Source organism: Bacillus sp. FSL R5-0416, from assembly GCF_037975425.1.
Taxonomy (GTDB): domain Bacteria; phylum Bacillota; class Bacilli; order Bacillales; family Bacillaceae; genus Bacillus; species Bacillus subtilis.
The window spans coordinates 292,844-754,216 of sequence record NZ_CP150252.1; the positions used below are offsets into that span (position 1 = coordinate 292,844).

General features: G+C 44.1%; 431 protein-coding genes, 11 tRNA genes, 3 rRNA genes, 16 pseudogenes and 4 riboswitches (2 of these 465 only partly in view). Of the genes and pseudogenes, 324 read left to right on the forward strand and 137 right to left on the reverse strand.

What is annotated here, in order from left to right; all coding sequences use genetic code 11:
• Positions 1 to 1,301 carry the 3' portion of a YcdB/YcdC domain-containing protein gene (locus NYE20_RS01620; RefSeq protein WP_064672040.1) on the forward strand. Its footprint begins 121 nt before the window's first position, so the window shows 1,301 of its 1,422 coding nt (coding positions 122-1,422); the start codon falls outside the window, past its left edge; the stop codon is at positions 1,299 to 1,301.
• A 186-nt stretch (positions 1,302 to 1,487) separates the two neighbouring features.
• Positions 1,488 to 2,849: a YcdB/YcdC domain-containing protein gene (locus NYE20_RS01625; protein WP_064672084.1), complete on the forward strand. Its 1,362-nt coding sequence runs from the start codon at positions 1,488 to 1,490 to the stop codon at positions 2,847 to 2,849.
• Between the two features lie 7 nt (positions 2,850 to 2,856).
• Here the strand turns inward: NYE20_RS01625 and cwlK are convergent, their stop codons facing one another.
• Complete coding sequence (cwlK, locus tag NYE20_RS01630; RefSeq protein ID WP_064672039.1) at positions 2,857 to 3,360, reverse strand: peptidoglycan L-alanyl-D-glutamate endopeptidase CwlK; 504 nt, start codon at positions 3,358 to 3,360, stop codon at positions 2,857 to 2,859.
• Positions 3,361 to 3,482: 122 nt separating this feature from the next.
• On the opposite strand from cwlK, the gene rapJ reads away from it, so the two are divergent.
• The 6 genes from rapJ (at position 3,483) to znuB (ending at position 9,895) form a co-directional block, all read left to right on the forward strand.
• Entirely contained in the window at positions 3,483 to 4,604 is a 1,122-nt protein-coding gene (gene rapJ / locus NYE20_RS01635; RefSeq protein WP_003234740.1) for a response regulator aspartate phosphatase RapJ, read from the forward strand.
• Positions 4,605 to 4,711: 107 nt separating this feature from the next.
• Positions 4,712 to 5,488: an SDR family oxidoreductase gene (locus NYE20_RS01640; protein WP_003234739.1), complete on the forward strand. Its 777-nt coding sequence runs from the start codon at positions 4,712 to 4,714 to the stop codon at positions 5,486 to 5,488.
• Positions 5,489 to 5,512: 24 nt separating this feature from the next.
• A complete protein-coding gene (locus tag NYE20_RS01645) occupies positions 5,513 to 7,198 on the forward strand; it encodes an alpha-glucosidase (protein ID WP_046160023.1) in 1,686 nt (561 codons plus the stop codon).
• A 187-nt stretch (positions 7,199 to 7,385) separates the two neighbouring features.
• Entirely contained in the window at positions 7,386 to 8,345 is a 960-nt protein-coding gene (locus NYE20_RS01650) for a metal ABC transporter substrate-binding protein (RefSeq protein WP_003234733.1), read from the forward strand.
• 54 nt (positions 8,346 to 8,399) lie between these two features.
• Positions 8,400 to 9,095, forward strand: a complete 696-nt coding sequence (znuC, locus tag NYE20_RS01655; protein WP_014475714.1) for a zinc ABC transporter ATP-binding protein ZnuC — start codon at positions 8,400 to 8,402, stop codon at positions 9,093 to 9,095.
• Positions 9,053 to 9,895, forward strand: coding sequence for a zinc ABC transporter permease ZnuB (gene znuB / locus NYE20_RS01660; RefSeq protein WP_003246340.1), 843 nt, complete (start codon positions 9,053 to 9,055; stop codon positions 9,893 to 9,895). Before znuC ends, znuB begins: the two co-directional genes overlap by 43 nt.
• Before the next feature lie 37 nt (positions 9,896 to 9,932).
• On the opposite strand, the gene NYE20_RS01665 is transcribed toward znuB, so the two are convergent.
• On the reverse strand, positions 9,933 to 10,928 hold the full coding sequence (locus NYE20_RS01665) for an LLM class flavin-dependent oxidoreductase (protein WP_038828536.1): 996 nt from the start codon (positions 10,926 to 10,928) through the stop codon (positions 9,933 to 9,935).
• A gap of 283 nt (positions 10,929 to 11,211) precedes the next feature.
• Here NYE20_RS01665 and NYE20_RS01670 point away from each other — a divergent pair, with 283 nt between their 5' ends.
• The 7 genes from NYE20_RS01670 to niaP all read left to right on the forward strand — a co-directional run bounded on the left by NYE20_RS01670 (position 11,212) and on the right by niaP (position 17,980).
• Positions 11,212 to 11,811: a TerD family protein gene (locus NYE20_RS01670; protein WP_003246350.1), complete on the forward strand. Its 600-nt coding sequence runs from the start codon at positions 11,212 to 11,214 to the stop codon at positions 11,809 to 11,811.
• Positions 11,812 to 11,832: 21 nt separating this feature from the next.
• Positions 11,833 to 12,414: a TerD family protein gene (locus tag NYE20_RS01675; RefSeq protein ID WP_003234723.1), complete on the forward strand. Its 582-nt coding sequence runs from the start codon at positions 11,833 to 11,835 to the stop codon at positions 12,412 to 12,414.
• A 34-nt stretch (positions 12,415 to 12,448) separates the two neighbouring features.
• Entirely contained in the window at positions 12,449 to 13,027 is a 579-nt protein-coding gene (locus NYE20_RS01680; protein WP_003241242.1) for a TerD family protein, read from the forward strand.
• 51 nt (positions 13,028 to 13,078) lie between these two features.
• Positions 13,079 to 13,852 carry a TerC family protein gene (locus NYE20_RS01685; RefSeq protein WP_003246458.1) on the forward strand — a complete coding sequence of 258 codons (774 nt, stop codon included), beginning with the start codon at positions 13,079 to 13,081 and terminating at the stop codon, positions 13,850 to 13,852.
• Positions 13,853 to 13,935: 83 nt separating this feature from the next.
• The gene (locus tag NYE20_RS01690; protein WP_021481855.1) at positions 13,936 to 15,549 is read left to right on the forward strand and encodes a YceG family protein; all 1,614 of its coding nucleotides are present in this window, start codon (positions 13,936 to 13,938) and stop codon (positions 15,547 to 15,549) included.
• A gap of 15 nt (positions 15,550 to 15,564) precedes the next feature.
• Positions 15,565 to 16,656, forward strand: a complete 1,092-nt coding sequence (locus tag NYE20_RS01695) for a toxic anion resistance protein (RefSeq protein ID WP_003234715.1) — start codon at positions 15,565 to 15,567, stop codon at positions 16,654 to 16,656.
• A 121-nt stretch (positions 16,657 to 16,777) separates the two neighbouring features.
• A complete protein-coding gene (gene niaP / locus NYE20_RS01700) occupies positions 16,778 to 17,980 on the forward strand; it encodes a niacin permease NiaP (protein WP_038828532.1) in 1,203 nt (400 codons plus the stop codon).
• A gap of 228 nt (positions 17,981 to 18,208) precedes the next feature.
• On the opposite strand, the gene NYE20_RS01705 is transcribed toward niaP, so the two are convergent.
• Both NYE20_RS01705 and NYE20_RS01710 read right to left on the reverse strand, forming a co-directional pair.
• A complete protein-coding gene (locus tag NYE20_RS01705) occupies positions 18,209 to 19,381 on the reverse strand; it encodes an MFS transporter (RefSeq protein WP_161621326.1) in 1,173 nt (390 codons plus the stop codon).
• A 68-nt stretch (positions 19,382 to 19,449) separates the two neighbouring features.
• The gene (locus NYE20_RS01710) at positions 19,450 to 19,752 is read right to left on the reverse strand and encodes a metalloregulator ArsR/SmtB family transcription factor (protein WP_010886398.1); all 303 of its coding nucleotides are present in this window, start codon (positions 19,750 to 19,752) and stop codon (positions 19,450 to 19,452) included.
• 289 nt (positions 19,753 to 20,041) lie between these two features.
• Between NYE20_RS01710 and opuAA the strand changes: the two genes are divergently transcribed.
• From opuAA to opuAC, 3 genes are read left to right on the forward strand one after another with little or no spacing between them, the layout of a single operon-like run.
• Positions 20,042 to 21,298: a glycine/proline betaine ABC transporter ATP-binding protein OpuAA gene (gene opuAA / locus NYE20_RS01715; protein WP_003246301.1), complete on the forward strand. Its 1,257-nt coding sequence runs from the start codon at positions 20,042 to 20,044 to the stop codon at positions 21,296 to 21,298.
• A gap of 1 nt (position 21,299) precedes the next feature.
• Complete coding sequence (opuAB, locus tag NYE20_RS01720; RefSeq protein WP_003234703.1) at positions 21,300 to 22,148, forward strand: glycine/proline betaine ABC transporter permease subunit OpuAB; 849 nt, start codon at positions 21,300 to 21,302, stop codon at positions 22,146 to 22,148.
• On the forward strand, positions 22,148 to 23,029 hold the full coding sequence (opuAC, locus tag NYE20_RS01725; RefSeq protein ID WP_003246462.1) for a glycine/proline betaine ABC transporter substrate-binding protein OpuAC: 882 nt from the start codon (positions 22,148 to 22,150) through the stop codon (positions 23,027 to 23,029). The genes opuAB and opuAC overlap by 1 nt, the downstream gene beginning before the upstream one ends.
• Before the next feature lie 38 nt (positions 23,030 to 23,067).
• On the opposite strand, the gene NYE20_RS01730 is transcribed toward opuAC, so the two are convergent.
• Positions 23,068 to 24,219, reverse strand: coding sequence for a M20 peptidase aminoacylase family protein (locus tag NYE20_RS01730; protein ID WP_161621327.1), 1,152 nt, complete (start codon positions 24,217 to 24,219; stop codon positions 23,068 to 23,070).
• Between the two features lie 148 nt (positions 24,220 to 24,367).
• On the opposite strand from NYE20_RS01730, the gene NYE20_RS01735 reads away from it, so the two are divergent.
• The 5 genes and pseudogenes from NYE20_RS01735 to NYE20_RS01755 all read left to right on the forward strand — a co-directional run bounded on the left by NYE20_RS01735 (position 24,368) and on the right by NYE20_RS01755 (position 31,446).
• Positions 24,368 to 25,801 carry a YfcC family protein gene (locus NYE20_RS01735; RefSeq protein WP_161621328.1) on the forward strand — a complete coding sequence of 478 codons (1,434 nt, stop codon included), beginning with the start codon at positions 24,368 to 24,370 and terminating at the stop codon, positions 25,799 to 25,801.
• Positions 25,802 to 25,916: 115 nt separating this feature from the next.
• Positions 25,917 to 26,519, forward strand: a pseudogene (locus NYE20_RS01740) (DUF6773 family protein).
• Between the two features lie 148 nt (positions 26,520 to 26,667).
• Positions 26,668 to 28,647, forward strand: a complete 1,980-nt coding sequence (gene amyE, locus NYE20_RS01745; RefSeq protein ID WP_161621329.1) for an alpha-amylase — start codon at positions 26,668 to 26,670, stop codon at positions 28,645 to 28,647.
• 176 nt (positions 28,648 to 28,823) lie between these two features.
• Positions 28,824 to 29,789, forward strand: coding sequence for an L-lactate dehydrogenase (locus NYE20_RS01750; RefSeq protein WP_161621330.1), 966 nt, complete (start codon positions 28,824 to 28,826; stop codon positions 29,787 to 29,789).
• 31 nt (positions 29,790 to 29,820) lie between these two features.
• Positions 29,821 to 31,446 carry an L-lactate permease gene (locus NYE20_RS01755; RefSeq protein ID WP_161621331.1) on the forward strand — a complete coding sequence of 542 codons (1,626 nt, stop codon included), beginning with the start codon at positions 29,821 to 29,823 and terminating at the stop codon, positions 31,444 to 31,446.
• A gap of 43 nt (positions 31,447 to 31,489) precedes the next feature.
• Here NYE20_RS01755 and bmr3 read toward each other — a convergent pair whose 3' ends face one another.
• Complete coding sequence (gene bmr3, locus NYE20_RS01760; RefSeq protein ID WP_077671209.1) at positions 31,490 to 33,028, reverse strand: multidrug efflux MFS transporter Bmr3; 1,539 nt, start codon at positions 33,026 to 33,028, stop codon at positions 31,490 to 31,492.
• A gap of 112 nt (positions 33,029 to 33,140) precedes the next feature.
• On the opposite strand from bmr3, the gene NYE20_RS01765 reads away from it, so the two are divergent.
• The 3 genes from NYE20_RS01765 (at position 33,141) to NYE20_RS01775 (ending at position 35,137) form a co-directional block, all read left to right on the forward strand.
• On the forward strand, positions 33,141 to 33,605 hold the full coding sequence (locus NYE20_RS01765) for a MarR family transcriptional regulator (protein ID WP_003246360.1): 465 nt from the start codon (positions 33,141 to 33,143) through the stop codon (positions 33,603 to 33,605).
• A 71-nt stretch (positions 33,606 to 33,676) separates the two neighbouring features.
• Positions 33,677 to 34,306: a LysE family translocator gene (locus NYE20_RS01770; protein WP_038828521.1), complete on the forward strand. Its 630-nt coding sequence runs from the start codon at positions 33,677 to 33,679 to the stop codon at positions 34,304 to 34,306.
• 69 nt (positions 34,307 to 34,375) lie between these two features.
• Complete coding sequence (locus NYE20_RS01775) at positions 34,376 to 35,137, forward strand: YqcI/YcgG family protein (protein WP_070548499.1); 762 nt, start codon at positions 34,376 to 34,378, stop codon at positions 35,135 to 35,137.
• A gap of 4 nt (positions 35,138 to 35,141) precedes the next feature.
• Here the strand turns inward: NYE20_RS01775 and NYE20_RS01780 are convergent, their stop codons facing one another.
• A complete protein-coding gene (locus NYE20_RS01780; RefSeq protein ID WP_021481846.1) occupies positions 35,142 to 36,482 on the reverse strand; it encodes an amino acid permease in 1,341 nt (446 codons plus the stop codon).
• Positions 36,483 to 36,611: 129 nt separating this feature from the next.
• Between NYE20_RS01780 and NYE20_RS01785 the strand changes: the two genes are divergently transcribed.
• Positions 36,612 to 37,208, forward strand: a complete 597-nt coding sequence (locus NYE20_RS01785) for a DUF1989 domain-containing protein (protein ID WP_003246345.1) — start codon at positions 36,612 to 36,614, stop codon at positions 37,206 to 37,208.
• A gap of 129 nt (positions 37,209 to 37,337) precedes the next feature.
• A complete protein-coding gene (gene nadE / locus NYE20_RS01790) occupies positions 37,338 to 38,156 on the forward strand; it encodes an ammonia-dependent NAD(+) synthetase (RefSeq protein ID WP_003246440.1) in 819 nt (272 codons plus the stop codon).
• 49 nt (positions 38,157 to 38,205) lie between these two features.
• Here nadE and tmrB read toward each other — a convergent pair whose 3' ends face one another.
• Positions 38,206 to 38,799 (reverse strand): tunicamycin resistance ATP-binding TmrB, encoded by a 594-nt coding sequence (gene tmrB / locus NYE20_RS01795; protein WP_041850762.1) that lies wholly within the window; start codon positions 38,797 to 38,799, stop codon positions 38,206 to 38,208.
• Between the two features lie 277 nt (positions 38,800 to 39,076).
• Between tmrB and NYE20_RS01800 the strand changes: the two genes are divergently transcribed.
• Complete coding sequence (locus NYE20_RS01800) at positions 39,077 to 39,637, forward strand: shikimate kinase (RefSeq protein ID WP_003246473.1); 561 nt, start codon at positions 39,077 to 39,079, stop codon at positions 39,635 to 39,637.
• A gap of 27 nt (positions 39,638 to 39,664) precedes the next feature.
• Here the strand turns inward: NYE20_RS01800 and NYE20_RS01805 are convergent, their stop codons facing one another.
• Positions 39,665 to 40,426: a class I SAM-dependent methyltransferase gene (locus NYE20_RS01805; protein ID WP_064672029.1), complete on the reverse strand. Its 762-nt coding sequence runs from the start codon at positions 40,424 to 40,426 to the stop codon at positions 39,665 to 39,667.
• 117 nt (positions 40,427 to 40,543) lie between these two features.
• Here NYE20_RS01805 and NYE20_RS01810 point away from each other — a divergent pair, with 117 nt between their 5' ends.
• From NYE20_RS01810 to putR, 7 genes are all read left to right on the forward strand, one after another.
• Positions 40,544 to 41,518 carry a LysR family transcriptional regulator gene (locus NYE20_RS01810; protein WP_339184334.1) on the forward strand — a complete coding sequence of 325 codons (975 nt, stop codon included), beginning with the start codon at positions 40,544 to 40,546 and terminating at the stop codon, positions 41,516 to 41,518.
• Positions 41,519 to 41,589: 71 nt separating this feature from the next.
• A complete protein-coding gene (gene cah, locus NYE20_RS01815) occupies positions 41,590 to 42,546 on the forward strand; it encodes a cephalosporin C deacetylase (protein ID WP_015715213.1) in 957 nt (318 codons plus the stop codon).
• A gap of 84 nt (positions 42,547 to 42,630) precedes the next feature.
• On the forward strand, positions 42,631 to 43,413 hold the full coding sequence (locus NYE20_RS01820; protein ID WP_031315677.1) for a nucleotidyltransferase domain-containing protein: 783 nt from the start codon (positions 42,631 to 42,633) through the stop codon (positions 43,411 to 43,413).
• 189 nt (positions 43,414 to 43,602) lie between these two features.
• A complete protein-coding gene (gene putB / locus NYE20_RS01825; protein ID WP_003246421.1) occupies positions 43,603 to 44,514 on the forward strand; it encodes a proline dehydrogenase PutB in 912 nt (303 codons plus the stop codon).
• A gap of 16 nt (positions 44,515 to 44,530) precedes the next feature.
• Entirely contained in the window at positions 44,531 to 46,078 is a 1,548-nt protein-coding gene (pruA, locus tag NYE20_RS01830) for an L-glutamate gamma-semialdehyde dehydrogenase (RefSeq protein ID WP_003234655.1), read from the forward strand.
• A gap of 123 nt (positions 46,079 to 46,201) precedes the next feature.
• Complete coding sequence (putP, locus tag NYE20_RS01835; RefSeq protein WP_010886399.1) at positions 46,202 to 47,623, forward strand: sodium/proline symporter PutP; 1,422 nt, start codon at positions 46,202 to 46,204, stop codon at positions 47,621 to 47,623.
• A gap of 152 nt (positions 47,624 to 47,775) precedes the next feature.
• The gene (putR, locus tag NYE20_RS01840; protein ID WP_003234651.1) at positions 47,776 to 49,011 is read left to right on the forward strand and encodes a proline utilization transcriptional regulator PutR; all 1,236 of its coding nucleotides are present in this window, start codon (positions 47,776 to 47,778) and stop codon (positions 49,009 to 49,011) included.
• A gap of 36 nt (positions 49,012 to 49,047) precedes the next feature.
• Here the strand turns inward: putR and NYE20_RS01845 are convergent, their stop codons facing one another.
• The 3 genes from NYE20_RS01845 to NYE20_RS01855 form a co-directional block, all read right to left on the reverse strand.
• On the reverse strand, positions 49,048 to 49,905 hold the full coding sequence (locus NYE20_RS01845; RefSeq protein ID WP_015252860.1) for a TIGR03943 family protein: 858 nt from the start codon (positions 49,903 to 49,905) through the stop codon (positions 49,048 to 49,050).
• 4 nt (positions 49,906 to 49,909) lie between these two features.
• Positions 49,910 to 50,791, reverse strand: a complete 882-nt coding sequence (locus NYE20_RS01850; protein ID WP_080286153.1) for a permease — start codon at positions 50,789 to 50,791, stop codon at positions 49,910 to 49,912.
• Between the two features lie 99 nt (positions 50,792 to 50,890).
• Complete coding sequence (locus tag NYE20_RS01855; protein ID WP_161621334.1) at positions 50,891 to 51,745, reverse strand: alpha/beta hydrolase; 855 nt, start codon at positions 51,743 to 51,745, stop codon at positions 50,891 to 50,893.
• A gap of 160 nt (positions 51,746 to 51,905) precedes the next feature.
• On the opposite strand from NYE20_RS01855, the gene ffoR reads away from it, so the two are divergent.
• A complete protein-coding gene (ffoR, locus tag NYE20_RS01860) occupies positions 51,906 to 52,916 on the forward strand; it encodes a ferredoxin--NADP(+) reductase (RefSeq protein ID WP_161621335.1) in 1,011 nt (336 codons plus the stop codon).
• Between the two features lie 31 nt (positions 52,917 to 52,947).
• On the opposite strand, the gene cobA is transcribed toward ffoR, so the two are convergent.
• The 5 genes from cobA to nasB all read right to left on the reverse strand — a co-directional run bounded on the left by cobA (position 52,948) and on the right by nasB (position 61,804).
• The gene (gene cobA / locus NYE20_RS01865) at positions 52,948 to 54,399 is read right to left on the reverse strand and encodes a uroporphyrinogen-III C-methyltransferase (protein ID WP_103803504.1); all 1,452 of its coding nucleotides are present in this window, start codon (positions 54,397 to 54,399) and stop codon (positions 52,948 to 52,950) included.
• A gap of 60 nt (positions 54,400 to 54,459) precedes the next feature.
• Positions 54,460 to 54,780 (reverse strand): nitrite reductase small subunit NirD, encoded by a 321-nt coding sequence (gene nirD, locus NYE20_RS01870; RefSeq protein ID WP_003246252.1) that lies wholly within the window; start codon positions 54,778 to 54,780, stop codon positions 54,460 to 54,462.
• 31 nt (positions 54,781 to 54,811) lie between these two features.
• Positions 54,812 to 57,229, reverse strand: coding sequence for an NADPH-nitrite reductase (nasD, locus tag NYE20_RS01875; protein ID WP_161621336.1), 2,418 nt, complete (start codon positions 57,227 to 57,229; stop codon positions 54,812 to 54,814).
• A 120-nt stretch (positions 57,230 to 57,349) separates the two neighbouring features.
• Entirely contained in the window at positions 57,350 to 59,482 is a 2,133-nt protein-coding gene (gene nasC, locus NYE20_RS01880) for an assimilatory nitrate reductase catalytic subunit (RefSeq protein ID WP_339184347.1), read from the reverse strand.
• A gap of 6 nt (positions 59,483 to 59,488) precedes the next feature.
• Complete coding sequence (gene nasB, locus NYE20_RS01885) at positions 59,489 to 61,804, reverse strand: assimilatory nitrate reductase electron transfer subunit NasB (protein ID WP_161621338.1); 2,316 nt, start codon at positions 61,802 to 61,804, stop codon at positions 59,489 to 59,491.
• Between the two features lie 179 nt (positions 61,805 to 61,983).
• Here nasB and NYE20_RS01890 point away from each other — a divergent pair, with 179 nt between their 5' ends.
• The 5 genes and pseudogenes from NYE20_RS01890 (at position 61,984) to zinU (ending at position 66,425) form a co-directional block, all read left to right on the forward strand.
• Complete coding sequence (locus tag NYE20_RS01890; RefSeq protein ID WP_015252853.1) at positions 61,984 to 63,189, forward strand: nitrate/nitrite transporter; 1,206 nt, start codon at positions 61,984 to 61,986, stop codon at positions 63,187 to 63,189.
• Between the two features lie 116 nt (positions 63,190 to 63,305).
• Positions 63,306 to 64,220 carry a GTP cyclohydrolase FolE2 gene (gene folE2 / locus NYE20_RS01895; RefSeq protein WP_032724902.1) on the forward strand — a complete coding sequence of 305 codons (915 nt, stop codon included), beginning with the start codon at positions 63,306 to 63,308 and terminating at the stop codon, positions 64,218 to 64,220.
• Positions 64,217 to 64,800 (forward strand): annotated as a pseudogene (locus tag NYE20_RS01900) (L,D-transpeptidase). Before folE2 ends, NYE20_RS01900 begins: the two are co-directional and overlap by 4 nt.
• A 230-nt stretch (positions 64,801 to 65,030) precedes the next feature.
• Positions 65,031 to 65,204 carry a hypothetical protein gene (locus NYE20_RS01905; protein ID WP_249849597.1) on the forward strand — a complete coding sequence of 58 codons (174 nt, stop codon included), beginning with the start codon at positions 65,031 to 65,033 and terminating at the stop codon, positions 65,202 to 65,204.
• A gap of 27 nt (positions 65,205 to 65,231) precedes the next feature.
• Entirely contained in the window at positions 65,232 to 66,425 is a 1,194-nt protein-coding gene (gene zinU / locus NYE20_RS01910; RefSeq protein WP_021481831.1) for a zinc metallochaperone ZinU, read from the forward strand.
• Between the two features lie 47 nt (positions 66,426 to 66,472).
• Here the strand turns inward: zinU and NYE20_RS01915 are convergent, their stop codons facing one another.
• The gene (locus NYE20_RS01915; protein ID WP_003234624.1) at positions 66,473 to 67,153 is read right to left on the reverse strand and encodes an amino acid ABC transporter permease; all 681 of its coding nucleotides are present in this window, start codon (positions 67,151 to 67,153) and stop codon (positions 66,473 to 66,475) included.
• A gap of 9 nt (positions 67,154 to 67,162) precedes the next feature.
• The gene (locus tag NYE20_RS01920; RefSeq protein ID WP_080481234.1) at positions 67,163 to 68,026 is read right to left on the reverse strand and encodes a transporter substrate-binding domain-containing protein; all 864 of its coding nucleotides are present in this window, start codon (positions 68,024 to 68,026) and stop codon (positions 67,163 to 67,165) included.
• 161 nt (positions 68,027 to 68,187) lie between these two features.
• Here NYE20_RS01920 and NYE20_RS01925 point away from each other — a divergent pair.
• The 7 genes and pseudogenes from NYE20_RS01925 to bglC all read left to right on the forward strand — a co-directional run bounded on the left by NYE20_RS01925 (position 68,188) and on the right by bglC (position 72,402).
• Positions 68,188 to 68,384: pseudogene (locus NYE20_RS01925) on the forward strand (hypothetical protein).
• Positions 68,385 to 68,402: 18 nt separating this feature from the next.
• A pseudogene (locus NYE20_RS01930) lies at positions 68,403 to 68,859 on the forward strand (RDD family protein).
• A gap of 80 nt (positions 68,860 to 68,939) precedes the next feature.
• The gene (locus tag NYE20_RS01935; protein ID WP_021481829.1) at positions 68,940 to 69,272 is read left to right on the forward strand and encodes a YckD family protein; all 333 of its coding nucleotides are present in this window, start codon (positions 68,940 to 68,942) and stop codon (positions 69,270 to 69,272) included.
• A gap of 126 nt (positions 69,273 to 69,398) precedes the next feature.
• Positions 69,399 to 69,821 (forward strand): MarR family transcriptional regulator, encoded by a 423-nt coding sequence (locus NYE20_RS01940; protein WP_170939093.1) that lies wholly within the window; start codon positions 69,399 to 69,401, stop codon positions 69,819 to 69,821.
• Positions 69,809 to 70,150, forward strand: a complete 342-nt coding sequence (locus tag NYE20_RS01945) for a DUF3147 family protein (protein WP_032724911.1) — start codon at positions 69,809 to 69,811, stop codon at positions 70,148 to 70,150. The genes NYE20_RS01940 and NYE20_RS01945 overlap by 13 nt, the downstream gene beginning before the upstream one ends.
• An 18-nt stretch (positions 70,151 to 70,168) precedes the next feature.
• Positions 70,169 to 70,897, forward strand: coding sequence for an AAA family ATPase (locus NYE20_RS01950; RefSeq protein WP_021481826.1), 729 nt, complete (start codon positions 70,169 to 70,171; stop codon positions 70,895 to 70,897).
• A gap of 71 nt (positions 70,898 to 70,968) precedes the next feature.
• The gene (bglC, locus tag NYE20_RS01955) at positions 70,969 to 72,402 is read left to right on the forward strand and encodes a 6-phospho-beta-glucosidase (protein ID WP_046160040.1); all 1,434 of its coding nucleotides are present in this window, start codon (positions 70,969 to 70,971) and stop codon (positions 72,400 to 72,402) included.
• A gap of 36 nt (positions 72,403 to 72,438) precedes the next feature.
• On the opposite strand, the gene nin is transcribed toward bglC, so the two are convergent.
• The 5 genes from nin to hxlA all read right to left on the reverse strand — a co-directional run bounded on the left by nin (position 72,439) and on the right by hxlA (position 76,508).
• Positions 72,439 to 72,837: a DNA-entry nuclease inhibitor gene (gene nin / locus NYE20_RS01960; RefSeq protein ID WP_021481824.1), complete on the reverse strand. Its 399-nt coding sequence runs from the start codon at positions 72,835 to 72,837 to the stop codon at positions 72,439 to 72,441.
• 26 nt (positions 72,838 to 72,863) lie between these two features.
• Complete coding sequence (nucA, locus tag NYE20_RS01965) at positions 72,864 to 73,313, reverse strand: DNA-entry nuclease (RefSeq protein ID WP_014475770.1); 450 nt, start codon at positions 73,311 to 73,313, stop codon at positions 72,864 to 72,866.
• A 167-nt stretch (positions 73,314 to 73,480) separates the two neighbouring features.
• The gene (gene tlpC, locus NYE20_RS01970; RefSeq protein WP_161621339.1) at positions 73,481 to 75,202 is read right to left on the reverse strand and encodes a methyl-accepting chemotaxis protein TlpC; all 1,722 of its coding nucleotides are present in this window, start codon (positions 75,200 to 75,202) and stop codon (positions 73,481 to 73,483) included.
• 110 nt (positions 75,203 to 75,312) lie between these two features.
• Positions 75,313 to 75,870: a 6-phospho-3-hexuloisomerase gene (gene hxlB, locus NYE20_RS01975; protein ID WP_021481820.1), complete on the reverse strand. Its 558-nt coding sequence runs from the start codon at positions 75,868 to 75,870 to the stop codon at positions 75,313 to 75,315.
• A gap of 5 nt (positions 75,871 to 75,875) precedes the next feature.
• A complete protein-coding gene (hxlA, locus tag NYE20_RS01980; RefSeq protein ID WP_021481819.1) occupies positions 75,876 to 76,508 on the reverse strand; it encodes a 3-hexulose-6-phosphate synthase in 633 nt (210 codons plus the stop codon).
• Positions 76,509 to 76,739: 231 nt separating this feature from the next.
• Here hxlA and hxlR point away from each other — a divergent pair, with 231 nt between their 5' ends.
• From hxlR to NYE20_RS02020, 8 genes and pseudogenes are all read left to right on the forward strand, one after another.
• The gene (gene hxlR, locus NYE20_RS01985) at positions 76,740 to 77,102 is read left to right on the forward strand and encodes a transcriptional activator HxlR (RefSeq protein WP_003246265.1); all 363 of its coding nucleotides are present in this window, start codon (positions 76,740 to 76,742) and stop codon (positions 77,100 to 77,102) included.
• Between the two features lie 573 nt (positions 77,103 to 77,675).
• Entirely contained in the window at positions 77,676 to 88,439 is a 10,764-nt protein-coding gene (srfAA, locus tag NYE20_RS01990) for a surfactin non-ribosomal peptide synthetase SrfAA (RefSeq protein WP_161621340.1), read from the forward strand.
• A 12-nt stretch (positions 88,440 to 88,451) separates the two neighbouring features.
• Positions 88,452 to 91,544, forward strand: a pseudogene (gene srfAB, locus NYE20_RS01995) (surfactin non-ribosomal peptide synthetase SrfAB); the annotation flags it as partial.
• Positions 91,545 to 91,587: 43 nt separating this feature from the next.
• On the forward strand, positions 91,588 to 91,728 hold the full coding sequence (comS, locus tag NYE20_RS02000) for a competence protein ComS (RefSeq protein WP_010886404.1): 141 nt from the start codon (positions 91,588 to 91,590) through the stop codon (positions 91,726 to 91,728).
• Positions 91,674 to 99,203 (forward strand): annotated as a pseudogene (srfAB, locus tag NYE20_RS02005) (surfactin non-ribosomal peptide synthetase SrfAB); the annotation flags it as partial. The gene comS and the pseudogene srfAB (NYE20_RS02005), both read left to right, overlap by 55 nt.
• A 36-nt stretch (positions 99,204 to 99,239) precedes the next feature.
• Positions 99,240 to 103,067, forward strand: coding sequence for a surfactin non-ribosomal peptide synthetase SrfAC (srfAC, locus tag NYE20_RS02010; protein WP_161621342.1), 3,828 nt, complete (start codon positions 99,240 to 99,242; stop codon positions 103,065 to 103,067).
• Between the two features lie 28 nt (positions 103,068 to 103,095).
• Positions 103,096 to 103,824, forward strand: coding sequence for a surfactin biosynthesis thioesterase SrfAD (srfAD, locus tag NYE20_RS02015; protein ID WP_015715230.1), 729 nt, complete (start codon positions 103,096 to 103,098; stop codon positions 103,822 to 103,824).
• 100 nt (positions 103,825 to 103,924) lie between these two features.
• Positions 103,925 to 105,151 (forward strand): MFS transporter, encoded by a 1,227-nt coding sequence (locus tag NYE20_RS02020; protein ID WP_339184363.1) that lies wholly within the window; start codon positions 103,925 to 103,927, stop codon positions 105,149 to 105,151.
• A gap of 14 nt (positions 105,152 to 105,165) precedes the next feature.
• Here NYE20_RS02020 and NYE20_RS02025 read toward each other — a convergent pair whose 3' ends face one another.
• The gene (locus tag NYE20_RS02025; RefSeq protein WP_064671939.1) at positions 105,166 to 105,723 is read right to left on the reverse strand and encodes a YcxB family protein; all 558 of its coding nucleotides are present in this window, start codon (positions 105,721 to 105,723) and stop codon (positions 105,166 to 105,168) included.
• 53 nt (positions 105,724 to 105,776) lie between these two features.
• Positions 105,777 to 106,715, reverse strand: a complete 939-nt coding sequence (locus tag NYE20_RS02030) for a DMT family transporter (protein WP_041336873.1) — start codon at positions 106,713 to 106,715, stop codon at positions 105,777 to 105,779.
• Between the two features lie 123 nt (positions 106,716 to 106,838).
• Between NYE20_RS02030 and NYE20_RS02035 the strand changes: the two genes are divergently transcribed.
• Positions 106,839 to 108,173 (forward strand): PLP-dependent aminotransferase family protein, encoded by a 1,335-nt coding sequence (locus tag NYE20_RS02035; RefSeq protein ID WP_161621343.1) that lies wholly within the window; start codon positions 106,839 to 106,841, stop codon positions 108,171 to 108,173.
• Here the strand turns inward: NYE20_RS02035 and NYE20_RS02040 are convergent.
• The 6 genes from NYE20_RS02040 to bsdA form a co-directional block, all read right to left on the reverse strand.
• Positions 108,168 to 108,842, reverse strand: a complete 675-nt coding sequence (locus tag NYE20_RS02040) for a 4'-phosphopantetheinyl transferase (protein WP_032726545.1) — start codon at positions 108,840 to 108,842, stop codon at positions 108,168 to 108,170. The genes NYE20_RS02035 and NYE20_RS02040 overlap by 6 nt on opposite strands.
• Before the next feature lie 104 nt (positions 108,843 to 108,946).
• Positions 108,947 to 109,594 carry a YitT family protein gene (locus NYE20_RS02045; protein WP_014475783.1) on the reverse strand — a complete coding sequence of 216 codons (648 nt, stop codon included), beginning with the start codon at positions 109,592 to 109,594 and terminating at the stop codon, positions 108,947 to 108,949.
• 320 nt (positions 109,595 to 109,914) lie between these two features.
• Positions 109,915 to 110,658 carry a cystine ABC transporter ATP-binding protein TcyC gene (gene tcyC / locus NYE20_RS02050; protein ID WP_003234543.1) on the reverse strand — a complete coding sequence of 248 codons (744 nt, stop codon included), beginning with the start codon at positions 110,656 to 110,658 and terminating at the stop codon, positions 109,915 to 109,917.
• A 13-nt stretch (positions 110,659 to 110,671) separates the two neighbouring features.
• Positions 110,672 to 111,376, reverse strand: coding sequence for a cystine ABC transporter permease TcyB (gene tcyB, locus NYE20_RS02055; protein ID WP_003234541.1), 705 nt, complete (start codon positions 111,374 to 111,376; stop codon positions 110,672 to 110,674).
• Positions 111,363 to 112,169: a cystine ABC transporter substrate-binding lipoprotein TcyA gene (tcyA, locus tag NYE20_RS02060; protein WP_032726543.1), complete on the reverse strand. Its 807-nt coding sequence runs from the start codon at positions 112,167 to 112,169 to the stop codon at positions 111,363 to 111,365. Before tcyA ends, tcyB begins: the two co-directional genes overlap by 14 nt.
• A gap of 115 nt (positions 112,170 to 112,284) precedes the next feature.
• On the reverse strand, positions 112,285 to 113,157 hold the full coding sequence (bsdA, locus tag NYE20_RS02065; protein WP_003234533.1) for a transcriptional regulator BsdA: 873 nt from the start codon (positions 113,155 to 113,157) through the stop codon (positions 112,285 to 112,287).
• 89 nt (positions 113,158 to 113,246) lie between these two features.
• On the opposite strand from bsdA, the gene NYE20_RS02070 reads away from it, so the two are divergent.
• The 5 genes from NYE20_RS02070 (at position 113,247) to NYE20_RS02090 (ending at position 116,901) form a co-directional block, all read left to right on the forward strand.
• A complete protein-coding gene (locus NYE20_RS02070) occupies positions 113,247 to 113,861 on the forward strand; it encodes a non-oxidative hydroxyarylic acid decarboxylases subunit B (protein ID WP_153257246.1) in 615 nt (204 codons plus the stop codon).
• A gap of 2 nt (positions 113,862 to 113,863) precedes the next feature.
• Positions 113,864 to 115,285, forward strand: coding sequence for a phenolic acid decarboxylase BsdC (gene bsdC, locus NYE20_RS02075; protein ID WP_153257247.1), 1,422 nt, complete (start codon positions 113,864 to 113,866; stop codon positions 115,283 to 115,285).
• A 16-nt stretch (positions 115,286 to 115,301) separates the two neighbouring features.
• The gene (gene bsdD / locus NYE20_RS02080; RefSeq protein ID WP_010886405.1) at positions 115,302 to 115,529 is read left to right on the forward strand and encodes a phenolic acid decarboxylase subunit BsdD; all 228 of its coding nucleotides are present in this window, start codon (positions 115,302 to 115,304) and stop codon (positions 115,527 to 115,529) included.
• Positions 115,526 to 115,990: a pyridoxamine 5'-phosphate oxidase family protein gene (locus NYE20_RS02085; protein WP_021481766.1), complete on the forward strand. Its 465-nt coding sequence runs from the start codon at positions 115,526 to 115,528 to the stop codon at positions 115,988 to 115,990. The genes bsdD and NYE20_RS02085 overlap by 4 nt, the downstream gene beginning before the upstream one ends.
• A 65-nt stretch (positions 115,991 to 116,055) precedes the next feature.
• Positions 116,056 to 116,901: an alpha/beta hydrolase gene (locus NYE20_RS02090; RefSeq protein WP_070548546.1), complete on the forward strand. Its 846-nt coding sequence runs from the start codon at positions 116,056 to 116,058 to the stop codon at positions 116,899 to 116,901.
• Positions 116,902 to 116,940: 39 nt separating this feature from the next.
• On the opposite strand, the gene NYE20_RS02095 is transcribed toward NYE20_RS02090, so the two are convergent.
• Positions 116,941 to 118,419: a peptide MFS transporter gene (locus tag NYE20_RS02095; protein WP_021481763.1), complete on the reverse strand. Its 1,479-nt coding sequence runs from the start codon at positions 118,417 to 118,419 to the stop codon at positions 116,941 to 116,943.
• 279 nt (positions 118,420 to 118,698) lie between these two features.
• Here NYE20_RS02095 and NYE20_RS02100 point away from each other — a divergent pair, with 279 nt between their 5' ends.
• Complete coding sequence (locus tag NYE20_RS02100) at positions 118,699 to 120,453, forward strand: right-handed parallel beta-helix repeat-containing protein (protein WP_021481762.1); 1,755 nt, start codon at positions 118,699 to 118,701, stop codon at positions 120,451 to 120,453.
• Positions 120,454 to 120,467: 14 nt separating this feature from the next.
• Here NYE20_RS02100 and NYE20_RS02105 read toward each other — a convergent pair whose 3' ends face one another.
• Positions 120,468 to 120,689, reverse strand: coding sequence for a hypothetical protein (locus NYE20_RS02105; protein ID WP_014475793.1), 222 nt, complete (start codon positions 120,687 to 120,689; stop codon positions 120,468 to 120,470).
• A gap of 125 nt (positions 120,690 to 120,814) precedes the next feature.
• On the opposite strand from NYE20_RS02105, the gene gerKA reads away from it, so the two are divergent.
• Genes gerKA through gerKB form a run of 3 tightly spaced genes read left to right on the forward strand, consistent with a single transcriptional unit; the run spans position 120,815 to position 124,808 of the window.
• On the forward strand, positions 120,815 to 122,449 hold the full coding sequence (gene gerKA, locus NYE20_RS02110; RefSeq protein ID WP_161621344.1) for a spore germination protein GerKA: 1,635 nt from the start codon (positions 120,815 to 120,817) through the stop codon (positions 122,447 to 122,449).
• Positions 122,439 to 123,662: a spore germination protein GerKC gene (gene gerKC, locus NYE20_RS02115; RefSeq protein WP_101501865.1), complete on the forward strand. Its 1,224-nt coding sequence runs from the start codon at positions 122,439 to 122,441 to the stop codon at positions 123,660 to 123,662. The genes gerKA and gerKC overlap by 11 nt, the downstream gene beginning before the upstream one ends.
• Positions 123,663 to 123,686: 24 nt before the next feature.
• Positions 123,687 to 124,808, forward strand: coding sequence for a spore germination protein GerKB (gerKB, locus tag NYE20_RS02120; RefSeq protein WP_161621345.1), 1,122 nt, complete (start codon positions 123,687 to 123,689; stop codon positions 124,806 to 124,808).
• Positions 124,809 to 124,911: 103 nt separating this feature from the next.
• Here the strand turns inward: gerKB and NYE20_RS02125 are convergent, their stop codons facing one another.
• Both NYE20_RS02125 and NYE20_RS02130 read right to left on the reverse strand, forming a co-directional pair.
• Positions 124,912 to 125,592: an ABC transporter ATP-binding protein gene (locus NYE20_RS02125; RefSeq protein ID WP_161621346.1), complete on the reverse strand. Its 681-nt coding sequence runs from the start codon at positions 125,590 to 125,592 to the stop codon at positions 124,912 to 124,914.
• Between the two features lie 15 nt (positions 125,593 to 125,607).
• Complete coding sequence (locus tag NYE20_RS02130; RefSeq protein ID WP_072173980.1) at positions 125,608 to 127,065, reverse strand: ABC transporter permease; 1,458 nt, start codon at positions 127,063 to 127,065, stop codon at positions 125,608 to 125,610.
• A 212-nt stretch (positions 127,066 to 127,277) separates the two neighbouring features.
• Here NYE20_RS02130 and yclJ point away from each other — a divergent pair, with 212 nt between their 5' ends.
• From yclJ to phrC, 4 genes are all read left to right on the forward strand, one after another.
• Positions 127,278 to 127,961 carry a two-component system response regulator YclJ gene (gene yclJ, locus NYE20_RS02135; RefSeq protein WP_015482792.1) on the forward strand — a complete coding sequence of 228 codons (684 nt, stop codon included), beginning with the start codon at positions 127,278 to 127,280 and terminating at the stop codon, positions 127,959 to 127,961.
• Positions 127,948 to 129,369, forward strand: coding sequence for a two-component system sensor histidine kinase YclK (gene yclK, locus NYE20_RS02140; RefSeq protein WP_072173981.1), 1,422 nt, complete (start codon positions 127,948 to 127,950; stop codon positions 129,367 to 129,369). The genes yclJ and yclK overlap by 14 nt, the downstream gene beginning before the upstream one ends.
• Before the next feature lie 162 nt (positions 129,370 to 129,531).
• Entirely contained in the window at positions 129,532 to 130,680 is a 1,149-nt protein-coding gene (gene rapC / locus NYE20_RS02145; RefSeq protein ID WP_014475800.1) for a response regulator aspartate phosphatase RapC, read from the forward strand.
• Positions 130,664 to 130,786 carry a phosphatase RapC inhibitor PhrC gene (phrC, locus tag NYE20_RS02150; protein WP_003224994.1) on the forward strand — a complete coding sequence of 41 codons (123 nt, stop codon included), beginning with the start codon at positions 130,664 to 130,666 and terminating at the stop codon, positions 130,784 to 130,786. Before rapC ends, phrC begins: the two co-directional genes overlap by 17 nt.
• A 99-nt stretch (positions 130,787 to 130,885) precedes the next feature.
• Here the strand turns inward: phrC and NYE20_RS02155 are convergent, their stop codons facing one another.
• The 3 genes from NYE20_RS02155 to NYE20_RS02165 form a co-directional block, all read right to left on the reverse strand.
• Positions 130,886 to 130,975 carry a YjcZ family sporulation protein gene (locus NYE20_RS02155; RefSeq protein WP_015482794.1) on the reverse strand — a complete coding sequence of 30 codons (90 nt, stop codon included), beginning with the start codon at positions 130,973 to 130,975 and terminating at the stop codon, positions 130,886 to 130,888.
• Between the two features lie 81 nt (positions 130,976 to 131,056).
• Positions 131,057 to 131,170 carry a YjcZ family sporulation protein gene (locus NYE20_RS02160; protein WP_014478831.1) on the reverse strand — a complete coding sequence of 38 codons (114 nt, stop codon included), beginning with the start codon at positions 131,168 to 131,170 and terminating at the stop codon, positions 131,057 to 131,059.
• 152 nt (positions 131,171 to 131,322) lie between these two features.
• Positions 131,323 to 132,687 carry an aspartate kinase gene (locus NYE20_RS02165; RefSeq protein WP_021481755.1) on the reverse strand — a complete coding sequence of 455 codons (1,365 nt, stop codon included), beginning with the start codon at positions 132,685 to 132,687 and terminating at the stop codon, positions 131,323 to 131,325.
• A 384-nt stretch (positions 132,688 to 133,071) separates the two neighbouring features.
• Between NYE20_RS02165 and yclN the strand changes: the two genes are divergently transcribed.
• From yclN to yclQ, 4 genes are read left to right on the forward strand one after another with little or no spacing between them, the layout of a single operon-like run.
• Positions 133,072 to 134,022, forward strand: a complete 951-nt coding sequence (gene yclN / locus NYE20_RS02170) for a petrobactin ABC transporter permease YclN (RefSeq protein ID WP_014475804.1) — start codon at positions 133,072 to 133,074, stop codon at positions 134,020 to 134,022.
• Entirely contained in the window at positions 134,015 to 134,962 is a 948-nt protein-coding gene (gene yclO, locus NYE20_RS02175; protein WP_125121454.1) for a petrobactin ABC transporter permease YclO, read from the forward strand. Before yclN ends, yclO begins: the two co-directional genes overlap by 8 nt.
• Complete coding sequence (yclP, locus tag NYE20_RS02180) at positions 134,956 to 135,714, forward strand: petrobactin ABC transporter ATP-binding protein YclP (RefSeq protein WP_161621347.1); 759 nt, start codon at positions 134,956 to 134,958, stop codon at positions 135,712 to 135,714. The genes yclO and yclP overlap by 7 nt, the downstream gene beginning before the upstream one ends.
• Before the next feature lie 21 nt (positions 135,715 to 135,735).
• On the forward strand, positions 135,736 to 136,689 hold the full coding sequence (gene yclQ / locus NYE20_RS02185) for a petrobactin ABC transporter substrate-binding protein YclQ (RefSeq protein WP_046160056.1): 954 nt from the start codon (positions 135,736 to 135,738) through the stop codon (positions 136,687 to 136,689).
• Between the two features lie 46 nt (positions 136,690 to 136,735).
• Here yclQ and NYE20_RS02190 read toward each other — a convergent pair whose 3' ends face one another.
• From NYE20_RS02190 to NYE20_RS02205, 4 genes are all read right to left on the reverse strand, one after another.
• Positions 136,736 to 138,154 carry an MDR family MFS transporter gene (locus NYE20_RS02190; protein ID WP_014478836.1) on the reverse strand — a complete coding sequence of 473 codons (1,419 nt, stop codon included), beginning with the start codon at positions 138,152 to 138,154 and terminating at the stop codon, positions 136,736 to 136,738.
• Between the two features lie 19 nt (positions 138,155 to 138,173).
• The gene (locus tag NYE20_RS02195; RefSeq protein ID WP_003246592.1) at positions 138,174 to 139,052 is read right to left on the reverse strand and encodes a TetR/AcrR family transcriptional regulator; all 879 of its coding nucleotides are present in this window, start codon (positions 139,050 to 139,052) and stop codon (positions 138,174 to 138,176) included.
• A 163-nt stretch (positions 139,053 to 139,215) separates the two neighbouring features.
• Complete coding sequence (nfsA, locus tag NYE20_RS02200) at positions 139,216 to 139,965, reverse strand: oxygen-insensitive NADPH nitroreductase (protein WP_003234479.1); 750 nt, start codon at positions 139,963 to 139,965, stop codon at positions 139,216 to 139,218.
• A 16-nt stretch (positions 139,966 to 139,981) separates the two neighbouring features.
• Positions 139,982 to 140,269: a putative quinol monooxygenase gene (locus NYE20_RS02205; RefSeq protein ID WP_003234477.1), complete on the reverse strand. Its 288-nt coding sequence runs from the start codon at positions 140,267 to 140,269 to the stop codon at positions 139,982 to 139,984.
• A 139-nt stretch (positions 140,270 to 140,408) separates the two neighbouring features.
• On the opposite strand from NYE20_RS02205, the gene NYE20_RS02210 reads away from it, so the two are divergent.
• Positions 140,409 to 140,723: a metalloregulator ArsR/SmtB family transcription factor gene (locus NYE20_RS02210; protein ID WP_003234476.1), complete on the forward strand. Its 315-nt coding sequence runs from the start codon at positions 140,409 to 140,411 to the stop codon at positions 140,721 to 140,723.
• A 1-nt stretch (position 140,724) separates the two neighbouring features.
• Here NYE20_RS02210 and gabR read toward each other — a convergent pair whose 3' ends face one another.
• On the reverse strand, positions 140,725 to 142,164 hold the full coding sequence (gene gabR, locus NYE20_RS02215; protein WP_049141370.1) for a transcriptional regulator GabR: 1,440 nt from the start codon (positions 142,162 to 142,164) through the stop codon (positions 140,725 to 140,727).
• 106 nt (positions 142,165 to 142,270) lie between these two features.
• Between gabR and gabT the strand changes: the two genes are divergently transcribed.
• From gabT to gdh, 4 genes are all read left to right on the forward strand, one after another.
• Positions 142,271 to 143,581, forward strand: a complete 1,311-nt coding sequence (gene gabT / locus NYE20_RS02220) for a 4-aminobutyrate--2-oxoglutarate transaminase (RefSeq protein ID WP_085186768.1) — start codon at positions 142,271 to 142,273, stop codon at positions 143,579 to 143,581.
• A gap of 68 nt (positions 143,582 to 143,649) precedes the next feature.
• Complete coding sequence (gene gabD, locus NYE20_RS02225) at positions 143,650 to 145,038, forward strand: succinate-semialdehyde dehydrogenase (RefSeq protein ID WP_014475814.1); 1,389 nt, start codon at positions 143,650 to 143,652, stop codon at positions 145,036 to 145,038.
• Between the two features lie 122 nt (positions 145,039 to 145,160).
• Complete coding sequence (glcU, locus tag NYE20_RS02230) at positions 145,161 to 146,024, forward strand: glucose uptake protein GlcU (protein ID WP_003234455.1); 864 nt, start codon at positions 145,161 to 145,163, stop codon at positions 146,022 to 146,024.
• A gap of 19 nt (positions 146,025 to 146,043) precedes the next feature.
• A complete protein-coding gene (gene gdh, locus NYE20_RS02235; protein ID WP_003246720.1) occupies positions 146,044 to 146,829 on the forward strand; it encodes a glucose 1-dehydrogenase in 786 nt (261 codons plus the stop codon).
• Between the two features lie 43 nt (positions 146,830 to 146,872).
• Here the strand turns inward: gdh and NYE20_RS02240 are convergent, their stop codons facing one another.
• From NYE20_RS02240 to ycnK, 3 genes are read right to left on the reverse strand one after another with little or no spacing between them, the layout of a single operon-like run.
• Entirely contained in the window at positions 146,873 to 147,487 is a 615-nt protein-coding gene (locus NYE20_RS02240; protein WP_038828443.1) for a DUF1775 domain-containing protein, read from the reverse strand.
• Positions 147,488 to 147,499: 12 nt separating this feature from the next.
• Complete coding sequence (gene ycnJ / locus NYE20_RS02245) at positions 147,500 to 149,125, reverse strand: copper transporter YcnJ (protein ID WP_085186770.1); 1,626 nt, start codon at positions 149,123 to 149,125, stop codon at positions 147,500 to 147,502.
• 34 nt (positions 149,126 to 149,159) lie between these two features.
• The gene (gene ycnK / locus NYE20_RS02250; protein ID WP_015252812.1) at positions 149,160 to 149,732 is read right to left on the reverse strand and encodes a copper uptake transcriptional regulator YcnK; all 573 of its coding nucleotides are present in this window, start codon (positions 149,730 to 149,732) and stop codon (positions 149,160 to 149,162) included.
• Positions 149,733 to 149,896: 164 nt separating this feature from the next.
• Here ycnK and NYE20_RS02255 point away from each other — a divergent pair, with 164 nt between their 5' ends.
• The 6 genes from NYE20_RS02255 to lepB all read left to right on the forward strand — a co-directional run bounded on the left by NYE20_RS02255 (position 149,897) and on the right by lepB (position 155,290).
• Positions 149,897 to 150,250: a hypothetical protein gene (locus NYE20_RS02255; protein ID WP_003234445.1), complete on the forward strand. Its 354-nt coding sequence runs from the start codon at positions 149,897 to 149,899 to the stop codon at positions 150,248 to 150,250.
• Positions 150,251 to 150,422: 172 nt separating this feature from the next.
• Positions 150,423 to 151,859, forward strand: a complete 1,437-nt coding sequence (locus NYE20_RS02260) for a PTS mannitol transporter subunit IICB (RefSeq protein ID WP_161621348.1) — start codon at positions 150,423 to 150,425, stop codon at positions 151,857 to 151,859.
• 24 nt (positions 151,860 to 151,883) lie between these two features.
• Entirely contained in the window at positions 151,884 to 152,315 is a 432-nt protein-coding gene (locus NYE20_RS02265) for a PTS sugar transporter subunit IIA (RefSeq protein ID WP_003246714.1), read from the forward strand.
• A gap of 1 nt (position 152,316) precedes the next feature.
• Positions 152,317 to 153,438, forward strand: a complete 1,122-nt coding sequence (locus NYE20_RS02270) for a mannitol-1-phosphate 5-dehydrogenase (protein ID WP_161621349.1) — start codon at positions 152,317 to 152,319, stop codon at positions 153,436 to 153,438.
• Between the two features lie 90 nt (positions 153,439 to 153,528).
• The gene (locus NYE20_RS02275) at positions 153,529 to 154,593 is read left to right on the forward strand and encodes a tartrate dehydrogenase (protein WP_003234436.1); all 1,065 of its coding nucleotides are present in this window, start codon (positions 153,529 to 153,531) and stop codon (positions 154,591 to 154,593) included.
• Positions 154,594 to 154,726: 133 nt separating this feature from the next.
• Positions 154,727 to 155,290 (forward strand): signal peptidase I, encoded by a 564-nt coding sequence (gene lepB / locus NYE20_RS02280; protein WP_046160062.1) that lies wholly within the window; start codon positions 154,727 to 154,729, stop codon positions 155,288 to 155,290.
• A 68-nt stretch (positions 155,291 to 155,358) separates the two neighbouring features.
• Here the strand turns inward: lepB and NYE20_RS02285 are convergent, their stop codons facing one another.
• Positions 155,359 to 155,967, reverse strand: a complete 609-nt coding sequence (locus tag NYE20_RS02285) for a dienelactone hydrolase family protein (RefSeq protein ID WP_339184391.1) — start codon at positions 155,965 to 155,967, stop codon at positions 155,359 to 155,361.
• Between the two features lie 85 nt (positions 155,968 to 156,052).
• Here NYE20_RS02285 and NYE20_RS02290 point away from each other — a divergent pair, with 85 nt between their 5' ends.
• Positions 156,053 to 156,445, forward strand: coding sequence for a 3-hydroxyacyl-ACP dehydratase FabZ family protein (locus NYE20_RS02290; protein WP_161621351.1), 393 nt, complete (start codon positions 156,053 to 156,055; stop codon positions 156,443 to 156,445).
• Positions 156,446 to 156,477: 32 nt separating this feature from the next.
• Here the strand turns inward: NYE20_RS02290 and NYE20_RS02295 are convergent, their stop codons facing one another.
• A complete protein-coding gene (locus NYE20_RS02295) occupies positions 156,478 to 156,642 on the reverse strand; it encodes a hypothetical protein (RefSeq protein ID WP_003234425.1) in 165 nt (54 codons plus the stop codon).
• A 132-nt stretch (positions 156,643 to 156,774) separates the two neighbouring features.
• Here NYE20_RS02295 and NYE20_RS02300 point away from each other — a divergent pair, with 132 nt between their 5' ends.
• The 9 genes from NYE20_RS02300 to NYE20_RS02340 all read left to right on the forward strand — a co-directional run bounded on the left by NYE20_RS02300 (position 156,775) and on the right by NYE20_RS02340 (position 164,197).
• Positions 156,775 to 157,524: a phosphoglycolate phosphatase gene (locus NYE20_RS02300; RefSeq protein WP_003234424.1), complete on the forward strand. Its 750-nt coding sequence runs from the start codon at positions 156,775 to 156,777 to the stop codon at positions 157,522 to 157,524.
• 205 nt (positions 157,525 to 157,729) lie between these two features.
• Entirely contained in the window at positions 157,730 to 158,503 is a 774-nt protein-coding gene (pxpA, locus tag NYE20_RS02305) for a 5-oxoprolinase subunit PpxA (RefSeq protein WP_103803491.1), read from the forward strand.
• A 14-nt stretch (positions 158,504 to 158,517) separates the two neighbouring features.
• Positions 158,518 to 159,732: an NRAMP family divalent metal transporter gene (locus tag NYE20_RS02310; RefSeq protein ID WP_003234422.1), complete on the forward strand. Its 1,215-nt coding sequence runs from the start codon at positions 158,518 to 158,520 to the stop codon at positions 159,730 to 159,732.
• A 23-nt stretch (positions 159,733 to 159,755) separates the two neighbouring features.
• On the forward strand, positions 159,756 to 160,529 hold the full coding sequence (locus NYE20_RS02315; protein WP_103803548.1) for a putative hydro-lyase: 774 nt from the start codon (positions 159,756 to 159,758) through the stop codon (positions 160,527 to 160,529).
• 44 nt (positions 160,530 to 160,573) lie between these two features.
• Positions 160,574 to 161,296 (forward strand): 5-oxoprolinase subunit B, encoded by a 723-nt coding sequence (pxpB, locus tag NYE20_RS02320; protein WP_087614299.1) that lies wholly within the window; start codon positions 160,574 to 160,576, stop codon positions 161,294 to 161,296.
• Between the two features lie 2 nt (positions 161,297 to 161,298).
• The gene (gene pxpC, locus NYE20_RS02325) at positions 161,299 to 162,306 is read left to right on the forward strand and encodes a 5-oxoprolinase subunit PxpC (protein ID WP_161621783.1); all 1,008 of its coding nucleotides are present in this window, start codon (positions 161,299 to 161,301) and stop codon (positions 162,304 to 162,306) included.
• Between the two features lie 15 nt (positions 162,307 to 162,321).
• Positions 162,322 to 163,074 (forward strand): IclR family transcriptional regulator, encoded by a 753-nt coding sequence (locus tag NYE20_RS02330; protein WP_003246517.1) that lies wholly within the window; start codon positions 162,322 to 162,324, stop codon positions 163,072 to 163,074.
• Positions 163,075 to 163,137: 63 nt separating this feature from the next.
• On the forward strand, positions 163,138 to 163,779 hold the full coding sequence (lipC, locus tag NYE20_RS02335; RefSeq protein WP_103803490.1) for a spore germination lipase LipC: 642 nt from the start codon (positions 163,138 to 163,140) through the stop codon (positions 163,777 to 163,779).
• Positions 163,780 to 163,951: 172 nt separating this feature from the next.
• Entirely contained in the window at positions 163,952 to 164,197 is a 246-nt protein-coding gene (locus tag NYE20_RS02340) for a YczI family protein (RefSeq protein WP_003240256.1), read from the forward strand.
• Between the two features lie 5 nt (positions 164,198 to 164,202).
• On the opposite strand, the gene NYE20_RS02345 is transcribed toward NYE20_RS02340, so the two are convergent.
• On the reverse strand, positions 164,203 to 164,490 hold the full coding sequence (locus NYE20_RS02345; RefSeq protein WP_014478859.1) for an antibiotic biosynthesis monooxygenase: 288 nt from the start codon (positions 164,488 to 164,490) through the stop codon (positions 164,203 to 164,205).
• A gap of 150 nt (positions 164,491 to 164,640) precedes the next feature.
• Between NYE20_RS02345 and pbpC the strand changes: the two genes are divergently transcribed.
• The 4 genes from pbpC (at position 164,641) to NYE20_RS02365 (ending at position 171,643) form a co-directional block, all read left to right on the forward strand.
• Positions 164,641 to 166,647: a penicillin-binding protein 3 gene (gene pbpC / locus NYE20_RS02350; RefSeq protein ID WP_103803489.1), complete on the forward strand. Its 2,007-nt coding sequence runs from the start codon at positions 164,641 to 164,643 to the stop codon at positions 166,645 to 166,647.
• A 100-nt stretch (positions 166,648 to 166,747) separates the two neighbouring features.
• Positions 166,748 to 167,650 carry an aldo/keto reductase family oxidoreductase gene (locus NYE20_RS02355; protein ID WP_103803488.1) on the forward strand — a complete coding sequence of 301 codons (903 nt, stop codon included), beginning with the start codon at positions 166,748 to 166,750 and terminating at the stop codon, positions 167,648 to 167,650.
• A gap of 185 nt (positions 167,651 to 167,835) precedes the next feature.
• Complete coding sequence (mtlR, locus tag NYE20_RS02360; protein ID WP_103803487.1) at positions 167,836 to 169,920, forward strand: mannitol operon transcriptional activator MtlR; 2,085 nt, start codon at positions 167,836 to 167,838, stop codon at positions 169,918 to 169,920.
• A 211-nt stretch (positions 169,921 to 170,131) separates the two neighbouring features.
• On the forward strand, positions 170,132 to 171,643 hold the full coding sequence (locus NYE20_RS02365; protein WP_032726504.1) for a class I adenylate-forming enzyme family protein: 1,512 nt from the start codon (positions 170,132 to 170,134) through the stop codon (positions 171,641 to 171,643).
• A 19-nt stretch (positions 171,644 to 171,662) separates the two neighbouring features.
• Here the strand turns inward: NYE20_RS02365 and NYE20_RS02370 are convergent, their stop codons facing one another.
• Complete coding sequence (locus NYE20_RS02370; RefSeq protein WP_172850795.1) at positions 171,663 to 172,259, reverse strand: class I SAM-dependent methyltransferase; 597 nt, start codon at positions 172,257 to 172,259, stop codon at positions 171,663 to 171,665.
• 155 nt (positions 172,260 to 172,414) lie between these two features.
• Here NYE20_RS02370 and NYE20_RS02375 point away from each other — a divergent pair, with 155 nt between their 5' ends.
• From NYE20_RS02375 to amj, 5 genes are all read left to right on the forward strand, one after another.
• Positions 172,415 to 173,275, forward strand: a complete 861-nt coding sequence (locus tag NYE20_RS02375; protein ID WP_032726502.1) for an SDR family oxidoreductase — start codon at positions 172,415 to 172,417, stop codon at positions 173,273 to 173,275.
• 15 nt (positions 173,276 to 173,290) lie between these two features.
• On the forward strand, positions 173,291 to 173,794 hold the full coding sequence (gene lyxE / locus NYE20_RS02380) for a D-lyxose ketol-isomerase (RefSeq protein WP_003234400.1): 504 nt from the start codon (positions 173,291 to 173,293) through the stop codon (positions 173,792 to 173,794).
• A gap of 85 nt (positions 173,795 to 173,879) precedes the next feature.
• Entirely contained in the window at positions 173,880 to 174,431 is a 552-nt protein-coding gene (locus NYE20_RS02385; RefSeq protein ID WP_003234398.1) for a GNAT family protein, read from the forward strand.
• Between the two features lie 77 nt (positions 174,432 to 174,508).
• Complete coding sequence (locus NYE20_RS02390) at positions 174,509 to 174,931, forward strand: pyridoxamine 5'-phosphate oxidase family protein (protein WP_003234396.1); 423 nt, start codon at positions 174,509 to 174,511, stop codon at positions 174,929 to 174,931.
• Positions 174,932 to 175,436: 505 nt separating this feature from the next.
• On the forward strand, positions 175,437 to 176,246 hold the full coding sequence (gene amj, locus NYE20_RS02395) for a lipid II flippase Amj (protein ID WP_003234394.1): 810 nt from the start codon (positions 175,437 to 175,439) through the stop codon (positions 176,244 to 176,246).
• A gap of 44 nt (positions 176,247 to 176,290) precedes the next feature.
• On the opposite strand, the gene NYE20_RS02400 is transcribed toward amj, so the two are convergent.
• Entirely contained in the window at positions 176,291 to 176,581 is a 291-nt protein-coding gene (locus tag NYE20_RS02400) for a DUF3817 domain-containing protein (protein ID WP_014478869.1), read from the reverse strand.
• Between the two features lie 185 nt (positions 176,582 to 176,766).
• Between NYE20_RS02400 and lrpC the strand changes: the two genes are divergently transcribed.
• The 10 genes and pseudogenes from lrpC (at position 176,767) to NYE20_RS02450 (ending at position 191,256) form a co-directional block, all read left to right on the forward strand.
• Positions 176,767 to 177,201, forward strand: coding sequence for a transcriptional regulator LrpC (gene lrpC, locus NYE20_RS02405; RefSeq protein WP_003246585.1), 435 nt, complete (start codon positions 176,767 to 176,769; stop codon positions 177,199 to 177,201).
• A 64-nt stretch (positions 177,202 to 177,265) separates the two neighbouring features.
• Positions 177,266 to 179,449, forward strand: a complete 2,184-nt coding sequence (locus NYE20_RS02410; RefSeq protein ID WP_339184404.1) for a DNA topoisomerase III — start codon at positions 177,266 to 177,268, stop codon at positions 179,447 to 179,449.
• 202 nt (positions 179,450 to 179,651) lie between these two features.
• Positions 179,652 to 180,740, forward strand: coding sequence for a hypothetical protein (locus tag NYE20_RS02415; protein WP_021481724.1), 1,089 nt, complete (start codon positions 179,652 to 179,654; stop codon positions 180,738 to 180,740).
• Complete coding sequence (gene epsK, locus NYE20_RS02420; protein WP_021481723.1) at positions 180,721 to 181,572, forward strand: cyclic-di-GMP receptor EpsK; 852 nt, start codon at positions 180,721 to 180,723, stop codon at positions 181,570 to 181,572. The genes NYE20_RS02415 and epsK overlap by 20 nt, the downstream gene beginning before the upstream one ends.
• Positions 181,573 to 181,582: 10 nt before the next feature.
• Positions 181,583 to 183,292 carry a DUF2334 domain-containing protein gene (locus NYE20_RS02425; RefSeq protein WP_080481300.1) on the forward strand — a complete coding sequence of 570 codons (1,710 nt, stop codon included), beginning with the start codon at positions 181,583 to 181,585 and terminating at the stop codon, positions 183,290 to 183,292.
• Positions 183,285 to 184,547: a glycosyltransferase family 2 protein gene (locus NYE20_RS02430; RefSeq protein WP_014475851.1), complete on the forward strand. Its 1,263-nt coding sequence runs from the start codon at positions 183,285 to 183,287 to the stop codon at positions 184,545 to 184,547. The genes NYE20_RS02425 and NYE20_RS02430 overlap by 8 nt, the downstream gene beginning before the upstream one ends.
• Before the next feature lie 5 nt (positions 184,548 to 184,552).
• Positions 184,553 to 186,664, forward strand: a complete 2,112-nt coding sequence (locus tag NYE20_RS02435) for a cellulose biosynthesis cyclic di-GMP-binding regulatory protein BcsB (protein WP_161621353.1) — start codon at positions 184,553 to 184,555, stop codon at positions 186,662 to 186,664.
• Between the two features lie 135 nt (positions 186,665 to 186,799).
• Positions 186,800 to 186,943, forward strand: a riboswitch (cyclic di-AMP (ydaO/yuaA leader).
• Positions 186,944 to 187,135: 192 nt separating this feature from the next.
• A complete protein-coding gene (kimA, locus tag NYE20_RS02440; protein ID WP_003234374.1) occupies positions 187,136 to 188,959 on the forward strand; it encodes a potassium transporter KimA in 1,824 nt (607 codons plus the stop codon).
• A gap of 57 nt (positions 188,960 to 189,016) precedes the next feature.
• Positions 189,017 to 189,465: pseudogene (mutT, locus tag NYE20_RS02445) on the forward strand (8-oxo-dGTP diphosphatase MutT).
• A gap of 66 nt (positions 189,466 to 189,531) precedes the next feature.
• Positions 189,532 to 191,256: a pyruvate oxidase gene (locus NYE20_RS02450; protein WP_021481718.1), complete on the forward strand. Its 1,725-nt coding sequence runs from the start codon at positions 189,532 to 189,534 to the stop codon at positions 191,254 to 191,256.
• Positions 191,257 to 191,312: 56 nt separating this feature from the next.
• On the opposite strand, the gene NYE20_RS02455 is transcribed toward NYE20_RS02450, so the two are convergent.
• The 5 genes from NYE20_RS02455 to NYE20_RS02475 form a co-directional block, all read right to left on the reverse strand.
• Positions 191,313 to 191,450 carry a hypothetical protein gene (locus NYE20_RS02455; protein ID WP_064671965.1) on the reverse strand — a complete coding sequence of 46 codons (138 nt, stop codon included), beginning with the start codon at positions 191,448 to 191,450 and terminating at the stop codon, positions 191,313 to 191,315.
• A 28-nt stretch (positions 191,451 to 191,478) separates the two neighbouring features.
• The gene (locus NYE20_RS02460) at positions 191,479 to 191,745 is read right to left on the reverse strand and encodes a hypothetical protein (protein WP_038827757.1); all 267 of its coding nucleotides are present in this window, start codon (positions 191,743 to 191,745) and stop codon (positions 191,479 to 191,481) included.
• A gap of 104 nt (positions 191,746 to 191,849) precedes the next feature.
• The gene (locus tag NYE20_RS02465) at positions 191,850 to 193,127 is read right to left on the reverse strand and encodes an Nramp family divalent metal transporter (RefSeq protein ID WP_032680356.1); all 1,278 of its coding nucleotides are present in this window, start codon (positions 193,125 to 193,127) and stop codon (positions 191,850 to 191,852) included.
• A gap of 229 nt (positions 193,128 to 193,356) precedes the next feature.
• Positions 193,357 to 193,614, reverse strand: coding sequence for a GlsB/YeaQ/YmgE family stress response membrane protein (locus NYE20_RS02470; protein ID WP_003246519.1), 258 nt, complete (start codon positions 193,612 to 193,614; stop codon positions 193,357 to 193,359).
• A 77-nt stretch (positions 193,615 to 193,691) separates the two neighbouring features.
• On the reverse strand, positions 193,692 to 194,144 hold the full coding sequence (locus NYE20_RS02475; protein WP_003246574.1) for a DUF2188 domain-containing protein: 453 nt from the start codon (positions 194,142 to 194,144) through the stop codon (positions 193,692 to 193,694).
• Between the two features lie 117 nt (positions 194,145 to 194,261).
• On the opposite strand from NYE20_RS02475, the gene NYE20_RS02480 reads away from it, so the two are divergent.
• From NYE20_RS02480 to NYE20_RS02495, 4 genes are all read left to right on the forward strand, one after another.
• Positions 194,262 to 195,080: an EcsC family protein gene (locus NYE20_RS02480; RefSeq protein WP_015715265.1), complete on the forward strand. Its 819-nt coding sequence runs from the start codon at positions 194,262 to 194,264 to the stop codon at positions 195,078 to 195,080.
• 128 nt (positions 195,081 to 195,208) lie between these two features.
• Positions 195,209 to 195,580, forward strand: coding sequence for a glucose starvation-inducible protein GsiB (gsiB, locus tag NYE20_RS02485; protein WP_003225126.1), 372 nt, complete (start codon positions 195,209 to 195,211; stop codon positions 195,578 to 195,580).
• 130 nt (positions 195,581 to 195,710) lie between these two features.
• Positions 195,711 to 196,043: a cupin domain-containing protein gene (locus tag NYE20_RS02490; RefSeq protein WP_015715266.1), complete on the forward strand. Its 333-nt coding sequence runs from the start codon at positions 195,711 to 195,713 to the stop codon at positions 196,041 to 196,043.
• A gap of 2 nt (positions 196,044 to 196,045) precedes the next feature.
• Entirely contained in the window at positions 196,046 to 196,405 is a 360-nt protein-coding gene (locus NYE20_RS02495) for a YdbC family protein (RefSeq protein WP_015715267.1), read from the forward strand.
• 36 nt (positions 196,406 to 196,441) lie between these two features.
• Here NYE20_RS02495 and NYE20_RS02500 read toward each other — a convergent pair whose 3' ends face one another.
• The gene (locus tag NYE20_RS02500; RefSeq protein ID WP_021481714.1) at positions 196,442 to 197,263 is read right to left on the reverse strand and encodes a manganese catalase family protein; all 822 of its coding nucleotides are present in this window, start codon (positions 197,261 to 197,263) and stop codon (positions 196,442 to 196,444) included.
• 84 nt (positions 197,264 to 197,347) lie between these two features.
• Positions 197,348 to 198,400: a C4-dicarboxylate TRAP transporter substrate-binding protein DctB gene (gene dctB / locus NYE20_RS02505; protein ID WP_021481713.1), complete on the reverse strand. Its 1,053-nt coding sequence runs from the start codon at positions 198,398 to 198,400 to the stop codon at positions 197,348 to 197,350.
• Positions 198,401 to 198,470: 70 nt separating this feature from the next.
• Here dctB and dctS point away from each other — a divergent pair, with 70 nt between their 5' ends.
• From dctS to NYE20_RS02550, 9 genes are all read left to right on the forward strand, one after another.
• Positions 198,471 to 200,078 carry a two-component system sensor histidine kinase DctS gene (dctS, locus tag NYE20_RS02510; RefSeq protein ID WP_021481712.1) on the forward strand — a complete coding sequence of 536 codons (1,608 nt, stop codon included), beginning with the start codon at positions 198,471 to 198,473 and terminating at the stop codon, positions 200,076 to 200,078.
• Positions 200,068 to 200,748, forward strand: coding sequence for a two-component system response regulator DctR (gene dctR, locus NYE20_RS02515; RefSeq protein ID WP_014478888.1), 681 nt, complete (start codon positions 200,068 to 200,070; stop codon positions 200,746 to 200,748). Before dctS ends, dctR begins: the two co-directional genes overlap by 11 nt.
• Before the next feature lie 120 nt (positions 200,749 to 200,868).
• The gene (gene dctP, locus NYE20_RS02520; RefSeq protein ID WP_049141409.1) at positions 200,869 to 202,134 is read left to right on the forward strand and encodes a C4-dicarboxylate transporter DctP; all 1,266 of its coding nucleotides are present in this window, start codon (positions 200,869 to 200,871) and stop codon (positions 202,132 to 202,134) included.
• 147 nt (positions 202,135 to 202,281) lie between these two features.
• Entirely contained in the window at positions 202,282 to 203,334 is a 1,053-nt protein-coding gene (locus tag NYE20_RS02525; protein WP_038827763.1) for an AI-2E family transporter, read from the forward strand.
• Positions 203,335 to 203,448: 114 nt separating this feature from the next.
• Complete coding sequence (locus NYE20_RS02530) at positions 203,449 to 203,613, forward strand: hypothetical protein (protein ID WP_065423465.1); 165 nt, start codon at positions 203,449 to 203,451, stop codon at positions 203,611 to 203,613.
• Positions 203,606 to 204,532, forward strand: coding sequence for an ABC transporter ATP-binding protein (locus tag NYE20_RS02535; RefSeq protein ID WP_003246573.1), 927 nt, complete (start codon positions 203,606 to 203,608; stop codon positions 204,530 to 204,532). The genes NYE20_RS02530 and NYE20_RS02535 overlap by 8 nt, the downstream gene beginning before the upstream one ends.
• Entirely contained in the window at positions 204,525 to 205,292 is a 768-nt protein-coding gene (locus tag NYE20_RS02540; protein ID WP_015715273.1) for an ABC transporter permease, read from the forward strand. The genes NYE20_RS02535 and NYE20_RS02540 overlap by 8 nt, the downstream gene beginning before the upstream one ends.
• A gap of 94 nt (positions 205,293 to 205,386) precedes the next feature.
• Entirely contained in the window at positions 205,387 to 205,722 is a 336-nt protein-coding gene (locus NYE20_RS02545; protein ID WP_003225151.1) for a hypothetical protein, read from the forward strand.
• A 128-nt stretch (positions 205,723 to 205,850) separates the two neighbouring features.
• Complete coding sequence (locus tag NYE20_RS02550) at positions 205,851 to 206,996, forward strand: acyl-CoA dehydrogenase family protein (RefSeq protein WP_015715274.1); 1,146 nt, start codon at positions 205,851 to 205,853, stop codon at positions 206,994 to 206,996.
• Between the two features lie 23 nt (positions 206,997 to 207,019).
• On the opposite strand, the gene fbpB is transcribed toward NYE20_RS02550, so the two are convergent.
• Both fbpB and NYE20_RS02560 read right to left on the reverse strand, forming a co-directional pair.
• Positions 207,020 to 207,199 carry a Fur-regulated basic protein FbpB gene (gene fbpB, locus NYE20_RS02555; RefSeq protein ID WP_277709270.1) on the reverse strand — a complete coding sequence of 60 codons (180 nt, stop codon included), beginning with the start codon at positions 207,197 to 207,199 and terminating at the stop codon, positions 207,020 to 207,022.
• Positions 207,153 to 207,317, reverse strand: coding sequence for a Fur-regulated basic protein FbpA (locus NYE20_RS02560; RefSeq protein ID WP_003225157.1), 165 nt, complete (start codon positions 207,315 to 207,317; stop codon positions 207,153 to 207,155). The genes fbpB and NYE20_RS02560 overlap by 47 nt, the downstream gene beginning before the upstream one ends.
• Positions 207,318 to 207,563: 246 nt before the next feature.
• Here NYE20_RS02560 and NYE20_RS02565 point away from each other — a divergent pair, with 246 nt between their 5' ends.
• Positions 207,564 to 208,436, forward strand: a complete 873-nt coding sequence (locus NYE20_RS02565; protein WP_014475869.1) for a cation diffusion facilitator family transporter — start codon at positions 207,564 to 207,566, stop codon at positions 208,434 to 208,436.
• Positions 208,437 to 208,450: 14 nt separating this feature from the next.
• Here NYE20_RS02565 and NYE20_RS02570 read toward each other — a convergent pair whose 3' ends face one another.
• Entirely contained in the window at positions 208,451 to 208,771 is a 321-nt protein-coding gene (locus tag NYE20_RS02570; RefSeq protein ID WP_003234326.1) for a thioredoxin family protein, read from the reverse strand.
• A gap of 153 nt (positions 208,772 to 208,924) precedes the next feature.
• Between NYE20_RS02570 and NYE20_RS02575 the strand changes: the two genes are divergently transcribed.
• The 5 genes from NYE20_RS02575 to NYE20_RS02595 all read left to right on the forward strand — a co-directional run bounded on the left by NYE20_RS02575 (position 208,925) and on the right by NYE20_RS02595 (position 215,461).
• Positions 208,925 to 210,010, forward strand: coding sequence for a D-alanine--D-alanine ligase (locus NYE20_RS02575; RefSeq protein ID WP_049141410.1), 1,086 nt, complete (start codon positions 208,925 to 208,927; stop codon positions 210,008 to 210,010).
• A 70-nt stretch (positions 210,011 to 210,080) separates the two neighbouring features.
• Complete coding sequence (murF, locus tag NYE20_RS02580; protein ID WP_049141412.1) at positions 210,081 to 211,454, forward strand: UDP-N-acetylmuramoyl-tripeptide--D-alanyl-D-alanine ligase; 1,374 nt, start codon at positions 210,081 to 210,083, stop codon at positions 211,452 to 211,454.
• A gap of 399 nt (positions 211,455 to 211,853) precedes the next feature.
• Entirely contained in the window at positions 211,854 to 213,338 is a 1,485-nt protein-coding gene (gene cshA, locus NYE20_RS02585; protein WP_003246685.1) for an ATP-dependent RNA helicase CshA, read from the forward strand.
• A 172-nt stretch (positions 213,339 to 213,510) separates the two neighbouring features.
• On the forward strand, positions 213,511 to 213,990 hold the full coding sequence (locus NYE20_RS02590; protein ID WP_003234318.1) for a PH domain-containing protein: 480 nt from the start codon (positions 213,511 to 213,513) through the stop codon (positions 213,988 to 213,990).
• Positions 213,980 to 215,461, forward strand: coding sequence for a PH domain-containing protein (locus NYE20_RS02595; protein WP_339184419.1), 1,482 nt, complete (start codon positions 213,980 to 213,982; stop codon positions 215,459 to 215,461). Before NYE20_RS02590 ends, NYE20_RS02595 begins: the two co-directional genes overlap by 11 nt.
• A gap of 251 nt (positions 215,462 to 215,712) precedes the next feature.
• On the opposite strand, the gene NYE20_RS02600 is transcribed toward NYE20_RS02595, so the two are convergent.
• Positions 215,713 to 216,312, reverse strand: coding sequence for a rhomboid family intramembrane serine protease (locus NYE20_RS02600; protein ID WP_003246687.1), 600 nt, complete (start codon positions 216,310 to 216,312; stop codon positions 215,713 to 215,715).
• A gap of 94 nt (positions 216,313 to 216,406) precedes the next feature.
• Here NYE20_RS02600 and acpS point away from each other — a divergent pair, with 94 nt between their 5' ends.
• From acpS to NYE20_RS02670, 14 genes are all read left to right on the forward strand, one after another.
• Positions 216,407 to 216,772: a holo-ACP synthase gene (gene acpS, locus NYE20_RS02605; RefSeq protein ID WP_003234281.1), complete on the forward strand. Its 366-nt coding sequence runs from the start codon at positions 216,407 to 216,409 to the stop codon at positions 216,770 to 216,772.
• Between the two features lie 165 nt (positions 216,773 to 216,937).
• A complete protein-coding gene (locus tag NYE20_RS02610; protein WP_003234282.1) occupies positions 216,938 to 217,954 on the forward strand; it encodes an outer membrane lipoprotein carrier protein LolA in 1,017 nt (338 codons plus the stop codon).
• Positions 217,955 to 218,067: 113 nt separating this feature from the next.
• The gene (alr, locus tag NYE20_RS02615; protein WP_017697002.1) at positions 218,068 to 219,237 is read left to right on the forward strand and encodes an alanine racemase; all 1,170 of its coding nucleotides are present in this window, start codon (positions 218,068 to 218,070) and stop codon (positions 219,235 to 219,237) included.
• A gap of 115 nt (positions 219,238 to 219,352) precedes the next feature.
• Positions 219,353 to 219,634 (forward strand): type II toxin-antitoxin system antitoxin EndoAI, encoded by a 282-nt coding sequence (gene endB / locus NYE20_RS02620; protein ID WP_003225183.1) that lies wholly within the window; start codon positions 219,353 to 219,355, stop codon positions 219,632 to 219,634.
• A 4-nt stretch (positions 219,635 to 219,638) separates the two neighbouring features.
• Entirely contained in the window at positions 219,639 to 219,989 is a 351-nt protein-coding gene (gene ndoA, locus NYE20_RS02625) for a type II toxin-antitoxin system endoribonuclease NdoA (protein WP_003156187.1), read from the forward strand.
• A gap of 114 nt (positions 219,990 to 220,103) precedes the next feature.
• On the forward strand, positions 220,104 to 220,928 hold the full coding sequence (gene rsbRA, locus NYE20_RS02630; RefSeq protein ID WP_009966610.1) for an RsbT co-antagonist protein RsbRA: 825 nt from the start codon (positions 220,104 to 220,106) through the stop codon (positions 220,926 to 220,928).
• A gap of 4 nt (positions 220,929 to 220,932) precedes the next feature.
• The gene (gene rsbS, locus NYE20_RS02635) at positions 220,933 to 221,298 is read left to right on the forward strand and encodes an RsbT antagonist protein RsbS (RefSeq protein WP_003225190.1); all 366 of its coding nucleotides are present in this window, start codon (positions 220,933 to 220,935) and stop codon (positions 221,296 to 221,298) included.
• A gap of 3 nt (positions 221,299 to 221,301) precedes the next feature.
• The gene (rsbT, locus tag NYE20_RS02640; RefSeq protein ID WP_003246640.1) at positions 221,302 to 221,703 is read left to right on the forward strand and encodes a serine/threonine-protein kinase RsbT; all 402 of its coding nucleotides are present in this window, start codon (positions 221,302 to 221,304) and stop codon (positions 221,701 to 221,703) included.
• Positions 221,704 to 221,714: 11 nt separating this feature from the next.
• Complete coding sequence (gene rsbU / locus NYE20_RS02645; RefSeq protein WP_134991884.1) at positions 221,715 to 222,722, forward strand: phosphoserine phosphatase RsbU; 1,008 nt, start codon at positions 221,715 to 221,717, stop codon at positions 222,720 to 222,722.
• 68 nt (positions 222,723 to 222,790) lie between these two features.
• Positions 222,791 to 223,120, forward strand: coding sequence for an anti-sigma factor antagonist RsbV (gene rsbV, locus NYE20_RS02650; protein ID WP_014475877.1), 330 nt, complete (start codon positions 222,791 to 222,793; stop codon positions 223,118 to 223,120).
• Entirely contained in the window at positions 223,117 to 223,599 is a 483-nt protein-coding gene (gene rsbW, locus NYE20_RS02655) for an anti-sigma B factor RsbW (protein ID WP_021481702.1), read from the forward strand. Before rsbV ends, rsbW begins: the two co-directional genes overlap by 4 nt.
• Positions 223,565 to 224,353: an RNA polymerase sigma factor SigB gene (gene sigB / locus NYE20_RS02660; protein WP_003246715.1), complete on the forward strand. Its 789-nt coding sequence runs from the start codon at positions 223,565 to 223,567 to the stop codon at positions 224,351 to 224,353. The genes rsbW and sigB overlap by 35 nt, the downstream gene beginning before the upstream one ends.
• On the forward strand, positions 224,353 to 224,952 hold the full coding sequence (gene rsbX, locus NYE20_RS02665) for a phosphoserine phosphatase RsbX (protein ID WP_021481701.1): 600 nt from the start codon (positions 224,353 to 224,355) through the stop codon (positions 224,950 to 224,952). The genes sigB and rsbX overlap by 1 nt, the downstream gene beginning before the upstream one ends.
• 106 nt (positions 224,953 to 225,058) lie before the next feature.
• Complete coding sequence (locus tag NYE20_RS02670) at positions 225,059 to 227,218, forward strand: Tex family protein (RefSeq protein WP_161621360.1); 2,160 nt, start codon at positions 225,059 to 225,061, stop codon at positions 227,216 to 227,218.
• A 9-nt stretch (positions 227,219 to 227,227) separates the two neighbouring features.
• Here NYE20_RS02670 and cmpA read toward each other — a convergent pair whose 3' ends face one another.
• On the reverse strand, positions 227,228 to 227,341 hold the full coding sequence (gene cmpA / locus NYE20_RS02675) for a cortex morphogenetic protein CmpA (protein WP_003225207.1): 114 nt from the start codon (positions 227,339 to 227,341) through the stop codon (positions 227,228 to 227,230).
• Between the two features lie 103 nt (positions 227,342 to 227,444).
• Between cmpA and NYE20_RS02680 the strand changes: the two genes are divergently transcribed.
• From NYE20_RS02680 to NYE20_RS02715, 8 genes are all read left to right on the forward strand, one after another.
• Positions 227,445 to 227,897: a SprT family protein gene (locus NYE20_RS02680; protein ID WP_003234309.1), complete on the forward strand. Its 453-nt coding sequence runs from the start codon at positions 227,445 to 227,447 to the stop codon at positions 227,895 to 227,897.
• Positions 227,898 to 228,019: 122 nt separating this feature from the next.
• A tRNA-Asn gene (locus NYE20_RS02685) sits at positions 228,020 to 228,094 on the forward strand.
• Between the two features lie 4 nt (positions 228,095 to 228,098).
• A tRNA-Ser gene (locus NYE20_RS02690) sits at positions 228,099 to 228,189 on the forward strand.
• A 29-nt stretch (positions 228,190 to 228,218) separates the two neighbouring features.
• Positions 228,219 to 228,290: transfer RNA gene (locus NYE20_RS02695), tRNA-Glu, on the forward strand.
• Positions 228,291 to 228,301: 11 nt separating this feature from the next.
• A tRNA-Gln gene (locus NYE20_RS02700) sits at positions 228,302 to 228,376 on the forward strand.
• A 26-nt stretch (positions 228,377 to 228,402) separates the two neighbouring features.
• Positions 228,403 to 228,478 (forward strand) — tRNA-Lys (locus NYE20_RS02705).
• Between the two features lie 11 nt (positions 228,479 to 228,489).
• Positions 228,490 to 228,571, forward strand: a tRNA-Leu gene (locus NYE20_RS02710).
• 81 nt (positions 228,572 to 228,652) lie between these two features.
• Positions 228,653 to 228,736: transfer RNA gene (locus NYE20_RS02715), tRNA-Leu, on the forward strand.
• 86 nt (positions 228,737 to 228,822) lie between these two features.
• Here NYE20_RS02715 and NYE20_RS02720 read toward each other — a convergent pair.
• Genes NYE20_RS02720 through immR form a run of 3 tightly spaced genes read right to left on the reverse strand, consistent with a single transcriptional unit; the run spans position 228,823 to position 230,831 of the window.
• Complete coding sequence (locus NYE20_RS02720; protein WP_120027796.1) at positions 228,823 to 229,929, reverse strand: site-specific integrase; 1,107 nt, start codon at positions 229,927 to 229,929, stop codon at positions 228,823 to 228,825.
• A 12-nt stretch (positions 229,930 to 229,941) separates the two neighbouring features.
• Positions 229,942 to 230,451, reverse strand: coding sequence for a metallopeptidase ImmA (immA, locus tag NYE20_RS02725; protein ID WP_339184424.1), 510 nt, complete (start codon positions 230,449 to 230,451; stop codon positions 229,942 to 229,944).
• On the reverse strand, positions 230,448 to 230,831 hold the full coding sequence (gene immR, locus NYE20_RS02730; RefSeq protein ID WP_003240393.1) for a helix-turn-helix transcriptional regulator ImmR: 384 nt from the start codon (positions 230,829 to 230,831) through the stop codon (positions 230,448 to 230,450). The genes immA and immR overlap by 4 nt, the downstream gene beginning before the upstream one ends.
• 273 nt (positions 230,832 to 231,104) lie before the next feature.
• Between immR and xis the strand changes: the two genes are divergently transcribed.
• The 9 genes and pseudogenes from xis to NYE20_RS02775 all read left to right on the forward strand — a co-directional run bounded on the left by xis (position 231,105) and on the right by NYE20_RS02775 (position 237,756).
• A complete protein-coding gene (xis, locus tag NYE20_RS02735; RefSeq protein WP_003240395.1) occupies positions 231,105 to 231,299 on the forward strand; it encodes an ICEBs1 excisionase in 195 nt (64 codons plus the stop codon).
• Positions 231,296 to 231,556: pseudogene (locus tag NYE20_RS02740) on the forward strand (hypothetical protein). The gene xis and the pseudogene NYE20_RS02740 overlap by 4 nt, the downstream one beginning before the upstream one ends.
• A gap of 53 nt (positions 231,557 to 231,609) precedes the next feature.
• Entirely contained in the window at positions 231,610 to 231,870 is a 261-nt protein-coding gene (locus tag NYE20_RS02745) for a hypothetical protein (RefSeq protein ID WP_088680217.1), read from the forward strand.
• 206 nt (positions 231,871 to 232,076) lie between these two features.
• A pseudogene (locus NYE20_RS02750) lies at positions 232,077 to 232,160 on the forward strand (hypothetical protein); the annotation flags it as partial.
• 78 nt (positions 232,161 to 232,238) lie between these two features.
• Entirely contained in the window at positions 232,239 to 232,616 is a 378-nt protein-coding gene (locus tag NYE20_RS02755) for a YdcP family protein (protein WP_182094176.1), read from the forward strand.
• 227 nt (positions 232,617 to 232,843) lie between these two features.
• Positions 232,844 to 234,694 (forward strand): Ig-like domain-containing protein, encoded by a 1,851-nt coding sequence (locus NYE20_RS02760; protein ID WP_339184429.1) that lies wholly within the window; start codon positions 232,844 to 232,846, stop codon positions 234,692 to 234,694.
• A gap of 57 nt (positions 234,695 to 234,751) precedes the next feature.
• Complete coding sequence (gene conQ / locus NYE20_RS02765) at positions 234,752 to 236,173, forward strand: coupling conjugation protein ConQ (protein ID WP_339184431.1); 1,422 nt, start codon at positions 234,752 to 234,754, stop codon at positions 236,171 to 236,173.
• Entirely contained in the window at positions 236,166 to 237,224 is a 1,059-nt protein-coding gene (gene nicK, locus NYE20_RS02770; protein ID WP_339184433.1) for a DNA relaxase NicK, read from the forward strand. The genes conQ and nicK overlap by 8 nt, the downstream gene beginning before the upstream one ends.
• A gap of 265 nt (positions 237,225 to 237,489) precedes the next feature.
• Positions 237,490 to 237,756 carry a hypothetical protein gene (locus NYE20_RS02775; RefSeq protein WP_339184436.1) on the forward strand — a complete coding sequence of 89 codons (267 nt, stop codon included), beginning with the start codon at positions 237,490 to 237,492 and terminating at the stop codon, positions 237,754 to 237,756.
• A 45-nt stretch (positions 237,757 to 237,801) separates the two neighbouring features.
• On the opposite strand, the gene NYE20_RS02780 is transcribed toward NYE20_RS02775, so the two are convergent.
• Positions 237,802 to 238,002: a hypothetical protein gene (locus NYE20_RS02780; RefSeq protein ID WP_339184439.1), complete on the reverse strand. Its 201-nt coding sequence runs from the start codon at positions 238,000 to 238,002 to the stop codon at positions 237,802 to 237,804.
• Positions 238,003 to 238,095: 93 nt separating this feature from the next.
• On the opposite strand from NYE20_RS02780, the gene NYE20_RS02785 reads away from it, so the two are divergent.
• From NYE20_RS02785 to NYE20_RS02840, 12 genes are all read left to right on the forward strand, one after another.
• The gene (locus tag NYE20_RS02785) at positions 238,096 to 238,374 is read left to right on the forward strand and encodes a hypothetical protein (protein ID WP_076457330.1); all 279 of its coding nucleotides are present in this window, start codon (positions 238,096 to 238,098) and stop codon (positions 238,372 to 238,374) included.
• Between the two features lie 147 nt (positions 238,375 to 238,521).
• Entirely contained in the window at positions 238,522 to 238,707 is a 186-nt protein-coding gene (locus tag NYE20_RS02790; RefSeq protein WP_076457331.1) for a hypothetical protein, read from the forward strand.
• 129 nt (positions 238,708 to 238,836) lie between these two features.
• A complete protein-coding gene (locus tag NYE20_RS02795) occupies positions 238,837 to 238,986 on the forward strand; it encodes a hypothetical protein (RefSeq protein ID WP_003328171.1) in 150 nt (49 codons plus the stop codon).
• A 27-nt stretch (positions 238,987 to 239,013) separates the two neighbouring features.
• Complete coding sequence (locus NYE20_RS02800) at positions 239,014 to 240,078, forward strand: conjugal transfer protein (RefSeq protein ID WP_339184442.1); 1,065 nt, start codon at positions 239,014 to 239,016, stop codon at positions 240,076 to 240,078.
• A gap of 11 nt (positions 240,079 to 240,089) precedes the next feature.
• Complete coding sequence (conC, locus tag NYE20_RS02805; protein ID WP_003328173.1) at positions 240,090 to 240,338, forward strand: transposon conjugation system subunit ConC; 249 nt, start codon at positions 240,090 to 240,092, stop codon at positions 240,336 to 240,338.
• A 12-nt stretch (positions 240,339 to 240,350) separates the two neighbouring features.
• The gene (locus NYE20_RS02810) at positions 240,351 to 240,875 is read left to right on the forward strand and encodes a conjugal transfer protein (protein WP_339184445.1); all 525 of its coding nucleotides are present in this window, start codon (positions 240,351 to 240,353) and stop codon (positions 240,873 to 240,875) included.
• Positions 240,763 to 243,258, forward strand: coding sequence for a VirB4-like ATPase ConE (gene conE / locus NYE20_RS02815; RefSeq protein ID WP_339184448.1), 2,496 nt, complete (start codon positions 240,763 to 240,765; stop codon positions 243,256 to 243,258). Before NYE20_RS02810 ends, conE begins: the two co-directional genes overlap by 113 nt.
• Positions 243,259 to 243,275: 17 nt before the next feature.
• Entirely contained in the window at positions 243,276 to 243,602 is a 327-nt protein-coding gene (locus tag NYE20_RS02820) for a YddF family protein (protein WP_033881975.1), read from the forward strand.
• Positions 243,603 to 243,605: 3 nt separating this feature from the next.
• Positions 243,606 to 246,050 (forward strand): hypothetical protein, encoded by a 2,445-nt coding sequence (locus NYE20_RS02825; RefSeq protein ID WP_339184451.1) that lies wholly within the window; start codon positions 243,606 to 243,608, stop codon positions 246,048 to 246,050.
• Positions 246,047 to 247,036: a bifunctional lytic transglycosylase/C40 family peptidase gene (locus NYE20_RS02830; RefSeq protein WP_339184453.1), complete on the forward strand. Its 990-nt coding sequence runs from the start codon at positions 246,047 to 246,049 to the stop codon at positions 247,034 to 247,036. The genes NYE20_RS02825 and NYE20_RS02830 overlap by 4 nt, the downstream gene beginning before the upstream one ends.
• Positions 247,037 to 247,050: 14 nt before the next feature.
• Positions 247,051 to 247,557 (forward strand): hypothetical protein, encoded by a 507-nt coding sequence (locus tag NYE20_RS02835; protein WP_339184456.1) that lies wholly within the window; start codon positions 247,051 to 247,053, stop codon positions 247,555 to 247,557.
• Between the two features lie 62 nt (positions 247,558 to 247,619).
• A complete protein-coding gene (locus NYE20_RS02840) occupies positions 247,620 to 248,000 on the forward strand; it encodes a cystatin-like fold lipoprotein (RefSeq protein ID WP_072174285.1) in 381 nt (126 codons plus the stop codon).
• 9 nt (positions 248,001 to 248,009) lie between these two features.
• Here NYE20_RS02840 and NYE20_RS02845 read toward each other — a convergent pair whose 3' ends face one another.
• On the reverse strand, positions 248,010 to 248,708 hold the full coding sequence (locus NYE20_RS02845) for a DUF4145 domain-containing protein (RefSeq protein ID WP_072174266.1): 699 nt from the start codon (positions 248,706 to 248,708) through the stop codon (positions 248,010 to 248,012).
• Positions 248,709 to 248,961: 253 nt separating this feature from the next.
• On the opposite strand from NYE20_RS02845, the gene rapI reads away from it, so the two are divergent.
• The 3 genes from rapI (at position 248,962) to NYE20_RS02860 (ending at position 251,442) form a co-directional block, all read left to right on the forward strand.
• The gene (gene rapI / locus NYE20_RS02850) at positions 248,962 to 250,137 is read left to right on the forward strand and encodes a response regulator aspartate phosphatase RapI (protein WP_339184461.1); all 1,176 of its coding nucleotides are present in this window, start codon (positions 248,962 to 248,964) and stop codon (positions 250,135 to 250,137) included.
• Entirely contained in the window at positions 250,094 to 250,213 is a 120-nt protein-coding gene (phrI, locus tag NYE20_RS02855; RefSeq protein ID WP_072173573.1) for a phosphatase RapI inhibitor PhrI, read from the forward strand. Before rapI ends, phrI begins: the two co-directional genes overlap by 44 nt.
• 86 nt (positions 250,214 to 250,299) lie before the next feature.
• Positions 250,300 to 251,442, forward strand: coding sequence for an FRG domain-containing protein (locus tag NYE20_RS02860; RefSeq protein WP_339184464.1), 1,143 nt, complete (start codon positions 250,300 to 250,302; stop codon positions 251,440 to 251,442).
• A 487-nt stretch (positions 251,443 to 251,929) separates the two neighbouring features.
• Here the strand turns inward: NYE20_RS02860 and NYE20_RS02865 are convergent, their stop codons facing one another.
• Complete coding sequence (locus NYE20_RS02865; RefSeq protein WP_161621361.1) at positions 251,930 to 252,949, reverse strand: LLM class flavin-dependent oxidoreductase; 1,020 nt, start codon at positions 252,947 to 252,949, stop codon at positions 251,930 to 251,932.
• A 260-nt stretch (positions 252,950 to 253,209) separates the two neighbouring features.
• Between NYE20_RS02865 and lrpA the strand changes: the two genes are divergently transcribed.
• On the forward strand, positions 253,210 to 253,620 hold the full coding sequence (gene lrpA, locus NYE20_RS02870; RefSeq protein ID WP_003246601.1) for a transcriptional regulator LrpA: 411 nt from the start codon (positions 253,210 to 253,212) through the stop codon (positions 253,618 to 253,620).
• Positions 253,621 to 253,742: 122 nt separating this feature from the next.
• Here the strand turns inward: lrpA and lrpB are convergent, their stop codons facing one another.
• Entirely contained in the window at positions 253,743 to 254,192 is a 450-nt protein-coding gene (lrpB, locus tag NYE20_RS02875; RefSeq protein WP_032727157.1) for a transcriptional regulator LrpB, read from the reverse strand.
• A gap of 114 nt (positions 254,193 to 254,306) precedes the next feature.
• Here lrpB and NYE20_RS02880 point away from each other — a divergent pair, with 114 nt between their 5' ends.
• From NYE20_RS02880 to NYE20_RS02890, 3 genes are all read left to right on the forward strand, one after another.
• A complete protein-coding gene (locus tag NYE20_RS02880) occupies positions 254,307 to 254,849 on the forward strand; it encodes a cysteine hydrolase family protein (protein WP_003234256.1) in 543 nt (180 codons plus the stop codon).
• Positions 254,850 to 255,401: 552 nt separating this feature from the next.
• On the forward strand, positions 255,402 to 256,166 hold the full coding sequence (locus NYE20_RS02885) for an MBL fold metallo-hydrolase (RefSeq protein ID WP_003234254.1): 765 nt from the start codon (positions 255,402 to 255,404) through the stop codon (positions 256,164 to 256,166).
• Positions 256,167 to 256,359: 193 nt separating this feature from the next.
• Complete coding sequence (locus tag NYE20_RS02890) at positions 256,360 to 257,670, forward strand: MFS transporter (RefSeq protein WP_120027815.1); 1,311 nt, start codon at positions 256,360 to 256,362, stop codon at positions 257,668 to 257,670.
• A 356-nt stretch (positions 257,671 to 258,026) separates the two neighbouring features.
• On the opposite strand, the gene NYE20_RS02895 is transcribed toward NYE20_RS02890, so the two are convergent.
• From NYE20_RS02895 to NYE20_RS02905, 3 genes are read right to left on the reverse strand one after another with little or no spacing between them, the layout of a single operon-like run.
• Entirely contained in the window at positions 258,027 to 258,485 is a 459-nt protein-coding gene (locus NYE20_RS02895; RefSeq protein WP_161621362.1) for an SMI1/KNR4 family protein, read from the reverse strand.
• Positions 258,486 to 258,493: 8 nt separating this feature from the next.
• Positions 258,494 to 259,012, reverse strand: a complete 519-nt coding sequence (locus NYE20_RS02900) for a hypothetical protein (RefSeq protein WP_014475892.1) — start codon at positions 259,010 to 259,012, stop codon at positions 258,494 to 258,496.
• 10 nt (positions 259,013 to 259,022) lie between these two features.
• On the reverse strand, positions 259,023 to 260,744 hold the full coding sequence (locus tag NYE20_RS02905; protein WP_161621363.1) for a T7SS effector LXG polymorphic toxin: 1,722 nt from the start codon (positions 260,742 to 260,744) through the stop codon (positions 259,023 to 259,025).
• Positions 260,745 to 260,907: 163 nt separating this feature from the next.
• Here NYE20_RS02905 and NYE20_RS02910 point away from each other — a divergent pair, with 163 nt between their 5' ends.
• Positions 260,908 to 261,381 (forward strand): hypothetical protein, encoded by a 474-nt coding sequence (locus NYE20_RS02910; RefSeq protein WP_161621364.1) that lies wholly within the window; start codon positions 260,908 to 260,910, stop codon positions 261,379 to 261,381.
• 486 nt (positions 261,382 to 261,867) lie between these two features.
• On the opposite strand, the gene NYE20_RS02915 is transcribed toward NYE20_RS02910, so the two are convergent.
• On the reverse strand, positions 261,868 to 262,896 hold the full coding sequence (locus NYE20_RS02915) for a fatty acid desaturase (protein WP_161621365.1): 1,029 nt from the start codon (positions 262,894 to 262,896) through the stop codon (positions 261,868 to 261,870).
• Positions 262,897 to 263,603: 707 nt separating this feature from the next.
• Between NYE20_RS02915 and cspC the strand changes: the two genes are divergently transcribed.
• A complete protein-coding gene (gene cspC / locus NYE20_RS02920; protein ID WP_003234247.1) occupies positions 263,604 to 263,804 on the forward strand; it encodes a cold shock protein CspC in 201 nt (66 codons plus the stop codon).
• 689 nt (positions 263,805 to 264,493) lie between these two features.
• Here the strand turns inward: cspC and NYE20_RS02925 are convergent.
• The 3 genes and pseudogenes from NYE20_RS02925 to NYE20_RS02935 form a co-directional block, all read right to left on the reverse strand.
• Positions 264,494 to 264,955: a CarD family transcriptional regulator gene (locus tag NYE20_RS02925; RefSeq protein ID WP_124048497.1), complete on the reverse strand. Its 462-nt coding sequence runs from the start codon at positions 264,953 to 264,955 to the stop codon at positions 264,494 to 264,496.
• 658 nt (positions 264,956 to 265,613) lie between these two features.
• Positions 265,614 to 265,850: pseudogene (locus tag NYE20_RS02930) on the reverse strand (DMT family transporter); the annotation flags it as partial.
• A 76-nt stretch (positions 265,851 to 265,926) separates the two neighbouring features.
• Complete coding sequence (locus tag NYE20_RS02935; protein ID WP_161621366.1) at positions 265,927 to 266,802, reverse strand: AraC family transcriptional regulator; 876 nt, start codon at positions 266,800 to 266,802, stop codon at positions 265,927 to 265,929.
• Positions 266,803 to 266,914: 112 nt separating this feature from the next.
• Here NYE20_RS02935 and NYE20_RS02940 point away from each other — a divergent pair, with 112 nt between their 5' ends.
• The gene (locus NYE20_RS02940; RefSeq protein WP_161621367.1) at positions 266,915 to 267,874 is read left to right on the forward strand and encodes a DMT family transporter; all 960 of its coding nucleotides are present in this window, start codon (positions 266,915 to 266,917) and stop codon (positions 267,872 to 267,874) included.
• Between the two features lie 152 nt (positions 267,875 to 268,026).
• Here the strand turns inward: NYE20_RS02940 and NYE20_RS02945 are convergent, their stop codons facing one another.
• On the reverse strand, positions 268,027 to 268,899 hold the full coding sequence (locus NYE20_RS02945; RefSeq protein WP_070548603.1) for an AraC family transcriptional regulator: 873 nt from the start codon (positions 268,897 to 268,899) through the stop codon (positions 268,027 to 268,029).
• A 226-nt stretch (positions 268,900 to 269,125) separates the two neighbouring features.
• Here NYE20_RS02945 and NYE20_RS02950 point away from each other — a divergent pair, with 226 nt between their 5' ends.
• From NYE20_RS02950 to NYE20_RS02965, 4 genes are all read left to right on the forward strand, one after another.
• Positions 269,126 to 270,514 carry a PLP-dependent aminotransferase family protein gene (locus NYE20_RS02950; protein WP_339184473.1) on the forward strand — a complete coding sequence of 463 codons (1,389 nt, stop codon included), beginning with the start codon at positions 269,126 to 269,128 and terminating at the stop codon, positions 270,512 to 270,514.
• 110 nt (positions 270,515 to 270,624) lie between these two features.
• Positions 270,625 to 271,917, forward strand: a complete 1,293-nt coding sequence (locus NYE20_RS02955) for an MFS transporter (protein ID WP_161621785.1) — start codon at positions 270,625 to 270,627, stop codon at positions 271,915 to 271,917.
• A gap of 230 nt (positions 271,918 to 272,147) precedes the next feature.
• Positions 272,148 to 272,522 (forward strand): hypothetical protein, encoded by a 375-nt coding sequence (locus NYE20_RS02960; RefSeq protein ID WP_032722936.1) that lies wholly within the window; start codon positions 272,148 to 272,150, stop codon positions 272,520 to 272,522.
• 272 nt (positions 272,523 to 272,794) lie between these two features.
• Entirely contained in the window at positions 272,795 to 273,388 is a 594-nt protein-coding gene (locus NYE20_RS02965; RefSeq protein WP_072173562.1) for a YdeI family protein, read from the forward strand.
• 351 nt (positions 273,389 to 273,739) lie between these two features.
• Here the strand turns inward: NYE20_RS02965 and NYE20_RS02970 are convergent, their stop codons facing one another.
• Entirely contained in the window at positions 273,740 to 274,399 is a 660-nt protein-coding gene (locus tag NYE20_RS02970; RefSeq protein WP_128441387.1) for a hypothetical protein, read from the reverse strand.
• 420 nt (positions 274,400 to 274,819) lie between these two features.
• The gene (locus NYE20_RS02975) at positions 274,820 to 275,683 is read right to left on the reverse strand and encodes a DMT family transporter (RefSeq protein WP_161621369.1); all 864 of its coding nucleotides are present in this window, start codon (positions 275,681 to 275,683) and stop codon (positions 274,820 to 274,822) included.
• A gap of 154 nt (positions 275,684 to 275,837) precedes the next feature.
• Here NYE20_RS02975 and NYE20_RS02980 point away from each other — a divergent pair, with 154 nt between their 5' ends.
• Positions 275,838 to 277,229 (forward strand): PLP-dependent aminotransferase family protein, encoded by a 1,392-nt coding sequence (locus tag NYE20_RS02980; protein WP_161621370.1) that lies wholly within the window; start codon positions 275,838 to 275,840, stop codon positions 277,227 to 277,229.
• Positions 277,230 to 277,420: 191 nt separating this feature from the next.
• Positions 277,421 to 277,846 (forward strand): MaoC family dehydratase, encoded by a 426-nt coding sequence (locus NYE20_RS02985; RefSeq protein ID WP_015715295.1) that lies wholly within the window; start codon positions 277,421 to 277,423, stop codon positions 277,844 to 277,846.
• A 52-nt stretch (positions 277,847 to 277,898) separates the two neighbouring features.
• Here the strand turns inward: NYE20_RS02985 and NYE20_RS02990 are convergent, their stop codons facing one another.
• Both NYE20_RS02990 and NYE20_RS02995 read right to left on the reverse strand, forming a co-directional pair.
• On the reverse strand, positions 277,899 to 278,471 hold the full coding sequence (locus NYE20_RS02990; RefSeq protein WP_161621371.1) for an alpha/beta hydrolase: 573 nt from the start codon (positions 278,469 to 278,471) through the stop codon (positions 277,899 to 277,901).
• 82 nt (positions 278,472 to 278,553) lie between these two features.
• Positions 278,554 to 278,883 (reverse strand): winged helix-turn-helix transcriptional regulator, encoded by a 330-nt coding sequence (locus tag NYE20_RS02995; RefSeq protein ID WP_021481668.1) that lies wholly within the window; start codon positions 278,881 to 278,883, stop codon positions 278,554 to 278,556.
• A 254-nt stretch (positions 278,884 to 279,137) separates the two neighbouring features.
• Between NYE20_RS02995 and NYE20_RS03000 the strand changes: the two genes are divergently transcribed.
• The 5 genes and pseudogenes from NYE20_RS03000 (at position 279,138) to NYE20_RS03020 (ending at position 283,513) form a co-directional block, all read left to right on the forward strand.
• Positions 279,138 to 280,010: a YitT family protein gene (locus NYE20_RS03000; RefSeq protein ID WP_049140454.1), complete on the forward strand. Its 873-nt coding sequence runs from the start codon at positions 279,138 to 279,140 to the stop codon at positions 280,008 to 280,010.
• Between the two features lie 555 nt (positions 280,011 to 280,565).
• Entirely contained in the window at positions 280,566 to 280,901 is a 336-nt protein-coding gene (gene aseR, locus NYE20_RS03005) for a metal-responsive transcriptional regulator AseR (protein WP_014478961.1), read from the forward strand.
• A 12-nt stretch (positions 280,902 to 280,913) separates the two neighbouring features.
• Positions 280,914 to 282,221 (forward strand): arsenical efflux pump membrane protein ArsB, encoded by a 1,308-nt coding sequence (locus tag NYE20_RS03010; RefSeq protein WP_014478962.1) that lies wholly within the window; start codon positions 280,914 to 280,916, stop codon positions 282,219 to 282,221.
• A gap of 58 nt (positions 282,222 to 282,279) precedes the next feature.
• Positions 282,280 to 282,525, forward strand: a pseudogene (locus NYE20_RS03015) (hypothetical protein).
• Positions 282,526 to 282,721: 196 nt separating this feature from the next.
• Positions 282,722 to 283,513 (forward strand): GNAT family N-acetyltransferase, encoded by a 792-nt coding sequence (locus NYE20_RS03020; RefSeq protein ID WP_080474523.1) that lies wholly within the window; start codon positions 282,722 to 282,724, stop codon positions 283,511 to 283,513.
• 69 nt (positions 283,514 to 283,582) lie between these two features.
• Here NYE20_RS03020 and NYE20_RS03025 read toward each other — a convergent pair whose 3' ends face one another.
• The 6 genes from NYE20_RS03025 to NYE20_RS03050 form a co-directional block, all read right to left on the reverse strand.
• Positions 283,583 to 284,470, reverse strand: a complete 888-nt coding sequence (locus tag NYE20_RS03025; RefSeq protein ID WP_029878427.1) for an LCP family protein — start codon at positions 284,468 to 284,470, stop codon at positions 283,583 to 283,585.
• A 154-nt stretch (positions 284,471 to 284,624) separates the two neighbouring features.
• Positions 284,625 to 285,452, reverse strand: coding sequence for a polysaccharide deacetylase family protein (locus NYE20_RS03030; RefSeq protein ID WP_031315635.1), 828 nt, complete (start codon positions 285,450 to 285,452; stop codon positions 284,625 to 284,627).
• Between the two features lie 234 nt (positions 285,453 to 285,686).
• Positions 285,687 to 286,826, reverse strand: a complete 1,140-nt coding sequence (locus NYE20_RS03035) for a hypothetical protein (RefSeq protein ID WP_021481660.1) — start codon at positions 286,824 to 286,826, stop codon at positions 285,687 to 285,689.
• Positions 286,823 to 288,271: a HAMP domain-containing sensor histidine kinase gene (locus NYE20_RS03040; RefSeq protein WP_032727142.1), complete on the reverse strand. Its 1,449-nt coding sequence runs from the start codon at positions 288,269 to 288,271 to the stop codon at positions 286,823 to 286,825. Before NYE20_RS03040 ends, NYE20_RS03035 begins: the two co-directional genes overlap by 4 nt.
• A 3-nt stretch (positions 288,272 to 288,274) precedes the next feature.
• Entirely contained in the window at positions 288,275 to 288,976 is a 702-nt protein-coding gene (locus NYE20_RS03045) for a response regulator transcription factor (protein WP_120028580.1), read from the reverse strand.
• A 243-nt stretch (positions 288,977 to 289,219) separates the two neighbouring features.
• Positions 289,220 to 290,122 (reverse strand): EamA family transporter, encoded by a 903-nt coding sequence (locus NYE20_RS03050; RefSeq protein ID WP_339184486.1) that lies wholly within the window; start codon positions 290,120 to 290,122, stop codon positions 289,220 to 289,222.
• A 132-nt stretch (positions 290,123 to 290,254) separates the two neighbouring features.
• Between NYE20_RS03050 and NYE20_RS03055 the strand changes: the two genes are divergently transcribed.
• A complete protein-coding gene (locus NYE20_RS03055) occupies positions 290,255 to 291,703 on the forward strand; it encodes a PLP-dependent aminotransferase family protein (protein WP_064671988.1) in 1,449 nt (482 codons plus the stop codon).
• A gap of 117 nt (positions 291,704 to 291,820) precedes the next feature.
• On the opposite strand, the gene NYE20_RS03060 is transcribed toward NYE20_RS03055, so the two are convergent.
• Entirely contained in the window at positions 291,821 to 292,444 is a 624-nt protein-coding gene (locus NYE20_RS03060) for a flavin reductase family protein (protein WP_124073363.1), read from the reverse strand.
• Between the two features lie 89 nt (positions 292,445 to 292,533).
• On the opposite strand from NYE20_RS03060, the gene NYE20_RS03065 reads away from it, so the two are divergent.
• Complete coding sequence (locus NYE20_RS03065) at positions 292,534 to 293,214, forward strand: winged helix-turn-helix domain-containing protein (protein WP_014478969.1); 681 nt, start codon at positions 292,534 to 292,536, stop codon at positions 293,212 to 293,214.
• A 67-nt stretch (positions 293,215 to 293,281) separates the two neighbouring features.
• Here NYE20_RS03065 and NYE20_RS03070 read toward each other — a convergent pair whose 3' ends face one another.
• The 3 genes from NYE20_RS03070 to NYE20_RS03080 all read right to left on the reverse strand — a co-directional run bounded on the left by NYE20_RS03070 (position 293,282) and on the right by NYE20_RS03080 (position 294,130).
• Positions 293,282 to 293,725 (reverse strand): carboxymuconolactone decarboxylase family protein, encoded by a 444-nt coding sequence (locus NYE20_RS03070; protein WP_014475936.1) that lies wholly within the window; start codon positions 293,723 to 293,725, stop codon positions 293,282 to 293,284.
• Between the two features lie 85 nt (positions 293,726 to 293,810).
• Complete coding sequence (locus tag NYE20_RS03075; RefSeq protein ID WP_010886421.1) at positions 293,811 to 293,990, reverse strand: hypothetical protein; 180 nt, start codon at positions 293,988 to 293,990, stop codon at positions 293,811 to 293,813.
• A complete protein-coding gene (locus NYE20_RS03080; protein WP_014478971.1) occupies positions 293,987 to 294,130 on the reverse strand; it encodes a hypothetical protein in 144 nt (47 codons plus the stop codon). The genes NYE20_RS03075 and NYE20_RS03080 overlap by 4 nt, the downstream gene beginning before the upstream one ends.
• A 267-nt stretch (positions 294,131 to 294,397) precedes the next feature.
• On the opposite strand from NYE20_RS03080, the gene ydfH reads away from it, so the two are divergent.
• From ydfH to NYE20_RS03095, 3 genes are all read left to right on the forward strand, one after another.
• A complete protein-coding gene (gene ydfH, locus NYE20_RS03085; protein ID WP_080474524.1) occupies positions 294,398 to 295,621 on the forward strand; it encodes a two-component system sensor histidine kinase YdfH in 1,224 nt (407 codons plus the stop codon).
• Positions 295,614 to 296,255 (forward strand): two-component system response regulator YdfI, encoded by a 642-nt coding sequence (gene ydfI, locus NYE20_RS03090; protein WP_003244318.1) that lies wholly within the window; start codon positions 295,614 to 295,616, stop codon positions 296,253 to 296,255. Before ydfH ends, ydfI begins: the two co-directional genes overlap by 8 nt.
• A gap of 115 nt (positions 296,256 to 296,370) precedes the next feature.
• The gene (locus NYE20_RS03095) at positions 296,371 to 298,542 is read left to right on the forward strand and encodes an MMPL family transporter (RefSeq protein ID WP_339184492.1); all 2,172 of its coding nucleotides are present in this window, start codon (positions 296,371 to 296,373) and stop codon (positions 298,540 to 298,542) included.
• 57 nt (positions 298,543 to 298,599) lie between these two features.
• Here the strand turns inward: NYE20_RS03095 and NYE20_RS03100 are convergent, their stop codons facing one another.
• The 3 genes from NYE20_RS03100 to mneP form a co-directional block, all read right to left on the reverse strand.
• Positions 298,600 to 299,289 (reverse strand): DUF554 domain-containing protein, encoded by a 690-nt coding sequence (locus NYE20_RS03100; RefSeq protein ID WP_070548617.1) that lies wholly within the window; start codon positions 299,287 to 299,289, stop codon positions 298,600 to 298,602.
• An 89-nt stretch (positions 299,290 to 299,378) separates the two neighbouring features.
• The gene (locus NYE20_RS03105) at positions 299,379 to 300,191 is read right to left on the reverse strand and encodes a MerR family transcriptional regulator (RefSeq protein ID WP_032727134.1); all 813 of its coding nucleotides are present in this window, start codon (positions 300,189 to 300,191) and stop codon (positions 299,379 to 299,381) included.
• Positions 300,192 to 300,304: 113 nt separating this feature from the next.
• On the reverse strand, positions 300,305 to 301,198 hold the full coding sequence (gene mneP, locus NYE20_RS03110; protein WP_014478979.1) for a manganese transporter MneP: 894 nt from the start codon (positions 301,196 to 301,198) through the stop codon (positions 300,305 to 300,307).
• A 475-nt stretch (positions 301,199 to 301,673) separates the two neighbouring features.
• On the opposite strand from mneP, the gene NYE20_RS03115 reads away from it, so the two are divergent.
• From NYE20_RS03115 to NYE20_RS03130, 4 genes are all read left to right on the forward strand, one after another.
• Positions 301,674 to 302,294: a nitroreductase family protein gene (locus NYE20_RS03115; RefSeq protein WP_339184497.1), complete on the forward strand. Its 621-nt coding sequence runs from the start codon at positions 301,674 to 301,676 to the stop codon at positions 302,292 to 302,294.
• 14 nt (positions 302,295 to 302,308) lie between these two features.
• Positions 302,309 to 303,247 (forward strand): ring-cleaving dioxygenase, encoded by a 939-nt coding sequence (locus NYE20_RS03120; protein ID WP_014475945.1) that lies wholly within the window; start codon positions 302,309 to 302,311, stop codon positions 303,245 to 303,247.
• Between the two features lie 98 nt (positions 303,248 to 303,345).
• Entirely contained in the window at positions 303,346 to 303,735 is a 390-nt protein-coding gene (locus tag NYE20_RS03125) for a DoxX family protein (RefSeq protein ID WP_014475946.1), read from the forward strand.
• A 186-nt stretch (positions 303,736 to 303,921) separates the two neighbouring features.
• The gene (locus NYE20_RS03130; RefSeq protein WP_070548620.1) at positions 303,922 to 304,260 is read left to right on the forward strand and encodes a thioredoxin family protein; all 339 of its coding nucleotides are present in this window, start codon (positions 303,922 to 303,924) and stop codon (positions 304,258 to 304,260) included.
• A 51-nt stretch (positions 304,261 to 304,311) separates the two neighbouring features.
• On the opposite strand, the gene NYE20_RS03135 is transcribed toward NYE20_RS03130, so the two are convergent.
• From NYE20_RS03135 to NYE20_RS03150, 4 genes and pseudogenes are all read right to left on the reverse strand, one after another.
• A complete protein-coding gene (locus NYE20_RS03135) occupies positions 304,312 to 304,548 on the reverse strand; it encodes a spore germination protein (protein WP_003244342.1) in 237 nt (78 codons plus the stop codon).
• A 202-nt stretch (positions 304,549 to 304,750) separates the two neighbouring features.
• Positions 304,751 to 305,044: a hypothetical protein gene (locus NYE20_RS03140; protein WP_041517676.1), complete on the reverse strand. Its 294-nt coding sequence runs from the start codon at positions 305,042 to 305,044 to the stop codon at positions 304,751 to 304,753.
• 32 nt (positions 305,045 to 305,076) lie between these two features.
• The gene (locus NYE20_RS03145) at positions 305,077 to 305,307 is read right to left on the reverse strand and encodes a spore germination protein (protein WP_070548621.1); all 231 of its coding nucleotides are present in this window, start codon (positions 305,305 to 305,307) and stop codon (positions 305,077 to 305,079) included.
• 120 nt (positions 305,308 to 305,427) lie between these two features.
• Positions 305,428 to 306,014: pseudogene (locus NYE20_RS03150) on the reverse strand (DUF421 domain-containing protein).
• A gap of 207 nt (positions 306,015 to 306,221) precedes the next feature.
• Here NYE20_RS03150 and NYE20_RS03155 point away from each other — a divergent pair.
• Positions 306,222 to 306,929, forward strand: a complete 708-nt coding sequence (locus NYE20_RS03155) for a DUF421 domain-containing protein (RefSeq protein ID WP_070548622.1) — start codon at positions 306,222 to 306,224, stop codon at positions 306,927 to 306,929.
• Positions 306,930 to 306,942: 13 nt separating this feature from the next.
• Here NYE20_RS03155 and cotP read toward each other — a convergent pair whose 3' ends face one another.
• Genes cotP through NYE20_RS03170 form a run of 3 tightly spaced genes read right to left on the reverse strand, consistent with a single transcriptional unit; the run spans position 306,943 to position 307,915 of the window.
• Positions 306,943 to 307,374: a spore coat protein CotP gene (cotP, locus tag NYE20_RS03160; protein ID WP_046160102.1), complete on the reverse strand. Its 432-nt coding sequence runs from the start codon at positions 307,372 to 307,374 to the stop codon at positions 306,943 to 306,945.
• Positions 307,375 to 307,386: 12 nt separating this feature from the next.
• Positions 307,387 to 307,629: a spore germination protein gene (locus NYE20_RS03165; RefSeq protein ID WP_014475957.1), complete on the reverse strand. Its 243-nt coding sequence runs from the start codon at positions 307,627 to 307,629 to the stop codon at positions 307,387 to 307,389.
• Positions 307,630 to 307,642: 13 nt separating this feature from the next.
• Complete coding sequence (locus NYE20_RS03170) at positions 307,643 to 307,915, reverse strand: spore germination protein (protein WP_021481644.1); 273 nt, start codon at positions 307,913 to 307,915, stop codon at positions 307,643 to 307,645.
• Between the two features lie 356 nt (positions 307,916 to 308,271).
• Here NYE20_RS03170 and NYE20_RS03175 point away from each other — a divergent pair, with 356 nt between their 5' ends.
• The 3 genes from NYE20_RS03175 to NYE20_RS03185 all read left to right on the forward strand — a co-directional run bounded on the left by NYE20_RS03175 (position 308,272) and on the right by NYE20_RS03185 (position 309,848).
• Complete coding sequence (locus NYE20_RS03175; protein ID WP_070548623.1) at positions 308,272 to 308,871, forward strand: TetR/AcrR family transcriptional regulator; 600 nt, start codon at positions 308,272 to 308,274, stop codon at positions 308,869 to 308,871.
• Entirely contained in the window at positions 308,868 to 309,212 is a 345-nt protein-coding gene (locus tag NYE20_RS03180) for a DoxX family protein (protein WP_038827542.1), read from the forward strand. The genes NYE20_RS03175 and NYE20_RS03180 overlap by 4 nt, the downstream gene beginning before the upstream one ends.
• 162 nt (positions 309,213 to 309,374) lie before the next feature.
• Entirely contained in the window at positions 309,375 to 309,848 is a 474-nt protein-coding gene (locus tag NYE20_RS03185; protein WP_070548624.1) for a GNAT family N-acetyltransferase, read from the forward strand.
• 160 nt (positions 309,849 to 310,008) lie between these two features.
• Here the strand turns inward: NYE20_RS03185 and vmlR are convergent, their stop codons facing one another.
• The 3 genes from vmlR to dinB all read right to left on the reverse strand — a co-directional run bounded on the left by vmlR (position 310,009) and on the right by dinB (position 314,041).
• Entirely contained in the window at positions 310,009 to 311,655 is a 1,647-nt protein-coding gene (gene vmlR, locus NYE20_RS03190; RefSeq protein ID WP_070548625.1) for an ABC-F type ribosomal protection protein VmlR, read from the reverse strand.
• Between the two features lie 319 nt (positions 311,656 to 311,974).
• A complete protein-coding gene (locus NYE20_RS03195; protein ID WP_014475969.1) occupies positions 311,975 to 313,351 on the reverse strand; it encodes an amino acid permease in 1,377 nt (458 codons plus the stop codon).
• Positions 313,352 to 313,522: 171 nt separating this feature from the next.
• On the reverse strand, positions 313,523 to 314,041 hold the full coding sequence (dinB, locus tag NYE20_RS03200) for a damage-inducible protein DinB (RefSeq protein ID WP_038828173.1): 519 nt from the start codon (positions 314,039 to 314,041) through the stop codon (positions 313,523 to 313,525).
• A 168-nt stretch (positions 314,042 to 314,209) separates the two neighbouring features.
• Between dinB and NYE20_RS03205 the strand changes: the two genes are divergently transcribed.
• Both NYE20_RS03205 and NYE20_RS03210 read left to right on the forward strand, forming a co-directional pair.
• Entirely contained in the window at positions 314,210 to 314,668 is a 459-nt protein-coding gene (locus NYE20_RS03205) for a MarR family transcriptional regulator (RefSeq protein ID WP_041850755.1), read from the forward strand.
• Positions 314,665 to 317,322, forward strand: a complete 2,658-nt coding sequence (locus NYE20_RS03210; protein WP_163136721.1) for an MMPL family transporter — start codon at positions 314,665 to 314,667, stop codon at positions 317,320 to 317,322. The genes NYE20_RS03205 and NYE20_RS03210 overlap by 4 nt, the downstream gene beginning before the upstream one ends.
• A gap of 146 nt (positions 317,323 to 317,468) precedes the next feature.
• Here the strand turns inward: NYE20_RS03210 and NYE20_RS03215 are convergent, their stop codons facing one another.
• Entirely contained in the window at positions 317,469 to 318,098 is a 630-nt protein-coding gene (locus NYE20_RS03215) for a nitroreductase family protein (protein ID WP_003234135.1), read from the reverse strand.
• A 15-nt stretch (positions 318,099 to 318,113) separates the two neighbouring features.
• The gene (locus tag NYE20_RS03220) at positions 318,114 to 318,608 is read right to left on the reverse strand and encodes a MarR family transcriptional regulator (protein WP_015252703.1); all 495 of its coding nucleotides are present in this window, start codon (positions 318,606 to 318,608) and stop codon (positions 318,114 to 318,116) included.
• A 310-nt stretch (positions 318,609 to 318,918) separates the two neighbouring features.
• On the opposite strand from NYE20_RS03220, the gene NYE20_RS03225 reads away from it, so the two are divergent.
• A complete protein-coding gene (locus NYE20_RS03225; RefSeq protein WP_015382899.1) occupies positions 318,919 to 320,127 on the forward strand; it encodes a Bcr/CflA family efflux MFS transporter in 1,209 nt (402 codons plus the stop codon).
• Positions 320,128 to 320,162: 35 nt separating this feature from the next.
• Here the strand turns inward: NYE20_RS03225 and NYE20_RS03230 are convergent, their stop codons facing one another.
• Positions 320,163 to 320,900, reverse strand: coding sequence for a sulfite exporter TauE/SafE family protein (locus NYE20_RS03230; protein WP_015252701.1), 738 nt, complete (start codon positions 320,898 to 320,900; stop codon positions 320,163 to 320,165).
• A gap of 248 nt (positions 320,901 to 321,148) precedes the next feature.
• Here NYE20_RS03230 and NYE20_RS03235 point away from each other — a divergent pair, with 248 nt between their 5' ends.
• The 3 genes from NYE20_RS03235 (at position 321,149) to NYE20_RS03245 (ending at position 324,560) form a co-directional block, all read left to right on the forward strand.
• Positions 321,149 to 321,823: a GntR family transcriptional regulator gene (locus NYE20_RS03235; RefSeq protein ID WP_021481633.1), complete on the forward strand. Its 675-nt coding sequence runs from the start codon at positions 321,149 to 321,151 to the stop codon at positions 321,821 to 321,823.
• A gap of 126 nt (positions 321,824 to 321,949) precedes the next feature.
• Positions 321,950 to 323,212: a glycoside hydrolase family 18 protein gene (locus NYE20_RS03240; RefSeq protein WP_064672000.1), complete on the forward strand. Its 1,263-nt coding sequence runs from the start codon at positions 321,950 to 321,952 to the stop codon at positions 323,210 to 323,212.
• A 160-nt stretch (positions 323,213 to 323,372) separates the two neighbouring features.
• On the forward strand, positions 323,373 to 324,560 hold the full coding sequence (locus NYE20_RS03245) for a glycosyltransferase (protein WP_003234124.1): 1,188 nt from the start codon (positions 323,373 to 323,375) through the stop codon (positions 324,558 to 324,560).
• A gap of 38 nt (positions 324,561 to 324,598) precedes the next feature.
• Here the strand turns inward: NYE20_RS03245 and NYE20_RS03250 are convergent, their stop codons facing one another.
• Both NYE20_RS03250 and phoB read right to left on the reverse strand, forming a co-directional pair.
• Positions 324,599 to 325,309, reverse strand: a complete 711-nt coding sequence (locus NYE20_RS03250; protein ID WP_024571332.1) for a membrane lipoprotein lipid attachment site-containing protein — start codon at positions 325,307 to 325,309, stop codon at positions 324,599 to 324,601.
• Positions 325,310 to 325,374: 65 nt separating this feature from the next.
• The gene (phoB, locus tag NYE20_RS03255; RefSeq protein ID WP_017695992.1) at positions 325,375 to 326,763 is read right to left on the reverse strand and encodes an alkaline phosphatase PhoB; all 1,389 of its coding nucleotides are present in this window, start codon (positions 326,761 to 326,763) and stop codon (positions 325,375 to 325,377) included.
• A 356-nt stretch (positions 326,764 to 327,119) separates the two neighbouring features.
• Here phoB and fra point away from each other — a divergent pair, with 356 nt between their 5' ends.
• On the forward strand, positions 327,120 to 327,491 hold the full coding sequence (gene fra / locus NYE20_RS03260; protein ID WP_072173543.1) for an iron chaperone frataxin: 372 nt from the start codon (positions 327,120 to 327,122) through the stop codon (positions 327,489 to 327,491).
• 75 nt (positions 327,492 to 327,566) lie between these two features.
• Here fra and NYE20_RS03265 read toward each other — a convergent pair whose 3' ends face one another.
• On the reverse strand, positions 327,567 to 328,064 hold the full coding sequence (locus NYE20_RS03265; protein ID WP_161621386.1) for a YdhH/YoaO family protein: 498 nt from the start codon (positions 328,062 to 328,064) through the stop codon (positions 327,567 to 327,569).
• Between the two features lie 17 nt (positions 328,065 to 328,081).
• A complete protein-coding gene (locus tag NYE20_RS03270) occupies positions 328,082 to 328,564 on the reverse strand; it encodes a GNAT family N-acetyltransferase (protein ID WP_161621387.1) in 483 nt (160 codons plus the stop codon).
• Between the two features lie 82 nt (positions 328,565 to 328,646).
• Between NYE20_RS03270 and NYE20_RS03275 the strand changes: the two genes are divergently transcribed.
• The gene (locus tag NYE20_RS03275) at positions 328,647 to 329,624 is read left to right on the forward strand and encodes an HD domain-containing protein (RefSeq protein ID WP_161621388.1); all 978 of its coding nucleotides are present in this window, start codon (positions 328,647 to 328,649) and stop codon (positions 329,622 to 329,624) included.
• A gap of 133 nt (positions 329,625 to 329,757) precedes the next feature.
• On the forward strand, positions 329,758 to 330,384 hold the full coding sequence (locus NYE20_RS03280; protein WP_077671242.1) for a YdhK family protein: 627 nt from the start codon (positions 329,758 to 329,760) through the stop codon (positions 330,382 to 330,384).
• 15 nt (positions 330,385 to 330,399) lie between these two features.
• Here NYE20_RS03280 and pbuE read toward each other — a convergent pair whose 3' ends face one another.
• A complete protein-coding gene (gene pbuE / locus NYE20_RS03285) occupies positions 330,400 to 331,566 on the reverse strand; it encodes a purine transporter PbuE (protein ID WP_003234105.1) in 1,167 nt (388 codons plus the stop codon).
• A 55-nt stretch (positions 331,567 to 331,621) separates the two neighbouring features.
• Positions 331,622 to 331,721, reverse strand: a riboswitch (purine riboswitch).
• Positions 331,722 to 331,897: 176 nt separating this feature from the next.
• On the opposite strand from pbuE, the gene NYE20_RS03290 reads away from it, so the two are divergent.
• From NYE20_RS03290 to gmuG, 8 genes are all read left to right on the forward strand, one after another.
• Entirely contained in the window at positions 331,898 to 332,209 is a 312-nt protein-coding gene (locus NYE20_RS03290) for a PTS sugar transporter subunit IIB (RefSeq protein WP_014112863.1), read from the forward strand.
• Positions 332,209 to 332,541 carry a PTS lactose/cellobiose transporter subunit IIA gene (locus NYE20_RS03295; protein WP_021481624.1) on the forward strand — a complete coding sequence of 111 codons (333 nt, stop codon included), beginning with the start codon at positions 332,209 to 332,211 and terminating at the stop codon, positions 332,539 to 332,541. The genes NYE20_RS03290 and NYE20_RS03295 overlap by 1 nt, the downstream gene beginning before the upstream one ends.
• Before the next feature lie 18 nt (positions 332,542 to 332,559).
• Positions 332,560 to 333,888, forward strand: coding sequence for a PTS cellobiose transporter subunit IIC (celB, locus tag NYE20_RS03300; protein WP_003244271.1), 1,329 nt, complete (start codon positions 332,560 to 332,562; stop codon positions 333,886 to 333,888).
• Positions 333,889 to 333,905: 17 nt separating this feature from the next.
• Entirely contained in the window at positions 333,906 to 335,303 is a 1,398-nt protein-coding gene (gmuD, locus tag NYE20_RS03305; RefSeq protein ID WP_161621389.1) for a 6-phospho-beta-glucosidase GmuD, read from the forward strand.
• Between the two features lie 148 nt (positions 335,304 to 335,451).
• Positions 335,452 to 336,165: a transcriptional regulator GmuR gene (gene gmuR / locus NYE20_RS03310; RefSeq protein WP_032727116.1), complete on the forward strand. Its 714-nt coding sequence runs from the start codon at positions 335,452 to 335,454 to the stop codon at positions 336,163 to 336,165.
• A 28-nt stretch (positions 336,166 to 336,193) separates the two neighbouring features.
• Positions 336,194 to 337,093, forward strand: coding sequence for a fructokinase GmuE (gmuE, locus tag NYE20_RS03315; RefSeq protein WP_064672007.1), 900 nt, complete (start codon positions 336,194 to 336,196; stop codon positions 337,091 to 337,093).
• On the forward strand, positions 337,090 to 338,037 hold the full coding sequence (gene manA / locus NYE20_RS03320) for a mannose-6-phosphate isomerase, class I (protein WP_064672008.1): 948 nt from the start codon (positions 337,090 to 337,092) through the stop codon (positions 338,035 to 338,037). The genes gmuE and manA overlap by 4 nt, the downstream gene beginning before the upstream one ends.
• Before the next feature lie 18 nt (positions 338,038 to 338,055).
• A complete protein-coding gene (gmuG, locus tag NYE20_RS03325) occupies positions 338,056 to 339,144 on the forward strand; it encodes a mannan endo-1,4-beta-mannosidase (RefSeq protein WP_064672009.1) in 1,089 nt (362 codons plus the stop codon).
• A gap of 58 nt (positions 339,145 to 339,202) precedes the next feature.
• Here the strand turns inward: gmuG and NYE20_RS03330 are convergent, their stop codons facing one another.
• A complete protein-coding gene (locus NYE20_RS03330) occupies positions 339,203 to 340,057 on the reverse strand; it encodes a manganese catalase family protein (protein ID WP_021481617.1) in 855 nt (284 codons plus the stop codon).
• Between the two features lie 327 nt (positions 340,058 to 340,384).
• Here NYE20_RS03330 and NYE20_RS03335 point away from each other — a divergent pair.
• From NYE20_RS03335 to tsaD, 12 genes are all read left to right on the forward strand, one after another.
• A tRNA-Arg gene (locus NYE20_RS03335) sits at positions 340,385 to 340,461 on the forward strand.
• A gap of 14 nt (positions 340,462 to 340,475) precedes the next feature.
• A tRNA-Gly gene (locus tag NYE20_RS03340) sits at positions 340,476 to 340,549 on the forward strand.
• Between the two features lie 160 nt (positions 340,550 to 340,709).
• A 16S ribosomal RNA gene (locus NYE20_RS03345) occupies positions 340,710 to 342,259 on the forward strand.
• Positions 342,260 to 342,429: 170 nt separating this feature from the next.
• Positions 342,430 to 345,357 (forward strand): 23S ribosomal RNA (locus NYE20_RS03350).
• Between the two features lie 54 nt (positions 345,358 to 345,411).
• Positions 345,412 to 345,527, forward strand: a 5S ribosomal RNA gene (rrf, locus tag NYE20_RS03355).
• The 16S, 23S and 5S rRNA genes sit together here with 4 tRNA genes alongside, the layout of an rRNA operon.
• A gap of 14 nt (positions 345,528 to 345,541) precedes the next feature.
• A tRNA-Met gene (locus tag NYE20_RS03360) sits at positions 345,542 to 345,618 on the forward strand.
• Between the two features lie 60 nt (positions 345,619 to 345,678).
• Positions 345,679 to 345,755 (forward strand) — tRNA-Asp (locus NYE20_RS03365).
• A 180-nt stretch (positions 345,756 to 345,935) separates the two neighbouring features.
• On the forward strand, positions 345,936 to 346,913 hold the full coding sequence (gene thiL, locus NYE20_RS03370) for a thiamine-phosphate kinase (protein ID WP_038827695.1): 978 nt from the start codon (positions 345,936 to 345,938) through the stop codon (positions 346,911 to 346,913).
• Between the two features lie 14 nt (positions 346,914 to 346,927).
• Positions 346,928 to 347,404: a tRNA (adenosine(37)-N6)-threonylcarbamoyltransferase complex ATPase subunit type 1 TsaE gene (tsaE, locus tag NYE20_RS03375; protein WP_064671829.1), complete on the forward strand. Its 477-nt coding sequence runs from the start codon at positions 346,928 to 346,930 to the stop codon at positions 347,402 to 347,404.
• Positions 347,385 to 348,074: a tRNA (adenosine(37)-N6)-threonylcarbamoyltransferase complex dimerization subunit type 1 TsaB gene (tsaB, locus tag NYE20_RS03380; protein ID WP_161621390.1), complete on the forward strand. Its 690-nt coding sequence runs from the start codon at positions 347,385 to 347,387 to the stop codon at positions 348,072 to 348,074. The genes tsaE and tsaB overlap by 20 nt, the downstream gene beginning before the upstream one ends.
• Before the next feature lie 9 nt (positions 348,075 to 348,083).
• Positions 348,084 to 348,539 carry a ribosomal protein S18-alanine N-acetyltransferase gene (gene rimI / locus NYE20_RS03385; RefSeq protein ID WP_015252683.1) on the forward strand — a complete coding sequence of 152 codons (456 nt, stop codon included), beginning with the start codon at positions 348,084 to 348,086 and terminating at the stop codon, positions 348,537 to 348,539.
• The gene (gene tsaD / locus NYE20_RS03390; protein WP_161621391.1) at positions 348,532 to 349,572 is read left to right on the forward strand and encodes a tRNA (adenosine(37)-N6)-threonylcarbamoyltransferase complex transferase subunit TsaD; all 1,041 of its coding nucleotides are present in this window, start codon (positions 348,532 to 348,534) and stop codon (positions 349,570 to 349,572) included. The genes rimI and tsaD overlap by 8 nt, the downstream gene beginning before the upstream one ends.
• Before the next feature lie 230 nt (positions 349,573 to 349,802).
• On the opposite strand, the gene NYE20_RS03395 is transcribed toward tsaD, so the two are convergent.
• A complete protein-coding gene (locus NYE20_RS03395) occupies positions 349,803 to 351,731 on the reverse strand; it encodes an ABC-F family ATP-binding cassette domain-containing protein (RefSeq protein ID WP_049140773.1) in 1,929 nt (642 codons plus the stop codon).
• A gap of 125 nt (positions 351,732 to 351,856) precedes the next feature.
• Between NYE20_RS03395 and moaC the strand changes: the two genes are divergently transcribed.
• Genes moaC through tatC form a run of 4 tightly spaced genes read left to right on the forward strand, consistent with a single transcriptional unit; the run spans position 351,857 to position 353,979 of the window.
• Positions 351,857 to 352,369 carry a cyclic pyranopterin monophosphate synthase MoaC gene (gene moaC / locus NYE20_RS03400; RefSeq protein ID WP_003243499.1) on the forward strand — a complete coding sequence of 171 codons (513 nt, stop codon included), beginning with the start codon at positions 351,857 to 351,859 and terminating at the stop codon, positions 352,367 to 352,369.
• On the forward strand, positions 352,366 to 353,013 hold the full coding sequence (locus NYE20_RS03405) for a redox-sensing transcriptional repressor Rex (protein ID WP_003234073.1): 648 nt from the start codon (positions 352,366 to 352,368) through the stop codon (positions 353,011 to 353,013). The genes moaC and NYE20_RS03405 overlap by 4 nt, the downstream gene beginning before the upstream one ends.
• 21 nt (positions 353,014 to 353,034) lie before the next feature.
• Positions 353,035 to 353,208 carry a sec-independent protein translocase protein TatAY gene (tatAY, locus tag NYE20_RS03410; protein ID WP_003234072.1) on the forward strand — a complete coding sequence of 58 codons (174 nt, stop codon included), beginning with the start codon at positions 353,035 to 353,037 and terminating at the stop codon, positions 353,206 to 353,208.
• Positions 353,209 to 353,214: 6 nt separating this feature from the next.
• A complete protein-coding gene (tatC, locus tag NYE20_RS03415) occupies positions 353,215 to 353,979 on the forward strand; it encodes a twin-arginine translocase subunit TatC (protein WP_072174264.1) in 765 nt (254 codons plus the stop codon).
• A gap of 37 nt (positions 353,980 to 354,016) precedes the next feature.
• On the opposite strand, the gene NYE20_RS03420 is transcribed toward tatC, so the two are convergent.
• Complete coding sequence (locus tag NYE20_RS03420; protein ID WP_003225680.1) at positions 354,017 to 354,208, reverse strand: YdiK family protein; 192 nt, start codon at positions 354,206 to 354,208, stop codon at positions 354,017 to 354,019.
• The gene (locus tag NYE20_RS03425; RefSeq protein WP_015252679.1) at positions 354,205 to 354,939 is read right to left on the reverse strand and encodes a type II CAAX endopeptidase family protein; all 735 of its coding nucleotides are present in this window, start codon (positions 354,937 to 354,939) and stop codon (positions 354,205 to 354,207) included. The genes NYE20_RS03420 and NYE20_RS03425 overlap by 4 nt, the downstream gene beginning before the upstream one ends.
• A gap of 238 nt (positions 354,940 to 355,177) precedes the next feature.
• Between NYE20_RS03425 and groES the strand changes: the two genes are divergently transcribed.
• The 4 genes and pseudogenes from groES to NYE20_RS03445 all read left to right on the forward strand — a co-directional run bounded on the left by groES (position 355,178) and on the right by NYE20_RS03445 (position 358,793).
• Positions 355,178 to 355,462 (forward strand): co-chaperone GroES, encoded by a 285-nt coding sequence (groES, locus tag NYE20_RS03430; RefSeq protein ID WP_003155970.1) that lies wholly within the window; start codon positions 355,178 to 355,180, stop codon positions 355,460 to 355,462.
• 46 nt (positions 355,463 to 355,508) lie between these two features.
• Positions 355,509 to 357,140 carry a chaperonin GroEL gene (gene groL, locus NYE20_RS03435; RefSeq protein WP_003234067.1) on the forward strand — a complete coding sequence of 544 codons (1,632 nt, stop codon included), beginning with the start codon at positions 355,509 to 355,511 and terminating at the stop codon, positions 357,138 to 357,140.
• 538 nt (positions 357,141 to 357,678) lie between these two features.
• A pseudogene (locus NYE20_RS03440) lies at positions 357,679 to 357,959 on the forward strand (abhydrolase domain-containing 18); the annotation flags it as partial.
• A gap of 210 nt (positions 357,960 to 358,169) precedes the next feature.
• Positions 358,170 to 358,793, forward strand: a complete 624-nt coding sequence (locus tag NYE20_RS03445) for a YqiA/YcfP family alpha/beta fold hydrolase (protein ID WP_250622376.1) — start codon at positions 358,170 to 358,172, stop codon at positions 358,791 to 358,793.
• A gap of 83 nt (positions 358,794 to 358,876) precedes the next feature.
• On the opposite strand, the gene gutR is transcribed toward NYE20_RS03445, so the two are convergent.
• Positions 358,877 to 361,366: a glucitol operon transcriptional regulator GutR gene (gutR, locus tag NYE20_RS03450; protein ID WP_128740075.1), complete on the reverse strand. Its 2,490-nt coding sequence runs from the start codon at positions 361,364 to 361,366 to the stop codon at positions 358,877 to 358,879.
• Between the two features lie 201 nt (positions 361,367 to 361,567).
• Between gutR and gutB the strand changes: the two genes are divergently transcribed.
• From gutB to NYE20_RS03485, 7 genes are all read left to right on the forward strand, one after another.
• Positions 361,568 to 362,629, forward strand: a complete 1,062-nt coding sequence (gutB, locus tag NYE20_RS03455; protein WP_015715423.1) for a sorbitol dehydrogenase — start codon at positions 361,568 to 361,570, stop codon at positions 362,627 to 362,629.
• 73 nt (positions 362,630 to 362,702) lie between these two features.
• Positions 362,703 to 364,094 (forward strand): MFS transporter, encoded by a 1,392-nt coding sequence (locus tag NYE20_RS03460; protein ID WP_128740076.1) that lies wholly within the window; start codon positions 362,703 to 362,705, stop codon positions 364,092 to 364,094.
• A 94-nt stretch (positions 364,095 to 364,188) separates the two neighbouring features.
• A complete protein-coding gene (locus tag NYE20_RS03465) occupies positions 364,189 to 365,151 on the forward strand; it encodes a carbohydrate kinase (protein ID WP_032726742.1) in 963 nt (320 codons plus the stop codon).
• 195 nt (positions 365,152 to 365,346) lie between these two features.
• A complete protein-coding gene (locus NYE20_RS03470) occupies positions 365,347 to 366,030 on the forward strand; it encodes a PspA/IM30 family protein (protein ID WP_128740077.1) in 684 nt (227 codons plus the stop codon).
• Between the two features lie 65 nt (positions 366,031 to 366,095).
• Positions 366,096 to 367,121, forward strand: coding sequence for a TFIIB-type zinc ribbon-containing protein (locus NYE20_RS03475; protein WP_032726741.1), 1,026 nt, complete (start codon positions 366,096 to 366,098; stop codon positions 367,119 to 367,121).
• A complete protein-coding gene (locus tag NYE20_RS03480; protein ID WP_128740079.1) occupies positions 367,121 to 367,885 on the forward strand; it encodes a YgcG family protein in 765 nt (254 codons plus the stop codon). Before NYE20_RS03475 ends, NYE20_RS03480 begins: the two co-directional genes overlap by 1 nt.
• 30 nt (positions 367,886 to 367,915) lie before the next feature.
• Positions 367,916 to 368,887, forward strand: a complete 972-nt coding sequence (locus NYE20_RS03485) for an SPFH domain-containing protein (protein ID WP_038827710.1) — start codon at positions 367,916 to 367,918, stop codon at positions 368,885 to 368,887.
• Between the two features lie 46 nt (positions 368,888 to 368,933).
• On the opposite strand, the gene NYE20_RS03490 is transcribed toward NYE20_RS03485, so the two are convergent.
• Positions 368,934 to 369,959 carry a potassium channel family protein gene (locus tag NYE20_RS03490; protein ID WP_161621393.1) on the reverse strand — a complete coding sequence of 342 codons (1,026 nt, stop codon included), beginning with the start codon at positions 369,957 to 369,959 and terminating at the stop codon, positions 368,934 to 368,936.
• Positions 369,960 to 370,542: 583 nt separating this feature from the next.
• Between NYE20_RS03490 and iolT the strand changes: the two genes are divergently transcribed.
• Positions 370,543 to 371,964 carry a myo-inositol transporter IolT gene (iolT, locus tag NYE20_RS03495; RefSeq protein ID WP_085186965.1) on the forward strand — a complete coding sequence of 474 codons (1,422 nt, stop codon included), beginning with the start codon at positions 370,543 to 370,545 and terminating at the stop codon, positions 371,962 to 371,964.
• A gap of 47 nt (positions 371,965 to 372,011) precedes the next feature.
• Here iolT and bdhA read toward each other — a convergent pair whose 3' ends face one another.
• Positions 372,012 to 373,052, reverse strand: coding sequence for a (R,R)-butanediol dehydrogenase (bdhA, locus tag NYE20_RS03500; protein WP_003234015.1), 1,041 nt, complete (start codon positions 373,050 to 373,052; stop codon positions 372,012 to 372,014).
• Between the two features lie 437 nt (positions 373,053 to 373,489).
• On the opposite strand from bdhA, the gene walM reads away from it, so the two are divergent.
• The gene (gene walM / locus NYE20_RS03505; RefSeq protein WP_003234013.1) at positions 373,490 to 373,861 is read left to right on the forward strand and encodes a cell wall metabolism protein WalM; all 372 of its coding nucleotides are present in this window, start codon (positions 373,490 to 373,492) and stop codon (positions 373,859 to 373,861) included.
• Between the two features lie 65 nt (positions 373,862 to 373,926).
• Positions 373,927 to 374,973 (forward strand): PD40 domain-containing protein, encoded by a 1,047-nt coding sequence (locus NYE20_RS03510; protein ID WP_032726739.1) that lies wholly within the window; start codon positions 373,927 to 373,929, stop codon positions 374,971 to 374,973.
• A 33-nt stretch (positions 374,974 to 375,006) separates the two neighbouring features.
• Here NYE20_RS03510 and NYE20_RS03515 read toward each other — a convergent pair whose 3' ends face one another.
• The 7 genes from NYE20_RS03515 to NYE20_RS03545 all read right to left on the reverse strand — a co-directional run bounded on the left by NYE20_RS03515 (position 375,007) and on the right by NYE20_RS03545 (position 380,990).
• Positions 375,007 to 375,165, reverse strand: coding sequence for a hypothetical protein (locus NYE20_RS03515; RefSeq protein WP_015382979.1), 159 nt, complete (start codon positions 375,163 to 375,165; stop codon positions 375,007 to 375,009).
• A 189-nt stretch (positions 375,166 to 375,354) separates the two neighbouring features.
• Positions 375,355 to 375,564 (reverse strand): cold-shock protein, encoded by a 210-nt coding sequence (locus NYE20_RS03520; protein WP_003234008.1) that lies wholly within the window; start codon positions 375,562 to 375,564, stop codon positions 375,355 to 375,357.
• An 82-nt stretch (positions 375,565 to 375,646) separates the two neighbouring features.
• Positions 375,647 to 376,462, reverse strand: a complete 816-nt coding sequence (locus tag NYE20_RS03525) for an alpha/beta hydrolase (RefSeq protein WP_041851238.1) — start codon at positions 376,460 to 376,462, stop codon at positions 375,647 to 375,649.
• A gap of 12 nt (positions 376,463 to 376,474) precedes the next feature.
• A complete protein-coding gene (locus tag NYE20_RS03530) occupies positions 376,475 to 377,464 on the reverse strand; it encodes a DUF4003 domain-containing protein (RefSeq protein WP_086344576.1) in 990 nt (329 codons plus the stop codon).
• Between the two features lie 98 nt (positions 377,465 to 377,562).
• Positions 377,563 to 379,104: an outer spore coat copper-dependent laccase CotA gene (cotA, locus tag NYE20_RS03535; RefSeq protein WP_029317398.1), complete on the reverse strand. Its 1,542-nt coding sequence runs from the start codon at positions 379,102 to 379,104 to the stop codon at positions 377,563 to 377,565.
• A gap of 151 nt (positions 379,105 to 379,255) precedes the next feature.
• The gene (gabP, locus tag NYE20_RS03540) at positions 379,256 to 380,665 is read right to left on the reverse strand and encodes a GABA permease (protein WP_003233998.1); all 1,410 of its coding nucleotides are present in this window, start codon (positions 380,663 to 380,665) and stop codon (positions 379,256 to 379,258) included.
• A gap of 37 nt (positions 380,666 to 380,702) precedes the next feature.
• The gene (locus tag NYE20_RS03545) at positions 380,703 to 380,990 is read right to left on the reverse strand and encodes a hypothetical protein (protein WP_032726737.1); all 288 of its coding nucleotides are present in this window, start codon (positions 380,988 to 380,990) and stop codon (positions 380,703 to 380,705) included.
• A 73-nt stretch (positions 380,991 to 381,063) separates the two neighbouring features.
• Between NYE20_RS03545 and mneS the strand changes: the two genes are divergently transcribed.
• The 24 genes from mneS (at position 381,064) to purD (ending at position 407,417) form a co-directional block, all read left to right on the forward strand.
• Positions 381,064 to 381,936, forward strand: coding sequence for a manganese transporter MneS (gene mneS, locus NYE20_RS03550; RefSeq protein WP_070548647.1), 873 nt, complete (start codon positions 381,064 to 381,066; stop codon positions 381,934 to 381,936).
• Positions 381,937 to 382,090: 154 nt separating this feature from the next.
• A complete protein-coding gene (locus NYE20_RS03555) occupies positions 382,091 to 383,053 on the forward strand; it encodes a MoxR family ATPase (RefSeq protein ID WP_069837334.1) in 963 nt (320 codons plus the stop codon).
• Positions 383,053 to 384,249, forward strand: coding sequence for a DUF58 domain-containing protein (locus tag NYE20_RS03560; protein WP_072173425.1), 1,197 nt, complete (start codon positions 383,053 to 383,055; stop codon positions 384,247 to 384,249). Before NYE20_RS03555 ends, NYE20_RS03560 begins: the two co-directional genes overlap by 1 nt.
• Positions 384,250 to 384,270: 21 nt before the next feature.
• Complete coding sequence (locus NYE20_RS03565) at positions 384,271 to 386,484, forward strand: DUF4129 domain-containing transglutaminase family protein (RefSeq protein WP_161621395.1); 2,214 nt, start codon at positions 384,271 to 384,273, stop codon at positions 386,482 to 386,484.
• A 162-nt stretch (positions 386,485 to 386,646) separates the two neighbouring features.
• A complete protein-coding gene (guaA, locus tag NYE20_RS03570) occupies positions 386,647 to 388,188 on the forward strand; it encodes a glutamine-hydrolyzing GMP synthase (protein WP_003233970.1) in 1,542 nt (513 codons plus the stop codon).
• A gap of 110 nt (positions 388,189 to 388,298) precedes the next feature.
• A complete protein-coding gene (locus tag NYE20_RS03575; RefSeq protein ID WP_017695646.1) occupies positions 388,299 to 388,832 on the forward strand; it encodes a sigma-70 family RNA polymerase sigma factor in 534 nt (177 codons plus the stop codon).
• Positions 388,814 to 390,274: a DUF4179 domain-containing protein gene (locus tag NYE20_RS03580; protein WP_161621396.1), complete on the forward strand. Its 1,461-nt coding sequence runs from the start codon at positions 388,814 to 388,816 to the stop codon at positions 390,272 to 390,274. Before NYE20_RS03575 ends, NYE20_RS03580 begins: the two co-directional genes overlap by 19 nt.
• Before the next feature lie 152 nt (positions 390,275 to 390,426).
• A riboswitch (purine riboswitch) is annotated at positions 390,427 to 390,528 on the forward strand.
• Between the two features lie 135 nt (positions 390,529 to 390,663).
• Positions 390,664 to 391,986: a hypoxanthine/guanine permease PbuG gene (pbuG, locus tag NYE20_RS03585; RefSeq protein ID WP_041851234.1), complete on the forward strand. Its 1,323-nt coding sequence runs from the start codon at positions 390,664 to 390,666 to the stop codon at positions 391,984 to 391,986.
• 210 nt (positions 391,987 to 392,196) lie between these two features.
• A complete protein-coding gene (locus tag NYE20_RS03590; protein ID WP_014476025.1) occupies positions 392,197 to 393,000 on the forward strand; it encodes a hypothetical protein in 804 nt (267 codons plus the stop codon).
• A gap of 157 nt (positions 393,001 to 393,157) precedes the next feature.
• Complete coding sequence (locus NYE20_RS03595; RefSeq protein WP_003244066.1) at positions 393,158 to 393,325, forward strand: Fur-regulated basic protein FbpA; 168 nt, start codon at positions 393,158 to 393,160, stop codon at positions 393,323 to 393,325.
• A 213-nt stretch (positions 393,326 to 393,538) separates the two neighbouring features.
• Entirely contained in the window at positions 393,539 to 394,093 is a 555-nt protein-coding gene (locus NYE20_RS03600) for a DUF5698 domain-containing protein (protein WP_015482896.1), read from the forward strand.
• Positions 394,093 to 394,290, forward strand: coding sequence for an NETI motif-containing protein (locus tag NYE20_RS03605; protein ID WP_003219403.1), 198 nt, complete (start codon positions 394,093 to 394,095; stop codon positions 394,288 to 394,290). Before NYE20_RS03600 ends, NYE20_RS03605 begins: the two co-directional genes overlap by 1 nt.
• Positions 394,291 to 394,369: 79 nt before the next feature.
• A riboswitch (purine riboswitch) is annotated at positions 394,370 to 394,471 on the forward strand.
• Between the two features lie 141 nt (positions 394,472 to 394,612).
• The gene (gene purE / locus NYE20_RS03610) at positions 394,613 to 395,101 is read left to right on the forward strand and encodes a 5-(carboxyamino)imidazole ribonucleotide mutase (RefSeq protein ID WP_003244134.1); all 489 of its coding nucleotides are present in this window, start codon (positions 394,613 to 394,615) and stop codon (positions 395,099 to 395,101) included.
• Entirely contained in the window at positions 395,094 to 396,236 is a 1,143-nt protein-coding gene (gene purK / locus NYE20_RS03615) for a 5-(carboxyamino)imidazole ribonucleotide synthase (protein ID WP_072175445.1), read from the forward strand. Before purE ends, purK begins: the two co-directional genes overlap by 8 nt.
• Complete coding sequence (gene purB, locus NYE20_RS03620) at positions 396,233 to 397,528, forward strand: adenylosuccinate lyase (RefSeq protein ID WP_014476028.1); 1,296 nt, start codon at positions 396,233 to 396,235, stop codon at positions 397,526 to 397,528. Before purK ends, purB begins: the two co-directional genes overlap by 4 nt.
• Positions 397,529 to 397,601: 73 nt before the next feature.
• Entirely contained in the window at positions 397,602 to 398,327 is a 726-nt protein-coding gene (gene purC / locus NYE20_RS03625; protein ID WP_021481304.1) for a phosphoribosylaminoimidazolesuccinocarboxamide synthase, read from the forward strand.
• Positions 398,320 to 398,574: a phosphoribosylformylglycinamidine synthase subunit PurS gene (purS, locus tag NYE20_RS03630; RefSeq protein WP_161621397.1), complete on the forward strand. Its 255-nt coding sequence runs from the start codon at positions 398,320 to 398,322 to the stop codon at positions 398,572 to 398,574. Before purC ends, purS begins: the two co-directional genes overlap by 8 nt.
• On the forward strand, positions 398,571 to 399,254 hold the full coding sequence (gene purQ, locus NYE20_RS03635) for a phosphoribosylformylglycinamidine synthase subunit PurQ (RefSeq protein WP_003243954.1): 684 nt from the start codon (positions 398,571 to 398,573) through the stop codon (positions 399,252 to 399,254). Before purS ends, purQ begins: the two co-directional genes overlap by 4 nt.
• Positions 399,238 to 401,466 (forward strand): phosphoribosylformylglycinamidine synthase subunit PurL, encoded by a 2,229-nt coding sequence (gene purL, locus NYE20_RS03640; protein ID WP_161621398.1) that lies wholly within the window; start codon positions 399,238 to 399,240, stop codon positions 401,464 to 401,466. The genes purQ and purL overlap by 17 nt, the downstream gene beginning before the upstream one ends.
• Complete coding sequence (purF, locus tag NYE20_RS03645) at positions 401,442 to 402,872, forward strand: amidophosphoribosyltransferase (protein WP_003233947.1); 1,431 nt, start codon at positions 401,442 to 401,444, stop codon at positions 402,870 to 402,872. Before purL ends, purF begins: the two co-directional genes overlap by 25 nt.
• 101 nt (positions 402,873 to 402,973) lie before the next feature.
• Positions 402,974 to 404,014 carry a phosphoribosylformylglycinamidine cyclo-ligase gene (purM, locus tag NYE20_RS03650; RefSeq protein WP_021481302.1) on the forward strand — a complete coding sequence of 347 codons (1,041 nt, stop codon included), beginning with the start codon at positions 402,974 to 402,976 and terminating at the stop codon, positions 404,012 to 404,014.
• Positions 404,011 to 404,598, forward strand: coding sequence for a phosphoribosylglycinamide formyltransferase (gene purN, locus NYE20_RS03655; protein WP_014476032.1), 588 nt, complete (start codon positions 404,011 to 404,013; stop codon positions 404,596 to 404,598). Before purM ends, purN begins: the two co-directional genes overlap by 4 nt.
• Entirely contained in the window at positions 404,595 to 406,133 is a 1,539-nt protein-coding gene (gene purH / locus NYE20_RS03660; RefSeq protein ID WP_033883868.1) for a bifunctional phosphoribosylaminoimidazolecarboxamide formyltransferase/IMP cyclohydrolase, read from the forward strand. Before purN ends, purH begins: the two co-directional genes overlap by 4 nt.
• 15 nt (positions 406,134 to 406,148) lie before the next feature.
• Positions 406,149 to 407,417 (forward strand): phosphoribosylamine--glycine ligase, encoded by a 1,269-nt coding sequence (purD, locus tag NYE20_RS03665; protein WP_041851230.1) that lies wholly within the window; start codon positions 406,149 to 406,151, stop codon positions 407,415 to 407,417.
• A gap of 40 nt (positions 407,418 to 407,457) precedes the next feature.
• Here purD and NYE20_RS03670 read toward each other — a convergent pair whose 3' ends face one another.
• Positions 407,458 to 407,877: an Lrp/AsnC family transcriptional regulator gene (locus NYE20_RS03670; RefSeq protein ID WP_015252648.1), complete on the reverse strand. Its 420-nt coding sequence runs from the start codon at positions 407,875 to 407,877 to the stop codon at positions 407,458 to 407,460.
• Positions 407,878 to 408,020: 143 nt separating this feature from the next.
• Between NYE20_RS03670 and NYE20_RS03675 the strand changes: the two genes are divergently transcribed.
• Positions 408,021 to 409,295 carry an amino acid permease gene (locus NYE20_RS03675; RefSeq protein WP_161621399.1) on the forward strand — a complete coding sequence of 425 codons (1,275 nt, stop codon included), beginning with the start codon at positions 408,021 to 408,023 and terminating at the stop codon, positions 409,293 to 409,295.
• Between the two features lie 14 nt (positions 409,296 to 409,309).
• On the opposite strand, the gene NYE20_RS03680 is transcribed toward NYE20_RS03675, so the two are convergent.
• On the reverse strand, positions 409,310 to 409,537 hold the full coding sequence (locus tag NYE20_RS03680) for a DUF2892 domain-containing protein (protein WP_003233931.1): 228 nt from the start codon (positions 409,535 to 409,537) through the stop codon (positions 409,310 to 409,312).
• 128 nt (positions 409,538 to 409,665) lie between these two features.
• Here NYE20_RS03680 and NYE20_RS03685 point away from each other — a divergent pair, with 128 nt between their 5' ends.
• Genes NYE20_RS03685 through NYE20_RS03695 form a run of 3 tightly spaced genes read left to right on the forward strand, consistent with a single transcriptional unit; the run spans position 409,666 to position 412,747 of the window.
• Positions 409,666 to 411,408, forward strand: a complete 1,743-nt coding sequence (locus NYE20_RS03685; RefSeq protein ID WP_015383004.1) for an adenine deaminase — start codon at positions 409,666 to 409,668, stop codon at positions 411,406 to 411,408.
• Between the two features lie 26 nt (positions 411,409 to 411,434).
• A complete protein-coding gene (locus tag NYE20_RS03690) occupies positions 411,435 to 412,430 on the forward strand; it encodes a DUF3048 domain-containing protein (protein WP_070548658.1) in 996 nt (331 codons plus the stop codon).
• Positions 412,431 to 412,432: 2 nt separating this feature from the next.
• Positions 412,433 to 412,747 carry a YerC/YecD family TrpR-related protein gene (locus NYE20_RS03695; RefSeq protein ID WP_003219429.1) on the forward strand — a complete coding sequence of 105 codons (315 nt, stop codon included), beginning with the start codon at positions 412,433 to 412,435 and terminating at the stop codon, positions 412,745 to 412,747.
• A gap of 37 nt (positions 412,748 to 412,784) precedes the next feature.
• Here the strand turns inward: NYE20_RS03695 and NYE20_RS03700 are convergent, their stop codons facing one another.
• Positions 412,785 to 414,362 (reverse strand): FMN-binding glutamate synthase family protein, encoded by a 1,578-nt coding sequence (locus tag NYE20_RS03700; RefSeq protein ID WP_161621400.1) that lies wholly within the window; start codon positions 414,360 to 414,362, stop codon positions 412,785 to 412,787.
• A 264-nt stretch (positions 414,363 to 414,626) separates the two neighbouring features.
• Here NYE20_RS03700 and NYE20_RS03705 point away from each other — a divergent pair, with 264 nt between their 5' ends.
• The 5 genes from NYE20_RS03705 (at position 414,627) to NYE20_RS03725 (ending at position 422,002) form a co-directional block, all read left to right on the forward strand.
• Positions 414,627 to 415,313, forward strand: a complete 687-nt coding sequence (locus NYE20_RS03705) for a heptaprenylglyceryl phosphate synthase (protein ID WP_003233922.1) — start codon at positions 414,627 to 414,629, stop codon at positions 415,311 to 415,313.
• Between the two features lie 61 nt (positions 415,314 to 415,374).
• The gene (gene pcrA / locus NYE20_RS03710) at positions 415,375 to 417,594 is read left to right on the forward strand and encodes a DNA helicase PcrA (protein ID WP_161621401.1); all 2,220 of its coding nucleotides are present in this window, start codon (positions 415,375 to 415,377) and stop codon (positions 417,592 to 417,594) included.
• A gap of 23 nt (positions 417,595 to 417,617) precedes the next feature.
• Entirely contained in the window at positions 417,618 to 419,624 is a 2,007-nt protein-coding gene (gene ligA, locus NYE20_RS03715) for an NAD-dependent DNA ligase LigA (RefSeq protein WP_014479075.1), read from the forward strand.
• A 15-nt stretch (positions 419,625 to 419,639) separates the two neighbouring features.
• A complete protein-coding gene (locus NYE20_RS03720; protein ID WP_003242795.1) occupies positions 419,640 to 420,830 on the forward strand; it encodes a CamS family sex pheromone protein in 1,191 nt (396 codons plus the stop codon).
• Positions 420,831 to 420,991: 161 nt separating this feature from the next.
• A complete protein-coding gene (locus NYE20_RS03725) occupies positions 420,992 to 422,002 on the forward strand; it encodes a phosphotransferase enzyme family protein (RefSeq protein WP_085186997.1) in 1,011 nt (336 codons plus the stop codon).
• Positions 422,003 to 422,039: 37 nt separating this feature from the next.
• Here the strand turns inward: NYE20_RS03725 and NYE20_RS03730 are convergent, their stop codons facing one another.
• Both NYE20_RS03730 and opuE read right to left on the reverse strand, forming a co-directional pair.
• Entirely contained in the window at positions 422,040 to 422,738 is a 699-nt protein-coding gene (locus NYE20_RS03730) for an MgtC/SapB family protein (RefSeq protein ID WP_010886431.1), read from the reverse strand.
• A 106-nt stretch (positions 422,739 to 422,844) separates the two neighbouring features.
• A complete protein-coding gene (opuE, locus tag NYE20_RS03735) occupies positions 422,845 to 424,323 on the reverse strand; it encodes a proline transporter OpuE (protein ID WP_003233905.1) in 1,479 nt (492 codons plus the stop codon).
• Between the two features lie 413 nt (positions 424,324 to 424,736).
• Here opuE and gatC point away from each other — a divergent pair, with 413 nt between their 5' ends.
• Genes gatC through gatB form a run of 3 tightly spaced genes read left to right on the forward strand, consistent with a single transcriptional unit; the run spans position 424,737 to position 427,944 of the window.
• The gene (gene gatC, locus NYE20_RS03740) at positions 424,737 to 425,027 is read left to right on the forward strand and encodes an Asp-tRNA(Asn)/Glu-tRNA(Gln) amidotransferase subunit GatC (RefSeq protein WP_003219442.1); all 291 of its coding nucleotides are present in this window, start codon (positions 424,737 to 424,739) and stop codon (positions 425,025 to 425,027) included.
• A 15-nt stretch (positions 425,028 to 425,042) separates the two neighbouring features.
• Entirely contained in the window at positions 425,043 to 426,500 is a 1,458-nt protein-coding gene (gene gatA / locus NYE20_RS03745) for an Asp-tRNA(Asn)/Glu-tRNA(Gln) amidotransferase subunit GatA (RefSeq protein WP_003233901.1), read from the forward strand.
• A gap of 13 nt (positions 426,501 to 426,513) precedes the next feature.
• A complete protein-coding gene (gatB, locus tag NYE20_RS03750; RefSeq protein WP_003219444.1) occupies positions 426,514 to 427,944 on the forward strand; it encodes an Asp-tRNA(Asn)/Glu-tRNA(Gln) amidotransferase subunit GatB in 1,431 nt (476 codons plus the stop codon).
• A 14-nt stretch (positions 427,945 to 427,958) separates the two neighbouring features.
• Here the strand turns inward: gatB and NYE20_RS03755 are convergent.
• Positions 427,959 to 428,829 (reverse strand): annotated as a pseudogene (locus NYE20_RS03755) (TetR/AcrR family transcriptional regulator).
• Positions 428,830 to 428,960: 131 nt separating this feature from the next.
• Here NYE20_RS03755 and srfP point away from each other — a divergent pair.
• From srfP to NYE20_RS03775, 4 genes are all read left to right on the forward strand, one after another.
• Positions 428,961 to 432,119, forward strand: a complete 3,159-nt coding sequence (gene srfP / locus NYE20_RS03760; RefSeq protein ID WP_139020888.1) for a surfactin resistance protein SrfP — start codon at positions 428,961 to 428,963, stop codon at positions 432,117 to 432,119.
• A gap of 150 nt (positions 432,120 to 432,269) precedes the next feature.
• Positions 432,270 to 433,181: a diacylglycerol kinase gene (locus NYE20_RS03765; protein WP_003233894.1), complete on the forward strand. Its 912-nt coding sequence runs from the start codon at positions 432,270 to 432,272 to the stop codon at positions 433,179 to 433,181.
• Between the two features lie 309 nt (positions 433,182 to 433,490).
• Positions 433,491 to 434,870 carry a 23S rRNA (uracil(1939)-C(5))-methyltransferase RlmD gene (rlmD, locus tag NYE20_RS03770; protein ID WP_103803674.1) on the forward strand — a complete coding sequence of 460 codons (1,380 nt, stop codon included), beginning with the start codon at positions 433,491 to 433,493 and terminating at the stop codon, positions 434,868 to 434,870.
• A gap of 95 nt (positions 434,871 to 434,965) precedes the next feature.
• Positions 434,966 to 436,132 (forward strand): hypothetical protein, encoded by a 1,167-nt coding sequence (locus NYE20_RS03775; RefSeq protein WP_103803673.1) that lies wholly within the window; start codon positions 434,966 to 434,968, stop codon positions 436,130 to 436,132.
• 377 nt (positions 436,133 to 436,509) lie between these two features.
• On the opposite strand, the pseudogene NYE20_RS03780 reads toward NYE20_RS03775, so the two are convergent.
• The 3 genes and pseudogenes from NYE20_RS03780 to NYE20_RS03790 form a co-directional block, all read right to left on the reverse strand.
• A pseudogene (locus NYE20_RS03780) lies at positions 436,510 to 436,965 on the reverse strand (antitoxin YezG family protein).
• A 16-nt stretch (positions 436,966 to 436,981) separates the two neighbouring features.
• Positions 436,982 to 437,470 carry an immunity protein YezG family protein gene (locus NYE20_RS03785; RefSeq protein WP_103672140.1) on the reverse strand — a complete coding sequence of 163 codons (489 nt, stop codon included), beginning with the start codon at positions 437,468 to 437,470 and terminating at the stop codon, positions 436,982 to 436,984.
• A 6-nt stretch (positions 437,471 to 437,476) separates the two neighbouring features.
• The gene (locus NYE20_RS03790) at positions 437,477 to 439,486 is read right to left on the reverse strand and encodes a ribonuclease YeeF family protein (protein ID WP_161619313.1); all 2,010 of its coding nucleotides are present in this window, start codon (positions 439,484 to 439,486) and stop codon (positions 437,477 to 437,479) included.
• A 166-nt stretch (positions 439,487 to 439,652) separates the two neighbouring features.
• Between NYE20_RS03790 and NYE20_RS03795 the strand changes: the two genes are divergently transcribed.
• The 26 genes and pseudogenes from NYE20_RS03795 to NYE20_RS03920 all read left to right on the forward strand — a co-directional run.
• Positions 439,653 to 439,991, forward strand: a complete 339-nt coding sequence (locus NYE20_RS03795; RefSeq protein ID WP_021481280.1) for a hypothetical protein — start codon at positions 439,653 to 439,655, stop codon at positions 439,989 to 439,991.
• Positions 439,992 to 440,003: 12 nt separating this feature from the next.
• Entirely contained in the window at positions 440,004 to 440,924 is a 921-nt protein-coding gene (locus tag NYE20_RS03800; protein ID WP_161621406.1) for a DUF5655 domain-containing protein, read from the forward strand.
• A 105-nt stretch (positions 440,925 to 441,029) separates the two neighbouring features.
• Entirely contained in the window at positions 441,030 to 442,037 is a 1,008-nt protein-coding gene (locus NYE20_RS03805; protein WP_161621407.1) for a hypothetical protein, read from the forward strand.
• A 162-nt stretch (positions 442,038 to 442,199) separates the two neighbouring features.
• Positions 442,200 to 443,039 carry a hypothetical protein gene (locus NYE20_RS03810; RefSeq protein WP_223497606.1) on the forward strand — a complete coding sequence of 280 codons (840 nt, stop codon included), beginning with the start codon at positions 442,200 to 442,202 and terminating at the stop codon, positions 443,037 to 443,039.
• 161 nt (positions 443,040 to 443,200) lie between these two features.
• Entirely contained in the window at positions 443,201 to 444,331 is a 1,131-nt protein-coding gene (gene rapH / locus NYE20_RS03815) for a response regulator aspartate phosphatase RapH (RefSeq protein ID WP_161621408.1), read from the forward strand.
• A complete protein-coding gene (gene phrH, locus NYE20_RS03820; RefSeq protein WP_032726704.1) occupies positions 444,321 to 444,494 on the forward strand; it encodes a phosphatase RapH inhibitor PhrH in 174 nt (57 codons plus the stop codon). The genes rapH and phrH overlap by 11 nt, the downstream gene beginning before the upstream one ends.
• Positions 444,495 to 444,653: 159 nt before the next feature.
• Positions 444,654 to 445,373: a YebC/PmpR family DNA-binding transcriptional regulator gene (locus NYE20_RS03825; RefSeq protein WP_003233863.1), complete on the forward strand. Its 720-nt coding sequence runs from the start codon at positions 444,654 to 444,656 to the stop codon at positions 445,371 to 445,373.
• Between the two features lie 132 nt (positions 445,374 to 445,505).
• A complete protein-coding gene (locus tag NYE20_RS03830; RefSeq protein WP_032726703.1) occupies positions 445,506 to 445,934 on the forward strand; it encodes a hypothetical protein in 429 nt (142 codons plus the stop codon).
• Between the two features lie 113 nt (positions 445,935 to 446,047).
• Complete coding sequence (locus tag NYE20_RS03835; protein WP_161621409.1) at positions 446,048 to 446,632, forward strand: TetR/AcrR family transcriptional regulator; 585 nt, start codon at positions 446,048 to 446,050, stop codon at positions 446,630 to 446,632.
• 79 nt (positions 446,633 to 446,711) lie between these two features.
• Entirely contained in the window at positions 446,712 to 447,155 is a 444-nt protein-coding gene (locus tag NYE20_RS03840; protein WP_015715468.1) for a nuclear transport factor 2 family protein, read from the forward strand.
• Positions 447,152 to 448,020 (forward strand): annotated as a pseudogene (locus tag NYE20_RS03845) (NAD-dependent epimerase/dehydratase family protein). Before NYE20_RS03840 ends, NYE20_RS03845 begins: the two are co-directional and overlap by 4 nt.
• Before the next feature lie 126 nt (positions 448,021 to 448,146).
• The gene (gene cotJA / locus NYE20_RS03850; protein WP_003219489.1) at positions 448,147 to 448,395 is read left to right on the forward strand and encodes a spore coat-associated protein CotJA; all 249 of its coding nucleotides are present in this window, start codon (positions 448,147 to 448,149) and stop codon (positions 448,393 to 448,395) included.
• Positions 448,379 to 448,642: a spore coat protein CotJB gene (gene cotJB, locus NYE20_RS03855; protein ID WP_003219491.1), complete on the forward strand. Its 264-nt coding sequence runs from the start codon at positions 448,379 to 448,381 to the stop codon at positions 448,640 to 448,642. Before cotJA ends, cotJB begins: the two co-directional genes overlap by 17 nt.
• Positions 448,643 to 448,656: 14 nt before the next feature.
• A complete protein-coding gene (gene cotJC, locus NYE20_RS03860) occupies positions 448,657 to 449,226 on the forward strand; it encodes a spore coat protein CotJC (protein WP_003233850.1) in 570 nt (189 codons plus the stop codon).
• A 124-nt stretch (positions 449,227 to 449,350) separates the two neighbouring features.
• Entirely contained in the window at positions 449,351 to 449,893 is a 543-nt protein-coding gene (locus NYE20_RS03865) for a GNAT family N-acetyltransferase (protein WP_041851212.1), read from the forward strand.
• 22 nt (positions 449,894 to 449,915) lie between these two features.
• On the forward strand, positions 449,916 to 450,218 hold the full coding sequence (locus NYE20_RS03870) for a YesK-like family protein (protein ID WP_029878379.1): 303 nt from the start codon (positions 449,916 to 449,918) through the stop codon (positions 450,216 to 450,218).
• Between the two features lie 114 nt (positions 450,219 to 450,332).
• A complete protein-coding gene (locus tag NYE20_RS03875; protein WP_019712807.1) occupies positions 450,333 to 450,962 on the forward strand; it encodes a YesL family protein in 630 nt (209 codons plus the stop codon).
• Positions 450,959 to 452,692 (forward strand): two-component system sensor histidine kinase YesM, encoded by a 1,734-nt coding sequence (gene yesM / locus NYE20_RS03880; RefSeq protein WP_019712808.1) that lies wholly within the window; start codon positions 450,959 to 450,961, stop codon positions 452,690 to 452,692. The genes NYE20_RS03875 and yesM overlap by 4 nt, the downstream gene beginning before the upstream one ends.
• Entirely contained in the window at positions 452,692 to 453,798 is a 1,107-nt protein-coding gene (gene yesN / locus NYE20_RS03885; protein ID WP_003233839.1) for a two-component system response regulator YesN, read from the forward strand. Before yesM ends, yesN begins: the two co-directional genes overlap by 1 nt.
• Positions 453,799 to 453,901: 103 nt before the next feature.
• Positions 453,902 to 455,185 carry an ABC transporter substrate-binding protein gene (locus NYE20_RS03890; protein ID WP_160244170.1) on the forward strand — a complete coding sequence of 428 codons (1,284 nt, stop codon included), beginning with the start codon at positions 453,902 to 453,904 and terminating at the stop codon, positions 455,183 to 455,185.
• Positions 455,182 to 456,111 (forward strand): sugar ABC transporter permease, encoded by a 930-nt coding sequence (locus NYE20_RS03895; protein WP_003233835.1) that lies wholly within the window; start codon positions 455,182 to 455,184, stop codon positions 456,109 to 456,111. Before NYE20_RS03890 ends, NYE20_RS03895 begins: the two co-directional genes overlap by 4 nt.
• Before the next feature lie 3 nt (positions 456,112 to 456,114).
• Entirely contained in the window at positions 456,115 to 457,005 is an 891-nt protein-coding gene (locus NYE20_RS03900) for a carbohydrate ABC transporter permease (RefSeq protein ID WP_015252615.1), read from the forward strand.
• A 15-nt stretch (positions 457,006 to 457,020) separates the two neighbouring features.
• The gene (yesR, locus tag NYE20_RS03905) at positions 457,021 to 458,055 is read left to right on the forward strand and encodes a rhamnogalacturonyl hydrolase YesR (protein WP_249851200.1); all 1,035 of its coding nucleotides are present in this window, start codon (positions 457,021 to 457,023) and stop codon (positions 458,053 to 458,055) included.
• Between the two features lie 22 nt (positions 458,056 to 458,077).
• The gene (yesS, locus tag NYE20_RS03910) at positions 458,078 to 460,363 is read left to right on the forward strand and encodes a transcriptional regulator YesS (protein ID WP_339184558.1); all 2,286 of its coding nucleotides are present in this window, start codon (positions 458,078 to 458,080) and stop codon (positions 460,361 to 460,363) included.
• 13 nt (positions 460,364 to 460,376) lie between these two features.
• Positions 460,377 to 461,075, forward strand: coding sequence for a rhamnogalacturonan acetylesterase (gene rhgT, locus NYE20_RS03915; protein WP_339184562.1), 699 nt, complete (start codon positions 460,377 to 460,379; stop codon positions 461,073 to 461,075).
• On the forward strand, positions 461,068 to 461,373 hold the start of the coding sequence (locus NYE20_RS03920; RefSeq protein ID WP_070548679.1) for a YesU family protein. The gene runs 357 nt beyond the window's last position; 306 of the gene's 663 nt are visible here — the first part of the coding sequence; its start codon is at positions 461,068 to 461,070; its stop codon lies off the right edge, out of view. The genes rhgT and NYE20_RS03920 overlap by 8 nt, the downstream gene beginning before the upstream one ends.

The window sequence follows — 461,373 nt, forward strand, 5'->3', positions numbered from 1 at the left end:
GTTTTTGTTGGACAGATCCTCAGGATGAGAATATCGGCATTATCGTGGAACTTGGACCGGACGGGGAGCTGGAATCCCTTTCCCGTGATATTGAGCCTGAAAGCGGAGAAAGGCTGTCTGAGGAGAAACTAGAGGATATCATGCGCCAATTTGTCGAGACTCATCATCCGGGGGCACTCTCTGCCTTTGTTCGTGAAGAAAATGACCGTGCATACGGCGATAAAGTGAGATTTTCATATGTTCAAATGGAGGCTGGGCTTCCTCTCCCCATGAGCGGATTTATGGCTGATGTTTCCTTATCAGGTGAGATCGTTTACTTCCGCTATTACGGCGAAGCGGGCAGCATCATCAAGCCAAAGAGGCTCGCGGATGTTGAAGAGGCACTTGCCTTTATCAAGAAGGACGTGGAGTTCGACCTTTTGTTTGAGGTTCTCCATCGTTCTGTTTACAAAAACGGAGATGATCAGCCGCATTTGGTGTATGAGCCTGAATGTAGGGCCATTACCGTACCTGCGGATTTGGTTCAAGAAGAACAAGGAGGAGTTGATGATGACGATAATTACAGGGAGCCTGAGAGCTTTCCTCTCCCTTTATTCGAGGGCATCCGCGAAAAGGCCGATCCTGACAGCATGATTGGTATTGAAAATGGGTTTGTCAAAGAGCGGGAAGCGGATTTGGGAGATGGGAGAATTGGAATCGTTTGGCGGAATCCGGATGACCCTGTGTATCAGCCGGCGGATAAAAGCATGGACAGCTGGTTTAAGGGACGGACTCATCAAGTGCTGAAAACCATCTATAACAAAGAAACCGGAAAACTCGAAGGCGTCATGTCATTTATGGAGGAAAAAGGGCCGCTGACAGTAACTTTGGCAGAGTGCGAAAAAATCGCGCTTCGCTTTCTGTTTGCTTTATTTCCGAATGCCGATCAATATTTTAGGATCAGATACGATGAAAAGGATGAAGAAGAAAACGCAGTCGCTGGTTTTACATTTGAAGCGCATTGTCACGGGGTTCCGATCCGATTTGGGCAGATCAGAATTTGTGTCAGCCGCCAGACAGGGTATATCACCGTTTATATGGGACCGGATATTGACCCAAATAAGCTGGCAACCATTGATCCTGTGCCGGCTATTTCAGTTGAACAAGCCAAGTCTATCTTTTGGCAGCATTTTAAAGTTGAGCTTGGCTGGGAAAGAGAGTACGGGGATGATGAAGAACACAGCTACCGGCTCGTCTATAAGCCGGTGTATCCGCGTTTTATCGATGCACATACAGGAGAGCCTGTCTTCAGCATATGGTGAAACAGCCAAAAGTCACGCAATTGCCTCAGATATAGAAGAGAGTATGTGATGAAAGTAACAGAAAGAATCTCGAAAAACAATGACAATAATAGAAAAGGACCTTTCTTCACTTTAAAAGAAGAAAGGTCTTTTTATATAATAAACAGGATTCTCTTTGTCGTAGACTCTTTGAAAGGGATGACTTCATTGGTTAATAAACAGCTGAAAAAGAAGGCGCAGGAGATCGGAAATGTACCGACGCATTATGAGCTTGAGATAGAAGATTACGACCAAAAGCAAAAGAAGAACGGGCAGGCATATTTTATCTGGAAGGACCCTAAAGATCCGGAAAAGCACATTACAGTTGAACTTAGAAATGACGGCGCTTTGCTCACCTTTTCAACAACTGTCCGCTCCGAGACAGACAAACAACTTCCAGATGCCGAGCTGAAGCTGACGGCTCTTCAGTTTGCCGCTGCCCATCATTCCGGCACATTTATGAATTTTCATTTTCAAGGCAAGGAAGAACGGGGGGAGCACATCCGGTTTGTCTATACCAAAATGGAGCTGGGGCTTCCGATTCCCAATTCAGGTTTTTTAATTGATATGACACGCAGCGGTCAGATTGTCCACTTTCTATATTACGGAAAAGGGCATAAAGCTGAAGTTCCGACGGAATTTGTAGCAAAAGAGAAGGTTGTGTCCCATTACTTAAACACAATGTCTTTTGAGCTGATGTACGATGTCATTGATGGCGAACAGGAACCAAGGCTTGTTTATGAACCGATTCTCCCGGGATACAGCTATCCCGCAGATGTAGACGAAATTGTGCCCGACCAGCATATCGCAGATGAAAGAATAGAAAACACGGCGCCACTGCCGCCGCTTCAGAACAAGGAAGAAGTTGATATATTTGCCTTGCTGGGTTTTACCTCTGATATGCAGAAAGTCAGTGAAAGAGACTTTGGGGAACAAATTGGAAGCACGTGGCGCAGGGGCGCTGCGCCGGAGCGTAAGGATTTAAGCATAGGAAGCTATTTTGAAACGAGAAATAAAAACACAATCAAAATGAAGACGGATAAAAGAACCGGAAAATTAAAAGCAGCGCTTTCTTTTATGGAGCGGCAGAACAACCGCCAATGCTCCACGGAAGAATGCCAAGAGATAGCGCTTCAATTTTTGTATGCCCTCTATCCGAGAGCGGCTGAGTTTTTCAGGGTGAATCCCGTCCGAATTGATGAAAGAGGGAGAGTCCGCAACCATTTTTCTGTCTGGTATAAAGGAGTGCCGCTGCGGTTCGGCGCTGCCCGCATCATTGTCAATCCGGAAACTGGGTTGATTGACGCTTTTATGGCGCCTGATATTGAACCTGAACAATTGGAAGCGATAAATCACAGGCCGGATGTTTCCGCTGAAGAAGCGAGAGAAGCATTTTTAGCCGCTTTTGATGTGAAGCTGGAATGGCAGCCTGACTTTACTGCAGGCAGTGACCAGCACTACAAACTTGTCTATAAGCCGGTTTACCCTTCCTATATTGATGCGCACATAAGGAAAAAGAAAAGGTTGTGAGGGGTGTCTAGTTAGGAATCATCTCCAAGTGGGGGTAGTCCTTGAATCGTTTCCAATCCCCGCCCCATTCGAAACCGAGTGTCTTAGCGATCTCGACAACCTCCAGCCAATCTGATTTTTCGTTTTGATTGCCGTCATATTCCATATCCCATATGATGCTTCCATCCCTTTTTTGAAGGGCGAAATCAATCGCTAAACCATAGTTATGATACGATTCCCCTCCTCTTGCATAGGTGACAATATTCCCTTTTTTTGTACGTCCCTGTTTATATAATTCATCTTGTTCCTTAAAGGACCTGAATCTTTCAGTAATGACGACGGTAATGCCTTTATTCGCTGCAGCGGCTTTGAGTGCATCGGCATTCTGCTTCACAATCGGATGAAGATCCGAGGGGACAGGCATGTCCTGCAAGGCGTTTTGAGAATGCCATTCATGCCGAATATAACTAAAACAAAGATCTAGAAGAAATAGAATACATAAGATAACAAAGATTTTTGCGGGTAACTTCATATCGGTCTCACTTTCTCAAGATGTGCTGAATGTTAACGCTTTTAAGTGATTGACTCTCTCTAAAAGCGAACAGCTATGATAAAATATAACATAAATAGTAGCAGGAGGAAGGAGGCAGACCGATGAGAGCAAAGATTCCATCAGAAGAAGTAGCAGTAAAGCTGAATGAATGGTACAAGCTCATTCGCGCATTTGAAGCAGATCAAGCAGAAGCGTTAAAGCAGGAGATTGAATACGATTTAGAAGATATGGAAGAGAACCAGGACTTGCTTTTATATTTTTCTTTGATGGAATTCCGGCATCGAATCATGCTTGATAAGCTGATGCCGGTGAAAGACAGCGACACCAAGCCTCCATTCTCTGATATGCTGAACGAAATTGAAAGCAATCAGCAAAAACTCACGGGCTTATTGGAATATTACTTTTATTATTTCAGAGGAATGTACGAATTCAAGCAGAAAAATTTCATATTAGCGATTGACCATTATAAACATGCCGAGGAAAAGCTCGAGTATGTCGAGGATGAGATCGAAAAAGCTGAGTTTCTTTTTAAAGTCGCAGAAGTGTATTATCACATTAAACAAACGTATTTTTCCATGAATTATGCGAGCCAGGCGCTTGATATCTATACGAAATATGAACTGTACGGTCGCCGCCGGGTTCAGTGTGAATTTATCATCGCCGGAAATTTGACCGATGTGTATCATCATGAAAAAGCACTGACCCACTTGTGCAGCGCTTTAGATCATGCCAGGCAGCTTGAAGAAGCGTACATGATCGCCGCTGCCTATTATAATGTCGGACACTGTAAGTACAGTCTGGGTGATTACAAAGAAGCGGAGGGCTATTTCAAAACAGCCGCCGCCATTTTTGAGGAGCACAACTTTCAGCAAGCTGTTCAAGCTGTATTTTCACTGACCCATATCTACTGTAAAGAGGGAAAATACGACAAAGCAGTAGAGGCGTATGACCGCGGGATAAAGAGCGCGGCTGAATGGGAGGATGACATGTACTTGACGAAATTCCGCCTCATTCATGAGCTGTATCTTGGAAACGGTGACCTGAACGTGCTTACAGAATGCTTTGACCTGCTGGAATCCAGGCAGCTTCTTGCAGACGCCGAAGATCTGCTGCATGATACAGCGGAACGTTTCAATCAGCTGGAACATTACGAGTCCGCCGCTTTCTTTTACCGCAGGCTGATGAATATTAAAAAGAAGCTTGCCGAGCAGCGTTTTCAATAGGAAATGGCAGAGAACTACAGATTCTCTGCTTTTTTTGTGCTGTTTTCAACTCGGAAAAACAGGGTATTTTCCACTGCATAGTGAGAAATCAGAGGAGGACATCAAGTATGTACAAAGATTTAACCGGAAAAACAGCGATTGTGACAGGGTCTTCAAAAGGAATCGGGAAAGCCATTGCGGAACGGTTCGGACAGGAGAAAATGAATGTTGTTGTAAACTACCACAGCGACCCGTCTGGAGCCGATGAAACCTTGGAAATCATTAAGCAGAACGGGGGGAAAGCCGTCGCAGTTGAGGCGGACGTGTCAAAAGAAGAGGGGATTCAGGCGCTCTTGGACACAGCATTAGAGCATTTCGGCACGCTCGATGTGATGGTAAACAACTCCGGTTTTAACGGCGTTGAGGCGATGCCGCATGAGATGAGTCTTGAAGATTGGCAGAGAGTGATTGATGTCAATGTTACCGGAACCTTTCTGGGAGCGAAAGCAGCACTTAACCACATGATGAAAAACAATATCAAGGGCAATGTGCTGAATATCTCAAGTGTTCATCAGCAGATTCCGCGCCCTGTCAACGTTCAGTATTCCACATCCAAAGGCGGCATCAAGATGATGACGGAAACGCTGGCGCTCAATTATGCGGATAAGGGAATCCGCGTCAATGCGATAGCGCCCGGCACCATTGCCACAGAATCAAATGTTGATACGAAAAAGGAAGAGAGCAGGCAAAAACAATTGAAAAAAATCCCGATGAAGGCCTTCGGAAAGCCTGAAGAAGTGGCGGCAGCAGCAGCTTGGCTCGTATCTGAGGAAGCAAGCTATGTGACCGGCGCAACACTTTTCGTCGACGGCGGAATGACACTTTATCCATCTCAGCTTGAATAGAAGACAAAACAGGGGGATTGCGGGATGAAAACGGACTGGTGGAAGGATGCAGTGGTGTACCAAATTTACCCGAGAAGCTTTCAGGACAGCAATGGAGACGGAATTGGGGACTTGCGGGGGATTATTTCCCGTCTTGACTACATAAAGGAACTCGGGGCAGATGTAATTTGGATTTGCCCGATCTATCCTTCTCCGAATGTTGATTACGGCTATGATGTGACAAACCATAAGGCGATTATGGATTCTTACGGAACAATGGACGATTTTCACGAGCTGCTGGACCAGGTGCATCAGCGGGGATTAAAGCTGGTGATGGACTTTGTGTTAAATCACACCTCGGTCGAGCATCCGTGGTTTAAAGAAGCGGAGCTGGACAAAAATAGCAAATACCGCAGCTATTATTATTGGCGTCCCGGCACAAAGAACGGCCCGCCGACAGACTGGCTGTCAGACTATGGCTGCCCGGTCTGGCAATACGAGGAGCACACCGGAGAATACTATCTCCATATGAATGCCGTCAAACAAGCTGATTTAAACTGGGAAAATCCCGAAGTTCGCCAGGCGGTGTATGACATGATGAAATTTTGGCTCGATAAAGGGGTCGACGGTTTGCGAATTGATCAGCTCCATCTCATTTCTAAGAAAGAATATCTTCCTTCGTATGAGGACTATATCAATCAGCAGGCAGAGCCGAAGCCCTTTCAGCCAAATGGCGAACGAATCCATGACTATTTAAAAGAAATGACAGATGAAGTGTTTTCTCAATATGATGTCATGTCTGTCGGAGAGGTCGGCAGTGTCACACCGGAAGAAGGCCTGAAATATACGGGAACAGATAAGCATGAGCTGAATATGATTTTTCACTTTCAGCATATGGAGCTTGATCAGCAGCCCGGAAAAGAACATTGGGATTTGAAGCCCCTTGAGCTTTCTGATTTAAAATCGGTTTTGACAAAATGGCAAAAGAAGCTTGAGCATCAAGGCTGGAATACATTGTTTTGGTGCAACCATGACCAGCCCCGGATTGTGTCCAGATTCGGAGACGATGGGGAATACCGCAAAGCATCAGCGAAAATGCTGGCAGCCGTACTTTATTTTATGAAGGGCACGCCGTATATTTATCAGGGAGAAGAAATCGGGATGACAAACGCGCCGTTCACCCGGATTGAAGACTACAAAGATATCCAAACGATCAATATGTATCATAAACGGGTGTTTGAAAAAGGCTATGATCCAAATGATGTGATGAGATCGATCTTAGCCAAAAGCCGGGATCACGCCCGGACCCCGATGCAGTGGAACAGCGGCAAAAATGCCGGATTTACTGACGGCACGCCTTGGCTGAAGGTCAATCCGAACTTCACCGCAATCAATGTGGAGGAAGCGCAGGGAGATCCTGATTCTGTCTTAAACTATTACAAAAAGCTGATCAGCCTGAGAAAGCAGTACGCTGACCTCATGAAAGGGAGCTTTGATCTTTTGCTTCCGGACGATCCGCAGTTGTTTGTATACATGAGAGAAAACAGTAAACAGCAGCTTTTGTCGGTCAATAATTTTTCAAAAGAGCAGGCTGTTTTTCAGTGGCCTAAGAACTGCGGCAAAGCTCAGGCCTCACTGCTTCTCAGCAATTATAACAACGATGATCTTGCTGACGAAATGGTGTTCCGGCCTTATGAGAGCAGGGTCTATCTTCTGGACAAAACAAACTAATGATTGAAGTAGCCCGGCATTCTTAGCCGGGTTTTTTTAGTACATATATTCGCTCTGCAGGCGGGAAGAATAAATGAAAATGAAATTTATTCTTGCAAAACGTAATGACTTCGGTTTATTATGATATAGGATTATAAAATCGTTATCATTTTGATTTAAAGTTACTGAAAAAGAGGGGATATACGATATGTTTAAAAAATGGAGCGGTTTGTTTGTGATTGCAGCGTGCTTTTTATTGGTTGCAGCATGCGGCAACTCATCAACAAAAGGGTCGGCGGATTCAAAGGGTGATAAACTGCACGTTGTCACAACGTTCTATCCGATGTATGAATTCACAAAACAAATTGTAAAAGACAAAGGCGATGTGGATCTGTTAATCCCATCTTCCGTTGAACCGCATGATTGGGAACCGACGCCGAAAGACATTGCTAACATTCAGGATGCTGATTTGTTCGTTTATAATAGTGAATACATGGAGACATGGGTTCCGTCAGCTGAAAAAAGCATGGGCCAAGGCCATGCCGTTTTCGTTAATGCAAGCAAAGGTATTGATTTAATGGAAGGCTCTGAAGAAGAACACGAAGAGCATGATCATGGGGAGCATGAGCACAGTCATGCAATGGATCCTCACGTATGGCTCAGCCCTGTTCTGGCACAGAAGGAAGTTAAAAATATTACGGCGCAAATCGTGAAGCAGGACCCGGATAACAAAGAATACTATGAGAAAAATAGTAAAGAATATATTGCAAAACTGCAGGATCTTGATAAACTATATCGTACAACCGCAAAAAAAGCGGAGAAAAAAGAATTTATCACGCAGCATACAGCTTTTGGCTATCTGGCAAAAGAATACGGCTTGAAGCAGGTTCCGATTGCAGGGCTGTCACCTGACCAAGAACCGAGTGCAGCCAGCTTGGCAAAGCTGAAAACATATGCCAAAGAACATAATGTAAAAGTCATTTACTTTGAAGAAATTGCATCCTCAAAGGTCGCAGATACGCTCGCCAGTGAAATCGGCGCGAAGACAGAAGTGCTGAATACACTGGAAGGCTTGAGCAAAGAAGAACAGGATAAAGGTTTAGGGTATATCGACATTATGAAACAAAACCTCGATGCCCTGAAAGATTCACTATTGGTTAAATCATAAGATAGTGTGCGCCGGAGGGTGCACACTATTTCTTTGTGAGAAAGGAAGATTAACATGAATCTCGTCTCATTGAAAGATATCGTTTTCGGCTATTCCCATACGCCTGTTTTAGATAAAGTATCACTTGATATTGAAAGCGGTGAGTTCGTCGGCATCACTGGACCAAACGGCGCCTCTAAATCGACGCTCATAAAGGTAATGCTCGGCATGCTGAAACCGTGGGAAGGCACAGTGACGATCAGTAAAAGGAATACAGAAGGGAAACGCCTGACCATAGGGTACGTCCCGCAGCAAATTTCTTCATTTAATGCCGGCTTTCCGAGCACGGTGCTGGAGCTTGTTCAGTCAGGCCGCTATACAAAAGGGAAATGGTTTAAACGTTTAAATGAAGAAGATCATCTTGAAGTAGAAAAAGCACTGAAAATGGTGGAAATGTGGGAGCTCCGCCATCGTAAAATCGGTGATTTATCAGGCGGACAGAAACAGAAAATCTGTATCGCCAGAATGCTCGCCAGCAACCCGGATCTGCTGATGCTGGACGAACCGACGACAGCTGTTGATTACGACAGCAGAAAAGGATTTTACGAATTTATGCATCACCTTGTGAAAAATCACAATCGCACAGTTGTGATGGTTACTCACGAACAAAACGAAGTACAGCAATTTTTAGATAAAGTGATTCGATTAGAGAGAGGAGAAAAAGGCGGATGGAAATGTTTGACTTGGAATTCATGCGACGAGCTTTTCTAGCAGGCGGCATGATCGCCGTCATGGCTCCGATACTAGGAGTGTATCTCGTTCTCAGAAGACAGGCCTTAATGGCTGACACACTTTCACATATCTCATTGTCAGGTGTTGCCATCGGCTTTTTTCTCAGCACCAATATAACCGCAGCAAGCATAGTCGTCGTGACCATCGGCGCGATCGGAATTGAATACATGCGGCGGGCGTATCGGACTTATTCAGAAGTGTCCATTGCCATCTTAATGGCAGCTGGTTTGTCCTTCGCGATGTTTTTAATCAGCCTTTCCAAAGGCACAGCCAATATGAGCATCGATCAATACCTATTTGGATCGCTTGTGACAGTAAACCAGCAGCAGGTCTATATTATCAGTATTATCACACTGCTGATCCTGCTTTATTTTATCGTACTGAGAAGGCCGCTCTACCTGCTGACGTTTGATGAAGCAACAGCCAAAACATCGGGAATCAATACAAACGTTCTCTCGTTGTCATTCAGTATTGTCACAGGCCTTGCGATTTCAGTCATTATTCCGATCATCGGGGTCCTTCTTGTATCGGCCCTGCTCGTATTGCCGGCAGCCTTCGCCATCAGAATTGCAAAAGGCTTTAACATGGTTTTCATTACAGCCATACTCATTTCATTATTCAGCGTATTTACGGGACTGACATCATCCTATCAGCTCGGGACGCCGCCAGGTCCGTCTATTACCCTGCTTTTGATCGTTTTGCTATTAATCGGATTTGCAGTTCAGGGAGTTTGGACGTTTATCAAAAAAGAAGCTCAGCGCAAAAAAAGAAGCCGATAACATGAAAAGCAGTTTTCCCTAGGGAAAACTGCTTTTTTTATAGAAACAATCCGGCAAGGCGCTCATACGATTCTTTTTTCGCCTCAAAATCAAACACATTGCACAGAACCATGATTTCATTTGTTTCGTAGCGGCCTGTGAGGTCTAACAGCTGTTGTTTGACAGTGGTTGGAGAACCGATCACCATCCGCTTTCTGTTTTCTTCTATGAGTTTTTTATCGGACGCTGTATAGGGATGAGCTTTCGCTTCCTCGATGCTTGGCACGCGGCTGTCCAAGCCTTTTCCGACGCGAAGAAGCCACAAATCCTGGCTTAATGCGAGTTCTTCTGCCTCTTCATCTGTTTTTGCGCAAATGACAAAAATCGTAAACAGTGCGGATGGATTAGAAAAATGGGCTGAGGGCCGAAAGCTTTCCCGGTAGATGCGGAATGCATTTTCTCCTCGCTCGGGATTAATGAAATGCCCAAATACATATCCAATCCCCTGGTGCGCCGCGCGTCTTGCGCTGTTTTCACCAAGACCGAGCACCCATAGCTCGGGTGCCGTACCAATAAGGGGCGCCGCTTTGATTCCGGCATACGGATGGTCGGGAGGAAGGGAATCTGTTAGAAAATAAGAGACATCCTGCAGCTGTCTGTTAAATTCGGTTAAGCTTTTTTTCACCCCGTCCGTTAATGCAAGCCTGGTTTTTGTCGTGCCGCCGGGGGAACGACCGACGCCGAGGTCAATCCGGTTTGGATACAGGGCCTCAAGCTGGCGAAAGGTTTCAGCCACTTTAAATGGGCTGTATTGGGGCAGAAGCACGCCGCCTGATCCGACACGAATGGTGTTTGTCTGTGCTGCGATGCGGGCGATCATGATTTCAGGCGCTGTGCTTGCCAGTCCTTTCGTGCTGTGATGCTCGGCAAACCAATAACGCTTATAGCCCCACTCTTCGCTAAATCGAGCAAGCTCAACCGAATGCTGAAGAGTTGTCACAGGGCTCTCTCCTTTAGAAACAGGTGCCTGATCAAGTATGCTTAAATGAATCAAAAGGCCGCTTCCTTTCTGTCTGTTTTTAGATGGTGACACCAGAATAGGCAAAATGACTTGCCCGCGTCAAATGGTTTGTTTAAGAAGCGCACTTTATAGCATTTGCAAATCATATATCAAATATGGAAGTTTTTTTTCGAGGTTTTTCGTCAATTATTCTTAACTTTTACGAAACTTTGATATAATAACAAACGTATATATTAGTAATTTACGGCTTATTTTCCTTGTGAGCGTAAAAATAAATGTGACTATCTTCACATTTCGATGAGTAGGAGTGAATCGTGTGGCAATTTCTTTAGAAAAAGGTCAACGAATTGATTTAACAAAAGGAAAAGCCGGTCTGTCAAAATTGATGGTCGGTCTCGGCTGGGACCCAGTGTCCTCAGGCGGAGGATTCTTCAGCAAACTGCTTGGCGGAGGCGGTCCGAATATCGACTGTGACGCTTCAGTGCTGATGCTGGAAAACGGAAAATTCACCGATAAGAAAAACCTGATTTATTTCGGCAACCTGAAAAGCCGCTGCGGCGGTGTACAGCATACAGGCGACAACCTGACGGGTGACGGTGCGGGCGATGACGAGCAAATTATGATAGATTTAGATAAAGTGCCTGGAAACATCGATAAGCTTGTATTTGTAGTGAACATTTACGATTGTGTCAGAAGAAAACAAGATTTCGGCATGATTCAAAATGCGTTTATCCGCGTAGTTGATCAATCTAATCACGAGGAAATGCTCAAGTACAATTTGAGAGACAATTACGCCGGCAGAACAAGCCTGATTACAGCAGAAATCTACCGCAGCGGCAGTGAGTGGAAGTTTGCGGCGGTCGGTGAAGGCACAAACGATACGAGATTAGAAGATATTATCAGCCGATACGTATAAAAGAAAAGGAGTGGATGAAACATGACAATTTCATTGGCAAAAGGACAAAAAGTAGATTTAACAAAAACAAATCCGGGTCTTTCAAAGGTTGTTGTCGGTTTAGGCTGGGATACGAACAAGTATGACGGCGGGCACGACTTTGATCTTGACTCAAGTGTGTTTCTGTTAGACGCCGCAGGCAAATGCGCGTCACCAAACGACTTTATTTTCTACAACCAGCTTGAAGGCGGCAACGGTTCAGTCGTTCATTCAGGCGACAACCTGACTGGTGCTGGCGAAGGCGACGATGAGAATGTAAAAGTAAATCTCAGCGCTGTACCGGCAAACATTGATAAAATCTCATTTGTTATTACCATTCACGATGCAGAAGCGCGCAGCCAAAACTTTGGACAAGTATCAAACGCGTTTGTCCGCATCGTAAATGAAGAAACAAATGAAGAGCTCATCCGTTACGATCTTGCAGAAGATTTCTCTATTGAAACGGCAATCATTGCAGGGGAGCTTTACAGACATAACGGCGAGTGGAAATTCTCCGCAATCGGCTCAGGCTACCAAGGCGGCCTTGCCCGCATTGCAACAGACTACGGTTTGCAAGTCGGTTAAGACAAATACGAAGAGCAGAAAGGAGAGAGGCAGTATGGCCATTCAATTATCAAAAGGACAGCGCATTGATTTAACAAAAACAAATCCGGGACTGACAAAAGCGGTGATCGGCTTAGGCTGGGATACAAACAAGTACTCCGGCGGACACGATTTTGACCTGGATGCTTCGGCCTTTTTAGTTGATGCGCATGATAACTGCGTAAATGATCTCGATTTCGTCTTCTATAATAACCTTGAACATCCGAGCGGCGGTGTCATCCATACGGGTGACAACCGCACGGGTGAGGGCGACGGAGATGATGAGCAGATTATCGTTGATTTCTCAAAAATCCCGGCTCACATTGAGAAAATCGGCATCACAGTGACCATTCACGACGCTGAAGCACGCAGCCAAAACTTTGGACAAGTTTCCAATGCATTTGTCCGCGTTGTGGATGAAGAAACGCAGAATGAGCTTCTTCGCTTCGATTTGGGAGAAGACTTCTCCATTGAAACAGCTGTTGTCGTTTGTGAGCTTTACAGACACGGCGGCGAGTGGAAATTCAATGCGATCGGCAGCGGATTTTCCGGCGGGCTGGCTGCATTGTGCCGGAATTACGGTTTGCAAGTGTAAGCGAGTGACAAATAGAGAAGTCACCGTTTCAAATTAATAGGAGGAAAAAACTTGGACTTTTTACATCATATTTTGTCTACGTATGCTTCATTTTTCGATTGGAAAATGTGGGGGGAAGTTCTGACTGATCCTGTTTCCTGGGGTTTGATCGGTTCCCTTGTTGTTCTGGAAGGCCTTTTATCGGCCGATAACGCGCTTGTTCTTGCGGTCATGGTTAAACACCTGCCGGAAAAACAGCGGAAAAAAGCGTTAACGTATGGTTTGTTTGGAGCTTATATTTTCAGGTTTATTTTCATCGGGCTCGGTATGCTTCTCATTAAATTCTGGTGGATCAAGGTGCTTGGCGCGCTTTACCTGGCTTGGCTCGTCATTAAGCACTTCTGGATTGGCGAAAAAGAAGAGGAAGCGGACGGCATGAAGAAAAACTCTTGGATGGTCCGTACGTTCGGGATCTTCTGGGCGACTGTCATTTCAGTAGAATTAATGGATCTTGCCTTCTCTGTGGACAGCATCCTGGCCGCGTTTGCAGTATCTGAAAAAGTATGGGTGCTTCTGATCGGCGGTATGCTTGGTATTTTAATGATGCGTACAGTGGCAAAAGTGTTCCTTGTGCTGATTGATAAAATTCCTGAGCTGGAAAACACAGCATTCGTGTTAATCGGCATTATCGCGCTGAAAATGGCGGGGAGTGCTTTCCATTACGAAATGCCGCACTCTGTATTCTTCATTATCATTATCGCTGCATTTGCGGTAACATTGATCATTCACTACATCAATAAACAAAAGCAGGTGCGCGAACAAACAGCCGCTTCAAAAGAAGAATAAAACAAAACAAGGAGGGAGGTTCAATGTCCTTCCTTTTTTGTTACCGAAATATCGTTCAATGACAAACCGGAAAGGAGGATATGATGAGACAAGAAGAACTAACCATTCATAAAGCACTTCCGGCTGATGGCGATTGGAAAAGCCTGCTGTTTCAGCCATTGCCGGAGCGGGATCACTATGAAACTGCACAAGGCCTTTCTTTTTCTCGTCTTGCCGGTCAGATATTGGGCACGCCTATTGATGAGACGGACTACTATAACGAGCTATATGAGCTGTCTGTAAACGACCGCATAACGATTTTGAGTGAAACGCTCGATAAAACAATCGAACCGGAAACATTTCAAAAGCTTCAGCATATTCATTCCATCAATCAGAAAGAAAAAGGGCTGTCAGTCAGCCGCTTTGTAGCCTTTCTGGACGGGGAAAAGCTGATTGCGAAGCACTCAAATCCCCTGATGCACCGCCATTTAAGAAAAGCGCTGATGACGCTTTTACATACCTTTGCGGACAGTCATGAAAAGGGGCTGAATCATCCTGATTTTCGCAGAGTGCTGCTTGATGTCTCGAAGTTTTCCTTAAACCATCTGAATCCTTGGCTGGAAAAAACCGATATAGAGCGGGAGATGCCGAAGATTGTTTGGTATGGAGATGCGACGAAAAGCCAGCTCTATTTCTTATATTATCTGATGCTGGTCGGCTGTGATGTACTGCTGTTCCATCCGGCGGGAACGGATCAGCTGGCGCTTGTCGACCCGAAGCAGGAGCTCGGTTTTACGGAAAAGCTCCCGGATGTTTCGGAGCTTCAGCCGTTTCCGAAAGAAAAACCAGACCGGAAATCAACAGTGGCTTACCGCTCAACAAAGGAAATTGAACATGTGCTGAATCACGAGGAATCCATGCTGTATAAGCCGTGGCAGTTCAGAGATCACACACCGGTGTCCGTTACGCTGAAAACGACCTATGATGAATTGTTTTTAATCACGAAAGAACGCGCCTTTATTCGGCCGAATTTCAAAGCTGATAAACATTCAATTGAGATTCCGAATGTATTCGCCAAAATTATGGGCGTGTCGAAAGACAATAAGGAATATTGGAACAGGCTTCATACTCTAGCGGATTATCAGGAAACCGAAATGGTCAGAAGCTTTCCATTTACAGAAGAAATAAAGTCGAACTATCAATTTCACTACAGCCACGCACTTGATCAAGAAGGGAACATTGATCCGGACAAGCTGATGGCAAGCAATGTGTGGCAGTACAAACAGCTGCCGGCGGGCGTTCAGACTGCCATTGCCAAAACGATTTCGAGAATGTGCAGGCACCCGCGGCTTAAAGCTTTGCATCAGGAACAAGTCAAGGATGTTCAAATCTATTTGTTTAAACAAACAACAAACCTGCCTGCTAATCTGCTGAAATTGATTCAAATGTTCGACTATGCGCAAACCGTTCCGAAACTCGTTTTATATCATACGGAAATGAGCGGCGGACTCACGCGTTCGGATGCTGCCGCCCTGCTGTTCCTGAATGAAATCGGAATCGATATCATCATTTATAATCCGCCCGGACACCAGGATATTGAGCAGTTTATTGAAGAGGATCAGTATGATATCCACTGGCTGGATGACATGGTGTTTCAGCAGGACTACAAAGAGCCTTCGCTTGTGAAAAGGCTCTTCAGAACCATTACCCAAAAATAAGGAGAGAAGAAAAGCATGACAACAGAAAATCAAAATCCGCTTGTTCTCGATAAAAATGAAGAGATTTCCCAGCAAAAAGCTGACGATATCCGTCTTCAGCTCCGTCAGGAACCAGAAGTGAAGCGGCTTGCTCAACAAATTGACGTCAAAAACCAAATGGAGCTGCTTGAGTACGGCAAGGAGCCGGCCGTTGAAATATCCAAGTTCTCTGACCGCATCTTGGGGATGATGAAAACAACAAGCGTGACAGACTCCGGCACAATGCTGACTCAGCTTGGGAAAATCATGGACCGCTTCGACAAAAATGATTTTGATGAGCCAAAGGGATTAATGGCGAAAATTTTCAAACGCGGCGGCAGCATGATTGAAAAAATCTTTAAAAAGTATCAGACGCTTGGCGGAGAGATTGAAAAAATCCACGTTGAGATTTCAAAATACAAAGATGAGATGACGAAGACGAACTACACGCTCGATGAAATGTATGAAAACAATATCAAATACTATATGGAGCTTGAAAAATACGTCGTTGCCGGGCAGATGAAACTGGAAGAGATGCAGTCGATCCTTCCTTCATATGAGGAAAAAGCGGCAAGCGGGAACCAGCTGGCGCAAATGCAGCTCGATACGTTGCGCAACGGCATTCAGGCGCTTGAGGAACGGGTGTATGATCTGGACATGGCACGGATGGTGGCGCTTCAAACCGCACCTCAAATCCGTCTCCTGCAGCGAGGAAATGCAAAGCTAATCGGAAAAATCAACTCCGCGTTTATCATTACCATTCCGATTTTCAAAAACGGCATTATTCAGGCTGTTACGGTAAAGCGGCAAAAGCTTGTGGCTGATTCCATGAGCGAGCTTGACCGCCGGACAAACGAGATGCTGAAACGAAATGCTGAAAACATCTCGAGCCAAAGTGTTGAAATTGCCAGAATGGCCGGCAGACCGAGCATAGATATTGAAACGATCGAATCGTCTTGGAACACGATTGTCAGCGGCATGCAGGAAACAAAACAAATCGAAGAAGAAAACAAGCGCCTCCGCGAAGACGGTGCGAGACGAATTGCACAGCTTCAGGATAATATTAAAAAAGCAGCATTGCAGCAATAATAAAAACCCCGCTTGTGGAACATAAGCGGGGTTTTTCAATTACATCATTTAGTTAATGACAATGTGTAAAGACAGGTGTAAACTTAAACGGTAATCATTTTGCATATCAGAGGTGTTGGCAATGGGAAAACAACAGCCTATATCCCAGCGTAAACTGCTGGGCGTCGCCGGTTTGGGGTGGCTGTTTGATGCAATGGATGTCGGAATATTATCGTTTATTATCGCCGCGCTCCATGTAGAGTGGAATCTGTCGCCCGAAGAAATGAAATGGATCGGAAGCGTCAATTCCATCGGCATGGCTGCGGGTGCGTTTTTGTTTGGTTTGCTTGCTGATCGAATCGGCCGCAAAAAAGTGTTCATCATCACCCTTTTATGCTTTTCCATTGGAAGCGGCATTTCCGCTTTGGTGACGAGCTTATCGGCATTTCTAATCCTTCGTTTCGTGATTGGTATGGGACTTGGCGGCGAGCTTCCAGTCGCTTCAACACTCGTTTCGGAAGCGGTTGTGCCTGAAAAGCGGGGCAGAGTGATTGTGCTTTTGGAAAGCTTTTGGGCCGTTGGCTGGCTCGCAGCGGCCTTGATTTCTTACTTTGTGATACCAAGCTTCGGCTGGCAGGCTGCCCTTCTGTTAACTGCGCTGACTGCTTTTTATGCGCTGTACCTGCGGACGAGTCTGCCTGATTCGCCGAAATATGAATCGCTTTCTGCCAAAAAGAGGTCGGTGTGGGAGAATGTAAAAAGCGTCTGGGCAAGACAGTATATACGGCCGACGGTGATGCTGTCGATCGTTTGGTTCTGTGTGGTGTTTTCTTATTACGGCATGTTCCTATGGCTCCCGAGTGTCATGCTGCTGAAAGGCTTCAGCATGATTCAAAGCTTTGAATATGTCCTGCTGATGACGCTTGCTCAGCTACCTGGCTATTTCTCTGCCGCATGGCTGATTGAAAAAGCGGGCCGGAAGTGGATACTCGTCGTTTACTTGATTGGCACAGCAGGAAGCGCCTATTTCTTCGGAACGGCGGATTCCTTAAGTCTTCTGCTTACGGCTGGAATGCTGTTATCGTTTTTCAATCTCGGTGCATGGGGCGTGTTGTATGCTTATACCCCGGAGCAATACCCGACTGCGATTCGAGCAACAGGTTCAGGAACGACAGCAGCGTTTGGAAGAATCGGCGGCATCTTCGGGCCTTTGCTCGTCGGAACGCTCGCAGCCCGTCATATTTCGTTTTCGGTCATCTTTTCAATCTTTTGCATTGCAATCTTACTCGCGGTTGCTTGTATTTTGATTATGGGGAAAGAAACGAAACAAACTGAGCTAGAATAGGAAAAGCACCTCTTTTAAGAGGTGCTTTCAGCGTGTCGACAAACCCTCGCATTCGTTGTCAGGACTGCGCTTCGGTGCTCAATGCGAAGTGGATCAACGGCTAAATTCTCAGGCGTCCTGCCTAAACGCCGTCGTCATCACATCCTGTGAATGTCCGCTCCTATGCTCGTCCTTCCTAGACTTCAAGGGTTTTCAATCTGAGGCACCTCTTGAATGAGGTGCTTTTTTTTACATTTGCGCCCGGGCTGCGGATTGGCGTTTCCCGGTTTTACTAATTGTCTGGTAGAGCGTCATAGAAAGTATGAACAGAATGGCAGTAAATCCTGTGACAGCTCCGAAATGCTGTGTGCTTTGATATAAAAAACCTGCAATACTTGTACCGACAGTGGTTCCGGCATACATAGCGGCATTGGAAAGGGAAGCGATGGTTCCTCGCGCATTTACTGCAATGGATTGAAAGACACCCATCATTAACGGAAAGATGATGCCAGCTGTAAAAAACGTGAGAAAAAAGCTGGCTTCTACTAAAAACAAGTTTGGAAAGAACGGAAGAGCGAAATAGGGAGCGCCCATTAGCAGCATCCCGCTGATCAGTGTTTTAAACATGCCCAGCTTTTCTGAAACCCGGCTGCCGATAAGGCTCCCGAGCATATTTCCCAGTCCGAGTACAAGCATAGCTGCGCCAATTTGTGACACGGTTAAATGATAATCCGCGGAAAGCCAAGCACCCAGAAAGCTGAACGAAGCGAAGTTTCCGGTTTGAAACAGAAAATAGGCAAGCAGAATGACCGATGTTTTCGGCAATGAAAAAAGCTCCCGATAGGGGTTGACAATTGATGGTCGCGCCAATGGTTCAGAAGGCCGGATATCAGGCATGACCGCCGCCAGGATCAATAGTAGAATAAGCGAGCATGTTGACAAAACGAAAAATGGCGTATGCCATGTAAAGGAAGCGAGAAACCCTCCAATAGGAAGTCCGAGCATTTGTGAAGCGGCCAAACCTGCTGTCGCAATCCCCATGCCTTTTATGATCTGAGAAGGCCGGACAATGACTGGGATGGACGCCCAAATTTGAGGCGTCACAAACGCAGCGCTAACGCCTGCGGCAAAACGGAACAGGCACATGGCGGCAAAAGAGGGAGCGATGCCGCATAAAAACGTGGATACGATAAAGCCTGCAAGTCCCCACAGCATGACTGTTTTCCTGTTCAGCCGGTCTGAGATTGGGCCTGCAATGAAAGCGAAGAGCGCATAACCGAGTGCATAAGCACTGACCATCCAGCCTGACAAATCAGTAGAGACATGAAACTGATTCTGTAAAAGGGGGAGAAGCGGCGAAAGCAAAAAGGTATCCGTGCCAATGACAAACATGACACTGAAGAAAAGCCAAATGCGATTCAAATTTTATCACTCCTATTGTTTTATAACTTTGAAACTATGAAACAGATATGTATAGAGAAAACCCTTTGTTAGAGGGTTTCCAAAAAGCCAGGCAGGTATGTTTGAAATGTGTCTTCACGCAGACTGACGTATTTTGTCCGCGAATCTTTCCGGGTTGCCGTCAATCCCGCTTCACGCAGCGTTTTAAAATGATAAGATGCCGTGGTTTTGACAATATTGCACTTTTCACCTACTTCACCGCAGCTGAGTTCTTTTCCGCTGACATAAAGCGTACGAATAATGGCAAGCCTTGATTCATCAGACAGTGCTTTAAAAATTTGTGCTCTGATTTGATCATCTGATTGTTTCATAGTCATGAAACTATAATACATAATGGGTGTTGGAAAAGCAACTTATTTTTCCAGTAAAGGAGCAGGAAGTCATAAGAGGAAGGAGGAATTCAATTCCAATAAAAGCGTTTTCAACTAAAGATAGGAGAAAAATCACCCGTAAAATACAATCATATAGGAGGATTACAGAGCATTTAGAAGCATAAATAAGATCATGTGGTCACATGGATGTTTATAAAGAAATGGTACAGAATAAAAGAGAATATGCTGTTTGTGTGGGAAGTTACATAAATGTTACGGTAATAAAGATTGCTTAATATGGAGGGAAAATATGAGTGTAGATGAGAAACCAATTAAGATAAAAGTCGAGAAAGTCTCTAAGATTTTTGGGAAACAAACAAAGAAGGCAGTTCAAATGCTTGCCAACGGAAAGACAAAAAAAGAGATCCTGAAAGCAACCGGATCAACCGTTGGTGTTAATCAGGCAGATTTTGAAGTATATGATGGTGAGATATTTGTCATCATGGGTCTATCAGGGAGCGGTAAATCAACTTTAGTACGGATGTTAAACCGGCTTATTGAACCGACTGCCGGAAATATTTACATTGATGGTGACATGATAACAAATATGTCTAAAGACCAGCTCCGGGAAGTCCGCCGGAAGAAAATCAGCATGGTCTTCCAAAAGTTCGCTCTGTTCCCGCACAGAACGATACTTGAAAACACAGAATACGGACTGGAGCTTCAAGGTGTAGACAAACAAGAGCGGCAGCAAAAAGCGCTTGAGTCTCTTAAGCTCGTTGGACTGGAAGGATTTGAACACCAATATCCAGACCAGCTTTCCGGCGGGATGCAGCAGCGTGTCGGCCTTGCCCGCGCGTTGACAAATGATCCGGACATCCTTCTGATGGACGAAGCGTTCAGTGCGCTCGATCCACTGATTCGTAAAGATATGCAGGATGAGCTTCTTGATCTTCACGATAATGTCGGAAAAACAATTATCTTTATTACGCATGACTTGGACGAAGCGTTGCGGATCGGCGACAGAATTGTCCTAATGAAGGACGGCAACATCGTTCAAATCGGCACGCCTGAAGAAATCCTGATGAATCCATCTAACGAATATGTTGAGAAATTCGTCGAAGATGTTGATTTGTCTAAAGTCCTCACAGCAGGCCACATTATGAAACGCGCTGAAACAGTGCGGATTGATAAAGGGCCTCGCGTAGCATTGACACTGATGAAAAACCTTGGAATTTCTTCAATTTATGCAGTGGATAAACAAAAGAAATTATTAGGTGTTATCTATGCGTCTGATGCGAAAAAAGCGGCTGAGTCTGATTTGTCACTTCAAGACATCTTGAATACAGAATTTACGACTGTACCAGAGAATACGTATCTGACTGAGATTTTTGACGTTGTGTCCGATGCGAATATTCCAATTGCGGTTGTGGATGAGAAGCAAAGAATGAAAGGAATTGTCGTAAGAGGCGCGCTGATTGGCGCACTTGCCGGCAATAACGAGTATATCAATGCTGAAGGCACTAACGAACAAACACAAGATCCTTCTGCACAGGAGGTGAAATAAGATGGATAGACTGCCTAGAATACCTTTAGCAGATATTATTGACCGTTTTGTTGACTGGATTACGATGACGTTTGGCGGATTCTTCGACGGAATCGCTAACGGATTGGCCGCTTTTGTAAATGGAATTGTCACCGGTCTTGGATTTATTCCATCTATTTTGTTAACGATTATTTTCGCCGCACTTGCGTGGTGGATCAGTACAAGGGGAATTGCGTTATTTACGTTGATTGGATTCCTCCTGATCGATTATTTAGGATATTGGGACCCAATGCTGCAAACATTGGCGCTTGTTTTGACATCTGTGATTATTTCGATTGTGGTCGGGGTTCCGATCGGAATTTGGGCGTCTCAGAAAGAAACGGTTCGCCGTATTGTAACGCCAATTCTTGATTTAATGCAGACAATGCCTGCTTTCGTATATCTATTGCCGGCGATTTTCTTCTTTAACATCGGTGTTGTGCCGGGTGTTGTTGCATCTGTTATCTTCGCGATGCCGCCGACAATCCGCATGACTGTTCTCGGTATTAAACAAGTGCCGGCGGATTTGATTGAAGCGACTGAGGCATTCGGTTCTACAACAGCTCAGCGTTTGTTTAAAGTTCAGCTTCCGCTTGCGACAAAAACGATTTTGGCCGGAATTAACCAGAGCATCATGCTTGCGTTATCAATGGTTGTTATCGCCGCAATGGTCGGTGCACCGGGACTTGGTTCTGAAGTATACAGTGCCGTTACACAGCTGAAAACCGGGGTCGGAGTAGAGGCCGGTATCGCCATCGTTATCGTTGCCATTACCCTGGACCGTATTACTCAAAATATTAAAGTGAAGAAGAAAAGCAGGGGGAATGCCTGATGCTTAAAAAAATCATCGGCATCGGCGTTTCCGCCATGCTGGCGCTCTCACTTGCGGCTTGCGGTTCAGAAAACGATGAAAATGCATCCGCAGCAGAACAAGTGAATAAGACCATCATCGGGATTGACCCCGGTTCAGGGATTATGTCCCTGACTGACAAAGCGATGAAGGATTATGACCTGAATGACTGGACATTGATTTCAGCGTCAAGTGCTGCGATGACCGCTACGCTTAAAAAGTCATACGACCGTAAGAAACCGATTATCATTACAGGATGGACACCGCACTGGATGTTCTCCAGATATAAGCTGAAATATCTCGATGATCCGAAACAATCTTATGGCAGCGCAGAGGAAATCCATACGATCACACGCAAAGGCTTCAGCAAAGAGCAGCCGAATGCCGCAAAGCTTCTGAGCCAGTTTAAATGGACGCAGGACGAAATGGGCGAAATCATGATCAAGGTGGAAGAAGGCGAGAAACCTGCCAAAGTTGCTGCTGAGTACGTCAATAAACACAAGGATCAGATTGCCGAATGGACAAAAGGCGTTCAAAAGGTGAAGGGAGACAAAATCAACCTTGCCTATGTGGCGTGGGACAGTGAGATTGCAAGTACAAACGTCATAGGCAAAGTCTTAGAAGACTTGGGCTATGAGGTAACACTTACTCAGGTAGAGGCTGGGCCGATGTGGACTGCAATTGCGACGGGAAGTGCGGATGCATCCCTTTCCGCATGGCTGCCGAATACCCATAAAGCATACGCCGCTAAATATAAAGGCAAATATGATGATATTGGCACCAGTATGACTGGTGTGAAGATGGGGCTTGTTGTTCCTCAATATATGAAAAATGTCAACTCAATTGAAGATTTGAAGAAGTAATGAAGAAAGCAGCCTGTAGCCAGGCTGCTTTTTTTGCGTTAAGAAGCGTTAGCGGCAGCAAGTGATTCCGCCTTCTGAAATGTTTTGAGCACGGCGTTCGCTAAAATATGAATGCCGGTAAACATCGCGTTTCTGTCAAAGGTCATGTGCGGATGATGGAGCCCCGGCTGGAGCCCGCAGCCTAGTCCGAGCATCGTTGTTTTCAGATTCGGCACCTTCACGGCGTAAAAATGGAAATCCTCTCCGCCGGTGGTGACAAGCGGGTCATCAAGCCGCTCAGCCCCGATGATATCTGTAATGGCTTCTGCCATGATCGCTTCAGCTTCTTTGTTTTGTGTTGCCGCAGGAAGGCTGTGTTCTTTTTGCAGCTCGATTTTTGCGCCGAATGCAGCGGCGGCCGCTTCACAGGCTCTTTCTGTTTCGGCGATTAACGCCTCCATGGCTTCATTGGTCTGTGCGCGCAAATCAAGGCTGAACGATGCTTTTCCTGGAATGATGTTAGAGCTTTCACCGCCGGCTTGAAGTTTTGTCATTTTGACGGTATGCGGGATTTGCGGGTCAATATGAATGAGTCCGAGCTTATGTACAAGAAATGCCGCAATTTCAATGCTGTTTTTCCCGAGGTGCGGACGGGCGCCATGAGCCTCTTCCCCGATGATCGTTCCCTCAATGTGCTGGCTTGATCCGTGCAGAATAGACGGAGCGCAGCGGCCGTTCTGTGTTTCCTGGATCGGACGGACGTGAACGCCATACAAATAGTCGATATCATCAATCACGCCTTCTTCTATCATTTTCAAGGCGCCGCCGCCTTTTTCTTCTGCCGGCTGAAAGATAAAACGGATTGTGCCCTTCGGAAGCTCAGGTTGTTTTTTGAGCAGCATTAACGTGCCCAATGCCATTGTCATATGTGAATCGTGTCCGCAGGAATGGTTGGCGCGAAATGTGCCGTTAACCTCCTGCCACAGCGCGTCAATATCAGCGCGTACCGCTACAACAGGTGAGCCTGAGCCGATTTCGCCGACAACCCCGGTGCAGTCTGAAAACGTGCGCGTCCGGCACCCTAAATCCTCAAGCTTTTGTTTCAAAAATGAAGTTGTCTCATATTCCTTCCAGCTGACTTCAGGGTTCGCGTGCAGATGCTCGAAGATGTCCATAATGGTTTGTTTCATGTCTTCTGAAAGCTTTTGCATGGTTAGAAATACCTCCTTCTATCAGAATGAATTTTTACCTTCTTTACTTTATTTATATTGAAACAGGAAGATAGGCTGTATATAATATAGCACATATTGCTACTTTTCAGAATAATTAATATATTCAAACAGAGGGGATGGATCGAACATGAGTATGCCAGCAGCCGAAACACAGCCTAAGAAAAAACGAACGACATTTAAAATGCCTGACGCCTATGTCCTCTTATTTATCATTGCTTTCATTTGCGCCGTTGCTTCATATGTTGTGCCGGCGGGAGAATTTGACCGCGTAACAAAGGGAGATATTACGACTGCGGTGCCGGGAAGCTATCATTCAATTGAACAGTCTCCGGTCAGCTTGATCAGCTTTTTTACTTCTCTACAGGATGGAATGGTTGGATCAGCGCCAATCATCTTTCTGATTTTATTCACAGGCGGCACCATTGCCATTTTAGAAAAAACGGGAGCCATCAACGGACTGATTTACAATGTCATCAGCAAGTTCCGCACAAAGCAATTATTATTTATTTGTATTGTCGGCGCATTGTTCTCCATTCTCGGAACAACCGGGATTGTCGTGAATTCAGTTATCGGTTTTATCCCCATCGGCCTCATTGTGGCACGATCCTTAAAATGGGACGCAGTCGCGGGAGCCGCTGTTATTTACATCGGCTGCTACGCTGGATTTAACTCCACCATATTATCACCGTCACCGCTCGGTTTATCACAATCAATCGCGGAGCTCCCTCTTTTCTCAGGAATCGGCCTGCGAGTTGTGATATACATATGCTTTTTGCTGTCTTCTATTATTTATATCTATTTGTATACGAGAAAATTAAAAAAATCAAAAGATGCCAGTGTGTTAGGAACAGATTGGTTCCCTGCGGCAGGAATGGGCGAAGCCGGTAAAGAAGAAGATCAGTCAGTGCCGTTTACCGTTCGCCATAAGCTGATTTTGGCTGTGGCGGGACTCTCACTTGTCGGATTTTTATACGGCGCTTTGAAGCTTGGCTGGTCAGATTCCCAAATGGCTGCGACATTTATTTTTATTTCTGTCCTTGCCGGTTTAATAGGCGGACTTGCGGCGAACGATATTGCCAAAACCTTCATTACGGGCTGCCAAAGTCTTGTATACGGGGCGCTGATTGTCGGGATGGCACGAAGCATTTCCGTTATCCTTGAAAATGGAAAGCTTCTCGATACTGTCGTCAATGCTTTGGCTTCACTTTTGGACGGATTCAGCCCGATTGTCGGGGCAATCGGCATGTATATCGCCAGTGCGCTGCTTCATTTTCTCATCTCTTCAGGGTCTGGCGAAGCCGTTGTATTTATTCCAATCCTGGCGCCGCTCGCTGATTTGATGGGAATCACGAGACAGGTTGCGGTTGAGGCGGTTATGCTTGGAGAAGGGGTCGTCAACTGTGTGAACCCGACATCCGGCGTTCTCATGGCGGTGCTTGCCGCCAGCGGTATTCCGTATGTCAAGTGGCTGCGGTTTATGGTGCCGCTTGCTCTGATTTGGTTCTTGATCGGGCTTGTCTTTATCGTGATCGGCGTCATGATCAATTGGGGGCCGTTTTAACGATTGCTGCCCGCCGGCTTGTACGGCGGGCTTTTGAGTTATTCATTGCAGAAGCGCAGGCTGTTATTGTAACATGTAAGCCATAAGCCATTCGTAAAAGTGCGGGAGGAAGGTCATGAATAATCTGCGTAATAGACTTTCAGGCGTGAATGGGAAAAATAAGAGAGTAAAAGAAAAAGAACAAAAAATCTGGTCGGAGATTGGGATGATAGCGGGAGCATTTGCGCTGCTTGATGTGATCATCCGCGGCATTATGTTTGAATTTCCGTTTAAAGAATGGGCTGCAAGCCTTGTGTTTTTGTTCATCATTATCTTATATTACTGCATCAGGGCTGCGGCATCCGGAATGCTCATGCCGAGAATAGACACCAAAGAAGAACTGCAAAAACGGGTGAAGCAGCAGCGAATAGAATCAATTGCCGTCGCCTTTGCGGTAGTGGTGCTTACGATGTACGACAGGGGGATTCCCCATACATTCTTCGCTTGGCTGAAAATGATTCTTCTTTTTATCGTCTGCGGCGGCGTTCTGTTTCTGCTTCGGTATGTGATTGTGAAGCTGGCTTACAGAAGAGCTGTAAAAGAAGAAGTAAAAAAGAAATCATCTTGAAAAATAGATGGTTTCTTTTTTTTGTTTGGAAAGCGAGGGAAGCGTTCACAGTTTCGGGCAGCTTTTTTTATAGGAACATTGATTTGTATTCACTCTGCCAAGTTGTTTTGATAGAGTGATTGTGATAATTTAAAATGTAAGCGTTAACAAAATTATCCAGTCTTCACATCAGTTTGAAAGGAGGAAGCGGAAGAATGAAGTAAGAGGGATTTTTGACTCCGAAGTAAGTCTTCAAAAAATCAAATAAGGAGTGTCAAGAATGTTTGCAAAACGATTCAAAACCTCTTTACTGCCGTTATTCGCTGGATTTTTATTGCTGTTTCATTTGGTTCTGGCAGGACCGGCGGCTGCGAGTGCTGAAACGGCGAACAAATCGAATGAGCTGACAGCACCGTCGATCAAAAGCGGAACCATTCTTCATGCATGGAATTGGTCGTTCAATACGTTAAAACATAATATGAAGGATATTCATGATGCAGGATATACAGCCATTCAGACATCTCCGATTAACCAAGTCAAGGAAGGGAACCAAGGAAATAAAAGCATGTCGAACTGGTACTGGCTCTATCAGCCGACATCGTACCAAATTGGCAACCGTTACTTAGGAACTGAACAAGAATTTAAAGAAATGTGTGCAGCCGCTGAAGAATATGGCATAAAGGTCATTGTTGACGCTGTCATCAATCATACCACCAGTGACTATGCCGCGATTTCCAATGAGATTAAGAGTATTCCAAACTGGACACATGGAAACACACAAATTAAAAACTGGTCGGATCGATGGGATGTCACGCAGAATTCATTGCTCGGGCTGTATGACTGGAATACACAAAATACACAAGTACAGTCCTATTTGAAACGGTTCTTAGAAAGAGCATTGAATGACGGGGCAGATGGATTTCGATTTGATGCCGCCAAACATATAGAGCTTCCGGATGATGGCAGTTACGGCAGTCAATTTTGGCCGAATATCACAAATACATCTGCAGAGTTCCAATACGGAGAAATCCTGCAGGATAGTGCCTCCAGAGATGCTTCATATGCGAATTATATGAATGTGACAGCGTCTAACTATGGGCATTCCATAAGGTCCGCTTTAAAGAATCGTAATCTGGGCGTGTCGAATATCTCCCACTATGCATCTGATGTGTCTGCGGACAAGCTAGTGACATGGGTAGAGTCGCATGATACGTATGCCAATGATGATGAAGAGTCGACATGGATGAGCGATGATGATATCCGTTTAGGCTGGGCGGTGATAGCTTCTCGTTCAGGCAGTACGCCTCTTTTCTTTTCCAGACCTGAGGGAGGCGGAAATGGTGTGAGATTCCCGGGGAAAAGCCAAATAGGCGATCGCGGGAGTGCTTTATTTGAAGATCAGGCTATCACTGCGGTCAATAGATTTCACAATGTGATGGCTGGACAGCCTGAGGAGCTCTCGAACCCAAATGGAAACAACCAGATATTTATGAATCAGCGCGGCTCACATGGCGTTGTGCTGGCAAATGCAGGTTCATCCTCTGTTTCTATCAATACGCCAACAAAATTGCCTGATGGCAGGTATGACAATAAAGCTGGGGCAGGTTCATTTCAAGTGAATGATGGTAAACTGACAGGCACGATCAATGCCAGGTCTGTGGCTGTGCTTTATCCTGATGATATTGCAAAAGCGCCTCATGTTTTCCTTGAGAATTACAAAACAGGTGTAACACATTCTTTCAATGATCAACTGACGATTACCTTGCGTGCAGATGCGAATACAACAAAAGCCGTTTATCAAATCAATAATGGACCAGAGACGGCGTTTAAGGATGGAGATCAATTCACAATCGGAAAAGGAGATCCATTTGGCAAAACATACACCATCATGTTAAAAGGAACGAACAGTGATGGTGTAACGAGGACCGAGGAATACAGTTTTGTTAAAAGAGATCCAGCTTCGGCCAAAACCATCGGCTATCAAAATCCGAATCATTGGAGCCAGGTAAATGCTTATATCTATAAACATGATGGGGGCGGGGCAATTGAATTGACCGGATCTTGGCCTGGAAAACCAATGACTAAAAATGCAGACGGAATTTACACGCTGACGCTGCCTGCGGACACGGATACAACCAACGCAAAAGTGATTTTTAATAATGGCAGCGCCCAAGTGCCCGGTCAGAATCAGCCTGGCTTTGATTACGTGCTAAATGGTTTATATAATGACTCGGGCTTAAGCGGTTCTCTTCCTCATTGAGGGCAATGCTAGACGGGACTTACCGAAAGAAACCATCAATGATGGTTTCTTTTTTGTTCATAAATCAGACAAAACTTTTCTCTTGCAAAAGTTTGTGAAATGTTGCACAATATAAATGTGAAATACTTCACAAACAAAAAGACATCAAAGAGAAACATACCCTGGAAGGATGATTAATGATGAACAAACATGTAAATAAAGTAGCTTTAATCGGAGCGGGTTTTGTTGGAAGCAGTTATGCATTTGCGTTAATTAACCAAGGGATCACAGATGAGCTTGTGGTCATTGATGTAAATAAAGAAAAAGCAATGGGCGATGTGATGGATTTAAACCACGGAAAGGCGTTTGCGCCACAACCGGTCAAAACATCTTACGGAACATATGAAGACTGCAAGGATGCTGATATTGTCTGCATTTGCGCAGGAGCAAACCAAAAACCTGGTGAGACACGCCTTGAATTAGTAGAAAAGAACTTGAAGATTTTCAAAGGCATCGTTAGTGAAGTCATGGCGAGCGGATTTGACGGCATTTTCTTAGTCGCGACAAATCCGGTTGATATCCTGACTTACGCAACATGGAAATTCAGCGGCCTGCCAAAAGAGCGGGTGATCGGAAGCGGCACAACACTAGATTCTGCGAGATTCCGTTTCATGCTGAGTGAATACTTTGGCGCAGCGCCTCAAAACGTGCACGCGCATATTATCGGAGAGCACGGCGACACAGAGCTTCCTGTTTGGAGCCACGCGAATGTCGGCGGTGTGCCGGTCAGTGAACTCGTTGAGAAAAACGATGCGTACAAACAAGAGGAGCTGGACCAAATTGTAGATGATGTGAAAAACGCAGCTTACCATATCATTGAGAAAAAAGGCGCGACTTATTATGGGGTTGCGATGAGTCTTGCTCGCATTACAAAAGCCATTCTTCATAATGAAAACAGCATATTAACTGTCAGCACATATTTGGACGGGCAATACGGTGCAGATGACGTGTACATCGGTGTGCCGGCTGTCGTGAACCGCGGAGGGATCGCAGGTATCACTGAGCTGAACTTAAATGAGAAAGAAAAAGAACAGTTCCTTCACAGCGCCGCCGTCCTTAAAAACATTTTAAAACCTCATTTTGCAGAACAAAAAGTCAACTAACCGCAACTTTAGAGTAAAGGGCTGATTGTCAATGTGGGAGCAGTTGTATGATCCGTTTGGAAACGAGTATGTGAGCGCACTTGTGGCGCTCACTCCGATTCTCTTTTTTCTTTTGGCTTTAACTGTTTTGAAAATGAAAGGCATTCTTGCGGCATTTCTTACCCTAGCCGTCAGTTTCTTCGTCTCCGTTTTGGCATTTCATATGCCGGTTGAAAAAGCGATTTCTTCTGTTTTGTTAGGAATCGGGAGCGGGCTGTGGCCTATTGGCTACATCGTCCTGATGGCGGTGTGGCTGTATAAAATTGCAGTGAAAACCGGGAAATTTACCATTATTCGGTCCAGCATTGCCGGCATTTCGCCTGACCAACGATTACAGCTATTATTAATTGGTTTTTGTTTTAACGCGTTTTTAGAAGGCGCGGCCGGTTTTGGTGTTCCGATTGCGATTAGTGCGGCGCTGCTCGTCGAACTTGGTTTTAAACCGTTAAAAGCGGCGGCGCTCTGCTTGATTGCAAACGCCGCCTCCGGAGCCTTTGGGGCGATCGGGATTCCTGTCATCACAGGGGCGCAGATTGGTGATTTGTCTGCTCTTGAGCTGTCACGGACATTAATGTGGACACTGCCGATGATCTCATTTTTAATACCATTCCTGCTTGTATTCTTATTAGACCGAATGAAAGGAATCAGACAGACATGGCCCGCTCTTCTGGTTGTGAGCGGTGGGTATACAGCGGTTCAGACACTGACAATGGCGGTGCTCGGGCCGGAATTAGCAAACATTTTGGCGGCCTTATTCAGCATGGGCGGGCTTGCCCTCTTCCTCCGCAAATGGCAGCCGAAAGAGATTTACCGCGAGGAAGGGGCCGGCGATGTTGGTGAGAAAAAGGCATACCGTGCCGCTGACATTGCGAAAGCGTGGTCTCCTTTCTACATTTTAACTGCGGCGATCACCATCTGGAGCCTTCCTGCCTTCAAAGCGCTTTTCCAAGAAGGCGGGCTGTTATATCAATCAACGCTCCTGTTCAAAATGCCTTTTCTGCATCAGCAAATTATGAAAATGCCGCCGATTGCGCCATCTGCCATGCCGTTAGATGCAGTCTTTAAAGTTGATCTGCTGTCAGCGACTGGTACAGCGATTTTAGCGGCGGTCATCGTGACAGGGCTGTTCAGCAAAAAGTTCTCCTCCCGGGATGCCTTTGCTTCCCTGAAGGAGACAGGAAAAGAGCTGTGGGTGCCGATTATGACGATCTGCTTCGTGATGGGGTTTGCCAATCTGGCCAACTTCGCAGGGCTCAGCTCTTCAATTGGGTTAGCATTGGCGAAAACAGGAGACCTGTTCCCGTTTGTCAGTCCTGTTCTTGGCTGGATTGGCGTGTTCATCACCGGTTCTGTTGTCAGCAATAATGCTTTGTTCGGCCATTTGCAGGTTGTCACCGGAGCGCAGATCGGTGCGAGTTCAGACTTGCTGTTAGCCGCAAATACGGCGGGCGGTGTCATGGCGAAACTTGTTTCTCCTCAATCTATCGCCATCGCTGCCGCAGCGGTAGGCCAAACAGGCAAGGAATCTAAACTGTTTAAAAGGACAGTGGCGTACAGCCTGATTCTGTTATTGATCATTTGTATATGGACGTTTATTCTTGCAAGATTTGGAGTGTAATAGAAAAAAGCAGTACATGCCCAGCATGTACTGCTTTTTTAAGTTAATTTGCTTTCTTTGTCATTTCGGCTGTTGTTTTCACTCTGGCTTTCCCCATAAATAAAATGGTAACCGCCGCGAGGACAATTGGAATCAAAGCGAGCAAAAAGACATACGTAATACTTGATGACATCGCGTCAATAATGCGATTCAGGATCGCATCAGGAATCTGGGAACGTGTTCCCGCTTGGAATATCTCCTGCGGGTCGCCTATATTTTGCGCAGCGCCTGATCCCGCTGAGCCTTTCATCCCGCTGAAGGCGTCGGTCAGCTTGTTCGTGAATACGTTTGTTTGCACCGTTCCGAAAATGGTGACGCCTAAGGTCATGCCAAATGATCGCAAAAATGAATTTGTAGAGTTTGCCGTTCCCCGAAAGCGAGGTTCAAGATCATTCATCGATGCCGCCGGCAGCAGGGAGAAGTTAAAGCCTACACCAAAGCCTGAAATCATCATAAAGACTGTCAGCCATACCCTTGCTGTGTCAGGCGTCATATTGGAAAGAAGCAGCATACCGATAAAGAAAGCTATAACAGATATCAGCATCAAATTGCGGAAGCTTGCCTTCGTTTGGAAGATTCCGCCGATCATGCTTCCGATGACTGATCCAATCATCATCGGCGTCAGAATGAAGCCCGCGCTTGTCGCCGAGCTGCCGTAGACCGCCTGAACGAAAATCGGAATAAATACCGCTAAAATAATAAATGTTCCGCCATACAAAAAAGCGAGAATCTGCGCTGTGGCAAACAAGCGGTTCTTAAACATCCAGAAAGAAATAATCGGCTCTTCTGCTTTTCTCTCCACAATAAAAAAGGCAATGAAGAAAACGGCGAATACAATAAACAGCCCGATGATCTGAATGGAGTTCCAATCGTATGTTTTGCCGCCAAGCTCAAGGGCGAACATCAGGCATACAATGGATACGACTAAGGTAATCGCGCCGCCCCAGTCTATTTTCTGCTTTCTGTGCTCCAGAGATTCTTTGTAGTAGCGAATAATGAAAAACAATGACAATGCGCCGATCGGCACATTGATGTAAAACACCCAGTGCCAGCTGATCGAATCTGTAATGATCGCCCCTAAGAGCGGACCAAGAACACTGGATAATCCAAATACAGCACCGAACATGCCGGACATTTTTCCGCGTTTTTCCGGCGGAAACAAATCAAAGATAATGGTAAAGGCAATCGGCAGGAGCGCGCCGCCTCCGATCCCTTGAATGGCCCGGAAGATGATCAGTTGATTCATCGTCTGGGCAATACCGCATAAAGCCGAACCGATTAAGAAAAAAATAAGTCCAAACAGGAAAAAACGTTTTCGGCCGTACATATCGGAAAGCTTGCCGTAAATCGGCATGCCAGCCATAACCGCCACCATATAGGATGCCGTCACCCAGGCAAATTTATCGAAGCTTCCAAGATCGGCTACGATATTGCCCATCGCGGTGGCAACAATCGTATTGTCCATTGCAGACATCAAGATGCCCAGCAGGAGACCGAGGACCACAAATTTGGTGGAAGCCTGTTTTTCTGTTGTTGTGTCCATTTGTTCTACCTCCTCTTACTTTTCTATGTAAGTTCTGATATCATGATAATAGTTTGATCATTGAATATCTCGATTATCAAGATAAACTCGATTTTATAGGGAGGACTGTCAGTTGTCAACAAGAAATTCCAGAAGTGAGTTGGAAAAGACTGCTGTTCAGCTTTTTCGAAAACTGGGCACAAGAACGGTTCTGTTTCATCAGGCAGCCGCTCAAGCTCTCGGTCTGTTTCCTACCGATTTGAAATCAGCTGACATTTTAAATGAAGCAGGTCCGATGACGGCCGGAGAGCTGGGGAAAAAAACCGGCCTCAGCACGGGTTCCGTCACGGCGCTTGTTGACCGGCTGGAAAAAGCGGGGTATGTGGCTCGTGAAAAGGACCCGAACGATCGCAGGAGAGTCGTAATCGTCCCTTTGACTGCTTCGAAAAAACATATAAAGGATTTGTTCCGTCCTCTGTCTGAGTCAACGATGGATTTGTGCCGCGAATATACGGAAGAGGAGCTGGAACTCATTTTTAGTTTTGTAGGCAAAGCCGCCGATATTATGGAGGAAGAGCTTGAACGTCTGAAACAGTAAGTGAATTTGTGCATAGCTTGGCCCGTTCCCGAATAAATTGTACAAGATACATAAGAAGGGAGTACGGGCCGGTGAACATTTTTTTGAGCTATATTGTGCTGGGACTGTCCTTGTCTGCGCCTGTGGGGCCAGTGAATGCGGCGCAAATAGACAAAGGAATTAAAAACGGTTTTTGGCATGCATGGATTTTCGGTTTAGGCGCCATGACAGCGGATGGGCTGTACATGCTTTTTATCTATTTCGGGCTGTCACAGTTCTTGACCGCTCCATTTGTAAAAACGTTTTTGTGGCTGTTCGGCTTTTTTGTCCTGACCTATACCGGAATTGAAACGCTGAAAAACGTCAGAGAACCGATGGATGTGCGAAGCTCGCGGGGGAAACCGTCATACAGGAAAACATTCGCATCGGGTTTTCTCATTTCCTTGTCAAACCCATTGAGCATCCTTTTTTGGCTTGGAATTTACGGAAGCATTCTTGCGAAAACAGCAGAGTCCTACAATATGAATCAGCTTCTAATCTATAGCTCCGGCATCATGATCGGCATTTTAATCTGGGATTTCTGCATGGCTATCACAGCCAGTACGTTCAGAAACCTGCTTCATGAAAAGCTATTGAGAGGATTGACCGGAATCGCCGGTGTATCCCTCCTTGTGTTTGGCTTTTACTTTGGTTATCAGGGCATCAAACAGTTATTGGGCTGATTCATGAAGGACAGTCACCTGCCGCTTCCAGTTTTAATATAGTATCCAGATGATACTGGAGGTGGATCAATGGTGAATGGGATTTACACCAAAAGTTTTCTGGAACGTATTCAGGAAGAGCTTCCTGAATGGCAAAGAATCGCTTTTGAACTGCTGGCAGAAACTCTGGCGGACGATGCGGATACGTTTCCATGCATTCCCGGACGCCAGGCGTTTCTGACTGATCAGCTTCGGATTGCTTTTGCCGGAGATCCGCGGGAAAACCGCACAGCGGAGGAACTGGCTCCGTTGCTTGCGGAGTACGGCAAGATATCGCGGGACACGGGAAAATACGCATCCCTCGTTGTGTTGTTTGATACACCGGAAGATTTGGCGGAGCATTATTCGATTGAAGCGTATGAAGAGCTGTTTTGGCGCTTTTTAAATAGACTGAGTCATCAAGACGAAAAAGAATGGCCGGAAGATATTCCGGCCGATCCTGAGCATTATAAATGGGAGTTTTGTTTTGACGGCGAGCCGTATTTCATTCTGTGCGCTACACCGGGGCACGAGGCAAGAAGAAGCCGGAGCTTTCCTTTTTTTATGGTCACGTTTCAGCCAAGGTGGGTGTTTGATGACCTAAATGGATCAACTGCATTTGGCCGTAACATGAGCAGGCTGATCCGATCTCGTTTAGAGGCCTATGATCAGGCTCCGATTCACCCGCAATTAGGCTGGTACGGAGGAAAGGATAATCGTGAATGGAAGCAGTATTTCCTCCGTGATGACGAAAAACAGGTATCGAAGTGCCCGTTTTCTTATTTAAAGAACATGTTCAACAAAATGAAATAAATAATCAAGGACTGGCAGGGCGATCTTTATGACCCTGCTTTTTTTGATAGATCATGGTAACGATGGCGATAATCACGAGAAAACCTATGCTGACGAAAAAACCGGGCCGGCTTGATTTTTCAAACAATGTACCGGACACAGCTGCAGCAATCAGAACCATCGCTAAATAAATTTGCGTTTTTCCCATGCCCTCGGGATCAGTCAGCTTTTTGCTGGAGAACAGGATAAACAGCCAAGTGTATAAAAGCATAAGCCCCGCAGCTGTTGTCATATGCTCATAAATGTTTTTAGGCAGCACTAACGACAGAATAATGGAGAGGACAAGCCCCGCAAACGTCAGCCCAAGTGCCGGCCAGCATATTTTTTTGCCTTCCTTTAGAGTAAAGCATTTCGGCGCGTCGCCGTCATCAGCCATTGTACAAAGCAATGTCGTAACCGCAAATAGCGAAGCGACAAGGGTCGAGAACCCTGCGATGATGAAAATCCCGTTAAATATATCAAGGATGATCTCAAGGTTATATCCTTTTAATGACGTAATGAACGGACTGTCCTGTTCAGTAAACGCGTGTAACGGAACCAAAAGCAGAGCAAGCCCGATTGAAATGATATAAATAATCGCCAGCGTCGCCAGCATCAGTTTCCCTGATTTTGACGCTTCCTCAGGTTTTTTTAAGTGAACCGCCATCAGCCCCATGACCTCAATTCCGCCAAAAGCGTAAAACGCGTAGATTAAACCTGTCCACAGCCCCATGGCGCCGTATGGGAAAAACTCACTCGTCTTATTTGGAACATGTATGCCATGATTTCCGCCGGACAGGATACCGCATAAAGCCAGGATGGCAATGACAATAAACATAAAAATAGCAGCTGTTTTAATGACTGCCAGCACGTTTTCTGTTTTTTCAAAGACGGACAGGCCGGTGAAAATAATAAGGAGCCCCAGTACTGCGTAGATTGAGGCAAACACCCATAGCGGCACTTGAGGAAACCAATGCTTCGTAAAGAGCGAAATGGCTGTCAGCTGGCTTCCGGTAATCAGCATTTCTGATGACCAGTACACCCAGCCGTTGCTGAAGCCTGCCCATTTGCCGAATGCTTTTCGGGCATACGCACAAAACGAACCTTTTTCCGGCTGCTTCGCCGACAGCTTGGCGAGCTGTTCAAAGACAAAATACGTACCGATCCCTGCGATCAGAAATGAAAGGAGAACGGAAAAACCGCTTTTTACAATTGCGATGCTGGAACCGAGAAAGAAGCCTGTTCCAATCGTGCAGCCGACTCCGATCAGTGACAGCTGCCACCAAGCCAGATTCCCTTTTGGCTGGTCTTTTTTTGTTTGGCTCATTATTTATTCAACCCCTTTTATCTAAGGTTAGATTGTGATCTGTCCGAAGCTTATATACATCGGATTTTTGCCTCTTTTTACATGGAGAAGGAAGCGGACGCTCATACTAATGAAAAAAGGAGCAAACCAATGACACAGCAATATATTGTGGAGCCGAAAAAAGGGCTTGGGCTGAAGCTGAAAAAGGGGCAGATTTTAAAGGTGGTTGATGTAGAAGGGCAGCAGGTGGCTGATTTTGTCGCATACCATGCCAAGGATTTTTATGAACACCTTGATCAGGGAGCGACGATAGACGCCAATCACTCCATTCATGTGAAGGTCAACGACCATCTCTACTCCAACCTGTATAAGCCGATGTTAACCCTGATTGAAGATACGGTCGGCAAGCATGATCTGCTGCTGCCCGCCTGCCGTCCTGATATGAACAGGCTCTTATATGGGAAGCAAAAGGATGAGTTCCAGGATACGTGCTATGACAATATGAACCGTGCGCTTGAGCAGTTTGGCGTACCGAAGCCTCACATGCATTACCCATTTGCGATTTTTATGAATACTGTCCTTGATGAGAAAGGGAATCTGTCTGTGGAAACGCCGCTTTCGAATGCCGGAGATTATGTAAGGCTCAGGGCGGAGATGGATTTAATTGTCGCGTTTTCTTCCTGCCCGATTGAAAAAGGGAAATGCAATGGCGACAGTGTGACATCCATACGGGTTGAAGTCAGCTGATCTCTCTTGTTCACTGTGAATGAAGACCTGTGCTATATTTAATAGGGATACATAACAGTCATGATTCATTTTCATTGATTTGGGGAAATGATCAGTAACAAGGGAAAATGTACAGGAGGAATGATTGGGATGAGCATGCAGGAAAAGATTATGCGTGAGTTACATGTGAAGCCCTCAATTGATCCAAAGCAAGAAATTGAGGACCGAGTCAATTTTTTAAAACAATATGTAAAGAAAACCGGTGCTAAAGGCTTTGTATTGGGAATCAGCGGCGGCCAGGATTCAACACTTGCGGGAAGACTCGCTCAGCTTGCGGTGGAGAGCATTCGCGAGGAGGGCGGAGACGCTCAATTTATCGCTGTCCGTCTTCCGCATGGCACACAGCAGGATGAAGACGATGCCCAGCTTGCTTTGAAGTTTATTAAGCCGGATAAATCATGGAAGTTTGATATTAAATCAACAGTCAGCGCTTTTTCTGATCAGTATCAGCAGGAAACAGGCGATCAGCTGACGGACTTTAATAAAGGAAACGTAAAAGCAAGAACAAGAATGATCGCGCAATACGCGATCGGCGGCCAGGAAGGCCTTCTTGTGTTAGGAACAGACCATGCTGCTGAAGCAGTGACTGGTTTCTTTACGAAGTACGGTGACGGCGGAGCAGACCTCCTGCCGCTGACAGGCTTGACGAAGCGCCAGGGAAGAACCCTGCTGAAAGAGCTGGGTGCACCGGAACGCTTATACTTAAAAGAACCGACTGCCGATCTGCTCGACGAAAAACCGCAGCAGTCGGATGAAACAGAGCTTGGCATTTCCTACGACGAGATTGACGATTATCTCGAAGGAAAAGAAGTATCAGCGAAAGTATCAGAAGCGCTGGAAAAACGCTACAGCATGACTGAACATAAACGCCAGGTTCCGGCGTCTATGTTTGATGACTGGTGGAAATAAGTTGAAGAAAGCCCGCTCTCGGAGCGGGCTTTTGTCGTGTACAGGAGCTTTATTTGATGCGGATATGATTCAGCTTTACCATTAATCTGTCGGTGAACCTTCGGAGGCTGCCTCTCGTATCAGGATCTAATGGGAGTTCGGCTCTCGCGGCAATGTTCTCTGCCACATCCTGAATCGACAGGTTGTCTGTTTGAATGTGGTCCTCAAAAATGGGTGATGATAAACCTTCAACGCAGCGGTCAATTTGTTTGGCGGCCCATGAGTTTTTTCCTTCTGCTCTGGTGCGCAGCCTTTTTAACAAGGTTTCCTTTGAAGCCATTAATGTAAAGTGGTGAACGATCCTTCCTTCATGTCTGAGCCTGCCGATGATCTCATTGAAGTATTCAGGATGTACAATCGTCATAGGCACAATAATGATGCCGCGGTATGTATCTGTCAGAGAAGCTAGCAAACTGTAATTGAACGCCCGCCATAAAGGATAGCTTTGAAAATCGTCCTTTGCGATCTCCTGCGGCACCATGGAGCGCAGCGCAAAACCCATTTTCTCGGGATCATACACGTAAGATGGGTTCAGCCTTCTGTGCAGTTCGAAGGCTGTTTGTGTTTTTCCGGAACCGAATGCCCCGTTTATCCAAATGATCATCGCCATTTCTCCCTTCCTATTCATCATACAGAAAAAGACCCTTCCATCGAAGAGTCAGCTGGAAAAACAATAAAGGCAGAAGGTTTTAACGCTTTTTTGCGTCGAAGTATTAAAATACCTGCAGAAATGTTGTACAATGAATGTCATTCAGGCAAAAATGGCTAAACAACAAAGCGCACTATAAGCTTGACCGGTAAAGCCGGTATCTATATAAATATTCGCTAAATAAGCATATAATGAATATAAAATTTCATTCCTTAGGAGGATTTCGCCGAAGATGAACGCTAAACGAGCCATCCCAGTAAGAGAAAGAAATATCGTCCTGATCGGATTCATGGGTGTAGGAAAAACAACAATCGGCCAATTGGTCGCTAAAAAATTATATAGAGATTTTATTGATATTGACCAGCAGATCGAAAAGGATTTCAATATGTCAATTCCTGAGATATTTGAGAAAAAGGGAGAAGACTTTTTCCGGAAAACGGAGAAGGAATATATTTTAGACATCTGCCATCATAAACGATTCAAAATCGTATCTCTGGGCGGGGGATCTTTTAAACAAGAAGAAATCAGGAATTGCTGTCTGGAAAACTGTCTCGTGCTTCATCTGGACCTGTCATGGGAGAACTGGAAGCAGCGCGCGGATTTATTGATCGAAAGCCGCCCTGTACTGCATAACCGTTCAATGGATGAAATGGAACAGCTGTTTAACGAAAGAAAAGTCATTTATGACAAGCACAATTCAAAAGTGGCAACAGACAACCTTTCCCCGGAAGAGGTTGCCGATTACATTGTTGAGACATTAAAAATTGGCTGGGATCTTTATCAGCCGATGTAAAAAGCCGTGCGCAGCGCACGGCTTTTTTTATCGTTTTATCCCTTGTATCAAAATCGCTTTTAAACAAAAGGAGATGGGCTGTCCGTTTTGGTTCAATGTAATACAGAACGTGTCGCGTGCTTCGTCTGATGCGTGATTCAAGTGGGTAATGATTTGTTTTTCTCGGTCAGCGGGGGTTCCGCCTCGTTTGATCCAGCTATCGTATTGAATCGGCAAATTCCACTTTTGGATGTCTTGATAGGCCAGTTGATTGGCGCTGAACATCGCCTGCCATTCTGATAATGAGCTTTCTCGAACATGGGAAGGGTCTCGAAGCCGGTTCAAATGATTGACAAACTCATCAAGAACGGGATCTTCAGGCGCGTAATGATCAACTAAGAGAAAACGTCCGTCCTGTTTTAGTACGCGTGCAACCTCTCTGACAGCTTTGCGGACATCTGAAAAATGGTGGGCTGCGTATCGGCAGGTGATGATGTCAAATGAATCGTCGGGGAAGGGGAGTGACTCTGCCGTTCCTTGCTGAAAGCGTACGTTTTCAGATCCTTTTTCTTGCGCGAAGGAGGACGCAACCTCAACCATCTCTTTCGTTGCATCAACACCGATGCACTCCTGTACATAAGGAGAAAATGCCAGGGCCGTATGGCCGGCGCCCGCTCCGATATCCAGCACCCGATGCTCTGCCCGGCATTCCGCTGTTTTGATCATCAACCCCAAATCTTCCCCCTCGGCAAATACCTTTTCATCCCGATACATCTCGGCGTTTTTAGAAAACGGTGTTTCATTTGTCATTTGAACCAGCTCCTTCTTTTCGTAAATGATGATATGGATTATGTTAGCAATTTCTGTTATGATTCGTCCAAGATATAAAAATGATGAAAACGATAGGTTCAACCTATGGAGGCTGAAATGGATATTAAAGTGATGGAATATGCAGCGGAAATTGCCCGGCGCCAAAGCTTTACAAAGGCGGCGGAACATCTTCATATCGCACAGCCGTCTCTCAGCCAGCAAATCAAAAAGCTTGAGGCTGAGCTGGAGCTTACCCTTTTTCACAGATCCCATGGCTCTGTTACATTGACACCCCACGGCAGGCGTTTCATTGAAAAAGCCGAGGACATCATTCGTTCCAGAGATGATTTGCTTCGGGAAATGCAGGAGCGATCACAGGGAATCGGTCATAAATTATCCATCGGGATTCCTGCTGTAACAGGGAGATATCTCTTTCCTCCGCTGCTGAAGCAGTTTTTGGCGCGCTATCCTCATGTGGAGGTTCAGCTTGTTGAAAAAGATCCGGTTTCATTAGAGGAGATGACGGCAAAGGGAGAAGTTGACCTTTCTGTTTTATCCTTGCCGATCGAGGATGAGCGGCTCTCCATTATACCCTTGCTCACGGAACCGATTGTTCTCGCGGTGCCGAAGGAAAAACAAAGGTGGATGCCGCCGGAAATGGTCGCGCTGATTGAGAAAGCGCTGGAAGGTAAGGAGGGACACCAGCCGTGTGTGCCGCTTGACATGGTAAGGAACGTGCCATTTATTCTGTTAAAAGAAGGCTTCGGCTTTCGCAGGACAGTTCTCGATCTCTGTGCGGAAAGCGGCTTTAAGCCGAATGCCGCCTTTAAGACAAGCCATATTGAAACCGCCCAATCTCTTGTGGCTAACGGATTAGGTGTGACAATGGCGCCGAATATGGTCAGAAGGGATAAAGATCCGGGTGTGATCTATTTATCGATTCAATCCGCGCCATCACGAACCCTCGTCTTCGTCTTTTTAAAGAACCGCTATGTCAGTCTGACCGCCCGGGCCTTTATGGAACTAAGCCGGGAAAGTCTTAAACAAACGTTTGATGAAGGCTGTCTGGGAAACAATGATGAAAATATTTAGAAAACAAAGCCGAAACGTGGTAGTATAGGAATACAAACTATATCTTATAAAACAAAGGGGAATAATCGGAAATGCAACTATTCGATCTGCCGCTCGACCAATTGCAAACATATAAGCCTGAAAAAACAGCACCGAAAGATTTTTCTGAGTTTTGGAAATTGTCTTTGGAGGAACTTGCAAAAGTCCAAGCAGAACCTGATTTACAGCCGGTTGACTATCCTGCTGACGGAGTAAAAGTATACCGTCTCACATATAAAAGTTTCGGAAACGCCCGCATTACCGGATGGTACGCGGTGCCTGACAAGGAAGGCCCGCATCCGGCGATCGTGAAATATCATGGCTACAATGCAAGCTATGATGGTGAAATTCATGAAATGGTAAACTGGGCACTCCATGGCTACGCCGCATTCGGCATGCTTGTCCGCGGCCAGCAGAGCAGCGAGGATACGAGTATTTCACCGCACGGTCACGCTTTGGGCTGGATGACGAAAGGAATTCTGGATAAAGATACATACTATTACCGCGGTGTTTATTTGGACGCCGTCCGCGCGCTTGAGGTCATCAGCAGCTTTGACGAGGTTGATGAAACAAGGATCGGTGTGACAGGAGGAAGCCAAGGCGGAGGTTTAACCATTGCCGCAGCAGCGCTGTCAGACATTCCAAAAGCCGCGGTTGCCGATTATCCTTATTTAAGCAACTTCGAACGGGCCATTGATGTGGCGCTTGAACAGCCGTACCTTGAAATCAATTCCTTCTTCAGAAGAAATGGCAGCCCGGAAACAGAAGTGCAGGCGATGAAGACACTTTCATATTTCGATATTATGAATCTCGCTGACCGAGTGAAGGTGCCTGTCCTGATGTCAATCGGCCTGATTGACAAGGTCACGCCGCCGTCCACCGTGTTTGCCGCCTACAATCATTTGGAAACAGAGAAAGAGCTGAAGGTGTACCGCTACTTCGGACATGAGTATATCCCTGCTTTTCAAACGGAAAAACTTGCTTTCTTTAAGCAGCATCTTAAAGGCTGATAAAATGTGAAAAGCCGCCGCATATCATCAGGCGGTTTTTTTCTGCAAACTGCCGGAATGAGAACAGACTGGAGACGAATAGATATGAAACAAAGAATCATTGATGAATTAAAACGGATCGAGCAGTCATACGGAGTCAAAATCGTGTATGCCGTCGAGTCAGGAAGCCGCGCATGGGGATTTCCCTCGCAGGATAGTGATTACGACGTCCGCTTTATTTATGTGCCGAAAAAGGAGTGGTACTTTTCAATTGAGCAGGAGCGTGATGTCATTGAGGAACCGATTCACGATTTGCTGGATATCAGCGGCTGGGAGCTGAGAAAAACGCTTCGGCTTTTCAAAAAGTCAAACCCTCCGCTCCTTGAATGGCTGTCCTCAGACATTGTGTATTATGAAGCATTTACGACCGCAGAGCAGTTAAGAAAACTGCGCACGGAGGCATTTAAGCCTGAAGCAAGCGTGTATCACTATATCAATATGGCGAGAAGGAACGTCAAGGATTATCTACAAGGACAAGAGGTCAAAATTAAAAAGTACTTCTACGTTCTTCGGCCTATTTTGGCCTGCCAATGGATTGAAAAGCACGGAACCATACCGCCAATGGACTTTACTGTTTTGATGAATGAACTTGTTGCTGAACCCGAACTGAAGGCTGAAATGGAAACCTTGCTTGAACGGAAAAGAAGAGGGGAAGAGCTTGACCTCGAAGCAAGAATCGATGTTATTCACCAATTCATTGAAACGGAAATCGAAAGAATCATGGAAGCGGCAAAAGAACTGAAGGCAGAGAAAAAAGATATGACACCTGAGTTGAACCGTTTGCTTTTGAATACGGTTGAAGAAGTGTGGAAGGATGGAGGAAGCTGATGTTTTTTGTCGCTTCCTTTTCTGCTTTATTCGACAGAATCCCCCCCGACTTTCTAACTATCTGATTGTGGCAAATCCACAAAAATAATCAGAATCTTTGTATTTTGAGAATATTGTGAACGCCTGTTTTGTCCATTTACAATAAACTCATACAAATACTTCTTAGATTGCGGGGTGTTGAGGTTGGAAGTGATCACAAGAGATTTTTTCTTATTTTTATCCAAAAGCGGCTTTCTCAATAAAATGGCGAGGAACTGGGGAAGCCGGGTAGCAGCGGGTAAAATTATCGGCGGGAATGACTTTAACAGTTCAATCCCGACCATTCGACAGCTTAACAGCCAAGGCCTGTCAGTTACTGTCGATCATTTAGGCGAGTTTGTGAACAGCGCCGAGGTCGCACGGGAGCGTACGGAAGAGTGCATTCAAACCATTGCGACCATCGCGGATCAGGAGCTGAACTCACACGTTTCTTTAAAAATGACGTCTTTAGGTTTGGATATAGATATGGATTTGGTGTATGAAAATATGACAAAAATCCTTCAGACGGCCGAGAAACATAAAATCATGGTCACCATTGACATGGAGGACGAAGTCAGATGCCAGAAAACGCTTGATATTTTCAAAGATTTCAGAAAGAAATACGAGCATGTGAGCACAGTGCTGCAAGCCTATCTGTACCGGACGGAAAAAGACATTGACGATTTGGATTCTTTAAACCCGTTCCTTCGCCTTGTAAAAGGAGCTTATAAAGAATCAGAAAAAGTAGCTTTCCCGGAGAAAAGCGATGTCGATGAAAATTACAAAAAAATCATCCGAAAGCAGCTCTTAAACGGTCACTATACAGCGATTGCCACACATGACGACAAAATGATCGACTTTACAAAGCAGCTTGCCAAGGAACATGGCATTGCCAATGACAAGTTTGAATTTCAGATGCTGTACGGCATGCGGTCGCAAACCCAGCTCAGCCTCGTAAAAGAAGGTTATAACATGAGAGTCTACCTGCCATACGGCGAGGATTGGTACGGCTACTTTATGAGACGCCTTGCAGAACGTCCGTCAAACATTGCATTTGCTTTCAAAGGAATGACAAAGAAGTAAAAAAGGAGAGATTATCATGACAACACCTTACAAACACGAGCCATTCACAAATTTCCAAGATCAAAACAACGTGGAAGCGTTTAAAAAAGCGCTTGCGACAGTAAGCGAATATTTAGGAAAAGACTATCCGCTTGTCATTAACGGCGAGAGAGTGGAAACGGAAGCGAAAATCGTTTCAATCAACCCGGCTGATAAAGAAGAAGTCGTCGGCCGAGTGTCAAAAGCTTCTCAAGAGCACGCTGAGCAAGCGATTCAAGCGGCTGCAAAAGCATTTGAAGAGTGGAGATACACGTCTCCTGAAGAGAGAGCGGCTGTCCTGTTCCGCGCTGCTGCCAAAGTCCGCAGAAGAAAACATGAATTCTCAGCTTTGCTTGTGAAAGAAGCAGGAAAGCCTTGGAACGAGGCGGATGCCGATACGGCTGAAGCAATTGACTTCATGGAGTATTATGCACGACAAATGATCGAACTGGCAAAAGGCAAACCGGTCAACAGCCGTGAAGGCGAGAAAAACCAATATGTATACACGCCGACTGGAGTGACAGTCGTTATCCCGCCTTGGAACTTCTTGTTTGCGATCATGGCAGGCACAACAGTGGCGCCGATCGTTACTGGAAACACAGTGGTTCTGAAACCTGCGAGTGCTACACCTGTTATTGCAGCAAAATTTGTTGAGGTGCTTGAAGAGTCCGGATTGCCAAAAGGCGTAGTCAACTTTGTTCCGGGAAGCGGAGCGGAAGTAGGCGACTATCTTGTTGACCATCCGAAAACAAGCCTTATCACATTTACGGGATCAAGAGAAGTTGGTACGAGAATTTTCGAACGCGCGGCGAAGGTTCAGCCAGGCCAGCAGCACTTAAAGCGTGTCATCGCTGAAATGGGCGGTAAAGATACGGTTGTTGTCGATGAGGATGCGGACATTGAATTAGCGGCTCAATCGATCTTTACTTCAGCATTCGGCTTTGCGGGACAAAAATGCTCTGCAGGTTCACGTGCAGTAGTTCATGAAAAAGTGTATGATCAAGTATTAGAGCGTGTCATTGAAATTACGGAATCAAAAGTAACAGCTAAACCTGACAGTGCAGATGTTTATATGGGACCTGTCATTGACCAAGGTTCTTATGATAAAATTATGAGCTATATTGAGATCGGAAAACAGGAAGGGCGTTTAGTAAGCGGCGGTACTGGTGATGATTCGAAAGGATACTTCATCAAACCGACGATCTTCGCTGACCTTGATCCGAAAGCAAGACTCATGCAGGAAGAAATTTTCGGACCTGTCGTTGCATTTTGTAAAGTGTCAGACTTTGATGAAGCTTTAGAAGTGGCAAACAATACTGAATATGGTTTGACAGGCGCGGTTATCACAAACAACCGCAAGCACATCGAGCGTGCGAAACAGGAATTCCATGTCGGAAACCTATACTTCAACCGCAACTGTACAGGTGCTATCGTCGGCTACCATCCGTTTGGCGGCTTCAAAATGTCGGGAACGGATTCAAAAGCAGGCGGGCCGGATTACTTGGCTCTGCATATGCAAGCAAAAACAATCAGTGAAATGTTCTAAGCGGGACTAAATGGGCATCCTCCCTGCGGGGGTGTCCATTTCATCCATATACTATAAAAAAGAGGAGGAAGTGCCATAGAAAACACACAGCTGATTATTTCGATTTGTATTTATATGGCGGGAATGCTGCTAATCGGCTACTTTGCTTACAAGCGTACGTCGAATCTGACGGATTACATGCTGGGAGGACGCTCTTTGGGTCCGGCAGTAACTGCTCTCAGTGCCGGCGCTGCCGATATGAGCGGCTGGCTGCTAATGGGGCTTCCGGGCGCCATGTTTTCTACTGGTCTGAGCGGCGCTTGGATCGTCATCGGACTTTGCCTTGGAGCGTGGGCGAACTGGCTTTACGTCGCACCGCGGCTGAGAACCTATACTGAAAAAGCGGGGAATTCCATTACAATTCCCGGATTCCTGGAAAATCGCTTCGGAGATCAAACAAAGCTTCTCAGACTGTTTTCAGGAATTGTCATTTTAGTCTTTTTCACGTTTTATGTATCGTCCGGAATGGTGTCCGGCGGCGTCTTATTCAACAGCATCTTGGGGATGGATTATCACACCGGCCTGTGGATTGTGACGGGTGTTGTTGTGGCATATACCCTGTTTGGCGGCTTTTTGGCAGTCAGCTGGACAGATTTTGTTCAGGGGATCATTATGTTTGCCGCACTCATTCTTGTGCCGATCGTTACGTTTTTCCACACGGGAGGAGCAGGTGATACAGTTGCTGAAATCCGCTCTGTAGATCCTGATATGTTTAATATTTTCAAAGGAACGAGCGTCCTTGGCATTATTTCTTTGTTTGCCTGGGGGCTGGGATACTTTGGCCAGCCGCATATTATTGTGCGTTTTATGGCGATCACGTCTGTCAAAGAGATCAAAAGAGCGCGCAGAATCGGGATGGGCTGGATGATTTTGTCTGCAGTAGGCGCAGTGCTGACCGGTTTGGGCGGAATCGCTTATTACCATCAGCGCGGCATGACACTGAAGGACCCAGAGACGATTTTTATTCAATTAGGGAATATCTTGTTTCATCCGATTATCACGGGTTTTCTGATTTCAGCGATTTTGGCTGCGATTATGAGTACCATTTCTTCTCAGCTGCTTGTGACATCAAGCTCTCTGGTAGAAGATTTGTATAAGTCGATGTTCAGACGCTCAGCTTCAGATAAAGAGCTGGTGTTTTTAGGCCGTCTGGCTGTTCTGGCTGTTTCAATTGTCGCGTTGGTTCTGGCTTGGGAGAAAAATAACACTATCCTTGGATTGGTCAGCTACGCGTGGGCGGGCTTCGGTGCATCATTCGGGCCGGTTGTACTGCTCAGTCTGTTTTGGAAACGAATGACCAAATGGGGGGCACTCGCCGGCATGATTGTGGGAGCAGCGACTGTAATCATTTGGGCGAATGCCGGTCTTTCGGACTTTCTGTATGAAATGATACCTGGTTTTGCTGCGAGTCTATTATCTGTCTTTTTTGTCAGCATATTGACGCAGGCTCCGTCACAAGCTGTCACAGACCAGTTCAACGACTACCAAGATACAATGTCACAATAAAGATCGAAAGGAGGAGGAAGGGGCTGTCCCTTTTTCCTCTTTTCTCCTTTTAAGCGGCCATTTTTTTCTTTTGGAAACAAACGTATTTTTTTCTATACAAAAAGACCCCGTATGGATATGATTAAAGTAAAAAAAGTATAGGAGAAAAAGGTATGGAAGAGCTTTTAGAGAGAGTTTTTTCATTTTCAGATGTTGATAAGCTGATTGATTTTATTAGCTATGAGCTGCAAAAGCCAGTGATACTGGAAAGCGCGGATTTCTTTTTGTTAGCCTATAATTCTTACTATATTAACCATTTTGATTCTGCCAACCAGCAGACTATTTTTTCGAAAAAGTGTCCGGTCCAGATTTTTGAGAGGTTTCTGAAGGACGGAATTATTGAAAAATTGAAAACTGAGCCTGAGCCTTTTCGCGTCAATAAAATTGAAAGCATTGGGTTAAACCAGAGGGTGGTCGTGAGTGCAAAGCACAAAGGGGAAGTCATGGGCTACATCTGGATTCAGGAGCTGGACCAAAATCTGACGGATGAAGAGCTCGACTTTTTGTACGAGACCTCCTTCCATGTCGGGAAAATCATTTATAAAACGAATAAATTGAAACAGGAAAAGGAAGAAAAAGCAGAGGATCTCATCAAACGGGCGATCTACCAGCAATTTACCTCTGAGAAGGAACTCAGACGGGAAGCTGAAAGGATCAACACCGTGCTGCCTTCCATGTTTTCAGTTGTGATCCTGCACGCCGCAAATGGGGATGGGGAAGCGGTAGAGGATTTAAAGGAAAATATCAGGTCGTACCTGAATTTACGGGATAAGGTCAGTCATGTCTTAACGATCGAATCAAATATTGTCATCGTCGTAGCGAGTTTTTCCCAAAAAAGCTCCGTCTCCTCAGCAGCTTCTGAGTTTATTAACAAGCTGTTAACACATTTTCACTTTCAAAAAATACCTACCCCTATTTATATCGGTATCGGAAACGAATATAATCACCTATTAAAACTTGGCAAGAGCTACACAGAAGCACTTGAAGTCATCAAAGCCGCAGAAATCACCGGCAATCAGGAAAACATTCCATATGAATATGCCAAACTCGGCATTTACCGCTATTTAGAAAGCATCGAACAGAAAAATGAATTTTTAGAATACGAGAATAAAGATTTAGCTTTATTAAAAGCGAAAGATGAAGAAAGCAGCACTGAGCTGCTCAAAACCTTGGAAATCTATCTCCTCAACAACTGCAAAACAAAACCAGCGGCAGAACAGCTCTTTATTCACCAAAATACATTGAATTACCGCATCAAACAGATTACTGAGATGACGTCGATCGATTTAAGCGATTTCAGAACGCGGTGCCAGCTCTATCTCGATTTGATGCTGATGAAAAAGAAATAAAAAAGAAACCAGTACTTGTACTGGTTTCGTCTTCACTTAAAATCCTCTGTAAACATACGGATCATCAGGTTTTTTAATGGTATTCCAGTCAGTTACTTTGACGACAGGGAGAGTTGACTTGAATGGCTGGTAATACTCTGAGGCCAGAGTGCCCTTAATGTGAATCCATTCATCATCCTTAATGTCCATGTCCTTCGGAAATTCCACAAGCATCCCGTACACGCCGGAATCAGCGATACAGTGAATGATGCCAAACCTTAATACGAACAACTGATTTTTGTTAATTGCGTTTCCTTTGTAAGCAAATCCATGGAATTCTATCGTCCGTCCGAGAAATTCACCCGGATAGTTATAGATGGTTTCCATTCCTTTTAGGAAATCGTCATCGGTCAGAGAAATCTCTTTTTTGCTGGAATACTTATTAAACAGCTGTTTCATTTGTTTGTCATAGCTGTCTTGCGCGTAATAAAGGCTGGCATCAGGCCGCAAATACTGTGTTTGGGAGTAGTGATCTCCGCTCTCCATCGCCTTAAACGAGAACCCTTTTGTTTTGACAATGGATGAGTCAAGCGTTGCAATCGGGAAGAAGATGCCTGACACCAAAGGAAAAAGAAAAACAACATAAATCAAATAACGCTGATAAAATGGCTTGTTTTGTTCATGGTCATGCTCGTGATCATGGCCGCACCCGCAATCATGGTCATGGTGATGCCCGCTTTTTTCAGGCGACTTGATAAATAGGTACGCTTGAACGGCTGTCAAAATGGCCAGCAGGAAGATCGCAATAAAGGAAAGATAGGAATATTTCATATTGATATATTTTGTTAGATTTCCTGAGGCATGCAGATGATAAAAGAAAAACGTAAATCCCATCAGCACCAATAGACGAAACACCCAATCACCCCTTTACCAGTAGTGATCCCGCTAAAACAATCACGACAATGTATGTAATCAGCAGGAAAACAAATCGTTTTTTGAAGGCCGCAAGCATCATCAATAGATTCTTAATATCCACCATTGCGCCAAAGACGAGAAAGGCGATTAACGATCCTAATGAAAATGTGCTGCTGAAGGAAGACGCGATGAACGCATCAACTTCTGAACAAAGCGACAGGACAAACGCCAGACCCATCATCACGAGGGAAGAGGATACATCATTCTGCCCGATCGCAAGCAGAGTGGATGTTTTGACATACGTCTGCATAGCGGCTGCGATAAAGGCGCCGATGATTAAATATTTCCCCACGGAGAAAAATTCATCAATGGCATGCTGCAAGGTCCCGCCCAGTTTTTGGAGCAAGGTGCCGTGATGATGATGGTGCCCGGGTTCATCAGGCTTTAAAAGCTGGTTATCCTTAAATTGATAGGATAAGATGACCCCGATGATCAGCGAAACGGCGAGAGCCAGTCCGCCTCTGTAAAAGACAACGCTCCATCTATTCCCGAACGCAATATAAGTAGAAAATAAAACGATAGGATTAATGATAGGCGCGGTCAGCATGAAAGCAACCCCCGCATGCAGAGGAACTCCCTTTAACAGAAGCCGCCTCGTAATCGGGATGATGCCGCATTCGCAGGCGGGAAATAAAACGCCGGCCAGCGCACCGAATAAAACGGCGAGAAAACGGTTTTTCGGCATGATTCTTGCAATCATTTCTTCAGAAACAAACATTTGAATGATTCCGGAAAGTATGACGCCAATCAGAATAAACGGAATGGCTTCTATTAAAATGCTGATAAAAATAGAATTCAGCTGAAGAAAAGATGATTGTGCTGTCACAATAAAACCTCCGCTCATGTTAAGCTGCCTTTCTTATGATACCAGAAAAAAAGGCACTGCTTGTTTGACGGAGGAGGGGAAAGGATCGTTTCACTTTGGTTAGGATTCCAAAAAGCCGAGTAGGATACTGTCTGTTTCTGCAGCTTCTTTTCCGAGCCAAATCAGGTGTCCCCATGAGTGAAGCAAACAGAGAGCAGCGCCACGAATGTGCTCTTTTGCATGATGTGCATGTGACAAGTCAACCAATCCATCATAAACACTTTGCATAATCAGCACGGGACATATGATGGCTTGCAGGTCTTTTAAAGAGACAGCGGCGGTTTGTGACAAGTCAAGCAGAAATCCTTCACCCGAGCGCTGCCGGCTGTTCATTTTCCGAAATGCTTCTATGTCTTTTTCATCCATCAAGGACTTGATTCGCTGAAACGGAAGCGTGCTGAATTGGGGGCTCATAGCTCGAAACATCAAACGCGGGAAAGCGTTATTCAAAGAAGAAATCAGCTTCCATATCCACTTTTCCACCGGCGGGCGGAAGAGAATTCTCCCCAATTTATATTCAGTGTCTTTTGGGGTGAGCCACTCTTTGGTGACCGCGGATTGCAGGGTCAATGTATTTACTCTTTCTGGATAATGTGAGGCAAAGCATATGCCGCTCGGCCCTCCTGCTGAGATGGCGATCACATGGACACTGTCGATTTGTAAATGATCTAATAATTTCACATAGAAACGGCAGGCGTTGGCAAGACTTTTTCCAATTTCTTTTGACGTTCGTCCATAGCCGGGCCTTGAAGGCGTAATGATGGAATACCCTTGTTCAATCAACGCTGTGTATCCGAATTCCTCGTAACAATTTGAATGCCCGCCATGCATGACAAGGATCGGAGTTCCCTTGCCTGTCACAGAATATTCTAGTGTACTGCCATCGAAGGTGATCGTTTCGACTCGTCTTTTCATCTGTTACTCCCATTTGTTTTTTGCCTATTATAGGGTTTTCAACAATTGATCACAAGGTGAAGAAATGAATAAACACAGGCTCGTGAAATATGATATACTTTGTATTGATATTCATTCTCAATTAAAACTTTGATATAGATGTGAACGGGAGGCAGGACGGATGGCTGAGAATCAAGAGGTATATGACGTTACGATTATAGGCGGGGGGCCGATTGGGCTGTTTACTGCTTTTTACTGCGGGATGCGGGAGCTGAAAACAAAGGTAATCGAATTTTTGCCGAAGCTCGGAGGGAAGGTGTCTTTATTCTTTCCTGAGAAAATCATTCGCGATATCGGCGGCATACCGGGGATTGCGGGAAAGCAGCTGATCGAGCAGCTGAAGGAGCAGGCGGCAACGTTTGATCCTGATATCGTATTGAATCAGCGTGTGACCGGGTTTGAACGCCTGGGTGACGGCACCATTGTACTGACGGGTTCTGAAGGGGAAAAGCACTATACAAGAACTGTAATTTTGGCTTGCGGCATGGGTACGCTTGAGGTCAATGAGTTTGACAGCGAGGATGCGGCCCGATATGCGGGCAAAAATCTTCATTATGGAGTGGAGAAGCTCGATGCGTTTAAAGGGAAACGCGTGGTGATATCAGGCGGCGGAGATACTGCAGTCGACTGGGCTAATGAGCTTGAACCGATTGCGGCGTCTGTGACTGTCGTTCATCGGCGTGAGGAATTCGGCGGAATGGAAAGCAGCGTGACGAAAATGAAGCAATCATCGGTGCGGGTGCTTACTCCTTATCGGCTGGAGCAGTTGAACGGAGATGAAGAGCGCATCAAAAGCGTGACCGTTTGTCATACTGAGTCTAGCCAGAGGGAAGACATAGAAATTGATGAGCTGATCATCAATCATGGGTTCAAAATTGGTCTCGGGCCGATGAAGGAGTGGGGACTGGAGATTGAAGAAGGCAGGGTGAAAGCTGACAGACATATGCGAACGAATCTTCCGGGCGTGTTTGTGGCGGGCGACGCGGCTTTTTATGAAAGCAAGCTGAGATTGATTGCCGGCGGCTTTACCGAAGGCCCGACAGCAGTCAACAGCGCTAAGGCTTATTTGGATCCTAAGGCTGAGAATATGGCGATGTATTCCACCCATCACAAAAAATTGGTACATAAATAAAACAGCCCTTGGGGGAAAGGGCTGCCAGCCATCAGCTGTGAAGGAGCTTTTTCTGCGTCTGTTGATTCTGAATGAAAGCTAGCAATTCATCCTGTTCTTGTACGGCTGTGAATCCATAAGCCCCGGCAGCTGAGTCATCGCCTATACAGACGATAGGAGGCCGGCTTGCTGACAATTCCGGCGAAATGCCAATTTGTTCGCCACCATTGATCAATTGCTGAACGGACAGCTTGTTCGGGCAAATGACCATGTGCAGCGGGGATTCACTGATGGTACGCTGAATCATGTGGGTGAACCGGTCATCTATGACGTTTTCATGAGTGATATAAAACGAACAGGATTCATGCTTTTGCATGAATTCCACTGCATGGCGGCTCCCGACAACAAGACATTTCTCTGAATCAGGCTGAATGGCGGTGACAAGAAACCCCCGTTTTTCAAGCTCCGTCTTTGCATGTTCAGATGCTGCACTCAGTTTGGCTGTCAGCTGGCGGATGTCGATTTTCTGAGAAGCCAGTGCTCTGAAAAATTCACAAACTGCCCGGCGCGATGTGAAAAAAACGTCTTCAAAGGTGCCAATCTTTCGAAGAATGTCTTCATTGACAGGCATGTTTTCGGTCCGCCATTTCGGCCACTCGATGACATCGGCGCCGGAATCGCGCAGCTTGTCTGCAAGCGGGTCTTCATCTTCGCCATGAGTCACAACCATCAAATGCCGTCCGATGAGCGGTTTGCTTTCAAACCAGCTGTGTGTTTGAAAGTTGACGATGTCTCCGATGACGATAATCGCAGGGTTTGTAATCTGGTGTTCCTGCACTTTTTGCTGGATGTTCTCAAGCGTTCCTTTCACACTCCGCTGGCGGCCCCACGTTCCCCATTGGATGACAATGACAGGGACAGAAGGTGATTTCCCGTATGAAATAAGCTGCTGGCAAATATAAGACAAGTTCTTGACACCCATGTAAAAAACAAGGGTTTGTACGCTTCGTGCAAGCCCTTCCCAGTCAAGGTTCGGCGTGCCTTTTAATGATTTATCATGCGCTGTAATCATGGCAAAAGACGATGCGAAATCCCGATGCGTGACGGGGATGCCCGCATATAGCGGCGCTGCAATTCCAGAGGTGATTCCCGGCACCATTTCATAGCGAATGCCGTGCTCATGAAGAGCATCTGCTTCCTCGCCGACTCTGCCGAATACGCTCGGATCTCCGCCCTTCAAGCGAACGACGGTTAACCCATTTAATGCTTTTTCAACCAGCAGGGCGTTAATTTCTTTTTGTTTCATAAAATGGCGGTTTGGCAGTTTTCCGCAATAAATAAACTGGCAGTCCGGTGATGCAAATTCGAGCAGCTTCGGGTTGGCGAGCCGGTCATATAAAATCACATCTGCTTCCTCGAGCGCCTGTTTTCCTTTGATGGTGAGCAGGCCTGGGTCGCCGGGTCCGGCTCCCACGAAATATACGATTCCGTTCTTCATGATCATGTCATCCTTCCGTCACTGTAAAAAATGAAGGACCACTAGAAAAGTGATCCGGTCTTTTGATCAATATACGAGATAAACATGTTCTCCTTCGATCAGCGTTTCATATGTTTTGACGCATCCGTGGTCAGGTTCTTGGACGATTCCGTCTTCTAAGGAAATTTTCCAGTCGTGCATCGGGCAGAAAACATATTGACCGCTGACGATGCCTTCTGCCAGGACGCCGCCCTTATGCGGACAGCGGTTTTCGATGGCGCGGATGCTTCCGTCTGAAAGCTTGAAAACCGCGAGCTCCTTATCTTCAATATACACTGTTTTACCTAATTGTTCAGGCAATTCTTCAATTTTTCCGATACATACTTTTGTTACGTCTTTGTTTACCATGTCCATTCCTCCTCAATGATTGTTTTTGTCATTATGATGTGGTCACGACATTTTCAAATAATTCTTTCGAGGTTTGTTTATCCTCTAAAAAGTCTTTCCACGGATCCTTGTGGACAGAGAGTGTTTCATTCATTCGGTCGTTCAGCTCCTGCCGCTTTTCCGGATCGTTTAACACGGATTGGACATGGGATAAACCGACGCGCTCAAGCCATGCGGACGTACGCTCCAGATAGTTTGCGGTTTCTCTGTAATATTGCAGGTAAGCGCCTGCGTATTCCAAGACTTCTTCATTTGTTTTCACCTTCATCAGCAAATCGCCGGCACGCAAGTGGGTTCCGCCGTTTCCGCCGACATAAAGCTCCCAGCCTCCGTCGATGCCGACAACGCCAAGGTCCTTAATGCCGGATTCCGCACAGTTTCGCGGGCATGCAGACACGGCCATTTTGACTTTGTGCGGCGTGTTCAGCCCTTCGAATTTTTTCTCAAGCGCAATGCCCAGTGCCATGGAGTCTTGTGTGCCGAAGCGGCAGAATTGCTCGCCTACACATGTTTTCACTGTGCGGAGTGTTTTTCCGTACGCGTAGCCCGACGGCATATCAAGATCTTCCCATACCTTCGGAAGGTCTTCTTTTTTCACGCCGATAAGATCAATTCGCTGGCCGCCTGTCATTTTCACGAGCGGGATCTCATATTTGTCAACGACATCGGCGATCTTGCGCAAGTCTGTGGAGTTGGTCACGCCGCCGTACATCCGAGGAACGACTGAGTATGTTCCGTCTTTTTGAATATTGGCGTGCATTCGTTCATTAACAAAGCGGGATGTCCGGTCATCCTCGTATTTGGTTGGATTGATCATGCCTAAGTAGTAGTTCAGAGCCGGCCGGCATTTGGAACAGCCTTCTGGCGTTTTCCAGCCGAGCACATTCATGATTTCTCTTGTATGTGACAGCCCTTTGGCTTTGATTTCTTCTACGACTTCATCTCTTGACAATGTGGTGCAGCCGCAAATGGCTTCTTTTTGCGCTGACGCATCAAAGTCTGATCCGAGCGTATGCTGGAGGATTTCTTCTACGAGTGGCTTACAGCCTCCGCATGAGCGGGATGCGCCAGTGCATGCTTTGATCTCGTCCGTTGACGAGCAGCCCTTTTCCTGTATGGCTTGAATAATCGCACCTTTTGACACGCCATTACAGCCGCAGATGATTTCATCGTCGCTCATCGCTGCGGTTATGCTTGTGCCTGCTTGTTGGTCGAGAGGCTGTAAGATTGATATTTTTGAGGTTTCAGAGATATCGGCTTCTTTTTGAATCATAGAAAACAGGCGATTGCCTTCGCTGCTGTCGCCGAATAAAACAGCACCGACTATTTGATTGCCTCTCAGGACGATTTTTTTATAGATGCCGTCCTGCTCATCGAAGACTTTAATCGCTTTTTTCTCTTCTGATTCGTTAAAGTCACCGGCAGAGAAAACCTCGACGCCTGATACCTTTAACTGTGTGGAGAGAACGGAGCCCTCATACGGTTTTGTTTCGATGCCGCAAATATGCTTCGCCAGCACTTTTGCCTGTTCATAGAGCGGTGCCACAAGCCCGTAGGCGATTCCTCGGTGCTCGGCACATTCGCCGACCGCGTAAATGTGCGGGATTTCAGTCTGCATATAATCGTTGACGATGATGCCGCGGTTAACCGGAATGCCGCTCTCGGCGCCGAGTGTTGTATTCGGACGGATGCCGACAGCCATGACGACTAAATCAGCTTCAATGCTTGTGCCATCTTTGAAGCGAAGGCCTTCGACACGGTCATCACCGACAATTTCTTCTGTTTGCTTTTCAAGTAAAAAGGTCATACCTTGTTTTTCTAACTCGTTTTGCAGCAGGCGTCCTGCCGTTGCATCAAGCTGGCGCTCCATCAGGAATGGGGCAAGGTGGATGACGGACACGTCCATGCCAAGATTCAGCAGTCCGCGAGCTGCTTCCAAACCAAGAAGTCCTCCGCCGATGACGGCAGCTTTTTTATATTGTTTTGACGCGGCGAGCATTGTGTCTGTATCTTTTATGTCCCGGAAAGCTGTGACGCCTTTTTTGTCTGCGCCCGGAATCGGAAGGATAAAAGGGACCGAGCCTGTCGCCAAGATCAATTCATCGTAAGGCTGGATTCTGTCTGCATCTGTGATGACTGTTTTGTTTTCCGTGTCCACTTTGATGACTGTTTCATTTGTATACAATTGAATGTTGTTTTCTTCGTACCAGTCCCAATCGTTTAACGTAATATCTTTAATATCTGTATCGCCTTGAAGCACTTTTGACAAAAGGATTCGGTTGTAATTGGGATGCGGTTCGGCACCAAAAATTGTGATCTGAAACTCGTCTTTAGCAACACTCAGTATCTCTTCAATGGCCCTTACCCCGGCCATTCCATTACCAACAAGAACTAGCTGTTTTTTTCCCATCAGATGATCCGCTCCTTATCAATGTTTTTTCCAGCGTAGCACAGCAAAAAGGAATATTTAAGATACATGTTATAAAATGTAACAAAATATACGAAAAGTTCTAAAAATTTTATGAAAAATTTAAATGGGTCTGATTCGGACGGCACATACCTTAAAACCGGGCATTTTACAGGCTGGATCTAAGGCTTCCCCGATTAAATCATTCACATTTTGAGCGTCTGCCCAATGGATGGGAACAAAAACAGTATCTTTTCTGATTTGTTCTGATAATTTGCTGCGGACGGTGATGCTTCCCCGCGGCGATTCTATTTTTACCAGTACACGGTCCTCGATATTGTAGGTCGCTGCTGTTTGCGGATGGATTTCCATAAACGATTCAAAATGTCTCGCGGCAAGGGCGGCGCTTTTTCTTGTTTGGACGCCTGTTAAGTAGTGAGACATGACTCTGCCTGTCGTTAAATAAAGCGGATAATCGGCTGTCGGCTTCTCTTTTGGAACAGGTGGTTCGTTTGGAATCACACTTAATGCCGCTTTTTGATCCGGATGAGCAAATGATTCTGTAAACAAGCGCCCAGTTCCGGGATGATCAGATTCCGGACACGGCCAATGAATGCCGCCTTCACGTCTGAGCCTGTCGTATGAGATGCCTGAATAATCGGCAATCCCGCCTCGGCTCGCTTCTCTCAATTCATTAAAAATATCCTCCGCTGACGTATAAGAAAAGTAGCGGCCCTTGCCGAGAGCGGATGCGAGATCACAAATGATCTGCCAATCATGCTTTGCTTCGCCGGGGCATGGTCGGCTTGCTTCTCTTAATGTCACGCGTCCTTCTACATTTGTCATGGTGCCTTCATCTTCTAAGTAAGAGGAGGCAGGTAAAATCACATCTGCGTATTTCGCAGTCTCAGAAATAAACAAATCGATTGCAACAAAGAATGCCAGTTTACGTAAAGCCTTTTTCACGAGATTCGCATTTGGGCTGGAGACAGCAGGATTGGAGCACATGAGGAACAATCCTTTGATGTCGCCGTCGTTGATTTTTTCCATCATTTCATAGGCTGAGACACCTTTTCGCGGCAGATCATCCTGATGGATTCCCCACACTTTCGCAACATGTGCCCGGTGTTGTTCGTTTTCAATAGATCGATAGCCCGGAAGCTGATCGGCTTTTTGGCCATGCTCTCTTGCACCTTGCCCGTTGCCTTGTCCGGTGATCGCCCCGTAACCTGAGTAAGGCTTGCCGATTTTTCCTGTGATCAGCACCATGTTTAAGAAGCCTTTCACAGCCGCTGTGCCATCGGTTTGCTGTTCAATCCCGCGGGCTGTAAACAGCATGCCGGACGTTTCCTTGGCAAACTTTACAGCCGCTTTTCTTATATCCACCAGCGGGACACTCGTCTGTTCGGCGATGTCATTCAGGTTCAACGAGTCAGTATGCTGCTTCAGCTCCTCGAATCCATTTGTTCGTGATTGAATAAAATCTTCGTTTGCGAGCTGTTCGTCGATGATGATTTTGACGAGACCGTTGGCAAGAGCGGCGTCTGTGCCGGGTCTGATTTTCAAATGAAGATCGGCGATTTTTGTTGTCGCTGTTTCACGCGGATCAATGGCAATGATGTAAGCTCCGTTTTCTTTCGCTTTTTCAAAATATGGCATAATCGTAGGCTGGCACTCCGCGATATTGGTGCCGGCCAGAATGATCACACGGGTGTGGGGAATGTCTGATAAGGGATTCGTTAAGCCTCTGTCCGCGCCGAATGTTTGGTTGGCTGCGGTTGCTGCGGCGGACATACAAAGCCTCCCGTTGTAGTCGATGTATTTTGTCTGTAAGCCCACCCGTGCGAATTTCCCTAACAAATACGCCTCTTCATTTGTAATCGAGGCGCTTCCGTATACCGCCATAGCGTCATGGCCGTGTTCTGCTTGGATCATTGTCACTTGGTCTTTAATGTAATTCAGTGCTTCTTCCCAGGAAACAGGCATAAACTCGCCGTTTTTCTTCAGCAGCGGCCGGGTGATGCGGGAGGAGTTCAGGGCATGCTGGTGGGCGTTCATGCCCTTCATGCATAGCCGACCCTGTGTTGTAGGATTATCAATCCCGATCGCAGTGTACTTTTTGCGCGTGACGATGGTTTGTTCCACGAGCTGCATTTTGCACTGCATGCTACAAAACGGGCATTGAGTGTCATATGTTTTTTCTGATTGGACGTCTTGCTGTTTATCACGGAAATATCTAAGCAGTCGTTCAGTCAAAATGCCTCATCCTTTCTTATATGCACCCGTCTCTACAGTCGGGTTTTGAATCAGTGACAGATCTGTTTGGAGGCTTTCCAGCAGCTGTGCCCTTAGGTCTTCTTCGAATAGCACTTCTCTGATATGAACGATCCCGAGACGGTCTATCCACTGATGAACAGCTTCTAAGTAATGAGCCGTTTCCCGATAATACTGGATCAGTCCTTTGATCATGCCGGCAGTGCTGTCTTCGTTCTCAGTCACGCAAAACAGAGCTCCTGAACGGGCATGAGTTCCCCGGACGCCTCCGATGTAAATGTCCCAGCCAGCTTGTGTCCGAATTGCGCCGACATCTTGCAGGGCGGCATCGGTGCAGTCTGTTTCACATGATAAGCTGATAGAAATGGGAGCGGGTAAGGGAAGCGTCTCAAGTTGTCTTTCGATTTGGGCTGCCAGCTGCTGAATCGATCGATTTTGCCCGCATGTACATGCTTTGATGCTTTGCAGCGCGTGTCGGTGTTCATTAGTGTAAACGGGCATCTTCAGGTCTTTTTTTATGTTCGGGAGATCCGCAGGCTTGATCCCGGAAAGCTTCAGCCTTTGGCCGTGAGTGATGGATACGTCGGGAATGCTGTATGCCTCAATGATGTTGGCGATGGTTCTTAGCTGCTCCGCGTTTGTCCGCCCGCCGTACATTTGCGGAATCAGGATGCATGTCTCTTCAGTGGCTGGCTCAGGCTGGACAAACCCGGGGTACAGCATTTCCAGATAGTATTGAATCGCAGGAACACAAGTACTGCATCCTTTTTTTGTTCTCCAGTCAAGCTGGTCCATCACTTCTGCCGGATTAGTGAATGGCCTGCGCTGAAGCTCAGCGATGATGTCGTCTTCTGTAAAATCAGTACAGCTGCAAAACGAAGGTGTGCCGGCGGGCTTCGTATATTCGCTGTTGGTCATGTATCTCAAAAGGTCTTCAACGAGCGGTTTGCATCCTCCGCAGGACCCAGTGGCTTTGGTGCAGTGCTTGACTTCCTCAACAGTTGTTAAGCTATTCGTGTGCACCGCGTCTTCAATCGCGCCTTTCGTCACTGTGTTGCATTGGCAAATCGTTTCACTGGAAGGCATGGATTCTAATAAAGGGCCGCTTGTCTCCGGTTCGATGATCTGCTTTTTGACAATGGAGATGTCTCGTTGTTTAAGCAGGCTGTCGAGAAGCCGCTGCTTGTCACGGGTGTCTCCGAATAAAATAACACCGGCCAGTTTGTCATCTACAAAAAGCGCTTTTTTATAAACGCCTGCTTGTTCGTCGTAGATTTTGATGCTCGTCGTGCGTTCATCCTCTTGGATCTTTCCTGCTGACCACACATCGATTCCAGCTATTTTTAAAGCCGCAGATGGTGCTGAGCCTTGATATTCCTCACATGGAACGCCGCAAATATGACTGGCGAGAGCTTTTCCCTGCTCATAAAGCGGTGCCACCAATCCGTACACCGTTCCGTTATGTTCGGCGCATTCACCAACGGCGTAGATATTCGGTTCGCTTGTCTGCATGAAGTCATTCACGATGATCCCGCGGTTCACTTTGATTCCAGCGGATACAGCTAATTCAATATTCGGTCTGACGCCGGCCGCCATCACAATCAAGTCTGCTTTTAATGAAGAGCCATCTTTAAAATGGATTCGGTCTGCCTTGGTGGCGCCGGAAATGGAGACGGTGTCTTTCTCCAGAAGAAAGGTTAGGCCTTTTTGTTCCAGCTCTGTTTGCAGCAGCCGCGCCGCTGTTTGATCGAGCTGTTTTTGCATAATGACGGCGGAGTGGTGAATGACGCTGACATCCATACCGAGATGCTGTAAACCGACTGCAGCTTCCAGTCCTAATAAGCCGGCTCCGATTACCGCAGCCTTTTGAAAGTGCTGAGCCATCTTCATCAGCGCTTGGCAGTCTTCTATTGTCCGAAATCCATAGACACCTTTTTTGTCTGCCCCGGGGATAGGGAGAATATGAGGGGAGGAACCTGTTGCCACTATTAATTTGTCATACGACAGAGTGCGTTTCCGATCTGTGATGACCTGCTGCTGATCTGTATCAATCTGAATAACCGTTTCGCCTGTGTAAAGCGTGATCCCGTGCTTGTCGTACCAATCCTTGCTGTTCAGTGTAATATCATCGAGTGACGCTTCACCCTGCAATACAGAGGATAAGAGAATGCGATTGTAATTGGGATGCGGCTCGGTTCCGAAAATGACAATCTCAAACATGTGATGATTCAGCTTTAATACTTCTTCAATACAGCGGATTCCGGCCATGCCGTTTCCCGCTAACACCAATCTTTGTTTCTTCATGTATCAGACCTCCTTTGGCGAAGCTCGTAAGTTTTCTCCTATTAAAAATTATGTCACAATGCACTGTTAACGCATTAAACGTGTCACAAAAACTTACACATGTCTTTTCCAGAAAATAATGGTCCTATATCCTTGATTCAGAAAATGTAAAATAATGAGGGTCTAGAAAGGGGAATCTTATGAAGCTGTCGGAACTGAAAACTAGCGGTCATCCACTCACTTTGCTCTGTTCCTTTTTATACTTTGATGTCAGTTTTATGATATGGGTTATGCTAGGGGCGCTGGGTGTTTATATTTCTCAGGATTTTGGCCTGTCTCCTTTTGAGAAAGGGCTTGTCGTAGCTGTGCCGATTTTATCTGGATCAGTGTTTCGTATCATTCTTGGTATTTTAACGGACAGAATCGGACCGAAAAAAACGGCAGTGATCGGGATGCTGGTGACGATGATTCCGCTGCTTTGGGGGACATTCGGCGGCCGTTCCCTGACTGAGCTGTATGCCATCGGGATTCTGCTTGGCGTGGCGGGGGCAAGCTTTGCTGTAGCGCTGCCTATGGCCAGCCGCTGGTATCCGCCTCATTTGCAGGGACTTGCGATGGGGATTGCCGGAGCGGGGAACAGCGGCACGTTGTTTGCAACCCTGTTTGGCCCTCGTCTGGCAGAGCAGTTCGGCTGGCACATTGTCATGGGAATTGCGCTAATTCCATTATTGATCGTCTTTATTCTTTTTGTATCCATGGCAAAGGATTCTCCTGCACAGCCGGCTCCGCAGCCGCTCAAAAGCTATCTGCATGTGTTCGGGCAAAAGGAAACATGGTTTTTCTGCCTGCTGTACAGCGTCACATTTGGCGGATTTGTCGGGCTCTCAAGCTTTTTATCTATTTTCTTTGTTGATCAATACCAGCTGTCAAAAATTCACGCGGGCGACTTCGTTACATTATGTGTAGCGGCGGGGAGCTTTTTCCGGCCTGTCGGGGGCTTGATTTCGGATCGTGTCGGCGGCACGAAAGTTCTTTCTGTACTGTTTGTCATCGTGGCACTGTGTATGGCCGGAGTCAGCAGCCTGCCATCTCTCTCAATGGTTATTGTTCTATTGTTTGTCGGAATGATGGGGCTCGGAATGGGTAACGGCGCAGTATTCCAGCTCGTGCCGCAGCGTTTTCGCAAAGAAATTGGCATGGTGACGGGAATCGTCGGTGCGGCCGGAGGAATCGGAGGGTTTTTCCTGCCGAACATCTTAGGATCTCTCAAACAGATGACAGGCACATATGCTATCGGTTTTATCACGTTTTCCTGTATCGCGCTGCTGGCGTTTGCACTTGTGCTTGCCGCAGGCTATTACTGGCGGAAAAGCTGGAGCGCGGAAAGCAGTCCGGCGGATGTTTAGGATTTTGACGGACACGCGTTTGTGCGTGTCTTTTTTATTTTCTCTTGATTTTCAACAGTGAACCGATCAAAATAAATAGTAATTATTACGATTTGTTAGCGAGAGGAGTTTTCTGAATGAATCAACATACGCTGCTCCCGAAAAAAACGGAGCGTCTTCAATACTTTGGATCGGTCAGTCCGATCAAAGGCGAGAAACCAGTGGAAAAAGAGAAAATGACGGACCTGCAAAATATCAGGAAGGATTATTTTTTTGACATTCAGCATGTAGGTGTCGCTAATGTGTCCCATCCAGTGACAATCACTTCTGCCATGATGCCTGCCGAGCAAACAACGGCTGCGAACTTTACAATGACTTGTGATTTGCCGAGAAATCAGAAGGGGATTAATATGAGCCGGTTAACAGAGCTGTTGCAAGTCTATCATCAAAACGGCTGGGTTCTCTCATTTTCCTCTCTTCAGCAATTTACGAAAGAGCTTGCAGAAAACATGGACACATCATCTGCCTCAGTTGAAGTGAGGTTTCCGTGGTTTTTCGAACGGAAAAGCCCGAAGCTTGAGAAAGCGGGTTTGATGCATGCTGATATATTCATGTCTGTCACCTATCGCAAAGATCAGCCGTTTAAACAGCGTGCCGGCATCTCAGCAAAAGTAACGACTCTGTGCCCTTGCTCCAAGGAAATCAGCGAATATAGTGCCCATAATCAGAGGGGAACGGTCAGCGTTTGGGCGGATATTCATCCGGCCGCATCGCTGCCAAGTGATGTTAAAGCTGATTTGCTTCACGCCGCAGAATCAAATGCTTCTGCGAGACTGCATCCGGTATTGAAGCGGCCTGATGAAAAAGCCGTGACAGAAACGGCCTATGAAAATCCGAGGTTTGTTGAGGATCTCGCTCGGCTGATTGCTGCAGATTTGTTTGAGCTTGAATGGGTGTCAGCCTTTGAGATTGAATGCCGCAATGAAGAATCGATCCATCCCCACGATGCCTATGCGAAGCTGTGTTTTTCGAAGGAAGTGGATAAAATATGAAACTCTCATTATTCATTGTTGCAGTTCTTATGCCAGTCAGCCTGCTGTCAGCCTGCTCCGATCATGCAGAAGAACACGCAAGTATCAATTTAAAGAAAACGGTCGAAAACATAACGGACGTTCGAAAAACAGCAAAAACAAGCATTGATTGGACGAAGCCTTCGGGCGGAGAATATCCGGATATTAAACAGAAGCATGTCTGGATTGATGTGAATGTGAAGGAGCAGAAGGCTTACATCAAGGAAGGAAGCAACACCATCTATACAATGATAATCTCTTCTGGTCTTGATCAAACAAAAGATGATGCTACGCCAAAGGGCACCTTTTATGTAGAGCCTGAACGGGGAGAATGGTTTTTTCCGAAGGATACCGGGAAGGCGCAGAATACTGGGTATCATGGAAAAATCACGGTGAATTTCTATTTCATAGTGTGCCAATGACAAAGGATCAAAAAGTCATCAAAACGGAAGCAGAAAAACTAGGAACAAAAGCATCTCACGGTTGTATCAGGCTGACCATTCCAGATGCGAAATGGATATATGAAAATATCCCTGAACATACAAAAGTGGTGATCAGCTGAATTGAAAACCGTTGACAAAAAGGAAAAAAGACCATACAATTTAAATCGTAACAATTACGTTTTGAGATAAATGGCTTATCATTGTCTGTATCTGTGAAAAGCGGAAAGGCTAAGGATCTTGCTGTCATTGATCCCCATGAAGCGTCTCTTGAAAACTGGAGACGATACACAAGCCGCATTCTGATGAGATATTTGCGCTCTCCATCGGTTCAGCATTTCAAGTAGAGCAATTGCTTTATGCAAGCTGCGGTTTTCCGAATGTCGGCAAGGATTTGCGATGGGGAAAAGGATTAAACGCGGTTGGAGCCTTTACTGATTTAGAAATCGGGCGGCAGCGAGAAATAAGCGCGAATAGCTGCTCTACACCATTGTACATACGGCGAAGTATTCAATTTAAATCGTAATCATTCTATTTTAATGGAGGCACTATTATGAAAAAAATTCCGGTTACCGTACTGAGCGGTTATCTAGGTGCGGGAAAAACAACATTGCTGAACAGCATTCTGCAAAATCGCGAAGGCTTGAAAATAGCGGTTATCGTAAACGATATGAGCGAGGTGAACATTGACGCGGGCTTGGTTAAGCAGGAAGGGGGCCTTTCCAGAACAGATGAAAAGCTTGTGGAAATGTCAAACGGCTGCATTTGCTGCACGCTTCGCGAAGACTTATTAATTGAAGTTGAGAAGCTGGCAAAAGACGGACGGTTTGATTATATCGTCATCGAATCGACAGGAATCAGCGAACCGATCCCGGTGGCCCAGACTTTCTCTTATATCGATGAAGAGATGGGAATCGATCTTACAAAATTTTGTCAGCTGGATACGATGGTGACGGTGGTTGATGCCAACCGTTTTTGGCATGATTATCAGTCAGGCGAAAGCCTTCTGGACCGCAAAGAAGCATTGGGGGAAGAGGATGAAAGAGAAATCGCCGACCTCTTGATCGATCAAATTGAGTTTTGCGATGTACTGATCTTAAATAAATGTGATTTGGTCAGCGAGCAAGAGCTCGAACAGCTTGAAAACGTTCTTCGTAAACTGCAGCCAAGAGCCAGGTTCATTCGTTCCGTCAAAGGAAATGTAAAACCGCAGGAGATTTTGCATACAGGGTTATTTAACTTCGAGGAAGCGAGCGGATCGGCCGGCTGGATTCAAGAGCTGACGGCAGGCCATGCGGAACACATCCCGGAAACAGAAGAATACGGTATCTCTTCATTTGTATATAAGAGACGTTTGCCGTTTCATTCTACACGATTTTACCGTTGGTTGGATCAAATGCCAAAGAACGTGGTACGTGCCAAAGGAATCGTCTGGTGCGCATCTCATAACAACCTTGCTTTGCTGATGTCGCAAGCAGGTCCGTCGGTTACGATTGAGCCTGTATCTTATTGGGTGGCGGCGCTGCCGAAGCTTGAGCAGGAGCAAGTCAAACAGCAAGAGCCGGAAATCCTGGAGGAGTGGGACCCGGAGTTCGGCGACCGCCTAACGCAGCTAGTTTTTATCGGAACTGACCTGGATGAAGAAACGATTACGAAAGAGCTTGATCAATGCCTGCTGACTGAATATGAATTTGATTCCGACTGGTCGCTGTTTGAGGACCCGTTTAAATGGAAGCTGAATCAATAGAAAAAAAGCCGTCCCCTGGGGGCGGCTTTTTTTAATGAAACGTTTGTTTAAACATAATGAGCGTATTTTTTCTCAAGGATATTCTGAAAGACCGCGGCAATGGAGCAGATGGCCCAATAAATGAGAGCGGTCAGAATATACATGGTCATATAATCAAACTCTCTGCCCCCGATGATTTTCGCATGCTGGAGCAATTCCGGCACTGTAATCATCGCAGCGAGAGATGATGCCTTGATTAAGTCGAGCAACACATTGGCAAGCGGAGGCAGCGCAATACGTATCGATTGCGGCAAAATGATGCCCCTCATCGTCTGCCAATAGGAAAGACCCAGCGAGGATGCGGCTTCCCACTGTCCTTTTTCGACGGATGAAATGGCTGAACGGTTAATTTCCGCAATGTAGGCGGCGCTGTTTAGGCTAAAGCCGATTAAAGCAGCCGTGACAGCGGAAAATTCAATGCCGATATAAGGAAACCCGAAATAAAGGATAAACAAAATCACCAAAATTGGAACGCCCCGCATAAATGAGATATAGAGCTTCGCCGGCCATCTTAACAAAGCAAGCTTAGACATTCTGGCGAGTGATATGAACAGGCCGATCACAGTTCCCGCAAACATGCTTACAAAAGAGATGAGCAGTGTATACCCAATGCCTTTTATGACATAAGGGAACGATTCAATAGCCAGCTTTGTGTTGAAAATATATTCCCATTGAATGCTATTGATCATGGCGTCCGATTACAAATCAACGTCCTGAACGTCGGCATCAATTTTTTTTGATACATCTGCTTTATTGAAGAATTGTTTCGACAGTTTAGTCAAAGAACCATCCTTGCCCATCTCTTTCAATGCTTCGTTCATCTTTTTCTGAAGTGCCGCATTGCTTTTTTTCATGACAAGGGCCTGTTTGTTCGGCATGTACTTGATGTCAGGATGAATTGTAATGTTGAGATCCGGGAATGCCGCGAGCGCAAGTGTCTGCAGGTAATAGTCGTTTAAAATGACGTCAGTGCGTCCGTTGGCAACATCTTTTAAATATTGCTCATTCGTCGCATTATCATAAATCACTTCTTTGGCGCCGTATTTTCTCGCGACCTCCATGTAGACGGTTGTAGCCGCGCCAGCCGCTTTCTTCCCTTTTAAATCCTTAAGCGTTTTAATCCCGGATAAATCGTCTTTACGGACGATTGCCGTGCCGTATGAATATTTATATGGAGTAGAAAATGCGAACTTCTTCTCGCGGTCCTTCGTCACATCGATGTCATTCGCGGCTGCGTCAACCTGTCCGCTGTTCACCGCTGTCAGCATCCCGTCAATGCCCATCTCCTTGAACTCAACCTTCAATCCCAGGCGTTTTGCCGCTTCACGAACGACTTCAACCTCGTAGCCTGTCAGCTTATCGGAGCCAGAGTCGGTATCATGATAAGAAGTGGGATAAAGCGTGCCTGATGTAGCGACTACGATTTTCCCTTTATCCTTAATCTGCTCCCAGCCTGTATCCTTGGAATCGGCTTCATTTTTGCCGGAACAGGCTGCCAATATAAGAAAGAAAGCCATTGTGAAACTGAATATAACGGCTTTGGAATGCATGAATGATTTCACCTATAGTTCCCCCAATCTGTTAATCAACTAAAAAGATAGCATTGAACATAAGGGGTTGCAATATGTTGATCGCGTTTTCAAAAAGTTCGAATTGTGTATACAAAAGACATGGGTGGGTGTTTAAAAGCGTCTATGAAGGGAAGAGGTGATGAAAAAAGGAATTGTCCAAGGATGAATGCCAGACGTACCAAGGAAACACATGTGAAAGTGAAGGATGCAGCAGACCCGTCACTCATCTATGCCAATACCGGAAGAAATGGTCAAGAGACATGAAACCGATCATCAGAATAATTTAAGTCTTGCTGATGCCCCTAAGGCATATGATATATTCGATGAGAAAGAAAATGGAAACATTTAAACCATAATGGGGAGTCAAATGAACATTTACAAACCAGCCGGATATTGGATCAGACTTGGAGCTGCATTGTTAGACTACATTATAGTCTCCGTGCCTCTTTTGCTGATCTATTGGCTGATTACAGGAAAAGACCCGAATGACAGCATGTTCATCAGTTTGGTTGTTCTGCTGTACTCTATTTTGCTGCCGGTGTTTTGGCGCGGCTACCTTATCGGAAAAAGAATCTGCGGAATCAGAATCGTAAAAAAAAGACGGATCACAAGTCAGCTTGTTAACAATGTTTTTACGGGTTATTGTAGCCGGCCTGGTTTACGTTATAACCTTCGGACTCGGCTTGATCGCCAGCCTGATTCTAATTGCCGTACGAGAAGACAAACGGACCCTGCATGATTTAATCGCGGGAACGTATGTCACTTATGCGACGCCAGGTGAAGAAGAACTTAATGCTGACGAAGAGATTAGAAAGAGCGAATAATGGTTCGCTCTTTTTATTTTTATGCATAAAAAATACAAGGCAGCAAAACATATGAAAAATAGATTGGAGGAATAAACTGGATGAAACGAATAACCATCAACATCATCACAATGTTCATTGCAGCGGCTGTCATTTCTCTGACCGGTACAGCTGAGGCCGCTGAAAAACAGCAGCAGCCTCCCGCAAATGTTACACTGACAGATCAGCAAAAGAAAGAGATTGAACAACTGGAAGCAGAGATTCTTAAAAAGCGCAAAGACGTGATCTCAAAGTATGTACAATATGGTGTCCTGCCTAAAGAAAGAGGAGAACACATCAAAAATCACTTGGACAAACACTTTGAAATGATGAAACAAAACGGCTTTGTTCCAAAGCACCATCCTCATCCGCATAAATTTGAAAAAAGACATTAAAATGGTAAGCATCCAATGGGAATTGGGTGCTTTTTTATTGTTAAAAGTTACTGAATGAATTTTCCAAAAAATATATCGCTTTTGTTGATTATATCTTATAATAAGATACAAATGGGGTGTATAATGATGGAGATGGATTTAATCTCTAAACTTAATCAGCAGTGGACAGATATTTATTATTTATTACATTATCAACATAAAGATAATATTTCTCACCAGGCAATACGGATTATGCAGCATATTGAAAAGCAAGGTGAGGCGACAATAGGAGCTTTGGCTGAATACTTGTCTGTCTCTCACAATACAGCGTCAGAGCATACTAAACGTTTGATTCAAAAGGGATTTATAGCTAAACGGCGAAGTCAACAGGATGAACGAAAAGTTTTAGTTTTCTTAACACAAGAAGGAAGATCTGTTCTTGAACAGCATACACAGCTAGATAAAGAGAAATTAAAAGAAATAATTGAACGAATGAGCACATCAGAAAAGAAATTACTTGAACAGGCATTTGAACTTTTAAGTAGGGAAGCTAAACAATGGCAGTTTTAAGTAAAGTAATCATCTCTGCGTTGATTATCGGTTTTGTTACTGAAATATCAAAAAGACATCCGACCTATGGCGGCATCATTGCTGCTTTGCCCTTGGTCAGTTTATTAAGCCTTTTTTGGATGCAAATACAAGGTGAAAAAACAGCTCAATTAAGTCAATTTGCATCTGGTGTGCTTACAGGAATCCCAGCTACAGTTTGTTTACTAGCTATTTTGGCTTTTTTGCTGAAAATTCATGTGCCGTTTTGGTTTGCATTATGTGTTGGAATACTAGGATGGGCTATGTTTTTATGGATGCAGAAGATCTTTCTCAATATATTATTTAACTGAGTATAGAAAGGAGATGCTATGTTTTTAAAAAAGGTTACTCTTCTTCGAGATAAGATTTTGGACTTTGACAGATTTCCTTTTACTATCCCGGCTATAAGTCAATTAAATGACATCTTATTTACTAGCCAAGTGACTTTTTTTGTGGGGGAAAATGGATCTGGAAAATCTACTTTGCTTGAAGCGATAGCAGATAAGTGTGAATTCAATACAGCGGGCGGAAGCCGAAATAATGTCTATGAATTACGGGAGTCAGATTCCCATTTAGGAGATTATATACGTTTATCTTGGCTTCCAAAGGTAACAAATGGCTTCTTCTTAAGGGCTGAATCGTTTTATCATCTTTCTCTTCATCTGGATGAGATGGAACTAGATGCTCCTCAGCCATACCGTTCCTATGGAGGGAGGCCGCTACACAATCAATCACATGGAGAGTCCTTTATGTCTCTATTCCGTCATCGTTTTAAAGAGAAAGCGATTTACCTTTTAGATGAGCCAGAAGCAGCACTTTCTCCAGCTAGACAATTAGCTTTTTTGAGAGTTATACATGATTTGGTGAAGGGCGGAAATGTACAGATGATCATTGCGACTCACTCCCCAATCCTACTGGGCTATCCCAATGCTAATATTTTAAGCTTTGATGGTGGAAGAATACATCATATTGAATATGAGAATACAGAGCATGTTCAATTAACACGATATTTTCTTGGACAAAGAGAAAAAATATTAGCTGAGCTGTTCCGCGACTAACATCGAGTTGATCTGAAACGCGTTTCATAGCCTATGATAGGTTTATCAATAATTCAGGAGTGATAAACACTATGATCCACCAGCATCCAGAATCTTTTCCGAAACATTTTTTGTGGGGCTCTGCTTCTGCAGCGTACCAGATTGAAGGCGCTTGGAATGAAGATGGCAAAGGCCCTTCTGTTTGGGATGTGTTTACGAAAATACCGGGCAAAACGTTTAAAGGAACCAATGGCGACATTGCGGTTGACCATTATCACCGATTTAAAGAAGATGTCGCTCTGATGGCTGAGATGGGGTTAAAAGCGTATCGATTTTCCGTCAGCTGGCCACGGATTTTTCCAAAAGGAAAAGGAGAGATCAATGAAGCAGGTCTAGCGTTTTACGATAGACTGATTGATGAATTGCTTTCTCATCACATCGAGCCGGTTCTGACTTTATATCACTGGGATTTGCCTCAAGCGCTTATGGACGAATACGGCGGGTTTGAATCCAGAAACATCATAGAGGATTTTAATCACTACTGTATTACTCTTTATAAACGTTTTGGAGACAGGGTGAAATATTGGGTTACGTTAAACGAACAGAACTACAATTTTAATCACGGATTTATTACAGCCATGCATCCGCCTGGAGTGAAAGACAGAAAACGATTTTACGAAGCAAACCATATTGCGTTTCTGGCTAATGCAAAAGCCATCGAATCATTTAGAGAATATGTGCCTGAAGGCAAAATAGGTCCTAGCTTTGCTTATTCTCCGGCTTACCCTTTATCAAGCCATCCAGAGGATATACTGGCATTTGAAAACGCCGAAGAATTTACGAACAATTGGTGGCTTGACATGTATTGCTGGGGAACCTACCCGCAAATTCCATTCCGCTACTTGGAAAAACAGGGATGGGCGCCGACAATTGAACCAGGAGATATGGACCTGCTCGCCAAAGGGAAGCCTGATTTTGTAGGTGTCAATTATTATCAGACGATCACCTATGAACGAAATCCGCTTGATGGTGTGTCAGAAGGGAAAATGAATACGACAGGCCAAAAAGGAACCAATCAGGAGACGGGGATACCCGGAGTGTTCAAAACGAAAAAAAATCCGCATCTGACAACGAGCAACTGGGATTGGACAATTGACCCAATTGGGCTGCGTATCGGTCTTCGCCGAATTACAAGCCGCTATCAGCTTCCAGTGTTTATAACAGAGAACGGTTTGGGTGAATTTGATAAAGTTGAAGACGGCACTGTACAGGATGATTATCGAATTGATTATTTGCGTTCGCATCTTGAGCAATGCAGACAAGCCATCAGTGACGGTGTCGATTTAATCGGCTATTGCAGCTGGTCGTTTACTGATCTGTTAAGCTGGCTGAACGGCTACCAAAAAAGATACGGATTTGTATATGTCAATCGTGATGAAGAAAGCACATCCGATTTAAAACGCTTGAAGAAAAAAAGCTTTTATTGGTATCAAGATGTCATCAAGACAAACGGAGAAAGTTTATAAAGAGTCCCTGAGAGTTATTCTCTCAGGGGTTTTTCATTACACAGAAACAGCATCAATAATATAAGTGTCGGCGTGCAAATCTGACATTTCAGCCGGCACAGTCCAGCATGTCAATTGATAGTCTCCTTTAGGCAGATCAAAGGACAGTCTTTTAGACATGATGCTTTCAATATGAATTCCGTTTTCTGTGACATGAAAAGGAACAGTCACTTTTTTTTCGTAGGAGTTTACTGTTTCTGAACTGTTCAGGCGCAAAAGAATAAAGGCCTTTGTATTTCGCTGTGCCTCAAAGGAAATGGCTCCGTCTGCCGCAGCATATCCTTTTTCAATCGCTTCGTCAGTCCAATCCATTACAGGAGGTGTAGAATCCTTTTGAAATACAGTAAATTGATGATATGAAATCGAAAGTTCTTGCGGCTTCCATGATTTGATCAATGTGCTGTTCCTCCTCTATGTACTGTTTACTGAATTGTGAATAAAACCTTTGTGCCGTCTGGGTAATCGGTAAGCTGATGCCCGACCCAAGAGCCTGCTCCGCGGTTGTCAGCGGGAGAAATGTATTCTACAGAAGCTCCCTCACCGCCTTCTTTGCACATGGCCATTGGCCATTCATCTCTGTCATACCCCTTTTTGGAAGGTACGTCCTTTAATGATTGCTCGCGGCGTTCCTCAGCTCCGTCTCTGTCGATAGTGCACACCTCTGAGTGCCCCTCATTTATCGCATCCTTAATATGCTTGGCCGTTTCGGGATAACGGTCAGAAGGGAAGGCGATTGTTTCATCATATTCTTTCGTTTGAGACGTTTTTTGATCAGCTGAGAAAAAGTCTCCTTTTATCAGGCCGACAGCTGCAGCTGCTATGATGACGATGACGAGAAGTATTGTTTTTATGATGTCCGTCGTGATGTTCACCTCCCGCTTTTAAAACTGACACAAGAGTAATCCAGAAAGCATTTGGTGTAAAGGTTTAAATTTTATGTTTTACGCTCAGTTTATTGCAGAAATCGTAATTTTAGCAGATCGAAATATTTGTTTTAAGCAAAATACGATTGCCAATTTACAATAATGATAGTAAGTCATCAGCCGTTTGCGGCTTGATTAATCATTTTAAATTGGCTTATGATACCGGTAAGCTCTTCAGCTAATTGAGAAAGTGTTTCAGAAGCTGCGGTAATCTCCTCCATTGCAGCAAACTGCTCCTCTGTTAATGCAGCCGCTTGCCGGGTATTTTTAGTAGATTCTTTAATGTCGGCCGTATTGGCTGCAAAGGAATCATTTATATGATGTGCACTGGCTGAAATGTTTGTTACAGATGCTGATAAATCACTAATCTCGGCGCTGATTTCACCTGTTGCAGCTGCAATTTCCTTAAATGCATCTCTGGTGCGCTGGATCATGGTGACTCCTTCTGCAGCTTCTGTTTTCACATGCTCAACAGATCTTGCAGACCGATTCATATCCTTTTGTATTTCTATGATCAGTTTTGAAATCTGTCCCGCAGACTGTTGAGACTCTTCCGCTAATTTACGTACTTCATCAGCAACAACAGCAAAGCCTTTTCCTTGTTCACCGGCTCTGGCAGCTTCAATTGCTGCATTCAGCGCAAGCAGGTTTGTCTGATCGGCAATTTGGGTGATGACCGATAAAATTTGCTCAATTTGTTTAGAGCGGCCGTCTAACTGGTGTATGATTTCTCCGCTTTTCTGAATTGACTGGTGAATCGCATCCATTTGCGCCTGTACATTTGCAATTTCCTTTTGTCCAATGTCTGCTTTTGATTGCGCGAGCTGCCCTTTGTCAGCGATAGCGGCAGTATTTGCAGAAATATCCCGGATGTCTGCTGAAGCTTGTTTTAAAGAGCTTTCACTGTTTTCAATTCGGGTGATCTGATCTTGGGCTCCATTTGCAATCTGCTGTACAGCTTCTGTGATTTTTTCTGAAGCTTGATTTGTTTCCTCTGCTCCGGCTGAGAGTTGCTGAGAGGCTGACGCAAGCTGAAGGGCTGATTGTTGTACGGTTTGTATGGTATCGTTCAGCTTCATTCTCATCTTATTATAATAGACGCTTAGTTCTGAAAGCTCGTCACCGGTTTTGTCTGACACCTCTATTGTCATATCTCCGTTTCCGGCACTTTCAAAGGCGCTTTTTAAAGCGTTCAGCCGCTTGTTGATTTTTCTGGTGAAAACCAAAACAAGGATGACTGATACTATAATGACGATAACAAGAACGATAGCGAATTGAGTGAAAAGTGATTGTGTAAGTGATGCTAAAATACTTTGATTAGCTCCGGTATACAGCATGCCGATGATGTTCCCATTTTGATCTTTTAACGGCATGTATGCAGTCTGATAAGAAGAACCTGCTACATCTGCTTGTCCGTAAAAACGCTTTCCTTTCTTTAAAACAGCGGCGATAACTTCAGAAGAAGCCTGGGTGTCGACAGCTCTTTCGCCATTCTTCATGACATTGGTTGCAACACGAGTATCGCCTTGGAAAATGGTAATGGTATCACCTGTTTTTTCACCAAGCAGATCAACAATATCTTCATTTCCATTGATTTGTGTTTGCCCTTTATAGAGCTTATTGTTTTTCACCTGCCAGTCGCCTGACATGACATCATCAATATATGTGCTGCTTAAAGCGAGATCACCTTTCGCTTTTTCAGTTGCCATTTGTTTCATGCTTTCTGTAATTTCTTTAAGCATCACAGTGCCAACTGATGCCGAAAACAAAAGAATCACCACGAAAACGAGGCAAAGAATTTTAGTTCCTAGCTTCATCTTAAATCGTTTTATCAACATAATTCCTCCTTTTATGATTTATAGGTCATATTACTTATCGGGTTTTTGGGTTTAAAGTTTTATTTTTAAAAAAATAAAACCGGCCTGATTTTCAGGCCGGTTGTGTGATGCTATTCAAGGTTTGCGTGGTGAGTGAACATAGTTTCAGAATCGAGTGCTTTTTTCTCCATGAGTTTTAAAATCACTGCATCATAGAAGAGCAGCAAAGTTTGTTCAAATAATGATCCCATTGGCTGAATGGTTTTATAGCTTCCGTTTGACTGGTCTTTAGGAGAACCAGGCATTCTGATGATGAGGTCCGCTTGTTTTCCGATGCTTGATTCCGGATTGATGGTTAAAGCGGCAACAATTCCGTGTAAGCTTTTTGCTTTTGCTGCGGTATGAATCAAGCTCTTTGTCTCGCCTGATCCTGAGCCGATAATAACTAGATCTCCTTCGGCGAGCGGCGGAGTGAGAATCTCACCTACTATATGGGCGTTGAAGCCCATGTGCATCAATCTCATCGCGAAGGATTTTGCCATCAGGCCAGACCGCCCCGCACCCGCAGTGAAAATTTGGTGGGATGAAAGAATGTGATCGGCAAGCTGGTCAGCCTCTTCATTAGAAATATAAGCTGCTGAACGGTGTAACTCATTGAGAATTTCCGCTACGTATTCAGTCGTTTTCATCGGAGTTATCCTTGGGCAATCAGCTGCTTCATTTTTGAAGCTGTTTCCGCCTTATCAGCTGCGCTTGTAATTCCGCCCCCGACAATGACAAGGTCAGGCTTTTGCTGGATCACTTCTGGCAGTGTATCAAGTTTGATGCCGCCCGCGATTGCGGTTTTTGCGTTTTTTACGGTGTTTTTGATTGTCGTTAATTCTTCGAAAGAGTTCTTGCCCTCTGCTTGAAGATCATAGCCAGTGTGGACGCAGATGTAGTCAACACCGAGTGCGTCAATTTCTTGCGCACGGGACTCGATATCTTTCACGTTAATCATGTCCACTAAGATTTTCTTCTTTTGTTTTTTGGCTTCTTCTACTGCGCCTTTAATCGTTGCGTCGTCTGTAGCCCCTAAAACGGTGATGATGTCAGCGCCTGCTTCCGACGCTTTCATAATTTCGTAGCCTCCGGCATCCATGATTTTCAGGTCTGCAAGAACCTTCAATTGAGGAAATGCTTCTTTTATTTCTTTAACGGCTCTTAGGCCTTCATTAATGACGACCGGTGTTCCGATTTCAACTACGTCGATGTATTGTTCTACCTCTTTGACAAGCTCAATGGCTTCTGGAATGTTGACGAGGTCTAATGCAAGCTGTAATTCCATTGTTGATCCACTCCCTTTTTCGAATTATTGTTCATTCTATAGGTTCCCTCTTTTGTTGAGAAGTAGGCACTTTGAAGTCAACAAGTTACTTGGAGGATACTGTGAGGAGAGGCAATCAGATTTCTTTCGCTTGATTTTATGAGTGAGTATAATGAAAAAAGAGTCTGCAAAAAAGTAAGTAAGTGATGATACGTATTTAACATACAAAAAGGTTACTAAGGGGGGATTCTATTGAGCCGGATGGACGACAAAAGGTTTAATTGTGAGAAGGAATTAACGCTTGCAGTGATTGGAGGTAAATGGAAAATGCTCATTTTATGGCATTTAGGAAAAGAAGGCACAAAACGGTTCAATGAATTAAAAACATTGATTCCTGATATTACGCAGAAGATCCTCGTGAATCAGCTGAGAGAGCTTGAGCAGGATATGATTGTTCACAGGGAAGTGTATCCGGTTGTCCCGCCGAAGGTTGAATATTCTCTGACCCCGCACGGAGAAAGCCTCATGCCTATTCTTGAAGCCATGTATGAGTGGGGGAAAGGCTATATGGAATTGATTGATATCGACAAAAATGTCATGAAAGAATCGTTGTAAGACGCTCTTCGCAAGGGTGTCTTTTTTTTGCCTTTTTTTCGGTTTTTGTGCGGTACACATAGTCATGTAAAGATTGTAAATTGCAGTCAGCAATAAAAAGAATTGAACGCAGCAGTTTGGTTTAAAAATTTTTATTTTTCTGTAAATAATGTTTAGTGGAAATGATTGCGGTATCCCGCAAAAATATCCCTGTAAATAAACTGGAATCTTTCGGCATCCCGCATGAAACTTTTCACCCATTTTTCGGTGATAAAAACATTTTTTTCATTTAAAGTGAACGGTAGTAAGATAAAAAATATTGAAAACAATGAATAAATAGCCAAAATTGTTTCCTGTTAGGATAGGGGATCTTGCGGTCTTTATCCGCTTATGTTAAACGCCGCAATGCTGACTGACGGCTGCCCGTTTTTATAGCGGCAATCTGTTTTTTGTTTGGAAGCTCTGCTTTTTAAGTGTAGTACTTTGGGCTATTTCGGCTGTTAGTTCATAAGAATTAAAAGCTGATATGGATAAGAAAGAGAAAATGCGTTGCACATGTTCACTGCTTATAAAGATTAGGGGAGGTATGACAATATGGAAATAACTTTTTACCCTTTAACGGATGCACAAAAACGAATTTGGTATACAGAAAAATTTTATCCTCACACGAGCATTTCAAATCTTGCGGGGATTGGTAAGCTGGTTTCAGCTGATGCGATTGATTATGTGCTTGTTGAGCAGGCGATTCAAGAGTTTATTCGCAGAAATGACGCCATGCGCCTTCGGTTGCGGCTAGATGAAAACGGGGAGCCTGTTCAATATATTAGCGAGTATCGGCCTGTTGATATAAAACATACTGACACTACTGAAGATCCGAATGCGATAGAGTTTATTTCACAATGGAGCCGGGAGGAAACGAAAAAACCGTTGCCGTTGTACGATTGTGATTTGTTCCGTTTTTCCTTGTTCACCATAAAGGAAAATGAAGTGTGGTTTTACGCAAATGTTCATCACGTGATTTCTGATGGTATCTCCATGAATATTCTCGGGAATGCGATCATGCACATTTATTTAGAATTAGCCAGCGGCTCAGAGACAAAAGAAGGAATCTCGCATTCATTTATCGATCATGTTTTATCTGAACAGGAATATGCTCAATCGAAGCGGTTTGAAAAGGACAAGGCGTTTTGGAACAAGCAATTTGAATCGGTGCCTGAACTTGTTTCCCTGAAACGGAATGCATCCGCAGGGGGAAGTTTAGATGCTGAGAGGTTCTCTAAAGATGTGCCTGAAGCGCTTCATCAGCAGATTCTGTCGTTTTGTGAGGCGAATAAAGTCAGTGTTCTTTCGGTATTTCAATCGCTGCTCGCCGCCTATTTGTACAGGGTCAGCGGCCAGAATGATGTTGTGACGGGAACCTTTATGGGCAACCGGACAAATGCGAAAGAGAAGCAGATGCTTGGCATGTTTGTTTCTACGGTTCCGCTTCGGACAAACATTGACGGCGGGCAGGCGTTTTCAGAATTTGTCAAAGACCGGATGAAGGATCTCATGAAGACACTCCGCCACCAAAAGTACCCGTATAATCTCCTGATCAACGATTTGCGTGAAACAAAGAGCTCTCTGACCAAGCTGTTTACTGTTTCTCTTGAATATCAGGTGATGCAATGGCAAAAAGAAGAGGACCTTGCCTTTTTGACTGAGCCGATTTTCAGCGGCAGCGGATTAAATGATGTTTCGATCCATGTGAAGGATCGATGGGATACTGGGAAACTCACCATAGATTTTGATTACCGCACTGATTTATTTTCACGTGAAGAAATCAACATGATTTGTGAGCGCATGATTACGATGCTGGAGAACGCGTTAACGCATCCAGAACATACAATTGATGAATTAACGATGATTTCTGATGCGGAGAAAGAGAAGCTGCTTGCGAGGGCCGGCGGTGAATCTGTGAGCTACCGTAAGGACATGACGATCCCGGAACTGTTCCAAGAAAAGGCTGAGCAGCTTTCAGATCATCCAGCGGTTGTATTTGAAGGTCGTACATTGTCCTATCGAACGTTACATGAACAATCCGCACGCATCGCCAATGTGCTGAAACAAAAAGGGGTTGGCCCGGACAGTCCTGTCGCGGTTTTGATTGAACGTTCTGAACGGATGATTACAGCTATAATGGGGATTTTAAAAGCCGGCGGAGCCTATGTGCCGATTGATCCGGGTTTTCCTGCTGAGCGCATTCAATATATTTTGGAGGATTGCGGGGCGGACTTCATCCTGACTGAATCGAAGGTTGCGGCGCCTGAAGCCGATGCTGAGCTGATTGACTTAGATCAGGCGATTGCGGAAGGTGCAGAAGAAAGCCTGAATGCAGATGTGAACGCACGGAACCTTGCCTACATTATTTACACATCGGGGACAACCGGACGCCCGAAAGGCGTTATGATCGAGCATCGCCAGGTTCATCATTTGGTTGAATCTCTGCAGCAGACGATTTATCAAAGCGGCAGCCAAACCCTGCGGATGGCATTGCTTGCGCCGTTCCACTTTGATGCGTCAGTGAAGCAGATCTTCGCGTCGCTTCTTTTGGGACAAACCCTTTATATCGTACCGAAGAAAACAGTGACGAACGGGGCCGCCCTTACTGCATATTATCGGAAGAACAGCATTGAGGCGACGGACGGAACACCGGCTCATTTGCAAATGCTGGCAGCAGCAGGCGATTTTGAAGGCCTAAAACTGAAGCACATGCTGATCGGAGGAGAAGGCCTGTCATCTGTTGTTGCGGACAAGCTGCTGAAGCTGTTTAAAGAAGCAGGCACAGCGCCGCGTTTGACCAATGTATACGGGCCGACTGAAACGTGCGTTGACGCGTCTGTTCATCCGGTTATCCCTGAGAGTGCAGTTCAATCAGCGTATGTGCCGATCGGGAAAGCGCTGGGGAACAATCGCTTATATATTTTGGATCAAAAAGGCCGGCTACAGCCTGAAGGCGTGGCGGGCGAGCTTTATATCGCGGGAGACGGTGTGGGCCGAGGCTATTTGCATTTGCCTGAATTAACGGAAGAAAAGTTTTTACAAGATCCATTCGTGCCGGGCGATCGCATGTACCGGACCGGGGATGTGGTGCGCTGGCTTCCAGATGGAACAATCGAATATTTAGGCAGAGAGGACGACCAGGTCAAAGTCCGCGGATACCGGATTGAGCTTGGGGAAATTGAAGCCGTGATTCAGCAGGCGCCAGACGTTGCAAAAGCCGTTGTTTTGGCACGCCCTGACGAACAGGGAAATCTTGAGGTTTGCGCATATGTTGTGCAGAAGCCTGGAAGCGAATTTGCGCCAGCCGGTTTGAGGGAGCATGCGGCCAGACAGCTTCCTGACTATATGGTGCCGGCTTACTTTACAGAAGTGACAGAAATTCCGCTTACGCCAAGCGGCAAAGTCGACCGCCGCAAGCTGTTTGCACTAGAGGTGAAGGCTGTCAGCGGCACTGCCTATACAGCGCCGCGAAATGAGACTGAAAAAGCAATCGCAGCCATTTGGCAGGACGTGCTGAACGTTGAGAAGGCGGGGATTTTTGACAATTTCTTTGAAACGGGCGGGCATTCATTGAAGGCCATGACCCTTTTAACAAAGATTCATAAGGAAACAGGCATCGAGATTCCGCTTCAATTTTTGTTTGAGCATCCGACGATTGCGGCTCTTGCAGAGGAAGCTGATCACAGAGAAAGCAAAGCTTTTGCGGTGATTGAACCTGCTGAAAAACAGGAGCATTACCCGCTTTCCCTGGCACAGCAGCGAACTTATATCGTCAGCCAGTTCGAGGATGCGGGAGTCGGCTACAACATGCCGGCAGCAGCAATTCTGGAAGGGCCTTTAGATATTCAAAAGCTGGAGCGCGCATTTCAGGGATTAATCCGACGCCACGAGTCATTGAGAACATCATTTGTTCTTGAAAACAGCACGCCGAGACAGAACATTCACGATAGCGTTGATTTCAACATCGAAATGATTGAAAGAGGCGGCCGCTCAGATGAGGCAATTATGGCTTCATTCGTTCGGACATTTGATTTGGCGAAAGCTCCGCTGTTCAGAATCGGTTTGCTGGGGCTTGAAGAGAACCGTCATATGCTGCTGTTTGACATGCACCATTTGATTTCTGACGGTGTATCCATTGGCATTATGCTGGAGGAGTTAGCACGCATTTATAAAGGCGAACAGCTTCCTGAGCTTCGTCTCCAGTATAAGGACTACGCTGTATGGCAAAGCAGACAGGCTGCTGAAGGGTACAAGAAGGATCAGGTTTATTGGAAGGAAGTCTTTGCAGGCGAGATACCGGTGCTTCAGCTTCTGTCCGATTATCCAAGACCGCCTGTCCAAAGCTTTGAAGGGGATCGGGTGTCAATCAAGCTGGATGCGGGGGTAAAGGATCGCCTCAATCGTTTGGCTGAACAAAACGGCGCCACTTTGTATATGGTGATGCTTTCCGCTTACTATACGCTTTTGTCAAAGTATACGGGACAGGATGACATCATTGTCGGGACGCCGTCAGCGGGCAGAAATCACTCCGATACAGAGGGCATTATCGGGATGTTCGTCAATACGCTTGCGCTTCGCAGTGAGGTGAAGCAGGATGAGACGTTTACCCAATTGATCTCGCGTGTCCGCAAACGGGTGCTGAATGCCTTTTCTCATCAGGACTATCCGTTTGAGTGGCTTGTTGAAGAATTGAACATCCCGCGTGATGTTAGCAGGCATCCGCTGTTTGACACGATGTTCAGCCTTCAAAACGCGACAGAGGGCATTCCGGCTGTCGGCGATCTGTCCTTGTCTGTTCATGAGACCAATTTCAAGATTGCCAAATTTGATTTGACGGTGCAGGCGAGAGAAACCGATGAAGGCATTGAGCTTGATTTGGATTACAGCACGAAGCTGTTTAAACAAAGCACGGCAGACAGGCTGCTTACGCATTTTGCGCGTTTGCTTGAAGATGCTGCGGCTGATCCAGAGAAGCCGATTTCTGAGTATAAGCTTCTTTCTGAAGAGGAGGCCGCTTCGCAAATTCAGCAGTTTAACCCGGGCAGAACACCTTATCCGAAAGATAAAACAATTGTTCAGCTGTTTGAGGAGCAAGCGGCGAATACGCCAGACCACACTGCGCTTCAATATGAAGGCGAATCACTCACTTATCGTGAACTGAATGAACGGGCCAATCGTTTAGCCCGCGGCATTCTTTCTCTTGGAGCTGGCGAAGGCAGAACTGCGGCTGTCTTATGCGAGCGGTCAATGGATATGATTGTGTCGATCTTGGCAGTATTAAAATCAGGTTCGGCTTATGTTCCGATCGATCCGGAACATCCGATTCAGCGGATGCAGCATTTCTTCCGTGACAGCGGAGCAAAGGTGCTTCTCACTCAGAGGAAATTAAAGGCTTTGGCGGAAGAAGCGGAATTTAAGGGCGTTATCGTGCTAGCCGATGAGGAAGAAAGCTATCATGCCGATGCGCGAAATCTCGCACTGCCTCTTGATTCTGCAGCAATGGCCAACCTGACGTATACTTCCGGAACGACTGGAACACCTAAGGGGAATATCGTGACACATGCCAATATCCTCCGCACGGTGAAGGAAACGAATTATCTCAGCATTACAGAACAGGATACGATTCTCGGTCTTTCCAATTACGTGTTTGACGCGTTTATGTTCGATATGTTCGGCTCTTTGTTAAACGGAGCCAAGCTGGTGCTGATACCGAAGGAAACCGTTTTGGACATGGCTCGCCTGTCCCGCGTCATTGAACGGGAGAACATCAGCATTCTCATGATTACAACCGCTTTGTTCCACTTGCTTGTGGACTTGAATCCGGCATGCTTGTCAACGCTTCGCAAGATTATGTTTGGCGGGGAACGGGCCTCGGTTGAGCATGTCAGAAAAGCTTTGCAAACGGTTGGAAAGGGCAAGCTCCTTCACATGTATGGACCGTCTGAAAGCACGGTTTTCGCGACGTATCATCCGGTTGATGAATTGGAGGAGCACACGCTGTCTGTTCCGATTGGAAAACCGGTCAGCAATACGGAAGTATACATTCTTGACCGTACGGGACACGTGCAGCCTGCCGGGATTGCCGGAGAGCTTTGCGTCAGCGGCGAAGGACTCGTGAAAGGCTATTACAACCGTCCAGAACTGACTGAGGAGAAATTTGTTCCCCATCCGTTTACATCCGGCGAACGCATGTATAAAACGGGAGACCTTGCGAGATGGCTGCCGAATGGCGACATCGAATTTATCGGGCGAATCGACCATCAGGTGAAGATTCGCGGACAGCGCATCGAGCTTGGAGAAATCGAACATCAGCTGCAAACCCATGATCGTGTTCAGGAGAGTGTTGTGCTTGCCGTTGATCAAGGAGCGGGAGATAAACTGTTGTGTGCTTACTATGTCGGAGAGGGAGACATCTCATCACAAGAGATGAGAGAGCATGCTGCGAAGGATTTGCCGGCATATATGGTTCCTGCGGTATTTATCCAAATGGACGAGCTGCCGCTGACAGGGAACGGAAAAATTGACCGGAGAGCGCTGCCGATTCCTGATGCCAACGTTTCAAGAGGTGTTTCATATGTTGCGCCACGCAATGGAACGGAACAAAAAGTCGCAGACATTTGGGCACAGGTACTTCAGGCAGAACAAGTCGGCGTTTATGACCACTTCTTTGACATTGGCGGACATTCATTAGCAGGCATGAAGATGCTTGCCTTGGTTCATCAGGAACTGGGCGTTGAGCTGTCACTCAAGGATCTCTTCCAATCACCGACGGTTGAGGGCTTGGCACAGGTGATTGCCTCTGCTGAAAAAGGGACAGCCGCAAGTATCAGCCCGGCAGAGAAACAAGATACGTATCCTGTTTCTTCACCGCAAAAACGGATGTACGTGCTTCAGCAGCTTGAGGATGCGCAAACGAGCTATAACATGCCGGCGGTTCTGCGCCTGACAGGTGAGCTTGATGTTGAAAGGCTTAACAGCGTCATGCAGCAGTTAATGCAGCGTCATGAAGCCTTGAGAACCACGTTTGAAATAAAAGATGGAGAAACGGTGCAGCGGATCTGGGAAGAGGCTGAGTGCGAGATAGCCTATTTCGAAGCCCCGGAAGAAGAGACAGAGCGGATCGTTTCTGAGTTTATTAAGCCTTTCAAAATCGACCAACTTCCACTGTTCAGAATAGGGCTTATCAAGCATTCAGACACTGAGCATGTGCTGCTGTTCGATATGCATCATATTATTTCTGATGGTGCATCTGTCGGTGTGCTGATTGAGGAGCTTTCAAAGCTGTACGACGGAGAAACCCTTGAGCCGCTCCGTATTCAATATAAGGATTATGCCGTGTGGCAGCAGCAGTTCATTCAGTCTGAGCTTTACAAGAAGCAAGAAGAGCATTGGCTGAAGGAGCTGGACGGAGAGCTGCCGGTGCTGACGCTTCCGACTGATTACAGTCGGCCTGCCGTTCAAACATTTGAGGGAGACCGCATTGCATTTTCATTAGAAGCAGGCAAAGCTGATGCTCTGCGCAGGCTTGCAAAAGAAACGGATTCCACGCTTTACATGGTGCTTCTGGCTTCATACAGTGCATTTTTATCAAAACTTAGCGGGCAAGACGATATCATCGTCGGTTCACCTGTGGCCGGACGATCTCAAGCGGACGTCAGCCGCGTCATCGGAATGTTCGTCAATACATTGGCGCTTCGCACGTATCCGAAGGGTGAAAAGACCTTTGCTGACTATCTTAACGAAGTGAAAGAAACGGCACTCAGCGCTTTTGATGCGCAGGATTACCCGCTTGAGGATTTGATCGGAAATGTTCAAGTTCAGCGTGACACAAGCAGAAACCCGTTATTCGATGCAGTTTTTTCAATGCAAAATGCGAATATAAAGGATTTAACAATGAAAGGGATTCAGCTTGAGCCGCATCCGTTTGAACGGAAAACAGCCAAGTTTGACCTCACGCTGACGGTTGACGAAACCGACGGAGGGCTTACATTCGTACTCGAATACAATACAGCTCTGTTTAAGCAGGAAACGATTGAACGATGGAAGCAATATTGGATGGAGCTTTTAGATGCAGTTACTGGGAACCCGAACCAGCCACTTTCCAGCCTGTCACTGGTCACCGAGACAGAAAAGCAAGCGCTTCTTGAGGCATGGAAGGGTAAAGCGCTGCCTGTGCCGACAGACAAAACGGTTCATCAGCTATTCGAAGAGACTGTCCAGCGCCACAAAGACCGCCCGGCTGTCACATACAACGGCCAGTCTTGGACGTACGGCGAGCTGAATGCGAAGGCAAACCGTCTTGCACGGATTTTGATGGACTGCGGCATCAGCCCGGATGACCGCGTCGGCGTTCTCACGAAGCCGTCGCTTGAAATGTCCGCCGCGGTGCTCGGCGTCTTGAAAGCCGGAGCGGCGTTTGTGCCGATTGATCCTGACTACCCGGATCAGCGGATTGAGTATATTTTACAGGACAGCGGCGCGAAGCTCCTCTTGAAACAGGAAGGCATTTCAGTGCCGGACAGCTATACGGGAGATGTCATTCTTCTCGACGGAAGCCGCACGATTCTAAGCCTGCCACTTGATGAAAACGACGAGGGAAATCCAGAGACGGCTGTAACCGCGGAGAACTTGGCGTACATGATTTACACGTCTGGAACGACCGGACAGCCGAAGGGTGTCATGGTCGAGCACCATGCGCTTGTGAACCTGTGCTTCTGGCACCACGACGCGTTCAGCATGACAGCGGAGGACCGCAGTGCGAAGTACGCGGGCTTTGGATTCGACGCTTCCATTTGGGAGATGTTCCCGACTTGGACGATCGGCGCTGAGCTTCACGTCATTGATGAAGCGATCCGCCTCGATATCGTCCGCCTGAACAATTACTTCGAAACGAACGGCGTAACGATCACGTTCCTGCCGACACAGCTTGCGGAACAGTTCATGGAGCTTGAGAACACATCACTTCGCGTCCTCTTGACCGGAGGAGACAAGCTGAAGCGCGCAGTGAAAAAGCCGTACACACTCGTCAACAACTACGGACCGACAGAAAACACGGTCGTTGCCACAAGCGCAGAAATCCATCCGGAGGAAGGCTCGCTTTCCATCGGACGGGCGATCGCCAATACGAGAGTATACATCCTCGGCGAGGGCAATCAGGTGCAGCCGGAAGGCGTAGCCGGAGAGCTTTGCGTGGCGGGGCGCGGACTGGCACGAGGCTATCTGAATCGAGAAGACGAAACCGCGAAGCGGTTTGTCGCTGATCCGTTTGTGCCGGGTGAGCGCATGTACCGCACCGGCGATTTGGTGAAATGGACGGGCGGCGGCATCGAATACATCGGCCGGATCGACCAGCAGGTCAAGGTTCGCGGCTACCGGATCGAGCTCTCAGAAATTGAAGTCCAGCTCGCCCAGCTTTCTGAGGTACAGGATGCGGCAGTGACGGCTGTCAAAGATAAAGGCGGCAACACAGCGATCGCGGCGTATGTCACACCGGAAACAGCTGACATAGAAGCACTGAAATCAGCACTGAAGGAAACCCTGCCGGATTACATGATCCCGGCGTTCTGGGTGACGCTGAACGAGCTTCCGGTTACGGCAAACGGCAAAGTGGACCGCAAAGCCTTGCCTGAGCCGGACATCGAAGTGGGAAGCGGAGAATACAAAGCGCCGACGACCGACATGGAAGAGCTGCTTGCCGGCATCTGGCAGGACGTGCTTGGAATGTCTGAAGTCGGTGTCACCGACAATTTCTTCTCGCTTGGCGGAGATTCCATCAAAGGAATTCAAATGGCGAGCCGCTTGAACCAGCACGGCTGGAAGCTGGAAATGAAAGATCTCTTCCAGCACCCGACGATCGAGGCGCTTACCCAATATGTAGAGCGTGCCGAAGGCAAACAGGCAGACCAAGGCCCGGTGGAGGGCGAAGTCATCCTGACGCCGATCCAGCGCTGGTTTTTTGAAAAGAACTTCACGAACAAGCACCACTGGAACCAATCGGTGATGCTTCACGCCAAGAAGGGATTTGATCCTGAACGGGTGGAGAAAACATTGCAGGCGCTGATCGAGCATCATGACGCGCTCCGTATGGTCTACCGTGAGGGACAGGAAGACGTCATTCAATACAACAGAGGTCTTGAAGCTGCTTCAGCTCAATTGGAGGTCATCCAGATTGAGGGCCAAGCTGCAGATTACGAAGACCGTATAGAGAGAGAAGCGGAGCGTTTACAAAGCAGCATCGACTTGCAGGAAGGCGGCTTGTTAAAAGCAGGCTTGTTCCAAGCGGAAGACGGAGACCACTTGCTTCTTGCCATTCACCACTTAGTGGTTGACGGCGTGTCGTGGCGGGTTTTACTGGAGGATTTCGCCGCGGTATATACACAGCTTGAGCAAGGCAATGAACCGGTTCTCCCGCAGAAAACACATTCATTTGCAGAATATGCAGAGAGATTGCAAGACTTCGCGAACTCCAAAGCCTTTTTGAAAGAAAAAGAGTATTGGAGACAGCTTGAAGAACAAGCAGTCGCGGCAAAGCTTCCGAAAGACCGCGAATCTGGTGATCAGCGAATGAAACATACAAAGACAATTGAATTCTCGCTGACTGCTGAAGAGACAGAACAGCTCACCACAAAGGTGCATGAGGCATATCACACAGAAATGAATGATATTTTGCTGACGGCATTCGGATTGGCAATGAAGGAGTGGACGGGTCAGGATCGAGTAAATGTTCATTTAGAGGGGCACGGACGTGAAGAAATCATAGAAGACCTGACCATTTCCCGCACAGTCGGCTGGTTTACAAGTATGTACCCAATGGTGCTCGATATGAAGCATGCGGATGATCTGGGCTACCAGCTGAAGCAAATGAAAGAAGATATCAGACATGTGCCGAATAAGGGAGTCGGATACGGCATTCTGCGCTATCTGACGGCACCGGAACATAAAGAAGATGTGGCGTTCTCGATTCAGCCGGATGTCAGCTTCAATTATTTAGGTCAGTTTGACGAAATGTCGGATGCAGGTTTGTTTACGAGATCAGAGCTGCCATCAGGACAGTCATTAAGCCCTGAAACAGAAAAACCGAATGCGCTGGATGTTGTCGGATATATCGAAAACGGAAAACTGACGATGTCACTGGCCTATCATTCTCTTGAATTTCATGAAAAAACAGTACAAACATTCAGTGACAGCTTTAAAGCGCATCTTCTCAGAATCATTGAACATTGCCTATCTCAAGACGGTACGGAACTGACCCCGAGTGATCTTGGTGACGACGATTTGACGCTGGATGAGCTGGATAAATTAATGGAAATTTTCTAATAGAGGTGGCATATGAGCAAAAAATCGATTCAAAAGGTGTACGCACTGACACCAATGCAGGAGGGAATGCTGTATCATGCGATGCTTGATCCGCATTCTTCCTCGTACTTCACACAATTAGAGCTTGGGATTCACGGCGCTTTTGATCTTGAAATCTTTGAGAAAAGCGTCAATGAACTGATTCGGTCATACGATATTCTCCGTACGGTATTTGTGCATCAGCAGCTGCAAAAACCGCGTCAGGTCGTGTTAGCGGAACGCAAAACAAAGGTGCATTATGAGGATATCAGTCATGCAGACGAGAACCGCCAGAAGGAGCATATTGAGCGTTACAAACAAGACGTTCAGCGCCAAGGCTTTAACCTGGCAAAAGACATATTGTTCAAGGTAGCGGTTTTCCGCCTTGATGCAGATCAGCTGTATCTTGTCTGGAGCAATCATCATATTATGATGGACGGCTGGAGCATGGGCGTCCTCATGAAAAGCCTGTTCCAAAACTATGAAGCGCTCAGAGCAGGAAGGACACCTGCAAACGGTCAAGGCAAGCCTTACTCCGACTACATCAAATGGCTTGGAAAACAGGACAATGAAGAAGCGGAGAGCTACTGGAGCGAGCGCTTGGCGGGTTTTGAACAGCCAAGCGTGCTCCCGGGCCACCTGCCTGTGAAAAAAGACGAATACGTCAATAAAGAATATTCCTTTACATGGGACGAAACATTGGTTGCCCGTATTCAGCAAACCGCAAATCTCCATCAAGTGACAGGGCCTAACCTATTTCAGGCCGTTTGGGGCATTGTTCTCAGCAAATACAACTTTACGGATGATGTTGTCTTCGGAACGGTCGTCTCAGGAAGGCCGTCTGAAATCAACGGAATTGAAACGATGGCGGGGCTGTTTATCAACACCATTCCGGTGCGGGTGAAAGTTGAAGGAGATGCTGCATTCGCTGATATTTTCACAGCTGTTCAGCAGCATGCAGTAGAGGCAGAGCGTTACGATTACGTGCCGCTCTATGAGATTCAAAAACGCTCAGCCCTTGATGGCAATCTCTTAAACCATCTGGTCGCGTTTGAAAATTATCCGCTTGATCAAGAGCTTGAAAACGGCAGCATGGAAGACCGCCTCGGGTTTTCGATTAAGGTAGAAAGCGCATTTGAACAAACGAGCTTCGATTTCAACCTGATTGTGTATCCAGGCAAAACATGGACCGTCAAAATTAAATATAACGGAGCCGCCTTTGATTCCGCTTTTATCGAACGGACAGCGGAGCACCTTACCCGCATGATGGAAGCAGCTGTCGATCAGCCGGCCGCTTTTGTGCGTGAGTACGGGCTTGTGGGAGACGAAGAGCACCGTCAAATTGTCGAGGTGTTTAACAGCACGAAAGCCGAACTCCCTGAAGGAATGGCTATTCATCAGGTGTTTGAAGAGCAAGCAAAACGGACGCCGGCGAGTACTGCCGTCGTATATGAAGGAGTCGAGCTGACGTACCGTGAGCTGAATAGAGCGGCTAACCGTTTGGCTAGAAAGCTTGTGGAACAAGGTCTTCAAAAAGGGGAAACAGCAGCGATTATGAACGATCGCTCAGTAGAAACCGTTGTCGGCATGCTGGCTGTGTTAAAAGCAGGTGCCGCATATGTGCCGCTTGATCCAGCGCTTCCGGGGGATCGTCTTCGTTTCATGGCAGAGGACAGCTCCGTTCGAATGGTTTTGACCGGAAATTCTTATACAGGGCAGGCACATCAGCTGCAAGTGCCGGTTCTTACACTGGACATAGGCTTTGAAGAGAGTGAAGCGGCTGACAATCTCAACCTGCCATCCGCCCCGTCTGATTTGGCGTACATCATGTACACATCCGGTTCAACGGGCAAACCGAAAGGCGTCATGATCGAACATAAAAGCATTCTGCGCCTCGTCAAAAATGCCGGGTACGTTCCTGTTACTGAAGAGGACCGCATGGCGCAAACGGGAGCTGTCAGCTTTGATGCCGGAACGTTTGAGGTATTCGGCGCACTGCTGAATGGCGCAGCGCTTTATCCAGTCAAAAAAGAAACGCTGCTTGATGCAAAACAATTTGCTGCATTCCTGCGTGAGCAAAGCATCACAACCATGTGGCTGACATCACCTTTATTCAACCAGCTTGCTGCAAAGGATGCGGGTATGTTCGGCACACTGCGCCATTTAATCATCGGCGGAGATGCCCTTGTCCCGCATATTGTCAGCAAAGTAAAACAGGCATCGCCGTCGCTTTCATTGTGGAACGGATACGGCCCGACAGAAAACACGACATTTTCAACCAGTTTTCTGATCGACCGCGAGTATGGCGGCTCTATCCCAATCGGGAAGCCGATCGGTAATTCCACTGCCTACATCCTGGATGAGCAGCAATGCCTGCAGCCAATCGGCGCGCCTGGTGAGCTTTGCGTAGGCGGAATCGGTGTAGCGCGTGGGTATGTCAATCTCCCTGAGCTGACAGAGAAGCAATTTCTCGAAGATCCATTCAGACCGGGTGAGAGAATTTATCGCACTGGTGACTTGGCAAGATGGCTGCCGGACGGCAATATCGAATTTTTAGGAAGAATCGATAATCAAGTGAAGGTGCGCGGCTTCCGAATTGAGCTTGGCGAAATTGAAACAAAACTGAACATGGCTGAGCATGTGACAGAGGCTGCGGTGATCATCCGCAAGAACAAAGCGGATGAAAATGAAATTTGCGCGTACTTTACGGCGGACCGTGAAGTGGCTGTGAGCGAGCTGAGAAAAACACTGTCTCAGTCTTTGCCTGACTATATGGTCCCTGCCCACCTGATTCAAATGGACAGTCTGCCGCTCACGCCAAACGGGAAAATCAACAAAAAAGAACTGCCTGCACCGCAATCAGAAGCCGTGCAGCCGGAATACGCAGCACCAGAAACAGAGAGTGAAAAGAAATTAGCGGAGATCTGGGAAGGAATACTCGGCGTCAGAGCAGGCGTTACCGATAACTTCTTTATGATCGGCGGCCATTCTTTGAAAGCGATGATGATGACGGCGAAAATTCAAGAGCATTTTCATAAGGAAGTTCCGATAAAAGTGCTTTTTGAAAAGCCGACTATTCAAGAACTGGCACTGTATTTGGAAGAGAACGAAAGCAAGGAGGAGCAGACGTTTGAACCGATCAGGCAAGCATCTTATCAGCAGCATTATCCTGTATCCCCGGCCCAGCGGAGAATGTATATCCTCAATCAGCTTGGACAAGCAAACACAAGCTACAACGTCCCCGCTGTACTTCTGCTGGAGGGAGAAGTAGATAAAGCCCGGCTTGAAAACGCGATTCAGCAATTAATCAACCGGCACGAAATCCTCCGTACATCGTTTGACATGATCGACGGAGAGGTTGTGCAAACCGTTCATAAAAACATATCGTTCCAGCTGGAGGCTGCCAAGGGACGGGAAGAAGACGCGGAAGAGATAATCAAAGCATTTGTTCAGCCGTTTGAATTAAACCGCGCGCCGCTCGTCCGTTCGAAGCTTGTCCAGCTGGAAGAAAAACGCCACCTGCTGCTCATTGATATGCATCATATTATTACTGACGGAAGTTCAACAGGCATTCTAATCGGTGATCTTGCCAAAATATATCAAGGCGCAGATCTGGAACTGCCACAAATTCACTATAAAGATTACGCAGTTTGGCACAAAGAACAAACTAATTATCAAAAAGATGAGGAATACTGGCTCGATGTCTTTAAAGGCGAACTGCCAATACTGGATCTTCCCGCGGATTTCGAGCGGCCAGCTGAACGGAGCTTTGCGGGAGAGCGCGTGATGTTTGGGCTTGATAAGCAAATCACGGCTCAAATCAAATCGCTCATGGCAGAAACAGATACGACAATGTACATGTTTTTGCTGGCGGCGTTCAATGTACTCCTTTCCAAGTACGCGTCACAGGATGATATCATTGTTGGCTCGCCGACAGCTGGCAGAACACATCCTGATCTGCAAGGTGTGCCGGGTATGTTTGTCAACACGGTGGCACTCAGAACGGCACCAGCGGGAGATAAAACCTTCGCGCAATTTCTTGAAGAGGTCAAAACAGCCAGCCTTCAGGCATTCGAGCACCAGAGCTATCCGCTTGAGGAGTTGATTGAAAAGCTTCCGCTTACAAGGGATACAAGCAGAAGTCCGCTGTTCAGCGTGATGTTCAACATGCAGAATATGGAGATTCCTTCATTAAGATTAGGAGATTTGAAGATTTCCTCGTATTCCATGCTTCATCATGTTGCGAAATTTGATCTTTCCTTGGAGGCGGTCGAGCGTGAAGAGGATATCGGCCTAAGCTTTGACTATGCGACTGCCTTGTTTAAGGACGAGACGATCCGCCGCTGGAGCCGCCACTTTGTCAATATCATCAAAGCGGCCGCGGCTAATCCGAACGTTCGGCTGTCTGATGTAGATCTGCTTTCATCTGCAGAAACGGCTGCTTTGCTAGAAGAAAGACATATGACTCAAATTACCGAAGCAACCTTTGCCGCTCTTTTTGAAAAACAGGCCCAGCAAACACCTGACCATCCTGCGGTGAAGGCTGGCGGAAATCTGCTGACCTATCGCGAGCTTGATGAACAGGCGAACCAGCTGGCGCATCATCTTCGTGCCCAAGGGGCCGGAAATGAAGACATTGTCGCGATTGTTATGGACCGGTCAGCTGAAGTCATGGTATCGATTCTCGGTGTCATGAAGGCGGGGGCAGCTTTCCTTCCGATTGATCCTGATACACCTGAAGAACGAATCCGTTATTCATTAGAGGACAGCGGAGCAAAAATTGCGGTCGTGAATGAAAGAAACATGACGGCTATTGGGCAATATGAAGGGACAATCGTCAGCCTTGATGACGGTAAATGGAGAAATGAAAGCAAGGAGCGCCCATCATCCATTTCCGGGTCTCGCAATCTTGCATACGTCATTTATACGTCCGGTACGACCGGAAAGCCAAAGGGCGTGCAGATTGAGCATCGTAATCTGACAAACTATGTCTCTTGGTTTAGTGAAGAGGCGAGCCTGACGGAAAATGATAAGACTGTATTGCTTTCATCTTACGCATTTGACCTTGGCTATACGAGCATGTTCCCCGTACTTCTGGGCGGGGGCGAGCTCCATATCGTCCAGAAGGAAACCTATACGGCGCCAGATGAAATAGCGCACTATATCAAGGAGCATGGGATCACATATATCAAGCTGACACCGTCTCTGTTCCATACAATAGTGAACACCGCCAGTTTTGCAAAAGATGCGAACTTTGAATCCTTGCGCTTGATCGTCTTGGGAGGAGAAAAAATCATCCCGACTGATGTTCTCGCCTTCCGTAAGATGTATGGACATACCGAATTTATCAATCACTACGGCCCGACAGAAGCAACGATCGGCGCCATCGCCGGGCGGGTTGATCTGTCTGAGCCGGATGCATTTGCGAAACGCCCGACAATCGGACGCCCGATTGCGAATGCCGGCGCGCTTGTCTTAAATGAAGCATTGAAGCTTGTGCCGCCGGGAGCGAGCGGACAGCTCTATATCACGGGACAGGGGCTTGCGAGAGGGTATCTCAACAGGCCTCAGCTGACAGCCGAGAGATTTGTAGAAAATCCATATTTGCCGGGAAGCCTCATGTACAAAACCGGAGATGTCGTACGAAGACTTTCTGACGGTACGCTTGCATTTATCGGCCGGGCTGATGATCAGGTGAAAATCCGCGGCTACCGCATTGAGCCGAAAGAAATTGAAACGGTCATGCTCAGCCTCAGCGGAATTCAAGAAGCGGTTGTATTAGCGGTTTCCGAGGGCGGTCTTCAAGAGCTTTGCGCGTATTATACGTCGGATCAAGCTATTGAAAAAGCAGAGCTCCGGAAGCAGCTTTCCCTAACACTGCCGTCTCATATGATTCCTGCTTTCTTTGTGCAGGTTGACGCGATTCCGCTGACGGCAAACGGAAAAACCGACAGAAACGCTTTGCCGAAGCCGAACGCGGCACAATCAGGAGGCAAAGCCTTGGCCGCACCGGAGACAGCGCTCGAAGAAAGCTTATGCCGCATTTGGCAGAAAACGCTTGGCATAGAAGCCATCGGCATTGATGACAATTTTTTCGATTTAGGCGGCCATTCATTAAAAGGGATGATGCTGATTGCCAACATTCAGGCGGCATTGGAGAAAAGCGTACCGCTTAAAGCACTGTTCGAGCAGCCGACTGTTCGCCAGCTGGCGGCTTATATGGAGGCGTCTGCCGTTTCAGGCGGCCATCAAGTCCTCAAACCGGCTGACAAGCAGGCTATGTATCCATTGTCATCCGCCCAGAAACGGATGTACGTGCTCAATCAGCTTGACCGCCAGACGATAAGCTACAACATGCCATCTGTTCTTCTAATGGAAGGAGAGCTTGATATTTCGCGCCTGCGTTACTCACTCAATCAGCTTGTGAACCGTCACGAATCATTGCGGACATCATTTATGGAAGCTAATGGTGAGCCTGTTCAGCGCATCATTGAGAAGGCGGAGGTTGATCTTCATGTGTTTGAAGCCAAAGAAGACGAAGCGGACCAAAAGATTAAGGAATTTATCCGGCCATTCGACTTAAACGACGCACCGCTCATTCGCGCAGCTTTGCTTCGAATAGAAGCAAAAAAACATTTGCTGCTTTTAGATATGCATCACATCATCGCAGACGGCGTCTCAAGAGGCATTTTTGTAAAAGAATTGGCGCTGCTTTACAAAGGAGAACAGCTTCCGGAGCCGGCGCTTCATTATAAAGATTTCGCCGTTTGGCAAAATGAAGCTGAGCAAAAAGAACGGATGAAGGAGCATGAGGCGTATTGGATGTCGGTTCTTTCTGGCGAGCTGCCAGAGCTTGATCTCCCGCTCGATTATGCCCGTCCGCCTGTGCAAAGCTTTAAAGGAGATACGATCCGTTTCCGTACGGGAAGTGAGACGGCAAAGGCGGTAGAAAAACTGCTTGCGGAAACCGGAACGACCTTGCACATGGTGCTCCATGCTGTTTTCCACGTCTTTTTAAGCAAAATTTCCGGACAGCGGGATATCGTCATCGGCTCCGTTACTGCCGGCCGGACGAATGCTGATGTTCAGGACATGCCGGGAATGTTCGTCAATACACTTGCCCTGAGAATGGAAGCGAAAGAACAGCAAACATTTGCGGAGCTTTTGGAGCAAGCAAAGCAGACGAGCCTGTCAGCGCTTGAGCATCAGGAGTATCCGTTTGAAGATCTCGTTAATCAGCTTGATCTCCCTCGGGATATGAGCCGAAACCCATTGTTTAATGTGATGGTGACGACAGAAAACCCTGATAAAGAACAGCTTACATTGCAAAATCTGAGCATTTCACCTTATGAGGCTCATCAGGGAACTTCTAAGTTTGATCTGACACTGGGCGGATTTACTGATGAAAATGGCATTGGCTTGCAGCTCGAATATGCGACAGATCTGTTCGCGAAAGAAACAGCTGAAAAATGGAGCGAATACGTTCTGCGGCTACTAAAGGCTGTTGCGGATAACCCGAACCAGCCGCTTTCCAGCCTGTCACTGGTCACCGAGACAGAAAAGCAAGCGCTTCTTGAGGCATGGAAGGGCAAAGCGCTGCCTGTGCCGACAGACAAAACGGTTCATCAGCTATTCGAAGAGACTGTCCAGCGCCACAAAGACTGTCCGGCTGTCACATACAACGGCCAGTCTTGGACGTACGGCGAGCTGAATGCGAAGGCAAACCGTCTCGCGCGGATTCTGATGGACTGCGGCATCAGCCCGGATGACCGCGTCGGCATTCTCACGAAGCCGTCGCTTGAAATGTCCGCCGCGGTGCTCGGCGTCTTGAAAGCCGGAGCGGCGTTTGTGCCGATTGATCCTGACTACCCGGATCAGCGGATTGAGTATATTTTACAGGACAGCGGCGCGAAGCTTCTCTTGAAGCAAGAGGGGATTTCAGTGCCGGACAGCTATACGGGAGATGTCATACTTCTCGACGGAAGCCGCACGATTCTAAGCCTGCCGCTTGATGAAAACGACGAGGGAAATCCAGAGACGGCTGTAACTGCGGAGAACTTGGCGTACATGATTTACACGTCTGGAACGACCGGACAGCCGAAGGGTGTCATGGTCGAGCACCATGCGCTTGTGAACCTGTGCTTCTGGCACCACGACGCGTTCAGCATGACAGCGGAGGACCGCAGTGCGAAGTACGCAGGCTTTGGGTTCGACGCTTCCATTTGGGAGATGTTCCCGACCTGGACGATCGGTGCTGAACTTCACGTCATTGATGAAGCGATCCGCCTCGATATCGTCCGCCTGAACAATTACTTCGAAACGAACGGCGTAACGATCACGTTCCTGCCGACACAGCTTGCGGAACAGTTCATGGAGCTTGAGAACACATCACTTCGCGTCCTCTTGACCGGAGGAGACAAGCTGAAGCGCGCAGTGAAAAAGCCGTACACACTCGTCAACAACTACGGACCGACAGAAAACACGGTCGTTGCCACAAGCGCAGAAATCCATCCGGAGGAAGGCTCGCTTTCCATCGGACGGGCGATCGCCAATACGAGAGTATACATCCTCGGCGAGGGCAATCAGGTGCAGCCGGAAGGCGTAGCCGGAGAGCTTTGCGTGGCGGGGCGCGGACTGGCACGAGGCTATCTGAATCGAGAAGACGAAACCGCGAAGCGGTTTGTCGCTGATCCGTTTGTGCCGGGTGAGCGCATGTACCGCACCGGCGATTTGGTGAAATGGACGGGCGGCGGCATCGAATACATCGGCCGGATCGACCAGCAGGTCAAGGTTCGCGGCTACCGGATCGAGCTCTCAGAAATTGAAGTCCAGCTCGCCCAGCTTTCTGAGGTGCAGGATGCGGCAGTGACGGCTGTCAAAGATAAAGGCGGCAACACAGCGATCGCGGCGTATGTCACACCGGAAACAGCTGACATAGAAGCACTGAAATCAGCACTAAAGGAAACCCTGCCGGATTACATGATCCCGGCGTTCTGGGTGACGCTGAACGAGCTTCCGGTTACGGCAAACGGCAAAGTGGACCGCAAAGCCTTGCCTGAGCCGGACATCGAAGCGGGAAGCGGAGAATACAAAGCGCCGACGACCGACATGGAAGAGCTGCTTGCCGGCATCTGGCAGGACGTGCTTGGAATGTCTGAAGTCGGTGTCACCGACAATTTCTTCTCGCTTGGCGGAGATTCCATCAAAGGAATTCAAATGGCGAGCCGCTTGAATCAGCACGGCTGGAAGCTGGAAATGAAAGATCTCTTCCAGCATCCGACGATCGAAGAGCTCACCCAGTACGTAGAGCGTGCCGAAGGCAAACAGGCAGACCAAGGCCCGGTGGAGGGCGAAGTCATCCTGACGCCGATCCAGCGCTGGTTCTTTGAAAAGAACTTCACGAACAAGCACCACTGGAACCAATCGGTGATGCTTCACGCCAAGAAGGGCTTTGATCCTGAACGAGTGGAGAAAACATTGCAGGCGCTGATCGAGCATCATGACGCGCTCCGTATGGTCTTTCGTGAGGAAAACGGGCACATCGTTCAGGCGTATCAACCGATCGGTGAGAGCGAGGTCAGCTTCGAAATCGTGGATCTGTACGGCTCCGATGAAGAGATGCTGAGAAGCCAGATTAAAATTCTCGCGAACAAGCTGCAGAGCAGTCTCGATCTGCAAAACGGGCCGCTTCTAAAGGCGGAGCAATATCGCACAGAAGCTGGGGATCACCTGCTCATTGCTGTACACCATCTCGTGGTCGACGGTGTGTCATGGCGGATTTTGCTTGAAGATTTTGCTTCAGGCTACATGCAGGCTGAGAATGAAGAGAGCCTTGTCTTCCCGCAAAAAACAAACTCCTTCAAGGACTGGGCGGAAGAACTGGCGGCATTCAGCCAATCAGCGCATCTTTTACAGCAGGCTGAATACTGGTCGCAAATTGCCGCTGAACAGGTTTCTCCTTTACCGAAGGATTGTAAAACAGAGCAGCGGATCGTCAAGGATACATCATCCGTCCTATGTGAATTAACGGAAGAAGACACGAAGCATCTTTTAACAGATGTTCATCAGCCATATGGAACTGAAATCAACGATATTCTTCTCAGCGCGCTCGGTTTGACAATGAAAGAATGGACAAAGGGGGCCAAAATTGGCATTAACCTTGAGGGACACGGCCGGGAGGACATTATCCCGAATGTGAATATCTCCAGAACGGTCGGCTGGTTTACGGCACAATACCCTGTTGTGCTCGACATATCTGACGCAGATGCCTCGGCTGTGATCAAAACAGTCAAAGAAAACCTGCGCCGCATTCCGGACAAAGGTGTTGGCTACGGCATTCTTCGTTATTTCACAGAAACAGCGGAAACAAAGGGCTTCACACCGGAGATCAGCTTCAACTATTTGGGCCAATTCGACAGTGAAGTCAAAACCGATTTCTTTGAACCGTCCGCTTTCGATATGGGGCGCCAAGTAAGCGGAGAATCAGAGGCGCTGTACGCTTTAAGCTTCAGCGGCATGATCAGAAATGGCCGGTTTGTGCTTTCCTGCTCCTACAATGAAAAGGAGTTTGAAAGAGCCACGATTGAAGAGCGAATGGAACGGTTTAAAGAAAACCTCCTGATGTTAATCCGCCATTGCACGGAAAAAGAAGACAAGGAATTCACACCAAGCGACTTTAGCGCTGAAGACCTTGAAATGGACGAGATGGGAGATATCTTTGACATGCTTGAGGAGAATTTAAAATAAAACGCAAGGGAATTACAGAAGGCGGGAGCGAAACATATGAGTCAATTTAGCAAGGATCAGGTTCAAGATATGTATTACCTATCGCCGATGCAGGAAGGGATGCTTTTTCATGCCATCCTGAATCCCGGCCAAAGCTTTTACCTTGAACAAATCACGATGAAAGTAAAAGGCAGCTTGAATATCAAATGTCTTGAAGAAAGCATGAATGTGATCATGGACCGGTACGATGTATTTCGTACCGTGTTCATTCACGAAAAAGTAAAAAGACCTGTCCAAGTCGTATTGAAAAAACGGCAGTTCCATATAGAAGAAATCGATCTGACACACTTAACGGGCAGCGAGCAAACAGCCAAAATCAATGAGTACAAAGAACAGGATAAGATCAGGGGTTTTGATTTGACGCGGGATATTCCGATGCGGGCAGCCATTTTCAAGAAAGCTGAAGAAAGCTTTGAATGGGTGTGGAGCTACCACCACATTATTTTGGACGGATGGTGCTTCGGCATCGTCGTACAGGATCTATTTAAGGTATACAATGCTCTGCGCGAACAAAAGCCGTACAGCCTGCCGCCCGTCAAACCGTATAAAGACTACATCAAGTGGCTTGAAAAGCAGGATAAACAAGCATCACTGCGTTACTGGCGCGAGTATTTAGAGGACTTTGAAGGACAAACGACGTTTGCGGAGCAAAGAAAGAAACAAAAGGACAGCTATGAGCCGAAAGAGCTGCTCTTTTCACTCCCGGAGGCGGAAACAAAGGCCTTTACCGAGCTTGCAAAATCGCAGCATACCACTTTGAGTACGGCACTGCAGGCAGTCTGGAGCGTATTGATCAGCCGCTATCAGCAGTCTGGCGATTTGGCCTTCGGTACAGTTGTTTCAGGGCGTCCCGCGGAAATCAAAGGCGTTGAACATATGGTCGGGCTGTTTATCAACGTTGTCCCGAGACGTGTGAAGCTGTCTGAGGGTATCACATTTAACGGCTTGCTCAAGCAGCTGCAGGAGCAATCGCTGCAGTCTGAGCCGCATCAATATGTGCCGCTTTATGACATCCAAAGCCAGGCCGATCAGCCGAAACTGATTGACCACATCATTGTTTTTGAGAACTATCCGCTTCAGGATGCGAAAAATGAAGAAAGCAGTGAAAACGGCTTTGATATGGTGGATGTTCATGTTTTTGAGAAGTCGAATTATGATCTCAACCTGATGGCTTCCCCGGGAGATGAGATGCTGATTAAGCTTGCTTATAACGAGAATGTGTTTGATGAGGCGTTTATCCTGCGCTTGAAATCTCAGCTTCTCACAGCAATTCAGCAGCTCATCCAGAATCCGGATCAGCCTGTCAGCACGATCAACCTCGTTGACGACAGGGAGAGAGAATTTTTGCTAACCGGCTTAAACCCGCCGGCTCAAGCTCATGAAACAAAGCCTCTGACGGATTGGTTCAAGGAAGCAGTGAACGTCAATCCGGATGCACCGGCGCTTACGTATGCCGGCCAGACCCTGTCTTATCGCGAATTAGATGAGGAAGCGAACCGCCTTGCACGCCGGCTGCAAAAACAAGGTGCGGGCAAAGGCTCTGTTGTAGCGCTGTACACGAAGCGCTCACTTGAACTGGTGATCGGCATTCTCGGTGTATTAAAGGCGGGAGCAGCCTATCTGCCGGTTGATCCGAAGCTGCCAGAGGACCGAATCTCGTATATGCTGGCTGACAGTGCGGCAGCCTGTCTTCTGACGCATCAGGAGATAAAAGAACAAGCGGCTGAGCTGCCGTATACAGGCACAACGCTCTTCATTGATGATCAAACACGGTTTGAAGAACAGGCAAGCGATCCTGCAACCGCGATTGATCCTAATGATCCGGCATATATCATGTACACGTCCGGCACAACCGGAAAGCCAAAAGGCAATATCACCACTCATGCCAATATTCAAGGATTGGTCAAGCATGTAGACTACATGGCATTTTCTGATCAGGATACGTTCTTGTCTGTTTCGAATTACGCCTTTGATGCATTTACCTTTGATTTCTATGCTTCTATGCTGAATGCGGCACGGCTCATTATCGCAGATGAACATACGCTGCTTGATACAGAACGGCTCACAGATCTGATCCTGCAAGAGAATGTCAATGTCATGTTTGCGACAACCGCACTATTTAATCTTCTCACAGATGCGGGAGAGGATTGGATGAAGGGGCTTCGCTGTATATTATTCGGCGGAGAGCGCGCGTCAGTGCCTCATGTCAGAAAAGCGCTGCGGGTCATGGGGCCGGGCAAGCTGATTAACTGCTACGGGCCGACTGAGGGAACAGTGTTTGCGACAGCTCACGTCGTGCATGATATACCGGATTCCATCTCCTCATTGCCGATTGGAAAGCCGATCAGCAATGCCAGTGTTTATATTCTGAACGAGCAAAGCCAGCTCCAGCCATTCGGGGCGATCGGTGAACTGTGCATCAGCGGAATGGGCGTGTCAAAAGGGTATGTAAATCGTGCTGACCTCACGAAGGAAAAGTTTATCAAGAACCCGTTCAAGCCGGGAGAGACGCTTTACCGCACAGGGGATTTAGCGCGCTGGCTGCCGGATGGAACGATTGAATACGCCGGCCGTATTGACGACCAGGTCAAAATACGCGGACACCGGATTGAGCTTGAAGAAATCGAAAAGCAGCTGCAGGAATACCCAGGTGTGAAAGATGCGGTCGTTGTGGCGGACCGCCATGAGTCTGGCGATGCATCAATCAATGCCTACCTCGTGAACCGGACGCAGCTTTCAGCTGAGGACGTGAAGGCGCACCTGAAAAAACAGCTTCCTGCTTACATGGTGCCGCAAACCTTTACCTTCTTGGATGAGCTTCCTTTAACGACGAACGGGAAAGTCAATAAACGGCTGCTCCCAAAACCTGATCAGAATCAGCTGGCGGTTGAATGGATTGGACCGCGGAACGAGATGGAGGAAACAATCGCACAAATCTGGTCTGAGGTTCTCGGCAGAAAGCAAATTGGCATTCATGACGATTTCTTTGCGCTCGGAGGGCATTCCTTGAAGGCAATGACCGCCGCTTCCCGCATCAAGAAAGAGCTCGGGATTGATCTTCCAGTAAAGCTTTTGTTTGAAGCGCCGACGATCGCCGGCATTTCAGCGTATTTGAAAAACGGGGGCTCTGATGGCTTGCAGGATGTAACGATAATGAATCAGGATCAGGAGCAGATCATTTTCGCATTTCCGCCGGTTCTGGGCTATGGCCTTATGTACCAAAATCTGTCCAGCCGCTTGCCGTCATACAAGCTATGCGCCTTTGATTTTATTGAGGAGGAAGACCGGCTTGACCGCTATGCGGATTTGATCCAGAAGCTGCAGCCGGAAGGGCCTTTAACATTGTTTGGATATTCAGCGGGATGCAGCCTGGCGTTTGAAGCTGCGAAAAAGCTTGAGGAACAAGGCCGTATTGTTCAGCGGATCATCATGGTGGATTCCTATAAAAAACAAGGTGTCAGTGATCTGGACGGACGCACGGTTGAAAGTGATGTCGAAGCGTTGATGAATGTCAATCGGGACAATGAAGCGCTCAACAGCGAAGCCGTTAAACAAGGCCTCAAGCAAAAAACACATGCTTTTTACTCATACTACGTCAACCTGATCAGCACAGGCCAGGTGAAAGCAGATATTGATCTGTTGACTTCCGGCACTGATTTTGACATGCCGGAATGGCTTGCATCATGGGAAGAAGCTACAACAGGTGCTTACCGTATGAAAAGAGGCTTCGGAACACACGCAGAAATGCTGCAGGGCGAAACGCTAGATAGGAATGCCAGGATTTTGCTCGAATTTCTTAATACACAAACCGTAACGGTTTCATAAATGAAGTGATGAAAGGAGGAGACAGCCAATGAGCCAACTCTTCAAATCATTTGATGCGTCGGAAAAAACGCAGCTCATCTGTTTTCCGTTTGCCGGCGGCTACTCGGCGTCGTTTCGCCCTCTCCATGCTTTTTTGCAGGGGGAGTGCGAGATGCTCGCTGCCGAGCCGCCGGGACACGGCACGAATCAAACGTCAGCTATTGAGGATCTTGAAGAGCTGACGGATTTGTACAAGCAAGAACTGAACCTTCGCCCTGATCGGCCGTTTGTGCTGTTCGGACACAGTATGGGCGGAATGATCACCTTCAGGCTGGCGCAAAAGCTTGAGCGTGAAGGCGTCTTTCCGCAGGCGGTTATCATTTCTGCAATCCAGCCGCCTCATATTCAGCGGAAGAAAGTGTCCCACCTGCCTGATGATCAGTTTCTCGATCATATTATCCAATTAGGCGGAATGCCCGCAGAGCTTGTTGAAAATAAGGAGGTCATGTCCTTTTTCCTGCCTTCTTTCCGATCAGATTACCGGGCTCTTGAACAATTTGAGCTTTACGATCTGGCCCAGATTCAGTCGCCTGTTCATGTCTTTAACGGGCTTGATGATAAAAAATGCATACGAGATGCGGAAGGCTGGAAGAAGTGGGCAAAAGACATCACATTCCATCAATTTGACGGCGGGCACATGTTCCTGCTGTCACAAACGGAAGAAGTCGCAGAACGGATTTTTGCGATCTTGAATCAGCATCCGATCATTCAACCGTGATCAAAAGCGGACAGCTTCGGCTGTTCCGCTTTTTTTGTGTAGAATGCCAACTTTTGCATGGTATAATAGTCGAAATACTCAAACAAAGGCAGGTCGAAACATGCGCACGTCTCCCAGGATGAAATGGTTTGTATTGCTGTTTACGTTTGTTTTCGCCATCGGAATGAACTCATTCAGAAATTCCTTTCAATTTTTTATGCTGCCAATGGCAGACGCCTTCCATGCCGACAGGTCGCTGATTTCGGTTTCTGTCAGCATTTTTATGATCACAACCGGCATCGTCCAGTTTTTTGTCGGTTTTTTTATCGACCGTTTCAGTGTCAGAAAAATTATGGCGCTTGGAGCTGTCTGCATCAGCGCAAGCTTTTTGGTGCTTCCTTATTCACCGAATGTTCATGTGTTTTCCGCCATTTACGGTGTGCTTGGCGGAATCGGCTATTCCTGCGCGGTCGGCGTGACGACCCAGTATTTCATCAGCCGTTGGTTTGACACACACAAAGGTCTGGCGCTTGCTATTTTGACCAATGCCAACTCTGCGGGCCTGCTGCTTCTCTCACCCATTTGGGCTGCGGCTCCGTATCATGCCGGCTGGCAGAGCACCTATACCATTTTGGGAATCGTCATGGCGGCTGTTCTGCTGCCGCTCCTCGTCTTTGGGATGAAGCACCCGCCGCATGCGCAAGCGGAGTCTGTGAAAAAATCTTATGATTGGCGGGGGTTTTGGAACGTGATGAAGCAATCCCGCCTCATTCATATCCTGTACTTCGGCGTGTTTACTTGCGGATTTACAATGGGAATTATTGATGCTCACCTCGTCCCGATACTGAAGGATGCGCATGTCTCTCATGTCAACGGAATGATGGCCGCGTTCGGGGCATTTATCATCATTGGCGGATTATTGGCGGGCTGGCTGTCAGATCTCCTCGGCAGCAGAAGCATCATGCTATCCATCTTATTTTTCATTCGGCTGCTCAGCCTCATTTGCCTGCTCATTCCCATTCTCGGAATTCATCAAAGCGACCTTTGGTACTTCGGGTTTATCCTGTTATTCGGGCTCAGTTACACAGGCGTGATCCCGCTGACCGCGGCGTCAATTTCGGAAAGCTATCAAACAGGATTGATCGGATCGCTGTTAGGCATCAATTTCTTTATCCATCAGGTTGCTGGAGCTCTCAGCGTGTATGCGGGCGGTTTGTTTTTTGACATGACTCATGGTTATTTGCTGATTGTCGCTGTGTGCATTGTGTTTGTGGGTTTATCGGCTGTAATAGAGCTGGTGCCGTTTTTAGATAAACAGAAGGCAAAAGAAACCCACCATTCAATATAAAAGGATCAGCACTGTCAATGCTGATCCTTTTTAAATTTGAGTTTTTTTGTTTCGGTATTTTTAAGGATAATCTCCTTGAATCTGTTCATCTCCACTTCGGAATGAAAAAAATGTTTTGGGATCGCAATATATTGGCTGCTGGATGTATTGATGCGGAAGATATTCTTATATTCGAAAACAGCTGTGATTTCATTCCAATTGAAAATGAGGTCATATTTTTTAGAACATATACGAATTCCTTCTTGGTTCAGAGTATATGTTCTTTTAGATTTCATCCGTTCGTTCTTCTTGTATGCTCTGGAAAACTTCACATATAGAAGAAGGAGGAGCAGCAGTGTAAACAGAACTGACATCACGATAATCAACATACTGTTCATAAACAAGTTAAGCGCGTCACTGCCATAAACGATACGGGGCCATCCATTAATGAAGTTAACTGCAGCAAATATGGCGCAAAACAACAGAAAGTAAAAGCATGATATTTTTGCGATTTGATAAAAAAAGATTTCTCTTACATCCTTAAAAGCGATTTCTCCTGGAAGATTGATACTTTCACTAGCATATTGAATCATACGGTAAACCTACACCTCTAACCATGTTTTTCCTTTCAGTCTAACATAATTTCTCATTTTTTTGCAGGCATACCAGGGCGCTTTGTTTTTTTCTCCAGATTGATATTGCTCCCCACCACGCCAATCATAATACAAACAGCCCCGGCAAGATGATACCAGGCCAGGCTTTCGTTGAGAATCACAACTCCTGCAATCATCGTCACAATGGTAGATACATGATTAAAAGCGCTCATTTTAAACGCCTCAATTCGCGACAGCGTATAGTTAGACAGAAACGAAGTGACAAGTGAAGACAGCACGCCCAAATACACAATGGCGAGAACGAAGCCGGGCTCCCGGAACGGCAGAAAATAAGTGCCGACTGTTCCCGCCGCTCCGTGACGCACAAGGGCGATGGCGTTGAAGACGACAAAGCCGATGGCTGACATGATGTAGGTGAGCTCTGTCAGCTTGAACCGCTGCGTCATTTTTCTGGCAGCAGTATTGTACATCGCTGAAGACAAAGCGGACAAAAGGATCAGCAAAGACCCTTTTAAGCTGGCTGATTCCACGTCAACGCCTTTCATCACAAAAATAAACATGACGCCGGCAACGGATAAAACCGTGAACCCCTTTTGCGTCCACGTTGGGCGTTCCTTTAAAACATAAGCGGCAAAGACCATCGTGAAAATCGGAATGGCTGCCTGAATAATTCCCGCTTCAGAGGAGGACGAGTACACAAGGCCGAATGCCTGAAAGCTGAAAAATAACGCGGGATACAGCAGGGCGAGCGGCAAAATGGCAATGACGTCCTTTACGCGGATTGATAGCTTTACCCAGCCGAATAAGATCGGTACAGTGGCCGCAGCAAACGCAATGGTGAACCGATGCGCCAAAATATCAAACGGCTCTGCTGTTTGCAGTGCGATTTTTACGAATAGAAAGGATAAACCGATAATGAACGAATATAAAATAGCCGCTATATAAGCGGGGGCTTGCTGATGTTTAACCATAATGGGAAGGGCTCCTTTACCTGAATTGCAGCGCCGGTCGCTCCCTTTATTGTATGGCCGCGGTCAGAACGGTACAATGAGAAAAACAATGAACTGTACCGGTACAAAACAGGGGGAGAAGGCATGGAGAAATATATGAGTCTAGTAACGAGGATAGAGGAGATGATGCAAAGCACCGCCTATCAAGAAGGAGACAGGCTTCCATCTATCCGTCAGCTGTCCGCCCGCTACCAAGTCAGCAAAAGCACAGTGATCCGCGCGCTGCAGGAGCTGGAAAAGCGCCACCTTATCTATTCTGTTCCGAAAAGCGGCTATTATATTGTGAAAAAGACAGGGAAATCAAAAAGCGGGCAACCTGGCCCCATCGACTTTGCCACATCTGCGCCGGATCCAGATGTGTTTCCGTATCTTGATTTTCAGCACTGTATCAACAAAGCGATTGATACATACAAAAACGATTTGTTTATTTATGGGACGCCAAAGGGGCTTCCATCACTCATCCGCGTACTCCGAAAGCTCTTGGCCACTCAACAGGTATTTGCGGATGAACGGCATATTTTTATTACATCAGGTGTCCAGCAGGCGTTATCCTTGCTTTGTGCCATGCCGTTCCCAAATGGGAAAGAGAAGATCGCCATTGAACAGCCGGGCTACCATTTGATGGTCGAACAGCTTGAGACGGTCGGGATTCCCGCCATCGGAGTGAAACGAACGGAAGAAGGGCTTGATATAGCCGAGGTTGAGCGGTTATTTCAAACAGAATCGATTAAATTTTTTTATACGATGCCGCGCTTCCATAACCCGCTTGGCTGCTCATTGTCAGAGCGTGATAAACAGGAGCTTGTGAGACTGGCAGAAGCGTATGATGTCTATCTCGTTGAGGATGATTACCTCGGTGATCTGGAGGAAAATAAAAAGGCAGATCCGCTGTACGCATATGATCTGTCCTCACATGTCATCTATTTGAAAAGCTTCTCGAAAATGATGTTCCCCGGCCTCCGCGTGGGGGCGGCTGTTTTGCCCGAAGCGCTGACTGACACGTTCTATGCGTACAAAAAACTGAACGACATCGACTGTTCAATGATTTCTCAAGCAGCATTGGAGATTTACCTGAAAAGCGGTATGTACGGCAGGCATAAGGAGAAAATCAGAGATTCTTATAAAGAGCGGTCGCTGAGGCTACATCAAGCCATTCGAACTCACAGGCAGCTGGGAAGCGGACGCTTTACGTTCTCCAGCGGGCAGGCACCCTGTATGCACACCCATCTGGTGCTTCCTCAGGATCTGCCCGCCTCAAGAGTGATTCATAGACTGAAAAAACAAGGGGTTCTCCTTGAGGCGATAGACCGTCATTATTTATCAGATTATCCGAAAGAAAATCTATTAAAAATCAATATTTCCAATGTGAAAACGGAAGATATTGAGCGCGGTGTCAAGCTGTTGATGAGCCATTTATAAAAGCTCTTCGTACGAGACCATTGTGATATCCTCAGGGAAATCAGGGTGTGCGGCGCATACAGCCATTTTGTAGCCGGGATCGACCTCATACGTTTTGATATAGCATGGGGAATGGCTGTCCGGAAGCTCAATGGATACTTGTCCGTCCTGGTGCAGGCGCACTGAAAAGGAATCAAGCGGAAGCGATAAGCCTTTGCCTTCCTGTTTGATAAAGCTTTCTTTCATTGACCATAGATGATAAAAATAGTCTGTCTGCTCGTCCTTGTCTTTTGCTAAAAGGTCGCTGTACTCTGTTTTTGAAAAGAAGCGCTTGGCGATCTCAAGGCTGATCGGTTTCGTTTTTTCGATATCTATGCCGATCGGCTGTGAATCAAACGCACCAATGACCCAGCGGCCGGAGTGAGAAATGTTGAAATGAGCGTCGGGAAGATCAGGGATGCACGGCTTCCCGTATTCCTGTGTGCTAAAGCGGATATCGGATTTGTCCAACTGATACTGCCTGCTTATGACTGAGCGAACGAGCACATCTCCCAGCAGGGTGCGGTGAGCATCTTCTTTATGATAAAATCTCCGGCATTTCTCCCGTTTTTCAGGTGATATGAAAGACATGAACCGTTCATTTTCTTCCTGTGAAAGCGGGCGGTCCATATAAATTCCGTAAATCTTCATTCTAGATCCTCCGTCTGCAAAAGATTGTCAAAACCATCCTATCATACTTCCACAAGACTCATATAGAGGAGAAAATAAAAAAACAAAGCCAAGGCGGCTTTGTTTTAGTGTACAGGCGGAGATGCTTTCACAGCGGCGGTCCGCCTTGCCACAGCATAATTCAGCAACTGGATTGACTGGGGCAATGAAAAGCGCAAAATAAGTCCGGTGAGGATGGCGGTCAAAATGGTGCCAAAACCGATCGGCCCGCCCATGCCCCATGCCGCAAACAAAATGGTTATTTCCATGCCGTTCCGCACCCATTGCACATTCCAGCCGGTTTTTTCTGTAATCAGCATCATCAGTGAATCACGCGGCCCCGCGCCAAGGCCTGCTGATACATAAACACCGACGCCGTAACCGATCAGCACCACGCCTAGAGAGAAGACGATGATCGAGCCTGTGTAGGTCGAGGGGGCAGGCAGAATGAAATTGAAAAAATCTATAAATACACCAATGAGCACCATATTCAGGAGGGCACCAATTTTCGGCCAAGCTCTCGTAAACAATGACGTGAATCCGACGATGAGCGCTCCAATAATGATGGACCACTGGCCGACGGTAAGCCCGAAGTGCTGAAACAGGCTGTAATGAAATGCATCCCACGGACTAATGCCGAGTGCTTTTCCTTCTATCGTCAGGGATACACCAAAAGCCAAAATGATCAAACCGGCAAAATAAAATGTCCAGCGCAGAACAAGTTCTTGCTTCACGTGAGGTCCCTTCTTTCGTAAAAATCAGTCGATTGTCATTGTAGCACATCTGACAGAAGGGCGGAATAGGCGAAAGGGGCTCAACAAAAAAACAGGGCCGCCGCAGGCGCCCTGTTTCAGCGTGTTGGCAAACCCTTGCATTCGTTGTCAGGCCTGTGCTTCGGTGCTCACGAATTTAACATTCGCTGTGCTCCAATGCTCGCCCTTCCTAGACTTCAAAGGTTTTCAATCACGCTGAAAATCACAAAATCCTAAAACGAAAATCGTTTTAGGATTTTGTCAATAATCTGAAACAGGGCGCTGGCGCCCTGTTTTTCTTATTACAGCGGGTTCAAAATCCGGTTCAAGAACCGCTGTGTCCGTTCTTCTTTTGGTGCAGAGAAAATTTGCTCCGGCGGTCCTTGCTCCACGATAACGCCGCCGTCGATGAAGATGACTTCATCCGCAACTTCCTGCGCGAACTTGATTTCGTGGGTCACGACGACCATGGTCCAGCCTTCATTGGCCAAGTCCTTGATAACCTTCAGCACCTCTCCGACAAGCTCGGGATCAAGCGCTGAGGTCGGTTCGTCAAACAGCATGAGCTCAGGCTGAATCGCCAGTGCGCGGGCGATGCCGACGCGCTGCTGCTGGCCGCCGGAAAGCTGGAACGGATATAAATCCATTTTGTCCTTCAATCCGACTTTATCAAGAAGCTGAATCGCTTCTTTTCTGACTTCCTCTTTGTTCCGTTTTTGCACCTGAATAGGGCCCTCCATCACGTTTTCGAGGGCTGTGCGGTGCGGGAACAGGTGATACGCCTGAAACACCATTCCGGATTTTCGGCGAAGCTTTAGGATATCCGCCTGTTTCACCTTTTTAGAGAAATCGATGGAGAAATCATCAAATGCAAGCTCTCCGCGATTCGGGATCTCCAGAGCGTTCAGGCAGCGAAGCAGCGTCGTTTTCCCTGAACCTGAAGGCCCAAGTATGGCGATGACTTTTCCTTTTTCAATCTTCATATCTATCTTTTTTAAAATTTCATTTTCACCGAATGATTTGTTTAATCCTTTAACGGTAAGCATACTCGGAACCTCCTTATTTGGCCACGTAGCGGTCAAGACGCCGTTCGATGACATGCTGGACGAGTGAGAGCAGGAAGCAGATAATCCAATAAATAAAGGCTGCTTCAATATAGATCACTAAAATTTGATCAAGATTCCGCGCGCCGATTTCCTGGGCTTTTCTGAACAGCTCAGCGACCAGAATTTGAGAGGCGAGGGATGTATCTTTAATCAGGCTGATAAAGGTATTGGATAATGGCGGGATCGACACACGAAACGCCTGCGGCAAAATGACGCGGAACAGCGTTTTTTGATGTGTCATGCCAATTGTGTAGCCGGCTTCCCATTGCCCTTTCGGCACGGATAAAATAGATGCCCGAATGATTTCAGATGCATAGGCGCCGACGTTTAAAGAAAAGGCGATAACTGCGCTTGGAAATGGATCTAATGTGACGTTAAAGGCCGGGAACAGATAGAAAATGATGAACAATTGAACGAGAAGAGGAGTGCCGCGTATTGCGGATACGTATACGCTGAACACCCATCTCAAAGGTCTCACTTTCGACATTCTGGCAAGCGCCGTAATCAGCGCCAGGATCATTCCGAATATAAAGGAAAGAATCGTAAGGGGAATCGTATAGTAGATTCCCCCTGAAAGTATCGGCCAGAATGACTGCTGCACCAGATCCCACGGGATCGCCGTGCCAAGCGTCAATGCCGGCAGATTATTTAGAAACATCTTCGCCGAACCATTTTTTAGAAATTTTAGAAAGAGTCCCGTCCTCTTTCATTTCTTTTAATGCTTTGTTGACTTGATCAACAACCTCGCCGCTTCCTTTACGGAACGTGAAATATGTTGACTGAGGATCACCTGTTTCAAACGCGATTTTCACGTTTTTATTGCCAGATGTTTTTAAGTAGTTCAATACGGCAAGCTTATCGTTGTATGTCATATCGACGCGGCCTTGCTGGATCATTTGAAGGGCCTGCGCCATACCTTCAACGCCTTCTACTTTAGCGCCGGCATTTGTAGCTAATTTGTTGTAGTTGCTTGTCAGTGATTGAGCTGACGTTTTTCCTTTTACGTCTTTTTCAGACTTAATATCGTTGTTGTCTTTTTTCGTTACGACAACAGCTCTTGATGTTGTGTATTTATCTGAGAAATCATATTTGTCTTCACGATCTGTTTTTCCGACTTGGTTGGCAACAACGTCAAACCGTTTGGAATTCAGGCCGGCAAACATACTGTCCCACTGTGTTTCCTTAAAGTCGACTTTAAGCCCGAGGCGTTTTGCGACTTCTGTGATAACTTCGACATCATAGCCAGTCAGTTTATCAGTGTCTTTGTCGTGGTAAGTGAACGGCTCATATGTTCCTTCCGTTCCGACTGTGAGCACACCTTTTTTCTTAATTGAAGCCCAAAGATCGCCATCTTTGGCATTATCTTTTGACTGATTGTCATTTCCTGCTCCGCAAGCTGCAAGAGCTGCAATACTTACGACCATGAATAAAGCCAATAATGCTTTTTTCATCTTATTCCCCACTTTTCTGGTTGATTTTATTGAAATAAAAAAATAGCTTACAAATCTAAAGGATAACTTTTTTTTAGTATGAGTCAAGTAATTGGTTTTCATAAGGCAAATTCTTTTAAAATAAATCCAAAAATTGCTGTGCCGGTTTAGGCAAATAACTGTCCGTTCTCCACATGACAGCCGGTGTCATAATGAAGGGATTATTTTCGATATGGACGGTGTGAACGTGATTTCTCATATGAACGGGAATCATTGTGACGGGCAAAATAGACGCGCCGAATCCGGATGACACGAGGCTGAGCAAAGTTGCAGAGTCGTGGCATTCACAAACAATGCGCGGCTCCAGATTCAAACGATGAAATTCATTCATGACCTGATTATAGACGCCTTTTCCGTTGACAGGCCGCAGCAGGATCAGCGGAAATGAAGGAATGTCCTCCATCTTAATGGTGTCTCCGCACGGATATCCGGCTTCATCTGAAAGCACGAGCACACATGGAATGTCATCAAGCTGCTTGAATTGTACCGTGTCACTTTTGATCAGTGTTGTCGTGACCGCCGCATCGATTTGCCGGCTTTCCAGCAGTTCCAACAGTGTCGCGGGTTCATTTTCCCAAATATTAAAGGTGAGATGGGGGTATCTCTCTTTGATCTGTGTTACTTTTTCAAGCATCAAAGCCGCGCAATAAATCGTTGATCCCACGGCAAGTGTGCCGGCTACTTCCTCCTTCAGCTCCTGTACCTCAATGACTGCATCTTCAAACCTATGCAGAATCTCTTTTGCTCTTTTTAGAAAAACAGCTCCTTCATATGTAAGAGTCATTTGTTTTTTCTTGTTCCGGTCAAACAGGACAACACCAAGTTCGTCCTCCAGCTGTTTGAGCTGCCTGCTTAAAGGCGGCTGCGCCATGTGAAGCTTTTTGGCTGCGGACGTGATTTTCTGTTCTTGGGCAATGGTAATGAAGTATCGAAGCTGGCGAATATCCAAAAGAAAGCGCCTCCTTATCATACCTTTTAGGTATTAAATATAGATTTAATAGATATTTTTCATATGGATATATCAGGAGTATGATTGAAATGAAAGCAGAATTCAAGCGTAAAGGAGGGGGCAAAGTGAAACTCGTTGTCGGAATGACAGGGGCAACAGGGGCCATTTTCGGGGTCAGGCTGCTGCAGTGGCTGAAGGCCGCCGGAGTGGAAACCCATCTCGTTGTGTCTCCTTGGGCAAACGTCACGATCAAACACGAAACAGGCTATACCTTACAAGAAGTAGAACAACTGGCCACATACACTTACTCACATAAGGATCAGGCGGCAGCCATTTCAAGCGGGTCGTTTGATACCGATGGAATGATCGTTGCGCCGTGCAGCATGAAATCTCTCGCAAGCATTCGCACCGGAATGGCGGATAATCTGCTGACACGTGCGGCGGATGTCATGCTCAAGGAGAGAAAAAAACTCGTCCTCTTAACGAGAGAGACGCCTTTGAACCAAATACATCTCGAAAATATGCTAGCGCTTACGAAAATGGGCACCATCATTCTTCCTCCGATGCCGGCATTTTATAATCAGCCGAGCAGCTTAGAGGAAATGGTTGACCATATTGTATTCAGAACGTTGGACCAATTCGGCATTTGGCTTCCTGAAGCGAAGCGCTGGAATGGGATTGAAAAACAAAAAGGAGGAGCTTGATCATGGCTTATCAAGATTTCAGAGAATTTCTCGCTGCCCTTGAAAAAGAAGGACAGCTGCTTACAGTGAATGAAGAGGTAAAGCCGGAACCGGATTTAGGGGCCGCCGCACGGGCAGCCAGCAATCTTGGCGATAAAAGCCCCGCGCTCTTATTTAACAACATTTACGGCTATAATAACGCGCGAATTGCGATGAATGTCATCGGCTCTTGGCCAAACCATGCAATGATGCTGGGCATGCCGAAAGACACACCGGTAAAAGAACAGTTTTTTGAATTCGCAAAGCGTTATGACCAATTTCCGATGCCGGTCAAACGTGAGGAAACAGCGCCATTTCATGAAAATGAAATCACAGAAGATATCAATTTGTTCGATATACTGCCTCTTTTCAGAATAAACCAAGGAGACGGAGGCTACTATCTAGACAAAGCGTGTGTTATTTCCCGTGATCTAGAGGACCCTGACAACTTCGGCAAACAAAATGTCGGCATTTACAGAATGCAGGTCAAAGGAAAAGACCGCCTTGGCATTCAGCCTGTCCCGCAGCACGATATTGCAATCCATCTGCGCCAAGCTGAAGAACGCGGCATCAATCTTCCGGTCACCATTGCGCTCGGCTGTGAGCCGGTCATTACAACGGCGGCATCGACTCCGCTTCTCTATGATCAATCAGAATACGAAATGGCAGGCGCTATTCAAGGCGAACCATATCGCATCGTCAAATCAAAGCTGTCTGATCTTGATGTTCCGTGGGGTGCTGAAGTGGTGCTTGAAGGTGAGATTATTGCCGGAGAGCGCGAATATGAAGGGCCGTTTGGTGAATTCACAGGCCATTATTCCGGCGGACGCAGCATGCCGATTATCAAAATTAAACGCGTCTATCACAGAAACAATCCGATCTTTGAACATTTATACTTAGGCATGCCTTGGACAGAATGCGATTACATGATCGGCATTAACACATGCGTGCCGCTTTATCAGCAGTTAAAAGAAGCGTATCCGAACGAAATTGTGGCAGTGAACGCCATGTACACACATGGTTTAATCGCGATTGTTTCCACAAAAACCCGCTATGGCGGATTTGCGAAAGCGGTCGGCATGCGCGCACTCACAACGCCGCACGGACTCGGCTACTGCAAAATGGTCATTGTCGTTGATGAGGATGTCGATCCATTCAACCTTCCGCAGGTCATGTGGGCGCTTTCGACCAAAATGCATCCGAAACACGATGCGGTCATCATTCCGGACTTATCTGTCCTGCCGCTTGATCCGGGATCCAATCCATCAGGAATCACTCACAAAATGATTCTCGACGCCACTACACCGGTTGCGCCGGAAACAAGAGGCCATTATTCACAGCCGCTTGATTCTCCGCTAACAACGAAAGAATGGGAACAAAAACTAATGGACTTAATGAATAAATAAGGAAAGGATGTTCGAAATGCATACATGTCCTCGATGCGACTCAAAAAAGGGAGAAGTCATGAGCAAATCGCCTGTAGAAGGCGCATGGGAAGTTTATCAGTGCCAAACATGCTTTTTTACATGGAGATCCTGTGAACCGGAAAGCATTACAAATCCCGAAAAATACAATCCAGCGTTTAAAATTGATCCAAAGGAAACAGAAACAGCAATTGAAGTTCCGGCGGTGCCGGAACGAAAGGCTTGATCCGCGTGAACTGTATGTCAGACCGTCTCTTTGAGCTGCTTGACGGGAGCTGCCTGAATGAGAAGCAGCATGAGGCCTTCGTTCTGCAAACAGTATCAGAGGATGGCTGGCCGCATGCCGCTATGATCAGTGCAGGTGAAATCATCGCGCTGAGCCGAACTGATATCCGAATCGCTCTGTGGAAAAACACAATGACTTCGGCCAACATCCTTCGCACAGGAAAAGCACAGTTCACGGCGTGGTGGAAGGGAGCGGCCTATTATGTAAAGCTTGAATGCGCGCCTTTACCGCCTTTGAAAGATGCCGAATATGAAAGAGACCGTTTTTCCTGCCGCATCGTTTCAGTGAAGGAGGACGTTGCGAAATACGCTGATTTGACTTCAGGTGTCCGTATACAGCTTCACAGCGCTGAAGAGGTGCTGAGCAGATGGGAAAAGACCCTGGAAGATTTAAAGCGGTAATATCGATAGCCTGACGCCATGCGTCAGGCTTTTTTTATATAATGAAAACAAAGGGGGCGTGAGAAATGGAACGTGCGGGGATCTGTCACTCGGACGGCTTTGATTTAGCTTATCGAATTGAGGGCGAGGGCGCACCCATCCTTGTGATCGGGAGTGCGGTTTACTATCCGCGCCTTTTTTCCTCAGATATCAAACAGAAATATCAATGGGTCTTTATCGACCATAGGGGATTTGCTAAGCCTAAGCGGGAGCTTCGTGCGGAGGATTCGAGGCTTGATGCCGTCTTGGCTGATATCGAAAGGATGAGAACATTTCTTCAGCTTGAGGATGTTACTATCCTGGGACATTCCGGGCACGCTTTTATGGCTTTAGAGTATGCCAGGACATATCCCAAACAAGTTCGGAAGGTGGCGCTCTTCAATACTGCGCCTGATAACAGTGAAGAAAGACAGCGAAAAAGCGAATCATTTTTCATGGAAACAGCCAGCCTTGAGAGAAAGAAACGCTTTGAAAAAGACATCGCGAATTTGCCGCAGGACATCGACAAAGATCCTGAAAGGCGCTTTGTGCACATGTGTATTCGCGCTGAAGCGAAAAGCTTTTATCAAGAGCGGCCGCATGCAGCTGCCTTATGGGATGGTGTATTCACGAATATGCCGATCATTGATGAATTATGGGGCAATACATTTGCCCAGATTGATCTTATTCAGCGGTTAGCTGATGTTCGTATGCCGGTGTATATCGGATTAGGGAGATATGATTATTTGGTTGCGCCCGTTTCGCTATGGGATGCTGTTGACGGTTTATATCCCCATGTTGATAAGGTTATTTTTGAAAAGAGCGGCCATCAGCCGATGCTGGAAGAACCGGAAGCCTTTGATCAAAGCTTCAGGAAATGGCTTGATCAATAAAAAACAGCCCGCAGATCAACATCCGCGGGCTGTTTCTGATTATAAGACCCCTTTCATCGCGCGTTTGATCACCGGCGAGAGCAGCAGGAGAATGCCGCCAAGAACGATAGAAATCAAACCGATGGTGCCGAAGTACATTGTTTCAGGAATTTTATCAAACAATCCGGCTACTTGGGCATTGATCGCTTGGGCTGCTGCGTTCGTCAGAAACCACATACTCATTGTCTGTGCAGAGAAGGCAGCTGGTGCCAGTTTCGTTGTCACGGATAAACCGACTGGAGACAGGCACAGCTCTCCAAGCACGACAAGCAGGAAGCTGAGAACGAGCCAAAGCGGGCTTACGAGTGCTTCTTTTCCTTGCATAGCAGGGAATACCATAATGATAAATGACAATCCGGCCAAAATAATTCCGATTGAGAATTTAACTGGTGTAGACGGCTGGCGTTTGCCAAGCTTCATCCAGAGCCATGCGAATATTGGTGCAAAAATGACGACAAACAATGGATTTAATGATTGGAACCATGATGACTGAAGTTCGAATCCGCCCAATGAAAGTCTTATTCGTTCATCAGCGTATACCGCAAGAATGGTCGCTCCCTGTTCCTGAATGGCCCAGAACATGACAGCACCGATAAACAAAGGAATGTAAGCGGCAAGACGGGATTTTTCTGTGCTGTCCGCTTTTTTGCTTGTAAACATGATGATGAAATAAATGACAGGAATCAAAATACCGAGAATACTTACAAGGTCGATAAAACGATTGATCGTCAGCACGCCTGTTTGTACAGAGATCATCACTGCGATCGCCACGATGATAACACCGATTCCGGTGCCAATCGCAGATTTTTTAGACAGCGGATTCGGCACATTGGAACCTGCAAGCCCGAGGTTTTTCTTTCTTGTCAAAGCAAAAACGATAAGTCCGAGAAGCATTCCGACCGCGGCAGCTCCGAAGCCGAGATGATAGTTGTACTTCTGTCCGAGTGTTCCGACAATTAACGGCGCAAGTAAACCACCGAGGTTAATCCCCATGTAGAAAATACTGAAACCTGAGTCGCGGCGCGGGTCTTCTTTCGTGTAAAGATCCCCAACCACGCTTGAAACGTTTGGTTTTAATAAGCCTGTTCCGACAATAATAAGCACCATGCTGATATAGAATGCAATCGCGCTGCCCGGATAGGCGAGTGCAATGTGGCCGAACATAATGAATATGCCGCCGTAAAACACGGTGTTTGCGGTACCGAATACCCGGTCAGCGAGCCATCCGCCAATAATGGTGGACATGTATACGAGTGATCCGTAAATCGACATAATGGCAACCGCAGTGCCCTTATCAAAGCCGAGCCCTCCGTTTACCGTCTCTGTATACAAATAGTAAAGTAAGATTGCTCTCATTCCATAGTAAGAGAAACGTTCCCAAAATTCGGTGAAAAATAGTGTAAATAGTCCTCGCGGGTGACCAAAGAACCCTTTTTGCGGGACGCTTTTAATGATACTTTCGTTATCAATCGAAGCCATGTCAGCCAAACCCTTTCTAAAAAAAGTGTATTATAAAAATCATATTCTTATATAATACTTGTGTCAATATAATTTATACTCATTTCAAATAGTTCCATAATGGAAAAATTATAAATACCTAAAAATAGTGATTTTCTCCTAATTTTTATACTCTTTATCGTGAGATTTTCTTACACAACTATCCCTTTATATTTTTTTAATAAAATTTTAGAGAAATGTACAAGCAGATCGGGCCTTTGTGAGTAACATGATAGTAATCATAGAGAAGGAGGCTCGCAATTGGCTGAATTCATATTAAATGCAGCGGATTTCGGTGTTCCTGGAGATGGTAAAACGGATTCGACAGAACGGATTAATCAGTGCCTTAGTACAGCTGTTTCGAAAGGCTATCATACTGTCTGGTTTCCAAAGGGAACATATTTAATAGACGCAACGCTTGGCGGAGATCTTAATCAGAGGTTTCGAAACGCGGGGATCATTGTTCCCGGCAACCTTGAGATTATGATGGACCCCGAATGTATCATGAAAGTGATACCGAATAGTTCGTGGGGTTATTCCGCATTTTATGTAGGCAAGCAAGAGAATATAACCATTTCCGGGGGACAAATTATCGGCGAACGGGATGAGCATACGTATGCCTCGGCAGGGATAAGGTCAACCCATGAATGGGGCTTTGGCATATGTATTGAAGGATGCTCGAATGTTGTCATTGATGATGTGAAAATTTCCGATTTTACCGGCGATGGGATCATAGTCAGCCCAAGGGGATTAAAGACCAATCAAGATTATCGAACGTCAGAGCAAATTATCATCCGCCGCTGTGAGGTTCGGCGGTCGAGGAGAAATAACATTTCCATTACCGGATGTGACATGGTCACGGTGGAGGAATGCTTGATTGAAGATGCCGGAACGGGGAATGGAACAGCGCCGAAATTCGGAATTGACATTGAAGGATATGGCGAAGGTGATGTTGATTATGAGGAACCGATTAATGTATCAATTCGCAATAACCACTTTGTTGGAAACGTTTCAAGTTCTGTGACCAATTTTAACGGGTATGGCATTTTAATAGAAGGAAATCACTCAGACAATACAATCAGCTACGGATATGGGACGCAAACAGTGATCAAGGGAAATATACTGAGGCGCCCTGAAGACGCGGCGGCTGCGCCAAGAGTCGGGATAACCGGACTCGGTGTATCACAAGGAAAAGAGACCAGTGATGCAGTGATCGCTGGCAACCTCATTACCGGATTTTCAACAGGAATTGATGTCAGGGGAAAGAGCGTTCTTGTGACGAACAACAAAATCAGCAACTTTGAAAACACAGGGATATTGGTTTATCAGTCCTCCGACGTAAAGGTAGACGGAAACCAAATTCAAAACGGACTGTCTGAAACAAGGCGCAGCATCGGTCTTCGCGCAGTGCTGTCAGATGACACCGCTTTTCTGAATAACTGTCTCATTCAAGTCGTTGACGGTGTGAGCGTTTCCGGCGGAAACATGATCATTAAAGATAATCTCCTGAGAAAATTCAGCCGAGGCATTTGGATTGCTCAAGGGAACGCGGTGATTGAAGGGAATACACTGAATCCTGGCGCGTTTGAAGCAGTACCGGAATCATATTCTGTTTCCGTTACAAACAATGCCGGCGCTATCATCAAAAACAATACATTTAAAGAGTTTAAAAATTACCCCATTTACTGCTCCACAAGTGCAAAAACCTCAATTATCGGCAACCACTTAGAGAGATCTCCGCTTTTGGTCACCATCTATATCAGCGCCGGTGTGCATGAGATTTTTGATAATACCATTTCAGTCAACAGAACAGCCGGGAATCCGATTGTGATTTATCTCAATGGCTCTGCAGGCTCTATCATCTCAGGAAACACCATCAATAACCTCTCCGCGGGCACTGCGACAGCTATTCAAACAAACACGTCAACCAATTCCAAAATCATCGGCAACCGCATTTTTAAAGGGACTATCAACAAACACAGCAGTGATGCAATAGACGGCAATATTATCGTCTGAAAAAAGCGCCCCCTCTAGGGGTTCTTTTTTTTCGATTTATAGATCACGTACATTTCTCTCACAAGTACTAACACAAAAAATAAAAGCACGACCCATTCCGCAAATGTTGTCATCTTAAAGCTGGACATATTGTTATAAATGGCTTTTGTTAAACTGAACCCTTGAAGCATGTCCATCAATACAGAAATAGCTAATAAACAAATTAATATGACTCCTGTCACGCCCAATATCTTCATGCTTCATCATCCTCCGCTTTTAGTGTCTATCGTTGGCGGAGAAGTTATACCGCATCTAAACCTAATGCATAATCTCAATTTTAAAAGGAAGAATATGAGAAAACGACAAGGAAAGGTATTTGTGTATGCCTTTATTTTCTAAGCGAAAGAACAATACAAGTTCGAAAGACAAGCGCAATACAGAAGAAAAGAATCAGGAACAGAAGCAAGAAAAAGAAAGGCCGGTTCTCATTTCTCCAAGTTTGGCCAAGAATATAGCGGAAACGAAAAAGGAAGTCGGAAGCAGCTCTGACGTCATCATTCGCGAGATTAAAATCGGGGAGCAGGATCATGTCCACCTGGCTGTTATCTATATTGCTGGGCTGGTAGATAATAACACGATCCATGAGTCGTTAATTGACCCATTGGTACAGGATGAGTCTATCCAGAATTCCCATGCGATCCAGCAAATTCTTGAAAAAACGCTCCCGCTGGGCGGGGTGAAAGCGGAAAAGAGCTGGGACAAGCTTTTTTCCGAGTTAATGCTTGGCAATGCGCTCATTTTTGCTGATGGCTATGATGAAGCTTTGATTTGCAGCACTCAAGGGGGAGAGCAGCGCTCCATCCAAGAGCCGAGCACCCAGGTGTCATTCCGCGGCCCGCGCCAAGGGTTTACAGAGTCTCTGCAAACCAATATTTCCATGATCCGGCGATACATTAAAAATCCGAATTTATGGGTTGAAAAAATGAAAAAAGGTTCTGTTACGAATACGGATATCGCCCTCATGTACATTCAAGGAATATGTGATGAAAAGGTGCTGAAGGAAGTGAAGCAGCGCCTGGAAAAAATAGATATTGACAGTATTTTGGAATCTGGATATATTGAGCAGCTGATTGAAGATGAAACCTTTACGACGTTTCCGACTATGTATCATACAGAACGCCCTGATGTTGTAGCGGGAAATCTGTTAGAAGGAAGATTCGCGATTATTGTGGACGGAACACCGTTTGTGCTTATTGCCCCGGCCTTATTTGTCCAATTTTTTCAGTCTGTTGAGGATTATTATTCGCGTTTTGACATTGCGACAAGCATAAGGATTCTTCGTGTTTTAGTCTTTTTCATTTCGCTTGTGGCTCCGGCTGTATACGTGGCAGCCACGACGTTTCATCAAGAAATGATACCGACTCAGCTGTTAGTGGTCATTGCAGCCCAGCGGGAAATTGTCCCGTTTCCGGCTGTTGTGGAGGCGCTGACGATGGAGGTTGCTTTTGAGATTCTGAGGGAAGCGGGAGTCAGGCTGCCCCGGGTTGTCGGCTCGGCAGTGTCAATCGTAGGCGCGCTCGTAATCGGCCAGGCTGCCGTACAGGCTGGTATCGTCTCTCCGGCAATGGTGATTATCGTGGCACTCACCGCGATTGCGAGTTTCGCAACACCGGCGTTTGCAATGGCGATTTCAGCCCGGCTTATTCGGTTTATTTTTATTATTGCCTCAGCTGTTATGGGTTTTTACGGGCTGATTTTAGGGATCATTATGATGTTTGTCCACTTATGCAGTCTTCGTTCATTCGGCGTTCCATATATGTCGCCGCTTGCACCCTTTTCTTCACAAGGTGTAAAGGACGCGCTTTTCCGGATTCCGTGGTGGGCTGATGAAAAAAGGCCGGAATCGATCAGTAAGGAAGATAAGGTGCGGCAGGGGAAGGATCAACGCCCAGAGCCGGCCGCTTCACGAGGAATGGTGAACAAAGACTTGGAAGAAGGGGATCAGAATGGTACGTAAATGTCTATTAGCCGTTCTTATGCTTTTGAGCGTCATTGTGCTGCCCGGCTGCTGGGATAAGCGTGAACTGACAGATCTTGCGATTATCTCGGCGATTGGCATCGATCGGACAAACGAAGGCAACTACGTGCTGCATCTTCAAATTATCAATCCCGGAAATGTCGCCGGCGGGCTTCAGGGAGGCGGTGCTGGGGACAGGCCGCCTGTATCTGTCTATTCAATTGAAGGCGACAATTTGACGGAAGCACTCAGAAAAGCCTCCATGAAGGTATCTCGGCGGCTTTATTTTGCCCATACCAACCTAGTCGTAATCAGCGAAAAGCTGGCGAAAGAGGAAGGGCTGGATTTTGTATTAGACAATCTTGACCGGGACACGGAATTCAGGACAACGGCGACCTTCGTCGTTGCCCATAAAACAAAAGCAGAAAACATCGTGAAAATCCTGACGCCTATTGATAAAATTCCGTCAAACAAAGTCAATAAAACCCTCGATTTCACGGAGGCGCAATACGGTCGGGTGGTCAAAACCAATATTCAGGACGTTTTGAAAACACTTGCCAGCGACACAAGGGCACCGATTATTCCGGGTTATTTGATGATTGGCGATGATAAAAAAGGAGTCAGCATGGAAAACACGCAGGCAACTGACCCGAAAGCCATTCTTCAGGCAGACGGCTTGGCGGTTTTTGATAAGGCTGGGTATTTAAAGTATTGGATTGAAGATGATGAAAGCGTGGGGGCAGTCTGGCTTATGAATAAGGTCCAGCATACGTTTATTAATGCTGATTGGGGCAAGACGAAAGATGCGGTCAGCTTGCAGGTTACCCATCAAGATACAAAGCTGGTACCTGATATGCGGAACGGACGTCCGCACATCCATGTGAAAGTGACGGTTGAAGGAATTATAGATGCTGTCAAATACCCTTTCCAATTGTCTAATCCGAAGGTGCTGGCCGCTATTGAAAAATCGCTCAACAAAGAGCTTGAAAAGGAAATCAGCCATACTGTGAAAATGATCAAGAAGAATAAGATAGATTTTGTCGGTTTTGGTGACACGATATATAGAAAGTATCCGGAGCAGTGGGAGAAAATGAAGGACACATGGGACAAAGAATATTTGCCCGAACTGCCCATCGATGTGAAGGCCGAGACGTATATCAGAAGGACGGGATTGCGGAACAATCCGATCAAACACCAGTTTAAAGATGATTAGGTCTGAAGAAAGGAGAAGTGACAGATGGAAAAAGCCAGAATAAGCATAAGGCAGCTGTTTGTCATGATTATCATTTTTGAGCTGGGCAGCTCCTTATTGATTACACCCGGATCAATGGCGGGCAGGGATGCTTGGATCGCAGTTCTGTTGGGGTGTGCGGCCGGTTTGTTTCTTTTCTATTTGTATCAAGGAATTTATCAATGTTACCCCAATTCTTCTCCGAAAGAATATATGGATGATATGCTGGGAACCAAGCTGAGCTGGCTGTTTTCATTTCTCTATATTTTGTACTTTGCCTATATTGCCGCAAGGGTCCTGCGTGACTTTGGAGAAATGCTGCTGACATTTGCTTATCATGATACACCTATCATTATTGTAAATGGTTTATTAGTGATAGTTAGCATATACGCTGTAAGAAAAGGAATCGAAGTGCTCGCCCGCGCGGCTGAGCTACTTTTCGGAGCCATGTATTTACTGGGCGCGATCGGCCTCGTGCTGATTGTTGTCTCAGGTTCTATAGACCCGAATAACTTAAAACCGGTTTTGGCAGACGGCATTTCTCCTGTCCTTTACTCAGTTTTCACTCAGACCATGTACGTTCCGTTTGGCGAAGTCGTTTTATTTGTGATGATTTTCCCTAACCTGAATGACAGAAAAGATGTGAAAAAAATGGGGATGATTGCCATAGCTATTAGCGGATTGGTTGTGGCGCTCACCGTGGCGATTAATATCAGCGTGCTTGATGTTGATCTTACACTCAGATCCCAGTTCCCGCTTTTAAGTACGATTCAGACAATCAAGGTCGAAGAATTTTTAGACCGGCTCGATGTCTTTTTTATGCTGGCGCTGATCATCGGCGGCTTCTTTAAGGTTAGCCTCTACTTATATGCCACTGTGGTTGGGACATCTACGCTCTTTAAGGAAAAGAACCCCTCTCAATTGGCTTATCCGATGGGATTGGGCATCTTAATCCTTTCTATAACGATCGCGACTAACTTTTCAGAGCACTTGAACGAAGGCTTGAAAGTGGTGCCGCTGTATATTCATTTGCCTTTTCAATTATTGTTTCCGCTCTTTCTGTTTATTGTGGCTGTTTGGAAAAAGAAACGAAGAGAGAAGTCAAAAGGGACAGGAGCAAAAAAATGATAAAAAGAGCGGGGGATGCAGCCGCCGCTCTTTTTATGTTCACTTCTATATAAAAGGGGGATATAGGGTGCGCCCCTGTCTGCACTGGCAGAGGCGCGTTTTGTTATACGACTGCGATGTTTTCCTTCACAGTAAAGCTTCCTCTTGAAAGTCTGATATTGATGTCTGATACTTTTGCAATTTGTTCATCGTGCGTCACCATGATGACACATTTATTTTCCTTGTGTGCCAGATCCTGAAAGAGCCGTACGATCTCTTTTGATGTGTCCTCATCAAGGTTTCCGGTCGGTTCATCGGCTACGATAAGATTCGTGTCACAGCAGAAAGCCCTTGTAATTGATATCCGCTGCTGCTGTCCGCCGCTCAGTGTGAGCACTTTTTGCCGGGCTTGTTTTTCGTTGATGCCAACCTTCTGCAGCATGTCAAGCGCATATGATTCTTTGTTTTTTTCTTTAGAACCTGTGATTTCCATAGCGGTTGTGACGTTCTGCAAAGCCGTCATATACGGGAGCAGGTTGTACGCCTGAAAGACGATTGATACATATTGATTTCTGAAATTGGTTAAGCCGATTTTAGAAACCGCTTTTCCGCCGTAAAGGATGTTTCCTTCTTTTGGTGCGTCAAGTCCGCCTGCCAGAGACAGGAAAGTGGTTTTCCCCGTCCCTGATGTTCCGACGATTGTGTAGAATTTGCCTTTTTGAAAGCTGATGTTAATATCCTGAAACAATGGCTGGCTTTTGTCTTTATACCAGTAGCCGACTTGTTGAAATTCTAATAAGCTCATAGGTTCCGCCTCTTTCTATTCCTGTTTTGTCAATATCGTTTTCGGATGAAGCCGCAGTACTGAAATTGACGGCAGCAATGTTGCAATGATTGCGATTAGGATGCCGATCCCGCCAAGTATAAGCATGTCGTTCATAGAAACCGCGACGTTCAGTGAATCGATAACGTCCACGTTGGATGAACTGTGGCCGAACATTTTGCCGCCCATGCCACCGCCGCCGGGCATTTGTCCGCTTGCGGTTTGCGTTGAATCGGTTGATGAACTGATTTGCTGGGATAAAAGCTGATTTCCAAGCTGATTCGCGACGAGATTTCCCGTCACAGATGCAAGGCCGATAGCGATAACGGCCACAATCAGAATCTCAGTCAAGAACTGTCCAATCAATTTCCATCGTTTTTCACCGATAGCCATTAACACGCCCATTTCGTATTTGCGCTCCCTGATTGACATCATGACAATCAGGCCAAGAATGACGGCGCCTGCCACTGATACAAGATACACCACGTTTTTAGAGAAAGAAGCCACATTTTCAATCGGTCCGACCATTTGCTGGTAAAGCTGATCGTTTGTATTCAGTGTGTACGTATCGAAGTCAATTGATGTTTTCTTCGCTGCTTTTACGAAAGCATCCATATTTTTCGCGTCGTCCATATAGTAAACAGCTGAGTCAATCGTATTTTTATAGTCGTCGCCTTTCAGCGCCGCTGTTGCTGTGTAAGGCGTATAAAGCTTGTTATAAGGATTTAAGAAAGAGAAATTTTGGGCTTGGTCATCACCAGAAGATGTTGTTTTATAAATACCGACAATCTTCAGCTTTACCGTCGTATCTTCATCTGTTGCTGATTCAATTGTGATCGAATCGCCAACGCTCAAATCATTTTCTTCCGCTAATGTTTCGTTGATCACTGTTACTTTTTTGCCGACATCTGATTTTGTAATCGCGCGTCCGTCAGTGATTTTTGAATCCCCGTCAGAGAAATCATCAACTAATGCTGTGCTGATGACACCTTCAATCGAAAGATCAGCTTGAACCATTTGCGGTCCACCTTGTCCGCCGCCTTGACTGTTTTTAGCGTTTGAGCTTGAACTGCTGGAGCTGGAATCACTTGAACTAGAGCTTTCAATCGCATCAAAGTTTCCCGCGTTGGCTGAAGCTGATGTGGTGTAATTGTAGCTCTTCACATGATCAAGCGCTGCAAGCTTATTCGCATCAGACACTTTGATCGGTGTGGATTCGAAGCTGCGCTTTTCACCGCTGTCCTGCTGTTTTTCCATTTGCTTTTGGCGGTCAACCTGAAGTGTCACGCTTCCGCCGAGTTCCTGTCTGGCCAGTTCGCTTGACTTTTGTGCTGCCGACTGGATGGTGAGGCCTGATAGAACAAAGACACATATGACTGTAAACACAAATAATTGCAATAACGTTTTTCCCTTTTTAGCCTTCATATTCCAAAAGGCCCGTTTGATAAAGTTCATTTATGTTCCTCCGCATTGGTATTTTTATTGATAAGACCGCCTCTGGGGCGCGTCCCCTTGCTGATAAATTAATAGTAGTCCAAAGGTATGAAAAAAATATGAACAATCTATTTCTAGTTGATGAAATAAAAACTAACAATTGTGAAACGCAAAACCTTCTGTTTAAAATGGTGCTATTATATAAAAAAGCATCAAAACAACCGGAGGATATAATGAAAATATTAATGATAGAAGATAATGTTAGTGTATGTACGATGACGGAGATGTTCTTTTTTAAAGAAGGTTTTGAAGCGGAATTCGTTCATGACGGGTTAGAAGGGTACCAGCGTTTTACGGAAGAAAATTGGGATCTGATCATTTTGGATATCATGCTTCCATCTATGGACGGCGTGACCATCTGCAGAAAAATAAGAGAGACAAGCACGGTGCCGATTATCATGCTGACTGCCAAGGACACTGAATCAGATCAGGTCATCGGGTTTGAGATGGGGGCGGACGATTATGTCACAAAGCCGTTCAGCCCGCTGACATTGGTTGCCCGCATCAAAGCCGTCATCAGAAGATACAAGGCGACAGGCAAAGCGGTTATTGATGAAGATATGATCGAATCAGAATGCTTTACCATTAATAAGAAGACGAGAGAAGTATTATTAAACGGAGAGCCTGTAGAAAATCTCACGCCGAAGGAATTCGATCTGCTTTATTACCTTGTCCAAAATCCGCGGCAGGTGTTCTCCAGAGAACAGCTGCTCGAGCAGGTATGGGGCTATCAGTTTTATGGAGATGAACGAACGGTTGACGTTCATATCAAACGGCTGCGTAAAAAGCTTGCCAGCGAGGACAAGCCTTTCCTGTATACTGTGTGGGGAGTAGGGTATAAATTTGATGAAGATTAAATATTTATATCAGCTGCTGCTAAGCCATATCAGCATTTTGATTTTAGCGTTTGTCATTATCATTTCTCTGTTTTCCCACTTTGTGAAGGAATTTGCCTATCAGAACAAAGTAGAGGAATTGACGTCATATGCGGTGCAGATTGCAAATGAATTCCAAGCCGGCCAGGTGGACATGCGCAGGCTCTATCCTTATCAGGACATGTTAAGCACAAGAAAGACGCAGTTTATCATCTTTAATGAAGAGCAGCAGCCCTATTTTCTTCCTGAAGGCTTTCATCACCCACCAAGGGAACAGCTGAAGAAATCAGAATGGAATAAACTAAAAAAAGGGCAGACTGTCATGATCAGGGCAGATGGCCGTTTTGATGATGAAGTGTCACTTGTGGCGCAGCCTATATTTGTTCAGAACGAATTTAAAGGCGCCGTTCTGCTGATTTCTCCGATCAGCGGTGTTGAACAGATGGTCAATCAGGTCAACCTCTATATGTTTTACGCTGTGATCAGCACGCTTGTGATTACGATTCTCGTGAGTTGGCTTCTGTCCAAATTCCATGTCAAGCGGATTCAAAAGCTGAGAGAAGCGACAGATAAAGTGGCTTCCGGCGATTATGACATCCATTTGGAAAACAGCTACGGGGACGAAATCGGCGTACTGGCGTCTGACTTTAATATCATGGCGAAAAAACTAAAGCAGTCAAGGGATGAAATCGAGCGCCTTGAGAAGCGGAGAAGGCAGTTTATCGCTGACGTGTCACATGAATTAAAAACACCGCTGACGACGATCAACGGTTTGGTTGAAGGGTTGAACAGCCATACGATTCCTGAGGATAAAAAGGATAAATGCTTCTCGCTGATCAGTGAGGAAACGAAGCGCATGCTGCGGCTCGTAAAAGAAAATCTGGATTATGAAAAAATCAGATCCCAGCAAATTACCTTGAACAAGCTAGACGTTCCTCTGATCGAGGTGTTTGAAATCGTGAAAGAGCACTTGCAGCAGCAGGCGGAAGAAAAACAAAACAAGCTGATGATCCAAGTAGAGGATCACGTCATCGTACATGCCGATTATGACCGGTTCATTCAAATTCTCGTCAACATTACGAAAAACAGCATCCAATTTACGCAAAACGGTGACATTTGGCTGCGCGGAATGGAAGGTTATAAAGAGACGATTATTGAAATTGAAGACACGGGTATCGGCATTCCAAAAGAGGATATTGAGCATATTTGGGAGCGATTCTATAAAGCAGATATTTCAAGAACGAACACAGCATACGGTGAATACGGACTCGGTCTCTCGATCGTCAGGCAGCTCGTTGAAATGCACCAGGGCACAGTAGAAATCAAGAGTGAAGAAGGGAAAGGCACAAAGTTCATCATCCGCCTTCCTTTAACGGCAAAACAGCAATAGCATACAGGGCGGCGCATCAACTGATGCATCCGCCTTTTTTGCACACCGCTTCGGTTTATTGCGTTCTCCCGAAAACAAAGATTGCGTGTTTTTCGGGTTGGGACGGTCTATAAACATGATAAAATATGACATAAACAGTTTTTGATGGGAGAGGGTGAAGGAATGAAGAGCGGGGTAATTCCTTCTTCAGCGGTCGGTCAAAAAATTAACGAGTGGTACAGATATATCCGGACATTCAGCGTGCCGGATGCCGAAGTGTTAAAAGCTGAAATCCAGCAGGAACTGAAACACATGCAGCATGATTCCAACTTGCTGCTTTATTATTCACTAATGGAATTCCGGCACCAGCTTATGCTGGATTATCTTGAGCCGTTAGAGAAATTAAATATCGAAGACCAGCCAAGCCTGTCTGAATTATCAAGAAACATTGACAGCAACCAGGCAGATCTCAAAGGGCTGCTCGACTATTACGTGAATTTTTTTCGCGGGATGTATGAATTTGATAAGCGGGAATTTATTTCTGCCATTACATACTATAAACAGGCGGAGAAAAAGCTCTCCTTTGTCGCAGACCATATTGAACGGGCTGAATTTTATTTTAAAATCGCGGAAGCTTATTATTATATGAAGCAAACGTATTTTTCATTGATTAATATAAAAAACGCCTATGAAATTTACGTGGAGCAGGAAACCTATAATGTGAGAATCATTCAATGCCATTTCGTCTTCGGGGTCAACCTGATGGATGAAAGAAATTTCGAACAAGCCGCACGCCATTTCAAATTAGCGCTCAATATGGCCCAAGCGGAACAAAAAGCCCAGCTGGTTGGAAGAGCATACTACAATCTCGGGTTATGCTATTACAATCAAGACCTTCTAGACCCTGCCATTGATTACTTTGAAAAAGCGGTCTCCACATTTGAAAGCAGCAGGATCGTCAATTCTCTCCCGCAAGCCTATTTTTTAATCACCCTGATTTATTATAAACAGGGAAAACATGATAAAGCTTCGGAATATCACAAGCGGGGCTATGAATATGCTAAAGAAACAGACGATGCAGACTATGCCGTAAAATTCGAGTTTTTGCAATCCCTATATCAGGATCAGCCCAATGAAGAAGGAATCGAACGATGTTTCCAGTACTTAAAAAATAAAAATATGTACGCTGATATAGAGGATTTAGCCCTAGAAGTAGCAAAATATTACTATGAACAGAAATGGTTTAAACTGTCTGCTTCCTACTTTCTACAAGTTGAAGAGGCAAGAAAACAAATACAAAGGAGTGAAGGTTTGTATGAAATTGAAATCTAAGTTGTTTGTTATTTGTTTGGCCGCAGCCGCGATTTTTACAGCGGCTGGCGTTTCTGCTAATGCGGAAGCACTCGACTTTCATGTGACAGAAAGAGGAATGACGTAAGAGCAAGCCCCTTCTCATTAGCGAGAAGGGGTTTTTCTTTTCAAAAAAACACCGCAGGACATAGTCTTGCGGTGCCGCCTTCATGGAGATTACGTTTATTTAGTAGCCTCCTACAAATGCAGTTCCCACAATGATCAAGAGGATAAATAACACAACAATCAAAGCGAAAGAAGTTCCGTAACCTGACATTTTGTGCACCTCCTTGCGAGATTGCTTCAGCATATACTGCAAAACTGTGGCGGACAGGGTTCCGCAGAGACGGTCAGCAGCTTAGTAGCCGCCAACAAACGCAGTCCCTACGATAATTAAAAGAATAAACAATACAACGATTAAAGCGAAAGAACTGATGCCGCCGTAACCGCCGCCGTTAGAGTATCCTGACATAAGGTTTCACCTCCCTATGAAGGATACTATAAGATATGCTGAACCGATCCATTTGGCAGGGATAATAGTGGACAAGAGAAAAAATGAAGAATTCGGCTATATGAAGGTGATATAAAAAATAGCGGGCGCTGCCGCCCGCTATGTATGTACGATTAAGAGATCAGCACGCCCGCGAAAAATTCCCGGTATAACGCTTGGACGGCTTTTCTTTCTTCGGCTTCTTTTACGCCAAACATCATGCTCACTTCAGAAGATCCCTGATTGATCATTTCGATATTCACCTGTGCCTCTGATAATGCTTTGGCGGCTCTTGCTGTTGTACCGACATTGTGGCGCATCGCTTCCCCTACAACCATAATCAGGGCGAGATGATGCTCGACGATGACTTCATCGGCATGCAAATCCTCTTCGATCCGTTTGATGACGCTGCGTTCAGTGGCGGCATCCATTTGCCCCTGCCGTAAAATGATTGTCATGTCATCGATTCCCGATGGAACATGCTCATACGTCAAACCATGCTCCTCCAGGATGTGAAGGGCTCTGCGGCCAAAACCGATTTCTCTGTTCATGAGATACTTGCTGATATAAATGCTGCAAAAACCGGTGTCGCTGGCAATGCCGACGACAGGCCCGTTTGTGTTATCCCGCTTGCTGACGACGCGGGTGCCTTCGGCTGAGGGGTTGTTCGTATTTTTGATCTGAACAGGAATCCCCGCTCTGAATGCCGGAATGAGCGCTTCATCATGAAACACTGAAAAACCCGCGTAGGACAGCTCCCGCATCTCTCTATATGTCAGCTCGCTGATTTCCTTTGGATTCTCAACGAAGGACGGATTGACAGAATACACAGCGTCTACGTCTGTAAAGTTTTCGTACAAATCGGCTTGTAGTCCGTTGGCAAGAATCGAACCGGTAATATCAGAACCGCTCCGTGAGAATGTGATCACATCGCCATCCTTGCTGAATCCGAAAAAACCGGGAAAAATGATGAGTCCGTCACGTTCCCGAAGACGATAGAGGTTTTGATAGGATTCAGGAAGAACTTGCGCGTTGCCGGGTTCATTTGTCACAAAGAGGCCGGCATCCTTCGGGTTTACATATTCCGCTTTGACGCCTTTATAACGGAAGTAAGCGGCGATCAGCTTGGCATTGTTATCCTCTCCGCTGGCCTTGACCGCGTCAAGGTATTGCTCGGGATTGCTTTTATCTCCTTCTAAAAGCGTAAACAGATCATTTCTGATTTTTTCGATAATGCTTTGCCCCAGCTGAAGCTCATTGGCGATGAGAGCGTACCGTTCCACAACTGCTTCCGCCAGTTCAGGTGCGCTGCCTGTTGCCAAATATTGTTCTGCACATGCGATTAAGAGATCAGTCACTTTCGTATCCTCGGCATAGCGTTTTCCCGGAGCTGAAACGACTACAGCTTTCCGTGCCGGATCTGAGGTAACGATGTGAAACACCTTGTCAAGCTGGGCGCCTGAAGCAAGTGAGCTGCCTCCGAATTTAACGACCTTCATGTTTACATCTCCTAATGTTAAAAATTTTCACACAAATTTAGTATTTATTATCTCTCTTTCAGTACTGTAAATCAAGGGGGGATTTCTTTCTGAGGAGAACATTTGTATTTTTCACGAGGAATAATGTCAGGTTTGCTGACCGTATACCTGCGTTATAAAGATAAATATGGTAAACAGCCTAACGTTTTGGGATGGAAAATGGTTAGAATGATTAGTAAAATGGATAAATGACTAGGTTAATATTTTTAAAGAATATTGACTAACCCTAGAAAAATGGTAATATGTAAATGATAATGATAATCAATTACTATATGGCCATATTGTTTTGAGTCCTTGCGGAGTAGGAGATACGTTCTTTTTGCTGTAAGGATGTAAGGAGGCAGCATGAAGCTACGTTACTTATTTATTCTACTTATCATATTAGCAGTCACATCTGTATTTATCGGTGTAGAAGATCTGTCGCCGCTTGATCTCTTCGATTTAAGCAAACAAGAGGCGTCAACGCTGTTTGCAAGCCGTTTGCCGCGATTGATCAGCATTGTCATCGCGGGATTAAGCATGAGCATCTGCGGTTTGATTATGCAGCAGATCAGCAGAAACAAATTCGTGTCACCGACGACGGCGGGCACGATGGATTGGGCGAGGCTCGGCATTTTAATTTCCTTGCTGCTGTTTACATCCGCCAGTCCTTTAATCAAAATGCTGGTCGCGTTTGTCTTTGCCCTTGCAGGAAATTTTCTGTTTATGAAAATCCTTGAAAGAATCAAGTTTAACGACACCATCTTTATTCCGCTTGTCGGTTTAATGCTCGGGAATATCGTCAGTTCAATCGCGACATTTATCGCATATAAATATGACTTGATCCAGAATGTGTCATCATGGCTGCAGGGAGACTTCTCTTTAGTCGTGAAAGGAAGATACGAGCTTCTTTATCTGAGTATTCCGCTCGTCATCATTGCCTATGTGTATGCGGATAAATTCACATTGGCCGGTATGGGTGAAAGCTTTTCTGTCAACCTCGGCCTGAAGTACAAACGGGTTGTGAACATCGGGCTCATTATCGTGTCCCTGATCACGTCCCTTGTTATTTTGACTGTCGGTATGCTGCCGTTTCTCGGTTTAATCATCCCGAATATTGTATCGATTTACAGAGGAGACAATCTGAAGAGCAGCCTGCCGCATACTGCGCTGTTGGGAGCGGTGTTTGTGCTGTTTTGCGATATACTGGGCAGAATCATTATCTTCCCTTATGAAATCTCGATTGGCCTGATGGTCGGAATCATCGGCAGCGGCATTTTCCTGTTTATGCTGTTAAGGAGAAAAGCCTATGCGTAACCAGATGAAAATAGCTTTGCTCGTTGTTTTAGCCATTGTATGTATCGGCTTGTTTCTGTTTTATGACTTAGGCAATTGGGATTACACCCTGCCGAGACGAATCAAAAAGGTCTCAGCCATTGTGCTGACCGGGGGAGCGATTGCGTTTTCGACCATGATCTTTCAAACGATTACGAACAACCGCATCCTGACGCCGAGCATTTTGGGCCTTGATTCTCTCTACATGCTGATTCAGACTGGCATTATCTTTTTGTTCGGTTCTGCGAATATGGTCATCATGAATAAAAACATCAACTTTATCATCTCTGTTCTGCTGATGATACTGTTTTCTCTTGTTTTGTATCAGATCATGTTCAAGGGTGAGGGGAGAAATATCTTTTTCCTTCTGCTTATCGGAATCGTGTTTGGCACGCTGTTCAGCAGCCTGTCTTCTTTTATGCAGATGCTGATTGATCCGAACGAGTTCCAAGTTGTGCAGGACAAGATGTTTGCCAGCTTTAACAATATCAATACGGATTTGTTATGGCTCGCGTTCATCATCTTCCTGCTGACAGGCGTTTATGTCTGGCGTTTTACAAAATTTTTCGATGTGCTGTCGCTCGGACGCGAGCACGCCGTGAATTTGGGCATTGACTACGACAAAGTGGTGAAGCAGATGCTGATCGTGGTTGCGATTTTGGTTTCTGTTTCAACAGCGCTAGTCGGGCCGATTATGTTTTTAGGCCTTCTGGTCGTCAACCTGGCGAGAGAATTCCTGAAAACATATAAGCATTCATACTTAATCGCAGGCTCCGTTTTCATCAGCATCATTGCGCTGGTCGGAGGGCAGTTTGTGGTTGAGAAAGTGTTTACCTTCTCAACGACGCTGAGTGTCATTATTAATTTTGCCGGCGGGATTTATTTTATCTACTTGCTGTTAAAGGAGAATAAATCATGGTAGAGGTCAGAAATGTAAGCAAACAATATGGCGGGAAAGTTGTTCTTGAAGAGACGTCAGTCACGATTCAAAAGGGCAAAATCACCTCGTTTATCGGTCCTAACGGCGCCGGCAAAAGTACGCTGCTGTCTATCATGAGCCGCCTGATCAAAAAGGATTCCGGCGAGATTTACATAGACGGACAAGAGATTGGAGCATGTGACAGCAAAGAGCTTGCCAAGAAAATGAGCATTTTGAAGCAGGCGAACCAAATCAATATCAGGCTCACGATCAAAGACCTCGTTAGTTTTGGCAGGTTTCCGTACTCACAGGGCCGGCTGACAGAGGAAGACTGGGTTCATATCAACCAGGCGCTCAGCTATATGAAGCTGGAAGACATTCAGGACAAATACCTCGACCAGCTAAGCGGCGGACAATGCCAACGGGCATTTATCGCCATGGTCATTGCCCAGGACACCGATTATATCTTTCTGGATGAGCCGCTGAACAATCTGGATATGAAACATTCAGTTGAAATTATGAAACTGCTGAAACGGCTGGTAAAGGAGCTTGGAAAAACGATCGTCATCGTTATTCACGATATCAATTTTGCTTCAGTCTATTCTGACCATATCGTCGCTTTGAAAAACGGCCGAATCGTAAAAGAAGGACCACCTGAAGAAATGATAGAAACATCAGTGCTTGAGGAAATCTACGATATGACCATCCCGATTCAGACGATTGATAATCAAAGAATAGGTGTCTATTTTTCTTAATATATAGAAGAGGTGAAGAGCATGAAAAAGTTCGCATTACTATTCATCGCTTTGGTGACGGCAGTTGTGATTTCTGCATGCGGAAACCAAAGTACAAGCAGCAAAGGTTCTGATTCTAAGGAAGAACAAATCACGGTGAAACACCAGCTGGACAAAAACGGAACAAAAGTACCGAAGAGCCCTAAAAAAGTTGTCGTATTTGACTTTGGAAGCTTAGATACATTAGATAAACTTGGACTTGATGATAAAGTAGCGGGACTGCCGAAACAAGCCCTTCCTAAATATCTGTCCAAATTCAAGGATGACAAATATGCTGACGTCGGAAGCTTAAAAGAGCCAGACTTCGAGAAAGTGGCAGATTTAGACCCTGACTTGATCATTATCTCAGGAAGACAATCTGAGTCTTACAAAGAATTCTCTAAAATTGCGCCGACAATTTATCTTGGCGTAGACACAGCGAAGTATATGGAATCATTTAAGTCTGACGCAGAAACAATCGGTAAGATCTTCGATAAAGAAGATGAAGTGAAGGATGAACTCGCAAAAATCGATCATTCAATCGCAGATGTAAAGAAAACGGCTGAAAAGCTTAACAAAAACGGTCTCGTCATCATGGCGAACGACGGGAAGATCAGCGCATTCGGTCCTAAATCAAGATACGGCCTGATCCATGACGTGTTCGGCGTGACACCGGCTGATAAAAACATCAAAGCGTCTACTCACGGACAAAGCGTTTCTTACGAGTACATTTCAAAAACAAACCCGGATTACTTGTTTGTCATTGACCGCGGTACAGCGATCGGTGAAACATCATCTACTAAACAAGTCGTTGAAAATGATTATGTGAAAAATGTAAACGCAGTGAAAAATGATCATGTCGTCTACCTTGATTCTGCTACTTGGTACTTATCAGGAGGCGGTCTTGAGTCTATGGCACAAATGATCAAAGAAGTGAAAGACGGTTTAGAAAAGTAAAACCATAAAGAGCCTCCGCTAAGTAGCGGGGCTCTTTTTTTGTTAATCAGCGTGCCGGCTGCTGTTCGGCAGGGCGCTGAGGTTTCTTTAATGTGAATGAGAGAAGGAAGCCGACAAGTGCAATGACGGCAGCCACAATAAAAGCGGCATTCATGCCGTGCAGGGCGGCGTGCTTTACATTTGTCGTGCCTGCATGTGCCGCCTGGTTGCTCATCACGGAAACCAATAGTGCGGTTCCGATCGAGCCGCCGACTTGGCGAATCGTGTTGTTCATCGCAGTTCCGTGCGGAATCAAGTGGCGCGGCAGCGCGTTGATTCCGGCTGTTGTCACCGGCATCATGATCATGGCGGTGCCTAAGAGACGAACGGTGTATAAAACGACAATCCAAGCGAGTGACGTATGGTCAGTCAGCTGCATAAACGGCAGAGATGTCAGGAAGATGATGCAGAAACCGGCAATCGCCAGCCCTCTTCCGCCGACACGGTCAAAAATTCTGCCGATAATCGGCGACATAAAGCCCATCACAACGGCTCCCGGAAGGAGCATAAGCCCTGTATCAAAAGCTGTGACGTCTCTGACATTTTGTGTATAAAGCGGCAGGATGGTTTCCGTACCGATCAATAATGCAAAGACGAGGGTTCCCAGCAGTGTTGTTAAGCTGAAAACGCCAAACGTGAAGACGCGGAATTCCAGCATCGGTTTTTCAAGCTTCATTTGTCTTGTGATAAACAAGAGCAGCGCGATGACACCCACCAGCAGTGAAATCAAGACGGTTGAACTGGACCAGCCATAAGAGCCGACGCTTGAGAAGCCGTACAGAAGGCCGCCGAACCCAAATGTTGAAAGGATGACTGATAAAATATCAATCTGTGTTTTTCTTAAAGTCGTCACGTTTTTCATCAGGATGCTGGCAAGAATCAAATCAATCACAGCAAACGGAAGAATAATATAAAACAATGATCTCCAAGAGAAAGCTTCGACAGCCCATCCGGAAAGAGTCGGTCCGATCGCAGGCGCGAATGAGATGACCAATCCGACCATACCCATAGCCTGGCCGCGCTTTTCAATCGGAAAGATTGTCAGGAATACAGTCTGCATGAGCGGCATCATAATGCCGGCTCCAGCCGCTTGAATGATACGCGCTGTCAGCAGAACCGGGAAGTTCGGCGCGAACGCTCCGACGACTGTTCCGGCAGTGAAAATGCTCATTGCTGTGATGAGCAGCGCCCGGCTTGTGAATTTCTCAATTAAAAACGCGGTAATCGGAATTAAAATCCCGTTGGTTAACATAAATGATGTGGTCAGCCATTGTGCTTGGTTGGCATCGACATTGAAATCCCTCATGATATGGGGAAGTGCGGTAATCAACAATGTCTGGTTCAAAATCGCCACAAACGCTCCGGCTAACAAAATGCCGACAATGACAGAACGGTTAAAAGGTTTTTGTTCAATACTTGTGTTCAATACATATCCCTTCTTTTCTCTAAGTAATTAACAGTGTTTTTAACATGGAAACGGGCTGTGTTAAAACACCGGTTTGTTCCAGATAGCCAATCAGTGATTTGAGTAAAAAAGCGCGGGGTTCTTCCTTCTTCGCTTCTTCCTCCAGCATGGCGGCTGCGGATGTCAGTTCATCTACGTCATAGTCCGCGGCGGACAGGGAAGAGATGCCTTTATGTAATTCCTTCAGGCTTTCCGATAATAGGACTGATTTATCCTTTGGCTTGTAGGAGGATGCTGAATGAATATAAAGCTCGATGGCTTCGGGCGGAAGAAGAGACTGGCGGGTTTCCCTGTTTTTGATAATCTGATTGAGGGTGCTGATGATAAACTCTGCGATCGGATCAAGCTCAAGCGGTTTTTCCTCGATTTTGATCAGCATTAAAAACTCACGCATCATGCCGTGAAGAATGATGACCAAATCCCACACAAACGGGAGAATGGTTTCTCCATACGCCTGGATCAGCGAATCGCGGTGCCAGCAGATAATCGTCGATCTGGTCTGATGGATATGCTGTTTGACCCGGTCATTATGCAGCTTGGGGTTTCCGTAGGTCAGCATATTGAAAAACTGCTGATTCCGCCTGAAGCCCTCCAGTTCCATTTTGACCTTTTGCGTCAAACGCTCCTCCGGTGTAAGTGCGGTATTTTCCTGAAGTCTTGAGGCCGCGGCCACCATTTGCTTCTGGTTAAATGACAGCAGCTCCAAAAGCAGATCTTCTTTAGATTGAAACAGCTTATATATCGAAGCTTTTGACATCTTACATTCTTCTGCGATCGCCTGCATGGAAACCGACGTAAAATCCTTTTCCGAAAAAAGCTTTCGCGCGGCTAACAAGATATCTGTTTTTTTATCAAGCATCTCATGGCTTCCTTCTTTCTTGAACATTAGAAAACCCATTGGTTCACAGAAAACCAATGAGTAACAATGAAAAAATTTTACCAGATAAACAAAATAGAAGTCAATGGATTTTAACCGGGTAAATGAAAGGCCTGCCGGAAAATCCGACAGGCCGAATAAGAGCTTATTTTTCAACTTTAAATCCTTGTTTTTCAAGCATTTCACGGATGTGCGGATAGTACAGGCGCTCATAGTAGGAAGCGATGCTCTGTGACCAATTTCTTGTTTCTTTTCCGTTTGTCCGTTTATTCATGTATTCAGACATCTGTTCGTCGTATGCCTGAATGTGAGACGTCAGCTCATCCTGATTCAAATAAGTTTCCTGATGATTGACAGCTTCCTGCGGCAAGCGCGGTTTTTTCGCTGAACGGTCGGCAGGATGCCCAATGACAAGGCCGGATAAAGGGAACACGTATTTTGGAAGCTCAAGCAGTTCGATCAGCTCTTGAGGGTTTCCGCGAACCGCACCGATCGGAACTGTGCCAAGTCCGAGTGACTCAGCCGCTGCTGTTGCTGTGCCGAGGGCAATACCAGCGTCTACTGCGCCGACAAGAACAGATTCCAATCCATTTGTGATTTCCATTTTGAAATCATGCAGATCTTCAAGCGCAATTTTGGCCCGATTGAAATCTGCGCAGAACAGCAGGAAAACAGGAGCTTGATCGATCCATGGCTGGCCGCCTGCCAGCTCGGAGATTTTCTTTTTGCGCTCTTTATCCTGGACTGTGATCACAGTCACTTGCTGTCCGTTGATAGAAGAAGGGGCTGATTGCACCGCTTCAATGATTTGGTCCAATTGCTCCTGAGCTACAGGCTCATCTGTGTAGCTGCGAATCGAGCGGTGGTCTGTTAAAGATTTAATCACTTCATTCATATGAGACACCCTTCCTTTACTCGCTAAGCTCTGTGCGGACAACATCAAGAGGGGCGCTCAGCAGTTCTTTTCCTTTTGCGACAAACCCTTGGAAATGCGCAGTTTCGTTATGGAATTTCATTGCCGCTTCATCTTTCCATTTTTCAAGCATGACAAATGTATTTTCTTCGCCTACTTTTTCGAATAGGTCGTATTGCGCGTTGCCTTCCTCAGCTCTTGAATGCTGAACAAGTGATTGAGCCTCGCTCAAAAATTCCTCGCGTTTTTCTGGTTTTACTTTGATGTAAGCTTGTAATACGATCATTTAAATCTCCTCCGTTGTTATGCGAATTTATTGTTCGAATCTCATCGAACTAAATGTAACATGTATTCTAAATGAGGTAAAGGAAAAACCCTTATATAGTAAAATTGTCATTCTAATTGTTGTGTGATACATTTGTGTCATGAACATTCCAAACCATCCAGAAACAGAAACATTGCAGCTGACAAAGGTTCTTCATGCACTTAGTGATCCGCTTCGTTTAGAGCTCGTCAAGCAATTAGCTGAAGCAAAAGAAAAAACGTGCAGCACCTGTGCAGATGTGCAGGTTGCCAAATCGACTTTGTCGCATCATTTTAAAGTTTTGAGAGAATCAGGCATCGCTCAAGTTCGGATAGAAGGAAAGCGCCGGTATTATTCGCTTCGCGCTGAAGACCTTGAAAAGGCATTTCCGGGCCTGCTTGAAGCCGTGCTGAATGTAGACCAGGACCGCTGGTGAATCAATCCCCTGTAACGGGGATTTTTTTATGTCCGTAAACCGCTTTGAAAAGCAGCTGCACACCCTCCTGAATATCTTCTTCCTTCAGCCGTGCAAAGCCGATAATGAGAGCGGGCCTGCCCGTTTGCCGCTTGTTTTCCTTCAAGTTAAATCGGCTCATTCCGAATATTTCAAGCTGCAGACCGGCAGCATGTGACAGGATGTCTTGTTCGGTGCGCCTGGTATCAAATTCGGTAACAAAATGCAGCCCCGCATTTGCTCCTTTTACGGTAACCTCTCCGCTGAACTCTGCTTCTAAAGCGGTGATCAGGCGTTCTCTCTTTTCTTTATAATGCTGCTTCATTTTTTTTATATGCTTCTGATATTCACCAGACTCAATAAATTCCTGCAGGGTGAGCTGTGTAAGTGATGAGCAAGTCTGCAGATCGTAGCCCCGCTGTTTGTATATCCTCAACAGCTCAGGCGGCAACACCATATAGCTGATCCGCAAGCCGGGGAGAAGGGACTTTGAAAAGGTTCCCATATAGATAACATTTTGAAAACGGTCGAGGCTTTGCAGCGCCGGAATACTGTCTACATCATATGTGAATTCACTATCATAATCGTCCTCAATGATATATCGGCGCGGCTCCTCGGCTGCCCAGTTCAGCAGCTGAATTCTTCTGGACACAGGCATAATCGTTCCGGACGGAAACTGATGCGACGGGGTGGTCACCAGCACATCTGGCTGCTGTCTGGTGATTTCAGCAATCGACATGCCCTTTTCATCAAGCATGATCGTCTTGACTTGTTTTCCGGCATTCTTCAAAAGCTGATACATGCGCCTGTAGCCAGGCTCCTCCATCGCATACACGGCTTCCTTGGGTAAAAGCTCAGTCAACAGCTGCATGAGCACCTGTGTGCCTGCCCCTATGATCATTTGTTCTGGCCTGCATTTTACACCCCTCGTCAGGGAAATGAGCCTGGTAATGGCCGCTCTCACTTCATATATCCCTTGCGGATGTGACATATCGCCGAGCGTGCGGTATGAGCGGGAGGCCGCTTTTTGCTCGCAGCGGAACCAGCTTTTGATCGGAAAATGGTCTGTATCGGAACTCATGTGTGAAAACGATATCCAATCGCTCTGGTCGATGTGAATCTCTTTTAGATCATCCGGCAGTGCAAATGGAGGGTGTTCCTCGGCGGAAAACATGTCTAGTTCCTCCACGAAGAAACCCTTTCGTTCAATGGCGTACAAATACCCTTCAGCCAGCAGCTGCTGATAGGCTGAATTCACTGAATTTACGCTGACCTTGAGATTTTCAGCCAGCTCCCGCTTGGAGGGAACCTTCGAGTGAGGCAGCAGATTGCGGCTGAGGATTTCTTTTTTCAGCTTTTGATAAATTTGCTGATAGATATAATCGGCTTGCTCTGAACGATCGAGTGTAATTGTGATATCCATTTTGTAGTTTCTCCTTCTGATACCATCAAAAAGTTATAATTGGTACTTTTCATCATACCAAAGAGAAGTCAGAATGATAAGAAAATACCGACAGGGGGATATTCACATGAGTCAAACAACAGCAAGCATCACAACTGCACAATGGCAGCAAAAACGGGATCAATTTGTGTCAAAAGGTGTGAGCAACGGCAACCGCAGTCTCGCGGTCAAAGGAGAAGGGGCCGAGCTGTACGATCTGGATGGCCGGAGATTTATTGATTTTGCAGGCGCCATCGGCACGTTAAATGTCGGACACTCGCATCCGAAGGTGGTTGAGGCTGTGAAGCGGCAGGCGGAGGAGCTGATTCATCCTGGTTTTAATGTCATGATGTATCCGTCTTATATCGAGTTAGCCGAAAAACTGTGCGGCATCGCGCCGGGCAGCCATGAGAAAAAAGCGATTTTTCTTAACTCAGGGGCAGAAGCGGTCGAAAACGCTGTGAAAATCGCCAGAAAGTATACAAAGCGCCAAGGCGTTGTCTCGTTTACACGCGGGTTTCACGGGCGCACGAATATGACGATGAGCATGACAAGCAAGGTAAAACCTTATAAATTCGGTTTCGGGCCTTTTGCGCCAGAGGTTTATCAAGCGCCGTTCCCTTATTATTATCAGAAGCCGGCCGGCATGAGTGATGAAAGCTATGACGATATGGTCATTCAAGCATTCAATGATTTCTTTATCGCTTCAGTGGCGCCTGAAACGGTGGCGTGTGTCGTGATGGAGCCAGTGCAGGGAGAAGGCGGGTTTATTATTCCTTCGAAACGGTTCGTACAGCACGTCGCTTCATTCTGCAAAGAACACGGCATTGTTTTTGTTGCTGATGAAATCCAAACCGGCTTTGCCAGAACTGGCACTTATTTCGCAATTGAGCACTTTGATGTAGTGCCCGATCTGATCACGGTTTCTAAATCGCTTGCGGCAGGCCTGCCATTAAGCGGTGTGATTGGGCGTGCGGAAATGCTTGATGCGGCAGCGCCAGGGGAGCTGGGCGGCACGTATGCAGGCAGCCCGCTCGGCTGCGCGGCGGCTTTGGCAGTCTTGGATATTACCGAAGAAGAAGGACTGAATGAGCGATCTGAAGAAATTGGCAAAATCATTGAAGACAAGGCGTATGAGTGGAAACAAGAATTCCCGTTCATCGGTGACATCCGCAGACTCGGGGCGATGGCCGCAATCGAAATCGTCAAGGATCCTGACACGCGTGAGCCTGATAAGGCAAAAGCAGCAGCGATCGCGGCCTATGCGAATCAAAACGGATTACTTTTGCTGACAGCGGGAATTAACGGTAATATCATCCGCTTTTTGACACCGCTCGTCATCTCAGACAGCCTATTAAATGAAGGGCTCAGCATCTTGGAGGCGGGCCTGCGAGCTTAATCATTGGAAAGAAAACGGCTGGGTCTGCTATCATTTTAAGTAATCATGAAAAGAAAGGAATGTTCAATATGCCAGATCAATTAACGGTCTACAACCCGGCTACGGGCGAGGAGATCAAAACGATTCCTCAGCAATCAGCCAAAGAAGTAGAAGAAGCCATTGAACGTTCACATCAAGCGTTTAAAACGTGGTCTAAAACATCAGCGAACGAAAGAGCGTCTCTTTTGAAAAAATGGTATGAGCTGATTGTTGAACATAAAGAAGAACTTGCAGATTTAATTACAAAGGAAAACGGAAAACCATACAAGGAAGCAGTTGGCGAAGTGCTTTACGGCGCAGGCTATATCGAATGGTTCGCAGAGGAAGCGAAGCGTGTGTACGGAAGAACGGTCCCGGCCCCGACAACGGGTAAACGAATTGTTGTCACACGCCAGCCGGTCGGCCCCGTTGCTGCTATCACGCCCTGGAATTTCCCGAATGCGATGATTACACGCAAAGCAGCGCCTGCTCTTGCCGCTGGCTGTACATTTATCATCAAGCCGGCGCCGGACACACCGCTGTCTGCTTATGAACTGGCGCGCCTCGCATATGAAGCGGGCATTCCGAAGGATGTTCTTCAGGTTGTGATCGGCGATGGAGAAGAAATCGGAAATGTGTTCACAAGCAGTCCGAAAATCCGCAAAATCACGTTCACAGGCTCAACACCTGTAGGGAAAATCCTTATGAAAAACAGCGCGGACACCGTAAAGCACGTCTCAATGGAGCTCGGCGGACACGCCCCGCTGATCGTAGATGAAGATGCGGACATTGACCTTGCCGTTGAACAGGCGATGGCGTCCAAATACCGAAACGCCGGCCAAACCTGCGTATGTGCCAACCGCCTGATCGTTCATGAATCCATTAAAGATGAATTTGCTGCGAAACTTAGCGAGCAAGTGTCTAAGCTGAAAGTCGGAAATGGACTTGAGGAAGGCGTCAATGTCGGCCCGATCATCAACAAACGAGGCTTCGAAAAAATCGTCAGCCAAATAGATGATGCGGTTGAAAAAGGCGCGAAAGTGATTGCTGGGGGCACATATGACCGAAACGATGACAAAGGGTGCTACTTTGTGAATCCGACAGTGCTCACCGATGTCGATACGTCCATGAACATCATGCATGAGGAAACATTCGGCCCGGTCGCACCGATCGTCACGTTTTCTGATATTGATGAAGCGATTCAGCTTGCCAACGATACACCGTATGGCTTGGCTGCTTACTTCTTCACAGAAAACTACCGCCGCGGCATCTATATTTCCGAGAATCTAGAGTATGGCATTATCGGCTGGAATGACGGCGGACCGTCAGCGGTTCAAGCGCCATTCGGCGGAATGAAAGAAAGCGGCATTGGCCGTGAAGGCGGTTCAGAAGGTATCGAGCCGTACCTTGAAACAAAATATTTGTCCATCGGTTTATAAAAAAATGCACGCTCCTGAGAGCTGCCGGATTTTCCGGCAGCTCTTTTTGTGTTCCGGCGAATAATCACAACAATTCCAGCCAAAATAACAGCAAATACATTTTGAAAGAAGGTTCCCCAACAATGGATTTATTATTGGCTCTTCTCCCGGCTTTGTTTTGGGGGAGCATTGTTCTCTTCAATGTGAAATTAGGCGGCGGGCCGTACAGCCAGACACTGGGAACGACGATCGGGGCACTCATTGTTTCTATCGTTATTTACTTTTTTGTTCAGCCCGTTCTGTCACTTCGCATTTTTATTGTTGGAATCGTATCCGGCTTATTTTGGTCACTTGGACAGGCCAACCAGCTGAAAAGCATTCAATTGATGGGCGTGTCGAAAACAATGCCGATTTCCACAGGAATGCAGCTCGTTTCCACCTCATTGTTCGGTGTGATCGTGTTCCGCGAATGGTCAACACCGATTGCGATTACGCTTGGCGTTCTCGCTTTGATCTTTATCATTGTGGGAATCATTCTCACGTCCTTGGAAGATAAGAATGATAAAAAAGAGGGCGAGCCAAGCAATTTGAAAAAGGGCATTTTGATTCTCCTTGTTTCGACTCTTGGTTATTTGGTTTATGTAGTCGTGGCTAGATTATTCAATGTGTCCGGCTGGTCCGCGCTGCTGCCACAGGCAATTGGCATGGTGGTCGGGGGGTTAGTTTTAACCTATAGACACAAACCCTTTAACAAGTATGCGATCAGAAATATTCTCCCAGGGTTAATCTGGGCAGGCGGAAATATGTTTTTGTTTATTTCTCAGCCGCGAGTCGGCGTTGCAACGAGCTTTTCCCTTTCACAAATGGGAATTGTCATTTCTACGCTCGGCGGTATTTTCATCCTGCGTGAAAAGAAAACGAAACGCCAGCTTATAGCAATTGCGATCGGGATTATCCTGATTATTGCTGCCGCCGTATTCTTAGGAATCGCCAAAACAAATTCATAACAAATGGAGGAAGATGTATATGTATCCGGACTTAAAAGGAAAAGTCGTCGCTATTACAGGAGCTGCTTCAGGGCTCGGAAAGGCAATGGCCATTCGCTTCGGCAAGGAGCAGGCAAAAGTGGTTATCAACTATTATAGTAATAAACAAGATCCGAACGAGGTAAAAGAAGAGGTCATCAAGGCGGGCGGTGAAGCTGTTGTCGTCCAAGGAGATGTCACGAAAGAGGAAGATGTAAAAAATATCGTGCAAACGGCAATTAAAGAGTTCGGCACACTCGATATTATGATTAATAATGCCGGTCTTGAAAATCCTGTGCCATCTCACGAAATGCCGCTTAAGGATTGGGATAAAGTCATCGGCACAAACTTAACAGGTGCCTTTTTAGGAAGCCGTGAAGCGATTAAATATTTCGTAGAAAACGATATCAAGGGAAATGTCATCAACATGTCCAGTGTGCACGAAGTGATTCCTTGGCCGTTATTTGTTCACTACGCGGCAAGTAAAGGCGGGATAAAGCTGATGACAGAAACATTGGCGTTGGAATACGCGCCGAAGGGCATTCGCGTGAACAATATCGGGCCAGGTGCGATCAATACGCCAATCAATGCTGAAAAATTTGCTGACCCTAAACAGAAAGCAGATGTAGAAAGCATGATTCCGATGGGGTATATCGGCGAACCGGAGGAGATCGCCGCAGTGGCAGCCTGGCTTGCTTCGAAGGAAGCCAGCTACGTCACAGGCATCACGTTATTCGCGGACGGCGGCATGACACAATATCCTTCATTCCAGGCAGGACGCGGTTAAATAAAAAAGCGACCCAGACATGACATCTGGATCGCTTTTTTTATTATGCACGCTTTTTCTTAACAAGCGCTGCTACAGATAAAATAATGGCAGCCGCAGACAGCACAATCGCTGTAATGTCTAGAGCTGAAGAACCTGAGTTTTCGGAATCGTCTTTTGTTTTCGTGGCGCCGTGCTCATCTGTCACTTGTTTTGCAGACGTGATGTTTGTAATGGAATGAGGTGTATCGGCATCCTCGTCACCTGTCCACTCAACAATGCTGCCGTCTTTGTAATATTGGTATGCGTCCCAAGCAGCTTCCTCCGCTTTGTCAGGGTTTTTGGCAACAAAGGTAAACTGCTGGAACTGTCCTTCCTGAATGCCTCCGTCAGTCGCCTCCCATGTCACGGACACTGATTTGTCATCATGTTTTTGAGTGGAAACCTTCCAGCCCGGAATTGGCTCATATTGCTGGAATTCAACATCCTTCGGCATTTTGAGGACAACCTTCGTTGTCGGCAGATTCTTCTCAGAAGGAACCTTCATTGTATACGTTTCCCAAGAGCCTGCAGCAGACTCAGCCGGTTTTACAGAAACATGCGCGCTGGCAGGGGCCGTAAAGAATAAGAGGGAGCCGACAATAGCCGGACATAGTGTCAATGCGATTTTTTTCAACAACGTAAACACTCCTTAATTGGTCTTTGTAAACATGATATTGATTTCGTTAAAGTCGCCGGTCAGGCCGTGGACTTTGATCTTCCAGTTTCCTTTTTCATTAATCGACAGGTTTTGATCTTGGAAGACGCCTTTTGTTTTTTCTTCTAATGTAAAGGTGCTTTTGTTTTCGCTGCCTGACAGGCCTGTTTTATAAACGGTTAACGTCATTTGCTGGATGTTTTTCACGGGATCTCCGTTATGGTCGGTGACACGCAGCTCAAAAACATTTTTTCCGGGCTGGTTTGGGCTGATGCTGAGAGAAACGCTTTGTCCGTTCTCAATCGCTTTGGTTTGGTAGAACGGTTCCGGCGCTGGCTCAGGCGGGCTTGGCAGGCTTGTAAACACGGCCGCTGTGATCAATACAGCGATGCCGATTGCCCACTCCGCTTTCAACGTTCGGCTGATTCCTGTGCGGCGCTGCTTTCTGGTAAGCAGAAAATGAATCGCACCTAAGACCAGCATGAAAACAAACAGCCCGCTTTTCACTAAAAGAGCTTGGCCGTACGCTGTATGGAACAGTGAATCCATTGAACGAATGATGAAAAATCCATTGAGCAAGCCTGAAAACAAAATGACGCCGACTGCAGTGAGCGCCCATGGAGAGAACCGTCTGACCGTCTCCCACGCGAGCGTTTTGTCAGGCTGCCTCCATTCTTTTGAGAGCAGCAAAACGAGTGCCGCTATTCCGCCGACCCAGATGGAAGCGGAAGTTAAATGAAGGAAATCCATCAAAATGCCGACCGTTTTTTCTTCAACGACAGCAGCATGCCCGGTAAACGCCTTGGCAAGCAGGAGACCGAAAAAGAAAATGAGCGGCGCTGTCCAATAGCCAAAGGATGAAAAGCGGTTTTTCCGTATCGCAGGGATGACAGACAGTGCGAGCAGCACGAACAGCGCGGCCTGTATGATCCAAATGGAGCCGCCTGCTGTCTCAAACAGTGTTTCTCTGATGTAGCCCGGCTGGAATGCGCTGCCCCAGCCGCCGCCTGCGTTCGCTTTTGTCTGAATCGGAAGCTGAAGCAAAAGCGCCAGCCCCAGTGCTGCGATCGAGCCGGTCAGGATACGTCTCGTCCGTTTGACGAGCTGTTCTGATTTCCCTTTATACCAGAAAAGATGGAAGAAAACCGTTCCGCTAAACAGAGATAGGGCTGTATACAGAATCGCGCGATCTGCTGCTGTTCCCGGATTCAGCGCTGAATCGGCTGCTTTTTGGCTGCTGAATCCGCCATCCGCTTTCCCGATACTGAACGGGATGACGCCGGAAACCGGATGCCCGTCCGCGGATACGGCATTCCATTCCGCTCTGTACACATCATGAGGCAGATTCTTTTTCAGCTTCACTGTCATGATGTGATGATTATCTTTTTTGATTTCAGTCTTGTCCGTATCCACACGGTCGCCGTTTGAATTATAGACTTTAATGTAATGAAACCCTTCTTCAACCGGTTCATTAAATTCGATTTCCACCTGTGCAGGGGCGCTTTTTAATTCGCTGTTTTCCCCAGGTGAAGATTTAACAATATAGGCGTGAGCAAAGCTTGTTTTCGGCAGGAAAACAAGAAAAAGCAGAAGGATGATCCACCATCTGTTTCGCTTCATCACTCAGACACCACCTTCCGCTGTATGTGTTGTGTTATTTCTTGGTGCAGGTGCAGCGTTTCTTTCGGTCTTGAAGCATGTCTTCCAGTGCTTGGTCGAAAGTGCGGACGGCTCCGCCGAATCCTTTTTGAAATCGTTCGGCATGGTCAAGTGTCGCAAACGGAATGGCCTGCGGCTGGCAGCAGTGCAGGTTTAATTCAGCATTTACGACGAAATAAGCCGAACCGGCACTGACGGTTGTCTGTAACAGAAAATCTCTGCAAATCAAGTGTGAAACCTCTTCCGTTTTATCCGCGTAACGCAAAAACGCGCAATGTGCGCAGCATAGCTGTTCAATGTCTTGGTTTACCGTAATCAGCTGAACCGAATGAGCTTGATTGACGGGCTTCAAGCAATAGCTGCACATATGATCTGTTTGAGGTGTTCGGACGGGGAGCGTGATACCGCCGGCGGTTTTTATGACCTGATTTGACTGAACCAGCTGATTGACATCTCTATATACCGTCATTTCCGAAACGCCGAACCTTGCGCTGATGTCAGAAATTCTAAGCGAGCCTTCTTCTTTCAGCCACTTCAGTATGTGTTGCTGTCTATTAATCGGAAGCATTCATACACCCTCTTCATTAAGATCTATTTAAGCGTAGAGGATTTTAGAGACGGAGACAAGTAAGTGGATGATAAAAAATGTGAAAATGTGTTGAACAGCAACAAAACGAAACAGAAGGGACTCTGGTATAATAGACAGATGGAATAGAAAGTGAGGAATATCCTATGAAAGAAACACCATGCCCGAACTGCGGCAAACCTTTGACAGGCGATATGGTCAGATCATCAAATGTGCCTTGTCAATTTCGCTGCGGACACTGCCGGGAACGGCTTTATGAATATAAAGTATCAGCTCCGATTATGCTGGTATCATTAGCGGCCATTGTGCTGCTCATTTATCTTTTGCTGCTCCTCCGCAATGCGGCAGGTTCAATGCTGCCGGCTGTACAGCACGTGCCGATGGCTGTTTTTGCGCTTGTGTGCGCCTATCCCGTTTTTATTGTGAGTGAGCGGATGATTGCAAAGTACGTGATTCAAAATGGCAACATCATTTATAGAGGAAAGAGAAAAGGCTCCTGATATCAGGAGCCTTTTTATTTTTAAAAAATTGTCACAGTCATGTGCCAAAGTCCTCTTTACTTTCAATTGTATAGGGACTGTAAGCGTTTTAACATAGAGTCAAAGGGAAGCATCATTCTCTGAACATATTTTTGTATCTTACAGCGACAAACAAAACAGGGAGGGTTTATATATGCAGCAGCAAGAACAGCAGCAAGGCGGCATGAAAGTGAAAGTGCAGCGCTTTGGGAGTTATTTGAGCGGAATGATCATGCCGAATATCGGCGCGTTTATCGCGTGGGGTATTATTACCGCGCTGTTTATTCCGGCAGGATGGTTTCCGAATGAACAGCTGAACACGCTGGTCAGCCCGATGATTACGTATTTATTGCCGCTTTTGATAGCGTATACAGGCGGAAAAATGATCTACGACCACCGCGGCGGAGTTGTCGGAGCGACAGCGGCAATTGGGGTGATTGTCGGATCGGATATTCCAATGTTTTTAGGCGCAATGATTATGGGTCCGCTTGGCGGATACCTCATTAAACAGACTGATAAATTATTCAAGGATAAAGTCAAGCAAGGCTTTGAAATGCTGATCAACAACTTTACGGCAGGGATTGTCGGCGCGGCTTTAACGATTCTCGCGTTTTACGCTATCGGCCCGGTTGTCTTGACGCTAAATAAATTGCTGGCGGCTGGTGTGGAAGTCATTGTACACGCTAATTTACTGCCGGTAGCCAGTGTTTTTGTAGAGCCGGCGAAAGTGTTGTTCCTTAACAACGCCATAAACCATGGAATCTTAAGCCCGATCGGAATCGAGCAAGCATCTCAAACAGGAAAATCAATTCTGTTTTTAGTAGAAGCAAACCCTGGACCGGGGCTCGGCATTTTGCTGGCGTACATGTTCTTTGGCAAAGGATCTTCAAAATCAACGGCTCCCGGTGCGGCGATCATCCATTTCTTCGGAGGGATTCACGAGATTTACTTCCCGTACATTTTGATGAAACCGGCCCTGATTCTTGCAGCCATTGCCGGCGGAGCAAGCGGACTCTTAACGTTTACGATCTTTAATGCCGGACTTGTCGCGGCAGCGTCACCGGGAAGCATTATCGCATTGATGGCAATGACGCCAAGAGGAGGCTATTTCGGCGTATTGGCGGGTGTAATGGTCGCTGCAGCTGTATCGTTCATCGTTTCAGCAGTGATCCTGAAATCCTCAAAAGCTAGTGAAGAAGACCTGGCTGCCGCAACAGAAAAAATGCAGTCCATGAAGGGGAAGAAAAGCCAAGCAGCAGCTGCTTTAGAGGCGGAACAAGCCAAAGCAGAAGAAGCGTCTGAGCTGTCTCCTGAAAGCGTGAACAAAATTATCTTTGCGTGTGATGCGGGAATGGGATCAAGTGCCATGGGGGCATCCATCTTAAGAAACAAAGTGAAAAAAGCGGAGCTTGACATCAGTGTGACCAACACGGCCATTAACAATCTGCCAAGCGATGCGGATATTGTTATCACCCACAAAGATTTAACAGACCGCGCGAAAGCAAAGCTGCCGAACGCGACGCACATATCAGTGGATAACTTCTTAAACAGCCCAAAATACGACGAGCTGATTGAAAAGCTGAAAAAGTAATCTTATAGAAAGAGAGTGATACTCATGCAAGTACTCGCAAAGGAAAATATTAAACTCAATCAAACGGTATCATCAAAAGAAGAGGCCATCAAATTGGCAGGCCAGACGCTGATTGACAACGGCTACGTGACAGAGGATTACATTAGCAAAATGTTTGAACGTGAAGAAACGTCTTCTACGTTTATGGGGAATTTCATTGCCATTCCACACGGCACAGAAGAAGCGAAAAGCGAGGTGCTTCACTCTGGGATTTCAATCATACAGATTCCAGAGGGCGTTGAGTACGGAGAAGGCAACACGGCAAAAGTGGTATTCGGCATTGCGGGTAAAAATAATGAGCATTTAGACATTTTGTCTAATATCGCCATTATCTGTTCAGAAGAAGAAAACATTGAACGCCTGATCTCCGCTAAAAGCGAAGAAGATTTGATCGCCATTTTCAACGAGGTGAACTGACATGATCGCCTTACATTTCGGTGCGGGAAATATCGGGAGAGGGTTTATCGGCGCGCTGCTTCACCACTCCGGCTATGATGTGGTGTTTGCAGATGTGAACGACACGATGGTCAGTCTCCTCAATGAAAAAAAAGAATACACAGTGGAACTGGCGGAAGAGGGACGTTCATCAGAGGTCATTGGCCCGGTCAGCGCGATTAACAGCGGCAGTCAGCCCGAGGAGCTGTACCGGCTGATGAATGAGGCGGCGCTCATCACAACAGCTGTCGGCCCGAACGTGCTGAAGCTGATTGCTCCGTCTATCGCAGAAGGATTAAGACGGAGAAACGCTGGAAACACACTGAATATCATTGCCTGCGAAAATATGATTGGCGGAAGCAGCTTCTTAAAGAAAGAGATATACAGCCATTTAACGGAAGCAGAGCAGAAATCCATCAGTGAAACGGTAGGTTTTCCGAATTCTGCCGTTGACCGGATCGTGCCGATTCAACATCATGAAGACCCGCTGAAAGTATCAGTTGAACCATTTTTCGAATGGGTCATTGATGAATCAGGCTTTAAAGGGAAAACACCAGTCATAAACGGCGCACTGTTTGTTGATGATTTAACGCCGTACATCGAACGGAAGCTGTTTACGGTCAATACCGGACACGCGGTGACAGCGTATGTCGGCTATCAGCGCGGACTCAAGACGGTCAAAGAAGCAATCGATCATCCGGAAATCCGCCGTGTCGTTCATTCGGCGCTGCTTGAAACTGGTGACTATCTCGTCAAATCGTATGGCTTTAAGCAAACTGAACACGAACAATATATCAAAAAAATCATCGGTCGCTTTGAAAATCCTTTCATTTCGGACGATGTGACCCGCGTAGCGAGGTCACCTCTCAGAAAACTGGGAGAAAATGATAGGCTTGTAGGCCCGGCAAAGAAAATAAAAGAACCGAATGCACTGGCGGAAGGAATTGCCGCAGCACTGCGCTTCGATTTCACCGGTGACCCTGAAGCGGTTGAACTGCAAGCGCTGATCGAAGAAAAAGGATACAGCGGCGTACTTCAAGAGGTGTGCGGCATTCAGTCCCATGAACCGTTGCACGCCATCATTTTAAAGAAACTTAATCAATAACCGATCACCCGTGACACAATGTCACGGGCTTTTTTTACTATCTCGCAATCTAGTATAATAGAAAGCGCTTACGAAAACAGGGGAAGGAGAATGACAATGAAACAATTCGAGATTGCGGCAATACCGGGAGACGGTGTAGGAAAAGAGGTTGTAGCGGCTGCTGAGAAAGTGCTTCATACAGCGGCTGAGGTACACGGAGGTTTGTCATTCTCATTCACGGCTTTTCCATGGAGCTGTGATTATTACTTGGAGCACGGCAAAATGATGCCCGAAGATGGAATACATACGCTTACTCAATTTGAAGCGGTTTTTTTGGGAGCCGTCGGAAATCCGAAGCTGGTTCCCGATCATATATCGTTATGGGGACTGCTACTGAAAATCCGGAGGGAGCTTGAGCTTTCCATTAATATGAGACCCGCCAAACAAATGGCAGGCATTACGTCGCCGCTTCTGCATCCAAATGATTTTGACTTCGTGGTGATTCGCGAGAACAGTGAAGGTGAATACAGTGAAGTCGGCGGGCGCATTCACAGAGGCGATGATGAAATCGCCATCCAGAATGCCGTGTTTACGAGAAAAGCGACAGAACGTGTCATGCGCTTTGCCTTCGAATTGGCGAAAAAACGGCGCAGCCATGTGACAAGCGCCACAAAGTCTAACGGCATTTATCACGCGATGCCGTTTTGGGATGAAGTCTTTCAGCAGACAGCCGCTGATTATAGCGGAATCGAAACATCATCTCAGCATATTGATGCGCTGGCCGCTTTTTTTGTGACGCGTCCGGAAACGTTTGATGTCATTGTGGCGAGCAACTTGTTCGGTGATATTTTAACCGACATCAGCTCAAGCCTGATGGGAAGCATCGGCATTGCGCCTTCTGCGAACATCAATCCATCCGGCAAATATCCGTCCATGTTTGAACCGGTTCACGGCTCAGCTCCTGACATTGCCGGACAGGGCCTTGCCAATCCGATTGGCCAGATTTGGACAGCGAAGCTGATGCTCGACCACTTCGGAGAGGAAGAGCTGGGGGCGAAAATTCTGGATGTAATGGAGCAAGTGACTGCCGACGGCATCAAAACACGCGACATTGGGGGACAAAGCACAACGGCTGAGGTCACTGATGAAATCTGTTCGCGCTTAAGAAAGCTCTGATGAATCAGGCCGGGGCAGATGGCTGCCCGGGCCTGTCCATTTCCTTACGAAAATTTCCACGAAAGTCTAACCAAGCAGATCCAAATGCTGTATAATAATTTGGAATTCTTAGGAAAGCATCGGGTGAAGGAAGTTGAATGCAAAAACAATCACGTTAAAGAAAAAAAGAAAAATCAAAACGATCGTTGTACTCAGTATCATTATGATCGCAGCTCTCATTTTTACGATCAGATTGGTGTTTTACAAGCCTTTTCTTATTGAAGGATCATCAATGGCCCCAACGCTTAAAGACTCAGAAAGAATACTGGTTGATAAAGCAGTCAAATGGACTGGCGGGTTTCACAGAGGCGACATCATAGTCATTCATGACAAAAAGAGCGGCCGCTCATTTGTCAAACGTTTAATCGGTTTGCCTGGTGACAGCATTAAAATGAAAAATGATCAGCTATACATAAATGATAAAAAGGTGGAAGAACCATACTTAAAGGAATATAAACAGGAGGTCAAAGAGTCGGGTGTAACCTTAACGGGTGACTTCGAGGTTGAGGTTCCTACCGGTAAATATTTTGTGATGGGAGATAACCGTCTCAATTCACTGGATAGCAGAAACGGAATGGGCATGCCTTCTGAGGACGATATCATCGGTACTGAATCTCTCGTCTTTTATCCATTCGGTGAGATGAGACAGGCAAAATAAAACTCAGTGCAACAAAGAACATGGGACGTAAGGAACCAAAACACGCGATAATAAAGCACTGTAAGCGATTAAAAAATTTCTGATGAAACAGGGCGGAGCCTTTTTTCCGCCCCGTTTTTTATGATAGAGAGCGTTTTGAAGAAAAGGGCCCTGTTGAAATAAACAGAATCAGGATTGGCGAAGCCGTGAAGCGCATCGAATTGATAAATCTCAAGATGGGTATGCTGTTTTTCCCGCAGTTTTTTGATAAGAAGCGCTACGTCAAACGACGGCTCATAATTAGAGAAAAACAATAGGACCGGGCAGGCTGGCACGTGATGAAGAGAGTCGCGTATCCGGGAACCGTAATAACAAACCGATCCGCTCACCTCAGGCATACTGCTGCATTTCCATGCGATAGTAGCCCCCACGCTGAATCCAATCACAAAGATGTGCCGTCCGGCGTTTTGTCTGATCAAATTCTGGATGATGGTTTCTCCCGTTTTCAGCCGTTCGTGTTTTGTAAATTGTTCGTATGCCGTTTTTTCTTCTTGCAGTGTGTAGACTTCATCCTCGCCGAGCAGGTTGGGCGTCAACACATCATATCCAGCCATTTTGATCAGCCGGCCCATCTTTTTCATATGGCTGTTTACACCGTATATTTCGTGTACGAGAATGACAAGCGGTTTTGGGGACATAACGGCCTCCTTTTGTGTTTTTTCCATTATATCCTATCGTTTCACTTTAGGCTGAGATATAATGGTCAAAAAAAGGAGATATAAAATGAACTCATTATCTTTGCCTCACCGCTATCCATTTTTGTTTATTGATGGCGTGACGGACAGCGAGCCCGGCAAACATGCGGCAGCTTATAAGCTGATTAGTGAGAACGATTGGTTTATTACTGATACGCAAACAGAAATGCCGTTTTCACTTGTGATTGAAGCGCTTGCGCAAACCGCGGCTTTTACAGGAATTACAGATGAGAACAGCTTGGGATTATTGTCTTCGGTGAAGAAAGCGGAAAAGCTGGGAGAAGCTGTGCCTGGTGACCGGCTTGATCTTACGTTTGAAGTCCAGCGCAATCGGCGCGGGTTTGTGTTCGGACATGCCAAGGCGTCAGTTGGAGAGCAGCCTGTTGCTGAAGCTGAAATCGGCATCTATATTGAAAAATGAAAAAAACCCTTCACAACATTTTGTGAGGGGTTCTATTTTGTGTCGTAATCCCGTTCGCTTTGAGAGTTATCTCTTTGCTGGCGTTTGTGTTTTTCATCATTCATATTTTCCTTCAGCTCTTCATTAGGAATCGGATCGGTTAAGTCGTTGTGCTCGGGGTTTTCATTTGGTTTGTTTTGCTGTTTTTTTTCTGTCATGTTTGATCACCTCACCGTTTGTTTTCCTCTTATCCATTCTCCTCAAACATAGGAAATCGCTTTTTTGTCCCGCTGGGTATAATGTATTAGAATATAGAGAAGCACAACAAAAAGATAAAGAGAGGTACATATATGTCTGTTCAAAGAGAAGATGTAGATATCAAGCTGATCGCAATTGATATGGATGGTACACTGCTGAACGACGAGCAGCTGATCTCGGATGAAAACCGCAAAGCCATTCGTGAAGCGGAGGATAAAGGTGTGTATGTGGTGATCAGCACGGGCCGGACGCTGATGACGTGCCGGGAGCTGGCGGAATCGCTAAAGCTGTCATCCTTTCTAATCACGGCAAACGGCAGTGAAATTTGGGATTCGAATTTTAATTTGGTGGAACGGAAGCTGCTTCATACGGACCATATTCAAATGATGTGGGATTTGCGGAATAAGCACAACACTAATTTCTGGGCTTCTACGGTGAATAAAGTATGGAGAGGCGAGTTTCCGGAAAACATTACGGATCATGAATGGCTCAAATTCGGCTTTGACATTGAGGATGACGATATCCGAAACGAAGTGCTTGAGGAGCTGAGAAAAAACAAAGAGCTCGAAATCACAAATTCAAGTCCGACAAACATTGAAGTCAACGCGCTTGGCATCAACAAAGCTGCAGCCCTTGCCAAGGTTACGGAAAAACTCGGCTTTACAATGGAGAATGTGATGGCGATGGGCGACAGCCTTAATGACATTGCGATGATCAAAGAAGCGGGTCTTGGCGTCGCAATGGGCAATGCGCAAGACATCGTAAAAGAAACGGCTGATTATATCACGGATACAAATATTGAGGATGGTGTCGCTAAAGCGATTCGCCATTGGGTACTATAAAAAAAGAGAGTCCTAAGATGGACTCTCTTTTTTAGTTTGGCAGGTTTTCTTCTGGGACCATGGTAGGTTTTCTGACAAAAGTATTTCACAAACTGATATGATTCACTTATAATGAAATAAAGTTCAAAAATTCGGAATAGTCGTTCCGAATTTCGGGACAATAAATGACATAAAGCATATCGTTTGCTTTGGCAGGAGGGATTCTGTGTTTCAGATTGATTTAAACTGTGATTTAGGAGAAAGCTTCGGATCCTACAAGATAGGTCTTGACCAAGATATTTTAGAGTATGTGACATCAGCGAATATCGCATGCGGATTTCATGCAGGAGATCCTAGTGTTATGCGAAAAACCGTCGCGCTTGCAGCGGAAAAAGGCGTAAAAATCGGTGCGCATCCGGGCTTGCCGGATTTACTCGGTTTTGGGCGCCGCAATATGGCGATTTCTCCTGAGGAAGCGTATGATCTTGTCGTTTATCAAATTGGCGCGCTCTCTGGCTTTCTAAAAGCAGAGGGACTTCACATGCAGCACGTCAAGCCGCATGGCGCTTTATACAATATGGCGGCAGTCGATCAAAAACTGTCGGATGCTATCGCGAAAGCTGTCTATAAGATTGATCCAGGCCTGATTCTTTTCGGTCTTGCTGAGAGTGAGCTTGTAAAAGCGGGAGAACGGATCGGACTTCAGACCGCAAATGAAGTGTTCGCCGACAGAACATACCAATCGGACGGCACGCTGACACCGCGCTCCCAGCCGGACGCACTCATTGAAAGTGATGATGCCGCCGTCACCCAGGTCATCAAAATGGTGAAAGAAGGGGCGGTCAAATCTCAGCAAGGACATGATGTGTCATTAAAAGCAGATACAGTCTGCATTCATGGAGATGGAGCCCATGCGCTGAGATTTGCGCAAAAAATCAGAAAACAGCTCAAAGCGGCTGGAATTGAAGTGACAGCTATTTCAGAACAGAAGTCAACATAAAGGAGGAACAATAGATGGAGCAGCAGAAAAAGACAGCAGGAAAAAAAGCGGGCAGCTGGTCATTGCTGATGGGCGCCGCCTTTTTAATGGCGACATCAGCAATCGGACCGGGTTTCCTCACCCAAACCGCAACATTCACAAACACACTCGCAGCAAGCTTCGGTTTTGTCATCTTAATCTCTATTATTTTAGATATTTTCGCCCAAACCAATGTGTGGCGCATCATCGCAGTTTCTGGAAAACGAGGTCAGGAAATTGCGAATATGGTGCTTCCCGGACTGGGGTATTTCATCGCCATTCTCGTCGTGCTTGGCGGACTAGCTTTTAATATTGGGAATATCGGAGGGGCCGGGCTGGGACTTCAGGTGCTGTTCGGCATTACACCTGAAACAGGCGCTTTAATCAGTGCCGTTATCGCCATTTTGATTTTTGTCATCAAGGAAGCAGGAAAAGCGATGGACCGTTTTACGCAAATCGCGGGGTTCGTGATGATTATTTTAACGGTCTACGTTGCGGCGACGACAGCTCCTCCGGTCGGACAGGCAGTCGCAAATACATTCGTCCCGGAACACATCAGCATATTTGCCATTGTCACCCTAGTGGGCGGAACCGTCGGCGGTTATATCACATTTGCCGGGGGACACCGTTTGCTTGATGCCGGAATTAAAGGGAAGGAATCCATTCCGCAGGTGACAAAAAGCTCGGTTGTCGGCATTTTAATTACATCTGTCATGCGTATCGCTCTTTTTCTTGCGGTTCTAGGCGTTGTATCGAAAGGCCTGCACATCGATGAAAGCAACCCGGCGGCTTCTGTCTTCAAGCTGGCTGCTGGAAATGTCGGTTATAAAATTTTCGGATTGATCATGTGGTCTGCGGCGATTACGTCTGTTATTGGAGCAGCCTATACATCTGTTTCATTTTTCAAAACCTTTTCTCCAAAAATTGAAAAGAATTCACGCGGTATTATTATCGGATTTATTGTGGTTTCTACGTTAGCTTTTGTCACAATCGGCCAGCCTGCGAAGATCCTCGTCCTTGTCGGTTCACTGAACGGCTTAATTCTGCCGATTGCGCTCGGAACGCTGCTTGTTGCCGCCTATAAGAAAAACATTGTCGGTGATTATAAGCATCCGCTTTGGCTGACAAGCACAGGCGCGCTTGTAGTGATTGTAATGGCAGTTATGGGAATCTACACGTTATGTACACAACTTCCTCAATTGTGGAGCTGATATAAGTGGAGCAATTAAACAAAATGGCGCCAAAGGATGTACGCGCCCTGATACGAGAGGGGAAAATAAACGGGCCGACCGCAGGCATGTCCGGCGGCTACGCCCAAGCGAATCTTGTGGTTTTGAAAAAGGACCTTGCTTTTGATTTTCTGCTGTTTTGCCAGCGAAATCAAAAGCCCTGCCCCGTGCTGGATGTGACTGAAGCAGGTTCGCCTGTGCCGTCTCTGGCTGCGCCTGATGCTGATATCAGAACGGACTTTCCGAAATACCGTATTTACAGGCACGGTATCTTATCGGAAGAAGTATCTGATATTACGCCATACTGGGAGGACGATTTTGTCGGCTTTCTGATCGGATGCAGTTTCTCCTTTGAACAGGCACTGATCAATAATGGGATAGCTGTCCGGCATATTGATGAGGGGACAAACGTCTCGATGTATAAAACGAATATCGATTGTGTTCCGGCGGGGGCGTTTCACGGACAGATGGTTGTCAGCATGAGGCCGGTTCCTGAACGGCTGGCTGTACGTGCCGCGCAAGTGACCTCGCGTTTTCCGGCTGTGCACGGAGGGCCGATCCATATCGGCAATCCGGGAGCAATCGGGATTCGCGATCTCAGGAAACCGGATTTCGGAGATGCCGTTTCCATTCGTGACGGCGAGGTTCCTGTTTTTTGGGCATGCGGGGTGACCCCGCAAGCCGTGGCTATGAATGTAAAGCCTGAAATGGTCATCACACATGCGCCGGGGCATATGCTCATCACAGATATTCGAGACGAGTCGCTTGCGGTGCTGTAACCTCTCGTCATCCTGATGAACGAGAAATAAAAGAGGTGAGAAAGATGACTGTACGATATCAAATCGAACAGCTCGGTGATTCTGCAATGATGATCCGATTCGGAGAAGAAATCAACGAACAGGTCAACGGCATTGTCCATGCCGCGGCCGCTTATATAGAAGAACAGCCATTTCCGGGATTCATTGAATGTATCCCGGCTTTTACAAGTCTAACCGTATTTTATGATATGTATGAAGTGTACAAGCATTTGCCTCAAGGCATAAGCTCACCTTTTGAGAAGGTCAAGCGCGATGTCGAAGAGCGGCTGGTAGAAATAGCCGAAGACTATGAGGTCAACCGCCGTATTGTAGAAATTCCCGTTTGCTATGGCGGTGAATTCGGTCCGGATTTAGAAGAGGTGGCGAAGATCAATCAACTGTCACCGGAGGAAGTAATCGACATTCATACAAACGGGGAATATGTGGTGTATATGCTTGGCTTCGCGCCCGGTTTTCCTTTTCTAGGCGGGATGTCAAAACGCATTGCAGCTCCGAGAAAATCATCGCCAAGACCGTCGATTCCCGCAGGTTCGGTCGGTATTGCGGGATTGCAGACAGGCGTTTATCCGATTTCAACGCCGGGCGGCTGGCAGCTGATCGGCAAAACGCCGCTCGCTCTTTTCCGGCCGCAGGAAAACCCGCCGACATTGCTGCGGGCGGGAGATATTGTGAAATTCGTTCGCATCTCAGAAAAAGACTATCACGCCTATAAGGAGGAGTCCAATTGAGCATGAAAGTATTAAAGCCCGGACTGCTCACAACGGTTCAGGATATAGGCAGAACGGGTTACCAAAAATACGGCGTTCTGGCCAGCGGCGCTATGGATACGGTTTCACTGCGCATTGCCAATCTGTTGATAGGAAACGGCGAAAATGAAGCAGGTCTCGAAATAACGATGATGGGGCCCGGTCCGTCGTTTCATTTTTCAAAACAGACACTGATTGCTGTGACAGGGGCGGACTTCACGCTGCGTATTAATGACGAGGAAGCGCCTTTATGGAAGCCTGTGCTCATCAAGGAAAACAGCACGGTCAGCTTTGGCCCCTGCAAACTCGGCAGCCGTGCTTATTTGGCGGCAGCCGGCGGCATTGAGGTGCCTGCCGTCATGGAAAGTAAAAGCACATACGTCAGAGGAAACATCGGCGGACTTCATGGCAGAGCGCTTCAAAAAGAAGATGAACTGAACATTGGAGAGATGTCAGCTCTTTCGCAAACCATCCTTTCCCGCTTAAGTTCGCAGCTTGGAAATCAGGGATTTGCAGCACCGAAGTGGTCAGTCAGCCGCGGCAGATTTCTGCCATTGAAGAAGAATCCCGTCATTCGGGTGCTGGAAGGAAAGCAATTTGCCTTTTTCACAGAAGAATCAAAAACGCGTTTTTATGAAGAAGCATTTCGTGTCACACCGCAGTCCGACCGTATGGGCTACAGGCTCAAAGGAGAACCGCTCGAACTGAAGGCCCCGCTTGAGATGGTGTCGGAAGCGGTTTCATTCGGAACAGTTCAGGTGCCGCCTGACGGCAACCCGATTATCCTGCTTGCAGACCGGCAGACGACTGGCGGCTATCCGAGGATCGCGCACATCATATCCGCTGATCTTCCGATTGTTTCCCAAATCATGCCGGGCGAGCACGTTCAGTTTGAGCCTGTGTCCCTTCAGGAGGCAGAAGCGCTTGCGGTAGAACGGGAACAGCATATAAAAGAACTGAAAACGAGAATGAAGATGGAATGGCTGACATAGCAAAGGGGATGAATGATGCAGAATAAAAATAAAACCGTAGTCAAATCTATGGCGCTGCTTAATTTGTTTTTGCATAAACCAAGCCTAACCTTAAGTGAACTGGTGTCGCTGACGGGAATGCCGAAGACCTCTGTTCACCGGATGGTCAGCTCCTTGGAGGAAATGGGGTTCCTCAGTCGGGATGCGTCCGGCGCTTATTCGCTGGGATTGGTGTTTTTGGAATTCGGACAGCTTGTCGCTGACAGGCTGGATATCAGAAAAATAGCGAAACCGGTGATGGAAGAGCTGTGCCGGGAAGTGGATGAGGCCGTGCAGTTGATCATGAGGGACGGCAATGAAGCGATATACGTTGAGAAAATAGAAGGGACACAGACTGTGCGGCTGTATACAGCGATCGGCAGGCGTTCTCCCCTATACGCGGGAGCGTGCGCCAGAAGCATTCTGTCCTTTCTTCCCCGTGAAGAAATCGAAGCATACATCAAACAAACCGAGCTCATTTCGATTGGCTCCGGAACGATTACCGATCCCGAAAAACTGCTTCAGGAGATTGATGCCTCTGTGCAAAATGGCTATACTGTCAGCTATTCAGAGCTCGAAAACTATACGGCGGCGATCGGCGCCCCGATCTTTAACCATGAGCGCCAGGTGGCAGCCGGCATTAGCATTGCAGGCTTTGAAGCGAGATTTACAGAAGACAGGCTGCCCTATTTAACAGAAAAGGTGAAGGACGCCGCTTTACAGATTTCAAGAAAAATAGGATATACATAAGTAGCCAATCTTTTCTCTGCTGCGTACATTAACGTATCGACGTTCAAGAGTGGAGGAAAGAACATGGTGCTTCGATATACAGCTCTGGGCGATTCCTTGACGACAGGGAGAGGCTCCGGGCTGTTTTCACCCGGCTTCGTCCAGCGTTTTGGGGACATGATGGAAGCTGACTTGAAAACAAGAACGGCAATAAACATATTTGCCAGATCAGGCCTGAATACAGAAGAGATTTTGGGACTCCTGTCAAATCCCTATGTGCAAAAATGCATTCGAGATGCTGATATGATAACGATCACAGGGTGCGGAAACGATCTCATCGATTCGGTCTTAGCCTACCAAACCTCTAAGGATGAAACGATTTTCAGCCGTGTATCCGCCCATTGCCATGAGAATTTTGAAAAGATGATTGCCAAAATCGCCGAGATTAAAGGAGAAAAACCTTCCCCGTACGCCATCCGAGTGTTCAACTTATACAATCCGTTTCCCGGCATTGAAATCGCCGGCAAATGGATCACATCCTTTAATTCACATTTAGAAACACTTGCATCAGCACCCCATGTCAAAATCGCGGATGCCTATAGCATCTTCAAAGGCAAGGAGCGGGAATATCTGTCCTTTGACGGTGTCCATCCGAACTGCAAAGGCTATCAAGCGATGGCTGAAGCCGTTCACAAGCTAGGCTATAAAGAACTATCAGTTTCATAAAAAACGCGCCTCATGACAGGCGCGTTTTTTATGTGTGATCGAAATATTAAAAGAAACTTAAAATTCTCTGTCTTCTGTTCTACAGACAAACAAAGTGCGCTAGAATAATGGAGGACGTAGGCAAATATAGCCATAACGTTCAATATTTCGTATATAAGGAAGGATGGTCCTTTTGTTTCGGATTTTTAAAATGTCTTTTGCGGTTATCATTATTATACTGGCGCTTATTGCTTTTAACTATACGGAACACACCTCTGTTATCCAATCGGTCATGCTCGTCTTTCTTGGCGCGGTCATGTTTATGCAGGGGCTTGAAGAACGCAAAAAAGAAAATGACGGCTCAGGCGCTTTTAATATTTATACCGCCGTTTTTGTATGGTCTGTCTCCCTTATCGGTTTTACACTTCATATTATATAAATCTATTACACATCCTGAAAATGCTCGACCGTCGGGAACGGGGTATAGAATCGATGAAGCAAGGCTTTCCACTCTTGATACTCTGAAGAACCGCGAAAGCCTTCCGTATGGTTCTCAAGTGTTTCCCACTCCACAAGAAGCAGATATTTATGCGTTTCCTCCATGCATTTTGATAACGAGTGAGTGATATAGCCCTTCATGCCGGAAATAATCGGCGCCGCTTGCCGGAATGCATCCTCAAACTCTTGTTCAAGGCCTTCTTTAATGTGAAGCATTGCTGCCTCTCTGACCATGCTATCCCTTCTTTCTGTCTTTTCAAATAGTCTACAGCAAACGATAGGAGATTTCTGCAAAATCGGTGAACTTTTCCTTCATTTTCAAAAAAATCTTGCACGCACCAATTCAATTAAGAGAAAATAACAAGTGGAAGGCAGGGGAAAGTCATGTTAAAAAAGTGTATTCTACTAGTATTTCTATGCGTCGGATTGATTGGGTTAATCGGATGCTCCAAAACAGATTCACCACAGGATCGCATGGAAGCATTCGTGAAACAGTGGAACGATCAGCAATTCGATGACATGTATCAAAGCCTGACTAAAGATGTCAAAAAAGAAATCTCCAAAAAAGATTTCGTCAACAGGTATAAAGCCATCTATGAGCAGGCCGGCGTAAAAAATTTGAAAGTCACTGCGGGAGAAGTAGATAAGGACGATCAAGACAACAAGACAATGAAACATATCCCGTATAAAGTCAGCATGAACACAAATGCCGGCAAAGTCAGCTTCAAGAATACTGCTGTGCTGAAATTAGAAAAAACAGATGACGAGGAGTCATGGAATATAGATTGGGACCCATCGTTTATTTTCAAGCAGCTGGCTGACGACAAAACCGTGCAAATTATGAGCATTGAACCGAAACGAGGCCAAATTTACGATAAAAATGGAAAAGGTTTAGCTGTCAATACAGATGTTCCGGAAATTGGAATTGTTCCCGGAGAGCTTGGCGATAAAAAAGAGAAAGTTATAAAAGAACTCGCCAAAAAACTTGATTTGACTGAAGACGACATCAAGAAAAAGCTGGATCAAGGCTGGGTAAAAGACGATTCGTTTGTGCCGCTCAAAAAGGTCAAGCCTGACCAGGAGAAGTTAGTTTCAGAAGCGACGTCATTACAAGGCGTAACAAGAACGAATGTCAGCTCCCGCTACTATCCGTATGGCGAAAAGACAGCCCATTTAACAGGCTATGTCCGCGCCATTACAGCGGAAGAACTGAAGAAAAAGAAAGAAGGAACGTACAGCGATACGTCTAACATCGGTATCGCCGGACTTGAAAATGTGTATGAAGACAAGCTAAGAGGCACAACTGGCTGGAAAATCTACGTGCCGCAAACCGGGGAAGTCATCGCTGAAAAGAAAGCAAAGGACGGCGAGGATCTTCACCTCACAATTGATATCAAAACGCAAACGAAGCTGTATGATGAACTGAAGGATGACAGCGGGGCGGCAGTCGCGCTGCAGCCGAAGACAGGCGAAACACTCGCCCTTGTCAGCGCGCCTTCCTACGATCCAAACGGATTTATTTTCGGCTGGAGCGATAAGGAATGGAAAAAGCTAAACAAAGATAAAAACAATCCGTTTTCAGCGAAATTCAATAAGACATACGCGCCAGGTTCTACCATTAAACCGATTGCGGCTGCTATTGGAATCAAAAACGGCGCCCTTAAAGCCGATGAGAAGAAAACAATCAAAGGCAAGGAGTGGCAAAAAGATTCGAGCTGGGGCGGCTATTCAGTGACACGTGTGTCTGAGAGACTTCAACAAGTCGATTTGGAAAACGCCCTTATTACGTCAGACAATATTTATTTTGCCCAGAATGCGCTTGATATGGGAGCGGACACCTTCACAAAAGGCTTGAAGACATTCGGTTTTTCAGAGGACGTTCCGTACGAATTCCCGATCCAGAAATCGTCTATTGCAAATGACAAGCTTGATTCAGACATTTTGCTTGCGGATACAGGCTACGGACAAGGGCAAATGCAAATGTCTCCGCTTCACTTGGCAACTGCTTACACGCCATTTGTTGACAATGGAGACCTTGTCAAACCGACGCTGATCAAAAAAGATTCACAAACAGCTGATGTTTGGCACAAGCAAGTGGTCACCAAGGAAGGAGCAGCAGACATTACAAAAGGTCTGAAAGGCGTTGTGGAAGATGAGCGCGGATCAGCGTATCAGCCTGTCGTGAAAGGAATCACAGTGGCCGGGAAAACAGGAACAGCCGAGCTGAAAACATCAAAAGATGATAAAGACGGCACGGAAAATGGCTGGTTTGTCGGCTACGATTACAAAAACAAAGACCTGCTTGTCGCCATGATGATCCAAAATGTGCAGGACCGCGGCGGCAGCCACTATGTCGTTGAGAAAGCGAAAAAGCAATTTCAATCGAATTAAAATGTCTTTTTAAAAGGAGCGAAAGGAAAAAGGGGATCTGAGGCCGAATGAACTAGTAAGGGGCAAAACCCGGTTTATACAAAGAAAAGAGGGATTTTGCATGCAGCGTATTCAATTGGCGGAGGATCTTCAATTTTCAAGAGTCATACACGGGCTTTGGCGGCTGAATGAATGGAACTATTCAGATGCTGAACTTCTGAGCCTCATTGAATGGTGTATCGATCACGGCATCACGACCTTTGATCATGCGGATATTTATGGAGGCTATACGTGCGAAAAGCTGTTTGGAAACGCCCTTGCCCTTTCGCCTGGATTAAGAGAAAACATAGAGCTGGTCACAAAATGCGGTATCGTTCTTGAATCGCCTGAACGGCCAGCTCACAGATCGCATCATTATAACACAAGCAAATCGCATATTTTGGCATCCGTTGAGCAATCGCTTATGAACCTTAGGACGGATTATATCGATGTGCTGTTGATTCACAGACCGGACCCGCTCATGGATCCGGAGGGGGTAGCAGAGGCGTTTCAGGCCTTGAAATGCTCTGGCAAGGTCAGGTACTTTGGCGTTTCAAATTTTAAAGATCACCAGTATCGGATGCTGGAATCATATTTGCCTGAGCAGCTCGTAACCAACCAGATTGAGCTTTCCGCATACGAATTAGAAAATATGCTCGACGGCACTTTGAACCTGTGCCAGGAAAAACGGATTCCGCCGATGGCTTGGTCGCCTCTGGCAGGCGGCAAAGTATTCACTGGAAACACGGATAAAGACCAGCGTGTCCGCACGGCGCTTGAATCCGTCCAAGGGGAAATCGGCGTTGCTTCATTGGACGAGGTCATGTACGCATGGCTGTTCACGCATCCGGCCGGCATCATGCCGATTGTCGGAAGCGGAAAGCGTGAGCGGATTTCCGCCGCGATAAATGCGTTGTCATACAAGCTTGACCAGGATCAATGGTTCCGCATTTTTACAGCCGTACAGGGTTACGATATTCCATAAAAAGCATCAGCTTACCAGCTGATGCTTTTTCAATATTGTCACACCGCATAGTGCCAAATTACCATTTATAAGTGATTGATTCTTGCTTGAAAGCGTTTTATATTAAAAGGAAACCTCTCTATATCCTCTACTGCATCTCCTTGCGACTTCATCCGCACATCAAGATAGTCTAGGAGGTCTTTTTTATGTATATGACTGCCAGAGAACAAAAGCTGTTAAAGCACTTATTATTACAAAACAGATATATAACCGTAACTGAGCTTGCTGAGCTGATGCAAGTCAGCACGAGAACCATTCACAGGGAACTCAAATCAATTAAACCGCTGATGGAAACCGTGGGGCTTACGTTAGATAAACAGCCCGGTAAAGGGTTGAAAGCAGTGGGAAGTCCCGAAGATAAACAAAAGCTGCTTACTGATTTATCATATGAACAGCATGAATACAGCGCCGACGAACGGAAACTGCTCATTCTTTGTTCGTTATTAGAGTCTCAGGAGCCAGTCAAACTGTACACGCTTGCTCATGATCTCCAGGTGACGAATGCCACGGTCAGCTATGACTTAGATGAGCTCGAGAAGTGGATTTCTCCCTTCGGACTGACACTGATCCGCAAAAGAGGTTTTGGCATCCAGCTTATAGGGCCGGAGAATGCGAAACGGAAAATTGTCGGCAACTTGATTGTGAACCGTCTCGACATCCAAATGTTTTTGGAAGCGGTTGAATTAAACATCAAAGGAAAAACCGATTCTTCAGAGAAAATGTTCGGGGTTGTCAGCAAAGGTGAGCTGTTAAAAATGGAGCGCATCTTATTTCAGCTCAAAGAAAAAATCGCTTTTTCATTGTCCGACAGCTCCTATATAGCGCTCGTCGTCCATCTGACGTATGCGATCGAACGAATTAAGCTTGGGGAAACCATCACCATGGAGCAAAATGAGCTTGAGGAACTGATGAATGCGAAAGAATACAGTTCCGCTCTTGAAATCGCGGGCGAGCTTGAACGTGCCTTCGGCGTGACGATTCCAGAGGCGGAGGTCGGCTATATTACAATCCATCTTCGAAGCGCCAATCGAAAATACAAAACAGAATACAAAGCGCAGGAAATTGAGCTGGAAACAGCCCTGCAAACAAAGCGGCTCATTGCTTTTATTTCAGACAAAATCAGAATGGATCTGACGAAAAACTACTCTTTATATGAAGGCTTGATTGCCCATTTGGAGCCGGCCGTCAGCCGCATAAAAGAAAATATTGAGATATACAATCCGATGAAGGAACAGATCAAGCGCGATTATTTTCTGCTTTATATGGCGATCGAAGAAGGCGTCGAAAAGTATTTTCCGGGCATGTCCTTTTCTGATGATGAAATCGCTTTTATCGTTCTTCACTTTGGCTCGGCTCTTGAAATCAAAAAAGAAGAAGCAAAAGTGAAAGCGCTTGTCGTCTGCTCAAGCGGGATCGGCTCCTCGAAAATGCTTGCCTCCAGACTGAAAAAAGAGCTGCCGGAAATTGAATCGTTTGATATGTCATCCCTGATCGAGCTAAAGGGGAAGGATGTTCAAGCCTATGATATGATTGTGTCCACTGTACCGATTCCTTATGAAAACATTGATTACATCATGGTCAGCCCACTATTAAATGAGGAAGACGCAAACCAGGTCAAGCAGTATATCAAGCGGAAGATTCCCCTTATTCTTAACAAAAAAAGAAGCCCGAAGGAAGAGGCGCAGCAAGCTGATGTACCTGACATGCTAGAGGCGGCGGAAAGCATAGGGCGGTATATGGAGGTTATCCAAGATGTTCTGCGCCATTTTACGCTAGCTCCACTCAAAACAAACCCGGACCATAGCATGCTTCTGCTAGAGCTTTTTCAACAGCTGAAGAAGGATGGCCTGATCCGTAATCCGGAAAAAGCCGCGGTTTGCCTGGCTGAGCGGGAGAAACAAGGGGGATTGGGAATCCCCGGAACAAACATGGCGCTTTATCATCTCAAAAATGATGAAATCGTCCTGCCTTTTTTCAAAATGTTTGATCTCAGCACCTCCTATGAAGTGGATGGCATGGACGGAAATACCCTCAGGATGACACGCATTCTCGTCATGATGGCGCCTAACTCATTATCTGCTGAAGGCTCGGAGATTTTAAGCGCGATCAGCTCGGCAATTATCGAGAGCGGAGAAAGCATGGCGGGGTTTCAAGAAGAAGGAGAACAAGAATTGTATCAGCGGTTAAACCGCATATTTTTCACATGGATGAAAGAAAAAAACATACTGTAAACCTGCATGGCACACGTCAAAAATTTGGCGTGTGTTTTTCTGTGGATGGGGAACAAAATAAGAAAATGTGGGACTATTTTATCATTCAGTATTGGAATAATTCCAAAATGAAATAGTTTTACAAGTTATCTTTTTTGGGTTAAAATGGGTGAGGTAAGGAAGAAAATCTAACAAATTATTGAAGATTCAAGAGAATATAGGAGATGACGATATGGAAACATTACAGCATCTGATTCTGCATGACATGCCGAATAGCGAAGATATAGAGGCTGTAAAAAGCGGAGACCATACACTGACATATAAAGGTTACCGTAAACGGATTAATCAGCTGGCGAATGCCATGCTTCAAAAAGGAATTCAAAAGGGCGACCGTGTTGCATTGCTTTGCAAAAACGGCCATCCCGCCTCAACTGTTATGTTCGCCGCACTTGAAATAGGTGCTGTTGTCGTACCTGTCAGCTGGCAGCTGAAACCATATGAAATGACAGGCATTTTAAAAGCAAGTGAACCGAAAGCAATGTTTTACGGAGCGGAGTTTAAAGAGACACTAGATGAAGTTCTTCCTGAATTGTCCTCACTGTGTGTAACAATGGAAACAGGAACAGCTTACGAAACATCTGCTGAATTTGAAGCGCTGTTTGCAGGTCCTGATCATTTGCCAGAGACGGAAATGGTTTCCCCTGATGATACAGCACTTCTGATGTTTACATCTGGAACAACGGGAAACCCGAAAAGATGCATGATTACACATGGCGGCATATACAGATATGTTAAAAAATCCAACAGCTCAATAGCACGCATGAAGGGTCTTCGCTTTCTCGCGTGCCATCCGATTTATCATACGAGTGCGCTCATTTGCATCATGCTTGGAACGTTTGCAGAAACAACCTTTGTGTTTACAAAGGATCAAGATCCTGTTCACATGCTGAAGGTCATTGAAGAAGAGAAAATTCAGACAGTGATGGCTCTTCCTGTGTTCTACACGTATTTGCTTGAGGCGTGGGAAACGCACCAAACTGACTTATCTTCGCTTGTTATTTTAATGACAGGCGGAACAAAAGTGCCGAGCAGCCTAATCCGCCGCTATCTTGATATTGGCATTCCGCTTGCGCATGGCTATGGAAGTACTGAGGCTTGGGGCATCAGCACATGGACGCCTGATATGGGAATGGATAAAGCGGCATCTGCAGGAAAACCTGTGGCAGGTGTTAAAGTCAAAGTGGAAGATCCTCTGACCGGAGAAGAACTTCCTCAAGGAGAAATCGGCGAAATCGTTGTTCATACTCCATTCTTATTTAAAGGCTATGAAGACAATCCTGAAGCAACAGCGAAAGTGCTGCAAAATGGATGGTTTAGAACCGGAGATTCAGGATATGTAGATGAAGATGGCTTTATTTTCATCACGGGACGCTACAAGGATGTCATTATTTACGGAGGCGATAACGTATATCCTGATCAGGTTGAAGAAGTTATCCAGCAGATCCCGGGAATCCTTGAAACGGCTGTGGTCGGTATTCCAGACCCGCTTTACGGTGAAAAACCGAAAGCTTTTATCGTGAAAAATGGCGGCCAGCGCATCACGGAAGAGGATGTCATCGCATTTTGTAAAGAACGCCTGTCCGCTTACAAAATACCTGAAGTTGAATTTGTTAACGAACTGCCGAAAAACAACCTTGGCAAGGTGAAAAAAGACGTCCTGCGCAATCAGGCTGTACATTCATAAAAGAAGAAGCCCGTCCACTTTATGTGGCGGGCTTCTTTGCAGTTGCACAGACGGAAAGCTCAGGCTTAATGTTCTTAAATTGTATATCAATGTCTTCGAAGCCGGCTGCTTTAAAGTCAGCAATCATCTGTCTTCCAAATGATTTGGTTTTTTCAGGACTGGCATCCGCTTCCCGCGGCTGCATCGTAATGGCTGCTTTGCCGCCTGGCTTTAATGCCCGATAAATCTGTTTCATGCCTTTTGTTTGGTCATTCCAAATGGTGTAGTTATTAACGGAAATCACTTTATCATAAAACGAGGCGGGGAGAGGAAATGTCTCGATGCTTCCTTGTATCAGGCGTACGCCCTTTGGTTTCACTCTGCGGGCGGCCAGCTTCAGCATGGCCTCTGACACATCAATCCCATGGAGATGAACATCCTTCTCGCGTTTCAGCATCTGCTGCATGCAGTATCCCGGGCCAAACCCGACTTCTAAAATGCTGTCCCCGCGCGTGATACCCAGCTGATTGATTGTCCACTGATTCAGTGTTTGATTTTCAGCAGCCATGATGTACCCGGCAATCATGCCGATGACGCCCTTTGGCCTGCTGAATCTTCTAGAAAGCATGTTAATCATTCAGCAACCAACCCCCTTTTTGAGTTAATTTCCTCCCAGCGTTCCATGTGAAACATTTTTCTGATAAAGCAATGCGAAGGTGCCAAGCCATGTTTATCCAAAGAGTGTGTGAGGTACACAACAAATAGACATGAAAACAAAGGAGGAGAATCATCATGGAAAATTATCCAAAAGAACTGCCGGCACAAACTCAAAGTCGCCAGCCGGGAATTGAAAGCGAAATGAATCCGAGTCCGGTGTATGAGTACGAGGATTATAAAGGAGCAGACAAATTAAAAGGAAAAGTAGCTCTTATTACAGGCGGCGACAGCGGGATCGGACGCGCGGTTTCCGTCGCTTACGCAAAGGAAGGCGCTGACATCGCCATTGTGTATAAGGATGAGCATGAAGACGCTGAGAAGACGAAGAAACGTGTTGAACAAGAAGGCGTAAAATGCCTGCTGATTGCTGGTGACGTAGGTGAAGAGGAATTCTGCAATGAAGCGGTTGAAAAAACGGTCAAGGAACTAGGCGGCCTTGACATCCTTGTCAACAATGCAGGTGAACAGCATCCGAAGGAAAGCATCAAAGATATTACGAGCGAACAGCTTCACCGCACATTCAAAACAAACTTTTATTCTCAATTTTATTTGACTAAAAAAGCAATTGATTACCTGAAACCGGGCAGCGCCATCATCAATACGACATCCATCAACCCGTACGTAGGGAACCCGACACTGATTGATTATACAGCGACAAAAGGGGCGATCAACGCCTTTACAAGAACAATGGCGCAGGCGCTTGTTAAAGATGGCATCCGTGTAAATGCAGTCGCGCCGGGTCCAATCTGGACGCCACTAATCCCAGCTACGTTCCCTGAAGAAACAGTTGCTCAATTTGGGCAAGATACGCCGATGGGCCGTCCTGGACAGCCTGTTGAGCACGTCGGCTGTTATGTGCTCCTGGCATCAGATGAGTCCTCTTACATGACAGGACAGACCCTGCATGTCAACGGCGGAAACTTTGTGACGACATAAGAGGGAGTGAGACATATGGGCATCACGAAAGAAGAAGTGAACAGCTACTATCAAAAAGCAGGGATTGTATTAACGGACGAGGAAGTAGACCAAATCCAGCTGATGGATTACGGCTTAGGAAAAGAAAGAAAAGTCGGGCTCCAGCTCTTCGTCTACGTCAATACAGACCGTTATTGTTCAAAGGAATTGGTGCTGTTTCCGGGACAGACTTGCCCGGAACACCGCCATCCGCCGGTCGACGGCCAGGAAGGCAAGCAGGAGACCTTCCGCTGCCGCTACGGAAAAGTGTATCTTTACGTAGAAGGAGAAAAAACGCCGCTTCCAAAGGTTCTCCCTCCTCAGGAAGACAGAGAACACTATACGGTCTGGCACGAAATTGAGCTAGAACCGGGCGGGCAATACACGATTCCACCAAACACAAAGCATTGGTTCCAGGCCGGGGAAGAAGGTGCCGTCGTGACGGAGATGTCATCGACGAGCACGGATAAACATGATATCTTTACCGATCCAAGAATATAAGGATGGGCTTAACAGCCCATCCTTTTTGTATTGAAAAAAACAGAATCATCGCTATAATGGGTAAAAAAGGAAAGAGGGCGAGGCAATGTTCACTTGCAAGGTAAATGAGCACATCACCATCCGATTATTGGAGCCGAAGGATGCGGAGCGGCTGGCCGAACTCATTATCCAAAATCAGCAGCGGCTTGGCAAGTGGCTGTTTTTTGCGGAAAATCCAAGCAGCGCTGAAACGTACCGAGAAACAATCATTCCAGATTGGCGGCGCCAGTATGCCGACCTGAACGGCATTGAGGCGGGGCTCCTTTATGACGGCAGCCTATGCGGCATGATCAGCCTGCATAACCTTGATCAAGTGAATCGTAAGGCGGAAATCGGATATTGGATTGCCAAAGAATTTGAAGGGAAAGGCATTATTACAGCTGCCTGCCGAAAACTCATTACGTATGCTTTTGAAGAGCTTGAGCTGAATCGTGTGGCGATCTGTGCGGCTGTCGGAAACGAAAAAAGCAGAGCGGTTCCGGAGCGGCTCGGGTTTCTAGAGGAAGGCAGGGCACGGGACGGCTTATACGTAAATGGCATGCATCACGACCTCGTCTACTACAGTCTGTTAAAGCGTGAATGGGAAGGCGAAAAATAAAGAGCACACTTTCTTGTTTAAATCTTCCCCGGATGTGGAAAAGTAACAGCGGAGACGTTAAAAAGGAGTGATTCGAGATGAATCAGCAAGACATTAAACAAAAAGTGCTTGATGTTCTAGATCACCATAAAGTAGGTTCGCTCGCAACAGTTCAAAAGGGCAAACCGCATTCCCGCTACATGACTTTTTTCCATGACGGGCTGACGATTTACACACCGACAAGCAAGGAAACTCATAAAGCGGAAGAAATTGAGAACAACCCCAATGTCCACATTTTATTAGGCTATGATTGTGAAGGCTTTGGCGACGCATATGTCGAAGTTGCCGGAAAAGCCAAAATCAACAATTCGGCAGAACTCAAGGACAAAATATGGAGTTCCAAATTAGAGCGCTGGTTTGACGGCAAGGATGATCCGAATCTGGTGATTCTTGAAATTGAACCGGAGGATATCAGATTAATGAATGCCGGGGAGAAAACACCGGTCTCACTCGAACTATAAAAAATTTGTGTTTTCAGGGGCGATATGTTATTATGAATAGCTAGTAAGAAAAATAAGCAAATAAAAAAGAAAGTAAACTTCTTTTTTCTGTTTTGAGAGAGAAGCTTACCGCTTCCCAAGCAGCATAATTAGCTGCCCTTATTCTTTTCCTTCATAACAAATCGCCCCTAACGATGAGATGGAAAAAAGACTTTTTTGTTTTACAATTCACACCGGCGCGGCTTCGGAGCCGCAGTGACGATTGAGAGGTAGGGCTTTCGTTGTCTTGTGTTCAAGAAATTTCCATGGTGTTTACTTTCCAGAATGATTCTTCGGAACAATGCTTTATGAATCTAACCCGCCTGACTTGGCGGATGATATAATCTTTATTTGCGTATAGAAAAGAATAAGACAAACCGCCCGGCGTACGCCGGACGGTTTTTTTATTGCAAAAAACACATCGTACTGAAACCTCCTTGTCTTCTTTCCAGTCTTATCTCTAGGATGAAATTGGAGGAAGAATAACGTGCATGTCATTACAACACAAGTACTTTTTATTTTTTGTTTTTTATTGCTGATTCACTCGATAGAAACCTTAGCCTATGCTACAAGGCTTTCCGGGGCCCGCGTTGGATTTATTGCGTCCGCGCTTTCTCTGTTTAATGTCATGGTCATCGTATCCAGAATGTCGAACATGGTGCAGCAGCCCTTTACCGGGCATTTAATTGATGATGCTGGAAAAAACGCACTGGCGATTGTAGGGGAGCAGTTCCGCTTTTTAATTTTCGGATCGACAGTCGGCACCATTTTGGGCATTATCCTGCTCCCGTCTTTTGTCGCTCTTTTTTCACGGGCGATTATTCACTTGGCGGGCGGCGGCGGCTCCGTTTTTCAAGTGTTCCGAAAGGGATTCTCGAAACAAGGATTCAAAAATGCCCTTTCCTATTTGCGTCTGCCGTCTATTTCATATGTAAAAGGATTTCATATGCGCTTGATTCCGAAGCGTTTGTTTGTCATCAACATGCTGATCACATCGATTTATACGATTGGCGTGCTTTCGGCTTTATACGCAGGCCTTCTGGCTCCGGAGCGCAGTACGACAGCCGTCATGGCTTCGGGTTTAATCAACGGAATTGCGACGATGCTGCTGGCCATTTTTGTTGATCCTAAGGTATCCGTTCTAGCTGATGATGTGGCAAAAGGAAAACGAAGCTATATCTATTTAAAATGGACCTCTGTCACAATGGTCACATCAAGGGTGGCGGGCACACTCCTCGCCCAGCTCATGTTTATTCCGGGGGCCTACTATATCGCGTGGCTGACAAAGTGGTTTTAATAAAAAAGGCTGGATCATAAAAATCCAGCCTTTTTTGCGTTCCCTTATTTATATTTCCTTAATCCGCGGTCGTACAAAAAATTTCCGAATGGGACGAAAGCGGCGACGAAGCCGGCAGCTGACCATTTCAGCGGCCATTTGACAGAGAAGGTTGCATAAGCCAAGACAAGCAAATACAAAATGAACAACCCGCCGTGAACCGAACCGACAATTGTCACCGCAAGCGGAAGGCCTGCCCAATATTTAAGCGGCATAGCGATGAACAACAGGATTAAGAGTGACATTCCTTCAATAAAACCCATCGTGCGAAGTCTTCCGATCGGCGTTTGCAGCATAAATCGCCCTCCTTGTGGACACGTTTTCATTTTATACTATAAACAATCTGGGGGGGGCATATGACAGCTTTTAAAAAATGTTCGGAAAACATTCATTTTTACATGCCTTTTCTAGGGAACTGTACTTGTCATTTACAAAAATACCCGAGATAATGTGTACAAAATCAAAAAAGAAGGATGTTGAAATGAAACTTGACCAGATTGATCTGAATATCATTGAGGAGCTGAAGAAGGACAGCCGTTTGTCGATGAGGGAATTAGGCAGAAAAATTAAGCTGTCGCCTCCATCTGTGACAGAACGGGTAAGACAGCTTGAATCGTTTGGCATCATTAAGCAATACACGCTGGAGGTCGACCAGAAAAAACTGGGGCTTCCCGTTTCCTGCATTGTGGAAGCAACCGTTAAAAACGCGGATTACGAGCGGTTCAAAAGCTATATTCAAACATTGCCGAATATTGAATTTTGCTACCGGATTGCGGGTGCAGCCTGCTATATGCTGAAAATTAATGCCGAAAGCCTCGAAGCGGTAGAAGATTTCATTAACAAAACATCGCCCTACGCGCAAACCGTCACTCACGTCATTTTCTCAGAAATTGACACGAAAAACGGGCGCGGTTAGAGAGTGCCGCGTGAAGTCTGTTATAATAACAGGATGAGCGCGAAAGAAAGAGAAGTGATCAAGCATGTCAAAAACAGTTGTATTAGCTGAAAAACCTTCAGTCGGCCGGGATTTAGCCCGGGTGCTGAAGTGCCATAAAAAAGGAAACGGTTATCTCGAAGGCGATCAATATATTGTGACCTGGGCTTTAGGCCATTTGGTGACGCTTGCTGATCCAGAAGGCTACGGAAAAGAATTTCAATCATGGCGCCTGGAGGATCTGCCGATTATCCCAGAACCCTTAAAGCTTGTGGTAATAAAAAAAACCGGAAAGCAGTTCAATGCAGTCAAATCCCAGCTTACCCGTAAAGACGTCAATCAGATTGTCATCGCGACTGACGCAGGCCGGGAAGGTGAGCTTGTTGCGCGCTGGATCATTGAGAAAGTGAATGTCCGAAAACCAATCAAGCGGCTGTGGATTTCATCTGTGACGGATAAAGCGATCAAGGAAGGTTTTCAGAAGCTGCGCAGCGGCAAAGAATATGAAAACCTGTACCATTCTGCCGTTGCCAGAGCGGAAGCGGATTGGATTGTGGGGATCAACGCCACCCGTGCACTTACCACAAAATTCAATGCCCAGCTCTCATGCGGTCGTGTGCAGACTCCGACGCTAGCCATGATTGCAAAGCGCGAGGCAGACATTCAGGCGTTTACGCCCGTTCCTTATTACGGTATACGTGCTGCAGTCGACGGCATGGCGCTGACGTGGCAGGATAAGAAATCAAAGCAGACGAGAACGTTCAATCAAGATGTAACAAGCCGTCTGCTAAAAAATCTCCAAGGAAAGCAAGCGGTCGTAGCTGAGCTGAAAAAAACAGCGAAAAAAAGCTTTGCGCCTGCGCTTTATGATTTAACGGAGCTGCAGCGTGACGCTCACAAGCGCTTCGGTTTTTCTGCTAAAGAAACGCTTTCTGTCCTACAAAAGCTATATGAGCAGCATAAGCTCGTCACATATCCGCGGACGGACTCTAGATTTTTATCCAGTGACATCGTCCCGACGTTAAAAGACCGTCTGGAAGGCATGGAAGTAAAACCGTATGCCCAATATGTCAGCCAAATTAAAAAACGCGGCATTAAATCTCATAAAGGATATGTCAATGACGCGAAGGTGTCAGACCACCACGCGATTATCCCGACCGAAGAGCCGCTCGTTCTCAGCAGTCTGAGTGATAAAGAACGAAAGCTGTATGACCTGATTGCGAAACGTTTCCTGGCTGTATTAATGCCTGCATTCGAATATGAGGAAACAAAGGTCATCGCAGAAATCGGCGGAGAAACCTTTACGGCGAAAGGCAAAACCGTGCAGTCGCAAGGGTGGAAAGCCGTTTATGATATGGCGGATGAGGATGATGAGCAGGAGGATGACAGAGACCAGACACTTCCTGCGCTTCAAAAAGGCGACACACTTGCCGTCCGCACGTTAACGGAAACAAGCGGTCAAACGAAGCCGCCTGCCCGCTTTAACGAAGGGACCTTGCTGTCAGCGATGGAAAACCCAAGCGCATTTATGCAGGGAGAAGAAAAAGACCTCGTCAAAACGCTTGGAGAAACAGGCGGCCTCGGCACGGTGGCAACGCGTGCCGACATTATTGAAAAACTGTTCAACAGCTTTTTAATCGAGAAAAAAGGCCAAGATATTTTTATCACGTCTAAAGGAAAACAGCTCCTGCAGCTTGTTCCGGAGGATCTGAAATCACCGGCCTTAACAGCAGAATGGGAGCAAAAGCTGTCTGCGATCGCGGCCGGCAAATTGAAATCGGCTGTTTTTATTAAAGATATGAAGGCTTACGCTCACCAAACGGTAAAAGAAATCAAAAACAGCAGCCAAACCTTCCGACATGACAACATCACGGGAACGGCATGTCCGGAATGCGGCAAAATGATGCTGAAAGTAAACGGCAAACGCGGGACGATGCTCGTGTGCCAAGATCGTGAATGCGGAAGCAGAAAAACGATTGCCCGAAAAACAAACGCACGCTGCCCGAATTGCCATAAAAGAATGGAGCTTCGCGGCCAAGGCGAGGGCCAAACCTTTGCGTGTGTGTGCGGTCACCGTGAAAAGCTCTCTGTATTTGAAAAACGAAAAAACAAAGACAAAGCGCGTGCTACCAAACGGGACGTATCCTCTTATATGAAAAAACAAAATAAAGATGAGCCGATTAACAACGCGCTGGCAGAACAGCTGAAAAAACTTGGTTTGGATAAATAATAAAAAAACCTGTGCATATCGCACAGGTTTTTCTATTGGACTTAGGTCCTGTTTTTTTAATGTCCAAAAAGGGAAAAAAAAGCTAGCAATCTGCATTTTTTTCTTTTATAGTAAATGTACTTTGTAACGTGGCAGTCATATTTTCGTCTATAACTATTTGTGAGCGTCTGATTTGCTTCAGGCGACAAAGGGGGATTTGCCTGTGAGGCATGTACTAATTGCTGTCATCTTATTCTTCTTATCTATCGGACTTTCCGCAGGGTGTGCTGAAGCTGGAAACAAGACCCAAAATCAGTCGGCAACAGAAGTGAATGCCAGCCCGCTCCAGCCGGCGGAATATTTCATCTATCACAATTTAATGAATGACCAAGGGCTGATCAAAACCGATTTTTCAGACCAGCCTTCTTACTTGTCGGAATCTCTCGGCCTGTGGATGGAGTTTCTGCTCAGCAAAAATGATGCACCGCATTTCCAGGATCAATATCAGCATCTTACTGATTCATTTCTGCTGAGCAATCACTTGGTGACGTGGAAGATTCAAAATGGCCAAGCGAGCGGGACGAATGCGCTGATAGATGATATGAGAATTATGCTGTCTCTTGACCAAGCCGCCGCAAAATGGGGCCGCAGCGACTACGCGCAAACGGCTAGGGATATCGGCACGTCTTTGAAGACATACAATATGAACAATGGGTTATTTACAGACTATTACGACTCACAGGCCGCTTCAAAGGATGTGACGCTTTCATACGTCATGCCTGACGCCTTAGCTGTCTTAAAGAAGAATGGAATCATAGACGAAGACACAGAACAGCGGAATGCCAATGTTCTCTATTCAGCTCCTTTAAAAAATGGCTTTCTGCCGAAAACATACAGCTCGGAGACGAAGGAATACACATACGACAGTGAAATCAACCTGATTGATCAGCTTTACACTGCTTGGCATTTGCCGGAAGGGGATGAAAAAGCATCTGTTTTAGCGGACTGGATCAAGCAGGAATTTCAGAAAAACGGAAAGCTGTACGGGCGGTATTCGGCAGATACGAAGGAGCCTGCCGTCCAATATGAGTCTCCATCCGTATATGCATTAGCCGTATTGTTTTTGACAAAACAGCATGAAAACAGTTCTGTCATCAAAGCCATATATGACAGAATGAATGACTTTGAAATTCATGATCCGGTGAAATCGTATTATGGAGGCTATATGAGCGGCACTCAGACGCATTCATTTGACAATCTGCTGCCGCTGTTAGCCGAAAGGAAGCTTTTTAATGAAAATATCATTCAGTGAATCACAAAAATTATTTGCTTATTTTTCAGGGCTCATCGCGGCCCTGTCTCTGTTTATTTATTATGTGTCAGCCCAGCAATCGGAAGGTGCTCTGATCCTTTGCATCACATTTGTCGTCATCGCCGCAGGCATCTGGTTCGGCCCGATTTACGCGCTGGCAGTGACCTTAATCGTACTCTTTGTTCTCGGCACCTTAATGATGTTTTTCCAGACTGGACAGACATCGCTCTTTCCGGCTGAGGAAGGGCTGCGAATGCTTGTCGTGTGGGGAATCGCGCTTTTGCTGTTTTCTTTTATTTCTGGACGAATCCACGATATTACGGCAGAGCTTCGGCGCTCAATGACACGGCTTCAATCCGAAATCAAAAGCTTTGTTGCTGTTGACAGAGTGACCGGTTTTGATAACAAGCAAAGGATGAAGCTGGAACTTTCAGAAGAAATCAAGCGGGCGGAGCGCTATGGCAATTCTTTTGTGTTTTTGCTGCTCCATATGCATTATTTCAAAGAGTTTAAGTCTTTGTACGGTGAAAAAGAAACGGACCGCCTCTTCCAATATGTCGGTCAGCAAATCAGGACAAGCGTTCGGGAAACGGATAAGAAATTCCGTCCCTCTGACGAGCGTATCGGGATCGTGCTGACGCACACGCCTGCTGAACATATGCCGGCCGTTCTGACCAAGCTGAAGAAACAATTGGATACATATCAGCTGGAAAATGGAAAGTATGTGTCGCTTACGTTCCACGTTTGCTATTTGCCCTACCGCAACGATATCAAAACAGCTGATCAATTTTTAGAAGAACTGGAAAACGAGATGATGATGAATGAACTATAAAGGAATCACATTGCTATGCGTCATGATGCTTCTATTTTCAGCTATTGCGTCTTTTCCCGTTTCTGCGCAAGCGAAAGATCAGGATGCCGGCATTCTCATCATCTACTCAACCTTGGACGGCAAAGAGTCGTCACAAGTCAAAATGCTCGATTTGCTTGCGGGCCACTTTACATCCCATGTGACAGTCAAAAAAGATTCAGACGTTGAAGCGTCGGATTTCAAAGGGAAAGACCATGTGATTTATTACGGCCAAACGAAAAGAAAGCTCAGCAAAAAATTGCTGTCTCTTATCAGCGGCGTAAAAAAACCGGTTGTCGCCATTGGCTATAATGCAGGCCAAATCAGCCAATTTTCCGGGCTTTCATTAGCCCGCAAAGAAAATGTGTTTCAGGTTCACAGCAGTTCGGAAAAGGCCGATGTGTCTCTGGAAAGCGGGCTTAACGTGCTGAGTGTATCAGGCCTGAAAGGAACGGCGCTTTACACCTTCAAAGCCGATGAAGGCACAACGCATTCTTTTATATGGAAAACAAAAAAAGGGAATGTGTACATTGGATTAACAAATTTGTTAAATGACAATTTGATCGTGGCAAAACAGCTCAGAGAAGCTTTCGGAGAGAAATCGGGGACGACGTTATTGTATTTGCGTCTCGAGGATATCAGCCCGATGTCTGATGAAAAACTGCTGCTTCAAGCCGGTACATACCTGCATAAGCGGCATATTCCTTTTATCCTGGCGGTCATTCCAGTTTACTTGAATCCGGAAACAGGCGACAAAGTGTATTTGTCTGATCAACCGAAGATGGTCAAGGTGCTGAAGAAGCTGCAAAGCATGGGCGGCAGTATCATAGTTCACGGCTATACTCACGCTTATCGCTACAGTGAAACAGGAGAGGGCTTTGAATTTTGGGATGCAAAGGCGGATCAGCCGATTACATCCGGAAATGCCGAAGACCCCCCGTCCATTTTGGAGAAAGAACAGGACTTCCCGAACGAACAAGCCTATCACAGCTATCTCGAACCATTTCGGGAAAAGGAAGAAACGTATACAAAACAAAAACTGACGCGTGCCATTGAGGATTTGACATCATCGGGTCTTTACCCGCTGGCGTTTGAAGCGCCGCATTACACGATGTCCGAATATGGCTATCAAATCGCCTCGCAGTATTTTACAAGCATTTTCGGCCAGGTCCAGCTCAGCAGCACAACATGGAAAACATCCGGTGCACCTCCGTTTGTGACTGCTCCTTCGATGTTGCACGGAATGACGCTTTATCCGGAAACGATCGGCTTTGTCGACACATCAAAGCAAAACCCGCTCGGTGAGATGGAGGAGCGCATCTCCCAGATGATTGATTTTGAAGGCGGAGTAGCCGGAGGATTTTATCACCCGTACCTTGGGATGAAATATCTGCCTGAGCTGGTTGATCAGATGGAACGCATTCCAGACAGTGAATGGCTTGATTTAAAGAAAACGAAACAAACCGTCAAAACAGACAAAGTGGAAATTCATACAAGCGGTGACGGAACGATTCAGGTGAAAAACGGTGTAAGCCCCATTTACGAGTTTTTCGATCATCACCGGCAAACCCCTCTGGAAAAGGCGTTATGGATTCTCTCCGCTGTTGTGCTCTTATTTGTCATCATGTTTGTCAGTTATACGTTTTACTTGAGAGCCACATTGAAAAAACGAATTTTTAAGGAGAGAAGAAGCCTTGGGTAATACGCTGTTCTTTATCTCGCTAAGTTTAATATGGGTTATGCTTCTCTACCACATGTTCCTCATGCAGGGCGGGTTTCGCCACTATATGACCTTCGAACGGAATATCCCAAAGTGGAGAGAAAACATGAAGGAACTGCCGAAGGTCAGCGTCCTTATCCCGGCGCATAACGAAGAGGTTGTGATTCGGCAGACGCTGAAGGCCATGGTCAACCTTTATTATCCGAAGGACCGGCTGGAGATTATCGTCGTTAACGATAATTCATCAGACCGGACGGGTGATATCGTCAATGAATTTTCCGAGAAATACGATTTTATCAAAATGGTGATTACGAAGCCGCCAAATGCAGGAAAAGGAAAATCCTCTGCACTTAACTCAGGTTTTGCCGAATCAAACGGCGATGTGATCTGTGTGTATGACGCCGACAACACGCCTGAGAAAATGGCCGTGTATTACCTCGTGCTCGGCCTGATGAATGACGAAAAGGCAGGCGCCGTGGTAGGGAAATTCCGCGTCATCAATGCAGCGAAGACGCTGCTGACGAGGTTTATTAATATCGAAACGATCTGTTTTCAGTGGATGGCCCAGGGAGGCAGATGGAAGTGGTTCAAAATCGCCACGATCCCAGGCACCAACTTCGCGATCCGCAGAAGCATTATCGAAAAGCTCGGAGGCTGGGATGACAAAGCGCTCGCTGAGGACACTGAACTGACCATCAGGGTGTATAATCTCGGCTATCACATCCGCTTTTTCCCTGCCGCCATCACGTGGGAGCAGGAACCTGAAACATGGAAGGTATGGTGGCGCCAGCGCACCCGATGGGCGCGCGGCAATCAATATGTCGTGCTCAAATTTTTGGCGCAGTTTTTTAAGCTGAAACGAAAACGGATTATCTTTGATTTGTTTTATTTTTTCTTTACGTACTTCCTGTTTTTCTTTGGCGTGATCATGTCGAATACGATTTTTGTTGTGAATTTGTTTTATGATTTGCATTTATCGGTTGGATTTTTGGCAATGATTCTCTGGATTTTGGCATTTTTCTTATTTATGACAGAGGTCATGATTACGTTGAGCATTGAAAAAACAGAAATGAACAAGCAAAACTTTTTTATCGTATTTCTCATGTACTTCACATACTCGCAGGCATGGATTGTGCTTGTTATCTACTCTTTATTTGTAGAAATCAAGCACCGTTTATTCAAGCAAGAGGTCAAATGGTACAAGACAGAACGATACAATCAACATAAAAGCGGGTGACCTTTTTGAAACAAATAATGATTTTTCTCACAAGCTTCATGCTGCTGGCGATGACTGGACAAACGGCTCTTGCCAAAGACGTACAGGTCAGCGGTTCGCTCCTCGGGAAAAGCAGCCAAGAACAAGCCAAACAGCAGGTGCTTACAAGCGAGCTGATTACACTGTATGGATCAAAAGACAGCGCAGAGCTGACGTATCAGATCCCGGCAGGCGCTTCTTCAGGCAATCAGCAATTGGTAATCGAATACGAGGCATCAAATCTTTTAATTTCTCCATCATCGTTAACGGCTATCATTGATGATGAACCGGTCAAGACGTTAAAGCTTGATGGTGATTCCAAACGGAAAACAGTGAAGCTGAATTTGAATAAAAGCCAGTCTGCGCAAGGCTATCACAACGTATCGTTGAAATTCTACGGCGTAATGAAAGAGGGCGTGTGCGTCAGACAGGATACATCAGGCAACTGGATCAAAATTTATCCGGACAGCCGGCTGACACTTGCTGACAGCAGTGAAGCGAAGGGAACGTCGCTGGACCATTATCCGTATCCTTTCGCCCAATCTGGAAATACAGCGGAAGAAACAGCTATCGTCATTCCGGATAACTCAAGTTCAGCAGAAATAGAAGCTGCTGTTAAAACAGAAGGCTATTTGAAAACGGTGGACAGCAGTGTCAGTATTGCGTATGTCACGGAATCTGAACTGAAAAAAATCGATAAGCCGACGATTGTTATCGGCGTGGACAAGCATTGGAACGGCAAAGTGAAAAACCTGTTGAAACAAGCCGGGCTACAGGCAAAAGGAGAAAACCTTCTGCTTGCGGAGCGGGTGCTGAAAGCAGAGGGCAAACAGCAGCCGGTTCTGTTTGCGCAAGCGGCGTCCGAGGACGCGCTCACTAAAAAAATCAGCGTGATGACAGATCAGACATATACAGGCCAGCTCAGCGGCGATACACTTTCAATCAGCAAGCTTCAGCAGACTGAAAAAAAGGAAAGCGATAAGCTGACCCTTGAGAATTTTGGAGCGGGCGATATCACAATTGGAGCTGACAAAACATCTTCAGCACATTATTTTTATCCGGCTTCGGCTGTTTTAGATGAAAACCAATCGGCGAAGCTGTCGCTTAAACTGAAAAAGTCTGAAACGATTCAAGCCTCAACGGCTGAAAACGAGTCAGCCTCTCAGGCCGCAGAACTGAAAGTGATGATCAACGGCCAGCCGCACTCGGTCCGGCTTGATGAATTAGGAAAAGAAGATAAAAACGGATTCTATCATGTCACAGTGAAAGTGGACCCTAAGCTGCTGCAAAAAAACCGCTACATTGATATTCAGTTCGTCACGACCGGTTTAAAGGAAAACAACCCTTGCAACACCACTGATGAAGAAAAGTGGGTTTTTATCGATAAAAACAGTACATTATCATACGCCATCAAAGGCATGTCTCCGTCAGCGGATTTTCAAGAGTGGCCGCTGCCTTACGCCGGAAACCAGGATCAAACAACGTTAATCGTGCTTCCTGACACCGTAAGCCAATCGAAGCTAGAGGAGCTTTCTCTCGTGACGGAATCCTTTGGCAGCGAAGCACAGCATTCATATACGGTAAAGAAATCATCTGACGTTACAGCAAATGATGCGAAAGGACGAAACCTCATTTTCATAGGAGGGATCAATCAATTTTCTCTTCTGAAGGAGAAATCATCAGATCTGCTTGTGCCGCAGGAAAAGAACGGATCGTTTGATGTATCTGGTTTCGAGATGCTGAATGAGACGACAAAACAAGTGGTATTTACCCAAGCATCGGTTTGGGATTCACGCTATACAATGGCTGTCTTTGCACCGTCAAAAGGAGATGGCGCGGCTGTCACAAAAGAGATCATCAGTTATCTGAACAGCAACGATGAGTCGGCAACCGTCCTTAATGAAACAAACAGCCAGCAGGTGTTTACAAACCACCAGCAGCTCAAATCGGAAACAAACAGTTCCGATGCAGAACAACTAACACAGGATCATAGCCAGAAATGGATGTATATTGGTGTGCTGGCACTCATTATGGTGATTGCGGCAGTGTTCATTTGGATTGCCGTAAGACGCAGAAAAAGAAAGACAGATACAGAATAAAACAGAGGCGATTTTAGCCTCTGTTTTTTTATTTTTGGTAAGTAAATTCCATTTGTGGAACCTGTCATTTTATTTTTTTCTCTCAGCCAATAAGCCTCTTTACAACGTGCGGGAACGGGAGTATGATCTCTTTTAGAAAACAAATCGCTTAATCTGAAATCAGAGCGGGGGACCCAATAGAACGGCTTTTTGCCGTTGGGGTGAATCCTTTTTAGGTAGGGCTAACTCTCATATGCCCGAATCCGTCAGCTAACCTCGTAAGCGTTCGTGAGAGGAGATGAATGAAACCTGTGTTCGATGTTATGGCACAGGGGCATCCGTTTGCCTCTGTGTTTTTTGTTGTTCATTTTTGAATGCAAATCGCATACAGAGACATCATAGCAGAAAGGACTATCAACAACATGTGAGAGCAAGACACTGATGTTTTATTGTTTTAATTGAAAAATGAGAAATTAAAAGGGGAAGACATCGATGTATCATTCAATCAAACGTTTTTTGATTGGGAAACCACTAAAATCCCAAGCAGCTGGAGAGCAAAAACTGACGAAATTAAAAGCCTTGGCTATGCTTTCCTCAGATGCGCTGTCATCTGTTGCATATGGGACAGAACAAATTCTAATCATTTTGGCAACAATCAGTGCTGCCGCATTTTGGTACTCCATTCCGATTGCGGTTGGCGTTCTCATATTACTGCTCGCGCTGATTCTTTCATACAGGCAAATTATTTACGCTTATCCGCAGGGCGGCGGGGCGTATGTCGTTTCTAAAGAAAATCTCGGTGAAAAACCGGGATTGATTGCGGGCGGTTCATTGCTTGTTGATTATATTTTAACAGTAGCGGTAAGTATTTCCGCAGGCACGGACGCCATCACGTCAGCCTTTCCTGCATTGCATGATTATCATGTGCCGATCGCTATTTTTCTCGTGTTAGTGATTATGATTTTGAACCTGCGCGGTCTTTCGGAATCGGCATCCATTCTTGCCTACCCGGTTTATCTGTTTGTGGTGGCGCTTTTGGTTCTCATTGCAGTCGGGTTGTTTAAACTCATGACAGGACAAATAGACCAGCCAGCCCATCATACACCGCTCGGCACACCTGTAGCCGGCATTACGCTGTTTTTGCTGCTTAAGGCTTTTTCCTCCGGATGCTCAGCGTTGACCGGGGTTGAGGCCATTTCTAACGCGATACCTGCATTCAAAAACCCGCCTGCGCGAAACGCGGCAAGAACGCTTGCGATGATGGGGATTTTGCTGGCGATTCTGTTCTCCGGCATCACGGTGCTCGCGTACGGGTATGGTACGGCGCCGAAGCCTGATGAAACAGTGGTTTCACAAATTGCATCCGAAACCTTCGGGCGGAATGTGTTCTACTATGTCATCCAAGGTGTCACATCGCTTATTTTGGTTCTTGCGGCAAATACGGGATTTTCAGCCTTCCCGCAGCTTGCCTTCAACCTGGCGAGAGACCAGTATATGCCGCGAATGTTTACAGTCAGGGGCGACCGCTTAGGCTTCTCAAATGGGATTATCTTTTTAGGCTTTGCCTCCATTGTTCTCATTATCTTATTCGGAGGACAGACGGAGCACTTAATCCCGTTATATGCTGTGGGCGTATTTATTCCATTTACGCTTTCACAAACCGGCATGTGCATGAAATGGATCAAGCAAAAACCAAAAGGCTGGATCGGAAAAATGCTGATCAACTCCTGCGGTGCTCTGATATCGTTTATGGTTCTATCCATTCTGTTTGTGACGAAGTTTAATGTCGTATGGCCTGTGTTAATCTTTATGCCTATCGTCGTTTTGCTGTTTTTTGCGATTAAAAATCACTATACAGCGGTTGGTGAACAGCTTCGCATCGTAGACAAAGAGCCGGAAGAAATCAAAGGCACCGTTGTGATTGTGCCTGTGGCCGGTGTCACCACCGTCGTGCAAAAATCGATTCACTATGCGAAATCACTGTCCGATCAAGTGATCGCCGTTCACGTGTCATTTGACAGAGAACAGGAAAAGAAATTCGAAAAACGCTGGGAAGAGCTTAATAACGGAGTGCGTCTCGTTACGCTTCACTCCTCGTACAGAAGCCTTGTCCATCCGTTTGATAAGTTTTTGGAAACAGTTGAGGCAAAAGCGAAGAAGGAGCAGTTTTCCGTTATGGTGCTGTTTCCGCAATTTATAACGAAAAAACGCTGGCACACCATCCTTCACAACCAATCGGCCTTCCTCCTCAGAGTCCGGCTGTTCTGGAAAAAGGACATAATGGTTGCCACACTGCCGTATCATTTTAAAAAGTAAAGCTCTAGGACCAAGGGAATCACCTTGGTCCTTTTTTGCGGGAAAAGGAGGTATGGCGTGTATACACAAGGTGCTTTTGTGATCGTATTGAACGAAAGTCAGCAAATTCTGCTGGTGAAACGAAAAGATGTCCTCTATGGGATTTGCCGGGCGGCAGGGTTGATCCCGGGGAATCGGCTGAGGAAGCGGCAGTGCGGGAGGTATTGGAAGAAACGGGATACAATGCAGCGCTTTCTGCGAAAATAGGTGTTTACCAAAGGCCAAAGTTTCAAGATGAACAGCATCTGTTTTTCGGAAGCATAACAGGCGGACAAGCAGTGGCTGACGGCACAGAGACAGCGGGATTAAAGTGGGTTTCCCCGGGGCGTTTGCCGCTTTTTATGGTGCCGAATCGAAAAAGGCAGATCAATGATTTCAAGAACGGCGCTCAAGATGTAAATGTCACCGTCAAGGATAGAGGGTTGCTCGCGGCGATCGACCTGTTGAAAAGAAGACTTGGCAAGTGATTCAGGTCTCCGGGTTTTAAAGCCTTTCTCCTGTGGTATTGAAAAAAGGAAAAAGGAGGATACGTTATGGCACATAAAACTGCAGGACAAGTAATGACAGAGCTGCTTGAGCAATGGGGAGTTGATCATGTATACGGCATCCCCGGAGACAGTATAAATGAGTTTATTGAAGAATTAAGACACGAAAGAAATCAACTGAAGTTCATTCAAACCCGCCACGAAGAGGTAGCGGCACTGGCAGCCGCAGCTGAAGCAAAACTCACCGGCAAGATCGGAGTCTGTCTGTCAATCGCAGGGCCGGGAGCGGTGCACTTATTAAATGGTTTATATGATGCAAAAGCGGACGGCGCCCCTGTGCTGGCGATTGCAGGACAGGTTTCTTCTGGCGAAGTCGGACGGGACTATTTCCAGGAGATTAAGCTGGAGCAAATGTTTGAGGACGTGGCTGTGTTCAACAGAGAGGTACATAGCGCAGAATCACTTCCGGATCTCTTAAATCAGGCGATCAGGACCGCCTACAGCAAAAAAGGCGTTGCGGTATTGAGCGTGTCAGATGATTTGTTTGCGGAGAAAATCAAACGGGAGCCCGTGTATACTTCACCGGTGTATATTGAAGGGAACCTTGAACCGAAAAAAGAACAGCTCGTCACCTGCGCCCAATATATTAATAACGCTAAGAAACCGATTATCCTGGCAGGGCAGGGAATGAAAAAGGCGAAACGGGAGCTCTTAGAATTTGCGGACAAAGCCGCCGCTCCGATCGTTGTTACACTCCCGGCAAAAGGTGTCGTTCCCGATAAGCACCCGCATTTTCTCGGCAACCTCGGGCAGATCGGAACAAAGCCGGCTTACGAGGCAATGGAGGAATGTGATTTATTAATCATGCTCGGAACATCATTCCCGTACCGTGATTATTTGCCTGATGACACGCCGGCAATCCAGCTCGATTCAGACCCGGCAAAAATCGGAAAACGGTATCCGGTGACAGCGGGCCTTGTCTGCGATTCGGCTCTCGGTCTGCGCGAATTGACAGAGTATATTGAACGCAAGGAAGACAGAAGATTCCTGAATGCCTGCACAGAACATATGCAGCATTGGTGGAACGAAATTGAAAAAGATGAGACAGAGGCAACAACACCGCTTAAACCTCAGCAGGTCGTGGCCCGTCTTCAGGAAGCGGCAGCCGATGATGCGGTGCTCTCTGTCGATGTCGGCACTGTGACAGTCTGGATGGCGCGTCATTTCAAAATGAACGCGAACCAGGATTTCATCGTCTCCAGCTGGCTTGCGACAATGGGCTGCGGCCTGCCGGGAGCGATCGCCGCAAGCTTGTCCGAACCGGAACGCCAGGCGATCGCCGTCTGTGGTGACGGGGGATTTTCCATGGTCATGCAGGATCTTCCGACCGCTGTCAAATATAAGCTCCCGATCACAGTCGTCATTTTAAACAACGAAAATCTTGGCATGATTGAGTACGAGCAGCAGGTCAAAGGCAATATCGACTATGTCACAAAACTTCAAAATGTCGACTATGCCGCATTTGCAGAAAGCTGCGGAGCAAAGGGCATCAAAGTGACCAAAGCGGAAGAGCTTGCGCCGGCATTCCATGAGGCGCTGCACTCTGACCAACCTGTTGTTGTGGATGTCATGATTGGAAACGAACCGCCGCTGCCTGGCAAAATCACCTACGGGCAGGCGAAAGGCTTTAGCAAGTACATGCTGAAAAACTTCTTCGAAAACCAAAAATTTGAAATGCCGTCACTGAAGAAAAGTTTGAAACGGTTATTCTAAAAAAACAGAGGCCCCAAAAGGCCTCTGTTTTTTGTTGGAAACAAACGTATTTTCAGCTATAACATGTTTGAATTCATAAAATGATCGGTGTATGTATTAGGAACTGATTTCGCCATACTCGAAACAGACAAAAGGGCAAATGCATCTTGTTTCAAAGGAAGATGCATTTGTCCTTGCATGCTTATTCTTATCAAATCTTACAGAACTCTTCTCATTATAAGCTTATTTCTCTTTTTTCTTCAGCCCGAAAAAGAAAGGAAAAGCAGAACCGACCAAGAAGGTGCCGAATAAAAACATGCCGCCGATAAACACGTGGAAATTTGTGTGTCCGGCCGTAAACGCCGTGATTAAGGAAATGATACTGAGCACGATCATGGCAATGCCGGGCGCGACTCTCATTTTCCCCTTGGATTTATAGGCAGCGACAGAACATATAATGCCGATGACAATAGGAACAATCCACAAATAAAACAAAATAAATACTGACATCATCAAAACTCCGATTTTTCTTCTATCATAACAAATTTCTGTCAAAAAGGGTATCAATGAGCTTTTGCGAAAAAATAAAAACCGGCTTTAGAAGCCGGGTTTTTTTATCGAAACGTATCTACAATTAAAAACACATTCAAAGCAACGATCAATACAGCAATCAGCCAAGACACCACTGTGACCCATTTGGCGTTGATCAGAGATCCCATGATCCGTTTATTGCTTGTAAACATAATAAGCGGAATGAGGGCAAAGGCGATCCCGAAGGACAGCACGACTTGGCTCAGTACGAGAGCGGTCGTCGGATTAACACCTGACGCGATGATCAAGATCGGCGGAATGATCGTGATAAAACGCCGTACATACAGCGGAATGCGGTAGTTGATAAATCCTTGCATAATCACGTCGCCTGAAAGTGTGCCGACAGACGAACTGGATAGACCGGCAACGAGCAGCCCGATCCCGAATAAAGCCGCAGACATAGGGCTGACAAGATGTCCGAATTGCTGAAATGCGACGTCAAGATCCTCAACAAACAGGCCGTTTTTGAAGAATAATGCAGCAGCCACAATCAGCATACTTGCATTAATAGCCCCTGCAATCAGCATCGCTATTAAAATATCAATAAATTCAAACCTAAAGATTTTTTTTCGTTCTGCATCAGTTTTGCCAACCACCCGCCGCTGTGTAAGGGCAGAGTGTAAATAAATGGCGTGCGGCATAACAGTTGCGCCAAGAATACCCGCTGCAAGAAGCACACTGTCGGTGCCATGAAACGCCGGGACAAAAAGGCCCTTCATCACTGACACGGCATCAGGTTTTGCGAAAAAGGTCTGCAGCGCAAAGGCGATCACGACCACAAACAGCATACCGGCAATACCGGCTTCAAGTGAGCGATAACCGCGGCGCTGAAGCTCCAATATCGCGAAAGAACCGATCGCAGCTATAATAGACGCTTCAAGCATCGGAATGCCGAACAGCAAATACAGTCCCAGAGCCGCTCCGATAAATTCCGCCAGATCAGTTGCGATAATGACCAGCTCGCCCTGAATCCATAATCCGATCGAGACAGGCTTCGGGAATTCTTCACGGGCAACCTCAGGCAAATTTTTGCCTGTCGCAATACCGAGTTTGGCGGATAGGGATTGAATTAAAAGGGCCATGATATTAGAAAATAAGATCACCCATAAGAGCATATATCCGTATTTAGAACCCGCCGAAATATTCGTTGCGAAGTTGCCGGGATCAATATAGGCAATGGCTGCTATAAATGCAGGGCCGAGAAAAGGGAGCAGCCCTCTGAATCCTCTGATTTTCCCGTCAAGCGCATCTTGGACGGCTTTGGAACGGGGAGATTGTGCTGTGATGTCCTTGTTCATCATGTCTCACCTGAATTCTGTTTGTTTTTGCCGTACAACAAAGAGTTTCCTTAAGGCAAATTATTTTATCTACATCATATGACCATCCCGGTTTCTTGTCAACCGAAAATGTTCAAAATACACTTCTGAATTTTTCCCTGTTATGTAACATGATATGTAGGGATTCGGGATAAGGTCCCATATAAAAAGACATCGTTTCAGTTCGAAACGATGCCTTCTGTATCTAATGAGTCTAGGCTTCCTTCCGCAGCCCGCGGAATATAAGGCCCAGCAAGAATACGAAGATGGCTGCCCCGATGATGGCGGGGAAAATAGCAAAGCCGGCGAGGCTCGGTCCCCATGTGCCAAGAAGTCCGTGCCCGATCCAAGCGCCGATCAGCCCGGCAATCATAGAGCCGAAAATTCCTCCCGGCAGCCGGTTTCCTACAATGGCGCTCCCAATTAATCCGATAACAATAGCAACAACTAATGAAACCAAAAAGCTAAGCATCATGATCACCTCTCATAAATGATTTACCAATCAATAACCGCTTCTGATCATTTCGAAACACCTAAAAGCATATTCCTTTATGACCCTGTTTTAATCTTTCTCTGCACACTGCCGTCAGCTAAATGAACAATGACCTCAGTGCCTTTATGCGCCGCGATTTCCTTTGCCCGTTCAATCGCTTCTTTCTTTGTATCCTTGATTTCAGACACGCGTTTGGCGCCCTCGGCTTTGACTGCCCAGCCTTTTTTATGCTTAATAACATGTTCTGCTTTGTTCATGAGCTCGGGCCCGCTGCCGCTGCTTGGATCAGCATCGCGTTCTGTCTCATCATCATGCGTCAGGAAATCATCAATTTCATCTGTAGAGGCGTTTTCCGCCCATTCCTTCGCTTTGCTTGTCGCAATTGGAATCGCGCGCCCTTCCTCATAGCCTTCATCAATCATCGCATTCGCAATGTCTATCGCCTTTTTTCTCACCGGCTTCTCAAGATTTTTTAATGAAGCAGGATAATCCTTCATCGACCAAGGCATGTCCATCACTCCTTTTCCTTTTATAAAAATGGTACCCGCAGGTGAAAAATAAAAACGCATCCGAAAAAATGAAGGTATACTATATAGTAGAAAAAACGGAAGGGAAGTGCGGGTTGGGTGCCAACAGAACGAAAAGAAGACTTACATCAGCAATTAAAAGAGATAGAGAAATGGGAAAAAGATCAGCAAAAAGTCTGGTTTTGGGAAAAGCTCAGCCGTCTCCCGTTTCAACTGCTGGACAAGCTGACACCAGAATTCATCCAGAAAAAGATCGGCAAGCTCTTGGATGAGGTCGGCAGCTTTGTTCAAACAGGCGGACAGTACCTGACATCTGAAAAACAGATTATCAGGATGTTTCAAAAGAAACTGCCGGGGGAGATCTTTGAATCGCTGGAGGACATCCGGAAAGCTCCTCTTCCTGTCATGGATGAAATTGCGGAAGGAATGGGCAAAAACAGAACCAACGCAGCAACCGTTCAAGGTGCGACAACCGGTGTGGGCGGCGTGTTTACGCTGGCGGCAGACATTCCGGCAGTGCTTGGCTTATCACTAAAAACATTACAGGATATCGCAGTCGCATACGGCTATGACCCAAAGGAGAAAAAAGAACGCGTCTTCATTGTGAAATGCCTGCAGCTGACGTCGGCTGATGTTGTCGGCAAAAGATCGATTTTGCAGGAATTAAAACACTACGATCAAGACCGTACATATAAGAATGTCGCTTCTCAAATCCAAGGCTGGCGAGAAGTCGTTTTGGGCTATCGAGACACGTTTGGCTGGAAAAAACTTTTCCAGATGGTGCCGGTTGCCGGAATGGTTTTTGGCGCCGCTGCCAATCGCTCAACATTAAACGACATTACCGAGACAGGCATGATGCTGTACAAAAAGAGGCGCATTCTTGAACGACTGAAAGAAACAGAACGAGAGATGGAATAGCAGAAAGCAGACGGACACCGCGATCCGCCTGCTTTTTTTAGTGGAAACATACCCAATGTGTTTTGTTTGTTTAAAAGAATTGTGAGCGGGAATACAACAACCAACACCAATTAAAGGAGGAATTCAAAATGGCAGACGATAACAAAATGAGCAGAGAAGAAGCAGGTAGAAAAGGCGGAGAAACAACAAGCAAGAACCATGACAAAGAATTCTATCAAGAGATTGGTCAAAAAGGCGGAGAAGCCACTAGCAAAAACCATGACAAAGAATTCTATCAAGAAATCGGCGAAAAAGGCGGAGAAGCCACTAGCAAGAACCATGACAAAGAGTTCTATCAAGAAATCGGTGAAAAAGGCGGAGAAGCCACTAGCGAAAATCATGATAAAGAATTCTATCAAGAAATCGGCCGAAAAGGCGGAGAGGCAACAAGCAAAAATCATGATAAAGAATTCTACCAAGAAATCGGCTCAAAAGGCGGAAACGCCCGCAACAACGACTAATCAAAAGCATAAAGGCAGACAACCTGTAAATAAAAAAGCGATCCGGCACATCAGCTGGATCGCTTTTTTTGGAATCTTCTCAATTTATGCCGCTATTGAGATACAATAAGTGAAAAAGGGGTTTTCGCTAATGTCCAAGATACAAAACTTGCTCGCCATCGCAAATGAAGTCAAAGAAAAGCACGCCAATTTTTCAATCTCAGAGGTCAACGACCACTGCGTGCGCATTGCGGTTTTTACGGGAGAATATGACTGGCACCATCACCCTGACTCAGACGAATTGTTTATTGTTCTTGAAGGGGAGCTGCTGATCGATTTTAAGGACAAAGAAACCGCGGTGCTCAAAGCAAATGACAGCCTGCTGATCCCGAAAGGCACGGTTCACCGCACACGCTCTTACGTCAGAACGGTAAATCTCTGTGTGGAGCATAAACAAGCCGAAACCGTCATCATAGAGGAGTAGCCATGCTAATCAAAAAGATGATATGTGAAGTAGACGCTGCAAACGCTGAAGCATTTGCAAAAGCGCAGTTACAGTGGGGAGCATTATCGTATATAAGCGGCTTTATCAAACAGGCCGGCGGCTGGCGAAAAACGATAGACGAGCCGCTCACCGCAGAAATCATCAGTGTATGGGAAAACAGAGAAGCCTATGATCATTTTATGGAGAACGAACATGACAGCATATACGAGGAAAACGATCAGAAGGCTGTAATTCTTTCGATAGAGGTGACGGTGTACGAAGAGGATAAACCGTTCGTTCACGATCTGTTACATAACCCTGATATCCGGTACGAACCAGACTGGACGGTTCTGAAGGCATAATCAAAGCCCAAAACATCATGTTTTGGGCTTGTCTCTTTACTCGCGTCCCGGAAGTGTATTATGAACAAAAGGCGGTGCTGGTTTTAACTCCGGTTTTTCTCCAAACGTTTTTGCTTCTTTCACATATTCAAAGGCTTCTCCGTCCGGCGCTTTTTCATTCAGCCAGTTTTGCTGGGCGCTTTCTTCGCCTTCAGAGAAATTGATAAGCTGATGTGAGAACTCTTGTTTTTCGAGCGCTTTCGGGAATGTACCCGGCACAACCGGACCTTCCTGTGCTTCTAATTCTTTAATGGCGGCGAGCCATTGGTTCTGGTGCATCGTGTCACGCGCCAGCAGGAAGCTGAGCATATCTTTGACGCCTTTGTCATCCGTCATTTCAAACAGGCGTGCGACCTGCAGACGGCCCTGAGATTCCGCATTCAGGTTGGCGCGGAAGTCTGCCAGCAGGTTTCCGCTTGCTACGATATAACCGCCGCTCCAAGGTACGCCTGTACTGCTTTCCGGCATGGCGCCAAGTCCTGATACAATCGCATGGTGAGGGTTCATGCCGCCTAGGATGGAGCCGATGACCGGATCTTCAGCAGCTTTTTCCTGCTGATCAAGAGGGGCATCCTCAAGAAGTCTGGCAATCATCGTTGCGATCATTTCAACATGCCCGAGCTCCTCAGTTGCAGTATCCATCAGCAAGTCCTTGTATTTTTCATTTCCTCTTGTGTTCCAGCCTTGAAATAAGTACTGCATGGCAACTGAAATTTCTCCGAATTGCCCGCCTAAAATTTCTTGCATTTTTTTAGCGAATAATGGATCTGGACGATCTGGTTTAGCAGGATGCTGCAGCATTTTTGTGTGCTTAAACATGTACCCATCTCCTTTTTCGTTTATCTCTTTTTATATTTCCGATCGATAGAAAGATAAACGGAAAACAGCGTATCGAGATGGGAACTATGAATCTTTTCGCAGCTCCAACAGTTCCCAGATCAGCTCCCGGCCAAAGATGGGCTCATACTGCCGGTAAACAGGGTCAAGACGCTTCATCCATTCTTGTTTCTCTTTATCTGACAGCTCATAAATATGTATAGCAGAATTCTTTTTGATTTCTTCCAGCTGCTCCTTGTTCATTTGTTCGGCATACGTTTCATTCCACTCCGTTGTCTCCTTCATCGCTTCAGTCAAAATGCGTCTTGTTTCTGGTGTTTGCGCCTTCCAGAAGTGTTCATCAGTCATGACAGCGTAGCCGAGATAACCGTGGCTGCTTATTGTCAAATAGTCCTGAACATTATAAAATTTTTTAGAATAGATGTTTGAAATTGTATTTTCTTCGCCATCGACTACATTGTTTTCTAACAGCTGAAAGGTAGAATTGAAGGATTCCTGATGAGGTGTTGCGCCAAGCAGCTTGAACTGATCCTCAATCACATCGCTTTGCATAATGCGCAGATCCTGCCCTTTTAAGTCATCCGGTGTTTTGACCGGCCCTTGATTTGTTGTGATTTGCTTAAAGCCGTTCGTCCAATAGGCCAATCCTTTCAATTGGTTTTTCTTTAGAGAATCAAACAGCTGTGTGCCGATGCTTCCGTTCAGCCCTTTTTTGACGGCGTTGTAATCTGTAAATGCATACGGCAGATCCAGCACTCCCCATTCAGGCGAGAGCATGCCGAGCTTCGATGTGGAGGGGGCGATAAATTGAACATCGCCGTTTCGCAATGCTTCAATTTCTTCAATGTCCGAGTACAGGCTTCCATTCGGAAATACTTCTATTTTTATTTTCCCGCCTGATTTTTCGTTCACCAGATCAGCGAATTTATTGGCGGCCAGCCCTTTTGGCGTATTTTCAGCAACCACGTGGCTGAATTTGAACACGATTTGATCCTGCAGGCCTTCCTGGTCGTCATCATAAACAATCTTTTTATTGCAGGTATGATCATGGAATCCGATAAATAAAGCGGTTGCAATTCCAGCGATCATCAGTGCGAGACATGCAAGCAAACTCTTCATGAAAAGCCCTCCCCCTATGTTAAGGATAATGGGGGCAATGACATTCGTAAAGACCTGAAAGGAGAAGCTGATGAACAAAAAGAAGCTCTCAATCCGTTGGAAAATCACGATCTTATCCTATATACTCGTCATTTTCTCCTTTTTGATCGGCGGCATTGTGCTCATCGGCAACATTCAGCATACAGAGGAGCGGGAGCTGAAAAAGCGGCTGATGAATACGGCCCGGACGGTGTCAGAGATGACAGAAGTGAAAGAAGCCTTGGCGCGAAAAAAACAAACAGAAGCTGTTCGCCATGCGGTTGAAGAAATCAGGATGATTAATGAAGCAGACTATATTGTCGTCATGGATATGAATCACATCCGATATACGCATCCTGTCAGCACAAGCATTGGCAAGAAATCAGAAGGTGCAGACGAGGAGGCAGCGTTTGCGGAGCACATTTATTTCTCTGAAGCAAAGGGCGAGCTCGGCACGGCGGTTCGCGCTTTTTATCCGGTTAAGGATCAAGACCTGAACCAAATAGGCGTGGTGCTTGTCGGAAAAACGCTGCCGGGGATCGCTGACATCCTGCTTCATTTAAAGCGTGATATCGCCTTCATCGTTGTGCTGACACTCGGCTTCGGCCTTGCTGGTTCCTTTTTGCTGGCCCGCCATATCAAAAAACAAATGTTTCAGCTTGAACCCCATGAGATTGTCCGAATGTATGAAGAACGGACAGCGACGTTTCACTCGATGAATGAAGGGGTGATTGCCATTGACAATCGTCTCATCATTACGATCTTCAATGAAAAAGCGAAACAGATCTTTGAAGTGCAGGGGGATCTCATCGGCAAGGTGATTTGGGAGGTTCTCAAGGATTCGCGCCTGCCCGAAATCGTGGAGCGGAACAAAGCGGTTTATAATGAAGAAATTCGTGTCAGCGGAAAAGTCATCATGAGCAGCAGAATTCCGATCGTCATGAAGAAGAAAGTGATCGGCGCCGTTGCGATTTTTCAGGACAGAACGGAAGCGGCCAAGATGGCAGAGGAATTGACTGGTGTCAGAAACTTTGTGGAGGCGCTCCGTGTCCAAAACCATGAGCATATGAATAAGCTGCACACGATCGCCGGCCTCATCCAGCTGGGGAAATCTGAAAAAGCCTTGCAGCTTGCATTCCAGGCGTCAACTGAGCAGGAAAATGTGACTGAATTTCTGCACCGCTCGATTCAAAATGACGCTGCGGCAGGCCTTCTATTAAGTAAAATCAGAAGGGGAAGAGAGCTCGGCATTGCTGTTCATATAGATGAAAACAGCAGTCTTCAGCAATTTCCCGAGCATGTTGATCAGCATGATATTGTCGTGCTTTTGGGGAATCTGATTGAAAATGCCTTCGGCTCATTTGAAACCGTTCAATCTGAAGACAAACGAATTGACATTAGTATCGAACAAACAGATGATATCCTTGCTATTTTAATAGAAGATAACGGCTGCGGAATTGAACCGGCACATATGCCTCGCCTTTATGACAAAGGTTTTACGGTCAATAAAACTGGCGGCACAGGCTATGGCCTGTATTTAGTGAAACAAATCATAGACAAAGGATCGGGCACGATAGAAGTTGATTCACATGCGGGGCAGGGGACATCTTTTTCTATCGTTTTTCCAATGAAGGGGGAGGAAGCACAGCATGGCTCGTAAAGAATGGAAGGTTCTGCTCATTGAAGACGATCCGATGGTTCAAGAGGTCAATAAGGATTTCATTACAACTGTTAAAGGCGTTACTGTCTGTGCAACGGCAGGAAACGGAGAGGAAGGCATGAAGCTGATTAAAGAAGAACAGCCGGATCTCGTCATTCTCGATGTGTACATGCCGAAAAAAGACGGCATCAAGACCTTGCAGGAGATCAGAAAGCAAAAGCTTGAAGTAGATGTCATTGTCGTCTCCGCTGCAAAAGACAAGGAAACGATCTCACTCATGCTGCAAAACGGGGCGATTGACTATATCTTAAAGCCGTTTAAGCTTGAGCGAATGAGACAGGCGCTCGAAAAGTACAAGCAATATAAACAAAAAATCGAAGCGAATGATACGCTGTCCCAGGAACAGCTCGATGCGATCCTGAATATTCCGCAGCAGGCCGTACAGGATCTGCCGAAAGGGTTGAATCACTTCACGATGAATGAAGTCACTGCTTTTTTGAAACAGCAAACCGCATCCCTTTCTGCTGAAGAGGTTGCCAAGGCGCTCGGCATCGCCAGAGTGACAGCCAGACGATATCTTGATTACTTAGAAAAAACCGGGATCATCAAATTGGACGTTCAATACGGCGGAGTCGGCCGGCCGGTCAACCGCTACGTGTTAAAAGGATAAACCTGAGACCAAAAAGACCAAAATGTCCGTTATGATCATAAACTTCCCCAGATGATATGAAAACGCTATCATTCTAGTAAGAAAGACACAAAAGGCGAATAGGACAGGGGGATGAAGGATATGAAACTGTTTAAAAATTTAACAGTTCAGGTCATAACCGCGGTCATCATTGGGGTCATTGTCGGGCTGGTCTGGCCGGATGTCGGCAAAGAAATGAAACCGCTTGGCGATACATTTATCAACGCTGTTAAAATGGTGATCGCACCAATCATTTTCTTCACAATCGTTCTCGGGATTGCAAAAATGGGCGATATGAAGAAGGTTGGAAAAGTAGGGGGAAAAGCGTTTATCTATTTCGAGGTTGTCACCACCCTCGCACTCATTATCGGTTTATTTGTCGTCAATATTATGAAGCCGGGTGCGGGTCTTGATTACAGCAAGCTTGAAAAAGGAGATGTATCACAATACACGCAAAATGGCGGTCAGGGAATCGACTGGATTGAATTTATTACACACATTGTTCCGTCCAACATGGTTGATGCCTTCGCAAAAGGGGACATTTTGCAGGTCTTATTCTTTTCTATTCTTTTCGGAGTGGGTCTTGCGGCATTAGGCGAAAAAGGAAAAAGCGTCATTGATTTCTTCGACAAGGTTTCTCACGTTTTTTTCAAAATTATCGGCTACATTATGCGTGCCGCGCCAATCGGGGCATTCGGGGCGATGGCGTATACAATCGGACACTTCGGGCTCGATTCCATCAAACCGCTGGCAAGCTTAATGATGTCTGTTTATATTACGATGTTCCTGTTCGTATTTGTTGCTTTAAATATCATCTGCAAGCTTTACGGATTCAGCCTGTGGAATTACCTTCGCTTCATTAAGGATGAGCTTTTGATCGTGCTTGGCACAAGCTCTTCCGAATCGGTGCTTCCGCGTATGATGGATAAAATGGAGCGCTACGGCTGTTCCAAATCCGTTGTCGGGCTTGTTATTCCGACGGGCTATTCGTTTAACCTCGACGGCACATCCATCTATTTATCAATGGCGACTGTCTTTTTGGCACAGGTGTTTGGAGTAGACCTCAGCATCGGCCAGCAAATTACGATTATCCTCGTTCTGATGCTGACATCGAAGGGAGCGGCAGGTGTGACGGGAAGCGGATTTATCGTCCTTGCCTCAACGCTGTCAGCGCTGCAGGTCATTCCGCTGGAGGGGCTTGCACTCCTGCTCGGGGTTGACCGTTTCATGAGTGAAGGAAGAGCCATTGTGAACCTGATCGGAAACGGAATCGCCACGATCATTGTTGCCAAAAGCGAAAATGAATTTGATGAAGCAAAAAGCGTAGAGGCTGTTGAAGGCATGAAAAAAATGAAAACAGCAGTCTGAAAAAAGAACGGCCCATCCATGGGCCGTTTTTTTAATTGTTTAAGAATTATTAAGGTAAGGACAGAGACCTCAGCATTTTTTTGTTATATAATTTACAAATGGATACTATATTGAATGAAGGACGTTTGTCCTAACAGGAGTGTATAAATGGCCGCTTTAGTTAAATTTTTTCAGCACCCGGGAGTAAGGCGTTTCTCCATCTTTGTCGTGTTAACTGGTGTGTTATATCTATTTAAGAGCATGATCAACTTAATATTGCTTACCTTCATTTTCACATTTCTAATGGATCGTTTGGAGCTTGTCGTGCGGCAGTTTGTAAGCCAGTTCTTCCGCGTGAGCCAGCGGGTTGTCATTACGTTTCTTTACATGTTGCTGGCTGTGCTGCTTACAGTCGGGGGCTTTGTGTTTTATCCGGTCGTCGCGGCGCAGATCCAGCAGCTGGTAAAGCAGATTAAACATATTGCGTATCATCCTGACAGCATCCCTTTCTTTGATGAGATCACCAGTGTCTTCGGAGATATTAACATCAGTTCATATGTCAAAGAGGGCTTCAATGTAGTGTATACGTATCTGGCCGATATCAGCACATTCGGCTTGCAGGTCGTGATGGCGCTCATTCTTAGCATGTTTTTCTTATTTGAGAAAAAACGGCTTTCTGAATTCATGGCGAAATTTAAAACGAGCAAACTGAGGGTCTTTTATGAGGAGATTGCTTTTTTCGGAAGCAAATTTGCAAGAACGTTCGGCAAGGTGCTCGAGGCTCAATTTATCATTGCGCTCGTCAACTGTATTCTGACGTTTATCGCGCTTTGGATTATGCATTTTCCGCAGCTGTTTGGGCTTTCGATTATGGTGTTCTTCCTTGGATTGATCCCTGTAGCAGGCGTCGTCATTTCCCTGATTCCGCTCAGCATTATCGCCTACAGCACTGGCGGTGGAATGTATGTGCTCTACATTGTCCTTGTCATATTCGCCATTCATGCGATCGAAACATATTTCTTAAATCCGAAGCTGATGTCGGCGAAAACAGAGCTGCCAATCTTTTTCACCTTCACAGTACTCATTTTCTCTGAACACTTTTTCGGCATTTGGGGTTTAATTATCGGGATTCCGATCTTTGTGTTTCTCCTTGATATTCTGGATGTCACCAACAAGGAAGATAGGTCTAAAGGACCCCGAGAGAATAGCGATAAAGTTTAAAATCGAATAATGAGTGCGCCTCGATCTGCCGGCCTGCCTGTTCAGGGCATGGAATTAAGACTCGGAATCGGAGCTTGGCATTGCTTCGCACAGTGGTGAACACAACAGGTGACAATGCCTGTCATCATTACAAAACCTGAAAAGAACAAACAGTCGGAGCAAACGCTCATCATCGGTTTAACCAAACATTTGGAAGCAACAAATGCTATAATACAAACAGTGCCTAATGTTGGGCACTGTTTATTTTTTGTCGAAAAAGGAGGAAGGCTTTATGGCTGAGCCGATTTTACATATTGAAGGCCTCGATAAAAAGATTGGGTCTAAACAGATTTTAAAACAGATCAGCATGGACGTCATGGAGGGTGAAATCATCGGCCTGCTTGGTCCAAATGGTTCCGGAAAAACAACACTCATCCGTATTATCGTCGGGCTGCTGAAACAAAACAGCGGAAGCGTGACAATCAGCGGATTCCAGCATGATACAGAGTTTGAAAAAGCGATGGAAGCGGTTGGAGCAATTGTTGAGAACCCTGAGTTCTATCCGTACCTGACAGGCTGGGAAAACCTCAAGCACTTTGCGAATATGCACAAAAAAATAGCGGATGAACGGCTTGATGAAGTGGTGGAACGTGTCGGGCTGACGTCAGCGATTCATGATAAGGTGAAAACCTATTCCCTTGGGATGCGCCAGCGTCTGGGAATTGCCCAGGCAATTCTTCACCGGCCGAAGCTTCTCATTCTAGATGAACCGACAAACGGCCTCGATCCTGCGGGGATGAAGGATTTTCGCGATCATATTAAGGAACTCGCAGAAATGGAAGGAACAGCTGTCCTGTTTGCCACTCATTTATTGCGCGAGGTTGAAGACTTGTGCGACCGTGTCATCATCATTCAAAAAGGTGAGATCAAAGCGGAAGTCAGCTTACAAGGAACTGATCAAACCACAGAAAAAGCGATTATAGAAGTGCAGCCGCAAGAAAAAGCGCTCAATTGGCTGACAGGCAATCAATATCAAGCTGAGAGCCAAGACGGGACGATTGTAGTTGAGGTGGCAAAAGAAAACATACCGGAGCTGAACCGATCACTTGTCGGACAAGATCTGAATGTATTTTCCATTACGCCTTACACGCAATCACTGGAAGACGAATTTATAAAAGCGACGACCGCTCATCAAGAGGAGGGAGAAGAGCTTGTCTAAATTAATTTGGAATGAACATATGAAACTTTTTAATCGGAAGGTCACTTTGGTTTCCCTTATCCTGATGGCTGTCTTTCAATTCTTCATGGCTTTGATCATTAAACGGATTGTCATCAGTGCCGGAACAGATGAAAACTTCATCGGCTATTTATCGTATACACCGAGCCTGAACATTTTGCTGCAGGCTTTAACGATCGTAATTGCAGCAACAATTGTTTCGATGGAATTTGATAAAAAGACGATCAAATTTTTGCTCATTCGTCCGGTTAAACGCCAAAAGGTCTTTTGGTCAAAATTAATCACAGTCGTGATGGTCAGCTTCTATTTGTATCTGGCATACTACATTCTGGCATTATTATTCGGTCTTGTGTTTTTTGGCACATCGGTGACTGCGGAATCAAAGACATTGCTGGTCAACACCTTGGCGCTGATCGGGTCAAACTGGCTTGAAGCTGTAATGATGGGATTATTCGGGCTGCTTTGTTCTTCGCTGTTCCGCAACAGCGCGGTAGCAGTTGTTGTTTCTTTTGTCGTTTTATACGGAGCGAGTACACTTGTTCAGCTCATGAAGTTGTTTGAAAACAAGTGGGGCAGCTTTTTGCTTTTTGCGAACACTGACTTTACGCAATACAGAAGCGGAGAGACAGCGTTGTTTTCAGGCATGACGCCATTGTTTTCAATTGGAATTCTCATCATACATGCCATATTCTTCATCGTTGTTGGCTGGTGGTGCTTCTGTAAACGGGATGTTCGGGTCTAAAGGCAAGGAATGACATTTTTGTGAAAAAGCTCACGTAAATCAATATCATTTGATATTTTGGTTTATACTAAAGGTACTGACGGAGGTGTCTCGATTGAGGAACTTTATTACCGCTTTACCGATCGTATTGCTGCTTGGATTCTCATTTGTGTCATTCATGTTTCAGTTTGAACATCTTGTTTATTTCAGGCTCGCGCTTGGGTTGTTTTCTCTCGTGGGACTGTACATGATATATAAAATGAAGACGGGCATCCGCTATTTTATCATCTATCTGTATGCCAGCTGGATTGTGTTGGCCGCAGTGACCGCTTTTGAAGAGCCGATTTTCTCAAGCTTTTTCTTTGGCGGCCTGGTGATGACGATGGGTTACCTGACATATATGCTGATTTATCTCGGCATGAAACAAGACCGGGATGCAAATCCTGTGTAATCGCGCTGTTCCCTTGGGGAACGGCGTGTTTTTCTATACTGGACAAAAGGTTAACAGTTGCGGAAAAATGGCAGGAAATCTATAATACATATTAAATTTATCGGAATTAAAACTTGGGGGGCTGCCGGATGTCATTATTTATACAAAACGATCAACAGCGGCAATGGATGGAGAAAATCGGACGGATTGCGGATGAATTTCAGCAAACAGCTGCTGAAGATGACGAACAGGGACGTTTTCCTGCAGAGAAAATACAAAAACTGCGTGATGCTGGGTATACAGCATTAACATTGCCGGCATCTCATGGCGGAGGGGGCATTTCTGTTTACGATATGCTCCTGTTTCAAGAACGGCTTGCACGGGGAGATGCTCCGACGGCTCTTAGCATCGGCTGGCATTTGAGCGTGATCGGGGAGCTTGGAGAAGGCAACAGCTGGGATGAAGACGTATTTGCATTTGTTGCCAAGGAAGTCCAAAACGGAGCTGTCATTAACAGGGCGGCGACTGAAGCGAAAACCGGAAGCCCGACAAGAGGAGGGCGTCCCGGTACACACGCCGTCAAAAAGGATGGCAAATGGGCAGTGAACGGGAGAAAAACCTTTACGACGATGTCACAAGCTCTGGATTATTTTTTAGTAACCGCATGGATTGAAGACAAACAAACAACAGGCGTGTTTCTCATTCATAAAGATGATCCCGGCTTGTCGATTGAAGAAACGTGGGATATGATGGCGATGCGGGCGACTGGGAGCCATGACCTTGTACTGAACGAAGTAATGCTTGATGAGAATAAGCTGGTGGAACTGCTTCAAGGGCCTCGTGGAGCTAAGCCCAATGGCTGGCTGCTTCACATTCCTGCGATTTATCTTGGTGTGGCTCAAGCTGCTCGTGACTATGCAGTGCAATTTGCATCTGAGTATTCTCCAAACAGCTTGAATGGACCGATCAAGAATGTCCCGGCCGTACAGCAAAGAACAGGCGAAATGGAGCTTGAACTGCTCAATGCCAGACACTTTCTTTTCCATATCGCTCAATTGTATGACGATCCGGAGCGGCGTCCACACTTGACAAGCGAGCTCGGTGCGGCGAAACATATCGTCACAAACGCTGCGCTGTCTGTTGTTGATAAAGCGATGAGAATTGTCGGGGCCAAAAGCCTGGAACGAACCAACCCGCTTCAGCGCTATTACCGTGATGTGCGCGCCGGTCTTCACAACCCGCCGATGGATGACGCCGTGATACACAAGCTGGCAGCTGAAGCATTTGAGTCATAAAAAAAGAGCCTTACCGGCTCTTTTTATGTATTGTTTTGCTCTTGCAGATTTTTTTGATGCTTGCGGTCAATTCTGTCATAAATAACGTTCATCAGCTTTGTATTGCCCATAATCGCCTCTTTGTTTTCCTGGATCAGCTGTTGGTAAGTTTTCACTTTACGCTTCGGCATGCTCCGGCGCCCTCCTGACATGTTTGTATTCACTTTCTAACTCCGTCAGCGACAATTCATACAGATGACGCTTTGACTTTTTGTATATACCATTCTGTATTAACAGATGAATGAGCTGTTTTTTTCTGATTTCTGCAGACTGAGGTGTCATTGTGTCACCAACCTCCAATCAAACGATATTGATAATCATTATCAATTAACTTCAGTATACAATGTCCGCAATAGCCTGTAAAGATGAAAAGAGTCCTATTCTTGGCCAATTTACAAACATTCAACAAATCGACAAAAAGTTTCCCGGGCAATAATTTGCTGTCGAAATATTCCGCTTCATTGAACGCACCCTGCTATTTTTCATGTTTTGAACCATACTATGTAATAGAATGGAGGCTGGTATTCAATGGAGCGGACAGAAAATCTGAAAAAGGGAGAAAAAGGGGCGCTCCTCAATATTTTTGCATATGTCATCCTTGCTGTTGTAAAGCTAGTTATCGGGATTCTATATCATTCTGAAGCGCTGAGAGCAGACGGGTTAAATAATGGAACAGATATTGTTGCGTCAGTAGCGGTGCTGATAGGATTGCGGATTTCTCAAAGACCGGCAGACAGCGATCATCCATACGGCCATTATCGGGCTGAAACAATTTCGTCTCTTGTTGCGTCTTTTATTATGATGGCAGTCGGCATTGAAGTGTTAATCGGCGGAGGAAAAGCGATTGCGGGCGGCACAACGGAAACGCCAAATCTTATCGCGGCATGGACGGCGTTAGGCAGTGCTGTGTTTATGTATGGCATCTATTTATATAACAAAAGGCTGGCAGCGTCCATTAAAAGCTCTGCCCTGATGGCAGCGGCAAAGGACAGCAGGTCAGACGCTTTTGTAAGTGCCGGCGCGTTTATCGGTGTTTTTTCGTCCCAGCTGAAGCTGCCGTGGATTGATCCGGTAACGGCTTTTATCATCGGCATCATCATTTGCAAAACTGCGTGGGATATCTTTAAAGACGCTTCACATTCCTTAACAGACGGCTTCCATTTAAAAGATCTTGAGCCTTACAAACAGACCGTCGGCAGGATCGAAAATGTGCATCGCCTAAAGGATGTGAAAGCGAGGTATTTAGGCAGTACAGTTCATATCGAGATGGTCATTACGGTTGATCCGAAGCTTACAGTAGAAGAAGGCCATGGAGTGGCGGATGAAGTAGAAGACAAAATAAAACATGAACACGATGTCACTCATGTTCATGTTCATGTAGAGCCTGACGACATAAAATAAGGCTGTTTAACGAATTAGCTTATATGTTCAGATAAAAATTCAGTCACTTCTTCAGGCGTTTTGGCATTGGCGCTGTGAAGGTGAGCTGTTTTTTCACCGTTCTTGAAAATAAGCAGGCTGGGAATGCCCATTACTTGGTATTTTTCAGCCAGGTCAGGAAGCTCGTCCTTATTCAGCTCATACCAATCGTTTTGGTTGTACTCTTCCAAAATATCGCCGATGAACATATTCATGCGTGTGCAGTCTGGGCACCAATCAGCATAAAACTTTACAATGATTTCTTTATCGGATTGAATCAGTTCATTAAATTGTTCGTTTGTTGTGATTTTTTTCATATGTCACATCTCCTTTTCAATGCCATTTTAATATAAAATAAAAAGGAATTACATACAAATGCATTCAACATCAGCATGCCCAAAAATAATTAGATCATTTTCCGGTGAAAATGATAAGATAGTAAAGATGAATTGTAGTGGGGGGAGTATCCATTGAAAACAAGTCTAGGATTAGTGTACGGAGGAAAGTCGGCAGAACATAATGTTTCCCTGCAGACAGCTCTGGCTGTAATCAAAGCGCTAAATACTGAGAAGTTTGATATACATCCGATTTATATAACAGAAAAAGGCGAATGGGTTAGAGGCGCCCGTTTAACTGAACCTGTTTCAAACGTGAAAATGCTTCAATTTGAGCAAGGAGGCAGTGCTTTTTCTCCAGCTGCCCTGAACCAGGAGATGTTTCCGCAGGAAGCGTCACAGCAAAATGAAGCCATCGACGTCGTATTCCCGCTCCTCCACGGACCGAACGGAGAAGACGGTACGATCCAGGGAATGCTCGAACTGTTGAACATTCCTTATGTCGGCAACGGAGTGCTTGCTTCCTCAGCCGGCATGGATAAAGTTGTCATGAAACATTTATTTGCTCAGGCCGGCCTTGCTCAGGCTAAATACGCAGCTTTCCTTAAGAAAGACTGGACTCGTTCTCCGAAAGAAAGCTGTGAGCAGGTTGAACAGGAATTAGGCTACCCTTGCTTCGTAAAACCGGCGAACCTCGGCTCAAGTGTCGGAATCAGCAAATGCCGAAACCGTGAAGAACTGCAAAAAGCGTTTGAGCTTGCTTTCCAATATGATCGTAAAGTCGTCGTTGAAGAAGGAATTAACGGCCGCGAGATTGAGATCGGCGTTCTTGGAAATGATGATCCTAAATGCTCTGTTGTGGGAGAAATCGCACCGAAGACAGATTTCTACGATTACAAAGCGAAATATGAGGATGGAGATACTGATCTGATGATTCCGGCGATTGTGACTGATGAGGAATACGCTACAATCAGTGATATGGCGATCAAGGCGTTTAAAGCGATCGATGGTTCAGGACTCGTCAGAGCGGACTTTTTCCTGACAGCTGACGGCGAAGTTCTGATCAATGAAGTCAACACAATGCCTGGCTTTACGCCTTTCAGCATGTTCCCGCTGCTCTGGAAAGAAGCCGGAGTGGAATATGCTGATCTGATTGAACAGCTTGTGGAGCTTGCAAAAGAACGCCACACTGAAAAACAATTGATTAAGCATACATTCTAATGAAGAAGGACACTGCCGGTAAAAGGGCAGTGTTTTTTCCCGTATATACAAAGAAAGAGAGGGACCTTACTTGATTAAGCGAACAGTAAAAAACATTGCCGAAATGGTTAATGGCAGACTAACAAATCCGCAATATGAACAAACAGTCATTCATGGAGTGGCAACCGATACAAGAAAACTGGAACAACATCAGCTCTTCATTCCGCTGAAAGGGGAACGTTTTGACGGCCACTCTTTTGTGGAGCAGGCTTTTGAAGCTGGTGTAGCGGCTGTTCTTTGGGATCGGTCAGTACCAAATCCGCCAGAGAATCACGCCGTCATTTTAGTGGATGATACCCTTACTGCACTTCAGCAGCTTGCAAAAGCCTATTTGCAGGAGCTTGGCACGCGTGTCATCGGAGTAACCGGAAGCAATGGCAAAACGACAACAAAAGATATGATTCACGCCGTATTGGGTACCCAGTACCGTGTCCACAAAACTGGAGGAAACTTCAATAATCACATCGGTCTGCCGCTGACGGTTTTAGCGATGCCTGAAAATACGGAGATCGCCGTATTGGAGATGGGAATGAGCGCCAAAGGAGAAATTGACCTCTTGAGCCGACTGGCAAACCCGGATGCGGCAGTGATTACGAATATCGGCGAATCGCATATGCAAGACCTCGGCTCTAGAGAGGGCATCGCGGAGGCGAAGCTTGAAATCATAAACGGGCTTAAAGAAGACGGAGTGCTAATTTATATCGGGGACGAACCGCTTCTTCAAAATGCATACAGCTGCCAGACGAAAACGTACGGTACGGGAACGCATAATGATTATCAGCTTCAGGATGTCAGCCAGAGTGAGGAAGGAACCCATTTTACAATCAAAGGGATAGAAAAAACGTTTTTTATTCCGATACTCGGCAAGCACAATGTGATGAACGCCATGGCTGCAATTGCTGCAGGGGCTTATTTTGGCATCGCGCCTGAGGATGCGGCAAAAGGACTGAGCGGCCTTAAGGTAACCGGTATGAGACTTGAACTCATCAAAACAGACAGCGGCCTTTCGATAATCAATGACGCTTATAATGCGAGCCCGACTTCCATGAAAGCTGCAATTCAATTGACAGAAAGCCTTGAAGGCTACGGCAAAAAAATGCTCGTGCTCGGTGATATGCTTGAGCTCGGCGATCTTGAAGAAACGTTCCATAAAGAGTGCGGCGCTGTGATCAGCCCTGATAAAATTGACCGCGTCTTTACGTACGGAAAACTGGGAGCTTTTATCGCGGAAGGCGCCCTGAAACACTTTGAGAAAGACCGCGTCAGCCATTACACTGAGAAAAAAGATCTCCTCCAAGCTGTGAAGGAAAACGCATCAAAAGGCGATTTGATTTTATTCAAAGCGTCCAGAGGTATGAAGCTTGAAGAAATCGTTAAAGATTTAATAGAGAGCCCGCTTTCATAAGAAAATATTTTGCGAAAAAACACATATTGCATCATAAAATAACATGATATGCAAACACTAATGTATGCCGGCCGAAAATTATGTATATCTGGCCGGCTGCGGCTATGATACAATATATATAGGTTATTTCGCGATACGAACATATTCGTCCGGACTTTTCATCGTGACCCGAAGTTCTCCGCTGGATTCTTGGGAGCGGATGGAGCAGCAGCCGGCATATTCGAGATGCCGATCTGCTTCTCATCTTATTGAAAAACAAATAGTGTAATGGTAAGATAAAACTTAAAGTAATTCGGGCTTTGTATACGGATGGATCCTGTCCTTCTTGTCTAAAGGGCAGTTTTATAAGTGGTAAATCACGACATTACTGAAACAGCAATTAGAAGGAGTTTGAATAATTTGACTATAACGTTTCAAGATTTTAATTTAAGTTCTGATCTCATGAAAGCAATTAATCGTATGGGATTTGAAGAAGCAACACCGATTCAGGCACAAACGATACCGCTCGGACTTTCAAATAAAGACGTCATTGGACAAGCGCAAACAGGTACAGGTAAAACAGCTGCGTTTGGTATACCCCTTGTTGAAAAAATTAACCCCGAGTCTCCTAATATTCAAGCAATCGTAATCGCGCCAACCCGTGAATTAGCCATTCAAGTATCTGAAGAATTGTATAAAATCGGACAAGATAAACGTGCGAAGGTTCTTCCTATTTACGGCGGACAGGATATTGGACGGCAAATCCGGGCGTTAAAGAAGAATCCGAATATTATTGTCGGAACACCTGGACGTCTTCTTGACCACATCAACCGCCGCACCATTCGTTTAAACAATGTAAATACCGTTGTAATGGATGAAGCGGATGAAATGCTGAACATGGGATTCATTGACGATATTGAATCTATCCTTTCAAACGTGCCAAGCGAGCATCAGACACTTCTGTTCTCTGCCACAATGCCTGCGCCGATCAAACGCATTGCAGAGCGCTTTATGACTGAGCCGGAACACGTAAAAGTAAAAGCGAAAGAAATGACGGTTTCTAACATTCAGCAGTTCTATTTGGAAGTGCAAGAACGCAAAAAATTCGATACACTGACTCGCCTTCTTGACATTCAGTCTCCTGAGCTTGCGATCGTATTCGGACGTACAAAACGCCGTGTCGATGAGCTGGCAGAAGCCCTGAACCTTCGCGGATATGCAGCTGAAGGAATTCACGGTGACTTAACGCAGGCGAAACGTATGGTTGCGCTTCGTAAATTTAAAGAAGGCGCAATCGAAGTTCTAGTCGCAACTGATGTTGCCGCTCGCGGACTTGATATCTCAGGTGTTACACACGTATACAACTTCGACGTGCCTCAAGATCCTGAAAGCTACGTTCACCGTATCGGAAGAACGGGCCGTGCAGGAAAAACAGGTATGGCGATGACGTTCATTACACCGCGTGAGAAAAGCATGCTTCGCGCAATTGAACAAACAACAAAACGCAAAATGGACCGCATGAAGGAGCCTACACTTGATGAAGCGTTAGAAGGCCAGCAACAGGTTACTGTTGAACGTCTTCGCACAACAATCAGTGAAAACAACCTGAACTTCTACATGACAGCGGCAGCTGAGCTGCTTGAAGATCATGATGCAGTAACAGTGGTTGCGGCGGCTATCAAAATGGCTACTAAAGAGCCAGACGACACACCGGTTCGCTTAACAGACGAAGCGCCGATGGTCAGCAAACGCTACAAGAACCAGCGCTCTTCTAAACGCAGAGACGGTCAAGGCGGCGGCTACCGCGGCGGAAAAGGGAAAAGCAACAACCGTTCTTCCTATGACAAAAAGCGTTCAAACGATCGCCGTTCTTCAGGTGACAGACGCCAGAAAAAATCTTACTAATTTGATCGATCGAGAGCCCAAAACATGATGTTTTGGGCTTTTTTATGTTCGCGATTTGTTATTCAGCAAACTTTCAGCTGACGGAAGCCATTTTTCTCTGTATGCTTAAGAATGAAACCTTTCTGTAAAAGAGACGTATAAATAATGACGAAAAAAAGGGAGGTAGGTATTTTTGAGAGAGCAGCCAAAAAACCAAATCAGTCCAGACGGATTAAAGGTTTGGCGACTTCAAGAGATCATCATATCCGCTGTTTGCTTGCTTATTGTCATTGCAGTTGCAGTGTTAAGCTATTATTTTCATTGGCCGTACTGGATCAGCGGCGTGCTCGGCGCTGTTTGGCTGCTGGGATCGATTGTGACGGTCTTTATCATTCCGAAGGTCCGTCATAAGGTGTGGCGATATGAAGTCCATGAACATGAAATAGATATTCAGTCAGGTATTTTTGTGGTGACACGTGTGATTGTTCCGATGGTCAGAGTTCAGCACGTCGATACGTCACAAGGGCCATTATTAAAAAAATACAACCTGGCAACGGTGAAAATTTCCACGGCCGCGACCGTTCATTCGATCCCCGCTTTAGAGATGGAGGAAGCGGATCGGCTGAGAGACTCCATTTCCCGTCTGGCGAGGGTGACTGACGATGATGTCTGAACCGAAACGCCTGCACCCGGCGGCAGTCATTTTGAATTTATGCCATACCATTATTCAAACGATAAAAAATATCATTCTGCCATTCTTTTTTGTGTATATTGTCAATTCAAACCATACTGTCCGTTTTTACGGAGCCATTGCGCTCGGTGTGCTGTTCATCTGGCTTGTAGTGGCAAGCATTATCAAATGGAGAAGGTTCACCTATCGAATTGAAGATGATGAATTTAGAATCGAAGAAGGCTTATTTGTTAAAAAAAAGCGATACATATCGATTGATCGGATTCAAACGATGAATACGAGCGCAGGCCTTGTCCAGCAAATCTTTAAGCTTGTGAAGCTGCAAATTGAAACAGCAGGAGGAGGCAAAGAGGCAGAAGCCGTCCTTTCTGCTATTTCTGTTGAAGAAGCGGAACGCATCAAAGAAGCTGTCTTTAAGAAAAAAGCGCAAAGACGAGAAAATGAACTTGATGAAGAACGGCTTGAAGCTGAAGAGGAGTTGGATCCGTCCGTTGAGGTGCAAGAGCACTATCGCATGAACGCGAAAGAATTGCTCATGGCCGCTTCTACCTCCGGCGGAATCGGAGTCATTATCTCCGCTGTATTTGCACTTATTTCCCAGCTTGATGAAGTGCTGCCGATGGATTGGTTATTCGATAAATTTTCCTTCCTTCAGCACGCCAGCATCGGTATTTATGCGGTACTCATTTTTATCGGTTTATTTATCGCCTGGATTTTCAGCATCGCGGGCATGATGTTTAGATACGCGAACTTTCAAATCATAAAAAAAGAGCAGGAACTGGTGATTTCAAGGGGAATTATTGAAAAACATCAAGTCACGATTCCGCTGCGAAAAATACAAGCCATTAAAATCAAAGAAAATATCATTCGCCAGCTTTTCGGCTTTGTAACGGTGTCCATCGTCAGCGCAGGAGGCGGCGACCGGGAAAAAGAAGAAGGCGCTTTGACCATTCTCTTTCCAATGATTCATAAAAAAAAGCTTCCGCACATGCTCCGAACATTTACACCGGAATATACGCTGGAAGAAAACTGCCGCCGCCTGCCGCGGCGCACGTTGAAACGCTATTTGTTCCGTTCTGTCATTTTTTCACTCTTTTTGATCATCCCGTTATGTATCTTCTTTCAGCCATGGGGCTATCTGTCAGTGATCCTGCTGCCGATAGAATTGCTCTTCGGCTATCTCGCGTATAAAGAGGCTGCATGGACGATCAACGGGGACCGTCTTCAGCTGACGTCTAGATTTATAGGCAGAACAACCGCCATTGTACTGAAAAAACGAATGCAGGTCTGCAAGTTCAGCCAATCCTATTTCCAAAAGAAAGGCCGCTTGTATACCATTTCTACTTCGGTGAAATCATCGAGCCATATGGAAGAATTAACGGTGAGGGATGTAGGTGAAGAGGATGCAGCCTTCATTTTAAAGTGGTACTCATATGAAAAAGCGGACGGTTAATACCGCCGCTCCAGCGTGTCGGCAAACCCTCGCATTCGTTGTCAGGACTGCGCTTCGGTGCTCAATGCGAAGTGGATCAACGGCTAAATTCTCAGGCGTCCTGCCTAAACGCCGTCGTCATCACATCCTGTGAAAGTCCGCTCCTATGCTCGTCCTTCCTAGACTTCAAGGGTTTTCAATCACGCTGAAAAGATGACAAAATCCTAAAATGAAAACCATTTTAGGATTTTGTCAACAATCTGAAGCGGCGGTTAATACCGCCGCTCTTTTTTTTGCACGCATAAAAACGAAAGAAGAAACCCGCCGCATAGTCCAAACAAATGGGCCATCATGTTAATATTGGAGTTGATAAACGACATGAGAACGGCAAATGCGAGCAGTGTGATGATCATTTTGGAATGCTCCTGCCCAATTAACTCATTGCGAAAAAGAACCATAAACAGGTATACGCCAAATAGCCCGAAAATGGCGCCTGAAGCCCCGACATGCACGTAATCAAGCGGCTCTGTAACATAAGTGCCGATATTGCCGATGATGCCGGAGCCGGCGTATACAAGAAGGAAACGCGCTTTTCCCAGCATGCGTTCCAAAGCCGGGGCAAATAAAAAGATGGACATGGAATTAAACAGCAGATGTGTGAAACCGGCGTGCAGCAAAATCGGTGTGATAAGCCGCCACCATTCACCGTTTGCGACACCTAGATTATAGCCTGTGACGGTATCCCTCCATAACACGACTGAATGGGCAGGAAGTGAAAAAAACAGCCAGAGAACAGCTTGCAAAGCCAATATAAAGGTGACAACGGGGTAAAGCCTGATAAATGTTTGAAAATTTTCAGTCCGTATAAACATTCCGAGCCCCTTTTCTTCATTTTGGTATATCTATAGTAACACGTTTATGAGACAAACCATTTAAATAGTACGTACGCAAAGGAGGTTATCATACATGATTTACGGCATTGGGCTGGACATTACCGAGCTTAAACGGATCGCCTCTATGGCTGGGCGCCAGAAAAGGTTTGCCGAGCGGATTTTGACGCGAAGCGAGCTTGACCAATACTATGAGCTTTCAGAGAAAAGAAAAAACGAATTTCTCGCGGGCAGATTCGCGGCAAAAGAAGCGTTCTCGAAAGCATTTGGCACCGGCATTGGGAGGCAGCTCAGCTTTCAGGACATTGAAATTAGGAAAGACCAAAATGGCAAGCCCTATATCATTTGCACGAAACTGAGCCAGGCTGCCGTTCACGTATCAATCACTCATACAAAAGAATACGCTGCCGCGCAGGTTGTGATTGAAAGGTTGTCAAGCTAGTCTGCATATTAGGGAAACCCCACTCATATATTTGATAGTGCATTAAGGGAGACAAGTTGTTTGAGGCTTTTATGGTACGCATCTGTTCTGCCTAAACGTGTACCGAGCGTACCGTTAAAGTCAAACAAGCGATTTCTTCCTTTTACATCAATTGAGAAAAAGGGGTTGAAAAAGGTGAGAAAAAGCTTTGTTTTGCTTTTAACGGGACTGCTTGCTGTTCTTATTCTTTCTGCCTGCGGGCAAAAAACACAGCAAGATATTGTGGCCGGGTTAGATGAAAAGGCGAAAGAATACACCTCGTACAAAGCAAAAGCGAAAATGACCATCGAGACAGGGAGTGAGCCTCAAGTATACAATGTGGAAATCTGGCACAAAAAGCCGTCTCTGTACAGGGTTTATTTAGAAAATCCGAAAAAGGACCAAAACCAAGTCATTTTACGAAATGAAAACGGAGTATTCGTTCTCACGCCGTCTTTAAATAAGAGCTTCAGATTTCAAAGCGATTGGCCGAACAACAGCAGCCAGGTTTATCTGTTTGAATCGCTCGTAAAGGATGTTCAAAACGATTCGGATGCAGTTTTCACAGCGAAAGAAAAGAAATACGTATTTGAAACAAAAACAAATTATCAGCATAACAAAATGCTGCCTACGCAAGAAATCACATTTAACAAAAAAGATATGAGCCCGTCATCTGTCAAAGTGATGGATACTGACCGGAAAGTAATGGTCAAAGTAGAATTCAGCAGCTTTGAATTTAATAAACAATTTGATAAAGAATCATTTGATGAAAAGAAAAATATGACCCTTTCTCAAATGGATGTCGCCACAAGCGCGAAGCCTTCCGATACATTTGCGGTCAAAACGCCGCTGGAACTGCCGCTTGGCGTCAAGCTGCTTGAAGAAAAAGATATATCTACTGAAGACGGGAAGCGCATCATCATGACGTACGGAGGAGAAAAATCATTTACGTTAATTCAGGAAAAAGCCCAGATTGCCAAGGCTTCCTCCTCCGTTACGCTGAACGGCGAACCGGTAAATCTCGGCTACACCATCGGCGCCCTGTCGGATGCATCATTATCATGGACATATGACGGCGTAGATTACCTTCTCTCTTCTAAAGATCTTTCTAAAGAGGAAATGGTGACAGTAGCAAAAAGCATGCAGGGACAATCATCGAAATAACAACAAAGGCCAAACATGATTTGGCCTTTTTTTCGTTAGACATCGTTTCCCTTTAGCCTTTAATTTTAGTATGATATGTAAATGATATTGAATAAAAGCTAGGAAGTGTCGTAATGAGCACAAAACCTTTTTACAGAGATACGTGGGCGGAAATTGACTTGTCCGCGATAAAGGAAAATGTCAGCAATATGAAAAAACATATCGGTGAACATGTCCACCTGATGGCAGTTGTGAAAGCAAACGCCTACGGGCATGGTGATGCAGAAACAGCAAAGGCTGCTCTTGACGCAGGTGCTTCATGCTTGGCGGTGGCCATTTTGGATGAAGCGATTTCACTGCGCAAAAAGGGCTTGAAGGCACCTATATTGGTGCTTGGCGCGGTTCCCCCGGAGTATGTGGCAATCGCTGCCGAGTATGACGTGACCTTAACGGGTTATTCTGTTGAATGGCTTCAGGAGGCAGCCCGCCACACGAAAAAAGGTTCTCTTCATTTTCATCTGAAGGTCGATACGGGGATGAACAGGCTTGGTGTAAAAACAGAGGAAGAAGTTCAGAACGTGATGGCCATTCTTGACCGCAACCCTCGTTTAAAGTGCAAAGGGGTATTTACCCATTTTGCGACAGCGGATGAAAAAGAAAGAGGCTATTTCTTAATGCAGTTTGAGCGTTTTAAAGAGCTGATTGCTCCGCTGCCGTTAAAGAATCTGATGGTCCACTGCGCGAACAGCGCCGCCGGACTCCGGCTGAAAAAAGGCTTTTTTAATGCAGTCAGATTCGGCATCGGCATGTATGGCCTTCGCCCGTCTGCTGACATTTCGGACGAGATACCGTTTCAGCTGCGTCCGGCATTTACCCTGCATTCGACGCTGTCACATGTCAAACTGATCAGAAAAGGCGAGAGCGTCAGCTACGGAGCCGAGTACACAGCAGAAAAAGACACATGGATCGGGACGGTGCCTGTAGGCTATGCGGACGGCTGGCTCCGACAATTGAAAGGGACTGACATCCTTGTGAAGGGAAAACGCTTGAAAATTGCCGGCAGAATTTGCATGGACCAATTTATGGTGGAGCTGGATCAGGAATATCCGCCGGGCACAAAAGTCACATTAATAGGCCGGCAGGGGGATGAATATATTTCCATGGATGAGATTGCAGGAAGGCTCGAAACCATTAACTATGAGGTGGCCTGTACAATAAGTTCCCGTGTTCCCCGTATGTTTTTGGAAAATGGGAGTATAATGGAAGTAAGAAATCCTTTATTGCAGGTAAATACAAGCAATTAACTTACCTAAATGGAGAATTCATAAAACAGCTTTGCTTGAAGAGTGAATAATGGTATCATTATCACTGGATGGATAAAAGAGTCGTATCCGTAAGTTTGGTGGAGGTGTATGTTTTTTGTCTGAATCCAGCGCAAGAACCGAAATGAAAATCAGCTTGCCCGAAAACCTAGTAGCTGAATTGGATGGTGTAGCGATGCGGGAGAAACGAAGCAGAAACGAACTGATATCACAAGCAGTGAGAGCGTATGTCAGCGAACGAACAACTCGTCACAACCGTGATTTGATGAGACGCGGCTATATGGAAATGGCGAAAATCAACCTGAATATTTCTTCTGAGGCTCACTTTGCGGAGTGCGAGGCTGAAACGACAGTTGAGCGCTTAGTCAGCGGAGGATAATCATTTGATTGTGAAACGCGGCGATGTTTATTTTGCTGATTTATCTCCTGTTGTTGGCTCAGAGCAAGGCGGGGTGCGCCCGGTTTTAGTGATCCAAAATGACATCGGAAATCGCTTCAGCCCAACTGCTATTGTTGCAGCCATAACAGCACAAATACAGAAAGCGAAATTACCAACCCACGTCGAAATCGATGCAAAACGCTACGGTTTTGAAAGAGATTCCGTTATTTTGCTGGAGCAAATTCGGACGATTGACAAGCAAAGGTTAACGGATAAGATTACTCATCTGGATGATGAAATGATGGATAAGGTTGATGAAGCCTTACAAATCAGTTTGGCACTCATTGATTTTTAGACATATTTGCAGGTTGCTCAAATAGAGCAACTTTTTTTGTTTTCAAAAAACATAAACGATATAATAGTGAAATAACGAAAAAATATGTTGTTTTTTATTGGGAGGTAAGCGAATTTGATGTCGAATCAGACTGTATACCAGTTCATTGCCGAAAATCAAAATGAACTGCTCCAACTGTGGACTGACACACTAAAAGAATTAAGCGAGCAAGAATCCTATCAGCTGACTGACCAAGTGTATGAAAATATATCTAAAGAATATATCGACATTCTGCTGCTGTCTGTTAAGGACGAAAACGCTGCTGAAAGCCAAATCAGCGAACTGGCGCTTCGAGCGGTCCAAATCGGACTGTCTATGAAGTTTTTGGCTACTGCACTTGCTGAATTCTGGAAGCGTCTCTACACGAAAATGAATGATAAGAGATTGCCAGATCAAGAGAGCACGGAATTAATCTGGCAGATTGACCGCTTTTTCAGCCCGATTAACACAGAAATTTTTAATCAATACTCAATCTCATGGGAAAAAACAGTATCCCTGCAAAAAATCGCGCTGCAAGAGCTGTCTGCGCCGCTTATCCCGGTGTTTGAAAATATCACTGTGATGCCTCTTGTCGGAACAATTGATACTGAACGCGCGAAACGAATTATGGAAAATCTTCTTAATGGCGTTGTCAAACACCGTTCCCAAGTCGTGCTGATTGACATTACAGGTGTCCCTGTCGTCGATACGATGGTTGCCCATCATATTATTCAGGCATCAGAAGCAGTAAGGCTTGTCGGAGCAAAATGCCTGCTGGCCGGAATCCGCCCGGAAATTGCTCAAACCATCGTCAATTTGGGGATTGATTTATCCCAAGTTATAACTAAGAATACCCTGCAAAAAGGAATTCAAACAGCATTGGAAATGACGGATCGAAAAATCGTTTCATTGGGGGAATAACATTTTGAGACATCCGAAAATCCCGATCTTGAAACTGTATAATTGCTTATTAGTGTCCATTCAGTGGGAACTTGATGACCAAACAGCATTAACCTTTCAAGAAGACTTATTAAATAAAATATACGAAACAGGTGCTAACGGAGTCGTCATTGACCTGACATCTGTGGATATGATTGATTCATTTATCGCGAAAGTGCTGGGCGACGTCATTACAATGTCTAAGTTAATGGGGGCTAAAGTCGTCTTGACCGGCATTCAGCCTGCTGTGGCAGTGACGCTGATTGAACTTGGAATCGCACTTGAGGAAATCGAAACTGCGCTCGACTTAGAGCAGGGGCTTGAGACATTGAAGCGGGAATTGGGGGAATAGCGAATGAACGACCAATCCTGTGTAAGAATCATGACAGAATGGGATATTGTGGCCGCCAGACAGCTGGGACGAAACGTTGCGAAAGAACTGGGTTTCGGCACGGTAGACCAGGCTAGAATTACAACGGCTATTTCAGAATTAGCCAGGAATATTTATTTATATGCCGGCAAAGGGCAGATTGGAATTGAACAGGTCGCAGACAGAGGAAAAAAAGGCCTGAAAATTATAGCGGAAGACCAAGGGCCGGGAATTCCTGATATCCGAAAAGTCATGGAAGACGGGTTTTCAACGTCTGGAGGACTTGGTGCGGGACTTCCCGGGGTCAAAAGGCTGATGGATGAATTCAGCTTAAATTCCGTAGCGGGGGAAGGAACAGAGATACAAGCCATCAAATGGCTTCGGTAGGAGGTAAGAACGTGGATTTTAGGGAGGTTATTGAGCAGCGGTATCATCAGCTGCTTAGCCGATATATAGCCGAATTAACAGAAACATCTTTATATCAAGCCCAAAAATTCAGCCGAAAAACAATCGAGCACCAAATTCCTCCGGAAGAAATCATCAGCATTCACAGAAAAGTGCTGAAGGAGCTGTATCCAAGTCTCCCGGAAGATGTGTTTCATTCGCTGGATTTTTTAATAGAAGTCATGATTGGTTATGGAATGGCTTATCAGGAGCATCAAACCCTTAGAGGGATACAGCAGGAAATCAAATCAGAAATTGAAATCGCGGCAAATGTCCAGCAGACGCTGCTCGGAACTAAAGTTCCTCAGGAGGAAGCGCTGGATATCGGCGCCATCAGTGTTCCCGCTAAACAGATGAGCGGTGATTACTACCACTTCGTCAAAGACAAGGAATCCATCAATATCGCAATCGCGGACGTGATCGGAAAAGGCATTCCAGCGGCTTTATGCATGTCCATGATTAAATACGCGATGGACTCTTTGCCGGAAACGGGCATACACCCTTCTCAAGTGCTGAAAAATTTGAATCGTGTTGTTGAACAAAACGTTGATGCCAGTATGTTTATTACGATGTTTTATGCGAATTACAATATGGACAATCATCAATTTACATATGCTTCAGCGGGACATGAACCGGGATTCTATTATTCTCAAAAGGACAACACGTTTTACGATTTAGAGGCCAAAGGACTCGTTCTCGGCATCTCGCAGGACTATGACTACAAACAATTCGATCAGCATCTGGAAACGGGCGATATGATTGTTTTATTTTCTGATGGCGTCACAGAATGCAGAACGGAAAACGGTTTCTTGGAGCGTCCTGATCTGCAGAAACTCATTGAGGAACATATGTGTTCCTCCGCGCAGGAAATGGTCAAAAACATTTATGACAGCCTCCTCAAATTGCAGGATTTTCAGCTTCACGATGATTTTACGTTAATTGTTTTGCGGAGAAAGGTTTAACGTCTGCCAGACGAGGGTATAAAGCAACTAGTGATTAGTGATTTGAAGGAAAATTTGAGGTGATACGAATGAATATAAATGTTGATGTGAAGCAAAACGAGAATGATATACAAGTAAACATTGCAGGAGAAATTGATGTATACTCAGCCCCGGTGCTTAGAGAGAAGCTCGTTCCTCTGGCAGAACAAGGAGCTGACTTAAGAATTTGCCTGAAAGATGTCAGCTACATGGACAGTACCGGATTGGGCGTTTTTGTAGGGACCTTTAAAATGGTGAAAAAACAAGGCGGGTCGCTGAAACTTGAAAATCTTTCTGACCGGCTGATCCGACTGTTTGACATTACAGGCTTGAAGGACATCATTGATATTTCTGCAAAGTCAGAAGGTGGAGTGCAATGAAGAATAATGTTGATTACATCGAAATGAAAGTGCCGGCCCAACCTGAATATGTTGGAATTATAAGACTGACGCTATCAGGGGTCGCAAGCAGAATGGGCTATACGTACGATGAAATTGAAGATTTGAAAATCGCAGTCAGTGAAGCGTGCACAAATGCGGTTCAGCACGCTTACAAAGAAGATAAAACTGGGGAAGTGTCAATACGATTCGGTGTGTTTGAAGACCGTTTAGAGATTATTGTGGCGGATGAAGGAGACAGCTTTGACTTTGATCAAAAGCAGCAGGATCTAGGGCCGTACACACCTTCGCACACAGTTGATCAATTATCAGAAGGAGGGCTCGGTCTATATTTAATGGAAACGCTCATGGATGAAGTCAGAGTGCAAAACCACTCCGGCGTCACCGTAGCGATGACAAAGTATTTAAATGGGGAGCGAGTTGATCATGACACAACCATCAAAAACTACGAAACTAACTAAAGATGAAGTCGATCGGCTCATAAGCGATTACCAAACAAAGCAAGATGAACAAGCGCAGGAAACGCTTGTGCGGGTGTATACAAATCTGGTTGACATGCTTGCGAAAAAATACTCAAAAGGAAAAAGCTTCCACGAGGATCTCCGCCAGGTCGGCATGATCGGGCTGCTAGGCGCGATTAAGCGATACGATCCTGTTGTCGGCAAATCGTTTGAAGCTTTTGCAATTCCGACAATCATCGGTGAAATTAAACGTTTCCTCAGAGATAAAACATGGAGCGTTCATGTGCCGAGACGAATTAAAGAACTGGGTCCAAGAATCAAAATGGCGGTTGATCAGCTGACCACTGAAACACAAAGATCGCCGAAAGTAGAAGAGATTGCCGAATTCCTCGATGTTTCTGAAGAAGAGGTTCTTGAAACGATGGAAATGGGCAAAAGCTACCAAGCCTTATCCGTTGACCACAGCATTGAAGCGGATTCGGACGGAAGCACCGTCACGATTCTTGATATCGTCGGATCACAGGAGGACGGATATGAGCGGGTCAACCAGCAATTGATGCTGCAAAGCGTGCTTCATGTCCTTTCAGATCGTGAAAAACAAATCATAGACCTTACGTATATTCAAAACAAAAGCCAAAAAGAAACTGGGGACATTCTCGGTATATCTCAAATGCACGTCTCGCGCTTGCAGCGCAAAGCTGTAAAGAAGCTCAGAGAGGCCTTGATTGAAGATCCCTCGATGGAGTTAATGTAATGATCCAGGTTGAAGAAAACGAGCATATTCAAACTCTAGTATATCAACTGAATAAAGAAGGGAAATCGATTTGCGGTGACAGCTTTTTTATGAAAGCTGATGATAAGGAGTTAATTTGCGCGGTTGCTGACGGACTGGGAAGCGGATCACTTGCTAACGAATCCTCTGCAGCCATCAAAGACTTAGTGGAAAACTATGCGAGTGAAGACGTAGAAACAATTATCGAACGCTGTAATCAGGCGATGAAAAACAAAAGAGGCGCTACAGCATCTATCCTGAAAATCAATTTTGAGCAAAGGCAGTTTACGTACTGCTCTGTCGGAAATGTACGGTTTATTCTGCATTCCCCGTCTGGTGAAAGCTTTTATCCTCTGCCGATTTCGGGCTATTTATCAGGCAAGCCGCAAAAATACAAAACGCACACCGCCACCTATGAAAAGGGTTCAAAGTTCATTATACATACAGATGGACTCAACGTACCTGATATCCGCTCCCATTTAAAAAAAGGCCAATCGGTAGAAGAAATATCGAATTCGCTGAAAATGTATACGACATCGAGAAAAGATGACCTGACCTATATTCTCGGACAGCTGTCCTAGAGAATAAGAACAAGAAGAAGCCGGAATGCCGGCTTCTTTTTTTATGTGTTTTTTTCGGTTTTTGATACACTAGAGACAGAACGACAAAATTGGAGGCTTTGGTTACATGGAAACGTCAGCCCTTTTAAAACAGCAAATTGCGAAAGAAATAGGTTTATCACAAAAACATGTTGAAAGTGTTATCCGTCTGCTTGAGGACGGCAACACAGTCCCGTTTATTGCCCGGTATCGAAAAGAGCAGACGGGTTCAATGGATGAGGTTCAGATTCAAACGATTTCTGAACGCTGGCAATACATACAAAACCTGAATCAGCGAAAAGAAGAAGTCATCAGGCTGATTGCAGAGCAGGATAAACTGACAGATGATCTAAAACGTAAAATCGAGCAATCGGTGAAGCTTCAGGAAGTGGAAGACCTTTACCGCCCTTATAAACAAAAACGTAAAACAAAGGCGACAGTCGCCAAAAGCAAAGGCCTTGAGCCGCTTGCCGACTATATCCTGACACTTCCCCAAGATGATCGTCTGGCAGCAACTGCAGACCAATACATCAGCGAAGAAAAAGAAGTGTTCACACGAGAAGAAGCGATTGAAGGCGCCAAGCACATTATTGCGGAACAAATTTCAGACGAGCCGACCTTCAGAAAGTGGATTCGCCAGGAAACCTTCAAAAGAGGAACCATTAAGTCTGCAGCCGGAAAGTCGGCAGACACCGATGAGAAAAATGTGTATGAAATGTATTACGAGTATGAAGAGCCAATTGCAAAAGTTGTTCCGCATAGGGTGCTGGCAATGAACCGCGGCGAAAAAGAAGACATTTTAAAGGTAGCGATTGAACCGCCTGCGGATCACATTAAGGCGTATTTAGAAAAACAAATCATCAAAAATCGCTCAACATCCGTAAGAGAGATTTTGCAGGAGACAATTGAAGACAGCTATAAAAGGCTGATCCAGCCGGCAATCGAGCGTGAAATCAGGAAAGAGCTCTCAGAAAAAGCTGATGAACAGGCGATCCATATTTTCTCAGAGAACTTGAGAAAGCTTCTTTTGCAGCCGCCGATGAAAGGCAAAACCGTTCTCGGTGTTGACCCAGCCTTTCGAACCGGCTGTAAGCTCGCTGTGTCAGATGAGACTGGAAAAGTCTTGAAAATTGATGTGATCTATCCGCATGCGCCAGTCAACGAAACAAAAGAAGCCCATGAAAAAGTGAAAAAGATTCTTGAGCAGTATCAAGTCGAGATGGTGGCGATCGGAAACGGCACAGCATCCAGAGAAACAGAACAATTCATCGTCAATGTACTGAAAGACATGCCGCGCAAAATTTATTATGTGATCGTCAATGAAGCGGGTGCAAGCGTCTATTCGGCTTCAGAGCTGGCCCGAGAAGAATTCCCTGACCTTAAGGTTGAAGAGCGCAGTGCCGTGTCTATTGCGCGAAGACTTCAAGACCCGCTCGCGGAGCTCGTTAAGATCGATCCGAAGTCTGTTGGTGTCGGACAGTATCAGCATGACGTCAGCCAAAAACGCTTAAATGAATCTCTGCGGTTTGTCGTCGAAACGGTCGTAAACCAGGTGGGAGTAAACGTCAACACAGCCTCCGCCGCGCTGCTTCAATATGTAGCTGGATTATCGAAGTCTGTAGCAGGCAACGTTGTCAAAAAACGTGAGGAAATCGGAAAGTTTTCAAATCGAAAAGAACTGAAGGACATCCCAAGGCTCGGTGCGAAAACCTATGAGCAATGTATCGGTTTCTTAAGAGTGCAGGAAGGGACAGAGCCTTTGGATAGAACAGGCATTCACCCGGAAAGCTATAAAGAAACAAAAGCGCTTTTGAAAAAACTTGGACTTTCAACAGAACATATCGGCACGGCGGAATTGAAGGACAAAATCAATCAGCTGGCGCTTTCTGAAACGGCAAAAGAGCTGGGAATCGGCGAAATCACTCTGAAAGACATTTGTGAACAGCTGACAAGGCCGGAACGCGATCCGCGCGATGAGGTGCCTAAGCCTTTGCTGAAAACAGACGTCCTTCAGCTGGAAGATTTGAAAGAGGGAATGGAACTGCAGGGCACCGTGCGCAATGTAGTGGACTTCGGAGCGTTTGTTGATATCGGAGTCAAACAAGACGGGCTTGTGCATATCTCAAAATTGAGCAATCAATTCGTCAAGCATCCTCTTGATGTCGTATCTGTCGGCGATATTGTGACAGTTTGGGTTGACGGCGTAGATGTACAAAAAGGCAGAGTATCGCTGTCTATGGTAAAATAAAAGCACTGCTTACGAGCAGTGTTTTTTCCTATAGAAATACCAGCATTGATTCAGCAGTTTAATTTGGTAATTATCTTTTTCAAGGAACGCTTTTTGCATCTGCTTTTTAAGCCAATTTGGCATAGGCTCATTCCTCCTCAGCTTTTATCATAAGAGGGACGGTGATTACCATATTGTATGCGAACGGTGAATTGTCCCGTTCAATGTTTTTTAAGTGAGGTGCACTATGGATAATATAGAGCTTCAAAAGCTGACAGAGGATATTTCTAAAACATATTTTAAAAAGCCGTTCCGCCATCAGGCGCTTTTTAATGACAGGCTTAAAACCACGGGCGGAAGGTACCTGTTAACCTCTCATAACATTGAATTGAACAGAAAATATCTGATTGAACACGGCAGGGAGGAGCTGATCGGCATCATCAAGCACGAGCTCTGCCATTATCATCTCCACCTTGAAGGAAAAGGGTACAAGCACAGAGACAGAGATTTTAGAATGCTACTGCAGCAGGTCAACGCGCCGAGGTTCTGTACACCCCTTAAGAAAAAAGCGGAAAACAAAAAAACTTATATGTATATCTGTACGGCCTGCGGCCAACAGTATATAAAGAAGCGCGCCATGAACCCTGACAGATACAGATGCGGAAAATGCCGCGGAAAAATAAAAAGAATTTTTTCGTGAAAAAGGTTGACGAATATGGCAAGCCTATGTTACATTATAAAAGTCGTCACGAGAGATAAATAAAAACATTTACCTCTTGACACTGCAAATCAAGGCTGATATAATAAGTCTTGTCTCATTATTCCACAGTAGCTCAGTGGTAGAGCTATCGGCTGTTAACCGATCGGTCGCAGGTTCGAATCCTGCCTGTGGAGCCATATTGGAGAAGTACTCAAGTGGCTGAAGAGGCGCCCCTGCTAAGGGTGTAGGTCGCGTAAGCGGCGCGAGGGTTCAAATCCCTCCTTCTCCGCCATAAGATTTCGATATAAGTTCTCAACCATCGGCCCGTTGGTCAAGCGGTTAAGACACCGCCCTTTCACGGCGGTAACACGGGTTCGAATCCCGTACGGGTCATTCCATTTCGTTGGGCTATAGCCAAGCGGTAAGGCAACGGACTTTGACTCCGTCATGCGTTGGTTCGAATCCAGCTAGCCCAGCCATTTTTATTTTTGAAATCTAATAGTAAGAGCCATTAGCTCAGTTGGTAGAGCATCTGACTTTTAATCAGAGGGTCGAAGGTTCGAGTCCTTCATGGCTCACCATTTGTCTTTTTGCGGGTGTGGCGGAATTGGCAGACGCGCTAGACTTAGGATCTAGTGTCTTACGACGTGGGGGTTCGAGTCCCTTCACCCGCACTTTATTTACAAAGTGCACGCAAATCGGTTTTACTAGGTTAAGAGCCTACTAAACCAGCACAAACACAATTTAATGATCACGCGGTCGTGGCGGAATGGCAGACGCGCTAGGTTGAGGGCCTAGTGGGTGAATAACCCGTGGAGGTTCAAGTCCTCTCGGCCGCATCAATGATACCAAGGGTTTTGACGCCCTTGGTATTTTTTTTGTGTTTATTTTCAAATGATTTACTGCCCACAAACTGCCCACTTACCTAAAGTAAGTCATCTAATTTATCAGCCATTTCCTTTTGCTTGTTTGGATATAGGTGTCCATAAACATCAATTGTTGTTTTTACAGAACCATGTCCTAAACGCTCTTTAATTGTTATGTAATCTTCTCCTTGGTGTATTAATAGTGCAACGTGTGAATGTCTAAAATCATGTAAACGTATAGGAGTAAGATCGCTATCCTTGCAAAAGTATTTAATCTTCCTACTGAAAATGTCTTTTCTTGAAGGTGTATCTTTATATTGAAAGATATAGGTGTCATGTGAATGTCTAATTCCTAATTCATTAAACAACTCTTCTTGTGCTTCTTTCCAGCGTTCTAGTAGCTTAAGCAATTTTTTATTGATGCTAACTCGCCGAATCGAATTTTTGGTTTTTGGAGTAGTAACAACAAATTGACCATCAAGCCAGGTACACGATTTATGCACATCTATTTCTAATAAGATTTTGTCAATATCTTTCCATTGCAGGGCGAGCATTTCACCACATCTTAGTCCAGTTAAAAAAGCAACGGTATAAAATGTTTTAAACAATAATTGATCTTGAGGAATTAAACTAATAAATTTTTTGAATTCTTCTGGTCTCCAAAACTTCATTTTCTTTCTTGTTAAAGGTAATCGTTTAACGTTGTCACACGGATTTCTTTTTAAGATTTCTTCATGTACAGCTGTATCAAAAATTTTGCTTAGACTAGTCATTATATTATTAACCGATTTATTGCTTAGACCTGTTTCCATTAAATGTTTTCTGAAATCAGTTATTTCTCTATGTGTGATTTTTTGTATATCAGATTTCAAAAAGTAATCAGATATATGTTTGTTTATAATGTATTTCTGATTCTGATAATAGTTTGGTTTACTATCTATTTCACAATTTGCTAAATAAATTGAAATTAGAGTCGGAAAGCTTACTGATCTGAACTTTCTTGCTCTTTCTTCTTGAAATTCTCTTCTTAATTTTGCTTCTAATTCTAAAGCCTCTTTTCTGGTTGATGCTACTGGTCTCGTCCTAATTCTTTCTCCAGTAATCGGGTCAAATCCAAAGCTAACGTCAACTTGATATTGACCATTTTCAAGTTTTTTTACAGACATTTTATTTCTCCTTTAACCAAAAGCGCTTATTTCGTGTGAATAGATTCTGTTACTAAATGAGCCAATTTGAGAAAGTTTATAATCAGTAACAAATGATGGTACGTTGAAGTATGTTGCTATTTGTTCTTTGCTAAAACCCTGTATATATGGAAGGGCTTCATTAAGCATTTTATCTGTCAGTATTAATTCTGATGCAAATAGGCTTGCTTGATGCTCAAGTTTCTCTTTTAGAACTTTAGAGCAATTCACAACTTTAAAAGTGTTCAATCTTTTATGGAGAAAGTAATGCCCTAATTCATGGGCAATTACAAATTGTTGATGTTGGAGGTTCTCGTTGATATGAATTAAATATTGATCTGTGGCTTTGTCATGTTGTAGTAAACCGTTTGCTTGTCCAAGATCATTTTTGAGTATATAAATTTTTTGGATGTCACAAATTTCATAGACATTATTTGTACCATGTGTCTTAATTACTGATTGGACTTTATGTTTAATTCCTTTGCTTGTATAAATTGTTATCACTCTTTCTTCTTTAATTCGTCAATGAATTTAATTCCGTTTTTTAATGCTTTTTTGACAAGGCGTGCAGTTTCCTCATCAAATTCACCATCATTCATAAAAAGGAGTGTATCTTCATCCTTTAATTCCTGTATGGCTTCATTAATTGTTTTATTGAGTAAATCAGTTTCGTTTTTCTTGCTTACTTCATCCTTTCCTAATAAATAGTCTGTAGATACGTTATATAAGTTGCTCAATTTTAAGAGTGTGTCTGTATCAGGATCTCTGTAATCTCTTTCGTAATTAGACAAGTTATTGTTACCGATGTTAAGTTTCTCTGCGGCTTCTTTCTGAGTGTATCCAGCTTTTTGTCGAGCTTCTTTTAATCGTTTGCCTAGGCTCATTTTTATCATCCATTTCACAAAGAGTTGATTTTTATAAAAATAATAACAACATTTTTTGGAGAATTCATTAATTTCACCTATAAGTTAAATAAATAATTCAAAATTCTCCTTTTAGGAGTGTTTATTTCTTCTTTATGGAGAGTTTAATTATCAATATTTCCATATATGTTCAAAAAAATACACTTTAAGGTGAATTTTGTGTTGATTTACACGAAAAGGAGTTTTATAATAAAGTTAATTCACAAAGAGTTGAGTTAACGAGGAGGTGATATTTTGAAAGGAGAGTTTTTAACTGCGAGAGATATTCAAAAAATTCTTGGAGTTAAACAGGCTAAATCTTATGACATCATTAGAACTTTGAATGCTCAAATGAAAGAAGAAGGATATATGGTCATTCAAGGTAAGGTGAGTAGAGCTAAGTTTGAAGAGTGTTATTGTTACAAAGGTCCAAAATCTCAAACGGGGTGATTTTTATAAACATTGATATAACAAACTCGTTTATGAAAGAAGCTGTTCCTTTAGCCAGACAAATGGAGGGTGATTGAATGGCACGAATGAAAATTGCTCTTAATTCGGTCATCATAAATCATTATTTAAACCTTCCGTTAACAAATGAAAATGTGAATGAATTACTGCGAAAAGGCGTTTCATATCGCAGGATATGTAAGCATTACGGCATTGGAAGAAAAGACATTGAAAAGCTGCGGCAATCATCCATAGTGTGACGTTATATACCACTATAGGGAGCCGTTAAGAATCCTTTGAAAGGGGGGATGCAATGAAAATAAGGGTGAATGCAACAATCATCACTGATGTTGAAGCTTTAAAGGCTGACAAGGATTTGAATCATTTTAAAGACTATGCCACTTGTGAAACATTCGTTGTTGAAGCTGATAATTATTTGAAGGCTAATAAAGAAATATCTGAGCTGTTAAAAGGCTGGGATTGGTGGTGTATCTGGTCTACTCGACCAATGAGTAAGAAGGAGAATCAGGTGTTTACTTTATATAACGATGATCTGTATAACTTATGTCGCTAGGAGTGTTTGTTCTTTGAAAACTACATATAAACAAAGAAAGCGCCTTGACGAATAATCATCAAGAACGCCGGAAAATAAAAACTAGACACTTTTATTATACGGTATTCTTGTTGAAATGTCATGCGTGAGTATTTGAGTGATGAACCAGCAATCACTTTAAATGCTGTAGCAGGCTAGAATAAGCGTGCGGAATAGCTGTAGTCAGCTTGATGGCTATAAATAGCCTACTAGGTTGCCATGAGGGCATAAAGCCGTTAGCAACTGATAAGCGCCAAGATGGATACAGAACCTGAGCGAGTCTATAAATATAAACTGAAGTTTATGGTCGTTTGAAAATAAATAATAAAAAAAGAAATGGGGAAATGAAAATGAATTTAAATTTTATTGTACCGGATATTAACATGACTTTTGGAGAACTGAAATTTTTGGGGTTAAACCGTGAGCGCTATGCATATGTGGATGGGAAAAGAACGGATACTTTGGAATCAAGGGTTTATAATCTAGGATCAAGTGTGCAAGGCGGGCAGATCGAAGTGACAATTCCTGCTTATGTGGATTTAAAGGAATTTGATTTCTTCAAGGATGTTGAACTGAAAAACCCGAAAATCATGGCTTCTGCTAGAGCAAACGGAAACTTTGCTAATGTTAACTGGACTGTTGAAGCTGAAGATCTTGTATTAAAAGGCGCAGAATCTGCTATGAAGCAGAATGAAACTTTAATAGACGGAAATAACAAAAAGAAATAAGATGATTTGAATCTTAGAGGCATTTATTGATGTGTCTCTTGACATTTAGTTAAATGAATAATAAGTCAAAGGATTTACTTTTTGTGTGATTTTTTAGGAATAAATACTCACTTATTAGTAAAGTCATGGTAAAATAATTCAGTTGACAAATATTAAAGGGCTAAAGCAAATGTTGAATTATTTGTCATGATAAGTAACATAAAAATTTAATAGGTGAGGTTAATCTGATGAAACGTATTATAGGAGCTTTATTCTTAGTTCTAGTTTTAAGTTGTTCTTTTAGCGAATTGACTCATGCGCAAGAGTCTAATCTGTCTTCGGGAGTCCCTGTACAAGGAGTTCTTAATTCTGAGGGCTCGATTAATAAATACAGCTTTACAACAACTGCGGACGGCGAAGTATATATTGGGCTTGATAAAACGACTGCTTCTTTCAGTGTCGTTTTATACGATGCATATGGCAATGAGATTACTAGTAATGAAGCTTCATATGCTGGTGAAACTGCAGTTCTTGATGAAAAACTAAAAAAAGGGAAATACTATGTTGAAATAAAATCCTATAGATGGGATGGTGTGTCAAAAGGTACTTATCAGCTAAAAGTTACTTATCCAGGTTCTTTTAAGAGGGATGCAACAACTTTTGAGCCAAACGATACTTTTGAAACGGGCATGGGAATTTCATCAGGTACGTATTATAAATCAAAAATTGAAAATGTAATTGATAAAGACACTTATCAATTTTCCACAAACAAAGATGGTGAAGTTTATCTGACGCTAGATCAGGTGACAGCTGGGTTAGAAGTATCGTTGTATGATGGGAACGGTAATGAAATAACATCTGAAACATCATGGAGCGCTGGTGAAAACAGAGTAATTCACGAGAAAGTTAAAAAAGGAAAGTATTATGTTGTAGTTAAGCCTGAATCTTATGTTTGGGATGGAATTACAAGTGCCACTTATCGTTTCAAGGTGACATACCCAGGTTCTATTAAAAGAGACTTATCCACATATGAAACAAACGATACATTTGAAACTGCATATTCGATTATATCCAATCAATATTACAAATCAAAACATGAGTCTGAAATAGATAGAGATGTCTATCAATTTACAACTATCAAAGACGGGAAAGTAACTATAACTTTAGATCAAGTTTCGGAAGGCGCCGAAATTGCTTTATGTGATGGAAATGGTAATGAAATAGGAACGGACTATGCATTTAACGACGGTGATAAAACAGCTGTTATTAGTGAAAGTCTCAAAAAAGGTAAATATTATATCGTTCTAGAACCTGAAAGTTGGGATGGGGTAACTAGTCAAACATATCGCATAAAAGCTTCTTATCCTGATAAAACACCAACTGTGAGCTCGATAACAGATCACTCTACAACAATTACCGGAAATGCAGAAACGAACGCTAAGGTTTATGCTTATGCTGGGAGTAAACAATTAGGGACGGCTACATCTAAAAATGGAAAGTATACAATTAAGATTTCAAAGCAAAAAGCCGGTACATCTATCCAAATTTATTTAATTGATTCAAAAGGCATCAAGAGTGGTAGCAAAATTGCAAAAGTATTAGACAAGACATCACCTAAAACCCCAACTGTTAATGCTGTTACGGATCATTCAACAACAATTGCCGGAAATGCTGAAATAAATGCCAAGGTATATGCTTGGATTGGCAGCAAGAAGCTAGGTGTAGCTACAGCTAAAAGTGGAAAGTATTCAATGAAAATCTCGAAACAAAAGGCAAACAGTGTAATTAAGGTATATGCAGTTGATAGTGCTGGAAATAAAAGCGGAACAAAATCATTAAAAGTCCTTGATAAAACAGTACCTTCAGCACCAAGTGTTAATAAAGTCACGACTAAGACTACGACTATCACTGGTAAGGGTGAAAAGTACACTACTGTTTATGTCTATAATAAAAGCAAAAAAGTGGGAACGGCAAAATTAGATAAAAAAGGACAGTATAAAGTGAAAATTAAGAAGCAAAAGAAAAACGTAAGGCTTACCATCTATTTAAAAGATGCTGCAGGAAATAAGAGTAAGTCTAAAACTGTCAAAGTTTATTAAGATGCAAGTTAAATTAATCTTAAGGGGGGATTATTTATTTACAGGCAACTTAATAATATGCTGTGGAAATATAGAGGCATTCGGATAAAGCCGAGAATGAGGAATAATATTAAGATAACAGGCGCAATTATATTTGTGCCTGTTTTTTTATTGTCTATGTTCCTCTTTTGGAGAGAACAACTCATTCATTTTGATATATCTCGAGTAATAAAACACTTTGAGTGGAATGTGCCGTTAATTATTAAAAGCGTTTTATGCTCTCTGTTAATTGCTGTTGGAAGTATAGCTGCATCTTACTTTCTTTTCTTTGACAGCTATAAGAAAACTCTTCACAGGCAAAAGATTGCAAAAATGATTTTCTCGAATAAGTTTTACGAAAGAGAAAATGTGAAAGTAAGAAAACTCTTCTCAAATGAAACTGACACAAAGGAAAAGATCACTTATTTTCCTAGAATGTATTATCAGGTAAAAAACAATCACATTTATATTCGTATTGCTATGGACATGAGCCGTTTTCAGAATCGCTTCCTAGACTTAGGAAAGGATTTGGAAAACGGCTTATTTTGTGACCTGGTGGATAAGCAAATGGAAGAAGGTTTTGTATGCTTTAAGCTTCTTTACGATGTGAAGAAGAATCGTATTTCCATTGATGATGCAGTAGCTGAGAATGGAGTCCTTCCGTTAATGAAGCATATTTCATGGCAATTTGATAAGTTGCCGCACATGCTTATTGCAGGTGGTACAGGTGGAGGAAAAACATACTTCATGCTAACGATTATTAAAGCATGTGTTGGACTGGGGGCAGATGTAAGAATATTGGACCCTAAAAATGCAGATTTAGCAGACTTGGAAGAAGTCCTTCCGAAAAAGGTATATTCCCAAAAGAACGGCATTCTTATGTGCCTAAGAAAGTCTGTAGATGGCATGATGGAACGAATGGATGAAATGAAACAGATGCCTAACTATAAGACAGGTGAAAATTATGCCTATTTAGGCTTAAAACCTGTTTTTATCTTCTTTGATGAATATGTGGCATTTATGGATTTGTTGGATATGAAAGAAAGAAATGAAGCTCTTTCTTACATGAAACAGTTAGTCATGTTGGGGAGACAGGCGGGTTATTTTCTCGTTTTAGGCGCACAACGTCCAGATGCAAAATATTTAGCTGATGGTATTCGTGATCAGTTTAGCTTCCGTGTGTCGCTAGGTTTAATGTCAGATACGGGCTACGGGATGATGTTTGGTGATGTTGATAAAGCATATGTGAATAAAAAAGAGACGGGACGAGGATATGCCAATGTGGGAACAGGTTCAGTGTTGGAGTTTTACAGCCCTATCGTGCCGAAAGGATATGATTTTATGTCATCTATTAAAAATGCGCTGGTTGGAGTCGAGGGAGCGCAGGCGACGGCAGTCGCCAGCGGCAGCGTAAGCGACCAGACGGCCAGTGGCGAAGGAGTGAGCGAAGCGAATGGATGAGCTAAAACAACCCCCCCACGCTAACAGGGGGGTAGTAATCGTAAAAGAAAAAAGTGAAACCGTTGAAAGTCCTTTGGTATCAATGGTTGACTATATTCGAGTCTCTTTTAAAACTCATGATGTTGACCGAATTATTGAAGAGGTTCTTCACCTTAGCAAAGACTTTATGACGGAGAAACAATCTGGTTTCTATGGCTACGTTGGTACGTACGAACTGGACTATATCAAAGTCTTTTATTCTGCGCCAGATGATAATAGAGGTGTTTTGATAGAAATGTCCGGTCAAGGTTGCCGTCAATTTGAATCCTTCTTGGAATGCCGGAAGAAAACATGGTACGACTTCTTTCAAGATTGCATGGCGCAAGGCGGTTCATTTACTCGCTTTGATTTGGCGATTGATGATAAAAAGACGTACTTTTCTATACCGGAATTGTTAAAGAAAGCCCAAAAGGGCGAATGTATTTCACGCTTTAGAAAATCCGACTTCAATGGCTCCTTTGATCTATCTGATGGCATTACAGGCGGGACGACAATATATTTCGGTTCTAAAAAGTCAGAAGCGTACCTTTGCTTTTATGAGAAAAACTATGAACAAGCAGAAAAGTATAACATTCCGTTAGAAGAACTAGGCGATTGGAATCGTTATGAATTGCGGTTGAAAAATGAACGTGCACAAGTGGCTATAGATGCTTTATTGAAAACAAAGGATTTAACCTTAATCGCTATGCAGATTATTAATAACTATGTAAGGTTCGTGGATGCTGATGAAAACATCACTAGAGAGCATTGGAAAACGAGCCTTTTTTGGTTTGAATTTATAGGTGATGTTGGGAGACTTCCTTTGTATGTCAAACCACAAAAAGACTTCTATCAAAAATCAAGAAACTGGCTTCGTAACTCTTGCGCTCCCACTATGAAAATGGTGCTGGAAGCTGATCAGCACTTAGGGAAAACTGATCTGTCAGATATGATCGCAGAAGCTGAACTGGCGGAAAAACACAAAAAAATGCTAGATGTGTTTATAGCTGATGTTGCTGACATGGTCGTTTAAAAACAAGCTGCTAAAGCTTTATAAACACAGGTGATGCGATTAAACGTATGTGTCAACGGTACCGGAACGAAGTGAGGATAAGGAGTTGACATATTCAGCGCTACCCAAACCCTCTTGGCATTGAACAAACAACCGTTTGTTTCTGCCTACCGGCGAGGGAGTCCCCCGATGATTCGGGGGAATAGGGGGCTAGATTAACAGCAATCCAACGGGCTTCCGTTGGTGGGTTTGGGTGAAACCCAAGAACTTAAATCGGAGGGATAAGATGTTTAACATTAATCTGTTGAATCAGGCCCGACTAGAGAGTGATTTGGAGTCTCTTGGCTGTTTGGATATTGTTGAGGAATTGATCGAAAGAATGATGGAAGATGTCTTTTACAGTGATGTTGCTCAAAGAGTCATAGTTCAAACTCTTGCGGTTATAGATAATGTGAATGCCAAACTTCATGCCACATTCAACATACTGGAGGATGAAGATGCTGAGACAGATGAAAGAATTGTGGAGTTTGAAGGAATTAGCTACTATATGTAGATGAAAAACAAGCATACTGTCATATGCTTGTTTTTATTTGAGACATCATGAGTCACTACTTAATTTTTTCTTTTTTAATTGCATTGTGTTTGCCACAAGACACACTGCACTATAAAATGTCATAGCAACACCTAGTAATAACACTATCCAATTCAAAATAACTGGTAATTCAATAGTATTTGCAATGAAATTTAGAATGCTTCCAACTGATAATAATGCTAATAAGATAGGTTGATTTTTAATCAAGTTATCACTCTCCAAACATTGTCAAATTTAATATACCATACTTTTTTCCTTGTTATCCATTATTTATAGAGGGAATCGGGGTGAGAAAGTGTAATGTCTGCTGTAGACAAACGTTTCAAAAGCTTGGGTTTTAATGTGGGTATCCCCTCTTTAGTTTTTGTGAGAAGTTTAAGCAGAGATTGCATGTTAGTTGTCGAAGGTGAACGTTTAAAAGGATTTGCCGAATATCGTTACACATTCTACAAGACAAGGTATTTGCCGGACGGTCGAATGACTAGTTTAAAAGTTTATATGGAGAATCAAAGCATAAAAAGGGTGTTACATCGTGTAGCATCCTTTTTACTGTTCCTAGAAAAAACGAAACAAGTGTGAAAGTAATGATTTGTATTATAGAATCAGTTAAGAAAGATTTAAGGTTGAATATTGAAAAATTTTATATATTTTCAATAAAATACTGGTACTATTATAAACGTATATAGATTGTCTGGAAATGTAATTAATTTAAAAGGAGTTTTCTAATTGCGTTGGAGTAAATGGTTCAATATTTTTTGCATAGTTGCATTGGGATCAGTATATGGTTATAAATTATTTACTAACCAAGAAGTCAGCACCACTCGTTTAATAATAGCTTCTGTAATTGTCTTGTGGAACATTGTTGGACTTTTTAGCAAAGAACCAGTAAAACAAACACAGCAAGCAAATTAAAAGTCATAAAGATAAAAAACATATTCCAATAATTCAATAAAAGTTGCTAAAGAAGGATGTTACATGTGTAGCATCCTTTTTATTATTCCTTGAAAAAACAAAACAGGTTTGAAGAAAGCGAGGTCTTTCATGAAACAGAGTGTTGAGGTCGTTGAAATTAAAGGTAAGCCAGTGGAAGTGATTGTGACGGAGTTAAACGAACCGAACTATGAAAAAATGGCGAGAGCCATTTTGAAAATGACAAGAAACATGAAAGTTAACCAGGAGGAAAGTGCTTAGAAATATATGAAAGGAGAGTGAATCGAATTGCTCCATAAAGAAATTGGCTCGGATAAAAAAGAAGAGTCTTTTTTTCGGTCTGCCTTTCAAAAACTGAAACGCATTGAAAGACCGGAAAAAGACAAACAAAAAGTACCTCGTGACAGGTCAAAGCTGATAGCCGTCACATTGTGGTCTTGTGTAGGGGGCTTGCTGTTTATCTGTATGCTTGCTGTGCTTCTGTCAATTAATACTCGCTCCCAACTTAATAACATGAAAGACGAAGCGAATAAGCCAACAAATGAAGATAAACAAAAAATTTCGGTGACTGCTGCTGAAAACTTTCTGTCAGGGTTTATCAATGAATATGTGAATGTGAAGAACGATCAAGAATCTATTGAAAAACGCATGCAGAGTCTTGAAAGCTACATGGTGAAACAGGAAGATAACCATTTTGAGGATGAAGATCGTTTTAATGTGGATGGCTTAAAAGGTGATCGAGAGTTAAAGGGTTACAGCTTATATAACGTGAAAGAAGGTGATAAAAACAGCCTTTTTCAATATAAGGTCACATATGAAAATCTCTACCCTGTAGAGAAGGAAGTTGAAAAAGAAGTTAAAGACGGAAAGAAAAAAAAGAAGGTGAAAGAAAAGGTTAAAACAAACGAGAAATCTGAAAAACAAATGTTGCTGAATATTCCAGTCACAAATAAAGGTGATTCCTTTGCGGTGTCTGCTGTTCCTTACTTTACACAGATTTATGATCTGAAAGGCAATATTGCTTCTGAGGGCAAAGAAGACACTAGAGACGAATATGCAGGCGAGAAAAAAGAATCTATCGAATCATTTCTTCATACTTTCTTCGAGAAATACGCTTCTGAAAAGAAAGAAGAAATGGTTTATATGATGAAAAAGCCGGAAGCGTTGGAAGGAAACTTGTTATTTGGGGAAGTGCAGTTAATGAAAATCTTCGAGACGAAAAAAGGTTTCGAGGTTTTTTGTGCTGTTCGATTTAAGGAAAAAGAAAATGATATTCCCGTAAATGAAAAATTTAGTTTAGAGATTACGGAAAACAGCGGTCAGTTTTATGTAAATAAACTCAAACATCAATAGGAGGATTAAATATGGATTTCATGAATTTCTTTATTCTTGGCGCAGACCTTCCAACACTTGGAGGGGTAAAAGGTTGGGCATCAGATGTTGTTATCCAATTCATTACGATCGTAGTCATGTTTATAGCAGCAAAGAATCTTATGAAATTAAAAATGGGCGGCATTATCTTTGTTTGCTGTATTGGCAGTGCGGTAACGTGGGTTATTAAACACTGGTCAGAATTCTCCGGCTGGATCAATGCACTAATGGAAAAATTGTAAGGGGGCATCTGAATGGGGCGTCTGGTGTTCAACTACCGGAAGGCAATGAGAGAGCCGAAGAAAATTCAGCAATTAACTGAAAATTATTCGTTACCCTTTGCAGTTGAGTTAATACCGGCTATTAACTATTTCATTTTTGTTGGTCTCTGCTTTGGATTCTGGTACGGCGTGAGGATGATTTTCCCTCACGCTTTTGATAACAGTTACGTCATCGTGATTTTTGGAATACCATTTTTTTTAACGATGCTTGTAACGAAAATAAAGCCGGAAGGCAAAAACATCTATATATATTTCTTTGATTTCGCAAAATATTACTTCTTCATCAAGCTCCCACAAAAGAAGTATTGCAATGATCGAAAGATTGATTTGAGTAACGAAAAACAAATTGAGTTTCGAAAACTTGTGAAGGTGGTGGATTATTCAAATGAGACTAAAAACGCCTATGAAGGCAATACACCAGAATTTGCTGTTAACAAGAACGGGCGACGTGTGGGCGTACTACAGAATAAAAAGCAATTCGATTCCTATGCAAAATAAAGAAAAAGTTGAGTCTTACAAAAAGAAATGGCAGCATCTTTTTGAAGAAATTACATCCTATGAGGATTTTCACTTGATGATGTATCCAAGTGAGTATGAATTAGAAAAACGATTTAAGGATTTAGAAACAGATATTGCATCAGATGCAATGGATGTGGCACGTTACTACAATGAAGAAACGGTAAGGCTGTTAGAACAGCGATTAGGAAGGCTAACAAAGTATGATTTCATTTTTGGTGTAAAACTGAAAAGCAGTCTTGTAAATATTAGTGTGGAACTTAAAGACAATATACTATCTTTTTTCAATACGGCGACTGATACAGTTGTGAAAATGCTCGGGTGGGAACAAAATGTTTCCACCTCTTTTTTTGAAAAGTATGAGGAAGTCGAAGAAACACTAGCTAATATCATGGCTTCTGTTCGCGGAGAACGGCTTTCAGAATCAGAAATGACATACATTAATCGTTATCACTTTGTGCGTGGGTTAAAGCACCAAACGAATGAAGAAAGTGAGATAAAGGATGTTCGTTCAATAACAAACACGATCATAGACCCCACTGACCCATCAGTTTTACATCTGCATAGTGACCAAGATGAAGGCTATACGGCTTTTGTGGTGATTGATGAATTTCTCCACAACATGTCAGAAAGTGATCTGTTTTATGAAGCGCAGTCCCTTCCTTTCCCTGTCGAAGTGCAGATGAAAATTCAAACGGAATCAAAATCAATTACAAAACCTGCCCTCAACCTTAAAAGACAGCAATTGAAAGAAGAACAAAAAGAACAACAAAGCACAGGCGATCGAAGTGATGTTTCCACTGTCACAAGCGCCACAATGATAAGGCATTTACAAGATGAAATAAAGAAAGAAGATGTACACATGATGAACTGGCTGTCTGTGATAGTCGTTCATGGAAAGACAAAAAAAGAATGTGTGGGGAAAGCAACGATTGTCAAAAGGCATTTAAAAGGCGCTGGCATTACTTGTCGACTTCCAGTGGCTGATCAACTGAACCTTTTTTACAAAATGCTTCCTGGTGAAAAGTTAGACATAACGGATAAGAACTGGATTCAAAAAACGACACAAGACGGCGTGGCAGAGGGTCTTTTCGCTGTTAACTCTGATATAGGTTCGAAAATCGGGTTCTTTCTTGGCTGGGTTGACCGTTTTCAAGAGCACACCGATTTAGAAAATGCCATTATGTCCAGTCGTGATTTTGTCTTATTTCACCCGTTCTTAGCCAATCAGCAGTTAAAGGGTTCAAAGACACGTTCTCCCCATTGTTTAATTTCAGGAGATACAGGAAACGGCAAGTCGTATCTGGCGAAATTGATTTTTATCTATATCACCATGTTAAACATCAAATCTCTGTATATAGACCCTAAAAAGGAAATGAGAAAGTGGATTCAAAGAGTACTGAATGATGAGGACATTAGAGAGAACTTTCCCTTATATATTGCACATTTAGAAAAATACAACTATATCACACTAGATCATGAAAACACGCACAACTGGGGAGCGCTTGATCCTATCTCCTTCCTCCCTCCTATGAAAGCAAAAGAGCTAGTTCAAGTCATTTTTGAACAAGTATATGACTTTAAAGGAAAAGACGATGTGAACACAGCTTTCCTTCGTGCTACATCAGAAGTAATTGAGGCAAAACAAAAAGGCGAACAGGTCGGCTCACTGGATATTATTCGGAAGATGCAGAACCATCCCGAAGAAGCTGTACAAAAGGCTGGCGACTACTTAAATGAGGTTGTATCAGATTCAATTTTAAAACTTTGTATTCATGATGGTTCAAACCCTGCATTGTCACTTGAAAAACGAATCACCATTTTAGAGGTTGAAAATATGGATTTGCCAGATCATGCTGAACGACTTGAAAACTACACCATATCACAACTAAAATCTAGTGCTGTCATGTTTGCGCTTGGTAAGTTCTGCGAACTATTCGGTATGAATCCAGATGAACAGACAGTTGAATTTATAGACGAAGCTTGGATATTTACAACGTCACAACAAGGAAAAAAAGTTGAAAGACAAATGCGCCGGATTGGTCGCTCATACAACAATGCGGAATACTTCATTTCCCAATCCACAAAAGACGCTTTAAAAGAAGAGGATTCTGGAAACTTCGGTGTTGCCTTTGCCTTTGATGAACCGAATGAGCGAGAAGAAGTGTTGAAATGGATGAACATGGAGGTCACAAAAGAAAACAAAAAAATGATGGAATCCATGTTTCAAGGTCAATGCTTATTTAAAGATTACTATGGCCGCACCTCCAAAATTTCGATTGAATGCCTATTCGTAGAATGGCAGGGCGCTTTAAAAACAGTAGAGAAAAAAGCTGTCGCATATGCGGAAGAAAAATATTTGTAAAAGGGGTTGAATCGTACATGGAAATAGCTTTCTTAAACTCTCTTGTGGTCACGAGTCCAGGCTTTTATAAAGCTGAAAAGATTACATTGGAAGAAGTTAAACAATGGCTAAAGCATTATGATGGTCGATACAAAAGTTTTATCGGACATAAATCAACGGCACAGTTCCTGCAAAAATTATTAGGCATCAAGATTGAACAAAACCGAAAGACTTTTAGGCATATGAAATATCAAAAAGCAATCTGTTTTTCCTTGTATGAACGATATCCCGAAAACGTGCTGCTAACGCAAAGAGACTTAGAGAAAGCCAGATATCAATTTTATTTATTAACTCGGTTAGATTAGGAGGTGGCTGTGATGAAGAAAAAAAGGATTCTAATTGTGTCAGCTATCGTGTTGCTGTTTTTAACTGTCGCTTCAGCTGTAACGGTATTTTCGGCTGATGGAGATACAACGACGCAGCCAAAAGTCGAAAAAGCTGGCGGCGTGGAATTGAAGGTGAAAAGGTTTCCTATCTCACGCTATCAAGCGAATAATGAAGCATCTGACGATTTAATCAAGGGGGCGTTTGTTGGGCTGACAAACGTCACTTTTTCTTTTGCGGGAAACATTGTTCGTGTGGTTGATGCGGGGATGGATATTTTGTATAACTTGCAACCGATAGACGAGTTCGCAAACTCCATTACAAACGTCTCTAAAACAGTTTATAAAACCCTGAAAAAGAATTTCGGTGAAGCCTTATTCATCTTCACGTGCGCCTATGTTGTCTACCTGTTCTGTGTGAGAGGTAGCGTAAAAGAAGCAATGCGACGGAGTATTCTATTTATTTGTGTAATGGTGATCGGCGGGCTTTGGATGTCAAACGCTGGTTATTACATGAAAGCGTTGAATGCCTTGTCTGTAGAAGCACAAGGAAAGCTTTTAACTGCGGGAAATGGATTGGTGGGCATTGTTCAAGATGAAGGGAATTTTGCTGACAGTTCTGCTATTGAAAAAGGAAAGGAAATGGAAGGCACAGTCGCAGTTATGCGTAATCTATACTTTGACATTGCTTTGATGAAGCCATTTCTAATCGTGAATTTTGGAGAAACAAGTGAAGCAAAAATTAATGAAAAAGGTGATTCGAAAGAGAAATTATCAAGGGTCGATAAATTGCTTTCATACAAGCTGTCAAAAGACGGAGAAAAAGAAAAACAGAAGCATATAAAGGATACTGAAATTGAAGAATATGAAAATGAGTCTATGACCTCTGGGAATGTTTTTAATCAACTTGGAGAATCTTTTATTGCTGTGGTCGCTTCTATTGTCATTGGGATACCATTTTTAGCATTAGCTTTCTTTAACTTCTTGCTCCAAATAATCGCTCTAGTGATTGTATTCTTTGTACCATTCGCTTTCATCTTAGCGTATGTTCCCCAATTAGCTTACTCGGGATTTGTCACCCTTGGACGCTTGGGGAGTGTTTACCTACTGAAAGCAATGTTAGGGGTTATCGTTCTGTTTGTGTATGTGACTTGTTTTATCGTTGACAAGTTAATACCGCCAAATGGTTTTGGAATGTATCTTTTAAATGTTGCTGTCCTTGCCTCAATCTTGTGGATTGGTTTTCACAAGAGGGATGCCATTATCAAGTTTGTGACTGCTGGAAAAGTTGTTTCAGTTGATAATAATATGATGGAAAATATGAGACAAAACATTGTTCAGCCTGCTTGGGAACAAGCAAAAAAAATAGGTGGAACATTGGGTAACGGTGGGGGCGTATTTACTGACTTTGCAAAGAATTTTAAGGGGAGAAAAGATGGTTCGAATGCTGATGGCGTAAATGCTGCTTCAAGTGGAAGTGGTGGTAATTCACCGAGTGGTGCTGCTATAGGGTATGATAATACTCATGCTATTTCAAGAACCCCGCAAAAAGAGACTGCTAACGGAATATCTAATCATAATAGCCGAAACTTAAAACGAAATCCTCAAACTCTGTCGAAAGAACAAGAGAAACAAAAAGAAGCATTTGCGAACGCAAAAGAAAATAAACAGCAATCCCATTTAGACAGATTGAGAAAAGACGGAATAAACTCTCCTATGCTGAAGGACGTTTTGCAAGAAGGTAATGAAGAGTTATCCAAAAGAGCGCCTATATTACAGGATAAAAAGGATGAATCAGCTAGAACAGATCAAAAAGAATATGTTGAACAGCTTCTTAAACAGCCCGATAACCAGCAACAAACTGATGATGCATCATTACAACATGAAGAAGAAACTGCTTCTGATCGAGCACCAGTCTTACAAGAGAGTGATAAAGACACAGAACGTACTGATCAAAAAGCGTATGTTTATGAAGAACAAAACCAGAATCCTGAAACAGATATGCAAAAAGATTTTGAAGTCCAGAAAGATGATTCTGTTTCAAAAAGTGAACCTGTAGCACAAGAGAGATTAGCAGACATCAAACGTTCAGACCAAAAAGTCATAACGAGTCAATCTGAACCACAGAATGGCTTTGAAAGCTCTCAACCTACAAAAGTAGAGAACCAACCTGTTGTCAATAATGAACGAAAAGCCAGACCATCTGAACCCGCAAAAGTTCATTCAGATGGTATTCGTGCTGAGAAAAAACAGACGGATGCACCTGCTGAAAGTAAGGCTGTTTTAAGAGAAAATCAGCCTTCATCACAAACGATTAAGCGAACTGAACAAAACGTAAATACATTTGAACAAGTGTCTTTAAATGATATTGGAAGGCGCACCTCGTCAAAAGTTGAAGATCGACTGAGAAGGGATGAAAGAACAAGATGATAAGTAAAAAGGTAGTTCTTCCTTTGGTGTTCTCGGCCCCTTTTATCTTCTTTTTTGTTTTATGTATCGTAGTGGTTATGACGATTTCAAGGGAAAATCAAGTTGGAGACGATTTTATAGGCGGCGGGGATGGCGAATATGAAACGGTCGGGATTGCACCGGAAGTCGAACGATTTAGGGCTGTATTTGAGAAGTACGCACGTCAGGAAGGTGTTTTTGATCAAGTCAATATTATTATGGCGCTCACCATGCAAGAAAGTGGTGGGCGTTCTTTAGATATCATGCAAAGTTCCGAAAGTATCGGCTTACCTCCCAACTCCATAACTGACCCAGAACGTTCGATTGAAGTCGGCATTAAACATTTTAAGAAGGTTTTTAAACAGGCTGGCGGTGATATTCGTTTAACCTTACAGGCATACAACTTTGGTTCTGGTTTTATAGACTATGTCAAAAAGAATGGCGGGAAATACACAAAGAAATTGGCACTTGATTTCAGCCGATTGCAAGCTTTTAAAATGGGCTGGAAAAGCTATGGTGACCCAAGTTACGTTGACCATGTCATGAGGTATGTGAAAGGCTCTGATAAAAATGTGAAGCCTGTGAATGGTTCTATGGATTTCTATGAAACAGTCATGAAAGAAGCTTTGAAATATGAAGGGCAACCGTATGCCTGGGGTGGTTCAAACCCGAAAACTGGATTTGATTGTTCGGGCCTTGTTCAGTGGTCTTTTGCGAAAGCTGGAATCACTCTTCCGAGAACAGCACAAGAACAACATGGGGCAACAAAGAAAATAAGTGAAAAAGAAGCGACTGCGGGTGACTTAGTGTTCTTTGGCGGCACATATGAAGGAAAAGCCATTACTCACGTCGGCATCTATGTAGGCAATGGCAGAATGTTTAATTCAAATGACAGTGGGATTGAATATTCTGATCTGAAATCTGGTTATTGGAGAGATCACCTTGTATCCTTTGGGCGTATTAAATAACTAGGAGTGAAAATATGAAAACACATATTGCATGGGCTACAGCTTGTTTATCATTGATATTGCTGACTGGATTTTTTACGAATGGACAGCAAACGTATAAGATTGAAAAGTTAAAGGATAAAAATGAAGTTTTAACAGAAATAATTAAGGAATTGAACCATATAGAATCAACAAGCAGCGCTTCAGAAAACAAGGCATTTCTTGAAGCGTTTTTTAATTACTCGGATATAGATAAGCGATATGAGACAGTTAAGAAGCACACAACCGGAAAAGGGTTTGACTATGCATTCCCTTCTCGTTCTGATCAAAAGCACACAGTCAGTGTGCAAAGTGAGTTACTTTCACTAGAGAGTTATTCAAAGCCGTTAGATGAATCTCATGAATTGTTTTTAAACATTGTCGAAATTGCCACAACCGCAAATTCAGTTACTACGAATCAAGTGTTGATTGTTCAAACGACTATGAAAAAAGAGAAAGATGGTTGGTTAGTTGATAATGTGCAGGTCAAGGGAAATGGATAAAAGGTGGAAAAGGTCGAATTGTTTGTTTATACTAAATATTGAAAAAGGAGGTAATGTTTATTTTGAAAAACCTTTTTATTTTCCTTAGTTTGATGATGATGTTCGTTTTAACTGCGTGCGGCGGCAATAAATATAATGATGCGATTGATGATGTAATCAATCAATATAAAGAATATAAAGGTGATGATACTAAAATAAATGTTTCGAGGGCTAATTCTATAGTTCGGGTTTACGATGGAGGAAAATATATTCAGTTCGCATTTTATATGCCTGATGATTCTTCTCGTGAATTAACTACTTTTAAATACTATGAAAAACTTGGAGACGAGTATAAAGAAATGAGCGACATGCCTGGAAATGGTGAAAATGATCGTCTTGGCTTATCAAAGAAAACACCTGACTATGAAGAAGCCAAAGGTAAAGAAACAAAGTTAAAGGAGTAGACCTGCGTTCTACTCCTTTTTTTGCTGTGTATTCATATTTGGAGGCGAATCTTCTGAACTAGATGTTTTGGCAGTTTTCATTTCAAATATAAATCTTGCTTCGTTCATTTCCCCTGGCAATATGTAGACATATTCAAGTATTTTGTTTGTTAATCTAAACATAGCATCAACTATATAACTATCAATATCTACTTGATCTCCATGAGCAGCCATATTTCCAAAATCTTTTATTACCTTTGAAATGTCACCCATTAAAGGGGGTAAAATGTTTTGTTGTTGTAACTGATTAAGTTTTTGATGAAGCTGTCCTTTAACAGCCCCTTTATCTTTACATACCATTTCTAAAGTTCTACGAAGAGAAATCAGACAAATAACGTCATCAATCTTTCTAACTCTTAGAGCTGATTCATATGCACTTTTAACACTTTTAGGAAGTCTGAATGAATTCACCTTTTCAGAAAGAGGGAATAAAACTTGACCATCTTCATAGATATCATAATCCTCAAAGTATGCTTCTTCAGTATTCCAATGAGTATGATATAGTTGAAAATCGTTACAAACCGGACACTCAAACACCTCGAATATGTCATTATATTGAGCTTGATCATCACCAAAACCTAATGGAACAAAAGTTTCTTTTTCATATCTATTTAACAGATTCATAGGAGTCTTATTTCCGCAGTGTGGACAAGTAAGAATTGTCACCATTTTAAGCACCTTCTACAACTTTTTTACTCGTATTATAGCACTATTATTGTGAACTGTTAATTTTATTCAATGATTCTAAAAGTTTGTAAATTGGTGTCAAGTCGCAAAAGTATTGGTATAACCGCAAAAAAACCGCAAAGGAGTAGATATAACGTACCTTTTTGTAATTCATCTTTGTAAAATAAAGGGTGTTCTGACATAATACAATTAATGTAAATATTCGCACAATTTATGTAAGGATGGGGGAATTTTCTTGCGGGGTGTTTTCTTAGATAAAGATAAAATTCCGTACGACATAGTCACAAAAAAGTTAAATGATTGGTATACATTAATAAAAGATGATCAAGTTGAGCAGGCAGAGATTATAAAAATAGAAGTAGAGAAAGAATTGCTAAACATGGAAGAAAACCAAGATGCCTTGTTATATTATCAGTTATTAGATTTTAGGCACGAGATAATGCTGAGTTATATGAAATCTAAGGAAATAGAAGATCTCAATAATGCTTATGAGACTATAAAAGAAATTGAGAAACAAGGGCAATTAACTGGCATGTTGGAATATTATTTTTACTTTTTTAAGGGGATGTATGAGTTTAGGCGAAAAGAATTAACTTCGGCGATAAGTGCCTATCGAATAGCTGAATCAAAGTTGTCGGAAGTTGAGGATGAAATAGAAAAAGCAGAGTTTTTTTTCAAAGTGTCCTATGTATATTATTATATGAAACAAACATATTTCTCCATGAATTATGCAAATCGTGCTCTCAAAATATTTAGAGAGTATGAAGAGTATGCGGTCCAAACTGTGCGTTGTCAATTTATCGTAGCAGGTAACCTGATCGATTCTTTAGAATATGAAAGAGCCTTGGAACAATTTCTGAATTCTTTGAAAGTTTCTAAGGGAAGTAACATAGAGCATTTAATTGCAATGTCACACATGAATATTGGGATTTGTTATGATGAATTGAAAGAATATAAAAAGGCTTCACAACATTTAATTTTAGCGTTGGAAATTTTCGAAAAATCAAAACACAGTTTCCTAACAAAGACTTTATTCACTCTAACCTATGTAGAAGCAAAACAACAAAATTATGATGTTGCTTTGATATACTTTAGGAAAGGGCGATTTATTGCCGATAAAAGTGATGATAAGGAATACTCAGCGAAATTCAAAATATTAGAGGGATTATTTTTTTCTGATGGTGAGACTCAATTAATAAAGAATGCATTTTCATATCTGGCTTCGAGAAAAATGTTTGCTGATGTTGAAAATTTTTCGATTGAAGTCGCTGATTATTTTCATGAACAAGGAAATTTAATGCTCTCTAATGAATATTATCGTATGAGTATTGAAGCAAGACGAAAAATTAAAAAAGGGGAGATTATTGATGAAAATCAGCCGGATTCTATTGGCAGCAGTGATTTTAAGTAGTGTATTTTCAATAACTTATTTGCAAAGTGATCATAGTACAGAAATCAAAGTGGCTGCAGATAGGGTAGGGGCATAAGGGTACTAAAAAGGCTTAATCTTTATTAAAAGGTTAAGCTTTTTTGGGCTATAAATGTAATCAATCAAAGGAGTCAATCAATAGACATGGAACAGGTTAATAATTTGTCACAATTTAAAGAGATGGTACAAAAACATTCAACTGGAGAAACATATTATAGAGGTCAACTATCTCATTATACTGATATCAATTCAAGTATTTCGAGAGATAAGGGATATGTATTAAATGAAGATAAAATTTTTACCGAGTCAGTTTTGATAATGCCAAACGAATTCGAACACATTCATGAACCTATTGATTATTTGGCTAAAATGCAACATTATAATATTCCAACTCGTTTAATTGATATGACTGTAAACCCACTTATAGCTTTATTTTTTGCAGTAGAGAATGTTGATGATGAAAATGATGGTATCGTTTATATTTTTAATAAAAATGGTGAAATGAAAGATTGTAAACATGTACGTCTACTTTCATTGTTAGCTAAAATTGATGATTATACCTTCTCTGTTATACAGAAAAAATATGAAGAACATTATGGCGAAATCATTACCATTCCTGAAATAACTCAATATTCAACAAAACCAGCGTTTATAAAATATAGTCAAAATGAAGATAAAACAAATATTCGAATCACAAATCAAAAAGGTACATTCGCTATTTGTTGTAACGAAATGTCTCCTGATGGTACGCTAGGACAAAATATTATGCCTTTAGTAAGTGACATTAAAGTTAAAATCCGAATCCCATATGAATATAAAAAAGTAGTTAAACAAGAGTTAGATAATGAAGGGATAAATAAAGCTTTTATATACCCTGAATTACCGTCAGTAGGGGATTATGTAAGAGAAAAATACAAATACAGAAACTATGCTAAGGAAAATATTTATACAATTGTTAATACTATGGATGTATCCACGGGTGCTGCAAAACGGCTTTCACTGATGGTAGTGTTGGAAAAGCCTCAGGACATAGAGCAAATTAAAGATATTTGTAAAACTATATTCAATGGTTATCAACAGTCACAAGATGTTATTTGGATATACATAGCGAAAAATGGTGAAGACTACAAAAATGCAAATTGGATAATGAGAGCTCAGTGGATCAGACCTACATTAAATGAGTTGTTTAAACCTCTTCCGATTGGTAACTCAAAAGATGGGGAATACTCCTGGGATTATTCAGAGGATTATTCTGTTATATCGAATTTTTACAAAACACTCTCTTAAGTCATCATTGAATTTTGGTGCCCAATTAGTGCCCAGAATTCATGAAAAATGATGAAAATAGGTGTAAATAAAATAAACAGATGCTTTGGTTAAAAGCTTTTGTAACCCATGATACGTTTTCACTAGGTTGAGGGCCTAGTGGGTGAATAACCCGTGGAGGTTCAAGTCCTCTCGGCCGCATCTCAATAATACCAAGGGTTTAACCACCTTTGGTATTATTTTTTTGTGCGGAAATACGGCTATGAGAGAAGAGTTGCTCACCAAAACTCACCAGTTGCTTAAAGTAATCATCCAAACGGTAGGCAGTTCCTTCTGTTTATTAGGAAAAAGATATCCGTTCATTGTAAAAGAAACGAACCATGCCCTATTCGTTCAAAAAAACTAATGGGTGATACATATTATACATGATTAATATGTATCACCCATTTCTTTCTTGTTCAACAATCGCGCTTGAGGAGAACATAAGCTAATACAACTGACTCGATTTCTAAAGTTGCTCCATTCTTTTTTTAAACAACTCATCCACAACCTGTTTTAAAATCTCGTACGACTGAATTTCCTTGCTCAATTCGTAAATATTAGATAACACAATTAATTCATCTGCTTGATACATTTGTTGGAAATCAATTAGTTCGCGACGAATTGTTTCTCGATCACCCATGATTGTATACCCCAGTCGACTGTGGAGAATTTCTAATTCAAACTGTGATAACGATTCTAGGAAGTTTTCAGTGGGTGGAATAAGCTTACTTAAATTATTTGTATAAATATCAATATACACCTGCAAATGACTTGCAGAAATAAAAGATGCCTCGTCCATAGATTCTGCTGCAATCACATTAATGCAAGCGATCACATAAGGTTCTTGTAAATAAGAAGACGGTTGGAAATTTTCTCGATAAATAGAGAGCGCTTCTTCCATCGAATGGGGTGAAAATTGAGCGCCAAATGCATAGGGTAAACCAAGCTTTGCAGCAATTTCCGCTGAATCCGTTGAGGATCCTAACACAAAAACAGGCACATGCGTTCCAATACCCGGATAAGCGCGAACCTCCCCCTGTACACTCTTATCCCCGACAAAACGCAAAATATCATTTACTTCTCTTTCAAAGAAAAACACTCCATTATGGTTGGAACGACGAATCACATCGGCCGTTTTTTGATCCGTTCCGGGTGCGCGTCCTAATGCCAAATCTACACGATTTGGATATAATGTTTCAAGTGTTCCAAATTGCTCCGCTACGATTAATGGGGAATGATTTGGCAACATAATACCCCCTGAACCTACGCGAATGTCTTTTGTATTTGCTAATATATGTTGTACAATTGATACGGTTGCTGCACTTGCATAAGCGTCGTGATTATGATGCTCTGCAAACCAAATCCGTTTATAGCCCATATTATCTACAGCTTTAGCTAATGACACTGCAGAATCAATCCCTTGTTTCATTGTTTCTCCTTGTCTTAATGGAGCAACTGATAAAACAGATATATCAAATTTTTTCATAATTTCACCTCTAAAATAATGAACTTATACAAGATCAATGGAAAAAACATTTTGAAAAATTGTCTCATATTAAATGGTGTACATTCCTCTTTGATTTGCATGCAAATAAATATATACTTTCTCAAACGATCAATACATAGGCAAAATAAAGTTATTTCACAATTTCACTTTACTTTTAAAGTTTTAAGCAAACATAAAAAAATGTTCAGTGAACAAACTATGTAAAATACATCTTATTTTTTCAGAAAGGATACAAGAAAATGATTGATGAAATAGATAAAAAAATACTCGATGAGCTGTCTAAAAATAGTCGCCTTACAATGAAAAAATTAGGGGAAAAAGTACATCTCACTGCACCAGCAACCGCATCAAGAGTAGTAAAGTTAATAGACAATGGCATAATAAAAGGATGTAGTATCGAAGTGAATCAAGTGAAATTAGGCTTCTCTATACATGCTTTTCTTAATATTTATATCGAAAAAATCCATCATCAACCCTATTTAGCTTTTATAGAAACACAAGATAACTATGTAATAAACAATTATAAAGTTAGTGGAGACGGTTGCTATTTGCTTGAATGTAAATTTCCTTCAAACGAGGTATTAGATCAATTTTTAAATGACTTAAATAAACATGCAAACTATAAAGTGTCGATTGTTATTGGTAAATAGTTAACTTTATAAAACGGAGATGTGCGGTCATATAACATGATATATATGCTCTAAAAAAGCCCTAGGTTGGATATGGAATTTACCAAGCTGGGGCCTTTTTATACATTATAATAACAAGCGCATTATTCATCAGACATTAATGAAGTATTATAATGCTTTTTTACTTCCTTAATAGACAAATAAAGCTGATAGTTTCCATACTTCAATAAATCATTCAGAAGGTGATTTAAAACTTCTTGTGAATGAACCGTTACCTTCAGAAGATAACATGCATCTCCCGAAATACGATGAGCTTCGCTAATTTCATTACGAGTAGCAATAAATTTCAATAAATCATCATGCGTATATGCATTCATGAAAAAGAAGACAAAGGCTGTAAAAGAAAACCCCATCTTCAATTCATCAACCACAATCGAATATGCTTTAATGATACCGTTATCCTCCATTTTTTTGATGCGATTGCCTACCGCTTGTCCTGTCATATGAATTTTTTCACCGATTTCTTTCCATTGTATCCGAGCATTTTTATTTAATAATTGGAGAATTTGAAAATCAATTGAATCAATTTGCATAGTAACTCCTTTCACAGTGAAAAAGTTTTACATAATAGTATTTCATGAGACCATCGAAAATTCAATGGAAATTATATATCCTTATACAGTATAAAAATTTTAAGAGGTGAAAAAATGACAACAGCTTTATTAGTGATTGATATTCAAAATGATTACTTTCCAAATGGGAAGATGGCTTTAACAAACCCAGAGAAAGCAGCACAAAATGCGGCTAAACTACTTTCACACTTTAGAAACACAGGCGCACCTGTCTTTCATGTACAGCATATCACAGAAGGTAACATCGCTCATTTTTTCCATCCAAATACAGAAGGTGTCGAAATTCATGAGTCAGTACGTCCATTAGAGAAAGAGACAGTCATTGTAAAACATATGCCGAATAGCTTTTTCAATACAGATTTAAATGGAAAGCTACAAGAAGAAGGGGTTAAAGAATTAGTTGTTTGCGGTATGATGTCCCATATGTGTATTGATGCAACAGTTCGTTCTGCAGTTGAACATGGTTATGTATGCCAAGTGGTAGAAGATGCTTGCGCAACAACAACATTGCAAATTGAAGATAAAATCGTTCCTGCTGAGCATGTCCATTACGCATTTATGGCCGCATTAAATGGTGTCTATGCAACAGTAAAAACCACAGAGGCATTTTTAAAATAAAAGAATTTCCTGTGCGAACATAACGTCTTTCTTTTCACAAGAAAGATGATTCAACAACTTAAAAAAGGATGTTCAGAAAAATACTTCTGGACATCCTTTATTCATTATCTTTTATTGTTTTTCAGTATCATTATTCCCATCTGATAAAAGATCAAGATGTCCTGTTTTTGATCCATAGTAAGACCATGTACAGGGATTGTTTTTGCCATAAATATAGATATTGATGAAGGTTTACATAAAGCACCTAATTGCTTGATTTACTTTAATGTTAGATCCCTCAATAACTCCATTCTCTTCTAATTTCTCTACTCTAGCTGTAGCTGATGGGCATGTTAAATGTACTCTCTCCCAGATCTTTCATTGAATTCGGCTATTATACATAATTTCTCTATAATTTTTTATCTGTTTGATCTATTTGAACGTTAATTCCTTTCGAAAATAAAGTCAAAGAGTTAAAACACTTTTTTTTATCTATGTATTCGAACGCTGCTGATATTATACACTTAACTCTGTCGATCTAAGACAAATAAAAAAAGAAAGTGAGTTGTAAATATGAATATTACACAAATTCGAAATGCAACAATTGTTGTAAAATACGCAAATAAAAAATTTTTGATAGATCCTATGTTAGCAGAGAAAGGTACGTACGCTACTTTCCCTGAAACGATCAGACAAGATCTATTTAATCCTTTGGTGAGTTTGCCAACATCAATTGATAACATTCTGGATGGAGTAGATGCGGTAATTGTTACTCATCTACACCTAGATCACTTTGATGATGTGGCAAAAAACGTATTGCCAAAAAACATCAAAATGTTTGTTCAAAATGAAGCAGATGCAAAAGAAGTAAAAGCAAGTGGTTTCAAAAATGTAGAAGTGCTACATCAAGACACTGTTTTTGAAGGGATCCAATTAGTAAAAACAAAAGGTGAACATGGCAGAGGGGAAGAGTTATTAAACTTAATGGGTGATGTTTGTGGATTAGTATTCAAGCACCCAAGTGAAAAAGTTTTATATGTAGCTGGGGATACAGTTTGGTATGATGCTATCGAAGACGAGATTCATACACATCAACCAGAAATCATTGTGGTTAATGGTGGAGACAATCAAAGATTAGATTTAGGTTCACTCATCATGGGAAAAGAAGACATCTATGAAGTTCACAAGGCTGCTCCTCATGCTAAGATTATATCTGTTCATATGGAAGCTGTTAACCATTGGACACTATCTAGAGAAGAATTAAAAAACTTTAGTAAAGAAAAAGGATTCTCAAGTAATATTTTAGTGCCAGAAGATGGCGAGTCTTACACATTTTAATATGAACACCGACAAATAAATAGAAGAAGCTCATAATTATAAAAACTAATCATGAGCTTCTTCTAATAATGAATATTTTAAATTTTAAATATATCGAAATTCCTAAATATACGGAATAACAAAGATGGAATGTTCCAATGATGACAAAAAAACTTGAAAAGCAACAAAGATGTGTCGTTAGGAGGTAGAATTCATGGTAATGACAAAAAAAGATACAAATATATCAACACAGCAGCCTCTTTGGTTACAAGGTTATATTGATTCACCAGAAAAACAAAACCAACTTTATAAAAAAACATTAAAAATCTTGATTTTTTCACAAATATTTGGGGGAGCAGGACTTGGAGCTGGGATAACAGTTGGGGCGCTTCTTGCACAAGATATGATAGGATCGGAAAATGTAGCAGGAATTCCAACTGCCCTCTTTACTTTTGGATCTGCCGTAGCTGCCCTGCTTATAGGAGCATCCTCACAACGTTTTGGTCGCAGAGCTGGACTTGCAGGTGGTTTCCTTATAGGCGGATTAGGTGCTATAGGTGTGATAATCGCGGCTTTAATTAACAGCGTTGCCCTATTATTTGTTTCTCTTCTTATTTATGGAGCAGGTATGGCTTCTAATCTTCAAGTTCGGTATGCTGGGACAGACCTTGCAAATGAGAAACAACGGGCAACTGCTGCAAGTATGGCCTTAGTTTCTACTACTTTAGGAGCTGTAGTAGGTCCTAACTTAGTTAATACAATGGGGGAATTTGCAGATTCAATTGGTGTTCCCAATTTAGCTGGTCCGTTTATTATGTCAGGAGCAGCTTTTATAATTGCTGGAATTATTCTCTTAATTTTTCTTCGTCCAGATCCGCTGTTTGTATCAACAGCTATTGCGAATGCTGAGAAAAAAGACGATAAAGTACAAATAGGAGGAAGTCTAAAAAATCCTGCTATAGACAAAAAAGGAATAATGGTAGGAGCTGTCATTATGATTTTAGCTCAACTAATCATGACAGCTATTATGACAATGACACCGGTTCACATGGGTCATCACGGTCATGGTTTAAGCGAAGTGGGATTAGTTATAGGACTCCATATTGCAGCGATGTATCTTCCTTCACCATTGACTGGTTTATTAGTAGATAAGTTTGGTCGCACAACTATGGCTATTGCTTCAGGTGCCACACTTCTTGCCGCTGGGTTGGTGGCAGCTATTGCACCGGCAGACTCATTATCATTGCTAATCCTAGCACTAGTATTACTAGGGGTAGGTTGGAACTTTGGTTTACTAACGGGAACTGCCCTTATTATAGATTCAACACATCCATCTCTACGTGCAAAAACACAGGGAACATTCGATGTTTTATTAGCACTATCAGGAGCAGCAGGTGGAGCCTTGTCAGGAATGGTTGTTGCACATTCTAGTTATACAATACTATCAATTTCTGGAGCCGTTTTATCATTGTTACTCATTCCAGTAGTTATTTGGTATTTTAGAGGCAACCAGATAAAAGCATAAGCTTATATAACTGTCTTTGAAGAACCTAAGTAGACATTACTTTACCGGAACCTCCTTTTTCTATTTATTATAGTAAGGAGTTGACATGGCATTAGTGGCATGTGTATAACTACACAATTATTTAGTTGTTCGTTGACGGTCTAAAAATAGTGCCCATTTTGTGCCCCGAATTCGTGAAAAATGATGAAAATAGGTATAAATAAAATAAACTAGACGCTTTGAATAAAAGCTTTTGTAAACCATGATATGTTTTTATTAGGTTGAAGGTCTAGCTTAGAAAACCATACCAAAACATCTCGGTATGGTTTTTTTTATTACAATTATTCAATTCCCAAAACAACTTTGGAATGGAAAGATTATTCTTCCCAACCCTCATCTTCGTCAAAATCCTCTTTACCATTTTTAAGTTGCTGAAGAAGGAATTCAAGAAAACTATTTGCAGCAGTATAACCATATCCTTCATGGTTGTCCCAAAGGATAACAGGACATTCTCCATCTACCATTTTATTTGTATCAAGACAATAAGAGAATTCATCTATATACTCAATAACAACAAGACCTGGTATAACATTGTAGAACGTTCTGTATTCTTTGGTTTGCTCTACAACTTCAGCTCCATGAGAGTCATAACCGAGTATCATGGTCCCGAACGCGCCTCCTGAACCATACTCAGTTAAAAACCACTTATAACTGTCTGGTAGGGTTACTTTGAGATCTTTTTCTATCTCTTTAATATGTTTGTCAGTGACGCCTCCAGTAAGAATTGAATATTCTTTATTCTCATCAAAGAATTTTTTCACTCTAGAGTAATTCACATTTAGCCTCACATACATTTGATTTTGGTTTGCAATTCATCGATCTTATTAAGTTCATACTCATAATCACAGTTTTCTTCTAAAACAAAATTCATAGTTTTAAAGAAACTTCTCGCATTCTTTAAGAGTGATTCAAAAAAATCAAGTTTCGGTAGTAATACTTTTTGTTTTTGGTCAATTTCAAATAACAACATATCATTCGATATTGATTTCATTTTCAATAGAAGGGGTTGATCTGGAAAATAAGTTTCGCTTTTTCCTGTTTCAATAGCTTCTTCAATTAGATTTAAAAAATAAGCCCACAATTGGTCAACCAAGTCCCACATAGTGACATCAAGCAAATCTTGTTCACCATATTTTAAAATAATCGCCCCAGATAAATAGTAAGAGTCTAACTGTGGTTTTATGTTCTTTAGTCCCTCTATATTGCTAAGTGGAACAAAGTAATCGTCAATATTATTTTTTAAGATTGAAAGATCGTTTATCTTCTTATTTGGCCTAAGAATTAATGATTCAATATAAAACATTTTACCTCTCCTATTTTTCCGGATAGAATTGTCCTACTCTTCCTTTTTGAAAGCCAACAACATATTTTTGACCCTCATATGTTCCTCGAATTTGATAACTAAATTTAGTTCCTTTTTTTGTTAACTCTTCACGGTTTTGTTTCATAATTGATTCTATCGCATCTGCAACATCGTTAACAGTCATCTCTTTATTAAGAAAAGATTGTTGAGACTTAATTGAACCATCCCATAAATTAGGATGATGGCGCTCTAAAATATGTTTCATTCCTCGCTTATCAATGAGGAATGATTGTCCTCCAAAAGTGTATTTTCTGCTTTGGAAAGTTTTTAATTCGTTTACAACTTCATGCCGCTTAGCTTTCTTTAATCCTTGTACAGTAGATGAGGTCTTGAATATTTCAAGTGCAGAGCTTTTATAATTCTCTCCATCAATCACATTGAAAGGAAAAGTCCCTGAACCACCAGCCATTGCATAATGTTGTTCAAAAACATTTGGTATTTTAACGTATTCAATACCTTTTTTTATTCCTGCTTTTGAAGCTTCAAGTGCCTTAATTGCAGCAACTTTTGAACCGGCTTTTGCAACTTTGGATACTTTATCAATACCTTTCGGACCAACTATTGCAAGAACAACAGTACTGCCTACATAGGAAACCCATTTTGCTCTGTTGTAGCTATCTCCATTAATCATATCACGTTGAAATGTGTCTTCTATGTCTTTTGCTATGATCTTATAAGTATCGATTGGATGTAAGGCTGCGTTCACAGTTCCAGAAAGCGTTTCAATCGGGTGTCTTGCAAGTTGATAGAGACCCATCACTGTATCTTTACCTGCTTCATACATTCCCATTGCAATACCTTTTCCAATTTCAGCTTTTTGTTGGAGTTCTTCGAGTTGGCGGAAATAAACTTGCTGCTCAGGTTCCAAATTCTCGTATCCTATTTTCTTCGCAATTTTTAAATACTCGTCTGGATCTGTTACCTTTACAAGCTGTCTTTTCAAATCTTTTATTTCGTGTTTTTTAGCTTCTTCTTTTTTGATCTTCAAATAAGCTTCAGATTGCTTCTTGATATCGCTTTTTTTCTTATGTATATCGCTCTCACGATATGCCTTGGTATTATAGTGAAAGGGTGTAGCATTCTTGCCCTTACCTGTTGATTCCTGTAACTTTTGAAAGTCTGCTTTAATGAATTGTTCGTTAGGTTCAGTTATTGCATATTCAGTTTTTAAGTTTTCGTCCACATCGCATATTTTATCAACAGTCTTTTTCCGTTTGTTTTCGGTAGAAGAGAGCTCATCCTTAAAAGTCTCTGTTGAAAATAAATCAAGTGGAAGAATGTCATCGATATTATTCAGAATATCTTTCATTGCTTTCTCTTGCTCAGACATAATTGATTTTGATTTTTTATATGCGTTTGCTAATTCATGTTCTAAGAAGGATTCTTCGATATATGCATCAGATAAGCTGGCATCTTCTAGAACACCGGAGATACTAGTAAGGAAAGCGATCTTCATTTCAATTAAATCAATCCATTGATCAGTGACACCCACATGATCGTGATAAAATGCTTTGATATTGTTTGCTCCCTTGCCAGAGAACTCACTGTCATCCAGATCAGCAACAGCCTTAAATGCTTTTCTTAGCTTAATCATTTGATTTTTCAATTCTTTATAATTTTTTGCTCGATTTTCAGCTTCAGATAACAAAGACTTAGCTTCAAATACCTTCATTGTCCAATCCTTTCAGTGATTTTATATCTAAATATTACCGTGGATAAGTTATGAAGTTCGAAAAAATTATTTAAGGATAGGTAATGAATTGAACGAAATGAGAATTCATTGGTGTAAAATAAGCTTACATCCCATTTATTACATATAGAGATTGGAGTTAACAATGAAAAAAAGTAACTTTATTTTAGCGAGTATTGTTTCTGTTGGGCTGCTAGTTTTTTTAGCATGGTTTATTTATGCTGGCACCCACCAACCTCCTATTTTGAAGGGTAATTCAAAAGATGGAAAATGGAGTGTTATCTATTCTCCTGAAAAAGACATAGATCTTGCAAGGCAAGACTTATGGGCGGTTCATATTACATGGAAAAGGGATTCTGAGTTTTCAATAAAAGAGGTTGTGTTTAAAGAAAATGGTGTTGTTGAGGCATCAGGTGACGCAACAGATGAACCTAAGAATGCTAAAAAAATAGCAGTAGCGATAATGGGAGATCCACCAAATATGAATAATGATTATACAGTAGAAGTTACTTGGGAAGAGAATGGGAAAACACAAAAAGACATTATACAAGTAAATAAAGAAATCAAGCGGTCTTTTGTTATTCCTAATGTAATAAAAAGAATTTTAAGTTTAGGATAAAGCTAAAATACTCTCATGGCATAAAAATTTTTAAAAAGCAGGTAAATAGCGCCTGCTTTTTCGTGTTTAATCTTAATTTTTCACCTTAACTGATTACTTCGAGCAGGGCTGTTACTAAGTAAACATCAATAATAAGGTAATTTTTTTAAAAAGACCGCTACTCCAATTTTACTCCTCAATATGAATAAATCATTATAAAACTTTATAATCAATATAAATAAACACTGATATATAAAGGTTTTATAACAGAAAACAAAGATTCACTTTATTGAGGGCCCAGTGGGGTGAATAACCCGTAAAGGTTCAAGTTCTCTCGGCCGCACCCCCAATAATACCAAGGGTTTAACCATCTTTGGCGTTATTCTTTTGCGGAAAATACGGCAACAAATGTACCGCATTGTGGAGTCCACTAAAAAAGTGCTGACCTCTGCACAACATCGTTGCGCGAGTCTGCACTTTTTATTCTGCGATTATGGGGAGTTTATTTTAATCCGTTGTTAGCCGCGCCGATACTTGGCTTTTAGAAGCTTTTTTTAAGTGGCTAAAACCAACAAATTTTTTGCCTTCTTCATTCCATAGGCGGAACTTTAACGACTTAAGGCTTGTTGTCAGTGTAATGGTCGGAACGTTTTGCAATGGTTCAGTGTTGTTATGCACTTTTTCAAGCTTATAGTTTGGGACTCTCGGGCTTAAATGATGAACATGATGAAAACCGATATTGCCTGTTAGCCACTGCATGACTTTTGGAAGCTTATAAAAAGAGCTTCCTTCAACTGCTGCTTTTACATATTCCCAATGCTCATCTTCTTCAAAATAAGAATCCTCAAACGTATGCTGAATATAAAACATCCAAATTCCGAGAGAGCCCGATATCATAAAAATCGGCACTTGAACCAGCAAGAAGTTTTGCCAGCCGACAGCCCAACATAAAAGTGCTGCCAAAGCGACGATCCCCAGGTTCGTTACATACGTATTCATCCGTTCTTTGCGTTTTGCCCCTTTTCGATTAAAACGATTGGCAATCCCGAAGACGTAAATCGGCCCAATAATAAACATAACAAACGGATTTCTGTACAAACGGTACATTATTTTTGTCTTAGTTGAGGCTTCTTTATATTCCTCTACCGTCAGTACCCAAATATCGCCTGTACCGCGTTTGTCCAGATTGCTGCTTGTCGCATGATGGACAGAATGGTCGTGTGCCCAATGATCAAACGGATGCAGAGTCAGAATTCCTGTTAATGTTCCAAGGATTCGATTCGCCTTTCTGTTCTTAAAAAAGGAATAGTGGCAGCAATCATGAAAGATGATGAAGGTTCTCACTAAAAAACCTGCCGCAACAACAGAAATCGCTAACGTAAGGAAATAAGAAATCGACAAGCTCTTATATGCCAAACACCATAATAGGAAAAATGGTACCAATGTGTTAATGATTTGACAAATGCTTTTGTGTAAATCGGACTTTTCATAAGGTGTAACCAGTTTTCTCAAAGTCCTTAGGTTTTGTTCTTTCATATTCAAAAGTTTCCCCTTCCCTGGTGATCTTCTAAGTGTAGAAAACGTTTTATAGCCTTTGGAGGTCCAACGTTATACACCCCATATATGATAAGTATTCTTCCCATTCACCTGTAAAATTATTGGAAATAATAAACTGATTTCCAGTTTATTATTAGCAGAGTCAGCCGGGATACAAAAGGCGTATGAAGATTATACCCAGCACTTTATTAGATCAAACTCTCTCAATGCTCCCCCATGGGGATCGATTTATTTGACCGTGAACATTGATTGTTTGAGGAAAAAAGGAATGAAGTAATGGGTATATCCATGAGTGACTGTTTGGAAACATCTGCAGAAACAAAGTTTTACAAGTGAACAGCCCTGCTTTTAAAAGATTATCTTGCTCTTGAACAAGAAACAGCTGAGCTAAGTACTATTAAGCAAAGAAAACGGTTTGAAGACAACTCGTGATTCATTTTTCACGATGTTTTCAAACCAAAGTTTTTAATAGGCCTCTTATTCTGCGCTGGTATACACATGTTTAACAAATAATGCCATGAATAAATCATAAATATAATTTGCAGTTATTTCCGATTCCTGATATAATAAAGAAGAATTATTTTTGTTCGGTGTAAAGGATAGTATGAAGATTGACTTTTCGTCTTGATGATACTTTGGGCAAGGATAGTATATACTGTGTGGTTACACACTAGGAGGCAACAAAAATGGAACAAGGTACAGTTAAATGGTTTAATGCAGAAAAAGGTTTTGGCTTTATCGAACGCGAAAATGGAGACGATGTATTCGTACACTTTTCTGCAATCCAAAGTGACGGATTCAAATCTTTAGACGAAGGTCAAAAAGTATCGTTTGACGTTGAGCAAGGTGCTCGTGGAGCTCAAGCTGCTAACGTTCAAAAAGCTTAATCTTCAATCGTTTATACAAACAGGCTCTTTATATAGGGCCTGTTTTTTTATGTCTATATCATACTCAATAAAAAACCCTACTCAACGTTCGAGTAGGGAGATGCTACAAGGTATAGAAAAAGATTAAAACTTCAAAGGTTTGTTTACAGTATAACATACTGGATTGACAATATGCGGAATGTATATAAAATATTTAATTTTTTGTTGAAATATAGATAACTCTTTTTTTTCACTAACCTGTTCGTTCATTTAAGTAAGATTAGATGAATTATAAAAATGGTTTCATCTAAATGTTATCAACTCGCATATCTTTTTATGAGAAGAAGATAAACAATTATTATTCAATGTGGCAGTGGATATCAGAAATTCTTAAAAATAATGAGGAGATCGATTGTTTTTTTCTCCTGGAAATAATCACTTAGAGATACCTAAAACAATGAAAGCCCTACCTCTCTTCCATCCTTACGGCTCCTTGTCCGTGCCAGTGTGAATCAGGATACTAAAAAAAGTAACTATTTTATTGAGTTTTTTGGTAAAACTTCAATCTTCGCAGAAGAAAATGTAAATAATAAAAATGGATTAGAATGTAGGAATAACAAAAGAGGTCGTTAATGTTCTAAAAATAAGTTGGAGAAGTTTTGCTTTTCATCATAATATTCCGAAATATCTTTTGGGATGAAATACACTATCTAACAGAAACTTTTTATTTGTTTTTCAGTGATTCCTTTAATTACTTCCAGTTCACTAATCAAAAATTCATATGCATTATCCAGCATTTTTTTTTCGCTTGCATTAAGTGCTTTTTCTTTCTTCATACGCATTAAATCACGTACAACTTCAGCACCTTCTTGTATTTCACCCGTTTTTATTTTGTCCGTGTTTATTTTATACCTTTGCTTCCATGGCAGTAGCCTATCTGATTCTCCATGCTGAAAAATGTGCATAATGTGTTTTAATGCAAGTATATCGGTAACTGGTCGTATATTCGAATTCAATATTTTACGCGTTGGAATCATAACTGTCATATTACTGATTGACATTCTTATGACATAATACTGTTGTTTTTCCTCTAAGAATTCTTTTTCTTCTATGGCTTCAATTATACCTGCTCCGTGCATTGGATAAACAATGTTATCGCCAATTTGAAACATATCATCCACCTCCATATATGGTAACCTTCTTAAGATTACCATATGTGGAGGTGTAATATCAAAATTTTAATAATAACATGATCGAATTTTTGATGTCAATAACTTTTTTAAAAAACAGATCGAGAAAAACAATAGGGAACGTGACGGATTTCCAATCAAGGAAAAGGTCAATTGATCCGTGTATATCCTAAAACTTCGACTAATTAACATAGATCAGTTTTTCATTGAAAATGGGTTATTCCATTTCCTTTAGGAATTCATGACTTGGCTCCATGACATTACAGAAATGATTTGAGTAGAAATAAGAAGGAACGATATTTGTGAAATGTCAGCTAAAAATATTAAAAGCACATGATTAAGTTCTAATTTCTTTACCGATTTGCTATGGATAACGGCCCACTTACTTAATGATGCATTTTCACTTATCTTGCGAACAGATAAAGGTTTGTTGATAAACATTTAGCCACCAAATTGGCATTATTTTCAGGGAAATTGACAACCTTCAAAAGGGTATTGAGGTGAAAAGAAAAATAAAGAAAGGAGAGATTATAAATGAAGACCAGAACATAAAGAAGTGAAGGGGAAAGAACAAGGTTAATTGAAAAGCAAACTATATAAAATAGTTTGCTTTTTTTTGTTATGAATTCACTTCTTTTTCTTACTCTTTAATGACTAATAAAACACCGCTAAGAATTAAAAACGAACCTATCCAAAATGTCCCGCCTATTTGTTCTCCAAGCAGAATCCATCCGAGTAAGGTTCCAACTAGAGGCTGAAAAAAGAAAAAGAGGCCTCCACTTGAAGCATTTAATAATTGTAAGCCACGGTTCCACAATAAAAAAGCACAAGCGGTTGAAACAATTCCCAAATACAAAAGGCAACCTAGAATTTTAGGGTCATGCAGTTGTGGCGTAAAAATCGTGCTAGGGGAGTACCATTAACAGGGACTCCATTTATTAATAGAATAAACTTTATGAATTCATTTTTTTGTATGATAATGGCGTCATATTCATCGCTTGTTGAAATTTACTTATGAAATAACTGGTACTGTTAAATCCAACTTGATAAGACACTTCTGTCACATTGGATTCAGGGTGTTGCAGTAATAATAAGCTTTTTTGAATTCTATAATCCATTACATAACGTAATGGCGTCTTATTCAGCATTCGTTTAAAATAACGGCAGCACTCAGAACGGCTCAGTTGGCCAGCTTTTGCAATGTCCTCTAATGTGATTTTTTCAGCATAATGGAGATGGATCCAGTTTAACATTTGTTTCATTCGATGACTTTTTATCATTTCAGATTGATCGTACTCTAATTGAAAACCATTAACGACCAGGTTTTTCCACATTAACGTTAATTGCATCGTAATGTCAATCTCATAGAGCGATGTCTTTTGTTGAATCAATTGATTTATTTTTTTAACAGCATCTAGAATATTTTTTGCCCACTGTTGATTTCCATCCAAAAATAAATAGGGCAAATTGGTTGAAAACATATAGGGCTGAACATAGCTTGAATACAGTTCCTGAGATAAAACGAAATGGGGTGACACATTTAAGCAAATATACGTACAATCCGAGCCACCCTTTTCTTCTGCCATGTGCAGGCAGCCGCTATTGATAAATAATCCATCCCCTTCGTGAACCTCTATTTTTTCTTCATTTATTTGAAAGACAGCTATCCCTTTTAGTATCAAAACAAATTGGATTTCATCATGCCAATGAAGCGGAATATAGCCATTTATATTTTGATTGATCTTTGTCTTGTAGCAGGCAACTGGTAATTCTACCGTTCGGTGCTCTGTTAATTCTTTTAAATTTTGATCGATCAAAAAATTCTTCATTCTGACTTCTCACCTCAATATATTTATATTTTTTCATTCGATTTGAGTATTTTTTATCATGTTTTGTATTTATTATAACACTATTATTATATTTATTAGTGAGGAGTCATGTATGATTACTTCCAATAGAAAAATGGGATTGTTCTATGTTATAACAGGGGCGACATGTTGGGGAATTGGAGGCACAGTAGCCAAAAAGCTTTTTCAAGAATATCAAATTGATGTCAATTGGCTTGTAACGACACGCTTGCTTACGGCTGGAATGTTACTTTTAATGCTGCAACTGTTCAGAAAGGAACGGTCTCAGGTTATTGAGGTTTGGAAAAACAAAGCGTCGGCTGGCCAGCTTCTTATTTTTGGCCTATTGGGAATGCTAGCTGTGCAGTACACATATATGGCATCCATTCAACATGGGAATGCTGCCGTTGCTACATTATTGCAATATTTATCCCCAGTAATCGTCATTATCTACACGCTGTTGCGAAAACAAACGGTTCTTACCAAACAAGATATCATAACTGTTGTACTTGCTTTAGTGGGTTGCTTTTTTTTGTTAACAAATGGTTCAATGTCTCAACTTTCAGTGCCGGCAGCTGCAGTAGTATGGGGAGTTTTATCAGGATTCGCGGCAGCTTTTTATACTTTGTATGCCGTTGGTTTATTAAATAAATTTGATTCTCTTGTCGTTGTAGGTTGGGCTATGATTATTGGCGGTTTTGCATTGGGTTTTATCCATCCGCCATGGCAACTGGATTTTCAACGATTAACTGCTGAGGCGTATGCATATATCTTATTCGTGATATTATTTGGAACAATGATTGCGTTTTGGTTCTTCATAAAAAGCTTGGAAAGCCTCTCTCCCAAAGAAACAAGCCTACTAGGCAGTCTAGAGCCTCTATCAGCTGTTGTGACAACTGTCGTTTGGTTAAAAGCGCCATTTGGTTCTTTTCAATGGATTGGTGCTATTTGTATTATAGGGATAACTTTAATATTGGCTTTAAATAAAGAGCCTTCTATGCAGAGTGAAAAATCGATATTAAAGATTAGGAATCATGCAAATCGGGATATATAGGGGCTTTTTTTGCTTACATGACCGGTCCGGCAATGAAAAACACTGGTGGAGTTTGAGCCCTCTCGGCAATATCAAAAATACCAAGGGTTTTGACGCCCTTGGTATTTTTTCTTCAAGAACCTTCAATTTTTCTTCTCTGATCAAAATACGTATTACTTTTTTGTAATTGGTATCCAAATTTCACTTTTAAAAGATGGTGATGTTACATCCTTATGCTCGTTCCACAATATTTCTGGACCTTCTATTTGTTCGTAATTTGACGATGGAAACCATTCGGAATAAATACGTCCCCATACTTCTTGCAGTGTATCCGGAAATGGTCCGATTGATTCGAATACAGCCCACGTTGAGGCAGGAACTTCAAGCCGTGAGAAGTTATCTGGACACCGTTTCGTTGTGGCTGCGCCAATATAGTGATCGAGCTCTCCGTTTTCCTCTGTCCGACCTTCAGAAAAATTCGTGGATGCACTAATGAGGCCTGATGGTGCTACATTAGAAAGCTCTTTTAGTTTATTTATTGCTTTTTCATCTAAACTTTCCCACATAGATGCAATTTCCGGATTAATCCCTTTAAAAATAATAGGAACTCTTTTTTTAATGCCAACGATGCGAAATGCCTCTTTTTCTTCAATACGGTAGTTCATTTCATTTCCTCCTTTAATTGTTAGCTGGAAGGTCATTCGTGGATAAGCTTTAAGGGAATGGCCATTAAGTCTGGCTTTTGATGGGTTTATGCCATGTAAATTTTGGAATGCCCGTGCAAAAGAATCTGGTGAGTTATAACCGTACTTTATTGCAATATCAATCACTTTTACATTGCTGTCTTTCAGTTCAAAAGCTGCAAGAGTAAGACGTCTGCGACGAATATATTCCGATAATGAAATACCTGCAAGGAAGGAAAACATCCTTTTAAAATGATATTCAGAGCAGAAAGCAAGCTTTGCTGCCTCTTGAAAATCAATATCATTAGTGAGGTTTTCTTCAATATACTTTAACGCCCTATTCATACTTTTAAGCAAATCCATTTATTTGGCCTCCTTTAACCAAAGAATAACAGGAGTGAAATGTATTTATCCGACATTCTGTGCACAGTTTTGCAGGATGACTTATATGAAATAAAGTAAGTGATTCACTTGTATTTGTACAGGTTTTATTGAAGCATGCTGTTCATAAAAAGGCATCAATAAAAGAAAGTTATAATTGTCTTATAAACGGCACATTCATATAATTGAGTGAAAAAGGATGCGTATCATGCCTATCAATTCTTTTGAAAACTATCCGATGAGCTGGAAGCCATCAATTGATAAAGCTGAAAAGCCTATCTATAAAGCACTTGCAGGGCAATTGGAACAGGATATTATAAACGGAGTTTTAATACCTGGAACAAAACTTCCTCCGCAGCGAGAATTGGCCGATTATTTAGATTTAAATGTGAGTACGATTTCCAAATCATTTAAAGTGTGTGAGTTAAAGGGGCTGCTGAGTGCGACTGTAGGGAGCGGCACATTTGTATCGTATGATGCGTTGTCGAATGCGTATTTACTTGAGGATACAAAGCCGACACATTTAATTGAAATGGGAGCGACACTTCCAGATCACGCTTCATATGAACCCTTGTTACTCCAACTGAAAAACATGGTTCAGGAGGAGGATTATGAAAAATGGTTTAGCTACGGCCGGGCAGGCGAAAGCCTTTGGCAAAAAGATGCAGCTGTAAAGCTCATCCAAAGAGGCGGATTTGAAACATCCGTTGATCACATTTTATTTGCAAATGGAGGGCAAAATGCGATTGCAGCGACTTTGGCGAGTCTTTGTAAGCCTGGAGACCGCATCGGTGTTGACCATCATACGTACCCTGGATTAAAAACTGTTGCATCATTGCTTAGTGTGCAAATCGTACCGATAAAATCAGAAAACGATGAAATGAGTCCGGAGTCACTTGAATATGCGTGTAAAAACGAAAATATTAAAGGTTTGTATTTAATCCCGGATTATCATAATCCGACGACTTCCTTTATGTCTGTTGAGAATCGAAGAATGGTTGCAGACATTGCAAAGAAATATAATCTGTTTGTTATTGAGGATGCATCGTACCATCTTCTTAGCAAAAAGCCGCTTCCGGCACTCGCCTCATTCGCACCGCAACAGGTTATTCATATTGCAAGTTTATCAAAATCGTTAGCGCCAGGCCTGCGTTTGGCTTATGTAGCAGTGCCGAGACAATATAAGGAGCCAATATCAAAGGCGCTTTATAATTTAAATATAACCGTTTCCCCGCTATTAGCTGAACTTACTGCTCGCACGATTGTATCAAATCAGTTTGAAGTCTTAATTGAGAGTCATCGTGAACAAACCATTCGCAGAAATCAAATCGTAAACCGTTATGTTGCGGGATATACATGTTTAGGTGTTGAAACAGGCATTTTTCGTTGGTTGATGTTACCGGGTAAAATAACTGGCGCTCAATTTGAAGAGTTGGCTGCTCGACATGGCGTGCAAGTGTATGCGGCTGAACGCTTTGTAGTGGGAAATAGTTGTCCTGAAAGGGCTGTAAGGGTTTCTGTCTGTGCACCAAAAACACTTGAAGAGCTTGAACAAGGATTAATGATCCTGAGACGTTTGCTAGACGATCTTACCTAAATATTGTTTGCCATACAATTATGACATTGTATGGCTTTTTTGTGCGTGTTATGATGATCCACATCTAGAGGGAGGTTTATACAAAATTGGCTTTTAGAAAGGAAGGTCAGATGATGTTAGACAAGGACAGCGTAAAAGCAATAGATGTTCAAACTGCTTCATTACAAAGCTACATCAGTTCACCAGAAAAACAAAAATCGTTATACAAGCGTACACTATTCGTTGTGAGTATCTCACAAATTTTTGGCGGTGCGGGGCTGGCGGCAGGAGTGACTGTCGGTGCGCTTATTGCACAGCAAATGCTTGGCACTGATGCGTTTGCTGGTCTTCCTTCTGCTTTATTTACTTTAGGGTCAGCAGGATCTGCATTAATTGTTGGAAGACTTTCTCAACGTTATGGCCGTCGAACAGGTCTTTCGGCTGGCTTTATGATTGGCGGACTTGGAGCAATAGGCGTTATTATGGCAGCAATCATAAATAGTATTTTCTTGTTATTTATTTCGTTGCTTATTTACGGTGCAGGTACAGCCACTAATTTACAGGCCCGTTATGCAGGTACAGACTTAGCAAATCATAAGCAGCGAGCGACTGCTGTTAGTATAACCATGGTTTTTACTACATTTGGCGCAGTGGCAGGTCCAAGCTTAGTGAATGTGATGGGGGATTTCGCTCTTTCTATTGGTGTTCCATCACTTGCTGGCCCTTTCATTTTAGCCGCAGCAGCATATATTTTAGCAGGTGTGGTCCTTTTCATTATGCTTCGTCCAGATCCATTAGTTATAGCAAGAACAATAGAAGCGGCAAATGAAGAGCATGATGATAAAGGATATTTGGCGGCAGCTGAGCATACAGAAAACAAAAAAGGCATCATTGTTGGGGCAACGGTTATGGTTCTTACCCAAATAGTAATGGTAGCTATTATGACAATGACACCGGTTTATATGAGACATCATGGCCATGACTTGGGTGCAGTCGGTCTTGTTATTGGTTTTCATATAGGTGCTATGTATCTCCCTTCACTGGTTACAGGTGTTCTTGTAGATAGGTTGGGACGTACCGCAATGGCTATTTCCTCTGGAACAACGTTGCTTTTGGCAGGTGTAATAGCAGCATTTGCTCCGGGAGATTCTATGGTTCTTCTCGTCATTGCTCTTTCTTTACTGGGATTAGGGTGGAATTTTGGTTTGATAAGCGGGACTGCCCTTATTGTAGATTCAACTGATACTGTCACACGAGCTAAAACGCAGGGGACAGTGGATGTTCTGATTGCGTTGTCAGGAGCTGCTGGCGGAGCATTATCTGGAATGATTGTGGCAGGTTCAAGTTACCTCGCATTATCACTTATTGGAGGGATTTTGTCCTTATTACTCATTCCGGTGGTGGTATGGTCTAGGGGCCGCTAAAGGGTAGGATTGTTTAATTTACATTAATTTGTTATATTGTTAGATAAAGTATATTGCAGCATCTAATATTCTAACGAACTATAGTTGCTCCATTAAATCTATTATAAAGATTTGACCAGGATTCCTTATAGCTGTGTCACTCACTGCATATTCTTTAATTGAATCACATAAAATGGTTATCGGATTTGAAAAAGGCAGGATTACTCGCTTTAGGTAAAGGAGTCATCACGTTGTTAAAAAGGTTTTCTCTTGTTTTTGTTACACTAATGATGTCTATCGTTGTTGTTTTAGCGGCCGCTAAAGAGTCGCCTGGAGATTATGTCATCTCATTTGATGAACCTCTTATCTTGATGATCTCAATTGGAATCGTTGTATTTTTATTTATCCCTCCATTAGTCATGTCCTTTTTTGGCAATTTGGTTGTAAGAATAATATCTGGTGTATACCAATGTTTTATCGTTTTCACTTTTCTGGGGCTCATTCCAATTGGATTTCTTATTCCCAATGGCTTTTTGACAATTCTAGTTTCTATTGCAGGAACTTTAGTCAGTATAGCTAGTGTTGCCGTAACCTTATGCATTGGCAAGAATAAAAAAGATATATAATAATTGTATTGTTATTTTTTTAGATTGTCAGTGAAATATTAAAACAAGATGAGAAGGCATGTGGGCCTTCTCTTTTTATGTTGTGGACATGGATATAGCCTATGATATTTTTTGTTGTTGCATCATCCCCACTTTAAGCTTAATCTATTGAATAATAAGAGAAGGAACCTATAGAAGAATAAAATAAATACCGAGATGTCAAAAATAAAACTGGACTTCATTATTGTGAATTCACGTAAAAGTAAAAAGATTGGAAAGAGGGGAATTCCTTCATGACAAATAGCAGAACAAATCCGAAGGTTGATGAATTTTTAAGTGAAGCGAAAAAGTGGAAGGAAGAATTTGAGAAGTTGAGAACCATCATTCTTGACTGTGAGCTGACTGAAGATTTTAAGTGGATGCATCCTTGTTACACATACAATAATAAAAATGTCGTTTTAATACATGGGTTTAAAGAATATTGTGCGCTTCTGTTTCACAAAGGTGCCCTATTACAGGATGCCCATGGAATTCTCATTCAACAAACGGAGAATGTACAGGCGGCGCGCCAGATTCGGTTTACAAATGTTCAGGAAATAAATGAGCTAGAAAACATTTTGAAAGCCTATATTCACGAAGCCATTGAAGTTGAAAAAGCCGGTTTGAAAGTGGAAGTTAACAAAAATATTGAATTGAACATTCCTGAAGAACTTCAAAAAAAATTCGATGAAATCCCTGCATTGAAAATTGCTTTTGAAGCTTTGACCCCGGGACGGCAAAGAGCGTACACTCTTTATTTTTCTCAAGCCAAACAATCCAAAACCCGAGAATCGAGAGTCGAAAAATATGTGCAAAAAATTCTCGATGGAAAGGGATTAAAGGATTAGGCACGCCAAGGTTCAGGCTAAAGGAATAGCATCATAGCGTAATAAGATCCTTTCTATAGAAGAAAAACAAGCATAGTAAGATGCTTGTTTTTCTTAGGACAACATTCACTTACTGCTGAAATGCTTCTTTTGATTAACATTGTATGCCACTAGACAGCGTTATAAAATATTAATGCAACACCTAGAAATAGCTCAATGGCACGGCTCATCACATTTAGAATGCCTAGGAGAACTAATAGAACCTAGAACCGGAAGATTTTTAGCAAGTTACTACACTCCAAACTTTGTTTTTTGTATTAATATACCTTATTAACCATTGTTTTTAGTCAGGTGCAGACAAACGAATACTGATTAATGAATCATCATGATATCGATGATCCGCTTGATTTTTTCATTGTCACCTGTATCAACATACACTGTTTTTCTGTTTTTTATGATATTCTCAGTCACTTCCCTCATGACGCCTTTTTCTACATCATCAGCAGAATCCCATCGTAAAGGCACATTATATACATGAATCGTGCCATCCCCATTGCCATGATAAGTGACTGATCCATCCACTAAACGAGAACCTGCTAACTGGGTTACATCTTCTGGATAGCTGGCACTTGTATCATCATTAGGATTAATTGGCTCGCCAGCCGAAATATGTCGAACATTTAATTCATCTATCTCTTGATTAGGTCCAAGTTGAAGCCAAACTCTGGCATATTCAATTTTTTCCGAAGAGTATGCTGCCAATACATTGTCTTCTTTGCTTTTCTCTTCTGCTGAAGAGGTATCATTTGCAGCTTTTGTTGCGGATTCTTCTGATTCTGTTATTGGCTCCGCTTCATCCTTGCGTATTTTGGTGCTCTCTTCAGGCTCAGTGTGTTTTTCGTCAGATTGTACAGCAGAAGCTTGATTTGAAGGTTGTTGTGCTTCTCCATCCTTACTGTCCGTACATCCAGCAAGCAAAATCATAAGCAGCAGGGCAGTATTGCAATAACATATCTTTCTGCGTTTCTTCATTTTTTCATTCCTCTCTATTAATTCAGGTCAGCTTCATATATAAGTTTATGTATCTAAATATTACCATGGAATAGATAGGATGATATTGAAAACTGTTTAAGAAGAGGAAACGATCTTGAATAGCATCGAGAAAACCTAAGAATTCTTAAGAAGTTTTGCCCCTTTTTCTTCAGGTTTTGAATGTAAAGTGGGATATAAATGCAAACAAAAACGAAATGCCTTATCCGCCTCGTGTCATGGCAGAAAAAGTGGGGGATTTATTAGAGAGGATTTGATAATGGAGGCAGGAAATGGGTGTTGACTTATATGTCTAAGCGGGAGACTCAAGTCTGCTCGATCGCGTGCAAAATACCAAGGGCCAGCAACCCTTGGTATTTTTATACCTTCATGCATTTTTGAAGTTTACGATAAAGGTCTGCCTTACTTTGCAAATCGCCGTGCAGCAGCAACGCACATGATAACGGCGATATTTACTGCTACGAGTGCCCAGCCCACTTTCTCGTGCAGAATCACTGAGGCAAGCAGCAGCCCAAAAAAAGGCTGGAGAAGCTGGAGCTGCCCAACCGCCGCAATTCCTCCTTGGGCAAGACCTCGATACCAGAACACAAAGCCGATCAGCATGCTGAATAAGGATACATATGCAAGACTGAGCAGTGCGGGAACGCCGATGTCCGACCATGAGTCCGGCGTAAAAATGAACGACAATGGCAACATAAGAGGAAGCGACAGAACGAGTGCCCATGAGATCACCTGCCAATTCCCCAGACGACGTGAAAGCCTTGCCCCTTCTGCATAACCAAGACCGCATACGACAATAGAAGCCAGCATGTACGCGTCGCCAAGCGGGGATGAACCTCCCCCCTGAATGAGGGCGAAACCTGCTACTAACAAGCTGCCAACGGCTGAGAAAATCCAGAAAACGGGGCGGGGGCGTTCACCCCCGCGCAGTACGCCGAAGACCGCCGTTGCAAGCGGAAGAAGTCCAATGAAGACAATGGCGTGTGCGGAAGTGACATGCTGAAGCGCTAAAGCTGTCAGCAACGGGAAACCAATCACTACGCCAAACGCTACCACTAATAATGAAATGAGGTCTCTTTTGGAAGGATGCTGCTGCCGGAAGATGAGAAGGAGACCTCCCGCCAGTACACCAGCTATCGCAGCGCGGCATACGGTGAGGAACAGCGGATCGAAGTCCGACACAGCCAAACGGGTCGCAGGCAGCGAGCCGCTGAAAATGAGTACGCCTATAAAACCATTTATCCAGCCATTTGTTCGTTTGTTCATTACAATCACTCCACATATCTTTCTTGTTCATTGTCTGTATTTTCTTAACAAAACCAGTAGCTAAGGATTACAATGACTATAAACTGGAATTGGCCTTTTATAAACAGCCAGTTTTCATAAAAAAATGCATACCAGTTAGGAGAACAACGCGCAAATGGATATCACGCCTTTTTTGGATAGAAATCTGGATATTCCGCTTTATCAGCAGCTTTATCGATATTTTAAAGAAAATATGCATCGGGGCCATATTCAAAAAGGAATGAAGCTTCCTTCAAAAAGACTCCTGGCGAATCAGCTTTCCATCAGCCAAACGACTGTTGAACGTGCCTATGAACAGCTCGCTGCTGAGGGCTATATTGTGAGCAAGCCAAGAAGCGGGTGGTTTGCTGATTATCATGATTCTGATTTTGCTTATGATAGAATGCCAAGCACAACACCCATTCAACAAGAAGCAGAAGAAAATAAACAATCGATTGATTTTCATTATGGGAATGTAGATTCTTCTTACTTCCCTTTTTCCGCATGGCGAAAAAGCATGGTCAATAGCTTAGACCAATATGGACACGAGCTTTATCGGCCGGGACATGTTTTAGGAGAGTTTGAGCTGAGAACACTCATTGCAGAGTACCTGTATCAATCTCGGGGTGTTCATTGCGGCCCTGAACAAGTGATTATAGGTGCCGGGAACCCTATTCTGCTGCAAATCTTGTGCCAAGTTTTTGAGCCGAATATTTCTATAGGGTATGAGGATCCTGGTTATCCAAGAGCACGCAAAATTTTTGAAGCCAACCGCATGAATATTGTTCCGATACCAGTCGATGATGAAGGAATCTGTATACAGAAGATCAAAGAACAGCAGCCAAACCTTGTATATGTCACACCTTCCCATCAATTTACGCTGGGAACCATCATGACGATCAACAGAAGAATTCAGCTGCTCAAATGGGCGGCTGAACATCAATCCTTTATCATAGAGGATGATTATGACGGGGAATTTAGGTACACAGGACAGCCGGTTCCTTCTCTGCAAGGGCTTGATCAGCATAACCGTGTCATTTATATGGGCACTTTTTCTAAGTCTCTTTTGCCCTCGCTGCGTATCAGCTATATGATTCTTCCTTCGCCTCTTTTAAAAAAGGGGCATGAAATCACGTCCTTATATAAGCAAACAGTGTCCTGCCACAGTCAGCTAACCCTAGCTGAATTTATAAAAAATGGAGAGTGGCAAAAACACATCAACAGAATGAGAAAACTTTACCGCAAAAAAAGAGCCATTGTATTAGAGGCAGTGCAAAGGCAATTAGGAGAGCATGTCAGAATTCGCGGAGAAAACTCTGGGCTTCGTATCTTACTTGACGTTTATTTGCCATTTGGTGAAAAAGAGTTAATTGAGAAGGCGAAAAAACATGGAGTAAAAATTTATCCTGTTTCTCTTTCTTATCAACATCATCCTCCTACAAATACGGTCTCGCTCGGGTTTGCAGGGGTTTCTGAATCCGACATAAGAGAAGGCATAAAAAAACTGAAGGCTGCCTGGAAGATATGAGGGAGCTTTCAGTTTAGCAAAAAGGCCAAGTGACGACTAAGTGTTGAGAGCTGTTCAATACTTTTTAAGTATATGATGAGTGCCAGCAGTCCAGGCCACGATACGTCTGTTTAGCGAAAACAGAATTTTTTATTTGCTCATCACAGTGCTAAAATAAACAAAATAGACAATTGAAAAATAGAGGTGTAAGAATGAAGTTAGATGAGTTTACAATTGGCCAGGTCTTCAAAACGAAATCATTAAAAGTATCAAAAGATGATATTATGCGGTTTGCGGGTGAATTTGACCCTCAGTATATGCATGTAGATGAAGAAAAAGCGAATAAAGGCAGATTTAATGGAATTATCGCTTCCGGCATACAAACACTGGCCATATCTTTTAAACTTTGGATTGAAGAAGGTTTCTATGGAGACGATATTATAGCCGGAACAGAGATGAATCATATGACATTCATAAAACCCGTATATCCGGATGATGAATTGTTTACAATTGTTGAGGTTCTTGATAAGCAGCCAAAGAGAAATGAATTGGGAATACTCACTGTATTGCTATCTACTTATAATCAAAAAGAAGTAAAAGTGTTTGAAGGTGAGTTATCTGTATTGATCAAACGATAACTCAGAAAGCCCGCTTTTCGCGGGCTCGATTGAAGCAGATGGGTGAAAGATGTTAGCGAGTTTCCTTTGAAAAATAAGAGGTTAAAACATCATAGACAATAGGCAAAGAAGTAAATCCCTCATCTTCTAGAAAATGACCTCCGTGCTGAACTTCATATAACGCAGCATCAATTTGTTGTGCCAGATCCTTGCTGAATGAAAAAGGCACAATTTGGTCGTCCTTAGAAGCAATGACAGCACGGTGCTTCGCGGACTTAATGATTGTTTGATGATCAAACGATTCCTGTGTAAATTCATCTAACATCTTTAAAGTGGGCAATGATTTGGCAAAGCCGGAAACAAGTATGATTCCGCCAAGCTGTTTTCGTAATTGAATATGTTCCAAAAATCTCAAAATGGCGGGGCAACCTAAGCTATGCGCAACCAAATACGTATTTTCATGTAAAGTGTGCTGATATAAAGAGAGTGTATCCAGCCAATCCTCAAGTCTTGGCTGGAGCGGATTAGGCATGTTTAAAATGTCTGCTTTGACCCCATCTGCGAGCAGGCGTTTTTTCAGCCAAGGGAACCAATGATTTGTTGAGGAGGCTCCGTAGCCATGAATGATATAGACTTGTTTTGTCATTTTTTCCTCCACAAGAAGCATTTTCATTCAGTATAAAATTCCTCTCATTGGGAAACAAGTACGCACTTTTTTGTAAGTAGCTTTACATATGAGGCATTCCTTGTGCCATTCCCCACTTACACATTTCATCTATGAGGGGGTACAAAGATCGCCCTCTGTCAGATAACGAATACTCTACTTTCAGTGGGGTTTGAGAAACCTCATACCGATGAATAAGGCCGTCAGTTTGCAATTCCTTAAGCTGTGCGCTTAACATTTTATGGGTGATGAAGGGCATAGCCCTTTTCAGCTCGCCGTATCTCATCGTTTTTTCACACCCTAACTCATAGAGAATTCTCATTTTCCATTTGCCCCCTATAAGAGATAAGGTGTATTCAAATGGGGCTTGTTTACTGCGGCACAGGTTATTCATTGTAATCAAACCTCCTTTTTTAAGTATCATATCAGAATAAATTAGGATTTTCGGTGTTGAAGTTTGAGGGCGATTCACGATCTGAAGTGAAAGGGGCCGCTTGCTCAACAGGCGGCACGGTACATGAATGTTCTAAGTCAAAGAGGGTTACCTTACTGTTAATTACTTTATTTAAAAAAACGCATGTTTTTAGCTGAAAATATCTATTATGGTATATTTAAATATAACGAAATATTTGAGAAATGAGGAATGGTATGAATACACCCAAAAAACGTAAGAAATTTAAAGCGAAAATGATTTTCCAAATCATCATGGTTATCATTGGAGGAATCATAGCGGCATATGGACTAGAAACAGTGCTCATTCCAAACAGTGTATCTGATGGAGGAGTGACGGGTCTTAGCATCGTTGGTTCACAGCTATTCAACTTGCCGCTGGGGATTTTGATTGCTGTGATCAACATTCCATTTGTCTGGTTAGGATATAAGCAAATTGGGAAAAGCTTTGCATTATTATCAATTATCGGAATCGTATCGCTTGCCGCGGGGACAAGCTTTTTCCACCACACACCCGCAATCATAGAAGGAGATACCCTGTTAATTACCGTTGTCGGCGGGATTATCCTTGGATTTGGAATGGGGCTGGCGCTGCGTAATGGCGGCGCATTAGATGGTATTGACATGCTTGCTGTGCTGCTATCCCGAAAACTGCCGTTTGGAACGAGCGATCTCATCCTATTCTTAAACCTTTTTGTGTTTATTTTTGTTTCCACAGTATTTGGCTTACAAGGGGCATTGCTTTCAGTCATTGCTTACTACATTGCATCCAAAGTGATTCATGTTGTTGAGGAAGGCTTAAGCGGGTCCAAAACCTTCCAAATCATTACAACAGAACCCGCATTAATGGTAGAGACAATACGTGAACAATTAGGCCGAAGCGCCACATATAAAGAAGCTTACGGGGGTTTTTCCCACGAGAAATTTAAAGAAATCACATGTGTCATCAATCGTTTAGAAGAAACCAAACTAAAGGAAATTATTAATGATATTGATAAATCCGCCTTTGTCACCGTATATGACGTAGCTGAAGTGAAGGGCAGCAATTTTAGAAATCTTAATCATCACTAGAAAAACAACGGTACTGACATGCCGCCGGTACATGTAATCAAAAACACTTTTTTGAGGCTTGTGGGTGAATAACCGGTGAAGGTCTCGATCATAAATACCAAGGGTATCAAAACCCTTGGTATTTTTTGTATTTTGCTGATTGCTTATTGTATGATGCTTTCCCGTCCGATATCCATTTCAGTTACTGATTTGGGAATGAAATGCTTTGTCCGCCATAAGTGTTGTCCTGGTCATCCTTCCTGCCAAAAGCAAATACAAGCTATATTGCCGTACTCGGTTCAATGTACAATGGGTAAAGGCAAATAAAGAGATTGATATTAATTGAATCAAACATATTTGATGTTCCGAATATAAGGGATTGTTTATATAAATAAAAGTTTATATAATGACGGTGGCGCTAAGGAAACGCGGGGAGCGACTCAGGTTTTCGTTTTTGAAATTTTGATCCTTAAGATAAACGGAGCTCTGCATATGGAAACGCAAAAGGGAATGTATAAACGTTTGGCGTGTATATAACGATTTGCTTATATATTGATTTGGGAAGGAGGAGCTCATATGACGATTGATGTTGCGGCGATGACTCGTTGTTTGAAAACACTTAGTGATCAAACTAGGCTTATAATGATGAGATTATTTCTTGAAAAAGAATATTGTGTCTGTCAATTGGTTGATATGTTCGAAATGAGCCAGCCCGCCATAAGCCAGCATTTGCGGAAATTAAGAAACGCAGGTTTTGTGAATGAGGACAGAAGAGGCCAATGGCGTTATTATTCAATAAATGGTTCCTGTCCTGAGTTTGATACATTGCAATTGATCTTACATCAAATCGATCAGGAGGATGAATTGTTAAACCATATCAAACAAAAGAAAACTCAAGCGTGTTGCCAGTAAGGAGGCATTAGATTGACATCAATGATTTTGGCAGTATTCATCTTTTTATTAACTCTAGTATTGGTCATATGGCAGCCGAAAAATTTATCTATAGGGTGGTCAGCCTGTGGAGGCGCAGTTTTAGCTCTAATAGCAGGTGTTGTCAATTTTCATGATGTGTTAACTGTGACAGGGATTGTTTGGAATGCGACCTTGGCTTTTGTGGCCATCATACTGATATCGTTAATTCTTGATAATATCGGTTTCTTTGAATGGGCAGCGCTTCATATGGCTAAGGCTGCAAAAGGAAACGGTGTGCGGATGTTCGTTTATGTATCTCTATTAGGGGCTATCGTCGCCGCGTTATTTGCAAATGACGGTGCAGCTCTTATATTGACACCAATTGTATTAGCGATGGTCAGAGCATTACATTTTAATGAAAAATTAGTTTTTCCTTTTATCATTGCCAGCGGATTTATTGCGGATACCACTTCGCTTCCTTTAGTAGTGAGCAATTTGGTCAACATTGTTTCAGCGGACTATTTTCATATTACGTTTATTGATTATGCATCCAGAATGGTTGTCCCGTACTTGTTTTCGCTGCTGGCGAGCATCATTGTACTTTACCTTTTCTTTAGAAAAAGCATACCAAAACGCTATGATCTGACTGAGGTTAAAAAACCTGTTGAAGCAATTAAAGATCAAAACATGTTCAGACTGTCATGGTATATCTTAGGGCTGCTGTTAATTGGATATTTTGCAAGTGAATTTTTTTCTATCCCTGTATCAGTGGTAGCGGGCAGCATTGCGATCATTTTCTTAATCGCTGCGCAAAAGAGTCCGGCCGTCCATACAAAGAAAGTGGTGAAAGAGGCGCCATGGGCTATCGTATTCTTTTCAATTGGCATGTACGTTGTTGTGTATGGTGTCCGAAATGCCGGATTAACGGATGTCCTTTCAGATGTGATTCAAGCCGCAGCTGATCAAGGATTGTTTGCTGGGACAATTGGAATGGGCTTTATTGCGGCGATTCTTTCTTCCATTATGAATAACTTGCCGACTGTTATGATTGACGCATTGGCTATTGCCGGTACAGATACACATGGGATGATGAGAGAAGCGCTTATTTATGCAAATGTGATCGGTTCAGATTTAGGACCTAAAATAACACCGATTGGTTCCTTGGCGACATTATTATGGCTTCATGTTCTTTCGCACAAAGGTATGAAAATTTCCTGGGGCACGTATTTTAAAACAGGAATTATCCTCACGATACCCACTTTATTGATCACACTTGTCGGCCTGTATATTTGGCTGCTGATAATCCATTCTTGTTTCTAAAAGGACAAGGTCACTATATCAAGGAAAACAATGCACAGGTAACTCTTGCCGCAGTCAAATGGCTGAAGGGTGGGGGAGAAAATACCTTGGGGACAAGTGGAATGTGTACAGCGCAGGAATCGAAGCTCATGGATGACATCGAGTGCTGTCAAAGCAATGAAAGAAGCAGGGATTGATATTTCAAATCAAACATCGGATAAATTTGATGATCCGGCAAAAGCACACGGAACAGAAGAAGTGTTTCCAAAGGGTCCGTGCTGAAATTGGTGACCGTTTAAAACAGTTTGCTGTAACTGGGGAATAAAGAATCGATATACTCAGCGTTTTCTTGGGTTTATATAATGCTATGTGTTGTTCAACAGGTGTCTGCGGGCTGAGTGCAGACACCTGTTTTTGTTTTTTATTTGTCTGAGATTCGTAACAGGGAAGTTATTTAGCTAGTGACAGAGGAAAATTGATTTTGTGAACAGAATCAAGAAGAAGACGGTGTTTTAAAGGAGTTGTCTGTTTTGCAGGAATTAACAAAAGAAAAGTATAGTAGCTTAAAAACAATGTTTGATGACAAATATTGTCCCACATTTGTCTATTCAATATTAGACCAAACCATTCCGGGAGCTGTTTATGCAGATGATCAAACCTTTCCTAAATCGTTTTTTATAGGAACTGAATCAGGCATTTATTTTATTGCGGGAGACCAAGGGAATCGGGATTTTCATGATTTCATTGCAGGATATTATGAAGAACAAGTGAAATCATCAAAACGATTTACCTTGTTTTCTTCCAGTGATACATGGGATAGCGTACTGAAACCCATACTGAAAGATGACTTAAACCAAATGAGAAGAGCTGCATTTTCTTATCAACCAAAATATTCCAAAAGGACTTTGCAACTGCCAAAGGGTCTTGTATTGAAAAGAATAGACGAAGACATCATTTCACACAGCACAGCGTTTAACAGCGCGTATTATGAGGAGTATTGGGATTCTGTCTCACAGTTTGCTTCAAAAGGTTTTGGATTTGCCGTATTACATGGCAATCATGTAGTAAGTGAGTGTACTTCTATATTTTTAGGGCATAATCGAGCGGAAATGGATATCTATACACTTGAAGAATATAGAGGACTGGGGTTAGCTTATTGCGTAGCAAATAGGTTTATAGCGTTTTGTATGGAAAATGGGATAGTTCCTAGCTGGGATTGTGATATCTGCAACAATTCGTCCATTGCATTAGCAGCTAAACTAGGGTTTAAGAAAATAATCGAATACTCTCTTTTTTATTCCGGGAAATCATAAAAAAGAGAAGAGGCAAGAACTCTTCTCTTTACATGAGTAAGCGGTTGGTGAATACCGGTTTTTATTTTATTAAGAATCTAGATTTAATTGCTGGCGAAGTTTCTTCGATAAGTCCTTTCTCGTTTCATCAGTTACAACATGATACCATAAGTGATCTATCTTTTTATCCTCACCTTTTATTTCGATCTGTTTGACATGTTGAACGGCTTCTTTATAAGAGCGTTGAATATCAATCATTTTATCAAGTGTTAAGTTTGTTTGTATATTTTTTTCTAAGGCAGCCAAAATTCCTTGATAGTTTTTTAATGATTTTAATTGTGCTCCTTCGTGAATAATTTGGTTAATGATTTCTCGCTGCCGCTGCTGCCGCCCAAAATCACCGCGAGGATCTTCTTTTCTCATCCGTGCGTATTTAAGGGCAACCTTTCCATCCAGGTGCTGTTCCCCTTTTGGTATATGCACCCCTTCAAGGGTAAAAGGGAAATCATTATTCACTGTGATTCCGCCAATCTCATCTACAATATCTTTAAACCCTTCCATATTGACTTTGATATAATAATTGATTGGGATGTTTAAAAATTGTTCAACGGTTTGAACGGCACCTTCAATACCCTCGTAAGTATATGCTGCGTTCATTTTAATATTGGTATTCTTTGATCGCATAAATACTCTGGTATCACGCGGTATACTTACCATCGTCGATGTTTTCGTCTCTGGATTTAAAGTCAGTACGATCATCGAATCAGGTCGTCCTTTATCACCGGGGCGTTCATCTACTCCCAGCAAAAGAATCGATATAGGATCATGCCCAAGACTAGCATCTTGTTGCTTAGAATCTCTTTGCAGAGGTTCATACATATGGTTGACCGATTTTGCTACGTTTCGGTAAATGCTATAGCAGGTCAGGCCTCCAATGGTTAACAAGAGGGCTAGAACAAACAATAAAATACTCTGCATTTTCAGTTTCCTTCTCCCGATTTTCACTATCAAATTCCTTCCTGATCAAGTTGAATATTTATATGTTGTACTGGTTCTTAACGGTTCTCTAATAAATAATTCTTTTATCTTCGTGATATTTTGTAGTTCATATAAGATACTTTAAATTTATACTTCAATTGAATCTGAATTGTACCGGTTTGATTGAATCATGAATTGCTTTCATTTCGTATCCGCTTTCCCGGAAATATTTTAATAATTGTTCCAAATACGCCGCGGTAGTCGGCTTTTCATGCATTAATACAATAAGCGGCTCTTTTCCTTCAAGGGTTTTGACTTGCTGAATGACACTCTTAACAAACTCTCCATGAGTGTACTTCCAGTCCTCTGAGTCAACTGTCCAATCCCACAGGTTAAAATGATCACGCTCCACAACATCTCTAAAAGGGCCAGTAATGTAAGGCTTTGACCCGTAAGGTGCTCTTATTAAATGCGTGTTGACTTTGGTTGTTTCTTTAATGTAGTCCAATGTATCGTTCATTTCTGCAGCAAAGCTTTCAGGGGATTTATAGATTTCGGAAACCTGGTGCGTCACGCCGTGAGACCCAACAGAATGACCGTTTTCCGCCATTTTTCTCACAATATTAGGATTTCGCTCGATATTTGGTTTTAACATAAAAAACGTTCCCTTTGCATTGTATTTATGAAGCAAATCCATAATTTTCTCTGAAGCAGCAGGGTTTGGTCCGTCATCAAATGTTAAATAAACGACCTTCCCGATTTCAGCAGGTTTTTTTTGTTCTTTTTTCTGTGCTGAATTTTTGTGTGTTTCTATATGCGCCTGCTCAGAAGCGTTTGTACTTTCTTTTATTGGTTCCTGCTTTGGGCCGGCAAGTGCCTTCCAGGAAATGCATAGTAACGTTACACCTAGAATAATCAATATCCCAAAACCTATTTTTCCTATTTGATTCAACTTACGATCCCTTCTTGGTGAATTTGACACTTTTTCCAACTCCTCAATTGTAGATATCAAAACTAGTTTTCTCGCGAACGAGTCACATAAATTAGAAGGACCAATGGAGACAAAGCCCGGTAAAAATGATGCTCTTTTAATATAGATGAGAGTTATCGCAGAAGTTTGATCAACTTGTAAACAAAATGTCAACAAATGAAGGAATCATTGTTATGTAATATCTTGCAGGTATAAGAAAAAACCTTATTTCAATAGAAATAAGGTTTACTTGAAGGATATGATATAAGAGCGATCGTCAAAAAATCGGGCTGATGAGTTTTCCATAGAAATATACCGGTTTTGTTCATAAACGAGCAGGTTGCTGCCATCTGGACTCCAATATATTTCTGATGGGCTGGTGCCGTGGTATATAGGTTCTGCGTAGAGGACATTTTTCCCTTGCAGCTTTCCTGCATAAGTATTGTCCTTGTCATATAAAGAGTAAGCGATCTTCTTTCGATCATTAGATATGGTAAAAACAGCTACATTTTCGAGCAGAACAGAGAGCTCACTGTTTCTGAGGTCGTATTCGTATAAGGTTTCTCCGATACCTAAAAATACAAATTGGTCATTGTTTAACCAAACAGGTTCACCATAGGGGCTAATCTGCCGCTTATTTTGAATAGTGATGCTGTCACCGCTGATGGTCCCCGTCATAATGCGATATTGTTGCCCTTGTAACATGGTTAGCAGCAAACTACGTCCATCATCTGAAATGGAAACTGCCGTAAGCGAATCCTTTTCATCAACATTCTTCAATGGATACGTTTTGAGGGTTCCGGAATCTATGTTGAATACATTGACCGCAGTCTGGTCACTTTTTGCCGTGTCAATGACAAGATAACAAATGTATTTGCTATTATTTGACCATGAAATATCCTGTACAAAGGCATCCTTGCTAGAAGAAAAGCTGGCTACTTCCTTTTTGTTTCTGTTCGTCAGTGATATTAGATTTAGTGTTATCTTATTTGATGACATCGTTAATCCGGCGATACTTTTCCCGTCGGGAGACAACTTAAGGTTGGAAGTATTGCGGTCAATGCTCTGCAGAGTTTCAGGTTTTTCAAAAGGATAGGAGACATTCTGAAGATGCTGCGCTTTACCTTCCGTTGTGTCATTTCCTTTGAAAAAACCAACTACAGAGTTTGATGAAGACCAGCCAAGCAACTGGTCAGCTTGAGGGAGGCGATATATCTTCTTCACCTGAAAGGAGTCCGACTTCTGATCGTCATCAATCTGGCTCTCTTCCTTGTTTGGAATGATAATGGTTTCAGATCGCTTGCCCATATTATAGCTGGATACAAAAATCAAGGAAATCAATAATATCCCTGACAATATAATAAACCGTTTGTTCTTCATGATCATTTCTCAACCTTCATGTAAGCTAGTTCAATAGTGATGATTGTATGGTTTTCTTCGTAGAACATCTTGATTGTTCCTCCATGTTTTTCGACAATTGTTTTAACTATGCTTAACCCCAACCCTAAACTTCCTTCTTCCGTCACCTTTTGGTTTATTGAATAAAAAGGCTGAAACACTTTTGTGTATTGGTTGTCGTCATATGGATCACTTGGATTTTTGAACATAAAAAGAACCTGATCTCCCGTAACTTTAGCCTGAATCATGATTTCAGAATGAGATAAACTGTATTTGATCGCATTGTCCAAAAGATTAATAAAGAGTTGGCGCACTCTATTCTTTTGACCATACACATAGAGACTGTCTTCTATCTCATAGGTGATCTTCTTTTTATATCGTTCTGCACGAAATTTCATAGATTCGCATACATCTTTCAAAATCGTTCCTGCATCAATCCTATCGAATTGTTCTTTAGAGGTTTCTCTAGATACCTCAAGAAGTTTTATAACCAAATTGTGCAGACGCCGGCTTTCTTCAACAATATGATTCATTCCTTTATCAAAAAACGCCTGATCTGATTCCCCTTTTTGTTTTATGATTTCAGCATAGCCTTGAATAGAAGTCAGAGGTGTTTTCAGTTCATGGGTCATATTGTCAAAAAAACGTTTTTCCTGTTCATTAAGTTCCTTTAACCTGTCCCGATCTTTTTCGATAGTTGAAATTTGATCCCTAATTCTGGTGATCATATCATTGAAATTAACCGTAAGCTGGCCAATTTCATCTTTTCTAGAAAAATGGATATCCACATCCAGCTTTCCCTTTTTGACTTCTGAGGTGGCCTCTGTCAGCTTGACGATTGGAATCGTGATGTGTCTGGAGAGTATATAAGAGAAAAGAAACGCCGCCACAAATATCGCAAGAGCGATATAAAAAATAATATTTAAAATCTCTCCGCTTTGTTTGTAAAGCAAATTAAAATCTTTAGAAAAACGCAATATGCCAACTTTTGCACCATCAATGACAACTGGATAAGAAAAAAACACCTGTGCTTGATTTCGATCATAGGTGATATGATAAGCATTTTTTCCGTTAATTGCTTTTGCTAGGTCCTCGTCAATGCCTTGCGAAAACACTGTTTTATTAGAAGAAGACAACAAAGTGCCATCTACGGTATAAACGCCTACATTGCTTCCTGTTGAATGAGTTAAACTATCCACTATTTCATCAGCCATATCGCCGAAGTATAGTTCATTGTTTTTATAATGATTGATTAAAAATGCTTGATTGATATACATGATGCTGTTTTTTTTTAAGTCTATTAAATCTGAGGTGACAATTTTTTCATTGCTTGACCAAATGACGCTTTTGACCGTTTGATTGAGCACTAGGAAAGAGAGAGAAAAAATCAGAAAAAAACCAATAATAAATTTACCCTTGATCGTCCGTAACACTCTCTACTCCTCCTGTTTCTCGAATTTATATCCAATGCCAAACACTGTTTTAATGAGGTCGCTTGCATCCAGTTTTTTACGGAGTCTTTGGATATGAGTATCTACCGTACGTGTATCCCCGGCAAAATCGTAGCCCCAAACGAATTCCAACAGCTCTGAACGTGTAAAGATTTTTCCACGATGGTCAATCAATGTCTTAAGCAGATCAAATTCTTTAGGAGTCAAATCAACAATGATCCCATCTTTTTTTACTATTCTTTCGTCTGGGATCATCACAATATTTTTTAATTGAATGTGATCCTCATTAGACGATCCTCGATCATTCACGTGGTTAGCTTGTTCAAGACGCCTGAGTATTGTACGAATTCTGGCGATAACTTCACGCAAGTCAAATGGCTTTGTAATATAATCGTCAGCCCCAAATTCCAACCCAAGGACTTTATCAGTGATATCTGACTTTGCGGTGATCATAAGTATAGGGATATTATAGCGTTGGGTCACTTTTTTACAGATATCCAATCCGCTGCAATCTGGCAGCATCCAATCAAGCAGCAGAAGATCGGGTTTAAATTGGTCTAGCTGTTTCATCCCTAAAGCTCCGTTAGATTCAGTACATGTTTGAAAACCTTCCTGCGTAAGCCCGTATGAAAGCAGATCTGCTATTGCTCCATCATCTTCAATAATAAGTATTTTCGTTTTATCCATTATTTCATTCATTCCCTGTTTCATGATTAAATTGAATATATCTATCTTAGAGTCTGCAATATCACTCATTATAGCATCCTTTTTAATAGCGGTTATTCAGAACTTCAGATCAAACTATAATTGGATATATTTTCACCATCGTCAACAAAATCGGGGGAATTGAGCTATCGTTGGATTAGAGGACTATGGTAAACAATTTTAATTGATAAATGAGCTTATTAAAAAGAGATGCGGGTATCTTCTTTATTTATGTATAAGAGCGTTTCCATATCGTTTGATTTTATTGGGTGTTAAATAGGTAAAACATACCCCGCCAACTGTAACCACTCCGCCTAGCAGAGAGATCAATGTGAGTATCTCGCCGATCCAGAGCCAAGATATGATCAAGGCTAAAGCCGGTGTAACATAAAGTGAAAGGGTTGCTTCTGAAGCACCGACGAGTGAAGTGACATATGCTAGTGCGAAGTAAGGAATAACCGTCGGCAATAATCCTAAGTAAACGATAGACAAAGTTGCGCTTATTGAAGCGTTCATCATCTCTTCGCCTAAGCCTGGCAGAAACACAAGCATAGGTATTGTTCCGCCCCAAATGGTGAATGTAACGAATGGAATAAAACCATATTTTTTTATATAGCGGGCTTGAAAAACGAAATAAATACTCTCCGAAAATGCTGCCAGCAGGATGACCAAGATACCGCTCATTGAATATGTAAAGTCTCCCGCCCCAAATGCAATCAATAATACACCCAATAAACTGATCATAGAGCCAAGCCATTTCGTAAATCCAAAATGCTCTTTATAAAACAGGCGGGATAGCATGGCTGAGAAGATCGGTGCCGTAGTAACGAGTAAGCTTGCAACTCCGGCACTAACTGTTTTTTCACCGATGTTCAGCAAAATGTGATAGAGTGCAAATCCTAAAAACCCTAAAAGAAAAATGGCAGGAATGTCTTTCAAGTCGGGTAGGCGCATCTGAGTCAAAACAGCAAAAAGCAATAATGCCATAGAGCCGATTAACAAACGACATAAAGCAAGGTGTTCTGGTGTGTACCCTTCTAGTCCTGCGCGAATTCCCGGAAAAGCAGATGCCCATAAACCAATCATGAGACTATGAGATATAATTATTTGAACTGTTTTCTTTCGCATTCCTCTCACTCCTCTTTACAAAAACCAACCAGTTATTTAATGTGTTTTTATATTAATAAAGATTTGGTGATATGGCTTCAACCAGTTAAACGGATTTTGACCCAACCAATTTATTTTAAGGAGACCGATTCTATGAGCTTTCCAGAAGAAAAAAAGATGAAAAAGCTCCCTAAGTACAGACAAATCGTTCATTTTATTAAAGAGAAAATAGGAAATGGAGAGTGGCCGATTGGAAGCAAGATTCCAAGCCAGCGCACGCTTGCAAAAGATTTTCAGGTAAATCGGAGCACAGTGATTACAGCGTTAGAGGAATTGATGGCCGATGGGTTAATAGAAGGCACAATGGGGAAAGGCACAGTTGTTATCAACAACACATGGACACTGATGGCTAAGAATTCTGCTCCCGATTGGGATCAATATGTCACCTCTGGCATTCAGATGCCAAGCCGAAAAATCGTTCAAGAGATAAATCAATCAGAATCAAATACAGACCTTATACAGCTCAGTAAAGGTGAACTTTCAGCTGAGATTTTTCCTTTGGCTGTTATGAAAGAGATGATGGGGAGGGTATCTCATCACATGGAGGCATTCGGTTATGAAGAGCCAAAAGGTTACTTACCTTTGAGGGAGGCATTAAGCAACTATTTAAAAACCATTGGAATCAACGTCTCATCTTCTTCCATTCTGATTGTCTCAGGAGCGTTGCAAGCCTTGCAGCTGATATCAATGGGGCTGTTACAAAGAGGATCAACCGTTTATCTTGATCAGCCCTCCTACCTTTATTCATTACACGTATTTCAATCAGCTGGTATGAAGCTGACTGGACTTCCTATGGATAATGAAGGACTTTTGCCTGAAAATGTTCATTTAACAAGAGGAGAGCGGGGAAGGGCTATCTTATATACAAATCCATGTTTTCACAATCCGACTGGTATTCTTATGTCTAAAAAGCGGCGTGAAGAGATCCTAGCAGTAAGTGAGAATACACAGCTTCCTATTATTGAAGATGACATTTATCGTGAGTTATGGATCGATGAAATTCCGCCATATCCTATTAAAACAATTGATAAAAATGGACACGTACTGTACATAGGAAGTTTATCGAAAACATTAAGCCCAGGTTTGAGGATTGGATGGATCGTCGGGCCGGAACCGGTGATTGAACGTTTATCTGACATTAAAATGCAAACAGATTACGGATCCAGTTCGCTATCCCAGAGAGTAGCGGCAGAGTGGTTTACTTCCGGCCACTACCAGCAGCATGTAGAAAAGGTTAGGCAGCAATTAAAGGTGAGAAGAGAATTGGCCTTGAGTGCTTTAGAAACTCATTTGAAAGATGTGGCGACATGGAATATCCCAAAAGGAGGATTTTTTGTCTGGATAAAAATATTGCCTTCCATATCAATGAAATTACTTTATACTAAAGCCTTATCAAAAGGGATTCTGCTCAATCTCGGCAGTATCTATGCTCAGGAAAAAGGGAATTATATTCGCTTATCATATGCTTATGCATCTCTTGAAGACCTTCAAAAGGGGATTTATGAGTTGGGTTTAATGATTAAAGAATTGGCAAGCAGGTAACTTTTATATCCTTAAATGGATGTTTCACTAAAAAAGAGATCAAGCCTAATGATCGCTTGATCTGATAATAACAAGGGTTACTAGAATAGACCAAATCATGGTTCGGTCTTAAAATGATCATGTCTCTGAACGAAAGGTCTTTCCGACTTCTCTTCCTAAACCAAAGTAGTGTCTGAAATTATAGATAAGCGGGCTCCATTTAGAGGGGTTGATATGGTTTTCATCCAGTATAATACTTTCATCGGCATGAAAGTGCAGTGCCTGCGTCTCTACAATGGCAAATGACTGGTCATATTCTGGAATCCGAATATGTTTCACTTCGGCTTCGATTTGGATAGGGCATTCTTTAATTCGTGTTGGTGATACTGTTTTTGATTGTAAAGGCGTTAACCCTGCTGCCTCGTATTTTTCTTTTTTATATGTAAATCCGAGCTGCTTCTTTAAAGGCGGTATACTCTTTTTTCCGCTATAAGATGAAATTCTTTCAATGTTTTCCCATAATTCCGGGCCAGGCAAGTTTATGACACATTCTTTGTGTCTTTCCAAATTGTCGATGGCTTTTCCTCCCAGTCCTACTCCAAGGATTATATAATGTCCAAGAGCCCAAGAAGATGACATAGGACTAATATTAGTGGTTCCATCCTCATTCAATGTGGTTAGAAGAAATGTCGAGGTACCATAATACATGATCTTGGGTTTGATTTCCTTAAATCGACGAGTGTCTTGTTTTTTGATGTCCAACGTTTTTTCCTCCTTGTCACGCTTACATTTATATTGTAAAGGATTAACATTTCAACTATCATCGAAATATGAATGTAAGGAGGAAAATCATGAATCCTAATATTGCAAAAATCTCTTCGTTGCTATCAGATCCCTCGCGTTCTTCCATTCTTCTCAGTCTGATGGATGGCAGGATACACCCTGCGGGAGAGCTTGCATATCTCGCTAACATTAAACCTCAAACCGCCAGTTTTCACCTGAATAAATTGCTTGAAGCAAAGCTGATTAGCGTAGAGAAGCATGGGAGACATCGGTATTACAGATTGTCTGACTCAGATGCTGCAAATGTGATCGAACAATTGCTTCATATTGCGCCTAAAGCAAAAGTCAAATCTTTAAAAGAGTCAAAAGAGAAAAAGGACTTGCATTTCGCCCGTACCTGTTATGATCATTTGGCAGGTTATGTGGGCGTGCAAATGGCACATTCATTAGTTGAGCAGGGGATGTTAAAAAAAGTTGATTTAAACTTTGAGGTGACTTCAGAGGGTGCTTTATTCTTTTCAAAGTTAGGCATCAATGAAGAGCAACAACGGAATAAGAGGAGAGCCTTTGCCCGCTGCTGTTTGGATTGGAGTGAACGGCAGCATCATATTGCAGGAGCATTAGGAAACGCCCTATTGGTGCGCATGTTAGAAGAAGAGTGGATCGTTCGTATGCCTAAAACGAGAGCGATTAGGATTACACAAAGCGGGAAAATCGCGTTTGAAAAGCACCTAAACGTGAAGATTTAGGATGTTGAAGCGAAGGCACGATATCCAGGAGTAGGAGTAAGATTTGTTCTAATCTTACTCCTTCTTCTTATTTTGAAGCAGCTCGATTCCCCATTGCAATCGAGATGCGGTTCCAACTGTTTATTTGATTAATGATCAGAACAAGGTCAACATATTGTTTTTCATCATAATGTTCCCGCACCCGATGATATAGCTCATCAGGAACCCTTTTAGATGGAATGAGCGTGATGTGTTCAGATAGTTCGAGAGCCGCTTTCTCTTCAGGTGAGTAAAAATCACATTCATTCCAAGCATGTAAACAGTAAATTCGCTGTTCAGTTTCTCCCATTTTGCGGGCATCGGACGTATGCATATCTATGCAGAAGGCACAGCCGTTCATTTGAGAGACTCTGATTTTGATTAGTTCTCTCGTCGTTCGGTTAATTGAGGATTGTTTCGTGTATTTCTCCATATCCATCATGATTTTCATACCTTCAGGTGCAATCTCATAGTAGGACACTCTTTGACTCATAAGGCAAGACTCCTTTCCATAGAATACCTAGATTGTATCCCGGTATTGATCATTTTACCAATGTGCGGTTTGAATGACAGCTGTATCACCGTCTTTTGGAAAGAAGTTTCTTTGAATAAAAATAAGGGTAGCCAGCAATGATGAGTGGAGCTGCTAATGCAAGCAGTATCCATGAGCCTGATTGGCTGTCTCTAGTGACTCTAATGAATATATAAGTACCGATCAGAAAATATAATAAAGCACCTAGAAACCAATACATGTTCAATCCTCTTTTTCCTTGCTTTTTGGTTGCGCATTTTTGTCTGTCATATGGCTTAATCGATCAGGGTTCTGATTTTTTAATACCTTCTCAGTCCGGATTCCTTTTCTCTTTAATGATAAAATTGTGAGATCAATCGATTTCAATGATGATCATTCCTTCAATGAATAGTAAGTTCCTTATGATTTTAAAGGTAAATTTGAAAAGATAAAACGTACATAGAGGCAGAACGTTCATGTACGTTTGGGCAATGATCACTTATTGGAAACTCTAATGTTTCCCTGCACCTGATATTGTTGTGTTCCTTCTCTTCCTATAAAATGATTGGATACATGTATGTTTGCACGTTGAAATATGGGTTCGATTTTCATGAATCTCTATTCGGTGAAACAGGTAAAGGAAGTGGATAAGGTTTGCTTATAAGGAATCCTTTCAAAGATAAATATTACTCACATGATAGGCGGGCATTAAACATGCTTGCACTCAGAGTGCCGGGCCTGGCTTTTATTCTCATGATCTATATAGCCTCTATCGTGCTGCAATTTGTTTCTGGGGGCTGGTCCATTTTATTGCTTTATGCGTTTACCATATTAATCGCCATTTTTGCTTTGCTTCATTGGCACTCATATCGCTGGGTTAAGAAAAGAGTGATTCTGTATTTCGCGGTACAAGGTTTGATCACCTTTGCACTTGCTAATCTCATGACTGGCTTCTTTATACTTGTGATTATCGGCCTTTATGCATTTTTAATTGGACAAATTATAGGAATGGCAGACAGAAGAAGGACTTTTCTCATTCTTTATCTATTGCTGCTGCTGGTCATAAATTCGGCGTATCACCTTCATAAAGGTGAAGTTTTGCATTTTATTGTTATTGCTGCGCCGATCATGATTGTCATCATCACTTATGCCGCAACATTTTTTGCCCAAGTCGATGAAAAAATAAAAGCTCAATTGACTCTTGAAAGGCTGGAGCTGGCTCATCAGCAGGTAGAACAGCTGACGCTGCAGAACGAAAGACAGCGGATGGCCCGAGACTTACACGATACGCTTGCTCAAGGTCTTGTCAGTTTAAATATGCAGCTGGATGCGATTCATGTTTATCTCGCCAAAGGCAACACAGAGAGAGCGAAGGAAATCATACAACAATCGATGAAAAGAGTAAAAAGCACATTAGCTGATGCACGTTCAGCTATTGACGATCTCCGCAGCAAATCAGAAGAAATCGGTGTTTTAAAAGAAAGAATTACCTCGCTAATGGATCATTTTATAGAGTCGACAGGCATGGCTTGTTTATTAGATTACAGATTGCACCAGGTGCTGGATGTGCGTACAGCTGAAAACTGTTATTACATCATTGGAGAATGTATGACGAATGCGGCAAAGCATGCTGAGGCGAAAACAATCTGGATATCCATTTGGGATGATGAAAAGGGAAGGCTCCATTTAACAGTTAAGGATAACGGCAAGGGATTTGATGTTGAAAAAGGAAAGAAAAAGAGAGGACATTATGGGCTTCTTGGCATACAAGAACGTGTCAGGGCAATAAATGGCCAATTCAATATCAAGAGTACAAAATTGAAAGGAACACAAATTGAGATCACTGTACCAATTCAGGGAGAGATGCAAGATGAATAAGGTTTTAATCGTTGATGACCATCTTGTCGTGAGGGAAGGTCTGAAGCTTTTAATTGAAACGAATGATCAATACACCATTATAGGAGAGGCGGAAAATGGAAAAGTCGCAGTCCGTCTTGCAGATGAATTAGAACCGGATATCATTCTGATGGATTTGTATATGCCGGAGATGAGCGGGTTAGAGGCCATTAAACAAATAAAAGAAAAACACGATACCCCCATCATTATTTTGACTACATATAATGAAGATCACTTAATGATCGAAGGAATTGAATTAGGAGCGAAAGGATATCTGTTAAAGGATACGAGTTCAGAAACCCTTTTTCACACAATGGATGCAGCGATCAGAGGAAATGTGCTGTTGCAGCCTGATATCCTCAAACGTTTGCAAGAAATCCAATTTGAGCGGATGAAAAAGCAGCGCAATGAGACGCAGCTGACAGAAAAGGAAGTCATTGTTCTAAAAGCAATTGCTAAAGGTCTTAAAAGCAAAGCGATTGCCTTTGATTTGGGCGTCTCTGAGCGAACAGTAAAGTCCAGATTAACGTCCATTTACAATAAATTAGGCGCGAATTCAAGAACTGAGGCAGTAACGATTGCCATGCAAAAAGGTATTCTGACAATAGACAACTAAACTGGATATTTGAAAATTGCCCAAACGTACATGCCCGAATGTACGTTTTTTTCATTTCATTGTCAACTACAATGAGAAAGAATGTGATCAAGCAATGTGTTGAAAGGAGATTATCATGTCAAAAATGTTATATACATTAGGAGGATGGGTTGCTCGCAATCGCATAAAAGCAATTTGTGCGTGGATCGTTGTGTTAGTTGCTGCGATAGGCCTTGCAGTCACCTTGAAACCAAGTTTTTCTGAGGATATGTCCATACCCGACACACCTTCGGAAAAAGCGATGGATGTGATTCAGAAAGAATTTCCTCACGGTCCTGATAAAGGGAGCATACGGGTTATTTTCGGTGCTGGTGATGGGGAGAAACTTACTGGGAAGCCAGCAAAAAAAGCAATAGAAGATACGCTCAAAGAAATCAGTAAAGATGATTCTGTTGACTCGATTGCAAGTCCTTTTGTGACAGGGACAATCGCGAAAGATGGCACAGTTGCCTATGCTGATATCAAGTATAAATCATCAGCAGATGATATAAAGGATTACTCTATCAAACACTTAAAAGACAGTTTGAAAATGGCTGATGATGAAGGATTGCAAACTGAGCTAAGCGGAGATGTACCGGGAGCCGAGATGGAGATAGGCGGTGTCTCTGAAATTGTCGGCATTATCTTGGCTTTTGTCGTTTTAGCCATTACATTCGGTTCTTTATTAATAGCAGGTTTGCCGATTTTAACTGCACTGATTGGTTTAGGTGTAAGTATTGGACTGGTTTTGATTGGGACACAAGTATTTGATATTGCTTCCGTCAGTCTTTCATTAGCCGGAATGATTGGCCTTGCTGTTGGTATTGATTATGCTTTATTTATTTTTACGAAACACCGCCAGTTTTTAGGCGAAGGCATACAAAAGAATGAATCAATTGCGAGAGCCGTGGGAACAGCGGGAAGCGCAGTCGTTTTTGCCGGACTTACTGTTATCGTTGCACTTTGCGGATTGACTGTCGTTAACATTCCTTTTATGTCTGCGATGGGGCTGACAGCAGGGCTTAGTGTACTGATGGCTGTTTTGGCTTCAATCACACTTGTGCCTGCGGTCTTATCGATTGCAGGGAAGCGGATGATTCCGAAATCAAACAAGAAAATAGAAAAACAAAGCACTGAAACAAATGTCTGGGGACGCTTTGTCACCAAAAATCCTATCATGCTAAGTGTATGCAGCATTCTGATTTTGATCGTCATTAGTATCCCATCTATGCATTTGGAACTGGGCTTGCCTGATGCTGGGATGAAAGCTAAGGATAATCCGGATCGCCGGGCATATGACTTGCTTGCCGAAGGCTTTGGAGAAGGATTTAATGGCCAATTAACAATCGTAGCGGATGCCACAAATGCTACAGAAAATAAGGCGGAGGCTTTCGCAGATGCAGCGAAAGAAATAAAGGGCTTAGACCATGTAGCAAGTGTCACCCCTGCAATGTCTAATAAAGAAGGGAACTTTGCTATCATTACTGTCGTTCCGGAAACAGGTCCAAATGATGTCACAACGAAAGATTTGGTACACGATGTACGCAGTTTGTCAGATAAAAACGGAGTAGATTTGCTTGTTACTGGATCGACTGCAGTGAATATTGACATTTCAGATCGATTGAATGATGCGATACCGGTGTTTGCTGTACTTATTGTTGGCTTTGCGTTTGTATTGCTGACCATCGTTTTCCGTTCGCTGCTTGTGCCGCTTGTTGCTGTTGCAGGTTTCATGTTGACGATGACAGCCACTCTTGGAATCTGTGTATTTGTCTTGCAAGACGGGAATCTCATCGACTTTTTCAAAATACCTGAAAGAGGGCCGATACTCGCGTTCCTGCCGATTTTATCGATTGGGATTCTGTTCGGGTTAGCCATGGATTATCAAGTATTCCTTGTCAGCAGAATGCGTGAAGAATATGTAAAAACAAAGAATCCAGTACAAGCCATTCAGGCTGGATTAAAACACAGTGGTCCTGTTGTTACAGCAGCCGGCTTGATCATGATCTTCGTTTTTGCAGGATTTATCTTTGCAGGCGAAGCTTCTATTAAAGCCAACGGATTAGCACTTTCCTTTGGTGTGCTCTTTGATGCCTTTATTGTAAGAATGACACTGATTCCAAGTGTCATGAAGCTGATGGGGAATGCAGCCTGGTATTTGCCGAAATGGCTGGACAAGATGATTCCGAACGTGGATATAGAAGGGCATCAACTGACAAAGGAAATACAGCCAGAAATAGATCATGAACAAAAGAAGCAAATCATGTAATAGAAAAAGCAGATCTTTTATGATCTGCTTTTTTGTTAAATAGTTAAAGTAATAGCATTAAAACCGCAATCCAAATGCATGAATCACAAAAATCACAACAGGAGGGATCAAGAGGGAAGGCAGCAAATTCAATGTTTTGAACTTCTTGATTCCAAGAATGCTTAGACCTGAACTGAGGATGAGTATGCCACCCACAATGGTGATTTCATTAATAAGGTCTGTATTGATTGCGCTCTCCATTACTTTAGCAAATAAATAGATGGAGCCCTGCCAAACAAATAATACAATGGCAGCAGCTGCTATTCCAAAACCAAAAGTTGAAGCGAGCACAATAGAGGTGATCCCATCTAACATCCCGTTTGTCAGGAGGTATGTATAATCTCCATGCAAAGCGGCTTCAACAGGGCCCAATATTGACAGCGAACCTATACAAAATAATAAGACCGCAGTAGATAAGCCCTCTGCTAAATTGCTTTTAGAAAATTTGTTCACCAGCTTGTTGAATCGTAATTCTAAATTGATGATCTGGCCTAGCAAACCTCCAATGGCTAAACTCACAATGAATAGAATGGGGTATTTACTATCAGGCAAATGCTGTGTAATGGCGTTGATCCCCAGCGCGACTGCAGCGAATCCCATTGCCTGCATCAAAATATCCTGGTATTCATCTTTAATGCCTTTTTTGAATATCCCCCCGATTATGCTTCCTGCAATGATCATCACTGTGTTAAAAATCGTTCCAAACATAAGCTTTCTCCTCCAAAAATCATTCCTGCATAAAAAATAAACCCTCTAGTTAGTAGAGAGTCAAGGGAGATCAAAACATATTCATGAGATTATTTGATGGGCAGCAGGATTTCAGTCACATAATTATCTAGGTTATTCGTAATGCCATAATCAATGAGTGTGATTTCGATTGAGTCCCCTGCTACCTCATAATGATGTTTTTTCATATATGCCAGTAATTTTTTGTAGTATGGTTCGGCTTCTGGATGTGACCCTTTAAACCGAATTTGCAGATATTCTCTTGAAGGAAAGATGATTTCTGAAGAAGTTTTTTCATTTTCATCTTCAAGAATCATAAATATACTGGAATATTTGTCAAACTGTTTTGCTTTCACATTTGCTGCAGAAATGGATAAACCGATCTTGCCTATGAATATATCTTCGTTTACATTCAGGTGGGTTCTCAATTCAGCTAACGAATGTTCGATATCATGGCCGAGAACATATTCATGCTGCAAGTAAGCCACACGCATTGCGGGAAGTTTGATTTTTGAAATTTGATGTAACGGCATGTTAACGGCATCTTCTATATGTGTGATGCGCCGGGAGATCTTTCGTTCAATGCGTTCCAATTCTTTCTTTTTGCGATCAATTTCAGCCTGCTGGCTTTTTAGTAAATGAAGAAGAGTGTTTGTATTTTGAGAGTTATAAAAATCAAGAAGCTTATTGATTGGCAGGCCTAGGGCCCTCAAATACTTGATGGTATCAAGCCGCTCAAACTGTTGGGTAGAATAATATCTATAGTTCGTTTGCTCATCTTTATATTCCGGTTTCAAAAGGCCGATGTCATCATAATACCGAAGAGCAGAGATTTTCACATTGAATAACTTTGACACTTCTCCAATCGAAAAAAATTCCTTCATTCTAACAACCTTTCTGTCCCTATGATTGATATACATCCACATTATATAGTACGGCGAGTACTAAAGGTAAAGTTTGCAGCATAAAGAAAAAACTCCTTCTAAAAAGGAGCTTTTCATTCTTCGAAATAAGGATTCACATGGATGAGCACTTCTTCTACATCTGAAAACTGTCTTTTGATTTCATTTCGAATTTCGCGGGCAATATCGTGTCCCTGCTTAATTGTCAAATCATGATCCAAAGATAAACGGACATCAAGCAATTTATAGTGGCCATGTTCTCGCGCGCGGATTCTATCAATTCGTTTTACTTGATCACATTGAAAAATAACAGCTTTATATTCCTCTATCAGCTCGGGGTCAACACTCTTTTCCATGAGCACATCAACAGACGGCCTGATTAATTCCATTGAAATCTTAAAAATGAGGTAAGCAACGATTGCACTGGCAATGGCATCGGCGTACAACAGATAGGGCCATCCGCGGGTGTTTCCGATGATAGCCAACAGGACGCCGATAAAAGCGGCAAGAGAGGCAACGATATCGCCTTTGTGATCGTACGCAATCGCTATAATTGCTTTGCTGTTCCATTTTTCCCCTTGCTTTATAGAATAACGATATAAGATTTCCTTAGCCACGTACGAAATCAGAGCCGCAAACAATGCGCTGTATTGGGGAACGCTTGGCCCTTTAACAAAGGACAGAATCGCTTCTATGAGGATATAAACGGATACGATCACTAAGATAATTCCTACAATCGCCTCACTAATGACTTCAGCTTTTCCGTGACCAAAAGGATGGTCTTGATCGGGCGGTTTATTGGAAATGCCGATCACTGCCAAGACTGCAATCGAAGCAACGACATCTGCCGCGGAATGTATTCCGTCTGCAAACACGGCTTCACTATCGCCTACCAGCCCAAAAAAGACCTTTCCTGCCATTAAGATCAGATTGGCGATCAATGCAATCAAAGCAACTTTTCTGCTTATTTGTTCTCTTTCACTTGCCATTTTTTCCTCCTATAAAACTGCACAAAAAAATAGGAGTGCTCTATATACGCTCTCCGTATCCTTTCCTGTGTAATCACTTTGCTTATCATACCAATTCAATTTCGAGTGGGTCTATAGCAACGTTGTTTCCTGTTTACTAATAAATAAGGTGACAGAAAAAAAGTTGGAGCTATGCTAAAAGGTCATAAAGCAAACAAATGAGTTCTTATGTAACAACAGTGATGATTCGCTATTAAAATGCTGCCGTCAGTGAAAAATTCCCACTAATTTTCAAAAACCTCTTGACATGAGAGGATCTGTATTTTACTATTATCTCATATTCAAGATATTTTAATTTGAGATATTTGGTCGAAAAGATCAGCGATCAAGCGCAACTCTAAGTGTTCAATCCGTTGTCATTTCTTTTACACAATATTCAATATGGATTTTTTATAATATAATATCTCGAATTCGAGATAAAAGGGAGTGTATCGTAATGGCTGAATTTATACAGTTAGTCAATGAAAGACGATCTGCAAGCAATTTTCTTTCAGGTCATCCAATCACAAAAGAAGACCTCAATGAAATGTTTGAATTGGTTGCATTGGCGCCATCGGCTTTTAATTTGCAGCATACAAAATATGTTGCGGTTCTTGACCAGGACGTAAAAGAAAAGCTGAAGCAGGCCGCAAACGGACAATATAAAGTGGTTAGCTCATCTGCGGTTCTCTTGGTATTAGGGGATAAGCAGGCATATCAACAAGCGTCCGATATCTATGAAGGTTTAAAGGTATTGGGGATATTAAATAAGCAAGAGTATGACCACATGGTGCACGACACTGTTTCGTTTTATGAAAACAGGGGAGAACAATTTAAGAGAGATGAGGCGATAAGGAATGCTTCACTTTCTGCGATGATGTTTATGCTGAGTGCTAAGGAAAAAGGCTGGGATACCTGCCCGATGATCGGCTTTGATGCGGAAGCCGTAAAACGGATTTTGAACATAGACGCCCAATTTGAGGTTGTCATGATGATTACGATTGGAAAAGAAAAAACAGAGAGCAGAAGACCTCGCGGCTACCGGAAGCCTGTGAATGAGTTTGTTGAGTATATGTAAAGGAGCGGATAAAAATGGCTAAAAAAACGATGGGAATTCATCATATTACAGCGATTGTCGGTCACCCTCAAGAGAACACAGATTTCTACGCAGGAGTGCTTGGGCTTCGTTTGGTCAAGCAAACTGTCAATTTTGATGACCCAGGTACGTATCATCTTTATTTTGGGAATGAAGGCGGGAAGCCGGGAACAATCATTACCTTCTTTCCGTGGGCCGGAGCCCGCCAAGGCGTCATTGGAGACGGTCAAGTTGGTGTGACTTCGTATGTCGTGCCGAAAGGGGCTATGGCATTTTGGGAAAAGAGACTAGAAAAGTTCAACGTTCCATACACCAAAATCGAGCGCTTTGGGGAACAATATGTAGAATTTGATGATCCTCATGGACTGCACTTAGAAATCGTGGAAAGAGAAGAAGGAGAGGCTAATACGTGGACTTTCGGAGAAGTAACGCCCGATGTTGCCATTAAAGGTTTTGGGGGTGCAACCCTATTATCAGCGCAGCCTGACAAAACCGCTGACCTTTTAGAAAACATCATGGGGCTGGAGCGAGTCGGCAAAGAAGGGGACTTCGTTCGTTATCGTTCCGCCGGTGATATCGGAAATGTGATTGACCTTAAGTTAACGCCTATTGGCCGCGGGCAAATGGGGGCCGGAACGGTGCATCACATCGCTTGGCGGGCTAACGATGATGAAGATCAGTTAGATTGGCAAAGATATATTGCTTCCCACGGATATGGTGTAACTCCTGTTCGGGATAGAAACTATTTTAATGCCATTTACTTCAGGGAACATGGGGAAATCCTGTTTGAAATCGCAACTGATCCCCCGGGCTTTGCACATGATGAAACACAGGATACAATGGGCGAAAAACTGATGCTGCCTGTGCAATATGAACCGCATCGCACACAAATTGAACAAGGGCTGCTGCCGTTTGAAGTAAGAGAGTTAGATTGATTTGACACATAAAAAATAAAGAAACATATATTCAATTGATGATTGCTGGATACTGTCAGCAAAGAATTAGATAAAATCAAAGATGAGGAGAGATACAAATGGAAGATGCAGGACTGTTGCTTATTCGTATAATGATTGGTGTGGTGTTTTTGTTTTATGGCACACAAAAATTATTCGGCTGGTTTGGCGGATACGGGATTAAAGGAACCGGACAATGGTTCGAGTCAATTGGGGTGAAACCAGGAAACGTTGCGGCCGCTCTATCAGGTCTTGGGGAGTTAGTAAGCGGAATTCTATTTATTTTAGGCGTATTCCTCCCGCTTGGAGCTGCTATCATAACGATCATTATGTTAGGTGCCATCGTAAAAGTCCATGGAGCGAAAGGTTTTGCGAATGGCGCGGGAGGTTTTGAATATAACCTGGTGCTCATTGCAGTTTCCGTAGGGGTTGCACTCATCGGTTCAGGAGCTTACGCTTTGCATTTTTAATAAGAAAGTATGTAAGAACAGTTGCTGCTTGTCAGTAACTGTTCTTTTGTTTTTACATTTTCCGGCAAGCTTACAGGTACTCTGCAAAGCAAAAAAGCGGATATCATAAATAAAAATCTGTATAGTGAATGATACGTATTGATGAGCTTGGTCATGAAAAACAGACCTATTTGAAGGAGTAAATGGATGAAAGAGATGACAGAATTACATTCATTAGTTTCTATAGAAAATTTTATCAAACAGCACAAATTCAGTTTTATTTATATATCAAGGCCTGGCTGTACAGTATGTCACGCAGTTCTGCCCCAGCTCAGAATAGTATTGGATCAGTTTCCAAACATCAAATTGGGGCATATCAATGCTGACGATGTAGCAGAGGTCGCCGGCAGATTTTCAGTTTTCACCGTTCCTGTGCTTCTTTTGTTCATTGATGGGACTGAGTTTCTAAGAGAAGCCCGTTTTGTTCATTTTGAACAGCTTGAACAAAAGTTGAAAAGGGTTTATCGATTATATGAAGGCGAATAAAGAAATAAGGCAAAAAAAAGAACTCAAATGGGTTCTTTTTTTTGCATCAATTTATTCTTCACTAGGCGAAGAAGGGTTATCAACCTGCCCTTGATCACTTGTATCATTATCACAACTTGCTGAAATAATAATTGAATGAGAAGGAGAATAATCTCCTAATGTGAAATTAACTCCGTAATTTTTGCTGTTCGCAGTATGGCTGTTTTGCAAGTTTTGTCCGATATCTGTATTGGCGTTTTGTGTCATTCCATTTATCGTGAGATTTGAGATGTTGATTTGAGATCGCATGCTTCAAAAACTCCTTTCACTCAGAAGTAGCCGTCATAGAGGACGCTGGCAGTCTATTTACTTCTATTGTATTGCGTTTTTATATCATTGCATCAACATAATGGTAAAAATAATAGCGAGTGAATGAGTCTTTTGAAGATGATCAACCTATCAGCAGAAATAAAGCCGCCTGATAAAGAGGCGGCAGATCGTTATATGTCATCTATGAATTTGATGTATCGTTTTTCGTTTGCCTAAAGGATAGAATGGTCGTTTTTAATGATGAGTAGGAGCCTATAGCAGCGTAGCCATAAAACCAGCCCATAAATACGCCAGAAAAGAGGCTGTGTCGATGGCTTATGAAAACAGAAATGACAAGGCCTGTTATTAAGGCAACTGATGGTACAAAAGTTTTGGGGATTTTCAATAATATTTTGAGGATTTGGGTTATCAGTATGATGATTGGAACAGCTATCACAGCATCCCAAAAGTTTGTGTGAATAATTGGAAAATCCATACGGCACCTCATGAAGTGTTCATTTCTTATGTTTACGCTAAAAGCTTGGAAAGCAGTTCTTGGACCGCATTTGTAACATGTAGGGCTTGATTGGCGGAGCTTGTTTGGCTTAAAGCATTGGATTCAAAAACCAAACCTGTATTATTCCCTCCGGAACCATCTGTCTCTTTAGAAACAGAGAAAGGGCTGATGGAGAATGCAAAACCGTTATTAAAAATGCTGTTTCCGGATATCGAATGAATATATACTGGGAATTTCATCATTCATCTCTCCTCTCTGTTATGACTGTTTATACAATATGGTGTGTGAGCAGCAATTGCTTAAACAAAACGGCAAAAACATTCAGCGAGAGACAAAAACCTGCAAAATTCCACAAGTGCCTGTTAATGCAGTTTTTTTGGGATGTTTTTTTTATTCTTTTTACCAATTTCATCAAAAATATTCTGATTGCTAGACAAATGGGCTTGTCCGTCCTTATTTATGAAATCCGGGTGAATGAGTTTTTTCAGATCCCTGACTGTTAAGGGTTTGGCGTCATCAGTTAATTCTATTCCTAATTGCCCGTTTGCCTCTAATGTCGCAATTTTGACATCTTGTATAGCCGTAACGCCGTGAAGCCTTAGATGCATTTCAAGTTGATCAACTGTAAGTCTCATCTTCTTTAAGTTTTCGATATGAAGCTGTCCGTTTTCAATAACAACTTTTGCTTTTCCGGTCAACATCTTTTCAATGAAGTTCGATCTCATTTGGATCCATTCTATTACGATGAGTGTTATTGTGAAAATTGCCGCCGCAATTAATGTTTTGAAGAGGCTGTACTTGATGATTGGCTGCACGATAATAGTTCCGATTGAAATCATGACAACCGTTTGAGTTGAAGGCATTTGTGCGATTGATTTCATTCCTGAAACTCTCAGCAAAATGACTCCGGCTACAATGAGAACAAGAGAGATTCCCAAGTGAAATTCATGTTACCACCTGACCAATGATGAATTAGCTTTGTCATGGGACTGGCTTTCCTTCCGGGCAATCGCAATTTAATATATCCGAAAGGCAGTTTTTCATTCTGTCCTAAACCGAACATTATTTTTGGTATAGATGGATATATTAAGCCAAACAATGATAGCAGCAGGAGTTTTTTGGGCGAAACAATCTGGGAAGCGGGGAGCGCCATAAGATGATTGAACTTGAAGTTGTCATTAGAACGGTTGCCAGCTTTGGCTTGCTGTTAATCGCAGAACGAATTTTAGGCAAACAGACAATCTCTCAAATGACGATTTTTGATTTTATTGCGGCGATCACACTAGGGGCGATTGCTGCCGGATTAGCTTACAATACTTCAATAAAACCGCACAATATGGCCATTTCGTTTAGTATTTTTGTGCTAACCATTTTTCTAATTTCGTTTCTGTCGATAAAGAACAGGAAGCTGAGGAAATTTTTTGCCGGAGATCCAACAGTGCTGATTCAAAACGGGAAGATACTTGAATCAAATATGAGGAAAATGCGTTACACACTTGATTATTTAAATCAGCAATTACGGGAAAAAGAAATATTTAATATCGAAGAAGTTCTTTTTGCCATTCTTGAAACGAATGGTCAGCTGACTGTGTTAAGAAAACCGCAATTCCGGTATGTGACCAAACAGGATTTAATGATTGCGGTAAACCAAGAACACAGGCTTCCGATAGAGCTTATTATGGACGGAGAAATCATTGAGAATAATTTAAAGCAGAATCGTTTGACGGAATCCTGGCTTTTGGAGGAATTGCGAAAAAGAGACATAAAGGTGAAAGAGACCGTGTACGCAGTGCTGCTGGGTAATGGGGATATTTATGTGGATCAATATAAAGACCATATATCAGTCCCTATGGATAAGGAATGAAGGAAAATCAATCTTAAAGCCCCTTATTGAACGCAATGGTTCCAACTTGTCTTGGGTACGAAATGTGCAGAAGCCCGTTTAACAGCTGAATCTGTAACAAATGAGATTCAGTGGCTTCGGGAAGCTGAATGATTCGCTCAATTTCTCCGTAATACCGTTCACGCAGCACTTCCATTTCGGCTGGAAAAACAGGCGTGATCGTTCCTTTGATCAGCAGCTGGGTTTTAGATAGTAAACGGATCGTTAATTCTTCCTCATACACACCGGGCATTTCCACAATGATAAAATTATCTTCTTCATCTTGATAAAAGTCGTAAACGAGCGTATAGGTGTTGGTATTAAAAAATTGTTCCGGGGCTTTATACTTGAGCACATTTGTCCAAAAGTCATTTTGCTTATATTCATTTGTAATCTCAAGCCACTTTCTCATTTTTTCGAGATCCATCTAGGATCCTCCTTAAATTTGGTTTGAAATCGGTGCAGAAGGGTTTCCAATTTGGTCTTGATCACTGATATCAGTATCGAGGTTCCCAGTATTTAAAAGAGAAGAAGAAGGCGAAAAATCCCCTAGAGAAAAGTTTGCCCCAAAGTATTTGCTGTTCGCTGTATGGCTGTTGTGTACGGTTGGACCGACATCAATATTTCCGTTTTGTGTGACGCCGTTCACCTTAATATTTGCGATGTTAATTTGGTATGGCATAGCGAAACTCCTTTTAATCTAAAATTGGCGGTACTGGAAGCGGAGGAGCATTCATATTGGTAGTATCAGAGTTTCCGAGTTCTGTCTGATCGTTGACATCAGGATCATTTAAGAAGTTTTCCATGATTGATTCTGCAGGTGATGTATCACCGAAAGAGGAGTTGATCCCTTGGGATTTATTATTTGCGGTATGGCTGTTATGCGCGGCTTCACCTATTGTAATTGAACCATTGCCCGAAATGCTGTTGATCTTTAAATAATATAGGTTGATTATTGTAGACGGCATCCCATCACACCCTTCCATCATTCTGTACAGTACATTATGCGTTGCTGCACCCAATTGTTCCTTGCATTTGCGGGCAAAACTCTATCTGGCCCTGGAGTGATGCTCGTTAGAAAAAAGAATAAAGTTTGTCACAGCCTGAATGTCAATCTATTTGGCAAATACTTATCAGTTGAATGAAAAGCCATTGAATATAGTAATCAATGAATTGATTCAGTTATTCGAAATACATGAGACCCTTTAATAAAGGAAGCTGGCAAACAGGATCAGTTTGAAATCATTGACAATGAAGCTAATGCCATGAAATAATACTCGTGAGTAACATTACTTGCGAGTATTATTTTTGGGGGTGGTCCTCGTTGAAAAGCAAAAAAGGACGTAAAGGAGAAGAAAGCCGGAAACGGTTACTCAAAGCTGCCGCTAATGAATTTTCGATTCGGGGATTCCATGACGCGAAGGTAAGTGAAATTGTGAAAAAAGCTGGGTTCACGCAGCCTTCATTTTACCTGTACTTTCAAAGCAAAGAAGCCATCTTTGCCGAGTTAATAACCGATTTTCACTCTCGAGTCAGAAAGCTGACAGAGTCACTTCTTCTGGAAAACGGATTAAACACGGAGGATGTATCAAAACGGGTACTGCTAGCTGTAGAGACTGTTTTTCAATTTTTGGCTGAGGACAAGGATTTAACCAAGATCGGCTTTTTTCTCAACCCGGAAGCACAACAAATGAAAAAAGACTTGGCGATGGTTTTGAAAGAGAACTTAGAAGCAGAACAGCGGCTTGGCTATTTTCACTCTGAACTGGATATGAAAACTGTCGCTGAGTGTTTGATCGGCATGATTGAACATTTAACCGATTCATTTTTGTTAACCGGAATCAAAGATCCGGCAAGCCTCGCAGCAGAGGTTGTGAATCTTTTAATATACGGGATGCTTCCGAAAGGGAATGACGTAAGATGATATCTATTATTATGAAAGTCAGTTTGGCAGTTTTTATGTTTGCGGGAGGCATCATAAAGGTAAGCCGTGTTCCCTTTCAAGTTGAGCATTGGCGGCATTATCAATATCCATTATGGTTTCTGACTGTTACCGGCATTCTCGAAATAGCCGGGGCACTTTCTATGACTGCGGGAATTTGGAATCGGTATGCAGCGATTGGAGCAGGTATTCTGTTTGTCGTTCTCATGGCGGGAGCCATTCATGCGCATATGTTTCGAGCAAGACAATCGGTCATCATGGCGATACCAGCGATGATCTGTTTGATTGTTTCTATCATGATCATCATGGGGAGTTACACGTAAGCTTTACACTAATGTTTAAGAACAAGCCCATTTGCAGGAAATCTCCTTTTCTTATCGAATAATAGAAAGTCCAGGAATTAACTGAATCATTAAAATAGAGATCCATTTCTGCATTATTCGTCCGGCATCAGCTGGGCTTTTTTTATAAAGGAGGAATACAGGATGGCATTCACTTTGGAAGACATGACTGAGGAAGAGTTCGAAACCTTTCGCGGGATGTCCGTGCAAAATTATGCGAAACAAAACACAACGTCAGGAACTTGGACGGAAAAAGAGGCGTTTGAGAAATCGGAGCAGGCATATGAGAACATGATTCCGAATGGGCGAGACAGCAGCAATCATTATTTTTGGAACATCACAAATGACCAACGAGAAAGAATGGGCTGGCTCTGGCTGTATGCTGATCCATTACATCCGCAAAAGGAAGCGTTTATCTATTCCTTTGGATTGTATGAAGCCTTTCGCGGAAAAGGACTTGCTCAATTGGCGCTTCAAACGCTTGATGAAAAAGCAAGAGAGCTTGGTGCGGAAAGGCTGGCCCTACATGTATTTGCACACAACGAGACAGCCGTCTATCTTTATCAGAAGATGGGCTATGCCATGACCAATATTCGTATGCGGAAACAGCTGTGCTGAAAAGTTGCTTACGTTACCCAAACACAACATGCCTATCTGGAAGCAGTGGCAGGGTACTATAAGTCATCATTAGAAACATTAATGTCATTGGAAGGCTTGAACATATAAAGAAAAAGGACAACAGCTGTTGTCCTTTTCAATGCCGCTTGAACTTTCTCCCTCAGTCTTTTTTGTCTTGATGATCCAGCTCTTTTATTCGTTTCGTAAGCTCATTGAAAGCCTGATCAAGCTCCTTATACCCTTTATCATTTGGCGTCATAAAACTGAGTTTTCCCAGCACTTCTTGTCTTTCTGTCTCAAGCTTTAAGCGAAGCTCTTCCCGCTCATTTCTTTCTGAAGGAGCGGCGTCATTTAACTGCTTTTCGATGCCGTTGTTTGAGATGACGAGTTTACTGTTTGTTGTTTTTTCGAGAAAGTATCGGTCATGTGAAACCGCCAGCAATGTGCCGCTGTATTGTGACAGTGTTTCTTCCAGCTGTTCGCGTGACGGCAGGTCGAGATGGTTTGTCGGCTCATCTAAAATCAGCACGTCTTTTTCCTCCAGAATATAGGCCATCAGCTTGATCTTTACACGCTCACCCATACTCATATGCTTGATCGGTTCAGTCCATTGGGCGGCTGTAAAACCTAAGTGCCTCATCAGATTTTGAACGTGCCCCCTTGCTTTGAATGTTTCATTCTCAAATAACTCTTCCGGTGTTTGTTCTAAAGGCAAATCAAACACCTCCTGCGTTAAATAGCCGATGTTTGCGGACGGCGACACCCATACGCTTCCTTCTGCTGTTTCCTGTCCAAGAATGATATTCAGCAATGTCGTTTTTCCGCTGCCATTGGGGCCTATGATCGCAACCTTTTCGCCGTGCTGAATCGTAAAGTTTGCGTTTTTAAAGAGGGTCCTTTCTCCAAACGCTTTTGTTACATTCTGAACTTCTAAAAAACGTTTTCCTGTTTTGTGGGTTGTATCGATTGAAAAGCGGACTGTATATTCTGGGGTAACGGGTTCCGCCTTTGCTTTTTCCAGCTCTTTTTCAAGCCGCTTCTGCTTGGATTTTATCTGGGCATCCGTACGCTTCGCTTTTACCCGGTGATATTCTTTAAACCCTTCCTTTTTCGTCGATTGAGCATGGGCTTTTTCCGACCAAGAAGCGAGCTCATTCATTTGTGCTTCAATCCGTTCGACCATTTTTTGCTGCTTTTCATATTCACGCTGCTGGATGAGTCTTTTCTTCTCCCGGAACTTCATATACCCGGAGTAATTCCCTTTGAATTCAATCAGCGTCTGATCCTCAAGCGACCATATTTTTGTTGCGGCTTCGTCTAAAAAATATCGATCGTGAGAAACGAGAATCACAGTGCCGTTATAATGTTTCAGCTGTTGGATGAGAAATTGCAAGCTTTTTTCATCAAGGTGGTTTGTCGGTTCATCTAACAGCAGCAGATCTGCATCCTCTGATAGTCCTTTCGCCAGCCGCGCTTTCAGTTTTTCACCGCCGCTTAACTGATGAAAATCACGAAGAGGCACATGCCATTTCTCCAGTAACTTCTTTTCGGCAGGTGTCTGGTCCGCAAAGGAATACGCCGCGGTTTCCTGTTCAACCAAAGCCAGTTTTATATCCTTCCGAAGGATTTGACCCTGTGCAGGGGCTAAGTCATTGTGAATGAGGTGCAGCAGCGTAGATTTCCCAGCGCCGTTTTTTCCGATAATCCCAATGATATCTCCTTGCTGAACACTGGCGTTTACATGTTTAAAAACAGTTTGATCCTTTACTTCATAGCTAACGTTTGTTAATGTTACGATCTCTTTCATCCATATCCCTCGCTTTAAAGGGAGAATAAAAAAATCCTCCCAAATGTGTTGGAAGGATTAGCCGTGCCTGTGCATGATCAAATAAGCTATTTTTTATAAATAGCAGTGTCGTATATATAGAAAATGGGCAGACTAATCCTATTTTTTGATTTGAAATATTGATTTCAAACGGTAAAAATAAGATTAGTTAATCATTGTCCACCCATCATCCCTTCTTGTTTTGATTACAAACACTATAGCATATCTTCAAATTCAAAAGCAAAGGTCATTTTCATCAAAAAAACCCCTGCTCTCATTTTTGAGGCAGGAGTTTCGAGTGTTATTGATGCTTCGCTTTTCTCACTTTATAAATCACAATCAGCAAAATAAACCAAACCGGTGTGACAAATAAGGAAACACGAGTGTCCTGTGCCAGTGCCAGCACAACCAGAACAAACGCCAGGAACGCAAGAATCAGGTAATTTGTAAACGGATAAAGCGGAAGCTTAAACTTGTTTGTTTTCGCTAATTCAGGTCTTGTTTTGCGGTATTTCATATGGCAGATGACCGTAATCCCCCAAATGTAGATAAAGCATACGGTTGAAATGCTTGTGATCAGGGTGAATACGCCTTCTGGCATGATGTAGTTTAACGTAACACCTATTAAAATCACGATAGCCGAAAAGAATAAAGCATTTCTAGGCACTTTACGCTGAGTCAGTTTCGCCATTGACTCAGGTGCATTGTGATCTTTCGCCAGGGAATAGACCATACGGCTTGTACTGAATACAGCGCTGTTGCATGCTGAAGCAGCGGATGTCAACACAACAAAGTTGATAATACTTGCAGCCCCGACGATGCCAACAGCGACAAATACTTGTACGAATGGGCTTTCGCTGGGATTGATGACATCCCAAGGATAGATGCTCATAATCACGAGAAGAGCCCCGATATAAAAAAGCAGCACACGGACAGGAATATTGTTGATCGCCTTAGGGATTACTTTTTCAGGGTTTTCTGTTTCACCGGCCGTAAGCCCGACAAGCTCAATGCCGACAAAAGCAAACACAACCATCTGGAACGAGAGGATAAACCCGTGCATGCCATTCGGGAACAGGCCTCCGTGGCTCCAGAGGTTTGTGAAGCTGGACACTCCTGAGCTTGTGGAAAAGCCTTTGAAAATCATCACAAGGCCAATGACGATTAACGCCAAAATGGCAATGACTTTAATCAAAGCAAACCAAAATTCTAATTCTCCAAAAAGCTTGACTGTCGCCAGGTTCATAATCAGTAAAATAATAAGAGCGATTAAGCCAGGCACCCATTGCGGCACACCCGGGAGCCAATATTGAGTGTAGAGCCCGACTGCTGTCAGATCAGCCATCGCAATGGAAATCCAGCAGAACCAATATGTCCAGCCAGTGATAAATGCTGCCATATCGCCTAGGTAGTCTTGTACAAAATCCACAAAAGAGTGATAGTTCAAGTTTGATAACAGCAATTCACCCAGCGATCTCATAATTAAGAAGCAAATGATCCCTGTGATCATATAAGCAAATAAAATCGAAGGTCCGGCAAAATGAATCGATTTGCCCGAGCCGAGAAATAAGCCTGTCCCAATGGCTCCGCCGATGGCGATGAGCTGGATATGCCTGTTTTTCAAGCCTCTCTGCAACGTTTGCTGATTTATATTGTCTTTCGTCATGTCGTCTGTCACTTTATGTGTTCCTCCATTGAAAATTGTTTATTGAGTCAGCAATCTATTTTTAATGATTATTATAACACTAAAATTTCTATCTTTTTTACTAAAAAAGGATTGATGAAAAGAATTTTAATGTGATTTGGACTATTTCCCGAAAAAAGCGGCTCCATTTAGGGAGCCGCTTTTTTATGCTTTTTCAGTTTTTTTCATAAACAGGTAGAGCCCGTAATCTGTCGGTGCGGATGCGTAGCCTGCCTGCCGCAGCATTGCTGTGATATTGCCGCGGTGGTATGTCCCGTGGTTGACAACGTGGGGAAGCAGTTCGGAAACAGTTGTTTCCATGATTCCGCTTGAGGGATTTTGAATCTGGAGTGGCTTATTGAGCTGTTCTTTTTGCTGTAAAAATAGTATATAGCGCTCGGATAACCTCAGAAAAAGGTCTTCCATTTCCTCTATTTCTTTAGCCTCTGTCTGTTCTTTAAGCTGTTCAGCTAAAGCCAAAGCATCGCTCAAGTTTTTGCCGGAAAACACTTCAATCCAGCCGAGATCAGAAAGATAAACATGAGACAATACATGGGATATTGACGGAAACACGCTTTGAATTTCTTGATGGTATACCTCTTTTGGAAGCTCTTTTAATCGGTTGAATATTTGTTGATTGGCCCAGACGTTATATTCATACAATTTGAATGCAAAATCTGACATGTTAAAATTCCCCCTTTCGTGTGTATAGCTTCTATTATACACGAACGTGCGTTCTTATGTAGAGTGCTCGTGAATAAAATTTGTTGACATATATAGTTTAGGGGAATAAACTAATTGACATTGAACATAAAGTTTAGCGGGGTAAACTATAATGAGGAGGGGAAGATATTGAATGAACAAAAGCTATGTCAGGCGATAAACCTGTTTGTGGAAGTCCTGCTTGAAGGGACAGAATTTGTGCATCGTGAAATCAATCAGGATGTCTTCAAGCATATCTCAAGGGAACAGGCAGACCTGTTGAAAATTTTAAAAGTCAAGGGCCCAACATCTCCCGGCAGCCTGGCCATGTACCAAAATGTACATAAGAGCGCGATCTCTAACAGACTGAAAAAGCTGCTCGAAAAGGGATTGGTTCAATGGGGCGACTGTCCGGAAAAAAGTGATAGGCGCTCTAAGCTTATTAACATTACACCCAGTGGTGAACACATACTAGAAGAATTAGATTCTGCCATCTTTAACGCGCTCAAACCGCTGATCGATGATATAGAGGAGGAACACTTACATTCCATCATCGAGATATTCACCATTTTAAAAAGCAAATTTAAAGGAGGAGATTCTGCCGAATGAGAGCAATCATCAAATTCAAGTGGGCAATTGCAGCCATAGTATTAGCACTTACCGTCGTTTTGAGTTTGTTTTCTCCGAACTTAACGGAGCTGGCCAATCAAAAGGGGCAGGCCCAGCTTCCCGCTGATGCCGTTTCAGAAAGAGCAAACGCCATTTTAAAACAAGCGGGAGAAGACAATAATTCGATCAGTGTTGTCTTTACATTAGACAACGCTATAAAGAAAGAAACAGAGAATCAGCTCCGGATAATGATTGATAAAATCAAAAAGATCGACGGTGTAGAAGAGGTAACATCTCCTCTGTCAGCGGAAAAAGAAGTCAAAGACCAGTTGATGTCGAAAGACAAGAAAACCGTTCTCATGCCTATCACGATTACAGGTTCTGATAAAAAGGCGGAAAAAATTGCGGACGAGATTTATCAAATCGTTCCTGATGACTTGACGGCATATATTACGGGAGCTTCCCTTATCAACCAGGATTTCGCTCACAGCTCAGAGGAAGGGCTTAAGAAAACGGAAGTGATCACAGTCTGCCTGATCATCGGTTTACTGTTGATCGTGTTCCGATCTGTTGTGACGCCTTTTATCCCGATTGTGGTTGTCGGTTTTTCTTATCTGATCAGTCAATCCATACTGGGCATCCTTGTATACAATGTTGATTTTCCTATCTCGACGTTTACGCAAACCTTCTTAGTCGCGATCTTGTTCGGCATTGGAACAGATTACTGCATACTGCTTCTTACACGATTCCGTGAAGAATTGGCAAACGGGCATGATAAAAAAGAAGCGGCGCTTATCGCTTACCGCACAGGGGGAAAAACCTTATTTATCAGCGGATTTGCGGTATTGATCGGATTTTCCGCCTTAGGATTTGCGAAGTTTGCGATTTTCCAATCCGCAGTGGGGGTAGCAGTCGGTGTGGGAATTTTAATGATCATCCTCTACACACTGCTGCCATTATTTATGGTGACGCTGGGTGAAAAATTATTCTGGCCTTCTAAGAAAGTGCTGTCACACAGTGATAACAAACTATGGGCGTTTCTCGGCAGACACTCCGTTGCGCGTCCGTTTCTGTTCATTGTCATCACGGTGGTAATTACGCTTCCGTTCATATTGACCTATGATGACCAGATTTCATTCGACTCAACTGCGGAAATCAGCAGCGATTATAAATCTATAAAAGCTCTCGAGGTCATTAAGGATGGATTCGGGGAAGGAAAAGCGTTCCCGATCAATGTTGTCGTAAAAGGAGACAAAGATCTTACAACAGCTGATACAATTCCCTATCTAGGAAATATCAGCAAAGCGATCGAGAAAGTTGATCATGTTGACTCTGTGATGACCATTACGCAGCCGACTGGTGAAAAAATCAAAGATTTATATATTGATAACCAGCTAGGATCGGTTTCAGACGGGCTGGATAAGACGGTAAAAGGGATTGCCGATGTCCAAAGCGGATTAACGGATATAGAAAACGGACTGAATCAAATGGCAGGGCAAACCGGCTCGGCCTCAAATGGAGGGTCTGACGGTTCACTGGGCGATGCGGCAGATGGCTTGGGCAAAATCAATCAGCAGCTGCAGCTCGTGAGCAAACAGATTTCCCAAACCGGCAATACCGCACAGACCGTGCAGCAGCTTACGGCAATCAGCGGACAGCTTGGCCAGATTCAAACCGGTCTTGAACAAGCGAACCAGCAGCTCTCAGGCCAGCAGGCACAAGCCGGAACGCTGACAGAAAGCCTGAAGAAGCTGTCCGAAGGCGTGAGGAGCGCAAATCAGGGCCTGACGAAAGTCTCTGACGGTATTACAGCTTCCAGTGATATGTTAGAGGACATGAGCAAAAGTCCAACTGTAAGAGATACAGGCATATTCATTCCTGATCAAGTAATGAAGGACAAAGACTTTAAGAAGTCAATTGACCAGTATTCCTTTGCAGACGGCAAAGGTGTTCAATTAAGTGTCGTTCTGGATTCAAATCCGTACTCAGAACAAGCTATTGCGACAATAAACCAAATCAAAAAAGCTGTCGCAAACGAAGTTGACGGCACTCCTTTGGAGGATGCACAGATCGTATACGGCGGGGTTACGAGTATGAATGCGGACTTAAAGGAGCTGTCCACAACGGACTTCTCCAGAACAATGGTGATTATGATTATAGGCCTGTTTATCGTGTTAACCATTTTGTTCCGCTCAATGATCATGCCGATTTATATGATCGCGTCATTGCTGCTGACGTACTATACGTCGATATCCATAACAGAATTAATTTTTGTAAACGGCTTAGGAAACGCGGGTGTCAGCTGGGCAGTGCCATTCTTCAGCTTTGTCATCTTGATCGCGTTAGGGGTAGATTATTCGATCTTCTTGCTGGATCGATTTAAGGAAGAGGTGCACCTTGGCATTGAGCAAGGTGTCGTCAGGTCAATGAGCAAAATGGGATCTGTCATTATTACAGCTGCCATTATATTGGCCGGTACGTTCGCGGCGATGATGCCTTCAGGTGTCAATACACTGATGCAGGTGGCAAGTGTTATCATCATCGGGCTCTTGCTTTACGGCCTTGTCATACTTCCGCTCTTCATCCCGGCAATCATTGCAACCTTTGGAGAAGGAAACTGGTGGCCGTTCGGCAGGAAGAAAGGAAAAGAGTAATCGAGAGAAGAGTGATGAATGGTCATCACTCTTTTTTCATGACTAAACAACTAACTTCAGACGTGTTACCCAAAAAAGGTCAGACGATCAAACGGCGGCTGTACTTACAAACAAAGAGCCCGGAAAACATTCCCGGGCTCTTTGTTTTATTTCCATTCTGCAATTGTATCAATCGGCAGACGGTAGGAAGCATAGCCTTCGTCTGCTGCTTTTCCGATAGAAAGTAGCATAACCGGTACATAACGTTCTTTATCTAATCCGAAGGTTTCCGCGATGTTTTCTTTATCGTATCCGCCGATCGGGTTTGTATCGTAGCCATGCGCGCGTGCAGTCAGCATCAGCTGCATGGAAACAAGACCTCCATCAATCAGGATCGTTTCACGGTTGACCTGTGCCGGAAGCTTTTCAAAATGTGCGGTCAGCGCAGCGATTTGCCTGTCTTTGACCTCCTGCGGCATGTAACCAAGTTCCACGGCTTTTGAATAGATTTCTTCTAAGTAGTCTGCATTGTTCATGTCTGCAAATACAGCGATGACAGCAGATGATGTTGTGACCTGTGTTTGGTTAAAGCTTGCAAGCGGTGCGAGCTTTTCTTTTCCTTCCGGGCTGTCAATGACAAGAAAACGCCATGGCTGCGCGTTAACAGAAGATGGGGCAGTAGTTGCTTCCTCTAAGATCTCTGTCATTTCTTCTTTGCTGATTTTTACTGCCGGATCATAGTTGCGAATCGAACGGCGGCCTTTCATAATTTCCATAAAATCGTTTGTTTTGATCATGTTGATACACTCCTCTTAAGCTTCGATATTATTTATATTGTTTCGCATGCGCGCCAGCACATCAATGAGCAGGCGGCGTTCTTCTGCGCTTACATTTGCGAGCATTTCCTTCATGAAACGCTCCTTTTCCTTCTTAGAAGACTCAATTCGCTCTCTTCCTTGGTCTGTTAACCGAACAAGGGTGATGCGGTTGTCCTCAGGCTTGCGCCGCCTTGATACCATGCCTTTGGCTTCCAGCTGTTTCAGGTGTCTGGTAACGGCTGCGCTATCGATATTTACTTTCTTTTGAAGGTCGCTTTGACTGATCTCATCTGCATGATAAAGCAATGTCAGCAATTCCAAACGAGATTGGCTGATGCCCGTGCATGCCTCGAACTTCACGCCAATCACCTTGTTCACGCCTTGCAGCTGATATAAAATCTCGGCTTCCTCTGAACAAAATGACGCCAAAACCCATCCCTTCTTTCCTGTCAAAACTATTAATTGATATATCAATGATTGACACGTCAATTAATATACAACGATTGATTTCATCTTGCAAGCCATTTGCACTCTAGAAAAACCTCCCAGCGCATAAAATTCGCTAGGCTAGAACTTAGATAAAAAGCTGGCCGCTTCTTCAGATGATGCTGGTCACGATGATTCCCTGCATCATTCCCATTTATAGGTGTTCGGAATATCACTTTGCCGAGCCCATGCTCAAGCGGCTTTCACAGGCTGAAAGTTATGATACAATATACAAATGTTTCACAGCTTCAATCCATAGTTGGAGCTGACATCCATTATATAAGGGACTAGGTTGAAGGGAAGGTTTGATAACATGCTGCACAATCCAACTGGAAAAGAACGCTTGGCACTAGCGTTTCTGCTCGGCATGCTTGCTATATTGGGCCCGCTTAATATAGATATGTATTTGCCAAGTTTTCCTGAAATCGCGGAAGATTTATCAGCAAGTGCTTCACTTGTTCAGTTAAGTTTAACAGCCTGTCTGGTCGGGCTTACGATCGGCCAGCTGATTGTCGGGCCGGTCAGCGATGCGCAGGGAAGACGAAAACCGCTATTAATCTGTATTTTTTTATTTGCGTTATCTTCTCTGTTTTGTGCACTGTCGCCCAATATAACAACTTTAGTGGCTGCGCGTTTTTTACAGGGCTTCACTGCTTCTGCAGGGCTTGTGCTGTCTCGCGCAATCGTCCGCGATGTGTTTACCGGAAGAGAGCTTTCTAAATTTTTCTCGCTGTTAATGGTCATTACCGCGGTGGCGCCAATGGTTGCGCCTATGACAGGCGGTGCCATTTTGCTTTTGCCGTTCGCAACGTGGCATACAATTTTTCACGTCTTAATGATCATCGGATTTTTACTAGTTCTTCTGATTGCATTGAGGTTAAAAGAAACGCTTCCGCCGGAAAAACGGATTCCAAGCTCAATCGGAACATCCGTCAAAACGATGGGCAGCCTGCTGAAGGATCGATCCTTTATGGGGTACGCGTTAACTGTCGGATTTATTCACGGGGGAAGCTTTGCATATGTGTCTGGTACGCCTTTTGTATACCAGGATATCTACGGGGTGTCTCCGCAGGTATTTAGTATTCTTTTTGGCATTAACGGGCTGGCGATTATATCGGGCAGCTTTATCATCGGACGCTTTGGCGGAATCATTCATGAAAAAAGCCTGCTTCGTATAGCGGTCATTACGGCTGTGATTGCGACGGCTGTGCTATTAACCATGACCATGATTCACGGTCCTCTTGCTACATTAGTCATATCCATTTTCATTTACATGATTACGATCGGCATGGTTCTGACCAGCACGTTTACCCTAGCCATGGAAAAGCAGGGGCACCGCGCCGGAAGTGCAAGTGCGCTGCTTGGGATGCTCCCGCTGCTCCTTGGTTCAATCGTGTCACCGCTTGTAGGCATTAATGAGACAACAGCCGTTCCGATGGGAGCCATCATGTTTGTGACAGCTGTCATCGGCTCACTGGCGTTTTTTGGATTAACGAAAGAACGAGTAGGGCAGAATTCATAAAAAAACCTGACATGACGTCAGGTTTTTTGTTTTATTTAGAATAACAACAGCAGGCCTGCAATCGCCGGAGTCAAAAAGATGGCTGATTTCAAAACCACCTTTGGCATGAGGTTGGTGAATTTCGCGCCTACATAGGCACCGCACATTGTCCCGACCAGAACTTTGACAAGCAAAACGTAATCAACAAAACCTTCTGTGATATATCCGATCCCTCCACCTACAGCCAGAGGGATGATCACAAGCATCGTCGTTCCGACAGAATGGCGAATGGACAGATTCAGCATAATCATTAAACCAATTTGAATAAAAGGTGCCGACCCAATGCCGAATGTGCCGGAAAGAACGCCGGCTACAATTCCTAAGATGACCGCTCTCGTATACGTTGAAAGAGTGCTTTGATTCACTTGAGCCTTCTCTTTTAAAATAAATAATCTGATTAAAATGAGAATTGCTGATAAAAATAACATTCCAGCCGTCAAATAATGAAGCAAATCAGCCGGAATAAAAGATGTCAGCTTGGCGCCGAAAAATGAGCCAACCGCAGCAAAGCCTCCGACTATTAAGCCGATTTTCATTTGAATGTTGCCCTCGCGATAGTGGCTATATGCCCCTGATAAGCTTGTAAAAGCCATGCCGGCAAGCGAAGTGCCTAAAGCCGTATGAATCGGGATATGGAAAAGAAGCGTTAAAAGGGCAATGACAAAGCCGGCTCCACCGGCGCCAATAAAGCCTAAAATAATTCCTAGAAGAAACATAACAAGAATAATGAGCATATTTTTTCCTCCATTGAAAAGATGTAAAAATGTAATCGTGCGCTATTCTGGCGGAGGTATGGTGTCCTATTGACGAAGAAAAACACGCCGTTTTTTCAGTTGCCAGTAGTCCGTCGACCGTCGTTCAGCAAACATATCGTACCTCAAATTCTGGGATCTGACAAGGCAGTTTGTTGCTTCCCATTACCATCTGTTATATGATTTTGATGAAGAAAAGCCCTTGAATATATTCAAAAGAGGTATTATATATGGACGATTTTAAATTAGATAAGCCGACTCCCTACTACCTGCAATTTTATAACCAGCTAAAAAAAATGATCTTCAACGGGACTTTTAAGCCTGGGGAACGGATAAACGAAACACAGCTGGCGAAAAGCTTTGGCGTCAGCCGCTCTCCGATAAGGGAAGCCATGCGATTGCTTGAGAAAGATGGTTTGTTAAAAGCAGATGACCGAAATGGGTTTTCGATCACGTCGTTAACGGCAAAAGATGTAGATGAGATTTATAAAATCAGAATTCCGCTGGAGCAGCTGGCAGTCGAATTAGTCATAGACGAAGCGGACGAAGAAGAGCTGACCATACTCGAAAAACAGCTTGAAGAAACAGAGAAAGCCATTCACAACGGCACGGAAGATACGGAAATCATTCGTTTAAACCAAAAATTTCATGAGCTGCTGGTTGATTTCAGCCATAACAGACATTTGAAAAATTTGCTTGAGCATGTAAATGACCTGATTCATTTTTGCAGAATCCTTAATTATACCGGCGACCACCGTGCAGAAACGATACTGAGTGAGCACCGCAGGATATTTGAAGAAGTGAAAAAGAAAAACAAAGAAGCAGCCAAACAACATGTGCTGGCTCATTTCAATCATGACTGTGAGCATTTGAAGCATGTGCTTGAAGAAGGTAAAGAGAATTGATTTCTATGATCCGGTACCAAGGGGGAGCAGAACCCTTGGTATTTTTTTATGTATTCACCACATATCTAAGAGGCCCCGTTAATAAGATTTTATGATGGTTTGACTAACGAATAATGGGGGTTAAACATGTTTATCCATATCGTCGGGCCTGGTGATTCTTTGTTTTCGATAGGCAGAAGATACGGTGCTTCTGTTGATCAAATACGGGGTGTGAATGGTTTAGATGAAACGAATATCGTGCCGGGGCAGGCTCTGCTTATCCCTCTTTATGTATATACAGTCCAGCCTGGAGATACGCTTACCGCCATTGCAGCCAAAGCGTTTGTGCCATTAGAGCGACTGCGAGCCGCCAATCCGGGCATCAACCCAAATGCTTTACAAGCGGGAGCAAAAATAACGATTCCTTCGATCTCAAATTACATTGCGGGAACGTTAAGTTTTTATGTGCTCCGAAACCCAGACCTCGATCGAGAATTAATCAATGATTATGCGCCATACTCGTCTTCGATTTCAATTTTCGAATACCATATTGCACCGAACGGCGACATTGCAAACCAATTGAATGATGCGGCCGCTATTGAGACAACTTGGCAAAGACGAGTCACGCCGCTGGCAACAATAACGAACCTTACATCAGGAGGCTTCAGTACGGAGATTGTTCACCAAGTGCTAAACAATCCGACAGCGAGAACCAATCTGGTCAACAACATTTATGACTTAGTTTCCACAAGGGGATATGGCGGTGTCACAATCGATTTTGAGCAGGTGAGCGCCGCGGATCGCGATCTTTTCACTGGATTTTTACGCCAGCTGAGAGATCGACTTCAGGCGGGAGGGTATGTGCTGACGATAGCTGTTCCTGCAAAAACAAGTGATAATATCCCATGGCTGAGGGGCTACGATTACGGGGGGATAGGAGCGGTTGTCAATTATATGTTTATCATGGCTTATGATTGGCATCATGCCGGAAGTGAGCCGGGTCCTGTAGCGCCGATTACTGAAATAAGGAGAACCATTGAGTTTACGATTGCGCAGGTGCCGAGCAGAAAAATCATTATCGGAGTCCCGCTCTACGGGTACGACTGGATCATACCGTACCAGCCGGGCACAGTTGCTTCAGCGATTTCAAATCAAAACGCAATCGAAAGAGCGATGAGGTACCAAGCTCCGATACAATATTCAGCCGAATATCAATCACCGTTTTTCCGGTACAGTGATCAGCAGGGGCGGACGCATGAGGTATGGTTTGAGGATGTCAGAAGCATGAGCCGGAAGATGCAGATCGTCCGTGAATACAGATTGCAGGCTATTGGCGCTTGGCAGTTAACGCTGGGCTTTACGCCGGGCCCATGGCTTCTGCGGAAATTTTTTACGATCAGAAAAGTGTAAAAAAAGACACCAGAGCTGGGGTGTCTTTTTTTTGATTAAGTCCAGAGCAGCAGAATAGTTCATTCATTTGTACCTTGCATGGGTTGTGTTCCCATTTTACGATTAGTAGTAGTCTGATCAAACAAAGAGTCAGAATACGATTTGAGAGGGAGTTGTCTACATGAAGACAGTATTGATTTTGAATTTTCCTGCGGAAGGCCATGTGAATCCTACTTTAGGCATTACGAAAGCGTTTTCCGATAAGGGATATGATGTCCATTATATATCCACTGAAAAATATAAAAAACGATTAGAAGCAGCGGGAGCAACGGTCCATCTTCACCGGGATCTGCTGCGAACGACACCTATTCATGTCGGTTCGCCCAATGGCATTCTTGATTTCGTGAAAATCCATATCAAAACGTCATTGGACATTTTACAGATTGTCAAAGACTTATCTAAGAGCATTCAATTTGATTTTGTTTATTATGATAAATTCGGCGCGGGGGAATTGGTAAGGGATTACTTAGATATTCCAGGAGTCTCTTCATCGGCGTCTTTCTTGTTTGGCGAGGAGCACCTGAAAATCCTGCCGCTGCATCCGGAGTCTGGAGCGCCGCTTGAATTGGATCAAGAGTGCGAAGATCTTTTGGCAAAAATGAAAGAAACGTACGGTGTTGCCCCGAAAAACCTGGTTCAATTCATGAACAATAAAGGGGAATTGAATGTAGTGTATACAAGCCGTTATTTTCAGCCAGAAAGTGATCGTTTCGGGGATGAATGTCTATTTATCGGGCCGAGCTTTCCAAAGAGAGCGGAAAAAACAGATTTCCCGATTGAACAGCTAAAAGATGAGAAGGTCATTTATATTTCAATGGGGACTGTACTGGATCATACAGAGGATTTCTTCAACCTTTGTATTGATGCATTTTCAGGCTTTAACGGAAAAGTCGTCATCGCTGCCGGAGAAAAAGCGGATCTGACCAAATTAAAGCAGGCGCCGGAAAACTTTATCATTGCTCCGTATGTCCCTCAGCTGGAAGTGCTGGAGCAATCGGATGTTTTCATTACACACGGCGGAATGAACAGCGTAAACGAAGGCATTCATTTCAGCGTGCCACTGGTTGTCATGCCTCATGACAAGGATCAGCCGATGGTGGCGCAGCGTCTCTCTGAACTCCATGCAGGCTATGTCATCTCTAAAGATGAAGTCAATGCCCAAATATTAAAACAGGCCGTAGATGAGGTTTTGCGCAACGATCAGTATACGGCAGGCATTAAAAAAATCAATCAAAGCTTCAAAGAATGTATGGACATGGAAGAAGTGATGGAGCGGATTGATGAGTTAATTCGCCAAAAAAACAAATAAGAAAAAGAACTCCCGTACCTTGTACGGGAGTTCTTGATTTAAAACTTGATTTTGATTTTTTGAGCATCGCTGATTTTCTTATGGTTATGGTCAAAGACGTCACTTGTCGTGATTTCGATCCACTTGATCTTTTTTGTTTTCTTCTCAGCATCCGCGGCCTTATCATGAGCATGGCCGCTTGATGCGTTCACAATAAAGCCGAGATTTCCGGACTTTTCGGCGCCGCCTTCCAATTCGCCGTTTAACTCTTCAAGATAAATATCTTTGTTCCAATCAAAGGTTTCGCCCGTATTTGTTTTCATCAATGCAATCGGCGCAACATTTACTTTTTTTGAAGAGGTGTTCTTGATATCAACGAAAACCTTAACGAAATCAAACTCTTCATCGTGTGTTAACTCATGAAAGTAATCAATCATGCTGTAGTCCGGGCGCAAGTGGATCAGCTTCATTTCTTTTACTGTTAACTCCACGTCGCCAATCTTATAGGTTTTGTTCACTTGTTTGATATCTTTTAAGACAGCTTTTCCTTTATCATCTGAAAACGTTTGGCCGACCTTAAGCAGTGACCGGTCATCAGTTACCTGGGAATTAGGCTGATAATCATCTGTGCTGTCCTTCTGGGATGAAGTGCTTTGCGGCTCAGCTTTTACTGTTTTCTCCCCGCCTGCATGCTGTTTTTCAGTACTGGCGTTTGATGAGCAGCCCGCAAGCATGATAGCAAAAACGAAAATTGAAAGAATTCTTCTCATGATGATTCCTCCATTAAAAAGAGATCCCGTTACTTCATACAAGCAACGGGACACCTTGTATTCTTTTACTTATCGTTAATCTTAATGTTGTATTGTAAAGCCTTGAAGACATTTTTGGCGATTTCTGTATTGTCGATTTGGCCGGCAAATGTCTCACTAGACGGACCGTATGCATAGACGGGCACATCTTCACCGGTATGTCCGCCTGTGGTCCATCCAGTGTGAGAGCGTTTGTTAAAGATGTTCTCGATTGCGTTATCGATATCCAGTACTTCCTTCGATTTTGCCGCTTCTTCAACAGATTGAATTTCGGCTTTTGTTAAAGCCAATTTTTTTTGATCGATATATGTTTTCAACGTTTTTTCAACATCCGCGCCGTCAGCGATCTTTTCTGCCATAAAGTCTGGTGTGCGCTTTGCGGCTTTAATGGGTTCACTGAACCAATTGTAGATGCCGTCCGCACCGATGGAATATCCGCCGGTTGAGTGGTCAGCCGTTGCGACAACCAATGTGTGCTTGTCTTTTTTAGCGAAATCAATAGCCGCCTTATAAGCTTGTTCGAAGTCTTCCATCTCGCTCATGGCGCCGACGATATCATTGTCATGGCCCGCCCAGTCAATTTGGCTGCCTTCCACCATGAGGAAGAATCCGTCTTTATCCTTGTTTAATTTTTTTATGGCTGTGTTTGTCATGTCTTTAAGTGATGGAACATCCTTCGTCCGGTCAATCTTTTTAGGCAGGCCGCCGTCAGCGAATAGGCCGAGAACTTGGCTGTCTTTGTTTTTCAGCATGTCCTTGCGGTTATCCACATAGCTGTATCCCGCTTTTTTGAATTCCTTGATCAAATTACGGTCCTTACGGTCAAAATTGCTCTTTCCTCCGCCTAGAAGGACATCAATTTTGTGCTTGCCGTTGACCATCTCATCAAAATAATCATCCGCAATTGAGTTCATATTTTTTCGGCTGTGGTCGTGGGAACCGAAAGAGGCCGGAGTGGCGTGTGTAATTTCTGAAGTGGCCACAAGTCCTGTTGCTTTTCCTTTTTCTTTCGCAGCTTCAAGCACCGTTTTGGCTTCTGATCCGTCGTTATCCACCGCTATGGCATTATTGTATGTTTTAATTCCCGCAGACATAGCCGTTGCCGCCGCTGCAGAATCCGTTACATTTTGTTCAGGATCATCGGGGTAAGTTGTTTGCTGGCCGACAAGATACTGATCAAAAGCCGTAGGCTCCACAACTTTTGTCTTTTTATTATCCTTTAAGTATCGATAAGCAGACGTATAAGACACACCCATACCATCACCAATCAGAACAATAACATTCTTAATTTCGTCGTGGTTCCCCTTTTTCTTTTCCTGGGCGCTGGCTTCAGGCACACTGCCGCTGGCTAAGCTGCTGAACGCAATTGATGATAAAACCGCAATAGGCAGTAATTTCTTCGGGAATTTTTTCAACTGGATAACCTCCTAAAAATAGATAAATCTCAATGACAACCCAATTATATTTTTAAACTGTTAAGCTAGTATTAATGGATTTTAAAGATTGGATTTACAAGAAATGAACTGGCACCCTTAAATAATGGTTATTCTTTTATGAGAAGTTTTAGAAGGAAAGAGTGATAGTACTAAAGAAATAAATTGGAGGAATAGATACTGGCCGTGGATAGGCGGACTGAAATCTGCTATAGTCGCATAGAAGCAACCCGCTTACATCTTGAACAATTAAGTATTATGTTGGAAGAGGTATTGTGTAAGCACATGTCTGAGCAGTTCATATGGAGTGGCATCATTTTATTTTAGGAGGGAACAACATGGACGTTTTTTCTGAGTATTTAGCGGGGATTGATGACCCGTTCCACCGAGAAAGAACGGAAGAGGTGTTAACTTGGATAAAAAATAAATATCCAAATTTACATACAGAAATAAAATGGAACCAACCGATGTTTACGGATCACGGTACATTTATTATTGGCTTTAGTGTTTCTAAAAAGCATTTAGCTGTCGCTCCTGAAAAAGTAACGATAGCGCACGTAGAGGATGATATTGTGAAGGCAGGATATGACTACACCGAGCAGCTGATACGTATCCCTTGGAACGATCCAGTTGATTACACGCTACTTGAGAAAATGATTGAGTTTAATATTCGGGATAAGGCAGACTGCTCCACTTTTTGGCGAAAATGAAGGAAAAAGGCATAACATATGAGCTGTATAAAATATGTTACACCTTTTCATTTGTCTATTTTTCGTTTTGATCATCTATTGCTGCTTTTCTTCAAACAAGGTCTTTTCATTGAGCGTAAGCTGGCTCGCAGAATAATGATTACCTTGTTTCCATTTCACTTCAATCGTAATATCATGGCCTTCAAGCTCATGTTCATCTAACCGCTCTAAAAAAGAAACGGACTTTTCTTTTGCGCTTCCATCAGAAAAAGTGCCTCCAGCATAATCATGCATCGGGATTTCCGTGTCAGAACTCAGCAGAATTTCATCATCCTTTTTTACAATCAGGGATTCCAAATAAGTGTTGTCTATTTCAATTGTATCACCGATCCAATAAAGTTTGCCGCTGTATTCATTCGGTGCATCTTCATTTTTTGTGAAAACAGCTTCCCAATTCTGATCTTTGCTTTCTCCCTGCCAATTCGGATACTCCAAACGAACATGATGAATCAGGTGATAGGAAAAAAAGATCAAGCAGAAAGCGATTAATAGGAATGCCGTGAAAATGAGAGGGTATTTATAATGACTGGACATAAAAGACTCCTATTCGTTTAATCAATTACCTTCGAAAATAGAATTTCATCCCGAATCAAAATGCCGTTTTCAGCCACCTCGGGAATCTCTGGCTTGAGTCGGCGCGCTTTTTCAACTGCGTTCGGAAACACTTCGGCGAATTGATAGCCTCTCTTTTGATAAAACGCCATCGCATGTACATTATCATTCGTTGTGATAAGCTTTATTCGTTGACAATGTGCATGTTTAGCCGTCTCTTCAACCTGCTGAAGTAAAGCTGTGCCGATTCCTTTATTTTCAATCATACTATCTAATGAAATAATTTCACAATCTTTCCCATCTATCAAGTATGTAATACAGCCAATGATTTCGCCGCTTTCATTTACTGCGGCAAATCCATCTAATTCATCACACCGAAAAATGCCGCTGGAAATCGCCATCTCGGGTGTACCCCAATGCTTGGCAAAAAAATCGGTCAACATATGTTTCGCTATCTCATTGTTTGGGATGATGATCATCATAACACTCCTCTATTGAAAGATTGCATATGTACTATCAATATAAACAATATATAACAAAAAAAATAGATGTTGAGGTGACGGCATGGAAATCAGCGATGTCATTTACGGGCAGCACCATATAGACGGAGTGCTGGAAGAGCTTATCAAAAGCGCTCCTGTGCAAAGATTAAAAGGAATCTATCAAGGCGGAGCAAGCTTTTTAGTCAATCGAAAGTGGAATGTGACCAGGTATGAGCACTCCATCGGCGTAATGCTCCTCATCAAAAAGCTCGGAGGAACGATTGAAGAACAGATTGCGGGTCTGCTCCACGACGTATCACACACAGCTTTTTCTCATGTGGTCGATATTGTCTTTGAAAATCAAGCAGAAGACTATCATGAAAACATCTTTCAACAAGTCATTGTTCACTCTGAAATCCCGGACATTCTAAAAAAATACGGCTATCATACTGAAGAATTTTTATCTGACGATTCAAGGTGGACATTGCTCGAACAGCCCGCACCGGAGCTGTGTGCTGATCGGACAGACTATACGCTGCGTGATATGTACCGATATGGACACATTAACCTGCACGAAGCGCAAACCTTTTTGGATCATCTTATTGTGAGAAACGGAAGGATGTTTCCTAATAGTATTGAAGCCGCCGAATGGTTTGTCAATGTGTACTATAAGGAAGTGATTGATTTCTTTTTGAATCCCGTGAATGTATATGGATATGAATATTTAGCGCGAGCATTGAAGGCAGCGCTGCGGCATGATGTCATATCCGCAGAGGATCTCCTGAAAACGGACCAAGAGGTACTGAACATCATGCGTGCATCAAAAAATGAAGAAGTCCTGAGCTTGCTTACATCCATTCATCCCGGCATACAAGTAATAGAGGATGACATCCAGTACGATTTCCATCAAAAGAAGAAAATGCGCCTAATCGATCCATCCATTTTTCTTGATGGCGAATGGATCAAATCCTCAGATGCTTCTGAAAAGGTGAGGAAAATGGGTGAGGCTGCTTATCAAAAAGCAAAAAAAGGTGTGTATATAAAAATCTTAAATCAGTAATTGCCGCCTGACAGCGGCTTTTTTTCATGTTTGGCTTTGCAAACAAAGGGGAATAGGACAAACTGCGGGAACGCTTTATGAGAATATCAGCGTATTTACATACCATTCGGGGGTATAGTATTATCGAGAGGGCATGTTTTCATTATCTGCGGGCAAAAGTTACAGGAAAAAAATGAAGCAAAGGAGAATGAACATGAAAATCTCTAAAAATGCACTGGGAATTCTGATGTTATCTCTTGTTTTAGTTTTATCAGCATGCGGCAATAACAACAGTACGAAACAAAGCACACATGACAATCATTCAGACTCCTCAACACATGAAGAGATGGACCATTCTGGATCAGCTGACGTTCCAGAGGGATTACAGGAATCTAAAAATCCGAAATACAAAGTAGGCAGCCAGGTAACCATCAATACTTCCCATATGAAAGGCATGAAAGGTGCCGAAGCTACGGTAACAGGCGCCTATGATACAACGGCGTATGTTGTTTCTTATACTCCGACTAATGGGGGACAGCGTGTGGATCATCACAAATGGGTGATCCAAGAAGAAATCAAAGATGCTGGAGATAAAACGTTACAGCCCGGAGATCAGGTGATTTTAGAGGCTTCTCATATGAAAGGCATGAAAGGAGCAACAGCCGAGATCGATTCCGCGGAAAAAACAACTGTATACATGGTTGACTATACATCGACAACGAGCGGCGAAAAAGTGAAAAACCACAAATGGGTCACAGAAGATGAGCTTTCAGCTAAATAATAAAAAATCCTCCTTTTACAAGGAGGATTTTTTTGCTGTTTGAACAGGTCTTGTTAAAGAAATGAAAGCAAACAGGACAGCGATGATCACAATTGACCCGCCGCACCATGCTGTTGACACTACAGTACCCGTCTGATCCAAAACAACACCGCCAATGGCTGAGCCAAGGGCAATTCCGACTTGGAGGGCCGACGTGTTAAAGCTTTGCTGAATGTCAGACGAATCAGGTGCAATTTCAATTAAATAGCTTTGCTGAGCCGGGGCGAGGCTCCAGCTCAGAAGACCCCAAATCACCATGACAGGCAAAAAGAAAATCATAGACGATGTAGACAGCGGCAGTAAGAACATAATGATGGCAAAGGAACCCGTCACCAGCAAAATGCTCTTAAAGGAACCAAGCCGGTCAGATAGCGCTCCTCCGAAAGGGCCTCCGCATACAGCAGATATCCCGAAAAGGAAATAACAAATGCTGACCCAGAAAGAGCTCAGGTGAAGAGTCTCTTCTAAAAACGGTGCAAAGTAAGCGTAAAGCGTGTAGTGGCCAGCTAATGTAAACATCGTGACGAGGTGTGAACTCGCGATTTTCAGATTACCGATCGTCTTGAGCTGTTCCCGGAAAGGAATCATTTTCTCCGCCGGTATTCTTTCAAAGAAAATTGAAATAATCAGCATGGAGATCAGCGCCAACAGGCCGATGCCAAGGAACAAAATCCGCCACCCGAAGGAATCGCTGATTAAGATTCCGAGCGGCACGCCTAATGCGATAGCAGAGCTGAAACCCATAAAAATAATTCCGATTGCGCGGGCTCTGTATTCAGGCGCTACAATTTTCGGGGCAATTGTTAAAGAAAGCACAACAATCAGCCCTGTACTCATTGCTGCCAATACCCTAGATACCATCAATGTGGCGAAATTAGGGCTGAAATAGGCGACAAGATTGCTAAGGAAGAAAACAAATAAAGCAATTAGATATAAGCGCTTCCGCTCAATCTTCGCAGTCAATGCCAAAAGCAGCGGCCCAGATACTGCATATCCCAGCGCAAACACACTGATCAGCTGTCCGGCTGAAACAATGGAAATGTCTAAATCATTTGCGATCTGAGGAAGAATCCCCCCCACAATTAACTCAACCAATCCGACTGCAATCGTAGAAGCTGCAAGCAGGAAAACTTTGAAATTCATAACAAACTCCTTTACTTAAATGTTTTGATAAATAAAAAAAATCCTGATTACAAAAAATGTCATAAACAAATTTTGTAATCAGGATTTTACGGTTCCTGGTAGACACCCTCAAACCATATTATTGAGGTTATACAAGTGATAATAGCTATTTAATTGATTCGTTTCCGTTGATGAGTGTACCACATTATGAATGAATCTTCCATAGAAAAATTTACAAAGTGATGAACCGGACAAGTGTATGATTATATTTATTTTATAAAAGTATAGACATTTAAAAATAAATGACTATAATAATCCATGTAAGCGTTTTAATCTCAAGGGGGGATAGCAGTTGAAAAAAATATTACTCGCGTGCAGCTCAGGAATGTCTACCAGTTTATTGGTGACAAAAATGAAGGAATACGCACAGTCTATCGGTGAGGAAGCAGAGATTTGGGCTGTTGGCCAGGATAAAGCAAAAGAAGACATGAGAAAAGCGGATGCCGTTTTGATCGGTCCGCAAATGAGCTTTCTGAAAAGCGAACTCCAAAAAGAAGCGGATCAATACAACATTCGGGTTGAAGTCATTGACATGATGGCCTACGGAATGGCAGATGGGAAAAAAGCGTATGAGCAGGCATTGTCCTTAATGGAGAATCAATAATGGAACAGGTGAAAATCACGAACTTAACAGACGAACAAATCAGTTTTCAGCTTATCCTGCACAGCGGCAATGCCCGCAGCTGCATCATACAATCACTGCGCGCCTACAAAGAAGGGAACAAGGATGAGGCGGATGCCCTCATTGCCAAGGCTGAGCAGGATTTATCCGCGGCCCATGACATTCACTTTCAAATGATACAGAAGGAATCCGGCGGAGAAGCACAAGCTTTCTCATTGCTGCTTATGCATGCAGAGGATCATCTGATGTCAACATTATCCATGAAAGAATTAGTGAAAGAGATGCTTGATCTCTTTAAAACCAAGAATCTATAAATAATCGGGGTGGATAGGGTGTTCGAGAAAATCAGCCAATTCCTTGTTCCAATTGCAGGGAGGTTAAACAATAACCGCTATTTGCAAGTACTGCGTGATGCATTTATGCTGGCTTTCCCGCTGACGATATTCGGGTCCATTTTTGTCGTGTTAACGAATTTGCCGTTTCTAAACAAAATCATGAACGCCTCAATGCTTACGTCGTTTCAGTCTCATTTCGGCATTGCCTCCACGGCGACAATGGGCATTATGTCTGTCTTTGTTGTGTTCGGGATAGGCTATTACCTGTCAAAAAGCTATCAGGTCGAAGCTGTATTTGGCGGAGCGATCGCTTTGGTTTCCTTTTTGCTCTTAACGCCATTTATCATTCAGCCAGAAACAGGAGATGCCATTACAGGGGTTATCCCGGTCGATCGTCTCGGTGCAAAAGGGATGTTTCTTGGGATGATTACGGCATTTCTTTCTGGAGAAATCTACAGAAGAATCGTTCAAAAAAACCTGACAATCAAAATGCCAGCCGGCGTTCCGCCTGCTGTAGCAAAATCATTCGCCGCACTTATTCCGGCTTTTATCACATTGACCGTATTTTTGCTGATTAACGTAATGGTGACTCTGTTTTTTAAAACAAATATGCACGACGTCATTTATCACGCAATTCAGGCTCCGCTTGTCGGACTTGGAAGCGGTATCATTCCGACGCTTATTGCCGTGTTTTTCATTCAAATTCTTTGGTTTTTCGGACTGCATGGACAGATCATTATCAACTCCGTGATGGACCCGATTTGGAATACACTGCAGGTAGAAAACCTTTCTGCTTACACGGCGGGAAAAGAAATCCCTCATATTATTTCAAAACCGTTTATGGAGATTTATACAGTAGGGATGGGCGGAACCGGGATGACGCTTGCGATTGTGTTTACCATTCTCATATTCATGAAAAGCAGGCAGATGAAGCAAGTATCAAAACTTGGCCTCGCTCCCGGTATTTTTAACGTCAACGAACCGATTATCTTCGGGCTTCCGATTGTCATGAATCCGATCATTATTGTGCCTTGGGTGCTGGCACCGATGGTTGTTACGCTCGTCACCTATCTGGCTATGTCAGCAGGGCTCGTTCCGCCTCCGACTGGTGTGACAGTGCCGTGGACGGTTCCATTATTCATTAATGGTATCATGGCGACGAACTCAATCATGGGGGGCGTGATGCAGCTTATCAATCTGCTGATTGTCTTCGTGATCTGGTTTCCGTTCCTAAAAGCAATGGATAAATTAAATCTGGCAAAAGAAAAAGAACAGGCTGTGCAGGAGACAGCTGCTCAGCAAAATGATAACAGCATAAAAATGTGACATAAGGGGAGAGAGACTTGGCACAAACAGAACAATATCGTTTTCCAAAGGATTTTTGGTGGGGATCATCCGCTTCAGCAACACAAACGGAGGGTGCCGCCGACAGAGACGGAAAAGGCCAGAATATATGGGATTATTGGTTTGAAAAAGAACCGCATCGTTTTTTTGATCATGTCGGACCCGCAGACACATCCCAATTTTACGACAACTATAAAGAAGATATCAGGCTGATGAAGGAGCTTGGCCACAACTCGTTCCGGATGTCGATTTCCTGGTCACGTTTAATACCAAACGGAACGGGCGAGATCAACGATAAAGCCGCAAATTTCTATAACAATGTCATTGATGAGTTGATCGCTAACGGAATTGAACCATTTGTCAATTTGTTTCATTTCGATATGCCGATGGCGCTTCAAAAAATCGGCGGCTGGGTCAACAGAGAGACGGTTGACGCGTATGAAAACTATGCGAGAACGTGCTTCCGTTTGTTTGGCGGCCGGGTGAAAAAATGGTTCACGCATAATGAACCAATCGTTCCCGTAGAAGGCGGCTACTTATATGATTTTCATTATCCAAACAAGGTCGACTTTAAAGAGGCCGTCCAAGTTGGATTTCATACGATGTTATCAAGTGCCCGCGCCATTCAGGCTTACAGGGAGATGGAGCAGGACGGAAAAATCGGTATCATCTTAAATTTGACTCCATCATACCCGAGAAGCAGCCATCCGGCGGATGTAAAAGCCGGGGAAATCGCAGACGCGTTTTTTAACAGATCTTTTTTAGACCCATCTGTCAAAGGCGAATTTCCCAAAGAGCTGGTTGACATTTTGAAGCATGAAGGCTTTATGCCAGATTACAACGCTGAAGATCTTGACATCATCAAAAAGAACACGGTTGACCTGTTGGGAGTGAATTATTACCAGCCGAGACGTGTGAAAGCGAAAGAACATCTTCCGAATCCCGACGCTCCTTTTTTGCCTGACAGGTATTTTGATTCCTACGTCATGCCGGGCCGCAAAATGAATCCGCATCGCGGCTGGGAGATCTATGAAAAAGGCGTTTATGATATTTTGATTAATTTAAAAGAAAACTACGGCAACATCGAGTGTTTTATCTCTGAAAACGGTATGGGGGTTGAAGGTGAAGAGCGATTCAGGGATGAACAAGGCATCATTCAAGATGATTACCGGATTGAATTTATAAAAGAGCACCTCAAATGGATTCACCGCGCCATACAGGAAGGCTCGAACGTAAAAGGCTATCACTTATGGACGTTCATGGACAACTGGTCTTGGACAAATGCCTATAAAAACCGATACGGGTTTGTATCAGTCAATCTTGAGAAAGACGGAGAAAGAACCGTCAAAAAGAGCGGAAAATGGTTCAAAAAGGTTGCTGAGCAACACGGTTTCTAGGTTTTCCTAAAGGTCAAGATCTTCCGGCAATCATCATAACGAATAGAGATGACGAAAATCCGCAACATTGATGAAATAGGGAAAAGAACTTATGATATCCGTAAAAGCTTATGTGATATCAGACTCTAACAGCTGCCGGAGGATGCCAATGAATAAATACGAAATTATTGCAAATGAAATGAGAAATAGAATTAAAAATAACGTATATCCGATCGATCAGCCCATTCCTGATGAAGTATCTCTTGCAAAAGAATTTAACTCAAGCCGCATGACGATGAAGAGAGCCTTGGATAATTTAGTTGCCGAGGGTCTGCTGTTCAGAAAACGAGGCCATGGCACGTTTATTATTCAATCTGCAATACAGGATGACCATGTCCATGTAGTCAGCAATGAGATTCTCGGATTGACCAACTTGCTGAAAGATAAAAAAATCCAAAGCAAGGTCATTCAGTTTGAAGTGCAATTTCCCACTGAGGAAGTGGCCGCCCATTTGTCTATTGATCAGAAAACACCGGTTTATTATGTCGTTCGGCTGCGAATTGTAGAAGGTGAACCCTATGTATTGGAAAAAACATATATGCCGACTCATTTAATACCGGGCATTAATGACGATGTCCTTCATGATTCGATCTACAATCATATTACAAATGTGCTGCAGCTCAAAATCGCCGGCTCACATCGGAAAATCAGAGCCTGCAAATCTGATCATATTGACCAGCAGCATCTGGGCTGTAAAAAGGATGATCCAATTCTTGAAGTTGAACATGTGGGCTTCTTAGATAACGGCATTCCATTTGAATATTCCTTTTCACGTCATCGGCATGACAAGTTTGTTGTGACTTCTGTAAACATACGGCGCTGATTGCGGAGACAACAAGGAGGCCATCTGCATGCTTGGCGGTATTGAAGCAGGCGGCACAAAGATTGTTTGTGCTGTCGGTAAGGAAGATGGAACAATCATTGACCGAATAGAATTCCCCACAAAGATGCCGGATGAAACGATAGAGAAAGTAATTCAATATTTTCGCCAATTTTCATTACAGGCAATCGGCATCGGTTCCTTTGGTCCCGTTGATAACGATAAAACCAGTCAAACATACGGTACCATTATGGCCACGCCGAAAGCGGGCTGGAGACACTACCCCTTTTTGCAAACCGTTAAGAACGAAATGAAAATCCCAGTCGGATTTAGTACAGATGTCAACGCTGCGGCGCTGGGTGAATTCCTTTTCGGTGAAGCGAAGGGTCTCGACAGCTGCCTGTATATAACGATTGGTACTGGCATCGGTGCGGGCGCAATTGTAGGGGGCAGGCTCCTTCAGGGGCTGTCGCACCCAGAGATGGGCCATATTTATATCCGGAGGCACCCGGATGACGCATACCAAGGGAAGTGTCCTTATCATGGAGATTGCTTTGAAGGCTTGGCTTCCGGTCCCGCCATTGAAGCGCGCTGGGGAAAAAAAGCCGCGGATTTATCAGATATAGCCCAAGTCTGGGAACTGGAAGGGTACTATATTGCCCAAGCACTGGCTCAGTATATTTTGATCCTTGCACCTAAAAAAATCATTCTTGGCGGCGGCGTCATGCAACAGAAACAAGTGTTTTCTTATATCTATCAATATGTACCAAAAATCATGAACAGCTACTTAGATTTTTCTGAATTATCAGATGATATAAGTGATTATATTGTACCTCCACGTTTAGGCAGTAACGCCGGAATCATCGGCACGCTAGTTTTAGCGCATCAGGCCTTACAAGCAGAGGCAGCATCCGGGGAGGTGCGATCATGACGCATCCATTATTTTTAGAGCCTGTCTTTAAAGAAAGACTATGGGGAGGGACGAAGCTTCGTGACGCTTTTGGCTACGCAATACCCTCACAAAAAACAGGTGAGTGCTGGGCCGTTTCTGCACATGCCCATGGCCCGTCGGCTGTAAAGAACGGCCCGCTGGCAGGAAAGACACTAGATCAAGTATGGCAAGATCACCCAGAGATATTCGGGTTTCCGGATGGTAAGGTGTTTCCGCTGCTGGTAAAGCTGCTGGACGCCAATATGGATCTCTCCGTGCAAGTCCATCCTGATGATGATTATGCAAAACTGCATGAAAATGGCGACCTTGGTAAAACGGAGTGCTGGTATATCATTGATTGCAAAGATGACGCCGAACTGATTTTGGGACATCACGCAAGCACAAAGGAGGAATTCAAACAACGAATAGAAAGCGGTGATTGGAACGGGCTGCTGAGGCGAATCAAAATCAAGCCCGGAGATTTCTTTTATGTGCCAAGCGGTACACTCCATGCTTTATGTGAGGGAACCCTTGTCCTTGAAATCCAGCAAAACTCTGATACAACGTATCGCGTATACGATTATGACCGCTGTAATGACCAGGGCCAAAAAAGAACTCTTCATATAGAAAAAGCCATGGAAGTCATAACGATACCGCATATCGATAAAGTGCATACACCGGAAGTGAAAGAAGTTGGTAACGCCGAGATCACTGTTTATGTGCAATCAGATTATTTCTCAGTGTACAAATGGAAGATTAGCGGCCGAGCTGCTTTTCCTTCATATCAAACCTATTTGCTGGGGAGTGTTCTGAGCGGATCAGGACGAATCATAAATAATGGTAGTCAGTATGAATGCAATGCAGGCTCACACTTTGTCTTGCCTGCGCATTTTGGCGAGTTTTCAATAGAAGGAACATGTGAATTCATGATATCTCATCCTTAATGAATGGGGGAGTTGCATTTGTTTAAGAAACATACGATCTCTTTGCTCATTTTATTTTTACTTGCGTCTGCTGTTTTAGCAAAACCAATTGAAGCGCATACTGTGTCGCCTGTGAATCCTAATGCACAGCAGACAACAAAAGCAGTGATGAACTGGCTTGCGCACCTGCCGAACCGAACGGAAAACAGAGTCCTTTCCGGAGCGTTCGGAGGTTACAGTCATGACACTTTTTCTATGGCTGAGGCTGATAGAATCCGAAGCGCCACCGGGCAATCGCCTGCTATTTACGGCTGCGATTATGCCAGAGGATGGCTTGAAACAGCAAATATTGAAGATTCAATAGATGTAAGCTGCAACAGCGATTTAATGTCGTATTGGAAAAATGGCGGAATTCCGCAAATCAGTTTGCACCTGGCGAACCCTGCTTTTCAGTCAGGGCATTTTAAAACACCGATTACAAATGATCAGTATAAAAAAATACTAGATTCTTCAACAGCAGAAGGAAAGCGGCTAAATGCCATGCTCAGCAAAATTGCTGACGGACTTCAAGAGCTGGAGAACCAAGGTGTGCCTGTTCTGTTCAGGCCGCTGCATGAAATGAACGGCGAATGGTTTTGGTGGGGACTTACATCATATAACCAAAAGGATAATGAAAGAATCTCTCTATATAAACAGCTCTACAAGAAAATCTATCATTATATGACCGACACAAGAGGACTTGATCATTTGATTTGGGTTTACTCTCCCGACGCCAACCGAGATTTTAAAACTGATTTTTACCCGGGCGCGTCTTACGTGGATATTGTCGGATTAGATGCGTATTTTCAAGATGCCTACTCGATCAATGGATACGATCAGCTAACAACGCTTAATAAACCATTTGCTTTTACAGAAGTCGGCCCGCAAACAGCAAACGGCAGCTTCGATTACAGCCTGTTCATCAATGCTATAAAACAAAAATATCCTAAAACCATTTACTTTCTGGCATGGAATGATGAATGGAGCCCAGCTGTAAACAAGGGTGCTTCGGCTTTATATCATGACAGCTGGACACTCAATAAGGGAGAAATATGGAACGGCGATTCTTTAACGCCAATCGTTGAATGAATCAGTAATGTACAATAAGAAGGTGCTCAAGAAGTTTCTTGAGCACCTTCCCACTGGATTAAGCATTCATATCGCCTAACCCAGGACTGTGTTCATTTGGTATTTCAGGAAGCACTGGTACGGGAAACCCTGCCGGAGGATCTATTACTTGCAACTCTCCGCCATTTCGGCTTGGAGATTTCCCTTGATAGATTTCACCGATTCTCGTTTCATCCAACCTAAAGTTAAACTGTGCATTATGGTAGCCTAATTCGACATACTTTCTGCACTCAGGATATTTATTAATGTCATAATTCGGTACAGGGAGGAGCTTCGCCCACTCAACGCCCAATGTCTCGAGCGCTTTCGCGAATGCATTCTGGTGAGCATTGTCGCGTACAATCAGAAAAGCAAGTGTTTCGCGGAACGTCTGATTAGAGCTCATTTCATAAATTCTTGTTTTTTGCAGCACACCTGTCGACTCAAGAAGCAGGTTATCCAGCAGGTCAGTAATTAAGTTTCCGTGGTTATACACCCACGACCCGTTCCACGGATTGCCCCCTGCATCAACGGGAAGGGAACTTTGCGCACCAATAATATAATGATGAGGATTAGCATGTTTAACGGCTTCATTAAGTGGTGCTTGATCTGCACCTTGACTGCCGACACCTTCACCGCCTGATTCATCTAATAAAGCATTGATTGTGTTTTGAACCAGTTCAACGTGGGCAATCTCCTCTAAAAAAATGCCGCGAAGCAGATCGCGGTACTGTTTCTGCTTTCCTCTGAAATTAGAGCTTTGGAAAAAAAACTGCATCATTGTACGCATTTCTCCGTAATGACCGCCTAATATCTCCTGCAGGACCTTAGCAGCTGCCGGGTCTGGTTTGTCCGGTTTAATGATATTAATCAGTTCCTCTTTGTAGTAATACATAACACGCCTCATTTCTTCTTAAGAGATTTTCTTATATTATTTGTAAGATGAGATAAAATATATACATGAGAAGGGGTGAAAGAAGAGAATAAAAAAATACAGAAAAAGTGTTGACCAAATAAAACAGGCATGGTATATTATTAAACGTCGCTGATGAACAGCGTGAAACAAAACGAAAAACAAAAAAAGTTTTTCTAAGGTGTTTACAAGATTTTAAAAATGTGTATAATAAGAAAAGTCGAATTGAAAAAGATTCGAAAAAACATTTTAAAAAAACTTCTTGACTTCACCATCAAATGATAGTATGATAGTTAAGTCGCTTGATAAGCGCCCGTAGCTCAATTGGATAGAGCGTTTGACTACGGATCAAAAGGTTAGGGGTTCGACTCCTCTCGGGCGCGCCAATACAAGATTTTACGCGGGTGTAGTTTAGTGGTAAAACCTCAGCCTTCCAAGCTGATGTCGTGAGTTCGATTCTCATCACCCGCTCCATTATTGAATGATCTTTGAAAACTAAACAAGACAAAACGTACCTGTTAATTCATTTTTAAAAATCGCACAGCGATGTGCGTAGTCAGTCAAACTAGGGCCTGCACGACGCAGGTCACACAGGTGTCGCCGCAGGATGCGGTGAACTTAACTTGTGATCCATTTATCGGAGAGTTTGATCCTGGCTCAGGACGAACGCTGGCGGCGTGCCTAATACATGCAAGTCGAGCGGACAGATGGGAGCTTGCTCCCTGATGTTAGCGGCGGACGGGTGAGTAACACGTGGGTAACCTGCCTGTAAGACTGGGATAACTCCGGGAAACCGGGGCTAATACCGGATGGTTGTTTGAACCGCATGGTTCAAACATAAAAGGTGGCTTCGGCTACCACTTACAGATGGACCCGCGGCGCATTAGCTAGTTGGTGAGGTAACGGCTCACCAAGGCAACGATGCGTAGCCGACCTGAGAGGGTGATCGGCCACACTGGGACTGAGACACGGCCCAGACTCCTACGGGAGGCAGCAGTAGGGAATCTTCCGCAATGGACGAAAGTCTGACGGAGCAACGCCGCGTGAGTGATGAAGGTTTTCGGATCGTAAAGCTCTGTTGTTAGGGAAGAACAAGTACCGTTCGAATAGGGCGGTACCTTGACGGTACCTAACCAGAAAGCCACGGCTAACTACGTGCCAGCAGCCGCGGTAATACGTAGGTGGCAAGCGTTGTCCGGAATTATTGGGCGTAAAGGGCTCGCAGGCGGTTTCTTAAGTCTGATGTGAAAGCCCCCGGCTCAACCGGGGAGGGTCATTGGAAACTGGGGAACTTGAGTGCAGAAGAGGAGAGTGGAATTCCACGTGTAGCGGTGAAATGCGTAGAGATGTGGAGGAACACCAGTGGCGAAGGCGACTCTCTGGTCTGTAACTGACGCTGAGGAGCGAAAGCGTGGGGAGCGAACAGGATTAGATACCCTGGTAGTCCACGCCGTAAACGATGAGTGCTAAGTGTTAGGGGGTTTCCGCCCCTTAGTGCTGCAGCTAACGCATTAAGCACTCCGCCTGGGGAGTACGGTCGCAAGACTGAAACTCAAAGGAATTGACGGGGGCCCGCACAAGCGGTGGAGCATGTGGTTTAATTCGAAGCAACGCGAAGAACCTTACCAGGTCTTGACATCCTCTGACAATCCTAGAGATAGGACGTCCCCTTCGGGGGCAGAGTGACAGGTGGTGCATGGTTGTCGTCAGCTCGTGTCGTGAGATGTTGGGTTAAGTCCCGCAACGAGCGCAACCCTTGATCTTAGTTGCCAGCATTCAGTTGGGCACTCTAAGGTGACTGCCGGTGACAAACCGGAGGAAGGTGGGGATGACGTCAAATCATCATGCCCCTTATGACCTGGGCTACACACGTGCTACAATGGACAGAACAAAGGGCAGCGAAACCGCGAGGTTAAGCCAATCCCACAAATCTGTTCTCAGTTCGGATCGCAGTCTGCAACTCGACTGCGTGAAGCTGGAATCGCTAGTAATCGCGGATCAGCATGCCGCGGTGAATACGTTCCCGGGCCTTGTACACACCGCCCGTCACACCACGAGAGTTTGTAACACCCGAAGTCGGTGAGGTAACCTTTTAGGAGCCAGCCGCCGAAGGTGGGACAGATGATTGGGGTGAAGTCGTAACAAGGTAGCCGTATCGGAAGGTGCGGCTGGATCACCTCCTTTCTAAGGATATTATACGGAATATAAGACCTTGGGTCTTATAAACAGAACGTTCCCTGTCTTGTTTAGTTTTGAAGGATCATTCCTTCGAAACGTGTTCTTTGAAAACTAGATAACAGTAGACATCACATTCAATTAGTAACACAAGATATCACATAGTGATTCTTTTTAACGGTTAAGTTAGAAAGGGCGCACGGTGGATGCCTTGGCACTAGGAGCCGATGAAGGACGGGACGAACACCGATATGCTTCGGGGAGCTGTAAGCAAGCTTTGATCCGGAGATTTCCGAATGGGGAAACCCACCACTCGTAATGGAGTGGTATCCATATCTGAATTCATAGGATATGAGAAGGCAGACCCGGGGAACTGAAACATCTAAGTACCCGGAGGAAGAGAAAGCAAATGCGATTCCCTGAGTAGCGGCGAGCGAAACGGGATTAGCCCAAACCAAGAGGCTTGCCTCTTGGGGTTGTAGGACACTCTGTACGGAGTTACAAAAGAACGAGGTAGATGAAGAGGTCTGGAAAGGCCCGCCATAGGAGGTAACAGCCCTGTAGTCAAAACTTCGTTCTCTCCTGAGTGGATCCTGAGTACGGCGGAACACGTGAAATTCCGTCGGAATCCGGGAGGACCATCTCCCAAGGCTAAATACTCCCTAGTGACCGATAGTGAACCAGTACCGTGAGGGAAAGGTGAAAAGCACCCCGGAAGGGGAGTGAAAGAGATCCTGAAACCGTGTGCCTACAAGTAGTCAGAGCCCGTTAACGGGTGATGGCGTGCCTTTTGTAGAATGAACCGGCGAGTTACGATCCCGTGCAAGGTTAAGCAGAAGATGCGGAGCCGCAGCGAAAGCGAGTCTGAATAGGGCGCATGAGTACGTGGTCGTAGACCCGAAACCAGGTGATCTACCCATGTCCAGGGTGAAGTTCAGGTAACACTGAATGGAGGCCCGAACCCACGCACGTTGAAAAGTGCGGGGATGAGGTGTGGGTAGGGGTGAAATGCCAATCGAACCTGGAGATAGCTGGTTCTCTCCGAAATAGCTTTAGGGCTAGCCTCAAGGTAAGAGTCTTGGAGGTAGAGCACTGATTGGACTAGGGGCCCCTACCGGGTTACCGAATTCAGTCAAACTCCGAATGCCAATGACTTATCCTTGGGAGTCAGACTGCGAGTGATAAGATCCGTAGTCGAAAGGGAAACAGCCCAGACCGCCAGCTAAGGTCCCAAAGTATACGTTAAGTGGAAAAGGATGTGGAGTTGCTTAGACAACCAGGATGTTGGCTTAGAAGCAGCCACCATTTAAAGAGTGCGTAATAGCTCACTGGTCGAGTGACTCTGCGCCGAAAATGTACCGGGGCTAAACGTATCACCGAAGCTGCGGACTGTTCTTCGAACAGTGGTAGGAGAGCGTTCTAAGGGCTGTGAAGCCAGACCGGAAGGACTGGTGGAGCGCTTAGAAGTGAGAATGCCGGTATGAGTAGCGAAAGAGGGGTGAGAATCCCCTCCACCGAATGCCTAAGGTTTCCTGAGGAAGGCTCGTCCGCTCAGGGTTAGTCGGGACCTAAGCCGAGGCCGAAAGGCGTAGGCGATGGACAACAGGTTGATATTCCTGTACCACCTCCTCACCATTTGAGCAATGGGGGGACGCAGGAGGATAGGGTAAGCGCGGTATTGGATATCCGCGTCCAAGCAGTTAGGCTGGGAAATAGGCAAATCCGTTTCCCATAAGGCTGAGCTGTGATGGCGAGCGAAATATAGTAGCGAAGTTCCTGATTCCACACTGCCAAGAAAAGCCTCTAGCGAGGTGAGAGGTGCCCGTACCGCAAACCGACACAGGTAGGCGAGGAGAGAATCCTAAGGTGATCGAGAGAACTCTCGTTAAGGAACTCGGCAAAATGACCCCGTAACTTCGGGAGAAGGGGTGCTCTGTTAGGGTGCAAGCCCGAGAGAGCCGCAGTGAATAGGCCCAGGCGACTGTTTAGCAAAAACACAGGTCTCTGCGAAGCCGTAAGGCGAAGTATAGGGGCTGACGCCTGCCCGGTGCTGGAAGGTTAAGAGGAGCGCTTAGCGTAAGCGAAGGTGCGAATTGAAGCCCCAGTAAACGGCGGCCGTAACTATAACGGTCCTAAGGTAGCGAAATTCCTTGTCGGGTAAGTTCCGACCCGCACGAAAGGCGCAACGATCTGGGCACTGTCTCAACGAGAGACTCGGTGAAATTATAGTACCTGTGAAGATGCAGGTTACCCGCGACAGGACGGAAAGACCCCGTGGAGCTTTACTGCAGCCTGATATTGAATGTTGGTACAGCTTGTACAGGATAGGTAGGAGCCTTGGAAACCGGAGCGCCAGCTTCGGTGGAGGCATCGGTGGGATACTACCCTGGCTGTATTGACCTTCTAACCCGCCGCCCTTATCGGGCGGGGAGACAGTGTCAGGTGGGCAGTTTGACTGGGGCGGTCGCCTCCTAAAAGGTAACGGAGGCGCCCAAAGGTTCCCTCAGAATGGTTGGAAATCATTCGCAGAGTGTAAAGGCACAAGGGAGCTTGACTGCGAGACCTACAAGTCGAGCAGGGACGAAAGTCGGGCTTAGTGATCCGGTGGTTCCGCATGGAAGGGCCATCGCTCAACGGATAAAAGCTACCCCGGGGATAACAGGCTTATCTCCCCCAAGAGTCCACATCGACGGGGAGGTTTGGCACCTCGATGTCGGCTCATCGCATCCTGGGGCTGTAGTCGGTCCCAAGGGTTGGGCTGTTCGCCCATTAAAGCGGTACGCGAGCTGGGTTCAGAACGTCGTGAGACAGTTCGGTCCCTATCCGTCGCGGGCGCAGGAAATTTGAGAGGAGCTGTCCTTAGTACGAGAGGACCGGGATGGACGCACCGCTGGTGTACCAGTTGTTCTGCCAAGGGCATCGCTGGGTAGCTATGTGCGGACGGGATAAGTGCTGAAAGCATCTAAGCATGAAGCCCCCCTCAAGATGAGATTTCCCATTCCGCAAGGAAGTAAGATCCCTGAAAGATGATCAGGTTGATAGGTCTGAGGTGGAAGTGTGGCGACACATGGAGCTGACAGATACTAATCGATCGAGGACTTAACCATATTTTGAATGATGTCACACCTGTTATCTAGTTTTGAGAGAACACTCTCAATTTGTTTGGTGGCGATAGCGAAGAGGTCACACCCGTTCCCATACCGAACACGGAAGTTAAGCTCTTCAGCGCCGATGGTAGTCGGGGGTTTCCCCCTGTGAGAGTAGGACGCCGCCAAGCATTACTTTTATCATCGCGGGGTGGAGCAGTTCGGTAGCTCGTCGGGCTCATAACCCGAAGGTCGCAGGTTCAAATCCTGCCCCCGCAACCAAATATATGATTAAATAAGGAGTGCCCTAAGGGTACAACTAAAATAATATTATACAAATATGGTCCGGTAGTTCAGTTGGTTAGAATGCCTGCCTGTCACGCAGGAGGTCGCGGGTTCGAGTCCCGTCCGGACCGCCATTAATGTAAACGAAACGATCATGTTTTCGTTTTTTTTGTGTTTTCTTTTACTGTATCTTCTGCTTGGTGTCATAGCCAAGCTTTCTTTATATCGGGAACATCTTGGATATTCCAGCAAAATTCGATAAACTAGGAAGAGCACATATAGGCATATGCAGGGGTGAAAGGAGATTTTGGTTCATGGATGAATTTGATTTGATACATAGCATTACTCCGCGGACCATTCACCATTCTTCCGTTGATGTAGGAATAGGTGATGATGCAGCGCTCTACACTGCGAAACACGGCGTTCAGGAAATTGTTTGTGTTGATACTATGGTAGAAGACGTGCACTTCAAATTACACTATTCCTCACCTGAAGATATCGGGTATAAGGCGTTAGCCGTTAATATAAGTGATATTGCCGCGATGGGAGGCATTCCTAAGTTTTATCTGGTATCACTTGCGGTACCTTCAAAATGGACTGAATCTGAAATCAAGGCGATGTATGAAGGAATGAATGAACTGGCGAAACTATATCATATGGATCTGATTGGCGGCGATACAGTTTCTACCGCTGACAAATTAGTCGTTACAGTCACTGTGATCGGTGAAATTGAAAAGGGACAGGCCTGTTTGCGCAGCTTAGCAAAACCGAATGATATTGTGTTTGTAACCGGTGAAATCGGTTCTTCTGCAGCAGGACTTTCTTTATTATTAGAGGAGACTCATCCTCAAAATTCTTCTATTGACACGGATTACTTTATCCACAGGCATAAACGGCCTGAGCCAAGAGTAAGTGTCGGCAGATTATGCTCGAGTCTTAAACGGGCAGCTTTAAATGATGTTAGTGACGGATTGGCTAGTGAACTGAACGAGATTGCAGAAGCCAGCTGTGTTTCAATTGAAATTGTTGAAAGCATGCTTCCAATTCATTCTGATTTACCTAAGCTTCATCCTAACTGGAAAGAATGGGCTTTGTTTGGCGGTGAGGATTTTGAGCTGACAGGGACGGTTTCAAAAGAGGAGTGGGAAGTGTTGAAGCAGCAGTGCGCAGCACGTCAACTTCCCATTACAAAGATTGGCCATGTCAGGGAAAAAACAAAATCTAAAGTGATCCTAAAAACAGATCAAACATCAATGATCTTAGAGAAAAAGGGATATAATCATTTTAAATAAGACGGGTGACTCGTGTGAAGCAATTAAAATGGAGAACTGTAAATCCAGAAGAAACAAAAGCAATTGCCAAGCTGACGGCATCGTTTGCTAAACCGGGAGACGTCCTGACATTAGAGGGCGATTTAGGTGCAGGAAAAACGACTTTTACGAAAGGTTTTGCAGAAGGGCTGGGAATTACACGTATTGTAAACAGTCCGACTTTTACAATTATAAAAGAATATAACGATGGCGTACTTCCTCTTTATCATATGGATGTGTATAGAATGGAAGATGAAAGTGAAGATTTGGGACTTGATGAATATTTTCACGGACAAGGTGTCTGTCTCGTTGAATGGGCTCATTTAATTGAAGAACAGCTGCCGCAGGAGCGACTGCAAATTGTCATCAAAAGAGCTGGTGATGATGAGCGGGAAATTACCTTTACTGCTGTCGGGAATCGGTATGAAATGCTTTGTGAGGAGTTAAGTAGACATGACAATATTAGCAATTGATACATCAAATTATACATTGGGCATTGCGCTGCTTCGAGAAGACACTGTTATAGCAGAATACATTACATATTTGAAAAAGAACCACTCTGTAAGAGCGATGCCTGCTGTTCATTCATTGCTGAATGATTGTGATATGGCACCGCAGGACCTTTCTAAAATTGTCGTTGCAAAAGGCCCTGGTTCATACACAGGAGTAAGAATAGGTGTGACGTTGGCTAAAACACTTGCCTGGTCTTTAGACATTCCAATAAGTGCTGTATCAAGTCTTGAGACGCTTGCGGCAAATGGCCGGCATTTTGACGGTCTGATCAGCCCAATCTTTGATGCTAGACGGGGACAGGTGTACACAGGTCTGTATCAATATAAAAATGGACTTTTAGAGCAAGCTGTTCCAGATCAAAATGTGATGCTGGCAGATTGGCTGGAGATGCTAAAAGAAAAGGATCGTCCTGTTTTGTTTTTAGGTCATGACACTTCTATTCACAAGCAAATGATAAAGGATGTTCTTAGAACAAAAGGATTCATTGGAACTGCTGCCCAGCATAACCCGCGTCCTTCAGAATTGGCTTTTCTCGGGAAGGAAAAGGAAGCAGCTGATGTTCATGGGCTTGTCCCGGATTACTTGCGGCTGGCAGAAGCTGAAGCGAAATGGATTGAAAGTCAAAAGTAGGGTGATAGGATGAAAACAAAAGCAGCGGTCAGAAATATGCGGCTTGAAGATATAGATCACGTATACGAAATCGAAGCATCCTCCTTTACGTCTCCTTGGACGAAGGATTCGTTTTATCATGAGCTGCTGGAAAATCCGTATGCTCATTATCTCGTGATTGAAAAGGACGGCCATGTTGTTGGGTATTGCGGGATTTGGATTGTGATGGATGATGCCCAGATTACAAATATAGCGATAAAACCAGAGTATCGCGGCCAGTCTTTAGGAGAAACGCTTTTTCGCTCAGCTGTTGAACTGTGCAAAGAAAAAGACGCAAGGCGGCTTTCGCTTGAAGTGAGGGTTTCGAATCATCCTGCTCAAGGCTTATATAAGAAATTCGGGATGCAGCCCGGCGGAATAAGAAAGAACTATTATACTGATAACGGGGAAGATGCGTTAATTATGTGGGTGACGATAAATGAATGAGCAAAAAGACATGTACGTATTAGGAATTGAAACAAGCTGTGATGAGACTGCTGCAGCTATTGTGAAAAACGGGAAAGAGATCATTTCAAACGTAGTAGCCTCTCAAATTGAAAGCCATAAGCGCTTCGGAGGCGTTGTTCCGGAAATTGCTTCAAGACATCATGTTGAACAAATCACTTTGGTTATAGAAGAGGCGTTTCGCAAAGCTGGCATGACGTATAGTGATATTGATGCGATTGCAGTAACAGAAGGTCCGGGACTGGTGGGGGCGCTTCTTATTGGAGTGAATGCCGCTAAAGCATTGAGCTTTGCACATAACATTCCGTTAGTAGGCGTTCATCATATAGCCGGTCATATATACGCGAACCGTCTTGTAGAAGACATCGTGTTCCCGGCACTGGCATTGGTCGTTTCAGGAGGCCATACAGAACTGGTTTATATGAAGGAACATGGATCATTTGAAGTCATTGGGGAAACCCTTGATGATGCGGCAGGAGAAGCCTACGACAAAGTGGCGCGGACGATGGGATTGCCATATCCGGGTGGACCGCAAATTGACAAGCTAGCTGAAAAAGGGAATGACAATATTCCGCTTCCTCGCGCATGGCTTGAAGAAGGCTCTTACAACTTCAGCTTTAGCGGATTGAAGTCTGCGGTGATCAATACGCTTCATAATGCATCCCAAAAAGGGCAAGAGATTGCTCCGGAAGATTTGTCTGCCAGCTTCCAAAATAGTGTGATCGATGTCTTGGTCACCAAAACGGCGCGCGCGGCAAAGGAATATGATGTCAAACAGGTCCTTTTAGCCGGAGGAGTAGCTGCAAACAGAGGCCTCAGAGCTGCATTAGAAAAGGAATTTGCCCAGCATGAAGGGATTACGCTTGTCATTCCTCCATTAGCTTTATGCACGGATAATGCTGCGATGATTGCTGCTGCTGGTACAATTGCTTTTGAAAAAGGAATTCGCGGTGCGTATGATATGAATGGCCAGCCCGGCCTTGAATTGACTTCTTATCAAAGTCTCACGAGATAATAGCGTGAGACTTTTTATCTGTTTGTTATTAACAGATAATTCACAATTTATCCACATGTCTGTGAGTAATTATAGAGATATAGATGGATAAAGGGCTGAAGTCGCTGTTAATAAAGTGGATAAATTCAGAATATTTTGTGGATATTGTGTATAAAGCGCTTACTTTGTTTTGCTTATTAGGGTATGTTCTGTGGATAAAAAGCACCTCTAAAAAGAGGTGCTTGACTTTTTTAATCTTCTTCTGTGGATAGTTCTTCCCATTCGGACAAAAGAGATTCCAGCTCCTGATTAAGCTTCTCATTGTCTGCATGGATAGCTTGTACTTTTTCATGATCCTGATAGACTTCAGGGTCACATAGCAATTCATCATTGCGGCTGATGTTTTCTTCAATGGTTTGAACAGTGGTTTCAATTTCTTCAATCCGACGGAGTCGTTGGCGCTCTTTCTTTTTCCATTCTTTTTCTTCCTCGTAGGAACGTTTGGAGTCAGACTTCACTGTAGCTGGCGTTTTTTCAGTTTCCTCTTGCTGATTTATTTTCTCCAATTCAAGCTGCTCTGTTTTTTTCTCTGTATAATAATCGTAATCTCCCAGATACTCCTCTATATGGCTTGAAGAAAGCTCCAATACTCTTGTGGCGATTCTGTTAATAAAATATCTGTCATGTGAGACAAATAACAGTGTGCCTGGATAATCAATCAGCGCGTTTTCGAGAACTTCTTTGCTGTCTAAATCCAGATGGTTCGTCGGTTCATCAAGGATGAGAAAGTTGGCTTTTTGAAGCATCAGCTTAGCTAGAGCCAATCTTGCTTTTTCGCCTCCGCTCAGTGAATGAACTGGTTTCAGCACATCATCTCCGGAGAATAAGAAATTTCCGAGACACGTTCTGATTTCTTTTTCTGGGAGCCCGGGGTACTCGTCCCACAGCTCATCAAGGACACGTTTAGAGGAAGTCAGCTCAGCCTGTTCCTGATCATAATAGCCGACACTGACATTTGAGCCGTATGAGATCGTTCCTTGATCTGGTTTTAGGGTGTCTATCAATGTTTTCAGTAATGTCGATTTACCAATTCCGTTAGGGCCGACAAGCGCTGCGCTTTCTCCTCTTGTGAGCATGAATGACACTTCTGTTAAAAGCGGCGGCTGGTTTTCATAGCTGATTGTGAGATCATGAACACGAAGGACTTCATTTCCGCTCTGTTTTGTAATATCAAAATGAAAGTTTGCGGATTTTTCATCGCCAAGCGGTTTTGACATGACTTCCATTCGCTCCAGCTGCTTTCTGCGGCTTTGCGCCCTTTTGGTGGTAGAGGCTCTCGCCAGATTTCGGTCTACGAAGTCCTGCAGCTTTGCAATTTCGTCCTGCTGCTTTTCATACATTTTCAGATCTTTTTCATACTGCGCGGCTTTTTGGTCGAGATAAGCGCTGTAGTTGCCGTGATACTTTTTGCTTTCTGCTCTTGATACCTCGTATACCTGGTTTACTACTTTGTCCAAAAAGTAGCGGTCATGCGAAACGATGAGAATGGCGCCTGAATAGCCTTGTAAATAATGCTCAAGCCAAGTAAGCGTATCAATATCCAGATGGTTTGTCGGCTCATCGAGAATGAGCAAATCAGGCTGTGTTAACAGAAGCTTACCTAAAGCCAGTCTTGTTTTCTGGCCTCCGCTAAGGCTTTGAACCTGTGTAGAATCGTCAAAATGGCTGAAGCCGAGACCATGCAGCACAGATCTTACATCCGCTTCATATTGATAGCCGCCTTTATCTTTGAATTCCTGCTGAAGGCGGTCGTAGGTTTTCATGATGCTTTCTAATTCACCCGGGTCAGCTGCCGCCATTTTTTCTTCCATAGCCCGCATTTCCTTTTCCATTGCTTTTAAGTGGTCAAAAACAGTCAGCAGCTCTTCTTTTATGGTAAGCTTAGAATCCAAGCCAGTATGCTGGGCGAGATATCCCATTGTAATATCTTTCGGTTTAATAATTTCGCCCTTTTCATACGAAAGCTGGCCTGCGATAATTTTAAGGAGCGTGGATTTTCCGGCGCCATTTCTTCCTACAATGGCGATGCGATCACGATTTCTGACTTCCAGCTTTATATTGTTTAAAATAGTATCAGCACCAAACGATTTGGACAGCTGATTAACTTGTAAGATCATCATATTATTTCACCTCTGCTATAATAAGTTAAGTGTAGCTTATGAACCAGAAGTCAGCAAACAATACATTGGCCATATAAGACATAGAGAAGAAAATAGTGTATGATCTGTTTAAGGAGCGTTTTAATATGAATGGATTTTCTCATTTTAATGAACAGGGCAGAGCCCAGATGGTGGATATCAGCGAAAAATCTTCGACTGTCCGTACTGCGGCGGCTGTTTCAAGCGTACACATGAAGAATGAAGTGTACGAGAAAATACAAAGTCACGATATCGGCAAAGGAGATGTACTGGCTGTCGCACAGGTGGCAGGCATTATGGCCGCAAAGCAAACGTCGAATATCATTCCGATGTGCCACCCCCTTTCACTGAGCGGGGTAGATATATCGTTTGACTGGAAAATAAAAGAAGCAGAAGTTATACTTCATATAAAAGCACAGGTCAAAACGAAAGGGAGTACAGGTGTGGAAATGGAAGCGCTCACTTCTGCATCGGTGTGCGCTCTTACCGTTTACGATATGTGCAAGGCCCTTGATAAGGGGATGGTCATCGGCCCTACTTTCTTGCTGGAGAAGACAGGCGGGAAAAACGGTGACTTTAAAAGAGAACTATCCGAGTATAATTTGGAGGACCAAAAATGAATAAGGATCAATCAAAAATTCCGCAGGCGACGGCGAAACGGCTGCCGCTTTACTATCGCTTTTTAAAGAATCTGCATGCGTCAGGAAAACAGCGTGTATCATCCGCTGAACTCAGTGATGCCGTAAAGGTTGATTCTGCCACGATTCGGAGGGATTTTTCCTATTTTGGAGCTCTTGGCAAAAAAGGATACGGATATAATGTGGATTATTTGCTGTCTTTTTTCCGAAAAACGCTTGATCAGGATGAGATGACAGACGTCATCTTGATTGGTGTCGGGAACTTGGGAACGGCATTTCTTCACTATAATTTCACAAAAAATAATAACACAAAAATTTCTATGGCTTTTGATATAAATGAGAGTAAAATAGGAACTGAGGTAGGCGGCGTGCCCGTCTATAACCTTGATGACCTTGAACAACACGTAAAAGATGAATCAGTTGCCATTCTTACAGTGCCAGCAGTTGCCGCTCAATCCATTACAGACAGATTGGTCGCATTAGGAATCAAGGGAATCCTTAATTTTACGCCGGCCCGTTTGAATGTGCCGGAACACATTCGAATTCATCATATAGATTTAGCAGTTGAGCTTCAGTCACTGGTTTATTTTTTGAAGCATTATTCAGTTTTAGAGGAAATCGAATAGAGGGAAAGGAGGAGCCCAAATATGCCGATCGGTCCTGGAAGCCTTGCTGTTATCGCAATCGTTGCTCTGATTATCTTCGGTCCCAAAAAGCTGCCTGAATTGGGGAAAGCAGCGGGAGACACACTTCGTGAATTCAAAAACGCTACTAAAGGATTAACGAGTGATGAAGAGGAAAAAAAGAAAGAAGATCAGTAAGTTAGGATGACACGAATGAAAGTGAATCAAATGTCGCTGCTGGAGCATATTGCTGAGCTTCGAAAACGGTTGCTGATTGTAGCGCTGGCGTTTGTCGTTTTCTTTATTGCTGGATTTTTTTTAGCAAAGCCGATTATTGTGTACCTGCAAGAAACAGATGAAGCGAAGCAGCTTACGCTTAACGCGTTTAACCTGACAGACCCGCTTTATGTGTTTATGCAATTTGCATTTATCATCGGCATAGTCTTGACCTCGCCGGTTATTCTTTATCAGCTTTGGGCTTTTGTGAGCCCGGGCCTCTATGAGAAAGAGCGCAAAGTAACGCTCAGCTACATTCCGATCTCTATTTTGCTGTTTTTAGCGGGCTTATCTTTTTCATATTATATTTTATTTCCTTTTGTTGTTGATTTTATGAAGCGAATTTCTCAGGACTTGAATGTCAATCAGGTGATCGGAATTAATGAATATTTTCATTTTCTTCTGCAGCTGACGATTCCGTTTGGACTGCTGTTCCAAATGCCGGTCATCCTCATGTTTTTGACAAGGCTCGGAATTGTGACACCGATGTTCTTGGCGAAAATCAGAAAGTATGCGTATTTTACGCTGCTGGTGATCGCAGCCCTGATTACACCGCCTGAGCTTCTGTCCCATATGATGGTCACAGTCCCGCTTTTGATTTTATATGAAATCAGTATCCTTATATCGAAGGCCGCTTATCGGAAAGCACAGAAAAGCAGTGCAGCCGATCGGGACGTGTCTTCTGGGCAATAATAAAAAATCCATTTCTCATGCGAGAAATGGATTTTCTTTATTTCTGGTTCTTTTTGATTTTAAATGAAAAGGCGAACATCTTAAAAGAAATGCTGATGTTGTAAGCGGCGAACACCATCAGCAGGATGGAGTAAAATGACCACATGCTGCCTGGCGAGCTTGCGGCAAGATAAGTAAAGATGCACCCTACGGCAAAGTAGATCATTCCCCAAACTACCGGGTTTCTCATAAAAATAATCCTCCAATAATCAATTGCATTTGTGTGCTCTGCTGTTCAAGGTAATTCCGAACAGGCTCAAGCTGCATGATGACGACGAATGTATTCATCATTAAATGGGCGAAAATCGGCACCCATATCCGTTTTGTTCTCGCATATAAAAAGGCAAAGGTAAAGCCCATTGCTGTATATAGAAGGAGATGCTTCAAATCAGCGTGAACAATACCGAAGATAACCGAGCTGATCAGTCCTGCGAAAAAGAAATTCGTTTTTTCGTACAGCGTGCCGAAAATGATTTTTCTGAAGATGATTTCTTCTAATATAGGCCCGACGATGGAAGAAACGATAATCATGAGCGGGACTGCCTGAATGACATCCAGAATCGCTTGTGTATTTTCTGATTCTCTTCCGATGCCAAAAACATAATATTCAATAGAGCCTGCTATTCCTTGAGAGAAAAGGGCAATGAAAAAACCGGCTATCGCCCAAAGGATAGAAAGTCCGATTGAGTCCTTCTGTCCGTTTCGCAGCGTTTCTTTCGGAACGGTTCTCAGAATGAGCAGAACAACAACGAGACAGGCGATAAAGCTGATAACGGACCATAATCCTTGTGCATGCAGCATATTTTCATCTGTAGGCTGTCCTCCGGCATAACCGAATTTAAATAACAAGGGAATCGCGATTAATGCGGAAAACTGCATGATGATATATGTCAAAATAATAAACCAATACTGTTTTCTCAAATGGTCTGTACTCCTTTGTTAAGTGGGTTTCGTTCATCTACAGCTATTGTAACATAATCGGTACGGGGGTGAAAAAGCTAACGGAAAAGGGAGCGGAAAAGAATGATGTAAGCGTGAAAAAATTTTTATCTTATCACTTGAAATTGGAAGGGAGATTCTTTATTATAAGAATTGTGTTAGCACTCTTTAGTGCTGAGTGCTAAAATTACATATTCATACTATTGAGGAGGTTATTACATTGTTAAAGCCATTAGGTGATCGCGTTGTCATTGAACTCGTAGAATCTGAAGAAAAAACTGCCAGCGGAATTGTGTTGCCGGATTCTGCAAAAGAAAAACCGCAAGAAGGCAAAATCGTGGCAGCTGGTTCAGGTCGCGTGTTAGAAAGCGGAGAGCGCGTTGCTTTAGAAGTAAAAGAGGGCGACCGCATTATCTTCTCAAAATACGCAGGTACTGAAGTGAAATACGAAGGTACTGAATACTTAATCTTACGTGAAAGCGACATTTTAGCTGTTATTGGCTAATTCTTAAATAAACAATATTTAAAACATTTGAGGAGGTCTTGTAAACATGGCAAAAGAAATTAAGTTTAGTGAAGAAGCTCGCCGCGCAATGCTTCGCGGTGTCGATGCACTTGCTGATGCTGTTAAAGTAACTTTAGGACCAAAAGGACGCAACGTGGTTCTAGAGAAAAAATTCGGTTCTCCGTTAATCACAAATGACGGTGTAACAATCGCTAAAGAAATCGAGCTAGAAGACGCTTTTGAAAACATGGGTGCTAAGCTTGTTGCTGAAGTAGCCAGCAAAACAAACGACGTTGCCGGTGACGGTACAACAACTGCAACAGTTCTTGCGCAAGCAATGATCCGTGAAGGCCTTAAAAACGTAACAGCAGGCGCTAACCCTGTAGGCGTGCGTAAAGGGATGGAACAAGCTGTAGCGGTTGCGATCGAAAACTTAAAAGAAATTTCTAAGCCAATCGAAGGCAAAGAGTCTATCGCTCAGGTTGCTGCGATCTCTGCTGCTGACGAGGAAGTCGGAAGCCTTATCGCTGAAGCAATGGAGCGCGTAGGAAACGACGGCGTTATCACAATCGAAGAGTCTAAAGGCTTCACAACTGAGCTTGAAGTTGTTGAAGGTATGCAATTCGACCGCGGATATGCGTCTCCTTACATGGTAACTGACTCTGATAAGATGGAAGCGGTTCTTGACAATCCTTACATCTTAATCACAGACAAAAAAATCACAAACATTCAAGAAATCCTTCCTGTGCTTGAGCAGGTTGTTCAGCAAGGCAAACCATTGCTTTTGATCGCAGAAGACGTTGAAGGCGAAGCACTTGCAACACTTGTTGTGAACAAACTTCGCGGCACATTCAACGCAGTTGCTGTTAAAGCTCCTGGCTTCGGTGACCGCCGTAAAGCAATGCTTGAAGACATCGCTGTCCTTACTGGCGGAGAAGTCATCACAGAAGATCTTGGCCTTGACCTGAAATCTACTCAAATCGCTCAATTGGGACGCGCTTCTAAAGTTGTCGTTACTAAAGAAAACACAACAATCGTTGAAGGCGCTGGCGAAACAGACAAAATTTCTGCCCGCGTGACTCAAATCCGCGCTCAAGTGGAAGAAACAACTTCTGAATTCGACAGAGAAAAATTACAAGAGCGTCTTGCTAAACTTGCTGGCGGCGTAGCTGTCATCAAAGTCGGCGCTGCGACTGAAACTGAACTGAAAGAGCGTAAACTTCGCATCGAAGACGCCCTGAACTCAACTCGCGCAGCTGTTGAAGAAGGCATCGTATCCGGTGGTGGTACAGCGCTTGTAAACGTATATAACAAAGTCGCTGCAGTTGAAGCTGAAGGCGATGCTCAAACAGGTATCAACATCGTGCTTCGCGCGCTTGAAGAGCCAATCCGTCAAATCGCACATAACGCTGGTCTTGAAGGATCTGTCATCGTTGAGCGCCTCAAAAACGAAGAAATCGGCGTAGGCTTCAACGCTGCAACTGGCGAATGGGTAAACATGATCGAAAAAGGTATCGTTGACCCAACGAAAGTTACACGCTCAGCTCTTCAAAACGCTGCGTCTGTAGCTGCAATGTTCTTAACAACTGAAGCCGTTGTCGCTGACAAGCCAGAAGAAAACGCTGGCGGCGGAATGCCTGACATGGGCGGCATGGGCGGTATGGGCGGCATGATGTAAAACCGACAAAAAAACCTTGATTTACAAAGGTTTGTCGGCAATGGACGTCATTTTTGATGCCCTTTTGATGCCATTTGTAAATTTCGAGGCTTCTCATGAGTTCACCGAACTTGTGAGAAGCTTCTTTTTTCTGTCTTTCGTAGTTTGATTTTTTCAGCACTGTTCTATATCGATTTTCAATAGTTTTGATAATCCCGATATGAACTATTCAATTGACCAAAATACAAAATTCCACAGGCTCAGATTCCTGTTTACCTTTAACAAACGGCTTACTGTAACTTCAGTAAACTGCATTTCTGTTATGATTATAAAAAGGGTTTAAAAATTATTCGTGCAAATCCTCTGTTACTTCTCTCCCTATTGCAGACAGGAGATGGTATCCTCTCATAAGATAAAAAAGCCCCAGTTATCTAAATAAATAGTGTCACCAACACTCTTAGACGTTTCCCCAAGGAAAACATTGTAAAAAGAAATCCTATTAAAATGTCTATTTGTGCTGCTTTTTAGCTACTAAGACGATGTATGTAAATTCACTGGCGAAGTAGTTAGGTTCTTCCACCAACATCTTGATAATATTGATCCCTACTCTATGGAGACCGACATTCCAATTATTAAATCTAATATTAGTTTTTTATGATTACCAAGGAGGACTTAATAGTGCATTTTTCAGAAATGATAGATCGCTTGGCTTTATATGATTTACACAGAAAAAGAAGCAAAGATAAACATTTTTCTGCTGCTATTGCACCCGATATCGATGATAGAGAGGAATTTTACAGTGCAAATATAGCTGATGTTTCAATTGACTTGAATGAATCTAAAAAAAATTATAGGGTTGGAACATTTTGTTATGAATCCTTAATTCAAACTGGGAATCCTGTTAATGATACTTTAAAAGGGGAGGTTTTTTTAAATAAAAATGATATAGATCAACCCAATGTCATCTTTGTACACGGCTGGCGCATGGATTCGTTCGATAGAATCAAAAAAATATTTCATAAACGTATAATGAACGATTTAGGCTGGAATATGTATTATTATTCTCTTCCATACCATTTTGAAAGAGAACCGGAAAATTCACTGTATAGTGGCGAGTTGATGATTAGTGCAAATATTGATCGTACAATTGAGTCGACAAGACAGGCCATTGTCGATTTACGGGCATTAATTCACTGGATAAAAGCAAATAAAAAAGGCCCTGTTATCATAGTGGGGGTAAGCTTAGGAGGATGGGTCACTAATCTAATTGCTACCCTAGAATCTCAAATTGATGTAATGGTATCAATCTTTTATGCCAATCGCCTTTCTTATTCAATATGGTACACGATCCCAGGTAAATTCATAAGAGAAGAATTAGAACAAAATGGTGTGACCTATGAAGATTTAACAAAATATTGGAATATCACAGATCCTAGTCAAGCCTTGCCGAAAGTTAATAAAGATAACATTCTGCTGATTTCTGCTAAACATGATCAGTATATTGACTTGAAAGAAGCAGATTATTTATGGGAAAGTTGGGGGAAACCCACAAGATATGTCTACAATTGTGGTCATTCCGGTATTGTTCTTTGTCGCAAAAAGCTGGCAAATGATACGCTTTCCTTTATAAGAGAAAGGATAAATACGGGAAAACCTGGTTCAGTACATTTGTAGCCCTTAATAAGAAAGGAAAGGCCAACTGCAACTTCAGTTGGCCTTTCCTATTTATTGAGTGAGAGTGCTGACAGAACTACGTACTACTCGTTTTCTTTAGTCACCCTTGCCAAAAGTTCCACCTCTCTCCGAATCCCAATCGCAGGCTCCCACGAATCAATCAAACGAATCGCTCTCTGATTAGCTTCCATCGCTTTCGTTTTCTCTCCTTTACGGTTCAACAGCTGCGCCATCCCGTAAAAATAATAGATCAACTCAACCTGATTGGCGTTATGTTTGTCATAGAGCATTTGCTCAAAGGCTTCTTCCGCTTTCTCAAATTGACCACATTTCACGTAAGCGACACCCAGATTGAAATAGGCTTCTATCGTTTTTTCGCCGCCGTACGTGGAGCTGATTTCATTTGCCGCTTCGTATAATTGAATGGCTTCTTCATGATGACCTCTCGCAAAGCTTAAGTCACCGCGAACCAATAGAACTCTGTGTTGAATGGTAGGGGAAATCGGTTGATTTTCGATTTCGTTTAAAATGGTCTCTGCTATTTCCTGTTGCCCGTCTTTTAAAAAAAGCCTTGCTTTGAGTGCGTGTCCCCAAACCTTTAGATCATAGGCATCGTGAGCGTCTGATTGTTCAAGAATCTTCAGCCCGGCTTCTATTTGCTGAAGCGCTCCGTCTAAATCATTGACTTCCATCAATGCCCAGCCTGAGGTGTCGATTCGGAAGAACGCTTCTCGTGTGTGTTGGCCTAATTGATGGGCGGCGTCGGCCGCTTTACGTCCGTATTCGATTCGCAGGGGAAGGTTGATTCTGCTTAGAAAATGGCTAATTCGGGTGATGAGTTCGATTAGGATTTCTTTTTGATCGGTGTCGCTTGCCCATTGGATGACCTTTAAGATGTTTGGCCAATCTTGTTTCATTTGATCTAAATTCCGTCCCAGCAGGTAGCTCCAATAGATAGAGTTTGGCTGTTCCCGCTTTAAATGGGTTTCAGCATAATCAATATAATAGTAAGCCCAGCGATTGCGGGCTTCTTTTTCATATTCGTGCTGTTCGGACAAGTGCCGTTCTCCGTAAGCGACAACGGTTTGGTGCGCTAAGTATTGTGTCCTTCCTTCGCTTCGTTCCGGCTGAATCAGCGCATATGACCGCATTTGTTCCATAGCGTAATGAAAACGGCGGGCGTCTAATCCGGCTGCTGCCGCCAGGCTTTTTTCATCAGGCGGCTTGCTGAAAAAGCAAAGCGTCTGCCATAGCTTTCGCGTATCTTCATTGCATCTATCCCAGGTGCGGCCAAAGAGGAATTCAAACAATTCCAGCAGTGAGTAGCCTGCTTTTCCAAGCTCATGAATCAGCTGCTGAGCGGGGATGTCATCGTCTGACATATAGGCGATGCTGAGTGCCATGGCTTTCGGGTTTCCGGCAGTCGCTGAAATGAATTCGTTTTTCAGGTCAGATGATAGATGTAACAGCTGCTCCAGCTTTTCCCGTTTATTTTGAATGTTGCATGTTTGTAAGCATCGGTGCACTTCTTGCTGAAAAAAATCCAAGGCATCTGTTTGGTCAAGGCCGCTCAGCTGAATAGCTGTCATTTCTCCGAAGCTTTCCCGATAGGTTTGCTTTACGTTTTCCCGCGCTGTGAGGAGAACTTTCACGCCTTGCGGAAGGCTGGTGATAAATTCATGAATGTCACGTTCTGCAGTATCAATGCTGTCAACGATCAGCAGGATCGGTTTTTCTCTAGTGTAATTAGCTAACGCATTGCGGACGACGAACCGTTTTTCATTGATTGATTTATCGATTTGTTCTGTGCGCCCGAGCTGATAGGCGATCGTATTTAAAAAATCGCTAAAGCTCAATCCTTTCCAGTCAGCGCTGACCCAGATGATGCTGTTGAATGCGGGCCAATCTGAAGTATCGTCGACACAGGAATAGGCGGCTTCAAGAGCGATTGTGGTTTTACCCATACCAGCCCAGCCGGTGATTAAACAGACTGGTGACGGAGAAAGCATCCATTGCCGTATCGCTTCCATATCAAAGCTGCGTCCGATAAAGCGTCCGGACCAGCGTGAGGGTAAATTATGAGTGATAGGCTGTTCTGTAAGCGCATTCGTTTCATGGCCGGGTCTGTCATGAAACAGCCGTTTTACTACATTTTCAATTTCGCCTTCACTCGGAGCCCCGAATAATCCGTCTTTTCGCAGTATTTTCGCTTTTTTCAAACAGGATGCTGCCCATACAGGCAATGCGGGTTTGATGACTGGGATAGTGGTGGCTTCCAGCAAGTCGGTCAACCACTCGATATCCAAGTCGGTCTTTTCGAGAATGATCCAGATCATTCCGAACAGTTTTCCGTCGTCGATTCTTCCGGGAATGTAGTTTGCCCCCATCTGTCCGATCCAGCTTTTGATCGTGTTTGGGGAGACTCCCAGCTGGAGTGCGATTTTATCTATGTAAGACTGTCCTGTTTTTTCGTTCTTTTTCCTTCTGACTTTATAATCAGGATGAAGTTTTAGCGTTTTGACGCCAGGTGCCAGCAGTTGTGCAAATTTTTTTCGGTTTTCAAGTTCAGCCATAAGCCTGCACCTCCTATTAGTACTATTTTATCAATCCAGCGTTTTTTGTATATGAAAAAATAAAAGTACAGTGCCGCTGTCCTTTTATACAGCAGGAAAGGCTGTTGAACGTGTTGAAAAGCAGATAAAATGGGGGCAGTAACAGAGAAAACAAAAATGTATGCACTTACATTTTATTTTCTAAAGAAAGGAACTTGCCAAATGACTCACACAGTACCTCAAAACATGAAAGCGGCTGTTATGCACAACACAAGAGAGATCAAAATTGAAACATTGCCTGTGCCTGATATCAATCATGATGAAGTGTTGATTAAGGTGATGGCTGTCGGAATTTGCGGATCTGATCTGCATTACTATACAAATGGCCGAATCGGCAACTATGTTGTGGAAAAACCATTTATCCTTGGGCATGAATGTGCGGGTGAAATTGCCGCTGTCGGATCATCTGTCGATCAATTCAAGGTGGGAGACCGCGTCGCTGTAGAACCGGGTGTTACGTGCGGACGCTGTGAAGCGTGCAAAGAAGGGCGCTATAATCTTTGCCCGGATGTACAGTTTTTGGCTACACCGCCGGTAGACGGCGCGTTTGTCCAATATATTAAAATGCGTCAGGACTTTGTTTTTTTAATCCCAGACTCACTTTCTTATGAAGATGCTGCTTTGATCGAGCCGTTTTCTGTCGGCATCCATGCGGCGGCCAGAACGAAGCTACAGCCCGGATCAACGATTGCGATTATGGGGATGGGCCCTGTTGGGTTAATGGCTGTTGCCGCAGCTAAAGCATTTGGGGCAGGCACAATCATTGTTACCGACTTAGAGCCGCTGCGGTTAGAAGCTGCGAAAAAAATGGGAGCGACTCACATTATTAATATACGTGAACAGGATGCACTTGAAGAGATTAAAACGATCACGAATGATAGAGGCGTTGATGTTGCTTGGGAAACAGCAGGGAATCCAGCGGCATTGCAATCCGCACTGGCTTCTGTGCGCCGGGGCGGAAAATTGGCGATTGTCGGTTTGCCTTCACAGAACGAGATTCCGCTCAACGTACCGTTTATTGCGGATAATGAGATTGATATTTACGGGATCTTCCGTTATGCCAATACGTATCCAAAGGGAATCGAATTTCTTGCTTCAGGCATTGTGGACACGAAGCATCTAGTAACGGACCAATATTCGCTGGAGCAGACGCAAGATGCGATGGAGCGGGCGCTTCAATTTAAGAATGAATGTTTAAAAGTGATGGTGTATCCAAATCGCTGAGTGAACAGGGAGGATCTTCGTATTCTCCCTCTTGTTTACTGGAAATGAAAACGGATTCTTGGGGTGGGAAATGATGATTGAAACAGAAAAAGTAACGGCAATGAAAGTGAAGCATCAGTCAAAATCCAGTACCGGACTGTCCTGGTTTGAACGAATCGGTTATGGATTCGGCGATATGTCGTATAATATTATCTTTCAGTTTGTAAACGCATACTTATTATTTTATTATACAGACGTCGGCGGCATTCAGCCTGCGGTGATCGCAACTTTGTTTCTTGTTGTGCGTGTGCTGGATGCTATTTTTGACCCGATCATGGGATTGATTTTAGATAAAACGAATACAAGGTGGGGAAAAGCAAGACCATATTTGCTGTGGGTGGCATTTCCTTTTGCGCTATTCACATTCTTATGTTTCACGACGCCTCATTTTGGTGAGACCGGAAATATGGTATATGCGTATGTCACTTATATTCTGCTTGGGATGTCCTTTAGTATGCAAACGATCCCGGTGAACAGCTTAACGGGGCGGATGACGAATTCGGTGGAGGAACGAACGGTTCTGACCACAACCCGGATGATTTTGGTGTATATCGGCATTCTTTTATCCATTTCCTGTGCGACACCGCTTGCAACTGCTATCGGAGGAGAGGATCAGGCGTTTGGATTTCAGATGACGGCGCTCATCTATGCGGCTGTCAGCATCGTTTTGAATCTATTTAGTTTCTTTACTGTACGGGAGCGAATTCAGCCTAAAAAGAGAAAAAAACAAGGGATCAAAAAGACGTTATCCGTTTTATTCCGAAACAAACCCTTGCTTATGTTAATTTCATCATTTTTGGCTTTTGCGATCGGGTTTAATATTAAGCTCAGCACGATGGTGTATTATTTTACGTATAACGTCAACCATAAAGAGTTCGTATTTATGGGCACCGTTTTATTTTTCGGAGCAGCGCTGATCAGCAATTTGTTTATTCCTTTCTTTTCTGAGAAGTGGGGCAGAAAACAAGTCATGATCATCACGGCAGCTCTATCGCTTATTTCTTATTCCGGCCTGCATTTTACGCCGTATTCTTCCATTCCACTCATTTTCATTTGGCTTTTCGTTTCGGGATTTTTCACAACGCCTTTAAATACGCTTGCTTGGGGAATGGTGGCTGATTGCGTCGATTATGCGGAATGGAAAACCGGAGTTCGCGCGGATGGTGTTGTGATTTCGAGCATGAGCTTTATTAATAAGCTGGGTGTTGCGTTAGCCGGGTCATTTTCGGCCATTTACTTAGGAATCGCCGGGTATGTGGCGAATACAGACCAGACAGTTGCGTCATTGAATGCGATTAAAAATATGAATGCTTTGATTCCGGGATTTTTCATTTTGCTTTCTATTATTCTTATCGCCTTCTATCCTTTAACGGAAAAAAGATATAAACACATCATCTCTGAGCTGGAGCAAAGGTCTGCGAGATAAATATATGTAAAATTTTTAATATTCAATGTTGTATTTATGGCAGAAAGTAATATACTGAGACTGTAATCTAGACTTTATAAATGAGTGTGATAATATGCGTAGTCATTCTGTAGTTTGTATTGGGGAATTGTTGATTGATTTCTTTTGTACCGATGTTGACGTTGATTTAATGGAAGGGCGCCAATTCCTGAAAAGTGCCGGGGGTGCACCGGCGAATGTGTCAGCAGCGATTGCCAAGCTGGGCGGAGACGCCGCTTTCAGCGGAAAAGTAGGAAAGGATCCGTTTGGGTATTTTCTGAAGCAAACATTGGACGCTGTACATGTCGATACCTCTATGCTGGTGATGGATGAGAAAGCGCCTACAACGCTTGCTTTTGTTTCATTAAAACAAAATGGAGAGCGTGACTTTGTTTTTAATAGAGGCGCGGACGCTTTGTTTACGCTGGAGGATATTGACCAGGAAAAACTAAACGAAGCGAAAATTCTTCATTTCGGCTCTGCGACGGCACTGTTATCGGATCCGTTTTGCTCAGCCTATTTACGGCTGATGTCGATTGCGAAAGACAATGGACAGTTTATTTCGTTTGACCCTAACTACCGTGAAGATTTATGGAGGGGAAGAGTCTCAGAGTTTGTAAGTGTTGCGAAAAAAGCGATCGCTGTAAGTGATTTTGTGAAAGTCAGTGACGAGGAGCTTGAGATTATAAGCGGTGTGAAGGATCATGAAAAGGGAGTTGCGATCCTTCATGAGATCGGAGCCAACATTGTCGCTGTGACACTTGGGAAAAGCGGAACGCTTCTTTCCAATGGAAAAGACCGTGAAATCATTCCAAGCATTCCTGTGACATCAATTGACTCAACAGGGGCGGGAGATGCTTTTGTCGGTGCGGCTTTATATCAATTGGCAAATACGGATCAGATTCAATCTGTAGATGCTGATTTTGTGAAACTGCGTGAGATTGTGGCGTTTGCCAATAAGGTTGGAGCTCTTGTGTGTACTAAAATTGGAGCGATTGATGCACTGCCGAGCTTGGATGAGATCGAAGTTTCTTTGTAAATCATTGAAGATGTTTCTTGAAAGTCTTTGGACTTTTGGAGGCATCTTTTTTTATTGCTTACATTTTTGTTCGGGTAAAAAGTTGTATATTTTTCGTTTGATATGTCATTTTTTATTAAAAAAGTGAAACTTTTAACGATAATAGATAGTATATGTAACAAGGGTTACCGAATTAGCTTTAGGAGGAACGATATAATGAGTATAATTGGAAGATTTAAAGATATTATGTCTGCGAATATCAATGCTTTATTGGACAAGGCTGAAAATCCGGAGAAAATGGTAGATCAATATTTAAGAAATATGAATAGCGATTTGGCTAAGGTTAAGGCAGAAACAGCAGCTGTTATGGCCGAGGAGCAGAGAGCAAAAAGAGAATATCACGAATGCCAGGCGGATATGGAAAAGATGGAAAGCTATGCAATGAAGGCGCTGCAAGCCGGGAATGAGAGCGATGCGAGAAAATTTCTTGAAAGAAAAACATCTTTGGAGTCAAAGCTTTCTGAGCTGCAGGCGGCGAATCAAATTGCTGCAACCAATGCCGCACAGATGAGAAAGATGCATGACAAATTGGTATCTGACATTGGAGAGCTGGAAGCACGTAAAAATATGATCAAGGCGAAGTGGGCAGTAGCGAAAACGCAAGAAAGAATGAACAAACTGGGCGCTTCTGTTTCAAGTACAAGCCAATCAATGTCTGCATTCGGCCGAATGGAGGACAAAGTAAATAAGGCACTTGATCAGGCCAATGCAATGGCTGAACTGAACAGCGCTCCGCAGGATGAGATGGCTGATCTGACTGCAAAGTATGACACTGGCGGTTCAAGCCAGATTGATGATGAACTTGCAGCGTTAAAAGCGAAAATGATGCTCGATAAGTAATACATAGGAGGCCGCAGCTCTCGGCTGCGGCGTCATTTTATCATAAGATGTGAGAGGGAACGGTAATGATAATATCTTATAAGTGTCCGAACTGCGGCAGTGATATGGCATTTGACAGTGAAACCGGCTCGTTATCCTGCAGCAGCTGCGGAAGACAGGACAATATTGAAAGCCTTCCGAAAGAAAACATTGCGGCACGGTTTTCTGATGATGAAGCAAAAGAATATCAATGTGAAAACTGCGGTGCCGTTTTGATCACGGAAGCTGAAACGACAGCAACGACGTGCAGCTTCTGCGGAGGTGCTGCAATACTTGCCGATCGTTTATCAGGACATTTGGCGCCGGCGAAGGTCATTCCATTTACAATCAGCAAGCAAGAAGCGGAGCAGGCATTTCGAAAGTGGTGCAAAAAAGGCCTTCTGACACCAAGAGGTTTCATGTCTGCCGATCGCATTAAAAGCATCACCGGCATGTATATTCCGTTTTGGATGTTTGATTTAAATAGTGAAGTACAGGTGAGAGCAAACTGTACCAGGGTCCACCGGTATGAAGAAGGGGATTATATTTGCACGGAAACAGAGCACTTTGAAGCGTTTCGTGATATCAATCTCGATTATTTGAAAATCCCTGTCGATGCCTCTGAAAAAATGAAAGACGAATTAATGGACAAATTGGAGCCTTATTCATACGAAGAGCTGAAGGACTTTCAAACGGCATATTTGGCCGGTTATATTGCGGAAAAGTACAATTATACCGATGAGGAGCTTTTTCCGAGGGCAAAAGAGAAAATCAGCAGTTATATAGATTCATACATCCATTCTACTTTTTCCGGATATACGTCAGTCAATGTGAGGGAAAAACATATTCACACGAAAAACGTGAACAGCTTTTACGTTTTGCTTCCTGTTTGGATGGTCAGTTACGATTATGAAAGAGCGGAGCATATCTTTGCGATGAACGGGCAAACAGGAAAGGTTGTTGGAAAGCCGCCGATCAGTCGAGGAAAAGTGGCGGCATGGTTTAGCGGAATAGCAGGCGGGACATTTCTTGCGTTGAAGCTCGTCTCATTGATGATGGGAGGCGGATTTTGATGCGTAGATTTTTTGGAAAAGCGATCTTTGTTGTGCTGGCTGTTTTCATCATGATGCCTTTACTGAGTATCGAAGCGGCAAGAGCCTCTGAATCGCAGCAGCATGTGTACGATCGCGCTCATCTATTGTCAAAAACGGAGATCGGAAAACTTGAATCTCTCTCGGCAGAGCTGGGTGCAAAGAGAGACACTGATTTCATCATTATTACGATCAAAAGCACAAACGGTGAAGATATTGCAGACTATACCGGCGATTTTTATGATCGTTACGGAAAAGGCAGTACAGCCATTCTGACCATTGATATGACAAACAGAGAAGTGTTTATCGCAGGCTTCAAAAAAGCCGAACAGTATTTGGACAACAGCAGGCTCAATAGCATCAGAAATACGATTTCATCTGATTTATCCAATGAAAATTATTTTGAAGCTTTTGAGACATATATTCAGCTTTCCTATAAAGATATGGGCATAAAACCGGGAGTAAACCCCGACAACATATTCTTTACATGGTGGTTTCAGCTGATTGCTGCCATCGCAGTCGGGGGAATTGCGGTTTCAATCATGCTTTATCATGCAGGCGGCAAAGTAACGGTTAATGGAAATACATATATGGATCAGCGTACGTCTGATGTGATTGATCAATACGACACTTATATTAGAACGACTGTAACAAGAGAAAGAAAACCATCAGATAAAGACAGCGGCAGCGATGGCGGTGTTACGAAAGGCGGCACGTCATACAGTGGGAGCCGGGGCAGTTTTTAAATGTAAGAAATAGAGAAAGGGAGAGGCGTAATGTCGTTTTTCAGAAATCAATTAGCGAATGTAGTAGAGTGGGAAGAATTTAGAGATGATATGATTTTTTATAAATGGAAAAATCGTGAAATCAAAAAAGGGAGCCGTTTAATCATTCGTCCCGGACAGGATGCTGTCTTTTTGAACAATGGGCGGGTTGAAGGAGTCTTTCAAGATGATGGCGATTATGATATTGAATCAGAAATTATTCCATTCCTTTCAACGTTAAAGGGCTTTAAGTTTGGCTTTAACAGCGGCATGCGAGCTGAGGTGCTGTTTGTCAATACGAAGGAATTTACCGTAAGATGGGGAACAAAACAGGCGATAAATATTCCGGCAGCGGGAATGCCAGGCGGGATGCCCATTCGCGCAAACGGCACATTTAATTTCAAGGTGCAGGACTATATCAGCCTGATTGATAAAATCGCTGGCGTGAAAGATCAATATTTTGTAGAGGATATTAAAACCCGTATCATTTCTATTCTGGATCAGCTTCTCATGAAGTGGATCACAAGAGAAGGGAAAGATATGTTTAATCTTCAAGCAAACGCTTTTGATATTGCCAAGGGAATTCAAGAGGACTTAGATATGCAATTAATAAGCGACGGGATGACGGTCACTGGTTTTCAAATCATGAGCTTTAATTACCCTCAAGAGGTTCAAGATATGATTACAAAGAACGCTTCCTACGGTATGGTTGGGGATGTGAACAGATACCAGCAAATATCAATGACGGATGGAATGGCATCCGGAAAGATGAGCGGAGGCGGAGCGGCTTCGGATATGGCTGGAATGATGATGGGAATGAATATGGCCAATCAGATGATGAACCAAATGAATCAAAATCAGCAGGCACAGTCATCAGGCCCACAGTCAACTGGCAGCGGAAGCAAACCGAATTTCTGTCCAAACTGCGGAACAAAAACGGGCGAAGCCAATTTTTGTCCGAATTGCGGCCAGAAGCTTGTGTAAGACTCATACAGTGAAAAGTCCGGAGTGATCAGCGCTCGGGACTTTTTTATTTAGAAGAATAAGCGTTACCTATTGCTTGCTCCTGAACAGGCCATTTTCGAGCACCCGCTTGGATAATTCCCAGCAGCAATTGACGACGTTCCTTTATTGAATTGACGGCAATTTGAAATGTTTGCTTTGATAAAGCCGGTATGCCTGATTGTTGAAGCTTTGAGATGTCTGGTTCCGGCGGCGCTTGTTCTGCAGGATGGATATAGGCAGTATGAACGGTATCCAGATAGTTTTTGATACTTGAGCGCGCTTCTTTGATATGAAGCTGATTCGGCTGATATTGTTCAGGAATTCCGTATTTGAAAATGGTTAGAGCTTCATCCAATACAGCAACAGCTATAATGGATGATTCCTGATGCTGCGTGCTGTGGTAAAAATGAAGGATGGGGAAGGCGTTATGCTGAGCGGTCAGCTTTCCCAGTTCTGATGAGGCAGCGACAAGAAGAAAATCAATGTCGTGAAAATCTTTGCCATTCCATGCATTATGGACGATTTCTGTTCCGTTATGCCCTAGACTTAATACACTTTGGGCAAAGGAGCGTTTTTGATTAACCGCACTCAAGACGGAAATCAAATACGTGACAGAAAACGTGATGGTAAGCAGTCCTTGAGCTGTTTCAATAATCGTGACAAGCTTCCATAGGCCTCCGTTCGGAGCGAGGTCGCCATTTCCTAATGTAAACATGACATAGCCGGAAAAATAAATTCGGTCTGACCAGGAAGCCGGTTCTTTTGATTGAGTTTCCATAAGTGAGTGAGGGTCACTCGAGTAAATCAAAACCCACCCGCCCCAAAATAGACTGATCCATATCACTAACGTCAGGCATAACAGCAGAGGACCAGCCATACTTAGAACCTTTGCGTGGTCACCGCTGATTTTGCGGCAGCCCTTCCACAGCCAGGCAGACAGGCATCTTGTGATCGGGCCTGCACCGCTCTCTAACCATAACGTGGTCCATAAAAAATCAATCATCCCCGCTGTCAATAATAAAAGGCCTGCAATGATATAACCCTCATTCATTTTGGTTGCCTCCCTTAAGTCAGCCTCCTTTTATTTTCTTCTCTATTTCCTTTTATCTTGAGTCTGAAACAATTGAACGAATGTTTGATTTTACAGAGAAAAATAGGTGAAGTTACCCAACACTTACTCATTTATCGGTATGAACAGAAAATCACAGGATTTTTGACTTGATTCACACATTTTCATGAAGAAAAACGTTCATTTTCCCCTTGAATTGGTGATTTTCCTTTTATAGAGTAAAAAATTTTCAGAAATTTATATTGACTGAAAGCGTTTTTATAATTATGATAATATCAGATATAACAAAAATATCACTATCATATCACTACAATTGAACTATCAAGTGACTATTAAATGCCAAATTTACAAGGTTATGCACAAAGAAATGACCATTGCTCTTTTAGCGAGAAATGAAATCGCTTCCATTGGGACTGACATGCTAAAAAGAAGGGAAGGTTATGAGGTTATTGGATAAAAACATGAACAACTATTTTCTGAAGCCTGCTTACGAAATGTGAGGAAGGCAGCAGCCCTGGAATAAGTTTTTGACATACGCATTTTGAAAAAGACTGGGGGAAACAGTATGAATAAACAAGGCAATCAAATGTCATTTTTACGTACAATTATTTTAGTCTCCACTTTCGGCGGGCTTCTTTTTGGCTATGATACCGGTGTGCTCAATGGAGCTTTGCCGTATATGGGAGAGCCGGATCAGCTTAATCTCAATGCCTTCACAGAGGGTCTTGTCACCAGTTCACTTCTTTTTGGAGCGGCACTGGGTGCTGTGTTTGGCGGCAGGATGTCTGATTTTAACGGCCGCCGCAAAAATATTTTGTTCCTCGCTGTTATATTTTTTATTTCAACGATTGGGTGTACGTTTGCTCCAAATGTTACGGTCATGATTATTTCCCGTTTTGTGCTCGGTATTGCGGTTGGGGGTGCATCCGTAACGGTGCCTGCCTATTTAGCAGAGATGTCTCCTATGGAAAGCAGGGGACGGATGGTGACGCAGAACGAATTGATGATTGTATCAGGACAGCTTTTGGCCTTTGTTTTTAATGCGATCCTTGGAACAACAATGGGAGACAACTCCCATGTGTGGAGGTTTATGCTGGTCATTGCGTCACTTCCAGCCTTGTTCCTGTTTTTCGGCATGATCAGAATGCCCGAGAGTCCCCGCTGGCTTGTTTCTAAAGGAAGAAAAGAAGATGCTTTGCGTGTATTGAAAAAAATCAGGGATGAAAAACGGGCAGCAGCTGAGCTGCAAGAAATTGAATTCGCTTTCAAAAAAGAAGATCAGCTTGAAAAAGCGACGTTTAAAGATCTTTCAGTCCCATGGGTGCGGCGTATTGTGTTTATTGGATTAGGGATTGCGATTGTACAGCAAATTACAGGTGTGAATTCGATTATGTATTATGGGACTGAAATTCTAAGAAATTCCGGTTTCCAAACGGAAGCCGCTTTAATCGGAAATATTGCGAATGGTGTGATTTCGGTATTGGCAACATTCGTCGGAATCTGGCTGCTGGGAAGAGTGGGGCGCCGGCCGATGCTGATGACAGGCTTGATCGGTACGACAACAGCGTTATTGCTAATCGGGATATTCTCACTTGTACTTGAAGGATCACCGGCACTTCCGTATGTAGTCCTGTCATTAACGGTCACATTTCTTGCTTTTCAGCAGGGCGCCATTTCACCAGTGACTTGGCTGATGCTATCTGAAATTTTCCCGCTTCGCCTTCGCGGACTGGGAATGGGTGTTACGGTATTCTGTCTGTGGATGGTGAATTTTGCAGTCAGTTTCACGTTTCCAATATTGCTGGCAGCCATCGGGCTGTCCACAACGTTCTTTATCTTCGTTGGATTAGGAATTTGCTCTGTCTTGTTTGTGAAGAGGTTTTTGCCGGAAACGAAAGGGCTTTCGCTTGAGCAACTGGAGGAAAACTTCCGCGCTTATGATCACGGCGGGGCAAAGAAGGATTCTGGGGCTGAAGTGATTGGATAATTAAAAAAAGAATCCGCACCCGAGTGCGGATTCTTTTTGGTTTCAAATTAGTTAGGTCTGACAAGGATTTTGACTTGGCTTTTCTCTTTAATAAGAGCCCCGAAGCCTTCCTCGATCAAATCATCTAGTACGATTTTTTTCGTTACGAGTTTGTCGGCTGAGAAATAGCCTTCTTTCATTAATGACAATACAGCCGGGAAGATGTCGCGGTATCCGATAATTCCTTTTACTGTACGTTCTTTGATTACGATATCGTTCGGATGGATTTCAGCACCTTTTTCCCAAATGCTGACGATGACGGTTTCACCGGCAATTGTAGTGGACTGGATGGCTTGTCGTAACACCACTGGGACACCCGTGACTTCGAATGCTACGTCAACACCGCCTCCTGTACGTTCTGCAATCTCAGCGACTACATCGTCTGTTTTAGACGGATCAACGATGATCGCGCCAAGCTCCTCAGCTTTTTGCTGGCGTTCAGGAGAAAGCTCAACAGCGTAAATATCAGTTGCACCGGCAGCCTTCAGCGCTTCAATGACAAGAAGTCCGATCGGGCCGCAGCCGAATACAGCCGCTTTGTCGCCTGCTTTGAGTTTGCTTGAGCGGACAGCGTATAGAGCAACTGCAGAAGGTTCAACGAGCGCGCCTTGTTCATATGATAATTCATCAGGAAGTTTGAACAAAAGCTCTTCATCTACAGAGACGTATTCAGAGAAACCGCCGCCTCCGCCGGCTAAGCCGAGGAATCCCATTTGTTCATCAAGGTTGTAGGCGCCTTGGTGGCCGTGTGTAGCAAAAATCGGCTCGACTACAACGCGGTCTCCAACTTTATAATTTTCAACGCCTTCTCCGACTTCGACAACTTCACCGGAGAATTCATGCCCCATTGTGACAGGTGCCGTTTCATTTGTTAATGGGTGCGGTTTGTCAACCGGAATAAAGATCGGGCCGCCCAGATATTCGTGTAAATCACTTCCGCAGATGCCGCACCATTTGACTTTGATCTTTACTTTTCCCGGCTCCGTTTTTGGCTCTTCGATATGTTCAATACGGATATCCTTTTGGTTATGCCATCTTGCTGCCTTCATGGATTACCACTCCTATAGCTTTTGATGTGAGTAATTCCGCACCGGTCAATATGAACTGTTCACAAAATCGCCATTTTTAAAACCAAAAAAGAAATGAAATTTTTATATAATATAATCTACGTTTTTTTGAAAAAAGAAACTTTGAAGAAAAAAGGGTCTCGCACACTCTTTTTTCTTTATATGAGAGTATCAATCGTTTACATAGCTATGAATTTGGTTTGAACAATACGGTAATGGTTCGTTCATATTGAATGCGACAACTACTCTATCAATAATTATAACGCTAATACTGCTATTATAATAGGATAATCTTCCATGGTTTAATTTAACAGAGGTAACTTTTTTGACTTTGTAACATTACTGTAAGGATATTGAAATAAAAAATAGCTGGTTGATCGTGTATAATCTTCCTAGATGTTAACAAACAGGGGGACGAAATGTTGAAGAAAGTCATTTTAGCCGCTTTTATCTTAGTAGGAAGTACTTTGGGAGCTTTTAGTTTTTCATCAGATGCCAGTGCGAAACATGTGAACGGAAATATTACTTGGTATAATGGAGTCGGGAAAAAAGGCTCTTCAGGTAAGAAACTTGGACATTGGGATTGTGCGACCAAAATCGGATTTGATGTTCCTAGAAACGGGACAAAAATCAGAGCTTATGCAAAAGCGAAGCCTAAAAAGGTGATTACGGTTTATAAAAATGATGTTGGCAGAATGCCTAATGCAGTGCTGGATGTTAGCCCTAAAGCGTTTAAAGCGCTTGGATATCCATTAAGCAAAGGTAAAGTAGCGGGGCATTACAGCTATTAATGTACATATATAATCTGGAAAGCAAGAAGTCACATTCTTGCTTTTTCTATTGGTGGAGATAAAAGATGAAAAAAAGAATCATATTATTGTTAGCAGTGATAATAGCGGCAGCTGGCGCGGGGGTTGCGTTTTATGTTGCAAAGGATAAAGGCCATGAGAAGGCTGCTGATGTTTCAGTCAATACCGAAAGCGGTGATGAGCTGCTGGTTTCAATTACAGATACGGATCTGCTGACAAAGTATTATGAAAATGACAAGGTGATCCATGAGGAGAAGCTGACCAGCTATCCGGCATTTGCCTTGGATCAAAAACAGCAGGTGCTCTATTATACGGGCAATAATGAACAGAATGAAATGAGGCTTTTTAAACTGGATCTAAAGTCTAATAAAAAGACGGTGCTTTATAAAGGCGCGGAGAGTGCGGACAGTTTGTTTTTATCTAAGGACCGTTCAACCATCTATTTCCGCTTAGGAAAAGCGGACGAAAGCAATTTTCGGATCGCCGCTTTTGATCTGAAAACGAAAAAGTACAAAAATCTTTATCCTGCCGCTAATGATCAGGATAACACCGTCAGCAGCTTCTTTTATAACCAAAAAAACGATTCATTTGCATTGCTTCATTATTCTGTAGAAGAAGACTACAAGAAAACAGATGAAGCAAACGAAAAGGGCATCGACCCTGAACCGACAACGATTCATTTTGCGGAAGGCCGTCAACATAAATTTAATGAGCTGAAAAGCCTGAACCAATTTATCAGCGATATTGCTGTTTCTGATGATGATAAACGTATTTTATTCACATCATATACGCAAAAAGGAACGGAGCAAACCGCTTCTATTCAAATGCTCAATGCGGATACGAAAAAATATGAAAGCATCATCTCAAATCAGAAATCATTTAAGCTGTTAATTGACGCACAGCCTCAGTTTTCTAAGGATGGGAAGAACATTTATTTTCTTGCCGAAGCCAAGGGGGCTAAAAAGCTGAAGGACGAAACAGGGCGTGAAGCTAAGGTGCGGACGATTTATTCCTATAGCCTTGAAAATAAGACCTTCAAAAAAGTATGGGAAAATCCGAACGGCATCATCAACAGCTTTTCTGTGATTAACTAATAAAGACCACTCGGCATGAGCTGAGTGGCTTTTTTAATGGATGAGGTGCAGGGCTAATGATCCGAGCCATTTAAAGATATGAATCAGAGGGACCGACAAAAACAGAAGTTCAACATAGAAGTTCATTGCAACATTCAGCTTTTTGAACGCAGCTCTTTTTTTCAAGTCTTTTTGCTGCTGGTTTGAGATCACGTTATCCCTCCTCTTATATCCATATTATACCATTAAAACAGACAAAAAAGCCCTAAACGTTTACAGTTTTGGGCTTCTTTCTTCGTATTTGGCCTCTTGCAATAAGAGGCTTTTATTCTGAAATATAGAATTTTGTCTCCGTTCGGGGTTTGTTTGCTTGCAGGAGACTGCATTTGTTATAGGGAAGAACTAGCTTGTTTTCGTTTGGCTGTTGTTTTGGAGATTCACTAATGAACGGATGCCGTCGACCATTTTACTTCCGCACAAAGGGCACAATGGCGTATCACTGCTGGCGAAGTTTTTTCGGGTCCAGCCATTACAGTCTTCTTTTGTGCATTCCCAAGTACTCACATCTTCTTTTGGCAGCGGTTCTTGATTTCGTTTGTTATAGTAAGACATAAAGTCACTTCTTCCCTCATGTATTTTACTGCACATTTCTTATTGTCTCATACTTTTCCCTAATCTCCTAATTCCTTTTTCTTTATGACTTTCCAATAACCCCATCTAAAAAGGAGAGGAGTGTGCTGTTAAAAGCATCTGGCTCTTCTAAAAACGGGCAATGGCTGCTTTTAGAAAAGGTAACGAGTGTCGCGTTTGGAATATTGCTGCGCAAGTGTTCTCCAGCTGCTGTAGAGAAAAATTTCTTGTCTTCCCCGAAGCACAGCAATGTCGGCACATTGATGTTTTGGAGGGTGCCCCGGTAATCAGCGGCCGTTTGGTTAAATAAAATCGTGCTAGAAATGGCAGCCGGCTGTTTGAGGATTTCTGCCAGCATCCATTCTGTTTCGGTCTCGGCAGGCGGTTCTGCGAACATATTCTGGATGAAGCTTTCGTAGAAAGGCAGCGGGTCAGTTTGAATGGCGTGCATCGCTGTTTTTAAGCCGTTAAAATCAAATGGACCGTGTTCCCAGCCCTCCCATTGATAGTCGGAAGCGGATTGATCGATGATCACAGCGGCTTGAATGTTATCATTCCCAAATTGATTGAGATAATCCCATACGACAAAAGCGCCCATTGACCAGCCGGCAAGAACGACATGATCAAGCTCCATTACATTTAGAAATTCCCTTATGTCACGGGCATATTGGGAAATGGTGTGGCCGTGAAGCACTTTGTCAGATTCGCCGTGTCCTCTAAGATCAAGACGAATACATTGATAATTGGCAGAAAGCGCCGAAAATTGTTTGTGGAAAAATTGTCCGCTCATCAGCACCCCATGTATAAACAGGATCGGCGTCCCGCTCCCGTGTGTTTCATAGTAAAGGCGTGTCTGATCTTCTAATGTGATGTATGGCATGTTTCTCCTCCTTTAGTTTCCATCATGAGTATGGCTGGCTGCTGTTGAGCTGATGATGGCAGCTGTCGCGGCTGCCTGCTGCGCTTGAATGACTGTTTCGATAGAGGTGTATAGTCCTGATTCCATCAGCAGATTTTTCTCCATATGCTCACTGAGATAGAGGCTGACAGCAATTTTAAAATTCATTTCCTTTTGCCGTTTAAAAGCTTTTTCCTGGTTTAATTCGTCAGTGATGCACAAAACGGTTTTGATATCTGGCTCTTCCAGAAATGTGAGGAGAGCAAGGTCTGGATAATGATAATCCTTTGGTTTTTTGACAGATTCAGTGATCGATTGATATATCTGTTTGCAAGCGGAAACAAGCATTTCGGGCTCTTTTTCACTTTGCAAGGCCAGAATATGGCTGACCTGATGTAAGTACTGTCCTTTTTTAAAGCCGTTGGCTGCCAGCAGCTGATAGCATGTTTCCGCCTTCTGTAGCGCCTGCAAACCTTCTCCGTTTTCTCCAAGCAGTACGGCAAGCGGAACATTCTGAGTTGAAGTGAGGAAATAATGATTTTTCTTCATCTGCTGATAAACTGCTAGCCCCATGTTCATCTGTTCTTTTTGGTTTGTCGTTTCAGATTTGCCGGTGAGCAAGATTAGAGCGGAAAGGTATGTGAACATATCCCGCTTGTATCCTAGCTTCACCATTTCATTGTATACATCGATAAAAGTATGAAATGTTTGTTTTGCCTCATGCTGAAAATGAATGTCCAGAATAGATGCAATAGTAAAGCGGTGGTGTGAATTGAGTGTTGAGAAGCTGCCGATGTTTGATTTGATATAGCTGCTCAAATCATAAAAGCGCTGAAAATCAAACTCTCTTTTATTCACAATATATGCAGAAGAAATGAGCATTAATATCTGATCGTGTGAAACTTTCCATTTTAATTTTGGTTTTAATTCAGCATAAATGGAAATGTATTGCTTTATTTTTTCATGTAGGTTGTGTGTCAGCATAAAAAGCAGCTCCTTTTTGCTGTTTTTACGTAATACGATAAATAGGGCCAAAGGTTTCATAAAGAAAAAACTTGCCTGCTAGAGGCAAGTTTGTCGGATTATTTATGGGGATCTGTTATATCCATCGGTCTCATCATGTCATAGTCTTCATGCTCTAGAATATGGCAATGCCATACGTATCGTCCGCTGTACGGACCGAATGTCGCCGCGATTCTCAGGACTTCACCTGCATGCGCTTGAATGGTGTCTTTCCAGCCCTTTTCACTTGGCGGCGGCGGGACAGCCGGACCGGTATAGGACAATTCCCCGCTTTCTTGATAACGGGCGATATCAAACGGCCGCCGGTCTAATACACGGAAGGAGACTAGATGCAGGTGAATCGGATGTGTTCCGCGTGTTGGGTTGATAATGGACCATATTTCAGTTGTGCCGACTTTTGGTGCTTCTGTGACGGGATCGTGCCAGCGTTTGTTATTAAGCAGAAGGACGGGTCTGCCGTATTCGTCCTGGGTGCCTGCCAGTTTTAACGTTCTGATGTTTTGTATTCTTTCATGCTGTACCGAAGGGTATGAGGCGAGGTACTTCGGCTTTCTGCTTTCGTCTTTTTGTGCCAATGGTTTTGTGACTCTGAATTGCATGATATTCGCATCTGTTTCAGGATTGACGTCACCGCCGCAGCCCGCGCTGTTTGCCAAAATGATCGATTCTCCTTCATATGCTGTGAAGTCAATGATGATATCATAACGTTCAGCAGGCGCAAGGCTGAAAGAATTCAGTTTAACAGATCGCGGCAGGAGCCCTCCATCTGAACCAACCTGAATAAACTCTCCGCCATTATCGAGTGACAGATTATAGGTTCTTGTATTGGAGGCGTTGATGACACGGAATCGGTATTTCCTTGGCTCGACTTCCAAGTATGGCCATACCTTCCCGTTGACGAGTATGGTTTCTCCGCAAAAAGCCGGAACGATTGAAGGATTAGGCAGTGACGGAGAAGGGTTTTCCGGTGCGCTCGGATAAAACAAAGAACCATCCTCATTGATCGTGCGGTCTGTGATAAGAAGCGGCACATCGTATTCGTCTGAAGGCAGTTTTAAGCGTTTTTCCTTTGGGTCATGAATGATATAAGCACCGACAAGTCCGGCATAGACATTTAGCCTGGTGAGCGCCATGGCGTGATCGTGATACCACAATATAGCCCCGCGCTGCTGGTTTGGATAATGATAAACCTCTCTTTTGAAATAAGGTCCTGTTTGTTCAAAGTCTTTGGAAAACCAAGCCTCTGGATACCCGTCACTGTCATCTGGCGTGACACCGCCGTGTAAATGAACAACAGTCTTTACCTCGGGCTCTTCATGCTGGCTGTCACTGTGATGAATGGTGTGATCAATCGGAAGGAAATGCGTGGAAGGTAGGTTATTCATCCATTTTACATATACGTTTTCATTTCTTTTAACCTCAATGGTCGGCCCCGGAAATAAGCCGTTGTAGCCCCACAGGCGGGTTGGAGGGAGATCGCGATGGAGCTGATGGGTGCATTCCTCCATGGTGACTTCGTAGTATGTTTTTTCTTTTGATTGCTGTACTGGCTTTAGTGTATCTGGGATTGGGAGAGCATCCACAAATTTTTCAAGTGTCATTTTCATCTGTCCTTATCTAAATTTTCCAAATTGGTATTATAGTTAATGACAATAAGGACGTGATGGTTACAAAAAATCTTCGTGCTGCAGACTGCCCGAGAAAGAAAATAACAAAATCCTAAACGGCTGGCCGTTTAGGATTTGATCAGCATTAAGGCAGGATATCGGGCTGCTGCTGTGTGACTGGGTTGGCAGCCGCTTTCTCGCTCACCTTGCGTTTTCTGAACACAAGGTAAGAAATCAGAACGATTCCCGTGATGACGCCTGTAAGCAGCAGCTCGTCTCTCATGGAATCAATAAACGCCATGGACACTAAAATTCCGCAAATGGCGATGATGGTCAAGTAGGTTAGGAAAGGGAAGAGCCACATTTTGATCTTCAATGCTTCTGGGTTTGTTTTTTCGAGTTTTTTCCGCATTTTCAGCTGGGAAACAGCGATGACAAGATAGACGAGTAAAGCGATTGCGCCTGATGAGTTGACTAAGAATAAAAAGACGGTATCCGGTGAAAAATAGTTCATTACGACCGCGATATAAGAGAAAAATGTCCCGGCCACAATGGCTTGTACGGGAACGCCTTTTTTGCTCAATTTCATAAAACGGCGCGGCGCTTCGTTTCTTTCTGCAAGAGAATACAGCATTCTGGATGTGGTGTACAAACCTGAATTCAGGCAAGAGAGTACGGCTGTGAGGACGATAAAGTTCATAATCTGTGCGGCTGCGGGCACTCCTATATGCTCAAGTACAGCGACGAAAGGGCTTTCTAAAATATTTGCTGAATTCCATGGCAACAGCGCTACGACAATGGCGATTGAGCCCACGTAAAAGACGATGATGCGCCATACAACGGATCTGGTGGCTTTTGTCACAGATTCGATCGGGTTGGATGTTTCCCCTGCTGCAATGGCAACGATTTCAGTTCCCATAAAAGAGAAGATGACAACGACAATGCCGAGCAATACGGAGCTGATGCCCTCCGGGAAAAATCCGCCTTTGCCTGTAAGATTCGAAAAACCGACTGGCTCACTGCCCGGTGCAAAGCCAAAAATAAAGGCAAAACCAACGATTAGAAAAGCAATGATAGTCACAACTTTAATAAGGGAGAACCAATATTCAAACTCACCGAAAGACTTAACGGAGTAGACGTTTGTCAGGGTGAGCACAATGGTCAAGATCAAACTTGTCAGCCACAGCGGAATATCATGGAACCAGTATTGAATAATGCCAGCACCGGCAATGGCTTCGATCGCGATGACGATCACCCAGAAAAACCAGTACAGCCAGCCGATTGTAAATCCTGCCCACGGTCCGATGGCGTCGTGAGCGTATTGAGAAAACGATCCGCTCGTCGGGTTTACGGCAGACATCTCACCGAGCATTCTCATAATAAAAATCACCAATAATCCGGCTAACGCGTAAGAAACAACGGCACCCGGACCGGTCGAGTGAATCACTGAACCGCTGCCTACAAATAGGCCGGCTCCGATTACACCGGCAATCGAAATCATTGTCATATGGCGGGTCTTTAATTCCTTTTTTAATCCTGATTGAGATTGGTTCATAAGTTACCTCCTTTTAAAATGCAATCATTACTGAATATTATGATAATTGAAACTCTATCATAAATATACAGTTTGTCGAAAATTCGTGTAAGAAAATATACCAGCTTATTTCAAATTTGTAGTGTTTTGTTTGCGCTTTCAGCGAATGTGTGGAAAAAATGTTTCGTTTTTTATTTGCTGTGTGATTTTGTGTACTATTTACAATTCGATAGAATGCGAGAAGCGCTGGTGTCATTGGATCTGATGGGCTTTTTGGCGGAGCAAATAAATTGGATGAGAGAAAAAGTGTTCCATCGTCACTATTTTTCTGTGGCGGGTGAATCATGTTTCTGTAGACCCACTGCGGATCAGCTTTGTAAGATAATAATAGGAAAATGTGAGCGGGGAGGAGGTTTTGTATGGAGAGATATGATGAACTGAAAAAGGGAGAATCCGGAGCGCTGGTCAGCATTGCCGCGTATCTAGTTCTTTCCGCAATTAAACTGATCATCGGTTATCTTTTTCACTCGGAAGCACTTACGGCAGACGGGTTAAATAACACAACTGACATTATTGCTTCTGTTGCTGTGCTGATTGGCCTGCGCATCTCTCAAAAGCCTCCTGACGAAGATCATCCATACGGCCACTTTCGAGCGGAAACGATTGCATCGCTTATCGCATCGTTTATTATGATGGTTGTCGGCCTGCAAGTGCTGTTCAGCGCCGGAGAATCTATTTTTTCTGCTAAACAAGAGACGCCGGATATGATTGCGGCTTGGACGGCAGCGGGCGGGGCAGTCCTGATGCTGATCGTTTACCGGTACAATAAAAGGCTGGCCAAAAAGGTGAAGAGCCAGGCGCTCCTTGCTGCGGCTGCTGATAATAAATCAGACGCATTCGTCAGTATCGGCACATTTATCGGCATTGTGGCTGCTCAATTCCATCTTGCTTGGATTGATACGGTCACTGCGTTTGTGATCGGCCTGCTTATTTGCAAGACCGCATGGGATATTTTTAAAGAATCATCTCACTCTTTGACAGATGGATTCGACACAAAGGACATTTCCGCTTATAAGCAGACAATCGAAAAAATCTCCGGTGTGAGCCGTTTAAAAGACATAAAAGCAAGATACTTGGGCAGTACGGTTCATGTTGATGTGGTGGTTGAGGTATCGGCAGATTTAAATATTACGGAAAGCCACGATATAGCCAATGAAATTGAGCGGAGAATGAAGGAGGAGCATGCGATTGATTATTCGCATGTTCATATGGAGCCTTTAGAACACAAATAATTGAGCTTCCTGCCACAGGAAGCTCAATTATTTGTGTGTTTTGGCCAGCTTTATTGGAAACAATTTGCTAGAATCGTTTTTTTATACAGATTGCTTTTTGTGGTAAAGTTAGGTTACATTATGATGAATTTTGTAGATGACTAGGAGGAAAAGAATGGCATATCAAGAAGACCTGCATCCTTTGCTGGGGAAAGCAGTTGAACATATTAATAGAGTAATGGTTGGAAAACGAGACATCGCCATACTCAGCTTAGCAGCCCTTCTTGCCAAAGGGCATGTGCTGCTTGAGGATGTACCCGGAGTCGGAAAAACGATGATGGTCCGCGCGCTGGCAAAGTCAATCGGCGCAGATTTCAAAAGAATCCAATTCACTCCGGATTTGCTGCCATCTGATGTAACAGGGGTATCTATCTATAATGCGAAAACGATGGAATTTGAATATCGTCCCGGCCCGATTATGGGAAATATCGTGCTGGCCGATGAAATCAACCGTACCTCTCCGAAGACACAGTCGGCTTTGCTCGAAGCGATGGAAGAGGGGAGCGTCACGGTAGATGGCCATACGATGCAGCTTGCCGATCCGTTTTTTGTGATGGCAACGCAAAACCCGGTCGAATATGAAGGGACCTATCCTTTGCCGGAAGCTCAGCTTGACCGTTTTTTATTCAAACTTCGGATGGGTTATCCGTCCTTTAATGAAGAGCTTGACGTCTTATCTCTTCAGGAAAAAAGCCATCCGATTGAGACGCTTGAGCCGATTATTGCAAAAGAAGACTTCATCCGTTTACAGCGGGAAGTGCAAAATGTCCGTGCTGATGACAGCATTAAGGAATATATCGTTGAAATCGTGCAGAAAACGAGACAGCATCCTTCTGTTCAATTAGGCGTCAGCCCGCGCGGCTCAATCGCCCTCATGAAAGCGGCACAGGCATACGCGCTGCTGCATCATCGCGACTATGTCATACCGGATGATATTCAATATTTAGCTCCTTTCACGCTGCCGCACCGGATGATGCTTCATCCTGAGGCAAAATTTGAAGGGATTCAGGCAGAAGCGATCGTAAGGGAGATCATGTCAGCTGTGAAGGTGCCGGTTCAAAGGTCGTCGGTCCGCTGATGAATAAGAAATGGCAATGGCTCGTATATGGTTGGAAGCTGATTATATTAACTTTATTGACGGCTGCTGTTTTTTCTTATGCGATGTTTCAGGGCGGCTTTGTCAGCTGGTTTTTGTTTTACGCGTTTCTCCCTTTTGTCTTGTATGCCGGGCTGTTGGCCTTGTATCCGCTCCGTTCTTTTCAGGCTTCAAGGCAAATGGATAAAACACAATTGCATGCGGGGGACAGGCTGGGCGTAACGGTTACGCTGAGAAGAAAGCTGCCATTTCCCCTGATGTATATGGTGATTGAAGATTGCCTGCCAGAAGGTATCGAGTCATTAAATCGAGACGGAGCCGCGGCCAAACGGCTCGTTTTTCCTTGGTTTAAACGGAGCATGACGATGTCGTATGAATTAGCTCGGGTACCGCGCGGAGAGCATCACTTTCATTCTGTCAGGGTGCGAACCGGGGATGTTCTTGGCTTGATTGAAAAAACTGCATTTTTTGAGCTGGATGATACCCTGTTTGTTTATCCATTCTATCAGCGTTTTTCCTATCAGGTGAATGAGAGGCATCAGGAAGACGGTGTAAGCGGTTCTTCTCCAATTCATCAGCACCATTCCTCAGTCGCAGCAAGTGTGCGGAATTATCAGCCGGGAGACCGGTTTGCTGCGTTAGATTGGAAGACATCTGCACGGCGGAGCCAGCTGATGACGAAGGAATTTGAGCCTTCTCGCAGCAAAAATCTGTTTCTGCTGATGGACCGTTTTTCCTCAGACGCATTCGAAGAGGTCGTTTCAGTGACAGCTTCGATTCTTCATTCTGTTTTAAAAAACGGCGCGGGTGCTGGTCTGGCTTCCATCGGGAAGGAAAAAAACATTTTCCCTATTCAGGAAGGGGATCAGCATTTTAAGCACATGCTTCGGCATTTAGCCATCGCTCATTGTGATGCGGCAGACCCGATAAGCCGATATGCACGGGAAGAGCTGGGAAAGCCATCTGTTCGCCAAGCTGATCAAGTTGTTGTCACGGGACAGTTAACGGAAGATATGCTGCACCTCGCAGAAATAGGAGGCGGCCGGGTTACGGTGATACTGGCAAAAGAGAAAGATGCTGAGCTCTCTCAAGCTGAAAATGCCATGATTGAACGCATGATGAAACGCCAAATCAGAGTTCGGGTCATGAGGGGCGGGCGAGTTTCGCGTGTTGTTTAGAAAGAGAGGTGACTGGTTCACATGCCGCACGATGATCACAAGGGAAGCCGTTTGAGCTTGCTGTTATTTTATTTTCTGGCTTTTTTATTGCTGTGGGAGTGGCTCAGGCCGCTTGACAGTTTTACTGAAACGAAACATACAGGCTTTTTTAGTGTCTTTATCGGTTTGACGTTTCTGCTGACTTTTTTCAGGATGAGGTGGTTTGTCACCGTTCCTTTTTGTGTCATATTTACATTGATCTCGATACACATCCTGTTTTATCAAGGATCTATATTCGACTTGAACTGGGTCAGCTCTTTTTTGCAGGATGTCTATCTGAATATCACGCTGATTCAATCTGGGCAATGGAATGACATGATTCCTTCATTTCGGACCCTGCTGTTTTTTGTGCTGCTGTGGCTGCTGGTCTATCTCCTGCATTATTGGGTGATTTACCAGAGAAGAATTTTGTTTTTCTTTTTGATGACAGTAGCGTATATTACGATTCTTGATACCTTTACGCCATATGATGCCACTTTTGCCGTCATCCGTATCGTGCTGATCGGCTTCTTTATGCTGGGCCTTTTATACTTGGAACGCATTAAGCTGATGGAAAGAATCACACTGCCAAAAACATCTGTCCTGAAATGGTTTCTTCCTTTATCTGTATTGGTTTTGGCCACAACGGGATTCGGACTCGCCGCTCCAAAATCAGAGCCGGCCTGGCCTGATCCGGTGCCTTTTCTTAAAAAAATCACTCATCAAGACCGCGTGTCTGCAGGGGAAAGCAAAATCGGATACGGGAATCATGATGAATCACTCGGCGGCCCGTTCCAGCAGGATGCTACACCTGTTTTTACATGGCAGGGAAAAGAGCGTACGTATTTCCGTGTGGAAACGAAGGACACGTATACCGGAAAAGGCTGGATTGAAACAGACACAGGCATGTCGTATCAGCTTAGCAATGGAAAAGTTGAAAATCTGTGGTTTGATCATAAGGTTGCGACAGAGCGCCGCACCGTCCGTGTAAAAGTCGATAAGCACTACGGGTATAACCATTTGATGTATCCGATTGGTGCGGAAACCATTCAGCCAAAGCAGGCTGTCTCACTTGAAATGAACGGCAACACGGAGCAAATTTCTCCGATCAGTGAACAAGCCGGTGAAATCAGAAATATGGGGAATTATACTGTAACGTACAATTCCCCGGTCTATAAGCTGGATGAACTGAGAAAGGTAAAAGTGAGAAAAAACAGTGAGGAGTACACATTCAGCGATCGCTACATGCAGCTTCCAGATTCACTGCCAGAGCGGGTGAGAACCCTTGCGATCAAACTGACTCAGGATCACGACAATATGTTTGATAAGGTGAAAGCGGTTGAGGACTATTTAGGGTCAAATGCGTTCACATATGAAACAGAAAACGTGACCATTCCGAAGAATGATGAAGATTATGTCGATCAATTTCTCTTTGAAACGAAAATGGGTTATTGTGATAACTTTTCTTCCGCCATGGTGGTGCTCTTGCGCTCGGCCGGCATTCCGGCCCGCTGGGTAAAGGGTTATACGTCCGGCGAATACAAAGAAGCAGGGAACAAAAATGGCAGCATTTACGAAGTGACAAATAACAATGCCCATTCCTGGGTAGAGGTGTATTTCCCGGAACAGGGCTGGGTTACATTTGAGCCGACTAAAGGGTTTACAAATCCGGCTCAATTTACTTCTTCTGACACAAAGGACTCCGGCAGTGATAACAGCAGCTCGCCGAAGAAAGCACAAGAGAAACAGAAAGAAGAGAAAAAACAGCCGCAAAAAGAAGAAAAACAAAAGGAAAAACGGGAGCCAGCTGTTTCTAAAAAGCCGTCCGCTTCGCATACTAATGCCGATGCGGGCTTGTATGCAGCGCTTGCGGTTCTTGCAGTCCTCCTGGTGGCAGCTGTATTGCTGTATGTTTTCCGCTCGTTATGGATTCCTGTTTTCGCCGTGAGGAAATTGAAGCGGCGCAGCGATCAGCACGCGTTTTTTGAGGCATATGACGCGCTGCTGAAACAACTGAAGAGAAAAGGGCTGCCGAAACGAGGCAGTGAAACGCTGCGTGATTATGCAAAACGAATCGATGAAAAATACGACATAGAAGACATGTCAAAGCTGACATTAAGCTATGAAAGGGCGCTTTACAGAAATGAAGATTCTTCAGCGCTTTGGAATGATTCCAGAGAGTTATGGGAAAATTTAATTAAAAGAAGATGGTCTTGACCGCTTATCAACGTGTTGTTAGAATTAGTGAATATTATCGGAGTCTGGGAGCGAGTTGGCCTGACTCCGGCAAACGGCCTTGCCAAAGAGGGCGGAGCGAGCTTCATATCTGTCCTCGTTTTTTTCTGTGTCAAAAAACTTAGAGGAGATTAGGTGACAACCATGACAAAGTTAGTGAATGAAATGATTCTTGTCCTTGATTTCGGCAGTCAGTATAACCAGCTGATTACACGCCGTATCCGTGAATTCGGTGTTTACAGCGAGCTGCATCCACATACATTGACGGCTGAAGAAATTAAAAAAATGAATCCAAAAGGAATTATTTTATCCGGCGGTCCAAACAGTGTGTATGATGAAAACTCTTTCCGCTGTGACGAGAAAATCTTCGAGCTTGATATTCCTGTTTTGGGAATTTGCTACGGCATGCAGTTGATGACTCATTACCTTGGCGGTAAAGTTGAAGCAGCAAGCCAGCGTGAATACGGAAAAGCAAATATCCGCATCGAAGGCACACCTGATTTGTTCAAAGATCTTCCAAATGAACAAGTGGTTTGGATGAGCCACGGTGATTTGGTTGTAGAAGTTCCTGAAGGCTTCACTGTTGACGCGACAAGCCATCACTGCCCGAACTCAGCAATGAGCAAAGCGGACAAAAAATGGTACGGCGTTCAGTTCCACCCGGAAGTGCGCCACTCTGAATACGGCAATGATCTTCTGAAAAACTTTGTATTCGGTGTTTGCGAATGCGAAGGCGAATGGTCAATGGAGAACTTTATCGAAATCGAAATGCAAAAAATCCGTGAAACGGTCGGAGACAAACAGGTTCTTTGCGCGCTAAGCGGCGGCGTTGATTCCTCTGTTGTTGCTGTTTTGATTCATAAAGCGATCGGCGACCAGCTGACTTGTATCTTTGTAGACCATGGTCTTCTCCGTAAAGGCGAAGCTGAGGGTGTTATGAAAACATTCAGCGAAGGCTTTAACATGAATGTGATTAAAGTAGACGCAAAAGATCGATTCTTAAACAAACTAAAAGGCGTTTCTGATCCTGAACAAAAACGCAAAATCATCGGTAATGAATTCATTTACGTGTTTGATGATGAAGCGGACAAGCTCAAAGGCATCGACTACCTTGCACAAGGTACGCTTTACACAGATATCATCGAGAGCGGTACAGCAACGGCGCAAACGATCAAATCTCACCACAATGTCGGCGGACTTCCTGAAGACATGCAGTTTGAGCTGATCGAGCCGTTAAACACGCTCTTCAAAGACGAAGTGCGCGCGCTTGGCACAGAGCTCGGCATTCCGGATGAAATCGTATGGCGTCAGCCGTTCCCAGGACCGGGCCTCGGAATCCGTGTTCTTGGCGAAGTAACAGAAGAAAAACTGGAAATCGTTCGTGAATCAGATGCAATCTTGCGTGAAGAAATTGCAAATCACGGCTTAGAGCGTGATATCTGGCAATACTTCACTGTTCTTCCTGACATCCGCAGCGTTGGTGTTATGGGTGACGCAAGAACATATGATTACACAATCGGAATCCGCGCCGTTACATCAATCGACGGCATGACATCTGACTGGGCGCGTATCCCGTGGGATGTGCTTGAAGTCATTTCGACACGTATCGTAAACGAAGTGAAGCACATTAACCGCGTGGTGTACGATATTACAAGTAAGCCGCCTGCGACGATTGAGTGGGAATAAGTAAATAACAATGAGAAAAACGTCCCTTTTTCAAAAGGGGCGTTTTTTTTGTTAACTTTTTGAAACCGTTTCGACAATTTTTGTATCTAACAACATAGGAGGTGGATAAGGTGAAGGAAGAAAGATTGATTACAAAGGCGAGAAAAGGAAATGCTCGGGCCTTTGAAAAGCTTATGCTGGCACATCAGGAGACTTTATATAAAACAGCTTATCTCTATTTAAGAAATAAAGAAGATGCACTTGATGCTGTACAGGAAACAGCTTATAAAGCTTTTATCAGTATAGAAAAACTAAAAGAGCCAAAGTATTTTTTAACGTGGCTTACTCGAATATTGATTCATACCATTTTTGCCATGAATAAAAAGAAAGGAGATTTGGTTCCGTTTGAGAAACATCATGATGCTGGAACTAATCAAGCAAATATTGAGGAATACATAGACTTGCGAAATGCGATTGATTTACTTGATGAACATGTTCAGTTAACAATTCAGCTCTATTATTTTCAAGATTATTCGATTTCAATGATAGCTGAACAAACAGGAATGGCAGAAGGCACAATTAAAACCCATTTACATAGAGCGAGAAAAGCATTGAAACAGGAGCTGGAAAAGGAGGATCAAAACAAATGGACAAACACCAAATGAAGCAGATGTATGATGACATAGCAGTGCCAAAGAAAGCACTCAAAAAGGCAATACATCAAGCTGTCGTTCGTGCTGAAAATGAAAGTAACACAAGGCGCCGTTTTAAATGGGCACGAACTATTACAAATGGAATGGCTATTGCTGCTGTGGTATGTATATTGTATTTATCATCTGGTCTTTTTCTTCCCTCTGTAAACAAAGCGATGGGGAGCATACCCATTGTCGGACAAATTTATAAGGATTTTCAAGATAAAGTTGGTCTATCATTGTTTAAAAGCAATTTGGTCACAGCTTTAAATGAAAAAGCAGACTCCAGGGGAATCACTGTTTATGTAAACAGCTCCTATTACGATGCCGGACAGCTTGTTTATAACTTCACTGTTGATAACTTCCACTCTGATGAAAAAGAGATCATGTATGATGTCGACGAAACGAGTTATAGCGACAACTTTTCAATCAACTACGATTCCTTAATGCTTAAAAAATTAAATAACAAGCAATACGCAGGACAATTAAGGATTTATACAAATGGTACTGAAATAAAAAATGGGGAAACCGTGCCCTTTGTAATTACTCATATCAATGAAATACAGGGAAATTGGAGATTCAAACTGCCTATTACCAAAAAGAATGCGGGTTATTTAGAAAGCTCAAAAGTTATATCGGCTTATCATAATCGTTATCAATTTTCCAATATTCAAGTGGAAAACGGGAAACTTGGATCTGTCCTTCAATTTACAATCGATTATCAAGGCATAGCAAAGCATGATACGGTTGAAATTAACGAAGTTAAAGATGATTTAGGAAACACATATGAGATGTCAGCATCAAACATCGAACTTGGAGACCGCATAAAGGTAAACGAGAGAACGGTAAGAGCAAAAGGACAAACACAGTTAGAATCACCAATCAATCCAAAAGCGAAAAAGCTAACATTAATTGCAGATATTAGATCTGAGGCTGAGGGCAGTGAAATCGTCCCTCTAAATGCAGAGATGCCGTATCGTCTTTCGGAAACAAAGCATCAAAACATAGGGATAGAAATCAATAACATTAAACAAGAGGGGAGGGAAGTATTGGTTCATTACCGTTTCACTGGAGTTGATACTTCAAATATGTCAAAAGATGACTTAGTGAATATAGGTGAAATGATTGGCCTTGGTGATATGAAAAAAATGCAATCATGGTCTGATCCAATGGCTTATTATGAAGAAGGTTATTATTTGAAATGGAATAAAGCTGAAGTGAAGAATATGGACACAGCCGAAATGGTATCAACTTTTGAACTGGATGACGCTTATCTTGATAAGCTGTCTTTAAAGCATTTTGCGTTTAATGAGTATGGCCTGTATATTGATAAGGGCGTTTTAAATGATCTGATTCAACTAAAGCCATTCTCGTTTACTGTACCAGTGCACCAGGTGAGTCAGCCTTCAAGATAAAATAATCATAAGTTGAAAAGCCGTATGAAGTCATGCATACGGTTTTTATCATTGTTGCCAATTTAGTCAATAGACGAATAAACCAATTTTTTTAATAAGTAATGTTCGTTGTTTATATTGTCAATTCAAAATGAACTTGGTACAATAGACACAGAAATCAAATAAGATGAATTCGTATAATCGCGGGAATATGGCTCGCAAGTCTCTACCAAGCTACCGTAAATGGCTTGACTACGTAAACATTTCTTTCGTTTGATATAAATAAAACACGTTTATTTATTCGAACTGAAATCCGTCTGTAGTCAAGCGTCCCAAAATGTATTGGGGCGTTTTTTATTTGGCGTTTTCAGGACAGAATAAATAGCAAAGAGTGAAGGGAGTCAAATAGCTTGAAAACGTTTTTTCAGTTTGATGAGCTGGGCACCAGCTATCGCAATGAAATCATTGGCGGATTAACGACTTTTTTATCTATGGCATATATTCTGTTCGTCAATCCGATTACGCTTGCTTTGGAGAGCGTGAAAGATTTTCCGGAGGCGCTGAGAATTGACCAGGGTGCGGTCTTTACGGCGACAGCGCTGGCGTCTGCAGCAGGCTGTATCTTAATGGGATTAATAGCGAGATATCCGATTGCCATCGCGCCGGGTATGGGGCTGAACGCGTTTTTTGCGTTTTCTGTTGTCCTTGGTATGGGTATTTCATGGCAGGCAGCTTTGTCTGGTGTTTTTATTTCAGGTCTTATTTTCGTTGCTCTTTCTTTAACAGGTTTTCGTGAAAAAATCATCAACGCCATTCCGCCTGAGCTGAAATTGGCAGTCGGCGCGGGGATCGGCCTGTTTATTACATTTGTTGGATTACAAGGTTCAGGAATCATTACAGCGAATCCTTCTACGCTCGTCACGATCGGAAACATTCACAGCGGTCCTGTGCTGTTAACGATTTTCGGTGTGATTGTCACGGTTATTTTAATGGTGCTTCGCGTGAACGCAGGCGTGTTTATCGGGATGCTGTTAACAGCGGTTGCCGGCATGATTTTCGGTTTGGTTCCGGTTCCGACTCAAATTGTCGGCAGTGTGCCAAGCCTTGCGCCGACTTTCGGACAAGCGTGGATTCACCTCCCGGATATTTTCTCCGTACAAATGCTGATCGTTATTTTAACATTCTTGTTTGTCGGATTTTTTGATACAGCTGGTACACTTGTTGCTGTGGCAACACAAGCTGGTTTAATGAAGGAAAACAAATTGCCGCGTGCGGGCCGTGCGCTTTTAGCTGATTCATCTTCTATTGTGATCGGTGCCGTGCTTGGTACGTCTACAACAACTTCTTACGTGGAATCAAGCTCAGGTGTCGCTGCGGGTGCCCGTTCAGGATTTGCCGCAATTGTAACAGGGATTCTCTTTTTACTGGCTACGTTTTTCTCTCCGCTCCTATCAGTCGTTACGTCAAATGTAACAGCGCCGGCGCTTATTATTGTTGGTGCATTGATGGTGGCGCCGCTTGGCAAAATCGCTTGGGATAAGTTCGAAGTGGCCGTTCCTGCTTTCCTTACCATGATCATGATGCCGTTAACGTACAGCATCGCGACTGGTATTGCCATCGGATTTATTTTCTATCCGATTACAATGGTGTGCAAAGGAAAAGCCAAAGAGGTTCATCCAATCATGTACGGGCTGTTTATCGTATTTATCCTGTACTTTATCTTCTTAAAATAAGGAATGAAAAACCAGCTGCACAGGCAGCTGGTTTTTTTGTTGCAAAAGATAAAACCATTTCATACGATATACCGTCATGTAGATGTGCCGCCATGCTTTACTTAAATGGAAATGACTTGACTGTTCAGGAAGGCTTCGGTACCTTATATAAGTGTTTTATTTTCTTGCTGAATGGTATTCCGCCGTATTTTTTTGATAGGAGTTGCTGACATGACGGAAGAAAGAAAAGAAACGTTTGAAGAAGAAATTAACCAGAGTGAAAGAATAGATGCAGATGAAGAACCGCTATCGAGAATGTCCAGAAAGGCGAGCCGGCAAAGCAAGCAGAAGCAAAAACAAAAGCAGAAACCGCGCCAGGAACGCGGTGAATCAACTGTTAAAGACAAGCTTGCGTCTGTTTGGGCAGCCATCAACAGATATTGCGGATTTGCGTTCTCGATTTTAAAATCTCCGGCGAAAACTGTCGTAACGGATGGTTTTTCTCATTATAAGTACGGTCTGATTTCAATGCTTATATTCAGTATCATTTTTTCAATTGGGAATTGGTTTCAGTTAAAGGCAAGCTGGAATCGGCCGCTCGGTTTCGGAGAACGCCATCATGCTTTCTATGACGGGTTTTTAGTTGTTCTTGTGTATTTGCTGATCTTTTTCGCGGTAATGGTCTTTGCTATATGGGCTGTCTCCCGCTATATGATGAAGCAGAAGGTGACGTTCAGAGAAGCAGCTGCCGTATTGGGTTCATTGCTTGTACCGATAATTGCTGTTTCAATCCTTTGGCTGATCTTTGCGATCGTAAATATCCCAATGCTGACAGTACTGTTTACGGTGCTGATCTTGTTTTCCATCTTTTTTATCATCGCGCTGTATGTACAGCGTGTGTACCAGGCGGCACAAGATGCACCAATTGATTATATCTATTGTGTATTTGCAGTGGTTGCGATAGCGCTGCTGTTTACGGCAGTGACTTGGCCTTTTATTTCGGAATATTTTACGGCGTCGCTGATTCCGCTTTAATGAAAAAACCGGCTAATCCTAGCCGGTTTTTTTATGTCACACTTTTTACAAATATATCTAAAAAACATAGTTGATTTGTAGGATTAACCCGTGTATGATGGGGAAAATGCTGAAAACGTCCAGCGAAAAACCTTTATGTTTAAGGAGGATGATGGACATGGCTGATGTGCTTCGCCGAGCAATTAATCAAAAGAAACAATTTTTAAAAACCAAATTACTGCTCTCGGAATTTTATCAAGGAAGAGGGGAACAGCTTGCTGACTACACGCTGAGTGAGCTTGAGAAAGAATACAAGTCCCTTCAGAAAATGAAAAAAGAGATCTGACAATAGATATAAAGAGGTGAGTCTGCTGAAAAGCGGGCTTTTTTGTTTTGATTTTGAAAAGGCGAGAAAGAGGGTAAACTACTACTGTTCAACTCATAAAAGCATGTCGAAATATTTTGCTTAAACTTACGGGCGAAGCTGATTGTAAACGGCTCATTTCTCTAGTAGAATATGAATGCTTTGTGCAAGCTGAAGAGTAGGGGGATGAATAAAATGATGCAAACCATCTTATCAAATGGGATAGCCATGGTTCTCATAATTCTCATTATTAATATTGTCTATGTGTCATTTTTTACGATAAGAATGATTTTAACGCTGAAAGGACAGCGTTATTTAGCGGCCGGCATCAGTACGATTGAAATACTGGTTTATGTGACAGGGCTGAGTCTGGTGCTCGATAACTTAGACCAGATTCAAAATGTGATCGCGTATGCGCTCGGTTACGGTCTAGGCGTAATTGTCGGCATGAAAATAGAAGAAAAATTGGCGCTTGGCTATATTATGGTCAATGTGATTACGAAGGAGCTCGATCTTGATCTTCCGAAGCAGCTCCGTGAAAAAGGCTACGGCGTGACAAATTGGGTGGCAGGCGGGCTTGAAGGCGACCGCACAGCCCTTCAGATCCTGACGCCGAGAAAATATGAACTCCAGCTATATGATACGATTAAAACACTTGATTCAAAAGCCTTTATTATTGCGTACGAACCAAAAACAATCCACGGCGGCTTCTGGGTCAAAGCGGTAAAGAAGAGGAGAATTAAAGAATAATGGCAAAGCCGAAGAAGAAAAAGTTTGAAGTGACAGAGCAGCAAACGATTGATGCGGTGCTTCAGCAAATGAAAGAAGAAGGATATCTGCCTGTAAGGCGAATGGAAGAGCCTATTTTTATGGAAAAAAAGGAAAATGGGTCAATTCAGATCGTTCCGTGCGGGAAAAAAATCGTATTTGAAGGGAAATTGATCTAAAACACGAACATTAGTAGAATGAATTTTTGTATCGTTCGATAATATCGTTGACATTATCCATGTCCGTTGTTAAGATAAACATGAAATCAAAACACGACCTCATATAATCTTGGGAATATGGCCCATAAGTTTCTACCCGGCAACCGTAAATTGCCGGACTATGCAGGAAAGTGATCGATAAAACTGACATGGATATATCGCAGAAGCGAACGACTGACGATACATGTACCATGCCCGGTTTGTATTGCTTCCTCATAAGTGCAATGCAGAGCGGGTATTTTTTATTTTCTGAAAACAAAAGCATTAGAAGGTGGGGAACAGAATGCAGCCGCTAGTAGGAATCATCATGGGAAGCACTTCCGATTGGGAGACAATGAAACACGCATGCGACATACTTGACGAACTCAATGTTCCGTACGAAAAAAAGGTCGTTTCCGCTCACCGGACGCCTGATTTCATGTTTGAATATGCTGAAACTGCTAGAGAAAGAGGCATCAAGGTGATTATTGCCGGTGCCGGAGGAGCGGCGCATCTGCCAGGGATGACGGCTGCGAAAACAACACTGCCAGTCATTGGAGTTCCGGTTCAGTCCAAGGCGCTGAACGGAATGGATTCACTTCTTTCCATCGTCCAAATGCCTGGAGGCGTGCCTGTTGCGACAACATCCATCGGCAAAGCGGGTGCTGTGAACGCAGGCCTGTTAGCGGCGCAAATTTTGTCAGCATTTGACGAAGACCTTGCCCGTAAGCTGGATGAGAGAAGAGAAAATACAAAACAGACAGTGTTAGAAAGCAGTGATCAGCTTGTCTAAACAAATCATCTATCCGGGAGCTGTAATCGGCATTATCGGCGGCGGCCAGCTTGGGAAAATGATGGCTGTGTCCGCCAAACAAATGGGGTATAAAGTCGCGGTCGTTGATCCGGTGAAAGATTCGCCGTGCGGGCAGGTTGCGGATGTCGAAATTACCGCTCATTATAATGACCGTAAAGCGATTCGAAAATTGGCAGAAATCAGCGATATCATCACATATGAGTTTGAAAACATCGACTATGATGCGCTGCATTGGCTGAAAGATCATGCGTATCTCCCGCAAGGAAGTGAGCTGCTGCTCATTACCCAAAACCGTGAAACAGAGAAAAAAGCAATTCAATCCGCGGGCTGTGAAGTCGCACCGTACAGCATCGTCAAAACAAAGAATGAATTGAAACAGGCGGTACAAGAGCTCGGGTTACCCGCAGTTCTGAAGACATGCCGCGGCGGGTACGACGGCAAAGGCCAATTTGTGATAAAAGAAGAGGCGCAAATGGAGCAGGCAGCCGCTCTGTTAGAACACGGAACTTGCATTCTTGAAAGCTGGGTTTCTTTTAAAATGGAACTGTCGGTGATCGTCGTCAGATCGGTAAACGGTGAAATTTCAACGTTTCCGACAGCTGAAAACATTCACCACAACAATATTCTTTTCCAAAGCATCGTGCCCGCACGGGTAGAGAAAGGGATTCAGCAGAAGGCTGCTGATCTCGCAGTTAAGCTTGCAGATGAGCTTAACCTTGTCGGACCGCTTGCTGTTGAGATGTTCCTGACAGAGGACGGAGAGCTTTTGGTCAATGAACTGGCGCCAAGACCGCACAATTCTGGGCATTATACGCTGGACCTTTGCGAGTCGAGCCAGTTTGAGCAGCATATCAGAGCGGTATGCGGGCTTCCGCTTGGGAAGACAGATTTGCTGAAGCCGGGCATGATGGTGAATCTTCTCGGCGATGAAGTAAAGCTTGTTGAGGAAGACCCGGAGCTTTTAAAAGAGGCAAAGCTATATATATACGGAAAACATGAAATCAAAAAAGGCCGCAAAATGGGGCATATTACATTTATGAAGCAGCCTGAAGACGAATGGATTCAGGAGATCACAAATAAATGGATGAATAGAGATGGAGGACAAGCAGAATGATCGAACGTTATTCAAGACCTGAAATGTCCGCGATTTGGACGGATGAAAACAGATTTCAAGCATGGCTGGAGGTAGAGATTCTTGCCTGTGAAGCGTGGGCGGAGCTTGGCGTCATTCCGAAAGAAGATGTAAAGGTTATGCGTGAGAACGCGTCATTTGACATCAACCGCATTTTAGAAATCGAACAGGACACGCGCCATGACGTTGTCGCTTTTACACGCGCCGTTTCCGAATCACTGGGCGAAGAAAGAAAATGGGTGCACTACGGATTAACGTCAACTGACGTTGTTGATACGGCACTTTCCTACTTATTAAAACAGGCAAACGATATTCTGCTCAAGGATCTTGAGAGATTTGTTGACATTATAAAAGAAAAAGCGAAAGAACATAAATACACAGTCATGATGGGGCGCACGCACGGCGTACACGCTGAGCCTACAACTTTCGGCTTAAAACTTGCGCTTTGGCATGAAGAAATGAAACGTAATCTTGAGCGTTTTAAACAAGCGAAAGCAGGCATTGAGGTTGGAAAGATTTCCGGCGCTGTCGGCACATATGCGAACATTGATCCATTTGTTGAACAATATGTCTGTGAGAAGCTCGGATTGAAAGCAGCACCGATTTCAACTCAAACCCTTCAGCGTGACCGCCATGCTGACTATATGGCAACACTTGCTTTGATCGCGACAAGCATCGAGAAATTTGCTGTGGAAATCCGCGGACTGCAAAAGAGTGAAACACGTGAAGTTGAAGAATTTTTCGCGAAAGGGCAAAAGGGTTCATCTGCAATGCCGCATAAACGAAATCCGATTGGCTCTGAAAACATGACAGGCATGGCGCGCGTGATCCGCGGCTACATGATGACAGCTTACGAAAATGTTCCATTATGGCATGAGCGCGATATTTCTCACTCTTCAGCAGAACGCATTATTCTTCCGGATGCGACAATTGCGCTGAACTACATGCTGAACCGCTTCTCCAACATCGTGAAGAACTTAACGGTCTTCCCGGAAAACATGAAACGCAACATGGACCGCACTCTCGGCCTTATCTATTCTCAGCGCGTGCTGCTTGCTTTGATTGACACAGGCCTGACTCGTGAAGAAGCCTATGATACAGTGCAGCCGAAGGCAATGGAAGCGTGGGAAAAACAAGTGCCGTTCCGCGAGCTTGTGGAAGCGGAAGAGAAAATCACGTCACGTCTTTCTCCGGAAAAAATTGCTGACTGCTTTGATTACAATTACCATCTGAAAAATGTTGATCTGATCTTTGAACGTTTAGGTTTAGCATAGAAGAAGCTTTTAGCGGCTTCTTCTAAGCCGCCGCAGTTTGAAAATTCCCAACATTCGGGTTAGGAGGCCTTCCGTGAATATTGTGAAGAATGAACTTTTATACGAAGGAAAAGCAAAAAAGATCTACAAAACCGATGACGAAAACACGCTGTATGTCGTGTATAAAGACTCCGCCACTGCCTTTAACGGCGAGAAAAAAGCAGAAATCAGCGGGAAAGGGCGCTTAAATAACGAGATTTCAAGCTTGATTTTCAAACATCTTCATACAAAGGGCATTAACAATCACTTTATCGAGCGCATTTCTGAAACAGAACAGCTCATTAAAAAGGTAACGATCGTGCCGCTTGAAGTCGTGGTCAGAAATGTTGTGGCAGGAAGCATGTCCAAACGTCTCGGCATTCCAGAAGGCACGGAGCTTGAGCAGCCGATTATCGAGTTTTACTACAAGGATGACGCGCTGGGTGATCCGCTCATCACAGAAGATCATATTTGGCTTTTGAAGGCGGCGACTCCTGAGCAGGTAGAAACCATTAAGTCCATTACAAAAACAGTAAATGAAGAGCTTCAAAGCATCTTCGACGATTGTCATGTCAGATTAATAGATTTCAAGCTTGAATTCGGTTTAGATGCAGAAGGGCAAGTGCTTTTGGCGGATGAAATTTCTCCTGACACATGCCGCTTGTGGGATAAAGACACGAACGAAAAGCTGGATAAAGATTTATTCAGACGCAATCTGGGAAGCTTAACCGACGCATACGAAGAGATTTTCAAAAGACTGGGAGGCATTCATCATGTATAAAGTAAAAGTTTATGTCAGCTTAAAAGAAAGTGTACTAGATCCACAAGGGAGCGCTGTCCAGCATGCCTTGCACAGTATGACTTATAACGAAGTTCAAGATGTGCGCATCGGGAAATACCTGGAGCTTACCATTGAAAAATCTGACCGTGATCTTGACGTGCTAGTGAAAGAAATGTGCGAAAAACTTCTTGCGAACACAGTGATTGAAGATTACAGATACGAGGTTGAGGAGGTAGTCGCACAGTGAAATTTGCGGTGATTGTGTTACCCGGCTCCAACTGTGATATCGATATGTATCATGCTGTAAAGGATGAGCTCGGCCATGAAGTGGAATACGTCTGGCATGAGGAAACAAGCCTTGACGGATTCGACGGCGTGTTAATTCCGGGAGGGTTTTCTTACGGCGATTACTTGAGATGCGGCGCTATCGCCCGATTTGCGAATATTATGCCAGCTGTCAAACAAGCAGCGGCTGAAGGAAAACCTGTTCTTGGCGTCTGTAACGGATTCCAGATTTTACAGGAGCTTGGGCTGCTGCCAGGCGCAATGAGACGCAACAAAGATCTGAAGTTCATTTGCCGTCCGGTTGAATTGATTGTTCAGAACGACGAAACCTTATTCACTGCTTCCTACGAAAAGGGAGAATCGATTACAATCCCGGTTGCCCATGGTGAAGGGAATTTCTACTGTGATGACGAGACGCTTGCTACATTAAAGGAAAACAATCAAATTGCTTTCACATACGGCTCTAATATTAATGGAAGTGTCAGCGACATTGCCGGTGTCGTGAATGAGAAAGGCAATGTATTAGGCATGATGCCTCACCCTGAGCGCGCGGTCGATGAACTGCTTGGAAGCGCCGACGGTCTTAAATTGTTCCAGTCTATCGTGAAAAATTGGAGGGAAACTCATGTCACTACTGCTTGAACCAAGTAAAGAACAAATAAAAGAAGAGAAACTGTATCAGCAAATGGGTGTCAGTGATGATGAGTTTGCATTGATAGAATCCATTCTTGGAAGATTGCCGAACTACACAGAAATCGGAATTTTTTCTGTCATGTGGTCTGAGCATTGCAGCTATAAAAACTCAAAGCCGATTCTGCGTAAATTCCCGACAAGCGGTGAGCGTGTGCTGCAGGGGCCGGGGGAAGGCGCCGGAATCGTTGATATCGGTGATAACCAAGCGGTTGTGTTCAAAATTGAATCCCATAACCACCCATCAGCTCTCGAGCCTTACCAAGGCGCTGCGACTGGCGTAGGCGGAATTATCCGTGATGTATTCTCAATGGGTGCACGCCCAATCGCTGTATTGAACTCTCTTCGATTTGGTGAACTGACTTCACCACGCGTGAAGTACTTGTTTGAAGAAGTAGTAGCGGGTATCGCCGGATACGGCAACTGTATCGGTATCCCGACAGTCGGCGGAGAGGTGCAGTTTGACAGCAGCTATGAAGGAAATCCGCTCGTCAACGCCATGTGCGTCGGTTTAATCAACCATGAAGACATCAAAAAAGGCCAGGCGAAGGGTGTCGGCAACACAGTAATGTACGTAGGAGCGAAAACAGGGCGTGACGGCATCCACGGCGCTACGTTTGCTTCTGAAGAAATGTCAGACTCGTCTGAAGAAAAGCGTTCTGCTGTCCAAGTCGGCGATCCGTTTATGGAGAAGCTTTTGCTTGAAGCATGTCTGGAAGTCATCCAATGCGACGCCTTAGTCGGCATTCAGGATATGGGAGCTGCCGGTTTAACAAGCTCAAGTGCAGAAATGGCAAGTAAAGCCGGTTCTGGCATTGAAATGAATCTTGACCTGATTCCTCAGCGCGAAACAGGCATGACCGCGTATGAAATGATGCTTTCTGAATCACAAGAACGGATGCTTTTGGTTATTGAGCGAGGACGTGAGCAGGAAATTATCGATATTTTTGACAAGTACGATCTTGAAGCGGTTTCTGTCGGACATGTGACAGATGATAAAATGCTTCGCCTGACACACAAAGGAGAGGTTGTATGCGAGCTGCCTGTTGATGCCTTGGCAGAAGAAGCACCGGTTTACCATAAGCCTTCTCAAGAGCCTGCTTACTATCGCGAGTTTTTGGAAACGGACGTTCCGGCTCCGCAAATTGAAGATGCGAATGAAACGCTGAAGGCCCTTCTTCAGCAGCCGACGATTGCGAGTAAAGAGTGGGTTTATGATCAGTATGACTACATGGTGCGCACGAATACAGTTGTCGCTCCTGGGTCTGATGCTGGTGTTCTCAGAATCCGCGGAACGAAAAAGGCGCTGGCGATGACGACAGACTGTAACGCGCGTTATCTCTATCTTGATCCTGAAGTCGGAGGGAAAATTGCTGTCGCTGAAGCAGCGCGCAACATCATTTGCTCAGGCGCAGAACCGCTTGCGGTCACAGATAACCTTAACTTCGGAAACCCGGAGAAGCCGGAAATCTTCTGGCAGATCGAAAAAGCGGCAGACGGCATAAGCGAAGCATGCAATGTTCTCAGCACACCGGTTATCGGCGGTAACGTATCGCTTTATAACGAATCAAACGGCACGGCGATCTATCCGACACCAGTTATCGGCATGGTTGGCTTAATTGAAGATACAGCACACATTACAACACAGCATTTCAAACAAGCGGGAGATCTCGTATATGTGATAGGCGAAACAAAACCAGAGTTTGCCGGAAGCGAGCTGCAAAAAATGACAGAAGGCCGTATTTACGGCAAAGCGCCGCAAATCGATCTTGATGTAGAGCTGTCTCGTCAAAAAGCACTGCTTGACGCGATTAAAAAAGGCTTCGTTCAATCTGCGCATGATGTGTCTGAAGGCGGCTTAGGCGTAGCGATTGCGGAAAGTGTCATGACGACGGAAAACCTTGGCGCTATTGTGACTGTAGAAGGGGAAGCGGCATTATTATTCTCTGAATCTCAATCCCGCTTCGTTGTTTCAGTGAAAAAAGAACATCAAGAAGCGTTTGAAGCAACTGTCAAAGATGCGGTTCATATTGGTGAGGTAACAGCTGACGGAATTCTGGCGATTCAAAACCAAGACGGACAACAAATTATTCATGCGCAAACGAAAGAGCTTGAACGCGTATGGAAAGGAGCTATCCCATGCTTGCTGAAATCAAAGGCTTAAATGAAGAATGCGGCGTTTTTGGGATTTGGGGACATGAAGAAGCCCCGCAAATCACGTATTACGGTCTCCACAGCCTTCAGCACCGAGGACAGGAGGGTGCGGGCATCGTAGCGACTGACGGTGAAAAGCTGACGGCTCACAAAGGCCAAGGTCTGATCACTGAAGTATTTCAAAACGGCGAACTCAGCAAAGTAAAGGGAAAAGGCGCTATCGGGCACGTTCGGTACGCAACGGCTGGAGGCGGCGGATACGAAAATGTTCAGCCGCTCCTCTTCCGTTCCCAAAACAACGGCAGCCTGGCGCTTGCTCATAACGGAAACCTTGTCAACGCCACTCAGCTGAAGCAGCAGCTCGAAAATCAAGGGAGCATTTTTCAAACCTCTTCGGATACAGAGGTTTTGGCTCACCTGATCAAAAGAAGCGGACATTTCACGCTGAAGGACCAAATTAAAAACTCGCTTTCTATGCTGAAAGGCGCCTACGCGTTCCTGATCATGACCGAAACAGAAATGATTGTCGCACTTGATCCAAACGGGCTGAGACCGCTATCCATCGGCATGATGGGCGACGCTTATGTGGTCGCATCAGAAACATGCGCATTTGACGTCGTCGGCGCAACGTACCTTCGCGAGGTAGAGCCGGGGGAAATGCTGATCATTAATGATGAAGGCATGAAATCAGAGCGTTTTTCCATGAATATCAACCGTTCCATTTGCAGCATGGAGTACATTTATTTCTCCAGACCAGACAGCAATATTGACGGTATTAATGTGCACAGTGCCCGTAAAAACCTTGGGAAAATGCTGGCTCAGGAATCCGCAGTTGAAGCTGACGTCGTAACCGGGGTTCCGGATTCCAGTATTTCAGCGGCGATCGGCTATGCAGAGGCAACAGGCATTCCGTATGAGCTTGGCTTAATCAAAAACCGTTATGTTGGCAGAACGTTTATTCAGCCGTCCCAGGCTCTGCGTGAGCAAGGCGTCAGAATGAAGCTGTCTGCGGTGCGCGGGGTTGTAGAAGGCAAACGCGTCGTGATGGTGGATGACTCTATCGTACGCGGAACAACTAGCCGCCGGATTGTCACGATGCTTAGAGAAGCGGGTGCGACAGAGGTGCATGTGAAAATCAGTTCACCGCCGATCGCTCATCCGTGCTTTTACGGCATTGATACTTCCACACATGAAGAATTAATCGCGTCTTCGCATTCTGTTGAAGAAATCCGTCAGGAAATCGGAGCCGATACCCTCTCATTTTTGAGTGTGGAAGGGCTGCTGAAAGGCATCGGCAGAAAATACGATGACTCGAATTGCGGACAGTGTCTCGCTTGCTTTACAGGAAAATATCCGACTGAAATTTACCAGGATACAGTGCTTCCTCACGTAAAAGAAGCAGTATTAACCAAATAAAACTTGAAAAATGACATAAAGGCAGCGCAGTTCGGCTGCCTTTCTCTTTCTGCCCTCTTTCGGGGAGATATTTTGAAAAGCGCCTTAAAGGAGTGAATAGGATGTCTGAAGCATATAAAAACGCAGGAGTTGACATCGAAGCCGGATATGAAGCTGTAAAACGAATGAAAAAACACGTGGAGCGCACGAAACGGCTTGGCGTTATGGGCAGCCTTGGCGGTTTTGGCGGCATGTTTGACCTGTCTGAGCTTTCTTATCAAAAACCAGTTCTCATTTCGGGAACGGACGGTGTCGGCACAAAATTAAAGCTCGCTTTTTCCATGGATAAGCATGACACGATTGGTGTGGACGCTGTTGCAATGTGTGTCAACGACGTGCTGGCACAAGGTGCAGAGCCGCTGTTTTTCCTCGATTATTTAGCGGTCGGCAAAGCGGACCCAGTGAAAATTGAACAGATTGTACAAGGTGTTGCGGAAGGCTGTGAGCAATCAGGTTCAGCCTTAGTCGGCGGTGAAACGGCTGAAATGCCGGGACTCTATACAGCTGATGAATACGATATTGCCGGTTTCTCAGTCGGAGTGGCAGAAAAGGACGAAATCGTGACTGGAGAAAATATCGAAGAGGGCCATCTGTTGATCGGCCTCAGCTCCAGCGGCCTTCACAGCAACGGCTTTTCCCTTGTCAGAAAAGTGCTTCTGGATGATGCGGAGCTGGACCTCGATACAACATATGAGCCGTTTGAACGCCCGCTTGGCGAGGAATTGCTTGAACCGACGAGGATTTACGTGAAGCCTGTGCTTGCCGCGGTCAAAAGCGGAAAAATCGACGGCATGGCGCACGTGACAGGCGGAGGATTTATTGAAAATATTCCGCGTATGCTTCCGGAAGGCTTAAGTGCGGAAATTGATCATGGCTCATGGCCGATCCCGCCGATTTTCTCTTTCTTGCAAGAGTACGGCCAGCTAAAGGAAGAAGACATGTTCAACGTCTTTAATATGGGTATTGGTTTTGTTTTGGCTGTCAAAGAAGAGCATCTGACAGATGTGATCGGAACGCTTGAAAGCCATGGCGAAAAAGCCTATTTAATCGGGCGTGTGAAAAAAGGTGAAGGCGTCACATTCGGCGGTGCGGCACTTTCATGAAAAAGTTTGCGGTATTTGCATCAGGAAACGGTTCAAACTTCGAAGCCATCGTTACGCGTTTAAAGGAGGAGAACTGGGATGCGTCAGCAGCGCTACTCGTTTGCGACAAACCGCAGGCGAAAGTCATCGAACGGGCGGAAGCATTCCATATTCCTTCCTTTGCATTTGAGCCCAAGTCTTATGAAAACAAGGCTGCATTTGAACAAGCCATCATTGAACAGCTTCGTCTTCACGAGGTTGAATTGATTGTTCTTGCCGGCTATATGAGGCTGATCGGTGATACGCTCCTTCAAGCATATGGAGGAAAAATCATTAACATTCACCCTTCGCTTCTTCCGGCGTTTCCTGGAATCGACGCAGTCGGACAGGCATACCGGGCGGGTGTGAAGGTGGCCGGAATCACCGTGCATTATGTCGATGAAGGAATGGATACAGGTCCGATCATCGCTCAAAAGGCAATCGAAATTGATGAACATGATACATTGGAAACAATCGAACAGCGGATTCACAAGCTTGAGCATAAATGGTATCCGAGTGTGATTAAACAGCTATTACGATTAAATAACAGAGGTGAAAAGGCATGACCATTAAACGTGCGTTAATCAGTGTTTCAGATAAAACAAATCTCGTTCCTTTCGTAAAAGAACTGACAGAGCTTGGCGTTGAAGTCATCTCCACAGGCGGAACGAAAAAGCTTCTTCAAGAAAACGGTGTGGATGTGATCGGAATTTCGGAAGTGACAGGCTTCCCTGAAATTATGGACGGCCGGTTAAAAACCCTTCACCCGAATATTCACGGCGGCCTTCTGGCGGTTCGCGGCAATGAAGAGCATATGGCGCAGATCAATGAACACGGGATTCAGCCGATTGACCTCGTTGTCGTCAACCTCTATCCATTTAAAGAAACGATTTCTAAGGAAGACGTCACATATGAAGAAGCGATCGAAAATATCGACATCGGCGGACCGGGCATGCTGCGTGCGGCATCAAAGAACCATCAGGATGTCACGGTTATCGTCGATCCGGCCGATTACAGCCCAGTGCTAAATCAAATCAAAGAAGAAGGCAGCGTATCTCTTCAGAAAAAACGCGAGCTCGCGGCAAAGGTATTCCGTCATACTGCGGCATATGATGCACTGATCGCTGACTATCTGACAAATGTTGTCGGTGAAAAAGAACCAGAGCAATTCACTGTGACATTTGAGAAAAAACAATCGCTTCGCTATGGAGAAAACCCGCATCAGGAAGCAACTTTCTATCAAACAGCTCTTCCTGTCAAAGGCTCCATTGCGCAAGCAGAACAGCTTCACGGAAAAGAGCTTTCTTACAACAACATTAAAGACGCGGATGCGGCAGTTCAAATCGTTCGTGAATTCACTGAACCGGCTGCGGTTGCCGTGAAGCATATGAACCCGTGCGGCGTGGGAACAGGAAAAACGATCGCCGAAGCGTTTGACAGAGCGTTTGAAGCGGATAAAACATCTATCTTCGGCGGCATTATCGCGCTGAACCGTGAAGTGGACAAGGCAACTGCCGAAGCGCTTCACAACATTTTCTTAGAAATCATCATTGCACCTTCATTCAGCCAAGAAGCGCTCGACGTCCTGACTGCGAAGAAAAATCTCCGTCTGCTGACGCTTGACGTATCTGCTGCTGTTCAAAAGGAAAAACAGCTGACATCCGTTCAAGGCGGGCTATTGATTCAAGATTTAGATATGCACGGCTTTGATGATGCTGAGATCAGCATCCCGACAAAAAGAGAGCCGAATGAGCAAGAGTGGGAAGACTTGAAGCTTGCTTGGAAAGTCGTGAAGCATGTGAAATCAAATGCGATCGTTCTCGCAAAGGACAACATGACAGTCGGCGTGGGAGCAGGCCAAATGAACCGCGTCGGATCGGCAAAAATCGCAATCGAGCAAGCAGGGGAAAAAGCGAAAGGCAGCGCGCTCGGATCTGATGCATTTTTCCCAATGCCGGATACTGTTGAAGAAGCGGCAAAAGCGGGCGTTACGGCTATCATTCAGCCGGGGGGATCTGTGCGTGACGAGGATTCCATCAAAAAAGCGGATGAATACGGCATTGCCATGGTATTCACCGGCATCAGACACTTCAAACATTAAGGGGATGAAAACGACGTGAATGTATTAATTATCGGTAAAGGCGGAAGAGAACATACGCTGGCGTGGAAGGCAGCGCAAAGCAGCCTCGTCGAGAATGTATTTGCAGCTCCTGGAAATGACGGCATGGAAGCTTCCGCACAGCTTGTAAACATTGAGGAAAGCGACCACGCAGGGCTTGTCTCGTTTGCAAAAGAAAACCAGGTCGGCCTAACCATTGTCGGCCCTGAGGTTCCTTTAATTGAAGGTCTGGTGGATGAATTTGAAAAAGCGGGTCTGCGCGTGTTCGGCCCGTCAAAAGCCGCGGCGATCATCGAAGGAAGCAAACAGTTCGCTAAGGATTTAATGAAGAAATACGACATTCCGACCGCAGAATACGACACGTTTACATCCTTTGATGAGGCGAAGGCATATGTGCAGGAAAAAGGTGCTCCGATTGTGATAAAAGCAGATGGACTTGCGGCTGGAAAAGGCGTTACTGTTGCTATGACAGAGGAAGAAGCAATTGCGTGTCTGCATGACTTTCTTGAAGATGAAAAGTTCGGTGATGCGAGCGCGTCCGTTGTCATTGAAGAATACCTTTCTGGTGAAGAATTTTCTCTAATGGCCTTCGTCAAAGGAGAAAAAGTGTATCCAATGGTGATTGCCCAGGATCACAAGCGTGCGTTTGACGGAGACAAAGGCCCGAATACGGGCGGAATGGGCGCTTACTCTCCAGTTCCGCAAATTTCGGAAGAAACGGTCCGCCATGCTGTAGAAACGATCGTTAAGCCGGCCGCAAAAGCAATGGTACAAGAAGGCCGTTCCTTCACTGGCGTTTTGTACGCTGGATTGATGCTTACTGAAAACGGCTCGAAGGTCATTGAATTTAATGCCCGTTTCGGCGATCCGGAAACACAGGTCGTGCTTCCGCGCATGGAATCTGATCTGGTACAGGTGCTTCTTGATCTTTTAGATGATAAGGAAGTTGACTTAAGATGGAAGGATACCGCTGCTGTTAGTGTGGTGCTTGCTTCTGAAGGATATCCGGAAAGCTACGCAAAAGGCACGCCGATCGGCAGCCTTGCTGCGGAAACTGAGCAGGTCGTGGTCTTCCATGCCGGAACGAAAGCAGAAGGCGGAGAGTTCGTTACAAACGGGGGGCGCGTCGCCAATGTGACAGCTTTTGATGAATCGTTTGAAGCGGCTAGAGACCGAGTGTACAAAGCGGTTGATGAAATTTTCAAACCGGGACTCTTTTTCAGAAAAGACATTGGGGCACGCGCTTTAAAGGCTGCTCAAAAATAACTGAGGAAAACCCGCAGATTAGCTGCGGGTTTTTTTGTTATCAAAAAGCGGGATGGCAGCTGGAAGAAGAAAGCACAACGAGTGTGGTTGGTTTTCCATGGGCCATCGAGGCGTCAATAAAATCCTCAAGCGTATGTACCGATTCAGTCACGACCTTTGTCACATAGCTGTACATCCCTGTGATGCGGTGATTTTCTGCTACATCAGGATGCGATGTTGCAAAGGCGGCGTAGTGCTTACAGCTTTTTGGCTCCATGAGAATAAAAGCGGTGACATGCTTGTTTAGTTTTTCGTAACAGATATTCGCGCTGTAGCCGGTAATCACTCCTTTGTCTTCAAGCTTCCTGACACGCTCCGCCGCGCTTGGCGAACTGAGTCCGACAAGCTTTCCCAGCTCAACCATCGTTAATCTGCCGTTTCGCTGCAAATGCGAGAGAATCTGAAGGTCTGTATCGTCCATTTGTCCGGCTCCTTTACATATTTAGGCGAATGAATGAAAATTCCTTTGATCATAAGGCAATGCTGTTGACTTACCTTCATTGTAGCATATGGATGCCGTCTTATTTTTTCTATAATAAAGCCATCAATCAGAGAGGAGGCATCATGTTGCCAGAATTACAGCGCTCTATTACTTGGATACAAGGGACGGCGTTAACGATTGGGGCGGTTTTAGGATGCGGGATATTAATTTTGCCGTCTGTTACCGCGGATACGGCCGGTCCGGCTTCTTTATTTGTCTGGGTATTCATGTCTTTTTTATCTTTTCTTCTCGTCGGCACGCTGGCACGGCTTGTGAAAATTGCGCCTAGTGCGGGAGGAATCACTGCTTATGTGCAGCTGGCCTTTCGAAAAAAAGCCGGAGCGATTTTGGGCTGGATCATGTTAGGGTCCGTTCCGATCGGCGTTCCCATCATCGCTTTGACTGGCGCGCATTACGTCAGTTACGTCACAGAGGCGGCGGATTGGCAGGTTACATCGATTGCTGGTTGTATGCTGGCTATATCTATTTTGCTTCATATGAAAGGGATTCAACTATCAGCAAACATCAGTACACTCGTCATATGTGTCATCGTATTTCTGCTTGTCACTTCTATTGCTGTGTCATTGCCACACGTCACGATAGCAGAATTCAAGCCGTTTCTTCCGCATGGCTGGTCTGTTGCTGGATCTGTTTCTGTTATGATTTTTTTCTCTTTTGTAGGCTGGGAAATGATTACTCCATTGGCTGAGGAATTTCATCGCCCTGAAAAAGATGTCCCAATCAGCTTGTTCTTGGGAGCGTCTTGTGTGGCAGGGCTGTATATCATGCTGTCATTTGTGACGGTGGGGACTCATTCATATGGAGAGAATGGAGAAATTGCATCGCTCGCCATGCTCATCTCAAAAGGAGCAGGGGAAAGCGGTGTATACGTCACGGTATGCTTAGCGCTGTTTATTACATTCGCCACCAACCATGCCAATATTGCTGGTTTTTCAAGAATGGTGTACGCATTGGCGAGAGAGGGGCACATACCCGTATTTTTTGGAAAACTCAGTGCGACAAAACGTACGCCTATTCGCGTTTTGACAGCGATGGCCGCAGTGTTTGGCTTAGTGCTTGCGGCGCATGGTCTGTTTCAAATCGATTTGACGACTCTGTTGAAAGGGCCGAGCGCGGCTTTTATCGCATCTTACATATGTACAATGGCGGCAGCACTGAAACTGCTGGGCAGGAGAGATATAGGCTGGTGGATGGCGCTCGGGGCATTTGTCGTGTGCGCGGTGATTTATTCATTCAGCGGCTGGGCACTGCTTTATCCGGCAGTGCTGGCAGCTGCAGGATATTTCTATATGAAAACAAAGGGTGGGCATAAAAAAAAGCTTGATCACGTTTTGTGATCAAGCTTTTCCATTTATCCGTTTTGATGCTCGTTATTTCCAGAATCACTGTGTTGAAACATGTAGGTCACAGGACAGAAGCGCAAGATTCCCGAACCCGCTTTCATGGCCCCCATAAAGATGTAAAAGAGATGCATTCTGCACCAAGGTTTTTTCGTAAACTTTGCACTGGCGGCTGACATAATCGTCAATCCGCAGGCGATTCTGAACACGGCATTGATGAGACTGATGTTTGGCTTCAAGGAAATCCGCTCCTTTTACTTAAAAAAGTTTTTTAACCGAACCTTCAAAAATTTGTAACGTTTTTATCGTGCGTGATGAGGAAGGATGTGATACCATGAGTCTAATACATGTAAAGGAGAGTATGTGAATGTCCGAACGCACCTTTAACTGGAAAAACAAAGACATCAGGGCACAGGTTGATGTTGTAGACTCAAAGCTGCTTCCAACGCTCCTTTTACGGAATGCTCTCGTCTTAAATCCATATGTAAAACAATGGCTGAAAAAAAACATTTGGATTTATCAGGACCGCATTGTTTATGTGGGTCATGAACTTCCGAATAGAGCCGAAGAAATTCATACGATTGATTGTGAAGGAAAATACATTGTGCCAGGTTATATTGAACCGCACGCACATCCTTTTCAAATATATAATCCCCAAACACTGGCGGAATATGTGTCTCAATACGGAACAACGACATTCGTGAATGATAACTTATTTTTGCTTTTGCAAAGCGGAAAAAAGAAAGCGCTTACGATTTTGAATGAACTCAAAAAGCAGCCTGTCCAGTATTTTTGGTGGTCACGCTATGACCTCCAGACCGAGGTTCTGAACGAGGACCACGTCCTTCCATTTGACGTCAGAAAACAGTGGATTGAACATCCGGATGTGATTCAAGGCGGAGAAATGACCGGGTGGCCTCGCTTGGTAGATGGTGATGATTTAATGCTCCACTGCATGCAAGCTACAAAGAAACAGAGAAAACGCATTGAAGGGCATTTTCCCGGCGCTTCTGATAAAACGCTTACAAAAATGAAGCTGTTCGGAGCGGATTGTGATCATGAAGCGATGACAGGTGATGAAGTGATGAGAAGGCTGGAACTGGGCTATTATGTTTCCCTTCGGAACTCTTCCATTCGCCCTGATGTAAGAAAAATCTTGCAGGAGCTGCATGAGAAGGGCTTCCGCTATTATGACCACTTCTTTTACACGACAGATGGCGCAACCCCGAATTTCTATAAAGGCGGCATGACAAACGAGCTGATTCGCATCGCTTTAGAAGAAGGCGTACCTGCAATCGACGCCTACAATATGGCATCATTTAATATCGCAAAGTATTACCAAATGGATGATTATTTAGGAGTTGTCGGACCGGGTAGACTGGCATCGCTCAACATACTGGAAGATCCGTTAAATCCGAATCCCGTGACTGTTCTGTCAAAAGGGACCATTCTGCGTGAAGACGGCTGTGATTTGAAGGCGTTTACAAAGACGGACTGGCACAAAGGCGGTCTTGTCCCGCTTGAGCTTTCATATGATATGACGATGGATGACTTGCAGTTTTCTATGCCGATGGGCGTGAAAATGCGGAATGCGGTCATTATGGAGCCGTATATGATTGAGATCGACAATTCGATGGAACAGCTCTCGTTTGACCATGATGAAAGTTATTTGACGATGCTCGACAGACACGGGAAATGGCGCGTCAATACGATGATAAAAGGGTTTGCCTCAAGCGTGCAGGGATTTGTAAGCTCCTTTACGACGACGGGCGACATTGTCGCGATTGGAAAAAATAAAGCGGATATGCTGCTCGCTTTTGCCCGCATGAAAGAAATCGGAGGAGGAATTGTTTTAGCGGAGAACGGAAACATTCTGCATGAAATCCCGCTTGCGCTGTGCGGCTGCGCCTCTTCGGAAGCATATGAAGACGTGCTTGAGAAGGAACAAAAGCTGAGAGATCTTTTGACTGAAAGAGGCTATGAGTTTTGCGATCCTATCTATACGCTGCTCTTTTTGCAAAGTACGCACCTTCCGTATATACGCATTACGCCAAGAGGAATCTTCGACGTCATGAAAAAAACTGTACTCTTTCCATCGATAATGCGTTAAAATATAAAAGAGCAGGGAGCCGACATATGAAAAAATGGATGACAGTTTGCGCGCTGTGTTTCGTGTTTTTTCTGCTGGTATCCTGCCAGCAGAAGGATGCTGGCCCGGATACTGCAAAGAAGCTGAAAGCTCCTTTAACGGGGCTAAAGACTGAACAGAAGGTGACTGAACGCCGGCCTGTTGCTGTTGTGGTGAACAATCACCCGAAGGCGAGGCCGCAGTCGGGTCTGTCTAAAGCCGACATTGTCATAGAAGCGCTAGCCGAAGGGCAAATCACAAGATTTCTGGCCATTTTCCAAAGCCAGATGCCTGAAACTGTCGGACCTGTGCGGAGCGCGCGGGAATATTTCGTCACTCTCAGCAATGGCTTTGACAGCATATTTGTCCATCACGGCTGGAGTCCCGGCGCCAAAGAGCAGCTAGAATCCGGAGCTGCTGATTATATGAACGGATTAGATTTTGACGGAAGCTTATTTTGGAGAGCTGATTTCAGCAAACCGCCCCACAATTCCTATACGTCTTATGATTACATAAAAAAGGCGGCAGAACAAAAGGGTTATAAGCTGAAGCAGGAAACAAATCCGCTGCTGTTTCAAACATCAGATGCAAAACCTGCAAATGAATCTTACAATGTTCGGGTAGATTATGGAACAAATAACGTTACAAATCTTGTCGAATACAACTATGATAAAAAAGCTGAATCTTATACAAGAAGCTCTGATGGTGTCATAACGACAGACCGGGAAACCGGAAAGCCGGTTGCAATGCAAAATATTTTCATTGTTGAAGCCAGCCATCATATTATTGATCAAGATGGAAGGCGGGACATCGACTTGGAATCAGGAGGAAAAGGTCTGTTGTTTCAGCACGGAAACGTCATTGAAACAGACTGGAAACAAGTGAATGGCAGAATTGTGCCGGTAAAAGACGGCAAGTGGCTTCCGTTTGTGCCAGGAAAGACTTGGATCAATATCGTACCTGATCTTGATGCGGCTTCCATTAGTAAAGGAGAAGGTGTGTAACGATGCAAATCGATAAATTACGCGGCAAAGAGCTGGACCAGTTATTTAACTCGATCTTATCGCTGAAAGACCTGGAGGAATGTTACCGATTCTTCGATGATCTATGCACAATTAACGAAATTCAATCGCTGGCTCAGCGCCTTGAAGTGGCGCGCATGCTTCGCGAAGGAAACACGTATCATAAGATTGAAACAGAAACAGGCGCTTCCACGGCTACGATTTCCCGTGTGAAACGCTGCTTAAATTACGGAAATGACGCTTATGAAATGGCGCTTGACCGTGTGAAGGAAACGGAAACTGAGTCTTCTTCAAAATAACATAGAACCGCCCTGCCGTTCGGCAAGGGCGGTTTCTTTATGAAACAAATTGATGGATCAGGTTGTCGATATCGATGATACTGCCATCCTCTTTCCGATAGACAACATGCTCCTTGGAAAAGTGAATCGGCGAATTAATCCCTGCTGCGGCTGCGAGGTTAAATAGTCCCTCGCGCAATGAAATAACGTAGTTGCAGACACGATGCTGTTTTTCCTCAACGCTCAATGCTTTTTGCAATTTCGGATCTGTCGTCGCCACACCTGCCGGACAGGTGTTGGTGTGGCAGACGAGAGCGCGGATGCAGCCAACGGAAAACATCATGCCGCGTGCGATGTTGACAAAGTCAGCGCCGAGGGCTAAGGCGACCGCGATTTTATCAGGAGTCAGGAGCTTTCCGGAAGCAAAGATTTTCAGCTGGCTGCGCAAGCCGTACTGTTTAAGAAGCGTGTCAACAATAGGCAGCGCTGTCATAATCGGAAGGCCGACTGTATCCGCGAGCTCGTAAAAGGAAGCTCCGGTACCGCCTTCACTTCCGTCGATCGTGATAAAATCCGGCTGCTTTCCGCTTTTCTGCATATGAGAGAAAAGCTCATGCAATTCTTCAGGATGCCCTGCGACCAGTTTGATGCCGACTGGCTTTTGTCCGACATCTCTAAGTTTTTCAATAAAGTCGAGCATTTCAGGAGGGTTTGAGAATTCATAAAAGCGGTTCGGGCTGTCAATCGACTTTCCAGGTTCGACATTCCGAATATCTGCCACTTCCTCTGATACTTTGGCGCCGTCCACATGGCCGCCGCGGGTTTTCGCTCCTTGTGCCAGCTTTAGCTCAAACGCTTTAATTTGGTCAATCCTGCTTTTTCTTTTAAATTCCTCCCATGAAAATTCCCCGTTTCTTTTGCGCACGCCGAATAGGCCCGGCCCGATTTGGCAAATGATATCGGCGCCGCCCTTTAAGTGATACTCAGACAATCCTCCCTCACCTGTATTCATCCAGGTGCCGCCTGCCTGATGGAGCCCTTTTGAGAGCGCCGTAACAGCCCGTTCTCCAAGAGAACCGTAGCTCATGGCAGACTGGCCGACTAATCCCTTCACATAAAATGGCTTCTCGCATGTATGCTCGCCAATCACCTGTACATCATCAGGATGGAGAAAATACGGGTCTGCCTTGATATGTTCGGCATGCTCCTTGCGTTTGAATAGATTGTCAGCATCCATTTTATAGATTTGGGTATCAATTTTTGGCGTTTGATTTACGTGCATTTCTTCCCTTTGTTTTGGAAACATAGCGTTACGGATATAATAGCCAGGTTTATCAAAATCTCTTACAGATCCAAAGCCCATCATTCTGCTTTTGTATTTGCCGGAGATGACGGTTTGCTCATATTCCTTTCGTGAAAATGGCTGCTCTTCATTGTCATTGCTGTATAAATACTGTCTGAGCTCCGGCCCGATTTTTTCAAGGATATACCGAAACCTTCCGATGACGGGATAGTTGCGAAGAATTGAGTGCTCCTGCTGTTTTTCATCCTTTATGTAGATCCAGGCAAACAAGACGATCGGGATAGCGATGATCCCAATGATAAATGCGATGAGTGCTATTATGATGGTTTCCATCTCTCAGCCTCCCTTTTTATGTAACCATTTCCACAGTTGAACACTTTCCAAACAATAGCAGAAGGAATCTGGTGAAAAATGTGTGCTCCTGCCGATACAGGACTCACCATGCAGGTACTGCCATATGCTCTCTTTTTTTATGAAAATAGAATCAAAACACCTTTTTCAGTGAATAACGAGATTAACGGCTTTTTCCGTTTTTCCGCGCTATGTGAATTTGTTATAATGTTTAAATGGTAACAAACGAATGGAGGAACGTATGACGTGTACGATGTAACAGAGTGGAAGCATGTCTTTAAACTCGATCCAAATAAAGATTTGCCTGACGAACAGCTGGAGATTCTTTGCGAATCAGGAACGGATGCGGTCATTATCGGAGGCAGTGATGGTGTGACAGAGGATAATGTCCTGCGGATGATGTCTAAGGTAAGACGGTTTTTGGTACCGTGTGTCCTTGAGGTATCAGCGATTGAAGCGATCGTTCCCGGCTTTGACTTATATTTTATTCCGAGTGTATTAAACAGCAAAAACGCGGATTGGATTGTCGGAATGCACCAGAAAGCCATGAAGGAATACGGAGAACTGATGTCTATGGAAGAAATCGTGGCGGAGGGCTACTGCATCGCAAATCCAGATTGCAAAGCCGCGGCACTGACTGAAGCGGACGCCGATCTGAATATGGATGATATTGTCGCCTATGCGCGTGTGTCGGAGCTGCTGCAACTGCCGATTTTTTATTTAGAATACAGCGGCGTGCTTGGAGACATAGAAGCTGTCAAGAAAACGAAGGCTGTATTGGAAACGTCCACCTTGTTTTACGGCGGCGGCATCAAGGATGCGGAAACGGCCAAACAGTATGCAGAGCATGCGGACGTGATCGTCGTAGGCAATGCTGTGTATGAAGATTTTGACAGGGCTTTGAAAACAGTAGCGGCTGTGAAAGGCGAGTAGTAAATTGTACGGATTTGGTTTATGATAGAACATATGTTTTGTATAGGCGGGTGAACAAATTTTGAATTATATTAGCAATCAATTACTAAGCGGTTTAAACCCCGTTCAGCAGGAAGCAGTCAAAACAACGGACGGGCCCCTTTTGCTGATGGCGGGAGCGGGAAGCGGAAAGACGCGTGTCCTGACACACAGAATTGCTTATTTAATGGCAGAAAAGCATGTGGCGCCGTGGAACATTCTGGCGATCACATTTACAAATAAAGCGGCACGCGAAATGAAAGAACGTGTGGAAAGCATCCTTGGACCCGGCGCGGACGATATCTGGATTTCCACATTCCATAGCATGTGCGTGCGGATCTTGCGCAGAGATATCGACCGGATTGGGATCAACCGAAATTTCTCCATCCTTGATACGGCTGACCAGCTTTCAGTGATCAAGGGGATTTTGAAGGAGCGCAATCTTGATCCGAAGAAGTTTGACCCGAGAAGCATCCTCGGTACGATCAGCAGTGCAAAAAATGAATTGACCGAACCGGAGGAATTCTCTAAAGTTGCCGGCGGCTACTACGATCAGGTGGTCAGCGATGTATATGCTGATTATCAGAAGAAGCTATTGAAAAACCAGTCGCTCGATTTTGACGATTTGATTATGACGACGATTAAACTGTTTGACCGAGTGCCGGAAGTGCTTGAATTTTATCAGCGCAAATTCCAGTACATTCACGTTGATGAGTATCAGGATACGAACAGGGCGCAATACATGCTCGTTAAGCAGCTTGCCGAGCGTTTCCAGAACCTTTGCGTTGTGGGGGATTCTGATCAGTCAATCTACAGATGGCGCGGCGCGGATATCACCAACATTCTTTCATTTGAAAAAGATTATCCGAATGCAAGCGTGATTTTGCTAGAACAAAACTATCGTTCAACGAAACGGATTTTGCGCGCGGCTAACGAGGTCATTAAAAACAACTCTAACCGCAAACCGAAAAATTTGTGGACGGAAAACGATGAAGGCATCAAGATTTCCTATTATCGCGGTGATAATGAGTTCGGTGAAGGACAGTTTGTGGCCGGCAAAATTCATCAGCTTCACAGCACAGGCAAGCGGAAGCTGTCGGATATCGCCATTTTATACCGGACAAACGCGCAGTCCCGTGTGATTGAGGAAACGCTTCTCAAAGCGGGTTTGAACTATAACATTGTCGGCGGCACAAAGTTCTATGACAGAAAAGAAATTAAAGACATTCTTGCGTACCTGCGCCTCGTATCCAATCCGGATGACGATATCAGTTTCACGCGCATTGTCAATGTGCCGAAGCGCGGAGTCGGCGCGACATCACTTGAAAAAATCGCTTCGTATGCGGCCATAAACGGCTTGTCCTTTTTCCAAGCGATTCAGCAGGTTGATTTTATCGGCGTCAGTGCCAAAGCGGCAAACGCGCTTGACAGCTTTAGACAGATGATTGAAAACCTGACCAATATGCAGGATTACTTATCCATTACAGAGCTGACAGAAGAAATTCTTGATAAGACGGAATACAGAGAAATGCTGAAGGCTGAGAAATCGATCGAAGCCCAAAGCCGTTTAGAAAATATCGACGAGTTCCTGTCTGTTACGAAAAACTTTGAACAGAAAAGTGAAGACAAGACACTCGTTGCGTTCCTGACAGACTTGGCGTTAATCGCAGATATTGATCAGCTCGATCAGAAGGAGGAAGAGTCAGGCGGCAAGGATGCGATCACCCTGATGACACTGCACGCCGCGAAAGGACTGGAGTTCCCGGTTGTTTTCTTGATGGGGCTTGAAGAAGGCGTCTTCCCGCATAGCCGTTCACTCATGGAGGAAGCGGAAATGGAAGAAGAACGCCGCCTTGCGTACGTTGGGATTACAAGGGCTGAACAGGAGCTTTATATGACCAATGCTAAAATGCGCACCTTGTTTGGCCGGACAAATATGAACCCGGAATCTCGCTTCATTGCTGAAATACCGGATGATTTATTGGAAAACCTAAATGAGAAAAAAGAAACGAGAGCGACGTCTGCGAGAAAAATGCAGCCGAGACGCGGCCCTGTTTCACGCCCCGTATCCTACGCCAGCAAAACAGGCGGCGACACCTTGAACTGGGCAGTCGGAGATAAGGCGGGCCATAAAAAATGGGGAACAGGAACTGTCGTCAGCGTGAAAGGCGAAGGAGAAGGGACGGAGCTCGATATTGCCTTCCCGAGCCCTGTTGGCGTGAAACGCCTGTTAGCAGCATTTGCTCCTATTGAAAAGCAGTAATCGAAGAGGAAAGGAAGAAGCAGATGGACAAAGAAACAGCGAAGCAGCGGGCAGAAGAACTGCGCCGCACCATCAACAAGTATAGCTATGAATATTACACCCTAGATGAACCGAGCGTCCCTGATGCGGAATATGACAGATTGATGCAGGAGCTGATCGCGATCGAGGAGGAGCATCCAGACCTCAGAACGCCTGACTCTCCTACGCAGCGCGTCGGCGGAGCCGTGCTTGAAGCGTTTCAAAAAGTCACCCACGGCACACCGATGCTCAGTCTGGGCAACGCCTTTAATGCTGATGATCTTCGTGATTTCGACCGCCGTGTGCGCCAAGCCGTCGGCGATGATGTGGCGTATAATGTGGAGCTGAAAATAGACGGTCTTGCTGTTTCTCTCCGTTATGAAGACGGTTATTTTGTCAGAGGGGCCACAAGAGGTGACGGGACGACGGGAGAGGATATCACGGAGAATCTGAAGACGATCCGCAATATCCCCCTTAAAATGAACCGTGAGCTGTCAATCGAAGTGCGCGGCGAGGCGTATATGCCGAAGCGTTCGTTTGAAGCACTCAATGAGGAACGGATTAAAAATGAGGAAGAGCCGTTCGCCAATCCGCGAAATGCCGCGGCAGGATCTCTTAGACAGCTCGATCCGAAAATTGCAGCGAAACGAAACCTCGATATCTTCGTCTACAGTATAGCGGAGCTTGACGAGATGGGTGTGGAGACGCAAAGCCAAGGGCTTGATTTTCTCGACGAACTCGGATTTAAAACGAATCAGGAACGAAAAAAATGCGGCGACATAGAAGAAGTCATTACGCTGATCGATGAGCTTCAGGCGAAGCGCGCTGACCTGCCGTATGAAATAGACGGCATTGTCATTAAAGTCGATTCTCTCGATCAGCAGGAGGAGCTCGGTTTTACGGCGAAAAGCCCGCGCTGGGCCATCGCGTATAAGTTTCCTGCTGAAGAGGTCGTGACGAAGCTTCTCGATATCGAATTAAATGTCGGCAGAACGGGTGTGATCACGCCGACCGCGATTCTTGAGCCGGTAAAAGTTGCCGGCACAACGGTCTCAAGAGCATCCCTTCATAACGAAGATTTAATTAAAGAGAAGGACATTCGGATTTTGGATAAGGTTGTCGTCAAAAAAGCGGGCGATATCATCCCGGAAGTTGTGAATGTCCTCGTTGAACAGCGCACAGGAGAAGAAAAGGAATTCAGCATGCCGACGGAATGTCCTGAATGCGGCAGTGAGCTCGTCCGGATCGAAGGAGAAGTGGCGCTTCGCTGCATTAACCCTGAATGTCCGGCGCAAATCCGGGAAGGGCTGATCCATTTCGTTTCCCGCAATGCCATGAACATTGATGGGCTCGGCGAACGAGTGATCACACAGCTGTTTGAGGAAAACCTTGTCCGCAATGTGGCAGATTTATATAAGCTGACGAAGGAACGAGTCATCCAGCTCGAGCGCATGGGCGAAAAGTCCACTGAAAACCTGATCAGCTCCATCCAAAAATCAAAAGAAAATTCGTTAGAGCGCCTGCTGTTTGGGCTTGGCATCCGTTTTATCGGATCAAAGGCCGCAAAGACGCTTGCCATGCATTTTGAAAGCTTGGAGAACCTGAAAAAAGCCTCTAAAGAGGAACTTCTCGCGGTAGATGAAATCGGTGAAAAAATGGCTGATGCTGTGATCACCTATTTTCATAAAGAAGAAATGCTTGAACTCTTGAATGAACTTCAGGAGCTGGGCGTAAACACGCTCTACAAAGGCCCGAAAAAAGTAAAAGCAGAGGACAGCGACTCTTACTTTGCCGGTAAAACAATTGTTCTGACAGGAAAGCTGGAAGAGCTGTCAAGAAACGAAGCCAAAGCGCAAATCGAAGCGCTGGGCGGAAAGCTGACTGGAAGCGTCAGCAAAAACACAGACTTAGTCATCGCCGGAGAAGCGGCGGGAAGCAAGCTGACAAAAGCACAAGAGCTGAACATTGAAGTGTGGAATGAAGAACAGTTAATGGGAGAGCTAAAGAAATAAGAGGAGTGTTTTCTATTGAAAAAGACGTTGGCATTGGCGGCAACGGCGGCAGTATTAATGCTGTCTGCCTGCTCGTCAGGTTTTGGGGGGGAGAAGGAGGAAGAGATTACGCAAAAGACGGCGAAATCGTCAGAAAAAGCGATTGTCCCGAAATATAATATCTCTGACTCCTATTACAAAATGGTGCTGCCGTTTAAGGCAGGCAAAGCGCGCGGCTTAACAACGGAACAGCTGAACACTAGGCTGGACATTGACGAGTTTGAAACAGGGCTGATGCGTCTTGCCCAAGATTCTTTCTCGACTGACGATTATCTGTTCCAAGAAGGACAATATTTAGATGAGGATACAGTATTAAGCTGGCTGGCACGGAAAAAAACGGGCTCTGATTTGAAAAAAGCCGAAAAAGAAGATAAGAACTTCAAAAATGAAGGCTTGAACCCGGCGCTCCCGAGTTCTGGTTCAACAGAAGAAAAGAACGAAAGCAGCCCGATTTATTTAGCATCCATGCTTGAGCACGATTATTTAGTCAGAAAAGACAAGAATTCTATCCAGCTTGGCGGCGTCATGATCGGACTGGCGTTAAACTCCGTGTATTACTATCGTGAAAAAACTGGCGACCCGCAAAAAGAAGTGGAGATTAAGGACAGCACGCTCCGCCAGCAGGGAGAAAAAATTGCACAGGAGGTTATTAACCGCCTCCGTAAAAAAGATAACTTGAAGAATGTGCCGATTACCGTCGCACTCTACAAGCAGGCGTCAAAAACATCGATTGTGCCGGGGAACTTCATCGCCAAAACAGAGGTCAAAGCAGGCTCTACTGATATCTCAAATTGGGATGACATCAATGAAAAATATGTATTCTATCCGGCGGATACAACCACAGCAGAAAAGTACCCGGATGACACCGAGGTCTTTAAGCGGTTCAAAAACTCAATTGAAGAATATTTCCCGAACTATACAGGCGTTGTCGGTACAGCGCTGTATGAAAATGATGAAATGAAGAAAATGAAGATTGACATACCAATGCAATTCTACGGAAAAAGTGAAGTTGTCGCGTTTACCCAGTTCTTAACGGGTGAAGTGATGGACTACTACTCTAAGAGCTCAGTTGATGTCGAAGTCAATATCACGTCCTCAGACGGACAGGAAGCGGTCATTATCCGCAATGCTGGAGATAAAGAGCCGACTGTTCACATTTATGACTGATAGAAAACCCTTGTGCCATATTGGCACAAGGGTTTTTATGTTATAATTAACAGGAAAAGGGAAAATATTTCCGCTTCTGCCGAAACACAAATCAAGGGGAGGTATGTTGATGCTGGAAATCGTGTGAAAACAATCATTATCAAATCTATAGCAATGAAAGGATGTTAGACATGCATAAAGATATCAAAAAAATATTTGAGGAAGAGCAGGTTTTGGCAGAAGCTGCAGCGAGATACGGTTTCTCAAAAGATCAGGTGCGTTTTCTGGCTGATGCGGAAAACTATGTATATGAATGTATGAAAGACAATCAACCTTATATTTTAAAGATTACCCATACGATTCGGAGATCTTCTGATTATATAATGGGAGAGATGGAATGGCTCCGTCACCTTGCAATAGGGGGAATTTCAGTAGCCAAACCGCTCCCATCGCTGAACGGAAAAGACGTAGAAGCAGTGCCGGACGGAAACGGCGGGTCATTTTTATTGAGAGTGTATGAGAAAGCGCCGGGGCAAAAAGTGGATGAATCGGACTGGAATGAAACGCTATTTTATGAGCTTGGCAGATACACAGGCAGCATGCACAGCCTGACAAAAAGCTACAAATTGAGCAATCCCGCTTTCAAAAGACAGGAATGGGATGAAGAGGAGCAATTAAAGCTGAGAAAATATGTGCCTGAAGATCAGATAAAGGTGTTTCAGCAAGCCGATTCTTTGATGAATGAACTGCGGAGGCTCCCGAAAAGCCAGGACAGCTACGGCTTGGTGCATGCGGATCTGCACCATGGCAATTTTAACTGGGATCATGGCAAAATCACGGCATTTGATTTTGATGATATCGGCTACAACTGGTTTGTTAACGATATTAGCATTCTTCTCTACAATGTCCTGTGGTATCCTGTTGTGCCATATGATGATAAAGCTGCGTTTACAGAAGAATTTATGACGCATTTTATGAAAGGGTACTGGGAGGAAAATGAGCTTGACCCTGCATGGCTGATGATAATACCTGATTTCCTCCGCCTTCGCCATATGCTGATTTACGGATTGCTGCATCAGATGTTTGACCTTAACACAATAGGAGAAGAAGAAAAAGAAATGCTGGCCGGTTTCAGAAGAGATATAGAGAATGGCACGCCGATTACAGCATTTGATTTTTCAGCACTGGTGTAGATAGAAAAAGCCAATGGGATTCCAGTCCCATTGGCTTTTATAATGTATCACACTTCACGCCGACTACGCCTTCAATGGCTTTAATGTCATAGTAGACATCGGTCGTGTATCTGTTTTTATGGACGCGGACCTTCACTTCCATAATTGGAAAATCCTTTTCGCCCAGGTCGTCGATCCGAACGGAGTGTGCTTTGATATCTCTTCTTTTCATTTCTTTTAAAATCTCTGTCATTTTGTCTTTATCAGAAAGCGACATTCTGATGCGGATGTCTTTTTCCTGCAGGCGGTCGGGGCCGATTTTTCTGACCACCCATGGGAGAAATTCCACGCTGATCAGGATGAACAGAAGACTGGCAAACGCTTCTTTATAAAAACCGGCTCCCGTAGCAAGCCCGAGCCCCGCTGCCCCCCAGATCATGGCCGATGTCGTCAGGCCGGAAATGACATCATTGCTTTTTCGCAGGATGACACCGGCGCCGATAAACCCGACGCCGGAGATGATTTGTGCCGGCAGACGAAGCGGATCCATCATGATGCGGTAGTATTTAGGGAAATGATATGCCGCATTAATACTGACGATCGTCAGCATGCATGAGCTGACTGCGATGACAATACAGGTTTTTAATCCGAGCGGCTTATTTTTTAATTCGCGTTCAAGCCCGATGACCATGCCAATCAATGTGGCAATGCCCAATTTCAATAAAATATCAGGATCAATATACCAGCTCAACAGCAAACTTCCCCCTTCTCTATGGTGTTTTTAAATAAATATGATTTTCTCACAGTATTTATAGCAAAACAAGGGCACAAAAGCCACCAAGCTGCGCTTGATGGCTTATTGCTTACTTTTTGCGTTTTAACAGCTTTTCCATGACACCGAATAATCGGTAAGAGGCTTTTGCAGGACGTTTTGTGATCATGCTGACAATGATGCCGGCAATCATACTGAGAATAAACCCAGGGATGATTTCGTACACACCGGTTGATTTTGCCAGGCCGGTTGTAATCCAAATCAACACGGTCGCAGCCCCGACAATCATGGCAGCAAGCGCGCCCCATTCGTTCATTCGCTTCCAATACAGACTGAGCAGAATCGCAGGTCCGAAAGCTGAACCGAAGCCGGCCCAAGCGTATCCGACCAAATCAAGAATGGTGCTGTTCGGGTTCAATGACAAGAGTACCGCGATAACGGCAATGACTAAGACGGACAATCGCCCGATCATGACCAATTCTTTATCAGAAGCTTTTCGTCTGAAAAATGACCGGTATAAATCCTCTGTAACAGCACTTGCTGTGACCAAAAGCTGTGAGGAAATCGAACTCATGATGGCAGCCAAAATAGCTGACAATAAGAACCCTGTAATTAATGGGTGGAACAAGATTTTAGAGAAGATAATGAAAATCATCTCCGGATCTTTTACAGCAACTCCGAATTTATGGGCGTATGCAACACCGATTAAACCCGTCAGCACGGAACCTAGAACTGTAATGATCATCCAGCTCATGCCGATTCGGCGTGCAGGCTTCAAATCTTTAATGTTTTTAATCGCCATAAATCGGACGATGATATGAGGCTGGCCGTAGTAGCCCAAGCCCCAGGCTAAATAGGAAATAATGCTAATGACGCTCGCGCCTTTAAAAATATCCAATAAGTGTGGGTTAACAGCGCCGATTTCATGGAGAGTCGGAGCAACGCCGCCCACATGGGTAAAAGCAACGATCGGCACAAGCACTAGTGCTGCAAACATGATCGCACCCTGCACGAAGTCAGTCAGACTGACAGCAAGGAAACCGCCAAACAGTGTGTATAATACTACAACTGCGGTGGTCAGAAACAAGCCTAATTTGTAATCCGCACCAAAAGCAGATTCAAACAGCCGTCCGCCAGATACCATACCGGAAGAGGTATACAATGTGAAAAAGATCATGATGATCAATGCAGATACGATTTTCAGCAGTGATGAAGAATGCTGGAATCGTTTATCAAAGAAATCAGGAATCGTAATCGCATCATCCGCCGCTTCCGTATAAGCACGCAGCCTTGGAGCCAGCAGCAAGTAATTTGAGTACGCCCCGATTGTAAGACCTAAAGCAAGCCATAAGGTGGACAGCCCTGTCGCAAACATCGCGCCGGGAACACCCATCAGCATCCATCCGCTCATATCGGCCGCGCCGGCAGACAAAGCAGTAACGAAGGGTCCGAGGCCTCTTCCTCCAAGCATGTAATCATTGATGTCAGTGGTTTTCTTGAATGCATACCAGCCGATTAACAGCATGGCAATAAAGTAAATTCCTAAAGATATAATAATTTCAATACTCACGTTTTACCCTCTCTTCATTTCTAATAATGTTGCATCACCTCTCAAATTGATGGTGCCAGTTAAGCAGCCTGGCGTAAGTGCAAAACAAAAGAAATTCTTTTGCGGGTGCACTTGGTAACTTAACCTAACAAAGTATTCCCGGCCATTCAAGCGATGAAACATTGATCATAAGCTGGAAATACCGTTGCAAACCTAGAAGGGAATAAAGAATAAAACGCTTTCAAAAAATAATTAAAGTAAAAATATTCAGAAAAATATTTCGTTTCTCCTTCTCCTCATTTTAGTATAAAATATATAGGGTATTGTTTCGAAAACACAGGCCTGTCTCAAGGCGTTTTGTTGCTTTAAGGGGCTTGTTTTTGATATGATCAGTATTATATGACTTAACGGAGAAATATGTGGAGGTGGATCATATGTCACGAATTTCAATAGAAGAAGTAAAGCACGTTGCGCACCTTGCAAGACTTGCGATTACTGAAGAAGAAGCAAAAATGTTCACTGAACAGCTCGACAGTATCATTTCATTTGCTGAGGAGCTTAATGAGGTTAACACAGACAATGTGGAACCTACAACTCACGTGCTGAAAATGAAAAATGTCATGAGAGAAGATGAAGCGGGTAAAGGTCTTCCGGTTGAGGATGTCATGAAAAATGCGCCTGACCATAAAGACGGCTATATTCGTGTGCCATCAATTCTGGACTAAAGGAGGGACACAAGAATGTCATTATTTGATCATAAAATCACAGAATTAAAACAGCTCATACATAAAAAAGAGATTAAGATTTCTGATCTGGTTGATGAATCTTATAAACGCATCCAAGCGGTTGATGATAAGGTACAAGCCTTTTTGGCATTAGATGAAGAAAGAGCACGGGCATACGCGAAGGAGCTTGATGAGGCGGTTGACGGGCGTTCTGAGCACGGTCTTCTTTTCGGTATGCCGATCGGCGTAAAAGATAATATCGTAACAAAAGGGCTGCGCACAACATGCTCCAGCAAAATTCTCGAAAACTTTGATCCGATCTATGACGCTACTGTCGTTCAGCGCCTTCAAGACGCTGAAGCGGTCACAATCGGAAAACTGAACATGGACGAATTCGCCATGGGGTCATCTACCGAAAACTCAGCTTACAAGCTGACGAAAAACCCTTGGAACTTAGAAACAGTTCCCGGCGGTTCAAGCGGCGGATCTGCAGCTGCGGTTGCTGCGGGAGAAGTTCCGTTTTCTCTTGGATCTGACACAGGCGGCTCCATCCGTCAGCCGGCATCTTTCTGTGGCGTTGTCGGTTTAAAACCTACATACGGACGTGTATCTCGTTACGGACTGGTCGCATTTGCGTCTTCATTAGACCAAATCGGACCGATTACACGTACGGTTGAGGATAACGCGTTTTTACTTCAAGCGATTTCCGGCGTAGACAAAATGGACTCCACGAGTGCAAATGTGGACGTGCCTGATTTTCTTTCTTCATTAACTGGCGACATCAAAGGACTGAAAATCGCCGTTCCGAAAGAATACCTTGGTGAAGGTGTCGGCAAAGAAGCGAGAGAATCTGTCTTGGCAGCGCTGAAAGTCCTTGAAGGCCTCGGCGCTACATGGGAAGAAGTGTCTCTTCCGCACAGTAAATACGCGCTTGCGACATATTACCTGCTGTCATCTTCTGAAGCGTCAGCGAACCTTGCACGCTTTGACGGCATCCGCTACGGCTACCGCACAGACAACGCGGATAACCTGATCGACCTTTACAAGCAAACGCGCGCTGAAGGTTTCGGAAATGAAGTCAAACGCCGCATCATGCTTGGAACGTTTGCTTTAAGCTCAGGCTACTACGATGCGTACTACAAAAAAGCGCAAAAAGTGCGTACGTTGATTAAGAAGGATTTCGAGGACGTATTTGAAAAATATGATGTTATTGTTGGACCGACTACACCGACACCTGCGTTTAAAATCGGTGAAAACACGAAGGATCCGCTCACAATGTACGCAAACGATATCTTAACGATTCCGGTCAACCTTGCCGGCGTACCGGGAATCAGCGTGCCATGCGGTTTAGCAGACGGACTTCCGCTCGGCCTGCAAATCATCGGAAAACACTTTGATGAAAGCACTGTATACCGCGTTGCTCATGCATTTGAACAAGCGACAGACCATCATAAAGCAAAACCTGAACTGTAAGGGGTGAAAAGAATTGAACTTTGAAACGGTAATCGGACTTGAAGTCCACGTTGAGTTAAAAACAAAATCAAAAATTTTCTCAAGCTCTCCAACGCCATTCGGCGCGGAGGCGAATACGCAGACAAGCGTCATTGACCTCGGATACCCGGGCGTCCTGCCTGTCCTGAACAAAGAAGCCGTTGAATTCGCAATGAAAGCCGCTATGGCGCTCAACTGTGAGATCGCAACGGATACGAAGTTTGACCGCAAAAACTATTTCTATCCTGACAACCCGAAAGCGTATCAGATTTCTCAATTTGATAAGCCAATCGGCGAAAACGGCTGGATCGAAATTGAAGTCGGCGGCAAAACAAAACGCATCGGCATCACGCGCCTTCACCTTGAAGAGGATGCCGGAAAGCTGACGCATACAGGCGACGGCTATTCTCTTGTTGACTTCAACCGTCAAGGAACGCCGCTTGTTGAGATCGTATCAGAGCCGGACATCCGCACGCCGGAAGAAGCGTACGCGTATCTTGAAAAGCTGAAATCCATCATCCAATATACAGGCGTTTCTGACTGTAAAATGGAAGAAGGCTCACTTCGCTGTGACGCCAATATCTCTCTTCGTCCGATCGGCCAAGAGGAATTCGGCACAAAAACAGAATTGAAAAACTTGAACTCCTTTGCGTTTGTTCAAAAAGGCCTTGAGCATGAAGAAAAACGCCAAGAGCAGGTTCTTCTTTCCGGCGGCGTCATCCAGCAAGAAACTCGCCGTTATGATGAAGCAACGAAGAAAACCATTCTTATGCGTGTCAAAGAGGGATCTGACGACTACCGTTACTTCCCAGAGCCAGATCTAGTCGAGCTCTACATTGATGATGAATGGAAGGAACGCGTAAAAGCAAGCATTCCTGAGCTTCCGGATGAGCGCCGCAAGCGTTATATCGAAGAGCTTGGCTTGCCTGCATATGACGCGATGGTTCTGACGCTGACAAAAGAAATGGCTGATTTCTTCGAAGAAACCGTTCAAAAAGGCGCTGAAGCCAAACAAGCGTCTAACTGGCTGATGGGTGAAGTGTCAGCTTACCTAAACGCAGAACAAAAAGAGCTTGCCGACGTTGCCCTGACACCTGAAGGCCTTGCCGGCATGATCAAATTGATTGAAAAAGGCACCATTTCTTCTAAGATCGCGAAGAAAGTGTTTAAAGAATTGATTGAAAAAGGCGGCGACGCTGAGAAGATTGTGAAAGAGAAAGGCCTTGTTCAGATTTCTGACGAAGGCGTGCTTCTGAAGCTTGTCACTGAGGCGCTTGACAACAATCCTCAATCAATCGAAGACTTTAAAAACGGAAAAGACCGCGCGATCGGCTTCCTAGTCGGACAGATTATGAAAGCGTCCAAAGGACAAGCCAACCCGCCGATGGTCAACAAAATTCTGCTTGAAGAAATTAAAAAACGCTAATAAAAAAGCAGCCCTTAGAGGCTGCTTTTTTTATGGTCAAATTGAGATAAAGACAGAGATGAGGGCTCGAAGCCTTTCAACTTCTTTGTCGTTGGTTCCGGTCAAATTGGACAGCATGCCTTTAATAATCGGTTTGCGCGGTTTATCCTGAGTCAATTCTTCCTCGATAACATCAAGTGACACGGTGATATCCTCGGGCAGCGTGCTGTTTTCTTTCACTTTCTGAATGTCCTCAAGCAGCTGGTCTTTCCCCGCAGGCATCGGGTTGAAAATGTCTTTTGGCACAATCGGATTGAGTGCTGAACGGCTCAGCCCCTGTACAAGATCATCCAGTCTTTCAATAATAAAGGCTGAGATTTCTTCTGCATCGATATTAAGCTCACCGTTAAATACCATCACGTTCATATAAGAATGTACAATGCCTCTTGCCATGATGGACAGATCTGCGACGTACGGCTCGATTCCTTTTCCATAGGACGACAGCAAGGCGTTCCGGTACAGCTTATCCGTCTCCATGGTTACTTTGTAAAAGTATTGCTTGATTTCTTGATTTTCCGGAATGATATTTTCGGTAAGCAAAAGTACGATAAAATCTTTATGATCACGAAAATCCTCAAATTGAGCGCCAATTTGTTTTTTCAAAACTTCTTTAGGCGGCTTTCCAGCGAGATCTTCTTCTATATTTTTCATTTTGTTCATAGACATACCGATATAATATTCACAGGCAGATAACAGCAGCGCTTCTTTCGATTTGAAGTGCAAATAAAAAGCGCCCTTCGAAATGCCGCATTCACTGGCGATTTCTTGGATCGTCGTAGCTGCGAATCCTTTTTTCGCAAATAAACGAATGCTGGTTTTTATGATTTTCTCTTTTTTTTCATTCATGACGTGCTTCCCCTTAATCCTTGAAAAATTTAGTAAAATTTTCTGGTATATGAGTTGACGTTGTTGCGTTATAACGTTTAGTATTATATAGAATGACCAGTCAGTCAATAAAAAATGTAATGGAGGATATGATGAACCACGTTATTAATTTCGTTCTGAAAAACAAATTCGCCGTATGGCTGATGACGATTATTGTAACGGCAGCCGGCTTATATGCGGGTATGAATATGAAGCAAGAGTCTATTCCTGACGTGAATATGCCTTACTTGACGATCAGCACGACATATCCGGGTGCGACACCAAGCCAAGTGGCTGATGAAGTGACCAAACCGGTTGAACAAGCCGTGCAGAACTTGGACGGTGTCAGCGTTGTGACGTCGACGTCCTATGAAAACGCATCGTCGGTCATGATTGAATATGATTATGAGAAAGATATGGACAAAGCGAAAACAGAAGCAGCTGAAGCGTTAGAAAACGTCAGCCTGCCTGATGACGCGAAGGATCCGGAGATTTCACGCTACAGCTTGAACTCATTCCCGATTCTGACGTTAAGTGTGTCCAGTGATAAAGATAACCTGCAAGAGCTGACGAAAAAAGTGGAGGACAGCCTCGTTTCTAAGCTTGAAGGCATAGAAGGCGTTGCGTCCGTCCAAGTATCGGGCCAGCAGGTGGAAGAGGTTGAATTCTCTTTCAAAGAAGACAAACTGAAGGAATACGGCCTTGATGAAGATACTGTGAAGAAAGTGATTCAAGGTTCAGATGTGACAACTCCGCTTGGATTGTACACATTCGGAAATGAAGAAAAATCTGTCGTCGTCAGCGGCGATATTGAAACAATTAAAGATTTGAAGAATATGAGAATCCCGACGGCATCAGCTTCAAGTGCAGGCAGCAGTGCAGCATCTCAAGCGGCGGCGCAGAGTGCACAGGCAGCCCAAAGCGCACAAGCGGCAGCACAGGCGCAGCAAAGCGCAAGCACAGCAGTGCCGACGGTCAAGCTTTCTGACATTGCTACAATTAAAGATGTGAAAAAAGCTGAATCCGTTTCACGCACAAATGGCAAAGACAGCATCGGCATCAACATCGTCAAAGCAAACGATGCGAATACGGTAGAGGTTGCCGACAATGTCAAAGCTGAGCTGAAGAAGTTCAAAGAAGACCATAAAGGCTTCAATTACAGCGCAACTCTCGACATGGCGGAGCCGATCACACAGTCAGTTGACACGATGTTAAGCAAAGCCATCTTCGGTGCTATTTTTGCGATTGTGATTATTCTCTTATTCTTAAGAGATATCAAATCAACATTAATTTCGGTTGTTTCAATTCCATTATCATTGCTGATCGCACTCCTTGTGCTGCAGCAGCTTGATATCACATTGAATATTATGACGCTCGGCGCAATGACCGTTGCCATCGGACGTGTAGTCGATGACTCCATCGTTGTCATCGAGAACATTTATCGCCGAATGAGACTCAAAGACGAGCCGCTCCGCGGAAAAGCCTTGGTTCGTGAAGCGACGAAGGAAATGTTTAAACCGATCATGTCATCGACGATCGTGACAATCGCGGTATTCCTGCCGCTCGCACTTGTAGGCGGACAAATCGGTGAATTGTTTATTCCATTTGCCTTAACGATTGTTTTTGCGCTTGCCGCATCACTGGTGATTTCAATCACGCTTGTGCCGATGCTCGCACACAGCCTGTTCAAAAAATCATTAACCGGTGCGCCGATTAAAGCGAAAGAACACAAACCAGGCAGACTTGCAAACATCTATAAAAAAGTATTGAACTGGGCGCTGAGCCACAAATGGATCACGTCTATCATCGCTGTTCTGATGCTCCTTGGAAGCTTGTTCCTCGTACCGTTAATCGGTGCCAGCTACCTGCCGTCCGAGGAAGAAAAAACGATGCAGCTCACATACAGCCCAGAACCGGGTGAAACGAAAAAAGAAGCCGAAAATGAAGCTGAAAAAGCGGAAAAAATCCTGCTTGACCGCAAGCATGTCGATACGGTTCAGTATTCATTAGGCTCTGGCAGCCCGCTTGCGGGAGGAGATTCTAACGGCGCGTTATTCTATATCAAATATGAAAGCGACACACCTGACTTTGATAAAGAAAAAGATAACGTTCTGAAGGAAATCCAAAAGCAATCTGACCGCGGAGAATGGAAGTCACAGGACTTCAGCTCTTCAGGCAATAACAACGAATTAACATACTATGTGTATGGCGATTCTGAAAACGATATTAAAGACACGGTCAAAGATATTGAAAAAATCATGAAGGATGAAAAGGATCTGAAAAACGTAAACTCAGGCCTTTCCAGCACATATGATGAGTACACATTTGTCGCTGACCAAGAAAAACTAAGCAAACTCGGTTTAACTGCGTCTCAAATTTCTCAGGCCTTAATGTCACAAACATCACAAGAACCGCTCACAACTGTGAAAAAAGACGGCAAAGAGCTTGATGTGAACATTAAGACAGAAAAAGACGAGTATAAGAGTGTGAAAGATTTAGAGAATAAAAAGATCACTTCCGCGACTGGCCAGGAAGTCAAAATCGGCGATGTGGCAAAAGTGAAGGAAGGATCAACATCAGATACCGTGTCAAAACGTGATGGAAAAGTCTATGCGGATGTCACAGGTGAGGTTACGTCTGACAACGTCACAGCCGTATCAGCTGCTATCCAGAAGAAAATCGATAAGCTAGACCATCCTGATAACGTATCGATTGACACAGGCGGCGTATCAGCGGATATCGCTGATTCCTTCACGAAGCTCGGTTTAGCGATGCTGGCAGCAATAGCGATCGTTTACCTTGTGCTCGTGATTACCTTCGGCGGAGCACTAGCGCCATTTGCTATTCTGTTCTCATTGCCGTTCACAGTCATCGGTGCCCTGGTCGGACTTTACGTATCAGGTGAAACGATCAGTCTGAACGCAATGATCGGTATGCTCATGCTGATCGGTATCGTTGTCACGAATGCGATTGTCTTAATTGACCGCGTGATTCATAAGGAAGCGGAAGGCCTGTCGACGAGAGAAGCGCTCCTGGAAGCCGGCTCTACACGACTCCGTCCGATCCTGATGACAGCCATTGCGACAATCGGCGCCTTGATTCCATTAGCCCTCGGCTTCGAAGGCGGAAGCCAGGTCATTTCAAAAGGACTCGGCGTCACGGTTATCGGCGGCTTGATCAGTTCAACGCTTCTGACGCTCTTGATCGTGCCAATCGTATATGAAGTATTGGCGAAGTTCCGCAAGAAAAAACCGGGAACGGAAGAAGAGTAAAAAACTAAAAGCCTCAGCTCTGCTGAGGCTTTTGTGCGTTTTCACCTGTAAGATTATGTACATTTTGTTGCGATTTTTTTAACTCATAGTATAATTAAAGGTTGTTAGTGTAAAAATGGATCGGATACTCTTAAGTAGGATGATGAGATAATGAAACGTGCACGCATAATATACAATCCGACTTCAGGACGGGAGATCTTTAAAAAGCATCTTGCCCAGGTCCTGCAAAAATTTGAACAAGCCGGCTATGAAACCTCCACCCATGCGACGACATGCGCAGGAGACGCTACACACGCTGCCAAGGAAGCGGCATTGCGTGAGTTTGACCTGATCATTGCGGCAGGCGGAGACGGAACGATTAATGAGGTCGTCAACGGGCTTGCGCCTTTAGACAACCGTCCGACACTCGGTGTGATTCCAGTCGGCACAACAAACGACTTCGCCAGAGCGCTCGGAATCCCACGCGAGGATATTTTAAAAGCGGCAGATACGGTCATTAACGGCGTTGCCCGCCCGATCGATATCGGACAGGTCAACGGCCAGTATTTTATCAATATCGCCGGAGGAGGCCGTCTGACGGAGCTGACGTACGACGTGCCAAGCAAACTCAAAACAATGCTCGGCCAGCTTGCTTATTATTTAAAAGGAATGGAAATGCTGCCTTCACTTCGTCCGACAGAAGTCGAGATTGAATATGACGGCAAGCTGTTTCAAGGTGAAATCATGCTGTTTTTGGTCACGCTGACAAACTCCGTCGGCGGGTTTGAAAAGCTCGCGCCGGATTCCAGCCTGAATGACGGCATGTTTGATTTGATGATATTAAAGAAAGCAAACCTTGCTGAATTTATCAGGGTCGCTACGATGGCGCTTCGCGGCGAACATATCAACGACCAGCACATTATTTATACAAAAGCGAACCGCGTGAAAGTCAATGTATCAGAAAAGATGCAGCTGAACCTGGACGGCGAGTACGGCGGCATGCTGCCGGGCGAATTCGTGAATCTGTATCGACACATTCACGTCGTCATGCCGAAGGAGAAAGCGGAACAGCTGGATGACTAAAACTTGGCTTTGTAAGCCAAGCTCAGAATGTTGACAAAATCCTAAAACAGTTTTCGTTTTAGGATTTTGTCATCTTTTCAGCGTGATTGAAAACCTTTGAAGTCTAGGAAGGACGAGCATTGGAGCGTACTTCCGCAGGATGCGGTGACAGCGGCGTTTGAGCAGGACGCTCTAGTTTTTAGCCGCTGGTCTTTTTACGTGAGCACCGAAGCACAGGACTGACAACGAATGCGAAGGTTTGCCTACACGCTGAAACTTGGCTTGAATAGGCCAAGTTTTTCTTTCGCTTAAAACTAGAGGTGATTATAGATGAAAATGAAACCCCCAGTAGAAAAAAACGAATACTATGACGTGACATTTGAGGATTTGACCCACGAAGGAGCGGGTGTCGCAAAGGTCCAAGGCTTTCCGATCTTCGTGCCGAACGCCCTGCCGGAGGAAAAAGCCCAAATCAAAGTGACACGCGTCAAAAAAGGGTTCGCCTTCGGCCGTCTGATTGAGCTGAAGGAAGAAAGCCCGCATAGAACGGACGCCCCATGCCCGATTTACAAGCAATGCGGAGGCTGTCAGCTTCAGCACATGACCTACGAAGGACAGCTCCTGTTTAAACAGAAACAAGTCAAAGACGTCTTAGAACGCATCGGCAAGCTGGACCTTTCAAAAGTCACCGTCCACCCGACACTCGGCATGGAAGACCCGTGGAACTACAGAAACAAAGCACAGGTGCCGGTAGGAGAACGGGAAGGCGGACTCGTCGCGGGATTCTATCAGCAAAGAAGCCATGACATCATCGACATGAGCGCCTGCCTGATCCAGCAATCCAAAAACGACGAAGCCGTTCAAGCTGTCAAAGACATTTGCGCAAACTACGGTGTCAAAGCCTACAACGAAGAACGCCACAAAGGCTGGCTCCGCCACATCATGGTCAGATACGGCGTTGTTACGGGCGAAATGATGATCGTTTTCATCACAAGAACAAACGATTTCCCGCATAAAGCGAAGATCATCGAAGACATCACAGCGCAATTCCCGCACGTCAAATCCATCGTGCAAAACATCAACCGAAACAAAACAAACGTCATTTTTGGCAACGAAACAAACGTCATCTGGGGCGAAGAATACATCTACGACCTCATCGGAGACGTCAAATTCGCCATTTCCGCCAGATCGTTCTATCAGGTCAACCCGGAGCAGACAAAGGTGCTCTACGACAAAGCGCTTGAGTACGCTGAGCTTCAAGGGGAAGAAACCGTCATTGACGCTTACTGCGGCATCGGAACGATTTCTCTCTTCCTGGCAAAGCAGGCGAAAAAAGTGTACGGCGTAGAAATTGTACCAGAGGCAATTGAGGATGCCAAACGCAACGCTGAGCTAAACGGCATCACAAACGCTGAGTTCGCGGTCGGTGAAGCGGAAACCGTGATTCCAAAGTGGTATGAAGAAGGCATCACGGCCGATACGCTAGTCGTAGACCCGCCAAGAAAAGGCTGCGACGAAGCCCTCCTGCGGACGATTGTGGAGATGAAACCGAAGCGGGTGGTGTATGTGTCCTGTAATCCTGGCACGCTTGCGAGAGACCTGCGGGTGCTTGAGGATGGCGGGTATCAGACGCTCGAAGTGCAGCCTGTGGATATGTTTCCGCATACGAATCATGTGGAGTGTTGTTCACTGCTAGTGAGAAAAGATTAAACGAGATGTCACAGTGTCAGAACCCTTCCAACATAGTGGAAGGGTTCTATGTTTGTGTAGGGAATTATAATGTAAATGAGTTAGGAGTGGTACACATGGGCGGCGGTTTATATGGACACAGAAATATTGAAGATGAGCGATTAAAGGAATGGATAAAAACGTGGAAAGCGGAGAATTACATTCATTTTTTTTGTAATTATTACGGAGTCGGAATGAACGCTGAGTTTAACGACTCTTTGGCTAAGCAAGTTGAACTAGTGATACAAGAGTCTTCAAGTATCACTGTTTCAAAGGATAGATACTTGTTCGATGAAGTCATGAAATATATGACTCCTGAAATGTTTTATTGCTATTTTAGATATGACAGTTCAACTGCTTATTGTGGTAATTATTATGAAGTGTTGATTGAATTTGCTGATGAATTAACTAAGAAAAAGTTAATTAAGGGCTATGACTATGTACAAACAGGCGGGATAACATTAGAAAAGAATGGTGAAGTGATAGGACATATTGGTCAAATGAGTGACCTTTTTTGGCAAACGTTTTATGACCAGTATATTGTAGAGGATTATGGTGCAATAGAGCATGCGAGAAACAATGGCAAGGATATTACCCTACAAATTTGGAATGACAAAGTTTTTGAAAATACAGAGCAGTTTTACAAATTCATTGAACAGATTTTGTTTGAATGTAATGTTAATCTAGGCTTTGGTTTCAAAATGTCAAGATTTGAAAATGAAAGTAAATTAAAAGGGCATACGTCTAATACTAAACTATGCTTAAGTAATATTGAATTAGAGGAAACCCCCCTAAGATATTTTAACTTTGCTAACTATACTAAGATACCACGACATAAATACTTAGCTTATTATCAGGTTATTGAATTTTTCTTTACAAGAGCCGTCAGGAAAGCGAGGTTTCCTCAACCAAACGAACTCTTAATAGTAAAATACATAGCAACTAATTCAATAACTGAATTAGAAGTAGTTACATGGCTTGACGACATTAAGAGCAGGGGTAAGCACTATACAAAACCTTCGGAGAAATACCCTGCACTTTTTCCTTTGGAAGCTACAGAAATTGTTGAGTCAGTAGCAAAACGGATTTATTTAATAAGGTGTTCGTTGGTTCATTCAAAAGAAGCACCTAATGATGTTAATTTCATACCTAATCTTAATGATGAAATAATAGATAAGGAAATATCACTTATCAAGTATGTTGCAGAGAAAGTATTGTATAAATGGAGTAATGCTCCCGAATAGTCGAGGGTATAATTATGGCAAATCCATTTCAAACAAAAAGAAAGTCCGTGTATGTCGTAACAATAGAGACAATGTAAAGTTATGGATGTCCCTATTTCTACTGGTAACTGACGCAATTCTCCGATGTGGTATTCTCGTTTAATTCTTGAGGCAATGATAGAAGTTTATCAATCTTGGTCTCAGCGGATGAAAAGATTAAATGAGCCATTTTACCTGAAAATTTGGCTCTATAATCCGAATGTTATTAATTCACAATAGGTTGTCGCTTTTCGTGTGTGCTTAAATTATTACGGCAATACATATAATAGTTTAAATTTTTATATTAGATGGGTTTATAAAAAAATAGCCCAGCAGAGAGAGCTGAGCTATTTTTAAATTTATAGACCGAAGTAGTTTACAAATTCTTTATCGTCTTCATCTTTAGGCAATATCCCTAAATTTTAACATTTCCAAACATCTCGTCTTTGAAGGTCATCAAGTTCAGAGGATAAAACATCATCATAATTATAATCAATTGAGAACGTTCCATTGCTTTCAAGATTCAGTGTCAAATTTGTCCATGCTTCAGGATTATTTTCTTTAAACTCATTGTGTAACTGTTTAAATAACTCTTGAAGATCTATTAATAGTTCGGTATAAATCTTTTTACTGACTTGAAATTGTTCTGGAATGTCGTGAGAGTATATATATTCATCGTTTTCTGGTGTTTGAAAGAAAAAATACACTTCTCTGGAGCCGTCTAGTATTTCGGCATAAAGAACAATTTTACTCCAATCAGCAGGAATTATTTTTCCTATGACATCAGTTATTTGTAAATAAGTGCTTTCTAACATCATTAACCCAACTTTATTAAATTGGATTTTCAGGATATTCTTCTAAATATTTTTTTATTAATTTTTGTAATGATGGATCCTTAGGTTCTTCCCCTAAATATTTAAATTTCCAGATGATAAGCTGATCACTGAAACTATAATCTGTCTTAAACCAATCTGTATAATCAAAGTTGACAGTTAATTTTCCTGATCTTTCTAGGCTAAGAGTGAAGGAGTAAAATAACTCTTGATCATGATCTTTGAAAACATCTCTCATTTTTTCGCTTAGTTTAAATAATTCCATCTCATACTGATCGAATTCATTTTCGTCAATATCAAATTCAAACGGAATTTCAAGACTGTACTTAAAATGATTAGGTTCATTTTGAGAATTATAAAAAAAGTAAGTGCCTCCGCCTGTCTCTGAAACCTGAGCATAGAACAAAAATTTCTCCCATGGTTCTGGTATCATTTCGTTAACGGTTTCAGCTATACTTCTATATAATGCATTTAATTCATTTTCCAAAAAGAATCAACCTCCAGCTTGATTTTTTATAAATTTCTTAAATAATCCTTTGCCTTCAATTCTGTAAATAACCTCAAAAGAGTCTGGTCTTAGAGAGTCTCCTAAATATTTCGGTCGAATTCTTACTGAGACTTTTCTCGGTGGTTCCTCTTTTAGAGCCGCCGCCCATTCGGTCTCCATTTTGTACCATTCTCCGCCAGAACGGTTAATTTGACTATTTTGAGCAACTAAGTTATCTAGTTCCCCTGAACCTCTGAATTGTGAGCCTATCAAATGTCCGCCATCGTCATCAGGTAATCGATCTTGAGGCTTTCCAGCGTTTGATTGCGCATATTGATTTCGCTTTGCTTCTCCTAATTGTAAATCAGCTTCAACTTTTGTAATTCTACCATAGTTGTCTGTATTGTATGTGTAGCCCTCTTTTGTTTTATATTCGACATTCGGCTTCAGCACTTTCTTTCTGCTCCATTTTGCGTAGTGCTCGCCGTATTTGACGGTTACCGGCGGTACATGTGGCGCTGGAGTTCGTCTTCCGCTTGATGACGTTCCGTATGGTTTCGGCAGGATGACCTTGGCGAATTTTTGCAGTCCTTCTTTAAGCGTGACCCCGTTGACTGCGTTGTAAGGAACGCCTGCCGGCACTAAATCATGACGGGGATGATACGGGAGAATATCCGCAAGTGTGAGATCTCCGATTTGATTTAACTTGGTTTTGACGTGTTTTTTTGATACTTCAATGCCTGTGTTTACTTTTTGTTTGATGTGATCAACGGTTTGTTTTGAGACTGTTATGGCTTTTTGGGCTGTTGCTGATTTGCTTGCTGCTGTTTTGACTTTGGTCGTCACTTTGGCGGCTGTGCCAGTTTTTGAGACGGCTCCTACGCCTTTTGTGCCGACAATTGATGTGACAACAGTGCCAACCGCATATGACACCCATCTTGCTCTTGAGTAGGTGTCACCATTCACCATGTCTTTTTGATACGATTCTTCGATTGCCGCTGAAATGGCTTCATACGTTTTGATCGGGTGAGCCATCGCTCCGGTAATCGCTTCAACGGTTCCTCCCGGATCTGTGACCATATCCCACAGGCCTACGACCGCGTCTTTCCCGGAATCATAAAGGCCGACGGCAACCCCTTTGAAGCCTGCTTCAAGCTCACGCGTGTTTTCAATTTGGGTGAAGTATCTCTGTTGTTCAGCTGTCAGATTTTCATAGCCGATCGTTTTTGCCATTTCGTAGAATTCATCGGCATCTGCATAATCGTAGTTTTTCAGTCTTTCTTTCAGTTTCTCAATCTCGCGTTCCTTCGCTTCCTCTTTCTTAATCTTCAAGTAAGCCTCAGTCCGCGTTTCAATGTCGCCTTTTTTCTTATGTATGTCGCTCTCACGGTAAGCCTTGGCGTTGTAGTGGATGGGTGTGGCGTTTTTGCCTTTGCCTGTTGCTTCTTGGAGCTTTTGGAAGTCGGACTTGATGAATTGTTCGTTTGGTTCTGACAGGGCGTATTCTGTCTTCAGGTCTTCGTCCAAGGCGTCCAATTTTTCCAGTGTTTTTTTGCGTTTGTCGTTGGCATCGGCCAGCTCGTCTTTGAAGGTTTCTGTTGAAAACAGGTCGAGCGGGAGGATGTCGTCGATATCGTTCAGGATGTCTTTCATCGCTTTTTTCTGTTCGGACATGATGGATTTTGATTTTTTATTGGCATTTGCCAGTTCGTGCTCCAGGAAGGATTCTTCGATGTATGCGTCAGAGAGGGCTTTGTCCTCCGCGGCTCCGGCGATGCTATTGAAAAATGCGATTTTCATGTCGATGTAGTCGATCCATTGGTCGGTGACGCCGACGTGGTCGTGATAGAAGGCTTTGATGTTGCTGGCGCCTTTTCCTGAAAATTCGCTGTCACTGAGATCAGCGACACTTTTTAACGCTTTTCTCAAGTTGACCATTTGCGTTCTTAGTTCTTTGTACTCTTTTGCACGGTCTGTCGCTTCCGAAAGCAGTGTTTTCGCTTCAAATACTTTCATGACCATTTCCCTTCTTTTGTTCACTCAATATCAAAATTTTACCACGGGGCGGGATGAGGGTGGGGGTGAGAACGTGTTTTGGTGGAAAAATGAGTCATTTGGCATGTGTCTAAGTGCATGGTTTTGATAAGATGATGATAGATCAATAAAAAGGGGAAGAGCTCATTTGGATAAAGACTTCTTAATCATAAAGATCAAGGATATTCAAAAAGGTGACACGCTAACGAACCGCGCTTGCGGGAACTGGGATATGAAATTGTCCAGAGCAAAGGAATGTAAACGGGCAATTGTTGTTCGGAGCGGTGTGATTTTAAATGTTTACAAGATCGTTGACGCTTGGGAATCTGATGAACCAGCCAAAATCACTAAAACGAACAATAGAGTCCGGTTTCAATTGGCAGAGTGCCGAGACTATTCTTATTTGATTGGCGGTACGCTGAAAACAAAAACGCAAAATCCGGTTTCGAGTCTATCCTTAGAAACCTTAATGGAACTAGTAAAATAAAAGGGGTCCAGCATGTATCTCTATAAAGTAAACAATCAAAATCAAATCGAAGATATTCGCGAGAAACCGTTTAAAAAAGAAAAAGAGATTCAGGATTTATGTGAAGCCAATCTTCAGCAAATGTTGGGGCTAGGGTTTGTGAAATCTGAATTCAGAATCAGTAATTTCCGCATTGATACGTTAGCGTTTGATGCTGAGACGAAATCTTTTGTGATTATCGAGTATAAAAATACGAAAAACTTCAGTGTTGTTGATCAGGGCTACGCCTACTTAGCGGCAATGCTCAATCATAAAGCAGATTTCATTCTTGAGTACAATGAAAATCATGATCTTCCGTTAAAGCGGGATGATGTAGACTGGTCGCAGTCGAAGGTCATTTTTATCTCACCTGTATTTACAGTGTATCAAAAGCAATCGATCCATTTTAAAGATCTGCCAATTGAATTGTGGGAGGTTAAAAGGTACGAAAATGATCTGATCCAGTTGAATCAAATGAAGGCTGATGGCGTCTCCGAGTCGATTAAGACCATTTCGCAGCAAAGTGAGACCATTCAAGAGGTCAGCAAAGAAATTAAAGTGTTTTCTGAAGAGGATCATCTTGCAGATAAACCGTTTGACATCATAGAGCTTTATCAGCAGCTAAAGGAATTCATTTTTAATTTGGACGATCATATTTCAATCAAACCGACAAAGCTTTATATTGCGTTTACATCAAATAAGCGAAATTTCACTGACATTCTTCTTTTAAAAAGCGGACTTAAGCTGTGGGTGAATATGAAAAAGGGAGAATTGCATGATCCCGAGGAGAGAATGCGCGATGTCTCTGAGACCGGCCACTGGGGAAATGGCGACTATGAGATTTTCATAAAAGATGAAGAAAACATTGAATATATTATGGGGTTGATCAAACAATCCTATGAGAAAAATAAGTGAGAACTTCCATTGAGAAGTTCTTTTTTTTATTGGGTTACAAGGGATATGTACAGGGCATGTTGAAAACGATATAGAGTTTCGGACCATATATTGGGAGTTGTTTATATGAAGAAGCGTTTTATATTATTGGGTTTGTTCGCAAGTGTTTTTATGTTGGCTGTCTATATTTCCTTTCAAAATAAGAATACGCATCCTGTCCAATCTCCCGTCATCCACCCCGAAGAAGACCGGATCTTTTTTATCTACTCCAATCTTTTCATAAAAGAAAGCGTGCTGCTTTCAACCTCAACAGGCGAACGGTTTAACAGGCGTACGTTTAAGGTGGCGGATGTTCCTTATATTCAAATGAAGTCATACAAATCCACAGACCTTGTATTATTGGCGGAACACGAGCCTTTTTACTACACGCTGGAGAAGGATGCGATCAAAGAGCATCCGCTTTCAGATCCATTTGCGTTTTGGCATGAGGGGAAGGATGTGTCTGTTAAGGCCTATAATGTTGATACGACGGGGAATGAGATCCGCATAAATGATAAAAAAATGAAGAAGGAATATACCCTTACCTTGCCTTCGCTTGTCACGATGGGGGCCAGTGATGAGAACTATATTTATATCATTCAAAGCATGGCTATTTACGTGATTGACAGAAAAACAGAGGAAATGATTGAGACCCTGAGCTTAGCCTCATACGCTGATCAATTCGCAGACTCGAAGGAATTTATTGTTGCGAGCTCGGAGCATGAATTGACTGTGATTGAAAAAGGGACATGGAAGGCGACATATATTGCGTATCCTGAAGATCTTGAATATGCAGATACTGTGTATTATGACAAAGAAAGCGGCAGTTTTTACGTTACGTACGAGGACAAAAAGGGTGAGGCGAACTTGCTGGAGTATGGGAAGGAATTTTCTTTTCATACATATAGTTTGAATTTCCCTTATATGGAAGCAAAGTTTAAGGGGAATCTATTGTATATAGTTGCCCAGGAAGAGCATAAAAAGGGCATCGGCGGGTATGTGGGTGTGTTTGATATCCATTCTAAGAAGATGCTTTATCAGTTTGATTTGCCTGAGGAACAGGTGAAGGTGCAGGATTTTGTTGTGGTTGATTAAAGCTATAGATTCTGAAAGCTCATCAAAGCTCTTAGCGTCTTTTTCTTTTTTGTTCGAGAGTTGATCTTTGCTGATAACGGTGTCGAAATTCTGTGAAACTTTCATTCAAAGTACTCGTATATGAAACAAAAGGAGGACGATGAAGCGATGGGTGGTTCATATTTGAGTGATTTGTGTTCAATGTATCAAAAAGATAAGTTCTTTACCGGGTTTGTTCCTGATGAGCTTTTGACATATGCGTGTGAGCTATTCCCGTTATCGGAGAAAGAAACGGTGACGGCCTTATTGAATTGTTCCATGGGAAATAAAGCGAAAAGCTTTGTTATGTTTACGAGTAAGGGACTGTACTGGAAGAGATTTGGAGAACAAGAGGGATGTGTGACCTGGGAAGCATTCACTGATATCCAATCGATTAAATCTACGGATGATTATGAGATTTGGTTTGAGGGAGAAGAGGTTTTTGATGTCGGCTTCAGTTCATATCCTGCGGATCTGTTGGCAGAGCTGTTGAGGATGATTCAGCAATTTCTCAGTGAAAATGGCTCGGATTTGCTTACAGAAGCCTGGAGAGATCATGTATCTGTTTCTGCCAGTGAATTGAAGGAAATCAGTACTTTGTTTCAGAACAGCCATGACAAGATGTTCGGTTTGACCAATGGGCTACTTGTCGGTAACGAGATTTCTGAAAAGAGAGAGGTGCGATTGAGAAAACGGCTGCACATTCCTAAGGATCAAGAGATGATCTCCTTCTGGAGTACTTTTCCCGTGAAGCAAACAGATGGCATCACATTAACGGACAAAGGGATTTATTTTTCAGATCCTTTTCTCAGGTTATTTTATCCTTGGCATGTGTTTAAGGAAACGCCTGTGATGTTAAAAGATCAGGAGTTAATTGTGGGGAAAGAGAATGTCATTCAATTGCTGGAAAACCTGATGCCTGCTGAAGATGTGTTTGCTTTTATAGAACAAGTAAAACGAAGAATCAGCGCTGTTACGAGCTAGTGAATGCGTATATGAAATAAGAATGGACCCTTGCGTAAAGGGTCTTTTTTGCGTAGAAAAACAAATTGACAGGATGAAAAAACAATTTCTTCCTTTCGTATTGTTTTCAAAATTTGGGATTGATAGAATATGACATATCTCATAGAGAAGGAGGGAAGCCGTTGAGTCAAGCCATACCGTCTTCGCGTGTAGGTGTTAAGATTAATGAATGGTATAAAATGATTCGCCAGTTCAGTGTTCCGGATGCTGAGGTTCTGAAAGCGGAGGTGGAGCAGGACATTCAGAGGATGGAAGAGGATCAGGATTTGCTGATCTATTATTCTCTGATGTGTTTTCGTCACCAGCTGATGCTTGATTATTTGGAGCCGGGACAAACATACGGGAATCGCCCTACAGTGACAGAGCTTCTTGAAACGATTGAGACCCCTCAGAAAAAACTCACAGGCCTTTTGAAATACTACTCTTTGTTTTTCCGCGGCATGTATGAATTTGATCAAAAAGAATATGTGGAAGCGATCGGGTATTATCGCGAGGCGGAGAAAGAACTGCCGTTTGTGTCAGATGAAATTGAGAAAGCGGAATTCCATTTTAAAGTGGCCGAAGCGTATTATCACATGAAGCAAACCCATGTGTCGATGCATCATATTCTTCAAGCCTTAGACATTTATCAAAACAATCCCCTATACAGCATTAGAACGATACAAAGCTTGTTTGTGATCGCCGGCAACTATGATGATTTCAAACATTATGATAAAGCGCTCCCGCATTTAGAGGCGGCGCTGGAATTGGCAATGGACATTCAAAATGACAGGTTTATCGCCATTTCTCTATTGAACATCGCGAACAGCTATGACAGATCAGGAGACGATCAGATGGCTGTAGAACATTTCCAAAAAGCGGCGAAAGTAAGCAGAGAGAAAGTGCCTGATCTGCTTCCGAAAGTCTTGTTTGGATTAAGCTGGACATTATGTAAAGCGGGCCAAACACAGAAGGCGTTTCAGTTCATAGAGGAAGGATTAGACCATATCACAGCACGTTCTCACAAATTTTATAAAGAATTGTTTCTGTTCTTGCAGGCCGTGTACAAGGAGACTGTTGACGAACGAAAAATTCATGATCTTTTAAGCTATTTCGAAAAAAAGAACCTGCACGCTTACATTGAAGCATGTGCCCGGAGTGCTGCCGCTGTTTTTGAAAGCAGCTGTCACTTTGAACAAGCCGCTGCGTTTTATCGGAAAGTGCTGAAAGCCCAAGAAGATATTCTAAAAGGAGAGTGTTTATATGCCTATTAAGAAAAAAGTGATGATGTGTCTGGCTATTACTCTAGTTTTGGGAAGCATGTCGTTTCCAACCCTGACAAACTCCGGCGGATTTAAGGAATCAACAGATCGAAATACGACGTATATCGATCATTCCCCTTACAAACTTAGTGATCAGAAGAAAGCCCTTAGCTAGGGCTTTTTCTTGCTTTACGGAAGACGTTCCATTTTTCACATCGCGGCATTCCTTCTATTTCTAACGCAAGACACTCGAAACAACCAAACCATTTGAGGTATAATGGATAAAGTGAATAACAGTATTTAGATTGATATATATGAAAGAGAGTGGAACATCATGGGCCGTAAGTGGAACAATATTAAAGAGAAGAAGGCGTCTAAGGACGCAAATACGAGTCGAATTTATGCGAAGTTTGGCCGTGAGATTTATGTGGCGGCGAAACAGGGCGAGCCTGATCCGGAATCCAACCAGGCGCTGAAGGTTGTGCTTGAGCGTGCGAAGACTTACAGCGTGCCGAAAAACATCATTGAACGTGCGATCGAGAAGGCGAAGGGCGGAGCGGAAGAGAATTACGATGAGCTTCGTTATGAGGGCTTCGGGCCGAACGGATCAATGATTATCGTTGATGCGCTGACGAATAATGTAAACCGTACGGCGCCGGAAGTGCGTGCGGCGTTCGGGAAAAACGGCGGAAACATGGGTGTGAGCGGATCTGTTGCTTACATGTTTGACGCGACGGCTGTAATCGGTGTGGAAGGCAAAACTGCTGACGAAGCGCTTGAAATCTTGATGGAAGCGGATGTTGATGTACGTGACATTTTAGAAGAGGATGACAGCGTGATCGTATATGCTGAGCCTGATCAATTCCATGCGGTGCAAGAGGCGTTTAAAAACGCGGGTGTCGAGGAATTTACAGTAGCGGAGCTGACAATGCTTGCGCAAAGTGAAGTAACGCTTCCGGATGATGCAAAGGAACAGTTTGAAAAATTGATTGATGCATTAGAAGATTTGGAAGATGTTCAACAGGTATATCATAACGTTGATTTAGGTGAGTAAGGAGTGAGCAGGCTGTTATGGCCTGCTTTTTTGTCCTGGAAATTGTTTTAGCTGTCTGTAGGCGGCCGCCTATACGATCTATAAGATATTCTCATACTCTGGACTGTAACCTATGTGAAGGAGAGAGTGAATATGACTGATACAAGACATATGTATGGCGGACCTGGTTTTGGTCATTATCAGGGCTTTGGTATTGGCCACCCGGGTTATGGCATGTATGGAGGCCACCCGGGCTTTGGCATGTATGAAGGCTACCCAGATCACGGCATACATGGAGGTGTCGGCGGCTATCCGGGATATGGAACGTACGGAGGATACGGAGGATCCGGCGGTTACCCAAGCGGCGGCTATGGAGGCTCTCCGGGAACTGTAAGTTATCCGAACATGCACCATGAAAATGATGGCCATCACCACTATTATCACCATCATCATGATGGAAAAGATAATCTTCATCACCATCATCACCATGTTGGAAAGGATAATTATCACCACCATCATGATGGTCATTATGGCCACCATCACCACCATATGGGCCACTGGGGAAAAGACGGTTATAAATAAAGAAGATGATGGTATAAAGAGGACACTCTTGCAGATCAAGAGTGTTTTTTATCTTTTTTCTTGACTGTTCAGTCTGGAAACTGGTAACATTTGTTTCAGGAGGTGATCGTCTTTTGGGGAGGAATAAAGAATTTGATACGGCACTTGTTCTTCACAGGGCGATAGAGGTTTTTGGAGAGTATGGCTACGAAGGAACGTCTCTTCAGGATCTGCTCTCTCATTTAGGCATTGCGCGCCAGAGCTTGTATGATACGTATGGCACGAAGCGTGATTTGTTTTTGTCCGCGGTGAAATCGTATCTTGAAGGGAAAAACGCTGCAGTTATGGAAAGGCTTGAAGCGCCAGGATCTGTAAAGGAAGCCATTCGTGATATTTTTCAGGAGGGTGTCAATGCCCTGAGGGATCCGGAACGGGCGAAGGCGTGCTACATTGTGAACAGTGCGATTGAACAGATCCCGCATGACCCTGAGCTTGCCCGGTATTTTGAAAGACAATCCAAGCAGCTTGAGGACGCTTTTTATCAGGCGCTTTTAAGGGCGAAGGATCAAGGAGAATTGAATGGCGAAGATTCTGATATATCTGCGCTCGCCCGGTACCTGAATCAGAGCAGGCTGTCACTGACATTTATTGCAAAAGTGACGGCAGATATGGATCGTCTTCAGGACCATGTTGACGTGAGTTTATCAGTGCTTGATTAACATGTGGTAAAGAATTCTTTGCCCATGTGTGTATTTTTTGGACTGAATGGTCTGGAAATAAAAAAAGAGGTGATGATGAATGTTGATGAATGAATTTGAAAAAGCATGTGAAACATTGAGAAAGTTTATGGCTTATATGCTTGAGAAGGACATGAAGAGCTGGATGGAGCTTTGGGATGAGAATGCTGTATTTGAGTTTCCTTATGCGCCGGAGGGATCACCAAAAAGAATAGAAGGAAAAGCGGCCATTTACAACTATATTAAGGATTATCCTAAGCAGATCCATCTTTCTTCATTTACCACTCCGACAGTGTACCGTTCAGCAGACTCGAATACGGTGATTGCGGAGTTTCAATGTGACGGCCATGTGATTGAGACTGGACTGCCTTATCGCCAAAGCTATATCAGTGTCATCGAAACGAGAGACGGCCGCATTGTGCGTTATAGGGATTATTGGAATCCGCTTGTTGTAAAAGAGGCCTTTGGAGGATCATTTTTGCAAACAGAGGAGAGTGGGAAATGATGAAACAAAATACGATTTTAATCACGGGCGGGACCGGCACAGTCGGCAGCCGAATCGCCAGCCGTTTAATAAAGCTGGGATACAGAGTGCGTATTGCAAGCCGAAAAAAGGGCGCGCTTGCAAGTGCGGAGCATGTGTATTTTGATTGGAAGGATGCCTCCAGTTTTACGCCTGCTCTAGAACAGGTAAAAGACATCTATCTTGTTGCTCCGGTCGGTGTACTTGATCCGGCTCCCTATGTGCTTCCCTTTTTAAAGGAAGCAAAGCGTCTCGGCGCAAAGCGGGTAGTGATGCAAAGTGCGTCTGTTGTCTCCGAGAACGGTCCCGTGTTTGGCGCGCTTCACCAGGCAGTGCGCGAGTTTCCAGAATGGACGGTGCTACGGCCCTCATACTTTATGCAAAATTTCATCAATGTCCAGCATCGCATGTCTATTCAAACGGAGGGGCGCATCACAACGGCTTCGGGTGAAGGAAAACTTGGGTTTATTGAAGCTGATGACATCGCAGAAACAGCCGTCAGGGCTTTGATTGATGATGTTCCTCATCAAACACATCATATTCTGACAGGTCCCGAGGCGCTGAGCTATGCCGAAGCGGCGGAGATCATTGGAGCTGCGGCGGGACGCCGGGTGGAGCATGTCAGCATTTCTCGTTCCGAGCTGCAGCATAAAATGGAGGCAGGAGGTTTGCCCGCGGATTATGCCCATTTTATGGCGAAGCTTGATGAGGCAATCAGCCATGGTGCGGAACATCGGGTAACGGATACAGTGATGCGTGTGACGGGAAAAGAACCTCGTTCGCTGTCAGAGTTTGCGGCTGCTCATGCTGCGTATTGGAAACACTGATCTCATTTTGGACTAAATAGTCTAGAAAGACCTTCGGCGCTTCCGAAGGTCTTCTTATTGAAAAAGCTAAGTCGTGTTTTAGTCATAATCATGCCTCCTGCCTCATACCTATTAAGGTCATTGTTTTTGAGAAAGGAGGAGCCGGAATGAAGGATATGCAGCCGTTTACGCCTGTCAAATCATATACGCCCTTTCACAGCCGTTTTGATCCCTGTCCGCCCATAGGGAAGAAATATTACAGAACGCCCCCTAACCTTTATATGACCTTTCAGCCTGAGCACATGGAGCAGTTTTCGCCGATGGAGGCTTTGAGGAAAGGCACCCTTTGGAAGGATCTCTATGATTTTTATGAAAACCCTTATCGAGGGGGAGACGCACATGGCAAAAAAGGTTGACGCCGAATATTATCGTCAGCTTGAGCAAATACAGGCTGCTGATTTTGTGCTTGTTGAGCTGAGTCTTTATTTAAATACACATCCTCATGATGAAGATGCGCTGAAGCAATTCAATCAATATTCCGGCTATTCAAGGCACTTAAAAAGACAGTTCGAATCCTCTTACGGACCGCTTCTGCAGTTCGGCAACAGCCCCGCGGGCAAGGATTGGGATTGGGGAAAAGGGCCATGGCCGTGGCAAGTATAAGGAGGAATGCCTGAATGTGGGTGTATGAAAAGAAGCTGCAATACCCTGTCAAGGTCAGTACGTGCAACCCGACGCTGGCGAAGTATTTGATTGAGCAGTATGGCGGAGCGGACGGAGAGCTGGCCGCAGCTCTCCGGTATTTGAACCAGCGTTATACGATTCCTGATAAGGTCATCGGCCTTTTAACAGATATCGGCACGGAGGAGTTTGCCCATTTGGAAATGATTGCGACCATGGTCTATAAGTTGACGAAAGACGCCACACCGGAGCAGCTGCGTGAAGCTGGGCTTGGCGATCATTACGTCAATCACGACAGCGCGCTTTTTTATCATAATGCGGCGGGCGTGCCGTTTACCGCGAGCTATATCCAAGCGAAGGGCGATCCGATTGCCGATTTATACGAAGATATTGCCGCAGAAGAAAAGGCGCGGGCGACGTATCAATGGCTGATTGATATTTCGGATGATCCTGATTTAAACGACTCCCTGCGTTTTTTGCGAGAGCGTGAAATCGTACACTCTATGCGCTTCAGAGAAGCGGTTGAAATTTTAAAAGAAGAACGGGATAAAAAGAAGATTTTCTAATAGGCAGATTGGCCTCTCTTTCATACACCCTTTTACATACAGAGAAAATGGTCTGTTTTTGCAGTTTGGTCTGCATTATAATCAAGGTGTGTGTGCAAGCTTACTTTTTGATTGGGAGGCCTTTATGTCAGCTTTTAAGATTGAGAACGAAACGATTGCAGATGGATTTTACGCGTGTCCGGCCGTCTATGAGGATGCAGAATCGATTACCGGGTTGCTCGTCCGAACAGCTGAATGGCTCCGGGATCGGGGTTCTAACCAATGGAGCGGACTTCTGAAAGGGCAAGATATACATGATATTACGGGGTCAATTGAAAAGGGACATGTGTTTGTGTTTAAAAAAGATGATGAGCTTGCGGCTGTCGTGATGCTGCTGCCTGAACCGAGCGAGTGGGACCGGACGCTTTGGGGAGACGATGGGCATGAGGAGTCCATTTATTTGCATCGCCTCGCAGTAAGCCGCCGGTTTGCGGGACAGGGGCTAGGAGCCCGCGTCCTTCAGTGGGCGGAGACGGGCATACACTTTCCGGAAAAAACGCGGATCCGGCTTGACTGTGTCGCTGATAGCGACGCCCTGCATTCCTTTTATCGGCGTATGGGATATGAATTCATGGGTGCTGATGCGTCCGGATATCATTTGTTTGAGAAAGAGATTACGGCAGAATAAGCGTCCTTTGCAGGGGGCTTTTTTGTCTTTTCTAAAAGGGAGGGCAGGCGATGTGTGGCCAATATTATTTGTGACAGGGATTGTGACGGCTTGTCTGTTTGCTGGCGTATCCGTTTTGATGCGGATGAGATTTCCTGACAAAAGTCGGCCGGAATGGATGTTGGCCGGGCTGATCGTCCTTGGTGTGTTTGCGATCTGGTACAGCCTCGTGTATGTACGCGGCTGGGAAGGGGCTGCGCTCGGAATGCTTGGATTCAATGTCATTTTTGGAGCCATTGCCGGATATTTGATCGATAAGGCCATTCGGCGTTACAGGAAAAGATAAGGCTGCTGCCGTCTCTCATCATGTCGAAATTTTCACAGACCGGCAGGAATTTTCTTTCGAAAGGAGAAATACATATTACTTTAAAATGAAAGCGTTTTCCAAAGCAGGAAGGTGATGTTGATGATACACAGTGTGACAAATGGGCTGAATCGTTTTTGTACGTGGGTGATGAGACTGGCCTATTTGAATGTGCTTTGGATTTTGTTTTCTCTTGCAGGCCTGGTTGTGTTTGGGCTGATGCCCGCTACTGCCGCGATGTTTACAGTGGCGAGAGAATGGGCGAAGGGGAATACAGATGCCCCGGTGTTTTCTGTCTTTTTTCGGACGTTTAAAAAGGAATGGCGGGCATCACAGATCCTCGGGCTTATCGTTGTGACGGCTGCCCTGTTTCTGTTTGCGGATATGCGGATAGCGGCTCAGATGGACCAGCCTGTGCTCGTCAATGTATTCCTGAGCATTAGTTTGATTTTCGCGTTTGTTGTGCTGTATGTGTTCCCGGTATTTTCTCATTTTGACGTAAAAATCAGAGAGGTGCTGAGCATCAGCTTTTTGATTGCTTTCAGCCGTCCGGCGGTGACACTTTTAATGGCAGCGGGCGCTGTCGGTGTGCTTTGTCTCGTTCTGTTTCATGTCACGTTTCTATTGTTTTTCAGCGGGAGTTTACTCAGCCTGATCTTAACGAAGCTGTCCTTTAAAGCGTTTCGGTCAATGGATCAGCGGCAGGAGAAAGAAAAGGCGGCATGAAGAAAAGAGTTGCTGGCTGGTACAGGCGGATGAAGATTAAGGATAAGCTGTTTGTGTTTCTATCGTTGATTATGGCCGTATCCTTTCTATTTGTATACAGCGGGGTCCAGTATGCCTTTCATGTGTATGATGAGCAGATTTACCGCAAGTCCTCGGAGGTGCTTCGCATGTCTTCTGAAAGGATCGAAGACGAGCTGAAGAAGATAGAGGATGTGTCATATGAAATCATTACAGACGAACAGATTCAGCGCATCCTGAGCATGCAAAATCGGGATGATACGTATGATCAATATCAAATGAAGCAGGAGCTTTGGGATCAGCTTGCGGGATATGCCAGTGATGAAAAGTACATCGATTCCATTCATTTGATTGATGCCCGCGGCTCAGAGTATTCAGCCGGAAGCAGTTCTTCAGATCTTTTGCAGCAGGAGCAGGAAGAGGTATTTAAGCGAGCGAAAGCGAAAAATGGAAGAAATCTTTGGATGACGCTCGGCGGGTCAGATCCTGTCCTGATTTCAGCACGGCAGATCAGGTCATATCACCAGCTGAGTCTGAACGGCTTGGGCATGGTGCTGATCCAAGTCAATGTAAAACAAATGATTCGTGATGTGCCGAAGGATTGGGGCGATTCAGTCGGAGACATTATGATTGCCGACCAAGGCGGGAATTTGGTGTATACGGCACATGCATCAGCGCATGTTCCTGAGGCAGCAAAAGAGACGCTGAAGCACCCCGGTTATGACTTGATAAAAAAGAATGGCAAACGTTACTTTATTTCTTATCTTCAATCATCCTACCAAAATTGGAGCTACTATAACGTTATCCCCTTTGATCAGATGTTCGCGAAAATTTCCTTTATGAAAACAGTGATCGGCACATGCTTTCTCCTCTTTTTCTGTGTGGTTTTGCTTTTCGGAAGGAAAATCGCCAACAGCATCACGGAGCCGATTGAACAGCTTGTGACCGCGATGAAATCGGTACAGCACGGCGGTATTGAAGCAGGTGTGTCGCTTTCTCTGCCGGAACATACACAGGATGAGGCCGGCATGCTGAACCGCCATTTCACTGTCATGATGAAACGGATTAATGAGCTGATGGAAGAAAATGTGGAAAAACAGCTCATTATTAAAGAAACCGAATTGAAAGCACTGCAAGCCCAGATCAATCCGCATTTTTTATATAACACGCTCGAGTCCATCAATTGGCTGGCCAAGGCGAATCAGCAAAAGCAAATCTCAAAAATGGTGGAATCGCTCGGTTTTCTTCTGAGAAACAGCATACATATGAAAAAGGATATCGTGACCATTCAGGAGGAGGCGGACATTTTACGTCACTATATGACCATTCAGCGATTTCGATTTGAAGAGCGCCTGAATTTCACGTTGGATATTGACGATGAGGTGAAGCATTGCCTCATTCCGAAACTGACGCTCCAGCCGCTTGCGGAAAATGCGATTCAATACGCGCTTGAACCCTTTACAAGGCCATGCGCCATCCGGATTCAGGCGAAAAAGGCAAAGGAATGTGTCTGTATTACGGTCGAAGATAACGGCCCTGGCATGGATGGACGGATTCTTGAATCAACGGGCGGAAGAGGAATCGGACTTTGGAATATTCGCGAGCGCATCAGCCTGACATTCGGAGAGCCATACGGCTTGCGGATTCATAGTGAGCATGAAAAGGGGACGAGGATTGTGATCACAATACCGTGCCGAAATGAGGTGGTGTGATGTATAAAATACTGCTGGCTGATGATGAGAGGATTATCCTTGATGGAATGGCAGGAATCATTGAGTGGGAGTCGCTTGGCGCCTCATTGATCGGTAAAGCGCAGAACGGACATGAAGCATATGAAAAGATTGTACATAAGCAGCCGCATATCGTCATCACAGACGTCAAAATGCCCGGCATGGACGGGCTTGAGTTGATCAAAAAGGTGTCAGCCATCAGTCCGTCGGTGCAATTTATCGTCCTGTCCGGGTTTGGAGAGTTTGAGTACGCAAAGGAAGCCATGAAATATGGGGTGAAGCATTATTTGCTGAAACCCTGCAATGAACAGCAGATTATCAGCTCGCTGGAGGAAATCATTGCTGAGCTGAAGCGGCAAGATGTGCACAAAAAGAAAACAGCCCATCTGAAACACGAGCTGGACCATATCCGTTCCTTTGCAGCTGATCAATACTTGGAAGGCTTGATCGCCGGTGTGGCCCAGCTGTCTCCGCCGCCTTCACTTGCCGGAAAAAAGATCCGCCTCTTGATCTTAAAAGGGGAACAATCTATTGATGCCACAGCCAGAGAGGCACTCGGGTCGGCACTGACAGCGGTTAGCAGCAGCGGAGAATGGACCGTGCTCGCCGTAGTGGAGAACGCCACTGAAAAGGCGGCGGAGGTTTTTGCGGACCGCAAGATGGCCATCAGTCAGGCGGGAGAACTCCGGAACGCGGGGCAGCTGTTTCGTGACACAGCCGAAGCGTCTGGTGACCTGCACGGGAGCGCAGTGATTTCAAAAATGATCAGGCTCATTGCCGACGAGCTCGGAAATCCGAATCTGTCCTTAAAATGGGCGGCGAAGGATATGCTGTTTATGAATCCTGATTATCTCGGGAAGTTATTTAAGCAGGAAACAGGCGAGAAATTTTCCCAATATGTTACACGAGTGCGTCTTGAACATGCGATGAAACAGATGAAAATGAGGCGGGACGCGAGTGTATCAGAAATTGCTGAAGAAATCGGATTTGGCGATAATCCGAAGTATTTCAGTCTTGTTTTTAAAAAATATACCGGTCTGACACCGTCAGAATTCAGAAGAAAACAGGGAGGCGCTTCCGCAGGATAGCCATCTCTGTTTTTTTGACTTTCGCCACTGTTTTTTGAGTGTTTCGCCCTATCCGAACGCTTTAAAATAAAATGTAAGCACTTACATTAAAGGGGGGATTGGTTTGAAGAAGATTTGTTACGTGCTGTTATCCCTTGTCTGCGTCTTTTTTTTCAGCGGATGTTCAGCGGGTGAAGAGGCCTCAGGAAAAAAAGAAGACGTTACACTCAGAATCGCGTGGTGGGGCGGGCAGCCAAGACATGATTATACAACAAAGGTAATTGAACTATACGAGAAAAAGAATCCGCACGTCCATATTGAAGCGGAATTTGCGAACTGGGATGACTACTGGAAAAAGCTTGCGCCCATGTCTGCCGCCGGCCAGCTTCCTGATGTCATTCAAATGGATACCGCTTACTTAGCCCAATACGGAAAGAAGAACCAGCTGGAGGATTTAACGCCGTATACAAAGGATGGAACGATTGACGTCAGTTCAATCGACGAGAATATGCTGTCGGGCGGAAAAATCGACAATAAGCTATATGGATTTACGCTAGGTGTCAACGTGCTGTCTGTGATTGCCAATGAAGATTTGCTGAAAAAAGCCGGTGTGTCTATCAATCAGGAAAACTGGACGTGGGAGGATTACGAGAAGCTGGCGTATGATCTTCAGGAAAAAGCCGGTGTCTACGGTTCTAACGGAATGCATCCGCCTGATATTTTCTTCCCGTATTATTTGCGCACAAAGGGTGAGCGCTTTTATAAAGAAGACGGCACTGGCCTCGCGTATCAAGATGATCAGATGTTTGTCGATTACTTTGAACGGCAGCTGAGGCTGGTGAAAGCGAAAACGTCCCCAACACCTGATGAAAGCGCACAGATTAAAGGGATGGAAGACGATTTTATCGTCAAAGGCAAATCAGCGATTACATGGAACTACTCCAATCAATATTTGGGCTTTGCCCGGCTGACAGACTCGCCGCTGTCTCTCTATCTGCCGCCGGAGCAAATGAAGGAAAAGGCGCTGACATTGAAGCCGAGTATGCTGTTTTCCATTCCGAAAAGCTCTGAGCATAAAAAAGAGGCAGCGAAATTTATTAATTTCTTCGTGAATAATGAGGAAGCGAACCAGCTGATTAAAGGCGAGCGAGGCGTTCCAGTCTCCGACAAGGTGGCGGATGCGATTAAACCGAAGCTGAATGAGGAAGAAGCCAACATCGTGGAGTATGTAGAAACCGCGTCAAAAAACATCAGCAAAGCCGATCCGCCAGAGCCTGTGGGAAGCGCGGAGGTCATCAAGCTGCTGAAGGATACGTCAGATCAGATTCTGTATCAGAAGGTATCGCCGGAAAAAGCCGCCAAAACGTTCCGAAAAAAGGCCAATGAGATATTAGAGAGGAATAATTGACGGGAAATGGGGCTGACGCAATGAAAAAAAGCCGGAGTATAAGAAAAGACAATCTGGCGGGATATGCTTTTATTTCTCCGTTTATCATCGGGTTCCTATGCTTTACGGTGATCCCGATGGGGGCGTCCCTGTTTCTGTCCTTCACGAGCTATGACTTGTTTACGGCGCCGAAATGGATCGGGCTCGACAACTTTAAGGAAATGTTTACGGGTGACGAAAAGTATTGGCAGTCTCTGAAGGTGACATTTACGTATGTGCTTGCCGGGGTTCCGCTCCGCCTCGGCTTCGCGCTTTTTATCGCTGTCATTTTAAACAATGCAGCAAAAGGAACGGCCATTTACAGAACGCTCTTTTATCTGCCTTCGATCATCGGCGGGAGCGTCGCCGTGGCAATTATGTGGCGCAATATTTTTGGCAATGACGGGGTCATCAATGCGCTGCTGTTTTTTGTCGGGATTGATCAAAAAATTCTTTGGTACCAGAATCCGACAAGTGCGCTGTGGACATTGATTCTGCTGTCCGTCTGGCAGTTCGGGTCGTCAATGCTGATTTTTCTGGCCGGGCTGAAAAACATTCCGTCTTCGTATTTGGAAGCGGCAAGTGTGGATGGGGCAAATCGGGTGCAGCGTTTCTTCAAGATCACGCTTCCGATTCTTACACCGATTATTTTCTTTAATCTTGTGATGCAGACGATTTCTGCTTTTATGACATTTACACCTGCCTATATCATTTCGAAGGGCGAGGGCGGGCCGCTTGACGGGACACTTCTCTATTCGCTCTATTTGTTCCAGCGTGCGTTTAACTATTTTCAAATGGGCTACGCATCGGCGATGGCGTGGGTCATGCTTGTCATTGTCGGGCTGATTACGCTCATATTGTTTAAAACATCATCATATTGGGTTCATTACGAGTCAAAGGAGGAATGACGGATGGAGCCGGTCAACGAGCCTGTCAGAAAAGCCCCGGTTTTAGAAAGAAAAAAAGCCGGTCGCGTCAGTCCCAAACGCATACTGTTCCATGTTTTTACGGCAACGCTGGCGGTGTTACTGCTGTACCCGGTCATTTGGCTGTTTGTCAGCTCGTTTAAAGAAAGCGCCAGTATTTTTACAACCTCACATTCTCTCATTCCCGACCCTTTTATTCTCAGTAACTATGCTGAAGGGTGGAAGGGTATCGCGGGACAGCCGTTTCTGACGTTTATTAAAAACTCGGCGATCATTGTCGGACTGTCAACAATCGGTGCCGTCCTGTCATCGGCTGTCATTGCGTACGGATTTGCGCGTATTCCGTTTAAGGGAAAAAAATTTTGGTTTGCGTGCATGATGGGGACGTTAATGCTGCCTCATGAAGTGTTGATGATTCCGCAGTATATTATGTTTGCGAAATTAGACTGGCTGAATTCCTTTAAACCAATTGTCGTTCCGCAATTTTTCGGGCATGCGTTTTTTATCTTTCTGATGATCCAGTTTATCCGGACGATTCCCGAGGAGCTGGATGAAGCCGCGCGAATCGACGGATGCGGACGCTTTGCCTGCTTTTGGCGGATCATTCTCCCGCTGATTGCCCCCGCGCTTGCGACGTCTGCGATTTTCTCCTTCTATTGGAAGTGGGAGGAGCTGATTCAGCCGCTCTTGTATTTGAATAAGCCGGAGCTTTACCCTGTTTCACTTGCGCTGAAGCTTTTTCTCGATACAGAGTCGGCTTCGAACTGGGGCGCGATGTTTGCCATGTCAGCCGTCTCGTTATTGCCTGTGATTCTTGTTTTCTTTTTGTTTCAGAAATATATCGTTCAGGGCATCAGTACGACCGGATTAAAATAAAAAGGAGTGTTGCAGATGGCACAGCTTATCTTTGATGAAGAAAAGGTGACGTCGGTTATTGACCGGATCGTGAAACGGACATTTCAGATGGATTTTGCGTGGGATTGGCCGGGCGGCGTCGCGTTTTACGGCGTGGCGGAGGCCTATGAAGCGACGGAAAACGAGGAATATATCAATCTGTTAAAAACGTGGGTGGATGAACAGCTGGAGGATGGGCTGCCGCCGCTATCAATCAACGGAGTTTCCATCGGGCATACGCTTTTGTTCCTCCACAAGGTGACGGGTGATGACGTGTATTTGGAAACAGCGGCCGAGATGGCGGAATATGTGCTGCATAAGGCGCCGCGCTTTGGCGAGGGTATCCTTCAGCATACGGTGAATGCGGCAGAATATGTGTTTCCTGAGCAGGCATGGGCGGATACGCTGATGATGGCTGGGCTGTTTATGCTGAGAATTGGGCGGGTCATGGAGCGTGAGGATTATTTTGAAGACGGCCTGCGCCAGTTTCACGGACATGAGGATGTGCTTCAGGACCCTGTCACGAATTTGTACTACCACGCCTGGGACAATAAAGCGCAAAATCATCTGTCGGGGATTTATTGGGGCAGGGCGAACGGCTGGGCGGCACTCACGATGGCAAAGGCGCTCCCGCTCATTGAGGTGACACATCCTTCCTTTATGATCATCGACGGATCGCTCAGAGACCAGCTGAGCGCGCTTGCCCGGCTTCAGGATGAATCAGGGCTGTGGCATACGATTTTGGATGATCCGGATTCTTATCTGGAGGTTTCGGCATCAGCGGGTATTGCTTCTGCTCTGATATCGAGCGGAAAGCTGTATACAAAATATGTGCAGAAATCGCTTGCCGCCATTTTGGATGCAGTGGAAGAGGACGGACGGGTCAGCAAGGTATCGGCCGGGACAGCCGTCATGAAAAATGCCGAAGGATACAAACAGGTGCCTTACAAACGAATACAAGGATGGGGGCAGGGACTTGCGCTGACGTTTCTTGCTGATGTTTTGAAAACGAAAAAACGCGTGTATCAGTAAAGACAGCGGCGGGGGGAAAGGGATGAAAAAACAGCCTCAACAGAAGGAACGGGTTTCTCGCTGGAAGGGAACGTATTTCAAAAGAAACTTTGTCTTCATTTTGCTGATTGCCTGTATTCCCGGATTGCTGACTGGCGGCGCAATCTACTTTCTTTCGATCGACAAGGTGGAGAAAGAGCTGCAGAGATCGCATGAAACACAGGTGGCGCGTGAGGTCAGCCGAATGGATGAGAAGCTGGGAGTGCTTGAACTGGCACTCACCCAGATGGCCTACGATTCTTCACTGATGAACGGATTGGCCGAGAGGGATTTGGAGAAAGACTTTACGTTCTCCTATCAATTAACGAAAAAACTGTTTCTTTTGCGGGACCAGCAGCCGCTGATCGAGCAGGCTTCCATCTTTCTGAACAGCCCCCGGCCACTTGTGCTGAGCCCTGAATACAGCGCTTTGACAGAACAGGAGGCGCTTCGCAAGTATCGCTCGCTGCTTGCCTCAGACCACAGCATTTATTGGAAACGGTCGGGAAACCAAGCGATGCTGATCCAGCTCATTCCGGGCGCGGCGGAGAAACCGTTCGGCGCGATCATGCTGGCGGTTGATCCGAAAGAAATGGAATCAATCCTGCAAAGCTTGTCCCCCTATCCTGATGGCAGTGCGCTGCTTTTAGATCAAAATCAAGAGGTGCTGTTTCATGAAGGGGAAAAAGATTTTGAAAAGACTTTACTTCAAGAGATAAAAAAACAGCCTGCTGAGAACGGCCATTTTCAGTTGGAATGGGAAGGCAAGGTGTATTCTGTCTCCTTTGGAGAAATGAACCGGATGCATCAGCAATGGACCTTTGTGTCAGCGGCGCCTCTTTCAGCTATTACAGCGCCGATGGTGTTTTTATCAAAAGTGATCATCGTGATGCTGGTCATTTGCATCGGTTTGGCGGTATGCATGACATGGTATGCATCAAAAAAAATCTATCGTCCCATTCAGCATTTGCTTGGCTTGTTTACCGGAGGAGAGAAGAAAGTATGGCAGGCGTCCGGGCAGGATGAATTCAAGTGGATTGAAAAGAGATGGCAGGATCTATCCCTTGAAAGCCGGAAGCTCCAAGAGCAGCTCCTGCGGCAGACGCCCCATATGAAAAAAAGTTTTTTGCAGCACCTCTTGCAGGGGGATTTTTACTATGACAACGAGGACAGTCTCAGATCTCGGATGGAGGAGGCCGGCTGGAACATCGGCGGAAACGTGTTTCATGTGCTTGATCTACAGGTGACAGGACTCCGCTGTGAAAAAAGCATCTTCTGTTGCGATGATGAACAGCTCGCTGTGTTTACACTGACTAATATCGCTGAGGAATTGGCGGATAAACGCGTTTTTCAGCTCTCCATACTTGATATCGGCCGGCTTTCTATCACCGTTCTTGTGATGAAAACAAACAGCTCTGATCTGAAGGCGTATATAACGGAGCTGGCACGCCAATTTGGGGATGTAACCGGACTATGCCTGACCTCGACATTGAGCAGCAAAACGGAGCGTATCACGGAAATCCCTTCTTTATTTCAGAATGTGAAAAGCGGCAAATCCCGCAGGCAGTTTGCTAACCGGGATCAGGTCATTGATTTGCAGGCCGACTTTCCTCAGAATGAGCAGTTCGCTCCTTATTACCCCTTTGAGCTGGAAAAACAAATTGTTCAGGCCATCCGGCTGGAAAGAAAACAGGAAGCCAAGGAACTGATAGATGGATGTATGAGGGAACTGGCGGAAAAGGCAGCCATAGACAGGCATGTGCATTCCGCCCTGATTCAGCTGTTTTCCCGCATTCAGGAGGATATTTTGCATTCCGGGCTCAATCCCAGCGAACTATTTCAGCACCGGAATCCGTTTCTTGATATTTCAGAATTGCGCGAACCTAATGAAGCGGCGGCCTGGCTGATGGATGCAGTGGTGACGCCTTACCTTTCCAAGCTTGAGGGCAGAAAAAACAGACAGCAAAAGCAGCTGGCAGAACGTGTGATTGCGATGATTCACGAACAGTATATGGCGGACATTTCATTGGAAAGCTGTGCCGATGCGCTTGGCATGAATTCATATACGTTAAGCAAGGCATTTAAGCAAGTGACCGGCATTAATTTTATCGATTATGTGACCCAGATCAGAATCGAAAAGGCGAAAGAACTGCTGGTCAATACGAATAAAAAAATTCATGACGTGTCAGAAGAAGTCGGCTACCGCCACAATTACTTTAACCGGATTTTTAAAAAACAGGTCGGCATGCCGCCGGGTGTCTTCAGGCAAATGTATCAGGAAACGCCGTGAAAGGAGAGAACATGTGATGAAGAAACCGATTCAAGTATTTTTAGCGGGGGATTCCACTGTGAGTGACTGCCCGCCTCATGAAGCGCCGATGGCGGGGTGGGGGCAGGTATTCGGGCAATTGTTTTCTGAAGAGGTAGTGGTGCACAATCATGCCAAAGGAGGAGCGAGCACCAATTCTTTTGTGGAGGAAGGAAGGCTTCAAGCAATTGCCGAATGCATCACACAAGGCGATTATTTGTTGATTCAATTCGGCCACAATGACCAAAAACCGCGGGGGACGAAGCCGTACTCCACATTTCAGCAGTTTCTTACCTTGTTTGCAGATACGGCACGCGAAAAGGGCGCGCATCCTGTGTTCGTCACATCGGTGCAGCGCCGCCGCTTTGATGAAAACGGACGGATCGAGCATTCCCTCGGTGAGTATCCCGATGCGATGAAAGCACTGGCGAAGGAGCTCGATGTACCTGTGATTGATCTGCTTGCGAAAACAAAGGTGCTGTATGAAGAATACGGGCCGGAGGAGTCGAAGCGATTGTTCGTTTGGTTTCAGCCGAATGAACATCCGAATTACCCGGACGGCATTGAGGACAATACGCATTTTTCGGAAAAAGGTGCAATGGAGGTTGCGAATCTTGTGGCAGAAGGCATTGAAGAGCTCGGACTTCCGCTTAAGGACCACCTTGTGAGCCGGGAGGGAAAAGAACATGTATAAGGAAGGCGCGTGCCTGTACCGCAATCCGCTCCGGTCTAAAAGCGATGTGAAGGACTGGCGGATGGAGGGAGGCGGACAGATCTCATTTGACGATCACAGCTTGCACCTGTCACATGTCCAGGACGATGTGCACTTTGTCTTTTGGTGTCCGGAAACCTTTCCAGACGGCATCATTGTGACATGGGACTTCTCTCCGATCGAGCAGCCGGGATTGTGTATGCTGTTTTTTTCTGCTGCGGGAATGGGAGGCGAGGATTTGTTTGATCCAAGTCTCCAGAAAAGAACAGGAAAATACCCC

Excerpts from the sequence above, each read along its gene's own strand:
- NYE20_RS03605 (WP_003219403.1), top strand. The coding sequence starts at position 394,093 with ATGGCAAAGCCGAAGAAGAAAAAGTTTGAAGTGACAGAGCAGCAAACG.
- gutB (WP_015715423.1), top strand. The coding sequence starts at position 361,568 with ATGACTCACACAGTACCTCAAAACATGAAAGCGGCTGTTATGCACAAC.
- rimI (WP_015252683.1), top strand. The coding sequence starts at position 348,084 with ATGAAAACAAAAGCAGCGGTCAGAAATATGCGGCTTGAAGATATAGAT.
- NYE20_RS02275 (WP_003234436.1), top strand. The coding sequence starts at position 153,529 with ATGACAATGAAACAATTCGAGATTGCGGCAATACCGGGAGACGGTGTA.
- NYE20_RS02400 (WP_014478869.1), bottom strand. The coding sequence starts at position 176,581 with ATGCTGCAAACGCCGATCGGAAGACTTCGCACGATGGGTTTTATTGAA.
- NYE20_RS02255 (WP_003234445.1), top strand. The coding sequence starts at position 149,897 with ATGAAAGAAACACCATGCCCGAACTGCGGCAAACCTTTGACAGGCGAT.
- NYE20_RS01645 (WP_046160023.1), top strand. The coding sequence starts at position 5,513 with ATGAAAACGGACTGGTGGAAGGATGCAGTGGTGTACCAAATTTACCCG.
- NYE20_RS03045 (WP_120028580.1), bottom strand. The coding sequence starts at position 288,976 with ATGGATAAAACGAAAATACTTATTATTGAAGATGATGGAGCAATAGCA.
- NYE20_RS03465 (WP_032726742.1), top strand. The coding sequence starts at position 364,189 with ATGCGTAGTCATTCTGTAGTTTGTATTGGGGAATTGTTGATTGATTTC.
- opuAA (WP_003246301.1), top strand. The coding sequence starts at position 20,042 with ATGAGTGTAGATGAGAAACCAATTAAGATAAAAGTCGAGAAAGTCTCT.
- cwlK (WP_064672039.1), bottom strand. The coding sequence starts at position 3,360 with ATGAAGTTACCCGCAAAAATCTTTGTTATCTTATGTATTCTATTTCTT.
- NYE20_RS02450 (WP_021481718.1), top strand. The coding sequence starts at position 189,532 with ATGGCACATAAAACTGCAGGACAAGTAATGACAGAGCTGCTTGAGCAA.
- NYE20_RS03235 (WP_021481633.1), top strand. The coding sequence starts at position 321,149 with ATGGACGATTTTAAATTAGATAAGCCGACTCCCTACTACCTGCAATTT.
- gsiB (WP_003225126.1), top strand. The coding sequence starts at position 195,209 with ATGGCAGACGATAACAAAATGAGCAGAGAAGAAGCAGGTAGAAAAGGC.
- cotP (WP_046160102.1), bottom strand. The coding sequence starts at position 307,374 with ATGGATCTCGAAAAAATGAGAAAGTGGCTTGAGATTACAAATGAATAT.
- NYE20_RS02975 (WP_161621369.1), bottom strand. The coding sequence starts at position 275,683 with ATGAACAAACGAACAAATGGCTGGATAAATGGTTTTATAGGCGTACTC.
- NYE20_RS03240 (WP_064672000.1), top strand. The coding sequence starts at position 321,950 with ATGTTTATCCATATCGTCGGGCCTGGTGATTCTTTGTTTTCGATAGGC.
- NYE20_RS03070 (WP_014475936.1), bottom strand. The coding sequence starts at position 293,725 with ATGAGTCAAAGAGTGTCCTACTATGAGATTGCACCTGAAGGTATGAAA.
- yesR (WP_249851200.1), top strand. The coding sequence starts at position 457,021 with ATGGCACAGCTTATCTTTGATGAAGAAAAGGTGACGTCGGTTATTGAC.
- NYE20_RS02090 (WP_070548546.1), top strand. The coding sequence starts at position 116,056 with ATGGAACGTGCGGGGATCTGTCACTCGGACGGCTTTGATTTAGCTTAT.
- rapC (WP_014475800.1), top strand. The coding sequence starts at position 129,532 with ATGAAGAGCGGGGTAATTCCTTCTTCAGCGGTCGGTCAAAAAATTAAC.
- ligA (WP_014479075.1), top strand. The coding sequence starts at position 417,618 with ATGGACAAAGAAACAGCGAAGCAGCGGGCAGAAGAACTGCGCCGCACC.
- NYE20_RS03545 (WP_032726737.1), bottom strand. The coding sequence starts at position 380,990 with ATGATTCACCCGCCACAGAAAAATAGTGACGATGGAACACTTTTTCTC.
- NYE20_RS03295 (WP_021481624.1), top strand. The coding sequence starts at position 332,209 with ATGGAACAGGTGAAAATCACGAACTTAACAGACGAACAAATCAGTTTT.
- lrpA (WP_003246601.1), top strand. The coding sequence starts at position 253,210 with ATGATTGATGAAATAGATAAAAAAATACTCGATGAGCTGTCTAAAAAT.
- NYE20_RS02965 (WP_072173562.1), top strand. The coding sequence starts at position 272,795 with ATGACAAATAGCAGAACAAATCCGAAGGTTGATGAATTTTTAAGTGAA.
- NYE20_RS03475 (WP_032726741.1), top strand. The coding sequence starts at position 366,096 with ATGATAATATCTTATAAGTGTCCGAACTGCGGCAGTGATATGGCATTT.
- purE (WP_003244134.1), top strand. The coding sequence starts at position 394,613 with ATGCAGCCGCTAGTAGGAATCATCATGGGAAGCACTTCCGATTGGGAG.
- NYE20_RS03525 (WP_041851238.1), bottom strand. The coding sequence starts at position 376,462 with ATGCCATACATCACATTAGAAGATCAGACACGCCTTTACTATGAAACA.
- NYE20_RS02680 (WP_003234309.1), top strand. The coding sequence starts at position 227,445 with ATGGATAATATAGAGCTTCAAAAGCTGACAGAGGATATTTCTAAAACA.
- vmlR (WP_070548625.1), bottom strand. The coding sequence starts at position 311,655 with ATGAAAGAGATCGTAACATTAACAAACGTTAGCTATGAAGTAAAGGAT.
- NYE20_RS01755 (WP_161621331.1), top strand. The coding sequence starts at position 29,821 with ATGTGGGAGCAGTTGTATGATCCGTTTGGAAACGAGTATGTGAGCGCA.
- NYE20_RS03590 (WP_014476025.1), top strand. The coding sequence starts at position 392,197 with ATGACGGAAGAAAGAAAAGAAACGTTTGAAGAAGAAATTAACCAGAGT.
- NYE20_RS03185 (WP_070548624.1), top strand. The coding sequence starts at position 309,375 with ATGGCATTCACTTTGGAAGACATGACTGAGGAAGAGTTCGAAACCTTT.
- NYE20_RS02315 (WP_103803548.1), top strand. The coding sequence starts at position 159,756 with ATGGCGCCAAAGGATGTACGCGCCCTGATACGAGAGGGGAAAATAAAC.
- NYE20_RS02830 (WP_339184453.1), top strand. The coding sequence starts at position 246,047 with ATGATAAGTAAAAAGGTAGTTCTTCCTTTGGTGTTCTCGGCCCCTTTT.
- mneP (WP_014478979.1), bottom strand. The coding sequence starts at position 301,198 with ATGGCAAGTGAAAGAGAACAAATAAGCAGAAAAGTTGCTTTGATTGCA.
- purM (WP_021481302.1), top strand. The coding sequence starts at position 402,974 with ATGTCTGAAGCATATAAAAACGCAGGAGTTGACATCGAAGCCGGATAT.
- gerKB (WP_161621345.1), top strand. The coding sequence starts at position 123,687 with ATGGAAAAAGCCAGAATAAGCATAAGGCAGCTGTTTGTCATGATTATC.
- rsbT (WP_003246640.1), top strand. The coding sequence starts at position 221,302 with ATGAACGACCAATCCTGTGTAAGAATCATGACAGAATGGGATATTGTG.
- NYE20_RS02295 (WP_003234425.1), bottom strand. The coding sequence starts at position 156,642 with ATGACAGAAAAAAAACAGCAAAACAAACCAAATGAAAACCCCGAGCAC.
- NYE20_RS02270 (WP_161621349.1), top strand. The coding sequence starts at position 152,317 with ATGATCGCCTTACATTTCGGTGCGGGAAATATCGGGAGAGGGTTTATC.
- yclN (WP_014475804.1), top strand. The coding sequence starts at position 133,072 with ATGAAGCTACGTTACTTATTTATTCTACTTATCATATTAGCAGTCACA.
- fra (WP_072173543.1), top strand. The coding sequence starts at position 327,120 with ATGGACGTTTTTTCTGAGTATTTAGCGGGGATTGATGACCCGTTCCAC.
- yclP (WP_161621347.1), top strand. The coding sequence starts at position 134,956 with ATGGTAGAGGTCAGAAATGTAAGCAAACAATATGGCGGGAAAGTTGTT.
- manA (WP_064672008.1), top strand. The coding sequence starts at position 337,090 with ATGACGCATCCATTATTTTTAGAGCCTGTCTTTAAAGAAAGACTATGG.
- NYE20_RS03530 (WP_086344576.1), bottom strand. The coding sequence starts at position 377,464 with ATGCTGACACACAACCTACATGAAAAAATAAAGCAATACATTTCCATT.
- purS (WP_161621397.1), top strand. The coding sequence starts at position 398,320 with ATGTATAAAGTAAAAGTTTATGTCAGCTTAAAAGAAAGTGTACTAGAT.
- dinB (WP_038828173.1), bottom strand. The coding sequence starts at position 314,041 with ATGTCAGATTTTGCATTCAAATTGTATGAATATAACGTCTGGGCCAAT.
- NYE20_RS02460 (WP_038827757.1), bottom strand. The coding sequence starts at position 191,745 with ATGTCAGTATTTATTTTGTTTTATTTGTGGATTGTTCCTATTGTCATC.
- cotJA (WP_003219489.1), top strand. The coding sequence starts at position 448,147 with ATGAAGGATATGCAGCCGTTTACGCCTGTCAAATCATATACGCCCTTT.
- NYE20_RS03865 (WP_041851212.1), top strand. The coding sequence starts at position 449,351 with ATGTCAGCTTTTAAGATTGAGAACGAAACGATTGCAGATGGATTTTAC.
- gerKC (WP_101501865.1), top strand. The coding sequence starts at position 122,439 with ATGGTACGTAAATGTCTATTAGCCGTTCTTATGCTTTTGAGCGTCATT.
- NYE20_RS03125 (WP_014475946.1), top strand. The coding sequence starts at position 303,346 with ATGGAAGATGCAGGACTGTTGCTTATTCGTATAATGATTGGTGTGGTG.
- gmuR (WP_032727116.1), top strand. The coding sequence starts at position 335,452 with ATGAATAAATACGAAATTATTGCAAATGAAATGAGAAATAGAATTAAA.
- NYE20_RS03875 (WP_019712807.1), top strand. The coding sequence starts at position 450,333 with ATGTTGATGATACACAGTGTGACAAATGGGCTGAATCGTTTTTGTACG.
- cotA (WP_029317398.1), bottom strand. The coding sequence starts at position 379,104 with ATGACACTTGAAAAATTTGTGGATGCTCTCCCAATCCCAGATACACTA.
- gabT (WP_085186768.1), top strand. The coding sequence starts at position 142,271 with ATGAGTCAAACAACAGCAAGCATCACAACTGCACAATGGCAGCAAAAA.
- ffoR (WP_161621335.1), top strand. The coding sequence starts at position 51,906 with ATGGCTGAGAATCAAGAGGTATATGACGTTACGATTATAGGCGGGGGG.
- NYE20_RS03765 (WP_003233894.1), top strand. The coding sequence starts at position 432,270 with ATGAAACGTGCACGCATAATATACAATCCGACTTCAGGACGGGAGATC.
- NYE20_RS02390 (WP_003234396.1), top strand. The coding sequence starts at position 174,509 with ATGAATCAGCAAGACATTAAACAAAAAGTGCTTGATGTTCTAGATCAC.
- gabP (WP_003233998.1), bottom strand. The coding sequence starts at position 380,665 with ATGAACCAATCTCAATCAGGATTAAAAAAGGAATTAAAGACCCGCCAT.
- gatA (WP_003233901.1), top strand. The coding sequence starts at position 425,043 with ATGTCATTATTTGATCATAAAATCACAGAATTAAAACAGCTCATACAT.
- NYE20_RS02950 (WP_339184473.1), top strand. The coding sequence starts at position 269,126 with ATGCCTATCAATTCTTTTGAAAACTATCCGATGAGCTGGAAGCCATCA.
- immR (WP_003240393.1), bottom strand. The coding sequence starts at position 230,831 with ATGAGCCTAGGCAAACGATTAAAAGAAGCTCGACAAAAAGCTGGATAC.
- pruA (WP_003234655.1), top strand. The coding sequence starts at position 44,531 with ATGACAACACCTTACAAACACGAGCCATTCACAAATTTCCAAGATCAA.
- NYE20_RS02330 (WP_003246517.1), top strand. The coding sequence starts at position 162,322 with ATGCAGAATAAAAATAAAACCGTAGTCAAATCTATGGCGCTGCTTAAT.
- NYE20_RS03275 (WP_161621388.1), top strand. The coding sequence starts at position 328,647 with ATGGAAATCAGCGATGTCATTTACGGGCAGCACCATATAGACGGAGTG.
- NYE20_RS02025 (WP_064671939.1), bottom strand. The coding sequence starts at position 105,723 with ATGATTCAATATGCTAGTGAAAGTATCAATCTTCCAGGAGAAATCGCT.
- NYE20_RS02670 (WP_161621360.1), top strand. The coding sequence starts at position 225,059 with ATGGAAACGTCAGCCCTTTTAAAACAGCAAATTGCGAAAGAAATAGGT.
- NYE20_RS03145 (WP_070548621.1), bottom strand. The coding sequence starts at position 305,307 with ATGATGAAATTCCCAGTATATATTCATTCGATATCCGGAAACAGCATT.
- rapJ (WP_003234740.1), top strand. The coding sequence starts at position 3,483 with ATGAGAGCAAAGATTCCATCAGAAGAAGTAGCAGTAAAGCTGAATGAA.
- NYE20_RS02130 (WP_072173980.1), bottom strand. The coding sequence starts at position 127,065 with ATGAACTTTATCAAACGGGCCTTTTGGAATATGAAGGCTAAAAAGGGA.
- NYE20_RS01945 (WP_032724911.1), top strand. The coding sequence starts at position 69,809 with ATGGCAGTTTTAAGTAAAGTAATCATCTCTGCGTTGATTATCGGTTTT.
- NYE20_RS03120 (WP_014475945.1), top strand. The coding sequence starts at position 302,309 with ATGGCTAAAAAAACGATGGGAATTCATCATATTACAGCGATTGTCGGT.
- alr (WP_017697002.1), top strand. The coding sequence starts at position 218,068 with ATGAGCACAAAACCTTTTTACAGAGATACGTGGGCGGAAATTGACTTG.
- cotJB (WP_003219491.1), top strand. The coding sequence starts at position 448,379 with ATGGCAAAAAAGGTTGACGCCGAATATTATCGTCAGCTTGAGCAAATA.
- NYE20_RS02125 (WP_161621346.1), bottom strand. The coding sequence starts at position 125,592 with ATGAGCTTATTAGAATTTCAACAAGTCGGCTACTGGTATAAAGACAAA.
- NYE20_RS02900 (WP_014475892.1), bottom strand. The coding sequence starts at position 259,012 with ATGTTTTATATTGAATCATTAATTCTTAGGCCAAATAAGAAGATAAAC.
- NYE20_RS03405 (WP_003234073.1), top strand. The coding sequence starts at position 352,366 with ATGAATAAGGATCAATCAAAAATTCCGCAGGCGACGGCGAAACGGCTG.
- NYE20_RS01695 (WP_003234715.1), top strand. The coding sequence starts at position 15,565 with ATGACAACAGAAAATCAAAATCCGCTTGTTCTCGATAAAAATGAAGAG.
- NYE20_RS03685 (WP_015383004.1), top strand. The coding sequence starts at position 409,666 with ATGTCCGAACGCACCTTTAACTGGAAAAACAAAGACATCAGGGCACAG.
- NYE20_RS03135 (WP_003244342.1), bottom strand. The coding sequence starts at position 304,548 with ATGCGATCTCAAATCAACATCTCAAATCTCACGATAAATGGAATGACA.
- NYE20_RS02265 (WP_003246714.1), top strand. The coding sequence starts at position 151,884 with ATGCAAGTACTCGCAAAGGAAAATATTAAACTCAATCAAACGGTATCA.
- srfAA (WP_161621340.1), top strand. The coding sequence starts at position 77,676 with ATGGAAATAACTTTTTACCCTTTAACGGATGCACAAAAACGAATTTGG.
- NYE20_RS02910 (WP_161621364.1), top strand. The coding sequence starts at position 260,908 with ATGAAAAAAAGTAACTTTATTTTAGCGAGTATTGTTTCTGTTGGGCTG.
- rsbW (WP_021481702.1), top strand. The coding sequence starts at position 223,117 with ATGAAGAATAATGTTGATTACATCGAAATGAAAGTGCCGGCCCAACCT.
- NYE20_RS02990 (WP_161621371.1), bottom strand. The coding sequence starts at position 278,471 with ATGACAAAACAAGTCTATATCATTCATGGCTACGGAGCCTCCTCAACA.
- NYE20_RS03180 (WP_038827542.1), top strand. The coding sequence starts at position 308,868 with ATGATATCTATTATTATGAAAGTCAGTTTGGCAGTTTTTATGTTTGCG.
- gabR (WP_049141370.1), bottom strand. The coding sequence starts at position 142,164 with ATGGATATCACAATTACACTCGATCGTTCAGAGCAAGCCGATTATATC.
- NYE20_RS03560 (WP_072173425.1), top strand. The coding sequence starts at position 383,053 with ATGAATAAGAAATGGCAATGGCTCGTATATGGTTGGAAGCTGATTATA.
- NYE20_RS01675 (WP_003234723.1), top strand. The coding sequence starts at position 11,833 with ATGACAATTTCATTGGCAAAAGGACAAAAAGTAGATTTAACAAAAACA.
- NYE20_RS03840 (WP_015715468.1), top strand. The coding sequence starts at position 446,712 with ATGTTGATGAATGAATTTGAAAAAGCATGTGAAACATTGAGAAAGTTT.
- cobA (WP_103803504.1), bottom strand. The coding sequence starts at position 54,399 with ATGATCATGAAGAACGGAATCGTATATTTCGTGGGAGCCGGACCCGGC.
- NYE20_RS01710 (WP_010886398.1), bottom strand. The coding sequence starts at position 19,752 with ATGTATTATAGTTTCATGACTATGAAACAATCAGATGATCAAATCAGA.
- opuAB (WP_003234703.1), top strand. The coding sequence starts at position 21,300 with ATGGATAGACTGCCTAGAATACCTTTAGCAGATATTATTGACCGTTTT.
- znuB (WP_003246340.1), top strand. The coding sequence starts at position 9,053 with ATGGAAATGTTTGACTTGGAATTCATGCGACGAGCTTTTCTAGCAGGC.
- NYE20_RS03700 (WP_161621400.1), bottom strand. The coding sequence starts at position 414,362 with ATGGAAACCATCATAATAGCACTCATCGCATTTATCATTGGGATCATC.
- NYE20_RS03100 (WP_070548617.1), bottom strand. The coding sequence starts at position 299,289 with ATGTTTGGAACGATTTTTAACACAGTGATGATCATTGCAGGAAGCATA.
- NYE20_RS02530 (WP_065423465.1), top strand. The coding sequence starts at position 203,449 with ATGCCTGTCATCATTACAAAACCTGAAAAGAACAAACAGTCGGAGCAA.
- NYE20_RS02070 (WP_153257246.1), top strand. The coding sequence starts at position 113,247 with ATGAAAGCAGAATTCAAGCGTAAAGGAGGGGGCAAAGTGAAACTCGTT.
- gerKA (WP_161621344.1), top strand. The coding sequence starts at position 120,815 with ATGCCTTTATTTTCTAAGCGAAAGAACAATACAAGTTCGAAAGACAAG.
- nfsA (WP_003234479.1), bottom strand. The coding sequence starts at position 139,965 with ATGAATGAAGTGATTAAATCTTTAACAGACCACCGCTCGATTCGCAGC.
- NYE20_RS02550 (WP_015715274.1), top strand. The coding sequence starts at position 205,851 with ATGTCATTATTTATACAAAACGATCAACAGCGGCAATGGATGGAGAAA.
- znuC (WP_014475714.1), top strand. The coding sequence starts at position 8,400 with ATGAATCTCGTCTCATTGAAAGATATCGTTTTCGGCTATTCCCATACG.
- NYE20_RS02370 (WP_172850795.1), bottom strand. The coding sequence starts at position 172,259 with ATGATTAACATGCTTTCTAGAAGATTCAGCAGGCCAAAGGGCGTCATC.
- NYE20_RS03115 (WP_339184497.1), top strand. The coding sequence starts at position 301,674 with ATGGCTGAATTTATACAGTTAGTCAATGAAAGACGATCTGCAAGCAAT.
- putR (WP_003234651.1), top strand. The coding sequence starts at position 47,776 with ATGGAAGAGCTTTTAGAGAGAGTTTTTTCATTTTCAGATGTTGATAAG.
- NYE20_RS02285 (WP_339184391.1), bottom strand. The coding sequence starts at position 155,967 with ATGTCCCCAAAACCGCTTGTCATTCTCGTACACGAAATATACGGTGTA.
- NYE20_RS03675 (WP_161621399.1), top strand. The coding sequence starts at position 408,021 with ATGTTGCCAGAATTACAGCGCTCTATTACTTGGATACAAGGGACGGCG.
- ycnK (WP_015252812.1), bottom strand. The coding sequence starts at position 149,732 with ATGCTTCCGATTAATAGACAGCAACACATACTGAAGTGGCTGAAAGAA.
- gutR (WP_128740075.1), bottom strand. The coding sequence starts at position 361,366 with ATGGCTGAACTTGAAAACCGAAAAAAATTTGCACAACTGCTGGCACCT.
- NYE20_RS02845 (WP_072174266.1), bottom strand. The coding sequence starts at position 248,708 with ATGGTGACAATTCTTACTTGTCCACACTGCGGAAATAAGACTCCTATG.
- gatC (WP_003219442.1), top strand. The coding sequence starts at position 424,737 with ATGTCACGAATTTCAATAGAAGAAGTAAAGCACGTTGCGCACCTTGCA.
- NYE20_RS03580 (WP_161621396.1), top strand. The coding sequence starts at position 388,814 with ATGGACAAACACCAAATGAAGCAGATGTATGATGACATAGCAGTGCCA.
- yclJ (WP_015482792.1), top strand. The coding sequence starts at position 127,278 with ATGAAAATATTAATGATAGAAGATAATGTTAGTGTATGTACGATGACG.
- NYE20_RS02490 (WP_015715266.1), top strand. The coding sequence starts at position 195,711 with ATGTCCAAGATACAAAACTTGCTCGCCATCGCAAATGAAGTCAAAGAA.
- NYE20_RS02760 (WP_339184429.1), top strand. The coding sequence starts at position 232,844 with ATGAAACGTATTATAGGAGCTTTATTCTTAGTTCTAGTTTTAAGTTGT.
- phrC (WP_003224994.1), top strand. The coding sequence starts at position 130,664 with ATGAAATTGAAATCTAAGTTGTTTGTTATTTGTTTGGCCGCAGCCGCG.
- tatC (WP_072174264.1), top strand. The coding sequence starts at position 353,215 with ATGACACGAATGAAAGTGAATCAAATGTCGCTGCTGGAGCATATTGCT.
- rsbV (WP_014475877.1), top strand. The coding sequence starts at position 222,791 with ATGAATATAAATGTTGATGTGAAGCAAAACGAGAATGATATACAAGTA.
- NYE20_RS02290 (WP_161621351.1), top strand. The coding sequence starts at position 156,053 with ATGAACTCATTATCTTTGCCTCACCGCTATCCATTTTTGTTTATTGAT.
- purN (WP_014476032.1), top strand. The coding sequence starts at position 404,011 with ATGAAAAAGTTTGCGGTATTTGCATCAGGAAACGGTTCAAACTTCGAA.
- NYE20_RS01775 (WP_070548499.1), top strand. The coding sequence starts at position 34,376 with ATGGTGAATGGGATTTACACCAAAAGTTTTCTGGAACGTATTCAGGAA.
- NYE20_RS03245 (WP_003234124.1), top strand. The coding sequence starts at position 323,373 with ATGAAGACAGTATTGATTTTGAATTTTCCTGCGGAAGGCCATGTGAAT.
- NYE20_RS02155 (WP_015482794.1), bottom strand. The coding sequence starts at position 130,975 with ATGTCAGGTTACGGAACTTCTTTCGCTTTGATTGTTGTGTTATTTATC.
- NYE20_RS02495 (WP_015715267.1), top strand. The coding sequence starts at position 196,046 with ATGCTAATCAAAAAGATGATATGTGAAGTAGACGCTGCAAACGCTGAA.
- NYE20_RS01890 (WP_015252853.1), top strand. The coding sequence starts at position 61,984 with ATGAAGCTGTCGGAACTGAAAACTAGCGGTCATCCACTCACTTTGCTC.
- tsaD (WP_161621391.1), top strand. The coding sequence starts at position 348,532 with ATGAATGAGCAAAAAGACATGTACGTATTAGGAATTGAAACAAGCTGT.
- NYE20_RS02810 (WP_339184445.1), top strand. The coding sequence starts at position 240,351 with ATGGGGCGTCTGGTGTTCAACTACCGGAAGGCAATGAGAGAGCCGAAG.
- gabD (WP_014475814.1), top strand. The coding sequence starts at position 143,650 with ATGCCAGATCAATTAACGGTCTACAACCCGGCTACGGGCGAGGAGATC.
- mneS (WP_070548647.1), top strand. The coding sequence starts at position 381,064 with ATGGAGAGATATGATGAACTGAAAAAGGGAGAATCCGGAGCGCTGGTC.
- NYE20_RS02500 (WP_021481714.1), bottom strand. The coding sequence starts at position 197,263 with ATGTTTAAGCACACAAAAATGCTGCAGCATCCTGCTAAACCAGATCGT.
- NYE20_RS03445 (WP_250622376.1), top strand. The coding sequence starts at position 358,170 with ATGTATTATTATTCTCTTCCATACCATTTTGAAAGAGAACCGGAAAAT.
- NYE20_RS02465 (WP_032680356.1), bottom strand. The coding sequence starts at position 193,127 with ATGATGAACAAGGACATCACAGCACAATCTCCCCGTTCCAAAGCCGTC.
- ydfI (WP_003244318.1), top strand. The coding sequence starts at position 295,614 with ATGAATAAGGTTTTAATCGTTGATGACCATCTTGTCGTGAGGGAAGGT.
- srfP (WP_139020888.1), top strand. The coding sequence starts at position 428,961 with ATGAACCACGTTATTAATTTCGTTCTGAAAAACAAATTCGCCGTATGG.
- NYE20_RS03805 (WP_161621407.1), top strand. The coding sequence starts at position 441,030 with ATGAAGAAGCGTTTTATATTATTGGGTTTGTTCGCAAGTGTTTTTATG.
- conQ (WP_339184431.1), top strand. The coding sequence starts at position 234,752 with ATGCTGTGGAAATATAGAGGCATTCGGATAAAGCCGAGAATGAGGAAT.
- NYE20_RS02205 (WP_003234477.1), bottom strand. The coding sequence starts at position 140,269 with ATGATCGTATTACAAGCTTACATCAAAGTAAAACCAGAAAAACGCGAG.
- NYE20_RS02165 (WP_021481755.1), bottom strand. The coding sequence starts at position 132,687 with ATGAAGGTCGTTAAATTCGGAGGCAGCTCACTTGCTTCAGGCGCCCAG.
- lrpC (WP_003246585.1), top strand. The coding sequence starts at position 176,767 with ATGAAACTTGACCAGATTGATCTGAATATCATTGAGGAGCTGAAGAAG.
- tsaB (WP_161621390.1), top strand. The coding sequence starts at position 347,385 with ATGACAATATTAGCAATTGATACATCAAATTATACATTGGGCATTGCG.
- thiL (WP_038827695.1), top strand. The coding sequence starts at position 345,936 with ATGGATGAATTTGATTTGATACATAGCATTACTCCGCGGACCATTCAC.
- NYE20_RS02525 (WP_038827763.1), top strand. The coding sequence starts at position 202,282 with ATGGCCGCTTTAGTTAAATTTTTTCAGCACCCGGGAGTAAGGCGTTTC.
- NYE20_RS01805 (WP_064672029.1), bottom strand. The coding sequence starts at position 40,426 with ATGACAAATGAAACACCGTTTTCTAAAAACGCCGAGATGTATCGGGAT.
- nirD (WP_003246252.1), bottom strand. The coding sequence starts at position 54,780 with ATGGTAAACAAAGACGTAACAAAAGTATGTATCGGAAAAATTGAAGAA.
- NYE20_RS02915 (WP_161621365.1), bottom strand. The coding sequence starts at position 262,896 with ATGAAAGAACAAAACCTAAGGACTTTGAGAAAACTGGTTACACCTTAT.
- NYE20_RS03825 (WP_003233863.1), top strand. The coding sequence starts at position 444,654 with ATGGGCCGTAAGTGGAACAATATTAAAGAGAAGAAGGCGTCTAAGGAC.
- cspC (WP_003234247.1), top strand. The coding sequence starts at position 263,604 with ATGGAACAAGGTACAGTTAAATGGTTTAATGCAGAAAAAGGTTTTGGC.
- NYE20_RS02300 (WP_003234424.1), top strand. The coding sequence starts at position 156,775 with ATGTCTGTTCAAAGAGAAGATGTAGATATCAAGCTGATCGCAATTGAT.
- yesS (WP_339184558.1), top strand. The coding sequence starts at position 458,078 with ATGAAAAAACAGCCTCAACAGAAGGAACGGGTTTCTCGCTGGAAGGGA.
- NYE20_RS02970 (WP_128441387.1), bottom strand. The coding sequence starts at position 274,399 with ATGAAGAAACGCAGAAAGATATGTTATTGCAATACTGCCCTGCTGCTT.
- NYE20_RS02890 (WP_120027815.1), top strand. The coding sequence starts at position 256,360 with ATGGTAATGACAAAAAAAGATACAAATATATCAACACAGCAGCCTCTT.
- groL (WP_003234067.1), top strand. The coding sequence starts at position 355,509 with ATGGCAAAAGAAATTAAGTTTAGTGAAGAAGCTCGCCGCGCAATGCTT.
- gmuE (WP_064672007.1), top strand. The coding sequence starts at position 336,194 with ATGCTTGGCGGTATTGAAGCAGGCGGCACAAAGATTGTTTGTGCTGTC.
- NYE20_RS03490 (WP_161621393.1), bottom strand. The coding sequence starts at position 369,959 with ATGAATGAGGGTTATATCATTGCAGGCCTTTTATTATTGACAGCGGGG.
- bmr3 (WP_077671209.1), bottom strand. The coding sequence starts at position 33,028 with ATGGACACAACAACAGAAAAACAGGCTTCCACCAAATTTGTGGTCCTC.
- cotJC (WP_003233850.1), top strand. The coding sequence starts at position 448,657 with ATGTGGGTGTATGAAAAGAAGCTGCAATACCCTGTCAAGGTCAGTACG.
- NYE20_RS02105 (WP_014475793.1), bottom strand. The coding sequence starts at position 120,689 with ATGAAGATATTGGGCGTGACAGGAGTCATATTAATTTGTTTATTAGCT.
- purF (WP_003233947.1), top strand. The coding sequence starts at position 401,442 with ATGCTTGCTGAAATCAAAGGCTTAAATGAAGAATGCGGCGTTTTTGGG.
- NYE20_RS01735 (WP_161621328.1), top strand. The coding sequence starts at position 24,368 with ATGAGTATGCCAGCAGCCGAAACACAGCCTAAGAAAAAACGAACGACA.
- bglC (WP_046160040.1), top strand. The coding sequence starts at position 70,969 with ATGATCCACCAGCATCCAGAATCTTTTCCGAAACATTTTTTGTGGGGC.
- NYE20_RS03250 (WP_024571332.1), bottom strand. The coding sequence starts at position 325,309 with ATGAGAAGAATTCTTTCAATTTTCGTTTTTGCTATCATGCTTGCGGGC.
- NYE20_RS03690 (WP_070548658.1), top strand. The coding sequence starts at position 411,435 with ATGAAAAAATGGATGACAGTTTGCGCGCTGTGTTTCGTGTTTTTTCTG.
- rlmD (WP_103803674.1), top strand. The coding sequence starts at position 433,491 with ATGAAAATGAAACCCCCAGTAGAAAAAAACGAATACTATGACGTGACA.
- dctR (WP_014478888.1), top strand. The coding sequence starts at position 200,068 with ATGGCTCGTAAAGAATGGAAGGTTCTGCTCATTGAAGACGATCCGATG.
- bsdC (WP_153257247.1), top strand. The coding sequence starts at position 113,864 with ATGGCTTATCAAGATTTCAGAGAATTTCTCGCTGCCCTTGAAAAAGAA.
- NYE20_RS02365 (WP_032726504.1), top strand. The coding sequence starts at position 170,132 with ATGGAAACATTACAGCATCTGATTCTGCATGACATGCCGAATAGCGAA.
- acpS (WP_003234281.1), top strand. The coding sequence starts at position 216,407 with ATGATTTACGGCATTGGGCTGGACATTACCGAGCTTAAACGGATCGCC.
- zinU (WP_021481831.1), top strand. The coding sequence starts at position 65,232 with ATGAAAAAAATTCCGGTTACCGTACTGAGCGGTTATCTAGGTGCGGGA.
- NYE20_RS02310 (WP_003234422.1), top strand. The coding sequence starts at position 158,518 with ATGGAGCAGCAGAAAAAGACAGCAGGAAAAAAAGCGGGCAGCTGGTCA.
- NYE20_RS01810 (WP_339184334.1), top strand. The coding sequence starts at position 40,544 with ATGGATATTAAAGTGATGGAATATGCAGCGGAAATTGCCCGGCGCCAA.
- pxpC (WP_161621783.1), top strand. The coding sequence starts at position 161,299 with ATGAAAGTATTAAAGCCCGGACTGCTCACAACGGTTCAGGATATAGGC.
- NYE20_RS03470 (WP_128740077.1), top strand. The coding sequence starts at position 365,347 with ATGAGTATAATTGGAAGATTTAAAGATATTATGTCTGCGAATATCAAT.
- NYE20_RS02885 (WP_003234254.1), top strand. The coding sequence starts at position 255,402 with ATGAATATTACACAAATTCGAAATGCAACAATTGTTGTAAAATACGCA.
- NYE20_RS03025 (WP_029878427.1), bottom strand. The coding sequence starts at position 284,470 with ATGCAGAGTATTTTATTGTTTGTTCTAGCCCTCTTGTTAACCATTGGA.
- nicK (WP_339184433.1), top strand. The coding sequence starts at position 236,166 with ATGGATGAGCTAAAACAACCCCCCCACGCTAACAGGGGGGTAGTAATC.
- NYE20_RS02935 (WP_161621366.1), bottom strand. The coding sequence starts at position 266,802 with ATGAAGAATTTTTTGATCGATCAAAATTTAAAAGAATTAACAGAGCAC.
- NYE20_RS03055 (WP_064671988.1), top strand. The coding sequence starts at position 290,255 with ATGAGCTTTCCAGAAGAAAAAAAGATGAAAAAGCTCCCTAAGTACAGA.
- NYE20_RS03105 (WP_032727134.1), bottom strand. The coding sequence starts at position 300,191 with ATGAAGGAATTTTTTTCGATTGGAGAAGTGTCAAAGTTATTCAATGTG.
- tlpC (WP_161621339.1), bottom strand. The coding sequence starts at position 75,202 with ATGTTGATAAAACGATTTAAGATGAAGCTAGGAACTAAAATTCTTTGC.
- pxpB (WP_087614299.1), top strand. The coding sequence starts at position 160,574 with ATGACTGTACGATATCAAATCGAACAGCTCGGTGATTCTGCAATGATG.
- NYE20_RS02865 (WP_161621361.1), bottom strand. The coding sequence starts at position 252,949 with ATGAAAAAATTTGATATATCTGTTTTATCAGTTGCTCCATTAAGACAA.
- NYE20_RS02820 (WP_033881975.1), top strand. The coding sequence starts at position 243,276 with ATGGAAATAGCTTTCTTAAACTCTCTTGTGGTCACGAGTCCAGGCTTT.
- bdhA (WP_003234015.1), bottom strand. The coding sequence starts at position 373,052 with ATGAAGGCAGCAAGATGGCATAACCAAAAGGATATCCGTATTGAACAT.
- NYE20_RS03725 (WP_085186997.1), top strand. The coding sequence starts at position 420,992 with ATGTTAGACATGCATAAAGATATCAAAAAAATATTTGAGGAAGAGCAG.
- opuAC (WP_003246462.1), top strand. The coding sequence starts at position 22,148 with ATGCTTAAAAAAATCATCGGCATCGGCGTTTCCGCCATGCTGGCGCTC.
- tcyC (WP_003234543.1), bottom strand. The coding sequence starts at position 110,658 with ATGCTTACCGTTAAAGGATTAAACAAATCATTCGGTGAAAATGAAATT.
- NYE20_RS02835 (WP_339184456.1), top strand. The coding sequence starts at position 247,051 with ATGAAAACACATATTGCATGGGCTACAGCTTGTTTATCATTGATATTG.
- yclO (WP_125121454.1), top strand. The coding sequence starts at position 134,015 with ATGCGTAACCAGATGAAAATAGCTTTGCTCGTTGTTTTAGCCATTGTA.
- yclQ (WP_046160056.1), top strand. The coding sequence starts at position 135,736 with ATGAAAAAGTTCGCATTACTATTCATCGCTTTGGTGACGGCAGTTGTG.
- NYE20_RS02385 (WP_003234398.1), top strand. The coding sequence starts at position 173,880 with ATGTTCACTTGCAAGGTAAATGAGCACATCACCATCCGATTATTGGAG.
- NYE20_RS03215 (WP_003234135.1), bottom strand. The coding sequence starts at position 318,098 with ATGATCAAAACAAACGATTTTATGGAAATTATGAAAGGCCGCCGTTCG.
- NYE20_RS03520 (WP_003234008.1), bottom strand. The coding sequence starts at position 375,564 with ATGTCTTACTATAACAAACGAAATCAAGAACCGCTGCCAAAAGAAGAT.
- walM (WP_003234013.1), top strand. The coding sequence starts at position 373,490 with ATGTTGAAGAAAGTCATTTTAGCCGCTTTTATCTTAGTAGGAAGTACT.
- purB (WP_014476028.1), top strand. The coding sequence starts at position 396,233 with ATGATCGAACGTTATTCAAGACCTGAAATGTCCGCGATTTGGACGGAT.
- NYE20_RS02475 (WP_003246574.1), bottom strand. The coding sequence starts at position 194,144 with ATGCCTTGGTCGATGAAGGATTATCCTGCTTCATTAAAAAATCTTGAG.
- NYE20_RS02095 (WP_021481763.1), bottom strand. The coding sequence starts at position 118,419 with ATGGCTTCGATTGATAACGAAAGTATCATTAAAAGCGTCCCGCAAAAA.
- tmrB (WP_041850762.1), bottom strand. The coding sequence starts at position 38,799 with ATGATCATTTGGATAAACGGGGCATTCGGTTCCGGAAAAACACAAACA.
- NYE20_RS02785 (WP_076457330.1), top strand. The coding sequence starts at position 238,096 with ATGTCTGCTGTAGACAAACGTTTCAAAAGCTTGGGTTTTAATGTGGGT.
- NYE20_RS03600 (WP_015482896.1), top strand. The coding sequence starts at position 393,539 with ATGATGCAAACCATCTTATCAAATGGGATAGCCATGGTTCTCATAATT.
- srfAD (WP_015715230.1), top strand. The coding sequence starts at position 103,096 with ATGAGCCAACTCTTCAAATCATTTGATGCGTCGGAAAAAACGCAGCTC.
- niaP (WP_038828532.1), top strand. The coding sequence starts at position 16,778 with ATGGGAAAACAACAGCCTATATCCCAGCGTAAACTGCTGGGCGTCGCC.
- NYE20_RS02745 (WP_088680217.1), top strand. The coding sequence starts at position 231,610 with ATGAAAATAAGGGTGAATGCAACAATCATCACTGATGTTGAAGCTTTA.
- NYE20_RS03265 (WP_161621386.1), bottom strand. The coding sequence starts at position 328,064 with ATGTCCAGTCATTATAAATACCCTCTCATTTTCACGGCATTCCTATTA.
- NYE20_RS02160 (WP_014478831.1), bottom strand. The coding sequence starts at position 131,170 with ATGTCAGGATACTCTAACGGCGGCGGTTACGGCGGCATCAGTTCTTTC.
- NYE20_RS02860 (WP_339184464.1), top strand. The coding sequence starts at position 250,300 with ATGGAACAGGTTAATAATTTGTCACAATTTAAAGAGATGGTACAAAAA.
- guaA (WP_003233970.1), top strand. The coding sequence starts at position 386,647 with ATGACAAAGTTAGTGAATGAAATGATTCTTGTCCTTGATTTCGGCAGT.
- yesM (WP_019712808.1), top strand. The coding sequence starts at position 450,959 with ATGAAGAAAAGAGTTGCTGGCTGGTACAGGCGGATGAAGATTAAGGAT.
- dctB (WP_021481713.1), bottom strand. The coding sequence starts at position 198,400 with ATGAAGAGTTTGCTTGCATGTCTCGCACTGATGATCGCTGGAATTGCA.
- NYE20_RS02955 (WP_161621785.1), top strand. The coding sequence starts at position 270,625 with ATGATGTTAGACAAGGACAGCGTAAAAGCAATAGATGTTCAAACTGCT.
- moaC (WP_003243499.1), top strand. The coding sequence starts at position 351,857 with ATGAATGGATTTTCTCATTTTAATGAACAGGGCAGAGCCCAGATGGTG.
- purH (WP_033883868.1), top strand. The coding sequence starts at position 404,595 with ATGACCATTAAACGTGCGTTAATCAGTGTTTCAGATAAAACAAATCTC.
- NYE20_RS03140 (WP_041517676.1), bottom strand. The coding sequence starts at position 305,044 with ATGGATTTTCCAATTATTCACACAAACTTTTGGGATGCTGTGATAGCT.
- folE2 (WP_032724902.1), top strand. The coding sequence starts at position 63,306 with ATGAATCAACATACGCTGCTCCCGAAAAAAACGGAGCGTCTTCAATAC.
- NYE20_RS03565 (WP_161621395.1), top strand. The coding sequence starts at position 384,271 with ATGCCGCACGATGATCACAAGGGAAGCCGTTTGAGCTTGCTGTTATTT.
- NYE20_RS03460 (WP_128740076.1), top strand. The coding sequence starts at position 362,703 with ATGATTGAAACAGAAAAAGTAACGGCAATGAAAGTGAAGCATCAGTCA.
- tatAY (WP_003234072.1), top strand. The coding sequence starts at position 353,035 with ATGCCGATCGGTCCTGGAAGCCTTGCTGTTATCGCAATCGTTGCTCTG.
- NYE20_RS03775 (WP_103803673.1), top strand. The coding sequence starts at position 434,966 with ATGGGCGGCGGTTTATATGGACACAGAAATATTGAAGATGAGCGATTA.
- iolT (WP_085186965.1), top strand. The coding sequence starts at position 370,543 with ATGAATAAACAAGGCAATCAAATGTCATTTTTACGTACAATTATTTTA.
- NYE20_RS01680 (WP_003241242.1), top strand. The coding sequence starts at position 12,449 with ATGGCCATTCAATTATCAAAAGGACAGCGCATTGATTTAACAAAAACA.
- NYE20_RS02375 (WP_032726502.1), top strand. The coding sequence starts at position 172,415 with ATGGAAAATTATCCAAAAGAACTGCCGGCACAAACTCAAAGTCGCCAG.
- tcyB (WP_003234541.1), bottom strand. The coding sequence starts at position 111,376 with ATGTTTCTAAATAATCTGCCGGCATTGACGCTTGGCACGGCGATCCCG.
- NYE20_RS03280 (WP_077671242.1), top strand. The coding sequence starts at position 329,758 with ATGTTTTCATTATCTGCGGGCAAAAGTTACAGGAAAAAAATGAAGCAA.
- mtlR (WP_103803487.1), top strand. The coding sequence starts at position 167,836 with ATGTATATGACTGCCAGAGAACAAAAGCTGTTAAAGCACTTATTATTA.
- NYE20_RS01820 (WP_031315677.1), top strand. The coding sequence starts at position 42,631 with ATGAAACAAAGAATCATTGATGAATTAAAACGGATCGAGCAGTCATAC.
- nasB (WP_161621338.1), bottom strand. The coding sequence starts at position 61,804 with ATGAAGAAACAAAGATTGGTGTTAGCGGGAAACGGCATGGCCGGAATC.
- NYE20_RS02035 (WP_161621343.1), top strand. The coding sequence starts at position 106,839 with ATGGAGAAATATATGAGTCTAGTAACGAGGATAGAGGAGATGATGCAA.
- NYE20_RS02995 (WP_021481668.1), bottom strand. The coding sequence starts at position 278,883 with ATGAATAACCTGTGCCGCAGTAAACAAGCCCCATTTGAATACACCTTA.
- NYE20_RS03790 (WP_161619313.1), bottom strand. The coding sequence starts at position 439,486 with ATGAAAGTATTTGAAGCGAAAACACTGCTTTCGGAAGCGACAGACCGT.
- lrpB (WP_032727157.1), bottom strand. The coding sequence starts at position 254,192 with ATGCAAATTGATTCAATTGATTTTCAAATTCTCCAATTATTAAATAAA.
- NYE20_RS03830 (WP_032726703.1), top strand. The coding sequence starts at position 445,506 with ATGACTGATACAAGACATATGTATGGCGGACCTGGTTTTGGTCATTAT.
- NYE20_RS02775 (WP_339184436.1), top strand. The coding sequence starts at position 237,490 with ATGTTTAACATTAATCTGTTGAATCAGGCCCGACTAGAGAGTGATTTG.
- NYE20_RS03900 (WP_015252615.1), top strand. The coding sequence starts at position 456,115 with ATGGAGCCGGTCAACGAGCCTGTCAGAAAAGCCCCGGTTTTAGAAAGA.
- NYE20_RS03035 (WP_021481660.1), bottom strand. The coding sequence starts at position 286,826 with ATGATCATGAAGAACAAACGGTTTATTATATTGTCAGGGATATTATTG.
- NYE20_RS03170 (WP_021481644.1), bottom strand. The coding sequence starts at position 307,915 with ATGCCGTCTACAATAATCAACCTATATTATTTAAAGATCAACAGCATT.
- pbpC (WP_103803489.1), top strand. The coding sequence starts at position 164,641 with ATGTTAAAAAAGTGTATTCTACTAGTATTTCTATGCGTCGGATTGATT.
- NYE20_RS03225 (WP_015382899.1), top strand. The coding sequence starts at position 318,919 with ATGCTGCACAATCCAACTGGAAAAGAACGCTTGGCACTAGCGTTTCTG.
- purL (WP_161621398.1), top strand. The coding sequence starts at position 399,238 with ATGTCACTACTGCTTGAACCAAGTAAAGAACAAATAAAAGAAGAGAAA.
- bsdD (WP_010886405.1), top strand. The coding sequence starts at position 115,302 with ATGCATACATGTCCTCGATGCGACTCAAAAAAGGGAGAAGTCATGAGC.
- amyE (WP_161621329.1), top strand. The coding sequence starts at position 26,668 with ATGTTTGCAAAACGATTCAAAACCTCTTTACTGCCGTTATTCGCTGGA.
- phrH (WP_032726704.1), top strand. The coding sequence starts at position 444,321 with ATGCCTATTAAGAAAAAAGTGATGATGTGTCTGGCTATTACTCTAGTT.
- NYE20_RS01915 (WP_003234624.1), bottom strand. The coding sequence starts at position 67,153 with ATGATCAATAGCATTCAATGGGAATATATTTTCAACACAAAGCTGGCT.
- NYE20_RS03595 (WP_003244066.1), top strand. The coding sequence starts at position 393,158 with ATGGCTGATGTGCTTCGCCGAGCAATTAATCAAAAGAAACAATTTTTA.
- NYE20_RS02345 (WP_014478859.1), bottom strand. The coding sequence starts at position 164,490 with ATGGTCAGAGAGGCAGCAATGCTTCACATTAAAGAAGGCCTTGAACAA.
- NYE20_RS03800 (WP_161621406.1), top strand. The coding sequence starts at position 440,004 with ATGTATCTCTATAAAGTAAACAATCAAAATCAAATCGAAGATATTCGC.
- NYE20_RS01640 (WP_003234739.1), top strand. The coding sequence starts at position 4,712 with ATGTACAAAGATTTAACCGGAAAAACAGCGATTGTGACAGGGTCTTCA.
- cmpA (WP_003225207.1), bottom strand. The coding sequence starts at position 227,341 with ATGCCAAATTGGCTTAAAAAGCAGATGCAAAAAGCGTTCCTTGAAAAA.
- NYE20_RS03480 (WP_128740079.1), top strand. The coding sequence starts at position 367,121 with ATGCGTAGATTTTTTGGAAAAGCGATCTTTGTTGTGCTGGCTGTTTTC.
- NYE20_RS02040 (WP_032726545.1), bottom strand. The coding sequence starts at position 108,842 with ATGAAGATTTACGGAATTTATATGGACCGCCCGCTTTCACAGGAAGAA.
- gdh (WP_003246720.1), top strand. The coding sequence starts at position 146,044 with ATGTATCCGGACTTAAAAGGAAAAGTCGTCGCTATTACAGGAGCTGCT.
- glcU (WP_003234455.1), top strand. The coding sequence starts at position 145,161 with ATGGATTTATTATTGGCTCTTCTCCCGGCTTTGTTTTGGGGGAGCATT.
- NYE20_RS03210 (WP_163136721.1), top strand. The coding sequence starts at position 314,665 with ATGAGAGCAATCATCAAATTCAAGTGGGCAATTGCAGCCATAGTATTA.
- NYE20_RS02565 (WP_014475869.1), top strand. The coding sequence starts at position 207,564 with ATGGAGCGGACAGAAAATCTGAAAAAGGGAGAAAAAGGGGCGCTCCTC.
- NYE20_RS02195 (WP_003246592.1), bottom strand. The coding sequence starts at position 139,052 with ATGCTTGATAAAAAAACAGATATCTTGTTAGCCGCGCGAAAGCTTTTT.
- NYE20_RS02720 (WP_120027796.1), bottom strand. The coding sequence starts at position 229,929 with ATGTCTGTAAAAAAACTTGAAAATGGTCAATATCAAGTTGACGTTAGC.
- NYE20_RS01730 (WP_161621327.1), bottom strand. The coding sequence starts at position 24,219 with ATGCAAAAGCTTTCAGAAGACATGAAACAAACCATTATGGACATCTTC.
- NYE20_RS01940 (WP_170939093.1), top strand. The coding sequence starts at position 69,399 with ATGGAGATGGATTTAATCTCTAAACTTAATCAGCAGTGGACAGATATT.
- NYE20_RS03050 (WP_339184486.1), bottom strand. The coding sequence starts at position 290,122 with ATGCGAAAGAAAACAGTTCAAATAATTATATCTCATAGTCTCATGATT.
- nasD (WP_161621336.1), bottom strand. The coding sequence starts at position 57,229 with ATGGGAAAAAAACAGCTAGTTCTTGTTGGTAATGGAATGGCCGGGGTA.
- NYE20_RS02985 (WP_015715295.1), top strand. The coding sequence starts at position 277,421 with ATGAAGTTAGATGAGTTTACAATTGGCCAGGTCTTCAAAACGAAATCA.
- NYE20_RS01935 (WP_021481829.1), top strand. The coding sequence starts at position 68,940 with ATGAAACGAATAACCATCAACATCATCACAATGTTCATTGCAGCGGCT.
- nadE (WP_003246440.1), top strand. The coding sequence starts at position 37,338 with ATGAGCATGCAGGAAAAGATTATGCGTGAGTTACATGTGAAGCCCTCA.
- NYE20_RS02925 (WP_124048497.1), bottom strand. The coding sequence starts at position 264,955 with ATGTTTCAAATTGGCGATAACATTGTTTATCCAATGCACGGAGCAGGT.
- NYE20_RS03130 (WP_070548620.1), top strand. The coding sequence starts at position 303,922 with ATGAAAGAGATGACAGAATTACATTCATTAGTTTCTATAGAAAATTTT.
- NYE20_RS03420 (WP_003225680.1), bottom strand. The coding sequence starts at position 354,208 with ATGAGAAACCCGGTAGTTTGGGGAATGATCTACTTTGCCGTAGGGTGC.
- NYE20_RS03395 (WP_049140773.1), bottom strand. The coding sequence starts at position 351,731 with ATGATGATCTTACAAGTTAATCAGCTGTCCAAATCGTTTGGTGCTGAT.
- sigB (WP_003246715.1), top strand. The coding sequence starts at position 223,565 with ATGACACAACCATCAAAAACTACGAAACTAACTAAAGATGAAGTCGAT.
- NYE20_RS01950 (WP_021481826.1), top strand. The coding sequence starts at position 70,169 with ATGTTTTTAAAAAAGGTTACTCTTCTTCGAGATAAGATTTTGGACTTT.
- NYE20_RS03155 (WP_070548622.1), top strand. The coding sequence starts at position 306,222 with ATGATTGAACTTGAAGTTGTCATTAGAACGGTTGCCAGCTTTGGCTTG.
- ycnJ (WP_085186770.1), bottom strand. The coding sequence starts at position 149,125 with ATGAAGCGAAACAGATGGTGGATCATCCTTCTGCTTTTTCTTGTTTTC.
- dctP (WP_049141409.1), top strand. The coding sequence starts at position 200,869 with ATGAAACTGTTTAAAAATTTAACAGTTCAGGTCATAACCGCGGTCATC.
- NYE20_RS01690 (WP_021481855.1), top strand. The coding sequence starts at position 13,936 with ATGAGACAAGAAGAACTAACCATTCATAAAGCACTTCCGGCTGATGGC.
- NYE20_RS01785 (WP_003246345.1), top strand. The coding sequence starts at position 36,612 with ATGACACAGCAATATATTGTGGAGCCGAAAAAAGGGCTTGGGCTGAAG.
- NYE20_RS03095 (WP_339184492.1), top strand. The coding sequence starts at position 296,371 with ATGTCAAAAATGTTATATACATTAGGAGGATGGGTTGCTCGCAATCGC.
- NYE20_RS02905 (WP_161621363.1), bottom strand. The coding sequence starts at position 260,744 with ATGAAGGTATTTGAAGCTAAGTCTTTGTTATCTGAAGCTGAAAATCGA.
- yesN (WP_003233839.1), top strand. The coding sequence starts at position 452,692 with ATGTATAAAATACTGCTGGCTGATGATGAGAGGATTATCCTTGATGGA.
- NYE20_RS03695 (WP_003219429.1), top strand. The coding sequence starts at position 412,433 with ATGCAAATCGATAAATTACGCGGCAAAGAGCTGGACCAGTTATTTAAC.
- hxlA (WP_021481819.1), bottom strand. The coding sequence starts at position 76,508 with ATGGAATTACAGCTTGCATTAGACCTCGTCAACATTCCAGAAGCCATT.
- NYE20_RS02980 (WP_161621370.1), top strand. The coding sequence starts at position 275,838 with ATGGATATCACGCCTTTTTTGGATAGAAATCTGGATATTCCGCTTTAT.
- NYE20_RS02020 (WP_339184363.1), top strand. The coding sequence starts at position 103,925 with ATGCGCACGTCTCCCAGGATGAAATGGTTTGTATTGCTGTTTACGTTT.
- NYE20_RS03165 (WP_014475957.1), bottom strand. The coding sequence starts at position 307,629 with ATGCCATACCAAATTAACATCGCAAATATTAAGGTGAACGGCGTCACA.
- NYE20_RS02355 (WP_103803488.1), top strand. The coding sequence starts at position 166,748 with ATGCAGCGTATTCAATTGGCGGAGGATCTTCAATTTTCAAGAGTCATA.
- NYE20_RS03510 (WP_032726739.1), top strand. The coding sequence starts at position 373,927 with ATGAAAAAAAGAATCATATTATTGTTAGCAGTGATAATAGCGGCAGCT.
- NYE20_RS02945 (WP_070548603.1), bottom strand. The coding sequence starts at position 268,899 with ATGGATTTGCTTAAAAGTATGAATAGGGCGTTAAAGTATATTGAAGAA.
- NYE20_RS03000 (WP_049140454.1), top strand. The coding sequence starts at position 279,138 with ATGAATACACCCAAAAAACGTAAGAAATTTAAAGCGAAAATGATTTTC.
- hxlB (WP_021481820.1), bottom strand. The coding sequence starts at position 75,870 with ATGAAAACGACTGAATACGTAGCGGAAATTCTCAATGAGTTACACCGT.
- NYE20_RS01780 (WP_021481846.1), bottom strand. The coding sequence starts at position 36,482 with ATGAGCCAAACAAAAAAAGACCAGCCAAAAGGGAATCTGGCTTGGTGG.
- NYE20_RS02470 (WP_003246519.1), bottom strand. The coding sequence starts at position 193,614 with ATGCTTAGCTTTTTGGTTTCATTAGTTGTTGCTATTGTTATCGGATTA.
- NYE20_RS02755 (WP_182094176.1), top strand. The coding sequence starts at position 232,239 with ATGAATTTAAATTTTATTGTACCGGATATTAACATGACTTTTGGAGAA.
- NYE20_RS03065 (WP_014478969.1), top strand. The coding sequence starts at position 292,534 with ATGAATCCTAATATTGCAAAAATCTCTTCGTTGCTATCAGATCCCTCG.
- NYE20_RS01800 (WP_003246473.1), top strand. The coding sequence starts at position 39,077 with ATGAACGCTAAACGAGCCATCCCAGTAAGAGAAAGAAATATCGTCCTG.
- lipC (WP_103803490.1), top strand. The coding sequence starts at position 163,138 with ATGGTGCTTCGATATACAGCTCTGGGCGATTCCTTGACGACAGGGAGA.
- NYE20_RS03270 (WP_161621387.1), bottom strand. The coding sequence starts at position 328,564 with ATGATGATCATCATCCCAAACAATGAGATAGCGAAACATATGTTGACC.
- NYE20_RS02795 (WP_003328171.1), top strand. The coding sequence starts at position 238,837 with ATGAAACAGAGTGTTGAGGTCGTTGAAATTAAAGGTAAGCCAGTGGAA.
- NYE20_RS02030 (WP_041336873.1), bottom strand. The coding sequence starts at position 106,715 with ATGGTTAAACATCAGCAAGCCCCCGCTTATATAGCGGCTATTTTATAT.
- NYE20_RS01750 (WP_161621330.1), top strand. The coding sequence starts at position 28,824 with ATGATGAACAAACATGTAAATAAAGTAGCTTTAATCGGAGCGGGTTTT.
- tcyA (WP_032726543.1), bottom strand. The coding sequence starts at position 112,169 with ATGAAAAAAGCATTATTGGCTTTATTCATGGTCGTAAGTATTGCAGCT.
- pbuE (WP_003234105.1), bottom strand. The coding sequence starts at position 331,566 with ATGAATTTCAAAGTTTTCCTGCTTGCAGCTTCTACGATTGCAGTCGGA.
- cah (WP_015715213.1), top strand. The coding sequence starts at position 41,590 with ATGCAACTATTCGATCTGCCGCTCGACCAATTGCAAACATATAAGCCT.
- conE (WP_339184448.1), top strand. The coding sequence starts at position 240,763 with ATGAGACTAAAAACGCCTATGAAGGCAATACACCAGAATTTGCTGTTA.
- NYE20_RS02940 (WP_161621367.1), top strand. The coding sequence starts at position 266,915 with ATGATTACTTCCAATAGAAAAATGGGATTGTTCTATGTTATAACAGGG.
- dctS (WP_021481712.1), top strand. The coding sequence starts at position 198,471 with ATGAACAAAAAGAAGCTCTCAATCCGTTGGAAAATCACGATCTTATCC.
- NYE20_RS02600 (WP_003246687.1), bottom strand. The coding sequence starts at position 216,312 with ATGTTTATACGGACTGAAAATTTTCAAACATTTATCAGGCTTTACCCC.
- conC (WP_003328173.1), top strand. The coding sequence starts at position 240,090 with ATGGATTTCATGAATTTCTTTATTCTTGGCGCAGACCTTCCAACACTT.
- NYE20_RS02410 (WP_339184404.1), top strand. The coding sequence starts at position 177,266 with ATGTCAAAAACAGTTGTATTAGCTGAAAAACCTTCAGTCGGCCGGGAT.
- NYE20_RS03485 (WP_038827710.1), top strand. The coding sequence starts at position 367,916 with ATGTCGTTTTTCAGAAATCAATTAGCGAATGTAGTAGAGTGGGAAGAA.
- NYE20_RS02260 (WP_161621348.1), top strand. The coding sequence starts at position 150,423 with ATGCAGCAGCAAGAACAGCAGCAAGGCGGCATGAAAGTGAAAGTGCAG.
- putP (WP_010886399.1), top strand. The coding sequence starts at position 46,202 with ATGCTGCTAATCGGCTACTTTGCTTACAAGCGTACGTCGAATCTGACG.
- aseR (WP_014478961.1), top strand. The coding sequence starts at position 280,566 with ATGACGATTGATGTTGCGGCGATGACTCGTTGTTTGAAAACACTTAGT.
- phrI (WP_072173573.1), top strand. The coding sequence starts at position 250,094 with ATGAAAATCAGCCGGATTCTATTGGCAGCAGTGATTTTAAGTAGTGTA.
- lyxE (WP_003234400.1), top strand. The coding sequence starts at position 173,291 with ATGGGCATCACGAAAGAAGAAGTGAACAGCTACTATCAAAAAGCAGGG.
- NYE20_RS02595 (WP_339184419.1), top strand. The coding sequence starts at position 213,980 with ATGATGTCTGAACCGAAACGCCTGCACCCGGCGGCAGTCATTTTGAAT.
- NYE20_RS01855 (WP_161621334.1), bottom strand. The coding sequence starts at position 51,745 with ATGAAAAGACGAGTCGAAACGATCACCTTCGATGGCAGTACACTAGAA.
- NYE20_RS02535 (WP_003246573.1), top strand. The coding sequence starts at position 203,606 with ATGGCTGAGCCGATTTTACATATTGAAGGCCTCGATAAAAAGATTGGG.
- NYE20_RS03330 (WP_021481617.1), bottom strand. The coding sequence starts at position 340,057 with ATGTATTACTACAAAGAGGAACTGATTAATATCATTAAACCGGACAAA.
- epsK (WP_021481723.1), top strand. The coding sequence starts at position 180,721 with ATGAAAATATCATTCAGTGAATCACAAAAATTATTTGCTTATTTTTCA.
- NYE20_RS03670 (WP_015252648.1), bottom strand. The coding sequence starts at position 407,877 with ATGGACGATACAGACCTTCAGATTCTCTCGCATTTGCAGCGAAACGGC.
- NYE20_RS02210 (WP_003234476.1), top strand. The coding sequence starts at position 140,409 with ATGAACATTCCAAACCATCCAGAAACAGAAACATTGCAGCTGACAAAG.
- NYE20_RS02880 (WP_003234256.1), top strand. The coding sequence starts at position 254,307 with ATGACAACAGCTTTATTAGTGATTGATATTCAAAATGATTACTTTCCA.
- srfAC (WP_161621342.1), top strand. The coding sequence starts at position 99,240 with ATGAGTCAATTTAGCAAGGATCAGGTTCAAGATATGTATTACCTATCG.
- NYE20_RS03555 (WP_069837334.1), top strand. The coding sequence starts at position 382,091 with ATGGCATATCAAGAAGACCTGCATCCTTTGCTGGGGAAAGCAGTTGAA.
- NYE20_RS03230 (WP_015252701.1), bottom strand. The coding sequence starts at position 320,900 with ATGCTCATTATTCTTGTTATGTTTCTTCTAGGAATTATTTTAGGCTTT.
- kimA (WP_003234374.1), top strand. The coding sequence starts at position 187,136 with ATGTATCATTCAATCAAACGTTTTTTGATTGGGAAACCACTAAAATCC.
- rsbX (WP_021481701.1), top strand. The coding sequence starts at position 224,353 with ATGATCCAGGTTGAAGAAAACGAGCATATTCAAACTCTAGTATATCAA.
- NYE20_RS02560 (WP_003225157.1), bottom strand. The coding sequence starts at position 207,317 with ATGACACCTCAGTCTGCAGAAATCAGAAAAAAACAGCTCATTCATCTG.
- NYE20_RS02570 (WP_003234326.1), bottom strand. The coding sequence starts at position 208,771 with ATGAAAAAAATCACAACAAACGAACAATTTAATGAACTGATTCAATCC.
- NYE20_RS01650 (WP_003234733.1), top strand. The coding sequence starts at position 7,386 with ATGTTTAAAAAATGGAGCGGTTTGTTTGTGATTGCAGCGTGCTTTTTA.